Source organism: Massilia sp. PAMC28688 (assembly GCF_019443445.1).
GTDB lineage: Bacteria > Pseudomonadota > Gammaproteobacteria > Burkholderiales > Burkholderiaceae_D > Telluria_A.
The window spans coordinates 2,574,168-3,035,540 of record NZ_CP080378.1; the positions used below are offsets into that span (position 1 = coordinate 2,574,168).

General features: G+C 62.7%; 391 protein-coding genes, 4 tRNA genes and 6 pseudogenes (2 of these 401 running past the window's edge). 209 read left to right on the forward strand and 192 right to left on the reverse strand.

Features of this window, described 5'->3' with window-relative positions; all coding sequences use genetic code 11:
• The 12 genes from tssH to tagF all read left to right on the forward strand — a co-directional run.
• Positions 1–777, forward strand: partial view of a type VI secretion system ATPase TssH gene (tssH, locus tag KY495_RS11575; RefSeq protein WP_219883790.1) — the 3' portion only. The gene continues 1,947 nt to the left of window position 1, outside the view; 777 of the gene's 2,724 nt are visible here — the last part of the coding sequence; its start codon lies off the left edge, out of view; its stop codon occupies positions 775–777.
• 254 nt (positions 778–1,031) lie between these two features.
• On the forward strand, positions 1,032–1,796 hold the full coding sequence (locus tag KY495_RS11580; RefSeq protein WP_219883791.1) for a hypothetical protein: 765 nt from the start codon (positions 1,032–1,034) through the stop codon (positions 1,794–1,796).
• 58 nt (positions 1,797–1,854) lie between these two features.
• Positions 1,855–2,763 (forward strand): hypothetical protein, encoded by a 909-nt coding sequence (locus KY495_RS11585; protein ID WP_219883792.1) that lies wholly within the window; start codon positions 1,855–1,857, stop codon positions 2,761–2,763.
• A 26-nt stretch (positions 2,764–2,789) separates the two neighbouring features.
• The gene (locus KY495_RS11590; RefSeq protein WP_219883793.1) at positions 2,790–3,602 is read left to right on the forward strand and encodes a hypothetical protein; all 813 of its coding nucleotides are present in this window, start codon (positions 2,790–2,792) and stop codon (positions 3,600–3,602) included.
• Positions 3,603–3,727: 125 nt separating this feature from the next.
• Positions 3,728–4,663, forward strand: a complete 936-nt coding sequence (locus KY495_RS11595) for a hypothetical protein (protein ID WP_219883794.1) — start codon at positions 3,728–3,730, stop codon at positions 4,661–4,663.
• 58 nt (positions 4,664–4,721) lie between these two features.
• Positions 4,722–5,111, forward strand: a complete 390-nt coding sequence (locus KY495_RS11600; RefSeq protein ID WP_219883795.1) for a DUF4280 domain-containing protein — start codon at positions 4,722–4,724, stop codon at positions 5,109–5,111.
• Between the two features lie 57 nt (positions 5,112–5,168).
• Entirely contained in the window at positions 5,169–7,142 is a 1,974-nt protein-coding gene (locus KY495_RS11605; protein WP_219883796.1) for a type VI secretion system Vgr family protein, read from the forward strand.
• A gap of 84 nt (positions 7,143–7,226) precedes the next feature.
• Positions 7,227–8,867 (forward strand): type VI secretion system-associated FHA domain protein TagH, encoded by a 1,641-nt coding sequence (gene tagH, locus KY495_RS11610; RefSeq protein WP_229518585.1) that lies wholly within the window; start codon positions 7,227–7,229, stop codon positions 8,865–8,867.
• Between the two features lie 86 nt (positions 8,868–8,953).
• The gene (tssK, locus tag KY495_RS11615) at positions 8,954–10,285 is read left to right on the forward strand and encodes a type VI secretion system baseplate subunit TssK (RefSeq protein ID WP_219883798.1); all 1,332 of its coding nucleotides are present in this window, start codon (positions 8,954–8,956) and stop codon (positions 10,283–10,285) included.
• A 6-nt stretch (positions 10,286–10,291) separates the two neighbouring features.
• Positions 10,292–11,635 (forward strand): type IVB secretion system protein IcmH/DotU, encoded by a 1,344-nt coding sequence (gene icmH, locus KY495_RS11620; protein ID WP_219883800.1) that lies wholly within the window; start codon positions 10,292–10,294, stop codon positions 11,633–11,635.
• Between the two features lie 64 nt (positions 11,636–11,699).
• Positions 11,700–15,245 carry a type VI secretion system membrane subunit TssM gene (tssM, locus tag KY495_RS11625; RefSeq protein WP_219883801.1) on the forward strand — a complete coding sequence of 1,182 codons (3,546 nt, stop codon included), beginning with the start codon at positions 11,700–11,702 and terminating at the stop codon, positions 15,243–15,245.
• Between the two features lie 10 nt (positions 15,246–15,255).
• Positions 15,256–15,921, forward strand: a complete 666-nt coding sequence (tagF, locus tag KY495_RS11630) for a type VI secretion system-associated protein TagF (protein ID WP_219883803.1) — start codon at positions 15,256–15,258, stop codon at positions 15,919–15,921.
• On the opposite strand, the gene KY495_RS11635 is transcribed toward tagF, so the two are convergent.
• The 10 genes from KY495_RS11635 to KY495_RS11680 all read right to left on the reverse strand — a co-directional run bounded on the left by KY495_RS11635 (position 15,918) and on the right by KY495_RS11680 (position 29,016).
• Positions 15,918–16,760 (reverse strand): PP2C family serine/threonine-protein phosphatase, encoded by an 843-nt coding sequence (locus tag KY495_RS11635; RefSeq protein ID WP_219883805.1) that lies wholly within the window; start codon positions 16,758–16,760, stop codon positions 15,918–15,920. The two genes, tagF and KY495_RS11635, sit on opposite strands and share 4 nt — an antisense overlap.
• Positions 16,761–16,778: 18 nt before the next feature.
• Positions 16,779–18,269 (reverse strand): serine/threonine-protein kinase, encoded by a 1,491-nt coding sequence (locus KY495_RS11640; RefSeq protein WP_219883807.1) that lies wholly within the window; start codon positions 18,267–18,269, stop codon positions 16,779–16,781.
• 15 nt (positions 18,270–18,284) lie between these two features.
• Positions 18,285–19,163, reverse strand: a complete 879-nt coding sequence (locus KY495_RS11645; protein WP_219883809.1) for a DUF3365 domain-containing protein — start codon at positions 19,161–19,163, stop codon at positions 18,285–18,287.
• Between the two features lie 9 nt (positions 19,164–19,172).
• Positions 19,173–19,946, reverse strand: coding sequence for a hypothetical protein (locus KY495_RS11650; RefSeq protein ID WP_219883811.1), 774 nt, complete (start codon positions 19,944–19,946; stop codon positions 19,173–19,175).
• Between the two features lie 162 nt (positions 19,947–20,108).
• Positions 20,109–21,626, reverse strand: coding sequence for a serine hydrolase (locus KY495_RS11655; RefSeq protein WP_219883812.1), 1,518 nt, complete (start codon positions 21,624–21,626; stop codon positions 20,109–20,111).
• Between the two features lie 153 nt (positions 21,627–21,779).
• Positions 21,780–22,475: a hypothetical protein gene (locus KY495_RS11660; RefSeq protein WP_219883813.1), complete on the reverse strand. Its 696-nt coding sequence runs from the start codon at positions 22,473–22,475 to the stop codon at positions 21,780–21,782.
• Between the two features lie 297 nt (positions 22,476–22,772).
• A complete protein-coding gene (locus tag KY495_RS11665) occupies positions 22,773–23,018 on the reverse strand; it encodes a hypothetical protein (protein ID WP_219883815.1) in 246 nt (81 codons plus the stop codon).
• 210 nt (positions 23,019–23,228) lie between these two features.
• Complete coding sequence (locus KY495_RS11670) at positions 23,229–24,083, reverse strand: hypothetical protein (protein WP_219883817.1); 855 nt, start codon at positions 24,081–24,083, stop codon at positions 23,229–23,231.
• A 20-nt stretch (positions 24,084–24,103) separates the two neighbouring features.
• The gene (locus KY495_RS11675) at positions 24,104–26,101 is read right to left on the reverse strand and encodes a peptidoglycan DD-metalloendopeptidase family protein (protein ID WP_219883819.1); all 1,998 of its coding nucleotides are present in this window, start codon (positions 26,099–26,101) and stop codon (positions 24,104–24,106) included.
• An 8-nt stretch (positions 26,102–26,109) separates the two neighbouring features.
• On the reverse strand, positions 26,110–29,016 hold the full coding sequence (locus KY495_RS11680; protein WP_219883821.1) for a type VI secretion system Vgr family protein: 2,907 nt from the start codon (positions 29,014–29,016) through the stop codon (positions 26,110–26,112).
• Positions 29,017–29,330: 314 nt separating this feature from the next.
• On the opposite strand from KY495_RS11680, the gene KY495_RS11685 reads away from it, so the two are divergent.
• The 5 genes from KY495_RS11685 to KY495_RS11705 all read left to right on the forward strand — a co-directional run bounded on the left by KY495_RS11685 (position 29,331) and on the right by KY495_RS11705 (position 32,232).
• On the forward strand, positions 29,331–29,666 hold the full coding sequence (locus KY495_RS11685) for a hypothetical protein (protein WP_219883822.1): 336 nt from the start codon (positions 29,331–29,333) through the stop codon (positions 29,664–29,666).
• Positions 29,667–29,986: 320 nt separating this feature from the next.
• Positions 29,987–30,805 carry a hypothetical protein gene (locus tag KY495_RS11690; protein ID WP_219883824.1) on the forward strand — a complete coding sequence of 273 codons (819 nt, stop codon included), beginning with the start codon at positions 29,987–29,989 and terminating at the stop codon, positions 30,803–30,805.
• A 490-nt stretch (positions 30,806–31,295) separates the two neighbouring features.
• On the forward strand, positions 31,296–31,592 hold the full coding sequence (locus tag KY495_RS11695; RefSeq protein WP_219883825.1) for a M15 family metallopeptidase: 297 nt from the start codon (positions 31,296–31,298) through the stop codon (positions 31,590–31,592).
• The gene (locus tag KY495_RS11700; protein WP_219883827.1) at positions 31,580–31,975 is read left to right on the forward strand and encodes a hypothetical protein; all 396 of its coding nucleotides are present in this window, start codon (positions 31,580–31,582) and stop codon (positions 31,973–31,975) included. The genes KY495_RS11695 and KY495_RS11700 overlap by 13 nt, the downstream gene beginning before the upstream one ends.
• Positions 31,972–32,232: a hypothetical protein gene (locus tag KY495_RS11705; RefSeq protein WP_219883828.1), complete on the forward strand. Its 261-nt coding sequence runs from the start codon at positions 31,972–31,974 to the stop codon at positions 32,230–32,232. Before KY495_RS11700 ends, KY495_RS11705 begins: the two co-directional genes overlap by 4 nt.
• A 300-nt stretch (positions 32,233–32,532) precedes the next feature.
• Here KY495_RS11705 and KY495_RS11710 read toward each other — a convergent pair whose 3' ends face one another.
• The 12 genes from KY495_RS11710 to hutC form a co-directional block, all read right to left on the reverse strand.
• A complete protein-coding gene (locus KY495_RS11710) occupies positions 32,533–32,778 on the reverse strand; it encodes a hypothetical protein (protein ID WP_219883830.1) in 246 nt (81 codons plus the stop codon).
• Between the two features lie 430 nt (positions 32,779–33,208).
• Positions 33,209–33,490 (reverse strand): hypothetical protein, encoded by a 282-nt coding sequence (locus tag KY495_RS11715; protein WP_219883832.1) that lies wholly within the window; start codon positions 33,488–33,490, stop codon positions 33,209–33,211.
• 2 nt (positions 33,491–33,492) lie between these two features.
• Positions 33,493–34,701 (reverse strand): integrase arm-type DNA-binding domain-containing protein, encoded by a 1,209-nt coding sequence (locus KY495_RS11720; protein WP_219883834.1) that lies wholly within the window; start codon positions 34,699–34,701, stop codon positions 33,493–33,495.
• Positions 34,702–34,866: 165 nt separating this feature from the next.
• Positions 34,867–34,953 (reverse strand) — tRNA-Leu (locus KY495_RS11725).
• Positions 34,954–35,017: 64 nt separating this feature from the next.
• Positions 35,018–36,739 (reverse strand): glycosyltransferase family 39 protein, encoded by a 1,722-nt coding sequence (locus KY495_RS11730; protein WP_219883835.1) that lies wholly within the window; start codon positions 36,737–36,739, stop codon positions 35,018–35,020.
• 90 nt (positions 36,740–36,829) lie between these two features.
• Entirely contained in the window at positions 36,830–37,099 is a 270-nt protein-coding gene (locus KY495_RS11735) for a type B 50S ribosomal protein L31 (RefSeq protein ID WP_219883836.1), read from the reverse strand.
• Positions 37,100–37,303: 204 nt separating this feature from the next.
• Positions 37,304–38,566, reverse strand: a complete 1,263-nt coding sequence (gene rho / locus KY495_RS11740; protein ID WP_219883837.1) for a transcription termination factor Rho — start codon at positions 38,564–38,566, stop codon at positions 37,304–37,306.
• Between the two features lie 93 nt (positions 38,567–38,659).
• Positions 38,660–38,986 carry a thioredoxin TrxA gene (trxA, locus tag KY495_RS11745; RefSeq protein WP_219883838.1) on the reverse strand — a complete coding sequence of 109 codons (327 nt, stop codon included), beginning with the start codon at positions 38,984–38,986 and terminating at the stop codon, positions 38,660–38,662.
• Positions 38,987–39,175: 189 nt separating this feature from the next.
• Complete coding sequence (locus KY495_RS11750; RefSeq protein WP_219883839.1) at positions 39,176–39,628, reverse strand: response regulator; 453 nt, start codon at positions 39,626–39,628, stop codon at positions 39,176–39,178.
• Positions 39,629–39,723: 95 nt separating this feature from the next.
• A complete protein-coding gene (locus KY495_RS11755; protein ID WP_219883841.1) occupies positions 39,724–42,606 on the reverse strand; it encodes a PAS domain S-box protein in 2,883 nt (960 codons plus the stop codon).
• Positions 42,570–42,902 carry a hypothetical protein gene (locus tag KY495_RS11760; RefSeq protein ID WP_219883843.1) on the reverse strand — a complete coding sequence of 111 codons (333 nt, stop codon included), beginning with the start codon at positions 42,900–42,902 and terminating at the stop codon, positions 42,570–42,572. Before KY495_RS11760 ends, KY495_RS11755 begins: the two co-directional genes overlap by 37 nt.
• A gap of 197 nt (positions 42,903–43,099) precedes the next feature.
• The gene (gene hutC / locus KY495_RS11765; protein ID WP_229518586.1) at positions 43,100–43,819 is read right to left on the reverse strand and encodes a histidine utilization repressor; all 720 of its coding nucleotides are present in this window, start codon (positions 43,817–43,819) and stop codon (positions 43,100–43,102) included.
• 135 nt (positions 43,820–43,954) lie between these two features.
• Between hutC and ada the strand changes: the two genes are divergently transcribed.
• The gene (ada, locus tag KY495_RS11770) at positions 43,955–45,031 is read left to right on the forward strand and encodes a bifunctional DNA-binding transcriptional regulator/O6-methylguanine-DNA methyltransferase Ada (protein WP_219883846.1); all 1,077 of its coding nucleotides are present in this window, start codon (positions 43,955–43,957) and stop codon (positions 45,029–45,031) included.
• Between the two features lie 64 nt (positions 45,032–45,095).
• On the opposite strand, the gene KY495_RS11775 is transcribed toward ada, so the two are convergent.
• The gene (locus KY495_RS11775; RefSeq protein ID WP_219881833.1) at positions 45,096–46,109 is read right to left on the reverse strand and encodes an IS110 family transposase; all 1,014 of its coding nucleotides are present in this window, start codon (positions 46,107–46,109) and stop codon (positions 45,096–45,098) included.
• A gap of 274 nt (positions 46,110–46,383) precedes the next feature.
• Positions 46,384–47,025, reverse strand: coding sequence for a transposase (locus KY495_RS11780; protein ID WP_374041009.1), 642 nt, complete (start codon positions 47,023–47,025; stop codon positions 46,384–46,386).
• Between the two features lie 303 nt (positions 47,026–47,328).
• Here KY495_RS11780 and KY495_RS11785 point away from each other — a divergent pair, with 303 nt between their 5' ends.
• The 7 genes from KY495_RS11785 (at position 47,329) to hutI (ending at position 56,411) form a co-directional block, all read left to right on the forward strand.
• Entirely contained in the window at positions 47,329–48,996 is a 1,668-nt protein-coding gene (locus KY495_RS11785; protein WP_219883850.1) for an amidohydrolase, read from the forward strand.
• A gap of 137 nt (positions 48,997–49,133) precedes the next feature.
• Positions 49,134–50,846, forward strand: coding sequence for a urocanate hydratase (hutU, locus tag KY495_RS11790; protein ID WP_219883851.1), 1,713 nt, complete (start codon positions 49,134–49,136; stop codon positions 50,844–50,846).
• A gap of 10 nt (positions 50,847–50,856) precedes the next feature.
• A complete protein-coding gene (gene hutH, locus KY495_RS11795; RefSeq protein WP_219883852.1) occupies positions 50,857–52,425 on the forward strand; it encodes a histidine ammonia-lyase in 1,569 nt (522 codons plus the stop codon).
• Between the two features lie 15 nt (positions 52,426–52,440).
• On the forward strand, positions 52,441–53,229 hold the full coding sequence (hutG, locus tag KY495_RS11800; protein ID WP_219883853.1) for an N-formylglutamate deformylase: 789 nt from the start codon (positions 52,441–52,443) through the stop codon (positions 53,227–53,229).
• Positions 53,226–54,602 (forward strand): formimidoylglutamate deiminase, encoded by a 1,377-nt coding sequence (locus KY495_RS11805; RefSeq protein WP_219883854.1) that lies wholly within the window; start codon positions 53,226–53,228, stop codon positions 54,600–54,602. Before hutG ends, KY495_RS11805 begins: the two co-directional genes overlap by 4 nt.
• Positions 54,599–55,195 carry a HutD family protein gene (locus KY495_RS11810; RefSeq protein ID WP_219883855.1) on the forward strand — a complete coding sequence of 199 codons (597 nt, stop codon included), beginning with the start codon at positions 54,599–54,601 and terminating at the stop codon, positions 55,193–55,195. The genes KY495_RS11805 and KY495_RS11810 overlap by 4 nt, the downstream gene beginning before the upstream one ends.
• A complete protein-coding gene (hutI, locus tag KY495_RS11815) occupies positions 55,185–56,411 on the forward strand; it encodes an imidazolonepropionase (protein WP_219883857.1) in 1,227 nt (408 codons plus the stop codon). Before KY495_RS11810 ends, hutI begins: the two co-directional genes overlap by 11 nt.
• Before the next feature lie 500 nt (positions 56,412–56,911).
• On the opposite strand, the gene KY495_RS11820 is transcribed toward hutI, so the two are convergent.
• The 3 genes from KY495_RS11820 to KY495_RS11830 all read right to left on the reverse strand — a co-directional run bounded on the left by KY495_RS11820 (position 56,912) and on the right by KY495_RS11830 (position 58,851).
• The gene (locus KY495_RS11820) at positions 56,912–57,400 is read right to left on the reverse strand and encodes a GNAT family N-acetyltransferase (RefSeq protein ID WP_219883858.1); all 489 of its coding nucleotides are present in this window, start codon (positions 57,398–57,400) and stop codon (positions 56,912–56,914) included.
• Positions 57,397–58,335 (reverse strand): DMT family transporter, encoded by a 939-nt coding sequence (locus KY495_RS11825; protein WP_219883859.1) that lies wholly within the window; start codon positions 58,333–58,335, stop codon positions 57,397–57,399. The genes KY495_RS11820 and KY495_RS11825 overlap by 4 nt, the downstream gene beginning before the upstream one ends.
• A 69-nt stretch (positions 58,336–58,404) precedes the next feature.
• Positions 58,405–58,851 (reverse strand): DUF962 domain-containing protein, encoded by a 447-nt coding sequence (locus KY495_RS11830; RefSeq protein WP_219884219.1) that lies wholly within the window; start codon positions 58,849–58,851, stop codon positions 58,405–58,407.
• A 112-nt stretch (positions 58,852–58,963) separates the two neighbouring features.
• On the opposite strand from KY495_RS11830, the gene KY495_RS11835 reads away from it, so the two are divergent.
• Both KY495_RS11835 and KY495_RS11840 read left to right on the forward strand, forming a co-directional pair.
• A complete protein-coding gene (locus KY495_RS11835) occupies positions 58,964–59,533 on the forward strand; it encodes a DNA-deoxyinosine glycosylase (RefSeq protein WP_219883860.1) in 570 nt (189 codons plus the stop codon).
• Between the two features lie 76 nt (positions 59,534–59,609).
• Positions 59,610–60,227 carry a glycine zipper 2TM domain-containing protein gene (locus KY495_RS11840; protein ID WP_219883862.1) on the forward strand — a complete coding sequence of 206 codons (618 nt, stop codon included), beginning with the start codon at positions 59,610–59,612 and terminating at the stop codon, positions 60,225–60,227.
• A 10-nt stretch (positions 60,228–60,237) separates the two neighbouring features.
• On the opposite strand, the gene KY495_RS11845 is transcribed toward KY495_RS11840, so the two are convergent.
• Together KY495_RS11845 and KY495_RS11850 are read right to left on the reverse strand one after the other, a co-directional pair.
• Entirely contained in the window at positions 60,238–61,422 is a 1,185-nt protein-coding gene (locus KY495_RS11845; protein ID WP_219883864.1) for a lipopolysaccharide assembly protein LapB, read from the reverse strand.
• Positions 61,423–61,475: 53 nt separating this feature from the next.
• Positions 61,476–62,339, reverse strand: a complete 864-nt coding sequence (locus KY495_RS11850; protein ID WP_219883865.1) for an HDOD domain-containing protein — start codon at positions 62,337–62,339, stop codon at positions 61,476–61,478.
• Between the two features lie 205 nt (positions 62,340–62,544).
• On the opposite strand from KY495_RS11850, the gene KY495_RS11855 reads away from it, so the two are divergent.
• Positions 62,545–63,117 (forward strand): DNA-3-methyladenine glycosylase, encoded by a 573-nt coding sequence (locus tag KY495_RS11855; RefSeq protein ID WP_219883866.1) that lies wholly within the window; start codon positions 62,545–62,547, stop codon positions 63,115–63,117.
• A 7-nt stretch (positions 63,118–63,124) separates the two neighbouring features.
• Here KY495_RS11855 and KY495_RS11860 read toward each other — a convergent pair whose 3' ends face one another.
• Genes KY495_RS11860 through KY495_RS11870 form a run of 3 tightly spaced genes read right to left on the reverse strand, consistent with a single transcriptional unit; the run spans position 63,125 to position 65,730 of the window.
• Positions 63,125–64,822 carry a methyl-accepting chemotaxis protein gene (locus KY495_RS11860; protein ID WP_219883867.1) on the reverse strand — a complete coding sequence of 566 codons (1,698 nt, stop codon included), beginning with the start codon at positions 64,820–64,822 and terminating at the stop codon, positions 63,125–63,127.
• Between the two features lie 32 nt (positions 64,823–64,854).
• Entirely contained in the window at positions 64,855–65,265 is a 411-nt protein-coding gene (locus tag KY495_RS11865) for a cache type 2 domain-containing protein (RefSeq protein WP_219883869.1), read from the reverse strand.
• Positions 65,266–65,271: 6 nt separating this feature from the next.
• Positions 65,272–65,730 (reverse strand): cache domain-containing protein, encoded by a 459-nt coding sequence (locus KY495_RS11870; RefSeq protein WP_219883871.1) that lies wholly within the window; start codon positions 65,728–65,730, stop codon positions 65,272–65,274.
• A 216-nt stretch (positions 65,731–65,946) separates the two neighbouring features.
• Between KY495_RS11870 and KY495_RS11875 the strand changes: the two genes are divergently transcribed.
• The 3 genes from KY495_RS11875 (at position 65,947) to KY495_RS11885 (ending at position 69,673) form a co-directional block, all read left to right on the forward strand.
• Positions 65,947–67,269: a nitrate/nitrite transporter gene (locus KY495_RS11875; RefSeq protein ID WP_219883873.1), complete on the forward strand. Its 1,323-nt coding sequence runs from the start codon at positions 65,947–65,949 to the stop codon at positions 67,267–67,269.
• Positions 67,270–67,356: 87 nt separating this feature from the next.
• A complete protein-coding gene (locus KY495_RS11880) occupies positions 67,357–68,208 on the forward strand; it encodes a fumarylacetoacetate hydrolase family protein (RefSeq protein ID WP_219883875.1) in 852 nt (283 codons plus the stop codon).
• An 85-nt stretch (positions 68,209–68,293) separates the two neighbouring features.
• Positions 68,294–69,673, forward strand: coding sequence for a sorbosone dehydrogenase family protein (locus tag KY495_RS11885; RefSeq protein ID WP_219883877.1), 1,380 nt, complete (start codon positions 68,294–68,296; stop codon positions 69,671–69,673).
• Here the strand turns inward: KY495_RS11885 and KY495_RS11890 are convergent.
• From KY495_RS11890 to KY495_RS11905, 4 genes are read right to left on the reverse strand one after another with little or no spacing between them, the layout of a single operon-like run.
• The gene (locus KY495_RS11890; RefSeq protein WP_219883879.1) at positions 69,647–69,961 is read right to left on the reverse strand and encodes a hypothetical protein; all 315 of its coding nucleotides are present in this window, start codon (positions 69,959–69,961) and stop codon (positions 69,647–69,649) included. The genes KY495_RS11885 and KY495_RS11890 overlap by 27 nt on opposite strands.
• Entirely contained in the window at positions 69,958–72,456 is a 2,499-nt protein-coding gene (gene ctaD / locus KY495_RS11895) for a cytochrome c oxidase subunit I (RefSeq protein WP_219883881.1), read from the reverse strand. Before ctaD ends, KY495_RS11890 begins: the two co-directional genes overlap by 4 nt.
• Positions 72,453–73,382 carry a c-type cytochrome gene (locus KY495_RS11900; protein ID WP_219883883.1) on the reverse strand — a complete coding sequence of 310 codons (930 nt, stop codon included), beginning with the start codon at positions 73,380–73,382 and terminating at the stop codon, positions 72,453–72,455. Before KY495_RS11900 ends, ctaD begins: the two co-directional genes overlap by 4 nt.
• Complete coding sequence (locus KY495_RS11905) at positions 73,379–73,711, reverse strand: cytochrome c family protein (protein WP_229518587.1); 333 nt, start codon at positions 73,709–73,711, stop codon at positions 73,379–73,381. Before KY495_RS11905 ends, KY495_RS11900 begins: the two co-directional genes overlap by 4 nt.
• Positions 73,712–73,899: 188 nt before the next feature.
• On the opposite strand from KY495_RS11905, the gene KY495_RS11910 reads away from it, so the two are divergent.
• Entirely contained in the window at positions 73,900–74,748 is an 849-nt protein-coding gene (locus tag KY495_RS11910) for a c-type cytochrome (RefSeq protein WP_219883887.1), read from the forward strand.
• Positions 74,749–74,757: 9 nt separating this feature from the next.
• Here the strand turns inward: KY495_RS11910 and KY495_RS24285 are convergent, their stop codons facing one another.
• The 8 genes from KY495_RS24285 to yjgA form a co-directional block, all read right to left on the reverse strand.
• Positions 74,758–76,488, reverse strand: coding sequence for a methyl-accepting chemotaxis protein (locus KY495_RS24285; RefSeq protein WP_219883889.1), 1,731 nt, complete (start codon positions 76,486–76,488; stop codon positions 74,758–74,760).
• 67 nt (positions 76,489–76,555) lie between these two features.
• Positions 76,556–77,029 carry a chemotaxis protein CheW gene (locus KY495_RS11920; RefSeq protein ID WP_219883890.1) on the reverse strand — a complete coding sequence of 158 codons (474 nt, stop codon included), beginning with the start codon at positions 77,027–77,029 and terminating at the stop codon, positions 76,556–76,558.
• A gap of 234 nt (positions 77,030–77,263) precedes the next feature.
• Positions 77,264–77,461: a hypothetical protein gene (locus KY495_RS11925; RefSeq protein WP_219883891.1), complete on the reverse strand. Its 198-nt coding sequence runs from the start codon at positions 77,459–77,461 to the stop codon at positions 77,264–77,266.
• A gap of 10 nt (positions 77,462–77,471) precedes the next feature.
• The gene (locus KY495_RS11930) at positions 77,472–78,566 is read right to left on the reverse strand and encodes a saccharopine dehydrogenase family protein (protein WP_219883892.1); all 1,095 of its coding nucleotides are present in this window, start codon (positions 78,564–78,566) and stop codon (positions 77,472–77,474) included.
• 7 nt (positions 78,567–78,573) lie between these two features.
• Positions 78,574–78,837, reverse strand: a complete 264-nt coding sequence (locus tag KY495_RS11935; RefSeq protein WP_219883893.1) for a hypothetical protein — start codon at positions 78,835–78,837, stop codon at positions 78,574–78,576.
• Positions 78,834–79,505, reverse strand: coding sequence for an alpha/beta hydrolase (locus KY495_RS11940; RefSeq protein WP_219883895.1), 672 nt, complete (start codon positions 79,503–79,505; stop codon positions 78,834–78,836). Before KY495_RS11940 ends, KY495_RS11935 begins: the two co-directional genes overlap by 4 nt.
• Positions 79,506–79,524: 19 nt before the next feature.
• A complete protein-coding gene (gene mog / locus KY495_RS11945) occupies positions 79,525–80,163 on the reverse strand; it encodes a molybdopterin adenylyltransferase (RefSeq protein ID WP_374041002.1) in 639 nt (212 codons plus the stop codon).
• Positions 80,123–80,758, reverse strand: a complete 636-nt coding sequence (yjgA, locus tag KY495_RS11950; RefSeq protein ID WP_219883897.1) for a ribosome biogenesis factor YjgA — start codon at positions 80,756–80,758, stop codon at positions 80,123–80,125. Before yjgA ends, mog begins: the two co-directional genes overlap by 41 nt.
• 91 nt (positions 80,759–80,849) lie before the next feature.
• Between yjgA and pmbA the strand changes: the two genes are divergently transcribed.
• Entirely contained in the window at positions 80,850–82,202 is a 1,353-nt protein-coding gene (gene pmbA, locus KY495_RS11955; RefSeq protein WP_219883899.1) for a metalloprotease PmbA, read from the forward strand.
• A 69-nt stretch (positions 82,203–82,271) separates the two neighbouring features.
• Positions 82,272–83,360, forward strand: coding sequence for a TRAP transporter substrate-binding protein (locus KY495_RS11960; protein WP_219883900.1), 1,089 nt, complete (start codon positions 82,272–82,274; stop codon positions 83,358–83,360).
• Positions 83,361–83,390: 30 nt separating this feature from the next.
• Here the strand turns inward: KY495_RS11960 and KY495_RS11965 are convergent, their stop codons facing one another.
• Positions 83,391–85,517, reverse strand: a complete 2,127-nt coding sequence (locus KY495_RS11965) for an ATP-binding protein (RefSeq protein WP_229518588.1) — start codon at positions 85,515–85,517, stop codon at positions 83,391–83,393.
• Positions 85,518–85,692: 175 nt separating this feature from the next.
• The gene (locus KY495_RS11970) at positions 85,693–86,823 is read right to left on the reverse strand and encodes a M14-type cytosolic carboxypeptidase (RefSeq protein ID WP_219883902.1); all 1,131 of its coding nucleotides are present in this window, start codon (positions 86,821–86,823) and stop codon (positions 85,693–85,695) included.
• Positions 86,824–87,080: 257 nt separating this feature from the next.
• On the opposite strand from KY495_RS11970, the gene KY495_RS11975 reads away from it, so the two are divergent.
• Both KY495_RS11975 and KY495_RS11980 read left to right on the forward strand, forming a co-directional pair.
• Positions 87,081–88,166, forward strand: coding sequence for a TRAP transporter substrate-binding protein (locus KY495_RS11975; RefSeq protein ID WP_219883904.1), 1,086 nt, complete (start codon positions 87,081–87,083; stop codon positions 88,164–88,166).
• A 132-nt stretch (positions 88,167–88,298) separates the two neighbouring features.
• Entirely contained in the window at positions 88,299–88,529 is a 231-nt protein-coding gene (locus KY495_RS11980) for a DUF2442 domain-containing protein (protein WP_219883906.1), read from the forward strand.
• Positions 88,530–88,559: 30 nt separating this feature from the next.
• Here the strand turns inward: KY495_RS11980 and paaX are convergent, their stop codons facing one another.
• Entirely contained in the window at positions 88,560–89,486 is a 927-nt protein-coding gene (paaX, locus tag KY495_RS11985) for a phenylacetic acid degradation operon negative regulatory protein PaaX (protein ID WP_219883907.1), read from the reverse strand.
• 117 nt (positions 89,487–89,603) lie between these two features.
• Here paaX and paaA point away from each other — a divergent pair, with 117 nt between their 5' ends.
• The 12 genes from paaA to paaZ are packed head-to-tail and all read left to right on the forward strand — an operon-like array spanning position 89,604 to position 101,386.
• Positions 89,604–90,587 carry a 1,2-phenylacetyl-CoA epoxidase subunit PaaA gene (paaA, locus tag KY495_RS11990; RefSeq protein WP_219883909.1) on the forward strand — a complete coding sequence of 328 codons (984 nt, stop codon included), beginning with the start codon at positions 89,604–89,606 and terminating at the stop codon, positions 90,585–90,587.
• A gap of 27 nt (positions 90,588–90,614) precedes the next feature.
• Positions 90,615–90,899 carry a 1,2-phenylacetyl-CoA epoxidase subunit PaaB gene (gene paaB / locus KY495_RS11995; protein WP_093382317.1) on the forward strand — a complete coding sequence of 95 codons (285 nt, stop codon included), beginning with the start codon at positions 90,615–90,617 and terminating at the stop codon, positions 90,897–90,899.
• Entirely contained in the window at positions 90,896–91,672 is a 777-nt protein-coding gene (paaC, locus tag KY495_RS12000) for a 1,2-phenylacetyl-CoA epoxidase subunit PaaC (protein WP_219883911.1), read from the forward strand. The genes paaB and paaC overlap by 4 nt, the downstream gene beginning before the upstream one ends.
• Before the next feature lie 2 nt (positions 91,673–91,674).
• Positions 91,675–92,190: a 1,2-phenylacetyl-CoA epoxidase subunit PaaD gene (gene paaD / locus KY495_RS12005; RefSeq protein ID WP_219883913.1), complete on the forward strand. Its 516-nt coding sequence runs from the start codon at positions 91,675–91,677 to the stop codon at positions 92,188–92,190.
• A gap of 50 nt (positions 92,191–92,240) precedes the next feature.
• Positions 92,241–93,317, forward strand: a complete 1,077-nt coding sequence (gene paaE / locus KY495_RS12010) for a 1,2-phenylacetyl-CoA epoxidase subunit PaaE (protein WP_219883915.1) — start codon at positions 92,241–92,243, stop codon at positions 93,315–93,317.
• Between the two features lie 19 nt (positions 93,318–93,336).
• A complete protein-coding gene (gene paaG, locus KY495_RS12015; RefSeq protein ID WP_219883917.1) occupies positions 93,337–94,128 on the forward strand; it encodes a 2-(1,2-epoxy-1,2-dihydrophenyl)acetyl-CoA isomerase PaaG in 792 nt (263 codons plus the stop codon).
• Between the two features lie 2 nt (positions 94,129–94,130).
• On the forward strand, positions 94,131–95,687 hold the full coding sequence (gene paaH / locus KY495_RS12020; RefSeq protein ID WP_374041003.1) for a 3-hydroxyacyl-CoA dehydrogenase PaaH: 1,557 nt from the start codon (positions 94,131–94,133) through the stop codon (positions 95,685–95,687).
• Positions 95,680–96,117 carry a hydroxyphenylacetyl-CoA thioesterase PaaI gene (gene paaI, locus KY495_RS12025; protein WP_219883921.1) on the forward strand — a complete coding sequence of 146 codons (438 nt, stop codon included), beginning with the start codon at positions 95,680–95,682 and terminating at the stop codon, positions 96,115–96,117. The genes paaH and paaI overlap by 8 nt, the downstream gene beginning before the upstream one ends.
• A 21-nt stretch (positions 96,118–96,138) precedes the next feature.
• Positions 96,139–97,452, forward strand: coding sequence for a phenylacetate--CoA ligase PaaK (paaK, locus tag KY495_RS12030; protein ID WP_219883923.1), 1,314 nt, complete (start codon positions 96,139–96,141; stop codon positions 97,450–97,452).
• Between the two features lie 27 nt (positions 97,453–97,479).
• Positions 97,480–98,685, forward strand: a complete 1,206-nt coding sequence (pcaF, locus tag KY495_RS12035) for a 3-oxoadipyl-CoA thiolase (RefSeq protein ID WP_219884222.1) — start codon at positions 97,480–97,482, stop codon at positions 98,683–98,685.
• A gap of 10 nt (positions 98,686–98,695) precedes the next feature.
• On the forward strand, positions 98,696–99,292 hold the full coding sequence (paaY, locus tag KY495_RS12040) for a phenylacetic acid degradation protein PaaY (protein WP_219883925.1): 597 nt from the start codon (positions 98,696–98,698) through the stop codon (positions 99,290–99,292).
• A gap of 27 nt (positions 99,293–99,319) precedes the next feature.
• Positions 99,320–101,386 carry a phenylacetic acid degradation bifunctional protein PaaZ gene (paaZ, locus tag KY495_RS12045; protein ID WP_219883927.1) on the forward strand — a complete coding sequence of 689 codons (2,067 nt, stop codon included), beginning with the start codon at positions 99,320–99,322 and terminating at the stop codon, positions 101,384–101,386.
• Positions 101,387–101,396: 10 nt separating this feature from the next.
• On the opposite strand, the gene KY495_RS12050 is transcribed toward paaZ, so the two are convergent.
• The 10 genes from KY495_RS12050 to KY495_RS12095 all read right to left on the reverse strand — a co-directional run bounded on the left by KY495_RS12050 (position 101,397) and on the right by KY495_RS12095 (position 115,643).
• The gene (locus KY495_RS12050; RefSeq protein ID WP_219883929.1) at positions 101,397–103,571 is read right to left on the reverse strand and encodes an EAL domain-containing protein; all 2,175 of its coding nucleotides are present in this window, start codon (positions 103,569–103,571) and stop codon (positions 101,397–101,399) included.
• A 92-nt stretch (positions 103,572–103,663) separates the two neighbouring features.
• The gene (locus KY495_RS12055) at positions 103,664–105,064 is read right to left on the reverse strand and encodes a DUF1501 domain-containing protein (RefSeq protein ID WP_229518589.1); all 1,401 of its coding nucleotides are present in this window, start codon (positions 105,062–105,064) and stop codon (positions 103,664–103,666) included.
• A gap of 8 nt (positions 105,065–105,072) precedes the next feature.
• Complete coding sequence (locus KY495_RS12060) at positions 105,073–106,806, reverse strand: DUF1800 family protein (RefSeq protein WP_219883931.1); 1,734 nt, start codon at positions 106,804–106,806, stop codon at positions 105,073–105,075.
• A gap of 163 nt (positions 106,807–106,969) precedes the next feature.
• Positions 106,970–107,257 (reverse strand): barstar family protein, encoded by a 288-nt coding sequence (locus KY495_RS12065; protein WP_219883933.1) that lies wholly within the window; start codon positions 107,255–107,257, stop codon positions 106,970–106,972.
• 55 nt (positions 107,258–107,312) lie between these two features.
• Entirely contained in the window at positions 107,313–107,750 is a 438-nt protein-coding gene (locus tag KY495_RS12070; protein ID WP_219883934.1) for a hypothetical protein, read from the reverse strand.
• A 168-nt stretch (positions 107,751–107,918) separates the two neighbouring features.
• A complete protein-coding gene (locus KY495_RS12075; RefSeq protein ID WP_219883935.1) occupies positions 107,919–108,155 on the reverse strand; it encodes a hypothetical protein in 237 nt (78 codons plus the stop codon).
• The gene (locus KY495_RS12080; RefSeq protein WP_219883936.1) at positions 108,152–109,396 is read right to left on the reverse strand and encodes a PAAR domain-containing protein; all 1,245 of its coding nucleotides are present in this window, start codon (positions 109,394–109,396) and stop codon (positions 108,152–108,154) included. Before KY495_RS12080 ends, KY495_RS12075 begins: the two co-directional genes overlap by 4 nt.
• Before the next feature lie 3 nt (positions 109,397–109,399).
• Positions 109,400–110,272 carry a DcrB-related protein gene (locus KY495_RS12085; RefSeq protein ID WP_219883937.1) on the reverse strand — a complete coding sequence of 291 codons (873 nt, stop codon included), beginning with the start codon at positions 110,270–110,272 and terminating at the stop codon, positions 109,400–109,402.
• Between the two features lie 11 nt (positions 110,273–110,283).
• Positions 110,284–112,950 carry a type VI secretion system Vgr family protein gene (locus KY495_RS12090; RefSeq protein ID WP_219883938.1) on the reverse strand — a complete coding sequence of 889 codons (2,667 nt, stop codon included), beginning with the start codon at positions 112,948–112,950 and terminating at the stop codon, positions 110,284–110,286.
• 272 nt (positions 112,951–113,222) lie between these two features.
• On the reverse strand, positions 113,223–115,643 hold the full coding sequence (locus KY495_RS12095) for a bifunctional diguanylate cyclase/phosphodiesterase (protein ID WP_219883940.1): 2,421 nt from the start codon (positions 115,641–115,643) through the stop codon (positions 113,223–113,225).
• Positions 115,644–115,863: 220 nt separating this feature from the next.
• Between KY495_RS12095 and KY495_RS12100 the strand changes: the two genes are divergently transcribed.
• Positions 115,864–116,613, forward strand: coding sequence for a TenA family transcriptional regulator (locus KY495_RS12100; protein ID WP_219883942.1), 750 nt, complete (start codon positions 115,864–115,866; stop codon positions 116,611–116,613).
• A 27-nt stretch (positions 116,614–116,640) separates the two neighbouring features.
• Here the strand turns inward: KY495_RS12100 and KY495_RS12105 are convergent, their stop codons facing one another.
• The 4 genes from KY495_RS12105 to argH all read right to left on the reverse strand — a co-directional run bounded on the left by KY495_RS12105 (position 116,641) and on the right by argH (position 121,631).
• Positions 116,641–117,879, reverse strand: a complete 1,239-nt coding sequence (locus tag KY495_RS12105; protein ID WP_219883943.1) for a Xaa-Pro peptidase family protein — start codon at positions 117,877–117,879, stop codon at positions 116,641–116,643.
• A 14-nt stretch (positions 117,880–117,893) separates the two neighbouring features.
• Positions 117,894–119,582 carry a TRAP transporter large permease subunit gene (locus KY495_RS12110; RefSeq protein ID WP_219883944.1) on the reverse strand — a complete coding sequence of 563 codons (1,689 nt, stop codon included), beginning with the start codon at positions 119,580–119,582 and terminating at the stop codon, positions 117,894–117,896.
• A gap of 9 nt (positions 119,583–119,591) precedes the next feature.
• Positions 119,592–120,164, reverse strand: a complete 573-nt coding sequence (locus tag KY495_RS12115) for a TRAP transporter small permease subunit (RefSeq protein WP_219884224.1) — start codon at positions 120,162–120,164, stop codon at positions 119,592–119,594.
• Between the two features lie 69 nt (positions 120,165–120,233).
• On the reverse strand, positions 120,234–121,631 hold the full coding sequence (argH, locus tag KY495_RS12120) for an argininosuccinate lyase (RefSeq protein WP_219883946.1): 1,398 nt from the start codon (positions 121,629–121,631) through the stop codon (positions 120,234–120,236).
• Between the two features lie 95 nt (positions 121,632–121,726).
• Between argH and KY495_RS12125 the strand changes: the two genes are divergently transcribed.
• Positions 121,727–122,335, forward strand: coding sequence for a hypothetical protein (locus tag KY495_RS12125; RefSeq protein ID WP_229518590.1), 609 nt, complete (start codon positions 121,727–121,729; stop codon positions 122,333–122,335).
• 81 nt (positions 122,336–122,416) lie between these two features.
• A complete protein-coding gene (locus KY495_RS12130) occupies positions 122,417–122,851 on the forward strand; it encodes a GNAT family N-acetyltransferase (RefSeq protein ID WP_219883947.1) in 435 nt (144 codons plus the stop codon).
• Positions 122,852–122,903: 52 nt separating this feature from the next.
• Here KY495_RS12130 and KY495_RS12135 read toward each other — a convergent pair whose 3' ends face one another.
• Positions 122,904–124,289, reverse strand: a complete 1,386-nt coding sequence (locus tag KY495_RS12135; protein WP_219883949.1) for a YfcC family protein — start codon at positions 124,287–124,289, stop codon at positions 122,904–122,906.
• Positions 124,290–125,408: a succinylglutamate desuccinylase/aspartoacylase family protein gene (locus tag KY495_RS12140; RefSeq protein WP_219883951.1), complete on the reverse strand. Its 1,119-nt coding sequence runs from the start codon at positions 125,406–125,408 to the stop codon at positions 124,290–124,292.
• Positions 125,409–125,593: 185 nt separating this feature from the next.
• On the opposite strand from KY495_RS12140, the gene KY495_RS12145 reads away from it, so the two are divergent.
• The 5 genes from KY495_RS12145 to KY495_RS12165 all read left to right on the forward strand — a co-directional run bounded on the left by KY495_RS12145 (position 125,594) and on the right by KY495_RS12165 (position 132,868).
• Complete coding sequence (locus tag KY495_RS12145; RefSeq protein ID WP_219883953.1) at positions 125,594–126,589, forward strand: MurR/RpiR family transcriptional regulator; 996 nt, start codon at positions 125,594–125,596, stop codon at positions 126,587–126,589.
• 4 nt (positions 126,590–126,593) lie between these two features.
• Complete coding sequence (locus KY495_RS12150) at positions 126,594–129,335, forward strand: TonB-dependent receptor (protein ID WP_219883955.1); 2,742 nt, start codon at positions 126,594–126,596, stop codon at positions 129,333–129,335.
• Between the two features lie 12 nt (positions 129,336–129,347).
• Positions 129,348–130,673 (forward strand): cyanophycinase, encoded by a 1,326-nt coding sequence (locus KY495_RS12155; RefSeq protein ID WP_219883957.1) that lies wholly within the window; start codon positions 129,348–129,350, stop codon positions 130,671–130,673.
• A 65-nt stretch (positions 130,674–130,738) separates the two neighbouring features.
• A complete protein-coding gene (locus tag KY495_RS12160; RefSeq protein WP_219883959.1) occupies positions 130,739–132,154 on the forward strand; it encodes an IgA Peptidase M64 in 1,416 nt (471 codons plus the stop codon).
• A gap of 213 nt (positions 132,155–132,367) precedes the next feature.
• Entirely contained in the window at positions 132,368–132,868 is a 501-nt protein-coding gene (locus KY495_RS12165) for a hypothetical protein (protein WP_219883961.1), read from the forward strand.
• 45 nt (positions 132,869–132,913) lie between these two features.
• Here KY495_RS12165 and parC read toward each other — a convergent pair whose 3' ends face one another.
• Genes parC through KY495_RS12185 form a run of 4 tightly spaced genes read right to left on the reverse strand, consistent with a single transcriptional unit; the run spans position 132,914 to position 140,628 of the window.
• Positions 132,914–135,229, reverse strand: a complete 2,316-nt coding sequence (parC, locus tag KY495_RS12170) for a DNA topoisomerase IV subunit A (protein ID WP_219883962.1) — start codon at positions 135,227–135,229, stop codon at positions 132,914–132,916.
• A gap of 5 nt (positions 135,230–135,234) precedes the next feature.
• Entirely contained in the window at positions 135,235–136,920 is a 1,686-nt protein-coding gene (locus KY495_RS12175; RefSeq protein ID WP_219883963.1) for a J domain-containing protein, read from the reverse strand.
• Positions 136,917–138,626: a molecular chaperone HscC gene (locus KY495_RS12180; protein WP_219883965.1), complete on the reverse strand. Its 1,710-nt coding sequence runs from the start codon at positions 138,624–138,626 to the stop codon at positions 136,917–136,919. The genes KY495_RS12175 and KY495_RS12180 overlap by 4 nt, the downstream gene beginning before the upstream one ends.
• 1 nt (position 138,627) lies before the next feature.
• Entirely contained in the window at positions 138,628–140,628 is a 2,001-nt protein-coding gene (locus KY495_RS12185) for a DNA topoisomerase IV subunit B (RefSeq protein ID WP_219883966.1), read from the reverse strand.
• Positions 140,629–140,787: 159 nt separating this feature from the next.
• Here KY495_RS12185 and KY495_RS12190 point away from each other — a divergent pair, with 159 nt between their 5' ends.
• On the forward strand, positions 140,788–141,606 hold the full coding sequence (locus KY495_RS12190) for a response regulator (RefSeq protein WP_219883967.1): 819 nt from the start codon (positions 140,788–140,790) through the stop codon (positions 141,604–141,606).
• Between the two features lie 512 nt (positions 141,607–142,118).
• A complete protein-coding gene (locus KY495_RS12195) occupies positions 142,119–143,099 on the forward strand; it encodes a gamma-glutamyl-gamma-aminobutyrate hydrolase family protein (RefSeq protein ID WP_219883969.1) in 981 nt (326 codons plus the stop codon).
• A 32-nt stretch (positions 143,100–143,131) separates the two neighbouring features.
• On the opposite strand, the gene KY495_RS12200 is transcribed toward KY495_RS12195, so the two are convergent.
• Positions 143,132–144,025, reverse strand: coding sequence for a LysR family transcriptional regulator (locus KY495_RS12200; protein ID WP_219883971.1), 894 nt, complete (start codon positions 144,023–144,025; stop codon positions 143,132–143,134).
• A gap of 110 nt (positions 144,026–144,135) precedes the next feature.
• Here KY495_RS12200 and KY495_RS12205 point away from each other — a divergent pair, with 110 nt between their 5' ends.
• Positions 144,136–145,395, forward strand: coding sequence for an MFS transporter (locus KY495_RS12205; protein WP_219883973.1), 1,260 nt, complete (start codon positions 144,136–144,138; stop codon positions 145,393–145,395).
• Here KY495_RS12205 and KY495_RS12210 read toward each other — a convergent pair.
• The 5 genes from KY495_RS12210 to KY495_RS12230 all read right to left on the reverse strand — a co-directional run bounded on the left by KY495_RS12210 (position 145,369) and on the right by KY495_RS12230 (position 150,392).
• On the reverse strand, positions 145,369–146,493 hold the full coding sequence (locus KY495_RS12210) for a YbdK family carboxylate-amine ligase (protein ID WP_219883974.1): 1,125 nt from the start codon (positions 146,491–146,493) through the stop codon (positions 145,369–145,371). The two genes, KY495_RS12205 and KY495_RS12210, sit on opposite strands and share 27 nt — an antisense overlap.
• A gap of 1 nt (position 146,494) precedes the next feature.
• Positions 146,495–147,673: a cation:proton antiporter gene (locus KY495_RS12215; RefSeq protein ID WP_219883976.1), complete on the reverse strand. Its 1,179-nt coding sequence runs from the start codon at positions 147,671–147,673 to the stop codon at positions 146,495–146,497.
• Between the two features lie 87 nt (positions 147,674–147,760).
• Complete coding sequence (locus KY495_RS12220) at positions 147,761–148,930, reverse strand: VWA domain-containing protein (protein ID WP_219883977.1); 1,170 nt, start codon at positions 148,928–148,930, stop codon at positions 147,761–147,763.
• Complete coding sequence (locus tag KY495_RS12225) at positions 148,924–149,526, reverse strand: GNAT family N-acetyltransferase (RefSeq protein ID WP_219883979.1); 603 nt, start codon at positions 149,524–149,526, stop codon at positions 148,924–148,926. Before KY495_RS12225 ends, KY495_RS12220 begins: the two co-directional genes overlap by 7 nt.
• Positions 149,526–150,392 carry a MoxR family ATPase gene (locus KY495_RS12230; protein ID WP_219883981.1) on the reverse strand — a complete coding sequence of 289 codons (867 nt, stop codon included), beginning with the start codon at positions 150,390–150,392 and terminating at the stop codon, positions 149,526–149,528. The genes KY495_RS12225 and KY495_RS12230 overlap by 1 nt, the downstream gene beginning before the upstream one ends.
• Positions 150,393–150,676: 284 nt before the next feature.
• On the opposite strand from KY495_RS12230, the gene KY495_RS12235 reads away from it, so the two are divergent.
• Together KY495_RS12235 and KY495_RS12240 are read left to right on the forward strand one after the other, a co-directional pair.
• On the forward strand, positions 150,677–150,994 hold the full coding sequence (locus KY495_RS12235) for a c-type cytochrome (RefSeq protein WP_219883983.1): 318 nt from the start codon (positions 150,677–150,679) through the stop codon (positions 150,992–150,994).
• Between the two features lie 10 nt (positions 150,995–151,004).
• On the forward strand, positions 151,005–151,346 hold the full coding sequence (locus tag KY495_RS12240) for a cytochrome c (protein WP_219883984.1): 342 nt from the start codon (positions 151,005–151,007) through the stop codon (positions 151,344–151,346).
• A gap of 76 nt (positions 151,347–151,422) precedes the next feature.
• Here the strand turns inward: KY495_RS12240 and KY495_RS12245 are convergent, their stop codons facing one another.
• Both KY495_RS12245 and KY495_RS12250 read right to left on the reverse strand, forming a co-directional pair.
• Positions 151,423–151,848 (reverse strand): DUF1841 family protein, encoded by a 426-nt coding sequence (locus KY495_RS12245; RefSeq protein ID WP_219883985.1) that lies wholly within the window; start codon positions 151,846–151,848, stop codon positions 151,423–151,425.
• Positions 151,849–152,412: 564 nt separating this feature from the next.
• On the reverse strand, positions 152,413–153,054 hold the full coding sequence (locus KY495_RS12250) for an RNA pyrophosphohydrolase (RefSeq protein WP_229518591.1): 642 nt from the start codon (positions 153,052–153,054) through the stop codon (positions 152,413–152,415).
• A gap of 214 nt (positions 153,055–153,268) precedes the next feature.
• On the opposite strand from KY495_RS12250, the gene KY495_RS12255 reads away from it, so the two are divergent.
• The 4 genes from KY495_RS12255 (at position 153,269) to KY495_RS12270 (ending at position 158,547) form a co-directional block, all read left to right on the forward strand.
• On the forward strand, positions 153,269–155,002 hold the full coding sequence (locus tag KY495_RS12255) for a proline--tRNA ligase (RefSeq protein WP_219883986.1): 1,734 nt from the start codon (positions 153,269–153,271) through the stop codon (positions 155,000–155,002).
• Positions 155,003–155,010: 8 nt separating this feature from the next.
• Positions 155,011–155,628: a lytic transglycosylase domain-containing protein gene (locus KY495_RS12260; protein WP_229518622.1), complete on the forward strand. Its 618-nt coding sequence runs from the start codon at positions 155,011–155,013 to the stop codon at positions 155,626–155,628.
• Positions 155,629–155,728: 100 nt separating this feature from the next.
• Positions 155,729–157,150 (forward strand): alkaline phosphatase, encoded by a 1,422-nt coding sequence (locus KY495_RS12265; protein ID WP_219879719.1) that lies wholly within the window; start codon positions 155,729–155,731, stop codon positions 157,148–157,150.
• A 26-nt stretch (positions 157,151–157,176) separates the two neighbouring features.
• Positions 157,177–158,547, forward strand: a complete 1,371-nt coding sequence (locus KY495_RS12270) for an alkaline phosphatase (RefSeq protein WP_219879720.1) — start codon at positions 157,177–157,179, stop codon at positions 158,545–158,547.
• A gap of 82 nt (positions 158,548–158,629) precedes the next feature.
• On the opposite strand, the gene KY495_RS12275 is transcribed toward KY495_RS12270, so the two are convergent.
• Both KY495_RS12275 and ffh read right to left on the reverse strand, forming a co-directional pair.
• Entirely contained in the window at positions 158,630–159,022 is a 393-nt protein-coding gene (locus KY495_RS12275; protein WP_219879721.1) for an SWIB/MDM2 domain-containing protein, read from the reverse strand.
• Between the two features lie 176 nt (positions 159,023–159,198).
• Complete coding sequence (gene ffh / locus KY495_RS12280; protein WP_219879722.1) at positions 159,199–160,569, reverse strand: signal recognition particle protein; 1,371 nt, start codon at positions 160,567–160,569, stop codon at positions 159,199–159,201.
• A 165-nt stretch (positions 160,570–160,734) separates the two neighbouring features.
• Between ffh and KY495_RS12285 the strand changes: the two genes are divergently transcribed.
• The 4 genes from KY495_RS12285 to KY495_RS12300 are packed head-to-tail and all read left to right on the forward strand — an operon-like array spanning position 160,735 to position 164,993.
• Positions 160,735–161,541, forward strand: a complete 807-nt coding sequence (locus KY495_RS12285; protein ID WP_219879723.1) for an inner membrane protein YpjD — start codon at positions 160,735–160,737, stop codon at positions 161,539–161,541.
• The gene (locus tag KY495_RS12290; RefSeq protein WP_219879724.1) at positions 161,538–161,792 is read left to right on the forward strand and encodes a PP0621 family protein; all 255 of its coding nucleotides are present in this window, start codon (positions 161,538–161,540) and stop codon (positions 161,790–161,792) included. Before KY495_RS12285 ends, KY495_RS12290 begins: the two co-directional genes overlap by 4 nt.
• Before the next feature lie 11 nt (positions 161,793–161,803).
• Positions 161,804–163,495, forward strand: a complete 1,692-nt coding sequence (locus tag KY495_RS12295) for an ATP-binding protein (protein ID WP_219879725.1) — start codon at positions 161,804–161,806, stop codon at positions 163,493–163,495.
• Between the two features lie 34 nt (positions 163,496–163,529).
• Positions 163,530–164,993 carry a sigma-54 dependent transcriptional regulator gene (locus KY495_RS12300; RefSeq protein ID WP_219879726.1) on the forward strand — a complete coding sequence of 488 codons (1,464 nt, stop codon included), beginning with the start codon at positions 163,530–163,532 and terminating at the stop codon, positions 164,991–164,993.
• Between the two features lie 201 nt (positions 164,994–165,194).
• On the opposite strand, the gene KY495_RS12305 is transcribed toward KY495_RS12300, so the two are convergent.
• The 3 genes from KY495_RS12305 to KY495_RS12315 form a co-directional block, all read right to left on the reverse strand.
• Positions 165,195–167,207: a DUF2235 domain-containing protein gene (locus KY495_RS12305; protein ID WP_219879727.1), complete on the reverse strand. Its 2,013-nt coding sequence runs from the start codon at positions 167,205–167,207 to the stop codon at positions 165,195–165,197.
• The gene (locus KY495_RS12310; RefSeq protein WP_219879728.1) at positions 167,185–167,781 is read right to left on the reverse strand and encodes a DUF3304 domain-containing protein; all 597 of its coding nucleotides are present in this window, start codon (positions 167,779–167,781) and stop codon (positions 167,185–167,187) included. The genes KY495_RS12305 and KY495_RS12310 overlap by 23 nt, the downstream gene beginning before the upstream one ends.
• A 63-nt stretch (positions 167,782–167,844) precedes the next feature.
• Positions 167,845–168,708 (reverse strand): DUF4123 domain-containing protein, encoded by an 864-nt coding sequence (locus KY495_RS12315; RefSeq protein ID WP_219879729.1) that lies wholly within the window; start codon positions 168,706–168,708, stop codon positions 167,845–167,847.
• A 733-nt stretch (positions 168,709–169,441) separates the two neighbouring features.
• Between KY495_RS12315 and KY495_RS12320 the strand changes: the two genes are divergently transcribed.
• The 3 genes from KY495_RS12320 to KY495_RS24075 all read left to right on the forward strand — a co-directional run bounded on the left by KY495_RS12320 (position 169,442) and on the right by KY495_RS24075 (position 174,110).
• A complete protein-coding gene (locus KY495_RS12320; RefSeq protein ID WP_219879730.1) occupies positions 169,442–172,381 on the forward strand; it encodes a ribonucleoside-diphosphate reductase subunit alpha in 2,940 nt (979 codons plus the stop codon).
• Between the two features lie 78 nt (positions 172,382–172,459).
• Positions 172,460–173,569, forward strand: a complete 1,110-nt coding sequence (locus tag KY495_RS12325) for a ribonucleotide-diphosphate reductase subunit beta (protein ID WP_219879731.1) — start codon at positions 172,460–172,462, stop codon at positions 173,567–173,569.
• Positions 173,570–173,717: 148 nt separating this feature from the next.
• Positions 173,718–174,110: a hypothetical protein gene (locus KY495_RS24075; protein ID WP_229518667.1), complete on the forward strand. Its 393-nt coding sequence runs from the start codon at positions 173,718–173,720 to the stop codon at positions 174,108–174,110.
• On the opposite strand, the pseudogene KY495_RS12330 reads toward KY495_RS24075, so the two are convergent.
• The 3 genes and pseudogenes from KY495_RS12330 to KY495_RS12340 all read right to left on the reverse strand — a co-directional run.
• Positions 174,101–174,862: pseudogene (locus KY495_RS12330) on the reverse strand (RNA ligase family protein); the annotation flags it as partial. The gene KY495_RS24075 and the pseudogene KY495_RS12330 sit on opposite strands and share 10 nt — an antisense overlap.
• Before the next feature lie 669 nt (positions 174,863–175,531).
• On the reverse strand, positions 175,532–176,029 hold the full coding sequence (locus KY495_RS12335) for a hypothetical protein (RefSeq protein ID WP_219879732.1): 498 nt from the start codon (positions 176,027–176,029) through the stop codon (positions 175,532–175,534).
• Between the two features lie 205 nt (positions 176,030–176,234).
• Complete coding sequence (locus KY495_RS12340) at positions 176,235–177,254, reverse strand: hypothetical protein (protein ID WP_219879733.1); 1,020 nt, start codon at positions 177,252–177,254, stop codon at positions 176,235–176,237.
• Positions 177,255–177,495: 241 nt separating this feature from the next.
• Here KY495_RS12340 and KY495_RS12345 point away from each other — a divergent pair, with 241 nt between their 5' ends.
• Genes KY495_RS12345 through KY495_RS12355 form a run of 3 tightly spaced genes read left to right on the forward strand, consistent with a single transcriptional unit; the run spans position 177,496 to position 179,737 of the window.
• Positions 177,496–178,008 (forward strand): YggT family protein, encoded by a 513-nt coding sequence (locus KY495_RS12345; protein WP_219884227.1) that lies wholly within the window; start codon positions 177,496–177,498, stop codon positions 178,006–178,008.
• A complete protein-coding gene (locus tag KY495_RS12350; protein ID WP_219879734.1) occupies positions 178,005–178,304 on the forward strand; it encodes a DUF167 domain-containing protein in 300 nt (99 codons plus the stop codon). Before KY495_RS12345 ends, KY495_RS12350 begins: the two co-directional genes overlap by 4 nt.
• A 26-nt stretch (positions 178,305–178,330) precedes the next feature.
• On the forward strand, positions 178,331–179,737 hold the full coding sequence (locus KY495_RS12355) for a tetratricopeptide repeat protein (RefSeq protein WP_219879735.1): 1,407 nt from the start codon (positions 178,331–178,333) through the stop codon (positions 179,735–179,737).
• Positions 179,738–179,815: 78 nt separating this feature from the next.
• On the opposite strand, the gene KY495_RS12360 is transcribed toward KY495_RS12355, so the two are convergent.
• The 8 genes from KY495_RS12360 to KY495_RS12395 form a co-directional block, all read right to left on the reverse strand.
• Positions 179,816–180,760 (reverse strand): carbohydrate kinase family protein, encoded by a 945-nt coding sequence (locus tag KY495_RS12360; protein ID WP_219879736.1) that lies wholly within the window; start codon positions 180,758–180,760, stop codon positions 179,816–179,818.
• A 9-nt stretch (positions 180,761–180,769) separates the two neighbouring features.
• Positions 180,770–182,164, reverse strand: coding sequence for a DUF3426 domain-containing protein (locus KY495_RS12365; RefSeq protein ID WP_219879737.1), 1,395 nt, complete (start codon positions 182,162–182,164; stop codon positions 180,770–180,772).
• 4 nt (positions 182,165–182,168) lie between these two features.
• Positions 182,169–183,116, reverse strand: coding sequence for a 50S ribosomal protein L11 methyltransferase (gene prmA, locus KY495_RS12370; RefSeq protein WP_219879738.1), 948 nt, complete (start codon positions 183,114–183,116; stop codon positions 182,169–182,171).
• Between the two features lie 15 nt (positions 183,117–183,131).
• Complete coding sequence (accC, locus tag KY495_RS12375) at positions 183,132–184,514, reverse strand: acetyl-CoA carboxylase biotin carboxylase subunit (RefSeq protein ID WP_219879739.1); 1,383 nt, start codon at positions 184,512–184,514, stop codon at positions 183,132–183,134.
• 9 nt (positions 184,515–184,523) lie between these two features.
• The gene (accB, locus tag KY495_RS12380) at positions 184,524–184,997 is read right to left on the reverse strand and encodes an acetyl-CoA carboxylase biotin carboxyl carrier protein (protein WP_219879740.1); all 474 of its coding nucleotides are present in this window, start codon (positions 184,995–184,997) and stop codon (positions 184,524–184,526) included.
• A gap of 89 nt (positions 184,998–185,086) precedes the next feature.
• A complete protein-coding gene (aroQ, locus tag KY495_RS12385) occupies positions 185,087–185,524 on the reverse strand; it encodes a type II 3-dehydroquinate dehydratase (RefSeq protein ID WP_219879741.1) in 438 nt (145 codons plus the stop codon).
• 128 nt (positions 185,525–185,652) lie between these two features.
• Positions 185,653–186,204 carry a TlpA family protein disulfide reductase gene (locus KY495_RS12390; protein ID WP_219879742.1) on the reverse strand — a complete coding sequence of 184 codons (552 nt, stop codon included), beginning with the start codon at positions 186,202–186,204 and terminating at the stop codon, positions 185,653–185,655.
• Entirely contained in the window at positions 186,201–186,839 is a 639-nt protein-coding gene (locus KY495_RS12395) for a hypothetical protein (RefSeq protein ID WP_219879743.1), read from the reverse strand. Before KY495_RS12395 ends, KY495_RS12390 begins: the two co-directional genes overlap by 4 nt.
• A gap of 115 nt (positions 186,840–186,954) precedes the next feature.
• Here KY495_RS12395 and mpl point away from each other — a divergent pair, with 115 nt between their 5' ends.
• The 9 genes from mpl (at position 186,955) to corA (ending at position 195,500) form a co-directional block, all read left to right on the forward strand.
• Complete coding sequence (gene mpl, locus KY495_RS12400) at positions 186,955–188,301, forward strand: UDP-N-acetylmuramate:L-alanyl-gamma-D-glutamyl-meso-diaminopimelate ligase (RefSeq protein WP_229518624.1); 1,347 nt, start codon at positions 186,955–186,957, stop codon at positions 188,299–188,301.
• A complete protein-coding gene (locus tag KY495_RS12405; RefSeq protein WP_219879745.1) occupies positions 188,298–188,939 on the forward strand; it encodes a YqiA/YcfP family alpha/beta fold hydrolase in 642 nt (213 codons plus the stop codon). The genes mpl and KY495_RS12405 overlap by 4 nt, the downstream gene beginning before the upstream one ends.
• The gene (locus KY495_RS12410) at positions 188,936–189,520 is read left to right on the forward strand and encodes a chorismate lyase (protein ID WP_219879746.1); all 585 of its coding nucleotides are present in this window, start codon (positions 188,936–188,938) and stop codon (positions 189,518–189,520) included. The genes KY495_RS12405 and KY495_RS12410 overlap by 4 nt, the downstream gene beginning before the upstream one ends.
• Before the next feature lie 10 nt (positions 189,521–189,530).
• On the forward strand, positions 189,531–191,612 hold the full coding sequence (locus KY495_RS12415) for an RNB domain-containing ribonuclease (protein WP_219879747.1): 2,082 nt from the start codon (positions 189,531–189,533) through the stop codon (positions 191,610–191,612).
• 19 nt (positions 191,613–191,631) lie between these two features.
• Positions 191,632–192,525 carry an energy transducer TonB gene (locus KY495_RS12420; protein WP_374040950.1) on the forward strand — a complete coding sequence of 298 codons (894 nt, stop codon included), beginning with the start codon at positions 191,632–191,634 and terminating at the stop codon, positions 192,523–192,525.
• Entirely contained in the window at positions 192,522–193,334 is an 813-nt protein-coding gene (aroE, locus tag KY495_RS12425) for a shikimate dehydrogenase (RefSeq protein ID WP_219879748.1), read from the forward strand. The genes KY495_RS12420 and aroE overlap by 4 nt, the downstream gene beginning before the upstream one ends.
• On the forward strand, positions 193,331–194,050 hold the full coding sequence (gene mtgA, locus KY495_RS12430; protein WP_219879749.1) for a monofunctional biosynthetic peptidoglycan transglycosylase: 720 nt from the start codon (positions 193,331–193,333) through the stop codon (positions 194,048–194,050). The genes aroE and mtgA overlap by 4 nt, the downstream gene beginning before the upstream one ends.
• Positions 194,040–194,450, forward strand: coding sequence for a hypothetical protein (locus KY495_RS12435; RefSeq protein ID WP_219879750.1), 411 nt, complete (start codon positions 194,040–194,042; stop codon positions 194,448–194,450). Before mtgA ends, KY495_RS12435 begins: the two co-directional genes overlap by 11 nt.
• An 84-nt stretch (positions 194,451–194,534) precedes the next feature.
• Complete coding sequence (gene corA / locus KY495_RS12440) at positions 194,535–195,500, forward strand: magnesium/cobalt transporter CorA (protein ID WP_219879751.1); 966 nt, start codon at positions 194,535–194,537, stop codon at positions 195,498–195,500.
• A 542-nt stretch (positions 195,501–196,042) separates the two neighbouring features.
• Here corA and hemL read toward each other — a convergent pair.
• Positions 196,043–197,338, reverse strand: a complete 1,296-nt coding sequence (gene hemL, locus KY495_RS12445) for a glutamate-1-semialdehyde 2,1-aminomutase (RefSeq protein ID WP_219879752.1) — start codon at positions 197,336–197,338, stop codon at positions 196,043–196,045.
• A complete protein-coding gene (locus KY495_RS12450; RefSeq protein ID WP_219879753.1) occupies positions 197,335–198,168 on the reverse strand; it encodes a bifunctional hydroxymethylpyrimidine kinase/phosphomethylpyrimidine kinase in 834 nt (277 codons plus the stop codon). The genes hemL and KY495_RS12450 overlap by 4 nt, the downstream gene beginning before the upstream one ends.
• Positions 198,169–198,275: 107 nt before the next feature.
• Between KY495_RS12450 and KY495_RS12455 the strand changes: the two genes are divergently transcribed.
• The 6 genes from KY495_RS12455 to KY495_RS12480 all read left to right on the forward strand — a co-directional run bounded on the left by KY495_RS12455 (position 198,276) and on the right by KY495_RS12480 (position 208,633).
• A complete protein-coding gene (locus tag KY495_RS12455) occupies positions 198,276–198,428 on the forward strand; it encodes a rubredoxin (protein WP_219884229.1) in 153 nt (50 codons plus the stop codon).
• A 108-nt stretch (positions 198,429–198,536) separates the two neighbouring features.
• Positions 198,537–198,938 (forward strand): response regulator, encoded by a 402-nt coding sequence (locus KY495_RS12460; RefSeq protein ID WP_307728283.1) that lies wholly within the window; start codon positions 198,537–198,539, stop codon positions 198,936–198,938.
• 17 nt (positions 198,939–198,955) lie between these two features.
• Entirely contained in the window at positions 198,956–199,324 is a 369-nt protein-coding gene (locus tag KY495_RS12465; RefSeq protein WP_307728184.1) for a response regulator, read from the forward strand.
• A gap of 19 nt (positions 199,325–199,343) precedes the next feature.
• Complete coding sequence (locus KY495_RS12470) at positions 199,344–199,865, forward strand: chemotaxis protein CheW (RefSeq protein ID WP_229518285.1); 522 nt, start codon at positions 199,344–199,346, stop codon at positions 199,863–199,865.
• Positions 199,866–199,930: 65 nt separating this feature from the next.
• Positions 199,931–202,282 carry a methyl-accepting chemotaxis protein gene (locus KY495_RS12475; RefSeq protein WP_219879756.1) on the forward strand — a complete coding sequence of 784 codons (2,352 nt, stop codon included), beginning with the start codon at positions 199,931–199,933 and terminating at the stop codon, positions 202,280–202,282.
• Positions 202,283–202,312: 30 nt separating this feature from the next.
• Positions 202,313–208,633 (forward strand): Hpt domain-containing protein, encoded by a 6,321-nt coding sequence (locus KY495_RS12480; protein ID WP_219879757.1) that lies wholly within the window; start codon positions 202,313–202,315, stop codon positions 208,631–208,633.
• A 72-nt stretch (positions 208,634–208,705) separates the two neighbouring features.
• Here the strand turns inward: KY495_RS12480 and KY495_RS12485 are convergent, their stop codons facing one another.
• Positions 208,706–210,121, reverse strand: a complete 1,416-nt coding sequence (locus tag KY495_RS12485; protein ID WP_219879758.1) for a deoxyribodipyrimidine photo-lyase — start codon at positions 210,119–210,121, stop codon at positions 208,706–208,708.
• A gap of 179 nt (positions 210,122–210,300) precedes the next feature.
• On the opposite strand from KY495_RS12485, the gene KY495_RS12490 reads away from it, so the two are divergent.
• The 6 genes from KY495_RS12490 to KY495_RS12515 are packed head-to-tail and all read left to right on the forward strand — an operon-like array spanning position 210,301 to position 214,890.
• Positions 210,301–210,963 carry a YqgE/AlgH family protein gene (locus KY495_RS12490; RefSeq protein ID WP_219879759.1) on the forward strand — a complete coding sequence of 221 codons (663 nt, stop codon included), beginning with the start codon at positions 210,301–210,303 and terminating at the stop codon, positions 210,961–210,963.
• Positions 210,963–211,382, forward strand: coding sequence for a Holliday junction resolvase RuvX (gene ruvX, locus KY495_RS12495; protein ID WP_219879760.1), 420 nt, complete (start codon positions 210,963–210,965; stop codon positions 211,380–211,382). The genes KY495_RS12490 and ruvX overlap by 1 nt, the downstream gene beginning before the upstream one ends.
• Positions 211,366–211,884 carry a bifunctional pyr operon transcriptional regulator/uracil phosphoribosyltransferase PyrR gene (gene pyrR / locus KY495_RS12500; RefSeq protein ID WP_219879761.1) on the forward strand — a complete coding sequence of 173 codons (519 nt, stop codon included), beginning with the start codon at positions 211,366–211,368 and terminating at the stop codon, positions 211,882–211,884. The genes ruvX and pyrR overlap by 17 nt, the downstream gene beginning before the upstream one ends.
• On the forward strand, positions 211,877–212,842 hold the full coding sequence (locus tag KY495_RS12505) for an aspartate carbamoyltransferase catalytic subunit (RefSeq protein ID WP_219879762.1): 966 nt from the start codon (positions 211,877–211,879) through the stop codon (positions 212,840–212,842). The genes pyrR and KY495_RS12505 overlap by 8 nt, the downstream gene beginning before the upstream one ends.
• Positions 212,839–214,122 (forward strand): dihydroorotase, encoded by a 1,284-nt coding sequence (locus tag KY495_RS12510; protein ID WP_219879763.1) that lies wholly within the window; start codon positions 212,839–212,841, stop codon positions 214,120–214,122. The genes KY495_RS12505 and KY495_RS12510 overlap by 4 nt, the downstream gene beginning before the upstream one ends.
• A 39-nt stretch (positions 214,123–214,161) precedes the next feature.
• The gene (locus KY495_RS12515; protein ID WP_219879764.1) at positions 214,162–214,890 is read left to right on the forward strand and encodes a 1-acyl-sn-glycerol-3-phosphate acyltransferase; all 729 of its coding nucleotides are present in this window, start codon (positions 214,162–214,164) and stop codon (positions 214,888–214,890) included.
• 56 nt (positions 214,891–214,946) lie between these two features.
• Here KY495_RS12515 and KY495_RS12520 read toward each other — a convergent pair whose 3' ends face one another.
• Positions 214,947–215,795: a symmetrical bis(5'-nucleosyl)-tetraphosphatase gene (locus KY495_RS12520; RefSeq protein WP_219879765.1), complete on the reverse strand. Its 849-nt coding sequence runs from the start codon at positions 215,793–215,795 to the stop codon at positions 214,947–214,949.
• 78 nt (positions 215,796–215,873) lie between these two features.
• Here KY495_RS12520 and rfbB point away from each other — a divergent pair, with 78 nt between their 5' ends.
• From rfbB to KY495_RS12565, 9 genes are all read left to right on the forward strand, one after another.
• On the forward strand, positions 215,874–216,908 hold the full coding sequence (rfbB, locus tag KY495_RS12525; RefSeq protein WP_219879766.1) for a dTDP-glucose 4,6-dehydratase: 1,035 nt from the start codon (positions 215,874–215,876) through the stop codon (positions 216,906–216,908).
• Positions 216,901–217,794, forward strand: a complete 894-nt coding sequence (gene rfbA / locus KY495_RS12530; protein ID WP_219879767.1) for a glucose-1-phosphate thymidylyltransferase RfbA — start codon at positions 216,901–216,903, stop codon at positions 217,792–217,794. Before rfbB ends, rfbA begins: the two co-directional genes overlap by 8 nt.
• Positions 217,788–218,339, forward strand: coding sequence for a dTDP-4-dehydrorhamnose 3,5-epimerase (gene rfbC, locus KY495_RS12535; protein ID WP_219884231.1), 552 nt, complete (start codon positions 217,788–217,790; stop codon positions 218,337–218,339). Before rfbA ends, rfbC begins: the two co-directional genes overlap by 7 nt.
• Positions 218,336–219,211, forward strand: a complete 876-nt coding sequence (gene rfbD / locus KY495_RS12540; RefSeq protein WP_219879768.1) for a dTDP-4-dehydrorhamnose reductase — start codon at positions 218,336–218,338, stop codon at positions 219,209–219,211. Before rfbC ends, rfbD begins: the two co-directional genes overlap by 4 nt.
• A 254-nt stretch (positions 219,212–219,465) precedes the next feature.
• Positions 219,466–219,777 (forward strand): H-NS family nucleoid-associated regulatory protein, encoded by a 312-nt coding sequence (locus KY495_RS12545; protein ID WP_219879769.1) that lies wholly within the window; start codon positions 219,466–219,468, stop codon positions 219,775–219,777.
• Between the two features lie 182 nt (positions 219,778–219,959).
• Entirely contained in the window at positions 219,960–221,342 is a 1,383-nt protein-coding gene (locus KY495_RS12550; RefSeq protein ID WP_219879770.1) for a phosphomannomutase/phosphoglucomutase, read from the forward strand.
• A gap of 3 nt (positions 221,343–221,345) precedes the next feature.
• Entirely contained in the window at positions 221,346–222,326 is a 981-nt protein-coding gene (gene waaC, locus KY495_RS12555) for a lipopolysaccharide heptosyltransferase I (protein ID WP_219879771.1), read from the forward strand.
• Positions 222,326–223,588 (forward strand): lipid IV(A) 3-deoxy-D-manno-octulosonic acid transferase, encoded by a 1,263-nt coding sequence (waaA, locus tag KY495_RS12560; RefSeq protein ID WP_219879772.1) that lies wholly within the window; start codon positions 222,326–222,328, stop codon positions 223,586–223,588. Before waaC ends, waaA begins: the two co-directional genes overlap by 1 nt.
• 128 nt (positions 223,589–223,716) lie before the next feature.
• Entirely contained in the window at positions 223,717–224,175 is a 459-nt protein-coding gene (locus KY495_RS12565) for a YcxB family protein (RefSeq protein WP_219879773.1), read from the forward strand.
• Positions 224,176–224,211: 36 nt separating this feature from the next.
• Here the strand turns inward: KY495_RS12565 and KY495_RS12570 are convergent, their stop codons facing one another.
• From KY495_RS12570 to glyQ, 5 genes are all read right to left on the reverse strand, one after another.
• Positions 224,212–225,147: a M48 family metallopeptidase gene (locus KY495_RS12570; protein ID WP_219884232.1), complete on the reverse strand. Its 936-nt coding sequence runs from the start codon at positions 225,145–225,147 to the stop codon at positions 224,212–224,214.
• Complete coding sequence (locus tag KY495_RS12575; protein WP_374041010.1) at positions 225,144–225,863, reverse strand: lysophospholipid acyltransferase family protein; 720 nt, start codon at positions 225,861–225,863, stop codon at positions 225,144–225,146. Before KY495_RS12575 ends, KY495_RS12570 begins: the two co-directional genes overlap by 4 nt.
• Positions 225,864–225,936: 73 nt before the next feature.
• Positions 225,937–226,497, reverse strand: a complete 561-nt coding sequence (gmhB, locus tag KY495_RS12580; RefSeq protein WP_219879775.1) for a D-glycero-beta-D-manno-heptose 1,7-bisphosphate 7-phosphatase — start codon at positions 226,495–226,497, stop codon at positions 225,937–225,939.
• 12 nt (positions 226,498–226,509) lie between these two features.
• On the reverse strand, positions 226,510–228,597 hold the full coding sequence (gene glyS / locus KY495_RS12585; protein WP_219879776.1) for a glycine--tRNA ligase subunit beta: 2,088 nt from the start codon (positions 228,595–228,597) through the stop codon (positions 226,510–226,512).
• Between the two features lie 13 nt (positions 228,598–228,610).
• Complete coding sequence (glyQ, locus tag KY495_RS12590) at positions 228,611–229,522, reverse strand: glycine--tRNA ligase subunit alpha (RefSeq protein WP_219879777.1); 912 nt, start codon at positions 229,520–229,522, stop codon at positions 228,611–228,613.
• Positions 229,523–229,960: 438 nt separating this feature from the next.
• Here glyQ and KY495_RS12595 point away from each other — a divergent pair, with 438 nt between their 5' ends.
• Positions 229,961–230,542: a hypothetical protein gene (locus KY495_RS12595; RefSeq protein ID WP_219879778.1), complete on the forward strand. Its 582-nt coding sequence runs from the start codon at positions 229,961–229,963 to the stop codon at positions 230,540–230,542.
• A gap of 4 nt (positions 230,543–230,546) precedes the next feature.
• Here the strand turns inward: KY495_RS12595 and lnt are convergent, their stop codons facing one another.
• From lnt to miaB, 5 genes are all read right to left on the reverse strand, one after another.
• A complete protein-coding gene (lnt, locus tag KY495_RS12600) occupies positions 230,547–232,067 on the reverse strand; it encodes an apolipoprotein N-acyltransferase (protein ID WP_307728185.1) in 1,521 nt (506 codons plus the stop codon).
• A gap of 44 nt (positions 232,068–232,111) precedes the next feature.
• A complete protein-coding gene (locus KY495_RS12605; RefSeq protein WP_219879780.1) occupies positions 232,112–232,990 on the reverse strand; it encodes an HlyC/CorC family transporter in 879 nt (292 codons plus the stop codon).
• 106 nt (positions 232,991–233,096) lie between these two features.
• On the reverse strand, positions 233,097–233,567 hold the full coding sequence (gene ybeY, locus KY495_RS12610) for an rRNA maturation RNase YbeY (RefSeq protein WP_219879781.1): 471 nt from the start codon (positions 233,565–233,567) through the stop codon (positions 233,097–233,099).
• A complete protein-coding gene (locus KY495_RS12615) occupies positions 233,551–234,597 on the reverse strand; it encodes a PhoH family protein (RefSeq protein WP_219879782.1) in 1,047 nt (348 codons plus the stop codon). The genes ybeY and KY495_RS12615 overlap by 17 nt, the downstream gene beginning before the upstream one ends.
• A complete protein-coding gene (miaB, locus tag KY495_RS12620; protein WP_219879783.1) occupies positions 234,594–235,955 on the reverse strand; it encodes a tRNA (N6-isopentenyl adenosine(37)-C2)-methylthiotransferase MiaB in 1,362 nt (453 codons plus the stop codon). The genes KY495_RS12615 and miaB overlap by 4 nt, the downstream gene beginning before the upstream one ends.
• Positions 235,956–236,485: 530 nt before the next feature.
• Here miaB and KY495_RS12625 point away from each other — a divergent pair.
• A complete protein-coding gene (locus tag KY495_RS12625) occupies positions 236,486–236,833 on the forward strand; it encodes a hypothetical protein (protein WP_219879784.1) in 348 nt (115 codons plus the stop codon).
• Positions 236,834–236,911: 78 nt separating this feature from the next.
• Here the strand turns inward: KY495_RS12625 and KY495_RS12630 are convergent, their stop codons facing one another.
• Together KY495_RS12630 and KY495_RS12635 are read right to left on the reverse strand one after the other, a co-directional pair.
• A complete protein-coding gene (locus KY495_RS12630; protein WP_219879785.1) occupies positions 236,912–237,751 on the reverse strand; it encodes an HDOD domain-containing protein in 840 nt (279 codons plus the stop codon).
• Positions 237,748–238,077 carry a hypothetical protein gene (locus tag KY495_RS12635; protein WP_219879786.1) on the reverse strand — a complete coding sequence of 110 codons (330 nt, stop codon included), beginning with the start codon at positions 238,075–238,077 and terminating at the stop codon, positions 237,748–237,750. Before KY495_RS12635 ends, KY495_RS12630 begins: the two co-directional genes overlap by 4 nt.
• 117 nt (positions 238,078–238,194) lie before the next feature.
• Between KY495_RS12635 and KY495_RS12640 the strand changes: the two genes are divergently transcribed.
• From KY495_RS12640 to KY495_RS12655, 4 genes are all read left to right on the forward strand, one after another.
• Positions 238,195–239,793, forward strand: coding sequence for a sensor histidine kinase (locus tag KY495_RS12640; RefSeq protein ID WP_219879787.1), 1,599 nt, complete (start codon positions 238,195–238,197; stop codon positions 239,791–239,793).
• A gap of 103 nt (positions 239,794–239,896) precedes the next feature.
• Positions 239,897–240,505, forward strand: coding sequence for a glutathione transferase GstA (gene gstA / locus KY495_RS12645; RefSeq protein WP_219879788.1), 609 nt, complete (start codon positions 239,897–239,899; stop codon positions 240,503–240,505).
• Between the two features lie 505 nt (positions 240,506–241,010).
• Entirely contained in the window at positions 241,011–242,972 is a 1,962-nt protein-coding gene (locus KY495_RS12650; protein WP_219879789.1) for an AAA family ATPase, read from the forward strand.
• A 106-nt stretch (positions 242,973–243,078) separates the two neighbouring features.
• A complete protein-coding gene (locus KY495_RS12655; RefSeq protein WP_219879790.1) occupies positions 243,079–243,720 on the forward strand; it encodes a hypothetical protein in 642 nt (213 codons plus the stop codon).
• Positions 243,721–243,736: 16 nt separating this feature from the next.
• Here the strand turns inward: KY495_RS12655 and KY495_RS12660 are convergent, their stop codons facing one another.
• From KY495_RS12660 to KY495_RS12670, 3 genes are all read right to left on the reverse strand, one after another.
• Complete coding sequence (locus KY495_RS12660) at positions 243,737–244,705, reverse strand: PA2778 family cysteine peptidase (RefSeq protein WP_219879791.1); 969 nt, start codon at positions 244,703–244,705, stop codon at positions 243,737–243,739.
• A 10-nt stretch (positions 244,706–244,715) separates the two neighbouring features.
• Positions 244,716–245,114 (reverse strand): PA2779 family protein, encoded by a 399-nt coding sequence (locus tag KY495_RS12665; protein ID WP_219879792.1) that lies wholly within the window; start codon positions 245,112–245,114, stop codon positions 244,716–244,718.
• Positions 245,115–245,257: 143 nt separating this feature from the next.
• Complete coding sequence (locus tag KY495_RS12670; protein ID WP_219879793.1) at positions 245,258–245,893, reverse strand: TetR/AcrR family transcriptional regulator; 636 nt, start codon at positions 245,891–245,893, stop codon at positions 245,258–245,260.
• A 96-nt stretch (positions 245,894–245,989) separates the two neighbouring features.
• Here KY495_RS12670 and KY495_RS12675 point away from each other — a divergent pair, with 96 nt between their 5' ends.
• Genes KY495_RS12675 through KY495_RS12690 form a run of 4 tightly spaced genes read left to right on the forward strand, consistent with a single transcriptional unit; the run spans position 245,990 to position 249,870 of the window.
• Entirely contained in the window at positions 245,990–247,174 is a 1,185-nt protein-coding gene (locus tag KY495_RS12675) for a lipid-transfer protein (protein ID WP_219879794.1), read from the forward strand.
• Entirely contained in the window at positions 247,171–248,322 is a 1,152-nt protein-coding gene (locus KY495_RS12680; RefSeq protein ID WP_374040951.1) for an acyl-CoA dehydrogenase family protein, read from the forward strand. The genes KY495_RS12675 and KY495_RS12680 overlap by 4 nt, the downstream gene beginning before the upstream one ends.
• Positions 248,323–248,332: 10 nt before the next feature.
• Positions 248,333–249,484 carry a CaiB/BaiF CoA-transferase family protein gene (locus KY495_RS12685; RefSeq protein WP_219879795.1) on the forward strand — a complete coding sequence of 384 codons (1,152 nt, stop codon included), beginning with the start codon at positions 248,333–248,335 and terminating at the stop codon, positions 249,482–249,484.
• Between the two features lie 50 nt (positions 249,485–249,534).
• A complete protein-coding gene (locus KY495_RS12690; RefSeq protein WP_219879796.1) occupies positions 249,535–249,870 on the forward strand; it encodes a putative signal transducing protein in 336 nt (111 codons plus the stop codon).
• A 39-nt stretch (positions 249,871–249,909) separates the two neighbouring features.
• On the opposite strand, the gene KY495_RS12695 is transcribed toward KY495_RS12690, so the two are convergent.
• Both KY495_RS12695 and fabR read right to left on the reverse strand, forming a co-directional pair.
• A complete protein-coding gene (locus tag KY495_RS12695; protein WP_229518286.1) occupies positions 249,910–250,263 on the reverse strand; it encodes a hypothetical protein in 354 nt (117 codons plus the stop codon).
• 195 nt (positions 250,264–250,458) lie between these two features.
• Complete coding sequence (fabR, locus tag KY495_RS12700; RefSeq protein ID WP_219879798.1) at positions 250,459–251,136, reverse strand: HTH-type transcriptional repressor FabR; 678 nt, start codon at positions 251,134–251,136, stop codon at positions 250,459–250,461.
• A 137-nt stretch (positions 251,137–251,273) separates the two neighbouring features.
• On the opposite strand from fabR, the gene KY495_RS12705 reads away from it, so the two are divergent.
• Together KY495_RS12705 and KY495_RS12710 are read left to right on the forward strand one after the other, a co-directional pair.
• A complete protein-coding gene (locus KY495_RS12705) occupies positions 251,274–252,365 on the forward strand; it encodes a ferredoxin reductase (RefSeq protein WP_219879799.1) in 1,092 nt (363 codons plus the stop codon).
• 17 nt (positions 252,366–252,382) lie between these two features.
• On the forward strand, positions 252,383–253,540 hold the full coding sequence (locus KY495_RS12710; protein ID WP_219879800.1) for an acyl-CoA desaturase: 1,158 nt from the start codon (positions 252,383–252,385) through the stop codon (positions 253,538–253,540).
• A gap of 19 nt (positions 253,541–253,559) precedes the next feature.
• On the opposite strand, the gene KY495_RS12715 is transcribed toward KY495_RS12710, so the two are convergent.
• The 6 genes from KY495_RS12715 to KY495_RS12740 all read right to left on the reverse strand — a co-directional run bounded on the left by KY495_RS12715 (position 253,560) and on the right by KY495_RS12740 (position 259,469).
• A complete protein-coding gene (locus tag KY495_RS12715; RefSeq protein ID WP_219879801.1) occupies positions 253,560–254,144 on the reverse strand; it encodes a hypothetical protein in 585 nt (194 codons plus the stop codon).
• 159 nt (positions 254,145–254,303) lie between these two features.
• Positions 254,304–254,380, reverse strand: a tRNA-Met gene (locus tag KY495_RS12720).
• A gap of 37 nt (positions 254,381–254,417) precedes the next feature.
• On the reverse strand, positions 254,418–255,377 hold the full coding sequence (gene miaA / locus KY495_RS12725; protein WP_229518287.1) for a tRNA (adenosine(37)-N6)-dimethylallyltransferase MiaA: 960 nt from the start codon (positions 255,375–255,377) through the stop codon (positions 254,418–254,420).
• Positions 255,374–256,600, reverse strand: a complete 1,227-nt coding sequence (locus tag KY495_RS12730) for a multidrug effflux MFS transporter (protein ID WP_219879802.1) — start codon at positions 256,598–256,600, stop codon at positions 255,374–255,376. Before KY495_RS12730 ends, miaA begins: the two co-directional genes overlap by 4 nt.
• Entirely contained in the window at positions 256,600–258,471 is a 1,872-nt protein-coding gene (gene mutL, locus KY495_RS12735; protein ID WP_219879803.1) for a DNA mismatch repair endonuclease MutL, read from the reverse strand. The genes KY495_RS12730 and mutL overlap by 1 nt, the downstream gene beginning before the upstream one ends.
• Positions 258,472–258,530: 59 nt before the next feature.
• The gene (locus KY495_RS12740; protein WP_219879804.1) at positions 258,531–259,469 is read right to left on the reverse strand and encodes a peptidylprolyl isomerase; all 939 of its coding nucleotides are present in this window, start codon (positions 259,467–259,469) and stop codon (positions 258,531–258,533) included.
• A 136-nt stretch (positions 259,470–259,605) separates the two neighbouring features.
• Between KY495_RS12740 and KY495_RS12745 the strand changes: the two genes are divergently transcribed.
• Both KY495_RS12745 and KY495_RS12750 read left to right on the forward strand, forming a co-directional pair.
• The gene (locus KY495_RS12745) at positions 259,606–260,244 is read left to right on the forward strand and encodes a VTT domain-containing protein (RefSeq protein ID WP_219879805.1); all 639 of its coding nucleotides are present in this window, start codon (positions 259,606–259,608) and stop codon (positions 260,242–260,244) included.
• A 116-nt stretch (positions 260,245–260,360) separates the two neighbouring features.
• Positions 260,361–261,398, forward strand: a complete 1,038-nt coding sequence (locus KY495_RS12750; protein WP_219879806.1) for a carbonic anhydrase — start codon at positions 260,361–260,363, stop codon at positions 261,396–261,398.
• A 4-nt stretch (positions 261,399–261,402) separates the two neighbouring features.
• Here the strand turns inward: KY495_RS12750 and KY495_RS12755 are convergent, their stop codons facing one another.
• Genes KY495_RS12755 through tsaE form a run of 3 tightly spaced genes read right to left on the reverse strand, consistent with a single transcriptional unit; the run spans position 261,403 to position 264,135 of the window.
• The gene (locus KY495_RS12755) at positions 261,403–262,203 is read right to left on the reverse strand and encodes a D-hexose-6-phosphate mutarotase (RefSeq protein ID WP_219879807.1); all 801 of its coding nucleotides are present in this window, start codon (positions 262,201–262,203) and stop codon (positions 261,403–261,405) included.
• A 10-nt stretch (positions 262,204–262,213) separates the two neighbouring features.
• On the reverse strand, positions 262,214–263,686 hold the full coding sequence (locus KY495_RS12760) for an N-acetylmuramoyl-L-alanine amidase (protein WP_219879808.1): 1,473 nt from the start codon (positions 263,684–263,686) through the stop codon (positions 262,214–262,216).
• Positions 263,650–264,135: a tRNA (adenosine(37)-N6)-threonylcarbamoyltransferase complex ATPase subunit type 1 TsaE gene (gene tsaE / locus KY495_RS12765; protein WP_219879809.1), complete on the reverse strand. Its 486-nt coding sequence runs from the start codon at positions 264,133–264,135 to the stop codon at positions 263,650–263,652. Before tsaE ends, KY495_RS12760 begins: the two co-directional genes overlap by 37 nt.
• 81 nt (positions 264,136–264,216) lie before the next feature.
• On the opposite strand from tsaE, the gene queG reads away from it, so the two are divergent.
• On the forward strand, positions 264,217–265,389 hold the full coding sequence (queG, locus tag KY495_RS12770) for a tRNA epoxyqueuosine(34) reductase QueG (protein WP_219879810.1): 1,173 nt from the start codon (positions 264,217–264,219) through the stop codon (positions 265,387–265,389).
• Here queG and KY495_RS12775 read toward each other — a convergent pair.
• Complete coding sequence (locus KY495_RS12775; protein WP_219879811.1) at positions 265,302–265,688, reverse strand: DUF3052 family protein; 387 nt, start codon at positions 265,686–265,688, stop codon at positions 265,302–265,304. The genes queG and KY495_RS12775 overlap by 88 nt on opposite strands.
• 247 nt (positions 265,689–265,935) lie before the next feature.
• Entirely contained in the window at positions 265,936–266,919 is a 984-nt protein-coding gene (locus KY495_RS12780) for an IS5 family transposase (protein WP_219879812.1), read from the reverse strand.
• Between the two features lie 446 nt (positions 266,920–267,365).
• On the opposite strand from KY495_RS12780, the gene KY495_RS12785 reads away from it, so the two are divergent.
• The 3 genes from KY495_RS12785 to KY495_RS12795 all read left to right on the forward strand — a co-directional run bounded on the left by KY495_RS12785 (position 267,366) and on the right by KY495_RS12795 (position 269,023).
• Positions 267,366–267,890 carry a methylated-DNA--[protein]-cysteine S-methyltransferase gene (locus KY495_RS12785; protein WP_219879813.1) on the forward strand — a complete coding sequence of 175 codons (525 nt, stop codon included), beginning with the start codon at positions 267,366–267,368 and terminating at the stop codon, positions 267,888–267,890.
• Positions 267,863–268,768, forward strand: coding sequence for a site-specific tyrosine recombinase XerD (gene xerD / locus KY495_RS12790; RefSeq protein WP_219879814.1), 906 nt, complete (start codon positions 267,863–267,865; stop codon positions 268,766–268,768). The genes KY495_RS12785 and xerD overlap by 28 nt, the downstream gene beginning before the upstream one ends.
• A 78-nt stretch (positions 268,769–268,846) precedes the next feature.
• Entirely contained in the window at positions 268,847–269,023 is a 177-nt protein-coding gene (locus KY495_RS12795) for a hypothetical protein (RefSeq protein ID WP_219879815.1), read from the forward strand.
• 105 nt (positions 269,024–269,128) lie between these two features.
• Here the strand turns inward: KY495_RS12795 and KY495_RS12800 are convergent, their stop codons facing one another.
• On the reverse strand, positions 269,129–272,245 hold the full coding sequence (locus KY495_RS12800) for an efflux RND transporter permease subunit (RefSeq protein ID WP_219879816.1): 3,117 nt from the start codon (positions 272,243–272,245) through the stop codon (positions 269,129–269,131).
• 3 nt (positions 272,246–272,248) lie between these two features.
• Positions 272,249–273,451: an efflux RND transporter periplasmic adaptor subunit gene (locus KY495_RS12805; RefSeq protein ID WP_219879817.1), complete on the reverse strand. Its 1,203-nt coding sequence runs from the start codon at positions 273,449–273,451 to the stop codon at positions 272,249–272,251.
• Between the two features lie 325 nt (positions 273,452–273,776).
• On the opposite strand from KY495_RS12805, the gene KY495_RS12810 reads away from it, so the two are divergent.
• Positions 273,777–276,254, forward strand: coding sequence for a bifunctional diguanylate cyclase/phosphodiesterase (locus tag KY495_RS12810; protein ID WP_219879818.1), 2,478 nt, complete (start codon positions 273,777–273,779; stop codon positions 276,252–276,254).
• A gap of 20 nt (positions 276,255–276,274) precedes the next feature.
• Here KY495_RS12810 and KY495_RS12815 read toward each other — a convergent pair whose 3' ends face one another.
• Positions 276,275–277,228: an endonuclease/exonuclease/phosphatase family protein gene (locus tag KY495_RS12815; RefSeq protein WP_219879819.1), complete on the reverse strand. Its 954-nt coding sequence runs from the start codon at positions 277,226–277,228 to the stop codon at positions 276,275–276,277.
• A gap of 38 nt (positions 277,229–277,266) precedes the next feature.
• Here KY495_RS12815 and ybaK point away from each other — a divergent pair, with 38 nt between their 5' ends.
• From ybaK to KY495_RS12830, 3 genes are all read left to right on the forward strand, one after another.
• On the forward strand, positions 277,267–277,758 hold the full coding sequence (gene ybaK / locus KY495_RS12820) for a Cys-tRNA(Pro) deacylase (RefSeq protein ID WP_219884235.1): 492 nt from the start codon (positions 277,267–277,269) through the stop codon (positions 277,756–277,758).
• A gap of 55 nt (positions 277,759–277,813) precedes the next feature.
• Positions 277,814–278,458, forward strand: a complete 645-nt coding sequence (plsY, locus tag KY495_RS12825) for a glycerol-3-phosphate 1-O-acyltransferase PlsY (RefSeq protein ID WP_219879820.1) — start codon at positions 277,814–277,816, stop codon at positions 278,456–278,458.
• Between the two features lie 109 nt (positions 278,459–278,567).
• Positions 278,568–279,212, forward strand: coding sequence for a DsbA family oxidoreductase (locus KY495_RS12830; protein WP_219879821.1), 645 nt, complete (start codon positions 278,568–278,570; stop codon positions 279,210–279,212).
• Between the two features lie 7 nt (positions 279,213–279,219).
• Here the strand turns inward: KY495_RS12830 and KY495_RS12835 are convergent, their stop codons facing one another.
• On the reverse strand, positions 279,220–280,017 hold the full coding sequence (locus KY495_RS12835) for an SMI1/KNR4 family protein (RefSeq protein ID WP_219879822.1): 798 nt from the start codon (positions 280,015–280,017) through the stop codon (positions 279,220–279,222).
• A 235-nt stretch (positions 280,018–280,252) separates the two neighbouring features.
• Here KY495_RS12835 and KY495_RS12840 point away from each other — a divergent pair, with 235 nt between their 5' ends.
• The 3 genes from KY495_RS12840 to KY495_RS12850 are packed head-to-tail and all read left to right on the forward strand — an operon-like array spanning position 280,253 to position 283,240.
• Positions 280,253–281,491, forward strand: coding sequence for a CmpA/NrtA family ABC transporter substrate-binding protein (locus tag KY495_RS12840; protein WP_219879823.1), 1,239 nt, complete (start codon positions 280,253–280,255; stop codon positions 281,489–281,491).
• A gap of 29 nt (positions 281,492–281,520) precedes the next feature.
• Positions 281,521–282,420, forward strand: a complete 900-nt coding sequence (ntrB, locus tag KY495_RS12845; protein WP_219879824.1) for a nitrate ABC transporter permease — start codon at positions 281,521–281,523, stop codon at positions 282,418–282,420.
• A 1-nt stretch (position 282,421) separates the two neighbouring features.
• Positions 282,422–283,240: an ABC transporter ATP-binding protein gene (locus KY495_RS12850; RefSeq protein ID WP_219879825.1), complete on the forward strand. Its 819-nt coding sequence runs from the start codon at positions 282,422–282,424 to the stop codon at positions 283,238–283,240.
• On the opposite strand, the gene KY495_RS12855 is transcribed toward KY495_RS12850, so the two are convergent.
• From KY495_RS12855 to KY495_RS12890, 8 genes are all read right to left on the reverse strand, one after another.
• Entirely contained in the window at positions 283,237–284,082 is an 846-nt protein-coding gene (locus tag KY495_RS12855; RefSeq protein ID WP_219879826.1) for an endonuclease/exonuclease/phosphatase family protein, read from the reverse strand. The genes KY495_RS12850 and KY495_RS12855 overlap by 4 nt on opposite strands.
• 301 nt (positions 284,083–284,383) lie before the next feature.
• On the reverse strand, positions 284,384–284,914 hold the full coding sequence (locus KY495_RS12860; protein WP_219879827.1) for a hypothetical protein: 531 nt from the start codon (positions 284,912–284,914) through the stop codon (positions 284,384–284,386).
• Between the two features lie 221 nt (positions 284,915–285,135).
• Positions 285,136–286,176: a tRNA (adenosine(37)-N6)-threonylcarbamoyltransferase complex transferase subunit TsaD gene (gene tsaD / locus KY495_RS12865; protein ID WP_219879828.1), complete on the reverse strand. Its 1,041-nt coding sequence runs from the start codon at positions 286,174–286,176 to the stop codon at positions 285,136–285,138.
• A gap of 78 nt (positions 286,177–286,254) precedes the next feature.
• Positions 286,255–287,313: a 3-deoxy-7-phosphoheptulonate synthase gene (locus KY495_RS12870; protein ID WP_219879829.1), complete on the reverse strand. Its 1,059-nt coding sequence runs from the start codon at positions 287,311–287,313 to the stop codon at positions 286,255–286,257.
• A gap of 174 nt (positions 287,314–287,487) precedes the next feature.
• Complete coding sequence (locus KY495_RS12875) at positions 287,488–288,615, reverse strand: HupE/UreJ family protein (RefSeq protein ID WP_219879830.1); 1,128 nt, start codon at positions 288,613–288,615, stop codon at positions 287,488–287,490.
• A complete protein-coding gene (locus tag KY495_RS12880; protein ID WP_219879831.1) occupies positions 288,612–289,796 on the reverse strand; it encodes a tetratricopeptide repeat protein in 1,185 nt (394 codons plus the stop codon). The genes KY495_RS12875 and KY495_RS12880 overlap by 4 nt, the downstream gene beginning before the upstream one ends.
• A gap of 102 nt (positions 289,797–289,898) precedes the next feature.
• Complete coding sequence (locus KY495_RS12885; RefSeq protein WP_219879832.1) at positions 289,899–290,156, reverse strand: hypothetical protein; 258 nt, start codon at positions 290,154–290,156, stop codon at positions 289,899–289,901.
• Positions 290,157–290,186: 30 nt separating this feature from the next.
• Entirely contained in the window at positions 290,187–291,695 is a 1,509-nt protein-coding gene (locus tag KY495_RS12890; protein ID WP_219879833.1) for a DUF4331 domain-containing protein, read from the reverse strand.
• Between the two features lie 198 nt (positions 291,696–291,893).
• On the opposite strand from KY495_RS12890, the gene ybiB reads away from it, so the two are divergent.
• From ybiB to KY495_RS12940, 10 genes are all read left to right on the forward strand, one after another.
• Complete coding sequence (ybiB, locus tag KY495_RS12895; protein ID WP_219879834.1) at positions 291,894–292,886, forward strand: DNA-binding protein YbiB; 993 nt, start codon at positions 291,894–291,896, stop codon at positions 292,884–292,886.
• Positions 292,867–293,646: a uroporphyrinogen-III C-methyltransferase gene (gene cobA / locus KY495_RS12900; protein ID WP_219879835.1), complete on the forward strand. Its 780-nt coding sequence runs from the start codon at positions 292,867–292,869 to the stop codon at positions 293,644–293,646. Before ybiB ends, cobA begins: the two co-directional genes overlap by 20 nt.
• Positions 293,647–293,705: 59 nt before the next feature.
• A complete protein-coding gene (locus tag KY495_RS12905) occupies positions 293,706–294,914 on the forward strand; it encodes an NAD(P)/FAD-dependent oxidoreductase (protein ID WP_219879836.1) in 1,209 nt (402 codons plus the stop codon).
• 97 nt (positions 294,915–295,011) lie between these two features.
• Positions 295,012–295,224 (forward strand): 30S ribosomal protein S21, encoded by a 213-nt coding sequence (rpsU, locus tag KY495_RS12910; RefSeq protein WP_008451879.1) that lies wholly within the window; start codon positions 295,012–295,014, stop codon positions 295,222–295,224.
• A 125-nt stretch (positions 295,225–295,349) separates the two neighbouring features.
• Complete coding sequence (locus tag KY495_RS12915) at positions 295,350–295,799, forward strand: GatB/YqeY domain-containing protein (protein ID WP_219879837.1); 450 nt, start codon at positions 295,350–295,352, stop codon at positions 295,797–295,799.
• A gap of 115 nt (positions 295,800–295,914) precedes the next feature.
• Positions 295,915–297,711 (forward strand): DNA primase, encoded by a 1,797-nt coding sequence (gene dnaG / locus KY495_RS12920; protein ID WP_219879838.1) that lies wholly within the window; start codon positions 295,915–295,917, stop codon positions 297,709–297,711.
• Positions 297,712–298,237: 526 nt separating this feature from the next.
• Entirely contained in the window at positions 298,238–300,436 is a 2,199-nt protein-coding gene (gene rpoD, locus KY495_RS12925) for an RNA polymerase sigma factor RpoD (RefSeq protein WP_374040952.1), read from the forward strand.
• 86 nt (positions 300,437–300,522) lie between these two features.
• Positions 300,523–300,601: transfer RNA gene (locus tag KY495_RS12930), tRNA-Ile, on the forward strand.
• A gap of 1,049 nt (positions 300,602–301,650) precedes the next feature.
• Positions 301,651–303,191 (forward strand): IS3 family transposase gene (locus tag KY495_RS12935; RefSeq protein ID WP_374040953.1). Its coding sequence is split into 2 segments (ribosomal slippage): positions 301,651–302,107 and positions 302,107–303,191, totalling 1,542 coding nucleotides; the frame shifts between segments, so codons are not numbered across the junction.
• A gap of 995 nt (positions 303,192–304,186) precedes the next feature.
• Positions 304,187–305,137 carry a hypothetical protein gene (locus KY495_RS12940; protein WP_219879840.1) on the forward strand — a complete coding sequence of 317 codons (951 nt, stop codon included), beginning with the start codon at positions 304,187–304,189 and terminating at the stop codon, positions 305,135–305,137.
• Between the two features lie 277 nt (positions 305,138–305,414).
• Here KY495_RS12940 and KY495_RS12945 read toward each other — a convergent pair whose 3' ends face one another.
• Both KY495_RS12945 and KY495_RS12950 read right to left on the reverse strand, forming a co-directional pair.
• The gene (locus tag KY495_RS12945; protein ID WP_219879841.1) at positions 305,415–305,708 is read right to left on the reverse strand and encodes a hypothetical protein; all 294 of its coding nucleotides are present in this window, start codon (positions 305,706–305,708) and stop codon (positions 305,415–305,417) included.
• A gap of 74 nt (positions 305,709–305,782) precedes the next feature.
• On the reverse strand, positions 305,783–306,154 hold the full coding sequence (locus KY495_RS12950) for a hypothetical protein (protein WP_219879842.1): 372 nt from the start codon (positions 306,152–306,154) through the stop codon (positions 305,783–305,785).
• 77 nt (positions 306,155–306,231) lie between these two features.
• Between KY495_RS12950 and KY495_RS12955 the strand changes: the two genes are divergently transcribed.
• Complete coding sequence (locus KY495_RS12955; protein ID WP_219879843.1) at positions 306,232–306,753, forward strand: HAD family hydrolase; 522 nt, start codon at positions 306,232–306,234, stop codon at positions 306,751–306,753.
• 516 nt (positions 306,754–307,269) lie between these two features.
• Complete coding sequence (locus tag KY495_RS12960) at positions 307,270–307,932, forward strand: OmpW family outer membrane protein (RefSeq protein WP_219879844.1); 663 nt, start codon at positions 307,270–307,272, stop codon at positions 307,930–307,932.
• A gap of 463 nt (positions 307,933–308,395) precedes the next feature.
• Here KY495_RS12960 and KY495_RS12965 read toward each other — a convergent pair whose 3' ends face one another.
• The 4 genes from KY495_RS12965 to KY495_RS12980 are packed head-to-tail and all read right to left on the reverse strand — an operon-like array spanning position 308,396 to position 311,372.
• Entirely contained in the window at positions 308,396–308,995 is a 600-nt protein-coding gene (locus tag KY495_RS12965) for a plasmid pRiA4b ORF-3 family protein (RefSeq protein WP_219879845.1), read from the reverse strand.
• Between the two features lie 51 nt (positions 308,996–309,046).
• Complete coding sequence (locus KY495_RS12970) at positions 309,047–310,618, reverse strand: IS66 family transposase (protein ID WP_219879846.1); 1,572 nt, start codon at positions 310,616–310,618, stop codon at positions 309,047–309,049.
• A gap of 29 nt (positions 310,619–310,647) precedes the next feature.
• Positions 310,648–310,995: an IS66 family insertion sequence element accessory protein TnpB gene (gene tnpB / locus KY495_RS12975; protein WP_119784802.1), complete on the reverse strand. Its 348-nt coding sequence runs from the start codon at positions 310,993–310,995 to the stop codon at positions 310,648–310,650.
• A complete protein-coding gene (locus tag KY495_RS12980) occupies positions 310,992–311,372 on the reverse strand; it encodes a transposase (RefSeq protein WP_229518289.1) in 381 nt (126 codons plus the stop codon). Before KY495_RS12980 ends, tnpB (KY495_RS12975) begins: the two co-directional genes overlap by 4 nt.
• A gap of 63 nt (positions 311,373–311,435) precedes the next feature.
• Here KY495_RS12980 and hmpA point away from each other — a divergent pair, with 63 nt between their 5' ends.
• From hmpA to KY495_RS12995, 3 genes are all read left to right on the forward strand, one after another.
• Positions 311,436–312,647: an NO-inducible flavohemoprotein gene (gene hmpA, locus KY495_RS12985; RefSeq protein ID WP_219879848.1), complete on the forward strand. Its 1,212-nt coding sequence runs from the start codon at positions 311,436–311,438 to the stop codon at positions 312,645–312,647.
• A gap of 139 nt (positions 312,648–312,786) precedes the next feature.
• Entirely contained in the window at positions 312,787–314,472 is a 1,686-nt protein-coding gene (locus tag KY495_RS12990; RefSeq protein WP_219879849.1) for a hypothetical protein, read from the forward strand.
• 25 nt (positions 314,473–314,497) lie between these two features.
• Positions 314,498–315,868 carry a c-type cytochrome gene (locus KY495_RS12995; RefSeq protein WP_229518290.1) on the forward strand — a complete coding sequence of 457 codons (1,371 nt, stop codon included), beginning with the start codon at positions 314,498–314,500 and terminating at the stop codon, positions 315,866–315,868.
• A gap of 95 nt (positions 315,869–315,963) precedes the next feature.
• Here the strand turns inward: KY495_RS12995 and KY495_RS13000 are convergent, their stop codons facing one another.
• Both KY495_RS13000 and KY495_RS13005 read right to left on the reverse strand, forming a co-directional pair.
• Entirely contained in the window at positions 315,964–317,550 is a 1,587-nt protein-coding gene (locus KY495_RS13000) for an alpha-amylase (protein WP_219879851.1), read from the reverse strand.
• 358 nt (positions 317,551–317,908) lie between these two features.
• Positions 317,909–320,350 carry a 3'-5' exonuclease gene (locus KY495_RS13005; RefSeq protein WP_219879852.1) on the reverse strand — a complete coding sequence of 814 codons (2,442 nt, stop codon included), beginning with the start codon at positions 320,348–320,350 and terminating at the stop codon, positions 317,909–317,911.
• 243 nt (positions 320,351–320,593) lie between these two features.
• On the opposite strand from KY495_RS13005, the gene KY495_RS13010 reads away from it, so the two are divergent.
• Positions 320,594–321,736 carry an HAF repeat-containing protein gene (locus tag KY495_RS13010; protein WP_219879853.1) on the forward strand — a complete coding sequence of 381 codons (1,143 nt, stop codon included), beginning with the start codon at positions 320,594–320,596 and terminating at the stop codon, positions 321,734–321,736.
• A gap of 28 nt (positions 321,737–321,764) precedes the next feature.
• A pseudogene (locus tag KY495_RS13015) lies at positions 321,765–322,171 on the forward strand (transposase); the annotation flags it as partial.
• A gap of 630 nt (positions 322,172–322,801) precedes the next feature.
• Here KY495_RS13015 and KY495_RS13020 read toward each other — a convergent pair.
• From KY495_RS13020 to KY495_RS13030, 3 genes and pseudogenes are all read right to left on the reverse strand, one after another.
• Positions 322,802–323,158 carry a hypothetical protein gene (locus KY495_RS13020; protein ID WP_219879854.1) on the reverse strand — a complete coding sequence of 119 codons (357 nt, stop codon included), beginning with the start codon at positions 323,156–323,158 and terminating at the stop codon, positions 322,802–322,804.
• A gap of 192 nt (positions 323,159–323,350) precedes the next feature.
• Positions 323,351–323,758 (reverse strand): annotated as a pseudogene (locus KY495_RS24290) (RHS repeat-associated core domain-containing protein); the annotation flags it as partial.
• 21 nt (positions 323,759–323,779) lie between these two features.
• Complete coding sequence (locus tag KY495_RS13030; RefSeq protein WP_219879856.1) at positions 323,780–324,190, reverse strand: hypothetical protein; 411 nt, start codon at positions 324,188–324,190, stop codon at positions 323,780–323,782.
• Positions 324,191–324,483: 293 nt separating this feature from the next.
• Between KY495_RS13030 and KY495_RS13040 the strand changes: the two genes are divergently transcribed.
• Positions 324,484–325,961, forward strand: a protein-coding gene (locus tag KY495_RS13040) for an IS3 family transposase (protein WP_374040954.1) whose coding sequence is annotated in 2 segments (ribosomal slippage) — positions 324,484–324,909 and positions 324,912–325,961 — 1,476 coding nt in all. Because the reading frame shifts where the segments join, the coding sequence is not laid out codon by codon here.
• A 45-nt stretch (positions 325,962–326,006) separates the two neighbouring features.
• On the opposite strand, the gene KY495_RS24295 is transcribed toward KY495_RS13040, so the two are convergent.
• Entirely contained in the window at positions 326,007–327,362 is a 1,356-nt protein-coding gene (locus tag KY495_RS24295) for an RHS repeat-associated core domain-containing protein (RefSeq protein ID WP_307728186.1), read from the reverse strand.
• Here KY495_RS24295 and KY495_RS13050 point away from each other — a divergent pair.
• Positions 327,334–327,606, forward strand: a pseudogene (locus tag KY495_RS13050) (transposase DNA-binding-containing protein); the annotation flags it as partial. The gene KY495_RS24295 and the pseudogene KY495_RS13050 overlap by 29 nt on opposite strands.
• Here KY495_RS13050 and KY495_RS13055 read toward each other — a convergent pair.
• Positions 327,604–328,524 (reverse strand): AraC family transcriptional regulator, encoded by a 921-nt coding sequence (locus KY495_RS13055; protein WP_219884237.1) that lies wholly within the window; start codon positions 328,522–328,524, stop codon positions 327,604–327,606. The pseudogene KY495_RS13050 and the gene KY495_RS13055 overlap by 3 nt on opposite strands.
• 86 nt (positions 328,525–328,610) lie before the next feature.
• Between KY495_RS13055 and KY495_RS13060 the strand changes: the two genes are divergently transcribed.
• The 3 genes from KY495_RS13060 (at position 328,611) to KY495_RS13070 (ending at position 332,063) form a co-directional block, all read left to right on the forward strand.
• Complete coding sequence (locus KY495_RS13060; protein ID WP_219879859.1) at positions 328,611–330,029, forward strand: cytochrome P450; 1,419 nt, start codon at positions 328,611–328,613, stop codon at positions 330,027–330,029.
• A 178-nt stretch (positions 330,030–330,207) separates the two neighbouring features.
• Positions 330,208–331,299 (forward strand): HAF repeat-containing protein, encoded by a 1,092-nt coding sequence (locus tag KY495_RS13065; protein WP_219879860.1) that lies wholly within the window; start codon positions 330,208–330,210, stop codon positions 331,297–331,299.
• 173 nt (positions 331,300–331,472) lie between these two features.
• Positions 331,473–332,063: a hypothetical protein gene (locus tag KY495_RS13070; protein WP_219879861.1), complete on the forward strand. Its 591-nt coding sequence runs from the start codon at positions 331,473–331,475 to the stop codon at positions 332,061–332,063.
• Positions 332,064–332,068: 5 nt separating this feature from the next.
• On the opposite strand, the gene KY495_RS13075 is transcribed toward KY495_RS13070, so the two are convergent.
• Positions 332,069–333,337, reverse strand: a complete 1,269-nt coding sequence (locus tag KY495_RS13075; RefSeq protein WP_219879862.1) for a ferritin-like protein — start codon at positions 333,335–333,337, stop codon at positions 332,069–332,071.
• A 158-nt stretch (positions 333,338–333,495) separates the two neighbouring features.
• Here KY495_RS13075 and KY495_RS13080 point away from each other — a divergent pair, with 158 nt between their 5' ends.
• The 6 genes from KY495_RS13080 (at position 333,496) to KY495_RS13105 (ending at position 347,427) form a co-directional block, all read left to right on the forward strand.
• Positions 333,496–334,452 carry a PHB depolymerase family esterase gene (locus KY495_RS13080; RefSeq protein WP_219879863.1) on the forward strand — a complete coding sequence of 319 codons (957 nt, stop codon included), beginning with the start codon at positions 333,496–333,498 and terminating at the stop codon, positions 334,450–334,452.
• A gap of 179 nt (positions 334,453–334,631) precedes the next feature.
• Complete coding sequence (locus KY495_RS13085) at positions 334,632–341,462, forward strand: HAMP domain-containing protein (protein WP_219879864.1); 6,831 nt, start codon at positions 334,632–334,634, stop codon at positions 341,460–341,462.
• A 2-nt stretch (positions 341,463–341,464) separates the two neighbouring features.
• Positions 341,465–342,307, forward strand: a complete 843-nt coding sequence (locus KY495_RS13090; protein ID WP_219879865.1) for a CheR family methyltransferase — start codon at positions 341,465–341,467, stop codon at positions 342,305–342,307.
• A 363-nt stretch (positions 342,308–342,670) separates the two neighbouring features.
• Positions 342,671–345,151 (forward strand): T6SS effector BTH_I2691 family protein, encoded by a 2,481-nt coding sequence (locus KY495_RS13095; RefSeq protein WP_219879866.1) that lies wholly within the window; start codon positions 342,671–342,673, stop codon positions 345,149–345,151.
• A 4-nt stretch (positions 345,152–345,155) separates the two neighbouring features.
• Positions 345,156–346,199, forward strand: coding sequence for a DUF6708 domain-containing protein (locus KY495_RS13100; RefSeq protein ID WP_219879867.1), 1,044 nt, complete (start codon positions 345,156–345,158; stop codon positions 346,197–346,199).
• Positions 346,200–346,389: 190 nt separating this feature from the next.
• Positions 346,390–347,427: a DUF6708 domain-containing protein gene (locus tag KY495_RS13105; protein WP_219879868.1), complete on the forward strand. Its 1,038-nt coding sequence runs from the start codon at positions 346,390–346,392 to the stop codon at positions 347,425–347,427.
• Between the two features lie 296 nt (positions 347,428–347,723).
• Here KY495_RS13105 and KY495_RS13110 read toward each other — a convergent pair whose 3' ends face one another.
• The 4 genes from KY495_RS13110 to KY495_RS13125 are packed head-to-tail and all read right to left on the reverse strand — an operon-like array spanning position 347,724 to position 350,700.
• Positions 347,724–348,323 (reverse strand): plasmid pRiA4b ORF-3 family protein, encoded by a 600-nt coding sequence (locus tag KY495_RS13110; RefSeq protein WP_219879845.1) that lies wholly within the window; start codon positions 348,321–348,323, stop codon positions 347,724–347,726.
• 51 nt (positions 348,324–348,374) lie between these two features.
• Positions 348,375–349,946: an IS66 family transposase gene (locus KY495_RS13115; protein WP_219879846.1), complete on the reverse strand. Its 1,572-nt coding sequence runs from the start codon at positions 349,944–349,946 to the stop codon at positions 348,375–348,377.
• A gap of 29 nt (positions 349,947–349,975) precedes the next feature.
• Complete coding sequence (gene tnpB, locus KY495_RS13120; protein ID WP_119784802.1) at positions 349,976–350,323, reverse strand: IS66 family insertion sequence element accessory protein TnpB; 348 nt, start codon at positions 350,321–350,323, stop codon at positions 349,976–349,978.
• Positions 350,320–350,700: a transposase gene (locus KY495_RS13125; protein ID WP_229518289.1), complete on the reverse strand. Its 381-nt coding sequence runs from the start codon at positions 350,698–350,700 to the stop codon at positions 350,320–350,322. The genes tnpB (KY495_RS13120) and KY495_RS13125 overlap by 4 nt, the downstream gene beginning before the upstream one ends.
• Before the next feature lie 140 nt (positions 350,701–350,840).
• Here KY495_RS13125 and KY495_RS13130 point away from each other — a divergent pair.
• Both KY495_RS13130 and KY495_RS13135 read left to right on the forward strand, forming a co-directional pair.
• Positions 350,841–351,092 (forward strand): annotated as a pseudogene (locus KY495_RS13130) (hypothetical protein); the annotation flags it as partial.
• Positions 351,089–351,340, forward strand: a complete 252-nt coding sequence (locus KY495_RS13135) for a hypothetical protein (RefSeq protein ID WP_219879869.1) — start codon at positions 351,089–351,091, stop codon at positions 351,338–351,340. The pseudogene KY495_RS13130 and the gene KY495_RS13135, both read left to right, overlap by 4 nt.
• A gap of 31 nt (positions 351,341–351,371) precedes the next feature.
• Here the strand turns inward: KY495_RS13135 and KY495_RS13140 are convergent, their stop codons facing one another.
• Positions 351,372–352,916: an FAD-dependent oxidoreductase gene (locus tag KY495_RS13140; RefSeq protein WP_219879870.1), complete on the reverse strand. Its 1,545-nt coding sequence runs from the start codon at positions 352,914–352,916 to the stop codon at positions 351,372–351,374.
• A gap of 118 nt (positions 352,917–353,034) precedes the next feature.
• Positions 353,035–353,799, reverse strand: coding sequence for a hypothetical protein (locus KY495_RS13145; protein WP_219879871.1), 765 nt, complete (start codon positions 353,797–353,799; stop codon positions 353,035–353,037).
• 133 nt (positions 353,800–353,932) lie between these two features.
• Between KY495_RS13145 and KY495_RS13150 the strand changes: the two genes are divergently transcribed.
• From KY495_RS13150 to KY495_RS13160, 3 genes are read left to right on the forward strand one after another with little or no spacing between them, the layout of a single operon-like run.
• Positions 353,933–354,649, forward strand: a complete 717-nt coding sequence (locus KY495_RS13150) for an ABC transporter substrate-binding protein (RefSeq protein ID WP_219879872.1) — start codon at positions 353,933–353,935, stop codon at positions 354,647–354,649.
• Positions 354,649–355,101, forward strand: coding sequence for a hypothetical protein (locus KY495_RS13155; protein WP_219879873.1), 453 nt, complete (start codon positions 354,649–354,651; stop codon positions 355,099–355,101). Before KY495_RS13150 ends, KY495_RS13155 begins: the two co-directional genes overlap by 1 nt.
• A gap of 54 nt (positions 355,102–355,155) precedes the next feature.
• Positions 355,156–355,773 (forward strand): LON peptidase substrate-binding domain-containing protein, encoded by a 618-nt coding sequence (locus KY495_RS13160; protein WP_219879874.1) that lies wholly within the window; start codon positions 355,156–355,158, stop codon positions 355,771–355,773.
• A 49-nt stretch (positions 355,774–355,822) separates the two neighbouring features.
• On the opposite strand, the gene KY495_RS13165 is transcribed toward KY495_RS13160, so the two are convergent.
• Both KY495_RS13165 and KY495_RS13170 read right to left on the reverse strand, forming a co-directional pair.
• A complete protein-coding gene (locus tag KY495_RS13165; RefSeq protein ID WP_219879875.1) occupies positions 355,823–356,875 on the reverse strand; it encodes a hypothetical protein in 1,053 nt (350 codons plus the stop codon).
• 103 nt (positions 356,876–356,978) lie between these two features.
• Positions 356,979–358,310, reverse strand: coding sequence for a S8 family serine peptidase (locus KY495_RS13170; RefSeq protein WP_229518291.1), 1,332 nt, complete (start codon positions 358,308–358,310; stop codon positions 356,979–356,981).
• 93 nt (positions 358,311–358,403) lie between these two features.
• Here KY495_RS13170 and KY495_RS13175 point away from each other — a divergent pair, with 93 nt between their 5' ends.
• Both KY495_RS13175 and KY495_RS13180 read left to right on the forward strand, forming a co-directional pair.
• Complete coding sequence (locus tag KY495_RS13175; RefSeq protein WP_219879876.1) at positions 358,404–358,907, forward strand: RNA polymerase sigma factor; 504 nt, start codon at positions 358,404–358,406, stop codon at positions 358,905–358,907.
• Positions 358,904–359,659, forward strand: coding sequence for a hypothetical protein (locus KY495_RS13180; protein WP_219879877.1), 756 nt, complete (start codon positions 358,904–358,906; stop codon positions 359,657–359,659). The genes KY495_RS13175 and KY495_RS13180 overlap by 4 nt, the downstream gene beginning before the upstream one ends.
• 35 nt (positions 359,660–359,694) lie before the next feature.
• Here the strand turns inward: KY495_RS13180 and KY495_RS13185 are convergent, their stop codons facing one another.
• A complete protein-coding gene (locus tag KY495_RS13185) occupies positions 359,695–362,793 on the reverse strand; it encodes a diguanylate cyclase (protein WP_229518292.1) in 3,099 nt (1,032 codons plus the stop codon).
• A gap of 302 nt (positions 362,794–363,095) precedes the next feature.
• Between KY495_RS13185 and KY495_RS13190 the strand changes: the two genes are divergently transcribed.
• The 4 genes from KY495_RS13190 (at position 363,096) to KY495_RS13205 (ending at position 366,190) form a co-directional block, all read left to right on the forward strand.
• Entirely contained in the window at positions 363,096–363,368 is a 273-nt protein-coding gene (locus tag KY495_RS13190) for a hypothetical protein (protein ID WP_219879879.1), read from the forward strand.
• A 103-nt stretch (positions 363,369–363,471) separates the two neighbouring features.
• Complete coding sequence (locus KY495_RS13195) at positions 363,472–363,639, forward strand: hypothetical protein (RefSeq protein ID WP_219879880.1); 168 nt, start codon at positions 363,472–363,474, stop codon at positions 363,637–363,639.
• Between the two features lie 250 nt (positions 363,640–363,889).
• On the forward strand, positions 363,890–364,369 hold the full coding sequence (locus KY495_RS13200) for a hypothetical protein (protein WP_219879881.1): 480 nt from the start codon (positions 363,890–363,892) through the stop codon (positions 364,367–364,369).
• A 354-nt stretch (positions 364,370–364,723) separates the two neighbouring features.
• Entirely contained in the window at positions 364,724–366,190 is a 1,467-nt protein-coding gene (locus KY495_RS13205; protein ID WP_219879882.1) for a DEAD/DEAH box helicase, read from the forward strand.
• Positions 366,191–366,287: 97 nt separating this feature from the next.
• On the opposite strand, the gene KY495_RS13210 is transcribed toward KY495_RS13205, so the two are convergent.
• The gene (locus KY495_RS13210; RefSeq protein WP_219879883.1) at positions 366,288–367,163 is read right to left on the reverse strand and encodes a sulfurtransferase; all 876 of its coding nucleotides are present in this window, start codon (positions 367,161–367,163) and stop codon (positions 366,288–366,290) included.
• 249 nt (positions 367,164–367,412) lie between these two features.
• Here KY495_RS13210 and KY495_RS13215 point away from each other — a divergent pair, with 249 nt between their 5' ends.
• From KY495_RS13215 to KY495_RS13230, 4 genes are all read left to right on the forward strand, one after another.
• Positions 367,413–369,647, forward strand: a complete 2,235-nt coding sequence (locus KY495_RS13215; protein ID WP_219879884.1) for a DUF1631 family protein — start codon at positions 367,413–367,415, stop codon at positions 369,645–369,647.
• A 90-nt stretch (positions 369,648–369,737) separates the two neighbouring features.
• Complete coding sequence (dnaE, locus tag KY495_RS13220) at positions 369,738–373,286, forward strand: DNA polymerase III subunit alpha (RefSeq protein ID WP_219879885.1); 3,549 nt, start codon at positions 369,738–369,740, stop codon at positions 373,284–373,286.
• Positions 373,287–373,398: 112 nt separating this feature from the next.
• A complete protein-coding gene (locus KY495_RS13225; RefSeq protein ID WP_219879886.1) occupies positions 373,399–374,211 on the forward strand; it encodes a glycosyltransferase family 2 protein in 813 nt (270 codons plus the stop codon).
• Positions 374,208–375,284, forward strand: coding sequence for a glycosyltransferase family 2 protein (locus KY495_RS13230; RefSeq protein ID WP_219879887.1), 1,077 nt, complete (start codon positions 374,208–374,210; stop codon positions 375,282–375,284). Before KY495_RS13225 ends, KY495_RS13230 begins: the two co-directional genes overlap by 4 nt.
• A gap of 14 nt (positions 375,285–375,298) precedes the next feature.
• On the opposite strand, the gene KY495_RS13235 is transcribed toward KY495_RS13230, so the two are convergent.
• Positions 375,299–376,462 (reverse strand): glycosyltransferase family A protein, encoded by a 1,164-nt coding sequence (locus KY495_RS13235; protein WP_219879888.1) that lies wholly within the window; start codon positions 376,460–376,462, stop codon positions 375,299–375,301.
• A gap of 166 nt (positions 376,463–376,628) precedes the next feature.
• Here KY495_RS13235 and KY495_RS13240 point away from each other — a divergent pair, with 166 nt between their 5' ends.
• The 6 genes from KY495_RS13240 to KY495_RS13265 all read left to right on the forward strand — a co-directional run bounded on the left by KY495_RS13240 (position 376,629) and on the right by KY495_RS13265 (position 380,925).
• Complete coding sequence (locus KY495_RS13240) at positions 376,629–376,970, forward strand: hypothetical protein (protein ID WP_219879889.1); 342 nt, start codon at positions 376,629–376,631, stop codon at positions 376,968–376,970.
• Positions 376,960–378,708, forward strand: a complete 1,749-nt coding sequence (msbA, locus tag KY495_RS13245) for a lipid A export permease/ATP-binding protein MsbA (protein WP_219879890.1) — start codon at positions 376,960–376,962, stop codon at positions 378,706–378,708. Before KY495_RS13240 ends, msbA begins: the two co-directional genes overlap by 11 nt.
• Positions 378,705–379,724 (forward strand): lipopolysaccharide heptosyltransferase II, encoded by a 1,020-nt coding sequence (gene waaF / locus KY495_RS13250; RefSeq protein ID WP_219879891.1) that lies wholly within the window; start codon positions 378,705–378,707, stop codon positions 379,722–379,724. The genes msbA and waaF overlap by 4 nt, the downstream gene beginning before the upstream one ends.
• Before the next feature lie 72 nt (positions 379,725–379,796).
• A complete protein-coding gene (locus tag KY495_RS13255; RefSeq protein ID WP_219879892.1) occupies positions 379,797–380,036 on the forward strand; it encodes a hypothetical protein in 240 nt (79 codons plus the stop codon).
• A 62-nt stretch (positions 380,037–380,098) separates the two neighbouring features.
• Positions 380,099–380,422 (forward strand): hypothetical protein, encoded by a 324-nt coding sequence (locus tag KY495_RS13260; protein WP_219879893.1) that lies wholly within the window; start codon positions 380,099–380,101, stop codon positions 380,420–380,422.
• A gap of 56 nt (positions 380,423–380,478) precedes the next feature.
• Positions 380,479–380,925, forward strand: a complete 447-nt coding sequence (locus tag KY495_RS13265; protein ID WP_219879894.1) for a hypothetical protein — start codon at positions 380,479–380,481, stop codon at positions 380,923–380,925.
• A gap of 66 nt (positions 380,926–380,991) precedes the next feature.
• On the opposite strand, the gene KY495_RS13270 is transcribed toward KY495_RS13265, so the two are convergent.
• Together KY495_RS13270 and KY495_RS13275 are read right to left on the reverse strand one after the other, a co-directional pair.
• A complete protein-coding gene (locus tag KY495_RS13270) occupies positions 380,992–382,647 on the reverse strand; it encodes a cation acetate symporter (protein ID WP_219879895.1) in 1,656 nt (551 codons plus the stop codon).
• The gene (locus KY495_RS13275) at positions 382,647–382,952 is read right to left on the reverse strand and encodes a DUF485 domain-containing protein (RefSeq protein ID WP_219879896.1); all 306 of its coding nucleotides are present in this window, start codon (positions 382,950–382,952) and stop codon (positions 382,647–382,649) included. Before KY495_RS13275 ends, KY495_RS13270 begins: the two co-directional genes overlap by 1 nt.
• Before the next feature lie 134 nt (positions 382,953–383,086).
• Between KY495_RS13275 and KY495_RS13280 the strand changes: the two genes are divergently transcribed.
• From KY495_RS13280 to KY495_RS13310, 7 genes and pseudogenes are all read left to right on the forward strand, one after another.
• Positions 383,087–383,758, forward strand: coding sequence for an NAD-dependent epimerase/dehydratase family protein (locus KY495_RS13280; protein WP_219879897.1), 672 nt, complete (start codon positions 383,087–383,089; stop codon positions 383,756–383,758).
• A 188-nt stretch (positions 383,759–383,946) separates the two neighbouring features.
• Positions 383,947–385,647 carry an NADH-ubiquinone oxidoreductase-F iron-sulfur binding region domain-containing protein gene (locus KY495_RS13285; RefSeq protein WP_219879898.1) on the forward strand — a complete coding sequence of 567 codons (1,701 nt, stop codon included), beginning with the start codon at positions 383,947–383,949 and terminating at the stop codon, positions 385,645–385,647.
• Positions 385,648–385,666: 19 nt separating this feature from the next.
• Entirely contained in the window at positions 385,667–388,486 is a 2,820-nt protein-coding gene (gene fdhF / locus KY495_RS13290) for a formate dehydrogenase subunit alpha (RefSeq protein ID WP_219879899.1), read from the forward strand.
• Positions 388,487–388,488: 2 nt separating this feature from the next.
• Positions 388,489–389,349 (forward strand): formate dehydrogenase accessory sulfurtransferase FdhD, encoded by an 861-nt coding sequence (locus tag KY495_RS13295; protein WP_219879900.1) that lies wholly within the window; start codon positions 388,489–388,491, stop codon positions 389,347–389,349.
• The gene (locus KY495_RS13300; protein WP_219879901.1) at positions 389,349–390,050 is read left to right on the forward strand and encodes an ABC transporter permease; all 702 of its coding nucleotides are present in this window, start codon (positions 389,349–389,351) and stop codon (positions 390,048–390,050) included. The genes KY495_RS13295 and KY495_RS13300 overlap by 1 nt, the downstream gene beginning before the upstream one ends.
• Positions 390,047–390,698 (forward strand): annotated as a pseudogene (locus tag KY495_RS13305) (energy-coupling factor ABC transporter ATP-binding protein). Before KY495_RS13300 ends, KY495_RS13305 begins: the two are co-directional and overlap by 4 nt.
• The gene (locus KY495_RS13310; RefSeq protein WP_219879902.1) at positions 390,695–391,528 is read left to right on the forward strand and encodes a substrate-binding domain-containing protein; all 834 of its coding nucleotides are present in this window, start codon (positions 390,695–390,697) and stop codon (positions 391,526–391,528) included. Before KY495_RS13305 ends, KY495_RS13310 begins: the two are co-directional and overlap by 4 nt.
• Before the next feature lie 16 nt (positions 391,529–391,544).
• On the opposite strand, the gene KY495_RS13315 is transcribed toward KY495_RS13310, so the two are convergent.
• Positions 391,545–392,183 carry a ribonuclease T2 gene (locus KY495_RS13315; protein ID WP_219879903.1) on the reverse strand — a complete coding sequence of 213 codons (639 nt, stop codon included), beginning with the start codon at positions 392,181–392,183 and terminating at the stop codon, positions 391,545–391,547.
• Between the two features lie 182 nt (positions 392,184–392,365).
• Between KY495_RS13315 and KY495_RS13320 the strand changes: the two genes are divergently transcribed.
• Positions 392,366–393,004: a DUF1851 domain-containing protein gene (locus tag KY495_RS13320; RefSeq protein WP_219879904.1), complete on the forward strand. Its 639-nt coding sequence runs from the start codon at positions 392,366–392,368 to the stop codon at positions 393,002–393,004.
• Positions 393,005–393,098: 94 nt separating this feature from the next.
• The gene (locus KY495_RS13325) at positions 393,099–394,088 is read left to right on the forward strand and encodes a DUF6708 domain-containing protein (RefSeq protein ID WP_219879905.1); all 990 of its coding nucleotides are present in this window, start codon (positions 393,099–393,101) and stop codon (positions 394,086–394,088) included.
• Between the two features lie 18 nt (positions 394,089–394,106).
• Here KY495_RS13325 and rng read toward each other — a convergent pair whose 3' ends face one another.
• The 9 genes from rng to KY495_RS13370 all read right to left on the reverse strand — a co-directional run bounded on the left by rng (position 394,107) and on the right by KY495_RS13370 (position 403,483).
• The gene (gene rng / locus KY495_RS13330) at positions 394,107–395,570 is read right to left on the reverse strand and encodes a ribonuclease G (RefSeq protein ID WP_219879906.1); all 1,464 of its coding nucleotides are present in this window, start codon (positions 395,568–395,570) and stop codon (positions 394,107–394,109) included.
• Positions 395,571–395,651: 81 nt separating this feature from the next.
• Positions 395,652–396,272 carry a nucleoside triphosphate pyrophosphatase gene (locus KY495_RS13335; RefSeq protein ID WP_219879907.1) on the reverse strand — a complete coding sequence of 207 codons (621 nt, stop codon included), beginning with the start codon at positions 396,270–396,272 and terminating at the stop codon, positions 395,652–395,654.
• Between the two features lie 14 nt (positions 396,273–396,286).
• Entirely contained in the window at positions 396,287–396,757 is a 471-nt protein-coding gene (rlmH, locus tag KY495_RS13340) for a 23S rRNA (pseudouridine(1915)-N(3))-methyltransferase RlmH (RefSeq protein ID WP_219879908.1), read from the reverse strand.
• 6 nt (positions 396,758–396,763) lie between these two features.
• Entirely contained in the window at positions 396,764–397,453 is a 690-nt protein-coding gene (gene rsfS, locus KY495_RS13345) for a ribosome silencing factor (RefSeq protein WP_219879909.1), read from the reverse strand.
• Positions 397,453–398,106: a nicotinate-nucleotide adenylyltransferase gene (locus KY495_RS13350; protein ID WP_219879910.1), complete on the reverse strand. Its 654-nt coding sequence runs from the start codon at positions 398,104–398,106 to the stop codon at positions 397,453–397,455. The genes rsfS and KY495_RS13350 overlap by 1 nt, the downstream gene beginning before the upstream one ends.
• Positions 398,103–399,014: an oxygen-dependent coproporphyrinogen oxidase gene (gene hemF, locus KY495_RS13355; RefSeq protein WP_219879911.1), complete on the reverse strand. Its 912-nt coding sequence runs from the start codon at positions 399,012–399,014 to the stop codon at positions 398,103–398,105. Before hemF ends, KY495_RS13350 begins: the two co-directional genes overlap by 4 nt.
• 150 nt (positions 399,015–399,164) lie before the next feature.
• Positions 399,165–401,165 carry a S9 family peptidase gene (locus KY495_RS13360; protein ID WP_219879912.1) on the reverse strand — a complete coding sequence of 667 codons (2,001 nt, stop codon included), beginning with the start codon at positions 401,163–401,165 and terminating at the stop codon, positions 399,165–399,167.
• A gap of 316 nt (positions 401,166–401,481) precedes the next feature.
• Positions 401,482–402,750, reverse strand: coding sequence for a phosphoribosylamine--glycine ligase (purD, locus tag KY495_RS13365; RefSeq protein WP_219879913.1), 1,269 nt, complete (start codon positions 402,748–402,750; stop codon positions 401,482–401,484).
• Positions 402,751–402,757: 7 nt separating this feature from the next.
• Positions 402,758–403,483 carry a YebC/PmpR family DNA-binding transcriptional regulator gene (locus tag KY495_RS13370; RefSeq protein WP_219879914.1) on the reverse strand — a complete coding sequence of 242 codons (726 nt, stop codon included), beginning with the start codon at positions 403,481–403,483 and terminating at the stop codon, positions 402,758–402,760.
• A 109-nt stretch (positions 403,484–403,592) separates the two neighbouring features.
• Between KY495_RS13370 and KY495_RS13375 the strand changes: the two genes are divergently transcribed.
• Genes KY495_RS13375 through KY495_RS24230 form a run of 4 tightly spaced genes read left to right on the forward strand, consistent with a single transcriptional unit; the run spans position 403,593 to position 406,012 of the window.
• On the forward strand, positions 403,593–404,513 hold the full coding sequence (locus KY495_RS13375) for a DMT family transporter (protein WP_219879915.1): 921 nt from the start codon (positions 403,593–403,595) through the stop codon (positions 404,511–404,513).
• A 1-nt stretch (position 404,514) separates the two neighbouring features.
• Positions 404,515–404,910: a methylglyoxal synthase gene (locus tag KY495_RS13380; RefSeq protein ID WP_219879916.1), complete on the forward strand. Its 396-nt coding sequence runs from the start codon at positions 404,515–404,517 to the stop codon at positions 404,908–404,910.
• On the forward strand, positions 404,910–405,884 hold the full coding sequence (locus KY495_RS13385; RefSeq protein WP_219884239.1) for a quinone oxidoreductase: 975 nt from the start codon (positions 404,910–404,912) through the stop codon (positions 405,882–405,884). The genes KY495_RS13380 and KY495_RS13385 overlap by 1 nt, the downstream gene beginning before the upstream one ends.
• Entirely contained in the window at positions 405,881–406,012 is a 132-nt protein-coding gene (locus tag KY495_RS24230) for a hypothetical protein (protein WP_267876156.1), read from the forward strand. Before KY495_RS13385 ends, KY495_RS24230 begins: the two co-directional genes overlap by 4 nt.
• 8 nt (positions 406,013–406,020) lie before the next feature.
• Here KY495_RS24230 and KY495_RS13390 read toward each other — a convergent pair whose 3' ends face one another.
• The gene (locus KY495_RS13390; protein ID WP_219879917.1) at positions 406,021–406,671 is read right to left on the reverse strand and encodes a DUF4136 domain-containing protein; all 651 of its coding nucleotides are present in this window, start codon (positions 406,669–406,671) and stop codon (positions 406,021–406,023) included.
• Positions 406,672–406,851: 180 nt separating this feature from the next.
• On the opposite strand from KY495_RS13390, the gene pepN reads away from it, so the two are divergent.
• The 6 genes from pepN to KY495_RS13420 all read left to right on the forward strand — a co-directional run bounded on the left by pepN (position 406,852) and on the right by KY495_RS13420 (position 416,132).
• On the forward strand, positions 406,852–409,497 hold the full coding sequence (gene pepN, locus KY495_RS13395) for an aminopeptidase N (RefSeq protein WP_219879918.1): 2,646 nt from the start codon (positions 406,852–406,854) through the stop codon (positions 409,495–409,497).
• Positions 409,498–409,540: 43 nt separating this feature from the next.
• The gene (locus KY495_RS13400; protein ID WP_219879919.1) at positions 409,541–410,542 is read left to right on the forward strand and encodes a class 1 fructose-bisphosphatase; all 1,002 of its coding nucleotides are present in this window, start codon (positions 409,541–409,543) and stop codon (positions 410,540–410,542) included.
• 95 nt (positions 410,543–410,637) lie between these two features.
• Positions 410,638–410,713, forward strand: a tRNA-Thr gene (locus KY495_RS13405).
• Between the two features lie 472 nt (positions 410,714–411,185).
• Positions 411,186–412,553 carry a group II intron reverse transcriptase/maturase gene (ltrA, locus tag KY495_RS13410; RefSeq protein WP_219879920.1) on the forward strand — a complete coding sequence of 456 codons (1,368 nt, stop codon included), beginning with the start codon at positions 411,186–411,188 and terminating at the stop codon, positions 412,551–412,553.
• A gap of 363 nt (positions 412,554–412,916) precedes the next feature.
• Positions 412,917–413,576, forward strand: a complete 660-nt coding sequence (locus KY495_RS13415; protein WP_219879921.1) for a YqjD family protein — start codon at positions 412,917–412,919, stop codon at positions 413,574–413,576.
• 141 nt (positions 413,577–413,717) lie between these two features.
• On the forward strand, positions 413,718–416,132 hold the full coding sequence (locus tag KY495_RS13420) for a catalase (RefSeq protein WP_219879922.1): 2,415 nt from the start codon (positions 413,718–413,720) through the stop codon (positions 416,130–416,132).
• 84 nt (positions 416,133–416,216) lie between these two features.
• Here the strand turns inward: KY495_RS13420 and KY495_RS13425 are convergent, their stop codons facing one another.
• The 7 genes from KY495_RS13425 to KY495_RS13455 all read right to left on the reverse strand — a co-directional run bounded on the left by KY495_RS13425 (position 416,217) and on the right by KY495_RS13455 (position 425,978).
• Positions 416,217–416,864: a PEP-CTERM sorting domain-containing protein gene (locus tag KY495_RS13425; protein ID WP_219879923.1), complete on the reverse strand. Its 648-nt coding sequence runs from the start codon at positions 416,862–416,864 to the stop codon at positions 416,217–416,219.
• A 201-nt stretch (positions 416,865–417,065) separates the two neighbouring features.
• The gene (locus tag KY495_RS13430) at positions 417,066–420,188 is read right to left on the reverse strand and encodes an efflux RND transporter permease subunit (RefSeq protein WP_219879924.1); all 3,123 of its coding nucleotides are present in this window, start codon (positions 420,186–420,188) and stop codon (positions 417,066–417,068) included.
• A 5-nt stretch (positions 420,189–420,193) separates the two neighbouring features.
• Positions 420,194–421,354: an efflux RND transporter periplasmic adaptor subunit gene (locus tag KY495_RS13435; RefSeq protein ID WP_219879925.1), complete on the reverse strand. Its 1,161-nt coding sequence runs from the start codon at positions 421,352–421,354 to the stop codon at positions 420,194–420,196.
• Between the two features lie 41 nt (positions 421,355–421,395).
• The gene (locus KY495_RS13440; RefSeq protein ID WP_219879926.1) at positions 421,396–422,778 is read right to left on the reverse strand and encodes an efflux transporter outer membrane subunit; all 1,383 of its coding nucleotides are present in this window, start codon (positions 422,776–422,778) and stop codon (positions 421,396–421,398) included.
• Entirely contained in the window at positions 422,775–423,473 is a 699-nt protein-coding gene (locus KY495_RS13445) for a CerR family C-terminal domain-containing protein (RefSeq protein WP_219879927.1), read from the reverse strand. The genes KY495_RS13440 and KY495_RS13445 overlap by 4 nt, the downstream gene beginning before the upstream one ends.
• A gap of 375 nt (positions 423,474–423,848) precedes the next feature.
• Positions 423,849–425,201 carry a hybrid sensor histidine kinase/response regulator gene (locus KY495_RS13450; RefSeq protein ID WP_219879928.1) on the reverse strand — a complete coding sequence of 451 codons (1,353 nt, stop codon included), beginning with the start codon at positions 425,199–425,201 and terminating at the stop codon, positions 423,849–423,851.
• Between the two features lie 39 nt (positions 425,202–425,240).
• Positions 425,241–425,978 carry a 2OG-Fe dioxygenase family protein gene (locus KY495_RS13455; RefSeq protein WP_219879929.1) on the reverse strand — a complete coding sequence of 246 codons (738 nt, stop codon included), beginning with the start codon at positions 425,976–425,978 and terminating at the stop codon, positions 425,241–425,243.
• A 391-nt stretch (positions 425,979–426,369) separates the two neighbouring features.
• Between KY495_RS13455 and KY495_RS13460 the strand changes: the two genes are divergently transcribed.
• Positions 426,370–427,614, forward strand: a complete 1,245-nt coding sequence (locus KY495_RS13460) for an adenylate/guanylate cyclase domain-containing protein (protein WP_219879930.1) — start codon at positions 426,370–426,372, stop codon at positions 427,612–427,614.
• A gap of 514 nt (positions 427,615–428,128) precedes the next feature.
• Here the strand turns inward: KY495_RS13460 and KY495_RS13465 are convergent.
• Positions 428,129–428,596 (reverse strand): hypothetical protein, encoded by a 468-nt coding sequence (locus tag KY495_RS13465; protein WP_219879931.1) that lies wholly within the window; start codon positions 428,594–428,596, stop codon positions 428,129–428,131.
• Between the two features lie 209 nt (positions 428,597–428,805).
• Entirely contained in the window at positions 428,806–430,518 is a 1,713-nt protein-coding gene (locus KY495_RS13470; protein ID WP_374040955.1) for a putative bifunctional diguanylate cyclase/phosphodiesterase, read from the reverse strand.
• Positions 430,519–430,909: 391 nt separating this feature from the next.
• Between KY495_RS13470 and KY495_RS13475 the strand changes: the two genes are divergently transcribed.
• On the forward strand, positions 430,910–433,462 hold the full coding sequence (locus tag KY495_RS13475; protein ID WP_219879933.1) for a DUF1631 family protein: 2,553 nt from the start codon (positions 430,910–430,912) through the stop codon (positions 433,460–433,462).
• Between the two features lie 265 nt (positions 433,463–433,727).
• Here the strand turns inward: KY495_RS13475 and KY495_RS13480 are convergent, their stop codons facing one another.
• The 4 genes from KY495_RS13480 to KY495_RS13495 form a co-directional block, all read right to left on the reverse strand.
• Complete coding sequence (locus tag KY495_RS13480; RefSeq protein WP_219879934.1) at positions 433,728–434,081, reverse strand: DUF5071 domain-containing protein; 354 nt, start codon at positions 434,079–434,081, stop codon at positions 433,728–433,730.
• 312 nt (positions 434,082–434,393) lie between these two features.
• Entirely contained in the window at positions 434,394–434,888 is a 495-nt protein-coding gene (locus KY495_RS13485) for a DUF6702 family protein (RefSeq protein WP_229518293.1), read from the reverse strand.
• Positions 434,885–437,245 carry a M1 family metallopeptidase gene (locus KY495_RS13490; protein WP_219879935.1) on the reverse strand — a complete coding sequence of 787 codons (2,361 nt, stop codon included), beginning with the start codon at positions 437,243–437,245 and terminating at the stop codon, positions 434,885–434,887. Before KY495_RS13490 ends, KY495_RS13485 begins: the two co-directional genes overlap by 4 nt.
• Before the next feature lie 45 nt (positions 437,246–437,290).
• Positions 437,291–439,633: a M1 family aminopeptidase gene (locus tag KY495_RS13495; protein WP_219884241.1), complete on the reverse strand. Its 2,343-nt coding sequence runs from the start codon at positions 439,631–439,633 to the stop codon at positions 437,291–437,293.
• A gap of 238 nt (positions 439,634–439,871) precedes the next feature.
• Between KY495_RS13495 and KY495_RS13500 the strand changes: the two genes are divergently transcribed.
• The 3 genes from KY495_RS13500 to KY495_RS13510 all read left to right on the forward strand — a co-directional run bounded on the left by KY495_RS13500 (position 439,872) and on the right by KY495_RS13510 (position 443,550).
• On the forward strand, positions 439,872–442,169 hold the full coding sequence (locus KY495_RS13500; protein ID WP_219879936.1) for a CHASE domain-containing protein: 2,298 nt from the start codon (positions 439,872–439,874) through the stop codon (positions 442,167–442,169).
• 66 nt (positions 442,170–442,235) lie between these two features.
• Positions 442,236–443,066 (forward strand): ion transporter, encoded by an 831-nt coding sequence (locus tag KY495_RS13505; RefSeq protein ID WP_219879937.1) that lies wholly within the window; start codon positions 442,236–442,238, stop codon positions 443,064–443,066.
• A 109-nt stretch (positions 443,067–443,175) separates the two neighbouring features.
• Positions 443,176–443,550 carry a four-helix bundle copper-binding protein gene (locus KY495_RS13510; RefSeq protein ID WP_219879938.1) on the forward strand — a complete coding sequence of 125 codons (375 nt, stop codon included), beginning with the start codon at positions 443,176–443,178 and terminating at the stop codon, positions 443,548–443,550.
• Between the two features lie 231 nt (positions 443,551–443,781).
• Here KY495_RS13510 and KY495_RS13515 read toward each other — a convergent pair whose 3' ends face one another.
• From KY495_RS13515 to KY495_RS13525, 3 genes are all read right to left on the reverse strand, one after another.
• Positions 443,782–445,290, reverse strand: coding sequence for a tryptophan halogenase family protein (locus tag KY495_RS13515; protein WP_219879939.1), 1,509 nt, complete (start codon positions 445,288–445,290; stop codon positions 443,782–443,784).
• Positions 445,287–446,783, reverse strand: coding sequence for a tryptophan halogenase family protein (locus tag KY495_RS13520; RefSeq protein ID WP_219879940.1), 1,497 nt, complete (start codon positions 446,781–446,783; stop codon positions 445,287–445,289). The genes KY495_RS13515 and KY495_RS13520 overlap by 4 nt, the downstream gene beginning before the upstream one ends.
• A gap of 113 nt (positions 446,784–446,896) precedes the next feature.
• Positions 446,897–449,566, reverse strand: coding sequence for a TonB-dependent receptor (locus KY495_RS13525; protein ID WP_219879941.1), 2,670 nt, complete (start codon positions 449,564–449,566; stop codon positions 446,897–446,899).
• A 628-nt stretch (positions 449,567–450,194) separates the two neighbouring features.
• Here KY495_RS13525 and KY495_RS13530 point away from each other — a divergent pair.
• On the forward strand, positions 450,195–452,003 hold the full coding sequence (locus tag KY495_RS13530) for a bifunctional diguanylate cyclase/phosphodiesterase (RefSeq protein WP_219879942.1): 1,809 nt from the start codon (positions 450,195–450,197) through the stop codon (positions 452,001–452,003).
• 19 nt (positions 452,004–452,022) lie between these two features.
• On the opposite strand, the gene KY495_RS13535 is transcribed toward KY495_RS13530, so the two are convergent.
• Both KY495_RS13535 and KY495_RS13540 read right to left on the reverse strand, forming a co-directional pair.
• On the reverse strand, positions 452,023–452,847 hold the full coding sequence (locus tag KY495_RS13535; protein WP_219879943.1) for a sugar phosphate isomerase/epimerase: 825 nt from the start codon (positions 452,845–452,847) through the stop codon (positions 452,023–452,025).
• Between the two features lie 9 nt (positions 452,848–452,856).
• Positions 452,857–453,696, reverse strand: coding sequence for a phytanoyl-CoA dioxygenase family protein (locus tag KY495_RS13540; RefSeq protein ID WP_219879944.1), 840 nt, complete (start codon positions 453,694–453,696; stop codon positions 452,857–452,859).
• A 108-nt stretch (positions 453,697–453,804) separates the two neighbouring features.
• Here KY495_RS13540 and KY495_RS13545 point away from each other — a divergent pair, with 108 nt between their 5' ends.
• Positions 453,805–454,722: a LysR family transcriptional regulator gene (locus tag KY495_RS13545; RefSeq protein WP_229518294.1), complete on the forward strand. Its 918-nt coding sequence runs from the start codon at positions 453,805–453,807 to the stop codon at positions 454,720–454,722.
• A 3-nt stretch (positions 454,723–454,725) separates the two neighbouring features.
• Here KY495_RS13545 and KY495_RS13550 read toward each other — a convergent pair whose 3' ends face one another.
• Positions 454,726–455,787: a hypothetical protein gene (locus KY495_RS13550; RefSeq protein WP_219879945.1), complete on the reverse strand. Its 1,062-nt coding sequence runs from the start codon at positions 455,785–455,787 to the stop codon at positions 454,726–454,728.
• Between the two features lie 200 nt (positions 455,788–455,987).
• Here KY495_RS13550 and KY495_RS13555 point away from each other — a divergent pair, with 200 nt between their 5' ends.
• The 4 genes in view from KY495_RS13555 to KY495_RS13570 are tightly spaced (at most 43 nt apart) and all read left to right on the forward strand, a layout consistent with a single transcriptional unit that may run on beyond the window.
• On the forward strand, positions 455,988–457,469 hold the full coding sequence (locus tag KY495_RS13555) for a hypothetical protein (RefSeq protein ID WP_219879946.1): 1,482 nt from the start codon (positions 455,988–455,990) through the stop codon (positions 457,467–457,469).
• Positions 457,469–458,953 (forward strand): hypothetical protein, encoded by a 1,485-nt coding sequence (locus tag KY495_RS13560; RefSeq protein WP_219884243.1) that lies wholly within the window; start codon positions 457,469–457,471, stop codon positions 458,951–458,953. The genes KY495_RS13555 and KY495_RS13560 overlap by 1 nt, the downstream gene beginning before the upstream one ends.
• Positions 458,954–458,996: 43 nt before the next feature.
• The gene (locus tag KY495_RS13565; RefSeq protein WP_219879947.1) at positions 458,997–459,431 is read left to right on the forward strand and encodes a hypothetical protein; all 435 of its coding nucleotides are present in this window, start codon (positions 458,997–458,999) and stop codon (positions 459,429–459,431) included.
• 30 nt (positions 459,432–459,461) lie between these two features.
• Positions 459,462–461,373: the 5' portion of a tubulin-like doman-containing protein gene (locus tag KY495_RS13570; RefSeq protein WP_219879948.1), read on the forward strand. The gene runs 1,736 nt beyond the window's last position; the window shows 1,912 of its 3,648 coding nt (coding positions 1–1,912); the start codon lies at positions 459,462–459,464; the stop codon falls past the right edge of the window.

Sequence of the window (461,373 nt, forward strand, 5' to 3'; positions counted from 1 at the left end):
GTGGGCAAGACCGAGACTGCGCTGGCCCTGGCCGAGGCGCTGTACGGTGGCGAGCAGAATCTGATCACCATCAACATGAGCGAATACCAGGAAGCGCATACGGTATCGACCCTCAAGGGCGCGCCACCGGGCTACGTGGGCTACGGCGAAGGCGGCGTGCTGACCGAAGCGGTGCGCCGCAAGCCGTATTCGGTGGTGCTGCTCGACGAAGTGGAAAAGGCGCACCCGGACGTGCACGAGATGTTCTTCCAGGTATTCGACAAGGGCTTCATGGAAGATGGGGAAGGGCGCTTCATCGACTTCAAGAACACGCTCATCATCCTCACCACCAATGCCGGTACCGACCTGATTGCAGGCCTGTGCAAAGACCCGGACCTGATGCCCGAGCCTGACGACATGGCCAAGGCCCTGCGCGCGCCCCTGCTCAAGGTGTTCCCGCCGGCCCTGCTGGGGCGGCTGGTGACGATTCCCTACTACCCCCTGTCGGACGAGATGCTGGGCCAGATCGTCAAGCTGCAGCTCAACCGCATCAAGAAGCGGGTCGAGGCACGCTACAAGATTCCGTTCACCTACAGCGAGGACGTGGTCAAGCTGGTGGTGTCGCGCTGCACTGAAAGTGAATCGGGCGGACGGATGATTGACGCCATCCTGACCAATACGATGCTGCCGGATATTTCCAAAGAGTTCTTGACGCGCATGATGCGCGGAGAGTCGGTCGAGCAAGTGAACGTGGGCGTGGCCGGTTCGGCGTTTGATTACGGGTTCGGCGCGAATTGATCCCGACACCCATGCCAGCGGCGGGCTGGTTCAGGAGCCGCTGATCGCCGTGGCGAGTGCGAACTGGCCAAGGAGATCATCCATGTGAGCTAGCCAAGGCGCAGGTGCGTGCCCTGGCCGCCATCGCCCTTGCCTGCCGGGCGCGGCTGGCATGCAGCGGCAGCCAGGGCCTGGTGGAACCCGGATACGTGAAAATTTGTACGCTAGCGCTGCCAACGAGGCGCTAGCGTGGGAAATATGCAAAAGGATCAGCTATGACATGCACGCTCGTGCTCACAGAATCGCAACAAAAATGGTTTGCCAGCCATAAGATTGCCTGGACCATCGTCGACGGGGGAAAGGATGACATCGTCCCCGAGAATTCTGCTCATCAAAACCTGGTCGCCCTGCTGGCGAACATGGCCGACTACGGCAAACGGACCTGGCAGTACGAGCCAGGGAACACGACTCACGCCACCAATACGTTGAAGGGCCTGCACAAGGTCACCGACTGCGGCTCACTGGCCGACATGTTCCAGCAGATGGCGATCAACCTGGGGTACACGAACGCCAAGACCTGGCATATCAAGCCCGACAATGAAAAGGACCGGATCGTCACTGAGCCCGGCCTGGTGTGCTTTACCGGCCAGGTTGGCGATCCCGGTATTGAAGGGCGCTGGTGCTTTGGCGACCACTGGGTGGTCCAGTGCGATGCCAAATGCTACGACCCCACCTTCAACGAGACCTTCAGTGCCGCGCCGCTGCCGCCGTACTTCGGTTATTGGGCCAAATATGTCTGGGATCAAAGCGTGTTCGGCACCCACTACTTCGACTGTGATGGCGGTCCCAAGATTTACACCGCCTTCATCCCCGGCACGCCCAGTCGCGCCGCCCGGCCCGCCATCAAGGGACGTGCCGGCTTTTGCGGGATCGGCCGCCGCGCCGCGCAGCCGGCCCAGGCTGCTGTTCAGGCAACTGCGGGCAAGTTCTACTACACGTTCAACAAGACTGACAAGAACGGCAAGGAATTGCTCTCCTGACGGGCAGTCCGGTAACAAGCAAGCATACATGCCCCGCTGCGCGGGTTAGGAGAATGGAATGGAAGTAAAAACCGCCGCCGGGTCACCGATTGCCCTGATGACCCTTGACCGCACCATGGGCGGTGGCAAGCAGCAGCATAAGATTCGGTGGGTGGCGCTGCCGAACTGCCCGGACGGCTACATCATCCAGCGCATCACGCGCGACACCAAGATCACGCGCGGCAAGGTGCTGAGGGACAACCATGGCAATCCCAACGGGAAGTTTTCCTGGGAAAGAACGGAAGTCGTGCGCGCTGATTATTACGAACTGTGGGAAATTTGGAAGGGCAATGTATTTCCGGCCAAGTCGTCCGCCACCGGCGGCGGCATGTATCACTCGCATGATGGTCTCCAGTCGCGGGCCTGGTTTGGCGATCGCTATATCGACCCGGACAGGGCGGCCACGCGCGCCCGCAGCAGTGCCGTTCTGGCAGCGCCGGCATCGCGCGCGGTCGGCGTGGCGCCGGCAGCGCTGGTGCCGGCTGCAGCGGCGCTGCCGGCCGATGTGTACCACGATATCTTTTCCGACTCCGTGCCTGCCTGCACGCAGGGCAGCGTTGTCAAGGGCAGCAACAAGATCCTTGGCAAGGTCTACTTCATCCCGCGCGATTCGGCGCTGGCCGCCGGCTTCCTGTCCAAGTACCTGTCCGAAGGACGCCGCAATCTGACCTGGTCCAATACCTTTACCGGCGGCATCCTGCTGCAGTTCGACGCGAGCGCGATTGCCGAGCCGGATGCGCGCTTCCTGCAAATTACCCGGTATGAAGCAATTGCATTCAATGGCTCGTACAGCAAGAAGAGTATTGCCGACCGTGGCTATCCGGGCATCATGCGCAAGAAAGGTCAGGGCGTCGTCAACGCCCACAATGCCAATGTGATCTACGGACCGGGGACGGCAGTCGGCCCTGCGGGCCAGGCCGAGGTTTAAAGGTTTTTATCCGAGAAGGAATTACTATGATCACTTTGCCTGAACATGTTCTCGAAAGCACCGTGGAGCCCGAAGGACAGACCTGGGACGGACACGACAGCGTAACCGGTCACCCCAACAAGGAAACGGCGATGCCCTGGTCCGAGCACCAGCGGATCGTGTGCGCTGCCGTGCATTTGCTGCAGGGTGAACCGCCTGGCAACGCAGACGTGAAGAAAATATTCAGGGAATTGAAAAGCGCCTACGTCGATCCGGTAGGCCGCTCGGTGGTCCGGGTCTCGAAAGGTATTCACCAGCCGACCGTGGACCCGCATTTGCAGCTGCGCACGATCACGGATTGGGGTGGCGGGAACATCAGTTATCACAAATTCCATCTCAACGTGAGTGCGGTGGCAGTGCCGGCAACGGACAATCTGGACGATGACCGGTTCCAATGGACGCCGGTCCAGTTCACCTTCCTGCATACGAATAACCAGACCTATGCGTGGCCGGCCCTGGCGGTACCTGTCGAGAAAAAGGGCGACCTGAAGCGCCGCTTGAGCATCAGCGATGCTGACCTGAAAAAGCATGTTGCTCTTCAACTTGCCTTGCAAAGAGCCGCAGAGAAGGCAAAGCTCGACAAGGAGTTCAATGAGGCGGTGGACGTTTTCCACAAGGCCCATGGTGGGAAAAAAGGCCGTGTCGCCCATGCCAACCCCGACAAGGATGGCGTTTTCCCCAAGGCTAACTTCCAGGGCGGGACCAATGCCCGCGTCATCATTGACAACAGGCCCCAGTACGTCCATTACGACCCGGTCAAAAAGGCGGTGCTCATTGGCATGAAGCCGAAAAACCTGTGACGGCTGACTCCCGCTCATCCGGAAGCAGCAGGGAGCCGGGATGCCATTTGGCAGGCAATCGGCCATGGGCAGGCGGCTGCAGAATGTGACCCCGGCCATTTTCGACACTTTGGAGCATTGTCTTCATGCAGAATCTTCAGCCTTGCCTCACGCGGGCCGGTCACCGGCAAGAGCGCTGCTGCGCCGTGTGCGAGGCACCCCTGCCTGCGCGGCCTGATAGCGTAGCCCGCCCCGACCCCTATCCGACCTGCCACGCCGTGGCGTGCCGCATGGTGGTGAGCCGCCGCGCAGAAATGGGTGAACACGGCTTTCGGCACTACCTGCAGTACCAGGTGCAGGAAAAGCGGCGCCAAGCTCGGCGCGCGCTGGCGGATCGGACAATGCTGGAGGCGGAAGCGGCAGAAAATGCCGTGGCGTGGCGCGCCTTGCACAGGTATGCGCAGCTGCCGGCCACGGCAGGCCAGGACCCCTTGCGCCTGCTGCTGCCGTCCGGCCCGCGCCGGTCCAGCACCTTGTCGGCGCGGCGCCGTGAGCGTTACCGGGCACACCTGGCAGCTGCAGCACTGGCGGCGCTAGCGATGGCAAGCGCCGCGGCGGCGCCAGACCCGGCGCCGGCCTCCCCGCTGCCAGGACGGCTGTGCGCCCTATGCGGCGGAGGCTGCTGCACCCGGGGTGCCGACCATGCCTACCTGGGCCCGGCCACCTTGCGCCGCTTCATGGATACCGCGCCCCAGCTCTCTCCCGCGCAAGTGGTGGAGGCCTACCTTGACCGCCTCTCCGGGACGACCCGGGCCGGTTCCTGCATCAACCACACCAGCGCGGGCTGCAGCTTGCCGCGCGCGATGCGCAGCGATACCTGCAACCGCTACCAGTGCGCATCGCTGGAAAAGCTGGCGGCGCAGGACGAGGCGGAGGCGGTTTTTCCGGTACTGGTGATACGGCGCCAGCGCGACCAGTGGCATCGCGGGGAAGCGGGGCCGGGCAACGCCCTCATCGGCGCGGCACTGTTGCGCGAGACTGGCGTCAGGCACATGCCGATCCGCGCAAAAGATTGCATCTGACAATGCCATCCATCATACTTATTGAACAGCAGAGTTGGTCTGCGCACGGGAGCTAGAAATGCCAAACCAGGTGTCGATGGGCGCGCTGATGACCTGCACCTTTGGTGCGGCGCCTTCCTCGCTGGTGGTCCTGCCAGCGAACCAGGTGCTGTGCGAAGGGCCGCCCGCCGCCAACATCATGGACCACAAGCCCTTGGTCAACATCATGCCGTTCGGGGTATGCAGCTCGCCCGCCAACCCCACGGTGGCCGCTGCCACCGCCGCCGCGATGGGGGTGCTGACGCCCATGCCGTGCCTCCCGGTCACGCCGGCGCCGTGGGTGCCGGGCGCGCCGACCGTCATGATCGGCAAAATGCCGGCGCTCGACAATGTCTCCAAGTGCATGTGCAACTGGGGCGGCGTGATCGCCTTCAGCATGGCCGGCACCACCAAGACCATGATTCCCTGACGCCGCCTGCCAACCGCCCGGCGCCAGCGCCCGCATCATCATTACGAAAGAAATTCTATGCCCGTCACCCAAGCAAACCGCGACGTTGTCATCAAGAGCGCATTGGCCGATGACAAGCTGCTTTTTGCCAGCATGAGCGGGTCGGAGCAGCTCGGCCGCCTGTCGGAGTTCACCGTGTGCATGCTGTCGCTGGACGCCGACATCATGATTGCCGACGTGCTGGGCAAGCCACTGGACGTTGCCCTGGCCGTGAATGCCGATGGCGACATGCGCCATTTCAATGGCATCGTCACCCGTTTTCGCAGCACCGGCTGGTACGGCGACTTCACCTGCTACGAGGCGACCGTCCATCCCTGGCTGTGGCTGCTGACGCGCTCGTCGAACTGCCGCATCTTCCAGGACCAGACGGTGCCCGATATCGTCAAGGAAGTGTGCGAGGCGTATGGCGGCGTGGTGGCGCTGACGGCCTCGCTCAGCGGCGAGTACCCGGCACTGCCGTACTGCGTGCAGTACCGTGAAACGGATTTTAATTTTGTGTGCCGCCTGCTCGAAGGCGCCGGCATCTACTTCTATTTCACGCACACGGCAGACAAGCACACCATGGTGCTGGCCGATTCGTACAGCGCGCACCAGCCCATTGACGGTTACGACAGCCTCAAGTTCGGTCTGTCGTCACGCAAGGGCAGCTGGAACGAAGAGACTGTTTCCGCCTTCTCGGCGGGCGGCGAAATCGCATCAAGCAAGTTTGTCCTCAATGACTTCAATTTTGAAAAGCCGGCAGCGAGCCTGCTGACCAATAACAGTATCGAGGCCGGCTTCAACCAGGGCGCCTTCGAGATGTTCGATTATCCGGGCAACTACAGCGTGGCAGCCGATGGCGGCGCCCTGGCGCGCGCGCGCATGGAAAGCCTGCACGGGCAGTGCGAGCAGATTACGGCAACCACGGACGCGCGCGGCCTGCATCCGGGCGGTCTGTTCACCCTGGCCCTGCACCCGCGCGCCGCCTACAACCGCGGCTATCTGGTGACGGGAGCCAGCTACGCATTCAGTAATACGGATTACGCCAGCGGGGGCGGGGAATTTACCTTCGAGTGCCGCATCACGGCCGTGGGCAAGGAACACGCCTATCGTCCGCTGCCCGTGGTGCCCAAACCCGTCGTGCATGGTCCGCAGACGGCATTTGTGGTCGGCAAGGCTGGCGAAGAAATCTGGACCGACAAGTATGGCCGCGTCAAGGTGCAGTTCCACTGGGACCGCGTGGGCAAGCACGACGAAAAAAGTTCGTGCTGGGTGCGCGTGGCGCAGGGCTGGGCCGGCAAGGGCTGGGGCGCATTTACCTTGCCGCGCATCGGCATGGAAGTGGTGGTCAGTTTCCTGGAAGGCGATCCGGACCGCCCGCTGGTGACCGGCTGCGTCTACAACGCCAGCGCCATGCCGCCCTACGCCCTGCCGGCCGAGCAGACCATTTCGACCGTCAAGTCGCAGTCCTCCAAGGGCGGCGAGGGTTTCAATGAGCTGCGTTTCGAGGACAAGAAGGGCGAGGAGGAAGTCTACATCCATGCCGAGCGTGACTTCCTGCGGGTGGTGAAGAACAACGATGCCCTCAAGGTGGGTTTCGAGACGGCCGAGAAGGGCGACCAGACCATCGACATCAAGAACGACCAGGTGGTCAAGATCGGCAATGACCAGACCCTGACCGTCACCAATGACCAGCTTGAGACGATCGACAACAACCAGACCGTCACGATCAAGGCCGACCAGAAGCTCGACGTTGGCGGCGACCAGACGGTGGGCGTCGACGGGGCCCAGAAAATCAAGGTGGGCAGCACCATTTCGATTGAAGCGGGCACCTCGATCGAACTGAAGGTGGGCGGCAGCAGCATCAAGATCGAAGGCGCCAAGATCACCATCAAGTCGCCGGAAATCGAGATTGCGGCCGATGCCAGCGCCAAGGTCAAGTCCGGCGCGATGATGGAGATTAAGTCCGGCGCCATGATGACCATTGCCGGTGCGCTGGTGCAGATTAATTGATGCGGTGCGCGAAAATGACTGTCGCGGCCGCCGCCAGTTTTAGGGCTTGGTTGTTGAACATAACCCTGTGGCAACGTATAATCATTGCACTATTTCAGTCCGATTCCGCCATCCAACGCCACCCCAGCGCAGCATGACATCCACTTCCCTGATCCGATGCTGCTGACCCTGCGCATTCTCAGCTACCGCAACCAGCCGGTGCCGGCCGCGCCGGCCGTGCGCTTTGGTCCCGCGGGCGGCAACATCGGCCGCTCGCCCGACAATGCGCTGGTGCTGGACGACCCGAGCAAGTATATCTCGCGGGTGCATGCCTGCGTGCTGGCCCAGGGCGACGGCTTCGTGCTGGAAGACCTGGGCAGCAATGCCAGCGTGGTCAACGACCGGCCGCTGGGCAAGGGCAATCAAGCCATGCTGAACCATGGCGACCGGATCGTGATTGGCGACTACCTGCTGCAGGCGCAGCTCGACGTGTTGCCGGCCGCGCCGCCGCTGGCGCCGGCCGCGGCCAACAATGCCGCCTTGCCCCTGTTTGAGCCGCCACCGCCGCCGCCCCCCGTGCAGCTGCCACCGCTGGAACTGGCGCCTGCGCCGCCGCCGGCCGCAGCACCGCCTGCCACAGGCTATGGCATCGCCGACGGCCTGCTGGCCGGGCCGAGCCTGCTTGACGTGGGGCCGGGGCAGGGCAGCTTTGGCGGCGACGATCCGCTGGGCCTGAACATGTTTGCCGCGCCTCCTGTGGCGCCTGCCCGCGCTGCCGAGAACGACCACGTCTCACCGGAGCTGGCGGCCTTTTCGCTGGGCGTGGCGGCACCTTTCGCCGGCGCCGCTCCCGCGCCCGCCCCTTCGTTCCAGCCTGCCCAGGGAGGCTTTGCCATCCCGGCCGATTACGATCCGCTGGCCGACCTGTTCGCGCCCGGCGCCGCACCGGCGCCGGCGCCTGCGCCTGCGCCACCACCTGCGCCCCCGCCGCCATTGGCAACTGCGCCCGTGGCCGTGCCGGAGCCGTCGCTGTTGTCCGACGACTTCCTGTCCGCCGACGCGGGCGAGGCAACTGCATTCGTGGCCCCGCCCGTGCCCGAACGCGTCGTTCCCGCGGCTCCCGCGGTTCAGCCAGCGGCGCCTGCGGGCACCGATGACGCCGTCCTCCAGGCCCTGCTGCGCGGCCTTGGCCTGCCCGATCTGAAGCTGCAGCGTCCCGCCACCGAAGTGGCAGAGCTGGTCGGGGCCATGCTGCGTGAGTGCACCGCAGGGACCATGGACGTACTGATGGCGCGTGCCATGACCAAGAAGGAAAGCCGGATCGACATGACGATGCTGTCGGTGCGCGCCAACAATCCCCTGAAGTTTTTCCCGAATGCCGATGGCGCACTGACCCAGATGCTCACCGGGGCCATGGCTGGCTACATGGCCCCGGTGGACGCCATGGCCGGCGCGTTTGACGACCTGCGCGCCCACGAACTGGCCGTCATTGCCGGCATGCGCGCGGCCCTGGCGGCGGTGCTGCACCGCTTTGACCCGGCCCGGATCGAAGCGCGCCTGGCACTGCCAACGGTGATGGACAAGATGATGTCGTCCAACCGCAAGGCCAAGATGTGGGACCGGCTGGTGGAGCTGTATGGCGAAATTGCGCGCGAGGCCGACGACGACCTGCAGCGCCTGTTCGGCGAAAAATTCTCCGAAGCGTATGAAGAGCAGGTAGAACGCCTGCGCCGGGCAAAACAGTAAGGTGCCGCACGCATGGCGCCGGCGCAGGGCGATTCCTGGCCGGGCACGCCCGCGCCGCACGAGGACATCACACAAACGAGGCAGCAATGGCGTGGAAAAACAAGGTAGTCTGGTCCGAGGGCATGCTGCTCCAGCCGCAGCATTTGCAACAGCACGACCGCTATTGGCAAAGCCAGCTTGAAAACCGCGTCGCCGCGCTGCGCCCGTACAGCTGGGGCTTTGCGGACCTGAAGATCGACGAGCATCAGCTGGCCCTGGGCAAGCTGGCGCTGCAGTCGTGCACGGCGGTGCTGCCCGACGGCACCCCGTTCACGCTGCCGGCCGACGACGAACTGCCGCTGCCGCTCGATATCCCGGCCGACGCCCGCAACGTGCTGGTGGTGCTGGCGCTGCCCCTGCGCCGCCACGGCGTGGCCGAGGTGGACAATGGCATCGGGCCCGATAACTTCGCGCGCCATCGCGCCGACGATTACGAAGCCTGGGACAGCAATGGTCTCGACAACAGCGCCCTGATGCAGGTTGGCAAATTGCGCCTGCGCCTGGCGCTGGCGTCCGAGGTCGCCAATGCCTATGCCACCATCGGCGTGGCCCGCATCATTGAGCGGCGCGCCGACAACCGCGTAGTGATTGACCCGGACTACAGCGCGCCGTGCCTGGATTTTCGCGCCGCCCCGCGCCTGTCGGCCTTTGCCGACGAACTGGCGGGCCTCTTGCACCAGCGCGGCGACCTGCTGGCCGCGCGCCTGTCGCAGCCCGGCGCCGCCGGCGCTGCCGAAATTGCGGACTTCCTCCTGCTGCAGCTGATCAACCGGGTCGAGCCGCTGGTGCAGCACCTGGCCGGTGCCACCGGGGTGCATCCGGAAACGCTGTACCAGGCGCTGGTCTCGCTGGCCGGCGAACTGGCCACCTTTACCGATGCCGGCAAGCGCAGCGCCACCTATCCGGTGTACCGCCACGAGCAGCTGGCCGAAACGTTCGCGCCCGTGATCGCGGACCTGCGGCGCGCCCTGTCCACCGTGATGGATAGCCAGGCCGTGCCGATTCCGCTCGACGAGCGCCAGTTCGGCATCCGCGTGGCCGTGGTGCCGGACCGCGAGCTGCTGCGCTCGGCCACCTTTGTGCTGGCGGTCAATGCCCACCTGCCGCCGGAGCAGCTGCGCGGCGCCTTTCCGGCCCAGGTCAAGATTGGCTCGGTGGAAAAGATCCGCGACCTGGTCAATCTGCAGCTGCCCGGCATTGGCCTGCGCCCCCTGCCGGTGGCGCCACGCCAGCTGCCGTTCTATGCCGGCTACACGTATTTTGAACTCGACAGCGGCAGCGAATACTTTCAGCAACTGCAGCAGTCGGCCGGCTTCGCCATGCACGTGGCCGGCGATTTTCCGGGACTGCAAATGCAGTTCTGGGCCATCAGGAGATAACGCGCCATGAGCACACAGGAGCCGGGCAAGCCGGAACAGGACCCGGCCAGGCCGCAGCCGGATCCGGACGCCACCATGCTGATCCTGAACCCGGGCGGACGGCGCCCGGCGCCAGCGCCGGCAGGGGGCGCTGGCCCCGCCGCCCCCGCCGCCAGCGCCCACGCCGCGACGCCGCACACCGTGCTGGCAGGCAGTGGCCTGAACCGGCTGGTGCGGGCGGCCGATCCGCTGCTCGACCTGGTGGTGCCGCTGCGCCACACCATGCAGCCGCCAGACCTCGGCCAGCTGCGCGAACGCCTGGCGCTGGCGATTCGCACCTTTGAAGCCGATGCCGCGGCGGCGGGTGTGCCGGCCGAATCCATCGCCGCCGCCCGCTACGCCCTGTGCACCCTGCTGGACGAAACGATTGCCGGCACTGCCTGGGGCAGCGGGGTGTGGGGCACGCGCAGCCTGCTGGTGGCCTTTCACAATGAAGCATCCGGCGGCGAAAAATTCTTCCTGGTGCTGCAGCGCCTGAGCCAGGACCCGGCCAGGCACCTGGACTTGCTGGAACTGATGTACCTGTGCCTGGCGCTGGGGCTGGAGGGACGCTTTCGCATGGCCGACCAGGGCCAGGCCCAGCTGACCCAGTTGCGTGAGCGCCTGCTGCAGCTGATCCGCCAGCACCGGGGCGCGGTGGACAGCGGCCTGTCGCCGCACTGGCGCGGCGCCGCGGCACCGGTCGCCGCCCCCCTGCGCAGCACCCCCGTGTGGGTGGCGGCGGCGGCAGTCTGCGTGCTGCTGCTGGGCGCGCAGCTGGCCGCCTCGGTGGCGCTCAACCGCAGTTCCGACCCGGTCTTTGCCAGGTTGTCGGCCCTGCGCCAGGCCGCACCGTCGGCTCCGGCGCCGGTGCAGGCCGCCGCGGGACCATCGCGCCTGTCCACCTTCCTGGCGCCCGAAGTGGCGGCCGGCCGCGTGAGCGTGAACGAAACGCCGGGCCGCACCACCATCACCCTGCACGGCGAAGGCATGTTCGGCTCCGGCAGCGCGGCCGTGGACCCGGCCATGACGCCCCTGCTGAACCGCATTGGCGAGGCCCTCAAGACCTTGCCCGGCAAGGTGCAGGTGATCGGCCACACCGACAACACCCGGCCCGGCCTGTCGGCGCGCTATCCATCCAATTACGACCTGTCCAAGGCACGGGCGGCCAGCGTCATGGCCATGCTGGCCGCGCAGGCCGGCCCGCCGGAGCGCTATAGCGCCGAGGGCCGGGGCGATGCCGCGCCCCTGACTTCCAATGACAGCCCGGCCGGACGCGCGCGCAACCGCCGCGTGGACCTGGTGGTGCTGGCGCCCGCCAGCGCGCCTTGACCGCACGCTGCGCCATGCTGTTCCTGGCTGTTCCACCCATTTTTTACCGTTTCGGCGGCCCAATATGAAACGTCTGTTCTCCTGGCTGTTCAAGCGCGCGGTACTGGCATTTATCGGTGTGCTGCTGCTGTCGCTGGTGTTCTGGTTCGAATCGCCCCTCTTGGCCTTTGACGGCAAGGAGCCGTTTGCCGGCACCGGGGTGCGCTGGTTCTTCATCGCCCTCATGTTCGCCGCCTGGGCCGGCTGGTATGGCTGGAAGATGCTCTCGGCCCACCTGGCCAACCGGCGCCTGATGGCCAGCCTGGCGGCGGCCGATGCGCCGCCGGCCGCGCCAGGGGCGGGCACCCTGTCGGCGGCAACCGTGCAGGAACAGGCCGCGCTCAAGGAACGTATGGAGCAGGCCCTGGCCGTGCTGCGCAAGTCGTCGGGCAAGCAGCGCTGGGGCAGCGCCTACCTGTACCAGCTGCCGTGGTACCTGTTCGTGGGCGCTCCCGGCAGCGGCAAGACCACCACGCTCCTCAATTCCGGCCTGCGCTTTCCGCTGGCCGACACCATTGGCCCGGGCGCCGTGGGCGGCGTGGGCGGCACCCGCCTGTGCGACTGGTGGTTCACCGATGAAGCCGTGCTGCTCGATACGGCCGGACGCTACACCACCCAGGACAGCGATGCCGCGGTCGACCAGGCCGGCTGGCATGGCTTTCTGGACCTGCTCAAGAAGCATCGCCCGCGCCGCCCCATCAATGGCGTGATCGTGGCCTTGAGCGTGGCCGACCTGCTGCAGCAGGGGCCGGCGGCGCGCCAGGCCCAGGCCGCGGCCATCCGGGCCCGCATCCGCGAGCTGCACGAAAAGCTCGGCAGCACCTTCCCCGTGTATGTCACCGTCACCAAGTGCGACCTGCTGGCCGGCTTCATGGAGTTTTTCGATACGCTCGGCCGCGACGAGCGGGCCAAGGTGTGGGGCATGACCTTCCCGGTCGAAGGCGGCGGCGCCGCCGCGCTGGCGGCCTTTCCGGCCCGCTTCCTGGAGCTGGAGCAGCAGCTGCAGGCGCGGGTGCTCTCGCGCATGCAGGAAGAGCGCGACCTGCAGCGGCGCGCCTTGCTGTACCGCTTTCCGCAGCAGTTCGGCGGCCTGGGGGAGGTGCTTGACGGCTTCCTGAAGGCCGTGTTCGAGCCCACCCGTTATGAAGCGAGCGCCCAGCTGCGTGGCGTCTACTTCACCAGCGGCACCCAGGAAGGCAGTCCGATCGACCGCGTCATGGGCGCGCTGGCTGCCACCTTTGGCCTGGACCGCAAGGTGCTGCCGCCCAATGCCACCAGTGGCCGCAGCTACTTCATCACCGACCTGCTGCGCGAAGTGATGTTCAAGGAAGCCGGGCTGGCCGGCACCGATGCCGGTTTCGAGCAGCGCCAGCGGCGCCTGCGCTGGGCTGGCGCGGGCGCTGCCGCCCTGCTGCTGGTGCTGCTTGCCGCGGGCCTGGCCAGCAGTTATGTCCGTAACGGGCGCACCGTGGACGAGGTGGCGCAGCGCACTGGCGCGCTCGAAAAGGTGGTGCAGGCGGTGCCGCCCGGCGCCGCCCCGGCCGAGCTGCTGCCGATGCTCGACGCCGCCCGCGCGCTGCCCGGGGGCTACGACGAGCGCGAGGCCGGCGTGCCGCTGCTCGATCGCTTCGGCCTGAACCAGCGCGACAAGCTCGGTGCCGGCGCCCAGCTGGCCTACCAGCGCCTGCTCCATTCGGCCCTGCTGCCACGCCTCACGGAGCGCCTCGAACAGGTGCTGCGCCGGGGCGACGCCAACAACCAGGAGCAGCTCTACGAAGCGTTGCGCGTGTACCTGATGCTGGGCCAGCCCAATCATCTCGATGCCGATTCCGTGCTTGCCTGGTTTGACGTGGACTGGCGCCGCAGCCTGTCCGGCGCCAGCGTGGAGCAGCGCGACCAGCTGCTGGCCCATGTGGCCGCGCTGCTTGACGGCGGCGCCGAACCGCCGCCGCTCGACCCGGCCCTGGTGGCCACCGTGCGCGGCACCCTGGCCATGATGCCGCTGCCAGAGCGCGTCTACAACCGCGTCAAGCGCCAGGTGGGGCAGGCGCGCCTGCCCGAGTTTTCCGTCAATGGCGCCGTCGGGCGCGACGTGTCGGCAGTCCTGGCACGCAAGAGCGGCGAGCCGCTCACCCGCGGCGTGCCAGGGCTGTACAGCGTGGCCGGCTACCGCGAAGTGCTCAAGCAAACGCCGCTGGCGCTGGTTGATATTGCCAAGGACAGCTGGGTGCTCGACCGCCGCGAAAGCGAAGGTGGCGCCGGTGCCGCCGCCGCCCTCACCGGCGACCAGATGACGGCGGCCGTGCTGCAGCTGTATTACGCCGACTATATCCGTCTGTGGGACCAGCTGCTGGCCGACGTGCGCATCGCACCGTTTTCCAGCCTGGACCAGGGCGCGCGCATCACCAATGCGCTGGCCGGGGCCGATTCCCCGCTCAAGACCTTCCTGGCCGCGGCGGCGCGCGAAACCAGCCTGGGCGGCGCCGCCAGGACGGCTGCCCCGATGGAGGCGGTGGTGCGCAGCAAAATGTCGGAAGCGCGCAAGAAGCTCGAAGCGGCGCTCAGCGGCGAGGAAGGCGCCGTGCCGGAAGCGCCGTCCGCGAATCCGGTGGACCAGCATTTTGCGCCTCTGCACAAGCTGGTTGGCACGGCGGCCGCGCCCGGCCCGCTCGACGCTCAGCTGGCGCTGCTCAAGGATGCCTCGCAATACTTCGATGCGGCCGACCAGGCGCGCAAGGCCGGCACGCCCGCTCCCGCCGGCGACGCGCTGCAAAAGATCAAGCGCGCCGCCGAAGGCACGCCGGCGCCGTTGGGCGAAATCCTGCAAAACGTCGACAGTGCCGGTGCCGGCCTGACCCTGGGCAGCGAGCGGGCCCGCATCCAGGCCCTGTGGGCGGCCGAGGCCGCGCCCTTCTGCCGCGACGCCATTGCCGGGCGCTACCCGCTGGTGCGCAACGCCAGCCGTGACGCCACGCCCGATGACTTTGGCAAGTTCTTCGGACCGGGCGGCCTCATGGACGACTTTTTCACCAAGAACCTGGCCGCGCAAGTGGACATGGCGGGCGGCCAATGGAAGTGGCGCAACACCGGCAACGCCCCGATCGGCATAGGCCAGGATGTGCTCAACCAGTTCCAGCGCGCCGCGCGCCTGCGCCAGATGTTCTTCGCCAGCGGCGGACGCCAGCCTTCGCTGCGCTTTGACCTGATGCCCCAAGGGGGGGACCCGGCCCTGGCCAAGGTCATCCTCGACATTGACGGCCAGCCGGTGCTTTACACCAGCGGCGCGCCGGCGCGAGCCACCGCCATCACCCTGCCGTCGGGCAAAGGCGGGGGGCAGGTGATGTTCGAGGTGACGCCGGCCCTGCGGGCGGAAATGCGCACCGACGGCCCATGGGCCTGGTTCCGCATGCTCGACAAGGGCGTGCTGCAGCCGGGCGCGCAGGGAGAGCGCTACACGCTCACGTTTGATCTGGACGGCCACAAGATGGCTTACCAGCTCACCGCCAGCAGCGTGATCAATCCGTTCCGGCGCGATGCGCTGGAACAGTTCCGCTGTCCCAGCAGCTGGTGACGGCGGCCCGGTGAGCGTCGGCTTTTTCGGCAAGCTGCCCAGCCACGGCGACTTTGTCGCGCGCCGCCTGCCGGCCCCGATGCAGCAGCGCTTCGACGCCTGGCTGCAGGGCGCGCTGCTTCGCAGCCGCGAGCAGCTGGGACCGGCCTGGCCAGGGATGTGGGGCGCCAGCCCGATCTGGCGCTTTGCGCTGGGACCGGCGGTGTGCGGCGACCAGGCCTGGCTGGGGGTGATGATGCCAAGCGCCGACCGCGTGGGGCGCTGCTTTCCCCTGGTGCTGGCCAGCGCGCTGCCGGCGCTGCCGGTGCTGGCCGATTGCCTGGGGCCGCGCGACGCCTGGTTTGGCCGCCTGGAAGCGCTGGCCCTGTCGGCCCTGGAACCGGACTTTTCCCTCGATACCTTTGATGCCGCCTTGCTGGCTACGGCAGGCGTGCCCGTGCCAGGTCACGCCGGACCGGGGGCGGCGTTGCCGTTTTCGCCGGCGGTGTCACCGATCGAGGCCGGCCGCCTGCCGCCGCTGGCCGGCATCGCCATGGCCGGCATCAGCGCCTGGTGGACCGATGGTTCGGCCCACGTGGGGCCCAGCCTGGCGTGCTGCCATGGCTTACCGGCGCCTGCCGCATTCACTGCCATGCTGGACGGCCAGTGGTCGGCGCGGGGCTGGCGCCAGGTTTAAGCAGCGTCGCTGGCGCACAGGGCCAGCAGCACGGTGATGTTGTCGCGCGCCCCATACAGCTTGGCCATGTCGATCAGCTGGGCGCACAATTGGTCAAGGTTGCCCGGCGTGGCCCTGGCCAGCATGCTTTCCATTTCCGCGTGCGGCACGCTGCCGTGCAGGCCATCGCTGCACAGCATCAGCACGTCGCCGTCAAGCGCCAGGTGCGAGCGCACTTCCGGCATGACGGAAGCAGACGGCCCTACCGCCTGCAGCAGCAGGTTGCGCGCCGGCAGATTGTCGAACATGCCCGCTTCCAGCGCCTGCTGATACATGGTCTGGTCGCGCGTGAGCTGTTCCAGCACGCCGCCGCGCAGGCGATACAGGCGGCTGTCGCCCACGTGGAAAAACACCAGGGGCCAGGCCGAATACGGGCGCCAGAAGCCGGTCAGGGTGGTGCCCATGCCGCCCTCGCTGCGATTGCGGCTGCAGTTTTGCGCGTACAGGCTGGCATTGGCATGCGCAATCCCCGCGTGCAGCAGGCGTACCGCGCCGGCGGCCGGGTCGGACCAGGTGGCGTCCGGGTCGGCCGCCATGCCCGCCACCGCGGACGGCGCGGGCAAGTCGGCGGCGCGCTGGTGCAGGTAGTCGCGCAAGGTGGTGAGGGCGCCGGCGCTGGCCACCTCGCCGGCGGCGTGGCCGCCCATGCCATCGGCCACCATGGCCAGTCCCAGCGCTTCATCGACCAGAAAGTTGTCTTCGTTCCCCGCCCGCACCGGGCCAATGTCGGTGGCGCCAAAGGCCAGCGTGGCCGGCAGGCGGTGGACGCGTACGGCTGACAGGGGGATGGGCATGGTCATTGGGGGACGTGATCGGGATCAGGCGGCGCCGGCATCGGCAATGAAACGGGCGCGCTCCGCGGGGTTGTCGATATGGCCGGCAAGCAGCTGCACAAAGGCCAGCCTGTCATTGGTCTGCTTCATGGCGCGCTTGGCGACCACGCGCGCGATGGGACCGATCACCAGTGTCAGCCGGGTGGCCAGGGCGTCGGCATAGGCCTGGTCGAAGCCGACCGGCACGCTGATGGCAGAGCGCCCTGCGGCGTGCGTGCCCGTGGCGCTGGTAGTGCCAAGGGCGCCGCTGCTGCGCGAACCGGACAGCGTGGCATTGGTGCGCAGCCCGGTGCCGGTACCGGTGGCGTCGAGCTTCTTGCCCACCACGGCCACCGCCTGCTGGAACTGCACCCGCCCGAGGTCCGAGGGGATGTGCGGCAGCAGCAGGTCGGCCAGCTGGTCCAGGCCCTCGGCCTTGTCGGCCACTTTCTTGAGCAGGAATCTGGCCATCGGCCCGATCTGGCGGGCCAGGAGGAGCTCGACCTCGGGCAGCGCTTCACGCTTCCAGGCCGTCATGTTGGCAAAACCGCTGCCGGTCGCTTCCGCGCCGCCCTGGGCCGGTGCCGCGCGCTCGAGCGCCGGCAGGCCGGCGGCAAGGATGGTGCGGTCGCTGTCGGCCAGCGTGGTGGCGTCGGGATCGTCCGCACCGTGCTGGCCGGCCGCTGCGCGTGCCGCCGCCATCAGCGCCTCGTGGAACTCGCCCGCCGAAGCAAAACGGGCCGCGGGCGACTTGGCAATGGCGCGCGCCACCACCGGATCGAAATGGCGGCCCAGCGCCGCCAGCACCTGCGAGGGCGGGGGCGGCTGGTCGTTGAGGATCTGGTGCATGACGGCCGAGGCCGAGCCGGTGAAGGGCCGCACGCCCGTCAAGAGCTGGTACAGCACGATACCGGCCGAGAATACGTCCGAGCGGCCATCCACCGGGTCGCCCCGGAACTGCTCGGGCGACATGTAGCTGGGCGTGCCGATCATGGAGCCGGCCTGGGTCAGGGTGGATGACTCCATGCGGGCGATGCCGAAGTCGCTGATCTTGACCTGGGCCGCCGCCGTGATCAGGAGGTTGGCCGGCTTCACATCGCGATGCACCACGCCGCGCGAGTGGGCATACTGCAGGCCCTGCAGCAGGTCGCCCATCCAGGCCAGCACGCGCGGCAGGGCCGTGGGGCGTTCGGGCACCATCAGCTTGTCGAGCGCGGCACCTTCGACAAACTCCATGGCGATATAGGCCGATTCACTGGTTTCGCCATAATCGTAGACCATGACGATGTTGGGATGATTCAGGCGCCCGGCCGCCTGCGCCTCGTTCTTGAAGCGCCCGATCAGGTCGTGCTGTTCGCTTTCGCTGAACATCTCCTTGCGGATGGTCTTGAGCGCCACCACCCGTTCAATCCCCGGGTCGAAGGCCTTGTAGACGACCCCCATGGCGCCCTTGCCCAGGATGCTGTCGACCCGGTATTTGCCCAGTTGCTCGATCATGCCGCAGCGCTCCGCTTACTCGTCCAGCATCTTCATGGCGCTGGCCAGGCTGGAGCGCATGCGGGCAAACGAGCGCGCCAGGGCCGACAGTTCATCGCTGCCCTTGACCTCGAATTCCTCGGCATTGAATTCGCCCAGGCTGACCTGGTCGGCCAGGCGCGACATGCGCGTGATGCGGCGCGTGACGAAGTAGTGCACCATGATGTTCAGGGCAATGAAGAGGAAGGCGAAGATGCCGAGCATCGAGAGCATGTAGGTGTTGAGCATGGCGCGGGCGCGCTGGAGGGGCACGTCCATCGGCACCGACACCACCTGGGCGCCCACGATTTCCATGTGCTTCCAGCCGAAGCCATTATTGCGCCCGTAGATGTCGGTCATGGTCTTGGGCGCGGCGTCCGGCACGCTGTGGCAGCGCAGGCAGGCCTGGCTCTTGATTTGCAGGGGGCGCGCCACATACAGCGCCGGGCCGGTGGCCGTGTTGCGCTGGCCGACCAGTTCAGTCAGGGCCGGCTTGGCGCGCAGGGTGTTGACCAGGTCCGCTTCCCAGTCGGCCGCGCGGTCGCGCAGGTTGGTGGGGTTGAGTGTCGCTTCCTTGTAGCTGAAATCCGGGTACTGCTTTAGTAGCTGGCCCAGATGCTCGGTGGCGGCAAAGGAGGGGATCGACTGCGGCAGAAATTCATACTTCAGGCGCGTTTCAAGCAGGGGCACGATCTGCGCCGCCGTGTAGCTGCGCGCCGCCAGGGCCGACTGCATCAGCACCCGTGCGCTCTGCAGGGTTTCCTCGCGGGCGTTTTCCTGCAGCAGATGATTGGTGACCAGGCTGGTGGCGCCAAATCCCACTGCAAAGATGGTGAGGAAGACGATATTGAACTTCGCCGCGATTGAAAATGTCATGGTCAAGCCTTAGAACTGATCGGTGAGGATGGAGGGCGACGCGGGGCGCGCCTGCCGGGGTGGGGCAAAGCGCCGCTGGAATTGCTGGCGCAAGACGGGATGGGCGGCCAGCCAGGGCGCCAGGTCAGCATACGCGGCCGCACCCTGGCGTGCCGGCGGCACTGGTGCGCCCTTGAGGCTAAGCGGCACCAGCGTTTCCTTGAACACGGGCGGCATGGCAGACAGGAAAGCGGCCGGCGGGCGCGGCACGATCTGCAGGGGCTTGGCGCCGCTGCGAGACGCAAAGTGCTCGCGCGGCAGTCTGGTGCGGCGCTGGAGCTTGCCTGCCTGGGTTTCGTTGACCATCACGTCGGCCGATTCGGCAAACAGCTCGCTGCTGCCGGCCGCCACGCGCAGGGTGACGGTGGCTGCCAGGCCGGCCAGCTCGACATTGGCGCTGCTGACGGTAAGCGGCTGCTTGCCGCCGTCGGCCACCTTCATCCAGCCTTCCAGCAAAATCAGTTCGGCGCCATGCTTGACGAAAAAGCGCGAGCCGGGTCCCACCGCCACCGGGCGGCCGGCCACATCGAGCTGCATGCTGCCGCTGCCGGTTGCCACCATGTCGCTCGCGTGCAGCGCCACGCCGCGCCCGGCGCCGTACACGCTGGTGCCGCGCACCAGGCGCCCGCCCGGTTCCGCAAACGTGATGGTCAGGGCGGCAGCGGCCGGGCCGGCGGGCGCCGAGGCTGCGCCGCCCAGGGCGCACATCAGCCACAGTGACAGCCCAGCGAAAATTCTTAACACGGATGCTCCCGAAAGCCCGGGCAAGGTGGAATATCCGCGCACGCCGGGTGATGCAATTGTTCAATTATTTTACATTAAGGTTGAATACCTGAGAAAAGTGATTGTGGCAATTTCCCCGGCGCGTTTCCCTGTGCGGCGCTGCCGTTGCAGGCCCGGTGGTGGCTACGGGGACGGGGCCGTGAGGCGCAATTCCTGCAGCTTCGGTTCGCGTTCCGGGGTGAGGGTAAAGGCGACGTCCACCGTCCCTTGCTCGCCCACCACGGAGAATGCGCCGCGCAGGCGGTTCTCGGCCCGGATGGGGCCAAGCGAGACCACCTTGCCGATCCTGGCCAGATGGGTGGCCGTTTCCTCCATCCAGTCTTCACGCGAGCGGTCGAGGAAAAAATTGTCGGCGGCGATTTCCTGGCCCAGGGCGACATCCCAGCCCTGGATCAGGCGCGCCACCTGGGCCTGGCGCGTGAGCAGGATGGGGGCGGGAACGGGTGAGCGGGGCGGCAGCTTTGCCTGTTCGATCAGGGTGCCCAGCATCTTGGCGGTGGGGCCGTAGACATTACCGTAGCGCAGGTTGGTGAAGGCGAAGATACCCACGCCGTGGTCGGGGGCAAAGCGGAACTGGCTGCCAAATCCTGGCAAGCCGCCCGAATGCCCGACGACGGTCACGCCGCGAGCGTCGCGCGTCCAGCTCAGGCCGTAACCGTAGAAACTCACCTTCGGATTGGCGGTCTGGCCGTCGGTCAGGGTGGTCTGGGCGTGGAAATCGGAAAACGCCTTGGGCAACTGCATGTCGCGTACCGAGGCGCGTTTGAGCGGGCCATTGTCGGCGCCGGCGCGGGCGGGCCAGGCGTCGAGGTGGAAGGCGAGGTAGCGGGCGAAATCGTCGGCGGTGGTGATCAGGCCGCCCATGGCCGCGCCGTCGCCGTCGCGCAGCATCGGCTCGCGCAGCCAGCTGTCATGGAGCCACTGGTAGCCCAGGGCCAGCCGGGCGGCGGGCGCCTTGCGGTATTCCCAGAGCGTGTCGTTCATGCCCAGCGGCAGCAGGATGTTGCGGGTGATGTAATCCTGGAAGCGCATGCCGGCCACCCTGGTGACCACTTTGCCCAGCATGATGTATCCGAGATTGCTGTATTCAAAAGCCTGGCCCGGCGCGCTGGAAAAGGACAGCCCGCCGCCGACCAGGTCTGCCAGTTCCTTGTTGCTCAGTGCCATCTGGCGGTCGCCCCACGGATTGTCCTCGGGCAGGCCGCTGGTCATGGTCATCAGCATGCGTACCGTCAGCGGGGGAGCATCCGCAGTGGGCAGCGTGACCTTGCGCAATTCGGGCAAGTACCTGGTGACAGGATCGTCCAGCTGCAACTTGCCTTCGTCGCGCAGCCTGAGCACCGCCATGGTCACGAAGCTCTTGGTCATCGATGCAATGCGGAACTGGGTCGATGTGGTGACGGGAGACTTGCTTTCCACGTTGGCAAGGCCGATGGCGCGCGAATGCACCAGCTTGCCATCGACGACGATGCCGTAGACCAAGCCGGGAAATTTTTCCTTCGCGGCCAGTTCGGCATACATCTTGTCGACTTCAGGGAGCAGTGCCTGCACGCGCGCCAGCCTGTTCGGGTCGGCAAAAGAGGCATCGGCCGCGTGGGCGGCACCGGCAAACACGCACAAGATGAGCAGGGCAAGGCGCATGGGGCAGGCTTTCGGCAAGTGGAAAGTTATCCATCATGCCATACAAGGCCTGGCAGCCAACAACAAAATCTGCTCGGGGGATGGACCGGCAAGAAGCTGCGCGGGATTGCGCTTCTCGCATCATGATCGTTGTATTGCGTCGTCATGTCAAAGTCAATTCGGATAAGGATCTGTCAATTTCGTTGAGTGAACCCAAGCCCGCACTTTTCGGTTTGTCTTGAGGTCAACATGCTGCACCTCCGTGTACGGTCCCGACTTCCTGAGTGCCACAACCAATGTTCCGGTCGGGATTTTCTCGATGGTTGACATGAACTTGCCGCCAGTGTTGCGCTGTATAAACGTGTCCAACCCTACCCACCGAATGCCGATGACACTGGAATGAGCAATAGCGGCGAAACGTGCGCCACGGGCAGCGTGATGCGTCAGGTTTGCCCCGGGATCTGCCGGCGGCACAACAATCTCATCTTTATCATACTGGCGAGCGCATCCACGCGGCCGGTCAAGGAATTGAAGCTGCCAAACAGGTCCTTGGACCATAATGGCGCCTTCTGCGTAGGGTGCCGCGTTCCAGTTCGTGGCCGGACGATCCAGTGACCGCACGTTAAGCGCATTCTGCCCTTTCACTTTCATAAACATGAAAGTGCATTCGATATTATCCGAGCCGGAAGCGGCGGACGGCTTGGTTGTGTTGCCGGTATAGAATCCTCGCATCTCGCCTTGATCGAGAACGACGACGAGGTTGGGACGATCAAAAGTGATTAGCGTCGCTGCCGTACTGTCCCTGACGCACATCATCAGCAGCGCAAATGCCAGTGCATTCCAAGGGTGACTAAGTTGAAGTGTTTGCATGACAAACCTTTTCACGAGGTGGGGTACTGTGAGGCCGAAAATCAACGCAGCGGGCTGTGACGCTTGCGCACGCAGCGCCGCCCAAGATCAATCCAAAGGTTCGGGATATAGGTCGCTGTAGCGGAAATTGAGAGCCACAGCGGACCGCGGGTTGTTGATGAACTCAGCTAACGCTGCTGAACGTTTCTCAGTAATTTCTAGGATACACTTGTCCTGCTCGATTCGGACGCAATGCGCGTTGTTACAGTTTACTGCCGCTTGCATCTCTTCGCATCTGCGCGCCCGAAAAGCAATCCGTCACCGTTGCGTTTTGCGCAGTGACTCTACCGGCGTTAGCTCTGTGATCAAAGACTTGTAGCGCTTGTTGAGCGTGGCATCGGCGCGCTTGTAATCGGCATGCAGCGGGCACCGCATCAGAGGCGTCGTTTGCAGCTTGCAGTCTGTGTTCACGGATACCAAGGCTCCCGACTGATGCTCGTGTGCGCCGCCCGCAGCAAGCGCCTCGGAAGCAAGGGCGAGGGCAATGCCGTGCAGTGGCGTCACGGTAGTGTCGCATCCTATTAGTCGGTAAGTAAGTCGTAGAGGGCCCCAGGGAAGAAGCCAAGTTGATCAGCGTGAAGAGGCCTGGCGCGACGAATTTTATGCTGACCTACCTTCACTGCATGAGTGAATGTGGGGTGCACGTGGGGGCCGGTAAAGGAGTGTCCGCGACGGAGGTATCGTTGCTGTCAGGCTGGCCAAGCGACAACGCGGCTATTTCCGCACAGACGACACCAGCGGCAAGATGCCGCCTTCGCACATCTCGTTTTCCAGCGCCTCGTCCTTTGGCGCGGTCAGGTCGGTGCACAGCAGTTCGGTCTTGCCGGCCTTGTTGGCCTTCCAGGAGTACTTGTTGCGGATTTCCACCTTCTTCTGCGCGGGATCGTTGGGCCAGATGCCGGCCCAGCTGAACTGGTAACCATCGGCGACCTTCTTGATCGTGGGCGCCGGTTTGGCTGCCGGGAATTTCTCGTCCTTCGAGCCAGAATGGGCCGCCCACACGCTGCGCATCACCGCACTGTTGGCATCATATAAGTAATACTCGGACGTCATGGCGTAGCGGTTCGGCTTGTATTCCGTCAGCGGACAGTTTTTCTTGATCAGGGCGTACGAGGCGCCGGCCGCAATGACGCTCACGCCATACTGCGGGCAGGTCGACTCCTTCAACTCTTTCGGCGCGATCTCGAACGTATCGACTGCGCCGGGACGCTCGAACACCAGGTGGCCTTTTTGCGGCAACAGGCGCATCTTGAAGCCGGCAGCCTTGACCACATCCATCTGCAGGCGTGCCGGGTCGGTGGTGTCCGAAAACAGGGGGAACACCCAGCGCTGCTGATCGGTGCCGCTTGCCGCCAGCGCATCACGGGCCTGATTGGCCTTGCGCAGGGCGACCTCCTGCGGGTCTTCTCCGCTTGCCGTGTTGCCGCATGGTTCGCTCGTGCATTTGGTGGGCGCGGCAGCCGTGGCAGGCGCAGCGCCCGGTTTTGCTTGCCCGGCGCTGGTCTGGTCTGCTGCATTGCAGCCGCTGGCCAGGAGGAGGATCGAAAGGAGTGCGGCGTAGTTGGTCATCAGATAAACGAGCAGGTAGATTAACGGTTAGTACAATTGACGATAAATGGCAGCGGGTCAACGCGATTTTCAAGGCCCTTGCATTTGAGCAGTGCCTTCTTGCGTACTTCAAAGTGCAAGTGCGCACCGCTGGCCACGGTTGTCATGCCGGCGGCATTGCCACTGTCGCCTGTCTTGGCAATGGGCGTGCCCGCTTCCACGGGCTTCTTGTTCGGCACCAGGAACTCGCTGAGGTGAGCATAATAGAAGCCGATGGTTTGCTGGCCCGGATTTACTTTTTTAAACACTTGCGCCTGCGCGGGCGGCAGATCATCGATGTTCACCACCAGCACCAGGCTGTGCCCATAAGGGTAGCTCTCGTTCGGTGATTTGGCCAGGTACACCTCACCATCGGCGACTGCGTAGACGGTGGTTCCCGGCACGGCAATGAGGTCGATGCCCTGGTGCGGTTTTTTGCCGCCTGCCCGGACCATGCCGAAGGTGGCCGATTTTTTGCCCGCGAGCTTTGCCGTGCGCAGCGTGCAGGTATCGAGCGGATCGAACCATTTGCTGTGCGGGTCGCCCACTGGCCCCGTTGCCGCAGCTGCAGGCGTTGTGGCAGGTGACGCAGGCTTGGGCGCGGCCGGCGCTGCCGGCTTTGCTGCCGGCGCCGACGCCGGCTTGGCTGTTGCCGGGGGCGGGGCGGCGGCCGCCTTCTTGGCAGGCTTGGGCGCAGCGGCAATCTTGTCCAGCGAGCCCATGATGTCGGACGTGGAGCGGGGGGCGGTCGCGAACTTTTGCTGGTCCTGGACCAGGAAATGGTTCACATTGATCTTGCTGTCGGTGTAGGTGTACAGCCAGCCCTTGTAGGCGGAGATGGCATTGCCATCGTACTGTTCAATCAGTTCCGTCAGCTTGGCCAGATTCTTCTTGCCCAGCTGCTGGGCCAACAGCGAGGTGGCGCTGTCCTGGGTGAAGGGCTTGCCCTTCCCGATCAGGCGCAGGGCGCCGCCCAGGCCTTCATGGTGCAGGATGTAGGCGAGCTTGGCCTTGTCTTCCGGCGGCAGGCCGTCGACTTCGTACTTGGTCATGCGCGCAAAGCTCTTCAGGTTCAGGCTGGCGTAGGTGGCGGCGCCGTCAATGGCGTACTTCGCTTCCAGGCGCTTCTTGTAGCGTTCGGCCGCGCTCATTTTCTGGCAGTCTGCATGCAGCAGCGACTTGGGGCTGTTGAATACATCGTCCCAGGCCGGCTTGAAGAACTGGGCCAGGCCCTGTGCCAGCTTGGGGTTCGATTCGTTCGACTTTTCCTGCCACACGCCTTTTTTCTTGGCCGCCTCCGCGTCCAGCAGCGCTGCCAGCGATTGTGGCGTCAGCCCGAACTTCTTTGCTGCCGCGATGATGTATTTGCGGTACTGCTCGTTGCCAGGCACCAGGCGCAGGTTTTCTTCGGTGTAGATGGTGGCCAGGGCGTGGATCGGTTTGCCCGCTTCGGCCCGGGTCTGGGTGGCTGCCGTGGTGCCATTGGTCTGCCTGGCGTTGTGGGTCGTCGCCGCCTTGGCCTGGCTTGTGGTGGTGGCCGGCGTGCCCGTCTTTTGCTGGAGGTTGCCTTCGATTTTGACGGCGCGCGAATCGATGGCGACATTCCAGGTGCCGATCGGCAGGATGGGGCGGTCGAGCACGCTCACCATTTCCTTGTTCATGTCCTCGACCCACACCTTCAGTCCCTGGGCATGGTCGCGAATGGTCAGCGCCAGCGAGCCCGATGCATCGAGCAGGTATTCGAGCACGCCGCCATCGTGTTCGACTTTCACCTTGGCTGGCTTGATGGGCTTGTGATCAAGGCCGCGGAAGGCAAGTGCCAGGGACGTGTCCGGCGTGCCCGTGGTCTTGCCCGGGATGACCACGCGCTGGCCAATGCTGAGCTGATGGATCTTGCGGCCCTTGAGGTTGTTGGCAATGGCCAGCTGTTCCACCGTGACCTTGTGCTGGCGCCCGATCTTCCACAGGGTCTCGCCTTTTTTGACTTCATGAATGTGCATGCTCGTTCTCACAGGTGTTCGATGTCGCGGTCTTCGTCCAGCTCGCCAGGGTCGAAATCCGGTTCGTCGTCGTCCTCGTCATCGCCGACTTCCTCGAATTGGGCAGTCCATCCTTCGTAACCGACCAGCGCCTTGTACGGCTGGTTGTGATCGGCCAGCACCTCGCTCGACGTGCCCGCACCGCCAATGGTCCGTTCCGCGAACTTGGCACCGGCGACCGGGTCAAAGTACTGCACCACGGCGTCCTTGAGGGCCTCGCCTTCCGCACTGAACGCGAGCACCTCGACCGCGTGCGGCCCCGGCTTGACCACCTCGGTGATCGGTTTGCTGATCAGGCTTGTGGCCAGCCCCGGCAGCAGCGCGGCGTTGGACGCGCCGCCTTCAAACGGATGCTGGCTGCCCTTGACGGTGAAGTTGCCGGGACAGGCAAAGGTGATGTCGCCGCCATCGAGCGTGATCGACGACTGGCCCGCCTGCAGCACGATCTTTTCCTTGGCCTTGATCTCGATGGTGTCGTTCACCGAGATCACCGTGATGGACTGGTCAGCCAGGATCTCGAGCAGATCGGTGTGGGCTTCAAGTGACACCGGGCCGTTGGCGGCGATGGCCTGAATGCCGCCGGCATGCGTGAACAGGCTGGCCGCGTTGGCCGATGCAGCCGACAGGGTATGGGCCGCCGTCATGTGCAGGTCCGACTGCGTGGTCCACTGCAGGTGCTCGCCGGCGAAGAGCGCGGTGGAGGCGGGGGTTGCCCAGTTGATGCCGGCGGCCGAATCCAGCATGACCACCGGGGAAGCGAATTTTTCCACCGGCGCGTCCGGGTCGGTTTCGCGCGCTCCGGCTTTGGCCTTGACCGCTTCCTGCCCGTTGACGGCGCCACTGAACTTGCCCTTGGCCTCGGCATCGATCTGTTCGACGAAGGCGTTGTGCGCGGCCGCGGCGTCGGCGCTGGCCAGGGCCTGCTGTTCCCTGGCCGCGTCGCCCAGGCGGGTGGCCAGGTCTTGTGCGCCCTTGAGCAGATCCACGGCTTCGGTCACGTCCATCTGGGTCGATGTGACGCCGCTGCCTTGCTGGGCGCGCGCGGTGGTGGACAGCAGGACGCCTTCGCCGCCGCGCACCACACCCCAGGCGTCGGTGCGCAGCTCGAAGCCGCTGCCCCGATAGCTGCCGCGCTGGGCCGACGATGGCTGCTGCGCGATCAGGTAGCCGAGATTGAGCTGGGTGGCCGCCGTGCTGGTGGCAAGACGCGTGCGTACCTGGCCGCTGGTATCGTCAAGCTGCCACTGATTGAATCCCCCGCCGTCGAAATTGTGGCTGTGGATGCCCGACAGGCTGCCTGCATGATTGGCTGCCGAATCCACGCCGGCCGAAAACGGCGGCAGGTCCGATCCCGTGTACAGCTGGGCGACGACCACCGGACGGTCCATGTCGCCTTCGATGAAGTCGACCAGCACCTCGGTGCCGATGCGCGGCGTGAAGTGCGAACCCCAGTTGGGTCCTGCCAGTGCTTCGGCCACCCGCACCCAGGTCCCTGCGGTTTCGTCGCCCGGCGCGCTGCCTTTCTCATCGAGATTGTGGTTCATGCCGCCGGCATTCGGGTTCTGACCCCGCTGCCACGCGAACTGCACCTTCACGCGGTGATCACGCTCGGTAGTGGCCACTGCGTCGGCCAGGCCCACAATCAGCGCGGTCTGAGGGCCGAGCGCGGTGCTGGCGTGTGGGGCGGCGGTAGCGGCAGGAACGATCGGCACGCTGTCGCGCACACAGGCAAACTGGTTGCGGTAGGTGCCAGCTTGCACGCCGCTGCGCTCGGCCGCCTTGATCTGGGAGCCGAAATTATTGCGGGCCTGGTGGCGTACCCACAGCACCTTGAAGCTGGCGTCGTCGCCTTCGCGCTCGTGCTGCGTGAGCGTAAAGGCATGGCCGGCGGCGAGGCGCCGTACCGCGCCTGCACCTTCAAAGGTCTTGTTTTCCAGCTCCAGCGCCTGCAGCATCAAGGCGCTGTGCGGGTCCGCCACCTCGCTGTCGCTGGCGATCCGCTCGCCGCTGCCGTCGTACACGGCCAGGGTGGGGAGTTCGCCTGCATCCAGACTCGATTGCTGTTCGGCCGACGGGGCGAGCAGCTGCTCCGGGTCCCAGCTGCTGATGCTCACTGCATTGGCCTGCACCTGCCGGCGCGCCCGGAATTGGTCGATCGCGTCGTCGGTGTCGGTAGCGCGCACGCCGTGGAAGCGGAGGATGTCGCCGTTGGGCGTGGCCGGCGCGCTGGCCTGGCTGTCGAAAATGACGAGGCGGTGCCGCGAGTGGCCGTCGCCCTGGGTATCGTCTTCCTCGCCGGCCTGGTCGTGTTCAAAGCGCCAGTTCAGGCCCTCGGATGCGAGGATGCGCTGGAAGAATTCGAGGTCGCTCTCGCGGTACTGGGTCGTGATCGGGCGCTGCGCCAGCTGCTGGGTAATATCGAAGTCAAAGCGAATGCCGGGATAGTCCGACAGCAGTTCCGTGATGATCTCCTGGGCGTTCTTGTCCTGAAAAATGTAGCTGTCACGGCGTAGCGCCAGCATGGACAGGGCCGGTTCCAGGCGCAGGCGGTAGCGGGCCACGCCGCCGTCGGCGCCTTGCCAGTCGATGCGGGTGCACATGCCGTGCCATGCGCGGCGGCTGCCATCGGGCTGCAGCAGGGCGATGGTCAGTTCTTCGCCGATGAATTCCGCCAGGTCCAGGTCGGCGGACGTGCTGAGGGCATCAATGTCAAAGGCGAACAGTTCGTTGACTGCCTCGCGCCCGGTGAATTGCTCGGCCAGCAGTGATTCCGGCAAACCGCGTTGCTGGGCACTGGTCAGCGTGAACAGGCGCGCATGTTGGCTCAGCCCGGTACCGAGCAGGCCCAGGGAAGACATTTCGGCGAGGATATCCATTGGCACGTTTGTATGGGAGTAAATGCTGGGCTACGAGAGGTGATCTGGGTGCGGCAACAACGTCACCGCTGCAAAAACATTGCTTTAGTTGCCATTGTATATCTTTTCTCATATTGTTCGTAAAATATGGAACGCGATGTCGACGTTCTGGAAGGAGATGTCGCGTCGGGGCGACGGCAGGAATGCACGGGATGCAATGCGGCGGGCCGCCGCGTAGACTGGCCCTGTGCATCTTGGGCCCGCTGTTCTGACAATCCACGGTGCCAATGGAGGCGGAACAGCAGCGCTTAAACAGCGTTTAGAAAAGTGAGCATATGACAAGCGATCCTGATTCTTTCCGACCCGACCGGACCGTGTGGCACGCCGCCATGACCGGTGGCACGATAGCCCTGGTCTTGACCGTGCTGGGGATCGTGGCATTTTTCACCGTTGACTCTTCGCCGGCCCCCTCTGGCTATGCGGGCGCCGCCTATGGCCGGTTTCTTGCGTATGTAATAGGCGCGGCGCTGGTCGCCGCCCTGCTTATCGGCCTGCTGGTGGGTGGCATCCTGTACCGTCGCCGCCGCTCCTGGATCTTCATGTGGGGTGTGATGCTGGTGCTGCTGGGCGGGTTCTTCACATGGATATGGTGGTTGTTCTCGACTGGATGACGGCAGAGCTCATCGCGGTGGATGCCTGCATCTGCATTAACAACGGGAGGTGCGCGCAAGGACGCGAAGCGCAATGGACCAGGAAAGCAAGAGGCGCGTTTTCCAGAAGGGAAAACAAAGTGTCGAGGGGAGTGGGTGATCTGAGCAATGCGAGTGGTGCCGGGAGCCGGAATCACATTTCATAGTGGTTGAAGTCGAAATTGCGGGCTTTTTGTATGGCGCCGAGGCTGCGTATGCCATACAAGCTCTGAAAAGAATGGTCGAAGTAGCGGATGTGTCAAGTGCTATGATTGCGGCCTCCTGTTATTCGAAGCTGTCTCATGCTTGACTTAGTCCAAATACCTACACTTCTTGCTGGCGCGATCGTTGCTGCTGTCACTTCCGCTTTGATTGCTCTGTTCAATGACTTCCGGGCGACCAAGAAACTTCATTCTGAGCAGGGGTTCGCGGCCGGCGCTAGCAAGGTTGCTCGTGAGTACGCCTTGCGTAGCGAGATCTACCTGCCGTTAGCGGTCGCTTGCGATAAGATTATGTCAAGTCTCCCATTTCTGCCCGACGATCGAGAGCAGGATAGGAAAAGTATGACTGAGTACTCTGAGTGCTCAAGCAAGCTTTTGGTAGTAGCGGAAAGCCCCACAGCTCTCCGTCTCCTCGATCTGAACGAGAAGCTCTCGGAGGAACTTGCGACACTTTCAATCCTTGCGCGTGACGTCCGCGAAAAAGCGGCCGGTCTTATCTCCGCAACTGAAGGGATTGCAAGCGCACGTGCCGAGGTGCATTCGGTTGCACTGGAGGTCACCAGCGAAAAGGATAGCCCTTCTAGTGAGGCTTTGGCTGAGCGTATTCATAAGGCAACAGAGCGCGCGTTCGACAATCTGCAGCATCAACACACGCTAAAAACCTTCTTTACGAAGGCTCGTGCTAAGGCGAAGCGAGCATACTTTAGTCACTTGCGTCAGATCCTTCCCGAATTAACTGATAACAGCGCGCGGCTGGTAATTGCGCTACGAGGAGAAATGGCTTTGAAAACCGATGAAGCTGCTTTCTTGGAGCGCCATCGTAGTTCTTGTCGAAAGCTATGCGTCATGATTGACGACATCGTCGCCCGCGCAACCGAGGCTGAGCAACAAGGTCACTAACATTCAGCACTCGGTTGCGCTGGAGCACAAATGTATATATCAATCTCTATTGACAATCGGTCCGCCCCTACGTAATGCGCGCTTCGGCGCCACCGCTCGGAGGAACCAGGCGAACACCCTTACCGTTGCGTAAGCCTCGTTCGCCCCGGAATTCCACTTCAAGCCACCCATTGCGGTGGCTTTTGCATTTGTAGCGCCCACTTCGTGAGGCTATATGCCGCTGCCCGTATCCAGGCCGACCCCTCAGCAGGTGCGAGATTGGATGCGCGCGCCGGCACGCCAGGACAGCCCACCGCCATCGCCTGAGCAGATCAGGCGCGAGCTGGGCTGGAACCTTGTCCACACTACCGGACGGGTTCGGGAGGGCAGATAACGCTGCCAAATCAGCCCGGCCGTTCGAACTATCAGATGTCCTCGATAGCTTTTGCGAAGTTGAGCATCAGCTTCGAATAGTAGGGATTTTTCTCACTCTCAGCGCGGCTGCGCAATATTGCAGGACGCGATCTACGCCCAGGGCCGCACCAAGCCCGGGCCCAAGGTGACCAATGCCAAGGGCGGGCAGAGCGCGCACCAGTTCCGCTGCGCCTTCGACTTCGTGCCGACCGTCAACGGCAAGGCCATGTGGAACGATGCGAAGGCGTATGACACCTGCGGCAAGATCGCCGAGGCCCTGGGCTTCGAGTGGGGCGGCCGCTACACCAATGTTGACAAACCTCACTGCCAATTCACCGGCGGCCTCACCATGGCCGACCTGCGCGCCGGAAAGGAAATCCCATGCAAGCCTTGAGCACTCTCACGCGCGCCGCGGTCAGCGGTGTCTGGAAGCTGGCGGCCGTCGTGCTGCTGATCGTCCTGGTGCTCACGGCGGCTGGCATGGGCTACCACTGGCACTTGGCGGCGCGGGACCGGGATGCGGCACGGGTGGAGCTGGTGGCCGAGCGCGCCAAGAGCGCATCCCTCGCGGCGGCCATCACCCGGCAGAACGAAGCCATCGACGCGCTGGCCAGCGAGAAGGCTCAGGCAGACGCCCGGGGCCAGGCGGCGCTGCAGCTGGCCGCAGCCAATGGGAAGCGATTCGACCAGGCATTGGCCCGCACCCGCGCTGCGAAGGCGACAACCTGCACCGAAGCCATGCCGGCCGTCAATGATGTCTTGGAGTCGATCCGATGAGAAACGTTATCCTGATTCTGCTGGCCGGTTGCATCGCCACGAACCTTGGCTGCGCGACGAAGCCAGAAACCATCGAAGTCAAGGTGCCGGTGATGGTCAAGTGCGTCAAAGCGGTACCCGCGCGCCCGGCGTTCGCAGCCCTGGCGCTGCCTGGCGACGCCAGCGAGGGCGAGAAGGTGCTGGCCCTGGCGCGCGACACGCTGCTGCACTTCAAGTACGAGAGCCAGCTGGAGGCGGTGATTGCCGGGTGCGTTTAAATGTGCCTAGGTTCGATCTTCTAGGATCGCTAGAAGAGCAAAAAAACCAGCGACAGATAGGCTTATCTTGCTCGCCTCGACAAGACTTTGCATCAATTGCGATGATACTGAGGAAAACGTAAGTATCAACAGCGGAAAGAGCGCAGCACCATTTGCAAAAATCGAGCCCGTCTCCCTAGAAATTAGCTTAGCCTTTTCATCGCATAGCCAGTGTCGGTATGCAATGTATATGAACCCGGTTGCGATGGACCCGACATCGACCCAATTTCCATCAATGGTGATGCTAGGAATCGCCACCGCTTATGCAAAGAGATGATTGCTGATCAACCCAGCTGTTGTGCCAATGGCTACGCCAACTGCACGCATATCAATCGGTGCCTCAACCCATCCGAAAAACGCGCCGGCAACGACGGAGCCAATCAATGCGCACCCAGCAATGAAGCGCAATTTATGCACAGTACTATTAAGTTTTTTTGGGTTCGCGAAGCGTCTGTTTTTCATATTATCCCCTTGGATATTGACAATGCCGCTTAGGTTCAGCGGCATGACATGCGGTCAGTGTACCTCAAATTCGGTATGTTTTGTTCCCTTTAGTGAATATGCTACGGTAGCGTACCGAACGATAATATGACCTATATCATAGGCGAACGTTCACAATAAGTAGTTGCTATTTCGTAACAAAGTCGCTAAGAACTGTATGCATGCACAGTGAGGTTAAAGGCTCACCCCGCTCCGTTCCTGGCGCAAGAATGGTCCGTTCAGGTAATGGCCGACCAGCCCGCCGAGCTCGCCCGCACATCACATCGACCGCCTAGCTGACGTCCGGCGCGAGCTTTACTCCGGCACACTTCAGTCGCTGCACGGGTTAGCAAGTCCGCTGTGCAGAGGCCTCCGGAGAGGACTTAAGCCCGATGCCTGAGCAGAGCGGGGAGTAGTGCCAATTCCAAACGAGAGCCATCTGAGCACTCGACCCAGGCTAATGACGATCCCTGAATTGGTTCGCCCATTCTACAACTTCCCCAGCGCGGTATAAAGGCTGCGCACATCGGTCTTTCGACGGCAGGCGGATCGCCTTAGGAAACGAAGGCAGGCACGTGATCTGCTCCCGGACGGTGCGCGGATGGCGCTTGAAGTAGGCCGACACGTCACCATGATCCCAAAGTTGAAATTCAAGGGATATCGCAGGCTGATCCAGTTTTACCAACAAGGCCTCGCAGCGCTTGACCAGGTCCTCCAGCCGCACATTAACGTCGTCCATGACTAAGTCCCCAAACGCAAGCTGTCCAGATAATCGGCCCAGCGCTGCATCATCTTGTGGCGCGCGGGCAAGTGCTTCGTGCGATTGTAGGCCCGGCCGTTCGGATCCTTCACCGCATGGGCAAGCTGGTGCTCAATGAGATCGACGCGCTCGTTCAGGACTTCGTCCATTATCGTACGCGCCATTGCCCGAAACCCGTGCCCCGTCATCATCTCCTTGGTATAGCCCAAGTTCCGCAGCGCTGCATTAATCGTGTTCTCGCTCATGCATCTGTCGTCTGAACGAATGCTCGGGAACACGTACTTTCCATGTGAGGTCATCGGTTCGACGGTCCGGAGAATTGCGACCGCTTGGGTCGCGAGCGGCACCACATGATCTTGCCGCATTTTCATCTTCGTGCCTGGTATCCGCCACTCCGCATTCTCTAGGTCCACTTCCGCCCACTCCATGGAGCGAAGTTCCCCAGGCCGCTGGAACACGAGTGGTGCTAGTCGCAGCGCTGCGACGCAATAGGGGTGCCCGTCATACGTATAGATGGCCTTAAGCAGCCGGGATGCATCTTTTGGTTCGGTGATCGCAGCGTAATGTCGCTGCGGGATCGCTGACAGGGCATCTCCCAGGTCGGCCGTCACATCGCGCTGCGTCAGACCATTGGCTACGCCGAACCGCAGCACCTGGCCGCAGAGCTGCTTTATTTTGTGCGCCGATTCAATCGCGCCGCGAGCCTCGACGACATGCAATGCCCGCAGGACGTCACGCGGGGATATATCCGCAATAGGCATACCGCCGATGACGGGGAATACATTTTTCTCAAGCCAAGCCGTGTTCTTGTCCTGGGTAGTCTGCGCACGGTCGGCTGCCGTTTTACGAAGCCAGTCCCGGGCCACCGATTCGAACGAGTGGAACTCGGCCGCGACGGCGGCCTGCTTAAGCTGGCGCTTCGCGGCAGCCGGGTCAATGCCCTCGGCCCGCTGCTTACGGGCCAAGGCGCGGCGCTCGCGAGCGTCCGACAGGGAGACTGCGGGGTAAGACCCGAAAGTAACACGGTTGGACTTTCCATCGGCCTGCCGATACGCCATCCGCCATACCTTCAGGCCCGTAGGAGCCACTTCCAAGTACATGCCACCGCCGTCCGCCAGGGTGTAAGTCTTCTCTCGCGGTTTCGCCGCTTTAACTTGGGTATCTGTGAGCGGCGTCGCTAACCTTGGCATTTTGCGTCCATAAATGGGTCACCTTCTGACTGATGGACGCAAGTATGGATGCAAAAACTATAGATGGCAATGGAGATTGATGGTGGACGCTGGAGGATAAATCGTCGCATCACCTATGAGCAGAGCTCAAAATTAGATGATATTGGACCTTAATGCATGTGTGCTTGGTGCCGGGAGCCGGAATCGAACCGGCACGCTGTCTCCAGCGCGGGATTTTGAGTCCCGTGCGTCTACCTATTCCGCCATCCCGGCAACGCGAGCCGCATTATGGCCGATTTGCCCCGATACGGCAACTCTTTCAGTCAGCCGCGCTTCATCAATGGCGCTGATACAGGCGGAAGCGTTCGTCGCGGTCTGACGAGCGCCGTCCCTCCCACAGCATTTGCCATTCCGGTCCCATCTGCAGCTGCATTGGTTCCCGATCGTCGCGAATCTTCACGCTGTCCTGCACCAGCAGCAGCGGGCAGGTCTGCGGGGCGCCGGGCGGGGTAAAGTTCAGCCCGCCATAATAGGCGAACGAGGCGCGCTGCGGCTCGCCCACATTGGTGTCAATGCAGTTGATGCCAGCCGGCACATGCTGGGCAATCTGGCGTGCCACCGCGCGGTAGCTCTTGCTGTAATTGAGGCCCGGCAGGAACAAGGTCATCATCAAAATCCACAACAGGATCAGGCCGCCGGACGAGAGCACCACGGCGCGCCACAGCACGGCGGGCTGGCGCGTGATGCGCCACTGCACCAGGAAAATCCAGCCGACGGTGGCCAGCGCAGCTACAGCAAACGGGAAAATCACGAATTCCGGTTTAAAGCCTGGCAAGAGCTTGAGGGCATTCTTGGCAAACTGGGGTGGCCAGCCGGTCAGCTTGGCGATCCAGAACAGCCACAGCACGGCGGCCGCCATGGTCAGCACCATGACCGAGAACCAGTCAATGGCGTTGATGGTGCCGCGCTTGGTGGTGGGCAGGCCGAAAGCGGCCATGATGGCCAGCGGCGGCAGCAGCTTGAGCAGGTCGCCGTTTTCGGGCATGGGGTTGCAGATGATCAGCAGCACCAGCGCGGCCACGAAGGTGACCGGCAGCACGATGTGCAGCAGATGATCCTGGCGCCGCCAGGCATAAATGGCCCAGCCGGCAAACGGCCAGGCAGGCCAGAAAAACCAGATGCCCACGCGCAGGAAAGTCTTGATCGAGGTCCAGTTCGGCAAGCCCAGCTGGCTGGCATTCCACGCCACCCAGGCTGGAATCTGGGCAGCGCTGCGCGCGGACGCCAGCATGGCGGGCACGATCCACACGTGGGTGATCAGTACGCCAATGCCCAATGCCATTGCCAGGTGGCGCAAGGTGCGCGACAGTGGAAACGCCAGCAGGCGGGTGCACAGCAGCAGGGCCAGCACCAGGGTGACGGGCGTCAACCAGCCGCGCGAGAGCGTGAGCGCACCCAGCGACAGGCCGATCAGGGCGGCATTGCGCACCGAGGGCGACTCCACATAGCGCACCGCGCGGTACAGGAAATATGCCACCAGCGAACCCTGCAGCGTGACGGCCAGGGTTTCATGGCTGAACAGGAGCAGGCCCAGGCAGCCCAGATAGATCAGGGCGGCGGTGTCGGCCAGGGTGCGGCCATAGTCGTCCGGTTCCGGCTGGCCGCCAAAGGCCAGGCGCAGGGGTTGCGCTTCGGGCCGGCGGCCCAGGTGGAAGGCGGTATACCAGACCGACATGGCGCCCAGCACGAAAATGCCCATGGTTGACACGCGCGCGGCAATCACGTCGCCCAGCAGGGGGCCAAACAGCTTGATGCACAGCGCGCCCAGCCAGAATGCGAGCGGGCCTTCATCGGCAAACGGGCGGCCGGCAATATTGGGCGCCAGCCAGTCGTGCAGGCTGCCCTGGGCCATGGTCCACATCACGCCAAAGCTGGCGGCGTCTTCTTTCCACAGATCACGGCCGATCAGGCCCGGCAGGATGTACAGCAGGCCCAGCCCGAACAGGGCCCAGCGGGGCAGGGCAAGGGTCGCGGCGGCGGCGAGACGGACTGGCTTCATCAATGATTGGCTGGGGTGAAAGACGACAGGTCGTAGTATCAACGAAAAAAAAGCAGCCGGGGGCTGCTTTTTTGTGTGCGCGGCAAAAACTTAGCCGTTTGCCACCGCGGTCTTGGAACCCACGGCGCCGAACTTCTGGCGGAATTTCTCGACGCGGCCGGCGGTGTCGACAATCTTGTGCTTGCCGGTGTAGAACGGGTGCGATTCAGCCGACACCTCGATCTTGACGAGCGGGTATTCTTTACCTTCGTGCTCAATCTTTTCGCGGGTCTGGATGGTCGAACGGGTGACGAATTTGAAGTCGCACGACAGGTCGTGGAACACAACGTCGCGGTAATCTGGATGGATATCTTTACGCATGGTCTTGCCTCGGTTGGTTAGGTAGCCAAACAGCACTTCGTCGGTCAATCTTGCTTCGTGACCCGGTTGCCGCTCACTTGCCAGGGTTAAATACTGCAACCGGCGATTATACACGGCTTGTTCCAGCACTGGCAAGACCGGGGCCCGGATGCAACAATGGACGGCAAGCCGTCCATTGTGATGATTCAACAGGTCAGGCTACGCTTAGCCGCCGCGCCGCATCATGTCGAAGAACTCATTATTGTTCTTCGTGGCCTTCATCTTGTCGAGGATGAACTCCATCGCCTCGATCTCGTCCATCGAGTACAGCAGCTTGCGCAGGATCCAGATCTTTTGCAGCTGGTCAGCCTTGATCAAGAGTTCTTCGCGGCGGGTGCCGGACTTGTTCAGGTTAATGGCTGGATAGACACGCTTCTCGGCCAGGCGGCGCTCGAGGTGGACTTCCATATTGCCGGTGCCCTTGAATTCCTCGTAAATCACGTCATCCATGCGCGAACCGGTCTCGATCAGCGCGGTGGCGATGATGGTGAGCGAACCGCCTTCTTCGATGTTGCGGGCTGCGCCAAAGAAACGCTTGGGGCGCTGCAGCGCGTTGGCATCCACACCACCGGTCAATACCTTGCCTGACGCAGGGATCACGGTATTGTAGGCGCGGGCCAGGCGGGTGATCGAGTCGAGCAGGATGATGACGTCTTTCTTCATCTCCACCAGGCGCTTGGCTTTTTCCAGCACCATTTCGGCGACCTGGACGTGGCGCGTGGCCGGCTCATCGAAGGTGGAGGCCACCACTTCGCCGCGCACCGAACGCTGCATCTCCGTCACTTCTTCGGGGCGCTCGTCGATGAGCAGCACGATCAGGGTGCAATCAGGATGGTTGGCAGTAATGGCGTGGGCAATGTGCTGCAGGATGACCGATTTGCCGGACTTGGGCGAGGCCACCAGCAGGCCGCGCTGGCCCTTGCCGATCGGGGCGATCAAGTCGATGATGCGGCCGGTAATGTTTTCCTGGCCCATCATTTCGCGCTCAAGGCGCAGGGGCTCGTTCGGGTGCAGCGGGGTCAGGTTCTCGAACAGAATGCGGTGCTTGCTCGCTTCCGGAGATTCGCCATTGACCTTGTCGACCTTGACCAGCGCGAAATAGCGCTCGCCGTCCTTGGGCGTACGGACTTCGCCTTCGATCGAATCGCCCGTGTGCAGGTTGAAACGGCGAATTTGCGAAGGGGAAATGTAAATATCGTCGGTGGACGCCATGTAGCTGGCGTCCGGCGAGCGCAGGAAGCCGAAGCCGTCAGGCAACACTTCGAGGGCGCCATCGCCAAAAATCTGTTCACCTGATTTTGCGCGCTTCTTGAGAATGGCGAACATCAGTTCTTGCTTGCGCAGGCGGGCTGCGTTGTCGATATCGAGGCCGATTGCCATCTCTAATAGAGCAGAGACGTGCATCGCCTTCAGTTCAGATAAATGCATGTTTGAGTCCCGTGACGGGAAGTAAAGGTAGGGGAGGGAACTGCGTGGGTTAGTCAAGGACGGCAGGGCGGGCGCGCTGCCGTCACCGTTTCTTTAGATGTTGCTGTCGATGAAGGCGGTCAGCTGGCCCTTGGCCACGGCGCCAACTTTCTGGGCGGCGACCACGCCATTCTTGAACAGGATCAGGGTCGGGATGCCGCGGATGCCGAACTTGGCCGGAATGGCCTGGTTGGCGTCAACGTCCATCTTTGCCACGATCAGCTTGCCTTCGTAATCCTTGGCCACTTCTTCGAGGATGGGCGCGATGGCCTTGCACGGACCGCACCACTCGGCCCAGAAGTCGACCAGGACCGGACGCTCGGACTTGAGCACGTCGGTTTCAAAGGATGCATCGCTGATGTGTTTAATATTTTCGCTCATGTATTCCTCAATCGAGGTAGGGGGTCAATAACGCCTGGAAGTTCCGGCTTGCGCTTGTTGCCACATATGCTGCAACACTGAAGTGGTGACGCCGTGTGCAATTTTCAATCTGTGGGAGCGGCTTCCGCGCTTGGAGCGCCCGGCCACGGGCAAGAGGGTATCAGGCGGGGATTTAGTTGAAATAATAACCTATTTTCCAGAATGTGTCGTCAGATTGTACAAATTGCCGGACGCGCCACCAAGGCCCTTGAGCGCCGCCTGCAAATCGGCCCGCGCCAGCGGCTTTTCAAACGAGCCGATCACGTTCAGACCGTGGGCCCGGGCCAGCCGTTCGGCCGAGCGGCGCACCCCTGCATCCATGCCCGAGAGCAGCAGGATGCGGCCCGAAAAGCGGGCATTGGCCGCCGCCGTCATGAATTCGATGCCATCCATGTCCGGCATCGACAGGTCGCAGATCAAGAGCTCGGGTGCATTGGCGCCCAGCGCCGCCAGGGCGCCGTGGGCGTGCGACTCGCGCCGCACCTCGAACTGGCCAAGCTCGTCGAGCATGTCGGCCAGCAGTTCGAGCATGAAAGGATCGTCGTCCAGCAGCAGCACGCGGGCCAGGGGAGCGCGCGGGGACGCGGTGTCAAGGTTGCTCATGTCAACAATGTGTGGATGTAAGTGGGCATTATGGTGGAACTTCGGTCTTGGCAGCACACTGCTTGCCTGAAAAAGCGGCGCCCGTTGCGCGGCGATCACGTATCGCTGGCAAAGGTGGTGTTCTGCATGATGTGCTCGGTTATCTGCTCAAGCAGCAGCCACATCTGCGCAATATGGTCGTGCGCCTCATGCAGCGCGGCCGGGACGTCCGCCGGCAAGTCTTCCAGCTGCTGGCACAGCGCGGCCATGCCGAGGGCGCCCACGGCGCGCGCCGAGGACTTGGTACGATGGCCCAGTTCATGCAGACGGGCGAGTTTGCCTGCGGCCAGGGCCTGGTCCATCTCTGCCAGGCCGTCCTGGGTCGTTTGCAGGAATTTAAAGGCGAACTTGCGCACCTTGGTCGGGTCATAGCTTAACAGCCTGGCCAGGATGGTCAGGTCAATGATGGCCGGGTCGCCCGCCAGCATGGTGCGGTAGCTGGCGCTCGCTCTCGTTTTTGGCGCGCTGGCTTCCGCCGCCTGCGCATGCGGCGGAAGCCAGCGCGCCACTGTCTGGTAGAGCAGGGCAGGCTGGATGGGCTTGCTGATAAAGTCATCCATGCCTGCGGCCATGCAGCGCTGGCGGTCTTCGCTGGTGGCCGTGGCCGTCATGGCCAGCACGCGCAAGCCCTGCAGGGCCGGGTCCAGGCGGATCAGGCGCGTCGCTTGCAAGCCGTCCATGACGGGCATCTGCACGTCCATCAGCACGCAGTCAAACGGCGCTGTGGCCAGCAGGTCCAGTGCTTCCAGGCCATTTTGGGCCAGGCGCACGTCGCAGAGCGCTTCTTCCAGCAACTCCAGCGCGATCTGCTGGTTGAAGGTATTGTCTTCCACCAGCAAGATGCGGGCACCGCGCAGGGCCGGCGGCAGGGTACCGGCCGTCGCCGCTGGTGGGGGCGCCTCGGCGGGCGCGGCAAGCTTGCCCACGCGCGCCGTGAACCAGAAGGTGCTGCCCCTGCCCGGTGCGCTTTCCACCCCCACCGTCCCGCCCATCAGCTGGGCCAGCTGGCGGCAGATGGCCAGGCCCAGCCCGGTGCCGCCGTATTCGCGGGTGGTCGAGGTATCGGCCTGCTGGAATGACTGGAACAGCTTGCCCGCTTCCTGCGCGCTCAGGCCGATGCCGGTATCGGCCACCTCGAAGCGCAGCAGGCAATCCTCGGGCCCGTCGTCGGCCAGGCGCACGCGCACCGTCACGCTGCCGCTGTCGCTGAACTTGACGGCGTTGCTGGTGTAATTGATCAAGACCTGGCCCAGGCGCAGCGGGTCGCCGCGAAGGAACGCGGGCAGGGCTGGGTCGCATGCGAATTCCAGCGCCAGGTGCTTGCTGGCGGCCCTGGGCGCCATGACCGTGGTCACCGTTTCGATGACCTGGCCCAGCGTGAACGGCACCTGCGCGATGTCGAGCATGCCCGCTTCGATCTTGGAAAAGTCGAGGATGTCATCAATGATTCCCAGCAGGTGCTCGCCGGCGAAATGGATCTTTTCAATGTAGTCGCGCTGGCGCGGATTGAGGCCCGTCTTGAGCGCCAGGTAAGCCATGCCGATCACCCCGTTCATGGGCGTGCGGATTTCATGGCTCATGTTGGCCAGGAAGCGGCCCTTGGCCTGGCTGGCTTCCTCGGCCACCTGCTTGGCCAGGTCAAGCTGCTCGGTGCGCTGCTGGACGCGCTCTTCCAGGTGTTCGTTCAATTCGCGCAGCTCGCGTTCGGCCTCGATGCTGTCGGTGATATCGACCAGCATGCAGATCAGGTACTCGGGCTGGCGCTGGTCGTTGAACACCGGCTTTTTGATGGTGCGGATGAACTGCTTGCGGCCGGTGCTGCCATTGGTGGCCGGAGCCACGTAGTCGATCATGGCGCCGCTCTCGAAGGCATCGCGTTCGCGCGCACTGTTGGCGGCCAGCTGGGCGGTCGTCAGGCCAAACTGGGTGGCACAGGCATTGTTGACCAGGGTGATGCGGCCGGCCGGATCCTTGATGTACAGGCCAATTGGCAGCATCTGGATGATCTCCTGCAGGCTGGCAGCGAGCGCCTTCAGGGCCTGCTCCGCGCGCAGTCGCTCGCTGATGTCGCGCAGCGATACAATCATGACCGGCTGGCCCTGCAGCTGCATGGGCGTGGCATTGACCTCGGCCGAAAAGCTGCTGACATCACGGCGCCAGGCTGTCAGCACCCGGTTCGGGATGCCGGCCGCGGGCGTGCTTTGACCCGGCATGTCCGGCGCCAGGCGCGTGGCCGGCATGCCGACCAGTTCCTCGCGCGTGTAGCCAAAGCTGGTGGCGCACAGCTGGTTGGCATAGCGGATGCGGCCATCGCGGTTCAATACCAACATCGCCTCGGGCGAGGCCTCGAGCACGGCGCGCACGCGCGCTTCGTCGGCTTCCTTGCGTTCGCCGATATCGGCCATGGTGCCGGTCATGCGGGTGGGCTGGCCGTGTGCGTCGCGCGCGATGACGATGCCGCGCCCCAGCATCCACTTCCAGCTGCCATCCTTGCAGCGCATGCGAAATTCGCACGACAGACGCGCGCGGTCCTGGGTGCCTGCTTCCGTAAACAGCTTGAGCTCGTGGCGAAAGCGCGGACTGTCGTCCGGATGCATGTGCATCAGCCACTGGCTGAAACTGATCTCGAATTCATCCGGCCCGTAGCCAAGCAGTTCCTTGTAGCGCGGCGACAGGGTGATCTCCCCTTTTGGCCCGGTCCATTCCCACATTCCCTCGCCCGAGCCTTCCAGCGCAAAGCCCCACAGGTCTTCGGCGCTGGTGAGCTGTTCGCGCGTCGTACGCAGGGCGCGCCGTTCGGCCCGCAGCGTTGCGGCCAGCGCCGCGAAGCGCCATGCCACGAACCCTGCCGCCACCAGCAGCAGCATCGAGGCGGTCAGGGTGACGTCGAGCATGCGCAGGCTCACGCGCGGGACCAGTGCGGCGAAGCTGCGCACCATAAAACGGGCGCAGGCGGCGGTGAGAGCGCGGCCAGGTCGGCGCCTTGTTCTGGCAGCGGTGTGGCCGGGCCAGCGCCTTGCTCTGGTAATTTCGCGGCCAGTGCATCGTCCTGCTCCGGCCTCTGCGCGCCGCCGGAGCGCAGCGCCAGTGGCAGCACGAACGTGCCCACTTTGCCCTGGCGGGCCACATGCGGGATGCGCGGCTGCGGCGGCACCGGGTGCGGCGCCGCTGATGTAGCCGGTACATGCTTGGGGATGGGAAGGTCGGTGGGTGTCGGCGTGCGGAGCGTACGCACCCGGACCCGCCAGCGGACCAGGCACGTTGGGGCAGGCGCAGGGCGACACAGAGGGGCGTTCATCCCGTCGATGCCTGTTAGTTATTGAACAAATAAGCGCATGCGTCATTCTAAATGATGCATGAAAATTGTTTCAAATAATCTTCAGTGGCTGGTGATAGAAAATTTCAAAAAGCCTAGATAAATGAAATAATCGCTCATCCGACGCTGCCGGCGAACTGGTACAGCTGGCCCGGGTGCCACATCGTGACCACCGACGCCACCTTGCCGAGGGCGCGGGTGCGGCGTTTAAGGACCAGGCAGCACTGGCCCGGCTCGATCGTGAGCATGGCCGCGATATCGCGCGGGGCGTGCAGGGCTTCGATGCTGTAGGTGGCGTCCTGCAGGGGGGCCGCCTGCATCAGGTGTTCATTGGGCGTGGTGGTGCTGAAGTCCACGTTCATGTAATCGGGGGCGCAGGCGGGATTGACCCAGCGGTCCTCGACCTGGATCGGCACCTCGTTCTCGCAGTGGACAATCACCGAATGGAACAGCATGTCCCCGGCCTGCAGGTCGAACTGGAGCGCGAGCACATCGGGCGCGCGAACCTTTTCGAGTACATGCAGGCTACTGCGATGGCGATGGCCGCGGGCGCGGATCTCGTCGGCGATGCTGCGGATCTCGACCAGCGTGGCCTGGTATTTTTGCGGCGCCACGAAGGTGCCGGAGCCCTGGCGGCGGGTGAGGACCTGTTCCGCCGTCAGTTCGCGCACGGCGCGGTTCACCGTCATGCGCGAGACCCCGAACTGGCGCACCAAGGCCTGTTCGGACGGGACCACATCGCCTTCCTTCCAGCGTCCGGCGGCAATCTCGCCGAGCAGGTAGTCTTTGATGCGCTGGAAAATGGGCGTGCTGTCTTGCGCGATCGGATCTTCCAAACTACTCTCCTGGGAACAGGGCAAAAAGCCGATTCTAGCATCGCCGGGCCAGTTCGATTCAAAAGCAAGGTGCGGGAAGCGGGCGGCCGGACGGCGCGCTACCATGGCCTCTTACCACACATCGCAGGAACCGCCATGCAGGCAGCACAGACAACCCGGGACCACTACGCCAGTGACAGCGCGCGCTGGGACGCGGTGCAGGCACGCGACAGCGGGGCCGACGGCATCTTCTATTACAGCGTGCGCAGCACCGGCGTGTACTGTCGGCCTTCGTGTGGGGCGCGTCCGGCGCTGCGCAAGAATGTCGCCTTCCATGCCAGCGTCAGCGAGGCCGAGGCGGCGGGATTTCGGCCCTGCCAGCGTTGCAAGCCGGACCAGCCGCCGCTGGCCGAGCGGCATGCCCTGATCGTGGCCGAGGCTTGCCGCCTGCTCGATACGCAAGAGCAGATGCCGGACCTGGACAGCCTGGCCGCATCGAGCGGGATGAGCCGCTTTCACTTCCACCGTGTTTTCAAGGCCCATACCGGGGTCACGCCGCTCGCGTATGGCGCCGCGTGCCGCGCTCGGCGCCTGGCGCGGGAACTGGCGCAGGCGCCAAGCGTGACCGAGGCCCTGTATGCGGCCGGCTTCAATTCGAGTGGGCGTTTTTACGCGCAGGCGGGGGCGCGGCTGGGCATGACGCCGGTGCGCTACCGTGCCGGCGGGAGCGGCATGGCAATCCGCTTTGCGGTGGGCCAGTGTTCGCTCGGTGCCATCCTGGTGGCGGCAACAGACAAGGGCATCTGCGCCATTTTGCTGGGGGACGATGCCGGGCAGCTGGTGCGCGATCTGCAGGACCGGTTTCCGGCCGCGCAGCTTGACGGTGCCGATGCCGGGTTCGCGGCGACGGTGGCGCAGGTCGTGGGCTTTGTCGAAGCGCCGGCGCTGGGATTGTCGCTGCCGCTGGATGTGCGCGGGACCGCGTTCCAGCAGCGCGTGTGGGAAGCGCTGCGCCAGGTTCCGAGTGGCAGCACGGTGAGCTACGCGGCGCTGGCTTCTGCCATCGGGCTGCCGGCGGGCGCGCGGGCCGTGGCCGGCGCCTGCGCCGCCAACCCGGCGGCGGTGGCCATCCCCTGTCATCGCGTGGTGCGGCACGACGGCGGCCTGTCCGGCTACCGCTGGGGCGTCGAACGCAAGCAGGCGCTGCTGGACCGCGAGCGCGGCCCCACCTAAACAATTTCCTCCCACCAGGGTCAGACCACTTAAACGCACCAAAATCAATTTCCTACCGCCAGGGTCAGATACCGTCTTGAATTGCAAGCCCGGATTGCAAGTAATTTGCATCGAAGGGCTTGTTTGACCGCAGGACCCCGTAGATCAGATGTGCCAGCTTACGCATGACAGCGCTGACCACGGCCATCTTGGCCAGGCCGTTGTCCGATAAGCGGGCCGCAAAGGCCCTGAGTATCGGGTTGTGCGTCTTGGCCACCACGCCCGGCATGTACAGCGCTGCTCGCAGTTGACCACTGCCGATTCGGCTGATCATGGTCCGGCCTCTTACCGAACTGCCCGATTGCCGTTGCTTGGGAGTGACGCCGATGTAAGCGGCGAAGGCCTTGGCGCTGCTGAACTTTCGCACATCGCCCGCATAGCTGATGACTTTGGCTGCCGTGGCGCGTCCCACGCCCGGAATCGTCGTCATTAGCTCAACGTCAGCCCGCATCCCAGGATCGCTATCGATATGGGTGTCGATATCGTTCTTGAGCTGCGCGATCTGGGCATCCAGCCAGTCCACGTGCTCTTTGGTGTGCTTGGCCAAGTCAGTTTGCCCGGCGAACTCATGCGCTTCAATCCGGTTTGCTTCCTGCTGGCGGATATCCTGAAGTGCACTGAGGCGCTCCACCCATCCACGCAACAAGCGCTCAGCTGGCGGCGGTGCCACCCAAGGTTCCGGCGTCATTGCTCGGCAATACCGAGCAATAACGCCGGCATCGACCTTGTCGTTCTTGTTTCGAATGTTTTCGCTCTGAGCGAAGCCTTTGATGCAGCCTGGATTGACGATGCTGACCTTCATGCCAACTGCCTGCAGATTGAGCGCTACGGGCTCGCTGTAGATGCCGGTTGACTCCATGCAGGCGTGGACTGTCGTCACATCGACTTTTTGCTTGGTCACCCAGTTCGCCAGCTCGGCGTACCCGGCCTTGCTGTTTTCAACGACCTTGTTCTTCAGTTTGCCGCCTTCCAACAGCGCGGCGTCCAACTTCTTCTTGCTGACATCAATTCCCAGAATGGGAGCGTGCGTAGTTTCCATTTGTTGACCTGTCTCGTATGCAGGCTCTAAGGCCTAAGATACCGTCCGGACTTGCAAGGAAAAACGGGCAAAGGCACCTATCTGACCCACAGACTACTCGTCTCCGACCACGCCGATGTCACTCTGCCCGACCAATAAATCTGGCCCACATTCTGCCAAATTTTCGGTAACTCCAATATACGAGACCACTTTAACGGGCAAAAAGAAATTGTTTTCCTTCCCACAGGTAGTTGATCCACTGTGAATATGTGTGTGCTTTGCCGGCGCGCACAGTTTACTGCTGCAGCTTGACGCGCTCAGCGGCATGTCCGGTGGCTTGTGCAATCGCACGCCGGAATTTGAAGTTGCCGCAAGCATAGTTGTGATTAGTTGCATCGCGCAGATTGTCGACTTCATCACCCGCGATGCCTGCCAGCACAAGTTCGCGATAAGCCGTTTCCCGTTCAAAATGATTATTGCCGAGCGCTTGGTACAGCGCATGCGCTACGACGAGATCGTCTCGGGCGCCAAAGGCGTTGGCGTGGTAGCTGGACCATCGATAGTGCAACGGATCTGCGACAATGCCCGCGCGTACCGGGTTCAGTTCCACATAGCGGTAGCACACCATCAAATATGTCTCGTCATGGACCGGGCATGATTTATACCGCCCGTCCCACAGGGTTCCCGTTCTTTCATGGCGCTTGTTGAAATAACGCACGTAGCGCTCCCCAACGGACTTCATCATCCGCGCCGCGCTTTCCTCCTTATCTGGCGTAGCGAGTACGTGCACGTGATTTGACATCAGGACATAAGCGTGGACCGAACAGGAGGCGAGCTGTGCAGCCTTGTGAAGCATGCCCAGATAGACCAGATAATCAGCTTCGGCCAAGAAACATCGTTGTCTGTTATTGCCGCGCTGGATGATGTGCAAGGGCACGCCACTGCTTACAAGTCTCGGACGGCGGGGCATAGGCTCTCCTGAACAGGGAAAAGTGAAAACTGTACGGAGCAAGATCGTCGGCCATGCCGACAAAAAGCAAGCGAACCGCATTTATCAAGCGCCGCAGAGACATGCCGCCAGGAAGATAGTTGCTTTTGCCGCGTTTAAGTGGTCTGACCCTGGCAGGAGGAAAATGATTTTGGCGCGTTTAAGTGGTCTGACCCTGGTTGAAGGAAAGTGTGGCCGGGGAAGTTTGGGCGCGCTACACTTGGCCTTTGCTTACTTTCCCTGGAGTGTTTGATGCGCCTGATTCATGCTTCCCTGTTTGTATTGACCGCCACCGGCATCATCGGCGCGGCCAGCGCCGATACCGTCATCGAGAACGCCAACGGCTATACGCTCAACGCGAACAATGAGCTGGTACGCTTCTCCACCATGGCTTTTGATGACAAGGGTAGGATCGTGGCCGTGGGTGATGCTGCCAGGGCGCGCGCCAAGTCGGCCACCACGCGCCGCATCGACATGCAGGGCAAGACCGTCATCCCGGGCCTGATCGACGCCCACGGCCATGTGTTCGGCCTTGGCGAACAGCTCACCCAGATCGACCTGGCCGGCACCGCTTCGCTGGCCGATGCACTCGCCGCCGCCAGCACTTACGCCAAGGCCAATCCGTCCCTCGCCTGGCTGCGCGGGCGCGGCTGGAACCAGGAGATCTGGAAGCTGGGTCGCTTCCCGACCGCCAGCGAACTCGATGGCGCCGTGGCCGACCGCCCGATGTGGCTCGAACGCGTCGATGGCCACGCCGGCTGGGCCAATTCGCGCGCCCTGCAGCTGGCCGGGATCACCAACAGCACGCCCGATCCGGTCGGCGGCAAGATCATGCGCGACGCAAACGGCGCCGCCACCGGCGTGCTGGTGGACGCGGCGATGGAACTGGTCACCAGGGCCATGCCGCCGTTGACCGATGCCCAGTCGCGCAGCATGCTCGATCGCTCGCTGCACACCATCGCCGCCATGGGCCTGACCAGCGTCCATGACGCGGGTGTGAACGTGGCCCAGGATGCGATCTATCGCCAGTACGCCGACAGCGGCAAGCTCACCACGCGCGTGTACGGCATGATCGGCGCCGTCGGCGCAGACTTTGACCGCCTGGCCAGGTCCGGCCCCCTCAAGTCGTATGCCAGCGACATGTACGCGCTGCGCTCGGTGAAGCTGTACTCGGACGGCGCCCTGGGCAGCCGCGGCGCGGCGCTGCTGGCCCCCTACAGCGATGAGCCGAAGTCGCATGGCTTGCTGTTCGCGCAAAGCGCGGACATGGTCGGGCAGATGGAAAAGGCGATGAAGCGCGGCTACCAGGTCAATGTGCACGCCATCGGCGACGCCGGCAACCGCCAGATCCTCGACGGCTACCAGCAGCTGCTGCGCAAGCACCCCGGCGCCAAAGACCAGCGCCATCGCATGGAGCACGCGCAGGTGGTAGCGCTGAGCGACATTGCGCGCTTCAAGACGCTCGGCATCGTGCCGTCGATGCAGCCAACCCACGCCACGTCCGACATGAACATGGCCGAGCAGCGCGTGGGCGCGGACCGCATCAAGGGCGCCTACGCCTGGCGCACCTTCCTCAAGCAGGGTTCGCGCATTGCCTGCGGCTCGGACTTCCCGGTCGAGTCGTCCAACCCGTTCTTCGGCATCCACGCAGCAGTCACGCGCCAGGATGCGGCGGGCAAGCCGGCCGGCGGCTGGTATGCCAATGAGGCGATGACACTCAAGGAAGCCTTCCGCTGCTTCACGCTCGACGCGGCGTATGCCGGGCACCAGGAAAAAGTATTAGGCTCCCTGGAAAAGGGCAAATGGGCCGACTTTGTCGTCATCGATCAGGATCTGTTCACCATGCCGGCCAAGGATATCCACAAGGTGGGCGTGCTGCAGACCTGGGTCGCGGGACGGCAGGTGTTCGAGAAAAAATAGGCGCATGCCCGACCGGGAGGACGGTAAAAAGATTTGACTTAGTTGTATATACAACTTAGACTTTGAGCATGTCCGGCGGCGCGTGCGGCTATCATTCATGGCGACGCGCGCTGTCTCTCACCTCTCAAGGAGCTGTCATGACCACCGATTCCACCCTCATGGGCGACGATCCCCGCTTCGACGCCACACGCGTCATCAAGGCCCCGCGCGGCACTGAGCTGGCCTGCAAAAGCTGGCTCACCGAGGCTGCCTACCGCATGATCCAGAATAACCTGGACGCGGAAGTGGCGGAAAATCCCCAGCACCTGGTGGTCTACGGCGGCATCGGCCGCGCGGCCCGCAACTGGGCCTGCTATGACCAGATCCTCGCCTCACTGCGCGAGCTGGAAGACGATCAGACGCTCCTGATCCAGTCCGGCAAACCGGTCGGCGTATTCCAGACCCACCCAGACGCGCCGCGCGTGCTGATCGCCAATTCCAACCTGGTGCCCAAGTGGGCCAACTGGGAACACTTCAACGAACTCGATCGCAAGGGCCTGTTCATGTATGGCCAGATGACGGCCGGCAGCTGGATCTACATCGGCACCCAGGGCATCGTGCAGGGCACCTACGAGACATTCGCGGAAGCGGGCCGCCAGCACTTTGGCGGCGACTGGGGCGGACGCTGGATTCTCACCGCGGGCCTGGGCGGGATGGGCGGCGCGCAGCCCCTGGCCGCCACCTTCGCCGGCGCCGTGTCGCTCAATATCGAGTGCCAGCAGTCGAGCATTGACTTCCGCCTGCGCACCCGCTACCTGGACAAGCAGGCCAGGGATATCGATGACGCGCTTTGCCTGATCAAGGAGCACACGGCACGGCGCGAAGCGGTCTCCATTGGCCTGCTCGGCAACGCGGCCGACGTGCTGCCCGAACTGGTGCGCCGCGCCAGGGCCGGCGGCATCGTGCCCGACCTGGTCACCGACCAGACTTCCGCCCATGACCTGATCAATGGCTACCTGCCCAGCGGCTGGACGGTGGAGCAGTGGAAGGCGGCGCAGAAGGATCCGGCGCAGCACGCGGCATTGCAGCAGGCCGCCGCCGCGTCGTGCGCGGTCCATGTGCAGGCCATCCTCGACTTCCATGCGATGGGTGTCAAGGCGGTCGATTACGGCAACAACATCCGCCAGGTAGCGCTCGATCATGGCGTGGCCAATGCCTTTGACTTCCCAGGTTTTGTGCCGGCCTACATCCGGCCCCAGTTCTGCGAAGGCCGCGGCCCGTTCCGCTGGGTGGCGCTGTCGGGCGACCCGGAAGACATCTACAAGACCGATGCCAAGATCAAGGAGCTGTTCCCGGAGCACCAGCAGGTGCACCGCTGGCTCGACATGGCGCGCGAACGGATCGCCTTCCAGGGCCTGCCGGCCCGCATTTGCTGGCTGGGGCTGGGCGAACGCCACATCGCGGGCCTGGCCTTTAACGAGATGGTGCGCAGCGGCGAACTCAAAGCACCGGTTGTCATCGGGCGCGATCACCTCGATACCGGTTCTGTGGCCAGCCCCAATCGCGAAACCGAGAGCATGCGAGACGGTACCGATGCGGTGTCCGACTGGCCGCTGCTCAACGCCATGCTCAATACGGCCGGCGGCGCCACCTGGGTATCGCTCCATCATGGCGGCGGCGTGGGCATGGGTTACTCGCAGCATTCGGGCGTGGTCATCGTGGCCGATGGCACCGATGCCGCCGCCAGGCGCCTGGCTCGCGTGCTGGTCAACGACAGCGGCTCGGGCGTGATGCGCCACGCCGATGCGGGCTACGACACCGCAATCGCCTGCGCCAAGCGCAACAACCTCAATCTCCCGATGGTCAAATAATATGAGCACTATGAGTACGCACAACAGCAGCACCGGCTGGACCCTGACACCGGGCAAGATGACCATGGCCGATCTGCGCGCCGTGTGGGCCGCCCCCGCGCACCTGACGCTTTCGCCCGATGCCTACCCCGTCATCGCAGCTTCCGCCGCGGCGGTGCAGGCCATCGTGGCCAGGGGCGACGCGGCCTATGGCATCAATACCGGCTTCGGTATCCTGGCCAAGACCCGCATCCCGGACGAAAAGCTGGAGGAACTGCAGCGCAACCTGATCCTGTCGCATTCGGTCGGCACCGGCGAACTGCTGTCGGACGCGGTGGTGCGCCTGATCATGCTGATGAAAATCGGCAGCCTGGCGCGCGGCTTTTCCGGCGTGCGTCCCCTGATCGTCGATACCCTGATCGCGCTGTACAACGCAGGCATCATGCCGGCCATCCCGGCCAAGGGCTCGGTGGGCGCGTCGGGCGACCTGGCGCCGCTGGCGCACATGACGCTGGCGATGCTGGGCGTGGGGCCGGTGCGCGTCAACGGCCTGCTGATGGAGGCGGTCGACGCGCTCAAGCAGGCCGGCATCGAGCCGGTGGTGCTGGCGGCGAAAGAGGGCCTGGCCCTGATCAACGGGACCCAGGTGTCGGCGGCGCTGGCCCTGCATGGCCTGTTCATGGCCGAGCGCCTGCTGGAAGCGGCCATGGTGGCCGGCGCCCTGTCGCTGGACGCGGCCAAGGGTAGCGATGCGCCGTTCGACGCGCGCGTGCACGAGGTGCGCGGCCAGCCGGGCCAGATCGCTGCAGCGTCCATCTATCGCCAGCTGGTCGCTTCGAGCGCGATCCGCGCCTCGCACCTGGAAGGCGACGAGCGCGTGCAGGATCCGTACAGCCTGCGCTGCCAGCCCCAGGTCATGGGCGCCATCATGGACCTGATCGGCAACGTGAGCCGCACCCTGCTGATTGAAGCGAACGCCGTCACCGACAATCCGCTGATCTTCCCGGACGCCGGGGCGCCGGACCGCGGCCAGATCATCTCGGGCGGTAACTTCCACGCCGAGCCGGTGGCCTTTGCGGCCGACACGCTGGCGCTGGCCATCGCCGAAATCGGCGGCCTGGCCGAACGCCGCATCGCGCTCCTGATCGATGCCACGCTGTCCGGCCTGCCGCCATTCCTGGTGCGTGAGCCGGGCGTCAATTCCGGTTTCATGATCGCGCACGTCACGGCGGCGGCGCTGGCGTCAGAAAACAAGTCGCTGGCCCATCCGGCCAGCGTGGACAGCCTGCCAACCTCCGCCAATCAGGAAGACCATGTGAGCATGGCCACCTTCGCGGCGCGCCGCCTTGACGATATGGCGCAAAATACGGCAGTCATCGTCGGCATCGAACTGCTGGCCGCTGCCCAGGGCATCGATTTCCATCGTCCGCTCAAGTCGTCGCCGCACCTGGAGCATGTGCATTCGCAGCTGCGCCAGAAGGTGCCGTTCTTCGATGCCGACCGCTTCTTCGCGCCCGATATCGAGGCGGCCAGGCAGATGGTGGTCAATGGAGAACTGAGCGCGTCGTGCAAGGCGCTGTTCGCGTCGCTGTACGCATAAAGCCGGAGGTTGAGCATGGATTTCGCATTCAAGGAAGGCACGATCCCCCTGCTGGTGTCGATGCCGCACGTGGGCACCGATATCCCGGACGATATCGCCGCCCGCCTGGCGCCCTGCGCGCTGGAGCGCGCCGACACCGACTGGCACCTCAGGGAGCTGTACGGTTTCCTCGACGAGATGGGGGCCTCCACCATCTCGGCGCGCTGGTCGCGCTATGTGATTGACCTGAACCGCCCGCCGGAAGACACCAACCTGTATCCGGGCCTGTCCACCACCGGCCTGTGCCCGGTCGACACCTTTGGCAGCGAGGCGCTGTACCGCGAGGGCGACAATCCGGACCAGCAGGAAGTGCAGCAGCGACTGGTGCGCTACTGGCAGCCGTATCATGACCAGCTGCGCGCCGAACTTGAGCGCATGCTGGCCATTCACGGGCGCGTGGTGCTGTGGGATGCGCATTCCATCGCCTCGGTGGTGCCGCGCTTTTTCGAGGGTCGCCTGCCGGACCTCAATTTCGGCACGGCCCAGGGCACGACGTGCGACGCGCAGCTGGAAGCTGCGGTGGTCGCCGTGGCCCGCGCCCAGGGCGAATTTACGGTCGCCGTCAACGGCCGCTTCAAGGGCGGACATATCACCCGCCACTATGGCCAGCCGCAGGCCAATGTGCACGCGATCCAGCTTGAAATGTGCCAGTGCCTGTACATGGATGAAGCGGCGCCGTTTGCCTACCGGCCGGAACACGCGGCCAAGGTGCAGCCGCTGCTGCGCAAACTGCTCGAATCGGCCGTGGACTGGGTGCGCGCATGACGATTGCCACGTCCCTGTTCGCGCGCCACGCCCTGCTGCCGGACGGCTGGCAGGACGATGTGCGCATTCAATGGGACGGCGCCGGCGCCATCACGGCCGTCAAGGCCGGCGTGCAGCAGCAGGCCGGCGAGGCAGCTGCGGGCCTGGTGCTGCCGGGGATGGTCAACCTGCATTCGCATGCATTCCAGCGCGCGCTCGGCGGCCTGACCGAAACGGCCGGCGCAGGCCCGGACAGCTTCTGGACCTGGCGCGACCTGATGTACCGCTTCGCGCGCCACATCACGCCCGAGCATATCGAGGCCATCGCTGCCCAGCTGTTTTCGGAGTGCCTGCGCCACGGCTACACCTCGGTGTGCGAATTTCATTACGTGCAGCGCGACCCGCAAGGGCAGATGTACGCCCGGCCTGCGGAAACGGCCGAGCGGGTGGTGGCGGCAGCTGCCGCCACCGGCATGGGACTGACCATGCTGCCGGTCCTGTACAGCTTTTCCGGGTTTGGCGAGCAGCCCCTCAAGCCTGAGCAAAAGCGCTTTCGCACGGGGCCGGCGGAAGTGATGCAGGTGATTGAAGCGCTGGAGGGCCTGCGCGGCCCGCAGCTCGAAGTGGGCGTGGCCCCGCACTCGCTGCGCGCGGCGTCGGCGGCCATGATTGGCGAGGTGCTGGGCAGCCTGCCACAGGCGCGACCGGTGCACATCCATATCGCCGAGCAGCAGGGCGAAGTCGAGCAATCGCTCGCGGCCACAGGCCAGCGGCCGGTGCGCCACCTGATGGAGCAGTTCGAGATCGGCCCGCGCTGGTGCCTGGTCCACGCCACCCATCTGGACGAGGGCGAAACGCGGGCGCTGGCCGCCAGCGGCGCGGTGGCCGGCCTGTGCCCGACCACCGAGGCCAACCTGGGCGACGGGCTGTTTCCGCTGTCGCCCTACCTGGCAGCGGGCGGGCGCTTTGGCATTGGCAGCGACAGCCATATTTCGCAGTCGGCCGTGGAGGAACTGCGCTGGCTCGAATACGGCCAGCGCCTGCTGCACCAGAGGCGCAACGTGGCCGCCTCGCCTGCGCAGCGCCGCGTGGGCGACTTCCTGTGGCAAAGTGCACTGCAAGGCGGCGCGCTGGCCGCGGGGCGTCCGGTGGGCGCCCTGGCAGTTGGCAAGCGCGCAGACCTGGTGGTGCTCGACAGCGAGCATCCCAATCTGGCCGCCATCTCCCCCGAGGACGTGCTCGGGACTTTTGTTTTCTGTGGCAATGACAACCTGGTGAGCGATGTCATGGTTGGTGGTCGCTGGATGGTGCGCGGTGGGCGCCATGTGGCGCAGGATGCCATCGCCCAGCGTTACCGGGACGCCATTGCGCAACTGCGGACACTGCGATCATGACACTCCTGATTCCCTTTGCCGGACTTGAACCCTCGCCCTGGAAAAATGGCGGGGGCAGCACCACCGAAGTGGCCATTTCGCCGCCCGGCGCCGGTCTTGATAGCTTTGACTGGCGCATCAGCCTGGCCACCATCGCAGCCGATGGTCCATTTTCCAGCTTTCCCGGGGTGGACCGCACGCTGGCGCTGGTCGATGGCCCGGGCGTGATGCTGGACCTCGGCGATGGCCGCAAGTACGCCCTCAACGAGGATGAACCCATCATCGAATTCCCCGGCGAAGCGCCGGTGTCAGCCACCCTCTCGGGCGGGGCCACCACTGACTTCAACGTCATGACCCGGCGTGCACGCTGCCATCACCGCCTCGGGCGGCGCGTACTGGACGCTCTGTCGGATTTTGCGCCGCGCGGCGACGTGACGGTCCTGTTCCTGGCCGAAGGCGAGAGCCTGTCGGTGTCGAGCGACGTGGAGCGCATCGGCATGGTGCGCTACGATGCGGTGATCTTTGAAAAAGGCTCCGTGTGGACGCTGGAGTCGCCCATGGCGACCGTGTTCGTGGTCGATATCTTCCTCACCCAGGACGCGCATGGCAGCTGATTGCGACATCGTCTTCACCAACGTCAACCTGGCCACCATGGTGGAGGGGTATGGCGAATTGCGCGATGGGGCCATCGGCGTTGCAGCAGGCCGCATCAGCTGGATCGGACCGCGCGCCGATGCGCCGCCGGCCGCCGCGGTGTACGACGGGGGCGGGGCCTGGCTGACGCCGGGCCTGATCGACTGCCATACCCACATCGTCCACGCCGGCAACCGCAGTGATGAATTCGAAGCACGCCTGAACGGCGCCACCTATGAAGATATCGCGCGCGCCGGCGGCGGCATCATGTCCACGGTGCGCGCCACCCGCGAGGCCAGCGACGCGTCGCTGCTGGCCCAGTCGCTGCCGCGCGTGGCCAGCCTGCTGGCCGAAGGCGTGACCACGCTGGAGATCAAGTCCGGCTACGGCCTGACGCTGGACACCGAACGCAAGATGCTGCGCACGGCGCGCCGTGTCGACAGCGAACTGCCGGTGCGGGTGGCCACCACCTTCCTCGGTGCCCACGCCTTGCCGCCGGAATTCGCGGGCCGCGCCGACGAGTATGTCGATCATGTGTGCACGCACATGCTGCCGGCACTGGCCAGCGAAGGCCTGGTCGATGCCGTGGACGCGTTTTGCGAACGCATCGGATTTAGCAACGCCCAGACCGCAAAGGTCTTTGCCGCTGCACGCGCGCATGGCCTGCCGGTCAAGCTGCACGCCGAGCAGCTGTCCAACCAGCAGGGCGCCGAACTGGTGGCGCGCTTTGGCGGCCTGTCGGCAGACCACCTGGAGCACCTGACGGAGCAGGGCATAGCCGCCATGGCGGCCGCCGGTACCGTGGCCGTGCTGCTGCCCGGCGCATATTATTTTTTGCGCGACACCACGCCCCCGCCCGTGGCGGCGCTGCGCGCGGCGGGCGTGCCGATGGCCGTGGCCACCGACTGCAATCCCGGTACTTCTCCCATGACCTCGCTGTTGCTGGCGCTGAACATGGCCTGTACCCTGTGGCGCCTGACGCCGCAGGAAGCCCTGGCCGGCGCCACTATCCACGCGGCGCGCGCGCTCGGCCTGCAGCAGGACATCGGGACCCTGGAAGTGGGCAAGTGCGCCGATTTCGCCTTGTGGGACATCGCGCGGCCGGCTGACCTGTCGTACGCCATTGGCTTCAATCCTTGCCGCGCCGTGGTCAACGCCGGCCTGCCGCGCACCCCGCTGGTAAGCTTGGCCGCTTGATCACTGCGGCAGAGGGGGCATGCGCACCTCGGTCCATGTCGTCATCATGCTGTTATTGGCCATGCAGCTTGCGCTGGCCCAGGGTCTTGACAGGCTGCGCGTCGGCTCCAAGCGGTTTACCGAGTCCTTCATCCTGGGCGAGATGCTGACCCGCACAGGCGGCGCCGCACGCCCGGGTCGAACATCGCCAAGGACTTCGCAACACGGCCGTCGTGCTGGCCGCGCTCAAGCCCCTTGGCCTGGGCTTGGGAGTGCGAACGGCGGGTCGCACGCCGCGCCTGACGCTTAAGTTTGCGCGGGGACAAATCGAAATTTTGCGGATCGGTAATTATTACTACATGGCCTTACCGAACGTTTCTGGCGGTAAGCAAATGTAAAGAATCCATGGTTTACGACGGGTCCGACCTATAGTGAAGTCGTAGATTAGTTCCTATCTCCCCTCCCCATAGCAAGACATGGGTTTACCCACGGCGCACTTCATGCCCGTGGGTTTTTTCTTTCTAGGCTTTGGCAAGGCTGTCGAGTGATGCGCCCGCCACCCGGCAGATGCGCCAGTCCGGCAGCAGCTCGGCACCCATGCTCTTGTAAAAATTGATGGCTGGCTCATTCCAGTCCAGCACCGACCATTCAAAGCGCCCGCACTGGCGTTCGAGGGCGATGTTGGCCAGCGCCACCAGCATCTGGCGGCCATAGCCCTTGCCGCGGTAGGCTTGCTTGACGTACAGGTCTTCCAGATACAAGCCCTTGCGGGTGAGGAAAGTGGAAAAATTGTGGAAGAACAGGGCAAAGGTGACCACTTCGCCATTTTCTTCGCCAATGATGGCTTCGCAGGCCGGGCGCTGACCGAACAGTCCATCATGGAGCAGCGCTTCGGTCGCAATGACAAGGTGTTCGAGTTTTTCAAAGACCGCCAGTTCCACGATCATGGCGTGGATGTGGGCAACGTCGTCAGGCCGGGCTGGACGGATGGAAAAGTGTGCTGCAGTCATGGGACCTCGGGAACGGTGGATAGGTTGATGGCTGCCTTGCGCACCGGCGCGGGCGTGCGCACGGCCCAGGCAACGCTGGCAAGGCACAGGAACATGCCGAAAAATTCGAGCGGGCCGGGCCGGTAGCTTTCAAGCTGGATCGACAGCAGCAGCGAGATGACGGGCGTGATCACGCCCACGTACACCGCCTTTTGCGAGCCAATCCGGTTGATCAGGGTGAAGTAGGCGCTAAAGGCAATCACGGAGCCGAACAGCGACAGGTAGAGCAGGCCCATCCAGTAGCGCGGGGCCGCCGGCAAGGTAAATGCCTGTCCCGTCAGCAAGGCCCAGGCGGTCACGATCAGCGTTCCCCACAACATGGACCAGGCCATGGTGAGGAACAGGTTGGACGACTTTTCGCGGATTTTGGTCACCACCACGTTGCCGGCCGAACTGGCGATCGTGGCCGTGACCGCCAGCACCAGGCCAAACAGGAAGGTGCCGGCGCCGCCGCCGATGATGTCCTTCCATGCTGCCGCAATCGAGTGAAAAAACAGCATGCTCACGCCGACAATGGCCACCATGCCCGCCGCCCAGGTGCGCCAGGTGATGGGCGTGCCGTACACGATGCGCAGGCAGATCGGGTTCCAGAACACCATCAGGGCAAACAGGACGGCCACCAGCGCCGACACCAGGTATTGCTCGGAGGTGTAAGTGCACACATAGGAGAGGGCAAACGAGAAGAAGCCTTGCAGCATGACCCAGCGCTGGGCGCCGGGCGGCAAGCCCAGGCGCTGGCCACGCGCCAGGCACCAGGCAAACAGCACGGCCGAGGCCAGGCCGAAGCGGTACACCACGGACACGGCCGGGGCGACATCGCCCAGCTGCAGCGTGATGGCCCAGAAGGTCGATCCCCAGATCAGGGAAGCAATGGCAAACAGGAGTGGGGAAGACATCCAGCAAGTATACGGGGGTTTGCTGTTTCCTGCTGGCCACAAACGCTGCCGCCGTGGCGGATTTGCCGACTACCAGGCCAGTTTCAGGCGGCGGTACAGAAAGCTCAGCACGAACAGGGGGCCGATCAGGAGAAAGCGCAGGTCGTCGAGGAACGAGGGCTTCTTGCCTTCAATCTTGTGGCCGATGAATTGCCCAATCCATGCCAGTACGAAAATGGCAATCGACAGGGGCAGGATGCTCATGGGGGGCAGCAAGGCCAGGATGCCCAGCATGAACAGGGCCATGACGCCCATGCCGATCGCGAAGTTCCTGGACAATTTGATGTAGTAGGCCATGGACGCCGCCGCGGCAGCGACCGCGACCAGGGGATGGAAGGCCCACAGGATGCCCAGCAGGGAAAACACAATCACGGGCACGCAGATGAAATGAATGATTTCATTGGTGTGGTTGAGATGGCTTTCACTGTACTTGCCGAGCAAGGTGTCGATATCGCGCGGCTCGCTGCCGGTATTCATGTTCATGCTGGTCTCCTGCGGCCCGGGGCCGCTTGTTATCGATGCCCGCGCGTGGGCGAGCGTGTGCGGAAGATTTTACACTGGGCGTTTGGCGGCGCGCTAAAATCGCGCCATGCCGCCTTTGCCCCGCCCGCCCTCGCCAACGGCCGTGCCCGCCACGCCTGACACTGCCGTGCGCAAGACCAGCTTTGCGCCCGTGGCCAACGCCCACACCCGCCTGCTGATCCTGGGCAGCCTGCCGGGCGACCAGTCGCTGGCGCGCCAGCAATATTATGGCAACAAGCAAAATCGCTTCTGGATGCTGATGTCTGCGGTCACCGGGCTCGACCTTGTGGCACTGCCTTATGAAGAACGGCTGCATGCCCTGCTCGGCTGCGGCGTCGGCTTGTGGGATGTGGTGGCCGCCGCCCACCGTCCGGGCAGCCTGGACAGCGCCATCCGCGAGCGCGCCGACAACGACCTGCCGGGCTTGCTGGCCCGCCTGCCGCAAGTCCAAACAATCGCCTTCAACGGTGGCACGGCCGCCAGGCTGGGCCTGAAGGTGCTGGGACCGCGGGCGGCCGGATACCGGATTGTTGCCCTGCCATCGAGCAGTCCGGCCTACACCCTGGCCTACGAGGAAAAGCTGCGCGCCTGGCTGGGCCTGTCGGCGGCGTTGCAGCTTACACATCCTTACGATTGATACAGCTATCGCCTAGCCTGGGCTGATCGATCCCGTTAATCTGATCCTGAGTTCAACACCACCAGGAGCACAGACCATGGAAAAGATCAGCACAGCCACCCGCATCCACCCCTTGATGGCCGCCGCAGCACTGTCGGTCATTACCGTGAGCATTGCCGGTACGGCCGCGATCACGGGACTGCTGCCAAGTTCGCAAGCCCGCGTTGCCACCCAGGCCGCAGCCGTGCTCACGCCCGAGCAGCAATTGCTGCAGGCGCAGCAGCTGTTGGCGGCCCAACAACTGGCCGCCCAGCCACAGCCATTGATGGCGCAGCCGCAGCCGCTGGTGCTCCAGCCGGCCGCGCTGGCGCCGGCTGCGGCGGCGCCGGTGGCGCAGCTTGCCGCTCATACCCACGAAGTGGAGCGTCCCGTGGTCAAGCGCAAGGTGCAGGCCGCCCGCAAGCCGGTCAAGGCTGAACGCGTGGTCTACCGCGAGCCGGTGCGCCGTGCCCCGGCCTACGAAGCGCCCGATTATCAGGCACCGGCACCGGCACCGCGCCAGCCCAGCTATGTGGGCATCGGCACCGGCGCCGTCATTGGCGGGCTGATCGGTAACCAGATCGGTGGCGGCAATGGCAAGAAGCTGGCCACCCTGGCCGGGGTGATTGGCGGCGGCTACCTCGGCAACGAGATTGCCAAGCGCAACCAGCGTTAAGCCACCCTGGTCAGCGCAAAGGCAGCGGGCTGGCGCTCGCTGCCAGCGACTTCAGGTAGTCGAGCTTGGCGCTGTAACGGCGTGAATCGTCCGGCGTCGGGCTGTGGGTGATGGCCGCCGTCAGGCCGTTGCGGGCCGCCCGTGCATCGCCCAGTTTCAGGTGTGTGAGCGCCAGCCAGTAATGAAATTCATGGTTGTAGGGCGCGCGCCTGAGTTCCCGTGCGAACATGGCTTTGGCAACGTTAGTCTGGCCTGCCGTCAGGGCATTGATGCCCTGTTCAAAGAAATGGTAAGGCGGGAAGGGTTCAATGCTCGCCAGCCGCGCTGCCAGCGCGCCTGACTCTTCCAGCTTGTTATTGACCTTGAGCACCTGCACCAGGTTGTGCATGACGATCGTGTCTTCCGGGGTGCGGGTCAGGGCCCGCTTGTAGACCCGTTCCGCCATCAGGTAATTGCCCCGTTTCTGGTAAGCCACGCCGAGGGTGTTGTACGCTGTCATGAACCCAGGGTCGGCCTGCACGGCCGCCCGTGCCCACCAATAGGCATCATCGAAGCGTTGCTGCGCCAGCGCTTCGCCGGCCCGGTTGTTGAGGTACATGGCCACGATCGTTGCGCGCCTGATGGGATAGGCCCGCTGGCGCTCGGCGTCGGCCGGCGGGATGAAATCAATGACGGTACGGGTGGGGTTGACGTCGTAGGCGGCGTTCGTGCCGGTGTTCGACAGGCTCAGGTTGACATGGGTATTGGACACATACAGGCCTGCGCTGCGGCTCCACTGCTGGTCCACCACCACGTCCTGGAAGATCACGTCCAGATTGAGCGCCTGGGCAAAGGCTGCCGTCATGATCACCAGCGACAGGCAGTTGCCCTTGCGGGCGGCAAAGGTTTCGGCAGCCGGACGGGTGGTATCGGCGGCGTAGTCAAGTTTGAGTTCGCCCTTGGTATACAGGGCATCCATCATGCCCATGATGACACCATTGTTGCGCAGCTGGCGCTTGAAGGCGGGATTGTCGAGGTAGGCCTGCATGGCAGGCGAGACGACAAACAGGTCCCTGGCGGTCACCGGCTCGGTTGCCGGGCGCACGTTGGCATCATCGAACAGGTCGGCCGTGGCGAGTGGTGGCGGGGCGGTGGCGCAGCCGGTCGCCAGGATGCACAGGCAGATTGCCAGGATTGCACGTAAGCCCTGTTTCATGGCACACCTCCTCACGTTCTTGCTATCAGTATCGTCCTGCAGGCGGGCAAAGTCTAGTCCAGCGCATGAAAGCACTCCTGCAATGCATCGAGCAATTCATCAATCTCATCGGTATCGAGGCCCAGGTAGGCGCAGGCGCGCGCGCCGCCCTTGTCCCATTCCAGCGAGCTGGCCATCCCATGGTACTGGGCAATGGCACTCTCGGCCAGCACCGACAGCGCCACCAGCGCCCGCACCGCGTCAGCGGTGGCCGTGTCGTCGAGCACGCTGTAATCCTGGTGGTGCAGGATGGCCCAGGACACGTCGGTCGACAGGCCCCAGTTGCGCGCCAGCAGGCAGCCAATGGCGGCATGGTTGGTGCTGTGGCGCTCATCCTCCAGTGCGGTGAGCGGGCGCAGCGGGTCTTGCGCCGCCTCGGCCAGGGTGGCGGCGTAGCCGGGAAAGCGGTCGAGCAGCAAGGGCACGCCCGTGTCGCAGAACAGGCCGAAGGTGTGCGCCACGTCCGGTTCGCCAATATGCAGGCGCCGCGCCAGGAACAGCATGGCCTGGGCGCGGCGCGACGATACATCCCAAAAATGCGCCAGCGCCTGGTTGTCGGCACCGATGGCCTGGCGCGCGAGCAAGCCCGTCATGAGCGCTGCCACCTGGTTGATGCCCAGGAAAATGATGGCCTGGTCGATCGACTTGGCCTTGCGCTTGCCGCCGTAAAACGATGAGTTGGCCAGTTTGAGCAGGGCGCCGGACATGCCGACATCGCGCCCGATGATCTGGCCGATGGCAGCCGGCGACGGGTCGTCACGCGCCAGTTCGCACTGCAGGTCGACAAGCAGGCTGGGGCGCGGCGGAATCCGGATCGACTTGATCAGGGCGTCGACAGGATCGGCGGCCGCGTTTGCCGAAACAGCTAGGTTGCTCATGATGTCAGCGGGCGGAGGCGGGAACAGGGTCAGCCTTGACTATAAACCAGCGCGCGTGAAGTTTCCAGTTGGCAATTGCTGGACTGTGGTGTAAATGTGTCGGGCGCCGCCGCGTCGGGCGCCGCCGCGTCGGGCGCCGCCGCGTCGGACCCGGCCATTGTGCGGCACGCCATCATGCTTGTTCGCTAGAATTGCAAGAATGAACATGATTGCAGGAATAGACTTTGATGCACCCTCGCACGAGGTGGCGCAGCGCCTGATCGGCGTGGCGGTGCTGGTGGACGGCGTGGGCGGACGCATCGTGGAGACCGAGGCCTACGACCAGGCCGATCCGGCGTCCCACACCTATGGCGGGCGCACCGAGCGCAATGCGGCCATGTTCGGCCCCTCCGCTCACGCCTATGTCTACCGCTCCTACGGCATCCACTGGTGCCTGAACTTCGTGTGCGGTCCGGAAGGGCACGGTGCCGGGGTCCTGATCCGCGCCATCGAACCCCTGGCGGGACTGGCGCACATGCGCGCGCGGCGCGGTGTGGAAGAAGACCGGCTGCTGTGCTCCGGTCCCGGCAAACTGTGCCAGGCCATGGCCGTGACGCGGCTGCATGACGGCCTGCCGCTGGACGCGGCCCCCTTTGAACTGCTGCCGTACGAGCAAGCGGGCACTCTGGCGCGGCCCGCCCTGGCCGTGGGCGGGCGGATCGGCATCTCCAAAGCGATGGCCGTGCCGTGGCGCTTTGGCCTGGCCGGCTCGCGCTTCCTGAGCCGGCCCTTCCGCTGACGTCGACTCAGGCCGGGGTCCCGCTGCGGGCCTTCGCGCGTGCCAGGGCAGCTTCGCGCGCCACGCTGCGCGCCGGCTTGCCGCGCATGGGACTGTAGCTGCTGCGCCGCTCGGGCGTGCTCTCGCGCGGCGCCGGCGGGGCCGGGTCGGCCTGCCAGTTGCCTTCGATCTGGAATACCGACACCGCCTTTGACAGGTTGACGGTCTGCTCATGCAGGCTGCCGGCGGCGGCCGCCGCTTCTTCCACCAGGGCCGCGTTCTGCTGGGTCATCGCATCCATCTGGCCCACGGCCAGGTTAACCTCGGCAATGCCTTCGGCCTGCTCCGAGCTGGCGGCGCTGATGCGTTCAATGATTTCGTTGACCTGCTGGACCGAGGCCACGATCGTGCCCATGCTGCTGCCGGCCTCGTTCACCGAGGCGCTGCCGACATCGATGATGGCCACCGAATTGGCGATCAGGCCCTTGATTTCGCGGGCCGCCGCCGCCGAGCGCTGCGCCAGGGTGCGCACCTCCGCCGCCACGACCGCAAAGCCGCGGCCCTGTTCACCGGCACGCGCCGCCTCCACTGCCGCGTTCAGCGCCAGGATATTGGTCTGGAACGAGATCCCGTCAATCACGCCGATGATTTCGACGATCTTGCGCGAGCTCGATTTGATCTGGTCCATTGTCACCACGGCCCGTTCCACGGCCTTGCCGCCGGCCGTGGCCAGGACCGCCGCGCTGGCTGCCAGGTCGTTGGCGCGGCGCGCATTGGCCGCGTTCTCGCGCACCGCTTCAGTCAGCGTTTCCATGGCACTGGCGGTCTCCTCCAGCGAGCTGGCCTGCATCTCGGTGCGGGCCGACAGGTCCAGGTTGCCGCTGGCGATTTCCTGCGAGGCCGTGTCGATCGAATGCACCGACGTGAGCACCGTGCGCAGCGTGCCGGTGAGGTTGACGATGGTCTGGTCCAGGGCGCGTGAGGTATCGGCGATTTCATCGCGGCCCCGGGTTCCGGCGCTGCGCCTCAGGTGGCCGTGGGCCAGCGCTTCCACCACCCCGGCAATGGCCTGGATGTCGCGCAGCATGGCGCGCCGCACCAGCATGGTCACCAGCAGCGACAGCGCAATGGACAGCAGCACCAGGGCTGCCATGGTGGCCACCAGGGTGCGGAATTCGTCGCGCGCCGCTTCATAGGCCGCCACGCTCAGGCTTTTTTCCAGCGCCGACAGGCGGGCCAGGTGGCCGGTCAGGGCGCCGAAATGCTGTTCCGCCTTATTCATGGCGTTGGTGGCAATCGACTGGTCCAGGCGGGCCATGTCGATGGTGTCAGATACGCTCTTGCGGTAAGTGGCCAGGGCGGCGGCAGTGTGCTTGACGATCTCGCCCTCCTGCGCATCCGACACTGCCTGCAGTTGGGCGAGCTGGCTGGCGACGGCCGCGTGGCGGCGGTCGATCTCCCCGATCAGCGTATCGAGCCTGGCCTTGGCGATGCTCGCATTCATCCACGCCAGCAGCTGGTAGATATTGGCATGTGCATGCTTGACGTCGCCGGAGACATCGGCCGTCGCCTTGAGCCGCTCGGCCCGCACCTGCACCATGTTCTCCAGCAGCGCATTCTGGCGCACCATGCCGTAGGTAGCTCCCCCCGACAGCAACAGCAGCAGGGCCAGGACAAGTCCCGGCGCCAGCAGGAGCTTCGGTCCGATTCGTAAGGTATTCAGCATGCCAGCTCCACTGTCTATGTTGATAAGTACTGCTAGCGCAGCACCAGTCCCGCTTCCAGCACCACGTCGCCCACGCGCACAATCCAGGCCTGGTCCAGCCGCCCCTGGCCGCTGCGCTGCGCCAGTTCGATCACCTGGCGCGGATACAGGCGGGTGGCGGGATCGGTGCCGGCGTTGTCGGTGCCGGTGCGCCGCGCGTCCACCGGGTGGGCCAGCACCACGCCGGTGTAGAGGTCGCGCATGGTCAGCGCCAGCGCTTCCTGCACAAACTCCGGATCGTGCGCGTGGATGCGCTTGACCATCTCTTCGCGCCCCTTGGCCTTGATCAGCGCCGCGCCGCGCGCGGCCATGGCGCGCGCTTCCTGCTCGGTGGGGGCGGGGGCCGCAGCCTGGCTGGCGGCGGCTGACACCAGTAGTGCTGCAGATAACAGGATCGTTTTCATGGCCGCTTACTTCTTGTAGATGCCGGCTTCAAGCACGATGTCGTTCACCCGCAGCACATACGTGGTCTTCGGCTCGATCTTGCCGGTGGCCGGATTCTTGTAGGTGTAATCGACCCAGCCCTTGCCCGTTTTGGCGGCCAGCTCGATGATCTCGCGACGGTAGGTTTTGCCGTTCGTGTCCGGCACGTCGATCAAGTCCTTGCCGACGATGGCAGGATTGATCGGGTGTGCCAGCACCACGCCGCTTTTCAGATCGCGCGCATACAGGTAGAGCGAGCCGACGACAAACTCCGGATCCCTGGCGGCGATCCGCTTCATGACTTCATCCTTGCCCTGGCTCTTGACCATGGCCGCGCCCTTTTCCACCATGGCGATGGCATCTTTCTGGGTCGGCTCGACATCGGCCTGGGCCATCCCGGTTTGCATGGCCAGGCAAAGGGCGCTTGCGCGCAGCAGTGTTTTCATGAATCTATCCTTCCAGTTGGGTGGGGTAATGTTGCTCTTGTGCATGGCCAATGTACGCTCCCCCTCTTGCCGCCCCTTGCGTTCGCGCAAGCCTGAAGACAGTGTTGCGCGCAGGCCGCGTTCTTGATGAGCAGCAATTTGCCTTCTTGGAAAAGGCGATAACGTTCCACCGGACAACATTAGTTTCCCCATGTTTCTGTTCCGGAGCGATGACCCATGAATTGCACACGCATCCCGGGCGGCCCGACAGGGCTGGCCCTGTTCTTTACTGTTTTCGTCCCGTTTGCGCTGGCACACTTCCTGTCGCTCCTGCTGCGCAATGCCAATGCCGTGCTTGCTCCCTTTCTGGTCGGTTCGCTCGCGCTCGATGCCGGCCAGCTCGGCATGCTGACCAGCGCCTTTTTCCTGGCCGTGGTGCTGGCCCAGCTGCCGGTGGGAGCGGCTATCGACCGCCATGGTTCGCGCAAGGCGCTGCTGGTTCTGCTGCTCATCGCGGCCGGTGGCACGCTGCTGTTCGCACGTGGCGAGAGCTTTTTTGAACTCATGCTCGCGCGCTCGCTGATGGGTTTTGGCGTGGGCGGCACCCTGCTGGCCGGCGTCAAGGGCATCGCGCCATGGATGCCGCCGGCCAAGCTGCCATCGCTGCATGGCTACCTGATTGCCGCCGGCGGCCTTGGCGCGGCCACGGCCACGCTGCCGGTGCGGCTGGTGCTCGATTACACCGACTGGCGCGGCCTGTTCGTGCTGCTTGCCGCGCTGACCGCCCTTGCCGCCATGCTGATATGGTTCGGCACCCCGCGCCACCAGCACCGGCGTCCGGCCCCCGCCCAGCCGCTGCTGCCATCGCTGCTCGCCGTGCTGCGGCATCCGAAGTTTCGCGGCGTGACGGCGCTGGTGCTGGTGTCGCATACCATCTTCCTGGGCCTGCAGGGCCTGTGGGTGGGGCGCTGGCTCACCGACATCGGGCAGCTCTCCGAGTCGGCAGTGGCCTACCTGCTGTATCTCACCATGGCCGCCGTGATCTTTGGCGCCATTGGCGTGGGCTTCGTCACGGAATGGGCCGGCAGGCGCGGCGTCACGCCGCTGGACGTGGGCGCGTGCGGGGTGGGACTGTTCGTCCTGATCCAGGTCGCCATGGCCGTTGGCTACGTCCCCAGCTTTCCCCTGCTGGCGGTGCTGTTCGCGCTGGTGGGTACCATTACCGGCATTGAATACACGATCGTTGCGCAAAGCATGCCGCCGGAACTGGGCAGCCGCGCGTCGGCCTGTCTGAACATGCTCATTTTTCTCGGCGCCTGCCTGGTGCAGGGTGGCTTTGGCCAGGTCATCGCCTTGTGGCCGCCCGATGCGGCCGGCCATTACCCGGCGCCTGCCTACAGCACCGGGTTCGCCATCCTGGTGGTGCTGCAGCTTCCCTGCCTGGCCTGGTATGCGTGGCAGGCCTGGGCCCGGACCCGTCCCCGCGTGGCACAGGAAACACTGGCCGAAGCGGTCCTGCCGCTGGACGTGCACCCTGTCCGGGTGGCGGCGCGCGGCTAGCAGCCGGGCGGGCCGGGGCGCCTGCGGGCGGCTTTCGCAGGGCCGCGCTACAATGCGCCCCGACCGCCACTCTACGAAAGCAAAAGCATGAAACTGGTTCGCTACGGCCGCCCGGGCAAGGAAAAGCCTGGCCTGTTCGATGAAGAAGGCCGCCTGCGCGACCTCTCGGCCATCATCCCCGACATCGATCCTGCGCAGCTGTCGGACAAGGCCCTGCGCAAGCTCGCCCGCATCGATTACAAGACGCTGCCGCTGGTGCGCGGCAATCCGCGCCTTGGCGTGCCGCTGACCGGTATCCGCAAATTCATCGGCATTGGCCTCAATTACGCCGACCATGCCGCCGAAACCGGCGCCCCGATTCCGAAGGAGCCCATCATCTTCATGAAGGCCATCACCTGCCTCAATGGCCCGGATGACGCCATCATGCTGCCGCAGGGCTCCAGGAAGACGGACTGGGAAGTGGAGCTCGGCGTCGTGATCGGCACCCGCGCCAGCTACGTGAGCGAGGACGACGCGCTCAAGTACGTGGCCGGCTACTGCGTGGTCAACGATGTGTCGGAGCGTGAATTCCAGAAGGAGCGCGGTCCGCAGTGGGACAAGGGCAAGGGCTGCGACACCTTTGGCCCGGTTGGCCCGTGGCTGGTGACGCGCGACGAGGTGATCGACGTGCAGGACCTGGACCTGTACCTCGAACTCAATGGCAAGCGCATGCAGACCGGCTCCACGTCGACCATGATCTTTCCGGTCGCCGCCATCGTCAGCTACGTCTCGCGCTTCATGACGCTCGAGCCGGGCGACATCATCGCCACCGGCACCCCGCCCGGCGTGGGCGACGCCCGTACCCCCAAGCGCTTCCTGAAAAAAGGTGACCAGCTGCGCCTCGGGATTGCCGGTCTGGGCGAGCAGCAGCAGGATGTGGTGGCGTACAAAAAAGGCTGATCTTTCCTCACCGTAAAGAACAAGAGTGTTGGCACGATTGCACTAAAATCCTTGTGGGTTCTGGTCCACATCAAGAGGAGTGCAAATGCGCCATCAAGGTCTTGTTCATATCGGTTGGGCAGGCATGCTGCTTGCGCTCGCGGGGTGTGCTGACAAGGCGGCCCTGCCGCCCGAGGCGAGCGTGGGGCCGGTGCCCACGCTGCCGCCGCCTGACAAGGCCCTGATTCCCATCGTCGACATCGCCCCGGCCAAACAATGGCCGGCCGGCGTCACCCCGCGCCCCGCCGCGGGGCTGGAAGTCAAGGCCATGGCCACGGGACTGGACCATCCGCGCTGGCTGTACGTGCTGCCCAATGGCGACGTGCTGGTGGCCGAGAGCAATGCCCCGCCACGGCCGGAAGATGGCAAGGGCATCAAGGGCTTCATCATGAAAAAAGTGATGAAAAAAGCAGGCGCCGCGGTTCCGAGCGCCAACCGCATTTCACTGCTGCGCGACGCTGATGGCGACGGTGTGGCCGAGATGAAGACCGCTTTCATGACCGGGCTCAATTCCCCATTCGGCATGGCCCTGATCGGCCAGACCCTGTATGTCGCCAATACCGACGGCATCGTTTCCGTTCCCTACCAGAGCGGCGCCACCACCATCACCACGGCGCCGCAGGCCGTGGTCCCGCTGCCGGGCGGGCCGCTGAACCACCACTGGACCAAGAACATCATCGCCAGCAAGGATGGCAGCAAGCTGTATGCGACCGTGGGCTCGAACAGCAACGTGGCCGAAAACGGCATGGACAAGGAAGTCAACCGCGCTGCAATCCTGGAAGTGGACCTGGCCACCAAAAAAACGCGCCTGTTCGCTTCGGGACTGCGCAATCCCAACGGCATGGGCTGGGAGCCGACCAGTGGCGCCCTGTGGACGGTCGTAAACGAGCGCGATGAACTGGGCAGTGACCTGGTGCCGGACTACCTCACCTCGGTCAAGGATGGCGCCTTCTATGGCTGGCCTTACTCCTACTACGGCAAGCACGTGGACCAGCGCGTCAAGCCGCCGCGCCCGGACCTGGTGGCCACGGCCCTGTCCCCGGACTACGCCCTGGGCAACCACGTCGCACCCCTTGGCATGGTGTTCTATGAAGGCGCCATGCTGCCCGCCACCTACAGGGGCGGCGCGTTCATCGGCCAGCACGGCTCCTGGAACCGGACCCCGCTCAGCGGCTACAACGTGGTCTTTGTCCCGTTTGCCAACGGTATGCCGCGCGGGAAGCCAATCGAAGTACTGGGTGGCTTTGTGAACGAGGAGGGCGACGCCTACGGCCGCCCGGTCGGGGTGGCGGTCGACAAGGCCGGCGCACTGCTGGTGGCCGACGACGTGGGCAATGTGGTGTGGCGCGTGACGCCGGCCGGAGGGGCTGTGCCGGCGGCCGCCGCCCCGGCTACGGCATCACCCGCACCCGTCCAGCAGCAGTAAGGGAAACGCACTCCAGGTAATGGCAATGGCGGCCAGCAAGGCTGCCACTGCCCGCACCTGGGATGCAAGATCCGCATCTCCCCGCAGCGCCGAACGCGCCTGCCACAGCATCGACCCGCATATGCCGGCGCCAAGCGCCGTTGCCAGCCACAGTGGCAGCGTGGACTGGGTGCGCGTGACCGTGCACTGCACCGCCACCAGTACATAGCAAAACAGGAAGTGCGCGCCCCACACCGCCAGCGGCGCCGTGGCAAACCATATGCGCTTGAAGAAGCGCCAGCTGTTCATTCCATCCACCATGGCACCAGATGAATGGCCAGCGCTGCCGCGATGCCCTGCAAGGTGGTGTAGTGCCACATCAGGGCCACGTTGTCGACGGTGGCGCGGCTGCGCGCCGTGACGTGGCCGCACCAGGCGCGCGCGCACAGGTAGATGGCCGCGATGACCAGCACCAGTATATGCAGCCCCTGGTAGGCAATCAAGGTGGCCACCGACGCGCCCCAGGCCTGGGCCGTGGGATCAAAGCCGGCCAGCCACTGGCCGCCGAACTGGCTGGCATAGCCGGCCACCACGCAGGCCAGGGCGGCCAGGACCAGCCAGGGCAGGGATGCCTTGCCCACCCGGCGGCTGGCCAGCATCATGGTCAGGGAACCGGCCACAAACAGCACGCCGGCTGCCGTTGGCCACATCGGTGCGGCCAGGCTGGCTCCCGGGGGTGGACAAACGGTGAGCCGCATCGAGATATGGATATAGGCGAACACAAACGACGCGAAGATGGTGGCATCGACCACCAGCATGATGATGGTGGCCCACCATGAATGCGAGGCCGCGCCGGTGGCGCCCACCGGCAGCACCAGATCGTCCGACACGCGCGCCGTCGCCACCGGCGGCGCGCGGTCCGACTCCCATAACCAGACGATGATGCCTGCAATGGCCGCCAGGCCGCAGATCCAGGCGACCAGGGTCATTTTCACGGTCAGCAGCAGGAAGAATCCCGCCGTGCCGGCAGCGGCAATGAGCGGCCACCAGCTGTCGCCGGGCAGCACCAGCAGGTAGCGCGGGGTGGCGTTCATGAGCGAAGTGACCAGCGTTTCGCGCAGGCCTGTCACCGTGTTGGGTAGATAGTGCTGGCCGGCGGCTACCTCGCGCGCGAGGTTGGGCTGGTCCCACAGCGGGTCGGACGAATCGATGCGCGGGATGCTGCGGTTGCCATAATCTTCCGATGGCAGCCACTCGAGCGTGGCCGCGTGCCAGGGATTGTCCACTTCCTTTTTGGGACGGCGCAGGGCGCGCACCGCATCGATGATAAACAGCAGCACGCCGGCGGCAAACACAAAGGCGCCGATGGTCGACACCATGTTCAGCAGCGCCCATCCCATGTCGGCCCCATAGGTGTACACGCGGCGCGGCATGCCCAGCAGGCCGGTAATGTGCATCGGGAAGAATGCCAGGTTGAAGCCGCCGAACATGAGGCCAAATACCCAGCGCGCCACGCGGTCGGACATGGCGTTGCCGTTAATGAGCGGCAGCCAGTAATACAGGCCGGCCGCCACCGGGAACAGCATGCCGCCGATAAGCACGTAATGCAGGTGGGCGACGATGAAGTAGGTGTCGTGGACCTGCCAGTCAAATGGCAGCAGGGCCACCATCACGCCGGTCAGGCCGCCCAGCACGAAGATGAACAGAAAACCCAGCAGGAACAGGGTCGGCGCGTTGAAGTTCACTTTGCCGCGCCACATGGTGGCGATCCAGCCGAACACCTGGATGGCGGTGGGCACGGCCACCGCCATGCTGGCCGCCGACACAAAGCTCATCTTCATCACACCCAGGCCGGCCGTAAACATGTGGTGCGCCCACAGCGCAAAGCTGAATATGCCCACCGCCACCAGCGCCACCACAATGGCGCGCCGGCCGACAAGCGGCTTGCCGGCCAGCGCGGGGATCATGAGCGAGACCATGCCGGCGGCAGGCAGGAAGATGATGTAGACCTCGGGATGGCCGAAAAACCAGAACAGGTGCTGCCACAGCACCGGGTCGCCGCCGCGCTCGGCGATGAAGAAGGGCCAGTCGTAGGCACGCTCCAGTTCCAGCAGGGCGGTGCCGGCGATAATGGCCGGGAAGGCAAACACGATCATGACGCCCACCACCAGCATGGCCCAGGCATACACCGGCATTTTGGCCAGCGACATGCCGGGTGCGCGGGTAAACAGGATGCCGACAATGAGCTCGATGGCGCCGGCAATGGCGGAGATTTCGATAAAGCCGATCCCCAGCAGCCAGAAGTCGGCATTGAGGCCCGGCGAATAGGCCTTGCCGGTCAGGGGCGGATACATGAACCAGCCGCCGTCCGGCGCCAGGCCCGCGAACAGGGTGCAGAAAAACGCCAGGCCGCCGATGGCGTAGGCCCAGTAGGCGTACGATGACAGGCGCGGAAACGGCAGGTCGCGCGCGCCCAGCATGTTGGGCAGCAGGTAGACCGCGATGGCCTCGACCACGGGAATGGCAAACAGGAACATCATCACCGTGCCATGCATGGTGAAGACCTGGTTGTAGGTGGACGCCGTCAGGAAGGTATTGTCGGGCACGGCCAGCTGGGTGCGCATCATCAGGCCCAGGATGCCGGCCAGGACAAAGAACAGCAGGGCGGTGCCGATATACAGCAGGCCGATGTTGGTATTGTTGACGGTGGCAAAAAAGCGCCATCCGGCGGGCGTCTTCCAGGCCGCTTCCAGCGCGGCGAGTTCGCCGGGCGGGCGCGGGAGGGAGCTTGGCAGCGGCGTCATTTCAGGCTCTCGAGATAGGTGGCAAGTGCCAGCAGGGTGTCGCCATCGAGACCGGCGGCGGCCGGCATGCGCACGCCGGGCTTGATCGACTGCGGGTCTGCAATCCAGCCGGCCAGGGTGCCGCGATGGGTGCGCAACGTGCCGGCGGCGATGTGCATGCGGCTGCCCACGTGGGTCAGGTCCGGCCCGAGCGTGGCGCCTTCGGCCACCCCGCGGATGGTGTGGCAGGCGCCGCAGCGCTGGGCGGTAAATGCGTCGCGCCCGCGCTGCAGCAGCGCGCTGGCCGGTGCGGCCGCAGGCGCGGCCTGCTGCGCCAGCCACCTGGCATAGTCGGCCGGCGCGTGGGCCACTACGTGCAGCGCCATGCGCGCGTGCTGTTCGCCGCAAAACTCTGCGCACTGGCCGCGGTAGACGCCGGGACGCGCCGCGTGCAGGGTCAGCCCGGTCATGCGGCCGGGGATGGCATCGATCTTGCCGTTCAGGGCCGGGACCCACAGGCTGTGAATCACATCGCTGCTGGAAATGCCCACGTAGGCCGTCTGCCCGGCCGGGATATGGATTTCATTGGCGCTGACGATCTCGCGCCCGGTGGCCGCGTCGCGGTAGCGCACCTCCCACCACCACATTTTGGCGGTCACCGAAATCTGCAGCGGCTGCAGCGAGGTCTGGGGCGACAGCGCGGCGGCGCGCCAGGTGCTCCATCCGAGCAGTACCGTCAGCACCGTGGCGGGAAACGCGATGCCGGCGCCGGCGATCCACCATGTGGTGCTGACCGGGCGCGTACTGCGGCGCAGTGCCAGCACGGCCAGCGCCATGACGGCGGCGAAAATGACGGCGCCACCGGCAAACAGCACCCACGCGAATTCGGTGATGATGGCCGCGTCGGGGCCGGCCGGGTGCAGTACCGATTGCAGCGGCGCCGTCATTCTGCGCTATACAGGTAAGCGGCCATGTGGCGCGCTTCGGCTTCGGACACGCCCAGGTTGGGCATCATGGTGCCCGGTTTCATGGCGGGCGGATTGACCAGCCATTGCACCAGGTTGGGTGCCAGATTGGGGATGCGGCCGGCGATGTAACTGCGTTTGCCAAACCCCTCGAGCGGTGGCCCGACGTTGGACGATGCGCCGGCAGCGCCGGGAATGGCGTGGCACGACGTGCATTGATATTGCTCGACCAGGCGCTTGCCCAGCGTGGCGTTGCCGCCTTCGACCGGGCGCACGGTTTCCTCGCCGCAGCCGGCGAGGGCACACAACATAAGGGTGGCAGGGAGTGTCGTTACGCGCACCAGCAGATCCTGAAAGTGGATGAACCCAAGTTTAGGAAGCATGATACAGAAGACATCAAAACAGCGCCGTTCGGGTCGAAGCGTGCCTGCTCTGCCGTGCGGCGGTGCCCGCCGTGCGATGGCTATAATGGCCCGACACGCACATTCGGGAATGCTTCATGGCCTCCAACCGCAACCGGCTTATCGTCAAGACCGCAGCCGCGACACTGGGCAGCGCGGCCGTCGCGGCAGCGGCGGGCGGCTGGCTGTTCCTGGAGAGTGGCCTGTTTCACGTGGGCGCCACCAACCAGCACTGGCAGTGGGCGCACACCGTGCTGGAACGCGGCATGAGGAAGTCGGTGCAATACCATGCGCGCGACGTCGTCACGCCCGCGCTGGCCGGCGAGCAGCGGCTGCTGCGCGGCGCTGCCATCTATCGCGACAACTGCGTGCAGTGCCATGGCGGCCCCGGGGTCGCGCAGGCCGACATCGCCAAGGCCATGCAGCCGGTGCCCGGTCCGCTGGTGGACGCGGCCAGACACTGGAAAGCGCGCGAACTGTACTGGATCACGCGCCACGGCATCAAGACGAGCGGCATGCCGGCGTGGCAGTTCCACCTGGCCGACGACGATATCTGGTCGGTGGTGGCCTTCATGCAAACGCTGCCTGCGCTGTCAGCGCCCCGGTTCAAGGCGGCGCTGGCGCCACTGCCGCCGGCGCCCAAACGGGTGGCCCCCATCATGGGGCCGGCCAACGCTGATCGCGGCAGGGTGGCCCTGACCCAGTACGCCTGCAATGCCTGTCACATCATTCCAGGTGTCACCGGGTCCAGGGTGTACGTGGGGCGGCCGCTGACGGACCTGGGCAAGCGCAAATTCATTGCCGGCCATGTCCCCAACACCCAGGAAAATCTGATGCGCTGGATCATGGACCCGCAATCCATCGATCCCCACACCGCCATGCCGAAGCAGGGAGTCACTGCCCAGGATGCGCTCGACATCAGCGCCTACCTGCTCACCAAGACCTGACTGCGGCGCTTAGAACTCTTCCCAGTCCTTGTCGGCGCCGGCGGTGGCAGGCTCTCGGCGTGGCGCGAGGCGGATCGGCGCTGCCGCCTTGTGCCGGACGGCTGGCGCTGCGGGCTTGGCAGCCGGGGCAGGCGAGATGGCCCTGGCAGCCGGGGCGGGCGTGGCCGTCACCTGGGCCTGGCGTGACGCCAGCTTGAACACGCTGACGGTTTGGGCCAGCGTGGCCGACTGTTCCTGCATCGATTGCGAAGCGGCGGCAGCTTCTTCCACCAGCGCTGCATTTTGCTGCGTCACCTGGTCCATCTGGCTGATCGCTTCGTTGATCTGTTCGATGCCCATGGTCTGCTCCTGCGCCGCCGACAGGATTTCACCCATGATGTCGGTGACGCGGCGCACGCTGTCGACGATCTCGTTCATGGTCTCGCCGGCCTGGCTTACCAGTTTGCTGCCGGTGTCAACTTTCTCCACCGAGTCGCCAATCAAGATCTTGATTTCCTTGGCCGCTGCCGCCGAGCGCTGTGCCAGGTTGCGCACTTCCGTAGCGACGACCGCGAAGCCGCGTCCCTGTTCCCCCGCCCGTGCCGCTTCCACCGCCGCATTCAGGGCCAGGATATTGGTCTGGAAAGCGATGCCGTCAATGACGCTGATGATGTCCGAAATCTTGCGGGACGAAGCGTTGATCTCGCCCATGGTATCGACCACCTGCGCCACCACCGCGCCACCCTTGCTGGCCACTTCCGAGGCGGTCGTGGCCAGCGAATTTGCCTGGCGCGCATTGTCCGCACTTTGCTTGACGGTCGAGGTCAGTTCTTCCATCGAGGACGCCGTCTCTTCCAGCGAGCTGGCCTGCTCTTCGGTACGGGCCGACAGGTCCAGATTGCCGCAGGCAATCTGGCTGGACGCCGTGGCGATGGTGTCGGTGCCGGAGCGCACGTCGCCCACGATGCGGGACAGGCTGTCGCGCATCTGCTTCATGGCCAACATCATGCTGCTGTTGTCGCTGGCGGCAACCAGCACTTCCGCGCTGAGGTCGCCGGCGGCAATCTTCCCGGCCACCGCCGCTGCGTAGCCCGGCTCGCCGCCCAGCTGCCTGACGAGGGCGCGCGAAATGAACAGCGCCAGCATCACGCCCAGCGCTACTGCTGCGGCCAGCAGCACCATGACGGCGGTGCGGGCACCGGCATACAGTTCATCGCCCTGGTGGCTGGCGGCAGAACCACCGGCCTGGTTGAGGTCGCTCAGCTTGGTGAGGATCGCGTTGGCATCATTGAATTTCTGCTGGGCGGCGCCCTGCACCAATGCCTTGGCTTCCTCGTGCTTGCCTTCGCGCGACAGCGCCAGCACCGCCTTGTGCTGCTCCAGGTACTGGGCCCAGCTTGACTTGAAACCGTCGAACAGCGCCTGGTCCTGGGGCGAGGAAATCAGCTTGGCATAGATTGCCGCATGCCGATCGAGGCTGGCCTGGACCGTCACCAGTTCCTTCTCATAGCTTGCCATTTTTCCTTCCGTGAGCGACAGCACATGCTGCAGTTCGGCCGCGCGAAAATCGGAGGTGGCGGTATTCATGTCGCCGGCGGCGCGGGTGCTGGGTAGCCAGTTCACGTCCATGTCGGTGGAAGTCTGGTTGACCCGTTCGAGCTGGACGATCGAAAACACGCCCAGCGCGGCCGTCAGGGCCAGGACGATGCCGAATGCGGCAAGCAGTTTCGTCGCCACTTTAAGATTGTTAAACCATTGCATGCTGTACTCCTGTGGTGCGCAAGGGCGCACTCGATATGGTGCGCCGGAAAGAAAACGGCCGGGTCGCTCAGGCGGCCAGTTTGTGAACCAGGCCAATGTCGTCACTCGACATCAGCCGTTCGATGTCGACCAGGATCAGCATGCGCTGGTCGAGCGTGCCCAGGCCGATCAGGTAACCGGCATCGACCGCGCTGCCCATCTCGGGCGCGGGCCGTATCTGCTCCGGCGACAGGGTCGTGACATCGGACACGCTGTCCACCACCATGCCGATGGTATTGCCGCGAATGCTGAGCACAATGACGATCGTGAACTGGTCATAGGTGGGCGTGCCCAGGCCAAGCTTGATGCGCATGTCGATCACCGGCACGATCACGCCGCGCAGGTTGATCACGCCCTTGAAGTAGTCCGGCGTGTTGGCCAGGCGGGTAACGGCTTCGTAGCCGCGGATTTCCTGGACCTTGATGATGTCCAGGCCATACTCTTCCTGCCCCATGGTGAAGGCCAGAAATTCGGACACGCCGGTCGATGATTGTGCAGACATGCTGGGATACCTCGTCAATAAAAAGTTTTTCTGGCTTCTATTGCGGGGATCGGGCGATAGCGTGTGCTTGGGGGAGCCGTGCCTTCGGGGGTAGGGAAGGCGGAAAGGTGTTCTTGAGTAGGGACTATAAAGGCCTTTGGCATGCTGAATCCGCCGCATGCCAAAATTTAGTGCTGTATGTTGCTTCGGCGCATCACCTGGGGGAGTTGTAGAGGCTCCCCCACAGGCATGCCGTCAGGCCAGTGCTTCCTTGGCACACTCTTCGGGCGTAAGACCGTCATAGAACTTGTCGGTAAACCACTCGACTTCTTCCTCGATGTGATCCTGGGCCTGGCGCACGGTGGCCCCGCCGGCCACCAGCAGCTTTTCCACTTCAATGCACCAGTTGATCAGCGCCATTGTTTCTTCGTCCAGCTCTTCCTTCTTCGCCATCGCTATCTCGCTATCTCTGTATGTCGGTTTGCATGTCCCACTTGCGAAATTCGGGTTCGAATTCGGCCAGTGCCAGTTGTCCTGCCGTGGTAAAGGCGCCCGCCTGCCGGATCTCCCCGGCGGCCAGCCGCCGTGCCAGCACGATGGCGGCCATGCACGGTATTTCCGGGCCGTGATCGTCGTCGGCTGCAATGTGCCAGGCGGCGCTGGCCGGCGCGCCGCCGCCGTCAGTGCCGCGCACCCGTACCACCATCGCGCCCAGCGCGCTGCCAAACATGTCCAGGCCATCGGCGGCGCGGTTAAGAAAGCCCGCGATTCGCTCGGGCTTGCTGAGCAGTCCCCGGCGCCGCAGGCTGGCCAGAACGGCCATGCCGCGCTGGCTCACGCCCAGTTCCAGCGCCGCGCGGAACATCACGTTCTGTACGCCCGGATAACGCGCCGGGAACAGCTCGAGGTCGGGAATGTCGCACAGTGACCCCAGGCGCGGGCGCAGGCGCGCAAATTCCACCTTCGCTGGTGCCGACCAGCCGTACTGGGTTTCCCAGCGCCCGTCCTGCCACACCTGGACCGGCGCCCCACAGTAGCCCAGCACCGCCGCCATGGTGGCCACGCCGCGCGGCGCGGTCTGCGCCGGGGCGATGCAGCAGTCAATGTCGGTGATGCTGCGCCAGCCTTGCGCCAGGTGGTCCACCACGGCCGACGACAGGGCCGGGACGGTGCTGGCGCCGGTAAATGCGGTACAGCCCTGGCACCGGAACAGCTCGTCCAGTGCAGCGGGAAAATCGCACACGAAGCGCCGGCCGTCCGCCAGGTCGATATAGTGCGCCTGCGCCGCAGCCGCCGCCTGCGCCACGCTGTAGCTTTGGGACTGGAACGGGCCGGCCGTGTGGATGACCATGCCCGCGCCCAGCTTGAGCAGCTGCTGTGCCAGGGCCGGGTCGTCCACGTCCAGCACCGCCGCGGCGGCGCCGCACTGCTGCGCCATGTCCCGGCTGCGCTCGGCACTGCGCCCGGCGATGATGAGGTCCATCCCCGGCGTATGGGCCAGCGCGCGGCTGATGCGCGCGCCAAAGTTGCCGTAGCCGCCGAGGATGACGATCTTCACGGCAGGATCAGTCCTGCATGCCCTTGGCCAGCAATTCCGCCACCAGGGCGTTCATGTCGCCGCCGCGCTCCTGCGCCAGCGATTGCAGCTGCCTGACCAGGTCACCATTGAGCTTGACGGCAAACGGCACCAGGCCCAGGGCACGCTCCTTGTCGCGCTGTTCGCGGCGGTCGGGGGCTGCAGCATCGGCTGCGCCGAAGCTGGCGCCACCCGTGGCCATCTTGCCCATCAATTTTTTGGCGTCGCTCTTTGCCAGGCCGGTTTTTTTCATGAGACGAGTACTTTCTTTAACCAGACGCTGATATCGTCCACTTCTTCCTGGCACAGCGAATGCTGCATCGGGTATTCATGCCACTCGACCTGGTAGCCGAGCGACTTCAGGATGTCGCGCGACTGTTCGGCGCGCGCAATCGGGATCACGCCGTCGCCCCGGCCATGCACCAGGAAGATGGGCGTGGACAGGCTGGCGTCGCTGCGTTCGGCGGCGACCTTGTCGTGCAGCGGCAGGTAGCCGGACAGGCACAACAGGCCGGCCAGCGTTTCCGGATGGCGCAAGCCGGCCTGCAAGGTCATGGCGCAGCCTTGCGAAAAACCTGCCAGGATGATGCGCGAGGCGCGGATGCCGCGCTCCTTTTCGCGCGCGATCAGCGCTTCCACGTCGAGCTGCGAGGCGCGCAGGCCTTTTTCATCTTCGCGCCGGGCGATGTCGGTGCCCATGATGTCGTACCAGGCGCGCATGACGTAGCCGCCGTTGACGGTCACCGGGATGGCGTTCGCATGCGGGAAGATGAAGCGGATGGCGGGCAGGCCGGACAAGTCCAGTTCGCGCACCAGCGGCACAAAGTCGTTGCCGTCCGCGCCCAGGCCATGCATCCAGATGATGGCTACTTCAGGATTGGGCTTGCTTTCAATGTCAATCGTCTCGAGCAGTTTGGTCATGTGGTCGGGTAGTTCACTGTCAGGTGGTTGGCTGTGGCTTCAGGGCCGACTTGGGCCGGAACGCCTTGCACACAGCGGGATTGGTCTCGATGTACGGTCCGCCGATCAGGTCCACACAGTAAGGCACGGCGGCAAAGATGCCACCCACCTGCTGCTGGCCATCGGCGTCTTTCAGGCCTTCGAGCGTTTCGCGGATGGCCTTGGGCTGCCCCGGCAGGTTCATGATCAGCGCGGCGTGACCGTCGATCTCGCGCAGCACGGCCACCTGGCGCGACAGGATCGCGGTAGGCACAAACTGCAGGCTGATTTGCCGCATCTGTTCGCCAAAGCCAGGCATTTCCCTGGTGCCGACGGCGCGCGTGGCTTCCGGCGTCAGGTCGCGCCGCGCCGGGCCCGTGCCGCCAGTGGTCAGCACCAGGTGGCAGCGCGCGACGTCCACCAGTTCGATGAGGGTCTGTTCGATCAGGGCCTGCTCGTCGGGAATGAGGCGCTGCTCGATGCGGTAGGGCGTGGTGATGGCCGAGGCCAGCCAGTCGGCCAGCGCGGGCAGGCCCAGGTCCTGGTACTGGCCGGCACTGGCGCGGTCCGAGACCGATACCAGCCCGACCACCAGTTCGTCAGGCGTCATCGCGCTCGTCATGGCGCTGTTCGTCGTCATGCTGATCGTCGTCCTCGTCAAGCTCCGGGTCATCGCCGCCATCGGCAGCCTGGCCTTTTTTCGACAGGTCCTTGAGGATCTGGAAGATCTCGCGGTACGCCTTGGGCGGCTTGTTCTCGGCCTGCTCCTTGCGCGCATTGCGGATCAGGGTGCGCAGGTGCTGGCCATCGAGTTCGCTGTGCTCGGCCAGCAGCACCGTCAGGGCCTTGTCGTCGGCCAGCAGTTTTTCGCGGCGGCGTTCGAGCGCGTGCAGGGCGGCGGTATCGGCCTTGGACATGCCTTTCCAGCTGTCGATGGTGCGCTGGATGACGGCCACTTCCTCTTCGTCGAGCGTGCGCATCATCTTGCCCACGTACTGGGTCTGGCGGCGCCGCCCTTCGTGGTTGGTGATGGTCTGGCACATAAGGATGGCGTCACGCACGTCTTCCGGCATCGGCACCCGCTTGACGCGGTCGCGCGGCGCTGCCACCAGCTCTTCACCAAGCTTTTGCAGCTCGTTCATCTGGCGCTTGAGCTCAGACTTGGAGGGGCGTTCGTACTCTTGTTCGAACTCGGAGGATTGGAACCCGCAGGCACCGCGGTTTGGATTTGGCATGATATGAATCCGGTAGCCGCAAGAGCGACCGGTAAAAACTGTAAACGACTGCTATCATACCCTTTTAACCGGATAGCCGAAGAAAACACCCATGACCGAATCTGTCTTCATCCATACCCAGGATCAGTTGAAACAGCTTGCGCGGGACGTTCTGGCCTTCGCCAAAGAGATGGGCGGCACCGATGCCGCGGTCGAAATCAGCGAGGGCAGCGGCCTGTCGGTCTCGGTGCGCCTGGGCGAGATCGAGACCATCGAGCAAAACAAGGACAAGGGCATGGGCGTGACGGTCTATATCGGCCAGAAGCGCGGCAATGCGAGCACCTCCGACTTTTCCCCGGCGGCTCTGCGCGCCACGGTGGACGCGGCCTACAATATCGCGCGCTTCACGGCCGAAGACGATTGCGCCGGCCTGGCCGACGCCGACATGCTGGAAATGAACCCGCGCGACCTGCGCCTGTTCTACCCATGGGGCATCAGCACCGAGGACGCGGTGGCCCTGGCCCAGCGCGCCGAAGCTGCCGCCTTTGATGTCGATCCGCGCGTGACCAACAGCGAAGGGGCCAGCGTCCACGCGCAGCAGTCGCATTTCGTCTCGGCCAATTCGCGCGGCTTCATTGGCGGCTATCCGTTTTCGCGCCACACCCTGTCGGTGGCTCCCATCGCCGGCGAAGGGGCCATGATGCAGCGCGACGACTGGTACACCTCGGTGCGCAATCCCAAGAACATGGCCGACCCGGAAAAAGTGGGGCGCTACGCCGCCGAGCGCGCCCTGGCGCGCTTACATGCCTGCAAGCTCGATACCCGCACCTGTCCGGTATTGTTCGAGGCGCCGCTGGCGGCCGGCCTGCTCGGCTCCTTTGTCCAGGCCACCTCGGGCGGAGCCCTGTACCGCAAGTCGACCTTCCTGCTCGATTCGCTCGGCAAGTCCATCTTCCCGTCCCATATCCAGGTGCTGGAAGACCCCCACGTGCCCGGCGCCGTCGGTTCGGCCCCGTTTGACGAGGAAGGCGTGCGCACGGTGCGCCGCGATGTGGTCAAGGATGGCGTGCTGCAGGGCTACTTCCTGTCCTCGTATGCGGCGCGCAAGCTGGGCATGAAGACCACCGGCAATGCCGGCGGCTCGCACAACCTGTCCATGACGTCCCGGCTGACCAAACGGGGCGACGATTTCGCCGGCATGCTGCGCAAGATGGACCGCGGCCTGCTGGTGACCGAGCTGATGGGGCAGGGCACCAATTATGTGACGGGCGACTATTCACGCGGGGCATCGGGCTTCTGGGTCGAAAACGGCGTCATCCAGTATCCGGTCGAGGAAATCACGATTGCGGGCAACATGAAAGACATGTTCCAGCAGATCGTGGCCATTGGTAACGACGTCCTCACGCGCGGTAACAAGCAGACCGGCTCCATCCTGATCGAGAAAATGGTCGTCGCCGGCAGTTGATTTTCGTTGCGTGCTTGCCCGGTCACAAATACACTGGCCGGGCAACTACAACAACACGGAGACTTCCACATGCAACGCCGTTCCTTTATCACCAAAGCGGCCGTCGGCGCTTCGGCCGGTGTCATCGCTGCCCCCAGCATTGCCCAGGCTAATCCCACCATCAACTGGCGCCTTGCCAGCAGTTTTCCCAAGACCCTCGATACCATTTTCGGCGCGTCCGACACGCTCACCCGCCGCGTGTCGCAGCTGACCGGCGGCAAGTTCAACATCCGTACCTTTGCCGCCGGCGAAATCGTCCCCGGCCTGCAGGTCATGGATGCGGTCCAGGCCGGCACCGTGGAAATGGGTCACAGCGCTTCCTACTATTACTTCGGCAAGGACGCCACCTTCGCCTTCGACTGCGCCGTGCCCTTTGGCCTGACTTCGCGCCAGCACACGGCGTGGTACGAGCAGGGTGGTGGACGCGAGCTGATGCGCGACTTTTTCCGCGGCTACGGCATCGTCAATTTCCTGGGCGGTAACTCGGGGACGCAGATGGGGGGCTGGTTCCGTAAGGAAATCAAATCCGTGGCCGACCTCAAGGGCACCAAGATGCGGGTGGGCGGCTTTGCCGGCAAGGTGCTCGAACGCCTGGGCCTGGTGCCGCAGCAGCTGGCCGGCGGCGACATTTATCCGGCGCTGGAAAAAGGCACCATCGACGCGGCCGAATGGGTGGGTCCCTACGACGATGAAAAGCTGGGCTTGTACAAGGTGGCGCCGTTCTACTATGCGCCGGGCTGGTGGGAAGCCGGCGCCAGCTTTTCCTTTTACGTCGGCATCAAGGAGTGGGAAAAGCTGCCCAAGGCTTACCAGGCGGCGCTGGAAGTGGCCACCTACGAGGCGCACGTGGTCATGCAGGCTGAATACGACGCCAAGAATCCTGCTGCCCTGGCACGCCTGCTCAAAAATGGCGTCAAGCTGCGCACCTTCTCCCGGGATATCCTGAATGGCTGCCACAAGGCGGCCATGGAGGTGATGAAGGAAGAAGCGGCCAAGAACGCCAAGTTCGCCAAGGTGTACGGGCCGTGGCAGCGCTTCCGCCAGGATCAGAACATGTGGGCATCGGTATCGGAAGCGACCATGCAGCAGTACCTGATCAGCGCCGGGCGGGCCAAGTAAGGCCCGCATGGCACCGGCCCGGCAGTGTACCTAGGCCGGTGCCTGGCTGCGCTCGGCGACGATGCGCAGCAGCCGCGGCGCGTCGACCGGCTTGACCATGTGGTGGTCAAAGCCGGCATCGAGCGCCTTGCGGCGGTCGCTTTCCTGGCCATAGCCGGTCACGGCGATCAGCAGCGCGCCCGCCATCCCCGGCTGGCGGCGCAGCTGGCGCGCCAGCTCATAGCCATCCATGTCGGGCAGGCCGATATCGAGAATGCACACGCCGGGCTGCATTTCCGCCGCCAGCGCCAGCGCTTCCGGCGAGCGGTGCTCGACCTGCACTTCATGGCCCGACGCTTCCAGCAGCATGCCCAGCATGGTGGCCGCATCCTCATTGTCATCGACCACCATGATACGGTGATTGCTGCCGCCAACTTCTCCGCGCGGATGGCGGCGCCGCTCGCGCACCTGCGGCAGCGGTTCAAAGCGCGGCAGGCGTACCGTGAAGCAGCTGCCCTTGCCGGTGCCTTCGCTGGCGCACGTCACGCTGCCGCCATGCAGCCCAACCAGGCTTTTGACCAGCGCCAGTCCCAGTCCCAGCCCGCCCTGCGAGCGGTCGGAGGTGCGCTCGGCCTGGGCAAACAGGTCGAACACGCGCGGCTGCAGTTCGGCCGGTATGCCGATACCGTTGTCCGAGACCGTGATCACCACATCGCTGGCATCGGTGTGCATGTGCAGCTTGATATGGCCGCCCTCGGGCGTGTACTTGGCCGCGTTGTTGAGCAGGTTGGTGAGCACCTGCACCAGCCGGTTCTCGTCGCCCAGCACCTGGGCCGCCTGCGGCGGCAGTTCCAGCGTCAGGTGGTGGCTGCGCGCCTGGATCATGGGCCGCACCTGCTCCACCGCGTTGGTCACCACGTTTTTCAGGTCCTGCGGCAGCTTGTTGATGGTGACCTGGCCCCGTGTGACGCGCGAGACGTCCAGCAGGTCGTCCACCAGTCCCGTCATGTGGCGCACCTGGCGCCCGATCACCTGGCTGGTCTGGCGCACCCGCTCGGCGTTCATGGGCGCCAGTTCCATCAGTTCGGCCGCCGCGCTGATGGGCGCGAGCGGGTTGCGCAATTCGTGCGCCAGCATGGCCAGGAATTCATCCTTGCGCCGGTTCGCTTCGCGCAGTTCGTCCTGCGCGTGCGCGCTCTCCACGGCCGACCAGGTGCGTTCGGCCGTTTCGCGCGCCATCTGGATTTCCGTCACCGTCCATTTGCGCGGAATGGCGCTGTGCATGGCCAGCACGGCCAGCAGGTGATTTGACTTGACCAGCGGGATGACGACGATGGCCTGCACTTCCACGTCCAGGTAGCCGGCCGCCGCCCCCTCGGTGAGCGGATCGCTGCCGACATCATTGACGATCACGGTGCGCCCGGCGCGCAGCGCCTCGACCACGCCTTGCCCCAGGCTCGCCAGGGGGCCGGTGTCGCCGGCCAGACTGGGCGCTTCGTCGGCCATCCAGTCGCGCCGCACCGAGAAGCTGCCGCGTTCATCGTCCACTTCTGCATACAGCACCCGCTCCACGCCGGTCATGCGGCCCAGGGCTTCGCTGGCGACCTGGATGATGTCGTCGGGCGAGGTGATGGGCCGCAGGCGGTCGGACAGGTGCAGCTGGAAGGCTTGCACATGGCGCGTCTCAACGTGGGCCGTGGTCTCCACCACGGCGCAGTACATGCCGCCGATGCTGCCGTCATGGCTCGCGATGGGCGAGTAGGAAAAGGTGAACGAGGCGCGTTCCGGTTCGCCATGGCGCAGGACCGTCAGCGGCAGGTCCTCGTAATAGCTGGAGCGCCCGGCCATGGCGTCGATGGCGATCGGGGCCACGATATGCCAGATTTCAGCCCACACCACGTCAAAGCGCTGGCCCAGTGCAGCCGGGTGTTTGTTGCCCAGTATGCCGGCGTAGCCGTCGTTGTACAGCAGCGCCAGTTCCGGCCCCCACGCCAGGAACATCGGAAAGCGCGAATTGAGCATGAGGTTGACGACGGTGACCAGTTCGGCCGGCCATCGCGCCGGCGGGCCCAGTGGCGAGTCGCTCCAGTCGCGTGTGGCCAGGGCGGCGCGCACGGGTCCCTCGCCCGCGAATTGCGCAGTTTCCTCCCCGCTCGGTTTGTGCGAAAAAATAGTCATGAAATATTGTGACATGAACAAACGTTATGCCAAGCACTGTAGACGTGCAGAATTAAATCGCTGTGGCGGGAATAGCTGGCAGGAATACAGGGGCGAACCCGCAGGATGCGGGTTCTTGATGACGATGCGGAGAGCACTGCCCCCCGCCGGGACATAGAACGTTAAAGCAACATTGTTACTTCAGGTCGCGCAGAGACTGCCAAACGGCCTGCAGGACGGCACCGCCAAGGCGAGCGCTGCGGGCACCATCCCAGCCGCTTTGCGGGTCGGGATCGTTGGCGTTGTCCTTGAACGGCAGCTCCAGCGTCAGCGACAGGCAGCCGAAGGCGTGGGTGATGTGCGGCGAACCCATGGTGAGCGTCTCGTCGGTGTAGGGGGCGTCGCCATAGCCGTGCACATCCTGGAAGTCCGGGCTGGCAATCTTGAAGTAGTCGGCAAACTGCTTTTCCTGGGCTGCCTGCGCGGGCGTGAAGCCGGGCAGGGCGCCGCTGCCGGCCGTGAAGACGTATGGCAAGCCTTCATCGCCGTGCACGTCCAGGAACAGGTCGCAGCCGGTTTCCTTCATCTTGTTCTTGACCAGGAACACCTCCGGGCTGCGTTCCATGCTCGGCGTATTCCACTCGCGGTTGAGGTTGGCGCCGGCCGCGTTGGTGCGCAGGTTGCCGCGCACCGAGCCGTCCGGATTCATGTTCGGCACCACGTAGAACACCGCTTCCTTGAGGCACTGGCGGCCATACGGGTCGGCCGGGTCGAGCAGGGCGTCGAGCATGCCTTCCACGAACCACTCGGCCATGGTCTCGCCCGGGTGCTGGCGCGCGATGACCCACACCTTGCGCGCCGCTTGCGGATCGCCGATGACCAGCAAGTTCATGTCGCGCCCGTCGACGGTGCTGCCCAGGTCGAGCATGCGCACGTGTTCCGACATCTGGGCGCGGTCCAGCAGTTCCAGGTGGCGCTCCCACGAATACGGCTCGAAGTAGGCGTAGTACACGCTGTCCATGCCGGGCGTGTGGGAAATGGTCATGACCTCGCCATCGAACGTGGTGGGAACCCGGAACCAGTTGATGCGGTCATAGCTGGCCATGGCCTGGTAGTCTTCCCAGCCGGCCGGGTAAGCGGCCTTGCCGGCATTGAGGAAGCGGATGGTGCACGCTTGTCCCTGCGCGCCCTGCAGGCGGAAGTAAAACCACTGGCGGATGTCGGCGTGGGAATCCTTGCGGATGTTCAGGTCGATGGCGCCGGCGCTGGTGGCGCTGACGATCTCGATGGCGCCGGCGTCGAACTGGCTGCTGATTTTGATAGACATTGTGTGTCCTTGACGGGTGAATGGAGGGCCTGTGGCCGAGGCAACATCATACCGTTTGCGGGCGCGATGTGCGCATGAAAACAACGGAATTGCCGCCCGGCATTTCATGCATTTTCGCCATTCATAGGGGAGCGGGGGCAATTGCTTTTCTCCAAGAAATATTGCATCGACAAGTAGCTCCACTTCATGAACACAACCAGATACAATTGTCACCTTTGGTAAACACGCCGGTCTAACAGCCGTGTAGGAGAGTGTGCATGCAGCGTCGTTCCTTCCTTGCCAGTACCACCGTTGGTGCTGGCGCGGGCCTGGTAGCCGCACCGGCGCTGGCACAAGCCTCTCCCGTCATCAACTGGCGTCTGGCTTCAAGTTTTCCCAAGACACTAGACACGATCTTTGGCGCGTCCGATACCTTCACGCGGCGCGTGTCGCAGCTCACGGGCGGGCGCTTCACCATCCGCGCGTTCGCCGGTGGCGAGATCGTCCCGGGGCTGCAGGTACTCGATGCCGTGCAGGCCGGCACGGTGGAGATGGGGCACACGGCGTCGTACTATTACTTCGGCAAGGATCCCACCTTTTCCTTCGACACTGCCATGCCTTTTGGCCTGACTTCGCGCCAGCAGACGGCGTGGTTCGTGCAGGGCGGTGGACGCGAGCTGATGCGCGATTTTTTCCGCGGCTATGGCGTGGTTAACTTCCTCGGTGGCAACACGGGCGTGCAGATGGGCGGCTGGTACCGCAAGCAGATCAAGACCTTGGCCGACGTCAAGGGCCTCAAGATCCGCATTGCCGGCCTGGCCGGCCGCGTGATGGAGCGCATGGGGGCGGTGCCGCAGCAAATTGCGGGGGCCGATGTCTATCCGGCGCTGGAAAAGGGCACCATCGATGCTGCCGAGTGGGTCGGTCCCTATGACGATGAAAAACTGGGCCTGGCCAGGGTGGCGCCGTATTACTACACCCCGGGCTGGTGGGAAGCGGGACCGCAGCTGTCGTTCTACATCAATATCAAGCAGTGGGAAAAGCTGCCCAGGGAGTACCAGGCCGCGATCGAGGCGGCCAGCTATGAGGCCCATGTGGTCATGCAGGCCGAGTACGACGCCAGGAATCCCGCGGCGCTGGCCCGCCTGCTCAAGAGCGGTGCCAAGCTCAATTATTTTTCCAAGCCCATCATGCAGGCCGCTTACAGGTTCTCGACCGAAGTGATGGAAGAGGAGGCGTCGAAGAACGCCAGGTTTGCCAGGATTTACGGACCGTGGAAGCGGTTTCGCCAGGATCAGAATATGTGGGCATCGGTGGCCGAAGCACAGATGCAAAACTTCTTGATTGCGAGCGGACGGAAGTAACTTCGATTTTGTTGTGCAATATCAAACCACACGCAGATGTGGCTGGTAATTTTTGTGACTGGCCGTGTGGCGAGGTTCGCCAGGTGCGTTTAGGGGGTGTCTATGGTTGGTATTTTTTTAAAGTCAGCAAAAGTGACGAGCATTAACAGTCACGGGTTCTGGATCAAATGCAACGATGAAGAGTTGTATCTGCCGTTTGTCGAATTTCCGTGGTTCGAGCACGCCACCGTTCCCCAGATCTGCAAGGTGCGCTACGTGAGCTCCACGCGCCTGTACTGGCCCGAGCTCGATCTCGATTTCACCATCGAATCGCTGCGCAATCCCCTGTCTTCGCCCAACAGCACCTTTCACTACGATTGCTGATGCGGCGCCGGCCTGGCGCGTCGTGCGCGCTCAGGCCAGCCCGCCAAAGCGCTGGTAAAAGGCGGCATCGGCGCGTGGCGCGTTGGCGTCCTCGCGCGTGAGCGCAGCCATGATGTGCTGCTCCGCCGCTGCCTGCGTGCGGCGGTAGATCGCGCGCGCCAGCGCGTAGGCGTCCACGCCCGGCCACGGATCGGGCAGCAGTTCGACCGGCAGCATCGGGTCGTGCAGCTGCACGCGCCGGTACGCATGAATCAGCAGGCTGCGGATGACGAACGCTTCCTCCGCGGTCAACTGCGCCTCTTGCTCCAGCAATGCAAGCAGGGGGCGGAACTGCGCCATGAAACCATGGTAGCCATCGACCACCACCGATAGATCCCACCCTTCTGCCGCCAGTTCGCGCAGCGGCCGCGTCGACACGCCGGCCAGTTCTGCAGCCCTGCATACCAGCAGCTTGCCGCGCGCGTTGTGGCGCACCAGCAATTCCTCGATCACGTCGGCGCCGGCCGCAGGATGGCCGAATATGCCGGGCGCAATCTGCGCATAGCCTTCCCACGCCAGCTCCTTGCGCAGCGTGGCGCGGGTAGGCGCATCCAGCGTGCCCGATGCCGCCAGCACCATGGTCCAGCTGCCATCCCAGTGCGCCGTCAGCGGCGCATAGATGCGGCGGTTGGCGCGTTCAAAGCGGGGCAGGGCTTGCGGCAGCAGGGAGTAGGAGCTGCGCCGGCCATCGCGGTTGGCCACCAGCCAGCCTTCCTGCGCCAGCCGGAACACGCTGGTGCGCAGCAGCCGGTCATTGACGCCAAAGGGCGCCATCAGTTCGATCAGGCTGCCCAGCCAGACGGTGCCGCCGTGCGGGGCGATGGCATCGCCAAAGATCGTCATCACCAGCGACTTCGAGCGCGGCGGGTCGGTGGCCAGGAAGCGGGCAATCCATTCGGTGCTCGTCATAAGTTTCATGGGTGAATTCATACACGAATCTTAAACCGGATTCGGACATGATTCACAAAAATAGGTGTACATCTCAAAATATGTATCGTATTATCGACATTCAGACTTGGCAAGGGGAGCATCACCATGTACGCACAACTGGTAGAAACGGGACTGAGCAAGGTCCAGGGCGCTGACGACATGAGCGCCGACGAGCTGGCCTTCCAGGCCCGCATCGATGCCGGCATCAAGATCGAAGCGAAGGACTGGATGCCCGACGCCTACCGCAAGACCTTGATCCGCCAGATTTCGCAGCACGCGCACTCGGAAATCGTCGGCCAGCTGCCGGAAGGCAACTGGGTGACGCGCGCCCCTACGCTCAAGCGCAAGTCGATCCTGCTGGCCAAGATCCAGGATGAAGCGGGTCATGGCCTGTACCTGTACAGCGCCGCCGAAACGCTGGGCGTGTCGCGCGACGAGCTGCTGGCGGCCCTGCATTCGGGCAAGGCCAAGTATTCGAGCATCTTCAATTACCCCACCCTGTCGTGGGCCGACATGGGCGCGGTAGGCTGGCTGGTGGATGGCTCGGCCATCATCAACCAGATTCCCCTGTGCCGCTGCTCGTACGGCCCGTATGCACGCGCCATGATCCGCGTGTGCAAGGAAGAGTCCTTCCACGCGCGCCAGGGCTACGACATCATGATGAGCCTGGCCAGGGGCACGCCCGAGCAAAAGGCCATGGCGCAGGATGCGCTCAACCGCTGGTGGTGGCCGTCGCTGATGATGTTCGGCCCGTCGGACGCCGAGTCGGTCAACAGCGCGCAGTCGGCCAAATGGCGCATCAAGCTGTTCTCCAACGACGAACTGCGCCAGCGCATGGTGGACCAGACCGTGCCCCAGGCCGAATACCTGGGCCTGACCATTCCCGATCCCGACCTGAAGTTCAACGCCGAAACGGGCCACTACGAGTTCGGCAAGATCGACTGGAGCGAATTTAATAACGTCCTGAAGGGCAATGGCCCGTGCAACCGCGAACGCCTGGCCACGCGCGTCAAGGCCTGGGACGACGGCGAATGGTTCCGCGATGCGATGGTGGCCTACGCCGACAAGAAGCAGGCGCGCGCCGCCTGACGCAATGCTGCAAACATGGAGAAAGCAATGAGCAAAGAATGGCCCCTGTGGGAAGTCTTCATCCGTAGCCAGCACGGCCTGGCCCACAAGCACGTGGGCAGCCTGCACGCGAGCGACGCCGAGATGGCGGTCAACAATGCGCGCGACGTCTACACCCGCCGCAATGAAGGCGTCTCGATCTGGGTGGTTCGCGCGGCCGACATTGTCGCCAGCAGCCCGGCCGACAAGGGCGCCCTGTTCGAGCCGTCGAACAGCAAGGTATATCGTCACCCGACCTTCTTCCCGATGCCGGAAGAAGTCAAGAACCTGTGAGCGTGTCCGTGAACCAGGATGTGAACAATCGATTCGATTACCTGCTGCGCCAGGGCGACAACGCCCTGATCCTGTCGCAGCAGCTGTCCAAACTGTGCGGCAAAGGGCCGGCGCTGGAAGAAGACATGGCGCTGACCAACGTGGCGCTCGACCTGCTGGGCCAGACCCGCATGTGGCTGACCTACGCCGGTGAACTGGAAGGACGCGGCCGCGACGAAGACAAGCTGGCCTACCTGCGCGACGCCCACGACATGCGCAACTGCCTGCTGGTGGAGCAGCCCAACGGTAACTACGCCGACACCATGGTGCGCCAGTTCTACTTCGACACCTGGCACTACTTTTTGATGCAGGGGCTGAGCTCATCGAGCGATACGCGCATCGCCGAGATCGCGGAAAAGTCGATCAAGGAAGTGACCTACCACCTGCGCCGCAGCGGCGACCTGATCGTGCGCATGGGCGACGGTACCGAGGAAAGCCATCGCCGCACCCAGACCGCGGTCAACGCGCTGTGGATGTACAGCGGCGAAGCGTTCATGTACGACGCGGTTGACGAGGCCATGGTGGCGCAGGGTGTGGCGCCGGCGGCAGAGGGCCTGCGCGCCTCCTTCCTGGAGCATGTGTCCGAGATCCTGGCAGAAGCCACGCTCACCATGCCCGATCCGGGAGCATGGATGCAGCAGGGCGGCAAAAAGGGCCGCCACAGCGAGCACCTTGGCTACATCCTGGCCGAAATGCAGTTCCTGCAGCGCGCCTATCCCGGCGCCGAGTGGTAAGCATGCCTCCCGCAGCCAGTGCCGATCAGGTATGGACCTGGCTGGGGGAGGTCGCCGATCCGGAAATCCCGGTCATCTCTATCGTGGACCTGGGCATCGTGCGTGATGTCGCCTTTGAGGATGACACCTGCGTGGTGACCATCACGCCCACCTATTCGGGCTGCCCGGCCATGCAGGTGATTGCCGACTCGGTGCAGGAAGCGCTGCGCGGGCGCGGCATGGACAAGGTCAGGCTGGTGAACCAGCTCTCGCCCGCCTGGACCACGGACTGGATGAGTGACGCCGGCAAGGCCGCGCTGAAGGGCTATGGCATAGCGCCGCCGGCGCAGCAGGTGATCGATATCAGTGGCCTGCACGCGGGCGTCAAGCGCCGGCCTGCGCCGCCGCTGGTGATCACCTGCCCCAATTGCGGATCGACCCACACTGAGCTGACCAGCCAGTTTGGTTCCACGCCGTGCAAGGCGCTCTACAAATGCCTGGACTGCCGGGAACCGTTTGATTATTTTAAGTGCCACTAGGGCCACAACACGCTACAACACGCGACAACACGTATAACACTGGGTCCATCATGAGCAAATTTTATCCATTGGCCGTTGCCAAGGTAAAGCACGAGACGCGCGACACCATTGCCGTCACCTTTGACGTGCCGGCGGAACTTGCCGCCAGCTTCGCCTACCAGCAGGGCCAGCACCTGACCCTGCGCGCCATGATCGGCGACGAGGATGTGCGCCGCTCGTACTCGATCTGCTCGGCAGTGCAGGATGGCGCGCTGCGCGTGGCCATCAAACGCACGCCGGGCGGCCTGTTTTCGTGCTGGGCCAACGATTCGCTCAAGCCCGGCATGACGCTCGAAGTCATGCCGCCCATGGGCCACTTCAACGTGCCACTGTCTGGCGAACATGCGCGCCACTACGTCGCCTTTGCGGCCGGCAGCGGCATTACGCCGATCCTGTCGATCATCAAGACCACGCTGTTGACGGAGCCGAACAGCCGCTTTACGCTGTTTTACGGTAACCGCGCGTCGTCCTCCGTCATCTTCAAGGAAGAACTGACGGACCTGAAAGACATGTACATGGATCGCCTCAACCTGGCCTATGTCATGAGCCGCGAGCAGCAGGATGTGGAACTGTTCAACGGCCGCATCACCAAGGAAAAGGTGGAGCAGTTCATCAAGTACTGGATCAATATCGACGACATCGATATCGCCTTCATCTGCGGCCCCGAGGACATGATGCATGGCGTCTCGGCCGCGCTGCAGGAAGCGGGCATGCCCAAGGAGCACATCAAGGTGGAGCTGTTCGCCGCCAGCATCCCCAAGCACCAGCACAAGCCACGCCAGTTCGACGCCGGGGTGCGGCACGAGACCGAGGTCACCGTCATCATGGACGGCAACCATGCCAGCTTCAGCATGGACAAGGACAAGGAATCGATCCTGGACGCCGGCCTGCGCGCCGGCATCGACATGCGTTACTCCTGCAAGGGCGGCGTGTGCTCCACCTGCCGCTGCAAGCTGCTCGAAGGCCAGGTCGACATGGACGCCAACTTCGCGCTCGAAGACTACGAAGTGGCGCGCGGCTTCGTGCTGTCGTGCCAGGCCTTTCCGGTCACCGACAAGGTGGTCATCGATTTTGATCAAGCCGAATAAAAACCACGGGGACACTAGCATGAACTATGAGAACATCCAATTTCAGATCGCCGACGGCATCGCGACACTGACGCTGAACCGTCCGGACAAGCTCAATAGCTTCACCCAGGCCATGCACCTTGAGGTGCGCGCTGCGCTGGATGAACTCAAGGCCGACAATACCGTGCGCGTCCTGCTGCTCACCGGTGCAGGGCGTGGCTTTTGCGCCGGCCAGGACCTGTCGGACCGCGCGGTGGAGCCGGGCGCCCAGGGCGTGGACCTGGGCCACTCGGTGGAGACCTATTACGCGCCGCTGGTGCTGGCCCTGAAAGCCCTGCCGATCCCGGTCATCTGCGCCGTCAACGGCGTGGCCGCCGGCGCCGGTGCCAACCTGGCACTGGCCTGCGACATCGTGCTGGCCGCCAAATCGGCCAGCTTCGTGGAAGTGTTCTGCAAGCTGGGACTCATTCCCGACACCGGCGGCACCTGGCACCTGCCGCGCCTCGTGGGTCACGCGCGCGCCATGGGCATGGCCCTGCTGGGCGAGAAAATCACTGCCGAAGTGGCCGAGCAGTGGGGCCTGATCTGGAAATGCGTGCCCGACGAAGCGCTGATGGAGCAGGCCATGACCATGGCCAGGCACTTTTCCACCGCGCCGACCAGGGGCCTGGCCTTTACCAAGCAGGCGCTCCAGGTCAGCCACGCCCATACGCTGCCCGAGCAGCTCAAGCTTGAAGGCGAGATGATGCGCGAACTTGGCTACAGCCGTGACTACCGGGAAGGCGTGGCTGCCTTCATGGCCAAGCGTACGCCTAACTTTACGGGAGAATGAACATGGCCCAGGCACTGGAAAAAGGCAGCGTGGTAGCCGTGATCGGCAGTGGCGCCATGGGTTCCGGCATTGCGCAGGTGGCCGCTGCCGCAGGCTACCAGGTCAAGCTGTTCGATACGCGCACCGATGCGGTGGCCAAGGCCATCGCAGACATTAACAAGGTGTACGGCAAACTGGTGGAAAAGGGCCGCATGAGCGTGGACGATGCCGCCGCTGCCGGCGCGCGCCTGCACAAGGTAAGCGACATCCACGAAGTGGGCGACGCCGCGCTGGTGGTCGAAGCCATTGTCGAGAACCTGGATGTCAAGCGCATGCTGTTTGCCGACCTGGAACGCGCCGTGGGCGACGAATGCATCCTGGCCACCAATACGTCCTCCATCTCCGTGACCGCGATTGCCGCCAAACTGCGCCGGCCGGAGCGGCTGGTGGGCATGCACTTCTTTAATCCCGTGCCCTTGATGGCGCTGGTGGAAGTGATCAGCGGCCTGGCGACGTCGCAGGAAGTGGCCGACACCGTGTTTGCCACGGCTGCCGCATGGGGCAAGAATCCGGTGCACGCAAAGTCCACGCCCGGCTTCATCGTCAACCGTGTTGCGCGGCCATTCTATGCCGAAGGCTTGCGCCTGCTGTCCGAGCAGGCGGCCGATCCTGCCACGCTCGATGCGGTCATGCGCGAAGCAGGGGGTTTTCGCATGGGCCCCTTTGAACTGATGGACCTGATCGGCCACGACGTCAATTTCTCGGTCACGCAATCCGTGTTCAATGCCTACTTCGGCGATCCGCGCTTCATGCCGTCGGTGCTGCAGCAGGAGATGGTCAACGCCGGTTTCCTGGGCCGCAAATCGGGACGCGGCTTCTACCAGTACGGCGACGATGCGGCAAAGGCGCTCCCGCGTACCGAGGCCGAGCAGCCGCGGCCCGCTGCCGTGGGCATCAGCATTTCGCTCGACATGAGTAATCCCGTGACAGCGCCCATGGAGCAGCGCTTCACTGCTGCCGGCTACACCGTCACGCACCGCGAGCCGCAGCCGGGCGTGGCCCACAGCGAGGCGCCGGGCTTTCACTGCAACGGCGCGGCCATCTTCCTGACCGATGGCCGCACTGCAACCGAACGTGCAGCAGCGGACATGCACCCCAACACGGTGCTGTACGACCTGGTGCTCGACCCTGCAAATGCCACGCGCATTGCGCTGGCCTGTGCCGACCAGTGCAGTGATGCGGCCTATGAATCGGCGGTGGGCCTGTTCCAGGCTGCGGGCTTCGCCGTGACCCGGCTGAACGACGTGCCCGGCATGGCCGTCATGCGCACCGTGGCCATGCTGGCCAACGAGGCTGCCGAAGCGGTGAACCAGGGCGTGTGCTCGGCCGAAGCGGTGGACATCGCCATGCAGAAGGGCGTGAATTATCCGCGCGGGCCGCTCGCGTGGGCCGACAGCGTGGGCATTACCCACATTGTCACGGTGCTGGGCAATCTGGCCGCAAGTTACGGCGAAGACCGGTATCGCGTCTCGCCGCTGCTGCGCCGCAAGCTGGCAAGCGGAGCGAACTTTTATGGATGACATGCTGGCGCTGGCCCGACTGGCCGGCAAGACCATGTATGAGCGCGACCCGGCCAGCCAGGCGCTGGGCATGCGGCTCGACGATATCCGTCCCGGCTACGCGCGCATGACCATGCCGGTGCGGCAGGACATGCTCAATGGCCACCAGACCTGCCACGGCGGTTATATCTTCATGCTGGCCGACAGCGCATTTGCCTTTGCCTGCAATTCGCACAACTTCAACACTGTCGGTGCCGGCTGCACCATCGAGTATCTGGCACCAGGCAAGCTGGGTGACTGCCTTAGCGCGGAGGCGGTGGAACAGGCATTGTCCGGCAAGACTGGTGTGTACGACGTCAAGGTCACCAACCAGGAGGGGCGCACCGTCGCGCTCCTGCGCGGCAAATCGCATCGCGTGGCCGGCCTGGTGGCCGACAGCGTGGGCGGATAGTCCACGACCAAGGAGGGCAACATGGTGCAACGCATTCCCGCTCCGGGGGACCTGGAGCCGATTGAAACGGCGAGCCGCGACGAACTGCAGGCGCTGCAGCTTGAACGCATGCGGTGGTCGCTGCGGCATGCGTATGACAATGTGGCGCACTACAAGGCGGCTTTCGATGCCGCCGGCGTGCATCCGGACGATCTCAAGTCGCTGGCCGACCTGGCCAGGTTTCCGTTCACCGACAAGAAGACGCTGCGCGACAATTATCCCTTTGGCCTGTTCGCGGTACCGCGCCAACAGGTGGTGCGGATCCACGCATCGTCCGGCACCACCGGCAAGGCCACGGTGGTGGGCTACACCCAGAACGACATCGATACCTGGGCCAGCGTGGTGGCTCGCTCCATCCGCGCCGCCGGCGGCAGGGCGGGCGACATGGTGCACGTCTCTTATGGCTACGGTCTGTTCACGGGCGGCCTTGGTGCCCACTATGGCGCCGAACGCCTTGGCTGCACCGTCATTCCCATGTCCGGCGGGCAGACCGAAAAGCAGGTGCAGCTGATCTGCGACTTCGAACCGTCGATCATCATGGTCACGCCCTCGTACATGCTTAACATCATCGAAGAATTCAGGCGCCAGGGGCTTGACCCGGCAGCATCCTCGCTCAAGGTAGGCATCTTTGGCGCGGAGCCCTGGACCAACGCCATGCGCAGCGAGATTGAACAGGGCGCGGGTATCGATGCCGTCGATATTTATGGCCTGTCCGAAGTGATGGGCCCCGGCGTGGCCAGTGAATGCATCGAGAGCAAGGACGGTCCCGTGATCTGGGAAGACCACTTTTATCCCGAGATCATCGATCCTGTCACCGGCGAAGTGCTGCCTGACGGTGAAGAAGGCGAACTGGTATTCACCTCGCTCACCAAGGAAGCGCTGCCCATCATCCGCTACCGCACGCGCGACCTGACGCGCTTGCTGCCGGCGACCTCGCGCTCCATGCGCCGCATTGACAAGATCACCGGCCGCTCCGACGACATGCTCATCATCCGCGGCGTGAATGTCTTTCCCACGCAGATCGAGGAGCTGATCCTCAAGATGCCGCAGCTCGCGCCTCACTACCAGCTGACGGTATCGCGCGACGGCCACCTCGACTCGATGGCCGTAACCGCCGAACTGCGCGATGACGGCCAGGCGCCGGCAGCCGCGCAAGCACTGGCCCGTGAACTCGAACACCATATCAAGACCTTTGTCGGCATCACGACCAGGGTCACCCTGGTGCCGCCCGGCGGCATCGATCGCACACTGACGGGCAAGGCCAAACGTGTGTTCGACCAGCGCCCCAAATCCTGAAGAAGAACCGGAGCAGACATGAATCAAATTACAGACGCCTTTATTTGCGACGCCATTCGTACCCCTTTTGGCCGCTACGGCGGCTCGCTGGCCGGTATCCGCGCCGATGACCTGGCCGCGCTTCCCATTGCCGCGCTGATGGCACGTAATCCTGGCGTGGACTGGAGCCGCGTGGACGACCTGTACTACGGCTGCGCCAATCAGGCCGGTGAAGACAATCGCAACGTGGGCCGCATGGCCGCGCTGCTGGCCGGGCTGCCGCCGGAAGTGCCGGCCAATACCATCAACCGCCTGTGCGGCTCCAGCCTGGATGCTGTGGGCCTGGGTGCGCGCGCCATCAAGTCGGGCGAGGCTCAGCTGATCATTGCCGGCGGTGTGGAAAGCATGACGCGCGCGCCGTTCGTGATGGGCAAGGCCGACAGCGCATTTTCACGCGCCGCCAGGATCGAGGACACCACCCTCGGCTGGCGCTTTGTCAATCCGCTCATGAAGGCGAAGTACGGCATCGACAGCATGCCGGAGACGGCCGAGAATGTCGCGCGAGAATTCAACATCAGCCGCGCCGACCAGGATGCATTCGCGCTGCGCAGCCAGCAGCGCTGGGCCAGGGCCAACGCTGCCGGCGTGTTCAGGGACGACATCATCGGCGTTACCATCCCCATGAAAAAGGGCGAGTCGCGCATGTTTGACACCGACGAGCAGCCGCGCGCCGACACCAACATCGAGTCGCTGGCAAAACTCAAGGGCGTCGTCACGCCCGATGGCAGCGTCAGCGCGGGCAATGCATCGAGCTTGAACGACGGCGCCTGCGCCATCCTGATCGCTTCTGCGGCCGCTGCGGGCCAGTATGGCCTCACGCCGCGCGCCCGCATCGTTGGCATGGCAACCGCCGGCCTGGCGCCGCGCATCATGGGCTTTGGCCCGTCGCCGGCCACCAAAAAGGTGCTGGCCATGACCGGCCTGTCGATTGGCCAGATGGACGTGATTGAATTGAACGAAGCATTTGCCGCCCAGGGTCTGGCCGTGACGCGCGACCTGGGTCTGGCTGACGACGCCGAACATGTGAACCCGAATGGCGGCGCGATCGCGATTGGCCATCCGCTGGGCGCATCCGGCGCGCGCCTGGTGCTGGCAGCGGTCAACCAGTTGCACCGCACGGGCGGGCGCTATGCGCTGTGCACCATGTGCATTGGTGTTGGCCAGGGTATCGCACTGGTCGTGGAACGGGTATAAGCTGGGCGCCATGGTAAAAGTCTATGAAATCGATGGCGTACGGCCGGTGGTGCATCCCAGCGCCTACGTGCACCCGACTGCAGTGCTGATCGGCGACGTGATCGTCGGCCCGCGCTGCTATGTGGGGCCGCTGGCGTCCCTGCGCGGCGATTTTGGCCGCCTGATCATGGAAGAAGGTTCCAACCTGCAGGACACCTGCGTCATGCATGGCTTTCCCGGCGAGGACACGGTCGTGGGCGTGGATGGCCACATCGGCCACGGCGCCGTGCTGCACGGCTGCCGCATCCTGCGCAACGCCATGGTGGGCATGAATGCGGTCGTCATGGACAAGGCGGTAGTGGGCGAGGAATCGATTGTGGCCGCGATGAGCTTTGTCAAAGCCGGCATGATCATCCCGCCGCGCAGCATGGTGATGGGCGCCCCGGCGCGCGTGGTGCGCGAGGTGACCGACAAGGATATCGCCTGGAAGAGCTTTGGCACGAAGCAGTATCACGACCTGGCCGTCCGCTCGCTCAGCACCATGCGCGAAGTGGAAGCCTTTACCGAGATTGAAGCTGACCGTCCGCGCATCGACTTCGGTCCCGACATGCACCGCCCCAAAGAGTAGCCACAAGATTAAACACGGAGAACACATATGCAAAACGTAGCAACCCTGCAAAGCTGGATTGGCGGCCGCTGGCTTGGATCAGAAGCGTCGGTGCCCCTGCACAGCGCCATCAACAGCGCGCTCATCTACCACACCCACGCCGAGAAGATCGACTTTGACGAAGCCGTGACCTACGCCCGCAAGACCGGCGTGCCGTCCCTGATGGCGCTCGACTTCCAGAAGCGTGGCCAGGTACTCAAGGCGCTGGCGCTGTACCTGATGGAGCGCAAGGAAGAGCTCTACAAGATTTCGCACCTGACCGGCGCCACGCGCGCGGACAGCTGGGTCGACATCGAGGGCGGCATCGGCACCCTGTTTGCCTATGCCAGCATGGGCAGCCGGGAGCTGCCGTCGTCGAACGTGCTGCATGAGGGGCCGGCCCTGGCACTGGGCAAGAATGGCGGTTTTGCCGGTACCCACATCCTGGTGCCGCGTGGCGGCCTGGCAGTGCACATCAATGCCTTCAATTTCCCCATCTGGGGCTTGCTTGAAAAGTTTGCGCCGAGCTTTTTGGCGGCCATGCCGTGCATCGGCAAGCCGGCGACGGCAACGAGCTACCTGACGGAAGCGGTGGTGCGCATGATGCACGATTCCGGCCTGCTGCCGGAAGGCGCGCTGCAACTGGTCATTGGCAGCACCGGCGACCTGCTGGACCGGCTGACCGGCTTTGACGCCGTCACGTTCACCGGGTCCGCAGATACTGCCGCCAAGCTGCGCGTCAACAAGAACCTGATCGCCAATTCGGTGCCCTTTACGGCCGAAGCGGACTCGCTCAATTGCGCCATCCTGGGGCCGGACGTAACGCCGGACGACGAGGAGTTCGACCTGTTCGTCAAGGAAGTGGCACGCGAGATGACCGGCAAGGCTGGCCAGAAGTGTACGGCGATCCGCCGCATCATCGTGCCGCAGCAGCATGTGGAAGCGGTGGGCGAGCGCCTGCGCGCCCGCCTGGCGAAGGTGGTGGTGGGCGACCCGTCCATGGAAGGCGTGCGCATGGGCGCGCTGGCATCGATGGACCAGCACCGCGATGTGCATGGCCGCGTGGAGATGCTCTCACAAGGGAACGAAGTGCTGTTTGGCGCCAGGGATGGTTTCTCGCCAGTGGGCGAAGGGGCGGCCAACGGTGCCTTCTTCTCGCCCACGCTGCTCCTGTGCCGCAACGGCATGACCAACGATGCCGTGCACGACGTGGAAGCTTTCGGTCCGGTCAGCACATTGATGACGTATTCGGACATTGACGAAGCGCTGGCCCTGGCAGCACGCGGCAAGGGTAGCCTGGTCAGCACGCTCGTCACGCGCGACCCGATGATTGCGGCGCGCGCGGTGCCGGCCATGGCCGCCTCGCATGGCCGCGTGCTGGTGCTGGACCGCGAGGCGGCGGTCGATTCGACCGGCCACGGTTCGCCGCTGCCGCAGCTCAAGCACGGTGGTCCCGGCCGCGCCGGTGGTGGCGAAGAGCTGGGCGGCATTCGCGCCGTACGCCACTTCCTGCAGCGCGCCGCGCTCCAGGGCTCGCCCACCATGCTGGCCGCGGTCACCGGCGAATACGTGCGCGGCGCCAAGGTCAACGAGAGCGAGGTGCACCCGTTCCGCAAATACTTTGAAGACCTGAACATGGGCGACTCGCTCCTGACCCACCGCCGCACGGTGAGCGAGGCCGACATCGTCGCCTTTGGCGGTATTTCGGGCGACTTCTTCTACATGCACTTTGATGAAATCGCGGCCCGGGATTCGCAGTTCGGCAAGCGCATCGCGCACGGCTACTTTGTCCTGTCGGCGGCGGCGGGCCTGTTTGTTTCGCCGGCCCCGGGTCCGGTACTGGCCAACTATGGTCTCGACAACCTGCGCTTCATCACGCCGGTTGCCATTGGCGACACCATCCGCGCACGCCTGACCTGCAAGCGCAAAGTGGACCGCAACCGTACCGACGAGCGTGGCGTGGGGCAGGGCGTGGTGGCGTGGGATGTGCAGGTAACGAACCAGAACGATGAACTGGTGGCCAGCTACGACATCCTGACCCTGGTGATGAAGCGCGCGCTGCACGCCGTGCAGTAAGCGGGTGGTTTCAGAGGCGCTTGTTCGACCGGACCAGCGCCTCGAAGTCAGCTGCCGGCACCGGTTTGCTGAAGAAGTAGCCCTGCATTTCGTCGCAGCGCAGTGTGCGCAGCATCGATAGCTGCGCCTGCGTTTCCACACCCTCTGCCACCACTTTCAGGCCCAGGCTGTGCGCCATGGCGATGATGGCCGCTGCAATGGCCTGGTCTTCCGGGTTGGCGTCCACCCCGGCGATGAATGAGCGATCGATCTTGACGAAGTCAAACGGGAAGCGCTTGAGCTGGGCCAGCGACGAGTAGCCCGTGCCAAAATCATCGAGCGACAGCTGCACGCCCATCGCTTTCAGTGCGATGAGGTTGCGCGCCGCGTCATCGGGATTCATCATCACGGCCGTTTCGGTCAGCTCGAATTCGATATATTTCTGGTCCAGCCGGAAGCGTTCGGTGGCGGCCGCAATGATCGCCAGCAGCTCCACCTGCATGCATTGCACGGCCGAGAGGTTGATCGCCACCGGCACCAGCGGCAGGCCGCCGTCCATCCACGCTTTTTGCTGCCTGCACACCGCCTCGATGACCCAGGTGCCGATGGGGCGGATCAGGCCTGTCTCTTCGGCCAGCGGGATGAAGTCGACCGGCCCCACCAGGCCGCGCAGGGGATGGTTCCAGCGGATCAGGGCTTCGGCGCTGACGATGCGGCCGGTGAACAGATCGACCCGCGGCTGGTAGAACATGACGAACTGGTCTTCTTCCAGCGCCGTCTGCAATTCGTTTTCCAGCGCCAGGCGGGCGGCCAGCGCGGCATTCATACGCGGCGCGTAGTACAGATAGCGCTCGCCGCTGGCCTTGGCGTTCTTGAGCGCGGCCTCGGCATGCTTGAACAGCGTTTCGGCATCGGTGCCGTCGGCAGGCGACAGCGCCAGGCCGGCGCGGGTCGATACCCGCACTTCCTGCTCGTCGATGGAAAATGGCTGGTCCAGCGCCGTGAAAATGGACTGCTGGAGGATGTCGCCCGCATCCTCGCCCCGCGTCAGGTCGCACAGTGTCAGGGCAAAGGTATCGCCGCCAATGCGCGCCAGGTTGAAGGTGTCAGGCAGGCGCTGGCCCAGACGGCGCGCAATGTGCACCAGCAGCGCATCGCCCGCGTGCCGTCCCATGGCGTCGTTGAGCTGGGCGAAGCGGTCCAGATTGATCAGCACCACACCAATGATCGTGTCGCTGCCAGGCTGCAGCAGCTGCGCCAGCCGGTCCAGGAACAGGCGGCGGTTGGGCAGCGCGGTCATCAGGTCGTAATAGGCCATGTAACTGAGCTGCTCTTCGCGGTCGAGGAACAGGAGCGCAAACGAGAGGTCGCCCGCCATTTCGGTGAGCACCTTCAGTTCGTCGGGATCGAACACGTCAGCCACATCAGACATGAGCGTGAATACCGATGCCACGCGCTCGCCTACCAGGATGGGAAAGCTGGCCACGGCCCGCACGCCCCGAGGCACAAGCACGGGCAGATACGCCTGCATGGCGGGGTCGGCCGCGATATCGTTGCAGATGACCGCCTGGCTGGACATGGCCGCACGCGCGGCGATCCAGGGCCCTTCGGGTGCGGACGCGAAGGTCTGGAGCACGCGGCCCGCGCCTGCCTCATTGGTCATGGGCCCGTCATGCGACCCGGCCGTGTCGATGCTGGCGCTGACGAAGCCGCCTTCCATGGTGGCCAGGCGGCAGGCTTCCTTGAACAGCGCGTCGCGGTCACGAATGCGCACGATGGCAGAATTGATGCCCGACAAGAGCGCGTAGACCCGGTTCAGGCGGGCGATCTTGCGTTCTGCCTGGACACGGTCGGTGACGTCGTGGGCGAGCACGAATTTGCAGGCGCGGCCGTGGAAGTTCAGGGGATGGGAGCTGATTTCCACATCGATCAGGGTCCCGTCCTTCTTACGATGCCGCCAGGTGCCGGAGCGCTCCAGGGTCTCGTTGGTGGCGTTGCGCAGGTTGGCGTACAGCTTGGGCAGTTCCGTGGGCGGGCGCAGGTCGACCAGGGTCAGGGTCAAAAATTCCTGCTCGGAATAACCGTAATGCATGATGGCGGCCGTATTGACAGCCTTGAACGCGAGCGTTTCCAGGTCGTACACCCACATGGGGATGGGGTGCGCCCTGAAAAGCTCGTTAAACGACGTGTCGTTCGGTTCTGCCATGAAAAAGGATCCGCACGGGTTAACTGACGCTGCGCGTCATCAAAAACATGGTTCTTCAAGAAATGCGGATACATACTGCGGTTACTGCAAGTTTAAACGAACCCAAGGTTGCGCACGGTTGAATTGTAATTGGACAAGTTCGGCAACAGGGATAATAGCTCACTGTCGGTGACGCCCAGCCATTTACCGAGGGTGGCCGCGACCTGCTCCACCGACGTGGTCGGCAGCAGCCGGCCCTGGCCGACATCGTCCGGGCCGTTGTGGGCCACCACCGGCGCAGTGCCATAGAAGCGCTGGCCCTGGACCGCGCCGCCCATGACAAAGTGCATGCTGCCCCAGCCATGGTCCGAGCCATTGGCATTGCCGGTCAGGGTGCGGCCAAAGTCGGAGGCCGTAAATGCCGTGACCTGCTCTGCCACGTTCAGTTCCACCGTGGCGGCATAAAACGCCGACAGGGCGTCGCCCAGGCGCGTCATCAGCGCCGGGTGATCGGTCAGCATGCCGTCGTGATTGTCGAATCCGCCCATGGACACAAAAAAGACCTGGCGCTTTGTGCCCAGGGCAGGGGCGGCCGCGATCATCCGTGCCACCAGGCGGAGCTGGTCGCCGAGGTTGTTCGAGGCGGGGAAAGCGGTCGCCAGTGCCGGAGTCGAGGCCAGGGCGGCCGACAACACTTCATTTGCTTCGATCGAGCGCTTGCTGACGATGTTGTATTCATTTTCCAGCATGTGCGTGCGCGGCTGCGTGATGAGCGTGCGAAGCGCATTCGACGCCGCGCTGGAGCCGAACAGCGGATTTTTCAGGCCCGACAGTGGCACTGAGCCGTTGGCCGATACCTGGTACTGCACGGCGGAATTGCCGGACAGGTAGACGGCATTGCCCGACACGTTGACGCAGGTAAAAGTGGCGTTGGCATTCGCTGCCTGGAACAGGTCGCCCATGCGTCCACCCCAGCCAGATGTGGCGCCTTCCGGTGAAGACGACTGCCAGACGGATTGTTGATCGTTGTGCGAAAACAACTTGGGCGGCACACGCACCGACTTGTTGGTGTACTGCAATTTGCTGGTGGGCTGGATCAGCGTGCCGGCGTTGAGGATCACACCAAGCTTGCCGGCGTCAAACAGCGGCATCAGTCTGGCCAGGTTGGGCGCCAGGGCGTACTGATGTGCAAAGCCAGCCGAGTCGAGCGGTGCTGCCACCGGGTTCAGGGCTGTCGCCTGCAGGCTTTCGCGGCTGTGCGCGAAGGAAGGGCGCAGCGACTGGTAGGCCGCGTGGCTGGTGAGGTCATAGGGAACCACGGTATTGGCGTAATCGTTACCGCCGTACAGGAACACGCAGACCAGTGCCTTGTAGTCGCTCGCCCCGGCCGCGCTTGCCTCGGCCAGCGCGGCCAGGTTCAGCGCCCATGGCGCGGCCACACCGGCCAGGGACAGGGAGGAAGCCTTCTTGAGAAACGCGCGCCGCGATGCGGTCATGCCATCCTTATTGATCATGGCGGCTCCTATTTCTGCACAATGAATTCGGGCGCGGCCATGACCATGACCAGTGCCGCGTAGATGCGGTTGAGGCGGGCAGCGTCTGTGCCAACGGGCATGCTGTCGATGCCACCCTTGATCAGGGCCAGCGTTGCCGTCGACAACTGGCCTGCCGCCATGACCAGGTTGATCTGGTCGAGCAGTGCCTGCGATGTTTCGGCCAGCGGCATCAAGGCGCTGTAATCGCCCTTGACGTCGCCCACGCCGCGGCTGATCACCGTTTGCATGTAGTTGACATAGCCAACCACCGTGGACTCGTTGGTGATCTGGAATTCGGGCGCCACCATGCCGGCGGCACCAATGGCGCTGTTGGGCGGAACGTAGCCCGGGCGGAAGAAGTTAAACACGCTGCCCGAGCGCAGGGGGCTCTGGCCGAGGCGCGTGCCCGGCTCGGACGTGTTGCCGATGGCCCAGGCGCCACTCGGTGACGTGGCCTTGAAGGCGCGCGCCCAGGCAGCGAAGCGCAGAATGGGCTCGCGCAGCTTGCCGAAGCTGGCATCGGACAATTTGCTGTCGCTACGCGCCTCGGTATCGAGCAGGATGGCCTTGATCACGGCTTTCAGGTTGCCCTTCACCCCGCTGCCATCGTTGTTAAAGACTGCCGCCACCCGGGCAATGTAGGCGCCGCTCGGGTTGCTGCACACCAGGCGCTGGATCAGCTGGCGGCTGATGAACGGCGCCACGTTGGCATGCGCGAAGATCGCGTCAAGCGCCAGCGTCAGGCTGTTGATGCCGTCGGTGGCGGCCGCAATGGTGGTCCCGATAAAGGTCTTGGCGCCGCTTTCATGGCGCGCGGCGTTCTGGATCATGGGCCGCTTCTTGAAATCCGGTGTTTCGGTGTTGCCGCCGGCCAGGTCGTAGTTCCAGCCAGTGAACACGCGCGCCAGGCCAGTGATGTCTTCCAGCGTGTAGGTTTCCGTGGGCAAGCCGGTGGTCAGTTTGGCGGACCCATCAATGTTGAGCTGGGTGAGGCCGATGGTGAACAGCTGCATGATTTCACGCGCGTAATTCTCATCCGGCATGGCGCCCGTGTTGGCATTGAACTTGACGTTGTTGCGATAGGTGAGGAATTCCCCCATCGGTGCGCTGAGCGACACCTGTTGCAACAGCGTGCGGTAATTGCCGAAGGCGTGGGCTTCCAGCAAGTCCAGGTAAGCCGCTGCCGAAAATGATTTCCAGCCGCTACCGGTCAGGCCGGCGATGGCGACCACCAGGATTTCCGACAGGGCCAGGGTGACACGCTGACGCAGGGTGTCGGGTGCGGACAACAGCTTGACCCACTGGCAAGCATCGGCACCGGCTTCGCCGTTCTTGAATTCAATGGCCCCGAAGCCGTTGGCGATCAGCCATTCCCAGCGCGTGCCACTGGCCGGCATGGCGAATTGTTCATCCAGCCAGCCGGCATAACCCACGGACTGCACGCGGGCGATCTGTTCGGTCGTGGCGCCCATGGAAGCCTGCGACAAAAAGCGCGACGCCTGGATTGCGGAAGGCGGAGCAGGTGCTGGCGGCGGTGGCGGGGTGCCGGGGCCTGTGCCTGCACCGGCGCCGCCACCGCCACCGCCACAGGCGCTCAGCAGGGCGCCGGAAAGCAGCACTGTCGTGGGAACGGCGCGGTGTGGCCAGTCGCGCTCCAGGGTGTAGCCGGCGTCTGCGTCGAGGTCCTTATCGACGAGACAATCTTCATGTGAATCTGGCATGCATTCATCCCGAGGCTGTCAATATATCAGGTCGAGTTTAGATGAATTTGGGAAACACGCCTACTTTCTAATTGTAAATATTTGTGATGGCACAAGCGCGACCTGAGCGATGACAGCCTGCGAGATGAGTTGTGTACCGGAGCTGCCAAGCTGCGCGAGTGTGTCAGTCAAGATGGAGGTGGAATCGTTCAGAGAGTCCCCACTCGGCATCCTGTGCCTCGATTCGCCGCAGAACGCCGACAATACGGTCGAAGCTCGGTCCCATGGCAAGCTGCGAGGCAGCGGCATTTTTCCAATGAAGCGTCAGCGGCCGCTCAACATCAGTTCCTAAAACGTCACTGAGGGCGTCAAGATTATTTCCGTAGTGGGCTGAGAAAGCCAGGGCTCCTGCAATGGCCTGGTGGAAGTCTGCTTCCGTCGCCATGTTCTCGCCATCAATGTTAATGATCATTTCCTGCCCTGTCGAATTGAAGGGGCATGCGGTCTGCACCGCGCCCTGGAAACGATTACCCGATGGCGCCCGACGTGCCTTTTTCTTGCGCCGACAAAGTTGCCGATACCTGGTCTGTCTTGCTGGCGCTCGACGGATTCTTGGTGACCATCGCACTCACAGCCTTGCGTACCAATCGATGAAAATTCTGACGCTCTAAATAAACCTCGGGCTGACCAAGTTCGAAGGAATCCGGATCAACGAAGACGCGAAACACCGCGCCCTCAGGCCATTGTTGATAGTACGGTTCATCAGCGGGCATGGCCGTGTCGCGGCGTTCGATGGTCCAGCCTGGTTCGCCCTCAATGCCGCCGATGTCATGGCCGTCGGTCAGCAAGGATGCCAGTTCATCGAAGCGTTCATCCATGAAAACCGCGTTGATCACGAATTTCGCTGCGACCACCGGGTCCGCGTGCGGGGAAAAGTCGCCGAAGGCTCCTTTGAAATAGTCCAAACGAATTGCTCCTCCTATCGATCCCCGCGTAGTGGCCACGTGAAAGGGACCACTACTCACCACAGGTCGATTCGCGCGCATTCAAACTCGACCATGTCACCTTGCTGCAAAGCGCCGGGAAGTGCCTCATCAACAACAAGCATGAGGTCGTCGACTGCGATAGCCCTTTCAGTAGCCTATGCGTGTAATTTCTACGCCGAGTTCTTTTAGCCTGATTAATACGGCTTTCGCCAGCGCCTCATCATTGATGGGCAAATCGAACAGGCGGCCTTCGGCGTTTCGATAGCACAGCATTTCGGATACCGGCGTCTGCTCGACAAAATAGTCGCTGAGCTGCTGTCCATTCCCGAACAGAAAGCGCTCGACCAGCGCAGATAGTTTTGCGTCCACGTTCATTTCTTTCACGGCAGGGGGTCTTTCAGGAAACCGGGGTAAAAAATCGTATTATCATTGTCGCCCGGGCCCCAGAAAATCCTGGTAGGCGCTGGCTGTACGTTTGGATTCTGCGCATATTGTCTGAAAAAACGAGCGTTAATCATGTTCATATCTTGCCTTGAAGGCCACATCTGATGAATATTGTCGTTCGGATGCACGTGACCGATCAAACGTGCGTCGCGCGGTACTGGGCTGGTCCAGGCATCGCCACTATAGAGCTTTTTAACCGGCACGCCGTTGACGCGTTCACTGACCAGCGCAAACTCAATCTTGCGCCCTCCCAGAACCCCGAGCTCGTAGACGTCGCCGAATCTGACGCTTCGATCAGTAATAATGACACCCTCTTCGCCTGGTAAAGCTCCGGACGCCCTTAATTCCGCCATCGAAGCACGTGGCCCCAATCCTTCGGTCCTTGGGAAGCGAGTACCACCCGCCCCGCCGGTCTGTGCGACAAAGTCTCCAGATCCCGGCCGGCTGCTATTAAAGCGACCAGTAAGCCCCATCGCTCCTCTTGCGCCGAACATGCCCCCGAGAATTGAGCCGCCAAACCCCATCAACTTCTGGCCATCCGAGCCCTCACCGAACAGTTGACCACCGGCCCAGTTTCCACCCAAACCGCCAGCCAGCCCCAGCACCAAGCCGCCAGCAACGACTGCAACCGGGGCGAGCACAAGCGCGGCACCAATCCCAACGACAAACAGGGATGCGTGAACCCATCCAGGGACCAGATTTTCAGGATGAATTTCATTAGTCTGATAGCTTGGACCGCCCACGTAGACGTTTGACGATCCCTTGGTAATGACAGCGCTGCAAATGGTCTTGTCATCGACCCGTGCGGCATGCAGGCCGTTGATCAACACGGTTTCGCTACCTTGGGCGATGGTGGCGGGTGCTGGATGCTTGTCACAGGTCGCGAAATCCGCATGCGCACGTGCCGCGGCGATACCGTTGATAAACACATTCGTTGATCCGGCCGCTGTGATGGCCCCCACCACCTCTTTGCCGACTCCACTGAAAGTGCTGGCAAACTCCATGATCCCAGCGCCCCCTGCCGCCCCTGCGCCCACCATGGCCACTGCCGCCAGTCCGCCGGTACCCACGATCAGTGCCGCACCGAGTCCGATGGCGGCGCCCGCCAGCAAACCGCCGAGCAGCCAATTCATCGTCGGGCTGTGCCCGATTGGGTCGTTTATTCGTGCTGCCGCTGCCATTGACTATCCGGTTTGGGAAATGATGGCGCGCGCGAGGTGCTGCCGGATGTCCGCCACTGTGGCAAGCTTCGGTGCCGCGTCGGTGGTGTGCAGTACCGCGACATGATCGAGACGATCGCGCAGCCGCGGTGCATGGGGCTGCCCCGACGGCGCCAGCTGGTATTCGCTCGGCTTGCCCCACAGTGTGCTGGCGTTCGAGATCGCGAAGCTCGCTGTCAGTGGCTCGCCATCGGCGTCGTAAAACTCCCACGCGTCCTGCTCGACTTCACGCGCATCGGTTTTGCGGCAGGCGTGCTCCTGGTCTGGATGCACCACCAGCATGCGGCGCCGTTCGGAATACGTGAACACCAGTGGCAGGCCGCTGGGGTTGGTGATTGGCGGATGCTCCACCGGCGCCGGCGCTGCGATCGGCATTGGCACCGCGCCGGCCAGGGGGCGGCGCAGCGTGAAGCTGGCCAGCATCTGGTCGAACATGCAGTTCCATTCGTCGGTAAACGGCTTGAGGCAAGTGGCGGCGATCAGGATTGCCTGCACGCTGTCTTCGCCGGCGCCATGGGTCAGCGTGATCACCTGGCGCTGGTGCATGAAGTTGCCATCCTTGCGCCAGCTATACACCAGTTCCACGGCCGGGCTGCCACCTAGCAGGCGATTGGTCATCGAGCGCAGCTCGAAGCGTGGCAGGGAGCGGCCCAGTTCCGCCACCAGGCGGCTGCCGAATTCCTCCAGTTGTTCACCGGCCTGCGTCTCGGCCTGTGAGATCACGATATTGAAGTCGCTCGGGCCGTGGTCGTTGAGCGTGAACATGTGAACCGACTTGTCCAGCAGCCGTTCGGGCAGTTCGAAAGTGGCGTAGTTGGCGTGATAGAGCTGTGGCATGGTGGTGTGCTTTATTTATTCAGGTCGATGCGGCCGGTGCCGATAATGTCAATATGGATACCCTGGATGGTGATGGTGCCGTCCTGCTTCATCACGATCTTGCTGGAGCCCACTTCGAGCGTGATATCAGTGCTGGCCTTCAGGTGGATATGCTCGGTGGCCGATGTGAGCTCGATGTTGGCCTTGGCCGTCTGGTGGATGTGGGCGTCTGTTGATTCGAGCGCAATGTGGGCCTTGGCCTTCTGTTCGATGTGCGCCGTCTTCGCCTCGATGGCCACGTGTGTCTCGGCCGTCTGCTTGATGTGCGCCGTCTCGGACTTGAGCGCGATATGCGTCTTGGCCGTCTGCTTGATGTGTTCCGTCTCGGCCGTCAGGTCAATGTAAGTCTTGGCCGTCTGCTCGATGTGCGCGGTCTCGGCCTTGAGCGCAATGTGGGTCTTGGCCGTTTGCGTCATGTAGTCAGTGACGGCAGACAGCGCCATGTGCGTGTGCGCAGTAGCGGCGATATGCGCGGTCTGCGACGTCATCTCGATCTGCTGGTTCACCGTATTGGTGTGATAGCCCGCCGTCACGGTATTGGTCTGGTGCGGACCATTGACCACCGTGGCCTGCGTATTCTGCACGGTGGTGACCATGTCTTTTTGCGAATGGATGTTGATCAGCTCCGCGCCCTTGCTGTCGTGGATGACCATTTCGCTGAAGCCCCCGCCGCCGGGCGTGGAGCGGCTCTTGAAGCCCATCATGTGGGCGCCCCCCGGCAGCGGGTACGGGGCCGGCTGTTCTGCATTGAACAGGCGCCCGGTGCACAGGGGCCGGTTGGGATCGCCTTCCAGGTAGTCGATGATCACTTCCTGGCCCACGCGCGGAATCGACACCGTGCCCCAGCCCTTGCCGGCCCACGGCTGCGACACGCGCAGCCAGCACGAACTGCTCTGGTCGTGGCGGCCATAGCGGTCCCAGTGGAAATGCACCTTGATGCGGCCGAATTTGTCGGTGTGGATCTCGCTGCCCTTGGGCCCGACCACGGTCGCAGTCTGGGGGCCGGGCATGCGGGGAGCCGGGTGTACACGGCGTGGACGATAGGGGATCTTGCGGCGAATGGCGGTAAAGCTGTTGCGGTACACGTCCTTGGCGTCGCGGTCAAAATAGTTGTTGCGTGCGTCGTACTGGACAGAGACGATCAGGAAGTCGTTATCCTTGTTGTCGCTAGGGTCGAACCAGTGGTGCTCCAGCAGCTTCATGCTGCGGCCAGCGGTCAGGCCGCGGCAGTCGGAGGTGCCGGTAAACAGCTTGGCCTGCCACTCCAGCACTTCCATGCGCAGGCGTGCTTCCTCCTTGCCTGCCTCGCGGTTCTTGAAGGCGAAGGCGGTGTTCCCGTCAAATACTTCCATCGTCGGGATCTCGCCCTGGTTGGCGGTGGTGGGCATTTCCACATATTGCACGCTGCTTGGCGCCTTGAAGTCGAAGGTGTGCATGGCCAGCTTGTTGGGCTGCAGGTGGCGTTCCGCTGCCAGCGATGTCACGCCATCCTGGTCCTGCCAGCGGTTGCCGGCATTGAACAGGACCTCGGCATGCAGTGCCTGCGGCGGGCAGAAAGTCTCGTCGCAGGAGTTGTCGCTGATGATCATGGTGTGGCCGGATGCCGTATGCTCAAAATAGTAGAACAGGCCATATTTTTCCATCAGCCGGCTGGTGAAATTCTCGTCCGATTCGTCGTACTGGACGATGTAGTTCTCGGGCTTGTACTTGCGGCTGGTGCGGTATTCGTAGCGCGCCAGGCCGCCATAGTCGCCGGCATAAATCGTGTCGAGCACGTCGAACACCGTCATGTCCTGGAAAATGCGCGAGTTCACGCGGCGTTTGAGGTAGGTGGTCCAGGGCACCACTTCGGCATGGTAGAAGGCGAAGCCGCCGTCCGAGCGGGTGGCGGCAAACGAATTCACGTAGCCGTTGATGAAGTGCTCGCTGCCATCGGCCTGCTGCACGCTGACCGCGACGTTCTTGCCCATCATGTCCTTCAGGTCGATGGACGCGTTTTGGGACATGAGCGAAAGCTGGAACGAAAACGGCTCGGACATGGCAGCGTGGCCAGTCAGCGATTCGATCAGCAGGCTTTTGCCCTGCGGCAGGGGAGAATAAAACCGTAGCAGGCGGCTGCCTTCCGTGAATTCGGCCAGTAGCATGTCTGGCAGGGGGGTATTGGCGGGATCGATCGGCGCGGGCACGAAAGGCGCGTCGGCCGTGGCGAAATCCTTCACGGCCTGGCCGGCCAGCGGGTGCTCTTCGAGAATCAGTTTCTGCGCGATTGCCGGCGCTTGTGCCGCCACCGCTGCCAGCGCAGGCTTCTTTTCCGCCGCGGCCGCGCTGGCGCGGGGGGCTTCGGCCCGCTGCGTCTTGCTCTCCGTGGCCAGCGTCGGCGCCTGTCCGGCAAGCTGCATGCCCTGGCCCGTGCCGGGACCGGCCAGGCCGCCCAGTGAGCCCAGGGTGCCCAGGCCAGCCGCAGGCGCGCGGCCCAGGCCTGCGTTGGCAGCAAGCGATCCCGCCTGAACCAGTGCGGGATCGGCGCCCGCCAGGGTGGCGGCGGTGCCGGCAAGTGCCACCGCCTGCTGTACATCAGGCGCGGGTGCGCCGTTCTCGGCTGGCAAGCCGGTCTTGTTTTCTGGAGTTTCAAGCGACATACGGTGGCTCCTGCAGGTGAAAATCACGCTCGCTGCCGGGCGTGCGCCGGCGGCATTTAATGCCTGTTGAGTCGTTTTGACAACATTAGGCATTTACAAAATTTGCGCATATTATCACGGGATAATGAACACGCCCGATTCCATCGCTGGCAGGTGGCAAGGGAGTGCGCTCGGCTGTGAGCGCGGCCAAACAGCCGAGCGCTGCCCCGGGTCAGCGCTCGCGCGCCCGGCCGTTTGCCATGTCGCGCTCGGGCAGGCCTGCCCCGGGGCCGTCAGACCGGCCAGGCATTCGCCGTGCTGTCGGCCAGGAGCTGTTCGAACACCGGCAGGGTTACCGGGTGGCTGAAGAAATTGCCCTGGGCCTGGTCGCAGCCATGCTGTATGAGAAAGTCGCGCTGCTCGAGCGTCTCCACCCCTTCGCCGATGACCCCCATGTTCATCAGGTGCCCGATGCCGATGATCGTCTTGGCCATCATATCGCTCACATTGTCGCTGTTGATGCGGCCGACGTACGACTTGAAGATCTTGAGGTTCGTCACCGGCAGCATGTGCAGGTTCTTGAGGCTGGACACGCCGGCACCGAATTCATCAATCGTGAGCTTGATGCCCAGCCTGGCGATATCGTCGAAGATGGCCTGGGTCAGTTCGGCATTGCGCAGCAGGCTCGCCTCGGTAATCTCCAGCTCGAAACTGGCGGGGGAAAGATCGGAACTGCCCAGGCGCTCGGCCAGCAGCGAGAGGTAGCCGCGCTGGCTCAGTTCGCGAAACGACACGTTCATTGACAGGACCAGGTCGGCAAAGCCCAGCTGCTTCATGCGCTGCAGGGTGTCGCAGACCTGGCCGAAGACCCATTCGCCGAAATGGACAATCTGACCGCTTTCCTCCGCTTCCAGCAGAAAGGCCGACGGCAGCAGGACGCCCTGCTCGGGGTGGCGCCAGCGCAGCAGCACCTCGGCCCCGACAATGCGTCCGGTCGCCAGCGACAGCTTGGGCTGGAACAGCAGGAACATTTCATCCCTTTCCACGGCATGCCGCATCATGTTTTCCAGCTTGAGCTTGGCATCCGTCGCCGCCTTCATGTCGGCAGAAAAGAACTGCACATCATTGCGCCCGCCAAGCTTGGCGTGGTACATGGCGGTATCGGCCGCGCGCATGAGTTCGGCAACATTCTGCCCGTCGTGGGGAAACACGCTCACGCCCATGCTTGACTGGACGGGAATATCCTTGCCGTCGACACTGACGGCCGTGTCCATGTTGTGCCGCAGCCGCGAAATCATGCGCAGGGTATAGCGCAGGGAAGGCTGGTTGACCAGCACGAGGACGAATTCGTCGCCGCCAAGGCGGGCCACGGTATCGCTGTCGCGCACGGAGCCGAGCATCTTGCGCGCGAGCACCTTGAGCACCTGGTCGCCGGCATCATGGCCCCAGGTATCGTTGATGATCTTGAAGTTGTCGAGGTCGACAAGGATCACTGCCACCAGGCTCTTGTTGCGCTGCGCCATGAACAGGGCTTGCTCGAGCCGGTCCCACAGCAGGTTGCGGTTGGCCAGGCCGGTCAGCACGTCATGATTGATTTCATGCTCAAGCCGGGTGGTGCGCTGCTTGGACTCCGTCACGTCATTGATGACCCCGATGAAATGCGTGGCCTCACCCTTTTCGTTGCGCACCGGTGCCACGGTGAGCTCGTTCCAGAAGATGCCGCCGTCCTTGCGCTGGTTGCGAAAAGTGACCCGCGTTTCGCGCCGCTCGTGCAGGCCGACGCGCACCAGCCCGTGGGCCTCGTCATCGACGCCGGGGATGCCGAGGAAATCGCACATGTGTTCGGAGTCGCGGCTGATGACCTCGTCGGAGCGGTAACCGGTGATGCGTTCGAACGCCGGGTTGACATACACGATGGTGTTGGACAGCTCATTGATGCGCACGATGAAAATGCCATTGCTGCTGGCATGAAGCGCCCGTTCGCGCAGGCGCAGCTGCTCTTCCTGCTCGCGCCGCGCTGAAATATCCAGGCCCATGCCGCACAGGTAGGGTTTGCCTTGTACCGTAAAGCGCGAGCCGGTAAACAGAAACGGCGTGGCGCTGCCGTCGCGGGCCAGCAGGTCAGCTTCCACCACCACCAGGCCATCGCGTTCGAATACCTGGCCGATGGCGGCGGCGACCTTGTCGCGCTCGCCCGGCTTGAACATGTCGGTGGCGTACATGGCCGCGATTTCCTCGTACGGATGCTGGGTGACCTTTTCCACCCACTGGTTCCACAGCACCAGGCGGCCTTCCGTATTCAGAACGTAGAAGGTCCCGGGCAGCATATTGACCACGTCAATCAGGTGGGTGCAGGCCAGCAGCTCGTGTTCGTTGTGGGTGTGCACCGGCGCGCAGGCGGGACGGGCAATGGCGTTAATACTCGACAGCCTTCCTCCGGCCTTCCATTGGGGGATCAGGTCCAGGTACACCAGGACCCGGGTGCCGTCTGCGCGCACCAGCTCGCCCTGGACGCGCTGTGGCGCCAGACGGGCGGCGGCAAGCAGGTCCGGCTGGCGCTGCTGCAATGCCGGCGCCAGCAGCGCACTGAAGGCCTTGCCGACGACTGCATCTGCGGTATGGCCGAGGATTGTCTGGCAGGCTGCATTCCAGGTGACGATTCTGCCACCCGGGGCAATGCAGAAACTGGCCGGGTAATCCTGCTTGTCGGACATGCGGGCCCCAGTGTCCGCGGATCGCGAACGCAGTAGTAAGGATTAGGTAGACATGCCTGGACCACGGATGTTCCGCAAATTGCGCCTGCGCAGATGCCTGCTGCGGCCAGTCAGCGCATGAATAAAAAAAGCCAGGCGCAACCGGGCTGGGCACGGAACTGCACGAATGGATGGCAGTCTAATCCGGTCCAACAGAACGTGAGCACAGGATAAAACCACCATGAAAGCCGAGAATGACTTTACGCGCACAGGGCCGCTGATGCAGCTGGACAGCTATCCGGATTGGGCGCAGGACATGATGTTGGCGGCCCAGCGGCCAAAAGATAAAGTTGTCTCGCACGAATTGTTCGCCATGATGCGCGAAGGCGAGCTACCGAGCCAGGCAGCGTACCGCTTCTTCGTGGGCGGTTGGCCCGTCATTGAACAATTTCCGCAATACATGGCCGTCAACCTGTGCAAGATCAAGTACGGCCGCTCGGCGGCGGAAAACATGGCCCGCCGCTACCTGATGAAAAATATCCGGGTCGAACAAAACCATGCCGACCACTGGGTCGGTTGGGCCGAAGCAAGCGGCGTGAGCCAGCACGACCTGTTCCATGGGGAAGTGCCGGTCGAAAGCCAGGCGCTCAATTACTGGTGCTGGCACAGTTGCGAGCGCGATTCGCTGGCCACCAGCATGGCGGCGACCAATCTGGCCATCGAGGGCGCGACCGGCGAATGGTCGAACGTGGTATGCGCCTCGGACATCTATGAAAACTCGCTGCCGGCCGCCTCGCGCGCGAAGGGCATGCGCTGGCTCCGGATGCATGCCCACTATGACGACACCCATCCGTGGGAAGCGCTCGAGATTGTCTGTTCCCTCATCGGCAGGCGGGCCGAACCTACCTACGTGGAGATGCTGGGCCGGTGCATCTCGAATAGTTACCGCTACATGGCCTTGTCACTAGACCATTGCCTGGCCACCACATGATCCGGCGCTGGCGGGGCCAATACCCGATCAGGCAAGGTTCGCCCCGCCACGCTGGCCAAACGGATCATCGATGCTGTGGGCCGGCTCGGTGAACCATCTGGGCCCGTCCTCGGTCATATAGAAGTGGTCTTCGTGGCGCATGCCGAATTCGCCCGGGATGCAGATCATCGGTTCATTGGAAAAGCACATGCCCACGTCCAGCGGCGTACTGTCACTGCCCACCAGGTAGGGCCACTCGTGGATATCCATGCCAATGCCGTGGCCCGTGCGGTGCGGCAGGCCAGGCAGCTTGTAGCCGGGTCCAAAGCCTTGTGCTTGCAGCGATGCGCGCGCTGCGGCGTCAACGTCCCGGCACGGCACGCCCAGCCGGGCCGCCTCGAATGCCGCCAGCTGCGCCTGCTTCTCGGCGTTCCACACAAAGCGCTGGCGCTCGGTGATGTCGCCAAACACATAGGTGCGGGTAATGTCCGAAATGTAGCCCTTGACCTGGCAACCGGTATCGATCAGCACAACGTCGCCTTGCCTGAGCGTCTGCACATAGCTGACCCCGTGCGGATACGCGGTCGCCTCGCCAAACAGCACGATGCAAAAGTAGGAGCCGGGCGCCCCCACCTTGCGGTGCGCCCGTGCAATGAAGTCCGCCACCTCCACCGTGGTGATGCCTTCGTACAGGATGCTGGCTGTGGCCTTGTGCACTTCCAGCGTCATGTCCTTCACGCGCTGCATCAGCGCGATCTCGGCGCCTGACTTGCGCGAGCGGCAGTGGGCGGTGACGCTCTTTGCGTTTTCCAGCGCATAGCCGGCGGCAAGCGCGCCGATGCCGTCGGCGATGAAAAAGGCGGCGCTCTCGCAAATGCCGATGCGCGGCGGCGCGCCGGCATCGGGCGCAATGCCCATCTTGCCCAGTATATCCACGAACAGCTGGTAGGGGCTTTCATGCTCTTCCCAGCAGTTGACGGGGCCCTGCACCAGCATAAAGTCGAGAATGGTCGCTTCCTCAAAAGCGGGCGCGATGTATTCCAGTGCCCCCGTGGCAGGCAGAATGGCCCCGACCATGCGCTCGCTGGCATACCATTTGGTGCCCGTGAAATAGGTCATGTTGGTGCCGGCATTGAGGTAAATGGCGGCGATGCCGTGTTCGCGCATGAAGCCCTGGGCGCGCGCAATGCGCTGCAGGTGTTCATCCTTGCCGATGGCGTTCATGCCTGCCGTCATGTCGGACAGGCCGGCCAGCGCCTCGTCCATCGTCTTGCCGCCAATGCTCATGCTGTACTTTCCTGTCAATGCTTGTCGGGTGGGGTCTCGCCATCGCTGTCGGTGGAAAACTGCAGCTCCGGCGTGGCATCGGACTGGCTGCCGTCGTCCTGCGGCAGCTGCAGTGGCTCTTCTTCCATGGCCGGTACATCGATCTTGAGCTCGAGCTTTTCGTTCATGTCGGTCTTGACCGGCACGGGCACGATTTGCGGGAACTTGATGATCAGGGCAACCATGATGAGCTGGATGACCACAAACGGTATTGCACCCCAATAGATATCGGAGGTCTTGACCTCTTTCGGCGCCACCGAGCGCAAATAAAACAAAGCAAAGCCGAACGGCGGATGCATGAATGAAGTCTGCATGTTCACGCCCAGCAGGATGCCGAACCAGATCAGGTCAATGCCCAGCTTTTCCGCCACCGGGCCGACCAGCGGCACCAGGATAAAGGCCAGCTCGAAGAAGTCGAGGAAGAAGGCCAGCAGGAAGAACATGATGTTGACCACGATTAGAAAGCCGATCACGCCGCCCGGCAGTCCCGTGAGCAGGTGCTCGACCCACAGGTCGCCGTTCACGGCGCGAAACACCAGCGCGAACACGGTGGAGCCGACCAGGATGAACATCACAAAGGCCGACAGGCGCGTGGTGGAATTCATGGCCTGCTTGAGCAGGTCCCACGACAGGCGCCGGTTCAGCATGGCCACCAGTACCGCGCCCACGGCGCCCATGCCACCGCCTTCGGTCGGCGTGGCCATGCCGACAAAAATGGTGCCGAGCACGAGGAAGATCAGGGCCAGCGGCGGCGCCAGCACGAAAATCACGCGTTCGGCCATGATCGAGAGCAGCTTGAGCTTGAGGTGGCGGTTGGCCAGCGCGATCAGGAAGGCGGCCGCCACGCCGAAGGTGGCGCTGTAGACGAACAGCTGGTCCGGGCCCAGGTCCGGCCGGTAGGCGTGCCACGCCTGGCCCAGCACGTAGCCAATGACGCCGGCACCAGCCACCAGGGCCAGCAGCGACAGGACGCCGCTGTCGCCATTGGGCTGGCGCAGGTTGCGCGCCTCCATCGGCAGGGCCGGCATGGACCTGGGTTTGAACAGTGACAGCGCCATCACGTAGCCGGCATACATGGCCGTGAGCAGCAGGCCCGGCACAAAGGCGGCGCGGTACATATCGCCTACCGAGCGGCCCAGCTGTTCGGCCATGATGATCAGCACCAGCGACGGCGGAATGATCTGCGCCAGGGTGCCGGAAGCGGCAATCACCCCGGATGATATGCGCTTGTCGTAGCCGTAGCGCAGCATCACCGGCAGGGAAATGAGACCCATCGAGATCACCGATGCCGCCACCACGCCGGTGGTCGCGGCCAGCAGGGCGCCGACGAAGATCACCGCGTAGGCCAGGCCGCCGCGAATGGGGCCGAACAGCTGGCCAATGGTGTCGAGCAGGTCCTCCGCCATCCCCGACCTTTCCAGGATCAGCCCCATGAAGGTAAAGAAGGGGATGGCCAGCAGCGTTTCGGTGGCCATGATGCCGTAGATCCGGTTCGGCAGCGCCTGCAGCAGTTCGGGCTTGAGCAGGCCCAGTTCGATGCCCACCAGCCCGAAGAACAAGCCGTTGGCAGCCAGCGAAAACGCTACCGGAAAGCCCGACAGCAAAAATACAACAAGGGCGCCGAACATGATCGGCGCCATGTTCGCAATGAGGAATTCTTCCATGAGCTGTACTCAGTCGAGGTGGTTGGCAGACTTGATGGCGGCAATGTCATCCTGGGGCGTGGCGACCTGCTTCGCAAACTCGCGCCCGTCGCTGCGGCCCGTGAGATAGGCCACGCGCTTGATGATCTCGGAAATGCCCTGCAGGATCAGTAGGGCAAAGCCGATTGGCACCAGCAGCTTGGCCGGCCACACGATCAGGCCCCCGGCGTTGCTCGACATTTCGGCACTGGTGATGGACAGCTGCGCGAACGGGATGGCGTACCAGAGAATGAGGCCGCAGACCGGAAGCAGGAAAAGCAGAAAGCCAAACAGGTCGATCCAGACCTGGGTGCGTTTTGAAAAGCGGCCCACGATCACATCGACCCGCACATGTTCATCGCGCCGCAGAGTGTGGGCGGCAGCGAGCAGGAATACGGCGCCGAACAGATACCACTGGATTTCAAGCCAGGCGTTCGAGCTGTAGTTCAATAGGTAGCGGACAATGGCATTGCCGGCGCAGATGATGACGGCAGCCAGCAGCGCCCAACTGACCAGGCCCGCGATTTTCTCGTTGACGCTGTCAATCAGGCGTGAAAGTGACATGAACATGATGCAGGAGTCTCCATTATTATTGTGGCCTTCACGCCTGCCGGCGTCTGTCGCTACACGGATCTATTCTGCCAGCTGCCCCCGCACGCGGGCAATGGCGGCGCGCACCTGCCTGGGCGCGGTGCCGCCGACATGGTCGCGCGCGGCCACCGAGCCTTCGAGCGTCAGGACGGCAAACACATCGTCGTCAATGAGCGGCGAAAACTCGCGCAGGCGTTCCAGCGACATTTCCGACAGGTCGCAGCGGGCGTCATCGCAGGCGCGCACTGCGTGGGCCACCGCTTCGTGGGCGTCGCGGAAGGGCAGGCCCTTCTTGACCAGGTAATCGGCCAGGTCGGTCGCGGTGGCATAGCCCTGCAGGGCGGCGGCGCGCATGGCCTCGGGCTTGACCGTGATGCCGGTAGCCATGTCGGCAAAGATGCGCAGGGTGTCGACCACGGTGTCGACAGTATCGAACAGCGGCTCCTTGTCTTCCTGGTTGTCCTTGTTGTAGGCCAGCGGCTGGCCCTTCATGAGTGTGAGCAGCCCGTTCAGGTGGCCGAACACGCGGCCGGTCTTGCCGCGCGCCAGTTCCGGTACGTCCGGGTTTTTCTTTTGCGGCATGATCGACGAGCCGGTGCAGAATCGGTCGGCAATATCGATAAAGCCGACGCGCGGGCTCATCCAGATGATCAGTTCTTCCGACATGCGCGAAATGTGCATCATGATCAATGCGCTCGCGGCGCAGAACTCAATGGCGAAATCGCGGTCTGACACTGCATCGAGCGAGTTGTGGCAAACATCGTCAAAGCCGAGGGTGCGGGCCACGCGCAGGCGGTCGATGGGGAATGTGGTGCCGGCCAGGGCGGCGGCGCCCAGGGGCAGGCGGTTCACGCGCTTGCGGGCGTCGGCCATGCGTTCCACGTCGCGGCCAAACATTTCCACGTAGGCCAGCATGTGATGGCCAAAGGTAATGGGCTGGGCAACTTGCATGTGGGTAAAGCCCGGCAGGATGGTGTCGGCGTGCTTGTCTGCAAGGTCGGTCAGGGCGCTGCGCAGGGCATTGAGCAAGCCCGTAATGTCGTCAATGGCGGCGCGCACGTACAGGCGGATGTCGGTGGCCACCTGGTCGTTGCGCGAGCGGCCCGTGTGCAGGCGCTTGCCGGCGTCGCCCACCAGTTCGGTCAGGCGTTTTTCAATGTTCAGGTGCACGTCTTCCAGGTCGAGCAGCCATTCAAAGCTGCCGGCTTCGATTTCGCCCCTGATCTGGGTCATGCCGCGCTCAATCTCGGCGTGGTCGGCCGCGCTGATGATCCCTTGCGCCTGCAGCATCTCGGCATGGGCTAGCGAACCCTGGATATCAAACAGGGCCAGGCGTTTATCGAAAAAGACGGAGGCGGTGTAGCGTTTGACGAGGTCGGAAACAGGTTCGGAAAAGCGCGCCGACCAGGCTTCGGCCTTCTTGGAAAATTGTGAGGTCATGGGAGGGTCCTTTTATTTACCTGATTATAAACAAGGACGAAGAGAGGCGTACAATTGCCTCAGGCGCAATGTCGACCTCTTTTCAGGAGCAATGGATGAAGCGGACAGCAAAGCTGGCACTGGCAACGGTTTTCCTGGCAACTGGCGTGCAGGGCGCGGCGCTGGCCCAGGAACAGGGGATGTCTGGGGCAAGGCCAGCAGTTCAGCCGGCGGGCGCTGCCTTGGCACCTCCCCCGGCGGCGCGCCCCGCTGCCCGTGCGGTCGATGTCGCCTCGGTCGATGCCATCGTCAAGGCCCTGTACGACGTCGTATCCGGCCCAGCCGGCGGGCGCGACTGGGATCGCTTGCGCTCCCTGTTTGCCGCGGACGGCAGGATGGGGGCCATCGGTGCCCGCGCCGCAGGCGGCTTTGGCCTGCGCGCCATGACGGTGGAAGACTATATTGTCATGGCCGGCAAGAACTTCAGCCAGAGCGGCTTCTTTGAATCGGAAGTAGCGCGCAGCACGGATACCTTCGGTCAGCTGGTCCACGTATTCAGTACCTACGAGGCCAGGCGGTCACCGGCCGATGCCACGCCCTTCATGCGCGGCATCAACAGTATCCAGCTGTATCACGACGGCCAGCGCTGGTACGTTGTGAGCCTGCTGTGGCGGGCCGAAGACGATAAGCTGAGCCTGCCTGAGCGCTACCGCAAGAACCGCTAGGCACGATTGCGCAAGGGAACGCGGATTTTTCCCCGTTCGACGGTAAAATTGTTTTTTATTCGTGGGATTTGAAAAAACGCCATGGCCAACCCGTCCAACCTCCAGATCAGTACCGACCGGACCGAGCTCGACGTTCCGCTCATCTACCGATTCCTCAGCGAGCAATCGACCTGGGCGGTAGGCATTTCACGCGCGGTAGTGGACCGGGCGATTGAAAATTCCCTGTGTTTCGGTGGCTATGTCGACGGGCGTCAGGTCGCTTTCGCGCGCGTGATCACCGACTACGCCACCTTCGGCAACCTGGTCGACATGTTCGTCATTCCCGAATACCGTGGCCGCGGCTACAGCCTGGAGATAATGAAAGCCGTGATGGCCCATCCCAGCCTCAAGACCTTGCGCCGCTTCATGCTGGCCACCGGCGACGCCCACGGCCTGTATGAAAAATTCGGCTTCACCGCGCCCCAGCGCCCGGAAACGCTGATGGAGCGCTTCTTCCCCAATATGTACGTCAGCTAGTTCTTCCGGCCCTCTGCAGCAAGGCTGGCCAGCCGGCCAGCCCCCGCCTTCCTTACTGCCAGCCTGTCAGGCTCGGCGGCACCAGCAGCACCATTGCCATCACCAGGTACATGAGCTGCAGCGGAATCATCCACTTGGCCCAGGTAATCCATGGAATGCGCGCCAGCGCCAGCACGCCGACCGTGATGCCGGACGTGGGAATCATGGGCGTGGTCAGCTCCCCGAACTGAAATGCCAGGATGGCGGTCTGGCGTGTCACGCCCACCAGGTCCGCCAGTGGCGCCATGATGGGCATGGTCAGCGCTGCCTGGCCGGTACCGGAATGGATGAAGAAGTTAATCACCGACTGGATCGCAAACATTTTCTGCGCCGCGAACACGGGGCTCGATGACTGCACCAGCGGCATCAGCGAATGCAGCATGGTGTCGATGATGTGGGCGTCGCGCGCCAGGATCATGGTGCCGCGTGCCAGCGCGATGACCAGCGCCGTGGTCACCAGGTCGCGCGCGCCCTGGATAAAGGCGGCCACGAATTCGTCGGTGTTGAGGCGCCCGACCACGCCGACGGCAATGGCCATGACCAGGAACAGCGCTGCGATTTCGTTGATGTACCACTCGTACTTGACCACGCCCACCACCATCGCCAGCATGAAGCCCAAAAAGATCATCAGCACCGCGCCGTGGGTGCGGGTCATGCCGGTAAAGCCGTCAAAACCGACCACGTTCTCCTTGCGCTTTTCCTGGTCCAGCGCATAGGTGGGACTGAGCGTGGGATTGGCCTTCACGCGCGCCGCATACCACATCAAAAATCCCACCGTGATGGCCGTGGCCACCGCCCAGCACACGATGCGGTAGCCCATCCCGGAAAACACTTCCACCCCGGCGATGCCTTGCGCCACGCCGACATTGAAGGGGTTGAGAAAGGCGGCGGCAAAGCCCACCTGCGAGCCGACGAAGGGAATCGACACGCCCACAATCGAGTCGTACCCCAGCGCCAGGGCGAGCGGCACGAAGATGAGGATGAAGGGAATGGCTTCCTCGCTCATGCCGAATGTGGCCCCGCCAAGCGAGAACATGGTCACGAACACAGGGATGATCGCCGCGCGCACAAAGGCCGAATGGGTGTGCGCCCGTGCCACGCTCTTGATCATGGAGTCGATCGCCTCGGTGCGCTGCAAGACCGCAAAGGCGCCGCCGACAATGAGCACGAAGCCGATGATCTGGGCCGCCTCCACAAAGCCCTTGATAGGCGCCATCATCAGCGCCACGAAGCCTTGCGGGTTGCTCGCCACGTAATGGAAGGAATTGGGATCGATGCGCGCCTTGCCATCGATGGTGACCATGTTGTACTGCCCGCCCGGCACCACCCAGGTGGCGGCCGCGATCATGGCCAGGATCAGGAACAGCAGGACGAAGGTGTTGGGGAGTCGTAGTTTCATTTAGTCGCTCAGGAGGTTTCCGGCGCGGTAGGCCACAGGCCCCGCGATTTTGCAAACGGCCATCCCGCGCAGCAGGTGGCGATGCGCGGTGCGGGCGAAGAACACGCCATCGACCTGGGCGCGCAGGGTGGTGGTCTTGCCGTTGACAGGTTCGATCAGGTCGGCAATGGCGTCGCCCGCCTTCACTTCGTCGCCCAGCTCGCGCAAAAATACGAGCACGCCGCTGTGCGGGGCCGAGATCGGCTCCACGCCTTCGAGGGGCGTGGGCTGGCACAGGGGCGCGGGCATTGGATCGGGCGTGATATCGAGCACGCCTTCGTGCGCCAGGTAGTTGAGCAGGGCGCGCGCGTCGCGCTTTGCGAAATCGTAATTGACATCCATCTCGCCGCGCAGCTCCACCGTCACCGCCATGCAGGCAGGCGGAATCGGATAGTGCGGCCCGAAGTGGGCCGGCAGGTCCCACCACAAGCGGCTGCAGGCTTCGTCAAACGGCTCTTCGCCCGCCTCCAGCGCCAGCAGCAGCGCGCGCGACCCCAGGTAGGACGACAGTGGCATGGCCGCCTGCGCCAGCGGCGTGCCGGCGTAGATGTGAATGGCCGCCTCGTTATCGCAATGCAGGTCGAGCACGATGTCGGCGTCAATGGCCAGGCCGAGCAGGGTTTTCTTGAGTGCTTCGGTGTCGTTGCGCGGATGCCAGTTAGCCACCGAGGCGCGCGCGTGTTCGCGGATCAGCGCCACGTTGTGCGCCGCATCGCCAGTGAGCTTGCCTTCGAGCGAAACGATCAGGTCTGCCGCCACATGCTTGTAGGCGCGGTTGAAATTGGTGCCAGAGGCGAGGTCAAAGCGCCCGAACGGTGCGCCATGGATGGCTTGCGCCAGCCCGATCGGATTGGCCGCCGGGACCAGCACCACCTCGCCGCGGATCTTGCCCGCGTCTTCCAGCGCCGCCAGCTCGCTGCGCAGGAACTGCGCCACCAGCATGCCCGGCACTTCGTCGGCGTGCAGCGCGGCCTGGATATACACCTTCTTGCCAGTGCCGGGCGCGCCGTAATGAAAGCTGGTGAGCACGCTGGTGATGCTCTGCTCAGGTATCGAGATGGGATGGTTGTGTGATTGCATGGGCTATTGAAGTAAGAATAATGGACTGATTGTGGATCATTTTTTTCACAAAGTAAATCAATGAAAAAAAACTTTCAGAAAATTGTTGAGTTTTGTTTTTGTTGCGGGTAGAGTCGATATCAAGTTGAAAATTTTCATGAAAAATTTATTGAACGATTTTTTTCATGAGCGTACCCGGGATATCCATGAAGCCAAACGCCTCTTCCGCCAGCCAACGCGATTATGCCTCGCCGGAGATCGCGTTTGCAGAGTCAGCGCTGGGACGCGCGCTGCTCATGGTGCTGTCGGACGGTTCCGCTTCCCATCGCGCCATCGCCGATTACCTGCTGCGCAACCATGTGCGCGTGACGGCGCTCGGCATCGGCGAGCTGGCAGAGAGCTGCGGCGTGTCGGCCGCCACCATCAGCCGCTTTGCCCGCGACATCGGCTTCAAGAACTATTCGGCCATGCGCAATGAAGTGGCCACCACGCTGCAGTCGGTCCTGCAGCCGGTGGACAAGCTGCGCAACAACATCGGGCGCAAGGCCGGTCCCATGGCGCCGGCACTGGAAAGCCTGGATTACGCGGCCGCCAACGTCAAGTCCTGCAGCCAGGCGCTCGACATGCGCGACCTGGAGCATATCGTGACTGCGCTGACGAGGGCGCGCGCCGTGTATGTGCTGGGCTTTGGACTGTCCTCGCAGCTGGCCGGCATGCTGGCGCTGCACCTGCAGCCATTTTGCCAGCAGGTGATTGAGGTGGCCGGGCAGGGCGGCACCGAGATCGCTGCCGGCCATTTGGCCAACATCACCTCGCGCGACGTGCTGGTCGTGATCTCCTTTCCGCGCTATTCGGCCGACGTGATCCGGCTGGCGCAGTTCGCGCGCGAACGTGAAGCGTGCGTGGTGTCGATGACCGATTCGCCCGCCTCGGCCCTGGCCAAGATCGCCACCTATGTCCTTTATGCGCACAGCAGCCACCCCGTGCTTCCCAGCAGCGCCAGCGCCGCCATTGCCCTGATCGAGGCGCTGGTGGTCACGCTCATGGTGTCAAACCGCGACAACGTGGCCAAGGCGGCGCGCCTGACCGACGCCATCTCGGCCTGGCTGGCCGGCACCGATACAGATTTCAGCAGCACCCACGACGGCAAGCGCCGCCTGCCAGTTCGATCCAAAAAGCAGTTAAGAAAACCACAGGAGTAAGGACATGAAACAGCACTACACCCAGCAGCCAGCGCGGTCTGCTCTGGCCGCCGCATTGGCTGCCGCTTTTGGCATGGCTTCCCAGGCAGCAGTGGCGCAGGAGACAGCGCCGCAGCCACCGGCCAAGATCCAGCGCGTGGAGATCACCGGCTCGTCCATCAAGCGCCTTGATAACGAGACGGCGCTGCCGGTGCAGGTAGTGCGGCGCGAAGACATTGAAAAGAGCGGTGTTACCACGGCTGCCGAGCTGTTGAAGAACATCAGCGCCAACACGGCGCCCCTGTCCGATGGCGCCAGCATTACAGACGGTACCTCTGGCCAGCGCGGCTTCAACGGCGCCAACCTGCGCGGCCTTGGCGTGTCGTCCACCCTGGTGCTGCTCAATGGCCGGCGCCTGGCCAATTTCGCCTCCCCTGGCGACAATGCCGGCGTGGACCTGAACAACATCCCGGCCGGCGCCATCCAGCGCGTGGAAATCCTCAAGGACGGCGCTTCGGCCATTTATGGTACCGATGCCATCGGCGGTGTCATCAACTTCATCACCCGCAAGGATTACCGCGGCGCCGACCTCAATCTGTCGGTGGCCGGCACCCAGGATGGCGGCGCCGGCAAGCGCACCGCCAGCATCAGCGGCGGCGTGGGCAGCCTCACCACCGACCGCTTCAACGTGTTTGGCGTGCTTGATGTGCAGCAGCTCGACGCGCTGCGCTCGTCGCAGCGCAGCTTCATCGCCGAGCGCCCGCTGGCCACCACCCTGCCGGCCCTCATGTCGAGCAATACCTACCCGGCCAATATCGATATCTCCAGCAGCCAGCGCAATGCCCTCATTGCCGCCGGCGCCCTGCCGGCCGGCAGCACGCGCAACCGCATCAACCCGAGCGCGCCGGACTGCAATCCCCCGGCCACCGTCTATGCACCCCAGGGTCCCGGCGGCCCGCTGGGCTGCAGCTACGACTACATGCAAGATACCGAGCTCTATCCGGAGTCGCGCAAGATCGGCTTCATTGGCCGCGCCACGTTCCAGGTCAATCCGGATCACCAGCTGTTTGCTGAACTGGTGCAGTCGCAGGCTGACAGCCGCTATGTCCTCAGCCCCAATCCCATCCGTATCCGCAACCTGGCCGTCGAGCGCCTGCCTGCCGCATACGCAGGACCACTGGCCGCGGCCGGTCACACCTCGGTCAGTGGTATCCGCTACCGCATGACGGAGGCCGGCAACCGCACCAACGAAGTAGAAAGCCGCGCCCAGCGCCTGGTGCTCGGAGCCAGCGGCATGGTCAACGGCTGGGACTACGACGCCGGCATCAGCCGCGCCGAGAACCGGGCGGTGGACAAATATGTCGATGGCTACGTGCTGTTCGACCGCTTCGATGCCGCGGTGCGAGACGGCACCATCAACCCCTTCGGCCCGTCGGGCCAGGCGGGCAGGGACCTGATCAACAATATCAGGGTCAACGATGCGGCGCGCAGTTCCAGGGGCGTCTCGACGGCAATCGATGGCAAGGTATCGAAGTCGCTCATGACCCTGGCCGGTGGCGACCTGGCGCTGGCCGTGGGCGCCGAGGCGCGCCGCGAGACCACCAGCTTCACCCCGTCGGCGCTGCTGCTGTCCAATAATATCGCCGGTGACCGCGCCAGCGGTGCGGCCGACCTGGTGGCCACGCGCGACCAGCGCAAGGTGTATTCGGTGTTCACCGAACTCAATGCCCCACTGAGCAAGACACTGGAAGTGCAGCTGGCGCTGCGCCACGACGACTACAGCGAGGTCGGGTCCACCACCAATCCAAAGATTGGCGTGCGCTGGCAGCCAATGCCCACGCTGCTGCTGCGCGGCTCGGCCAACACGGGCTTTCGCGCGCCTTCGCTGGCAGACCTGAACCGTCCGGCCACCTTTGGCAGCGCCGCCAGCTTCCTGACCGATCCCGAATGCGTGAGCACGGGCCTGGACACGATCGACGGCTGCACCGACCAGTACCCGGTGGAGCGCCGCTCCAACCCCAATCTGAAACCGGAAACCTCGCGCCAGTTCGCGCTCGGCGCGGTGTGGGATGTCAGCAAGCAGCTCAACCTGGCGCTCGACTACTGGAACATCGAAAAGAAGGACGTCATCAGCACCCTGGGCGAGCAGATCATCGTCGACAGCCCGCAAAAGTACAACGGCACCTATATCCAGCGCGATCAGGATGGCTACATCAGCAACATCCTGCTGCAAAAGGAAAACCAGGGACGGCTCAAGACATCCGGCATCGATGTCGGCTTCGACTACCGCACGCCTGCCGCGCCGGCGGGCCGCTTCAGCATCAACATGAGTGGCACCCTGGTGCTAAAATATGACCGCCAGTTTGGCCCCCTGGAGCCGGACCGCAGCAATCTTGGCCTGTTCCTCAACGACCAGGTGATCCAGAAATGGCGCCACCGTATCAGCTTTGGCTACGACCGGCAGGGCATCAACGTCACCCTGGCCAATCAATATTCGTCATCGTATGTGGACCAGAACACGACGTACGACCCGGCCAGCAATACGCTGCTGCCATCGCGCCGGGTGGCTGCCTATTCGCTGTGGGACCTGACGGGAAGCTATGAACTGAGCAAGAGCCTGAAGCTGCGGGCGGGTGTGCTCAACGTCCTTGACAAGGCGCCCCCGTTCTCGAATCAGGCGTATTATTTTTTGGCCGGTTATGATCCCACGTACACCGACCCTCGCGGACGCAGTGCGTTTGCGAGCTTGAACTACTCATTCAGATAGAAAGAACCACGCATGTTCACTTTGGCCCGCCGTTGTGCATTTGTTTTACTGGCGCTCGCCACGGCGGGGCAGGGCGTGGCCCAGGTCGCGCAGCCCGCCGCAGTACCGGCTGAGGCCAAGGTGCAGCCGGAAATCAAGGCCCAGGAAGCGCCCAAGCCGCCCGCGCCGGCCGAAGTCAAGGACAGCCGCGCAGCGGCCAGCGCGCCCAAGGGCACGCTGGTGATCATCGGGGGTGGCCTGCGGGGCGAGAATGAACCCGTGTGGGAACGCATCGTGGAGCTGGCGGGGGGCAGGGGCGCCCGCATCGCGGTATTCGGCTCGGCCTCGGCCAATCCGGAGCGGGCGGCCCGGCTGGATGCCCAGCGCCTCAACTTTTATGGCGCCGATGCGTTCGTGGTGCCGGTCGCGGTGCGCCTGAAGGGTACCGACTACCGGGCTGCCGCCGAAGACAAGGAGCTGGCCGCCAAGGTGGCCTCGGCAGCTGGAGCCTATTTTGTCGGCGGCGACCAGGCCCGCATCACCCAGGCCCTGCGCAGGCCTGACGGCAGCAGTACCCTCATGCTGGACTCGCTGTGGCATATGTACCGGCGCGGCGGCGTCATCGCCGGCACCAGTGCCGGTGCCGCCATCATGAGTTCGACCATGTTCTACAACGTGCGGTCGGTGCTGAGTACCCTCAAACGGGGCGTGGCCGACGGCATGGAGATGGCGCCGGGCCTGGGCTTCATTGGCGATGATGTTTTTGTCGACCAGCACCTGCTGGTGCGCGGCCGATTTGCGCGCATGCTGCCGGTAATGCTGGCCAAGGGTTACAAGCTTGGTCTCGGTATCGATGAAAACACGGCCATGATCGTGTATCCCAATCGGGAAGTGGAAGTCATTGGCTACAAGGGTGCGCTGCTGATCGACCTGCGGAACGCCTCCAGCGTGCCGGGCACCTTCAATGTCAGCAACGCCAGGCTCAGTTATATCGACAATGGCGACCGCTTCAACATCGGCACCCACACGTTCACGCCGTCCCCCGACAAGGCGGGCGGCAAGTTCGATCCGTCCAACCCTTATTACATCGGGCCGCTGTTTACGGCCGATGTGCTGGGACACACCACCATTGTCGACCTGATGACAAAACTGATCGACAGCGACCAGCCGGACGCCATTGGCATCGCCTTTGGCAGCCCGCGCGACCTGCAGGCCGATCTGGGATTCGAGTTCCGCCTGTCGCGCGTGAATGACAGCGTGGGTTACGCTTCCGCGATTGCTGACGCCTACTCCGTCTACAACATCCGGCTCGACGTCAAGCCCATCAAGATCCAGCAGCCGTTCTACCAATACCGGTAAAGCTTGCGCCTCCGGCGGAGCCTATTAGAATGGCAGGCATTTCCACGTCTGCAAGGATACCTGCCATGTCATTACTGCCGTTCCGATTGCTGGCCGCCGCGCTGGCGCTCCTGTTGTCAGCTGCCGCCGGCGCCCAGCCGCCGGCCACCGTGCGCGTGGACTACCATCACAGCGGTAATGCGCTGTCGGATCACTACGCGCTGGAACGGGTGGTCATCGAACCGCTGCCTTGGCCGGGCAACCTGGCCAGGAATATCGATACCACCGGCCGCGGGCAAAACATGGTGGAGGTGGTGGACGCCAAAACGGGCGACGTAATCTATTCGCGCGGCTTTTCCACGATCTTTGGCGAATGGCGCACCACTGAGGAAGCGGGCAAGATGAACCGGGGCTTCCAGGAGTCGGTGCGCTTTCCCAAGCCTGCCGCGCCGGTCAAGGTGCGCATCCTCAAGCGCGACGAGCGCAATCAGTTTTCAGTGGCCTGGAGCGTCAACATCGACACCGACGCGCCCGAGGTGGTGCGCAAGCAGGAGCCGGCACCGGCCCGTCCCATTCCCATCCGTGTCAGCGGACCCTCGCCGGGCAAGGTGGACCTGCTGGTGATGGGGGACGGCTACACCGCCGCTGACATGAAAAAATTCGAGGCCGACGCCACCCGCCTGGCCAATTATCTGTTCACCGTCTCGCCTTTCAAGGAGCGGGCAGGCGACTTCAATGTGTGGGGCATCGCCGTGCCGACCCAGGAGTCTGGCGTGTCGCGTCCTTCCACCGGTGTGCACCGGGCGTCGGCACTGGGCACGCGCTACGACATTTTTGGCAGTGAGCGCTATGTGCTCACGCTCGACAACCGCGCCCTGCGCGAGATTGCCCAGCATGCGCCCTATGAATTCATCGAAATCCTCGTCAATAACGAGACCTACGGCGGCGGAGGCATCTTTGGCCAGTTCAGCACCGCCGCTGCCGGCAATGACTGGGCCAACTACCTGTTTGTCCATGAATTCGGCCACCATTTCGCCGGCCTGGCCGACGAGTACTACACTTCGCCGGTGGCATACGCGCCGGCCAGCGGGCGCATGGAGCCGTGGGAGCCGAACGTGACGGCCTTGCGCGATCCGGCCAATCTCAAATGGCGACACCTGGTCAAGGCTGGCACTGCCCTGCCCACGCCCTGGCCAAAGGCGCCTTACGAAGAAGCGTCGCGCGCCGATCAGAAGCGCCGCGCTCAACTGCGCGCGGACAAGCGCCCAGAAGCTGAAATGAGTGCGCTGTTCCGGCAGGAGCTCGATCGTACCAACCAGCTGTTTTCGAGCGCGCCGCACCGGCATGAGGTGGGGGCATTTGAAGGCGCCAATTATGAGGCCAAGGGTTTTTACCGGCCGCAGATGCAGTGCCTGATGTTTGACCGGAGTGAAAGATTCTGTAAAGTATGTAACGCCGGGGTGGCTGAAATCATCGATCTCTACAGTACAGGCGCTCGTTAACGCCCGTGGTTGAGGGCGGTCTGGCGCGCAGGCCGCCCTGTTACACATTATTTTATCGCCTGTCATTACGTGCGCTGACGTACAGACCATGTTGTCCTTAAACCATATTCTGGGTTCATGCCTCAGCGAAACAAGCGCCGGGGCAAGTAAATGGACGGTACAAACGTCCACAACTATAAAAAAACCCGCCATATACATTTTAAGGAAATCACCATGAACAAACTGCTCGCCACCCTGATCTCAGGCCTGATTGCCACCTCCGCTTACGCCCAGACCACGGCGACGACCACCACCGTCAACGCGCCTGCCACATCGGCCGTCATCAAGGCAACCGCTGAAGCGCGCGAAGACATCGTGAAAGCTGAAGGCAAGGAAGCGAAGAAGGTCGTCAAGGCCGACGAAAAGGCCACCAAGGCAGTCATGAAGGCTGACGAAAAGAAGACCAAGGCAGTGGCCGAAGCGCACGAAGAACACGCTGAAGCCATGACCAAGGTTGCCAAGGCCGACCCGGAAGACAAGATGAAAGTTGAAGCCAAGGCCGAGAAAAAAGTCGCCAAGGCCAACCTGACGGCCGAGAAAAAAATGATCAACGCCGACGAAAAAGCAGCCAAGGCAGTGATCGATGCCAGCGCAGAGAAGGCCCGTGCTGCCGCCAAGACCGCGGAAGTGAAGGCCGAAGCGAGCGCCGACATCAAGAAAGCGGCAGCCAAGTAACTGGCGTGCACTAAAAAAAACGGAGCCGCGGCTCCGTTTTTTTCTTTACAGCGGCTTGAGCGTGATCGCCTTGACCTTGGCGGCCAGCGCCTTGCCTTTGCGCGCCCGTTTGCCGAAATGGACCGCCAGACCAGACGCAGACAGGTCGACTTCGCGCGGCTTGTTGCCGGCCCAGGTGCCGTGCACGCTCACGCCTTTCTGGCTGATTGGCTGCACTGCCAGCAGCTTTTCCTTGTCTTCCAGTTCCATCAGCGTCACGCCGCGCCCACCGTTGGACAGGGTTTTCAGTTCGTCCATGCCGAACACCAGCAGGCGGCCCTTCTCCGACAGGCAGGCCACGGCGCTGGCCGTTGCGGGTATGACGCGCGGCGGCAGCGGAACGGCGCCATCGTCAAGCGTCATGAACGACTTGCCGCCTTTGAGGCGGCTGACCATGTCGCCTGCCTTGGCCGCAAAGCCGTAGCCGGCGGTCGAGGCCATAAGCAGGGTAGTGGCCGCGCTGCCGGCAAAATAGTGCAGGATGCGGGCGCCGCCTGACAGATCGACCAGCGTGGTCACCGGCACGCCATCGCCACGGGCACCGGGCAGCGCCGCCACCGGCACCGAGTACACCTTGCCGTTGTCGCCGAAACCGAGCAGGGTATCGACCGTGCGGCATTCAAAGGCGCCATACAGCGCGTCGCCCGCCTTGAAGGTGAACTGTGTCACATCGTGGCCGATGCCAGTGCGTGCACGTACCCAGCCTTTTTCCGAAATGATGACCGTCACCGGCTCATCGATCACCTTCTGCTCGGCCGAAGCGCGCTGCGCTTCTTCGATCAGGGTACGGCGGCCATCGCCAAACTGCTTGGCGTCGGCCTCGATTTCCTTGATGATCACGCGCTTCATGGTCGACGGATTGTCGAGGATGTCCTGCAGCGTGCCCTTTTCCTTGCGCAGCTCGGCCAGCTCCTGCTGGATCTTGATGGTCTCCAGGCGCGCCAGCTGGCGCAGGCGGATTTCCAGGATATCTTCGGCCTGGCGGTCCGACAGGCGAAATTCCGCGATCAGTGCCGCCTTCGGTTCGTCCGAATTGCGGATGATGTGGATCACCTTGTCGATATTGAGCAGGACCGCCTCGCGGCCTTCCAGGATATGGATGCGGTCATCGACCTTGCCCATCCTGAACTCGGTCCGGCGGCGTACCGTCACGAAACGGAACTCGATCCATTCCTGCAGGATTTCGCTCAAGCCTTTCTGGCGCGGGCGGCCATCGCCGCCAATCATCACCAGGTTGATCGAGTTGGACGACTCCAGCGACGTATGCGCCAGCAGCATGAGCATGAACTCGTTCTGGTCCTGGTTCTTGGACTTGGGCTCGAACACCAGGCGCACCGGCGCGGCGCGGCCCGATTCATCGCGGATCGAATCGAGGGAGCCGAGGATGAGCTGCTTCTGGGTGAGCTGTTCGGGCGAAAGCGCTTTCTTGCCCATCTTGATCTTGGGGTTGGTGAGTTCCTCGATCTCTTCCAGCACCTTCTGGGCCGAGGTCCCGGGCGGCAGTTCGTGGACCACTGCCTGCCACTGGCCGCGCGCCAGTTCTTCGATCTTCCAGCGCGCGCGCACTTTCATCGAACCGCGGCCGGTGGCGTACATTTCCGTGATCTGCGACGGCGGCGTGATGATCTGGCCGCCGCCCGGGAAGTCCGGCCCCGGCATGATGGCCATCAGTTCCGCGTGGGTGATCTTGGGGTTGCGGATCATCGCCACCGTGGCCTGGGCCACTTCCGTGAGGTTGTGCGACGGGATTTCTGTGGCCAGGCCCACGGCAATGCCGGAGGCGCCGTTGAGCAGCATCATGGGCAGGCGCGCAGGCAGCAGGCGCGGCTCCTTCCATTCACCGTCGTAGTTGGACTGGAAGTCCACCGTGCCCTGATCGATTTCATCGAGCAGCAGGCGCGCCACAGGCGTCAGGCGCGCTTCCGTGTAGCGCATGGCCGCAGCGCCGTCGCCATCACGCGAGCCGAAGTTGCCCTGGCCATCGATAAGCGGGTAGCGCAGCGAGAAGTCCTGCGCCATGCGCACCAGCGCATCGTAAATCGACTGGTCGCCGTGCGGGTGCAGCTTACCCATCACTTCACCGACCACGGCAGCCGACTTGCGCGGCTTGGTGGTGGAACCCAGGCCCAGTTCATTCATCGTGTACAGGATGCGGCGCTGGACCGGCTTCTGGCCGTCACACACGTCCGGCAGCGCGCGGCCCTTGACCACCGATACGGCGTAGTCAAGGTAGGCGCGTTCGGCAAAGGTGGACAGCGTCAGCGTTTCGCCGTCATCCGGCGGCGGTGGCGGTGGTTGTTCAAAAAGATTTGCTTGGTCCATGGTGCTTATGAAAATTGATGTTGATTGGTCTCGGCTCGCGCCATGTTAACGACCATAAAAAAGGCGATGGCCACCAGGGCTACCGTGAGCCCGTGCATGGTGCCGATGCTCGCATTCGAACCTTCGAACGCAGCGAACACGAACTTCATCGCATAGTTTGCGATGATGAGGGCAAAGAACGGGTGAAAGCTGGGGCGCGAGAGCAGCATGCCGGCTACCGTCCAGGCCCAGGCAAGCGGTGGCAGGATGGCAGGAATATCGTCCAGCGCAAAGGTCCCCAGCAGCGCAATGGCGGCGCCCGCGATCCAGATCGCGCGCACCGGGGCAAACCATTCGTCCGGCAGGCGCAGGTAGGACATGAAGTCGGCCCCGCCACGGTTAAAAATGAGCTGCAGTCCGAGCGCGGCAGCGATACAGGCCGTATAGCCGAATGCCCCGAACTGGGTCTGCGCCAGCAGGTAGCCAAGGCCCGCCGCCAGCGCCCCAAACAAGGCCAGCGTGGGCCAGTTGTAGACGGCGGAATTGGCGAACAGGCCAACCAGTACGCTGCCGACCATCATGATGGATACTGCATACACCGATCCCTGCGATGGGTCCCGGATGAACATGCACAGTGTCGCAAACAAATACACCCCGAGCCAGCCGAATTGCCAGGCCGGCTGGTAGCGATGGTGAGCAAGGACTTGTAAGGCCTGTTCGTGGAAGCCGGCAAGTACCTTTGGCCGGCGGAATGCAACCCATGCTATCGTCCCGAAGCACAAGGCCTGTGCGATGAACAGTGCTGAAAACGCGTGTTCCATTTGCCCGCTTTGCCAAAGTCCCCCTAGAGCGAGAGCCCATAGGAATACGCCCAGGATGCCGGAGACAACGGCGGTATCGACAAAATAGCGCTTGCCTTCGACGCGCGTCTCCCATGCTTCGACCACATCGGCATTGAGCTTGAGGTCCAGCATTTCAGGATGCTGCCAGCGCACGTGGGCCAGCAACTGGCGCATGCGCCGTGTGAAGCTGGCGCTGACTGTCCACTCGAACGTCTTGACCGGGGCTTGCGACAACAGCAGGCGCACCACGTCGTCATTGGGCGCGAGCGCGCGAAAGCTTTCATAAGAACGATATGCGCGCAGGCGACCGAGCGTGGCCGCGGTTTCGTCGGGCATCTGGCGGGCGACGAAGCTGGCGTCCTCCTCCCACCGAAAATAATCCGCCACTTCCGCGCGGAATTCGTCGTCGCACCCTTCTGCGGCGCAGTACTGCAGCGCGCACAGCTCGAAGCAGTCGCGCACCTGCAGGTCCACCAGGGCGTCGCTGGCGGCAAGCGTCTGTAAATGCGCGCCCGCGTGGCGGGTGGCGCCGGGAAGGAATTCGGCCCACACGCCGCGCGCCCGGGACATTGGCGCCTCGGCTTGCGGCACGCTGGCCGGGTCGAACTCGTACACCGCCTGGTAGACCGGCCCTTCATCCGCAGCAGGCAGGGGCTGGGGCGATACGCTGGCGCTGCCGTCTGCCTCGATATCATCCTGCGCACTTGCCTGCTGCGCCATGCGCAGCACCGTTTCGTAGGCATCGCGCAGTTCCTGGAACGCCGCGGCGTTGTCTTCCGGGCGGGTGACCTTCAGCCGCTTCGCATAGGCGCGCTTGATTTCGCGCTCGTCGGTCGTGGCGCGGATACCGAGGACGGTCCAGGGATTCACAGGAACAGGCCTCCTTCGAGCTGGCGCATCATCTGTACCAGCGACTCGCGGGCCCGGCGCTCGGCGACCGGCTCCTGCTTGTCCAGGGTTGACTGGAACGCGGCCACATACTGCGCCAGCACTTCGCGCTCGTGGCCCAGCAACTGTTCGTACAGGCGGTCGGCCTGCGCCACCAGGGTGCGGTTTTCCATGCGGTCGCGCGGATGGATCTTGAGCGCCGCCAGTTCTGTCAGGCGTTTTTCCACTTCCTGGGGTGTCATGACGCCGGCGTTTTCGGTGATGACCAGCTTGTGCTTTTCCTGCGTTGGCAGCACCGTGACCTCGGCCTCCAGAACCCCGCTCACGTCATAGGTAAAGCGCACGTCTGCCGTCACCTCGCCAGCCTTTTTGGACTGGATGGGGAAGGTCAGCGTGCCAAGGTAGATATTGTCCGAGATCAGGCGCGATTCGCCCTGGTACACCTTGACCGACAGTTCGCGCTGGAAGTCGGCGATGGTCGCCACGTTTTCGACCCGCGACACCGGCACCGTGGAATTGCGCTCGATGATGGGCAGGAAATGGCCGCCCTCGAACTGATTCGGCCCCACCTGGCGCGCGATGCCGATACCGAGCGAATAGGGGGCGACGTCCGTCATCACCACTTCGTCCAGCGCAGCGTCGCGCATCTTGAGGCCGGCCTGTACCGCGGCGCCCAGTGCAATGGCCTCGTCGGGATCGAGATGGATCATCGGGAAGCGGCCAAACATGCGCGAGGCGAGCTTGCGCACCAGGGGCATGCGCGTGGCGCCGCCGGCCAGTACCACGGAATCGAGTTCGGACGCCTTGATGGTGGCATCGCGCAGGGCGCGTTCCACTGGTGTGCGCAGACGCTGCATGAGCGGCTCGCACAGGCGCGCCAGCGCGTCCTCGCTGCATTCCCAGCTATATTCAGCGCCCTCCCAGGCAAACGCCATGGTCGCTGCAGGGGACTCGGACAGGGCGCGCTTGACGCGCTCGGCCTCGTCGCGCAGGCGCTGTTTGCCGCTGCCGGAGAGCTCCTTGCCGCCCAGCGCCTTGGCCAACCCGCTATGCGTCATGAAGGCGTCTACCATCGCCGTGACGAAGTCTTCGCCGCCCAAGAAGTTATCACCGGCTGATGCGCGCACTTCCATGACGCCCTCGAACAACTCGAGGATCGAAACGTCAAACGTGCCCCCGCCAAGGTCGAACACCAGGAACTTGGTTTCGCGCTGGGTGTCCTGGATGCCGTAGGCCAGGGCGGCGGCGGTCGGCTCATTGAGTAGCCGCTCTACCTTCAGACCTGCCAGCTGGCCGGCCACGCGGGTCGCCTTGCGCTGCGCATCGCTGAAATAAGCCGGCACCGTGATGATCGCTTCCTCGACCTTGTGGCCCAAAAAAGCCTCGGCATCTTCCTTGAGCGAGCGCAGGACCATGGACGACAGCTCTTCCGGGCGGAAGGTCTGCTTGCCCAGCTGCGTCTTGCGCTCGCTGCCCATGTAGCGCTTGAACAGGGCAGTGGTCAGGTGCGGGTGGGTCTGCAGGCGCGCGCGCGCGGCCTCGCCCACCAGCACGGTGCCGTCGTCGTCCATGCCCACGCACGATGGGGTCAGGTGCTGGCCGAGCGCGTTGGGAATGATGCTTGCCTTCCCATCGCGCCAGACCGCCACCAGGCTGTTGGTGGTGCCAAGGTCAATCCCGATGATCATGTCAGATATCCGCTTCCGTTTCGTTTCCGTGTTCTTCGATCCAGGCGCGGCGCGCCGCCGCCTCGCCTTTACCCATCAGCATATTGAAGCGTGCCGACGAATCGACGTGGCTGAAGTCGCCGAGCGTGACAGGCAGGAGGCGCCGGGTGTCCGGGTTCATTGTTGTCTCCCAAAGCTGCTCCGCATTCATCTCGCCCAGGCCCTTGAAGCGCGAGATGCTCCACGCGCCTTCCTTGAGGCCTTCCTTGGACAGCTTGTCCTCGATGGCCAGCAGCTCGCCATCGTCGAGCGCATACAGTTTCTGGATCGGCTTCTTGCCGCGCGCCGGCGCATCGACCCGGTACAGGGGAGGGCGGGCGATGCAGATGTGGCCATGGTTGAACAAGGCCGGGAAGTGCTTGAAAAAGAGCGTGAGCAGCAACACCTGGATGTGCGAGCCGTCGACGTCAGCATCGGAGAGGATGCAGATCTTCCCGTAGCGAAGGCCGGACAGGTCGGGCGTGTCGCCATGGCTGTGCGGATCGACGCCGATGGCCACGGCGATATCGTGGATCTCGTTATTGGCAAACAGGCGGTCGCGGTCCGTCTCCCAGGAATTGAGCACCTTGCCGCGCAGGGGCAGGATCGCCTGGAACTCCTTGTCGCGGCCCATTTTGGCCGAGCCGCCGGCGGAGTCGCCCTCCACCAGGAAGATTTCGTTGCGGGTGATATCGGTGGACTCGCAATCAGTCAGCTTGCCCGGCAGGACAGCCACGCCCGAGGACTTCTTCTTCTCCACCTTTTGCAGGGAGCGCAGGCGTGACTGCGCCTGCTTGATCACCAGGTCGGCCAGCTTCTTGCCATATTCGACGTGCTGATTGAGCCACAGTTCGAGCGGCGGCTTGGTGAACGAGGACACCAGGCGCACTGCATCGCGCGAATTCAAGCGCTCCTTGATCTGGCCCTGGAACTGAGGGTCGAGCACCTTGGCCGACAACACGAACGACACGCGCGCGAACACGTCTTCCGGCAGCAGCTTGACGCCCTTGGGCAGCAGCGAATGCATCTCGGCGAACGACTTAACGGCGCCGTACAAGCCATCGCGCAGGCCCGATTCATGGGTGCCGCCGTTGGAAGTGGGGATCAGGTTCACATACGACTCGCGCACCACGGCGCCTTCCTCGGTCCAGGCTACCACCCATGCGGCGCCTTCGCCTTCGGCAAAGCCGTCCGTCTCGCCGTTGGAATACTGCGCCCCTTCGAACAAGGGGATCACGGTTTCGCCCCCGCTGCTGCTTTGCGCCAGCATCTCATTGAGGTAGCCGCGCAGACCTTCGTCGTACTTCCAGGTGGTGACGTCACCGGTCTTGGCATTGGTGAGGGTGACGGTCACGCCGGGCAGCAGGACAGCCTTGGAGCGCAGCAGGCGCTGGAGTTCGACCTGCGAGATGGCCGGTGAATCGAAGTACTTGGGATCGGGCCAGGCAGTGACCCGGGTGCCGCTCTTCTTGCCGTCGCGCGGGGCCGGGACCGACACCAGCGGCTCGACGACATCGCCGTGGGCGAACGCCATCTTGTGCAGGCCGTTGCCGTCCGGTTCCTTGCGCCACACCGTAATTGCGAGGCGGGTTGAGAGCGCGTTGGTGACCGACACGCCCACGCCGTGCAGGCCGCCGGAGAATGCATAGGCGCCGCCCGAGCCCTTGTCGAACTTGCCGCCGGCGTGCAGGCGCGTGAAGACGATTTCCACCGTCGGCACCTGCTCTTCTGGATGCAGGCCTACCGGGATCCCGCGGCCATCGTCTTCCACCGTAATCGAACCGTCGGCATTAAGGGTAACGGCGATATTTTTGCAGTGGCCGCCCAGCGCCTCGTCGGAAGCGTTGTCGATCACCTCCTGGATGATATGGAGGGGATTTTCGGTCCGGGTGTACATACCCGGTCGCTGTTTGACGGGTTCAAGCCCCTTGAGGACGCGGATGGATGATTCGCTGTAGTCGGATGCGGGTTTTTTGGTGGCCATGTCTGAATTCTTTATGCAAATGCCCGAGCATTCTATCTTGTCAGGCGGCAAAGTAAGGAAATTTGGCGCGAATCACTACTTGCCAGCCCGCTGGTTTGTGGTTAGATTCGTCAAAAGGTGTCGCAGAAGTATCAAATTGTCGAGGAATGCAAAAACTGCATGCACAAATATCCATTTGCCATACGCCTGACCGGATTTGGGCCTGAAGAAAGGCCGCGCATTGCCAATGCGCTGGCCAAGGCGCCTGTGGACGGGCCGGGGTATTTTTGCCTGCTCGAAGACAGTTTGCAAGACCCCGACCTCACGCTGACCAATGGGGACGACCTCAAGGCGCTGGCGCGGCTGATGGCGGTGGCCCCAACGGCGCTCGAGCCTGCCATTGTTGTAGGCAATGCCGTGCTGGACTTTCCCTACCCGCGCCTGGAGCGGCCGCTGGACTGGCCGCGCATGTTCGGCATGATGGACGAATTGTTGCAACGCCGTGCCGACGCCATGGCCCAGCTGACCGCGCGCGGGCTGCCTTTCCTGACCGAGCGGCGGCGCCGTCCGCGTCTGGACCTGGACGTGACCGACCCGGCCGAGTACGTCAAGCGTCGCAAGGCCGCGCCCAAGGGAGCGGTACTGATCGTGGATAAGAGTAACGCCTTGCGCGACCATCTGGCTGGGCTGATGGCGGGACGCGTGGTCGTGGAATGGACTGACACCGCAGCGGTAGCCGTGGAACAATGCGCGAAGGGCGAAGTATCGCTGGTGATGATCAACACCTCGACGCCGGCGATCGATCCGTATGGGCTTACGGCCGCGGTCAAGGCGCAGAAGGGGGGCGAGCGGATTGCCGTGGTACTGCTGGTGGGCAGCTCCTTCCATTATCACAGCGTGCGGGCCAAGGGCGTCGGCGTGCGCGGCATCCTCGACAAACCAGTTGCCGACCGCCATCTGGTCGCGACGCTCAAAAAGCTGCTGTCCTTGCCACTGTAGATACGGGTCCGCGCCACCCAATGTTTCCTACCCCCAGGGTCAGACCACTTAAACACAGCAAAATCAATTTCCTACCGCCAGGGTCAGACCACCGCACAAGGGGGACCACGGATTGCCGAACTTAAGTCAGCGATGTTTGAATCCTACGCCCATAAATTCGGAAAAAAAGAACTGGACAATATATTTGTGGGCGTCGATTTCCCGCCAATTGTTTCCCAACTGCGTGGTAGCTAAGCGGAAAACATTTTCTGAGATTTTTTTGTCTCATCATCGCTCACAATCAAGAAAAAATCTCGGGACTGTCCCATTTCCCTTCCTAATAACATTGCTTTAAGCGCGTTTAAGTGGTCTGACCCTGGTTTAAGGAAATTGATTTTAGCGTCTTTAAGTGGTCTGACCCCGATGGGGGTTGGCGGCGGGAATGTCGGTGTTGTGTTAGGTAGGGAACTTTCAATGTGCGTTTTGTTACATCTTTATATCGTGCGGCCGCTCAGGCGCGATATATTTATGGCATGCCAGAAAACGACAAGCCCGATCGGCGGGGGCCGCCCACCGAAAAGGATGGCGTCCCACACGTCACCCGCATCCCCGACAGACGCGCGCCCGAAGCCACGCCGCGCTATCTGAAGGAAAACGATACCCCGCTTTCGCTCGCCAAGAGAGTGATCAGCTCCCGCGTACGCGCCGTGCGCGACAAGATCGGCCGCGACTTCATGCGCCGGACCTTGCGCATCGGGGTCTCGGCACGCATCTTCCACCCCGAGCCAGGTTCCACTGGGCTGCGCAGCAAGAATCTGCAGTACCTCGAGGAATCCATCGCGCAGTGGGTCATGTCGCGCGATGTCCTGGTATTCATGGTCCCGACCGTCAATACCAATGGCCTGCTGCACCCGAGTAACATCACGATGCGTCATTACGCCAAGCATCTCGACGGCCTGGTGCTGCAGGGCGGTGCCGACGTCTCGCCGCAAACCTATTCCGAAACCGCCACCCGCCCCGAGTGGAGCGGCGACCGCGCCCGCGACTTGTACGAACTCGAACTGCTGCACGAATTCGTCGACGCCGGCAAGCCGGTGCTGGGCATTTGCCGCGGCTGCCAGCTCATCAATGTCGCCTTTGGCGGCACCCTGTATCAGGATGTGGCCACCAATCTGCCCGCCGCCCAGGCGCACGTGCATACCGATTATGACGCCCACCGCCATGCCATCACATTCCCGCCCGGCTCTTCGCTGGCGCGCATGTTCCCCAACGCGGACCGGCCCATCGTCAATTCGATCCATCACCAGGCCGTCAAGGACCTGGGCCGCGACATCATGATCGAGGCGATGTCCGACCCCGATGGCATCATCGAGGCGATCCGCTACCAGCGCGCCAGCTTTGTCATGGGCTTGCAGTGGCACCCCGAGTTCCACCGCGCCGGCGGCGTCGATCTGCTCGATTGCACGCCGATCCTGGACGAGTTCCTGCGCGCTGCGCGCGAAACACGCCTCTAGCCCCTAGCCCCTAGCCCCTAGCCTCTAGCCAGTCAGCTGGCGCCGCACACTTCGCGCACACAGTCGCGCAGCCAGCGGTGCCCCTGGTCGGCCTGCTGGCGCGGATGCCACATCATCGATACCGTCATGCCGGGCACGTCCAGTGGCAGTGTGAAGCTGGCCATTTCCCCGCGCAGATTGCCGGTATGCCGCTCAGGCACGGTCGCGATCATGTCCGAGCCGCGCGCCAGCGCCAGTGCTGCCGAAAAGCCGCCCACGGTGGCGGCCACGTTCCTGCGCAGGCCCTGCGCCTGCAAGGCTTCATCTACCGGCCCAAAGCTGCTGCCGCGCCGCGCCAGTGCAATGTGATCCATCCTGGCGTAACGCCGAACGGTCATTCTTGTCGCCGCCATCGGGTGGCCGGCACGCATCACGCCAATGAAACGGTCGCGAAACAGCGCCTGCACGCGCAGCTCTGGCGCCGCACTTGCCGTCACGATGCCCGTTTCAAGATCAATCCGCCCCTCGCGCAGTGCGTCGCGGTCCTGGTCCGCCTTCGGTAAAAAGCACAGCATCACGCCCGGAGCGGCGCCGCGCACCCGCGCCACGAGCGCAGCCCCGAAATTGTCGACGAAGCCGTCGCCCGCACGCACGGTGAAGGTCCGTTCCAGCGTCCCCAGGTCGATGGGCGCCACCGGCTTGAGCAGTGCTTCAGCCTGTTCGACAAGAGGGCCGGCAAGTTCTCGCAGCTCCAGCGCACGTGGCGTGGGGACCATGGCGCGCCCCGCCCTCACCAGCAGCGGGTCGCCGGTGCTCTCGCGCAGGCGCGCCAGGGTGCGGCTCATGGCTGATGCGCTCAGGTGCAGGCGGCGCGCCGCACGCGCCACATTGCCCTCGGCGAGCAGCACGTCCAGTGCAATAAGGAGGTTAAGGTCAGCGCGGCGCATCGGGCTCCCAAATGTGGAATGGCGTTTGATGCAGGTATCAAGTGCATATGCTGCGTCTTCCGCTATAGATGACGCGATCGTACCATGGGATAAACAACCTGAGGACTGCCATGAAGACCCTACCCGCCACCCCTGTTGTGATCCGCCCGCGCGCCCCTGCTCAAAAGCTGGCGCTGGCCGGCATCTGCCTGGCGATGCTCACTGCGTCGCTCGATACCAGCATCACGCACACGGCCTTGCCTGCGATCGCCGAGGCATTCTCGGCATCCTTCAGGCAGGCGCAGGCGATTGTGATCGTGTATCTGGTAACGCTGACGGCACTGGCGCCGATGGCCGGGCGCGTCGGTGACGCCGCCGGACGCCGCCGTACACTGCTGGCAGGGCTGTCGGTGTTTATCCTGGCCTCGGCACTGTGCGCGGCGGCGCCCACGCTTGCCATGCTGCTCGCCGCCCGCGCGCTGCAGGGCGCCGGCGCGGCAGTGATGACGGCATTGGCCGTCGCTTTGGTTGGCGATGTGGCCGCAGCGGCGGCGCGCGGGCGTGCAATGGGCCTGGTCGGCACCATGTCGGCCGTGGGCACCACGCTTGGTCCGGCGCTGGGCGGCCTGCTGCTCGCCACCTTTGGCTGGCAGTGCGTTTTCGTGGTGAATATTCCGCTTGGCCTGGCCGCGCTGATGCTGGTCTGGCGCTCGCTGCCATCCGATGCGGTGCGACTGCCCGCGCCCGGCGCGGCAGTCGCTTCGCCAGCTCTATGGCGTGAACGCGCCATCGCGGGTAGTCTGGCAATGACGGCGCTGGTGGCGATGGTAATGATGACCACGCTGGTCGTGGGGCCGTTCTACCTGGCGCGCACGCTGGGGCTGGGCGTCGGCCCGGTGGGACTGGCATTGTCGGCCGGCCCCCTGGTAGCCGCGCTCGGTGGCATCCCCGCAGGCGTGCTGGTGGACCGCTTCGGCACCCGGCGTGCCACCATGGCGGGGCTGGCCGGGATGGCATCGGCCTGCGTGCTGCTCGCGGTGCTGCCTGCGGGCCTGGCCACCTATCTCGCTCCGGTGTGCATCCTCACTGCCAGCTACGCGCTGTTTCAGGCTTCCAACGGGAGCGCACTGATCGGCGCTGCGGGTACCGCCCGCCGAGGCGCCGCTGCGGGACTACTCGGCATGGCGAGAAATCTTGGACTGATCGGCGGCGCTTCCTTGATGGGTGCAGTGTTTGCAGCCGGATGGGCGCACGCCGGCGTGGCCGCTGCCGGCGCGGACATGGTGGCCAGCGGCATGCGCACCACCTTCGCGCTCGGCGCCGCGCTGATGGCCGCCGCGCTCGCGCTGTCACGCATGGTGCCGTCAGGGCCGCACGCCGCGAAAGCGTGAGATGGCAGCATGCACCATGCCTTCTGCGCTGCCCTGTTCGTCGAACTGGCGGCGCAGATACGATGCATCGCTGATGTCCTGGGCTACCGCCGACAGGTGCCGCAAGGCCCCCATGCTGCCCAGCGCCTCGCCATGCCGTTCCATCTTGTGCAAGGTGGCCAGGATGTCGTCCCGCAGTGACGTGGTCGCATACGTCTTTGGGTGCGTGATCTGGCCGTCGAGACCGAAGCGGCAGGCCTGGAAGCGGTTGAAGTTGTACACCAGGTAGTCGTCTTCGACGGGCGGCTCTTCGCTGCGCTCGAGCAGATGACGGCACAGGGCCTGTAGATACCCGGCCAGTGCCGCTGCCCGTTCCACCGTGAGCGGGGTGTCGCATACGCGCAGCTCGATCGTGCCGTATTCCGGCTTGGGCCGGATATCCCAGTAAAAATCCTTCATGCTCTTGATGATGCCGGTCGCCTCCATTTTGGCGAAGTATACATTGGCCAGGTGGTCCCAGCTCAAGGTGAAGGGCGCGCGGCCACTCATGGGAAAGGCAAAGACGGAGTTCAGGCGCGCCGAGTCAAACCCGCTGTCGTGACCCTGCACGTAAGGCGAGGAGGCCGAGAGGGCGATAAAGTGCGGTACGTAGCGCGAGAGCGCGTGCAGCAGGTACATGGCGTCGTCGCCCGAGGCGCAGCCAATATGGACGTGCTGTCCAAACACCGTGAACTGCTTGGCCAGGTAGCCGTACAGTGATGACAGCTCGCGAAAGCGCGGCTTTTCAAATATCTTTTGCTCGGACCAGTGCTGGAACGGGTGGGTGCCGCCCCCGGCCAGGCCGATGTTGAGCTGGTCCCCGGCAGCGACCAGGGTGTCGCGGATTTCCACCAGTTCGGCCAGCAGCGGCAAGTGCTGTGAATGCACGCTCGAGTTAATCTCGATCATGCTCTCGGTCATTTCGGGCGTGACGTTGCCGGGAAAGGGCTTGCGTGCCAACAGGTGCAACAGGTCTGGACTTGCCGCGGTCAGGTCAAAGTCCGACAGGCTGACCAGCTGCAGTTCGAGTTCCACGCCAAAGGTCAGCGGCTGCGAATTGTTGAACGATTCCAGTGGCATGTCAGTCCTTGTTGGTTTCGCGCGCCAGCATCAGCGCGCGCTGGATCAGGATGGGTCCGAAGATTTCCAGCAGCAGCGTCACGCCTGCCATGGCGCGCAGTTCGTCGCCAAAGATGACACCGCGCAGGCGCGTGTGCTCCAGCAGGAGGATGACAAACACCGACACGGGCGCCAGGCCAAGACCGGTGAGCGCCCCCTTGCGCCACGAGATGCCTGACAGATGGGCGAACGCGGTAACGCTGGCCGTCTTGGTGAGCAGGCGCACCAGCAGCACCGCCAGAGCGAGCAGGGTGCCGTCGGTGATGGTGCGCCAGTCGAGGGTGGAGGCGGCGAACACGAACAGCAGCACCGTCAGCACTTCGCCCAGCGGGCCGAAATTGCGCTGCGCCTGGCTGAAAGCCACGCGCCGGTGGCGCGCTGTGAGGCCGAACACCAGGGCCGCCACCACGGGCGAGAGCTGGGTGGTGTGGGTGAACCACACCAGCAAAATGACCGCCAGCGCAAAGCCGGTGGTGGCATCCTTGGACAGGTTGCCCATCTGGCGCAGCACGGCCGGCACCGCGACCCCGAACACGGCGCCGGCAAGGGCGGAGAGCAGCGTCACCACCACGCTGTTGAGCGCAGCATGGCCTACGTCTTCGGAACTCTTGAAAATCCAGAAACCCACGATGACGTTGAAGACGAACACCGCCATCACGCAGTTGAGGGCGGTCAGGTGCAGGATCCGTTCCGTCACCTGGCCCGAGCTGCGCGTTTCATTGATGACCCGCACCACGGTGGCGGGGGAAGTGGACATGCCGAGCGCGGCCAGCAGCATGGCCGTCAGGTTCGACGTGCCGAAGGCGAGTGCCACCATATAGATGGCAACAAAGGTGGTCCCCGCTTCGAGCAGCGAGGCGGCGCCCAGCCAGGGATTGGTGCGCAGCCAGCGCAGGTTGATGCGGTAGCCGAGCTCGAACAGGATCAGGCCGAAGCCGACATCGGCCAGCTGGAGAATGGCGCCGGCGCCCGACACGGGCAGCACGCCGATCTGGGGCGCGGCCAGCGCGAAGCCGACAATGCCGTAAAAACTGATCTTGGGCAGGCCGGTCAGGCGCTGGCCAAATTCGCCGGCCACCCAGGCGATGCAGATGGCAATGGGCCACGATAGTTCGGTCAGGATCGTCATCAAATCAGGCATGCAATCCTTTCGGGATGAAGGTGACCAATTTTACAAGACGCCCTGTGGCGCACGATTCCTTATTCCGGGATTCCGTGCGAAATTTTGTTATTTGCTTAACAGACGCATGGCGCGCTCCAGTCCTTCGATGGTCAGGGGGAACATGCGGTGATTCATGATCTGCTTGATGACGGAAATGGACTGCCGATATTGCCACACCCCTTCCGGTTCGGGGTTGAGCCACAGGAATTTCGGGAAAGCATGACAAAAGCGGGCCAGCCATTCGGCGCCGGCTTCTTCATTGTTGTATTCCACCGAGCCGCCCGGTGCCAGCACCTCGTAGGGACTCATGGTGGCGTCGCCCACGAAAATCAGCTTGGTGTCGGGCGGATACTTGCGCAACACGTCCCAGGTGGGAAACCGTTCTGCATTGCGGCGCCGATTGTTCTTCCACAAATAGTCGTACACGCAGTTGTGGAAGTAAAAGAATTCCATGTTCTTGAATTCGGTCTTGGCGGCCGAGAACAGCTCTTCGGTGCGCTCGATATGGTCGTCCATCGACCCGCCGACGTCGAGCAGCATCAGCACCTTGACCTTGTTCTTGCGCTCGGGCTGCATCTTGATGTCGAGGTAGCCCGCATTGCTGGCCGTGGCGCGGATGGTGGCGTCGAGCGCCAGTTCTTCCTCGGCCCCTTCGCGCGCGAACTTGCGCAGGCGGCGCAGTGCGACCTTGATATTGCGCGTGCCCAGTTCGCGGTCGGCATCGTAGTCCTTGTAGGCGCGCTGCTCCCACACCTTGACCGCGGTGCGATTGCGCCCGGCGCCGCCAATGCGGATGCCTTCCGGGTTGGTGCCGCCGTGGCCGAAGGGCGAGGTGCCGCCGGTACCGATCCACTTGCTGCCACCCTCGTGGCGCTCCTTCTGCTCCTTGAGCAGTTCGTTGAGGCGGTCCATCAGCTTGTCGTAGCCGAACTTCTCGAGCTGCGCCTTCTGCTCGTCCGACAATTCGCGCTCCATGCGCTTGACCAGCCAGTCCAGCGGAATGGCCGCGCCACTCTCGAAGGCGGCGTTGATCCCCTTGAAGTACTGGGCAAAGGCGCGGTCGAACTTGTCGAAATGGGCTTCGTCCTTGACCAGCGTGAGGCGCGACAGGTAATAGAAGTCGTCCATTGACGGGGCGATGACGTTGCGGTTCATCGCCTCGAGCAGGGTCAGGAATTCCTTGATCGTGACCGGAATTCTGGCGTCCTTGAGCGTGTAGAAGAAGTCGATCAGCATGCGCTGCTCCTCGATGCATGGCGCTGCAGCCTGTATTCCAGCTGCGCTTTGATTTCGGGCCATTCGCCGCGCGTGATGCTGTACATGACCGTGTCGCGCACGGTGCCGTCGCGGCGCTGCTGGTGGTGGCGCAGCACGCCATCCTTTTTGGCGCCCAGGCGCTCGATGGCGGCCTGCGAGGCATGGTTGAAGTTATCGGTGCGCAGGCCCACCAGCGCGCACGACAGTGTCTCGAACGCGTGCGTCATCAGCATCAGCTTGCAGCTGGTGTTGACGTGGCTGCGCTGGCGGCTCTTGGCATACCAGGTCCAGCCGATTTCCAGGCGCCCGATGTCGGGCACGATGTCATGGTAGCTGGTGGTGCCCATCACGCTGCCGGTGGCGCTGTCGATGACGGCAAACGCCAGGCGGTTGGGCGTGGACAGCGCGCCGGCGATGTACTGCTCCACCTGTTCAGGCTCGGGCACGGAGGTGATCCGCAGCTGCCACAGCTGGCCATCTTCGGCGGCCGCGCGCAAGCCGCCTGCGTGCGCCTGCGCCAGCGGCTCCAGCCGCACCCCGTTGAAGTCGAGCGTGATCGGGGCGGCGTGGATCATCAGCGGTTCATCCGCGACATGGCGATCAGGCGCTCGAACAGGTGCACGTCCTGCTCGTTCTTGAGTAGCGCGCCGTGCAGCGGCGGCACCACGGCCTTGGCATCCTTGCTGCGCAGCGCTTCCGGCGGGATGTCTTCGGCCAGCAGCAGTTTGAGCCAGTCCAGGAATTCGGATGTCGACGGCTTTTTCTTCAGGCCCGGCACGTCGCGCACTTCGTAAAAGCTTTGCAGTGCCTGGGCCAGCAAATCCTGCTTGAGGGTCGGGTAGTGGACCTTGACGATCTGCTCCATCGTGTCCTTGTCCGGGAATTTGATGTAGTGGAAAAAGCAGCGGCGCAAAAAGGCGTCGGGCAGTTCCTTTTCATTGTTGGAGGTGATGATCACGAGCGGGCGGTGTTTGGCCACCACCATTTCGCGCGTTTCGTAGACATAGAACTCCATGCGATCGAGTTCACGCAGCAAATCGTTGGGGAACTCGATGTCGGCCTTGTCGATTTCGTCGATCAGCAGTACCACGGGCTCGGGCGCGGTAAACGCTTGCCACAGCACGCCCTTGACAATGTAGTTGTGGATGTCGCGTACGCGCTCGTCGCCCAGCTGCGAGTCGCGCAGGCGCGACACGGCATCGTATTCATACAGGCCTTGCTGGGCCTTGGTGGTGGACTTGATGTGCCACTGCATGAGCGGCATGTCGAGCGCCTGCGCCACTTCTTCGGCCAGCATGGTCTTGCCGGTGCCCGGCTCGCCCTTGATCAGGAGGGGACGCTGCAGGGTGAGGGCGGCATTGACGGCCAGTTTGAGGTCGGCGGTGGCGACATAGGCGTCGGATCCTTCGAAACGCGGGGCCACCTGGTGAGCTGAAGTCATAGTGTCGGCAGTGAGAAAGTGAACGGTCGTTCGAGTATAAAGCATGTGCGGCGCGGCGGCTGGCAGGCGCTCGCCGGCCCCCGCCGTCCCGTTGCTGGTGTGCGCCGTGTCCCGCGTGGCGCCGGAAGCTGGTGTCCGGGCCGGGCGCCGGGCACCCTGGACGAGGCAAGGTTGACACAGTGAATGTGGACGAGGTTCCGGCAATGGGTTAAAATCGCAGGTTGATAGTGCAAGAAGTAGCATTTTTGCACGTAAGGCACCGACTAATACTGACCATCGCCACCATGAAAAAATTCTTCGCACTTCTCGTGCTTGCCGGCGTCGCCAACCTGTCTGCCGCGGCGGACATCGTTGCCAATGCCAAGGCCGCCAAAGTTGAACAATGCATCGGCTGCCACGGCATTCCCGGCTACAAGGCCACTTTCCCGGAAGTCTACCCAGTGCCAATGCTGGGCGGACAGTCGGCCAAGTACCTGGAAAATGCGCTGAATGCGTACAAGAAGGGTGAGCGCAAGCATCCGTCGATGCGCGGTATTGCCGCCTCGATGACCGACCAGGATATCGCCAACGCTGCCGCGTACTACGCCGCGCAGAAGAAATAAGGACAGAGCCATGAAAAAATTCGTAATCGCCCTGTTCTGCGGCGCCGTTTCCCTGTCCGCTGCGGCCGGCGGCAACGTTGCTATCGGCAAGGAAAAGGCAGCCAAGTTCAACTGCGCCTCGTGCCATGGCGCCGACTACAAGAGCCCGATCGACCCGAGCTACCCGAAACTGGCTGGCCAGCACGCCGGCTACCTGGAAAACGCGCTGCGTGCGTACAAGCGTACGGACGGCATGAATACGCGCCAGAACGCCATCATGGGGCCGCTGGCCAAGCAATTGTCGAACGAAGACATGGCTAACATCGCCGCCTACCTGAGCTCGCTGCCGTCGGACCTGGTCCTCAAGCGCTGAGTTTCTCACCTGCCGGTGGCAGAAAAATCCTTCCCGGTCGGCTTGCGCTGACCCGGAAGGATTTTTTTCGTCCGGGTCAGCCGGCGCGGCGGCGCACGCAGTCGACATAGGCCGCGCCGTCGGGCTGCGTCCCTTCGCGCTGCGACTTCCAGATCATCTCGCCGAGGCACTCCATGATTTCATGATGGGCATCGTGCGGACCGAGGCGCGCGGTGAGGGCGGCGCAGGCGGCGCGGATGCCGGGCGGCTGGTCGATCGAGACCTGCTCGGCGATGGACAGGTGCATGGACAAGTGGAGGAAGGGATTGGCCTGGCCGCCCTCGACCGAATAATCGCGGGCCACGGCGGCATCGGCGTCGGCCAGGACGTCGGCATATTCCGGGTGCTGGCTGATCCAGTCAACCGCGATTGCATCCATGGGCGAGAGGATCTCGCCCGCGCGCTGCTTGCGGAAAGCCTCGCAAAAAAAGCGGCGGACATCGTGAGAAGAAGGCGTAAACATTCGGTAATAACTTTCCTAAAACCAGGGTCAGACCACTTAAACGGGCTAAGAGCAACTTCCGTGGAGCAGAATCCCTGTGGGCTAAAGGTCTGGGGTCAGACCACTTAATCGCGTCTAGAGAAATTTTCGCGAGGCACGGTTATCGACTGGGAGGCGGCGCCCCGGGCAGGTCGTGCCCCACATCGCGGCCCGGCTTGGCCCGGATCACTATCTGATCAGCATCATCGCCGTCCGATTTTGCGCCGCGATGTTCCGTGCTCTGACCACTTAAACGATGCTAAAGAAATGTTCTGTTGGCATCCATTGCGCTCCCACAGCCACCAAACTCCCACGTGGTCTGACCACTTCACGAGAGTGCCGGAAATTGTTTGATGGAGGCATCAAAACGCTTGCAAAAGCACTGTGCCAAGGCATTGGCACGTGATGCGTGTCAGCTTCCCACGGTTTAGTCACGGAACTTTACAGTGAGGACATTTCTTTTTGCGCGTTTAAGTGGTCTGACCCCGGGGGAGAAGTGGCAAAACGCCAACCGTCGCCGCCGCCGGCGGGCGGGACGGTGGCAATCTATTCCTTGGTGGGGGAGAGGATGAGCTCCGGTGGCGCGGGCGTGATCACGACCGGCGCCGCCGCGGGCGCCGCTGCCGCCGCGCTGGCCGCCTGGTGCCGCGGCGCATGCGGCTGGCGCAGGTAGCGCGCCGTATGGCGCCGCTCGTGCGTATGCCCGCCACCGGCCGGCCAGGTCAGGAATCGCGACAATTCCTGCAGGGCGCGCTGATACACATCCCGCTTGAATTCAATCACCACGTCCAGCGGCACCCAGTAATCATGCCAGCGCCAGGCGTCAAACTCGGGGTGGTCGGTCAGGCGCAGATTGACATCGTTATCACGCGCCACCATGCGCAGCAGGAACCAGATCTGCTTCTGGCCCCGGTAATGCCCGCGAATCTCACGCTTGATGAAATGATCCGGCACCTCATAGCGCAGCCAGTCGCGCGTGCGACCCACAATCTTGACGTGCTCCTGCCGTAAGCCGATTTCCTCCTCAAGTTCGCGATACATCGCCTGTTCCGGTGTCTCGCCGTATTTAATGCCCCCTTGCGGGAATTGCCAGGAGTGCTCGCGCACCCGCTTGCCCCACCACACCTCGTTATTGGCGTTAAGCAGGATGATGCCGACGTTGGGCCGAAACCCTTCACGATCGAGCATGATGCACCTCGAAACTTTCTGCCGGTGTGCGCCTTCTTACATATTTACCCACAAAACCACAGCGCATGCGCCGCCCCGCCAGGTTTTCGGGGTACGAAAACGGCGGGAATTGCGTCGAACGGGCCCATTTGTATAAAGATTGGACGCATCAGCCAGCTAATCCTTTAAAATTAGGTTGATTATAACCCTCTCTTTTTAAAAAGAATTCATCGATATGCGCGCCTCACGTTTTTTTATTTCAACTTTAAAAGAAGCGCCTTCCGACGCCGAAATCGTCAGCCATCAGTTGATGATGCGCGCCGGCATGATCAAGCGCCTGGGTTCGGGTATTTACACGTATATGCCAACCGGCCTGCGCATCATCCGCAAGGTCGAAGCCATCATCCGCGATGAGATGAACAAGGCCGGCGGCATCGAGCTGCTCATGCCCCTGGTGCAGCCGGCCGAACTGTGGCAGGAGACGGGCCGCTGGGAGAAAATGGGCCCTGAATTGATGCGCGTGAAGGACCGCCACGGCCGCGAATATGCCATCCAGCCAACTTCCGAGGAAGTCATCACCGACGTGGTGCGCTCCGAGATCAAGTCCTATCGCCAGCTGCCGCTGAACTTCTATCACATCCAGACCAAGTTCCGCGACGAGCGCCGCCCGCGCTTTGGCCTGATGCGCGGGCGCGAATTCACCATGAAGGACGCCTACTCCTTTGACCGCGACGAGGCGGGCCTGAAGGCATCCTACAAGATCATGTTCGATGCCTACACGGCCATCTTCAACCGCTTTGGTCTCAAGTTCCGCGCCGTCGCGGCGGACAATGGCGCCATCGGCGGCTCCGGCTCGCACGAATTTCACGTCATTGCCAGCACCGGTGAAGACGCCATCGTCTACTGCCCCACCTCCGATTACGCAGCCAACATGGAAGCTGCCGAAGCACTGCCCCTCGCACCTGCCCGCGCGCCGGCCACTGCAACCCTGACCAGGACGGCTACCCCCGGCGCCACCAAGTGCGAAACCGTGGCCGGGTTCCTCAAGCTGCCGCTGGCGCACACCGTCAAGACCATTGCTCTGACGGTGGAAAAGGAAGAGGGCGGCAAGCAGGTCAAGGAAAACTGGATGCTGCTCATTCGCGGCGACCATGAGCTCAACGAAGTCAAGGTCGGCAAGGTGCCGGGCCTGGCCCAGCACCGCTTCGCGACCGAGGCGGAAATCCTCGAATGCTATGGCTCCGTACCCGGCTACCTGGGCCCGATCGGCACCAGGCAGCCGGTCACCGTGGTGGCCGACCGCACCGTGGCCAATATGGCCGATTTCGTGTGCGGCGCCAACGAAGAAGGCTTTCACTACACGGGCGCCAACTGGGGCCGCGACATGCCCGAGCCGCTCGTGGCAGACCTGCGCAACGTGATCGAAGGCGATGCTTCGCCCGACGGCAAGGGTGTGCTGGCCATCGAGCGCGGCATCGAGGTGGGCCATGTGTTCCAGCTCGGTACCTCCTACTCCGAAAGCATGAAGGCGACCTTCCTGGACGAAAACGGCAAGCCTGCGCCACTGCAGATGGGCTGCTACGGCATTGGCGTGACGCGCATCCTGGGCGCGGCCATCGAGCAGAATTTCGACGACAAGGGCATCATCTGGCCAGCCGCGATCGCGCCGTTTGAAGTGGTGCTGTGCCCCATGGGCATGGACCGCAGCGAGATGGTCAAGGCCGAAGTCGAAAGCCTGTACACGGCCTTGAAGGATGCGGGCGTGGACGTCATCGTCGACGACCGTGGCCTGCGTCCGGGCGCCATGTTCGCCGACTGGGAACTGATCGGCGTGCCGCACCGTGTGGTGATCGGCGAGCGTGGCCTCAAGGAAGGCAACCTGGAATACCAGGGCCGGCGCGACACCGAAGCGACCGCAGTACCGGTAGCCGGCATGGTCGAATTCCTGAAAGCCAAACTGGCAGCGTGAGGGTGAATCTGTACCTGGGCCGCTCTGTGGTGCCGGCGCTGCTGGTTGCGGCGGCGCTCGCGCTGGCCGGCCCGGCCTGGGCCGGCAACCAGAAAGAGGAAGCGATTGCGGACGCCATGCGCGTGGCGCTGTCCAATGCCATCAAGGACACGCGCCCGCCCAAGCCGGTGTTTCGCGACGAGGCGGCGCGCCAGCGCTACCAGCGCTGGCTGGCGGCCATGTCCGAACGGCTCAAGCGCAAAATGCCCGACGACCAGTCGCGCCTCGAATTCCTTGAAACCACCTGGTACGAATCGAGCCGCGCCGGCCTTGATCCGGGGCTGGTGCTTGGCCTTATCCAGGTCGAATCGGCTTACCGCAAATACGCGGTGTCGATGGTGGGCGCACGCGGCTACATGCAGGTGATGCCTTTCTGGTCGAAGGTGGTAGGCGACAATGACCGCAGCAAGCTGTTTCACATGCAGAGCAACCTGCGCTACGGCTGTTCGATCCTGCGCATGTATATCGATATGGAAGGCGGCAACCTGTATCTGGCGCTGGGCCGGTACAACGGCAGCCGCGGCCGGGCCAAGTACCCCAATGCCGTACTGGCGGCGTGGAAGAAGTGGGAATTCCCGCTGTCGTAAATATCTGGCTGCGCGTATAGCCGCCATGTGGCTACGTGCTCTCGCGCGCAAGCTGCGCGCGGTGTAGACTGCAGGCTTTCTTCCGCACGAAAGCCTGTCCATGCGTTCGATCCTGCCTGCCGCCGCGCTGCTGGCCGCCTTGTGCGGCTGCGCCAGCGTGGCGCCCGATTCTTCCGTCACTCAGTCCGCCCGCCCCAAGAATGTGATCTTCTTCCTGGGCGACGGCATGGGCATGAACACGCTCACCGCCGCGCGTATTTTCGCCGTTGGCGAAGAGGGCCAGCTCACGCTCGACACCCTGCCCGAATCGGCGTTCGTCAAGACTTTCGCGCGCGACGCCCAGGTCACCGACAGTGCCGCCTCGATGTCGGCCTACATGACCGGTGTCAAGGTCAATAACGGGGTGATTGCGATGAGTGCCGATACCATGGCGCTGGCGCCGGGCAAGGATAAGAGCGGCAATGCCACCATCGCGCGCTGCATCAACGGCGCGCCGGTGCCGACGCTGGGCGAGCTGGCACGCCGGCGCGGCCTGGCCGTGGGCGTGGTCACCACCACCCGCGTGACTGACGCGACGCCGGCAGCTGTCTATGCGCATGCCTGCGATCGCGGAATGGAGACCGATATCGCAGCTGCCCTGGTGCCCGGCGGCGCCGGCTACAACAGTGCGCTTGGCGCCGGCGGCATCGATGTGCTCTTTGGCGGCGGCACCAGTGCCTTTCAGAGCGTGGCCAATGGTGGCAAACGCGCCGACGGCCGCGACCTGCTGGCAGAGATGCAGGCGCGCGGCATCAGCACCGCGCTCAATGCAGCGCAGTTTCGCGCCATCGACCGCATGCCGGCCGCGGGCCTGTTTGCCGCGACCGACATGTCGTACGATGCCGTGCGCGACCCTGCCCGAGAACCCAGCCTGGCGGACATGGCTGGCAAGGCGGTCAAGCTGCTGTCGACAAACCCGAATGGGTTTTTCCTGGTGGTGGAGGGCGGCCTGATTGACCACGCGCTGCACGACACCCAGGCCAAGCGCGCCTTGCAGGAGGTGGTCGCCTTTGACAACGCGCTCAAGGCGGTGATAAGCCAGATGCAGGGCATTGACCCGGGCTTGAGGAATACGCTTATCGTGGTCACGGCCGACCATGACCACACCCTGCACCTGAATGGCTATGCGCGCCGCACCGGCAAGACCACCGACACCGAACCGGGCGTGCTGGGACTGGTGCGCCGGGTGTCCGACGGCAAGCCCCAGCTTGATCTCGACGGCAGGCCGTACACGATCATTGGCTTTGGCACTGGCGAACACCGGGTGCAGGGGGCGCGCTCCAGCGTCGCGCCGCTGACCGACGCGCTGGTTGCGGCCGACGGCTACCATCAGGAAGCCGTGGTGCGCACCGCCCCCGGCAGCGAAACCCATGGCGGTACCGATGTGTACCTGGGCGCCATCGGCGCCGGGGCCCACACCTTCCACGGCACCATCGACAACACGCGCGTCTTTGAATTGATCAAGGCGGCCGCCGGCTGGTAAGGCGGCAGACGACAAGGGAAACGACCATGAAACTCACTCCACTCTGCGCGCTCCTGATGGCCGCCCTGTGCAACGCGGCCGCTGCCGCGCCGGCGGCAAAGAACGTCATCTTCTTCCTCGGCGACGGCATGGGCGCGACCACCCTGACCGCCGCCCGCATCTTCAAGTACAAGGAGGAGGGCTTGCTGCACATGGAGTCGCTCGAACGCAGCGCGCGCGTCAAGACCTATTCCAACAATGCCCAGACCACGGACAGCGCGCCGTCCATGGGCGCTTACATGACGGGCATCAAGATCAATAATGATGTCATTTCGATGGCCGACGCCAGGCCCGTGGCGCCGGCCAGGGACGCCAACGGCAATCCATCGATTGACCAGTGCGGGGCAGGCAATGGCCGCGCCGCGCCCACCCTGCTGGAACTGGCCAAGGCGCGCGGCAAGGCCGTGGGCGCGGTGACCACCACCGAGATGACGCATGCCACGCCGGCATCGACCTTCGCCCACAGCTGCGATCGCGATGCCGGGTACAGCATCGCGGCCCAGATCGTGCCGGGCGGCGCCGGCTACAATCCGGCCCTGCGCGACGGGGTGGACGTGCTGATGGGCGGCGGGCGCCATCACTTCACCCCGTTCGACCGGGTGCGTAACCCCACGGGCCGTGGCGACGGACGTGACCTGCTCGGTGAATTGGCCGCCCAAGGCTACGCGGTTGCCCATACCCGCAGCCAGATGCTGGCGGCGCAGCCGGGCCGCAAGTTCGTGGGCATCTACAGCGACAGCAGCCACCTGGATTACGACATCGAGCGCCGCGCGGAGCAACCCTCGCTGTCGGAAATGGCGCTAAAAGCGGTGGACCTGCTGGCGCCGGACCCGGATGGCTTTTTCCTGATGGTTGAAGGCGGCAAGATCGACCACGCCCTGCACGACTCCAACGCCAGCCGTGCCTTGTCCGAAACCATCGCCTTTGATGATGCGATCAAGGCCGTCATCGAGCGCATGAAGGTGCTTGATCCGGGCCTGCGCAATACGCTCATTGTGATCACGGCGGACCACGACCACGCCATCAGCATGAATGGCTACGGCAAACGCGGCAACCCGATTCTCGACATCGTGCGCAACTACACCGACGGCCAGCCAGCCCGCGACGCCGACGGCAAGACCTTCACCACCCTCGTTTTTGGCAATGGCCCCAACCGCCTGGCGCAGCGCGTGGACGTGGACAGCAAGGCCGCCCTGCAGCGCGATTATCACCAGGAGAGCGGCGTCCGCCTCAAAGGGGAAACCCATGGCGGCGGCGACGTGAAGCTGTTTGCCACCGGCGCCGGCTCCCAGGTATTCAAGGGCACCATGGAAAACACGAAGGTCTTTCACCTGATGAAGCAGGCATTCGGTTTCTAACCCCTGAATGCACGAAGGCCCCGTTTTCACAAGCGGGGCCTTCTGAATCCGGTGGGCCCTTCTGGCCCGGCGACAGCGTGGATTACTTCAGGTGATCCGAAATGAGCTTGGTCATTTCGAACATCGAGACCTGGGCTTTGCCGCCGAAGACAGCCTTGAGCTTGTCGTCTGCATTGATCATGCGGCGGTTCGCTGCGTCCTGCAGGTCGTGCTTCTTGATGTAATCCCAGACTTTCTTGGTCACTTCGGTGCGTGGCAGCGGCGTTGCGCCAACCACTTCAGCCAGCGTTGCGGATGGCGTCATCGCTTTCATGAAAGCGGCATTTGGCTTGCGAGCTGCTGCTGGTTTCTTGGCTGCTGCTTTTGGTGCTGCATCTTTAGGAGCTGCTGCTTTTTTTGCTGCAGGCTTTGCTGCTGGCTTCGCCGCTGCTTTTTTTGCTGGCGCTGCTGCTGGGGTTTTTTTGGCTGTTGCCATCTTCGAGCCTCCTTAACAAACACGTGGGAAATTGCGCAATTGATCGCACGGCTTATATTGGTTGGGTTTCTGCGATGACGCAAGTGTTTTTCGAGAATTTCCCCCCTTTTTCAGAGGGAAAAGCCCGTTCTAGGCCCTTGGGCGGGCCGCCATCGCAGTTTTAAGCGCCAATCGCCTCAGCGCATGCCGCCCGGGAGCATGCCCTTCATCCCGCGCATCATCTTCATCATGCCGCCGCCCTTGAGCTTTTTCATCATGGCCTGCATCTGGTCGTACTGCGCCAGCATGCGGTTCACTTCCTGCACCTGGACCCCGGCGCCGGCGGCGATGCGGCGCTTGCGGGTGGCCTTGATCAGCTCCGGCTTGGCCCGCTCCTGCGGCGTCATGGAGTCGATGATGCCCACCATGCGGCGCACCTGCTTGTCCGCCTGGTCCATGTTGGCACCGCCGGCAGCCTGCTGGAACTGGGCCGGCAGCTTGTCGATGAGGCTTGCCATGCCCCCCATTTTCTTCATCTGGCCCAGCTGCGACTTGAAGTCGTTCATGTCGAATTTGCCGCCCACCTTGATCTTGTTGGCCAGGTCGGTCGCGGCCTTGCTGTCGACACCCTTGCGCGCTTCTTCGACCAGCGCCAGGATGTCGCCCATGCCCAGGATGCGGTTGGCCATGCGCTGGGCGTCGAACGCTTCCAGGCCGTCCAGCTTTTCCGACACGCCGGCAAACTTGATCGGCTTGCCCGTGATGTGGCGCACCGACAGGGCCGCGCCGCCGCGCGAGTCGCCATCGAGCTTGGTGAGCACAATGCCGGTCAGCGGCAGGGCATCATTGAAGGCCTTGGCCGTGTTGATCGCGTCCTGGCCCAGCATGGCGTCGACCACGAACAGCGTTTCGATCGGCTTGACCGCCTTGTGGACGGCGGTAATCTCCTGCATCATCGCTTCGTCAATACCGAGCCGGCCGGCGGTGTCGATGATGAGAACATCGTGGTAGTGCTTCCTGGCCCAGTCCAGCGCGGCCAGCGCGATGTCGACCGGCTTGTCGCTGGAGGTGGAGGGGAAAAAATCGGCGCCGACCTGTTTGGTCACCGATTCGAGCTGGGCGATCGCAGCCGGACGGTACACGTCGGCCGACACGGTCAGTACCTTTTTCTTTTTCTCTTCCTTGAGGTACTTGGCCAGTTTGCCGGTGGTGGTGGTCTTACCCACACCCTGCAGGCCGGCCATGAGGATGATGGCGGGCGGCTGCTGGGCAAAACTGAGCTGCGATGCTTCCGGACCCAGGTCGGCGCCGATCAGGATGGCCAGCTCGCGCTGGACCACGCCCACCAGGGCCTGGCCGGGACTGAGCGAGCCAATGACTTCTTCGCCCAGGGCTTTTTCCTTGACCCGGCTGATGAATTCGCGCACGGCCGGCAGGGCAACGTCGGCCTCGAGCAGCGCCAGGCGCACTTCGCGCAGCATCTCGGCGGTATTGGTTTCGGTCAGACGCGCCTCACCGCGCATGGTCTTGACGACCTTGGCAAGGCGTTGGGTTAGATTATCGAGCATGGCAGACCTGACTAATATATATAGGCGATGCGGCGAGGGTGCCGCGCTGGCGCCATTTTACCCTATGTGCCAGGGCGATAAGCCCGCTAAAGCGGGCCGTGGGACGGGGCGAACCCAGGCACGATGATCTCCCGCCGAGCCGCTCCGATGGTGTAAACTTAAGCGATGCTCATTTCCCTCTACCTGGCCGCCGCGCTCCTGTACGCCGTCTGCGCCATCATTCCCGCCCGCCAGGGTGGCCTCATTTCCGGCATGACGGCCGGGGCCTGGCTGCTGCACGCCGCTGCCCTGTGGTTCGACATGTTCGCGCCCGGCACGGTGCGCATCGGGTTTGCCCAGATGCTGTCGGCGGCGCTGTGGCTGTCGGTGGCAGCCTACTGGCTGGAAAACCGCAATTTCGCGCTCGACGGCCTGCGCCGCCTGGTCATGCCCAGCGCCGCCATGGTGGCCATCCTGCCGGCCCTGTTTCCGGGCAGCGTGCTGCAGCTGCAGGACAACGCGCCGGCCCTGGGCTGGCACATCACCATCGCCATCCTCGCCTACAGCACGCTCACCATCGCCGCCTTTCACGCCGTGCTCATGGCGCTGCAGGAGTCGCGCCTGCACACGCGGCGCGCCCATTCCGGCTGGCTGGCCGGCGCCATCGACCAGCTGCCGGCCCTGCTGACCATGGAAAAACTGCTGTTCCGCCTGATCTGGATCGGCTTCATCCTGCTCACCCTCACGGTGCTGTCGGGCGTGGTGTTCAGCGAACAGCTCTTTGGCCGCGTCATGACCTGGGATCACAAGAGCATTTTCACGCTGCTGTCGTGGGTGCTGTTCGCGGCCCTGCTGACGGGACGGCGCTGGCGCGGCTGGCGCGGCAAGACGGCGCTGCGATTTACGCTGGCCGGTTTTGCCACGCTGGCGCTGGCCTATGTGGGCAGCCGCTTCGTGCTGGAAGTGGTGCTGCACCGCGGGGTGGTGGCATGAGGATACTGTTCTGGATTGCGCTGGCCCTGCTGATCTATTTTGCCGTGCGCAGCAAGCTGCGCGCGCTGGCACACAGGCAGAAGGCGGCGCAGGAGCGGGCCGAAGCTGAACAGCGCAGTCAGGCCCTGGGCGAAGGCGAGCAGATGACCAGCTGCGCCCATTGCCACGTCTACTTCCCGGCCTCCGAGGCGGTGCGCGCCGACGGCCAGGATTTCTGCAGCCCGGCCCACGTGCGCCTGCCGCCCCAGTAAGCGCAATGTCCATGAGACGCTGGAGCGAACTGTCGCCCGATTCGCGCGAGACTTTCTGGCGTTCGCTGCATGCCATGAATGGCACCCGGATCGTCATTGCGGTGGTGCTGCTGCTGTACCTGGTGTTCGACCGCCAGGATTACACCACCGGCTACTTCCTGTACGCCGAAACGTGCGTGTTCTACCTTGCCATGTCCTGCGTGTTTGCCGTGCTGGCGGTGTATGTGCGCAAGCGCTTCCTGGTCCATGTGGTGGTGCAGATCGCGGTCGACATTGCCGTTATTTCCACCCTTTACCTGACTGCCGGCGGCGCCCGCAGCGGTCTGGTGATCCTTTATCTGTTCCCGCTGGGCGGGGCGGCCATCCTGGCGCCCCTGATCCTGTCGCTGTTTTCGGCCTCGCTGGTGGCGCTGTTCCTGCTGGCCGAGACCATCTACCAGGTCTTCATGGGCGACCGCAGCACGCCGCTCACCCAGGCCGGCCTGTATGGCGCGGTGTTCTTTGCGCTGGTGCTGGTGGTCAGTCGCCTGGCCGCCAAACTGATCGGCCAGGAAGAACTGGCCGCGCGGCGCGGCCTGGATTTGTCGGTGCAGCAGGCCATCAACCAGCTCATTATTGCCGACGTCGAGGACGGCATCCTGGTGGTGGGGGGCGCGGGCGAGGTGTTTACCTGCAACCCGGCGGCCCTGTTCATGCTGGGCCTGTCCGGCGGCACCAGTCAGTTCAAGCTCACCGACATCGGCGCGCTGGAACCGGTGGCGCACGCCTTTTCCTCGTGGCTGGCGCAGCCCCTGGGCGACGATGGCAAGCTGCCGCAGCGCGCCGCCTTTGTCACCGTCAAGCCGCACCATCCGACGCCGGGCAAGTATCAGCACAGTGCCTGGACCGGCCGGCGCGACCTCTCGGCCCACCTCAAGCTGCGCTTTACCAGGGTGGACACGGCCGACACGGGCGCCATGCGCTTTGTGATCTTCATGCAGGACGTGACGGCCATCGAAAACCAGGCGCAGGAACTCAAGCTTGCGTCCATGGGCCGGCTTACCGCCAGCATTGCCCACGAAGTGCGCAATCCGCTGTCGGCCATCGGCCACGCCACGGCCTTGCTGGCGGAAGACCTGTCCGACAAGGCCCATGTGCGGCTGCTGAAAATCGTGGGCGACAATGTGGCGCGGGTGAACCGGATGGTGGAAGACATCCTGCAATTGTCGCGCAAGGTGCAGCCCAATGGCGAGCCGCTGTATCTGGGCAGCTTTCTCGAGGAGCTGACCACGGAATTCCAGGAAACGCATGGCATGCGCGATGATATAGTGTTGGTTGGCAATACCGGGACGGCGCCGGTGCGCTTTGACCAGCTGCACCTGCGCGAAGTGCTGGTCAATCTGCTGACCAATGCCATCCGCTACGCAAGCGGGGCGCCGGCCAGCATCCGCATTTATGCGCTCACCGGCGTGGCGGGGCGCATGGAACTTCACGTGCAGGACGACGGACCGGGCATCACGCCCGATGTGCGCGCCCACCTGTTCGAGCCCTTTTACACCACTTCCAACAAGGGCACGGGACTGGGCCTGTACCTGGCGCGCGAGCTGTGTCTCAATAATGACGCCACGCTCGATTATGAATACCGGTTTGATGCGGTCGATGGCGGCGCCCACAAGGCCAGCGGCCGCTTTGTGATCACCTTTGCCCAGCCGGTGGCGCTGTGAGCGCCCGGCCCCACAGTCAGCGAAAGGCAGTTTTATGACATCACCCCGAATCCTGATCGTCGACGACGAAGCGGACCTGCGCGAGCTGCTGGAGATCACCCTGGTGCGCATGGGACTTGATGTCGACAGCGCCGCCACGCTGGGCGAGGCGCGCGCCCTGTTCGCGCAGGGCGACTACGCGCTGGTGCTGACCGACATGCGCCTGCCCGATGGACTGGGCCTGGAGCTGGTGCGCGAGGTGAGCGCTTCCAACAAGAGCACGCCGATCGCCGTGATCACTGCCTACGGCAGCGCCGACAATGCGGTGGTGGCCCTCAAGGCCGGCGCCTTTGACTACGTCTCCAAGCCTGTGGTGCTGGATGAACTGCGGGTGATGGTGCAATCGGCCCTGCGCCTGCCGTCCGAGGGCGGGCGCAAGGCGGGCGGCGGCGAGCGGCGCCTGCTGGGGGATTCGGCGGTGGTGCAGGCGCTGCGTGCACAGATCGCGCGCCTGGCCCGCTCGATGGCGCCGATTGCCATCACGGGCGAATCGGGCAGCGGCAAGGAGCTGGCCGCGCGCGAAATCCACGCTCAGAGCGCGCGCGCCGCCAAGCCTTTCATTGCAGTGAACTGCGGCGCCATCCCGGAAGCGCTGATGGAAGCGGAATTCTTCGGCTATCGCAAGGGGGCATTTACCGGCGCGGTCGACGAGCGCGATGGCTTTTTCCAGGCGGCCAACGGTGGCACCCTGATGCTCGACGAAGTGGCCGACCTGCCGCTGGCCATGCAGGTCAAGCTGCTGCGCGCCATCCAGGAGCGGCGCGTACGCAAGATTGGCGCCACCGCCGAGGAACCGGTGGACGTGCGCATCATCAGCGCCACCCACCAGAACCTGGCCCAGTGCGTGGAAACCGGCAAATTCAGGCAGGACCTCTTTTATAGGCTGAACGTGATCGAGCTGTCGGTGCCGCCCCTGCGCGAGCGCACCGACGACCTGGGCGTGCTGTCAGATGCCATCCTGGCCCGCCTTGCCGCGCCGGGCCAGACGGCGGTGCTCGGGCCGGGCGTGCTGGACGCCTTGCGTGCGTATTCCTTCCCGGGCAATGTGCGCGAGCTGGAAAACGTCATTGAACGGGCACTGGCCTTTGCCAACGATGGCGTGATCGAAGTGCAGGACCTGTCGCTCAAGGGGGCCCGGCTGGCAGCCGTTGCGGAGCCGCCCGCCGTGATGACGGCCAGCGCGCCGGCCGCGGCGGAGGATTTTTCGGCTGCCGCAGTATTGACGCCGCCAGCGTCTGTGATGCCGGCTGCGGCACCCCGTCCACACTTGCCGGGCGCGGACCAGCCGCTGCCGAGCAGCCTGCCGGACTATCTTCACCAGGTCGAACGCGACATCATCATCCGCGCACTGACCCAGACGCAGTACAACCGCACCCAGGCGGCACAGCTCCTGGGCATCAGCTTTCGGCAGCTGCGCTACCAGATGCAAAAGCTCGATATCCAGGAGCCGGATACTTAAAATGCCTTGCGCATCGGGCAGTTCCGAGATTAAACGGGTGAACTAATACCTCGCGCACTCGGCGGCGGCGGTGCCCAGCACTGATTCACGAATGTCGCAGCCTTCAAATTCACGTTAAGCCGCTCGAATTCGGAGAATTGGACAAGGCATGCGCAACTTGTATCTCCGTCATTTGATCGGTGTGTCCTTTCAGGCGCGATATCAAGCCATGCTCTCTGTTTCGCGCTTGCCCATCAGCGTCGCATACTTGGCCTTGAAGTCGTCGCCCACATACATTACCCGTGGATCGGATGGCATGGTGGCGTCCGCGCCGAAACCGGCAATAGAATTGTGGACATAGCGGTCGAAGAAGCCGATGATCCGTTCATCTTTCAAGCCTGCATTATCGATAAATTCTGCTTTGTATGCGTCCACCATCGCCTTATAGAAAGGGCGCAGCTTGGTGTAACCAACCGCGCGCCTGCCCGCGCTTTTAGGATCCATTACATCGTCGTAGATTTCCTGCACATCAGTGAGTAATTGCGCGTCAAAAAAAGAAATGTGCGCAAAGAGGTCGCCAGTCTTCGGCACCGAGTGAATCTTTGCCACCGTCTCGCGCCACGCCTTATATGACTTAACAATTTCGCCATTCAGTCGAATCACTTCCTTTTCGGCGTGGACCCGGTCCTCGCCCATCAGTTCGCCGATCTTGTTCAAATCGTTCTGATACATATTCCGCATTAAAACGTTTCTGTCATAAGACGCTTTCAAAGGCCTTTCTTCAGCGTGAAGCTGCTTAAGCACGCCTTTAAACTTAGTCTCAGTTGCTTGGATGGGAGCAGACTCTTCCTTGTTTTTCTTGGTGCGAATTTTATGGAAGCGCCACTTGAAGTATAGTCGCATGTGTTCGATTACCAGCTCGCCCAGATTTTTCGACTTGCCAAGCTGGCTGCAATAGTAGTCATAGTCTTTGGCTACTACACTATTCATTCGGAAATCGAATCTTTGAAACTGGTTCCATGCGGACTGTGGCTTCAAGGGAACGCCGGCTTGGATCGCAAGGTCGTACATATGCACTAACGGGAGCAACCCGAACCTTGTTTCCCCTTCAACGTTTTTACCTCCCTCTCCTGGTGCATAGCTGCCACCAATATCGGAATGCACGCCTGCATAGACAAATTCATTCCAATGGGCTGGTCGGTGCCATTTGCCGTGTTCGTCTGCGACGGAGATCGTGTCGACAGGGAACGAATTTCGCTGTTCATGCCCTGCAATAAAATGGGTCACGTTCTCAACATATGAAGGTATGACTAAACGGCCACCCCATTCCATGTGGCCATCGTGAATGCCCGGGGCAGGGTCCGCGCCGGGTGCGGCATTCGGCGAGAATGCCAACATGCGCGGCGCGGTCATCCAGAATTTCTTCAGCCGCATGTTGATGTGAGACTTGGCATTGCCGGTAATCGCATCGACGGTCTCGAGATTATTTGAGGACATGGGAATGCCGACGGATGCTACGGTGTCAAATAATCCGAGAAAACGAATTCTGACCACGTAGCCTCCGCTACGCGTGACAAGTTTGCCACCCTTCATTACACAATAGCGTTTGATGAAATCGTTCGTAAAAGCTCGGGCTGCCGCCGCGCCACGGCTGAATCCAAACACTGCGATATTAATCTCTTCAATTGCATTGACAGGGTTGTTTGCCAATTGTACGTGCTTCATCATGAACTTGCCATACTCATCAAGTGCCCATGTGATGCGTGTTTCGCCGCGGGCACCTGTGCCAAGCCCCATCTTGGTTCCACCTTCATCTTTGGCAGGGAAGAAATAGGTGCCCACTCCGGGTACATAAATTCTATGAATATTCGGGTACGGCTTTCCGTCCGACTGCAGGACCCCACCAATATTTTCGTCGCCGTAATGAGTCCGGAATAGTTTCGCTACATTGCTGTGCTTTCCATTGCCAAAATCCGCGTTCAGGTTATTGCCGGTGCCATCAAAGAAAAAGGAAAACCAAATCCTCTGAATACAGGAGCCAAAAGGAACTAGATTGCTCAAGTTGCGTAGACACTGCGCCGTGTTCGCTTCAGGAGATTGTCGTGGCAATTCTGATTTTGGTTTAGCCAAACCCGGCGCTCGCGCATCCCCGGCTGCTTCGAGATTCGCCGCCGATGGTGAAATCTTGCCCTGGATTCGCTCCCCGCTGGGACTATTCGGTCGGCTTTGCGTCATTGGGACATTTCCTGAATGGTGTATTGACTCTGCGGTTTTGATCGAGCGACAATCTAGGAGGGGAGATTTCGTCTGTAACGTAAGCTTGGGCTGGGCGGTCAGGGAAAATATGAATTTCAAGATACCGAGGCATCGTAGAAGAAGCGCTAGCATTCACCTTTACAGCCTCTGTGGTGTAGAAGCTGTGTATATCGTAAAAGACCTCCCCGTCCTCCGCTACTCTAGTTCCGTAAGTGCAGGCATCAGACTGCCAGCGAAGACTAATCTCGTGGGGCGCAGAGCCTATTGTGTAGGTCGAGCAACAAACACTACCGCCTCCGCCGCCGCTGGCGCTGCTAACGTATAGGTTTCCACCTCCAGTGCCATCGACGTAAAAATCATTGATGTCCTTGTCGGTATAGTTGTAGCCAACAATGGTAAGCGGCACGGTTTCACCGGTTGACAATGCGGGATTGGCAAGCTGTTCTCTTGTTGTTGCCGAGATCGGAATTTTGCTACCTTTGGGTTCGCACGCGGTCACAAACAGGAGGCAAAGAATCAAGACTATGGCACTCAGGGTGAGATCGATTTTCATATATTGCTTTACCAGCCTGATTGCAACAATTGGAGAGTGAGGACGTTTGTGTGCATTCCGGTACTACTCAACTGCTATGGATTGCAAGACATCATAAAAACTTGTTTGACCTGAGTTGACTTTTTCAAAATGCTGAACCCAGGGCGTTCTGTGTTCAAAGCCGTCTCCGTGGGTTAACGCCAACGTACAAAACAAGGTGACATCATTCGGCGAGACGATTCGATAGCTGTGCGCTGCAGCAATGTTCTTGCGCAAGAAGGACACGCGGTCGGAGCCAACCAGCGCCTCAAAATTTGCGGGCATGACTGCCTCAAGTAACATGGCCACCTGATCGATCTCACTGGCGTCGATCAGCGCGGCCTCCTGTGTGCTCGTCAAGCCGAGCGGAATCTCCGGCGAATCGGTTTCGAGAAATTCGCTCGTTTGAAGCTGGACTTGCCCCGCCCTGTCCACCCACCACCAAGCGCGGGCCGGGCTGAGGAACGCCACCTTCTGGGACGGGCTCAGAGTGTTCATTAATGATTCGAATACGCGCCCGTCAAAGAACCGCAGCAGCATTTCTACGCCATCTGGAAGCGATACGTCCAAGCGCACAGCCAATCTCCGATTCAATGCCTGAAGATCAAGTGGAGAGTGCAAGAACGTCATCGACGAGCTATAGCGAGCCCGTTCAAAAATAGGCGTCATGCACGACCTGGAGACTGCGAGACTGTGCGCCGTTCGTATTGGCACGAGGATTGGTGCGACTTCGAGCGCGCCCTCGTCGCGGGAACCTTGGAAAAGGCTCGACCACGCGACCTTAAATTTGTTCAGGTGACCCGTGAGACCCGGATGGCCGCCGTGGTCGATCAATGCGTACAAGTGATGAGGTGCCGCGTTGCCGAACTCTGCCGAGAGCGCAATTACGTTGTTGTAGCTAACGTCCATCTACCTATCCCTGAAAAACGTTAAACGGCTGCCCTTGGAATGTAAAGCTCGCCACACTCGCCACACCCTTTCGCGCGCGTATTCTTTTTTACAGACAACTCGCCATGGCCGGATTGAAATTGGTCAGCTCTTATATGCATAACTTTTGTCTGCGAGCAAGAAAAATAAGACGCAGCTGAAAACATTTACTATTATACAAGAGGCGGGCTTAAATGTTTAAGATGCTGCTACCGATTGCGTCACCTTCGTGGTGCGAGCGGCTCTCTACGTACTTGGTACTAAAGAGGAGGAAGCGACCGTGAAAATGAACGGGCGGGACACCTCACTACCTGGGACGGTGGGAGCGCAGCGATGGGATTAATCACAGTAGTTAGTACTCGCTAACCGCACACTCGTTCATTTTCCGGGCTTGCGAAAAGTCAAGGCTGTGCACGCTAAAAAATGTCAAAAAAATTAGGGTGAAGATTCCGCATTGCTATTGCGTGTGCCGGGTCGAGCCACTACAATTAGTTCTAACTTTTCATCGATGTACTACATCTAGTGGTCTCAAGAGAACTTCACCCAATATGCATGATGTCGCTGCCTTTGAAGTTCTAGTTCCAGGGATCACGCCATATTACCCAATGTAAATAGATTTTCCCGCCGCTAGCCGGGCAGGAATGGTCTATTTTTGTTTGATTAACTTGTTATAACAATCGGCGCAGCACAACTGCCCGCCGTTCCAGGAGGTCCCATGCAGACAACCCAAGATACTTCGCCGGCATCCGCCCATACGCCGGCAGCAAACAAGGCCGTCGAGAATTCTCCGGCCGCCATTGCCGCCAGCGGTGACTACCGCATCATCCGCCGCAACGGCGCCGTAGTCGCGTTTGAACCGTCGAAGATCTCGGTAGCCATGACCAAGGCATTCCTCGCCGTGACCGGCGGCCAGGGCGCCGTGTCGGCCCGCGTGCGCGAACTGGTCGAACAGCTGACCAACAATGTGGTGGCCGCGCTGGTACGGCGCCAGCCATCGGGCGGCACCTTCCATATCGAAGACGTGCAAGACCAGGTGGAGCTGTCGCTGATGCGCTCGGGCGAGCATGACGTGGCCCGTGCCTACGTGCTGTATCGCGCCAAGCACATGGAAGAGCGCCGTCTGCAAAAGGCGGCCCAGGGCGCCACTGCCCAGGCCGACGAGCCGCGCATCCATGTGACGGAAAACGGCGAGCGCCGCATGCTCGACATGAACCAGGTGCGTGACCTGATCAACGCCGCCTGCGTGGGCCTGGAAAAGCACGTCGACGCCGACGCCATCCTGGCCGAAACGGTCAAGAACCTGTACGACGGCGTGCCGGTCGAAGAGCTGCACAAGTCCGCCATCCTGGCGGCGCGCGCGCTGATGGAAAAGGACCCGGCCTACTCGCAGGTCACGGCCCGCATCCTGCTGCACACCATCCGCAAGGAAGTGTTCGGCCAGGAAGTGCCACAGGCGAAAGCGGCTGCACACTATATAGAGTACTTCCCGCAGTACATCGCCAAGGGCATCGAGAATGAACTGCTCGACCCGGCCCTGGCCACCTTCGACCTGGCCAAGCTGGCCCGCGCGCTGGTGGCCGACCGCGATCTGCAGTTCGGCTACATCGGCCTGCAGACCCTGTACGACCGCTACTTCCTGCACGTACGCGACGTGCGCATCGAAATGCCGCAGGCTTTTTACATGCGCGTGGCCATGGGCCTGTCGCTGCGCGAAGCGAACCGCGAAGCGCGTGCCATCGAGTTCTACAACCTGCTGTCGTCGTTCGACTTCATGAGCTCCACGCCGACCCTGTTCAATTCGGGCACGCTGCGCTCGCAGCTGTCCTCGTGCTACCTGACCACCGTGTCGGACGACCTGGAAGGCATCTACGACGCCATCAAGGAAAACGCCCTGCTGGCCAAGTTTGCCGGCGGCCTGGGTAACGACTGGACCCCGGTGCGCGCCCTGGGCGCCCACATCAAGGGCACCAACGGCAAGTCGCAAGGCGTGGTGCCGTTTCTGAAAGTGGTCAACGACACGGCCGTGGCGGTCAACCAGGGCGGCAAGCGCAAGGGCGCGGTATGCGCCTACCTGGAAACCTGGCACATGGACATCGAGGAATTCCTCGACCTGCGCAAGAACACGGGCGACGATCGCCGCCGCACCCACGACATGAACACGGCCAACTGGATTCCCGACCTGTTCATGAAGCGCGTGATGGAAAAGGGCGACTGGACCCTGTTCTCGCCATCGGACTGCCCGGACCTGCACGACAAGGTCGGCCGCGCCTTTGAGCAGGCTTACCTCGGCTACGAAGCGAAAGCTGCCGCCGGCGAGATCCGCGTATTCAAGAAGGTAGCCGCCCTCGACCTGTGGCGCAAGATGCTGTCGATGCTGTTTGAAACGGGCCACCCATGGATCACCTTTAAAGATCCATGCAACATCCGTTCGCCGCAGCAGCACGTGGGCGTGGTCCACAGCTCGAACCTGTGCACGGAAATCACCCTCAACACCAACGAGAGCGAGATTGCCGTGTGCAATCTGGGTTCGGTCAACCTGCCGGCCCACATGAAAGAAGGCAAGCTCGACGCCGTCAAGCTGCAAAAGACGGTGCGTACCGCCATGCGCATGCTCGACAACGTGATCGACATCAATTACTACGCCGTCGACAAGGCACGCAATTCAAACATGCGCCATCGTCCGGTGGGCCTCGGTATCATGGGTTTCCAGGACTGCCTGCACATGATGCGCGTTCCGTACTCCTCGCACCAGGCTGTCGAGTTCGCTGACCGTTCGATGGAAGCTGTCTGCTACTACGCCTACCTGGCGTCGACCGAGCTGGCCGAAGAGCGCGGCCGCTATGAGTCCTACACCGGCTCCCTGTGGGACCGTGGCATCCTGCCGCAAGACTCGGTGGCCCTGCTGGCCGAAGAGCGCGGTGGCTACCTGGAAGTGGACAATTCCTCGGCCATGGACTGGACCGTGGTGCGCGAGCGCATCAAGCAGTTTGGCATGCGCAATTCCAATTGCGTGGCCATCGCCCCGACCGCCACCATCTCGAACATCATTGGCGTGTCGGCCTGTATCGAACCGACCTTCCAGAACCTGTACGTGAAGTCGAACCTGTCGGGTGAATTTACTGAGATCAACTCCTATCTGGTGCGTGACCTGAAGGCGCGTGACCTGTGGGATGAAGTGATGATTGCCGACCTGAAGTATTTCGATGGCTCGCTGGCCAAGATCGACCGCATTCCGCAAGACTTGCGCGACATCTATGCCACCGCCTTTGAAGTGTCGCCAAGCTGGTTGGTGGAAGCGGCGTCGCGCCGCCAGAAGTGGATCGACCAGGCCCAGTCGCTGAACATCTACATGGCGGGCGCCTCGGGCAAGAAGCTGGACGAGACCTACAAGCTGGCATGGCAGCGTGGCCTGAAGACCACCTACTACCTGCGTACCATTGCTGCGACGCACATGGAGAAGTCAACCTCCAAGACCGGCGCATTGAATGCGGTGGCAGTGGACGGCGGCATGTCGGCCAGCGCCATGGCAGCCGCCGGCGGCGCGCCGGCACCAGCGGCTTCGGCAGCGTCGGCCACGGCCGAGGTGGAAGAGGGCGCGGCATGCTACCTGCGTCCGGGCGATGATGGCTTCGAGGAATGCGAAGCTTGCCAGTAATCACAGCGGGCGCGGGATTGAAAAGTTCCGCGCCGCGCACACATACAGTTTGAACTGCACTATATAAGAGGAATAATTATGTTGTCATGGGACGATGAAACCGCCAGCGCGCCAGCCGCGCGCCCAGCGCCGCTTGCCGCCAGCGAAGCCGCACCGGCCGAGGCCGTAGCCAAGCGTGTACACGCCGACGACAAGCGCATCATCAACGGCAAGACCGACGTCAACCAGCTGGTACCGTTCAAGTATAAATGGGCCTGGGACAAGTACCTGGCCGGCTGTGCCAACCACTGGATGCCGCAGGAAGTAAACATGCAGCGCGACATCGAGCTGTGGAAGAACCCCAACGGCCTGACCGATGACGAGCGCCGCCTCGTCAAGCGCAACCTGGGCTTTTTCGTCACTGCCGATTCGCTCGCCGCCAACAACATCGTGCTGGGCACCTATCGCCATATCACGGCGCCGGAATGCCGCCAGTACCTGCTGCGCCAGGCGTTTGAGGAAGCCATCCACACCCACGCCTACCAGTACATCGTGGAGTCCCTGGGCCTGGACGAGGCCGAGATTTTCAATGCCTACAACGAAGTGAAATCGATCCGCGACAAGGACGAGTTCCTGATTCCGTTCATCAACACCCTGACCGATCCGGCATTTACCACCGGCACCGTGGAAAACGACCAGAAGCTGCTCAAGTCCCTGATCGTGTTTGCCTGCCTGATGGAAGGCCTGTTCTTCTACGTGGGCTTCACCCAGATCCTGGCGCTGGGCCGCCAGAACAAGATGATGGGCGCAGCCGAGCAGTACCAGTACATCCTGCGTGATGAATCGATGCATTGCAACTTTGGTATCGACCTGATCAACACGATCAAGATGGAAAATCCGATGCTGTGGACGCCTGCCTTCAAGGAAGAGATCAAGCAACTGTTCCTCAAAGCCGTGGACCTGGAGTATGCCTACGCCGAAGACACCATGCCGCGTGGCGTGCTGGGCCTGAACGCGACCATGTTCAAGGGCTACCTGCGCTTCATCGCCAACCGCCGGGCCCAGCAGATCGGCATCGACGCGCTGTTCGCCCAGGAAGAAAATCCCTTCCCGTGGATGAGCGAGATGATCGACCTGAAGAAGGAGCGTAACTTCTTCGAGACACGCGTGACCGAGTACCAGACGGGTGGCGCGCTGAACTGGGAGTAATCCTCAGCAAAAAAACCGGCAATGCCGGTTTTTTTTCGCCCTTGGCGGGCCACCCCGTCCGTCGCAGCCAGTGCAGCGGGCCAGGCCCATGGCGCAGCCCCAGCGCGGTGCGCGCGTCATCGATTGACACGGCCGGCGGGCCACGCCGATGCGTGCTGACCCAGTGATTCTTGCCGGACGCCGGCAGCCCCGCCATCATGGTCACCTGCGAACCGGCGTTCTGGTGGTGGACGAAGTCCGGCCCGATGCCGGCGCCGCGGAAATAAGCGAGCCGGTATGGCAGTTGACAGCAGTCGGCAAATGCCTTGGGCGTGCCGTAACAGCCCTCTTCACGCGCCAGTACGCGAAACAGTTCAATGTCGACCAGACAGTCCTGCTGCTTGGCGTAACGCCGGCCTTCCATGTCGGCCTGGGCCACAGCCGCCAGCAGCCGCAGGTCCAGTGCATGCGACAGTTTGCGGGCCAGAAACTCTGCACCTTGGCCGGCTTTGCCGCCCGCCAGAACAAAATACGCACATCAATGGCGAGCGCCGGCGCGTAAATGTCCACGCCGTGGGTCAGCTGATTGGGAATGAACGGTTGCCGGGCGTGGTGCATGTTCGCGTCCAGGATCGCCTGCACGAAATCGCTGCGTACCCATTCGGTGGCGGCCGGTCACCATGCCATTGTCTTCAATCTTGATGTACAAGCCTTTGGCCAGGTCCGATTTGTGGGCCTGGGACCAGCTTTGCGCCGTGTCCAGTCCCTGGCGCCGCACCACTTGCTCGGCCGCGGCCCGCCAGGGCGCTGTCTTAGCCAGGGAGGGCTGCAGCAACTGCAGCAGATCGGCCCGGCGTACAGCACGGCACGGACAGCACCGGCGCTGCTTCCACCAGCATCGCACGGGCCGCGGTCGACAGGAAAACCTGGCGTGCGCGGTCGTACATATCAAGCTCGCAGAACAGATGCGGCAAGTTGTCATAGAAAATGCTGTGCCTCTTGGCCATCCATTCGCCATACATGATGTAGCTGTCGCCGAGGGCGTCAGCAGCGCGTTCTCTTGCGCCGCGGCCCAGCGTTTGAGGATCTCGAACTGGCGCTCGCGCCTACCGCCCCAAGATAGTGGCCACGGCGTTTCAGCAGCAGCTCAGCAGCACTGCTGAAACCGACACCGGCATTGGCGCCGTCGAGCTTTTCCTCGACCACGATAAAGCGGCCCGCCAGGCTGCCGTCGCCAGCCTGAAGTTGTGAACCCTGCAGATGCCGGGTGGAAGGGTATTGGTGTACTGCCAGATTTTGTATGAAGTTCGTCATGAGATGCGCCGCGACAGTGAAGGGAACTGACGAACAGGAAGGAACTACACCGGTCCCACGGTGGAGATCTGGTTGTTGACCAGGCGGGCAGCACGGATTGACGAGCGATCCTGTGCCGGCATCGCTGCTCCCTGCATTTTGAGGCCACGGTGTCGTGCGCTCATGGTCCTCGATGAGGCCTTCGCCGACACTTACTGGTCAGCGGCAAATGCGCGTACCGGCACGCGCCCGTGCACGATTGATTTCGCATGCGTGCGAATGTGGAAAAATCCCAACGCTTCTCACCGCGATTGTCGTCGTCACACGACAAAGAGCCGCAGCACCCGTTGCCGGTCTCGGACATTTTTCAGCGTGTGATGTCGCGTGCAGCGCAGGCAAATTTTTGGACGGTAAAAGGTGCCGCGCGGCGCCTTCGATCAAGCGTTTTCGGTGGCTCAAACATGGCTGCATCGGGCGTGTCGCGACCGCTGATTTGGCGCGACGCAGGTGCCGTGCAAATACAGATGCGGACGATGATCGAGGGTCGGTTGAGCGCCACCGCATCCGCTTGCGTGACATCTCATCGCTTGGCCTTGGCGCGGCCGATTGCGCGCCTGCGACCTTGCCGGAGCGGGTCCTGATGCGGCGTGAAAAACTCCCCGCGCCTCGCGTCAGAAAAAATTTGCGTGACTAATCAATGCATTGCGATTTTTGCGCCAGCGTCGCGGCGCGCGCCGGCGTCGCGCTTGCGCTGCTATCCCCACTTCGCCGGCACTGCGCGCGCGCGCCGCACAAGCCGCGCGCCTGGCCGATACGCGGTCCCCGATCAAGGCCGCAAGATGCCAGTTCATGCGCGGCCATGGCCCATGCCAGGGCCGCACATTCGCCACCGCGGCGGCCTCGCAAGCACTGCCGTTTGATGCGTGGTGCGCGTGCGTTGGACGCGCTGACAATGAGCGCGCGATGTGCAGCGCGCGCGCCGCAACTGAGGCGCGCATGCGCGCGAAAAAATGGCGCGTTGAAGGAAGCCTTATGTGCGTTGGGCGCGTTCGGCGCAAAAAAAAGTAAACGAATGCGCGCGCGCCAGTTGCGCACTGACAAGGTTTTCGTGTACTTTACGTGATTGAATTTGTCGAAACGTGAACGCAGTTTTTTTATCGCGCGCGCAGACAAAAACCGATCGAACATGGGACGCTGATTCAACCAGATATGCACGTGACCTCTACGAAAAAAAATAGCCGCACTGCCTGATCCTGTTCAGGCATGGCGGCTTTTTCTTTTCGGGTTATGGCTTGTCGCGATGGTAGTCAGCGCACTGGAAGTCCAGATTTGTCGTTCCCGGTTGAGGAATGACTGAAGCTGAAGTGCTGCAAAAGTGAGGAGTTGCAGCAGTTCAGCTGGTGCCGAATTCATTAGCATAAACAGGGAACACGTTTGTGCCGATGAATAATTCGCCTGACCTAGTTACGGGTCGGACGGGTTTTAAATCTTGTAGCGTGATTTTTTCCCATCGCAGATGAAGGAGAACCCAAATGGCAACAGCCGCTAAGAAACCAGCAGCAAAGAAGACAGCCGCGAAAGCCGCTGCCGAGAAACCAGCGAAGAAAACTGCAGCCGCCAAGCCAGCAGCAAAGGCAGCAGCCAAGCCGGCCGCCAAGCCAGCAGCGAAGAAGGCGACAGCGACCAAATCGGCCGCCAAGCCAGCAGCGAAGAAGGCGACTGCCACCAAGTCGGCCGCCAAGCCAGCAGCAAAGAAGGCCACGGCAACCAAGTCGGCCGCCAAGCCAGCAGCAAAGAAAGCTACGGCGACCAAATCGGCCGCCAAGCCGGCAGCAAAGAAGGCCACGGCAACCAAGTCGGCAGCCAAGCCAGCAGCAAAGAAGGCTACGGCAACCAAGTCGGCAGCCAAGCCAGCAGCAAAGAAAGCTACGGCGACCAAGTCGGCCGCCAAGCCGGCAGCAAAGAAGGCCAGCGCGTCCAAGTCGGCCGCCAAGCCAGCGGCTAAGAAGGCTAGCGCGTCCAAGTCGGCCGCCAAGCCGGCAGCAAAGAAGGCCAGCGCGACCAAGTCGGCCGCCAAGCCGGCAGCCAAGAAGGGCACTTCGGCAACGAAGTCCGCCAGCAAGTCGTCCACCAAGTCGGCAGCTGGCAAGTCAACTGCATCGAAGTCGGCTGCCAAATCGGCTGCGTCGAAGTCAACCGCGTCCAAGTCCACCAAAACTGCAGGCAGCAAGGCAGTTACTAAAGCAGCAGCAAAGCCAGCAGCGAAATCTGCCGCCAAGCCAGCCGCAAAAAAGGTGGCGGCTAAGCCAGCAGCAAAAAAGCCTGAAGCCGCTGCGGCCAAGCCAGCAGCGGACAAGCCAGCGGTAAAAGCGGCGGCCCCCAAGAAGGCAGCCGCGCCGAAGGCAGCTGACACGGCCAAACCAGCTGAGGCATCAAAGCCAGAGGCAGCCAAGCCAGCGGCAGCACCAGCGGCCCCGGCACCAGCCGCTAAAACTGTTGTCGCTCCTGCAGCAGCATGGCCTTTCCCGACCAGCAGCCGTCCGTAATTGGCAGGCTGTGCCTCGATAGGGCAAAATACCGCTGTGTGATACTTGTCACACAGCGGTTTTTTTTAAGGAATCCCCGTGCATCCTGATCTGTTCCGTATTCTCCAGTTGATTGTCAACGCTGCCGCCGTGATCCTCGGCGGTGTCTTGCTGCTGCGCTTCTGGATGCAGGCCGTGCGCGTCCGTCCGCCCGCCTCGATTTCCCAATTTACCTTCACCCTCTCGGACTGGCTCGTGCGCCCCTTGCGCCGCATTGTTCCCGGCGTGGGTGGTTATGACTGGGCCAGCTTGCTGGGTGCCTTCCTGGTGGTGGCGCTGGCAACCTCGCTGGTATTCCTGGTCGGCGCCAGCTTTGGCGAGTTCGTGCGCATGGCACTGCACCGGTTTATCACCTGGATGGTCTACGGCCTGATTGCACTGATGATCATCGAAGCGGTGTTCAGCTGGATCAATCCGCATGCGCCGCTGGCGCCCTTCGTGCGCGCGCTCAACGAGCCGGTGCTGCGACCGGTGCGCAAGGTCGTGCCGCCTCTGGGCGGGATCGACTTTTCCATGCTGGTGGCCATTATCCTGCTGCAGATTTTCCTGATCCTGCTCGACATGGTATTTGGCTTGCGGTGAAAGCGGCCTGGTGTTCGACGATCCCGGGCGGGGTGCGCCTGGTGGTGCAGCTCACGCCAGGCGCCAAAAAACAGGAAGTCGTCGGCGTGGTGGACGGCTCGCTCAAGCTCAAGCTGCAAGCGCGGCCCATCGAGGGCAAGGCAAACGAAGCGCTCATCAAATTCCTCGCCACCGCCCTGTCCGTGCCGCGCGCTTGCATCACCATCACCAGCGGCCTGACCAATCGACGAAAACTGATCGACATCCAGTCGGGGGAATTGACGCAGGCCAATATTGAAAAGACCCTGCTAGGCTAGGCTGGGCTTTTTTCTCAAGGCTTGCCATGTCCCGAATCTCTTTGGTCCGTCAGCTCTCGCGGGCTGCGCTGTTTGCTCTCTCCATTCACGCGGCTGCGCTCGCTCAGCCGGTCTCCAGCCTTGAGCAACTGCTCAACGACAAGCAATACGCGGCCTTCCATCTGCGCGCCGACCGGGAAGCGCCTGGCAATGCGGAAGCGTCATTCTTGAAGGGCAAGTCTTTCCATCTGGGACTCGGCGTCGAGCAGGACCTGGCCGCGGCCCGCTTGTGGTACGGCGAAGCGTTCGACCTTGGCTCGGCCCGGGCCGCTCACAACATCGGCCGCATACTGCTGGATGAGAAAGCGCCAGATGAGGCGATTGCGTGGTTCGAGAAAGCGCTGGCCATGGGACTGAAGAAGCCGACGCTGTTTAACTTGGGCAAAGCCTACACGCCCACGCCGCCGCGCTTTCCGCAAGATATCGAACATGCCATTGTGCTCGCAGAGAAGGCTGCCCACTACTACGAGCAAGCCTACCTGATCGACCCGCAGGTGGACACAGCGGCGCTGGTGGGGCGCTCCCTGGTGCAGGTGGTCGACTATTCGCGGGTGCAGAAGGAGCAGGACATGCCCGCCGGCAGGCGCGATGTGGCCGCCAGCAGGGCCGGTGCGATCAAGTGGCTGACATTGGCGATGAATCAGGGATCGGCCGCCGCTGCCACCAACTTTGGCACCATGCTGTTAATGGAAAAGAATGAGGCCGACGCGCGTCCCTTGTTCGAGCGGGGGGCAGCGGGCGGCAATGCCATGGCCCATTACCAGCTCGGCCGCATGGAGAAACAGGAAGACGAGGCATCCAGGGCGCGTGCCCTTGCCGCCTTTGAAGAGGCGGCCCGGCTTGGGTCAAAAGAGGCGGGCTATTACCTGCTGCCCATCTATCAGGAGATGTTCGAGGCCGCCCAGTACAGTTCGGCAAAGCTCGAGGTGCTCGCCAACAAGCTCGCCAGGCTGGATCAGGAAGAGTGGGGCAGGGAGCTGCAGTCGGTGCGCAAGCTGCAAACCTGGCGGAAATTTCTGAGCGTGGAACAGGCAAAGGCCGCGTCCCTGCCTGCGCTGCCGGTGCGGCTCAAGGCGTGTGGCTTGCTCAACGGCCAGGAATTTGAACGCCCCTATCACATGGTGGAGGGCGACTGGAACCTGGTGGCTTACCACGTGGGCGACGTGGAGCCGACCCCGACAGGCATCATTGGCACTACCAGGCAGGGCTGTGCGGTCCTGCCTGGGCCATTTCCGGACCGGCTGCGACAGCAGATGAAAAAGGGGTCAATCTTCGCACTGCAATTTATCGGGATCGCCTTGCCGTTGAAAATGACGGTGAACAAGCAGCACATCGCACTGGGCCTGCATCCACGCGAGGTTGCGCTACCAGTCGATCCTTCATTTGGATTCTAGGCAACGCATCGCTTAGCCGCTGCCCGCACAGCATGCGACGGCGGCGGCGCTTCCGCTCAGGCTTTGCCGCCTGCGTTCTCAGGCGCTGTAGCGGTAGCCGAACTCGGTTTCAAAACGGTCGGCAATCTCGCTGGCCGTTGCCACATGATTCTGTCCACCCTGGTGGGCAATCTTGATCGCGCCCATCAGGCTGGCCAGGCGGCCAGCGGTCGGCCAATCGTGACCGTTGACGATGGAAAACAGCAAGCCGGCGCGGTAGGCATCGCCGCAGCCGGTCGGGTCCACCACGGCATCGGCCTGTACGCACGGGATTTCGTGGCGCTCGCCCTTGGCGTAGATTTCCGACCCCTTTTCGCCGCGGGTGACGATCAGGGCATCGAGGCGACCGGCGATGTCGGGCAGAGACAATCCGGTGCGGTCCATCAGCATCTCGAATTCGTAGTCATTGGCCGTCAAATAGCTCGCTTCGTTGATGAACTCTATCAGTTCAGCACCGCTGAACATGGGCAATTGCTGGCCCGGATCGAACATGAACGGGACCTTGGCAGCGGCGCAGTCACGCGCGTGCTTGAGCATGCCTTCACGGCCGTCCGGGGCAATGATGGCAACCCGCAGCGGTCCAACATCGGCCACATTGTTCTCATGCGAGAACTGCATCGCGCCCGGATGGAAGGCATTGATCTGATTGTTGTCGAGGTCGGCCGTGACGAAGCACTGCGCCGTGTACGTATGCTCAATCTTGCGGATGGCCCGGGTGGAGATGCCGAGCTTGTCGAAGCGCTCCAGGTATTCGCCACCGTCCTGGCCAATGGTGGCCATGATCAGGGGATCGCCGCCCAGCATGTTGAGGTTGTACGCAATATTGGCCGAGCAGCCGCCAAACTCCGTGCGCAGGGTCGGCACCAGGAAGGAAACGTTGACCTTGTGCAGCTGATCTGCGAGCAGGGTTTCGCCGAAACGTCCGTTGTACTGCATGATTTTGTCGAACGCGAGCGAGCCGCAGATCAGGGTGGTCTTGGTCATAAGAGAGCCTTAAGGGTAAAAGACGGCGATGTGAAAGCCCGACGCCTTCACTTGTTTGAGTTCGAACTGGATCTTGACGGGTTGCTCCGAACGGCCGGCAAAGCCTTTGGACGCGGCCACCGTGGCCGGCAGGTATTGTGCCGGCGTGAATACGCGGCGTACCACCGGTTTGTCATTGGTGTCGGTCAGCTCCAGCTCGATATGGGGCCACGCCTGGACCAGGCTGCCTTCGTTGCGCAACAGGGTGGTCAGCTGGAAGCTGGTGGGCGACAGGGATTGCAGCTCGCCAGTTTCCATGGCGAGGTTTTCAATCTGGGCAGGTAGTTCCACCTTGCAGCCAAGTACCTTGCAGCTGGCGCCCATGGCAGGGGCGAGCGCGGGGTACTGTGCGGCCAGCGTATTGCGGAAATTCGTCACGACCTGGGCCAGCAGGATCACGGTCAGGACGGCGGAACCGGCGCCGAGGGTGAGCCTGCGGCGGCGCGCGTTTTCTTCCTTCTCCCGGTGCAGGCGGACAAATTCCGGCTCGTCCGGTTCCGCCGGCGGTTCATGGCGCACGACAGGCACCACCAACGGCGCAACCGGTTCCGGCTCCGGATCGGGCGAGGGCGCCGACTCGCGCACCAGCGGCAAAGGACCGAATTCAAGGTCGTGATGGTGCGGGTGATCCAGTTCGTGCGGCGAAGGCCAGTCTTCCGGCTCGTCCACGGGTGGTGCAGGCTCGTGTTCCGCAAGCACGGCGGGATCGAGTTCCAGTTCCAGCGAAGGCTCGGGGTCGTACTCCGGTTCCGGGGCCAAAGCAGGTGCGGCCGGCGGCTCCGGCTCAAGCTTACGCTCAGGCTCGGGCTCGGGCTCAGGCTCAGGCTCAGGCTCAGGCTCGGGTTCGGGCTCAGGCTCACGCTCGGGTTCAGACTCCGGCTCCGCCTGCAAGGCTTGCTCCGGTTCGGCCCACGGTTCCTGAACCGCTTGGGGTGCAGGCTCCGGTGCCGGCGGCACCAGCTCGGGCAGCGACTCGGCCTTGACGGCGCCGTCTGCAGGCTCATCGAGGCTGGCCTCGGCCCAGCCTTCCGGCTCCGACAGGTCATAGTCGACCGGGTCCGGCTCGCTCAAATCGTAATCGAGGACGTAGGCAGGTTTAGGTGGCGGGGGAGGGGCGGCAGTCTCAACTTCGGTCAGCTCTTCGGCCATGATGGTGTGGCCGGCAATGTCGCCCTGTTCTTCGACCGGGACCACGGGTTCATGGCGCCGCTGTTTGACGACGGTATCGAGTTCGACCAGCGAAGCATTGCCATCGAAAACCTGGCTGCACGTGCCACAGCGCACAATACCCCCGCGTAACTTCAACTGGTCGGCGGCGACCCGGAAAGTCGTCTTGCAGTGGGGGCAGCGGGTGGCGAGGGCCATGCCTTTACTGACCGCGGGCGGGGAGGGCGGCCTGGGCGCCGAGCTGTCCTTGCAGCGCCACCCAGCCATCCTGTTCGGCCCAGACGCTCAGCTTGATGAACGGGGCATAGGCTTCGGCCACTTCTTCAGCCTGGCGCGCCAGCACGCCGGACAGGATCAGGAAGCCGCCCGGGGCCACGCGGCCGGCCAGCATGGGCGCCATCACCTTGAGCGGGCTGGACAGAATGTTGGCAACCACGGTATCGAACTTGCCCCTGGCATGTTGCTCCTTGGCCGACACGGCGAAGTCATCCGGCAGGTAATAGTCGATCTCGCAGTCGTTGCGGGCCGCGTTCTCGCGCGCCGATTCAATGGCTTGCGGGTCGATGTCGACCCCGGCCACGTCGCCGGCGCCCAGCTTCTTGGCCACCATGGCCAGGATGCCGGAACCGCAGCCGTAGTCGAGCACGGTCTTGCCGGGCGCGGGATGCGCTTCCAGCCATTCCATGCACAGGCGGGTGGTGGGATGGCTGCCGGTGCCGAAGGCCAGGCCCGGATCAAGTTCCAGGATCAGCGCGTCAGGGTCCGGTGCCTCGTGCCAGCTGGGCACGACCCAGATGTTCTTGCCGATGTGGATGGGCGCAAACTGGGATTGCGTGAGGCGCACCCAGTCTTCGTCCGCCACCTCGCGCGTGGTAAAGGCAGGCGTGGCCGCCAGGCCGATGGCAGCAGCTGCCTCGGCCACAATGGCGGCCTGGTCGGCATCGACATCGGTCAGTGCCACCACGCGGCTGTGGTCCCACGCCGCTTCGGACGGCACCATGCCAGGTTCGCCAAACAGCGGGCGTTCCTGGTCGGTCCCTTCGTCTGCATCCTCGACGGACACGGACAGGGCGCCCGCTTCCATCAAGGCGTCGGACAGGCTTTCCGCGTGATCACGGGCGATTTCGATGACAACTTCAGTCCAGCTCATGTGTTCCTTAAATCCTTAACCTTTGTCGGCCAGCGCATTCACCTTGGGCAGGTCCGGCTTGTCGGCCAGCTTCTGTTCCAGGTAGTGAATGTTGGTGCCGCCTTCAATGAAGCGTGCATCGATCATCAGTTCGCGGTGCAGGGGAATATTGGTGAGGATACCCTCAACCACCATTTCCGACAGCGCGATTTGCATGCGGCGGATGGCCTGCTCGCGCGTGGCACCGTAAGCGATGACCTTGCCGATCATGGAATCGTAATGCGGCGGCACATAATAGCCGGCATACGCATGCGAATCGACGCGGATGCCGGGACCACCAGGTGCATGCCAGGACACGATGCGGCCTGGCGAAGGCGTGAACTTGAAAGGATCTTCAGCATTGATGCGGCACTCGACGGCGTGACCGGAGAGCATGATGTCGCGCTGGCGGAAACGCAGCTTTTCGCCGCTGGCGATGCGGATCTGTTCCTGCACGATGTCGATACCGGTGATCATTTCCGTCACCGGATGTTCCACCTGCACGCGGGTGTTCATTTCAATGAAGTAGAACTCGCCGTTTTCGTACAAGAATTCAAAGGTGCCGGCGCCGCGGTAGCCAATCTTGCGGCACGCCTCGGCGCAGCGGTCGCCGATCTTTTCAATCAGCTTGCGCGGAATGCCCGGTGCCGGTGCTTCCTCGATGACCTTCTGGTGACGGCGCTGCATGGAGCAGTCGCGCTCGCCCAGCCAGACGGCGTTCTTGTGTTCGTCGGCAAGGATCTGGATTTCCACGTGGCGCGGATTTTCCAGGTACTTCTCCATATACACTTCCGGATTGCCAAAGGCGGTACCGGCTTCGGTCTTGGTCATGGCCACGGCGTTGAGCAGGGCCGCTTCCGTATGGACCACGCGCATGCCGCGCCCGCCGCCGCCGCCGGCAGCCTTGATGATGACCGGGTAACCCACGCGGCGCGCGGTCTGGATGATTTCCTTCGGTTCGTCGGGCAGTGCGCCTTCGGACCCCGGCACGCATGGCACGCCGGCGCGGATCATCGCCTGCTTCGCCGACACCTTGTCGCCCATCAGGCGGATCGACTCGGAACGGGGGCCGATGAAGACAAATCCCGACTTTTCCACGCGCTCGGCGAAGTCGGCATTTTCCGACAGGAAGCCATAGCCGGGGTGAATGGCTTCGGCATCGGTCACTTCGGCGGCGCTGATGATGGCCGGCATGCTGAGGTAGCTCAGGGACGACGGCGCCGGGCCGATACAGACCGACTCGTCGGCCAGCTTGACGTACTTGGCATCCTTGTCGGCTTCGGAGTGCACGACAACAGTCTTGATACCCATTTCGCGGCAGGCGCGCTGGATGCGTAGCGCGATCTCGCCGCGGTTGGCAATGAGGATTTTTTCAAACATGGTCGTCGATCAGCCAATCACAAACAGAGGCTGGCCGAATTCGACCGGCTGGCCGTTTTCAACCAGGATCTTGGTGACCACGCCCGCGACGTCGGCATCGATTTCGTTGAGCAGCTTCATCGCTTCAATGATGCACAGCGTGTCGCCTTCCTTGATATTGGCGCCAACTTCCACGAACGCCGGCGAACCTGGCGAAGACGAACGGTAGAATGTACCAACCATGGGCGACTTGATCACGTGGCCGGTCTGTTCGGGGGCGGCCACGGCAACCGGTGCTGCGGCAGGGGCGGCCGGGGCCGGGGCGCCTTGCGCCGGTGCGTAATGCTGCTGCATGTTTTGCGGCTGCATCATGACCATCTGGTTCTGGCCCATCGCGCCCGACTTGACGATGCGTACCTTGCTCTCGCCTTCGGTCACTTCAAGTTCTGCGATGTCCGACTCTGCGACCAGGTCGATCAGCGTCTTGAGTTTTCGTAAATCCATTAGAACCCCTTGGAATTATTTTGATTGTAGTTGTGTGCGGCCTGACCGTTGTAAGCGTAACCGCGCAATTGCTTGAAGATGCCAGGAGATTAACGCTTTTTCATCGCGAAGTCGATGGCAAATCGATATCCTTCCGTGCCGAGTCCGCAGATGACGCCCAGCGCGATGGAGGACAGGTAAGAATGGTGGCGGAATGACTCCCGTTGATGCACATTCGAAATATGCACTTCGATGAAGGGGATCGCCACCGCCGCCAGGGCATCGCGCAGCGCCACGCTGGTATGGGTGAGCCCGCCCGGATTGATGATGATCGCGTCCACCCCTTCGCGGCGGGCCGCATGGATGCGGTCAATCAGGAAGCCTTCGTGATTGCTCTGAAAGCACATCAGGGTCGCCCCCGCCGCGCTGGCCTGGGCCACCGCCGCCTGCTCGATATCGGCCAGTGTTTCCTTGCCATAAATCTCCGGCTCGCGCGTACCCAGCAAATTCAGGTTGGGACCGTTCAGGAGCAGAAGTTGATTGGCCATAATTTAGTGGTTTGTTCCTGGCGGACGCGCGAAAGTCCCGCATTTTGCCGACAACTGTTCCCATTGGCAAGCGAAAAAAAGCGAGCGATTGATCGGTAAAAGGCGGGGTGGAAAGGTCCTCGCGGCCGTCAGAGTTTGGCCAGGTCGGCTTTCAGTTCGTCGAACTTGAGCTTGCCCAGATATGTCTTGCGGACCTGGCCATCGGCGCCAATGAGGACAGTATAAGGCAGGCCGCCCTGCTTGTTGCCAAAATCGCGCGCCAGTTCCGTGCCGGACAGACCGGCCACATATAAGGGGTAGGAGATCTTGTGCTTCGCGGCGAATTCGGCGATGTTGGCTGGCGAATCAATGCCGATGCCTATGATGTTGATGTTTTTTGCTGTGCTCTCGGCGGCCAGCTGGTCCAGTTCAGGCATCTCTTGCACGCAGGGTGCGCACCAGGGGGCCCAGAAATTGACCACAAGCGCCTTGCCTTTCCAGCGCGACAGGGAATGATTGGCCCCGGTCGCGTCATTCATGGACTGGGCAAACATGGCTTGCACCGGCGTTTGCGGCCCGGCCGTCGGGGCCACGGTCGTGGTCACGGGATCGGCCTGTTTGGTGCGTACGCCCATATACAGGCCCAGGCCCAGGAACAGCAGGGCGATCGCGCCATAGGCGAGAGCATTCTTCTTGGTCATTCATTGTCCTCGGTTGATTCGGTAACAGGTGATGCCGCCATCAGTTCGCGCAAGGTGGCGGCGTCGGCACGCACCATGCGGCCTTCGCGCGGCTTGAGCGCGCCGCGCAAATCATTGAGTTCATACAGTTCCGCATGCACGCCCTCCTTGTGCCACATGAAGCTGACCGTTTCCACCGGGTCGTAGCGGGCACCCTTGAAGTGGGGTGTCTCGGAAATCTCGATCTCGACATTTTTATCAAGCAGGAAGATCTGGACTTCCTTGGCGCTTTCGGCAAACAGCTGCAAATGGATATCGTCGTGTTCACCGGCCGTGCCATTGAGCACCGGGCCAGTCAGATAAGGCTTGAATTCGGCCAGCGCGTCCATGACCTGCAAGGCGATGGTGCGCAGACGCAGCAGGCGAGCCGGCTGGGTGTCACCCTGGAACAGGGCCTGGTAGCGCCGCACTTCGTCTTCTATTTCAGTATCGTCGGGCAGCACATTGGCCAGCGCCGCGCCGTCACCGACCAGCTGGCTGGCCGCCTTGCGCTTGGCCACGGCATAGTCGGCGCCATCTTGCGCCACCATGCGCGCGGCAAGCGCTGCAATCTGGGCGCGCAGTTGCTGAAGGTCGTCTATGGATTTGGGAATCATGATTGAGATATTACCTTGGAATCGAAAAAAGCATGGCGTCGGGTAAAATCCCGTATTCATCCATTGGTCCTTCACTATCATGCATATTCATATCCTCGGCATTTGCGGCACCTTCATGGGCGGGCTGGCAGTTCTCGCCAAGGAAGCCGGCCACAAGGTCACCGGCTGCGACGCCAATGTCTACCCGCCCATGAGCACCCAGCTCGAAGCGCAGGGGATTGAACTGATCCAGGGTTTTGGCGCCGACCAGGTGCAGCTCAATCCGGATTTATACGTGATCGGCAATGTGGTCTCGCGCGGCAATCCCCTGATTGAAGAAATCCTCAATCGCGGCCTGCCGTACATGTCCGGCCCGCAGTGGATTGGCGAGCATATCTTGCGCGACAAATGGGTGCTGGCCGTCGCCGGCACGCACGGCAAGACCACCACCTCTGCCATGCTGGCCTGGATTCTCGAAGACGCAGGGTATGCGCCGGGCTTTCTGATCGGTGGCGTGCCGCTCAATTTCGGCATTTCGGCCCGCCTGGGGGGCAGCGGCGCCGACGGTTCGGCATTTTTCGTGATTGAAGCGGACGAATATGACACCGCCTTCTTCGACAAGCGCAGCAAGTTCGTGCATTACCACGCCAGGACGGCCGTGATGAACAATCTCGAATACGACCATGCCGATATTTTCCCCGACATCGGCGCCATCGAGACCCAGTTCCATCATTTGGTGCGTACCGTGCCGGCCATTGGCCGCCTGGTCGTCAACGGCGACGAAGCCTCGCTCGCGCGCGTGATCAAGCGTGGCTGCTGGAGCGAGCTGGAACGCTTTGGCACCAGCGAAGGCGTCAACTGGACCATGCTGGAGCAGCCGGGCGGGAACTTCGATGTCGTCTTCAATGGCGACACCGTCGCTACCGTCAACTGGGGCCTGACCGGCAAGCACAATCGCACCAACGCGCTGGCCGCGATTGCCGCTGCGCGCCACGTGGGCGTGCCGGTGCAGCAGGCGGCCGAGTCGCTGGCGCGCTTTGAAAACGTCAAGCGCCGCATGGAAGTGCGCGGCGTGGTCAAGGGCGTGACGGTGTACGACGACTTTGCCCACCATCCCACGGCCATTGCCACCACGGTGGGCGGCCTGCGCCAGAAGCTGGGTAGCGGCGAGGGCGCGGGACGCATCCTGGCGGTACTGGAGCCGCGCTCGAACACCATGAAGCTGGGCGCGATGAAGGATGCGCTGCCGGGCAGCCTGCGCGACGCCGACCTGGTATTTGGCTTTGGCAGCCAGCAGGCACTCGGCTGGAGCATTGCCGACGCCCTGAAGCCATTGGGCGAGATCGCCCACAGTTTTGACCAGCTCGACTTCCTGATCCAGGCCATTCTCGATGCGGCCCGTCCGGGCGACCATATCCTCGTCATGAGTAATGGCGGCTTTGGCGGCATCCACCAGAAACTGCTTGAGGCGCTGGCCAAATGATCCTGTATTTGCACGGCTTTCGCTCCTCGCCCAAATCATTCAAGGCGCGCGTGGTGGGCAAGCGCATGGCAGAACTGGGGCGCGCGGCAGAGCTGATCTGCCCGCAGCTGCCGGCTTCGCCCCAGGCGGCCATGGCACTGATCCATACGCTGATCGACCGCTATCCGGCGCATGAACTGTCGATCATCGGTTCCTCGCTCGGCGGCTATTATGCAACCTGGCTGGCCGAAAAGATCGGCTGCCGCGCAGTGCTGCTCAATCCCGCCATCGTGCCGCTTCAGGACCTGGACGCCCACGTGGGCGTGACCACCGCTTACCATTCAGACGAGCCGTTTGAGTTCAAGCGCGAATACATCGATGAACTGCGGGCCCTGGCCGTACCGCGCATCACCCAGCCCGAGCGCTACTTCCTGATTGCCGCCACCGGCGACGAAGTGCTCGACTACCGCGACATGGTGCGCCACTATGCCGGCGCGCGCCAGCATGTGATTGAGGGCAGCGACCATGCCATTTCCGAGTTCCCCGACTACGTCGACCAGGTGCTGGAGTTTTGCGTGCAGACCGACCCGGCCAGGTGGCACGCACCACTACGCAGCGTGGAAAGTGACGATGCCGTCCGGCGGGGCGCCGCCTCTTGAGGGCCGGCACGCTGCGCCAGGCGCGCTGGCATCGCCACGCGCTGGCCATTGGTGCGCCGCCCGCGCTGCGCTCCTGGCTGCGCGAGTCCGGTTCGCTGACGGCGCGCCTGACCGCTGCCAGCACCGTCTTTCGGGTGCAGCGCCTGCACCAGCACACCGCCCTGTGCCTGCGCGACGAGGCCGCGGCAATCGGCATGCGCCGGCCCGGCCGGGTGTGGGAGCGCGAAGTGCTGCTGCGCTGCGATGGCGAAGCGGTGGTGTTTGCGCACACGGTCGTGCCGATGTCGGCCACTGCCGCCGACTGGCCGCTGTTCAATGCCCTGGGCGAGCGCTCGCTGGGCAGCACCCTGTTTTACGACCCGCGCGTGGTGCGCGGCGAACTCGAATTTGCGCGCCTGCGCGCCGGCCACCCCCTGATGCAGCGTGCCCGCGCCGCCCTCGGGCTGGACGAGAACACGGTCTTATTCGCGCGGCGCTGCCTGTACCGGCGCCGCCGCGGCACGCTGCTGGTAACCGAGGTGTTTTTGCCGTCGGTACTGGCACTGGCCGCACCCCGGCATAACACTACAAATATAAAGTAAGCGTCCAAACATGAATCTATTTTTTGAAGAGTCCGGCGATTTCAAGGTCGGCAGTGTCCTGTCCCAGGCCGGCGAGGCTTACCAGGTCGAGATGCCAAGCGGCAAACGCACCAAGGTCAAGGTCAAGGACGTGCTGGTGCAGTACGACAAGCCAGCCCCCCAGGAATTGCTGGACGCGGCTAAGGCGATCGCCGCCGATGTCGACTTTGAATTCCTGTGGGAAGTGGCGGGCCAGGAAGAATTCGGCTTTGCCGAGCTGGGGGCCGAGTATTTCGGCCACCCGCCGCAGCCGGCGGAAGCGGCCGGGCTGATCCTGGCGCTGCATGGCGCGCCGATCTATTTCTACAAGAAAGGCCGGGGGCGCTACAAGGCCGCGCCGGAAGCGTCGCTGCGCGCCGCCCAGGCCGGCATTGAAAAGAAGAAGCAGCAAGCCCTGATCCAGGATGCGTATGTGGAAGAGCTCAAGGCCAATACCTTGCCCGCCGCCATGCGTCCCATGGTCCAGCAGCTGCTGTTCAAGCCGGACAAGAATACCATCGAGTACAAGGCACTCGATGCTGCCTGCAATGAATTGCACACCACGCCCCAGCGCCTGATGCTGGCCGCCGGCGGCATGGCGTCGCCGCGCGAACTGCACATGGCACGCTTCCTGTTTGAACACTTTCCCCGCGGCGCAGGTTTCGGCGCCATGCCGGTGCCGCCCACGCCGTCGGGCCTGCCGCTGGCCGACGTGGCCGCGTTCTCGATTGACGACGTGACCACCACCGAGATCGACGACGCGTTTTCCGTCGTCCATCTGGCAGATGGCAGCGTGCGCGTGGGCATCCACATTGCCGCGCCGGCCCTGGGCATCAGGCCGGACGACGCCATCGACAAGATCGCGCGCAGCCGCATGTCCACTGTCTATATGCCGGGCGACAAGATCACCATGCTGCCGGACGAAGTGGTCAATGCCTTTACCCTGGCCGAAGGCAAGACCTGCCCGGCGGTGAGCCTGTATGCCACGCTCGACCCGGCCGACTGGCGTGTGAAGTCGACCGTCACGCGCGCCGAGATGGTGCCCATCAAGACCAACCTGCGCCACAACGACCTGGACGACCTGGTCAATGAAGAAACGCTGGCCAGCGGCGCCGGCGACTATGCCCACAAGGACGAGATGGGCTTGCTGTGGCGCTGGGCCCTGCACCTGGAAGCGGGGCGCATGCAAAAGCGCGAAGCCTTCGGCTTGAAACCGGAACAGAATAACCGCGTCGACTTCAACTTTTATGTGGAAGACGACGTGGTGTCGGTGGTGCGGCGCAAGCGCGGCGCCCCGCTGGACAAGATCGTGGCCGAGCTCATGATCTTCGCCAACAGCACTTGGGGCAAGCTCATGCATGATTCGGGCGTGCCGGGCATTTATCGCTCGCAAGGGGCGGGCAGCGGTGCCGGCTGGGCTGCCAAGATGCAGGTGCGCATGGTCACCCATGCCGCGCCACACCAGGGTCTGGGCGTGGATCAGTATGCGTGGAGCACCTCGCCCCTGCGCCGGTATACCGACCTGGTCAACCAGTGGCAGATCCTGGCCTGCGCCGAGCACGGGGTGACGGCGCCCCTGGTGGCGCCTTTCAAACCGCGCGACGCCACCTTGTTTTCGATCGTGTCGGCGTTCGATGCGGCCTACGCCGCCTACAACGACCACCAGCAAAACATGGAGCGCTACTGGTGCCTGCGCTGGCTGGGCCAGGAAAACAAGGGCCAGGTCGACGCCGTCGTGCTCAAGGAAGAAGTGCTGCGCCTGGTGGACATTCCGCTCATCATCCGCCTGCCCGGCATGGCGCCGGTGGCGCGCGGGGCCCAGGTCAAGCTCGACATTCTGCGCTGGGATGAAGTGGAACTGACGGTCGAGGCGCGCCTGCTGGAAGTCATTGCCGAGCAGCCGGCCCAGGCCGATGCCGAACTGGACTTTGAAGAAGAGGAAGGCGCGCAAGCCGACAGCGGCGAAGCTGCAGCCCAGGAGGCGGTGGAGGCGGAAGGCAGTGTCACCATTCTTGACGGCGTGCCAACAGAAGCGGAGGCGGCCGCGCCCGAGGCCCCCCGCGCACCGGATTAGACTGTAGAATGACCATTCTTTGGTTCAACACATTCGTCCGGTGAAGTATTTCAGCCAATTCAGTCCGCTCACGATTGCCGTCACCGTTTCCGTGCTGGTGCACGCCGCGCTGCTGGCGGTGCGCTTTGCCGCACCGGAAATGTTTGTGCTCAAGCCCTCCGACCCCGGACTGGAAGTGATTCTGGTCAATGCCAAGCATGCCAAGGCGCCGATCAAGGCTGACGCCCTGGCCCAGGCCAATCTGGACGGTGGCGGCCAGGCCGATGCCGGCCGCTCGCGCTCGCCCCTGCCTGACATGAAGCGCATGGAGATGGGCGAGAGCGTCAAGGCTACCCAGCGCCGCATTGCCGAGCTTGAAGAGCAGCAGCAAAACCTGCTCACGCGCAGCCGCAATTCCGCCTTTTACGCCGCCCCGGTCACGGAAAAGGACAAGCCCGATCCCACCCGCACGGGCGACGACATGATTGAGAGCAGCAAGGCCATCGCCCGCACTGCCGCCGAGATCCACCAGCGCATCGAAGATGAAAACAAGCGCCCGCGCAAGACCTTCATCACGCCCAGCACGCGCGAGGTGGGCTACGCCCGCTATTACAAGGATATGCAGCGCAAGGTGGAAGAAGTGGGCACCCTGAACTTCCCGCAGAAAAACGGCAAGAAGATGTACGGCGAGCTGGTGGTCTACATCCCGATTTTCCAGGATGGCAGCATTTACACAAAGGAAGGCGGGGCGCGCGTGGAAAAGAGTTCCGGCAACCCGGACCTGGACAAGGCAGCGCTGGCCATCGTGCGCCGCGCCGCGCCGTTCGGGCGCTTTCCGCCCAAGATGCTCTCGTCCGACAAGGACGACCTGTGGGTCATCATCACGCGCTTTAACTTCACGCGCGAAGAAAAGCTCGAGGCGGAATTGCGGTGAGCGATCGCTATTGCGTCATCGGCCATCCCGTTGCCCACAGCAAGTCGCCCGCCATCCACGCCGACTTCGCACGGGCGACCGGGCAGGACGTGGTCTATGAGCGCTGCCTGGCGCCGCTCGATGGTTTTTCTGACACCGTGGCCGGGCTGGTGGCTGCCGGCTACAAGGGCGCCAACGTCACCGTCCCCTTCAAGCTCGAAGCCGAACAGCTGGCAGACGAGCTGAGCCCGCGCGCGCGCGCCGCCGGAGCCGTCAATACCCTGAGCTTTGTGAATGGGCGCATCGTGGGCGAGAACACCGACGGCGCCGGCCTGGTGGGCGACATCGTGCGCAACGCCGGCTTTGCCATTGCCGGCAAGCGCGTGCTGCTGCTGGGCGCGGGCGGCGCAGCGCGCGGCGCCATCCTGCCGCTGCTGGCCGAGCAGCCCGCTTCGCTCACCATTGCCAACCGCACCCTGGCCACGGCCGAGGCGCTGGCCGCCCGTTTTGCCGGCCCGGCCGCCGTGTCGGCGTGCCGCTTTGACCAGCTCGATGGCCGGTTCGACCTGGTTGTCAATGCCACCTCGGCCAGCCTGTCGGCCGACATGCCGCCCATTCCCGCCCATATTTTCGCTGATGGGACCCTGGCACTGGATATGATGTACGGAAGCCAACCCTCCCCATTCATGGCTTTTGCCCAGGGCTGCGGCGCGGCCACCCGCGACGGCCTCGGCATGCTGGTGGAGCAGGCGGCCGAAGCCTTTGCCATCTGGCGCGGGGTGCGCCCCGCCACCACCGCCTTGCTTGCGCGGCTGCGGTCGTCTTTATGAGCAAGGCCGGCAAGGGCAGCAAGTCCAGCCGCGGGCGCATCCTCACCCTGCTGGTGGTGGTGCCAACCTTGATATTCTTGCTGGTGCAGATTTATTTTCTGCTCATGGTGTGCTGGTACGCCCAGTTCAACCCGCGCCAGACCAACATGATGCGCGAGCAGCTCGCGGTGCTGCAGGCGAACAATCCGCGCGCCACCCTCAAGTACACATGGGTGCCGTACGAGCGCATCTCGATCCACCTCAAGCGCGCCGTGATCGCCTCCGAAGATGCCAATTTTGCCGAGCACGACGGGGTGGACTGGGAAGCGCTGCAAAAAGCGTATGAGAAGAACAACCGGCGCCACAAGGTGGTGGGCGGCGGCTCCACCATTACCCAGCAGCTGGCCAAGAACCTGTTCCTGTCCGGCTCGCGCAGCTACCTGCGCAAGGGGCAGGAGCTGATCATCGCGTTCATGCTTGAAACGGTGCTGACCAAGGGGCGCATCCTGGAATTGTATTTGAACGTGGTCGAGTACGGGCGGGGCGTGTTCGGCGCGGAAGCGGCCGCCAGGCACTACTTCCGCATCAGTGCCGCGCAGCTGGGTGCTGCCCAGTCGGCGCGCCTGGCCGTGATGCTGCCCAATCCGCGCTATTACGACAAGCACCGCGATACCCGCTACCTGAACCGTCGCACCAATCTGATTCTCAGCCGCATGGGAGCGTCCGATGTGCCCTGAGCCGCATCTGCTGCAGCGCCAGCGTGGCGCACTGAGTCTGTTCTGGGTGGTGGTCGGATCGGTCCTGCTGGCGGCGGGCGGCATGCTGGCCTTGATGTCCATGCGCAGCGAGCGCAACCTGTTCGCAGAAGCGGTGGCAAGCGTGCGTTCGGCCGTCGGCGGCCACGCGGTGGTGGAAGCGGCCCGGCAAAACCTGCCCGGATCGCAGCTGCGCAAGTGCATCATCAATGGCAAGACCGTCGTCTCCAACCAGGATTGTAAGGATGAAAACCCGACCAGCGAGGTCATCAGGATTCAGACCACGCGCGGGGTCGTGGCGCCCAAAGTGCCGGTGGTGGTGGAGGCGCCGCGCGGGTCCGATCCCGCGCTCGATAAATTGATCGAAAAACAGACCCAGTGATGTGAAAATGCCGATTCGGGGTGGTGGCTCCAGGGGCTAACGGGTACACTTGCGCTAGTTTCGAATCCCGGCCGAGAAAAGCGCATGATCAACGTATTCGTCTTACAAAATGGCCGTCTCAACCAGGTTCCCATCGACAGCCGGGCGGACCTGGAAAATATCGCCCCGGTCTGGGTGGACCTGACCGACCCGACGGATGACGAGCGGGCGTGGGTCAAGACCATCTACGGCGTGATCTTGCCTGGCGAAGACGAAGTCAAGGATATCGAAGCGTCGGCCCGCTACTACGAAGCGGAAAACGGCGACCTGCATTTGCGCACCGACTTTTTGCTGGAAGAAGATGACGGGCCATCGCGGGTGGTGACGGTGGCGTTCATCCTGGCGCGCAAGATGCTGTTCTCGGTGCACACCGACGACCTGCCCGTGTTCCGGCTGGTGCGCATGCGCGCGCGCTCGCGGCCGGGCTCAATTGCCGACTACATGGACGTGCTGCTTGATTTGTACGCCACGGACGCCGAGTATTCGGCCGACGCCCTGGAAGGCATCTACCAGCACCTGGAAGACGTCAGCCGCAGCGTGCTGCAGAAAGAATTTACTGACCAGGACGCGGCCGAGGCGCTCAATGCGATCGCGCGCGAGGAAGACTTGAACGGGCGGATCCGGCGCAACATGATGGATACGCGGCGCGCGGTGAGTTTTTTGATGCGCGGGCGGCTGCTCAATGCCGAACAGTTTGAAGAAGCGCGCCAGATCCTGCGCGACATCGAATCGCTGGATGGCCACACCTCTTTCCTGTTCGACAAGATCAACTTCCTGATGGATGCCACGGTCGGCTTCATCAACATTAACCAGAACAAGATCATCAAGATGTTCTCGGTGGCCTCGGTCGCCTTCCTGCCGCCGACCCTGATTGCAAGCTGGTACGGCATGAACTTCAAGCTCATGCCCGAGCTGGACTGGAGCTTCGGCTACCCGTTCGCCCTGCTGCTGATGGTCACCTCTGCCATCGCCCCGTTCTGGTACTTCCGCCGCCGCGGCTGGCTGCGATAACCCTGGCGTATCCTCAATCAATTTCCTCCCACCAGGGTCAGACCACTTAAACCCGCCTTTTGCAACATTGCCCGCTCGCCAAGGCTTTATTTCCTAAATTCAGGGTCAGACCACTTAAAAGCGGTTTTTGCAACTTTTCTTTGGCGCTACGCGATTGTTGCGGGTTTCAGAGGGCGTCTTTCTCCGAGGCGATCGCTTGCGTTGTCGCCCGCAATAATCCCGCGCTCATTGATGCGGAATCGGAAAGTTGAAGACACGCAGAAAAACAAAAATCGTATGGTGTTCTCTTGAACAATTGATTTTGACCCGTTTAAGTGGTCTGACCCCGAAGTGGGTATGGCGAAGGGAAACTGCTGGGATTGGTTACCAGCATATTCTTGGGGCCCCGGTGGGGGGAAATTGCGGCGGATTTTGACGGGGCAAATGATTTTGCCGCGTTTAAGTGGTCTGACCCCGGGGCTGGGTGGGCAGCGCCGGGGCAGGGGAGGGCAATAATAATGGCTGTTCGTTATGACGCGCGGGGCGCTTGCGTTGAACTTTCGTTAAGCGAGGCGGGCAAACACGCGGCGCGCCGCCGCCACCGTTTCGTTGATGACGTCGTCATCGTGCTGGGCCGAGACGAAGCCCGCTTCAAAGGCGGCCGGCGCAAAATACACGCCTTCCTCGAGCATGCCGTGGAAGAAGGCGTTGAAGCGGACCTTGTCGCCCGCCATCATGTCGGCATAGCTGGTCGGCACGTCCTCGCTGAAGTAGATGCCGAACATGCCGCCCACCGCATCGGCGCAGAAGGTGATCCCTGCCTCCTTGGCCGCGGCACTCAGGCCCTTGGCCAGTTTGGCAGCCTGGGCCGACAGCCGCGTGTAAAAGCCCGGCTCCTGGATCAGGCGCAGCGTCGTCATGCCCGCCGCCACCGCCACCGGATTGCCCGACAGCGTGCCAGCCTGGTACACGGCGCCGATCGGTGCCATGTTCTGCATCAGCTCGGCCCGGCCGCCAAACGCGGCCACCGGCATGCCCCCGCCGATGACTTTGCCCAGCGCCGTCAGGTCCGGCACGATGTCGTACAGTTCCTGTGCCCCGCCCAGACCCACCCGGAAGCCGCACATGACTTCGTCGAAAATGAGCACGGCGCCGTGGCGCGTGCACAGTTCGCGCATGGCGCGCAAAAATTCCGGCGTGGCCTTGATCAGGTTCATATTGCCGGCAACCGGCTCGACAATGACGCAGGCAATGGTGTCGCCCATCGATGCAAACGCGTCCTCCAGCTGGGCGACATTGTTGTAGTCCAGTACCAGGGTGTGCTTCACGAAGTCTTCCGGCACGCCGGCCGAGGTCGGGTTGCCGAAGGTGAGCAGGCCGCTGCCGGCCTTGACCAGCAGTGAATCGGCATGCCCGTGGTAGCACCCTTCAAACTTGATGATCTTGTCGCGCCCGGTGGCGCCGCGCGCCAGGCGCAGGGCGCTCATGGTCGCCTCGGTGCCGGACGACACCAGCCGCACCTGTTCGATGGAGGGCATCAGGCGGCAGATTTCTTCGGCCATCAGGATTTCGCCTTCAGTCGGCGCGCCGAACGAGAGCCCCCGGGCCGCTGCTTCCTGCACCGCCTTGACCACTTCCGGATGGGCGTGGCCGACAATGGCCGGGCCCCACGAGCCGATGTAGTCAATATAGCGCTTGCCGTCGGCATCCCAGAAGTACGGCCCTTCGGCGCGCGTGATGAAGCGCGGCGTGCCGCCCACCGATTTGAAGGCGCGCACCGGCGAATTGACGCCGCCCGGGGTGGTTTTCTGGGCGCGCGCGAACAGCGTGTCGTTGTGCGAAGTATCTGGGATGGTCATGGCGTGGTTCCGTGAAAAGTGGATGCAAATAATTTGTTGGGGATCAGCTTGCCCATGCCGAAGCGCTGGGCGTGCAGCAGCGCCGAGGCCACGTACTCCTGGGCCCGCTCGGCCGCGTCGCGCGCCTCCAGTCCGTGCGCCATGAGCGCGGCCAGCGCCGCCGACATGGTGCTGCCGGCCCCCACAAACGGGCCAGGCAGGTGGCGCCAGTGGAACCTGGCCAGCTCGCCTTCCTCGCCGTACAGTGTATTGGAGCGTACCGCATCGGGGCCGCTGCCGCTTGAGCCGGTGCAGGTGACCAGCACCTGGGCACAGCCCGAGCCGGTCAGTTCGGCCACGTCCTCGAGCAGCTGCTCGCCCCCGCCCTCGCGCCAGGTTTCGGCCATGCGCGCCAGTTCCACTTGCGAGAGCAGAAAGATGGTTGCCTGCGGCACCAGGATTTGGCGAATCGCCCCCAGCATGTCGTCATCCATGAGCCCCGAGTCCGGCAAGCTGGACAGGAATGGATCGAGGATCAGGGGCACCTCGGGATAGTCGGAAATGATCTCGGCAATGGCGGAGGCTTGCTCGATGCTGGTTAAAGCGCCGACCTTGAATGCCGATACCGCCATATCTTCCAGCAACAGGCGGGCCTGGTCGACCATCCAGTCGGCATCGATCTCGTAGCTGTCTTCCACGCGCGCGCTGTCGGCAATGAGCAGGCCGGTGGTGACCGACAGGCCATGGCAGCCGAGCGCGCCAAAGGCGGCAAGGTCGGCCTGAATGCCGGTCGCGCCGACCGGATCAGACACGCCGAAGGTCAGGACGAGGGGAGAGGTTTGGTTTTGCACGGTGGGTAGATTAAGATACCTGATTCCCCATTTTACTAGATAGAAGGAACGACAACGTGAGTAGTACTGAAACCGGCGCCGCAGCAGCGGTACCTTTCCAGACCTGGATGTGCCTGATCTGCGGCTGGGTGTATGAAGAAGCGGCCGGCTTGCCCGAGGAAGGCATCGCCCCGGGCACGCGCTGGGCCGATGTGCCCATGAACTGGACCTGCCCGGAATGCGGGGCGCGCAAGGAAGACTTTGAGATGACAGTTATCTAATTGGAACGCGGCAAAATCACCACACAGGAAAGTTGAACTAATGCAACGATTATGGCACAAGAGGCTTGCCCTATGGTATCGTTCACTTTCCCGCCGAGTAAACAGAATATGACAATGACGCCGCAACCGACAGTCTTGAAAATTATGGTGATCGACGATAGCAGCACCATCCGCCGCTCCGCTGAGATTTTTCTCACGCAGGCAGGCTACCAGGTGGTCCTGGCCGATGACGGCTTCGACGCACTGGCCAAGATCAACGACCACCATCCGGCCCTGGTGTTTTGCGACATCCTGATGCCGCGCCTGGATGGCTATCAGACCTGCGCCCTGATCAAGAAGAGTGCGAAGTTCCACGCCACCCCGGTGGTGATGCTCTCTTCCAAGGACGGTTTGTTTGACCGCGCGCGCGGCGCCATGGTCGGTTCCTCGGCCTATCTGACCAAGCCTTTTAGTAAAGACAGCCTGCTCGCTGCCGTGCGCGAGCACACAGCTGAAGCAGCACCCAAATAATTACACTGGAGAGCCACGTGGCCATTACCAAAATCCTGATCGTCGACGACTCCCCTACCGAGCGTTACTACCTGACCGACATCCTGGTCAAGAACGGCTTTACCGTCACCACCGCCGAAAATGGCGAAGAAGCGTTTACGAAAATCAAGGCTGAAAAGCCGCACCTGATCCTGATGGATGTGGTCATGCCGGGCGCCAATGGCTTCCAGGTGACGCGCGCCATTGCCAAGGATCCGGAACTGGCGGACGTGCCCATCATCATTTGCAGCAGCAAGAACCAGGAAACGGACCGCGTCTGGGGCCTGCGCCAGGGCGCGCGCGACTACCTGGTCAAGCCGGTCGATCCTGAACTGCTGCTGGCGAAAATCGCCGCCCTGAACGTCTGACGCCATGAGTGCCGCCGTCATGACTGCGCCAGAGACGCCCGTTCAGTCCGAAGGGGCTAACCGTCGGACCCGTTTGCGCCAGTACCAGGTGCAGCTGCTCGAACGCATGCAGGCGGCGCGCAACAACGCCGGCGCCCGCGTCAACCAGCTTGGCGTGATGATCGGCCAGGAGCGCTTCCTGCTCGACCTGACCCAGGTCGGCGAGATCGTGCCGGTGCCTGCCATGACGGAGGTGCCCCTGACCCAGCCCTGGTATCTCGGGCTGGCCAATGTGCGCGGCAACTTGATCAGTGTCATCGATCTGGCGCGCTATTACCAGCAGTCCGATACCGCCATCGGTTCGGACAGCCGGATCATTACGTTTGCCTCGGGCCTCGGTTTCAACTGCGGCCTGGTGGTAGCGCGCGTGTATGGCCTGCGTCACGCAGGCAGCATGGAAACTTCAGGCGACCGGCTGCGCGATGCCGACGCCAACGAATGGACGCCGCTCGACCTGGCTGCGCTCGTTAGCGACACAAGGTTTTTGCACATCGGATTTTAAGCCACGCTGAAGTGGCCGTATCTACACCTACGGGATTGGGAGCTGTAATGGGATTTGCTTGGAAAATGGGGACGACCCCTAAGGGCGGTGACGACAACGTGGGCGTGCTGGCTGCCCCGGACACCGAATTTGGACCGGAACTGAGCGGCGAGCAGCCCTCGCCCGTCATGGAAGAGGCAGCCGCCTCGCACGCCGAGGCCGACCCGGTCGCCGCCGGCGGCGATGCGGCGCCGGCGAGCGGCACCAGCCGCTTTGGCTTTGGCCGCGCCGCCCCGCAGGACAGCCCGGCGGCCGACGCCCCGGTCGTCGCTGACGACAGCAACGATCTGGTGCTGCCGTTCATCGGCCACCTGTCGCTGCCGCGCCAGCTGCGCATCCTGTTCTACACCTTCGGCGCCAGCGTCGTGGTGACGGTGGCCGCCCTGTGGGCCAACGCCGCCGACAGCGCCACCTCGTCCGACCAGACCCAGATTGCATCGGACGCGCTGATGCACTCGCAGCGTATCGGTAAGGCGGCGCCGAATGCGATTCAGGGTAACGCCGAAGCGTTTGCCCAGCTCGAAGAGTCGCGCAAGATGCTCAACGCCGACCTGGCCCTGTTGACCAAGGGCGGCGTGTTTGCCGGCGCCACCATTCCAAGCGCGCCGTCGAGCATGAAGAAGATGCTGGCCGAGGCGAGCACCAAGTGGAAGAGCTCGGACAATGCCGCCAACACCATTATCAGCACCAAGGCTGAACTGATCGGCTTTGAAAAGACCCTGCGCCAGCTCGATACGCTGTCGCCGGAACTGCTGGCCATGACGGAAGAATTCCTCAACCAGAAAGTGCAAAAGGGCGCCACGCCGCGCGAGCTGGCCGCCATCGGCCGCCTGACCATGCTGACCCAGCGCCTGTCGCGCAGCGCCAGTGAATTTCTGACCTCCGGTGGTATCCGCGCCGAGACCGCATTCCAGCTGGGCCTGGACACCACCACCTTCCGTACCACCATCCAGGGCTTCCTGAACGGTAACGAGACGATGCAGCTCAGCGCCGTGCGCGACGCCGAGCAGCGCGCCTTGCTGGTTGAAATTAACAACCGCTTCGACACTTACCACAAGCTGGTATCGGGCGTGCTGGCCAACCTGCCGAAATTTACGGCGGCAAAGGGCGCTGAACTGTCGATCTTTTACGAGAACGAGGAAGTCAAGAAGCTGCTCACCAAGGTTCAGTCGACGTTCCGCGAACAGCAGGACTCGGCCAGTATCTGGTTCTACCTGATGGTTGCCGCCGCTGCCTTTACCGCGCTGATCGCCTTCTTCATCGGTAAGATCATGCTGCAAGACTCCCGTACCCGTGCCCGCGCTGCTGAAGTTCGCCGCCAGGAAGCAGATGCGATGCGCCAGCTGGCGCAGGCCAAGGAAGAGGAAGCGAAAGCCACCAACGACCAGAACCAGGCCGCTATTTTGCGCCTGATGAACGAACTGCAGGAAGTGGCGGACGGTGACTTGACGGTGCACGCAACGGTGTCCGAAGACATCACCGGCGCGATCGCCGACTCGGTGAACTACACGGTGGAAGAGCTGCGCGGCCTGGTGGAGCGCGTGACCAACACGGCCGAGCAGGTGACGTCGGCATCGTCCAACGCACAGGCCATTTCCAGCGACCTGCTGGTGGCAACCGAACAGCAGTCGCGTGAAATCCAGGATGCGTCTGAGACGGTTCTGAAGATGGCCAGCGAAATTACCGATGTATCGAAGTCGGCCAACGAATCAGCAGACGTGGCACGCCAGTCGGTGGCGGCGGCGCACCAGGGTTCGACCGCGGTGGAAAACGCGATCAAGGGCATGCACGAAATTCGTGAGCAGATTCAGGAAACGTCCAAGCGCATCAAGCGCCTGGGTGAATCGTCCCAGGAGATTGGCGAGATCACCGAGCTGATTTCGGACATTACCGAGCAGACCAACGTACTGGCACTGAACGCTGCTATTCAGGCAGCATCGGCCGGTGAAGCAGGCCGCGGCTTCTCCGTGGTTGCGGAAGAGGTGCAGCGCCTGGCGGAACGTTCAGCCGGCGCGGCAAAGCAGATCGGTGCACTGGTGCGTACCATTCAGACCGACACCCACGACGCGGTGGCCGCTATGGAAAAGTCCACGCAGGGTGTGGTTGAGGGTGCAAAACTGTCTGACGCGGCAGGTGCCGCACTGTCCGACATTTCGCGCGTATCGAACCGCCTGGCGGAACTGATTCAGGGCATTTCGTTTGCAACGGAGCTGCAGGCAACGTCGGCTAACGGCGTGGCCCACAACATTCAGCACATTCTGTCGGTTACCGAAAGCACCCAGGACGGCACGCAGCAAACCGCGAATTCGATTCGCCAGCTGTCGGTCCTGGCCCAGGAACTGAAGAACTCCGTGTCGCGATTCCGCGTAGTGGCATAAGGCCAGGCCGATCATTAGCAAGGTACTTTCATGACAGACTTTTCGCAAGCGCCCCAATTTGACACTGGGCCGCTCGGCTGGGTCATGGGCGAAATCCGCGAGGCGTTCGGCAAGTCCGGCGCCGCGCTGAATGATGCAACGGCCCTGACCGACGATGCCCAGGCAGATTCACTCAAGCATGCGAAGGCATATCTGCACCAGGCCCACGGGGCCCTGCAGATGGTTGACGTCGACGGTGTCGGCGTCATGACCGAGGTGGCCGAGCAGGCGCTGGACCGCTTCCGCGACCAGCAGCTGCCGTGCACGCGTGAGCATGCCCAGGCGGTGACGGCGCTGTACCAGGCCGTGATCGAATACCTGGAAGAGCTGCTCTCGGGCGCGCCGCAGCAGCCGGCCCGTCTGTTCCCGTATTACCGCGATGTGCAGGAAAAGCTGGCGGCCGCCCGGATTCATCCGGCCGACCTGTTTTTTCCTGACCTGTCGCTGGTCGCCGTGCTGCCCCAGCACGCTGCGGCTGCCACCGTTCCCGACTATGCGGGCTGCCGCGCGCGCTTTGAAAAGGCGCTGCTGCCCTATCTGAAGAGTACTGATGCCGCCTCCCAGCAGGCCGCCGCCGGTGCCATGCAGGAAGCCATTGCCAGCATCGCCGCCGCGCAGAAGGAGCCTGCGGGCCGCACCTTCTGGGTTGCCATGCAGAGTTTTGCTGAACTGGTCGCGCGCGGCCAGCTGGACAGCACCCTGTACGCCAAGCAGCTTTTCGGCCAGGTCAACCTGCAGATCCGCCGCCTGTCGCAAGGCGAAGGCAGCCTGCCGGAAGCGATGATGCGCGACGCGCTGTTTTTCATCGCCGCCGCCAAGGACCCGTCGCCAACGGCCAAGGCACTGCGCCATGCCTATCGCCTGGAAGGCGTGATCCCGGCCGACTATGAAGCCAAGCGCTACGGCCGCATCGATCCGGAAGCGCTCAAGGACGCCAAGGAAGCGCTGGCCCGTGCCACCGTCACCTGGGACAAGCTTTCGGCCGAAGCCGATCCGGCCCTGGAAGCGGAATTTGAAGAAGCGCTGGCAGTCATTTCCGCCGCCAGCCAAAAGCTGGGCGCACCGGCCCTGATCCGCCTGGCCGGTGAACTGGTCAGCGCCACCACCGGTTCGCTGGCCGTTGGCCGCACCCACCAGTTCACGCTGGAGATGGCCACCGCCATGCTGTTTGTCGAGCATGGCCTGGACCAGATCCGCCAGCTGCCCGAAGACTTTGACGCGCACGCCGAAGTGGTGGGCCAGCGTCTGCTGGCGCTGGCCGCCGGCGACATGCCGCCGGACGCGCCGCAGTGGCAGGGCGACCTGTCGCGCCAGATCCAGCAGGAGCAGACTGTCTCGGTGCTGGCCGCGGAAATGAAAAACGGCCTGCGCCAGGTTGAAAAGGTGCTGGACGACTATTACGCCGACAGCGGCAAGCGCACCACGCTGGCCCAGATCGACCCGGTGCTGCACCAGCTGCATGGCGCCGTGGCCATCCTGGACCAGGAAGACGCCATGCGCGCCGCCCAGCACGTGCGCGAAGCCGTACGCGCGCTGGCCGGCACCGAGGGCAACCCGGAGCAGGAAAAAGCATCGCTGCAGAACATCGCCCAGAACATTGGCGCGCTGGGCTTTTTCGTTGACATGCTGGCCAAGAATTTCGAGGCCGCCAAGGACCGCTTCACGTTCGACCGTGAAGAAGGCATGCTGCGCGAAGTCCCATTTGAAAAGCCTTCGGGCGAAACCCAGTTCGAAGCCGAACCGGTCATCCTGGAGATTGCCGAACCTGCCGTCCCGGCGCCTGCCGTGCCAGTGCCGGCAACCGAGCCGGCCGCGCCAGTGAGCGAAGCGGCAGCACCGGTGGAGGCTGCGCCTGCTGCACCGGCGCCAGCGCTGACGTCAGCACCTGCGCCGGCACCGGCCATGACTGCTCCGCCGATGCCGGTGGAAGGCGAAGTCGAAGCCGAACTGCTCGAAATCTTCATCATGGAAGCGCAGGAAGTGCTGGAGCTGGTCACCGCCACGCTGCCAAAACTCAAGGCGCAGCCGGCAAACCAGGAAACCATCACGGTGGTGCGCCGTGCTTTCCACACCCTCAAGGGCAGTGGACGCATGGTGGGCCTGAATAACTTCGGCGAAGGCGCAGCCCTGGTCGAAAAAGTCATGAACCTGTGGCTGTCGGAAGGGCGCGAAGCCAACGCCGACCTGCTGTCCATGCTGGACTGGGCCGCGGTCGACATGACTGCATGGGTTGACGAACTGGCCGGCACCGGCAGTTCCGCCCGCAGCAGCGAAGCTCTGGTTGCGGCATGCACCCGCATGCTCGAAGGCAGCACGTTCACCATGGAAGCGGTGGCAACGCCTGCTCCCGCGGCCGAAGCGCCTGCTGCCCATGCGCCGGTCGTGGAAGCGCCGGTTGCCGAAGCAGCTGCGCCGGAATTGGCCGTGGTGGATGCCCCGGTATTCGACATTCCTGCCATCGACATGCTGCAGGCCGATGCCGATGCCGACTTCATGGTCGACGCCGCGCAGCTGCCGGTGCTGGAAGAGTCGTTCGACGCACTGCCGGTACTGGACGATCCGGCTACCGAAATCATGATGCCGGAAGACGAGGAAGAAATCGTCGCGCTGATGCCGGCCGAAGAAGACGCAGCTGCACTGCCGGAGATGATCGATGCGATTGATCTGCCGCAGTTCGCGCCCCCCGACAGCGTGGCCGAAGTAGCTGACCCGGCGCCACAGTACGAGGCAGGCGAGGCAGCCAACGACGTGGTTGAGGCGACCTTCGACGAACCTGCCGAAGAAGTCGTGGCCCAGGACGTGGCAGGGGAAGACCTGCCGGCCGGCCTTGAGCCGGAAGCGCCGGTGCCAGCTGATGAGCAGACGGAAAAGCCGGCCGAGGAAGCCATTTCTTCCGCGCCCGACAACGTCATCGAATTCCCGGGCAGCGTGCGCGCACAGCCGCCTGTGGACGACAACATCAAGCGTATCGGTTCGCTGGAAATCCCGCTGCCGCTGTATAACATCTACCTGGCCGAGACGGACGACATCGTTCGCCTGCTGACCCAGGACTTCAGCCAGTGGCGTCACGAACCCCAGCGCCTGGTCACGGCGCGCGCCCTGAAGGCTGCCCACACCCTGGGCGGCACCTCGGCAACGGTTGGCTTTACCGCCCTGTGTGAAATCGCCCACGCGCTGGAGATGGCGCTCGACACCCCGGCCCCGGTGCTGGAACCTGCGGAACGCGACCTGCTGGACGAAACCGTCGAGTGCTCGCGCCAGATGCTGCAAGGTTTTGCAGCAGGCGAAATCGCCGCGCCCAATCCCGATCTGGTGGCGCGCCTGAACGCACTGCGCGACCGCCTGGTGGAGCGCGAGTCGGCTGTCTACGTGGGCGCCGAAAGCTCGGAAATTGGCGGTGGCGATGTGCCGGAAGCGCTCGATACCCTGTTTGCGGAAACGCTCGACAGCATCAGCGCCGAAGCCCAGGCCGCCGCATCGGCAGCGGAAGCATCTTTCGATCCGGCGCCGGCAGCAGAAGAATCGTTCGCTGCAGCGCCGGAGCTGGAACAGTCTCCTGTGCTGGAGCCGGTGGCAGAACAATCTGCCTTCGACACGGCGTTCGATGAGGAGCTCGACGCGCCGCTGGCGCAGGTGGCCGAAGACACCGTGCCGGACGAGTCGGATGCCGAAGCACCGCTTGTAGAAGCAGCGGAAGCACCGGCCGACGAGCTGGTGTTTGACGAGCCGGCGAACGAAGAAATCCTGCACGCAGCACCGGTGGCCGAAGACAGCGAGATCTCGATTGAAGCGGCCGATCCGGAGCTGGACGACGGCTTTGACGATTCCCTCGACCTGGCAGCTCCGGTGGCAGAGACCATTGCGGCGCCATCGGTATTCGATTACAACGCCATCCCGACGCCGGTGGAAAGCCTGGCCGACGAAGACGACCAGCCGGAACTCGAGCCTGAACTGATTTCCGAGTCGGACGCGATGGCGGCCGAAATTGCGGCCACCAACGCCGCCGTGGCCAGCACCACCAGCGCCATTTCCGACGCCGCGGTGCAGGCAGCGGTGGCAGAAAACTTTGGCGACGACCTCGACGAAGACTTGCTGCCGGTGTTCCTGGAAGAAGCGACCGACCTGCTGCCGGAGCTGGGCGAAGGCCTGCGCAAGTGGCAGCAGAACCCGGCCGACACTCCAGTGGCCAAAGGCTTGCTGCGCATCCTGCATACCGTCAAGGGCAGTGCGCGGATGGCAGGCGCCATGCGCCTGGGCCAGCACACGCACGAGATCGAAACGCAGATCGAGAACATGGTCCACGCGGGTACGACGACGCCGGCGGCGTTCGACGAACTGATGGCTAACTATGATCATGCGATCCTGCTGTTTGAACAGCTCCAGAACCCGGTCGACGTGCCAGCCCAGGCAGCGGCCGCCGCCGGCGCAGCACCTGGCGCGGCGCCGCTCAACGTGGCAGCCGACGATGCCGGCGCATCGCAGGCGCGCACCCCGCTGGTGCGGGTCCGTGCCGACATCCTGGACCGCCTGGTGAACCAGGCAGGTGAAGTCTCGATCACCCGCTCCAAGCTGGAAAACCAGGTATCGACCCTGAAGCAGTCGCTGGGCGACTTCTCGGAAAACCTGGCCCGCCTGCGGCGCCAGCTGCGCGAAGTGGAAATGCAGGCGGAATCGCAAATCTCGTCGCGCATGTCGATTTCCAGCGAACGCGAATTCGACCCGCTCGAATTCGACCGCTTTACCCGCTTGCAGGAACTGACCCGCATGATGGCCGAAAGTGTGAACGACGTTGCGTCCTTCCACGAAAGCCTGACCCGCACGGTCGATACCGCGACCGACGACCTGACCACCCAGTCGCGCCTGACGCGTGACCTGCAGCGCGACCTGATGCGGGTGCGGATGGTGCCGTTCTCAAGCCTGTCGGAGCGTCTGTTCAAGACCGCGCGCCAGACCGCGAAAGAACTCGACAAGCGCGTCAACCTCGACATCCGCGGTGGCGGCGTCGAGATCGACCGCAGCGTTCTGGAGCAGATGGCGGGTCCCTTCGAGCACCTGCTGCGTAACTCCATCGTGCACGGCATCGAGTCGCGTGCCAAGCGTACCGCCAACGGCAAGGCCGATATCGGTGAACTGCTGGTGCAGGTCAGCCAGCAGGGTAACGAAGTGGTCATCCAGTTCAACGATGACGGCGCCGGTCTTGACCTCGACCGCATCCGTGCCAAGGCCCGTGACAATGGCTTGATCAGCGCTGATGCAGTGGTCAGCGACGCCGAAGCTGCCGACCTGATTTTCGAACCAGGCTTCTCGACGGCCGATGCGCTGACCGAACTGGCCGGCCGCGGCGTGGGCATGGACATTGTCCGCTCCGAGGCTGCCGCCCTGGGTGGACGGGTCTCGATCGTGACCGAAGCAGGCAAGGGCGCGCGCTTTACCATTCACCTGCCATTGACGCTGTCGGTCACGCAGGTGGTGCTCACCACCAGCGGCACCAAGACCTACGCCGTGCCGTCGATCCTGGTGGAGCAGGTATTGCAGGTCAAGGAGCAGCAGTTGAATGCTGCGCGCGATGCCGGCTTTATCGAGTTCCAGGGCCAGAAGGTGGCGTTGCACTTCCTGCCCAACCTGCTCGGTGATAACGATGCGCACCCGATGGTGCAGCGTTCCGGTCCGGTGCTGGTGCTCAAGCATGGCAATGATCGCCTGGCGGTGCAGGTCGATAACGTGGAAGGCAACCGCGAGGTCGTCATCAAGAACATCGGCCCGCAGCTGTCGCGCATGATCGGCATTGCCGGCGCCACGGTGCTCGGTTCGGGCGAGATCGTGCTGATCCTGAACCCGGTCGCGCTGTCGCATCATATTGACCTGCATCCGCAGCTCAAGCCTGCCGCAGCGATTGCCCATGCCGCCACCCCGGAACTGCGGGCACGCGACTTCGTGGTGATGGTGGTGGACGATTCGCTCACCGTGCGCAAGGTCACCCAGCGCCTGCTCGAGCGTGAAGGCTACCAGGTCATGCTGGCCAAGGACGGTGTGGATGCCCTTGAAAAGCTGCAGGAGACGGTGCCTGACCTGATGCTGGTCGATATCGAGATGCCGCGCATGGATGGTTTCGACTTGACGCGTAACATCCGCGGCAACGACAGCACCGCCGCGGTACCGATCATCATGATCACCTCGCGCACGGCCGACAAGCACCGCAACTATGCGCTGGACCTGGGCGTGAATGCCTACTTCGGCAAGCCGTTCCAGGAAGACATGCTGCTGGCAGCCATCAACGGCCTGCTCAACCGCGAAATGCCGGTCACGATGTAAATCGTTGAGACGCGCAAGCAAGAACGCCCCGGTGACACGGGGCGTTTTTTTTGCTGGTGCCGGCTTGCGCGGCTAGGCGGACTTGACCACTTCGTAGCGCGCCAGCGTCTTTTTGCGCGCTTCATCGTGGGCCACGATCGGTGCCGGATAATTTGCCGCGCCGCCATGCAGCCACGGCGCGTGGATCTGCTTGTCGCTCAGTTTTGCCAGCTGCGGCAGGTAGCGCCTGATGAATTTACCCTGGGCATCAAATTTCTCCGACTGGGTGATGGGATTGAATATGCGGAAAAACGGCTGGGCGTCGCAGCCCGACGAGGCTGCCCATTGCCAGCCGCCGTTGTTGGCGGCAAGATCGTAGTCATTCAGCTGCAGCGCGAAATAACGCTCGCCCCAGCGCCAGTCGATGCCCAGGTCCTTGACCAGGAAGCTGGCGGTGACCATGCGCAGGCGGTTGTGCATGTAGCCGGTGGAATTTAACTGGAGCATGGCCGCGTCCACCAGCGGGTAGCCGGTGCGTCCTTCACACCAGGCTATGAACAGTTCTTCGGCCGCCGGGCCGCTTTCAAATTCGATCGCATCGTAAGCCGGCTTGAACGAGCGCGCCACCACGTGCGGATAGTTAAACAGGATCTGGGCATAGAACTCGCGCCAGATCAGTTCCGAGCGCCACACCTGTGCGCCCTCGCCGCCGGCCCCGTTGGCTATCAGGGTATTGACCGTGCGCACCAGGTGCCGGATCGACAGCGTGCCGAAGCGCAGGTGCACGGACAGGTAGGAGGTGCCCTTGACTGCAGGATAGTTGCGGGCATCGCCATACGGCATGATGCGCGTGATGAAGTCCTCGAACAGCTGGGCGGCGCCGGACATTCCTGCCGGAATGGGCATGCTGGCTTCTTCAAAGCCGATGTCGCCCAGCGCCAGCAATGCCGATGGACCGGTGGGAGGGGCCAGGGCGGCGGCGTGGCGCTCCACGGGCCAGGAATCGAGGCACTCGGGTTCGGCCAGCATGCGCTTGATCCAGGCATTCTTGTACGGCGTAAAGATGGTGAACGTCTTTTCCGCGAGGGTCAGCACTTCATTCTTTTCAAAAATCACGTGGTCCTTGGACAGCAGCAACTGCCGTCCGTCGGCCTGCAAATGGCCGGCCACGGCTTGGTCGCGGGCAATGGCCTGGGGCTCGTAGTCATCATTGGCGAACACGGCGTCCACGTCCAGTTCCCGGGCCAGGGCCGGGATTGTGTCCTGCGCCACCCCGTGGCGGGTGATCAGGTAGCCACCGAGCTGGCGCAGCTGGGCATCGAGTTCAGCCAGGCTGGCGTGGATGAAGCTGACCCGGCGGTCGGCACGGGGCAGCGGCGCGAGAATGTCGCTATCGTAAATAAAGACACAATAGACGTGTCGGGATGAGCTGAGCGCCAGATGCAGTGCGGCATGGTCGAAAGAACGTAGATCCCGGCGGAACCAGACGAGCGATTTGTTGAATGTCATTATCGTGTTAGGGGTCAAGAACAGAACGTGTTTTACTGCGTACCATGACTTTTAGCCATGCCTGGACGGCCCTGGCGCTGGTGATGGGGCCAAATCAGTGTAAACTATCGAAAAGCCCGATGTTTTAGCCGGGATACTAGCAGCAAACCTCACGAGTCGAGGAAGAGAGAGTGATGCGTATGAAGAAAAGCAAAATTGGTAGGACGTCGCCCGTGCCCGGCATGTCGCATGATGATTCGGGCCGGTTCGAGGAAGGCTTCGCTTCTTCTTCCGCCACCTCGCTCAATCTTGCCAACCATTTCCTCATCGCCATGCCATCGATGGATGATCCCGTCTTCGGCGGCGCCGTCGTGTATATCTGCGAGCACAACGACAAGGGCGTGCTGGGCGTGATCATCAACAAGCCCACCGACATGACGATGGAAATCTTGTTCGAGCGCATAGACCTGACCATCACGGACGGCCTGCACAACGATGTCGTCAACGAGCCAATCATGTTCGGCGGCCCGGTCCAGGACGACCGCGGCTTTGTGCTGCACACGCCAGGCGCCCATTATTCTTCCTCGCTTACCGTCACCAGCGAAGTGGCGTTCACCACTTCCATCGACGTGCTGGAAGCGGTCGCCAACGGTTCTGGTCCACAGCGCCTGCTGGTATCGATCGGTTACGCGGGCTGGAGTCCCGGCCAGCTGGAAGAGGAAATCGGCCGCAATGGCTGGCTCACCGTGGGCGCCGACGCCCATGTCCTGTTCGACCTGCCTGCCGAGGAACGCTACACCGCCGCCATCAAGCTGCTGGGCATCGATCCCCTGATGCTTGCCTCCGAGGCCGGTCATGCATAATGGTTGAGCAGGCCGGCACGGGCGCGGTGGAGATCATCCTGGGATTCGACTTCGGCATCAAGCGTATCGGTATTGCCATGGGGAACACGCTGACCGGGCTGGCGCAGCCGCTGGCCGTGGTCAAGGCCATCGACAATGCTGCGCGCTTCCAGCAGATCGGCCAGCTCATCAGCGAATGGCGTCCGGCCCGCCTGGTGGTGGGCGAGCCGCGCCACCCGGACGGGGCCGAGCACGAGATGACCTTGCGCTGCCGCCGGTTTGCCAATCAACTGCACGGCCGTTTCAGCCTGCCGGTGGAACTGGTGGACGAGCGCTATTCCTCGTCCGTCATCCCGTCCCGGCGCGGCGAAGTCATCGACGACAAGGCCGCTGCCATCATTTTGCAACAATACTTTGACGATCATGCCAACCACAACTAGTCACTTCGACGCCGAGGCGCTGTACCGCGAGCTGCTCGAACAGGTCAGGGCCGGCCTGACCCAGGTCCCCAATGCCGCCATTGTCGGCATCCACTCGGGCGGCGCCTGGCTGGCACAGCGCCTGGCCGCGGACCTGGGCCTGGAGCAGCGCAGCGGCTCGATCGACGTGTCGTTCTATCGTGACGACTACGCCAGGAAGGGCCTGCACCCTGACGTCAAGCCGACCCACATTCCATTTAACGTCGATGGCGCTACCATCGTGCTGGTGGACGACGTGCTGTACACGGGCCGTACCACGCGCGCGGCCATCAACGTGCTGTTCGACTATGGCCGCCCGCAGCGCATCATGCTCGCCGCCCTGGCCGACCGCGGCGGGCGCGAACTGCCGGTGGCTGCGGAATTCGTGGGGACCACGGTGGCGTTGGCGCCCCGGCAGTCGCTCTCGCTGGCGCGCTCGCAGGAGGGACAATTTACGCTAACGATAGAAAACGACCATGCTTAATCCGCAACTGAACAAACATGGGGAGCTGCAGCACCTGCTCTCCATCGAAGGCCTGCCCAAGTCCATTGTCAACCACATCCTCGATACCGCGTCGAGCTTTGTCGGCATCTCGGACCGGGAAGTCAAGAAAGTACCGCTCATGCGCGGCAAGAGCGTGTTCAACCTGTTCTTCGAGAATTCCACCCGCACCCGCACCACCTTCGAGATCGCGTCCAAGCGCCTTTCGGCCGACGTCATCAACCTGAATATCCAGGCTTCGTCGGCCAGCAAGGGCGAGTCCCTGCTCGACACCATCGACAACCTGTCGGCCATGCACGCCGACATGTTCGTGGTGCGCCACGCGCAGTCGGGCGCGCCCTACCTGATCGCCAAGCACCTGATCGATACCAGGCAGTCCCATGTCCACGTGGTCAATGCCGGCGACGGCCGCCACGCTCACCCTACCCAGGGCTTGCTGGACATGTACACCATCCGCCACTACAAGAAGGACTTTACCAACCTGACCGTGGCCATCGTGGGCGATATCCTGCACAGCCGTGTGGCGCGTTCGGACATCCATGCCCTGACCACGCTGGGCGTGCCGGAAGTGCGCGCCATTGGCCCGCGCACCCTGCTGCCGGGAGGTCTGGAGCAAATGGGCGTGCGCGTGTTTAACAATATGGACGAAGGCTTGAAGGGCGTGGACGTGATCATCATGCTGCGCCTGCAGAACGAGCGCATGAGCGGCGCGCTGCTGCCGTCGGCCCAGGAATACTTCAAGAGCTATGGACTCACGCCCGAGCGCCTGGCGCTGGCCAGGCCGGACGCCATCGTGATGCATCCGGGCCCCATGAACCGGGGCGTGGAGATTGATTCGGCAGTTGCTGACGGGCCGCAGGCAGTGATCCTGCCGCAGGTAACCTTCGGCATTGCGGTACGCATGGCGGTAATGAGCATCGTGGCAGGGACGCAAGGATGAAACTACATATCAAGAACGGGCGCGTGATCGACCCGGCCAATGGCATCGACAAGGTGCAGGACCTGTTTATCGCCGATGGCAAGATCGCTTCCACCGGCACCGCGCCGGCAGGCTTTGCCGCCGACCAGACCCTCGACGCCGGCGGCCTGGTGGTGGCCCCCGGCCTGGTGGACCTGTCGGCCCGCCTGCGCGAGCCGGGCTACGAATACAAGGCCACGCTCAAGTCGGAACTGCAGGCGGCCATGCAGGGCGGCGTCACCTCGCTGGTATGCCAGCCCGACACCGACCCGGTGCTCGATGAGCCGGGCCTGGTCGAAATGCTCAAGCACCGCGCCAACAAGCTCAATCAGGCGCGCGTGTATCCGCTCGGCGCGCTCACCACGGGGCTCAAGGGCGCGGCGCTGACGGAAATGGCGGAGCTGACGGAAGCGGGCTGCATCGGCTTTTCGCAGGCGGAAGTACCGGTGCTCGACACCTCGGTGCTGCTGCGCGCCCTGCAGTATGCCAAGACCTTTGACTACACGGTCTGGATTCGCCCGCAGGACCCGCATATCGGCAAGGGCGGCATCGCGCACTCGGGACCCCTGGCCTCGCGCCTGGGATTGTCGGGCGTGCCGGTGATGTCCGAGACCATCGCCCTGCACACGCTGTTTGAGCTGGTGCGCGCCACCGGCGCCCGGGTCCACCTGTGCCGCATGTCGTCGGCGGCCGGGCTGGAGCTGGTGCGGGCGGCCAAGAAGGAGGGTCTGCCGGTCAGCTGCGACGTCGGCGCCCACCACGTTCACATGACCGATGCCGACATCGGCTTCTTCGATTCCAACGCGCGCGTCACGCCGCCGTTTCGCAGCCAGCGCGACCGCGATGCGATCCGCGCCGGCCTGCTGGACGGGACCGTGGACGCGATCTGCTCGGACCACACGCCGGTGGACGACGATGAAAAGCTGCTGCCATTCGGGGAAGCGTCGCCCGGCGCCACTGGCCTGGAACTGCTGCTGTCGCTGGCCCTCAAGTGGAGCGACGATTACGCCGGTGCCGACCTGCCACGGGCCCTGGCCAAGGTCACGGTGGATGCCGCGCGCGTGGCTGGCCTGCCGGGCGGCACGCTGTCCATCGGCGCGGCCGCCGACGTGATCGTATTTGATCCGCAGGCGCGCTGGAAGGTCGAGGCAGCGGCACTGGCCAGCCAGGGCAAGCACACCCCGTTTCTCGGCTACGAACTGGCCGGCCAGGTCAGGACAACCATCGTCGGAGGACGGGTGGCCTTTTCGCGCCAGTCATGAGGTCCGGTCGGCAGACACCGCGGTCCGGGTGCTGACCCGGTGATCAGGTACTACTATCGCCTGGCGCGCGTCATCCTGCATCTTGTGGCCGGCCTGGCGGCGTGCGCGCTGTTCTTCCCGTGGGCAGGCGCCGCGTGGCGCGACCGCACGGTGCAGCGCTGGTCACGCCGGCTGCTGGCCATTGCCGGGGTGCGTGTGCGCCAGGAAGGCGGCGTGCCCGCGCTGGAGCACGCGATGATCGTTGCCAACCACGTATCCTGGCTCGACATCTTTGTCATCAATTCGCTGCATCCCTGCCACTTCGTGGCCAAGAGCGAAATCCGCGAGTGGCCGGTACTGGGATGGCTGGCGGAGAAGGGCGGAACCGTGTTCCTTGCGCGCGGCAACCGGCGCGAATTGCGCCACATCTTCAAGGGCATGGTCGCCGCTTTGCAGGCCGGCGAGCGGGTCGCATTTTTCCCGGAGGGGACCACGGCAGCGCAGGGCACGGTGCTGCCGTTCCACGCCAACCTGTTCGAGGCGGCGGTGGACGCCGGCGTGCTGGTGCAGCCTTATGCCGTGCGCTACCTGGATCAGGACGGCGGCCTGCACGCGGCGGTGGACTTCACCGGCGACACCACGTTTGCACAAAGCATGAAGGCAGTGCTGTCCGGGCCACCCATCGAAGCGCGCCTGACCTGCCTGGCGCCGCTGCAAGGCGCAGGCGCTCACCGGCGCGAGCTGGCGCAGGCCGCGCACAACGCGGTGGCGGCGGTGCTGGAGCGCTAGTGTCCCGAGTTGGCGATTCTCGCCGCTTCAAATCAACGACCTTGCAAGCCAAAACACTAGGCCCGGGGGCCACCGTGGCGTTTGTATTGCGGGCAGTCGACGTCGATCAGGACGCGGGTATCGAGGCATACTGCGGTCAGCCGGCCGCCCCATACGCAGCCGCTGTCCAGTCCCACCACATCACTGCGGTGCAGCACGCCCAGCGCAGACCAGTGACCGAACACGATGGGGGTGCCTGCGCTTTGACGGTTGGGCAGGTCGAACCAGGGCAGCAGCCCGGAGCCAGGTGGCGCACCGGCGCTTTCCTTCTGCTTGAAATCCATGACGCCGTCCGGGGTGCACAGGCGCATGCGGGTGAGCGCATTGACGATGCAGCGCAGGCGCGCGATGCCGGTCAGGCTGTCGTCCCAGCGGTCCGGCTCATTGCCATACATCTGGCCGAGGAAGTCCATCCATCCGGGGCCGCGCAGTACGGCTTCGACTTCGCCGGCCAATTCCAGGGTGCGCTCGGCACTCCACTGCGGCAGCACGCCGGCATGGACCAGCAGGTGGCCCTTGGCCATCAGTGCCAGCGGGCGGTGGCGCAGCCAGTCCAGCAGTTCGGCGCGGTCGGGCGCGGCCAGGATATCGTTTAGCGTGTCGGACGGCGAGACCGACTGGGCGCCGCATGCCACCGCCAGCAGGTGCAGGTCATGGTTGCCCAGCACTGCGTCCACCTGCCCGCCGGGGGCGCGCGACATGGCCGCCACCTGGCGCAGGGCAGTGAGCGACTCCGGGCCGCGATTGATCAGGTCACCGACATAGATAATGCGCGCGCCGCCGGGCGCGTCGTCGGCGATTCGCTTGAGCAGAACGGCCGCTTCGTGGGCGCATCCCTGCAGATCGCCGATGGCGTACGTTTTCATGGTAGGGTTAAAAATGGTCAGGGTTTGCCAGTTTCACATAGAATTGCGGTTTAACTCTACAACATAGCAGGCCCAGTCATGATTTTAGTAACGGGCGGCGCCGGCTTTATCGGCGCCAATTTTGTCCTTGACTGGTTTGCCGGCTGCAATGAGCCGGTGGTCAATCTCGACAAGCTGACCTATGCAGGCAATCTGAGCAATCTCGCTTCATTGGAAGGCGACGAACGCCACGTCTTTGTGCACGGCGATATCTGCGACAGCCGGCTGGTTCTGGACTTGCTGAATAAATTCCGGCCACGCGCCATTGTGCATCTGGCCGCGGAAAGCCATGTCGACCGCTCAATCCGCGACCCCGCCATATTTATTGAAACGAATATCAACGGCACTTTCACGTTGCTGGAAGCGGCTAGAAGCTACTGTTCCACGCTCGCTCCGGGCGAACGGTCGGGGTTTCGCTTTCTGCATGTCTCAACCGACGAGGTGTACGGGTCGCTGGGCGCGAGCGACCCCGCTTTCACGGAAAGAACGGCCTTTGCACCCAACAGCCCCTATTCGGCGTCCAAGGCGGCGGCAGACCATCTGGTGCGCGCTTATCATCGCATGTACGGCCTGCCGACTCTGACAACCCATTGCTCCAACAATTACGGTCCGTTCCAGTATCCGGAAAAACTCATTCCGCTCATGATTGCCAATGCGGTAAGTGGCAAACCCTTACCGGTGTACGGAGACGGCAACCAGGTGCGCGACTGGCTGTATGTCAGTGACCATTGCGCAGCCATACGGTGCGTGCTCGATGGCGGAACACCCGGCGAAGTGTATAACGTGGGAGGGGGCTGCGAAAAAACCAATATCGAGATTGTCCATATCTTGTGCGATATACTGGACAGGCTCATTCCCAGGCAGACCAGCTATCGCGCCCAGATTCGTCACGTACAGGATCGCCCTGGTCATGACCGGCGCTATGCTATTGATTCCTCAAAACTTGAGCGCGAGCTGGGCTGGACGCCGATTGAATCGTTCGAAACCGGCATGGTCAAAACTGTGGCATGGAACCTGAATCATCGGGACTGGGTTGCGGCGATGGCTGGGAAGGAAGTTGCCGACCATGCATAATCCTGTCAAGCGCAAGGGCATCATCCTGGCAGGTGGCTCAGGAACACGGCTCTATCCGGTAACCGTCAGCGTCTCCAAGCAGTTGCTCCCGGTGTACGACAAGCCCATGATCTATTACCCGCTCACCACCTTGATGCTGGCAGGAATCCGGGAGATTCTCGTCATTTCCACACCGGCCGACACGCCGCGTTTCCAGGAACTGCTCGGCGATGGCGCCCAGTGGGGCATCAGCCTGCGCTATGCAGTCCAGCCTTCTCCTGACGGGCTGGCCCAGGCATTCATTATCGGCCGGTCTTTTGTGGACGGGCAGCCTTCGGCGCTTATCCTTGGCGACAACATCTACTATGGGCATGGCCTTGATCAAAGGCTCAATATGGCCAGCGCGCAGCAGGACGGGGCCACCGTTTTCGCGTATCACGTGCAAGACCCGGAGCGTTATGGCGTGGTGGAATTTGACGCCGGCCGGCGCGCGATCAGTATTGAAGAAAAGCCGCAGCAGCCAAAATCCCCTTACGCAGTGACGGGCCTGTATTTTTATGACCAGCAGGTGTGCGACATCGCCGCGCAGATCACACCATCGGCGCGTGGCGAACTGGAAATTACAGATATTAATCGGGCTTATTTAGAGGCTGGCAAGCTGGCCGTGGAAGTCATGGGACGCGGTATGGCCTGGCTTGACACCGGCACCCATGAATCCTTGCTTGATGCGTCACATTTCATCGCCACTATCGAAAAGCGGCAGGGTTTGAAAGTTGCCGTACCTGAAGAAATTGCTTATCGTAAGGGTTATATTTCAGCCAGTGACTTGGAGCAACTGGCAGCGCCGCTGAAACAGAATGGTTATGGGCGATATCTCCTTCAAGTTCTCCAAGATAAAATATTCTAATGAAAATTACCCCTACCGCCATCCCGGAAGTGCTGATTCTGGAACCCCAGGTGTTTGGCGATGACCGTGGCTTTTCGTTTGAGAGCTTTAATGCGCGCCGGTTTGAACAACTCACTGGCGTGCCAGCCAATTTCGTGCAGGACAATCACTCGCGATCAGCCAAGGGAGTCTTGCGGGGATTGCATTACCAGATCCGCCAACCCCAAGGAAAACTGGTGCGCGTGCTGTCCGGGGCCATTTTCGATGTGGTTGTGGACATGCGGCGCTCCTCGCCATTCTTTGGCCGATGGGTCGGTGCTGAACTGTCGGCCGAGAATCGGCATCAAATCTGGGTCCCGCCCGGTTTCGCCCACGGCTTTGTCGTCACCAGCGAAACTGCAGAGTGCGCATACAAGACCACGGATTACTGGGCCCCGGAATTCGAGCGCGCGGTAATCTGGAACGATCCGGCCCTGGCTATCGACTGGCCATTGGAGGGTGCTCCCATGTTATCCGGAAAGGACAGTCAGGGGACGCTGTTTGCCGATGCCGAGTACTTCGAATGAAAATCCTGCTCACCGGTGCGACCGGGCAGGTGGGCCATGAGCTCGAACGGTCGCTGCAGGTGCTGGGCGAGGTGGTGGCCCCCGGGCGCGCCCTCCTGGATCTGGGAGATCTTGACCAGTTGCGTACCGTTATCAGGGCGATGCGCCCCCAGCTGATTGTCAACGCCGCAGCCTATACCAATGTCACCCTGGCGGAAACCCAGGGGGCGCTGGCGCACCGCATCAATGCGTTGGCGCCAGGCCTGATGGCAGCAGAAGGGCGCCGGCTCGGTGCGCCACTCGTGCATTTTTCCACCGATTATGTTTTTGATGGTGGCAAAGCGGGGCCTTACCTGGAAACCGATCAGACCAATCCGCTCAATAGCTACGGCGCCAGCAAGCTGGCCGGGGAGCGCGCTATTGCCGAGTCGGGCGCTGCGCACCTCATCTTGCGCGCCAGTTGGGTGTATGGCTTGCGCGGCAATAATTTTCTTACCACCATGCTGCAATTGGCGCGCGAGCGCCACGAACTGCGTGTGGTTTCTGATCAGCATGGCGCCCCCACCTGGAGCCGGACCATTGCAGACTGCACAGCTGCGGTATTGCTGCAGGCGCGCACTGGTGGCCAGGCATGGTGGGAGCGTCATGGCGGCATTTACCACATGAGTGCGGGCGGGCAGACCAGTTGGTATGGATTTACCAAAGCAATCCTTGCCCGATCCGGTTTGGCGTGTCAGGTGATACCGATATCCACTGCCGAGTATGGCGGCGCGGCGCGGCGCCCGGCCAATTCAATGCTGAATACGGATAAACTCACGTCCCGGTTTTGCGCAATCCCGGCGTGGGACACGGCATTACAATTGTGCCTCAACGGGTACGCTCAAAAAAGGTGATCTGGATACCAGCCAATGGCGGATTGCTGGACTACGGGTGCCGGCGCGGCTCACCCCATTTGCTTAATCCCTGAAAGTTTATGTTTATTGTTCTTTGTCATTCGGGATAGGTGGCGGCGAGGTAAGGTGCATTTTCAGGATTCCAGATGTCTTATTTTGCGCAATAAGACTGGCAATAAGATGCGAATGTAGTATATTGCGACAATTGGTGAGTTTTCACCTAATCTGATTCAACTCTCATTCAAGGAACGATGATGGATCTGTCTAATATGTCCGTTGGCGACTTACGCAACCTGCAGGACCAAATCAAACAGGAAATGAAAAAGCGCGAGCACCAGGAAGTCGCAAAAGCGCGCGAACAGATCCTGGCAATCGCCCAAAGTGTCGGCGTACCCTTGAAAGACCTGATCGCATCGGCCCCCCGCGCCAAGAGCGGCACCGTGGCCGTGCGCTTCCGCCACCCGGATAATGCGTCCCAGCAATGGACCGGGCGCGGACGCCAGCCAAAATGGGTCAAGGAATGGGTCGATGGCGGCAAATCCATCGACAAGCTGCGCGTAGGCTGAATGTCCGGGCAAGATTCATGTAATTGACACTGCCCCGGTAGCGGCAGGATTCGCGGGCCATTTTCCAAACGGCCCCGCTTGCCGCTACAATACGCTTCAATAGTTTTCAATCTGATATTTCCCCACATTTCATGCCTGCCTGTCATCGCCCCGTGCGATGCGGCCCATTTCCAGGGTTCCTGATGCTTCCAATTTCCAAGACCATTTTCAAAGCCTATGACATCCGCGGCGTGATCGGCTCCACGCTCGACGCTGGCGTGGCCGGCAAGATCGGCCAGGCTTTCGGCCGCGCCGCCCTGGCCAAAGGCGAACGCACGGTCGTCATCGGCCGCGACGGGCGTCTGTCCGGGCCGGAACTGTCTGCCGCGCTGGCCGCCGGCTTGCAGGCGGCAGGCGTGGACGTCATCGACCTGGGCGTGGTTGCCACTCCCATGGTGTATTTCGGCACCAATGTGCTGGGCGCTGCCTCGGGCATCATGGTCACCGGCAGCCATAATCCACCTGACTACAATGGTTTCAAGATGGTACTGGCCGGCGAAGCCATTCACGGCGCCACCATCACGGCCCTGTACGAGAGCATTCAAGCCCATGACGGCAGCGTTGCCGCCACCCCGGGCAGCTACAGCACATACGACATCAAGGAACAGTACCTGCAGCGCGTCATTGGCGACGTCAAGATCAGCCGTCCCATGAAAATTGCCGTTGACTGCGGCAATGGTGTGGCCGGCGCATTTGCCGGCGACCTGTATCGCGGCATGGGCTGCGAAGTCATCGAGCTGTTCTGCGAAGTCGACGGCAACTTCCCGAATCACCACCCGGACCCCGCGCATCCGGAAAACCTGCAAGACCTGATTCGCTGCCTGCAGGAGACCGACGCCGAAATCGGCATTGCCTTTGACGGTGACGGCGACCGCCTCGGCGTGGTGACCAAGGATGGCCAGATCATTTATCCTGACCGCCAGATGATGCTGTTTGCCGCAGATGTCCTGGTCCGTAATCCGGGTGCCCAGATCCTGTATGACGTCAAATGCACGCGCCACCTGGCGCCGTGGATCGCCAAACATGGCGGCGAGCCGCTGATGTGGAAGACTGGCCACTCGCTGGTCAAGGCCAAGCTGCGCGAAACCGGCGCGCCGCTGGGCGGTGAAATGAGCGGCCACATTTTCTTCAAGGAGCGCTGGTACGGCTTTGACGACGGCCTGTATTCAGGCGCCCGCCTGCTGGAGCTGCTCACCCGTGTGGAAGACCCGTCGGCGCTCATGAACGCGCTGCCGCAGTCCGACAGCACGCCGGAACTGCACCTGCACCTGAAGGAAGGCGAGAATGTCACCCTGATGGATCACTTGCGCGCCAACGCCACTTTCCCCGGTTCCGAGCGCATCATCGATATCGATGGCCTGCGCGTGGAGTACCCGGATGGATTCGGGCTGGCCCGCTCGTCCAACACCACGCCGGTGATCGTGATGCGCTTTGAAGCGGAAACGCCGGTGGCGCTGGCCCGCATCCAGGCTGAGTTCAAGCGTGTCATCCTGGCCGCCAGGCCAGACGCGCAGCTGCCGTTTTAAGCCGTGAAGATCCTGCTGGTGCGCGTCTCCTCGCTGGGGGACGTGCTGCACAATCTGCCGATGGTGGCCGACATCTTGCGCAACCATCCCGGCGCCACCATCGACTGGGTGGTGGAGGAAGGCTATGTCAGCCTGGTGCGGCTGAACCCGGGTGTGCGCAGGATTATTCCGTTTGCCCTGCGGCGCTGGCGCAAGAGCCTTGGCAATCCTGCCACCCGGGCCGAGATCAAGGCCTTCTATCGCACCCTGCGTGAAGAAGCGTACGACTACGTGTTCGACACCCAGGGCTTGCTCAAGACGGGCCTGATCATGGGCGCGGCGCGCGTGGTCAAGGGCGGCGCCAAGGTGGGCCTGGCCAACGGCAGCGAAGGCTCCGGCTATGAAGGCATTTCGCGCCTGTTCCATACCAGGAGCATCCGGCTCGACCCACGCACCCATGCAGTGGCGCGCGGCCGGCTGGTCGCGGCCGCCGCGCTCGGCTACCAGGCCGACAGCGCGCCCGACTTTGGCCTGCCGTCGCCGGACGCGGCCAGCAGGTGCGACTGGATGCCGGCTGCGCCCTATGCCGTGTTTTTCCATGGGACCGCAGGCGCGTCCAAGAAGTGGGCCACCGAGAACTGGGTCGCGACCGGCAAGGCGCTCGCGCCAATGCCGGTGCTGCTGCCATGGGGCTCGCCGGGCGAGAAATACGAGGCCGAGATGTTGGCCGCCAACCTGCCGCACGCGCAGTTGCTGCCCCAACTGTCGATGATGGACGCGGTAGCGCTGGCCCGCAATGCGGCGCTGGCCATCGGCGTCGATACCGGCCTGACCCACATCGCGGCGGCCTTCGGGCGCCCCACGGTGGAAATCTACTGCGACTCGCCCAAGTGGAAGACCGAGGGCAACTGGTCGCCCGTCATCGTCAACCTGGGCGACAAGGGCGCGCCGCCCTCGGCCCAGGCCGTGATCGAGGCCGCGCGCGGCCTGCTGGACCGGTCCTGATGCGGCATCTGTACACGCTGCTGTGGTGCCTGGCGCTGCCGCTGGTCCTGGCGCGGCTGTGGTGGCGTGGGCGCAAGGAGCCCGGCTACCGCCAGCATTGGCGCGAACGCCTGGGCTTTTACGGCAAAGCGATCGCGCCGCGCCACACCCTGTGGGTGCACGCGGTGTCGGTCGGTGAAACGCGCGCCAGCGAGCCGCTGGTGGATGCACTGCTGGCACAGTGGCCCGAAAGCCGCATCATCCTGACCCACATGACCCCTACCGGGCGCGCCACCGGCAAGGCCCTGTTTGCGCGCCATGGCGAGCGTGTGCTGCAGGCCTATCTGCCCTACGACATTCCGTTCATGGTGCGCCGCTTCATCGGCCACTTCGCGCCGCGCGTGTGCATCCTGATGGAGACTGAAGTGTGGCCCAACCTGGTCGCCGCCTGCCATCCGGCGGTGCCGGTGGCGCTGGTCAATGCCCGCCTGTCGGCGCGCTCGCTGCGGCGCGGCCGCAAGTTTGGCGTTCTCATGACCGACGCGGCCGAAGCGCTGGCGCTGGTGGCTGCCCAGACCGAGGCCGACGCTGCGCGCGTGCGCGCGCTCGGCGCGCGCCAGGTGGCCGTCACCGGCAGCATCAAGTTTGATGTGGTGGTGCCGCAAGCGGCGCTGGAGCTGGGCGCAGCGTGGCGCCGCAGCATGGGAGAGCGCAAGGTGATGCTGTGCGCCAGCACGCGTGAAGGCGAGGAGGCGCTGATCCTGGACGCGTTCGCGCCCTGGCTGGCGCAGCTTGACGCCCCCCTGCTGGTGATCGTGCCGCGCCATCCGCAGCGCTTTGACGATGTCGCGGCGCTGGTCGCCGCGCGCGGGCTGACGCTTGCGCGCCGCTCGCTGCTGGGCGAATCAGCAGTCAGCGAGCAGGTGCTGCTGGGCGACTCGATGGGCGAAATGTTCGCCTACTACGCCGCCTGCGAGCTGGCCTTTATCGGCGGCAGCCTGCTGCCCCTGGGTGGCCAGAACCTGATCGAAGCATGCGCGCTTGGCAAGCCGGTCCTGACCGGTCCCCATACCTTCAATTTCGAGCTTGTCACGCAGGAGGCGATTGCCGCCGGCGGCGCCCTATGCGTGGCGGATGCCAAAGAGTTAGTTAAACAAGCGCGCAGATTATTGGTGGATGAAACGGCAAGGACGGCCATGGGAGAAGCCGGCGCCGCCTTTGCAGGCCAGCACCGGGGCGCGACAGCGCGCACAGTTGGTTTGCTGCGACACATAATTGCCTGACCACTGGTACCATGTCCTCACAATAAAAAGAGGGGATTGTCATGTCGCGGTTGAATCAAGCTTCACAAGCCGGCAGTAACGCTGCCGGGGCGCCGTTATGGCGCGAAGGCTCGCCCGGTGGACGTCGCATGGACGCTGCCTATCCGGATGCGGGCGAGGTCGGCGAGACCTTGCCGGCCGCTGCCGAAGAACTGCATTTCAAGGTGCGCTATGCGCTGCCTGAATACGTGAGCTTCATGTGGCAGCACGCGGGTTACCTGATCCGCCGCCGCCGCATCGGCAAATTCGCCACCTGGTGGATGCTCACCAAGAGCACCTCGGCCGCGGCCATGCATTTTGTGGCGCAGGGCCGCTCGCGCCACCTGTACGACTTCCTGGTCGATGTCCACGGCATCGTGCGTACCAGCGGCACCGGCGTCACCCTGGTGCCGTGGGGCGACGTCATCGCCATCCGGCGCTATACCAATGGCTACATGATGGTGCTCAAGCGCGGCACCCTGCCGGTGCCGTTTCGCTGCCTCGATACGGCCCAGACCCGTCTCATGGAGGTGTTCGCGGCCACCGTCAAGGCTTCGCGCCACGCGTGAGCGCCACGGCTGCGCCGCCAGGCGCAGCGGGCCGCATCAGGTAAATAGCACGGGCAATTCCTGCGAGCGCTGGCGCAGCGCCGTCTTGGCCCCGTCGTAGTCCGGATAAACCGATGCCACCGTGGCCCAGAACCTCGGGCTGTGGTTCATTTCCTTCAGGTGTGCCAGTTCATGTGCCACCACATAATCAATCAGCGGCAGCGAAAAATGCACCAGGCGCCAGTTCAGGCGAATGTTGCCACCCACAGTGCATGAGCCCCAGCGGGTCCCGGCCGACGACAGCGTCAGCGAGGCGTACGACACGCCCAGGCGCTGCGCATACGCGTCCATGCGTTCTGCAAAGATGCGCCTGGCCTGGTCGCGATACCAGATCTTGACGCGTTCCTTGAGCTGCCATTCGGCCAGCCCGGGCACCACGCCAATGGTCAGCACCTGCGCCTGGCCGTCAAACACGCAGCTGCTGCGGGTGGCCTCCACCAGGCGCAGTGTGATCTCGCCGCCCAGGTAGGGCAGCCGGGCGCCATCGATCCACTGCACCGGGGGCGTCTGCTGGCGCGCCGCGCGCCGCTCGCCCCGTTCCTGCAGCTTGGTCAGGATCCAGCGCTGCTTGGCGCGGATCGCATTGTCGATTTCGGCCAGCGTGATGCGGCGCGGCGCCGTGACGCGCAAGCCGTTATCGTCAATCATGAAGCCGATCGAGCGCCGGCTGGAGCGGCGCAATTCAAATTCGAGGCTATGAGGGCCAAGCTGGATGCGGCGCAGTGGCGGCGCGTCCGGGGCAGGGGTGGGGACCGGCAGTACCACCCTGGGTGGCGCCGGCGGCGCCTTGAACAGGGGCTGGGGCGGCGCGGGCCGGGGCGCAGGCGCCGCCGGTTCGAGCGCCGCGTAGAAGTCCTGCGCGAACAGCTCGAGCTGCGCCGGATTGATCCTGGCCTGACGGGTGTCAGGCTCGTTAGACGACGCCCGTATCAGGGCGCCGACTTCGCTGAGCCAGCGCTGTAGACGTGGGGCGAAATGACGCGCATTTCTGATTCTATCCAATTTTCTACCTCTTGCATCATGCTCTCGGCCGTGTGGCCGGCGGGCGAAATCGGCTTGCCGATAGAGACCGTAATTACGCCGGGGCGCTTCAGGAACGACTTCTTGGGCCAGCACTCGCCTGAATTATGCGCGATCGGTATGACAACCGTGTTGGTTTCGACAGCCAGGCGCGTGCCGCCGCTTTTGTATTTGCCCTTTTCGCCAACCGGGATCCGGGTCCCTTCCGGGAACATGATAATCCATTGTCCGTCAGCGAGCCGGCGTTTGCCATGTTCCACCACATGCTTGAACGCGTTCTTGCCCTGGCTGCGGTCAATCGGGATCATGCGCAGCAGGTACATGGCCCAGCCAAAGAAGGGAATGTAGAGGATCTCGCGCTTGAACACATACACCAGCGGGCGGGTGAGGTTGGGCAGCAGGAAAATGGTCTCGAACGCCGACTGGTGCTTCGACAGCACGATGGCCGGGGCGTCGGGCAGGTTTTCGCGGCCCTTGAACTGGTAGTGGATGCCGCAAATGACCTTGGCGCACCAGATGATGAAAACGTTCCAGCGCGAGGTGACCCAGAAGCGCTTGTTGTAGGGCAGGGGCGCGGCCAGAAAGCACACGCAGGCCCACACGATTGTGGCGACAACCATCACCACCATGAACAGCAGGGAACGCAGGAACAGGGTCACTTTAAGCAAAACAGTCTCCGGATGCAGCCATAAAAAAAAGCGGTCAGATATTGAAGGACAGGGGCGCTGGCGCCTTGAGCAGCTCGCCCACCATGGCGGCCAGGTCGGGATAGACGCGGGTGCCGGGCGGCAGGCCGCCCGTTTCCGACGTCTTTTGCCCCTTGCCGGTCAGGACCAGGTGCGGCGCGCAGCCACTGATGAAACCTGCCTGCAGGTCGCGCAGGGAGTCGCCCACCGTGGGTACGCCCTTGAGGCTGATCTTGAAGCGCTTCGAGATTTCGTCGAACATCCCGGGCTTGGGCTTGCGGCAGTCGCAGTTGTCAATCGCCGCATGCGGGCAAAAGAAGATGGCATCGATATCGGCGCCCACCTGCTGCGCCATCATGTGCATCTTCTGGTGGATGGCGTTCAGGGTGCGCATGTCGAACAGCTCGCGCGCGATGCCCGACTGGTTGGACGCCACCACCACCCGGTAGCCGGCCTGGTTCAGCTGGGCGATTGCCTCCAGCGAGCCGGGAATGGGTATCCATTCGGCCGGCGACTTGATAAAGGCGGGCGAGTCGTGGTTGATGACGCCGTCGCGGTCGAGGATGATCATCTTCATGCGCGGCGGTCCTCAGGTGGCCAGCTTGGAAATGTCGGCCACCCGGTTCATCATCGCGTGCAGCGACGACAGCAGTGCCAGACGGTTGTTGCGCAGGGCCGGGTCGTCGGCCATGACCATCACGCCATTGAAAAAGGCGTCGACATCATCGCGCAGCTGGGCCAGCGTCTTGAGCGTGCCGGTGAAGTCGCGCGTGGCAAAGGCGCCGTCCACCTGCGGGCGCACGCGGGCAATGGCGGCAAACAGCGCCTTTTCCGCGTCTTCCTGCAGCAGGCTTTCCGATACTTCGCCAATGGCGACATCGGTTTTCTTGAGGATGTTGGTGATGCGCTTGTTGGCAGCTGCCAGCGAGGCCGATTCCGGCAGCGCGGCAAAGGCCTGCACCGCCTCCAGGCGCTCGACGATGTCGTGCAGGCGATCGAGGTCGTCCACCAGCACCGCTTCCACTTCGCTCGGCGTAAAGCCGCGCTCGCGCAGGATGCCGCGCATGCGGTCGATCATGAAGGCGCGCACTTCCTTGACCGGGTCGACATAGCCGGCAATGCCGGTAAAGCGCGCGTTGGCCAGTTCCAGCAAATGCGAGATGGAGATGTCCATGCGCTTTTCAATCAGCATGCGCAGCACGCCCAGGGCATGGCGGCGCAGTGCGAACGGGTCTTTTTCGCCCGTTGGCTGCAGGCCGATGCCCCAGATGCCCACCAGCGTTTCGAGCTTGTCTGCCAGGGCCACCACGGTCCCGGTATTGGTCGATGGCAGGCTGTCGCCGGCAAAGCGCGGCTGGTAGTGTTCGGTCGCGGTCAGGGCCACTTCGTCGGCTTCGCCGTCATGGCGCGCGTAGTAGGTGCCCATGATGCCTTGCAGCTCGGGGAATTCGCCCACCATGTCGGTCAGAAGGTCGGCCTTGGACAGCAGGGCGCCCCGCTCAGCCAGCGCGGCGTCGTAGTTGAGCGCCAGGGCGATGTCGATCGCCAGGGCCACCACGCGCTTCGAGCGTGCCGCCTGGGTGCCCAGCTTGTTGTGGTAGACGACGTTTTCCAGCAGTGGCAGGCGCTCGGCCAGCGACTTCTTTTTGTCCTGCTCAAAGAAGAACTTGGCGTCCGACAGGCGCGGACGCACCACGCGTTCATTGCCGCCAATGATGTGCTGCGGGTCGCCGGTGGCGATGTTGGACACGATCAGAAAGCGCGAACGCAGCTTGCCGGCGGCGTCGGTCAGCGCAAAATACTTTTGATTGGTCTGCATGGTGAGGATCAGGCATTCCTGCGGCACGGCCAGGAATTCTTCCTCGAAGTGGCACTCGTACACCACCGGCCACTCGACCAGGGCGCTGACTTCTTCGAGCAGCGATTCGGGCATGAGCACCTTGTCGTCACCGGCGGCAGAGAGCAGGGCAGCGCGGATCTTTTCCTTGCGCCCTTCGATGTTGGCAATGACCTTGCCTTCGGTTTCCAGCGTGGCGGCGTACTGCTCCGCGTGCGCGATGGGCAGCGCCGCGCCATCGGTCAGGAAGCGGTGGCCCAGCGTTTCGCGCCCGGCCGTCAGGCCAAGCAGCGTGACCGGCACCACCTGCTCGCCGTGCAGGGCGATCAAGCTGTGCGCGGGGCGCACGAACTGCACGGTGCTGCCGTCCGGACGCTGGTAGCTCATGAGCTTTGGAATGGGCAGCTTGGCACTCGACTCTTCGAGCGCCGCCTGCAGGCCCGTATGCAGGGCGCTGCCGGCCACGCTGCGCGTGTAGAACAGGCTCTCGGCCTTGCCGTCGGCGGCGCGCTCCAGCGCGCTGATGTCCAGGTCCGCCAGGCCCATGGCTGCCAGCTTCTTGGCCAGCGGCGCAGTGCCCTTGCCGTCGGCGTCCAGGGCCACCGACACCGGCAGCACCTTTTCGCGCACCGACTTGTCGGGCGAGGTGGCGCGGACATTGGTGATGGACACGGCCAGGCGGCGTGGCGAGGCGTAGGCCGTGGCCACGCTGGCTTCATCGAGGAAGTCGCGTGTTTTCAGGCCGTTGACGATACCGGCGGCAAAGGCCGCGCCCAGTTTGACCAGTGCCTTTGGCGGCAGTTCTTCGGTCAGCAGTTCGACGAGTAGTGTGTGGTTCATGGTTGTTCTTCTTTTAGACGGCGGCAGCGCTCTTGGGAGCCATCGGGAATCCCAGCTTTTCGCGGGAGTCGTAGTAGGCCTGGGCGACCAGGCGCGACAGGGTGCGCACACGCCCGATATAGGCGGCGCGCTCGGTCACCGAAATGGCGCCGCGCGCGTCGAGCATGTTGAAGCTGTGCGAGGCGCGCATGATCTGCTCGTAGGCCGGCAGCGTCAGCTGCAGTTCGATCAGGCGCTTGGCTTCCGACTCGTGGTTGGCAAACTGCGCGAACAGCAGTTCGGTGTTCGCATGCTCGAAATTGTAGGTCGACTGCTCCACCTCGTTCTGATGGTAGACGTCGCCGTACGACAGGCGTTTCACCTCGCCGTTTTCTTCCCACTCGGTCCATACCAGGTCGTACACGTTCTCCACGCCCTGCAGGTACATGGCCAGGCGCTCGATGCCGTAGGTGATTTCGCCCAGCACCGGTTTGCAGTCAAGGCCGCCCACTTGCTGGAAGTAGGTGAACTGGGTCACCTCCATGCCATTGAGCCAGACTTCCCAGCCCAGGCCCCAGGCGCCCAGGGTCGGGCTTTCCCAGTCGTCTTCCACGAAGCGCACGTCATTTTTTTTCAGGTCCAGACCGAGCGCTTCAAGCGAACCGAGGTACAGGTCCAGGATGTTTTCCGGCGCCGGCTTGAGCACTACCTGGTACTGGTAGTAGTGCTGGAGGCGGTTGGGGTTCTCGCCGTAGCGGCCATCCTTGGGGCGGCGCGATGGCTGCACATACGCGGCGCGCCAGGGTTCCGGACCAATCGCGCGCAGGAAGGTGCCGGTGTGAAAAGTACCGGCCCCGACTTCCATGTCGTAGGGCTGGAGCAGGGCGCAACCCTGCTTGTCCCAGTAGGATTGCAAGGTCAGGATGATTTGTTGGAATGTGAGCATCTTGGTGGCTGCCGCGCGCAAAACGCACGATGTAGGTTTGCTAAAACGACCAATTTTAGCGGGTTTGGCGCGTTTTCGGGGCTGCGCGCCGGAACTATGTGATCTTTTATGGCATTTTCCCGTGTCTGCGATCGCTGCGGCACTTTCTCAGGCGAAAATTAAACTCGCGGGAACTTGCCAATTGAGTATCATGTCCGTGGCGTCCTTGCCAAACCACTTTTTTGCACCCACCACATGAACACTCCCCTTGTGCGCGCACCGCTGTTGTTGCTGGCTGTTGCCGCTTGCAGTTATGCCGTTCACCTGTCCGCGCAGGCGCAACGATCCCCGGGGTCCGGGCGTATCACGACGCAGCTGGGCGGCGCACAGCCGCCGCGCGACGAGTCTTTTTTACCGTATCGGCCTTTGCTGGAGGTGCAACACCATTTGCGCAAATCCATGCCGGCCGAATCGCCACGGGTGGATGCCTGGTACCGCGCCAGTTTCCCGGGAATGTCGGAAGCCGAGCGTGACGCCTATGTGCCGGCCGACAATGCCCTGACCCTGGTAAGCCGCTCGACAACAGTCAACATCCCCATTCGCCGGGGTGCCTATTTTGCGCTTCCCGAGTTACAGGACGCCTACGACGAGAAGGCCAAGCTGCTGATCGGCGGCGAGCGCACGGTCTGGGTTGGCGTGTGGTGGACGCTGCGCGTGCCGGACAGCCGGCAAGTGTCGTATGGCGATATCGTCAGCGCCAGGGCGCAGATCGCCGCCGTGCAAAACCGGATCTCCAACTATTCGCCACCCATGCTCAAGGCAGTCAAACGCAATCCCTACGATGGCATCAAGGCGTGCTTTCACGGAGACGACGGCGGCGCCATCCTGGTCAATGGCGAGGCGCGTGCCGATGCAGTGGACGGGTCGTGCAAGGTGTTGTTCAGCGACAGCCGCATCGCCAATGACGCCACCATCGCCTTTGCCGGCCCGGTGACCGCGGTCAGTTTCATCGACCGCCGCTTTTACACTCGCAGCAAGTAGTTCGCTATGCTGGTGGCGCCGCCCGCCGGCGCCATGACAACAGTCCGGCAGCGGCGAGCGCGAGCGCGCCCAGGAGCAGAAAAGTGTAATTGCCAAAGCGGATGAAGGGCGTCATGCCGCCCATGCCCTGCACTGTCGTCCTGAGTGCGCCGTACTCGTAATTGGGCACTGACGCCACCACATTGCCGCGCCCGTCGATCACGGCCGTGGCACCGGTGTTGGTGGCGCGCAGCATGGGGCGCCCCGTTTCGATGGAGCGCATCTGTGAAATCTGCAGGTGCTGCGGAATGGCCACCGACTCTCCGAACCAGGCCAGGTTCGAGACGTTGAGCAGCATGGTGGCGGGACGCGCACTGCTGCGCAGCTGCAGGGCGATTTCTTCGCCAAACACGTCTTCGTAGCAGACATTGGGCAGCACCAGCTGGTCCTTGACCGGGAATGGCGCCTGGACCTCGGCCCCGCGCGTCATGTCGGCCAGCGGCATGCGCATCATGTCGACAAACCAGCGAAAGCCGGCGGGGACGAATTCGCCAAACGGCACCAGGTGCTGCTTGTCGAAGCGGTAGGCCCGCCCGCCGGGCGACATGCCAACCACGCTGTTGGCCACCATGCCGGGACCGTCGGCGATGGGAATGCCGAACATCAGGTGGCTGCCGCTGGAGGCGGCGTACTGCTGGAGCGACGGCAGATAATCAGGCGGCAGGTTTTGCGGGATGCGTGCCACGGCGGTTTCGGGCAGGGCGATCAGGTCGGCCGGTTCGGCCATCACCATGGTCCGGTACTGCTCCAGGGCGCGGGCAATGTGCTCGGGGTCGAACTTGCTGGTCTGGGCGATATTACCCTGCAGAAGACGCACCGTGATGGGCTGCCCCACGGGCTCGGTCCACTGGATGAAAGTCAGGCCAAAGCCTGCCGCCAGCACCGATGCCAGCACGCCCATGCCCAGCATGCGGGCGCGCTGGGTCAGCATGACAATGCAGCCTGCGCACAGGGCCGCGATCACGCCCACGCCGTACACGCCAATCAGGGGCGCATAGCCGGCCAGCGGGCTGATATTGTGCGCGTAGCCGGATGCGGCCCAGGGGAAGCCGGTCATGACCCAGCCACGCATCCATTCCGACACGCCCCAGGCAAAAGGCAGCACCACCAGCAGGAAGCTCGTCACCGGCAGCGCCAGGCGGCGCCGCAGCCAGGTGGAGACACCGGCGGCAAAGGCGCCGAACAGTCCCATGTACACGCCCAGCAGGCACACGAAGAACACGGCAAGCGGCCCCGGGATGTGCCCGAAACGGTTCATGGTGATGTACAGCCAGTGCATGCCGGCCACCGACCAGCCAAAGCCGAAGGCCCAGCCAATCAGGGTGCTGCGCTTGATGCGGGTATCCATGCCGACCTGGTAGAACAGGAAGGCCAGCGACAGGAACTGGATCGGCCACCAGCCGAAGGGCGCAAACGAAAACACGCTGGCGGCGCCGGCAAGTGCCGCGAACAGCATGGGCAGGGCGGTGCCGCGCGGGGCACGCACGGCACCCTCCGCGCCAGTGGTGGGAGCAGGGCGGCGCCGCAGCATTAATCGCGTTCGTCTTCGGGAAGGGGGAGTTTTTCCACCAGCAGCACGTGGACCTGGCGCGCATCGGCGCGCAGCACTTCGAAGCGCAGGTTGTCCATGTCGAACACGTCGCCCTTGTGCGGCATGCGTCCAAGGTGATTGGCAACCAGGCCGCCGATGGTGTCGACGTCGTCTTCGGGCAGGCTGGTGCCCAGTTCTTCGTTGAACTGTTCGATCTCGGTGAGGGCCTTGATGCGCCAGCGCGGGCCGAGCTGGCCTTCCTTGATGGAGAGGATGTTGTCTTCCTCTTCGTCGAAGTCGTATTCGTCTTCGATGTCGCCCACGATCTGTTCGAGCACGTCTTCAATCGTGATGAGACCTGCCACGCCGCTGTATTCATCGACCACGATGGCCATGTGGTTGTGATTGGCGCGGAAGTCGCGCAGCAGCACATTGAGGCGCTTGGACTCGGGAATGAAGATGGCCGGGCGCAGCATGTCGCGCACGTCGAAAGCTTCTTCGGCGTAGTAGCGCAGCAAGTCCTTGGCCAGCAGGATACCGACCACGCGGTCACGTTCCCCTTCGATGGCCGGGAAGCGCGAGTGCTGGGTTTCCAGCACGTGCGGCAGCCAGTCTTCGATGGGACGGGAAATGTCGATCACGTCCATCTGCGAGCGCGGCACCATGATGTCGCGGGCCGAGAGGTCGGACACCTGGAACACGCCTTCAATCATGGACAGCGCATCGGCGTCAATGAGATTGCGTTCGTGGGCGTCGTGCAGGACCTCGAGCAGCTCGGCGCGGTTTTCGGGCTCGGGGGAGATGAGTGCGGTCAGGCGTTCAAACAGCGACCGATGGGGTTTGGCGTCCGTGCGGACGTCATAAGAGTGCTCTGGCATAGTTGGCGTGAGCCGTTGTTGCAATAGGGGGTAGCATACACCAAAAGGCCGGATGCCCGTTTTTTAAGCGGACTTGCATCCCGTTGGGCAACTTTTTGGCAGGGGGTCAAGTCTCGGCGGCGTAGGGATCCGGATAGCCCATGGCGGCCAGAATATCGCGTTCGAGCTGTTCCATCTCGTGCGCGTCGTCGTCGTCCTCATGGTCATAGCCTTGCGCGTGCAATACGCCGTGCACGATCAGGTGCGCCGCGTGTTCTTCCAGCGTCTTGCCCTGCTCCTGCGCCTCGCGTTCGAGCACCTCGGTGCACAGGATGATGTCGGCCTGCACCGGCTCGTCGTCGGCCAGCGTGTCGCCCTCGTTGTAGGCAAAGGTGAGCACGTTGGTGGCGTAATCCTTGCCCCGGTATTCGCGGTTGAGTACCTGGCCTTCGGCGGCGTCGACAAAACGGATGGTCAGCTCGGCCGGACCGAGCAGGGCCGCCTGCACCCAGCGCCGCACTTTCTGGCGCGTGATGCTGTCCTGCAGGCGCGCATCGGGATACTGGACGGACAGGGACAGCTTATTTTTTGCGGGCATTTTTGACAGCAGGCTTGGGTAGCAGGGCAATATCTTCGACGGCGGCAGCGTTTTCGTAAGCGTCGACAATGCGCGCCACCAGCGGGTGGCGCACCACGTCCACGCTCGTGAAGTGGGTAAAGGCAATCCCGCGCACATCCTTGAGCACGCCCACGGCGTCCACCAGGCCGCTCTTTTGCGTCTTGTGCAGGTCGACCTGGGTGGTGTCGCCCGTGACCACGGCCTTGCTGCCAAAGCCGATGCGGGTCAGGAACATCTTCATCTGTTCCACCGTCGTGTTCTGGGCTTCGTCCAGGATCACGAAGGCGTGGTTGAGGGTGCGCCCGCGCATATAGGCCAGGGGCGCAATCTCGATCACCTGTTTCTCGAACAGTTTCTGGGTGCGGTCAAAGCCCAGCAGGTCGTACAGGGCGTCATACAGGGGGCGCAGGTAAGGGTCCACCTTCTGCGCCAGGTCCCCGGGCAAAAAGCCCAGGCGCTCGCCCGCTTCCACGGCCGGGCGGGTCAGGATGATGCGCTTGACGGCGTCGCGTTCCAGCGCATCGACCGCGCAGGCTACGGCCAGGTAGGTCTTGCCGGTACCGGCCGGGCCCACGCCAAAGGCAATGTCGTGTTCGAGAATGGCGCGCAGATACTGGATCTGGTGCGGCGTGCGCCCGCGCAGGTCGCTGCGCCGGGTCTTCAGGGTCGGACTGTTGATTTCAATGTCGGGCAGCACCTGCTCGGGCTCGTTTTCCTGCTGGGCATGGCTGTGCAGGCCGGTGCGCTGCTCCACCAGGGCCAGCTGCACTTCCTCGATCGGCACCACCTTGTTGGCCACGGCGTAAAACCGTTCCAGAATTTCGACGGCGCGGGCGGCATTGGTGCCGCTGACGATGAATTTTTCGCCGCGCCGGAAAATGGTGACGTCGAGGGCGGCCGAAATCTGGCGCAGGTTTTCGTCAAGCGGGCCGCACAGGTGTGCCAGGCGCGTGTTGTCGAGGGGCTCGGGAATGAAATATTCTGGCTGGGTAGGGATTTTTGTTTTCAACTGGCTCTGGCAATCGTGTCTAGGCTGGGGACAAGTTCGCCGCGCAGCGTGTAATTAAAACTCTCGGTAATGCGCACGTCGGCCATCTGGCCCACCAGCGCGGCGGCATTGCTGCCCGCATCAAAGTTGACGACGCGGTTGTTTTCGGTGCGGCCCTGCAACTCGGCCGCGTTCTTCACGGACGGGCCTTCCACCAGGATGCGCTGCACGGTGCCGACCATGGCCGCACTGTACTTGCGCGTGTTGGCGTCGATGGCTGCCTGCAGGCGCTGCAGACGGGCCAGCTTGACCTCGTGCGGCGTAGCGTCCTCCAGGCTGGCCGCCGGGGTGCCGGGGCGCTTGCTGAAGATAAAACTGTAACTGGTGTCGAATCCCACATCTTCAATGAGTTTCATCATCGCTTCGAAGTCGGCCTCGGTTTCTCCGGGAAAACCGACAATGAAGTCCGACGAGATCGACATCTGCGGGCGCACCGCGCGGATGCGGCGGATGATGGACTTGTATTCCAGGCCCGTGTAGCCGCGCTTCATGGCACCCAGTACCTTGTCGGCGCCGTGCTGGGCCGGCAGGTACAGGTGATTGACCAGCTGTGGAATCTTTGCGTAGGCATCAATCAGGCGCTGGGTAAATTCTTTCGGGTGGCTGGTGACAAAGCGGATGCGTTCCACGCCCGGGATATCGGCCACGTATTCCAGCAGCAAGGCAAAGTCGGCAATCTCGCCGCCTTCCATCTGGCCGCGGAAGGCATTGACGTTTTGCCCCAGCAAGGTAATTTCCTTGACGCCCTGGGCCGCCAGGCCGGCCACTTCGGCCAGCACGTCCTCCAAGCGGCGCGACACTTCCTCGCCGCGCGTATACGGCACCACGCAGTAGCTGCAATACTTGCTGCAGCCTTCCATGATGGAGACAAAGGCCGAGGCGCCCTCGACCCTGGCCGGCGGCAAATGATCGAATTTTTCAATCTCGGGGAAACTGATGTCCACTTGCGCGTCGCCACTGGCGCGGCGCTGGGCAATCAGGTGCGGCAGCCGGTGCAGCGTTTGCGGGCCAAATACCATGTCCACATAGGGCGCACGCTTGACGATGGCTTCGCCTTCTTGCGAAGCGACGCAGCCGCCAACGCCGATCAACAGGTCCGGGCGCTTGAGCTTGAGTTCGCGCAGCCGGCCCAGGTCGGAAAACACTTTTTCCTGCGCCTTTTCCCTCACCGAACATGTGTTGAGCAGGATCACGTCCGCATCGTCGGCCGTATCCGTGCGGACCAGGCCATCGGAAGCCCCCAGTACGTCGGCCATCTTGTCCGAGTCGTACTCGTTCATTTGGCACCCGAAGGTCTTGATGAAAACTTTCTTTTGCATGAGGCGGGTTCTTTTGATGAAGCGTGAGGGCGGGACGCCAGTTTACCGTAAATTCATGTGGCGGACGAAAAACCACGTCCCGGGGGCGCGCACGATTGAGTGGCTTTATGACAATAATTTTCGTGTAGAATCGTTAGCGGCATTTCAATGCTTTCCTGAATCCAAAAAGCGGCTATTGCCGTATACGATTACGCGAGATTTATTAAAGAAAACTCTTGCGTGCGCCACAATTCGGCACCATGTGTTGAAATGACTATGTGACAAGCTTTCCGGCAGATAGCTTGATTTCAAACAATGAGACGTATGTGCGCGTAAGTTGTACTGGAAGCATATGAGTTTAATATCGTTTGAAACCGAGTGCGTGGGAAGCGAGTGGCGCGACAGCGCAATACGATCCGGCAGCGTTTCCCGGCAATAGGCAAGTTTGCTTGCCACAGGAGCGCGGTTCCGGGAACTTCTTTAGACGCAACATGGTCTTTTACAAAGTTCGTAGACGGCATTATTTCAACCAACACACACGAGGTACTATCATGGCACACCATGCTTTGGCATCGCAGGAAAGCTACAACCCCAACCACTTGCTCGACATTTTGCTGGGTAAGATGCAATTGAAGAACGACGCGGCGCTGTCGCGCATGCTCGAAGTGGCACCACCGGTGATCAGCAAGATTCGTCACCACCGTCTGCCAGTGGGCGCTTCGCTGCTGATCCGCATGCACGAAGTGACCGGCATGAGCATTCGCGACTTGCGCGACCTGATGGGCGACCGCCGCACCAAGTATCGCCTGTCCGACGCCCAGGGCCGCCCAAAGCCAACGGAAGAGAAGGCAGCAGCGCCTGCCGATCCATCGGCCACGCCCGGCAACTATGCCCATTAAGACCGACGGCATGACAGCACTGCTGTTCATGCCGCGGGGCGACTGAGTCCGCCTGGTAAGTGTGGTGCAGGCGGGCTGTCAGCCCATGAGTATCAGCGTGATCTCCTCGAACTGCAGTTCGGTTTCGCGGAACACGTGCAGGCAGGCTTCTTCATTCAGTCCCAGTGCGGTCCACGCGGCCGACGACACTGCGGGCACCAGCTCGTCCTCTTCGCGCGCCACATCGAGCGCGTGAACGATGGCATTTGCCACATGGACAATCGTGGCAAGCATCCCCGCACCCGGCGCGTCCGGGTCGTGGTGGTACGCGATCGCCGTCGTCATCGTGTCCGAGAAATGCCAGCGTTGCCCCAGGGCCACGCCCGCATCCACATGGTCCACCCCCATCACCGCCCGCTCCGCTTCCAGCACAGCGCTATCATGGCTGCGCTTGTACGCCATCACGGCGGCGTAAGTGTCCGGATCGGCGGTGACCAGCACCAGGCGCCCGATATCGTGCAGCAGGCCGGCTGTGAAGGCAATGTCCTGGCTGTAGCGCACGCGGCGCGCAATCACCTGACAGCACACGGCAGTGGCAATGGAATGGCGCCAGAACGCCTTGTCATCAAAGCCCGGGCAGCGTCCCTGGGGGAAGCAGCCGGTGACGGCGGCGGCCGTGATCAAATTGCGCGTGGTCTGAAACCCCAGGAAGGTCAGGGCTTGCTGGACCGTCGTCACCTTGACCTGCAAGCCGTTGAGAGTGGCATTGGCCAGGCGCAGGGTCTTGGCCGTCAGGGCCTGGTCGTGCGACAGTTTTTTGGCCAGCACGGCAATGTCGGCATCTTCCTGATCAATGCTCGACAGCAGTTCCATGACCACGGCCGGCAGGGAAGGCAAGTCGTTGAGGTGGCGGACCAGGTCTGCGAGCGCCATCGTCATGGCGCGATCTCCCGTTCCAGGCGATAGTCGGTGATATAGCGGCGCAGGATGCAGCTTGCCCAGTCGTCGTTGTTATCGGGATCGTTCTTGCGAAACAGGACGGCCAGCCGGCGTTCCACACTGGCCGGATCGGGCGCCGCGCTTGCCTGTTCGCAGACGATGGGCAGCATGCCGATGCCGTGTCCCGGAAGCAGGCCGATGATTTGCTCGGTGAGCACCGCGCCCTTGGGCAGCAAGACATTGCCTTGCCGGTCAAGCAATTCGTCCGACAGCACCATGCCGGCACGGATATCGGTCAGCGGCAAGTGCTGGTGAGCTGCATTCATGGCGGCCTCCTGTGTGTCAGGCAATATTACCACCGGCCCGCAGCGGCGTCAGTGCAGATTTCTTGCCATTCACAAGTGCTTCGGCGTACATTGGCACTTACCAAGATGGGAGGATCGATGTTCAGTATTCAGAGCAGGCTCAAGCTGCTGTTCGTCGTGATTGTCACGCTGGTCCTCGCCATTTCCGGAACATATACCCAGTATTCGCTGGGCAAGGAGCTCGAGGCCAGCAACCAGCGCCTGCGCCAGGGCGTGCTGACTCGCCTCCAGATCAGCTTGCCTTCGGCCCTGTGGGACCTGGACAAATCCAAGGTCGACAGCATTGTCGAAGCAGAAATGCTGCCGCCCGAAGTGGTCGCCATCCGCGTCTACGACACCTCGGTCGGCCTGTTTTCGGGCAAGCTGCGTACCGCCAATGGCAACCTTACCGACATCACCGCCGACATGGCCACGCCGCCCGGCACCGCGGTCGAAGCCTTGCTTGTGTTCCAGGACGGTGGCTCGGCCAGCGCCTCGATCAAGCCGGTTTCCGTGGGCCGGGTGGTGATCAATTTCAGCCGCGAGCAGATCGACGCGGCGCTGGCCTCCGAGCTCACGCGCAAGGTGGTTGAAGTCTTGCTGCTGGACGCGATCCTGGTGCTGGCGCTGTCGCTGTCGCTGCGGGTGGTGTTCGAGCCCCTGCGGCGCCTGCGCGACGGCCTGTTCGACCTGGCCACGCGTGGCACCGACGAAGTGGAAGAGTTGCCCGAAGACCGGCGCGACGAGCTGGGCGATGTGATCCGGGGCTTCAACCAGATCCAGCGCCGCCTGAAATCGACCATTGGCCGCATCCGCGAGGCCGAAGACGCGTCGCGCCGCTCGGCCCAGCAAACGGCGCAGGCGCTGACGGACCTGCGCCAGACCCAGGAATCACTGGTGCAGGCTGAAAGGCTGGCCTCGCTCGGAAGCCTGGTGGCGGGGGTGGCGCATGAAATCAACACCCCGGTCGGCATTGCCCTGACCAGCGCCTCGGTGCTCAAGAGCGCTACCGATGAAATCCAGCAGGCGGTGGCCAGCAGCGGCGTGAAGAAATCCGACATCCTGCGCTACCTTGACACGGCCAATGAAAGCGCGCGCTTGATCATGAACAATGCCTATAGGGCCGCGCACCTGATCCACAGCTTCAAGCAGATTGCCGTCGACCAGACCAGCGAGGCGCGGCGCCCCTTTGGCCTGAAAGAATATATTGAAGAAATCGTGTCCAGCTTGCAGCCCAAGCTCAAGAAGATGCCGATCACCCTCAAGCTCGATTGCCCGCCCGATATCGTGCTCGACAGCTATCCGGGCGCGTTTGCGCAGGTGATCACCAACCTCACGCTCAACTGCGTGGAACATGCCTTTGCCCCCGATATGCCGGGCGTAATCGACATCAGCGCGCGCCTGGACGGCGATCTCGTGGAATTGAACGTCAAGGATGACGGCAAGGGCATTGCGCCGGACGTGCTGGACCGCATCTTTGACCCCTTCTTCACCACGCGCCGCGGCCAGGGCGGCACCGGCCTGGGCCTCAATATCGTCTACAACCTCATCGCCAAGCAGTTTGCCGGGACCATCACGGTACACAGTACCCTGGGCGCGGGGACCCACTTCACACTGCGCTTCCCGCGCGTGACGGCGCAGTACGATGAGGGCGAGACCGTGCCGGCGCCCCCGGAAAAGGTGACGCCGGCGGCCTGAGCACGTTCGACGGGTCCGCTTGAGGCCTGCCAAGCAAGAAGGCGTGAACTGTTGTATTCTCGGCATGCCTCAAGACCCCTGGACTCACACGTAAAGGATCAACATGAAACTGTACTTCAGCCCTGGCGCCTGCTCCCTGTCCCCCCACATCATCCTGCACGAAGCAGGCCTTGCCCACGAGACCGAGAAGGTCGATCTGCGGGCCAAGACCACGGCCAGCGGCAAGGATTTTCGCACCATCAATCCCAAAGGCTATGTGCCGGCGCTGGAAACGGAGGGCGGCGTGGTCCTGACCGAAGGCCCTGCCATCGTGCAATACCTGGCCGACCAGGCGCCGGAAAAAGACCTGGTGCCGCCGGCCGGCAGCATCGAGCGCTACCAGGTCATTTCCTGGCTCAATTTCATTTCTACGGAAATTCACAAGAATTACAGCCCCCTGTTCAATCCCGCTGCGACCGATGACGTCAAGCACATGGCCAAGGGCAACCTGGCCAAGCGCTATGAGTACCTGGACCAGGAACTGGGGCAGCGCGACTATGTGTTCGGTTCTGCATTCTCGGTGGCCGATGCCTACCTGTTCGTGGTCACCAACTGGGCCGGCATGGTCAAGGTCGACCTGTCGGCGTATCCCAATGTGCAGGCATTCCAGGAGCGCGTCGGCGCCCGTCCTGCCGTGCAAAAAGCGCTCAGGCACGAGGGCTTGTTGACTTGAGCTGAAGCTGCGATTTCCGCGACAAGACATCCCGCCCTGTGCGGGATTTTTTTGCCCGTCGCCAGTTGCGCACTGTTATCACCTTGCTTACTTTAAGGATCGTCTAACGAAGGCCACGTACCATCGAGCGTGCCTGAGGCAAGGTGCAATGCAGCAATTGTCATGTTGCTCAGGCCTTTTTTGGCACCTTGATAACGATGGGATTGTCGCCTTGTCCAGAGCTGTTGCGCCGCAAAATTTTTTCACCATTCCTTGCTGTACCTCGCTTTTCTTTGGCGGTATAGTTCCCATGTAGCTGTTGCTTCGTAGCATTAGTTTGATGGTAAAAGATCCACACTGGCGCCCTGTGCTGCGCCCGTGAGCAACACCGTAGAGCTGCATCGATTGACATGGTTTGCGGAAACATCATGTTCACGATTGCCGCTTGCACTGACGGGCCCTGCATCCGCCCGCCAGCCATACGCAGTCTGACATTCGCCCGCAACCTTTTTTGTAAAGTACCGACATGCCGAACCTTGCCGAACTCCAGATAGCCTTCAAGAATGTGTACGTGCGTATTGCCGCCGGACTGTTGGTGGCAACGGTCGTTGGCCTGGCAATCTACAAGTCCGATGTGCCGCAAGATCCCGCGCCCATCGTCCACTCCCAGGATATTTCGCGCATTACCGCGCTGGCGGCCGACAAGGCGCGCCTGGAATACCTGCTGGTGGCCAAGCCGCTGTCGGAGTCGCCCCGCTACGTCTTCAAATTCAAGAACGCGCCCCAGCTGCACGTGGTGAAGGTGCCAAGCACCTCCCACCTGTCGCTGGAGCGCGAAGTGCTGCTCAAGAATGCCATTCCTTACTCGATTGCCAAGGAAGACTACCTGGCCTCGCACAAGGCAGTGCTGCTCGACGAAGGGCAGAATGCCACCGCCGTGGCGCTGACGACCTTTTTCAAGCGCTATGCATTTGAAATCTTCCTGGTCTGCCTGATCATCTACGCTCTCAAGTACGGTATTCCCGGCACGGGCATGAGCTCGGCAATCATCATGCCGGACAAGCTCAAGGGCAGCATGGATGACCTGATCGGCATGGACGATATCAAGCAGGAAGTGCTGCACCTGGAAGACATGATCCGCAACCGCAACGAGTACAAGTCGCACAATATCGACAAGCCGTTCAATGTCATGCTGACCGGCCCCGCCGGCACCGGCAAGACCAAGCTGGTCGGTTATCTGGCGAAAAAACTCAATGTGCCGCTCATCCAGGCTTCCGGTTCGGCCCTGGAGTCGGGTTATGTGGGCGGCGGTTCCAAGGCCTTGAACGCCCTGTACCGCAAGGCGTGCGCGCGCGGCAGCTGCATCATTTTTCTGGACGAGGCGCAGACCCTGTTCATGCCGCGTGGCCGTGGCGAAAAGAAATGGGAAGACGACACTGCCAACACGCTGCTGGGGCTGCTGGACGGCGTCAAGAGCGACAAGGGCGCCAATGTGATCTGGGTGGTGGCATCGAACTTTGACGATGCCTCGAGCGAAATGGATGAGGCCATGCTGCGCCGCTTTTCCGTCAAGATCAATTTCCGTCTGCCCAACAAGGGCGAACGCGGCGCGCTGCTCAAGAACTTCCTGGGCCGCAAGAAGGAAGGCCTGGTCGACTGGAATGATCTGGACCTGGGCCAGGTGGCGGAAATGACTGCCAACCTGAGCCCTGCGCTGCTGGAAAACGTTGTCGAGCGCGCCAGCATGATCTCGATCCAGGAAAAAGCCATCATCAACACTGACCTGATGTTCCGCGCCTTCGAGCGCGCCACGCTGGGCCTGACCGACCGCGCCACCACGGCTGAAAAGCACAAGCAGCGCGAGCGCGTGGCACTGCACGAACTGGGCCACTTCTTCATGCAGATCGATCCCTACCTGCGCCAGGGCCTGACGCTGGAAGAAGTGAAGGAAAAGTCGCACCTGCTCAAGATCAGCACGGAGTCGGTATCGAAGCTGGGCGCGCTGGGCTACGTGCTGCAGTCGGGCGACGATGTGTCGCTGCGCACGCTGGAAGAACTGGAGCAGGATGTGATTCAGCTCTACGGCGGTGTCGCGGCCGAGGAACTGTTTTACGGCGCGCGCGGGATTTCCGTCGGCAGCCAGAACGACATTGAAAAGGCGACCAAGATGCTCAACCTCATGGTCAACCGCCTGTCGATGTACTCGCGCGCCAAGATCGATTACTCGCAGCTCAAGAACGAAGGCAGCGGCGACCATACGATCCGCCAGGTGGAAGAAAAATCCGACGAACTGTACAGCTACACGCTGGGCGCGATTCGCGACTACAAGGCCGTGATCGAATCGCTCAAGGATACGCTGCTGGACCAGTACGTGCTGTCCAAGGATGCCGTGTTCGAGCTGCTGGAAGAGCGTTACGAATTGCTCATGGCGCACATTGCCGTGCCGCGCCACGCCAACCTCAAGCTGTGCGGCGACCAGGTCGCTTAAGCGTCTGCGGCTGACAAGAAAGGGACCTGCGGGTCCCTTTCTTCTTGCCTGCCCGGTTTTTCCCTGCCATGCTGTGGCTCCCCACAGTCTTTGTCCCAACGATGCCATGCTCAAGATTCGTCCCGCTTACACCTCGGCCGTGATGCTGCTGGCCGCCCTGCCTGCGCTCCCCGCCGCGCAGGCGCAAGCAAGTTCGGCCCCGGTGCGTGCACTCGAGATCAACAATACAGCCGCGCTCAAGCTGGCCGACATCGAGCGCCAGATCCAGCAATTGCAACTGGCCCCGGCCTTTACCGCAGCGGCGCTCAGTTCGCCTGCGCGGATCAAGGAGGGACAGGCGCTGGTGGCGCGCCTGCGCGACCTGAGCGCGCGCCGCAGTGCCATTGCCGGCAGCCAGGCGAGCGCCATCAGCGCGCTCAGACAGTCCGCCCCCGGCGCCTGGCAGGGCATCGACAGCTACCTGGCGCAGGGCGCGCAGGTGCACCAGCAATTGCACACTGCCCGCGCCGAGGTGGCGGATGCGGCCGACGCGGTGCTGGCCTGGGCCGGCGAGCAGGGCGCCGCCTTGCGCGCGGAAAACGGGCGCCTGCGGATGGACTCGCCCGCGCAGCAGCAGCGCTTTGATCAGTTGTTCGCGCGCCTGGAAGCGGCCATGGCGCAGCACGAACGCGCGGTCGACGCCAGCGAACGCTATCGCAAGGCCAATCAGGGCCGGCTGCAGCGCCAGCCGATCCCGTCACAGTATTGATGTCAAGGAGGGCGCGCTAGCGCTGGCCGGCCTGTTCAGCCCGGGCAATCGTCTGCAGGGTATCTTGCGCCGCTGCGCGCCACTGGCCGCCGAGAGCCACGGCTTTTTCCGCCGCTGCGCGCGCCTCGGGCAGGCGCTGTAATTCCATGAGCACATAGGCGAGGTTGTTGAAGGCGGCGCCACTGTCCGGATGGGCAATGGTGGCGCGCTCGAGCGCGATAGCAGCTGCCGCCCGGTCGCCGGCCGCGTAGGCGGTATTGCCCAGCCCCAGGTGGAAGGCCAGGTTGCGTGGCCAGCGCTGGACTGCAGCAGCATAGGTCTGGCGGGCCGCACCGGGGTGGCTGCTTTTCTCAAATGCCAGCAGGGCCTCGAGCACGTCGGCTTCGCTGGCGGAAACCGGCAAGCTGCCCGGCGGCAGCGTCTGCATGCCCCAGTACGCACTGCGCTTCCAGGTATGTTCAAAAGTCGACAGCGGCATGGCCAGCCGTTCGGTGGTGCCTGAATGCAGGAGGATTTCGTTGCGGTCGAGGTCATACCCGATGGCCACCGCGTAGTGCCACCTGGGGGCGATGGGCAGGCTCAGGTTTTGCAGGACCAGCACCGGCCTGCCTGCTGCCAGTTCGGCCAGCAGGGCATCCATGCGCGGCGCAATGGTGATGCTGAAGGCGCCGTTGCGCCGGCCGGCGGCCAGCATTTCCACCTGCAGGCTGCCTTGACGCGCGGGAATATAGACTTGCGCAACCAGGGCGTCGGCATCGGCGGCAAAGCCTGCCGCGCGCAGCGCCATGGCCAGCGCTGCCGGCCCGCATTGATAGCGTTCCTGGGCAATGAATGGCGTTCCCGTTAAGGCGACCCGGCGCGGCATGTCCGCCGGGACGGCAGCCATGAGCGCCCGGGTCTGCGTGGCGCATCCGGTGAGCAGCATCAGGAGCAGGCTCAGGATGACAAGCCGTCCCTGCAGCAGGGAAAAACGGATGCGCAACATGCAGCGCTGTTTAACGGCGCATCGAGCGCGTGAACGGGAATACCTTGGTCAGGCCCAGGATGTCTGTGATCAGCAGCAATACAAAGATGAACACCAGGGTGCCCAGTACGCCATCGCCGCCGGCTGGCAGACTGTCGAGCTGGTTGGCCACCGAGGCGGCTTCGGCATCGGTCATGGCGGCTACGCGGGCGCTGGCGTCGCCCACGTCAATGCCCAGCTTTTGCAGCTCGGCCTGCACGTCGGCACGGGCAAAGGCCAGCTGGACCTTGGCGCGGTTTTGCTGGGCAAGGGCGGCATTGGCGACCTGTTCGGTGCCGATCATCGATGCCTGGACCGATTGCGTAAAGCCGAGGAAAACGATCGAGGTGATCAGGGTGTGGGCGAGAATTTTTTTCATTGTGGCGAACATGTCGTGCTCCTTGGGCAATTGGTGATTTTTCCATCTTAACCGGAGAATAATTTGGCGCGCAAGCGAGGCAGCAGTGCGCGCCCATTCCGGCGCAAAAAAGGGCCGGAGTGTCTGAAATCGGCGAATAAACGGGGTAAATCCGCTTACGGCTGGGTTGCCAGCGTCACCAGCACCTTGCGCAGCGACGCCTGCACCGCCAAAAATTCCGCGCGCCGCTTTGACTTGCTCAACCGGAACAGCATCAAGCCTTCCACCTGCGCCACCATCAGGATGGCGCGCTGCTGGTACTCGGCGTCGCTGATGGCGGGATTGAGGCCGCGGATCAGCTTGTAGATGGCCTTGTGTTCGCGCGCCAGCATCTTGTCCATGAGGCGCGAGGCAAAGGCGTTGCGCGAGGCGAGCGACCACAGTTCGAAGAAGATGGCATGCGTGACCGGGTCGGTAATCTCTTCCAGGAACATGTCGCAGGTCGACAGGAAGCGCTCCAGCGGCGAGGCGCTGGTCATGGCGGCCGAAATGCTGTCCATCTTTTTCTGAAACAGTTCCATCGTATACAGCAGCAGCGCCTCGAGCAGGGCATCCTTGCTCTGGTAATAGTGCTGCACATTCGACAGGCTCATGCCCACCTCGGCGGCCACGCGCCGCATCGACAGCCCGGCGTAGCCGTCGGCAGCGAGCAGGGTGCGGCCGGCATGCAGGATGTCGAGCGCGCGCCCCAGTCCCTTTTCCGTGGTATTCGATGGCTTGTGCTTGAGCGAGCTGGCAAGTGTATCTGGCATGGGCCGAATTATCGCACGGGGCTTTAAAAAATAGTACGGCTGACCTATAATTGGCTGCATTAGGTCGAGCGACCTACTTAATTCAGGAGTCGATGAATGAGCCGCAAAGTGTTTGTATCGGGCGTGGGCATGATCCCTTTCGCCAAGCCGGGCGCCAGCGCGCCGTATGACCAGATGGGCGCGCAGGCCGCGCGCCAGGCGCTGGCGGACGCGGGCGTTCCCTACGACCAGGTCGAGCAGGCCTATGCCGGCTATGTGTATGGCGACTCCACCAGCGGCCAGAAGGCGCTGTACCAGGTCGGCATGACGGGTATCCCCATCGTCAACGTCAACAACAACTGCTCGACCGGCTCGACCGCGCTGTTCCTGGCGCGCCAGGCCGTCGAAAGCGGCGCCGCCGAGTGCGTGCTGGTGCTTGGATTCGAGCAGATGAGTCCTGGCGCACTGGGCTCGGTGTTCAGCGACCGGCCCAGCCCCTTCGATCCCTTCGACGCCGTGACCGACCGCCTGGTCGGCATGCCCGAGATTCCGCTGGCGCTGCGCTACTTTGGCGGCGCCGGCCTGGCGCACATGGAAAAATACGGCACCCCGTTCGAGGCGTTTGCGAAGATCCGCGCCAAGGCCAGTCGCCACGCCGTGAACAACCCGCTGGCGCTGTTTCGCAAGGAAGTCACGACCCAGGACGTGCTGGACGCGCCCATGATCTGGCCCGGCGTGATGACGCGCCTCATGGCCTGCCCGCCCACCTGCGGCGCGGCCGCCGCGGTGCTGGTATCGGAAGACTTCGCAAAAAAGCACCAGCTGCGCACCGACGTCTACATCGCCGCGCAAGCCATGACGACCGACAGCCCGGCCACCTTCGACTCGGGCGACATGATGCGCCTGGTCGGCTACGACATGAGCCGGGCGGCCGCGCACAAGGTGTACGCGCAGTCCGGGATCGGCCCGGAAGAGCTGGACGTGGTGGAGCTGCACGACTGCTTCGCCCACAATGAGCTGATCACCTATGAAGCGCTGGGCCTGTGCCCGGAAGGCGGCGCCGACAAATTCATCAGCGAAGGCGGCAACACCTACGGCGGCGCGGTGGTGACCAATCCATCGGGCGGCCTGCTGTCCAAGGGCCACCCGCTGGGCGCCACCGGCCTGGCCCAATGCTACGAACTGACCCACCAGCTGCGTGGCAGCGCCGACGCGCGCCAGGTGGCCGGTGCCCGCGTGGCGCTGCAGCACAACCTTGGCCTGGGCGGCGCCTGCGTGGTGACCATGTACCGGAGGGCATGATGAACGTGATCGGCAAATCGGCGTGGATGACGCCGGAACTGGACGGCTTTCGCGATGCCGTGCGCCGTTTTGTGGCGAGCGAAGTCGCGCCGCACCAGGAGCGCTGGCGCCAGCAGCAGCACGTTGACCGCGAGCTGTGGCACAAGGGCGGCGAGATGGGGATCCTGTGCGCGGACATCCCCGACCAATACGGTGGCTCGGGCGGCACCTTTGCCCACCAGGCGATCGTGTTCGAGGAGCTTGGCTATGTGGGCGACATGGCCTTCGGCATCCACGTGCATGCCATCGTGGCGCACTACATCCTCAACCAGGGCACGGAGGCGCAAAAGCAGAAGTACCTGCCGCGGCTCTCCAGCGGCGAGATGATTGCAGCCATTGCCATGTCCGAGCCCGGTGCCGGGTCGGACCTCAAGGGCATTCGCACCACGGCGGTGGCAGGGCCTGAAGGCTACCGTGTGAATGGTTCCAAGACCTTTATCTCGAACGGCTACATGGCCGACCTGATCGCGGTGGTGGTCAAGACCGATCCGGACGCGGGCGCCAAGGGCGTGTCCATCCTGCTGCTTGAAACGAAGGAGAACCCGGGTTTTCGCGTCGGCCGCATTTTGGAGAAAGTGGGGCAGAAGGGGCAGGACACGTGCGAACTGTTTTTCGATGACGCCCACGTCCCGCTGGAGAATGTGCTGGGCGGCATCGAGGGCAAGGGCTTTGCCCAGCTCATGACCGAGCTGCCCTACGAGCGCACCATCCTGGGTGTGGCAGGCGTGGCCGCCATTGAACGCGCGCTGGCGCTGACGGTGGAATACACGCGCGAACGCAAGGCGTTCGGCCAGGCGCTGATCGACATGCAAAATACCCGCTTTGTGCTGGCCGAGGTCAAGACCGAAGCCACGGTGGCGCGCATTTTCATCGACCGCTGCGTCGAAGACACCATCGCCGGCACCATGGACACCGTGCGTGCCTCGATGGCCAAGTACTGGATCTCGGACCTGCAGTGCAAGACCATTGACCAGTGCGTGCAGCTGTTCGGCGGCTATGGCTACATGCTCGAGTATCCGATAGCCCAGATGTACGTGGACGCCCGGGTGCAGCGCATTTACGGCGGCGCCAATGAAATCATGAAAGAAATCGTCGCCCGCTCACTATAAAGGAAGCGCCGTGCCTGGACCGCTTGCAGGAATTCGCGTGATTGAAATGGTCGGGCTGGGACCATGCCCGTTCGCGGCCATGATGCTTGCCGACATGGGCGCCGAGGTCATTCGGGTCGACCGCAAGACGGCGCCCGGCGCCGCCACGCCGTTTCCCATCCTGGGCACGCGCTGTGACGTCATGGCGCGCGGGCGACGCTCGCTGGCGCTGGACCTGAAGCACCCGGACGCGCGCGACGTGGTGCTGCGCATGGTGGAACAGGCCGACATCATCATCGAAGGCTTTCGCCCCGGCGTAATGGAGCGCCTGGGACTGGGGCCGGACGCCTGCCGGGCGCGCAACGCGGCCCTGGTCTACGGCCGCATCACGGGCTGGGGCCAGGAAGGGCCGCTGGCCCAGGCGGCAGGCCATGACATCAACTACATTGCCCTCACCGGCATGCTGCACGCGATGGGCCGCGCCGGCCAGCCGCCCGCGCCGCCGCTCAATCTCGTGGGCGACTTCGGCGGCGGCGCCATGATGCTGGCCTTTGGCGTCGTGTGCGCCGTGCTGGAGGCGCGCAAGTCCGGCCATGGCCAGGTGGTCGATGCGGCCATGACCGACGGCGCGGCGCTGCTGGGCGCCATGATGTATGGCTTTCGCGCCCACGGCAGCTGGAACGAGGCGCGCGGCGCCAACCTGCTCGATGGCGGCGCCCATTTTTACGACACCTATGCCTGCGCCGATGGCAGGTTCATCTCCATTGGCGCCATTGAACCCCAGTTCTACGCGCTCCTGCTCCAGCTTGCCGGCATTGACGACCCTGCATTCCAGGCCCAGATGGATCCGGCCAGCTGGCCGGCTCTGACGGAAAAGCTGGCGGCCATATTCGCGCGCCGCTCGCGCGACCAATGGTGCGACCTGCTGGAAGGGACCGATGTCTGTTTCGCGCCCGTGCTGGACATGGCCGAAGCGCCGCAGCACCCGCACAACCGGGCGCGCAGCACCTTTGTGGACGTGGACGGCGTGCTGCAGCCGGCCCCCGCGCCGCGCTTTAGCCGCACGGCGCCGGAACTGGGTACGCCCCCTCGCGTGCCGGGGCAGGACAGCGCTGCCGTGCTGGCCGCCTGGGGATGGAGCGCCGCCGAGATCGACAGCCTTGCAGCCAAACGCGTCATCTAGCGCCAGGTGGAGTAGTATGCCAATCATGCACATACATGGCTGGAGGGCACATGATCAACCCGTTCATCAATACCGATGCGGCGCCGGATGAACTGCCGGCCGAAGACTTTTCCATCCCGGGTCGCGACCTGCTGATCGTGGCCCAGTTTCTGGCGCCCACCGATGCCCATCTGGCGCGCGGCTTCCTGGTCGCTTCCGGCATTCCGGCGGTCGTGGCAGACGCCAATCACGCTCAGGCTTACGAATTGATTGCGCCGGCCATGGGCGGCGTGCGGGTTCTGGCACCGGAAGAATACATCGAGGAAGCCAGGCGCTTGCTCGCCTCGCGCGAGCAGGGCGACTTCGCGCTCGACGACGACCAGGACGTGGGTCCCTCGCAGGAATGAAAAAAGGCCCGCGAGGGCCTTTCGTCTGTTTGGCCAGCCTTACCTGGTCACGGCCGGGGCAGGGGCGTCCGGCGCCGGTGCCGCAGGCGCCGCCATGCTCATCTCTTTTTGCACCAGCTGCTCAAGGGCGGTGTCGGAATTTTTGGCCTGGCAGCTTGCGGTGGCGCCGGTGCCGCCTTGCTGCGTCAGGACATTGGCAGCCACGCCGCAGGCCTTGGCTGCAATGCCAACGGGCACCTGGATCGCTGCCGGCACTTTTGCCGCATCGACGCTGAGGTTTTTGGCGACGCTGGCGGACACGCCGCTCAGGTCCACGGTGATCATGCCGGACTGCTGCTGCGCTGAAGCGAATGGGGCAGCGCAGAAGGCAACAGCCGTTGCTACGGAAGCCATTACGAATTTTGCTTGAGTCATGTAGATCCCTTCTTTCAAGTTGACAGAATCATTGGCCGTGCAGAGTTTGGGCGCGGCGCAATGAAGCGAGGTCGCAGTATCTGCCAACTTTTGCGGCGTCAATACACAATGTTACATTGGCTTACAAGCTTCCAGCGGGAACTTTTTCCCTTATTAAACAAGGATTTGCACTGATTAACGCTCTGTATAGTCCCGCTCGCGTCGCTCTTTCCACTGGCCGGCGCCAAGTAGAATGATCTGCAGCTGGCGCACGAAGTTTTGCGTCATTTCCCGCTCCAGCACGGGCTGGTCGGGCGGCAGGTCCAGGATATCGGTGGCTGCGGCCAGCATGGTCATCACGATCAGGCCGCACACCATTTGCAGGCGCGGCGTGGGCAATTCCTGATACAGACCCAGTGCCCGGAAATCCTGCGCCATCTCATTGGTAAAGTGCGTGACATCGTTGCGAATGGCCAGGCGCAGCACCCGGCTGCCGCCAGAGCGTTCGCTGGCCACGAACAGAAACAGCAGCCGATTGGCCTTGACGTAATTCTGGTAGACCTGTACCGAGCGGCGCAGGATGTCGCCCCGTGCCAGCTCCACCTGGCGCGCTTCGCGCAGCAGCCGCCGCAGCGTCACGCCCATTTCTTCCACCAGTTCCAGCCCCAGCTGATCGGCATTGTCGAAGTGCCGATAAAAGGCATTGGGCACCATGCCGGCTTCGCGCGCGATCTCGCGCAGCGAAATGCTGGTGAAACTGCGCCCTTCGCCCACCAGCTTGAGAGCCGCCTGCAGCAGTGCCCGATGGGTCACGGCCTTGCGCTCGCTGCGGCTGGGAAGATCGGTGCGATGGGTCAGGTCCGGGTCGGGCATGGTGGGATCAGTGTACGAGTGTTACCGCATTTTACATGGGGCGAGGCGGAGGGAAGCTTCTAATATCGGGGGCGGTCATTGACTTTGAGTGTACACGTGTACACAATAACGGCTGTTGAAACTAAGCAAGGCCCCGCATGTCCACGATTCGCACTGCCATCACCGGCCTGGCCGACATGTTCGCCTATCCGCTGCGTCATTCGCACTACCTGGAGCTGGTCAACCCGCTGTGGACGCGCCACGTCCTGATGGCGCGCGTGGTCAATCTGTGGGACGAGACGTCCGATACCCGCACGCTGATGCTGCGTCCCGGGCGCGGGTGGCGCAATCACCGCGCCGGGCAATTCGTGCGCATCGGCGTGCCGATCGACGGCAAGCGCCACACGCGCACCTATTCCATTTCGTCGGTCCCGGCAAGCGAGGATGGCTGCATCTGCATCACCGTGAAAACCGTGGAAGGCGGCCGCGTATCGGGCCACCTCGCGCGCCACGTCAAGGTGGGCGACTACCTGCCGCTGGGCGAGCCCCAGGGCGAATTCGTGATCCCGGAGGCCGTGCCCGTGCACCCCCTGTTCATCACCGGTGGCAGCGGCATTACCCCCGTCATGAGCATGCTGCGCAGTTACGTGGCGGAATACGAAGTGATACCGGACCTGGTGCACATGCATTACGCGCCACACGCGCTGGATGTCATCTTTGGCGCCGAACTGGCGCAGCTGCAGGCGTCGCAGCGCCACTACCAGCTGCACAAGTACTATACGCGCGCCAATCCGGATGCGGCCAGCGTCCATTTCAGCGCCGCCCAGCTCGAAGCGGCATGTCCGGACTGGCGCGAGCGCGAAGTGTGGGCCTGCGGCCCGGCCGCGCTGCTCGACGCCGTGGAGCAGCACTGGGAGCAAGCGGGCCTGGCGCGCCAGCTGCATACGGAGCGCTTCCACGCGCGCGAAGTGGCGCTGCCGGCCGAAGGCATCAAGGAAGGCAAGGTGTTCTTCGCCGTCAGCGACGTGCAGGCCGCATCCGACGGCTGCACCAACCTGCTGCGCGTGGCCGAGGACGCGGGCCTGAATCCCGCGCACGGCTGCCGCATGGGCATCTGCCACGGCTGCAATACCAAACTTGTCAGCGGCTGCGTGCGCGATTCGCGCACCGGCCGTCTTATCAGCGAGGCAGGGGAGACGGTGCAGGTCTGCGTCTGCACCGCCGTGGGCGACGCCGCCCTTGCGCTCTAACGATTTCAGGAAACGATATGCCGATACCCGCTCATATGACGCTCGACGACATCAACGCCTTTGGCCGCGATGTGGAAGCGATCCGCAACGAAGTGATGGACTCGCGCGGCGAGCGCGATGCCCGCTACATCTACCGCCTGATCAAGGTTCAGCGCAGCATGTCGCTGGCCTCGCGCCTCATCATCTACGCCAGCCTGGCCTTTCTGCCACAGTGGGGGCACGCCTTGGCCGGCTGGGCGTTCTTCTGGCCCGTCATTGCGCTTGGCACGCTCATGCTCGGCATCGCCAAGATCCTGGAAAACATGGAAATTGGCCACAACATCTCGCACGCGCAGTGGGACTGGCTGCACGACCCGGCGGTGCAGTCGGGAAGCTGGGAGTGGGACCACGTATGCCCCTCGGACCAGTGGAAGCACTCGCACAACGTCAAGCACCACACCTGGACCAACGTGTTTGGCAAGGATGCGGACGTTGCCGGCTATGGCTTGCTGCGGCTGTTTTCCAACCAGCGCTGGAAGCCGTTCAATCTCGGCAATCCGTTGTGGGCGCTGCTGCTGGCGATCTTCTTCGAGTGGGGTATTGCCATCCAGGAGCTGGAGCTGGGACGCATTGCCTCGGGCCGCGCGACCTGGAAAAGCATCCGGCCGATGTGGCTGAAAACGCGCGAAAAGATCCTGCGCCAGGTGCTGAAAGATTACATCCTGTTCCCGCTGCTGGCAGGTCCCTTCTTCCTGATCGTGCTGGGCGCGAACGTGGTGGCCAACATCATCCGCAACCTGTGGACCTACCTGATCATCTTCTGCGGCCACTTCCCGATGGATGTTCACGTGTTCACGCGCGATGAAGTGGAAAATGAAACGCGTGCGCACTGGTATGTGCGCCAGCTGCTCGGCTCCTGCAATATCAATGGCGGCAAGCTGTTTCACATCATGAGCGGCAACCTGTCGCACCAGATCGAGCACCACCTGTTTCCGGATATGCCGAGCAACCGCTATCCGGAAGTGGCGCCGCGGATTCGCGCCCTGTGCGCCAGGTACAGGCTGCCGTACAACACCGGCTCGCTCACGCGCCAGTTCGGCACGACGGTGCTGCGCATATTGCGCATGAGCTTTCCCGGCTACAGCCCGATGCTGGATGGACCGCCACCGCCACGGCGGGCGCGGGCAGCGGCATAGCGACGCCAAGGCGAACGGTTCAAGGCCGCTGTTTGCGCGTGAGGATCTGGCTGATGGTTTCCTGCTCCACCGGGAAGCGCCTGCTAAATTGCGCCGCGTCGCCAGAGGTCCACTCGCACACTTCCCCGGCTTCCTGGGTCCCCGGCGAATAGCAGGCCCTGGTCTCACGCCCGCGCCATGAATGGGGGCCATCGCCAACCGTGAAGCGCGTGAGCGAAGGCAGTTCCTGGCAGCTGCTTCCGAAAATCACATCAGAAAACAGCTTTTCGCCATTGCGCGTGACGGTGAGGTAGACATGCGGGGATGCCCCGCATATCGCATTGGACTGCGCTCCCCGTTCGGTCGTGACCAGGTAGGTGACGTTTCCCAGGACGCAGGACGACTTCAGGCCACGCGGATCGTGAAAGCCCGCCTTGGCGAGGATTGCCTCGCGCCGGACCCGATGCTTCGGATCAGTGGCGACGCTATCGTGCAGGCCGCGAATTTCCACGTCAAGCAGTCCGGCTTCAGGCACGCAGGCTATCCTGACCAGCTCCTTGGTTGTGTCAGCGTGTGCTGCGGGGGACATGCCAATGACGATGGCGAATGCAAACAAGGCCTTCACGCTTTCTCCGGAAAATGAATGGTGGAAGGAGCATAGCAGGCAATCTCGCCCCGGAATATCTCGCATTATCACAGTGGCATCGCCACGAGCACGCACAGTCGCCGCGAAAGTACAAAGCAAAAAGCCGCTGACTCTTGCGAATCAGCGGCTTTGCATTCTTGGTGGTGATAGGTGGACTTGAACCACCGACCCCAGCATTATGAATGCTGTGCTCTAACCAACTGAGCTATATCACCGAACAGACCAAGATTATAGGCACTTCAAAAACACGTGTCAAGCGCCCGAACCCAAGGTTTTTCGCGTTGTCGCGATTTTTTCAAGCATGACCGCGGCCGGGTTGTCGGCCAGGCAATCAATCACCACGCGATCCGGCATGGCGCGCAGCCAGGTGAGCTGGCGCTTGGCCAGCTGGCGCGTGGCGATGATGCCCGTTTCGCGCAGGGCCGGGCGGTCAATCACGCCATCGAGGTAATCCCAGGCCTGGCGATAACCCACGCAGCGCATCGATGGCAGGGTGGGATGCAGGTCGCCGCGCGCGCGCAGGCGCTTGACTTCCGCCACCAGGCCAGCGTCGTCGCTGGTGCCGAGCATCTGGTCAAAGCGGGTGGCGATGCGCCCGTGCAGCACGCTGCGGTCCGATGGCTCCAGCGCGAACGACAGCAGCGCGAACGGCAGCTCCAGGCGCGGGCGTCCCAGCAGCAGCTGCGACATCGGCTTGCCGGACAATTCGTAGATTTCCAGCGCGCGGTTGATGCGCTGCGCATCGTTCGGTGCCAGCCGCGCGGCAGTGTCGGGGTCGACCTGGCGCAGCTTGTCGTGCATGCCGGGCCAGCCGATGCGCGCCGCTTCTTCCTCGATGCGCACGCGCAGGGCCGCGTCGGCCGTGGGCAGGTCGTCCAGGCCTTCGGTCATGCCCTTGAAGTACATCATGGTCCCGCCCACCAGCAGCGCGAGCTTGCCGCGCGCGCTGATCTCGGCCACCAGGCGCAGCGTATCGGCGCGGAACTGGGCGACCGAGTACGATTCTGTCGGGTCGATGATGTCGATCAGGTGGTGCGGCACGCTGGCCAGTTCTTCGGCTGATGGTTTGGCGGTGCCGATATCCATGTCGCGGTACACCAGCGCGGAGTCAACGGAAATGATTTCGGCCGGGATGGCCCGGGCGATGGCCAGGGCGGCGGCGGTTTTGCCCGACGCGGTCGGGCCCATGATGGCAACAGCCAATGGCTTCATGAGGTGGCCTCCATAACGCGCAACGCCAGTAGCCGCGCGGACAGAAAAATGGCCGCGCCCAGCGTGCAGGCTATGACGGCCAGCGGCATCAGGGTGCCGTTGTAGCTGGCCCCAACGGCGGTCCCCACCGCAAACGCAATGCTCATGTACAGTGCGCCCATGAGTCCCGCCGCGGTGCCGGCCTGGCGCGGAAATGGCGACACGGAGCCGGACTGCGAAATGGGGAAGTTGATGCCATGCGCGCCCATGGTCAGGAACATGGCACCCACCACCAGCGCCCAGTGCGACAGCCCGAACCCGGCTGCCATCAGGAACAGGGCGCCGGCCATCAATGACATGGTGGTGCCAATGCGCAGGGTGACGGCGGGGCCGAACATGGCCAGCAGCCGGCGGCACGCGATGGTGCCGCCCATGTAGCCCGACACGCCGATGGCGAAGCAGTAGCCGAACCATTCGGTGGGCACATCGAGGATACGAATCAGGACTGGCGAGGAACCGGAAATGAACGCGAAAATCGACCCGTACGACAGTGCGCCGGGCAGGGCATTGGCCCAGAATTCGCGCGTGCCAAGCACGAGTTTGTAGTTTTCCAGCAGCCCGGCCCATTCGGTGGCACGCGGATTCTTGTGTTCATTGGTCTCCGGCAGGCGCAGGATTACCGCTACCGTAATGGCGGCCGACAGCAGCGACAGCGCCACAAAGGCGGCGCGCCAGCCGAACGTCACCTGCAGGTAGGACCCCAGGATGGGGCCGAGCAAGGGCGCCAGCGAGAGCCAGGTGCTGGCACGGGCGATCACGCGCGAACTGTCCTCGGTTGAATAGGCGTCGCGCACGATGGCACGCGCGATCACGATGGCGGCGCAGCAGCCCAGCGCCTGCAGGAAGCGCGCGGCAATGAGCAGGTCGATGGTGGGCGAGATGGCGCACAGCAGGCTGGCCAGCACGTACAGCAGCAGGCCGCCGAGGACCACGGGCCGGCGGCCAAAGCGGTCCGACAGCGGGCCCACGGCCAGCTGCGCGGCGCCAAAGGCGATCACGAACATCGACAGCGTCAGCTGCACGGTCGCTTGCGGCGCGCCGAAGTAGGTGGCCAGGCCCGGCAGGGAGGCCAGATACAGGTCGGTCGACAGCGGCTGCAGCATGAGAAAGGCCGCCACCAGCAGCAGGATGGGTGCATGCGCAAAGCGCGCGAGAGGGCGTATGGCGCCCGGGTCCTTGCTCATTATTGGCCGCGCAAAAAAAGCTTGTCGAGGGCGGAGATCTCCAGTTGCACCCAGGTGGGACGGCCGTGATTGCACTGGTCAGCGCGTTCGGTGCTTTCCATCTGGCGCAGCAGGGCGTTCATTTCCGGCACGCTCAGGATGCGGTTGGCCCGCACGGCCGTGTGGCAGGCCAGGGTGCCAAGCAGCTCGTTGCGCCGTTCAACCAGCACGCGCGAGCCACCGTATTCGCGTACATCGCGCAGCACGTCGCGTGCCAGCGTCTGGGCATCGGCATTCTTGAGCAGCGTGGGCACCGAGCGCACGGCCAGCGTGGTGGGCGAGAGCGCGGCAATGTCGAAGCCGAGCGCCTTGAGCGTCTCCTGGTTTTCCTGGGCGGTGCCGACTTCAATGGCGTCGGCAAAGAATGTCACGGGAATCAGCAGCGACTGCACCTGCATGTCGTGACCGTCGATGCGCGCGTCCAGCGCATTCTTGATCTGTTCGTACAGGATGCGCTCGTGCGCGGCGTGCATGTCGACCAGCACCAGGCCCTTGGTGTTCTGGGCCAGGATGTAGATGCCGTGCAGCTGGGCCAGCGCGAAGCCAAGCGGATATTCGTCGCTGGACATGGTGTGCGTGGGCGCGGTGTAGGGGGCCATGGGCTGCTGCGCGGCCGGCGCGCTGTCGGGCGCAAACAGGGCGCCGTAGCTGTCCGTGCGCTGCGCCACGCCGCCTTCCTGGCGTCCCGGCAGCGGATACGGCGAGGGCGAAAAGGTGGCCGAGAGCTGCGAGCCAAAGCTGGTCTGCTCGTGTTCGCGGCGCCAGCTGGGCATCCCGCTTGCCACCTCGGCCGCCGGCAGCGGGGCGGGCGCGCTGCCGAAATTGGTGGCAGAAGTGAGGGCCAGCGCCCGCTGCACCGCATGGAACACGAACTGGTGGACCGCGCGGCTGTCGCGAAAGCGCACCTCGATCTTGGACGGGTGAACGTTGACGTCGACCAGCGCGGGATCGAGGTCCAGCGCCAGCACATACGATGGGAAGCGGTCGCCGTGCAGCACATCCTGATAGGCCGCGCGCACCGCGTGCACCAGCAGCTTGTCGCGCACAAAGCGCCCGTTCACATAAAAGAACTGGCCGTCGGCCCGCGCCTTGGAGGCGGTGGGCAGGCCGGTGTAGCCGTGCAGGCGCAAGGGGCCTGCCGATTCGTCAATCGGCAGGCGCGCTTCGGCAAAGTCGCTGCCCAAGATATGGGCGCTGCGCCTGGCCAGTTCGCTCACATTCCAGTGGTCGATGGTGCGCCCGTTGTGCGTAAGCGAAAACGAGACGTCCGGACGGGCCAGGGCGATGCGGCGCACCACTTCCGCGCAGTGGCCATATTCGGTCTGCTCGGACTTGAGGAACTTGCGCCGCGCCGGGGTATTGAAATACAGGTCTTGCACGTCGATGGTGGTGCCGCAGGCGCCGGATGATGGCGCCACCGTGCCCTGGTGCGAGCCGACGATTTCCCACGCGTGCGGCGCGTCTGCCGTGCGCGAGGTCACCGACACGGCAGCCACCGCGGCAATCGAGGCCAGTGCCTCGCCCCGAAAGCCGAGCGTGGACACGTTTTCCAGGTCGGTGAGGGAAGCGATCTTGGAAGTGGCATGCCGGGCCAGTGCCAGCGGCAGCTGCTCGGGCGCGATGCCGCGCCCGTTGTCGGTGATGGCAATGCGTTTGACGCCGCCTTCTTCGAGCCGCACGGTGATCTGGGTGGCACCGGCGTCCAGCGCATTTTCCAGCAATTCCTTGACCACGGCGGAGGGCCGCTCGACCACCTCGCCGGCGGCAATCTGGGAAATCAGCTGGTCGGGAAGTGCCTGGATGGGGCGGTGGGCGGGGACGGGAGCATTCATCTGCGAATTATAAACCTGCGCCACCCCCGGTCGTGAAACCGGGAGCGCGTCACTGCCGCCTATTTTTGCTCGCGCACGGGGATGGGCGCATTACACAGGTCGATGTGCCCGGCCGGGACCACGGTCCACGGGCCGCCGCGGTTGCGCTGCGCTTCGACCGCCGCCTTGAACGAGGCACTGTCGGTGCGCATGACTTCAAACCGGCTGCGCTCTGCCGGCGGCACGTCGGCCGCCACTTTGACCGACGTGATGGGCACGTTCTGTTCCGGCTTGTCATAAAAGCCCATTGCCCCGGCCCCGCGCGGCAGGGTCGAGAGCATGGGCATGCCGGAGATGACGCGGCCCACCACGGTGATATTGCGGTCCAGGTGGCGCGGGGCATGGCCGATGACGGCGTACAGGGCCGAGCCGCCGCCGCTGTCAGCGTCGTTGTCGCGGCCCACGCCCACCATGCCGTAGCAGTGGGCCAGCCATGCGCGGCCTGTTTTGGGATCGCGCGCCGACGGGAAGCCGTTGGAGTGGCCCACCTGCGGTGCATAGCCGTCCGGGTCCGGCAGGCGGGTAAAGGCACTGTCGTTCTTCATGGGGATGGTGAACTCGCCCTTGAGCGTGGCCTTGGCCGTCTTCATGGGCCTGGGGTTCTTTTCATCCGGGTCGCCCCACTGCACCACCCAGTTGTCCTGCGAGCGGATGATGGCCAGGCCGTCAAAATACCCTTCGCGCACCATGGTCTTGATGTTGGCCACATGGTTGGGGGCAAAGGTGGGCGCCAGTTCAATGATCACGCGGCCGGCCGCTGTGTGCATGTACAGCGTGTTTTCCGGGTCCAGCGCGCGCCATTCGCTGGCCTTGGAGGCCTTGATGACATCGGCCACGGTCGGCTTTGGCGGCGGCGGCCTGACGCTGGGCGGCTTTTCGGTGGCGCACGCGGCCGGGGCGTAGGCTGTCATGGCCAGGGTGGCGGTGAGGGCTGCGATGGTGCGGGTGGCTAGGTACATCGTCTTGTCTCCAGAGGCGCGCCCGGCTTGGCGCCCGGGAATTGTAATCCCCTTTGTGTGCACGATGAAAACTTGTGTGCGCATCATTTCAACATGCCAAAAATGGTATGATGGTGGGCTACCTTTTAGGATAAATATGGATCTGATGCAAATCTTCGACTTGATCATGAAAGTCGAGCTGTCTACCCTGCTGAGCCAATACGGTGTGTACGTGTATGCAGTGCTGTTCCTCATTATTTTCAGCGAGACCGGCCTGGTCGTGCTGTTCTTCTTTCCTGGCGACACGCTGCTGTTCATTGCCGGCGCTGCCTGCGCCACGGGCGAAATGAATTACTTCTTTCTGATGGCGCTGCTGATCGCCGCTGCAGTGCTGGGCAATACGCTCAACTACCACATCGGCAAACGGATCGGCCAGCGCGCATACACGCACAACTACCGCTGGGTCAACAAGGATGCCCTGCAAAAGACCCATAACTTTTTTGAAAAGCACGGCGGCAAGACCATCATCCTGGCCCGCTTCGTGCCCGTGGTGCGGACCTTTGCCCCCTTCGTGGCCGGCGTGTCCGAAATGACCCAGTCGCGGTTTCAGTTCTATAACATCACGGGCGCAGCCCTGTGGGTTGTCAGCCTCGTCAGCGCCGGCTACCTGTTCGGCAATACGCCGATCGTGCGTGACAACCTGACCACCATCGTCATGATCGGCGTGGCGGCGGCCGTGGTACCGGTGGCATTGGGCGGCCTGTACAAGTTCGGCCGCAAGATGCTTTCCCGCTAAGTCGCTTGCCACCTTGCCATGCGCGCGCGGCAAGGTGCGCGCATTTGCGCTGCAATACTCAAGTTTTCCTCCCCACGGGCCGATATCCAGACAGTACGCTTACTTTCTGGATTCCCATGCGCCACATATTTGCCCTGATTGCCTGCAGCCTCGCCGTCACGACGGCGGCCGCGGCCGACCCTGCGCCCGCGCTCGGCCCCGCCGCCCCGGCCACCGCGTCCAAGGCGGGCGAGCCGTCCATCAAGCCCGCCCTGCCATCGATCCGGCCGGGCAAGCCATCCAGGGCCACCGCCGCCGCCCTCGCTGCCGAGGAGGCCGAAGCCGAAGCCGAACTGTCGGCCAAGATTGCCGCCCGCCTGGCCGCCATGCGCGCCAACCAGAAGGCCCGGGCCGCGGCCGCCGCCAAGGCGCGCAAGGCAGCCGAGGCGCGCAAGGCCGCGGCGCTTGTCGCGGCCGCGGAACCGGCAGTCAAGCCCTATCACGGCAACCACTGGTCCTACGAAGGCGAGACCGGTCCCGCCAACTGGGGGCGCAACCCGGCCTGGAGCAAGTGCGGCACCGGCAACCGCCAGTCGCCGATCGACCTGCGCGACGGCATGAAGGTGGACCTGGAGCAGATTTCGTTTGATTACAGGCCATCGTCGTTCAACGTGGTCGACAACGGCCATACCATCCAGGTCAATGTCGGCCACGGCAATTCGATCTCGCTGCAGGGACGCAGCTACGAGCTGCAGCAGTTCCACTTTCACCGGCCCTCGGAAGAGCGCATCAACGGCAAGGGGTTCGAGATGGTGGTCCACCTGGAACACAAGGATGTGGAAGGCAGGCTGGCGGTGGTCTCGGTCATGCTCGAACGCGGCCGTGCCCAGGACATGATCCAGACCGTGTGGAACAACCTGCCGCTGGAAAAGCATGACATCGTCACGCCCGCCATTGTCCTCAATCCGGCCGACGTGCTGCCGCTGCGCCGCGAGTACTTCACTTATATGGGTTCGCTCACCAAGCCGCCCTGCAGCGAGGGCGTTCTGTGGCTGGTGATGAAGGAGCCGGTGCAGGCCTCGCCGGCCCAGATGGCGCTGTTTGCGCGCCTCTATCCGCTCAATGCACGGCCCATCCAGGCCCACTCGGGCCGCGTGGTCAAGGAATCAAACTAGGGCGTCACACGGCATCGATGCTGTGGTCGCCGCGCCAGGCGCCACCCGGCTTGAGAGTGAGCGGCGCGATGACGGCCGGTTCGATGCACACGAAGCGCCGGTATTCATCGTCTTCCAGGTCGGACAAGCTGGCCGCGTCGGCCGCGCCGGGATTCCATACGACGGCATCGGTGAAGCTGCTCTGGTTGAGCAGCAGCTTGCCGCCGGCGTGGGACAGGGCGATGGCACCTGCCACATCGCGGTAAATCTCATCGTGCTTGTCGCTGATGGCCAGCGCATCGTCGCCCACACCGTGGATGGCTGCGCCGTCCTGCGCATCGACTGCAAAGTAGGTATGCAGGGCTGCTGAAAACGCGAATTCATCGTCGCCCGTGTTGCGCACGTCCAGGCCCAGCGAGAGCCGCTGCTGTTCCAGCGTCACCTTCAGGCGCAGCTCAAAGCCGTGCGGGAAGCCGGCCGCGATATCGGGCGCCAGGTCGGTGCGGGTCAGTGCGAACACGGCGAACACGCCTTCTTCGTCCACGCCGCTGTCGGCCAGGCGCCAGGTGGACACGCGGGCAAAGCCATGCCGCATGCCGCTGCCGCGTTCAGCGAACTGGGGAAAGATGACCGGCACGCCGCCGCGAATGGCGCGGCTGCCGTCAAGGGCCGAGCGGGTGCTGCAAAACAGGCGCTCCTTGCCGTCGGCGCTGATCCAGGAGACCAGATGGGCGCCGTACAGGGTCACGGTGGCCTGTGCGCCATCCGGTGCGGTGATGCGGACCGCGGGCAGGGTGCCCACGGTCGTCGTGGCGATGGTTGTCATGGTCGTTCCTTCAGCTGATGCGGCCCTTGGCCAGCGGAGGATTGCGCGAGAAGTAGGTCTTGATGCCCTTGGTGATCGCGTTGGCGATTTCATCCTGGTAGCCATTGTCGCGCAGCTTGGCTTCCTCCTGCGGGTTCGAAATGAACGCCGTCTCAATCAGGATCGAAGGGATGTCCGGGGCCTTGAGGACGGCAAATCCGGCCTGCTCGACGGCGGCCTTGTGCAGATGGGCGATGCCGCCAATTTCGCTCAGCACCGCGCGCCCGAGCTTGAGGCTGTCGTTGATCTGGGCCGTGGTGGACAGGTCGAGCAGCACGCTGGCCAGCTGGCGGTCATGGGTGGCCATGCTGACCCCGCCGATGGCGTCGGCCTGGTTTTCCTTGTTGGCCAGCCAGCGCGCGGCCGAGGACGACGCGCCTTTTTCAGACAGCACGAAGACCGATGAACCGCGCGCGCTGGGACGGATAAAGGCGTCGGCATGAATGGATACGAACAGGTCGGCCTGGACGCTGCGCGCCTTGTCCACGCGCTTGCCGAGCGGGACGAAGTAATCGCCGTCGCGGGTGAGCATGACGCGCATATTGGGCTGCTCTTCGAGCTTGAACTTGAGGCGCTTGGCAATGGCCAGCACGATATCCTTTTCACGCGTGCCGGCGCGGCCGATGGCGCCCGGGTCTTCGCCGCCATGGCCGGGATCGATGGCCACCGTAATCATGCGCATGACCTTGTCCGGCTGGGCGCTGTCGGGCCGCGCGGAACTGGCCGGCGGCGGGACGGGCTCGGGCCGGGCCTGGGCCAGCGGCGGCACGGGCGCGCGCGCAGTGGGCACCGGGGGCGCCACCACGGACGGTGCCGGGCCGGGCGGGGCCACGGCCACGGCAGTGCCTGGCGCCGGGGCTGGCGGCTGCGGGCTGGCCGGGGTCGCAGAATTGGCAGGGGCGGGCGGCTGCGCCACGCCGGCCGGCGCGCCCGATGGCGACCAGTCGCCCTTTTCAATCATGGCGGCGATCGGATCGACCACCTTGACCGGATACAGGTCGAAAATGAGGCGGTGGTTGTAGGGCGACACGGGCGCCAGCTGGAATACCTGGGGCGTGATCTCTTCCTTCAGGTCAAACACCAGGCGCACGATGTTGGGCTGGTACTGGCCCACCCGTACCTGTTTGATGTACGGGTCTTCAGACTGGATCTTGGCCACCAGGGACTTGAGCGTGGCGTTGAGCGCCAGACCTTCAATGTCCACCACCAGCCGGTGCGGGTCGGGCACGGTGAAATGGGTGGCCTTGAGGATGGAGTCGTTTTCCAGCGTGACACGGGTGTAGTCGGGCGCGGGCCAGACGCGCACGGCCAGGATCTGGGCTGCCATCGCGGGCAGCAGCGGGGTGACGGACAGGAGCAGCGTGCCGCCGGCCTTGAGCACGGTGCGGCGGGTCACGGGGCTGGACGTCAGCGGTGTGGTGCGAAGGTGAGACGGTCGAGACATAGCAAACCCAGGTCGGACAACGCTTGCAATTCTACATCACGACCCGCGCCGGCGACGTTCAAACGGACCAGCACATCGGGCGGGGGCAATACCGGGGCGCCTTTCTCGGGCCATTCGACGATGCAGATGTTGCGGCCATTGAAGTCTTCGCGAAAGCCGGCGTCGAGAAATTCCTCCGGGCTGGCCATGCGGTACAGGTCAAAGTGGATCAGCTGCACGGCCTGCCCGCCGAGCACGATGCTGTACGGTTCGGCCAGGGTATAGGTGGGACTTTTCACCTTGCCCACGTGGCCGGCCGCGTGCAGCAGGGCGCGGGTGAGGGCGGTCTTGCCGGCGCCCAGGTCGCCATCGAGATGGATGACCAGGCCCGGCACCAGCACCCGCGCCAGGGCCGCGCCGAGGGCGGCGGTGTGGCTGTCATCGTCAAGATGGGCTGTAAAATGCGGCATCGAATAGAATGTCTTGTGTCGAAGTGAAGCGCGGTGTGACTGCGCCGGCGCGCACGCCATTGTAAAGCCGAAAACATCTCCATGCAGCCTACCCCTCCCGACCTGTCCGCACTGGCGCTGGCCATCAAGCGCTGGGGTGCCGAACTTGGCTTTGCCGAGGTGCGCATTGCCGACGTCGACCTGACGCACGCGGAAGCGGGCCTGCAGGCGTGGCTGGACGCGGGCCGCCATGGCGAGATGGATTATATGGCAAGCCACGGCATGAAGCGCGCCCGTCCGGCTGAACTGGTGCCGGGCACGGTGCGCGTGATCACGGCGCGCATGGATTACCTGCCGGCCGCGACACCGCACGACTGGCGCGAACGGGAACGGGCCCGCCTGGCCGACCCCCGGGCGGCCGTCATTTCCATTTACGCGCGCGGACGCGATTATCACAAGGTCTTGCGCAGCCGCCTGCAGCAGCTGGCCGAGCGCATCCGGACGGTGACGGGTGAGTATGGATTTCGGGTATTTACCGATTCCGCCCCCGTCATGGAATTGCCGCTGGCCGAAAAGGCGGGGCTGGGCTGGCGCGGCAAGCACACCCTCATGCTTAACCGCGAGGCAGGTTCCATGTTTTTTCTGGGCGAAATCCTGGTCGATATTGCCTTGCCGGTGGACGGGCCCGTGGACGCCCACTGCGGCCAGTGCCAGGCATGCATCGATGTCTGTCCCACCCAGGCCATCGTGGGCCCGGGCCGGCTCGATGCACGGCGCTGCATTTCCTACCTGACCATCGAACTCAAAAGCAGCATTCCGGAAGCGCTGCGCCCCTTGATCGGCAACCGCGTGTACGGCTGCGACGATTGCCAGACGGTCTGTCCCTGGAACAAGTTTGCCCAGCGCGCCGTGGTGCCGGACTTTGAAGAGCGCAACAGCCTGGGCAGCGAGAGCATGGCCGCGCTGTTTGCCTGGGACGATGGTGAATTCAACCGCCGCCTGGAAGGCAGTCCCATACGCCGCATTGGCCACGAGCGCTGGCTGCGCAACCTGGCGGTGGGCCTGGGCAATGCGGCCGATGCCATGCCGGGCGATGCGGCCGTGGTGGCGGCCCTGCAGGCGCGTAGCGCGCACCCCTCGGCCATGGTGCGCGAGCATGTGGCCTGGGCGCTGGCCCGGCACGGTATTTATCCGGACGGTGCCATGCGCTTGAGCCGGACGGCCGACCAGTCGCCATCGAGCGAAATCATGGCCACACCCGTCACGCCGCGCTGAGCGGCAAAGGCAAAGATCTTGTCGCGGTCAATATCGGTTGCCTTGGGCGCGGTGGGCTTGAGGTAGGCAATCCACAGCGAGCCCTTGTCACCGAGCCGGGCCATGGCCTGGTCCCACCATTTTTCCAGCTCGGCCTGGTTGAGGGCGAACAGGAGCACGATGTCGGCCACCTCCTCGCCTTCGCGCAGCATGTCGTCGGGCAGCTCCCCCACCACGGATGGATTGACGCCCCCATTGAACACCGCCAGCGACTTGACGGTCTTGAGGTAGAGCTTGTCGGCAATGGTCTTATCAGTCACAGTTGTCCTCCGAAAAAAACGGGCTGAAACCGCTGTCTGGAAAGAGTGAGATCGTTGACGCGGACGAAGGTTCGCCCGGCGCGCCGCCTTTTTTTCGGCCCTAGGGAGGCGCTGATCAATTGACGATTTCAGCGGGTTCCCGAAATTTGGAGGAATCGACCTCGCCGAAGAATCGCGACGCGCTTTTTCGGTGCCGTTTCTGCCGGGTTTTCAACGAAATTGCAGTATTCCTTGCGCCTTTCGGCGCTCAGGACGCTCTTCGGGTTTCAGTGATCGTAAATCGCCTGCCGGCCAGTACCAGATTGGCGAAGCCGAACAGCGTGAACAACTGGGCGGTGTTCTTCGCCAAACCACGGTAACGCGTCTTCCGATGACGGAACAGGTTCTTGATGACATGAAATGGATGCTCGACTTTCGCGCGCACGCTCGCCTTGAGATGCTCAAGCTTCTCGGTCATGCGGCCAAGCTTGTTCTTCGGCAGCGCCTTGCGTTTAGCGCGCTTCATCGCCACGTGCCAAGTCACCGGTTTGCCGATGTTCTCGGCCCGCTTTTCAACACCCTGATAACCGGCGTCGCCAAAGGCCGCCACTTCATCGCCGTGCAGCAGAGCGTGTGCTTGCGTCACATCGGAGACATTGCCAGCGGTGCCCACGACGGTATGCACAAGGCCCGATGCAGCGTCAACGCCGATGTGCGCTTTCATCCCGAAATGCCAGTCATTGCCCTTCTTCGATTGGTGCATTTCCGGGTCGCGCTCGCCGTCTTTGTTTTTGGTCGACGGTGGCGCGGCAATCAAGGTGGCATCCACAATGGTCCCTTCGCGCATCATCAATCCTTTGGCCGCCAGGTGCGCGTTGATCGCTTCGAAGATCTTCTGCGTCAGCCCCTTTGCTTCGAGCAAGTGGCGAAACTTGAGCAGCGTCGTCGCGTCCGGTGCGCTCTCGCGATTGAGGTCTATACCAACAAAAGCGCGGATCGCCTGGCTGTCGTAAATGGCGTCCTCAATACCCTCATCGGACAGACCAAAACACTGCTGGGCCACATACATGCGCAGCATGCGCGCCAAGCCGATCGGCGGACGGCCTGCACCAGTCACCTTCGGATAGTGCGGCTCGATCAGCTTATGCAGCTTGCCCCACGGCGTCGCCACGTCGATCTCAGCGAGGAAGCGGTCGCGGCGCGTCAGCTTCTTCTTAGCGGCGTACTCAAGGTCGGAAAAGCTCTTTTGCATGATCGATGGCGGCGCGGTGAAAGTACCGGTATTGTCTCAGGTCTGGCTGACGATGGAAACAGGCGCGCTCGAATTAATCAGTGCTTCCCTAGCACAAATCGCCCCGAGATCAAAGAATTTGATTTAAACCTGAATTAATTTCAACTCGCGTGCCATAAAAGCCACAATTTCCAAATTTAAATAAGTTATGATTAGCACCGCTTCGGCACCAACATGGTGCACCGGGGGCACAGAATGTGGGTAGGTTTGGGGAGTAGGTAGATAAAATAACGGTAATTCATGCCGGAGAAATATCGAGGAGACGCGCGTTTTACAGAATGCTGTTGGTCCAACCAAACGGCCGGGAACGTGAACAAAATTTGGAACGCACCGCAAGGTGCGTTTTTTTTCGGCCGTCCGAATGGCCGCCGCTTCCTGCAGGCGCTGCCGGCGTTATACTGTGCCCCATGACACTTGACCCCAGCAGCGCGCTGTTTTCCGCCATCGTGCCGGCCCCGTTCGGGGCCATCGGCATTCGCACCGCAACGGGGAGCCTGCGCGAGCTGGTCTACCTGCCGCCCCATTTTAGTGAACAGGCTGCCCTTGACGCCCAGGCCGAACAGGCGGCGCTGCAGGTGGCGCGCTACCTGGCCGATCCCGATTTTGTCTTCACCCTGGCCGTGCCGGAAGTGGGCAGCGCCTTCCAGCGCACCGTGTGGCGCGCCATTGCCGCCATCCCGCGCGGCACCGTGCGGACCTACGGGCAGGTGGCCAGCGCCATCGGTTCGGCCCCGCGCGCGGTCGGTCAGGCCTGCGGCGCCAACTGGTTTCCCCTGCTCGTGCCCTGCCACCGCGTGACGGCAGCCGGCGGGCTGGGCGGCTTTGCCAGCCATGACGACGAGCATGGCTTCCACCTGAGCGTCAAGCGCTGGCTGCTCAAGCATGAGGGCGTGAGCAATACTCCATGGCAGCAGCAATCAATCTTCGCCTGATCGACGCCTTTTGCGACAGCCTGTGGCTCGAGCATGGACTGGCAAAAAACTCGCTGGACGCCTACCGGCGCGACATGACACTATTTGCGCGCTGGCTGGAAGTGACCCGTCCCCAGCGCGCCAGCCTGCACGCGGTCGAGGCGCACGACCTCGATGCCTATTTTGCCGAGCGCCACGCCGACACCAAGCCCAGTTCGGCCAACCGGCGCCTGTCCGTCTTGAAACGCTTCTACCAGCTGGCCCTGCGCCAGCACCAGATCAGCGCCGACCCGTGCCTGAAGCTGGCCTCGGCGCGCCAGCCGCAGCGCTTTGTCCATACCCTGAGCGAAGCGCAGGTCGAAGCGCTGCTGCAGGCGCCGGACGTGGCCACGCCGCTCGGCCTGCGTGAACGCACCATGCTCGAACTGATGTATGCGAGCGGGCTGCGGGTGTCGGAACTGGTCACGCTCAAGATGACTGAACTGAGCCTGAACGATGGCGTGCTGCGCATCACGGGCAAGGGCAGCAAGACGCGCCTGGTGCCGTTCGGGCAGGAAGCGCGCGCCTGGATCGAGCGCTACGTGCGCGAGGCGCGCGGGGTGATTCTGAACGGGCAGGTGGACGATGCCCTGTTCGTGACGGGACGGGGCGGCCCCATGACGCGCCAGATGTTTTGGATCCTGATCAAGAAACACGCGGCCCGGGCCGGCATCACGGCGCCCCTGTCGCCGCACACCCTGCGCCACGCCTTTGCCACCCATTTGCTCAATCACGGTGCCGACTTGCGCGTGGTGCAACTGCTGCTGGGACACTCCGATATCTCCACCACACAAATTTACACCCATGTTGCGCGGGAGCGCATGAAACAGCTGCACGCCCAGCACCATCCACGTGGTTAAATTAAATGCAGAGTGGCTAACTGCGTCATAATGGACCCCACACGACAATTTTCCCGCAGACAACATAAGAGGTGATTCATGGCTAAAACCAATTTTTCGTACGAAAAGCGGCAACGGGAGTTAGAGAAGAAGAAAAAGGCCGAGGAAAAAGCCAGGAAGAAAGCAGAAGCGAAGAATGCGCCGGCCTCGCCCGATGGCGGCGCCGAAGAAGCCAATGAAGAGAGCGCCGAGAGCACGACCGATACCCAAGAATAAAGCAGTTCCCCGCACTTGCCACCAGCCCCCGCTTCCCGTCAATGGCTGACGGAAAGCGGGGGCTTGTTCTTGGGCGAACCGCCGGTGCCGGCTTCAGGCCACGGTTCAGGCAACCAGCTTCGGTTCCGGCGCCGGCTCGGCATGCGCATCGTGGTCGCCCTTGAAGTAGCGTACCGCCCGCTTGCCCAGGTTATCCAGGTAGGTGTAGGCCACCGGCACCACCACCAGGGTGAGCAGGGTGGACGTGATGACCCCGCCGATCACGGCGCGGCCCATCGGCGCCTGCATTTCCGAGCCTTCGCCCATGCCGATGGCCATCGGCAGCATGCCGAAGATCATGGCCAGGGTGGTCATGAGGATGGGGCGCAGGCGCACCTGGCCGGCATCCATGATGGCTTCGTACTGGCCCTTGCCTTCGCGCTGGCCCTGGTTGGTGAAGTCCACCAGCAAGATGGCATTCTTGGTCACCAGGCCCATCAGCATGATCACGCCGATGACCGAAAAGATATTGAGCGTGCTGCCCGTGACCAGGAGGGCCAGCAAGACCCCGATGAGCGAGAGCGGCAGCGACACCATGATGGCCACCGGCTGCAGGAAGCTGCCAAACTGCGAAGCGAGCACCAGGTAGATGAATACCACCGCGATGCCGAGCGCGGCCCCGGCCGAACCCATGGTTTCCGCCATTTCCTCGGCGTCGCCGCCCACTTCAAAGCGGATACCGGCAGGTAAATCAAACTCGGCCATGATCTTTTGCACATCCTTGTGGACGTCGCCATTCGGGCGGCCCTGCACGCCGGCATAGATGGCGACCCGGCGTTCCAGCGCCAGGCGCTTGAGCACCTGCGGGCTGGTGGCCGGCACGAATTGCACAAACTGGCGCAGCGGGACCATGATCGGGTTGCCGGCCGCATCGCGCCGGGTGGACGCCACCGACAGGTCGGCCAGGTCGGCCACTTTCTGGCGGCCCGACTTGGGCAGCTGCACATTGATGTCGTAGTTCTGGCCGTCCGGCGCCAGCCAGCGGCTGACCTGGTCGCCCGCAACAAAGGGACGCAGGGCCGCGCCCACCTGCTGGATCGACACGCCCAGATCGCTGGCCAGTTCATTGTTGATCTTGACGACGGTGGCGGGATTGGCGCCTTCCTGGCTGTATTCCATGTCGGTGATGCCCTTGACCGCGCTCACCTTTTCCATCAGGCGTCGCGCCACCGCGTCGAGCTTGGCTTCGTCGGCCCCGAGAATGTTGATGAAGACCGGCTTCCAGCCCACCGACATGCTGACACCGGCAATCGGTTCGAGCCGGGACCGGATCACCCCTTCCATCTCCTTCTGGGAGCGGCGCTTGACCTTGTTCTTGTCGACCAGCTTGACATTGACATGGGCCGTGTTGCGCCCGTCCCAGGTGCCCACGTTGGCCATCACGGTCTCGATTTCCTTGAATTCCTTGAGCGCCGCCTCGATCTGGCGCACCTTGCTGTCCGTGTATTCCAGGCTCGAGCCGATCGGCGCCTTGAAGCGCAGGTGGATGAAGCCGTTGTCCACCTGGGGCACCATTTCGCTGCCAATCTTCGGCACCAGGGCCAGGCTGGCGATGAACAGCACCAGTGCCAGCGTCAGGGTGGCCTTGCGCCAGCGCAGCGCCACGGCCAGCGTCTTGCCGTACCACAGGTGCAGCCGGTCGATGCCCAGCTCCACCTTGTCCATGGCGCGGCCCAGCCACGGCAGGTACTTGAAGCGGTCCTGGACGGGGTCGGGCCAGACCGACGACAGCATGGGGTCAAGCGTGAAGCTGACAAACAGCGACACCAGCACCGCCACGGCCACGGTAATGCCGAACTGGAGGAAGAACTTGCCGATGATGCCATCCATGAACGCGACCGGGATGAACACGGCCACGATGGCAAAGGTGGTGGCCATCACGGCCAGGCCGATTTCATTGGTGCCATCGTTGGCCGCCTTGACGTGGCTCTTGCCCATGCCCAGGTGGCGCACGATGTTTTCGCGCACCACGATGGCGTCGTCAATGAGCAGGCCAATACACAGCGACAGCGCCATCAGGGTCAGGAAGTTGAGCGTGAAGCCGAAAAACTTCATGGCGATGAAGCTGGCCATGACCGAGATCGGCAGCGTCAAGCCGGTAATGATGGTGCTGCGCCACGAATGCAGGAAGAAAAACACGATCACCATGGTCAGCAGCGCGCCTTCCATGATGGTGCGCTTGACGTTGGCCAGCTGCGCTTCGGTAAACAAGGACTGGTCTTCGATGATCTCGATCTTGACGTCGTCCGGCACCGCGCCCTTGAGCTTGGCGATGGCCGCCTTGACGCCCTGGCCCACTTCCACCACGTTGGCGTCCTGCACCTTGATCACTTCAATGGAAATGGCGCGCCGGCCATTGATGCGCGACAGCGACTGCTCTTCCTGCTCGCCATCGACCACCTCGGCCACCTGTTCCAGGTAGACGGGGCCATTGGCGTGGCGCGCCACGATGATCTTGTTAAAGCCGCGCACGTCGCGGATCTTGCCCTCGATGCGCACCAGGCGCTCGCTGGCACCATAGCTGATATTGCCGGCCGGCAGATTGGCATTGGTATTCTGGATGGCGCGCAAGACTTCATCGACGCCCACGTTCTGGCTGGTGAGCGCATCCGGGCGCAGGTTGATCAGCACCTGGCGGTTGGTCTTGCCGTTGACGCGCACCTGGCCCACCCCGGCCACGCCCTGCAGTCGCTTGCTGATGATCTGCTCGGTCATGACGGAGAGCTCGCGGATGGAGCGCTGCTCGGACATGAGCGACATGCGGATCACGGGCTGGGCATTGTCACCTTCCCAGCGCTGGATGTAGGGTTCGCGCGCCTCCTTGGGAAAGCCCGGCCGTACCTGGCCCACCTTGGCCCGGATGTCGGTGACGGCCCGTTCCACGTCCACCGACAGGGCCAGCTGCACCGACACCCCGCCGCGCCCTTCCCATGAATTCGATTCGAGCTTCTTGACGCCGCTGACCGAGTTGAGCGCTTCTTCGAGCGGGCGCACGATATCGTTTTCCACCTGTTCGGGCGAGGCGCCCGGGTAAGCGACCTCGATCCACACGCCCGGCATGGCCACATTGGGCATCGATTCCACGCCCAGGCCGCGGTAGGAAAACAGGCCCAGCACCATCAGGGCCACCATGACCATGGTGGCAAAGACGGGATTGTTGATACTGATTCGTGTCATCCACATGGCTTACCCCTTCGCGGCCACAACGACAGGGGCGGCCGGCAGCTTGACCTTGCTGCCGGGCTTGACGCCATCGAGCTTGCCGAGCAGGACGGTGGCGCCATCCTGCAGGCCCGCCTTGACGGCCACCATGCCATCGTCTTCGTTGCGCAGGCCCAGCGTGACCGGGCGCGCCACCACCTTGTTCGCTTCGATGGTATAGACCACGTCACTGTTGTTTTCCTGGCGCACGGCCGCCAGCGGCACCAGCGGCAGGGGGGCCGACTGGTCGGTGGTAATGAAACCCTTGGCAAACATGCCGCCCGACAGGGCAGTATCGGCATTGTCCACGCTGATATACACCAGCATGGCGCGCGAGCCGACCTCCGTCGTGGGATTGATGCGGGCAACCTTGCCGCCGAATTCGCGGCCCGGGTAGCCATCGACCCGGAACTGCACTGCCTGGCCCGTTTTGATGCGCGGAATCTCCGATGCCGGCACCTGGGCTTCCAGGGTCAACTGCTTGAGGTTGACGATGGTAAAGACCGGCATGTCGGGCGCCAGCTTTTCGCCGGCCTGGACATGGCGCTTGCTGATGATGCCGGCAAACGGCGCGCGGATGGCGGTGTCGTTCAGGGCATTCCTGGCCAGCTGCAGCTGGGCCTGGGCCGCCTTGACATTGGCCTGGGCCAGCTCCACCGAGTTCTGGGTGGTGTCGTAGGCCTGCTGGGAAATGTAGTTCTGCTTGAGCAGCGCCTGGCTGTTCTGATTGTTCTTGCGCGCCAGCGACAGGCGGGCGCTGGCTTCATCGAGCATGGCTTGCTGCTGGGCCACGCGCGCGCCCAGGTCGGCCTGTTCGATGCGTGCGATGACCTGGCCGGCCGCCACCTGCATCCCTTCGCGCACATCGGCATCCATCACCACGCCTGGCACCTTGGCGCGCACCGTGGCCTGGGTCAGGGGCGTGAGCGAACCGGACAGCGGCAGCCTGACACGCAGGGTGCCGGCCGAGACGGCGGCGATGTCGCCCCGTCCCAGTTCGTAGGTATCGATGACGGGCTTGCCATCGGCCATGGCCGGCGCTGGCGCGGCGGGCTTGGCGGGCGCCTGCATGGCATACCAGCCACCGCCTGCCAGCACCGCGACCAGCAAGGCGGCCAGCGGCGCCTTCCAGCGCCTGGGCGAAACGGTGGGCTGGACGGCGGCGCGGGGCAGGGTTTCTAGTTTCATGGTCATTGATCTTGTTGTTGAGATAGCGTTGGAGGCGCTTGTGCTCCGCCTTGTTCAAAGGTGGAGCGTACGGCGCATGGTGACACTATAAAAAAGAGCAAGGAAAGCAGGGGACGGATTGCGACAGGTGGCCGTTTCAGCACGACGAACTGCAGAAAAGGGCGATGAAGCGCAAAGCCGCAGCGCCGAAATCCCGGCTGTGTTCGCTTTGGTCAGAATCCCGTTTGCGCGTTCGCAAAGGGCGTGCGATGGCGATGGAGAAGAATTGGCATGGGATGGCTTGTCATTCGCGAGCCCCCTTATTTTCACAAGGATGTCTGTGGGTATGGATACTGCTGAAGCACGACGTTATGAACCTGACGGGCCGGGCCGCGAAGCGCTCGACACCTTGTACCGCTTTGTGGCGGCGCTGGAACTGGCGCCCACGGTGGCGGTCCACAGCATTGACCGGGACGGCCTGGTCCGTTTCTGGAACCATACCTGCGAGCAGCTGTATGGGATACCGGCGCGCGAGGCCGTGGGCCAGCCACTGGGCGCCCTCGTGACGCACCTTGACGACCAGCAAGAGTTCGACGCCACCCTCGCTGCCATCTGGCACACCCGCCAGGCGCCCCAGCCGCGCGACTGGCATGTGCGGCGCCGCGACGGAGGGCATGTGTGGATGTATTCCACCCACTTTCCCGTCATGCGCAACAATGAACCCCAGCAGATCTTTTGCATGGAAGTGGACATCAGCCAGCGCAAGGTGGAGGAACGGGCCTTGCTGGAAGCGGGCGTCAATTTCCGCCAGCTGTTCGAGCGCTCCAACGATGCCATCTTGCTGATCGAAGGCAATCGCATCATTGACGCCAATCCGGCCGCCCTGGCCATGTTCCACTGCCAGCGGCTGGACGACATTGCCGGCCGCACCCTGGTCGATTTTTCCCCGCCCGTGCAGCCCTCGGGCGAGTCTTCCCTCATGGCCGATGCGACCCAGTCCTCGCAGAACTTCCTCGAAGGCAACCGGCGCTATGAATGGCAATTTCGCCTGCCTGACGGGGCCGCCTTCTGGGCGGAAGTGCTGCTCACTTCCGTCACGCTCGACCACCAGTTCCTGTCATACGCGGTCCTGCACGACATCTCCGTGCGCAAGGCATCGGAAAGCACCTTGCTCAGGGCCGCGCAAGTGTTTGAAAACAGCCGCGACGCCATCGCCATTACCGACCCCGAGCGGCGCGTGCTGGCCATTAACCAGGCGTTTACCGACATCACCGGCTACGCCATGAGCGAGGTGGCCGGGGCCGAATTGCCGCAGCTGCGCGCAGGCGGGCATGAGCCGGCGTTTTTCGATCAGATCTGGCGTTTCGTTGCCGCCAATGGCTATTGGGAAGGCGAGCTCTGGAGCGCGCGCAAGCAGGGCGAGGAGCATCCCCTGTGGGTGGCCTTGACCGCTATTCGCAACAGTGCCGACCAGGTCATCAACTACATTGCCATCCTGTCCGACATCACCGACCGCAAGCGGCTCGAAGAACATCAGCGCCACCTGGCCGAGCACGACTTTCTCACCGACCTGCCCAACCGGGTGCTGTTCCTGGACCGGCTGCAGCAGGCACTGGGGGTGGCGCGCCGCAAGAAGACCCAGGTGGCCGTCATGTTCATCGACCTCGACCGCTTCAAGGGCATCAATGACAGCTTCGGCCACCATGTGGGCGACGCCGTGCTGCGGGAAGTGTCGGGCCGGCTCACGCGCTGCGTGCGCGGGGTCGATACCGTGAGCCGCCAGGGCGGCGATGAATTCGTCGTCATCCTGGCCGATGTCGGCGGGGCCGACCAGGCCGGGCATGTCGCTGCCACCGTGATGCAGGCAGTGGCCCAGCCGGTCCACACGGATGGTCACAGCGTGAGCCTGTCGGTCTCGATCGGCATTGCCATGTATCCCACCGACGGCCAGGATATTGATACACTTTTACGGCATGCCGATGTCGCGATGTATCACGCCAAGCAAGGCGGGCGCAATGCCTTCAGTTTTTTCAATCCCGACATGAACGCGCGCGTCGTGGAACGGGTCCAGCTTGAAAACAGCCTGCGCCACGCCCTGGCCAACCATGAATTCGAACTGGCTTACCAGCCCGAGGTGGACATTGCCAGCGGCCAGACGGTGGGCGTGGAAGCGCTGCTGCGCTGGCGCCATCCGCAGCGCGGCTTGCTCATGCCGCAGCACTTTCTGGGCGTGGCCGAGGAATGCGGCCTGATGGTCCCCATCGGGCGCTGGGTGCTGCAGGAAGCGTGCCGCCAGGCGCGCGGCTGGCGCGACGCCGGCTTTCCCGTCACGGTGGCGGTCAACCTGTCGGCGGCGCAGTTCAACAGCCCCGACTTGCTGGCCAGCGTGGACACTGCCCTGGCCGAGTCCGGCCTGACGCCCGCGCTGCTGGAGCTGGAAGTGACGGAAGCGACCATCATGGGCCGCGACGGCCAGACCGCGGCCCTGGTCAGCGCGCTGCGCGCGCGCGGCATTGGCGTGACCATTGACGACTTCGGTACGGGCTACTCCAAGCTGAGCGCCCTGCGCCATGTCGCCCTGTCCCGGCTCAAGATCGACCGCACCTTCATCCAAGACATTTCCGGCAAGCCCGATGACGCCGCCGTCATTACCGCCATCATTGCCGTGGCGCGCAGCCTCAAGCTGCGGGTGGTGGCCGAGGGCGTGGAAACGCAGGCCCAGCTGGAATTCCTGCAGCAGCTGGGCTGCGACATTTACCAGGGACATTACGCGGGCGAACCGCAGAGCGCGCCCGACCCTGCGCGCTGGCGCCGCCAGGAGTAGCCGGCTAACCGGCTATCGGGCTATGCGGCGCCGTCGTACAGGCGCAGCCGGGCCACCACCTGCCCGTGGTCGGACGCCTGCGGCAGACCCAGCACCAGGTGATCGTTCAGGTACACCACATCGGCCACTTCGCCGATGGCACCGGGCAGCAGGGGGTTGAACTGGGCCGACACGAGGATATGGTCAATGGTGGAATAGTTGCCGTCATTGAGCATGGAAAAGCCCACGTGGCGCATGCAATCCTGGCGCTTTTGCAGCTGGAAGGCATCGAACAGGCGGGTCTGGACAGGCGATCCCTCGCCCATGACAATGGTGGTGGTCACGGCGTCGGCCACATCATTGAAGTCGCCCATGACCACTTGCGCCCGCCCATAGCGCTGCGCCATACCGGTCAGCATGACGCGCAGGGCCACCGCCTCGGTGCCGCGCCGCACGAGCGAACGCAGGCAGGCCTGGCCAAACAGGAGCGGGTCTTCGGCACTGTCACCGGCGCGGTAATCGGGGCGCTTCGATTTCAGGTGCACCACCACCACATCGACAATGCAGTCCTGTCCAAGGCGCACGGGAGCATGGACCACGGCGCGCGAAAAGGCTTCGGCATCGCGGGTGCCGGCGGGCAGGGCCACGCCGGACGGGAAGTCCGCCAGCGACACGCCGCTGCCGGCCAGCGGCAGGCGCGACACCAGCGCCACCGAGGGCGTCAGGCGGTCGGCGCCGGGATCGGGGTCAAAGCCCACGTGCACGGCGTCTCGATAGCGCGTGGTACGTGCCAGCACCTCGCGCAGGCAAGCCTGGGAAAAAATTTCCTGAAATCCGATCACGTCCGCATCGATCAGGTCGATCTGGCGTGCCGTCCAGTCCAGCTTGGCTTCGTATTGCGCGGCGCTGGTCGGTGCCAGGTTTTCATACAGCTGCTGGCCTGCAGGCGCCAGGTTGAAGACATTGAAGGTGGCAAAGCGGATTTCTTGCTGCATAATAAGAAACTCCTCATCGAATCTTGAGCGTATCACGCATGGCCAGGAAAGAGCATATCTCCGAGACACCCGCGACGCAGTTCCTGCGCAAGCATCGTGTCGATTTCAGCGAACACCCGTATCCGTATGAAGAACATGGCGGCACCCGCGTGTCGGCGCGCGAGCTGGGCGTGCCCGAACACGCCGTGGTCAAGACGCTGGTGATGCAGGATGAGGCGGCGCGCCCCCTGATCGTGCTGATGCATGGCGACTGCAAGGTCTCGACCAAGAACCTGGCGCGCGCCATCGGCTGCAAGTCGGTGGAGCCCTGCAAGCCCGACGTGGCCCAGCGCCATTCCGGCTACCTGGTGGGCGGCACCTCGCCATTTGGCACGCGCAAGCCACTGCCCGTGTATGTGGAAGAAAGCATCCTGGCGCTGGAAAAGATGTATATCAATGGCGGGCGCCGCGGTTACCTCGTGGGCCTGGCGCCGCAGGCGTTGGTTGATTGCCTCACTGCAAGGCCGGTACAGTGCGCACTGGCCGAATGATGGTGTATATTCACGGCCCGGCACCCGCTATCCGGGTGTAATCGAGAGAGACAGCATGTACACCATTATTTTCACCATCGTCGCCTATCTGATCGGGTCGATTTCCTTTGCCGTGGTCACGAGCCGCGTCTTCGGCCTGTCCGATCCGCGTACCTATGGCTCGAAAAATCCCGGCGCCACCAACGTGCTGCGCAGCGGGAACAAGAAGGCGGCCATTGCGACCCTGATCGGGGACGCCGCCAAGGGCTGGTTCGCGGTGTGGCTGGCCGACCTGCTGGCCGAGCGTTTTGGCGTGGGCAATCTGGGCATTGCGCTGGTGGCGCTGGCCGTGTTCCTGGGCCACCTGTATCCGATTTTCTTTCGCTTTGTCGGCGGCAAGGGTGTGGCAACGGCGCTGGGCGTACTCATTGGCCTGAACGTCTGGCTTGGCCTGGCCACGCTGGTCACCTGGCTGGTGATTGCGTATGCCTTCCGTTACTCTTCGCTGGCGGCGCTGGTGGCATCGATTTTCGCGCCTTTCTATTTTGGCCTGCTGTTTGGCACCGACCAGATTGAAATATTGCTGGCGGTCCTTGCCATGAGTGCGCTGCTGGTGTTCCGTCACCGCGACAACATCAGCAACCTGATCGCCGGCAAGGAAAGCCGGATCGGCAGCAAGTCGGCGCCTGCCGGAAACAAGACGGGCGGCAAGAAACAGTAGCGGCACGACCGCTGGTGGGGTGTCCCGGCCATGCAGCGCCGTGCACCTTGCGACGGCATTTCTGGCCAGGCTTTAAAATAGCTGCTCCATCGCTAACAAGGGCCTTGCCATGAAACAGCTCCGCATCGATTTCGTTTCCGATATTTCCTGCCCCTGGTGCGTGATCGGCCTCAAGTCGCTGGAACAAGCCCTGGACAAGGTGGGCGACGTGGCCAGCGCCGACCTGCACTTTCACCCGTTCGAACTCAATCCCCAGATGGCGCCGGAAGGCGAAGATATTGGCGAACATCTGCAGCGCAAGTATGGCGCGTCGGAGGAACAGGGCGCCAAAACGCGCGCCATGATCCGCGAGCGCGGCGCCGAACTGGGCTTTACCTTCGACATGGACAAGCGCGGCCGCATCTACAACACCTTTGACGCTCACCGCCTGCTGCACTGGGCCGACATGCAGGGCCGTCAGCGCGAACTGAAGATGGCCCTGTTTGAAGCCTATTTCACGCGCGGCGAAAACCCCGGCTCGCACGACGTGCTGACCCGGGTGGCCGGCGAGATCGGACTCGATTCGGCCGAGGCAGCCGAAGTGCTGGCCAGCGGCGCCTACGCCAACGAGGTGCGCGAACAGGAAGAGTTTTTCCAGCGCCAGGGCATCACGGCCGTGCCTGCCATCATCATTAACCAGCGCCACCTCATTTCCGGCGGGCAGCCACCGGACATCTTCGAGCAGGCGCTGCGCCAGATCGCTGCCGCCAGCTAGGCAAGACTCAGCTGCGCGCTTCGTCGTGCAGGGGCAGGGACAGCGTGCGATCGACGTACTCGAAGAACGAGGCTTCCCGCGACAACTCGTTGCTTTCGTGGTCCCAGAACACGGTGGACGGATCCGTATCGCGACTGCTGCGGCGGAAAAACGCCTGGCAGTTGCCCACCCCATCCGGATGAAACTCGAGCAAGTCCTTGCAGGCATGGCTGGGGCGCGGCGCTTCCTCTTCAATCCCCGCCATGATCTCGCCCAGGTCGGCCATGCGGCGGGCCGACAGGATGCTCTCGGCCCCGCTGCAGATGCCATCGTGGACCAGGCACAGCCTGCGCAGGGAGTCAGGCACGCTCCAGCCCATGTATTGGGCACGCGGCGACAGGGAGGGACTGGCGTTGGGGGCGCCCCCGAGTACCAGCTGGAAGTGGGGGCGCCCGTCGTGCAGTACCCGGTCGGTCAGGTAAGCGAGCATCCACGCGTCGTCCCGGCGCGCCGGAATCACCCAGCGCACCCGTTCCTGGAGCACGGCGACGAAACGCGGCAAGACGGCCGCCAGTTCGCCAAACACCAGCTCCACCGCGTCGGCCGGTGCCATGCCGGCCACCGGCCATGGGCAGCCGGCATCGGTCCGCGCCCGCAGCCCCTGCTGCTCGAGGATGAATTCCGCCCCGCGCCGCCCGTACTGGTCCAGGATGGCACGCTGCAGGTCGGTGGTGCGCTGATAGCGGTCGGCCGTGGGCTTGGATGCGCCCCAGCTCAGCTCCCGCTTCAGCCGCGCACGTGTCAGTTCGTCTAGTTCTTTAGTCAATATTGTATTGTTATTCATTTATGCGGGAGGGGTGGATTATAGTCATCCCAACCGTCGCGGCATAGCGATAGTTGCCCTGTTTTCTCACATGCTTTGACGCAGCGCACAATAGCAGTGCTTTTTCCTCCCGATTAGGCGCATTTTCGCCACGGACAGCGGGCCTGCGGCTGGCACGCCAATTGCTGAGTCTCCGGTAGGCGCAGGCAGCAGCCTGGGCGAACCTGACGAGGACAGCATGCACACCGACGACACCACCAGCATCACCCGCCGCCATCTGATCAAGACCGGCGCCGCGCTATCGCTCACCGGCCTGGCCAGCGGCGGCGCATTTGCCGCCGGCTCGGACAAGCCGGAAAAACAGGAAGTGAAAATCGGCTTCATTCCGCTGACCGACTGTGCCTCCGTCGTCATGGCTTCGGTTCTTGGCTTTGACAAGAAATATGGCATAAAGATCGTGCTGTCGAAAGAATCTTCCTGGGCCAGCGTGCGCGACAAGCTGGTCAATGGTGAACTCGACGCCGCACACGTGCTCTACGGCCTGCTGTATGGGGTCCAAATGGGCGTCGGCGGCGCGCGGCGCGACATGGCGGTGCTGATGAACCTGAACCACAACGGGCAGGCCATCACCCTGTCGAAAAAGATTGCGGACAAGGGCGCGGTCGATGGCGCCTCGCTGGCAAAGCTGATGCAGCAGGACAAGCGCGACTACGCGTTTGCCCAGACCTTCCCCACGGGCACCCACGCCATGTGGCTCTACTACTGGCTGGCCAGCCATGGCATCAATCCCATGCGAGAGGCCAAGGTCATCACGGTGCCGCCGCCCCAGATGGTGGCCAATATGCGGGTCGGGAACATGGATGGCTTTTGCGTGGGCGAGCCATGGAACCACCGCGCCATTGTCGACGGCATCGGCATCACGGCCGCCACCACCCAGGACATCTGGCGCGACCACCCGGAAAAAACGCTCGGCACCACGCTCGACTGGGCGCGGCAGCACCCCAACACCGCGCGCGCACTGATCGCAGCGGTGCTCGAAGCTGGCAAGTGGATCGACGCCAGCCTGTCGAACAAGAACAAGATGGCCGAAACCATCGCCGCCAAGTCGTACGTCAATACCTCGGTCGACGTCATCAACCAGCGCATCCTGGGCCGCTACCAGAATGGCCTGGGCCGCACCTGGGATGATCCGCACTGCATGAAGTTCTACAACGATGGCATGGTCAATTACCCCTACCTGTCCGACGGCATGTGGTTCATGACCCAGCACAAGCGCTGGGGTCTGCTCAAGGGCGAGCCGGATTACCTGGCCACGGCAACGAGCGTCAACCAGCTCAAGCTCTATGCCGAGGCGGCTGCCATGGCGAAAGTGGCGCTGCCCAAGTCGCCCCTGCGCAGCGTGAAGATGATCGACGGGACGGTCTGGGATGGCAAAAATCCCAAGGCCTACGCCGACGCCTTCCGCATCAAGGCTTGATACCTGTCCCCACCACCACGGAGAACGCCATGAACGCAGTGTTGAAATCAGCATCGTCTTCCATTCCGCTTGCGCCGGCGGCGCCGGAAAAGCCGGCGCGCAGCCGCCGCCTGGCGCGGCGCGGCGTACGCCTGGCCGGCGGCCCGTCGCGCTCGCGCGCGGTGGCGCTGGCAGTGGTGCCGCCCGCCCTCGGTATTGTCCTGCTGCTGCTCGCGTGGCAGATCCTGGCCACCGGGAACAGCAGCTTTCCATCGCCAGCGGTCACCTTTGCCGAAGCGGCGCGCATGTTTGCCGATCCGTTCTACAGCAATGGCCCCAATGACCAGGGCATCGGCTGGAATATCCTGGCCTCGCTTCAGCGCGTGGCGATCGGCTTTGGCCTGGCAGCCATGGTGGGCATTCCACTGGGCTTTGCGATTGGCCGCTTCCGCTTCCTGGCCGGGATGTTCAATCCCATCATCAGCCTGCTCAAGCCGGTGTCGCCCCTGGCCTGGCTGCCCATTGGCCTGCTGGTGTTCAAGGCTGCCGACCCGGCGGCGATCTGGTCCATCTTCATCTGCTCCATCTGGCCCATGATCATCAATACCGCCGCCGGTGTGCAGCGGGTGCCGCAGGATTACCTGAACGTGGCGCGCGTGCTCAAGCTGTCGGAGTGGAAGGTTTTCACCCGCATCCTGCTGCCATCGGCGCTGCCGCACATGCTGACCGGCGTGCGCCTGGCCATTGGCACCGCCTGGCTGGTGATCGTGGCCGCCGAGATGCTGACCGGCGGCGCCGGCATCGGCTTTTGGGTGTGGGACGAGTGGAATAACCTCAATGTGGCGCATATCCTGATCGCCATCCTGGTCATCGGCGTGGTGGGACTGATCCTGGAACAGGCGCTGGTCGCCATTGCGCGTTCATTCACGTACGAAGAAACAGGGAACTGACATGGACAAGAAATTCATCAACGTGCAGGGCGTGGGGAAGGTGTTCGACACGCGCAAGGGCAGCTTCAACGCGCTGGAGCAGGTCAGCCTGACGGTGGCGCAGGGCGAATTCATCACCCTCATCGGGCACTCGGGATGCGGCAAATCGACCCTGCTCAACCTGCTGGCAGGCCTGACCCAGGCCACCAGCGGCACCCTGATTTGCGCCGGGCGCGAGATCGCCGGGCCGTCGCCGGAGCGCGCGGTGGTCTTCCAGAATCACTCGCTGCTGCCATGGCTGACCTGTTTCGACAACGTCTATCTGGCCGTGGAACGGGTGTTCGGCGCGCGTGAAAACAAGGCGCAGCTGCGCGAACGCACCACCAGCGCGCTGGCGCTGGTGGGCCTGTTGGGCGCCGGCAGCAAGCGGCCACATGAAATTTCCGGCGGCATGAAGCAGCGCGTGGGCATTGCCCGGGCGCTGTCGACCGAACCGAAGGTGCTGCTGATGGATGAACCGTTCGGCGCCCTGGACGCGCTCACGCGCGCCCACCTGCAGGACGAGCTGCTGGCCATCGTCGAGCGCACCGGTTCCACCGTGGTGATGGTCACCCATGATGTAGATGAAGCGGTGCTGCTGTCGGACCGCATCGTCATGATGACCAACGGCCCGGCCGCCACCATTGGCGACATCGTGCAGGTGCGCCTGTCAAGGCCGCGGGAACGGGTGGCACTGGCGCACGACATTCTCTACAACGAATACCGCACGCGGGTGCTGGAGTTCCTGTACCAGCGCCAGTCGCGCCCGCGTCAGACTGCGACGGCAGACCAGATGGCTTAGTGCAGGTCGAGCACGATGGGCTGGTGGTCGGACGCAGCCGTTTCCGACTGCACTTCGCAGTCGGTGACGCGCGCAGCCAGGTCGTCGCTGACGAAAAAATAATCGAAGCAGTCGGCCCGCTCCGGCCAGCGAAAGCCATGCAGCCCGGCGGTGGGCGCGCGCGCAATGTCGGGATGCTTCAGGCGCCAGGCATCCACCAGCGGCAGGGCGATGCTGTCGTCGGGCGCCAGCAGTTCCTGATAGTCGGGCGCCCCTTCGACAAAGTTGAAGTCGCCGCAGTAAATGGCGGACCCGGGTCGAAAGCCCAGCTGGTAGGGCGGGTCGAGCGAAGGATCGGGCTGATAAATGCGCGCGCGCTCGCATGCTTCCCAGTGCAGGTACTTGATGTGCTTGACCTGGGCCATGCGCTGCAGCGGCGAATAGTATTCCAGGTGCGTGGTCAGCACCCGCACCCGCCCGCCCGGGGCGTCGACCACGGCCTCGATCAGCCCGCGCGGCATGCCGGCCGGGTGCTCGGGGTCAGGTGGCCATGGCAAGCGATAGCGGTGCACCTGGTTGATGCGGTACTTCGACAGCAGCATGTTGCCGAACTGGCGCGGCATATTGTTCTGGTAGATTTCGCTGGTCGGTTCAATGACCGGCTGGTAGCCGCCAAAGGCGCCGGCAAGCTGGCGGAACTGATTCGAGCTGGCGTTGCCTTCCAGCTCAGCGTGGTTGGAGGCAACTTCCTGAAGGCAGATAATGTCGGGATTAAGCTTTCGCAGGACATCTATGATGGCATGGATACGAATGCGGCTATCCTTGCCACAGCCCCAATGAATATTCCAACTGACAACACGCATAAAGGATACCTCCGGAAATACAAAACCGGGCGAGTTTGCCATTATTTGTAAAATCACGGTACACGGTAGGATCGGCATTCGCTGATGGAGTTCCCACCGACCTGTGTGGGCTCGTGCGAGCTGTTGAACGGATGGCCGCCATATGAGCGAGCAGGCGAGCGCAGCATGGGGCTGGCTGGTCCTTGCGATTCTCAAGCGCGGTTGCCGACACCGCTGATGCCGCGTTTCAACCGGAGCATGTACTGATGAGATACAGATTCAACGTTTACCAAACGGCATTCGTTTACAGGACAATATCCCTTTACACGGCCTGGGCCGAAGGATGACGCAATGGGTAACCCAAACATTGCATAATATCGATAATCTTCACTTCACAGCCCACGTCTCCACGTGGTACCAGTCGAAGCCAAAGTGAGCTGCCATCCACGTGATAGCGCACTTCGGGAATATCAAATACGTTCTCGAGGGCGCATCGACCGGTGCGAACATCTTTCAGCACGCCGAGCATCGGGATCGCTTCTTTAACAGCAAGCTCAACTCCATTCCAATGAGCGACATGCGTTTTGCGAGCATCTAAATTTGGTTTGGGAACTTGAGACCAAAAGCTCCCGTCTCTCTCATCACGGCAAATCGCCAATTCCGTCGGAACGCGTCTACCGCGCGCATCATTTTTGCTGTGAAAATTCCAGAGTGTGGTAACAAATAGATTTGCTTTTCCCTTACGAGCCTCGGGGCGTAACACGTCAAAAGACGACCATTGCTGACTAGGGGCACGTGCTCCTAAAGCTTCAAATGCTGCGTCATGAGGAGTGTGAAACTTTGTGTCAGTCATTTTCGTAAGAACTCTATGTAGTGAAACAGTATGCCGACGACGCGCTTGGAATGACCGAGCAGACCGAAGTTTAATATCATGATTTCGTTTAAACTGACGTCCAACTATCGCAAATTTTGGACGTCCAACGCGATGCTTTTACGCAGCCTTGGCCGATAGCGGCCTGTCCCAATCGCATCGCGCGTTTCGCTGTCGCTCCTGGCGCAATAATGCTGAGCGCCTCAAATCGTGCGAATCTCATCCAGCGGCCAGCGCGGGCGCACGTTGAAGCTGTAGTCGCGCTTTGCGGCCTGCGGGTTGATTTGCAGACGCATGGCGCCGGCAAAAGCAATCATGGCGCCATTGTCGGTGCAAAACTCCAGCTCCGGATAGAACACCCTGAACTTCTTGGCAGCTGCGGCCTGGTTGAGCGAGGCCCGCAGCTGCGCATTGGCGCCCACGCCACCGGCGATGACCAGCCGCTTCAAGCCGCTGTGGCGCAGGGCGCTCACACACTTGGCGGTCAGCACGTCCACGATCGCGTCCACGAAACCGCGCGCGATGTTGGCCTTGTCCTGCTCGCAGATGTTGGCAATGATCTTTTCTTCGTGGTTCTTCACCACCGTCAGCACCGCCGTCTTGAGGCCGGAAAAGCTGAAGTTGAAGTCCTTGGAGTGCATCATGGGGCGCGGCAGCTTGTACGCTTCCGGGTCGCCAAATTCCGCCAGACGCGAGATGGCCGGGCCGCCCGGGTAACCAAGTCCCAGCAGCTTGGCCGACTTGTCAAAGGCCTCGCCGGCTGCGTCATCGAGCGTTTCGCCCAGCAGCGTGTACTGGCCCACGCCGTCCACGCGCATGAGCTGCGTGTGACCGCCCGATACCAGCAGGGCGATGAATGGGAACTGCGGTGGATCGCTCGCCAGCAGTGGCGAGAGCAGGTGGCCTTCCAGGTGGTGCACGCCCAGCACCGGCTTGTCCAGCGCCAGTCCCAGGCTGCAGGCAATGGAAGAACCTACCAGCAGCGCGCCGGCCAGGCCGGGACCCTGGGTGTAGGCAATGGCGTCGATGTCGTGGCGCCCGATGCCCGCATCGGCCAGGGTCTGCTCGAGCAGGGGAATGGCGCGCCGGATATGGTCGCGCGACGCCAGTTCCGGCACCACGCCGCCATACTCCTCGTGCATGGCAACCTGCGAATGCAGAGCATGGGAGAGCAGGCCGCGCTGCGTGTCGTACAACGCAAGGCCGGTTTCATCGCAGGAGGATTCGACGCCGAGGACAATCATGAGAGGGTACAGGTTAAGTCAATCCGCCATTGTAAGCCACGGCGGACACCCCGGCCTGCAAGGCCGGGGCGGGGCGCGTCAGGGCCGCTGCAGTAGTTCCTGGTGCGCGCTCTTGAGCATGGCCGCAGTGGCGTCCCAGTCGATGCAGCCATCGGTGACCGAGCAGCCGTACTTGAGCTGAGCCAGGTCTGCCGGGATCTTCTGGTTGCCGCCCACCAGGTTCGATTCGATCATCACGCCCACCAGCGAGCGGTTGCCATGGCGGATCTGCTGGACCACGTCCGACATGACCAGCGGCTGCAGCTCCGGCTTTTTGTAGCTGTTGGCATGCGAGCAGTCCACCACCAGGTTGGCCGGAAGGCCCGCCTTGGCCAGGGCCTGCTCGGCGATGGCGATCGAGACCGAATCGTAATTGGGACGGCCATCGCCACCGCGCAGCACCACGTGGCCATATGGGTTGCCGCTGGTGCGCACGATCGACACCTTGCCCTGGCCGTTGATGCCCAGGAAGGAGTGCGGGTGCGCCGACGACAGGATGGCGTTGATGGCAATGCTGATGTCGCCGTCGGTGCCGTTCTTGAAGCCCACTGGCGTGGACAGGCCGGACGACATTTCGCGGTGGGTCTGCGATTCTGTGGTGCGCGCGCCGATGGCGGTCCAGGCAATCAGGTCGCCAAGGTACTGCGGCGAAATGGGGTCGAGCGCTTCGGTGGCGGTGGGCAGGCCCAGTTCGCACACGTCCAGCAGGAACTGGCGCGCCTTTTCCATGCCCACGTTGACGCGGAACGAGTCGTCCATGTCCGGGTCGTTGATGTAGCCCTTCCAGCCGGTGGTGGTGCGCGGCTTTTCAAAGTACACGCGCATCACCAGCAGCATGGTGTCGGCCACTTCGGCCTGCAGCGCCTTGAGGCGGCGCGCGTAATCAAGGCCGGCGACTGGGTCGTGAATGGAGCATGGCCCCACGACCACGAACAGGCGCTTGTCCTTGCGGTCGATGATGTTGCGCAGTGCTTCGCGGCCCTGCATGACGGTGCCGAAGGCGGCGTCGGTCAGCGGCAGGCGGGCGTGCAGCTCTTCGGGCGTGGGCATCGTGGCAAACGATGTGACGTTACTGTTTTCGATATCTTGCGTGATCATTTTCAGGGCGCTTTACGTGGTTTTTCCTCGGGCTTTCTTGATTTTAGACCGGATCGCGATCTGCTGCACTGCATCAGCTCAATATTAGAAGGGACGCTCGCCCACAAAAAAAGGCGGCCCACGTATCGCTACGCCGGGCCGCCAAAGACCACGCACTTACTCGGTATAACCTGTCTAGACAGGCATCAGTTGCAAATCGAATGCGCGCTCGACCAGCCACACGGTGGCGATCAGCGCAATGGCGGCCGACCCGGTGGTCATGAGCTGGCCGTAGAACCAGGTCTTGCGCGACAGGTAGGCCAGCGGCAGGAAAGCGGCCACGATGGCCAGCTGGCCCAGCTCCACGCCCACGTTAAAGCCAAACAGTGACAGCGCCAGCGCCCCCTGCGGCAGGCCCAGGTCGGCCAGCACGCTGGCAAAGCCAAAACCGTGGATCAGGCCAAAGATAAAGGCGGCCAGGGGCCGACGTCCGCGGAACACGGGGAAGATGTTATTGAGCGCGGCCACCACCACCGAGGCGGCGATGGCGCTTTCCACCCAGCGCGAAGGCAGCGACACCATCTGCAGGCTGGCCAGGGTGAGCGTGATCGAGTGGGCAATGGTGAAGGCGGTGACCACCTTGAGCACGTCCATGAAGGCATCACGGAAGGTCTGGGCGTGGGGCGAACCTCTGGTCAGCAGCACCGCCGGCAGCAGCAGCGAGAGCAGGAACAGGATGTGGTCAAAGCCGATCCAGATGTGCCACACGCCTTCTTTCACGTAGTCCGCGAACTGACCCCATTTGCTGGCGCTCTTGAGCGAGAGCGTTTGCAGCGCATTGTCGGGACCAAAAATGGCGGTGGAGGTGACGCCTTCGCTGGTGAGCTTGACCAGTCCCTTGTGCTGGGGATCGAGGTCGGCAAACAGGCGGTACGACACGCCCAGCGCCGCCACCGGCGCCGGACAGGCAGCGCTAAAGCGCAGTACCGTATAGGCGCCGTCGGTGTGGTGGTCGATCAGTTGTTCGCCAGGCGTAATGGCGCAGGCAGCATCGCCGCCCGAGAGCTGCAGACGCGCCAGCGCGTACGCCGCCATGGCGCCGTGCTGGCGGCGGATTTCGTCCCAGGTCAGCTCACCATTGCCATCCTGGTCCAGGTTGAGGGCAAAATCGAGATCGCGCAGGGCGATGTCCCACTGCCCAGTGACCTGAGCGCCCTTGACGTCCAGTGCCAGGTAGCTGTCACTTGGCTTGTGGGCCTGGGCGGCGCTGCACACAAACAGCAGCAGCGACAGCAGCCAGGGGTAGAAGGTGCGCGCCATCATGCATCTCCCTTGATCTGCCGCGCCAGGCGCTGCACAGCAACGTCTTCGACCTTGTGCGTGGCCACCCACTTCAGTACCGGCTCGGCGGCGGCCGGATCATTAGCCTTGAGTGCCGCTTCCAGCAGCACGCGCATGTCGGCCGACTCCTTCTGCACCGCCCAATTCTTCTGCGCCAGTGCCAGCGCGGCGCGCGTGTTGCCGCGCACGTGGAGCTCATACCTTGCCTGCTCGCGCTGGTGAACAGTGTCGCCACGCTGCATGGCCGCGTTGAAGCGGGCATTGAGTTCTGCATCGGCGTTGCGCAAGTCGGCGGCCCGGGACGGCAATTGCGTCAGCGCCAGCGCCCGGCGCAGCAGCAGGCCATCGATGCGGCCCTGGTCCTTTACCAGTTTGAGCACGTCGTCAGGGCGCTTCCGGTCGAGCAGAAAGTCGGCATACGCGCCGATCAGGTAGCTGTCTTTGGGGTCGAGGGCCAGCGCGCGTTGGTAGCGCTGTTCCGCGGCCCGATAGTCGCCGCGGCGTTCAGCGATTTCGGCCATCAAGGTCAGCACCCACACCTGCATGCCCGCGTCTTCCTGGGGATTGCGTTCCAGCGTGGTCTGCAGCAGCCGTTCGCTGGGCAGGGCGCGCCCGGTCATGGCGCCCACGCTGCTGATGCAGGTCACGCTCACTAGGTCGGAACTGAGGTTCGACAGCCGCGCGCAGCTGGTGGTAGCGCCTTCATAGTCGCCGCGCACGGTTTGCACCGTGGCGCGCGTGAGCCAGGCTTGAGGATTCTGCGGCTCGGCCTCCACGATGGCGTCCAGGTCGCGCATCGCTTCCGGGAAGCGGTGGGTGCTTTGCAGGAGCGTCGCGCGCAGCAGGCGTACTTGCGGTGGCGGCGCCGCCATGCCCCACCACGGGGCCAATGCCGCCTGGGCATAGCCGAAGTAGCGCGGGTCGGTCTCGCGCCGGGCGATGGCGATGTACTGGCGCGCGGCCGTGGTGGCGAGGGTGATGTCCCGCGGATTGGTGGCCAGCTGGGCGCGCAGGCGCTGCAATTCCTGTTGGGCGGGGTCGTTACGGCGTGGCAGGCGTTCAATGACGTCACTGCCTTGCTTGGGGATATATGGCGTGGCCTGGGCCAGCTGTGCGACAAGCGCACATGCGCAGACGGCGCCGAATACGAGTCGTTTCGACATGATGTGTTTTCTCAGTGCGCGAGATGGTCTGTTTTTATGGACTGCTTTTTATGTGAAACACCAGCCAGGAGTGGTCTCCTGGCTGGCTTGCTGCTGGTGCTGTTACGTGACTGGCTCCGGTTCCGTATCTTCCGGTGTTGTCAGCACAATGTCTTCCACGGCGATTGGCTCGGCATCGTCTGTGGCGACACCGATGATGGCCAGCACGCGGGTGAAGAACGCATCCATCACGCTAGGTGGCGGGGTTGGCGTCGTCGGCGGCGGGGTGGGGCCAGGGACGAAGGGGGCTTCGCCTCCGGTGCCACCGCCGCCACAGGCGGTCAGCAGCAGGGCGAGGCATAGTGCGCTCAGTTTTTTCATGATGCTCTCCTGTTTATTTGACGGCATCGATTACTGCTGTGGCGAACCAGGCAGCGGCGACTTCAGGTACGGGAAGCTGGCGTTGACGAAGGTCTCGTCAAGGTAGGCGCCGTCCGTGAAGCGAAGGGTGCCGGCTGGTGCGTCTGCCGGTGCGCAGCCAATGTTCAGGGTGCACAGCTTGCCCATCACAACGCGCAGTGAAATGTCGACCACATCGTCGCCAGGGCGGCGGCCGTTCGGGTAGCCGGCATTGTCGCCACCAATCACGCCAAGGCGGTTCTGGGCGCCGGCAGCAGTCACTGGCTTGCTGGTGTCAAGACGCAGCATTTCCGATGGCACGGCATTGGCAACCTTGGGCTTGTTGACAGTATCGATACCGGTCAGGAAGGTCGCTACCAGGTCGGCACGGGGGAACTTGGTCGGCGCCTTGGCACCGGCCGAGCCGTACAGGATTTCAATCAGCGCCGGCAGGGTCGGGTTGGTGACGTAGTCGATGAACTGGGTGTCGCCGGTAGGCTTGCTGTGATTGAACTTGTCCTTGTCTTTCAGGCCGATCACGACTTCATTGACCAGTGGCATCGACAGACGCGATACCTGGGTCCATGCGCCGCCTTCGCGCGAAGCATCGTTTTCTTTCTTCGGGCTAGGATTGATCAGGCGGCCCTGGCGCACACTGGCCGTGGTCCAGCCGGCAATCACAGGCTCGCTCACGGTCTTGCTCAGCAGGCAGGAAGTCGGCACTTCCATGCTCAGCGTGGTCACGTTCTTCTTGGCCAGGTCGTCCTTGGCATCGCGTTCGGCGGTGGCGCTAAACTCGACGGCCGGGGCCTTGATGTTGATGAGGTCAAATGTTTCGCCCAGGTTCACAACGAACGGGTCCTTGCGCTGGCCCACGAACAGGCGTGCCGGCGTGGCGCAGTCCGGCAGCGTGACGTTGTAGATGTGCTTGGCAGCGTAAGCTTCGTAGTTGGGGATCGACTTATTGCCGATGTTGTCCAGTGGCTTGTCAAAGACGTTGCCGCCGGCCGGGTTGGCGATCGGCGTACGGGTGCCCTTGCGGCGGTCGCCGCGCACCATGGTCAGGGTGAAGGTTTCGCGCACATCGGCGCCGGCGGCGTTAATGTCGGCAATCGGGCCGCCATTGATAATGAGGGGAATGGCGACCTGCTTGCCGCCCACGGTCAGTGCCGTATTCTTGTAGATGTTATTGAAGCGGAACTGGAAGGTGATATCTTCAATACCGTTGTGGTCATTGTCGATATGGATTTCATACAGCGCGTCCGGGTCCATCATGAAATAATTGGGGCCGCCGTAGGCATCTTGCAGGGGCACGTAATTGGCGATAATGGTCGTGAAATCGCTGCGGTTGGCCTGGTAACTCTTGAACATGTAGAAGTCGGTGGCATCGACTTTCGGCATTTCAGTAATGAATGGCGCTTCACGGTGGCTAGACGCGAATGCGGCAGGCGCAAACATGCATGCAAGCGCGTTGCTTACCAATACGGCTCCAAGCGTTGCACGCAGTCTTAGTTGTTTCATTTTCTTCTCCTCAATTGGGTTTCACACCGTTGTGTGATTTTTTATACGTGGCTGTTCTGCTATTGGATTCACTTTCATACATATTTTTCGAAAAATTAACGATATGGGTGGTCTGATGCCTGGACAAATCGCACGCGCCATTCACGGCTGTAATCATTCGACTACTATTAGGGTATTCACCGCACGTTTTTGGATCTCATGAACAATTCACACGCAGTTTTCCAGGCCGCACACATCATCAAAAATATCGGCCGCGGCAAGAAGGGTGCGCGCGACATGGAGCGCGAGGAGGCACGCGCCGTGTATTCGGCGATGTTGAACAAGGAAGTGTCTGACCTGGAACTGGGGGCGATACTGCTTGCCATGCGCATCAAGGGTGAGTCGGTCCAGGAAATCGGCGGCTTCATGGATGCGGCCGAGGCCTCGCTGACCCTGGTACCGCCGGTGGCAGGCGAGTTCGCTCCCATCAGCATTCCCAGCTACAACGGCGCGCGCAAGCTTGCCAACCTCACGCCCTTGCTGGCCATGCTGCTGGCCCGCGCCGGTGCGCCGGTGTTGGTGCACGGCGTCGCGCACGATCCGGGGCGCGTGACCACGGCTGAAATCTTCGCCGCCATGGGGGTGCAGCCGGCGCAGTCGCTGGCCGACGTGCAGTCGGGTTTTGCGCAGCAACTGCCAAGCTTCATGCCAATTGAACTGCTGGCGCCCAAGATGGCATGGCTGCTGTCGCTGCGCCGCATCCTGGGCGTGCGCAGTTCCACCCATACCCTGGTCAAGATTCTCCAGCCCTTCGCCGATCCCGCCTTGCGGCTGGTGTCGTACACCCATCCGGAATACCTGGACATGCTGGGCGAGTATTTCCGCACGGCCGCGCCGGTTGCGCGGGGTGACGCCTTCCTGATGCGTGGCACCGAGGGCGAAACGGTCGCCAACGCCAACCGCGGCCAGCAAATCGATTGGTTCCACCAGGGCCAGCGCACCGTACTGGTGCAGCGCGATGCACCAGGCGATGAGCGCGCCATCATGCCCGACGCTGCCGACGCGGCCACCACCGCCGCCTGGATCGGCCGCGCCTTGAGAGGAGAAGTGCCGGTTCCTGCGCCCATCGAACAGCAAGTGGCACAGTGTTTGCTAGTTTCAAAGCAATTACGCGCAAACACGGGTGGCAACGATGGAGCACAGCAAGGGTAGGGTAGTACTGGTGGGCGCAGGGCCGGGCGATCCGGAACTGCTGACGCTCAAGGCGGTCAAAGCGATTGCAGCGGCCGATGTGCTGCTGGTGGACGACCTGGTCAATCCCGAGGTGCTGGCGCATGCGTCGCCGCACGCCCGCATTGTCAACGTTGGCAAGCGCGGTGGCTGCCATTCCACGCCGCAGCAATTCATCGAGCGGCTCATGGTGGCCGAAGCGCGCGCCGGCCACTGCGTGGTCCGGCTCAAGGGCGGCGACCCGTTTGTGTTTGGCCGGGGCGGTGAAGAGCGGGCCCATCTCATGGCGCAGGGCATCACGGTCGACGTCATCAACGGCATCAGCAGTGGCCTTGCCGCCCCGGCCGCCATTGGTGTGCCGCTGACCCACCGCGACTGGAGTTCGGGCGCCATTTTCATCACGGGGCACGAGCGCGGCGACGATGCCGGCCAGGCCCGCACGCCGGACTGGGCCCTGCTGGCAGCCACCGGCCTGACGCTGGTCATTTATATGGGCGTGGCACGCTGCCGCCAGATCCAGGCGGCGCTCCTGGCGGGTGGCAAGCCGGGCAGCACACCGGTGGCTGTGATCCAGTCCGCCACCGGGCCCGGGCAGACTCACCTGATCACGACACTGGCAGCGTTGCCGGCCGATCTGGCAGCATCGGGCCTTGGCAGTCCCAGCATCATTGTGGTGGGCGAGGTGGTGCGCTGCGCCACCGCGCACCAGCAATTGACGGCCCTGGCCAGCCGCGCAATCTGACTGCCGGACCCGGCAAGCGTTTACAATCACGGTTTAGTGACGATGAATGCGGCAGGGGCATGGCAAAACAATATGATGTAGCGGTGATCGGCGCAGGCGCGGCCGGCATGATGTGCGCGGCGGTGGCCGCCCAGCGTGGCAAGCGGGTGGTGCTGATTGACCATGCCGAGAAGCTGGCCGAGAAAATCCGCATTTCGGGCGGAGGCCGCTGCAATTTCACCAATGTGAATACGGCGCCGGCCAATTTCCTGTCCGAGAACCCGCACTTTTGCAAAAGCGCGCTGTCGCGCTACACGGCCCAGGATTTCGTGGCCCTGGTCAAGAAGCACCGGATCGGCTACCACGAAAAGCATCGTGGCCAGCTGTTTTGCAATGATTCGGCGGAACAGATCATCCAGATGCTCAAGGCCGAGTGTGCCGACGGCGACGTGACCTGGCGCATGCCGACCAAGGTCGTGTCGATCGACAAGACCGATGATGGCTTCATGGTGCTCACCGACACCGGCGACATCGTGGCCGACAGCGTCGTCATCGCTACTGGCGGCTTGTCCATTCCCAAGATTGGCGCCACCGACTTTGGCTACCGCATCGCCGAACAGTTTGGTCTGAAGATGGTGGACCCGCGCCCCGGCCTGGTGCCGCTGACCTTTGACGGTCCGACCTGGGAAGCCTTTGTACCGCTGGCCGGCATCGCGCTGGAAGTGGAAGTGGAAACCGGCAGCAACAAGGGCAAGGGCAACAAGCGCGGCTTCTTCAAGGAAGACTTGCTGTTTACCCACCGCGGCCTGTCCGGCCCCGCCATCCTGCAAATTTCCAGTTACTGGCAGCCCGGCACCCCGATCATCATCAACCTGCTGCCCGAGATGGATGTGGCGGAAGTGTTAATCGAAGGCAAGGGCACGCTCAAGAAGCAGTTGGGCAATGTGCTGTCGCAATGGCTGCCCGCCCGCCTGGCTGAAGGATTGCTCGCCGCCAACGGCCTGGCCCCTGATGCGCGCCTGGCCGACATGCCGGACGCCAAGCTGCGCAAGCTGGGCGACGCCGTCAACCGCTGGGCCATCGTGCCCACCGGTTCGGAAGGCTACCGCAAGGCAGAAGTGACCCTGGGCGGCATCGATACGCGCGAGTTGTCCCAGCAAACCATGATGGCGACCAAGGTGCCCGGGCTGTATTTCATCGGCGAAGCGGTCGATGTCACGGGCTGGCTGGGCGGTTATAATTTCCAGTGGGCATGGTCGTCAGGCTATGTGGCTGGCCAGTCGGTATGATGTCGCAGTTGCGAAACAGGCCAGCGAAAAGCTTCCCTTCGCCATAAAACGATGCTATGATCTCGTTCTTCCCCTAATCTAACGGTTTGATTTTTACATGACCACTATTCGCCTTAAAGAAAACGAGCCGTTCGAAGTCGCTATGCGTCGCTTCAAGCGCACTATCGAAAAAACGGGTCTGCTGACCGAACTGCGCGCACGCGAGTTCTACGAAAAGCCAACGGCTGAGCGCAAGCGCAAGCTGGCCGCTGCAGTCAAGCGCCACTACAAGCGTATCCGCAGCCAGCAGCTGCCTAAGAAATTATTCTAAGACTGTTCAGTAGATGCTGATCCGGCGGCCACTGGCAGGCCGGGTGCAGGATGTACGAAAGTCGCAGACCCGCTCCGGTTTACCGCAGCGGGTTTTGCTATTTATACCTATCACGCGAGGATGACATGGGCTTGAAACAACAAATTACCGACGACATGAAAGCAGCGATGCGCGCCAAGGAAGCGGGCAAGCTGAACACGATCCGCCTCATCATTGCCGACATCAAGCGCAAGGAAGTGGACGAGCGCATCGAAGTGACCGACGAGCAAGCCCTGGCCATCGTCGAAAAAATGATCAAGCAGCGCAAGGATTCCATCACCCAATTCGAAGCCGGCGGCCGCCAGGACCTGGCCGACATCGAAAAAGCCGAGCTCGAAGTGCTGACCGGCTACATGCCGGCCGGCCTGTCGGACGAACAGATCGCCGCCGAAGTGGCTGCCGCCGTGGCCGAATCGGGCGCCGCCGGCCCCCAGGACATGGGCAAGGTCATGGCCATCGTCAAGCCAAAAATGCCGAAGGGCACCGACATGGGCGCCGTATCGGCCCTCATCAAGAAGGCCCTGCAGCCGTCCTGATTGACTTGTTGTACCGGCCCGCCGCTGGTGGACGCGGCGGGCCTCATCTTTGCCCAATATCAACGAGACGATGCCGCTGCGGTATAGTCTGATTCAAGCCAAAGACTGCATTCACGTGATTCCACAAACCTTCATTACCGATCTGCTGAACCGCGTCGACATCATCGACGTGGTCGGGCGCTACGTCCAGCTCAAGAAGGGCGGCGCCAACTACATGGGCCTGTGCCCCTTCCACAGCGAAAAATCCCCCAGTTTCACCGTCAGCCCCACCAAGCAGTTCTATCACTGCTTTGGCTGCGGCGCCCATGGCACCTCGATTGGTTTCCTGATCGAATACTCGGGCATGGGCTTCATCGATGCCGTCAAGGATCTGGCCCAGGGCGTGGGCATGGTGGTGCCGGACGAAAACGACAAGATTCCCCCGCTGCAGCGCGCGCAAAACCAGGCCCAGGCCCTGGCCCTGACGGAAGCGATGACCCAGGCCTGCGACTATTACCGCGCCCAGCTGCGCAGTGCGCCGAACGCCATCGCCTATTTAAAGAACCGCGGCCTGACCGGGGAAGTGGCGGCCCGCTTCGGCATGGGCTATGCGCCCTCCGGCTGGGACAACCTGCGCACCGTGTTTCCGGACTACGATGCGCTGGCGCTGGTGGAATCGGGTCTGGTGATCGACAAGGTGGACGAGGATGGCAGCAACAAGAAGCGCTATGACCGTTTCCGCGAACGCATCATGTTCCCAATTCGCAATACCAAAGGCCAGGTCATCGGCTTTGGCGGGCGGGTGCTGGACCAGGGCGAGCCAAAATACCTGAATTCGCCGGAAACGCCGCTGTTTCAGAAGGGCTTCGAACTGTATGGCCTGTTCGAGGCGCGCCAGGCGATTCGCGACGCCGGCTATGTGCTGGTGACGGAAGGCTATATGGACGTGGTCGCGCTGGCCCAGCTTGGTTTCCCGCAAGCGGTAGCCACCCTGGGCACGGCCTGCACCAGCACCCACGTCCAGAAACTGCTGCGCCAGACCGATACCGTCATCTTCAGTTTTGACGGCGACCGCGCGGGGCGCAAGGCGGCGCGCCGGGCCCTGGAAGCATGCCTGCCGCAGGTTACGGACAACAAGACCATCAAATTCCTGTTCTTGCCGCAGGAACATGACCCGGACAGCTTTGTGCGCGAGTTTGGCGCTGAAGCGTTCGAGCAGGAAATCCACGAAGCCATGCCGCTGTCGCAATTTTTACTGCGCGAAGTGTCGGGCGAGCATGATCTATCCTCGCCGGAAGGGCGGGCGCGCGTGCAGTTCGACGCCAAACCCTTGCTCCAAGCCATGACGCCAACCTCGCTGCGCCTGCAGATCGTGCGCGGTCTGGCCAGCATGACCGAGTCCACCCCCGCGGAAATCGAAGGCTTGTTCGAGCTGGCCAAGCCGGTGGCCGTGGCGCGCAAGGCCCCGCCAAGGCAAGGGCGGCCGGAACCTGTGGGCCTGGAATTGCAGATCCTGCGCCATCTGGTGGCCCATCCACCGCTGGCGCTGGAACTGGACGAAGCGGCGCTCAATGCATTCAAGTTCTTTGGCGACGAAGCGGCCGAGCGATTGCTGCAACTGGTAGCCGCCGGCCAGGCACTGGGACCGAACGGGGGCTTCGCCGCCTTGTCTCAGCATCTGAAGGAACTGGGGCCGGAGTACGACGGGCTTATTGCCGAGATCGCTTCCGAGCCGGAATCCGACTTCGACAGCGTCAAATTGTGGCTCTCCGGAGCTGTGAGGCAGATCAAACAAGATGCACTTAAAAAGGAGCTCAGCCAGTTGTTTTCTTCCGGACTGACCTCAGATCAGATGGGAGTGCGGTACCGGGAAATTACAGCGGAACAGGACCGTTTGCTGCGTGAAGAAGAGGCTGAAAAAACCCCGCGCTAAGGATGAAAATGGCCCCTTGCGCACGGGCGTGGCGTGACTGGAAAAGAATTTGGTGCGTGCTATAATAAAACGCTAAGTGTTGTATCTGAAGCATTTTTTTCGTTGTTCGGAAGGATTTTTTCTTCCTGTTAGTTAGGCTCTTGATCGGCGCGGCAACAAGGCGCTGGCGGCCAGGGCCAGCTTTGGTTGGGGTGGTGCAAGGAGCACTGCCGACGCAAGCGTTCGTTTGCAAATCAACCACTTACGGTCTTCGCCTCCATCCGCCGTTGCTATGCAGTAGACTGATGCCGCAAGCAGTCCGGTGGACTGCGGTGCTGGTGCTGTGGCAAGACGCGGATCGTGCCTGAAAAGGTGAAGCAAGGTAATCAGTGCAGCAATGCCAGCTGTGAGCAAGCTGGAGACGGAGGGCCGCAAGGCCGGCAACAAGACTTTAGTTAATCCACCATAAAGCTAGATCGTTGTGACATCGAAAGCGCCTGTGCCAATCAAGAAACCCGAAACCCCAACGGCTGAACAGCCAACCAGAGTGTCCGCCAGGGCTGCCAAGACCCAGGACAAGGCCGAAACGCGCACCCCGGCGGGCAATCCCCCGACGGTGAGTCAGACTACCGACGCCGCCACCCTGGCTGCCATCGACACGTCCGGCTACGTGCTGCCATCAGTCAAGGTCCCGGGGCGGCGCGGGCGCAAGCCAAAGGAATTCCAGCCAGAGAACGACGAAGTGGCCGCGCTCAACGCGGTGGAACGCGCCGAACTCAAGGCGGTCGACAAGGCCAAGGCCAAGGACCGCAAGGCCAAAGAAAAAGCACTGCTGAAAGACGCATTCTCGTCGGATACGGAAGCGAGCGAAGAAGAACTCGAGCGCCGCCGCCAGAAGCTCAAGACCCTGATCAAGTTCGGCAAGGAGCGCGGCTTCCTTACCTACGCCGAGATCAACGACCACCTGCCGGAAAACATTGTCGATCCAGAAGCGATCGAAGGCATCATCGGCACCTTCAACGACATGGGCATTGCCGTGTACGAACACGCGCCCGATGCCGAAACACTGCTGCTGTCCGACAACGTGGCCACCGTCACCAGCGACGATGAAGCAGAAGCGGCCGCTGAAGCAGCGCTGTCCACGGTGGACTCCGACTTTGGCCGCACCACCGACCCGGTGCGCATGTACATGCGCGAGATGGGTTCGGTAGAACTGCTGACCCGGGAAGGCGAAATTGAAATCGCCAAGCGCATCGAAGATGGCCTCAAGGACATGATCCAGGCCATTTCCGCCTGCCCGGTCACGATTGCAGAAATCATTTCCGCTGCCATCCGCATTCAGAATGAGGAAATCAAGATCGACGAAATCGTCGACGGCATGGTTGATCCGGAGGAAGACGAAGCGCCGGCAGTAGCGGCGCCTGCTGCCTCCGATGAAGATGACGAGGAAGAAGAAGCAGAAGAGGGCGAGGAGGAAGAGGAAGAGGAAAATTCCGCTTCCGGCGCCGCTGGTTTCTCTGCCGAGCAGCTCGAAGCGCTCAAGCAGGAAGCGCTGGAAAAGTTTGAAGTCATCTCTGTGCAGTTCGACAAAATGCGCAAGGCCTTCGAGAAGGATGGCTACAACTCCAAGGCCTACGTCAAGGCGCAGGAAGCCATTTCCAACGAACTGCTCGGCATCCGCTTCACAGCCAAGGTCGTGGAAAAGCTGTGCGACACGTTGCGCGGCCAGGTGGACGAAGTGCGCCACATTGAAAAGCAAATCCTGGACGTGGCCGTGAACAAGTGCGGCATGCCGCGCGCCCATTTCATCAAGGTCTTCCCGGGCAATGAAACCAATCTGGACTGGGTTGATGGCGAAGTCAATGCCGGCCACGCTTACTCGGCCATCCTCGGGCGCAACATCCCGACCGTCAAGGAACTGCAGCAGCGCCTGATCGATCTGCAGGCACGCGTGGTGCTGCCGCTGCCGGACCTGCGCAACATCAACCGCCAGATGGCGGCCGGTGAAATGAAGGCGCGCAAGGCCAAGCGCGAAATGACGGAGGCCAACCTGCGACTCGTCATTTCGATTGCCAAGAAGTACACCAACCGCGGCCTGCAATTCCTCGACCTGATCCAGGAAGGCAATATCGGCTTGATGAAGGCCGTGGACAAGTTTGAATACCGCCGCGGCTATAAGTTTTCCACCTACGCCACGTGGTGGATCCGCCAGGCCATTACCCGTTCCATCGCCGACCAGGCGCGCACGATCCGGATTCCCGTGCACATGATCGAAACGATCAACAAGATGAACCGCATCTCGCGCCAGATCCTGCAGGAAACCGGCGCCGAGCCCGATCCCGCAACGCTCGCGATCAAGATGGAAATGCCGGAAGACAAAATCCGGAAGATCATGAAGATCGCGAAAGAGCCGATCTCGATGGAAACGCCAATTGGCGACGATGACGACTCCCACCTGGGCGACTTCATCGAAGACAACAATACGCTGGCTCCGTCGGACGCGGCGCTGCACGCCTCCATGCGTGGCGTGGTCAAGGATGTGCTGGACTCGCTCACGCCGCGCGAAGCGAAAGTACTGCGCATGCGGTTCGGCATCGAGATGTCCACCGACCACACGCTGGAAGAGGTCGGCAAGCAATTTGACGTCACGCGCGAGCGGATTCGCCAGATTGAAGCGAAGGCGCTGCGCAAGCTGCGCCACCCATCACGTTCCGACAAGCTCAAGAGCTTCTTGGAAGGCAATTAAGCCTTGACGGACAGCCGCCAGAAGCCATATGCTTCCGCCACTTCGACGGAAGCAGTCCACTTCAGCGGCTGCTCCAGACCGATTTAGGGCCTCTAGCTCATGCTTGGTTAGAGCAGCGGACTCATAATCCGTTGGTGCCGTGTTCGACTCACGGGAGGCCCACCAATAAAATCAATAACTTACACATCTTTTCGTGACCACTCATCTTCTCGCGAGACGTGGTGTAGGCGCCATGTAGGTTTAATTGCTGTGTGCTTGTACTTACCTGCTCTCGCAAGCACGGCGATCACAACGCCCGAAACGATGCACCTTAGTTCACACGGAATTCTTCACTTGTCGAGCAGAAATATAAGTGAGGTCACCTATGCCTTCCCCAACTTAAGTCCTGAAAAAATTTTCGGCAGCTGTTGCCTATGTAGCTGTGATAAACGAACACGGTGACCATTCTGTCGGTACTGCGTTTCACGTGGGGCAAGGGGTGTTTGTCTCTGCGAGACATGTGCTTGAGGGAAATACGATTGACCGTATCGCGACGGTGCGGAACTACGACGTGCTGGTACACGAGGACCACGCTGAGGGCGCTTTACATTTTCTGATGCAGTCAGATGGTACGTTACAAGCAGTACGCCAAATTACCGCGGGTGAGATAGTCATCGCTGATGGGCCCTTCTATCACGATGACCCTACGGTGGACGTAGCAGTGTTCCGGTGTGACAATATCGACCCCGAGCTGCCATGGATACCACTGGGGGGGGCACTTCGATGATTGGATCGGGGATAACGATTTCGTATTGTGGGAAACAGTTGTCTTGGGCTTTCCACCAATTCCATTGACCAAAGAGCCGTTGCTATTTGCAACTCGCGCCGAAATCAACGCTGTGATTGATCTCAACTCCATACCCCATGTGCATTTCGTACTCTCAGCTATGGCACGAGGAGGCTTCAGCGGCGGTCCTGCATTGATCGACGGCTATTTATTGGGAATCGTTACCAGCAGTTTGCTCAAAAACAGCCATCCCGCTGAGCTTGGTTACTTCACCGTAGTCAGTGTCGAACCAATATACACCTGTTTACACAAGCATAAACTGCTTCCCAGCACTCAGGTCGAAGCCTTTGGGTCATCATTATGGAATGACGGACTCCCCCTCTGTCAAAATAGTTGTCGCCTCCATTGATTTGGAGTTCTAATTCGCCAAGGGGCGACGGAATTGACGATGACACGATATACCCAAGAGAAAAAAGAGCATGCGCTGAGCCTGATGGCGGCGCCGCACAACAAACCTGTAGCAGACGTAGCGCAGCTGACTGGAATACCTGAGGGCACGCTGTATTTGTGGCGAAAACAGGCCCGTGAGCAAGGTCGTGCTGTGCCCGGCGACGGCCAGAATCCGGAACAGTGGAGTGCTGCTGACAAGTTCGCTGTCGTGTTGGAGGCGGCACCACTGAACGAAGCAGAATTAGGCGCGTACTGCCGTCGCAAGGGACTGCTGGTGGAGCAGCTGGAACGCTGGCGTGCCGAGGTGCACGCAGTGCTCGCGGGTGGCCAGGGCGGCGCGGCCACGACCGAGCGCGCTACAGACAAGAAGCGCATTCGCGAGCTGGAGAAGGACTTGCGGCGCAAGGAGAAGGCGTTGGCGGAGACGGCAGCGCTGCTCGTGCTGTCCCGAAAGTACGAAGCGCTGTGGACGGACGGCGAGGACGCATGATTGCGTTGCCACAGCGCGAAGAGATGGTCGCCGATATTGAGCAGGCCCGCCAGGCCGGGGCACGTTTGAAAACCGCCTGCGCCGAGCTTGGGCTGACTGCACGCACCTATGAACGGTGGCAGCGGGACGGTGCGGTACGTGCCGACGGCAGGCCCGGAGCGGTCCGGCCGGAGCCGGCGCACAAGCTGAGCGAGCAGGAACGCGAACAGGTACTGGCCATTTGCCACGAGCCGCGTTTCACAGACCTGCCGCCAGCGCAAATTGTGCCGCGCCTCGCAGACGAGGGCGTATACGTCGCCTCCGAGTCCTCGTTCTACCGGGTGCTGAGGGCGGCGCAAGAGCAGCATCACCGCGGCCGAGCCAAAGCAGCGTCGAAGACTGAACCGCAGCGCCACGTTGCCCATGGTCCCAATGAAGTGTGGAGCTGGGATGTGACGTATCTGCCCAGTCAGGTCCGCGGCATGTTCTTCTATCTGTACGCTGTCATCGACCTGTTTAGCCGAAAGCTGGTGGCCTGGGAGGTGCATGCATGTGAAGGTGGCGACGAGGCCGCTGCGTTGATTGAACGGGCCTGCTGGCGCGAACACCGGCGGGGTGATAAGCCGTTGGTGCTGCATGCCGACAACGGCTCGGCACAAAAGGCGCATACGCTTAAGTCCAAGCTGGAGACGCTGGGCATTACCCCATCGCATAGCCGCCCTGGCGTATCGGACGACAACGCCCATATCGAAGCCTGGTTTCGCACCTGCAAGTACAGCCCTGGCTATCCGCCGCATGGATTTGCTGACATTGAACTGGCGCGCCAGTGGGTGCTCAAATTCGTCACTTGGTACAACGGCGAGCATCTGCATAGCGGGCTGTCCTATGTCACGCCAGAGCAGCGGCACAGCGGTCTTGCGAATGCCATTCTGACGAAGCGGCAAGCTATCTACGCCGAAGCGTGCGCACGCCATCCTTTGCGTTGGAAACGACAGCCGAGGGCTTGGCTGGCGCCTGACAAAGTGTGGCTCAACCCGCCGTCTAAGCTTGACCAGCAGCGTGCTGCATAACCAAAGGAGGCACCAACTTTACGACTGCTTTATGCGACAACTACCTTGACACGCACCGGACTGCTCATCCCATCCGAATAGAGAAGCCGCGCCAACTTCTGAGAACTCTTTCATTTATCGGCCCGCTGGACATTTCAGAGGAATACGGCCAGAAGACCGCCACGCGTCGAATTAAGCGGGCCAGTCCCAATTCTCGTATTCTGCGAAAAGCCTTCTAAGTTCTCCTGGAACTAAATGACCTACAAGATTCGCATGATACCCGATCGATTTCTCAACTGGGACGTTCGTAAAGTACGCCGGAGCGTAGGGATTGAACTGAGGCGGAGAGGCTAGCACGCCAGTGTCGGTATTGATCGTCTTCAGCCATGATGCCGTGACGACTTTAGCCCCTGATTGCTCGATGTACAGTCGCGCAGCTTCTAGAGAGTAGCCTTTTGTGCAAATATCATCGATAACCAATACAGTCTTGCCAGGTCCTAACGGCGATTTTTGTAGCGCGTCGTGGCTGTCCTGAGTGGAAGGGAATTCAGATGGATGGTGTTCAGCTGGTTGTAGTGATCCAATTTCTGGCCGTTATTTCGTGCCGTTTGCGATTTAGCGCCGTAGTATGGCGGATGATAAGATCGGGCAAGAACGTTATCCGAAAGCACTTCCCAAAAATGTCCATCGCTTCGTTTATCACTGCATTTCCCGATCCAGCTTTGTGGCCCGGATAAACGGCGATATAGTCGACCTCTTGGTGCATTCCAGAAAAATAAAGGCTCGAAACGAGGGCACCAACCCAAAAGTCCCGGTGCCCGCGACCGTATTTTGCAGCTGCCCGAGCATCCTCAGAGTACAACGTGTACTCAGGTTTGTTACACGGCAGGACTTAGCCTTGACATTGTTAATCGCCGCATTAGTTACAATGATGATCGTTCTGATAAGCGCGATTGTCGCGTATCGCGTTATAGCGTCAAAAGATCCTCGTATGTTAATGCTGAAATAGCGAAGTTATGATTGGTAAAGTACATATGAACAGAACGTTAGTGGTAATTTCAAGCGTCGTAGCCCTTGCGTTGCTTGGTACGTCAGCTTTTTATAAAAACGACGACGTTTCGCCAGCCGCCATCCAGGAGATCCCATCTCCTCAGATCGCGGCAAGAGCACCCCAAAACCCGGTAACGGTACTGGCTGAGAGGCCAATCGTCGCTGGGCCCGGCGAGCACTATGATCAGTCAAGGCGGCTTCTCACTTCGTTTAATAGAGCTCAAAGCTATCGGGCTTTTCTTTTTGAGGCGATAAAACATCCCGAACAAGGTGGCTATATGTACGCCTATGAAGCGTTCGGAGCCTGCGGAGTAAACTCGAGCCAAGTTGAGCCGGTAAGGCAGCCAGTGGGCATTAATGCGACTGCTAGGCAGCGCGAGGCAGCAGACCTCTACAAAGCAAGGTGCGATATTACAGCAGCGGATCGGGCAGCAGCTACGCTTCAACTTACAGCTGTGCGTGGTCCGGATATGCAATCAGATCCCCTAATGCAGATCTCCTTTGCCTATCTCAAAGCCAAATCGCCAGCGGAGAAAAAAGAGGTAATGGCGGCTGCGCTACGTAGCAACGATCCATTACTGATCCGCACGGTTGTTCCGCAACAAGTATCCGGAGACGGCGTCGAACCGGGATCAGTGCGACTACTTGGGACAGATTACCGCGGCAAGCAGGGCGAGGAGCTGGCTGGTTATGCAATGGATCTAACGGCCTGTCAGCTAGGAATGGACTGTAGCCGTAACTCAATTCGGGCATTGCAACTGTGCGCCGACCGGGGCTGGTGCGGGGACTCGGTCGAGGAGGCGCTGCGCTCGGGCCTCGATAAGCCCGAGGGCGTTAATATGCACGAAGTGGAACAGCTAACGAAAGCAATAGTTGAGGCAATCAAAAAGAAAGATGCTTCGGCGTTAGTAAGGTAAGATGCCTTGTCAACGGCCTGCCAGGTTGCCGCAACTCCAGTCTAAAATTCTGGGGCCATCGCGAGAGCTTGCAGAGCGCGCGTATCCGATTCATATGGGATCATTTGTAGGTCGGCTTGGAACGTCCAATAACTGAATTAGTGCCATTTGTGATGCCGCCCGGTCCAGCCCCTCATAGGTGCGACCATTCCATTCCCATGGAGCGATAGCCCATCGATACCGGTACGCATGTCCACCGCCGCGGTCGCCAGCCAGATCGCGTCGGCCGATAGTTTCATTACAGGCCACGCATCAAGTCGGCCAGACAGCTGGGCTGCACGTCGCCGGGTAGCGAAGGTGTCCAGCCGTGCTCACCGCGCAGGGTAATTGCGCCTGCCACTGACATCGTCGGTGCCACGCGCACCGGCAGCAAGCCAGGGACCTCTTGGGTGCCGGTCAGCCGTCGCACCCAGTAGCTGACCTGGCGCGCAGAGAAGCCATGCTCGACAGCATAGGCGCGCTGCGACAACCCGCTTGCCTGAAACTGCGCAACGCGCTCTTGCCAGAGTTGCTCTCGTTCTGAATTGGCCACTATCACCTCCCGATTTATCGAAAGGATAGTGTGGCCGCATCGATCATAAATTCATAGGTGGGCCGGCTGGCCGCTTACGGCCATTCTTCTTCCAAGTTCAAAGCTCTTCGCAACATCAGTTCTTTTTGAGCCGATGACAAGTCGCGATACGTACGCTGCGCAGCTGCCTCTTGCGCGGCTTCTTGCATTAAGTGGGCCTCGCGAGCGGCAGTACGCCGAATGCGTTCACGCTTTTGTGCGAGCAGTTGCTGTGAGCGTGCTGACGCGAGGCGCTGGGCTTCAGCCTGGGCCGCCGTGACTTGACGATCTAGTTCATCTTCGACTTGAGCCAGGGCGGTTACTTGGCCCGGGAAGACCAGCCAAGTCTTGTGTAAGGTATCGTCGATCGTGCGGCGCCTTACCACGTCTAATCCGAGTTTGAGCCCGAGCGCAGGTAAATCGGGCAACTCTTTTTCCAGTGCGTCGGCAGTTGCCTCAGCACGACCGTACAGTACAATCGGCAGGGACCGGCCACAAGCGGACAATGAAAGGCAGGAATATGGCGCAGGTTCGACTGATAGTCTTTGACTTAGACGAAACCCTGGTACATGCGACCGAGGCTGCCTTGCCTTGTGCCCACACGTTTCAAGTTGGACCGTACTTCGTCTACGTGCGGCCATTCGCATCTGACCTGATCAGGTTTTGTGCGTCGCACTTCAAGATCGCGGTCTGGTCCTCATCAAGCGAACGTTACGTCGAGACGGTCACGGCGGAGCTGTTCGGCACTTCGTTTCCCGTTGCATTTTCATGGGCGGTGTCAAAGTGTGTTCAGAAGGTCGATGCCAAAAGTAACGGTTATGTGTACATCAAAGACCTGCGCAAAGCGTTGAAGTACGGATATGGCGCAGACGAGATAATCATGATTGACGACAGCCCCGAGAAGCTTCAACGGCAGCCCGCGCGGCATCTTTGCCTATCAGCTTTCACAGGCGATCCGCTTGACACGGAACTTCTTGGCGTTATCGAACGCGTCAAGGCAATGGCAGGAATCCGGTCAACGGCTTGACGGAAACGTCTGCAATGGGGTGTGGCAGCTGCCTTTCGTTTTGCGCTGCCCGATCGCTTCGAGTCAATAACAATATAAACCATTTGCATCTTTAAATCAAAACGCAAAATTATCGGTGGCTGCGGTTCGGAATCCGACTTCTTCAAAGACTTTGTCTCTATTCGGTACACTTTTTCACAGATGCTAATCAAAGCGCAGCGCCCCTCCCTGGCTCCAATTGGGTCGGCGCAGTGGGTCAATATTCGATCGGCGCTAATAAGCACAGATTTAAAGCGCCGGCTAAGAAAGCATGTTTGCTTCGTTTCTTCCTCGTTATTTACTAGCACTCAAAAGTTGTAGGCACAAATCAGTTTGAACCCACTTCATTTAAGCAGCTGAAAGCTCAGATCGTACAGCCGTTGCTGGGAAGGCACTTACTGAAGAGTCCTGCCGCCTTCCCGGTGGTATTTGCGGCCCACAAAAAAACGGTACAGTGATATGCTGTTTTGATCTGTTCTTCATCGCTCAAGGACTGCCATGAACCAGCATTTCAATAATCGCTACATCACTTGTATTGCAGCCGCCGCCGTGTTGCTGGCCCCGTTATCTGTTACTGCCCAGGATGAGCCAGGCTACTACGCCAGCGCCTACGGGGGCACCACTGCCGCACGTTCCACCAGTTTTTTGGAGTCCCGGGCCACCGGTCCCGCTGCTGGGGGCAAGGTGGACTTTGGTGGGGGTATCGGCTTTGGTGCTGCCGTGGGCCGACGCTTCGGCAACGGGTGGGCCGCCGAGTTGGCTTTGGACGAGCGTGGAAACTATCTCAAGCGCGTGGGTGGCGTCGAAGTGGATGGTAACGTCTTTTCGGAAGTGGTTTTCTTGAACGGATACTACCGATTCCCGGCTCGCGGCGCGGTGCGTCCGTTCATCGGCGCGGGTCTGGGCTACGTTGTCGCGCTGGATATCGACGTCGATCGAAACGGGGCGGAGCAGGAGTATTCACGCAAAGGCGGCGCGGCTGTACAAGCGATCGCGGGAGTCGAGTACAGCCTGGCACCTCGCTGGATTCTGAGCGGCGATGTGCGCTGGAGCCGCATTGGCAGTGGCAATTTCAAGGCCACTAGCGCCGGCAATACACTAAGCGGCGAGCCCAGGTACCAACCTGCATCGCTCAACCTTGGCGTCAGCTTTCTGTTTTGAGCAGACCAGCGCGCAACTATTCTCTGATCGCCCCTGGCGTTGCTTTCTAAGGGCTCAGCATTCGTTGGTGCCGTGTTCGACTCACGGGAAGCCCCAGAATTGCCCACGGTGTTCCCATCATGAGCGCACTGCCTGGCGGTCTCGACTATCCTACTGTTCTGGTGCCGCGAGGCTTTCAAATCCCCCAGCTCTGGGGCCAACTCATCCCCGCTCTAATGTAGCCTACGCCGTCGTGTTGGTGTAGCTGGCCGATCATTGGATCAGGCCTGTTCTTAACATGCAAATAAAATGCATCTATAGTACAATTTCGGCATCAAGTGCTCGCGTATCCAGCATTGGGGCGTGCCACCTCGCTACCCGCGCATCCATCCCCCATTCCCTCGAGGAGAAAATAATTGGTTTCCGCAGTCGCCCGTCCCTACATTGATGGTAAGCGTGGCATCAGTACCGTCTTGACGCCCGCTTACTTCCGGCCCCAGCCATTCCAAGCCATGCGCAGCAGCGTCGCGTTCGCCATTCGCTGATCGAAGGCCTCTGCGTCGAAGCTGCCGCCCACCCATCTCAAATAGTCCTTTGCTTCCTGGCTCTTCGGTTCGTCCCGCAGTGTCGTGAGGAAGTCGTCGTAGCCGCCGATGCCGCCGACGTCTTCAGGCGGGCATGCGCGCTTGCCATCGATGATATAGGCACTGCCCATTGGCTCTGGACGTTGCTCAATTTTTTCGACGTGAATTTCATGCTGCCAGCTGTCCCCGAAATCGTATTGGTAGGTGAAGCGCTGGCCGGTGTACAGCAATCGATTCAGCTTTCCTTTTCGGTCATCGAACATTTCCTCGTCGCTGTCGTAGCTGCCCTCAAGAACATGCTCGTTGTCAAGCATGCTGTAGGTGCGGCCCTCAACACGAAACTCATGAAGATGGGCGTCGGTCCAGCCAAACGCGGCCTGGATGATGTGATGAAGCGCACGCAAGCTGAGGTCGCCGTCGACGACGATACGGCGCCAGATTGGCGGCGTGATGTCTGCGATGCTGATGCGCAAAGTGATGACGATATTTTTCTTGGCCATGAGAGTTTCGTTCAATGCGCGCAATTACCATCACCGGATGTGACGTTACAACTACGCGCTGACAGTGCTCAGTTTATCAGCCAGATTCCACGGCAACAAATCTTCAACCCGATTGACCGGATAGTCGGCGATGTGGGCCAGCACATGGCGTAGATAAGCCTGCGGATCGATGCCGTTGAGCTTGGCGCTGACGATCAGCGAGTACATCGTTGCAGCGCGCTCGCCGCCGCTGTCTGCGCCCATGAACAAGAAGTTCTTGCGGCCAAGGCAGCAGGTTCTCAACGCGTTCTCGGCGATGTTGTTGTCGATCTCGGCCAAGCCATCTTCGCAGTAGTACACCAGCGCCTGCCACTGATTGAGCAAGTAGTTTATGGCTTTCGTAGTGTCGGACTGGGTCGATAGTGTGAGCAGCCGTGCCCGCAACCATACTTCAAAGTCGTCGAGCAAAGGCCGCGCTTGTGCTTGCCGTATTCGCTGTCGATGATCAGGCAGCTGGCCGCGGATCTGTTCTTCGATTGCGTACAGTTCGCCGATCCGCCGCAACGCTTCTGTCGTTGTCACGGTCGCCTTGCGCGCATGCAGATCATGGATCTTGCGTCGCGCATGCGCCATGCACGCTGCTTCGCGCACGCGGCCATCGGCGAAGATTTTATCGTAGCCTGGAAACGCGTCGGCCTGTAGAACCCCAGTGAAGTTGGCCAGGTGCGACTGTGGATGCTGGCCTTGGCGATTCGGCGTATAGGCGAACCATGCGGCCGGCGCCGCAGTCGAGCCGGAGCGCCTGTCGTCGCGCACGTAGACCCACAGGCGTGCTGTCTTGGTTTGGCCGTTCCCCGGCGCAAGCACAGGCATCGGCGTGTCATCCGAATGGATCTTGCCGGGCTGGAGCACGTAGCGCTGCAGTGCGTCGACCAGGGGGCGCATCAGGGCCCCGCACGCACCTACCCAGCGCGCCATCGTGGAACGATCAAGCTCGACGCCGTCACGTGCGTAGATGGCGGACTGGCGGTACAGTGGCAGATGGTCGGCGAACTTGGCGACGAGTATGTGCGCCAGCAAGCCTGGTCCTGCGATGCCGCGTTCGATGGGGCGGCTAGGCGCTGGCGCCTGCACGATGTGATCGCAGCAGGCGCATGCCTTCTTGCGGCGTATATGCCGAATTACCTTGAAGGCCGAATTGATGAGCTCAAGCTGCTCGGATACATCCTCGCCCAAGGGCTTGAGTTTGCCACCGCATTCGGAGCAGGCCTGGTCCGGCGGCTCAATGATATTGTCTTCGCGCGGTAGATGCACCGGCAGCGGCTGGCGCGCAACCTTGCGCGCGTGCGCAGCGGGCAATGTCGCTTTCTGCTCGCCGGCGCCATCCTCGGCAATGAGATCCTCCAGCCGCGTTTCCAGCAGTTCGATCTTGCGGTCGAGCTTCTCGGACTTGCGGCCAAACTGCATTCGCTTGAGCTTTGCCAACTGGAGTTTGAGCTGCTCGATTTCGAGAGAGCGGACATTGAGGGCCTGCTCCAGCGTCGTGACGGTATCGCGCAGTTGTTGCACTTCGCCGTCGCGCTGCAGCAGCAGCGCTTTTAAGGCTTCGATATCGTCGGGAAGTGAGGTAGGGCTGGAAGGCATGCGCGCAGTTTACGCGCATGTTTAAACGTTTACAACACCGACATGAGGGGCGCGGTGCGTTCGGGCTGTTTCCAGTTGATGCCTTCGAGGAGCATCGACAGTTGGGCCGGCGTCAGATGGACCTTGCCGTCGGTTGCTTGCGGCCAGACGAAGCGGCCATGCTCGAGGCGCTTGGCGAACATGCACAGGCCATCGCCACTGGACCACAGCAACTTGATGACGTTGCCGCGCCGACCACGGAACGCGAACACGTGGCCGCTGAATGGGTCGTCCAGCAACGCACTCTCCACCTTGGCCGCCAGGCCGTTAAAGCCGCAGCGCATATCCGTGAAGCCTGCAGCGATCCAGATACGTGTGCCCGCCGGCAGCCCGATCATGGTCGCAGACTCTGGAAGATCGTTCTGAGCAGCGCAGCGTCGACGCCCTCGTGAACACGCACGACCGCGTCGGCGAAGATGATCTCGACCGTGCTCAGGTTGGCGGCAGGCGACGCCGCTTGGGCGATCACCGCCGGCGCCACCATCAACGGAGTATCCGCAATAACGACCGGCAGCAACGTTGTGCTTGCGTCCGGTATATTGTCAAAGAGACCTGCGCGATACTCGCGGCGCCACTTGAACACCATGTTGGCGTTGACGCCGTTGGCCATCGAAAGCTTCGAAACCGACACCCCGGCTTCGCACGCCGCAGCGGCAAGGCGCCGCTTGAACTCGACCGGATAGTTCGGCCGCCCTTTCCGGTTTCCCGGCTTCATTTCAGTATCCAAAGTAGTTCCCATCATAAAAGTAGTGGGAACTACTTTGGCGGGCATGCCTACTTGCGTCCAGACGGTGCTGGCGTCACGCTTACCATTGATGCCAGTGTTCCTGTTCTGCGCGAGCATGGCTTGGCCATCACCCAGACTTTCTATCGCAATATGTTTGCGGCCCACCCGGAGCTGACCAATCTGTTCAATATGGGCAATCAGGCCAGCGGCGTGCAGCAGCAGTCGCTTGCAACTGCGGTGTTTGCTTACGCCGCCAATATCGACAATGCCGCCGCACTGGCGCCTGTGGTCAGCCGCATCGTGCACAAACACGCGTCGGTCGGCATCACGGCGGAGCACTATCCGATTGTGGGACGATATCTGCTGGGCGCGATTCAGGAAGTGTTGGGCGAGGCCGCCACACCGGCCCTGATTGCCGCCTGGGATGAGGCTTACAATGAACTGGCCACCGCCCTCATCAATGCAGAAAGTGCGCTGTACGCCAAGGCGGGCACGACGCCCGGCCAGCTCAGCGATATGCGCGTCCTCCATGCGCGTCACGAAAGCGAAGACGTCAAATCGTTCGTGCTTGCCATGGCCGATGGCAGTGCCGTGCATACATTCACGCCGGGCCAGTATGTCAGTGTGTCCGTGACGTTCGATAACGGCGCGACCCAGCTGCGCCAGTACAGCTTGTCTGACGCGCCGAACGGCAAGACGCTGCGCATCTCCGTCAAGCGCGAAAGCGACAGCGGCGCCCAGCCGGCCGGTCAGGTGTCCAACTGGCTGCATAATAATGTGTCGGAAGGCAGTGTTCTCAAAGTCACTCACCCTTTTGGCGACTTTACCTGTGATACGGCGTCCGACGCGCCGATCGTGCTGCTGTCGGCAGGGGTCGGCATCACGCCCATGATCGCCGCGCTTAATCATATTGCGCGCATCAATCCACAGCGCCACGTGGTGTTCGCACACGCCGCACGCGCGGCTGTCTACCATCCGCATCGCGCCGATGTGGCAGCAGCAAAAGCAGTGATGCCGCATCTGGTGATCGCGTCGTTTCACGAAAATCTGTCGGCCGATAACGCACGCGATGGCGCCCTGTTCCAGGGACGCATGGAGATCAGCAAGATCCCCGCATGGCCCTACGACCAGGCCAATGTCTATATGTGCGGCCCCGTGCCCTTCATGCAGGACCAGTGGCGCGCACTGATTGATGCGGGGGTGCCCGCACATCGCTTGCATCGCGAAGTGTTCGGTCCGGAGCTGCTCAACTACGTACAGTAGTTGCCCGGCGCGCGGCCGCGCAGTGTACCGGCCTGCCATATCAATTCCGGTATCGTGGCAGGCAAATTAGTGATTGGGAAATTGTTAACGCCTTCAGTAGCATCGCTGGACCACGTTCCGAATTCGAGGGAATCCAGCCATGAAAAAACTATTGAGCACGCTGTGCATTGCCGCCGTTACCCAGGCCACGCTGGCAGCACCCGCCGCCGCACCGCCTGCACCAGTGAAACTGACCGTCGACCTCAGCGAGGTCAAAGGGCCGATGACCCCCATCTGGGCCTGGTTTGGATATGACGAACCCAACTACACCACAACCCCCAATGGCAAGAAGCTGCTCAGCGATATCGCAGAACTGAGCCCGGTCCCTGTCTACGTGCGCGCCCATAACCTGATGACATCGGGCGACGGCAGCCACGCGCTCAAGTGGGGCTCGACCGGCATGTACAGCGAAGATGCAAACGGCAAGCCTGTCTACAACTGGACCATCGTGGACCAGATTTTCGATACCTACGTTCAGCGCGGCATGAAGCCGCTGGCGCAAATCGGCTTCATGCCGGAAGCGCTGTCACAGCGGCCCCAGCCTTATCAGCACAAGTGGAAGCCGGGCGTGCGCTACGAAGAAATCATGACGGGCTGGGCCACGCCACCCAAGGATTACGACAAGTGGGCCGAGCTGATCTATCAATGGGTCAGGCACTGCGTGGAACGCTATGGCCAGAAGGAAGTGGAAAGCTGGTACTGGGAAGTGTGGAACGAGCCGGACGGTTTTTATCTGATCGCGCCGGACGTCAAGCGTGAATATTTCAAGATGTACGATTACGCCGCCGATGCCGTCAAGCGGGCCCTTCCCACTGCGCGCATGGGCGGACCACATACGGCAGGCGCCGGCCCGTTCATGGATGACTTCCTCAAGCACGTGCTGACGGAAAAGAATTACGCCACCGGCAAAGTTGGCGCGCCGCTGGATTTTGTCGCCTTCCATGCCAAGGGCGCACCGAAGGTGGTCAATGGTGTGGTCCGCATGGACATGGGCATCCATTTCAGGCGCCTCGATGACGGTTTTGCCATTGTCCAGAAGTACCCGCAGCTCAAGGGCATGCCGGTCATTATCGGCGAGTCCGATCCCGAGGGGTGTGCGGCCTGCGGCATGGCAACCAACCCGGAAAATGCCTACCGTAACGGCACTCTCTATGCAAGCTATACGGCCGCTTCCATTGCCCGCAAGTTCGACCTGGCAGATAGGCGCGGGGTCAATCTCATTGGCGCGGTCAACTGGTCATTCCTGTTTGAAGACCAGCCCTGGTTTGCCGGCTTTCGCGACCTGGCCACCAATGGCGTCAACAAGCCTGTTCTGAACGTGTTCCGCATGTTCGGCATGATGCGCGGTGAGCGCGTGGCCGTCAGCGGTGATCAGGCCCATGACGCCTTCAGCATCAGGGCTGGTGGCGTGCGCGGTGCGCGCACCGACATCAATGCCCTGGCCGCGCGCGACCAGCGCAGCGTGGCCGTCATGCTGTGGAATTACCACGATGACGACATCATCGATGCCGGTTCCGAGGTAGCCCTGGAAATTGGCGCCATTCCAGCCGGCCAGGTGAAAATGCGCCATTACCGGATCGACCAGGAGACCAGCAATTCCTACACCGCGTGGAAGCGCATGGGGTCGCCAGCCAATCCTACCCCGGACCAGATACGCGCTTTGCAGCAAGCAAGCGAACTGGCCCAGCTGGGCGGCCAGGAAACCATCAAGGTGCAAAATGGAAAGGCGTTGATCAAGATGCGCTTGCCGCGCCAGGCCGTATCCCTGCTGACCATCACGTACTGATATGCGACCATTATCTCGTTTAACCTTGATCATTGCGGCCCTGGCCGCGCTGCTGGCGCCTGCCGTCCAGGCGGCAGACGGCGCTGCCCTGTACCAGCAAAACTGCGCGGCATGCCACGGCGCCAGTCGCGAAGGTGCGCTCGGGCCAAGCCTGGCTGACGCAAGCTGGGTGAAGGTCAGGCCGGAGCAGGGGGCACTGGCCAAGTTCATCGAAACCGGGTCGCCCACCGCGGGCATGCCGGCTTTCAAGAGCGCGCTGGCACCGGATGCCATCCGGTCCATTGCCCAGTTCTTGCTCAAGCCAGCCAAAGGCGCAGGTGCTGCGGCTGCTGCGCCGACCAACTATCCGGAACTGGCCAATTTCAAGCTGCCGCCGGGCTTCAGCATGGCGGTGTATTCCGACAAGGTGCCTGCCGCGCGCGGCATGGTGGTGTCGCCCGCCGGCATTGTGTACGTGGGTTCGGGCGCAGCCGGCAAGGTCTATGCGCTGGTCAGCAGCAAGGGCGATCACGTGGTTGACAAGGTGGTCACAGTGGCGGAAGGCCTGGATGCACCGATCGGTGTCACGCTCATGAACGGCGCACTCTACGTTGCCGAAATCAGCCGCCTGATCCGCTTTGACCAGATCGACCGCACCTATGACAAGTGGCCGGCGTACGAGGTCGTCAAAGTGTCGCTGCCCAAGGACAAGTGGCACGGCGGCAAGGTGGTGGCGGCCGGGCCCGACGGGAAGCTGTACATCCCGGTGGGGGCGCCCTGCAATGTATGCAACAAGGAAAACGAGCCCTACGCCAAAATCTTCCGCATGAATCCGGACGGCTCCGGCCTGGAAGAATATGCGCGTGGCATCCGCAATTCGGTGGGGCTGGCTTTTCACCCCGTCACCAGGCAGTTGTGGTTTACCGACAATGGCCGCGACATGCTGGGTGATAACGTTCCATCCGACAAACTGGATGTGGCGCCCAGGGCCGGCATGCACTTTGGTTTCCCGTTTTGCGCCGGGGGCGTGCTGCCAGACCCGGAGTTTGGCGCCGGCCGCAGCTGTGCCGAATTTACCGAGCCAGTGGCCAAACTGGGGCCCCACGTTGCCGCGCTGGGGCTGGCGTTCAATACGGGCGAGCAGTTCCCGAGTCAGTACAAGCACCAGTTGTTTATTGCCCAGCACGGCTCGTGGAACCGCGCGCAAAAGAGCGGCTACCGGGTCGGCCTGGTCACTTTGCACGACAACAAGCTGGTCAGCGATACCGTCTTTATTGATGGCTTCATACAAAACGATGTGGTCATCGGACGCCCGGTCGCCATTGCTTTCCTGGCTGATGGTTCGATGCTGGTGTCGGATGACTTTGGCGGCCGCATTTACCGGGTGAGCTACCAGGCACCGCCGAAAAAGGAGTGATGTTGGCGGCCTGGCAGGCTGCGCCCGCCCGGATGAATCTCCACATCAGGAAATGCACCGCCCTCGCGCGAGGACGGTGCTGCGGTGCTGCAGTATCAGCCTGTATGGCGGCCGAACTTTCCGCTACGTACCCAGACGGTGACCTTGCCGGCCGGCGCGCTGAAGTTGGCCCAGCCACTGGCATTGGCGCACACTGCCGTGGTGACCGCGTTGGTCACGTCATTGAAGCACTGATTGGCGTGCGCTGAACCGACAAACATCCACTTGGAACCGGCAACCGAGCGGTTGTCGTTCATCAGCACGGCCAGGCCGTACCAGTGCTGGGCGTTGCCTTCGCGCGTCCAGCCCACCACGTCGCTGTGGTCGAAGTAGTTGTTCTGCTTGCCGTATGCGTGGAATTTGCGTCCGGTGAGCATTCTGTCGATGATCCAGCTGTGGTTGGCAACCTTGTTGGGCACGCCTTCGTAGTCACCCAGGAACACCGTTGGATAGCCGCTCTCGCGCAACAAGATGGCAGCATAGGCCATTGGCTTGAACCAGTCCTGCACCTTGGACGCCAGGCCGCGCCCGTCGAGCGTGTCGTGGTTGTCCACGAAGGTTGCCGCGCGCAGTGGATTGACGGCCACCAGCGAGCCATTGAACAAGGAACCCATGTCAAAGCTGCCATTGGCATTCGATGCGCGCTGGAACGTGGCGTGCAGCGGCACGTCGAATACGCTCATGTTGTTGCCGCTGCTGTTGACGGTGTTGACGTAGTTATTGAGCGCGTTGATGTCGGCTTCCCAGTACTCGCTCACCGCAAATGCGTTTGGCTTGCCGGTGGCGTTGCGCACGTGGCTGAGCCACTCATTGAAGTAGGTCGAGGTAATGTGCTTGGTTGCATCGATGCGGAAGCCGTCGAGCTTGGCTGTGTTGGTGTACCACACGCCCCAGTCTTTCAGATGTGCCCGCACGTCCGGATGCTGGAAGTCGATGTCCGCGCCCATCAGGTAATCGTAGTTGCCCTTTTCCAGGCTCACGCCGGAGTCCCAGCTCTTGCCCGAGCCGCGGAACTTGTAGATGCGGCAGTTGGTGCAGCCGTCGGCGCCCAGGTTTTGCGCGTAGTCGGTGCCGTCGAAATGGTACCAATTCCAACGGAAGTTGTTGTACTTGAGCGTACCCGTGCTCTGCATGCGGCCGGGGAAGTTGAAGTTGGTGTAGACCTGTACGCTGACGTCGCCGCCGTATTCGATGTTGCGGTTATTCTGGTCCACCCGCACTGCAGTGGTCCACTCGGTCGCGTCCGCGCCGATTTTATGGTTCAGGACAATGTCGGCATAGACCTGGATGCCCGCGGCGTGGGCCGCATTAATGGCGGCAAGGTACTCGGCACGGGTTCCCCAGCGCGTGCGCACCGCGCCTTTTTGATTGAATTCGCCGAGGTCGTACAGATCGTACACGGCGTAGCCAACGTCATTGGTGCCGGACGCGCCCTTGTAGGCCGGTGGCAGCCAGTAAGCGGTGATGCCCTTGGCAGCCCAGGTGGGGGAGGCGTTCTTGACCCGATTCCAGTGCTGGCCATCGCCGTTGGATTCCCAGTCAAAATATTGCAGCATGGTGCCGTTGGTCTGGGCCATGGCGGTGGAAGCGCCGGCCGCCAGCAGGCCCGCCGTCATCAGTTGAAGCAGTTTCTTTACTTGCATGTTGTTGTCTCCGATTTGAGTTCTTTTGTTTTTTTGACTCACTGGTACGACTGCAGTTTCAGGGAATGTAGGCGCCTCCTTGTCTATACATAATCTGTAGTTTTACGACCAAATGTGCAATTTGGTGAGTCAGATAGTCCCGCTATTTGTGGTCGATGTCAATAATCACACAATCTATCTGTAGTTTTACTTCCAAGTCGCTCTGTGGTGCATTGCGGTGGGCGCAAAGGAAGAAGGGCTGTCTTGCTGACTGCCGTGGACGTGGAAGCAGGCATCTGCGAGCAGGGGCGGGGGAGGAGTTGATGCCGGACTGTTTGAGGAGGGGAGGGCACGCGCCCCTTGTAGAAGCGCGTGTTGCCTAATTACCCAGCCACTCGGCGAATGGCTCGGCTGACTGTCCCGGCACCAGGTAGAACACCTTGCGCGTGCCGTCCCAATGGGCGCCCAGCTCCCTGGCCCGTGCCCAATCAGCCGGGCTTGTCTTGAACTCAATGCGCCCGGGTGCGCTGGTGCGCGCCTCGTTGCGACTGACCGCCGCTTGCGCGCGCGGCTTATCCGCCTCAATCTGCATGCGCGCGATGAATGGACTGCGGCGGGCCGCATCGCTGGGGCTGATCAGCGTCAGGCCGGCAATGGCGCGCGTGATGGCGACATAAAACAGGTTGTCTTCCTCGCTGCGATCGGCCCGTGCGAACGGAAACTCGTCCACCTCCAGAAACGGCAGGATGACGTGCTGGAATTCCTTGCCTTTGACATTGCGCACGCAGTCAAGCTGCACGCAACCCTTGACGCGCTTGCCCGATCCGTACTGGTCCGCAGCAGCGATCCATTCGGAAAACTGCCGCAGGTTCATTTGCATCGCTTCCGCCGCCTTGATGAAACCGGCAATCGACCGGCTGACCACGCGTGCCTCGTGCGGGTGGACGAAAAGACGCCTGGCAAGTGCTTCCACGTCCATCCGGGCGCAGATATGGCGCAGGGCCACATCTGCCGCCGTGTCCGGCGCCAGTGCAGTCATGTACGCAATGACCCCTGCCATACGCTCTTTGACGTCGCCGGCCACCAGCTGGTCCAGTTTTGACACCAGCGTCAGGAGAAGGTTGCGCAACATGTCGAGCAAAGTTTGCGGGTCCATGCTGGCCGCACCTTGTTCCAGATACGCAATCATGGCCGCTGTATCCTGGTCCACCTCCGACAGGGCGCGCTGGAGGGTGCTGTCCGCGCCGCTGCCCGTATCACCCTGGACATAGCTCTGCAAGCTTGCCAATTGCTGGCGCAGTGCGCCGAGCACCAGGTCCGGCTCCTGGCTGCGCTGAGTGCGGATAAGTTCGTCGGCCGCGGCGGCCACACGGTCGCGTACATCCTTCGATTTGCGCTGGTCTACCCGCCCCGAAAACAGCCAGTTGAGCGCCACCGGTTCGTCAATTACTGCCTGCCGCAATTGCGCTACATTGTCGTCGCGCGAAAAGCTTACTTCAGCGAACGTTGCCACGGCATCGAAAATGGCGCCCCGTTTCGACTTGTCCGTATCGGAGAAATTATTCAGGGCGATAGCGATCATCCCGCGCAGGAACAGGATTTCTTCGCGATCCAGATAGCGCGGCATTTCCAGTGTCCGGTATGGCACTCGCGCGCGCATCAGGGCGTTTTCGATGGCGATTGCCTGGTGTGGTTCACGAACCAGGACGGCGCAGTCTTCGATGGGATGTCCTGTTGCGGTCCAGCGTTTCACACTGGCGACCACCTGGTCTGCGCAGCTGGTGGCGTCGCCGTCGTAATGGCGCTGGAATATCCCGGTGTGCAAAGGCAGCAGGGAATCGGAGGGCTTTTGTTTGAAGGCGCCCGCGGCAAACGCCAGGTGTGGTCCGTGCCGGAAGCTGAAGGTCAGCGGATAGGACGCCGTACCCGGAAATGCGGCCGTGAAGCGGCTGCGCATGAATGTGTCGCTGGCGCCGAGCCGGGAATGGATCACCTGGTCGATATCGCCGGCACCGATAAAGTAGGTGTAATCGGCTTCGATCAAGTGCTGCAACAGATGAAACGAGGCTTCGTTCAAATCATGCAGTTCATCGCACAGGATAATGCGCGAGCGCGGCAATTGCGATCGGGTGATGATCCCGCCGTCGAGCATCACGGCCAGGTCGTAGGTGGCGTCGAAAGGTCCGCGAAACAGCACGTCGCCGCTGCTCTTGACCCGGTGTCGCTCGTATTCCTGGATCGTCAGGACCGTGGCGTAGCTCACGCCCAGCACATCGGCAACCTCGTCTTGCGTCAGGTCGGTGAGATCGGCCTGCAGGCGCAGCGTCGCCTTTAATTCAAGCTGCGCGTGAAAGAACTGGCTGAGCGCCGCCGTCGACGTATCTGAGACAAAGTAGTCAATTTTGCCGCCGTAATTGTCGCTGACCTGTTGCAGCGCTTCATCGACATAGGGCTTCAAATCCTTGATGCTGCTGATTTGCGGGACCTTGCGCTGTTCAATCTGTTCAAGCGTTTGTAGCGCGAACTCGTTGAAGGTCGCCACGCGCAGCCGCGCCGCAGTGGCGGCCGGGATGCCAACATCGAGCAGCCGCCGTTTGAGCACGTCGCGTGCTTCCACCGTAAAGGTCAGCGTCAGGATATGTTCCGGTCCCAGGCCCCGCGCCAGCGCCTCCCCAATGCGCAGTGCCAGCGTCGTGGTCTTCGCGGCGCCCGCGTTGGCCTTGATCACGACCACCTTGTCGCGAGAAAGCTGAATTGCTGACTGCTCGGCCGTAGGCGCGAGGTTCCTGGGGACGAAGCGGGGTGCGTCTGGTTGTGTCATTGCATTCTGGATGGGGAAGCGGGTAGCGCCAGCGTCAACGCCGCAGTAGCGGTGACAGGAAACGATCATTGTCTCATGCCCTGTTTCTTACCAAGGTGAATCCTTGTCACTGCCCATGCCAGGGCGGGTGCCCGGTTATTGTGCCGCCCCAAGCAGCAATTCTCAATGGCGCCTTAAGTTAGGCAGGGGCAGGCAGCCGCCGTGCCCGGTGGCCTGAGCCGCCCAGATTTTTTGGAGAGCATCATGAATGCGCGTCGTGTTTTATCCCCCTCCCTGCTGGCCTTGTCGCTGTGCGCGGCAAGTCTGGCAACCGCCCATCCCGAGTATCGCGTGACCATCGTGGCGCCGGCTGGCAGTTACGCCACTGACATTAACAGCAAGGGCGTGGTGGTTGGTTATTATCCCCATAGTGCGACCAGTGTCCATGCCTTCCTCAACCGCGGCAAGGGGTTGGTGGACCTGGGCACCTTACGCGGCACCAACAGTGCCGCCATTGCCATCAATAACAAGGGCCAGGTGCTGGGAGACTGGATCAGCGCCGGAGGCCAGCGCCGTGGCTTCATCTACCACCACGGATCGGTGCGCGACATCGGCGTTCAGCCCGGTCGCAGGACGTTTTACACCGATATCAACGACCAGGGTTTCATCACAGCATATGGCTCCCGGACCGACTCGACCGGCGGGCAGGACGGATTCCTGCGCGCGCCCGACGGCCGCTTCACGAACATTGGCGCGGTGCCAAATACCGAGTCGGAATTTTCCATGACCCATGCGTACGCTCTCAATAATAGCAACCGCATCGCCGGCTCATCCGGGCCGCTGACTTTTCCTGACCAGCCCTTGCGCGCCATCGTGTGGTCGGCAGGTGTCATGCGCGATCTTGGCGATTTCGGATGGGCACCCAACGCTGCAACCGCCATCAACGATTGCGGCCAGTTGACGGGCTATGCCTCGGTGCCGTCCGCATTTTTTCGCGACCGGGTCGCCTTCGTCTACGCCAACGGGCGCATGATCGATATTGATCAGCGTCCCGCCAGCGTCGAGCGCAACAGTTCAGGGACCGGGATCAATAACCACGGTCACGTGGTCGGCTCCAGCGACCACTTGTCCGGATTCATATACCGGGGTAAACGTATGCAGAGTCTGAATGCCCTCATCGACCCCAGGCTGCGCTGGAATATTGCTTCGCCCCAGGCCATCAACGATAGCGGCCAGATCGCCGCCACCGCTTACCGCAACGGCGTCCAGTACGCTGTGCGCCTGGACCTGATCCGGCCCCACCTGGCGCGCCTGCCTGATGGGGTTGACACGACCTCGCAAGCCATCCCGGACGCGGCCGACACCAATGCCGTGGCGCGCGAGCTGGCCAGACCTGTACAGCAATAAGCTGGGACATCCACCGGTGCGGGCAGCGGCGGCACTCACCATCGACTTCCTGCTGACAGCCAAGCGCGACATGGCTGCGGCGAAGCGCTTCTTCGACAAGGCCATGGGAGCGAACGGCGATCCGGCAAGGTCGCGATGGACAAGAGCGGCGCCAACAAGGCGGCGATCGAAGCGGTCAACGTCGGCCGCGACGTGCCGATCCTGGTGCGCCAAGTCAAATACCTCAACAACATCATCGAGCAGGACCATCGTGCCATCAAGCGAGCGACCAGGCCGATGCTCAACTTCAAATCGTTTCGGTCTGCCGGCTCCGTGCTCGCCGGCATCGAGCTGATGCACATGATCCGGAAGGGGCAGTTCGCCGTCGATGACGATGCGCCCATGTCGTTCGCTGACCAGGTCTATGCGTTAGCAGGACAAGTCCGTCCAATGTAAGTCGGGATCATGCTCAACATGAAAAACCACGCTGGGTTCAACAACGCGACAGAACCCACTTTTACAGGCGATGCAAAGTGAAGGTTCAGGAAACGCTGAGCGTATTTCAAAGACAGCCCGCAACGACGGGCGCTATGGCTCATCTCGATGGTTAGCGTCATACCGGCAACTCGACCCCGTCATAGGCGGGCAGCCTGCAACGGCGGGCTGTATGGCAAACCGGTGGGTTGCGTGATGTGTGAGAGATCGGCAGGGGCTGCGGGGCTCCCCGCGCACCACGCCGCCATAGTGTTTTGCGGGAGTCTTCGTACCAGGGCGGGTTTTCCGTAGTCCGGATGGGATACGGCTAGGATACATAGCCCTCCGACAGGATATGTCTCACATACAAATGAGATACGAACAGCATACAGTGGGCATTTCAAGCCCACACCGTCCCCTCAACCACCGAATGTTTAGTCCGTGTCGGCTTAATGGCACTGCCCCTGGCCCACCTCCAGCGCAAACTTTTGCCGCTAAAAATGAGGCCGGCCTGGACACCGCGCCAGAAGTAGCGGGCTGAGGGCGGCTTTTTCTTGAGGTAGATACATGGGCATCCATACATCCCAAATTGCACGTCACCGCAAGAAGTCTTCAGGCAACTGTCAGCGTACAAAGCCGCCCATCGTTTGAGAAGCCAAACCCCAAATTCCCCGGTCGCTGAGCTACGGAATCTTCGTCTATGGCGTTAATATTTATAGTTAATATATCAATATCTGGATCATAGGCGAAATTCAATTTACCAGCGGTCAAAGCACAAATAATTGCTTGAAGCCTCTCCGAACCCAGCTCGCTAGCGTCAAATAATTCGACCCCCAAGGGAACGTCATCTCGGCTCACCTCAATCACCGCATTTATCCTGACCATTGTCAATGCCTCCTCTATCGCAGCAAACTTTAGATATATAGTTTTCTCGCCTGCTAAGAAGAGAATATTTTCAAAACTTTTCATTTGGGGGCCCGACGTGTCCACTCATTACATTGCCTCCACGGCCAGTAACGACTGTGACGTTATTTGCAGAATCATAATACACAGACCCGCCATTACTGGGGGATACCTGCGGCTGTTGAGTATTGATAACATGATCAATTACGCTACCGGGAAGGTTTCTCGTCGGCCCAGTTTCAGCGGAGTAGTGCCGTGTCAGCTCTCTCCCGCCGGCGTACTGCCGTATGTAGGTCGTGATGGCGAATTCATTGGTTGACACGACCAGTACGACTCGGACCGACTCAGGAGATCCCGCAAAAACTGAACATCCTGCTGTGAGTATCGATAGCCAGGGCGCGCAAGCGTTGCGTAGTTGAAATTCGCATCATAAATGCGAATCTTACTTACCAATGACTTAACATTGGACTGAGCAATTATTTCTTGAACCGACGGTGTGCTACTCGGACCGGAGGAACCTCTGGGAAGTCGATAGCGGTGCAGACCATCTGGATCAGCGTATTCAACAGGATTGCCCCCGACATACCCGTAGGTATTTATCCCGCCTGCCAAGCCGATCGGATCAGATTGCATATACCGCCCGGTCTGCGGATCATAATCCCTGAAGTAGTTGTATAACTACTCTTCTCAGACGCCCGTTGTGCGCCCTGTTCGCCAGATGATCCAGAATATCAACCCGGAAGCCCCGCCAAGCATTGCAAATCTCAACAAACTTGCATAATCCATACTTCCGCCAGACGTCAATCCCACGAGACCAATACCCCCTATAAGCGCGCCGGATCCAATAGCAGACCACCAGGTAACTAACCTCAGCTTATTCAGCAGTAGAAATGCTGGAATCCCAAGAATGGCTGTAATGGCGGCTGCAAAGTAATAGAAGACAAAGAAGGATCCCGCAACCGAATGTAGATCGCGCTCTCCAGAGAGCGGATATACCACTGCCATGTAAGCAGCAGGGAGTATTGACGCCGCGAGAAATCCGAATACGTTTGCATATACACGCGTCATTTCCGCCTCATTTCTTGCAAGTACACTCATCGACAAACTTTTTCATCTGTTTACCCCACACAAGCTCATTGGCCATTGTCCTAACCATTGAAGGCACAAACATGGACTGAATCGGGTGCGTCCCCTCGCCCCAAGTGTGCATTGTGCCGTCTCTTACGCCTCGCGCAACATAGCCTGGCCCAAACGCGCTTTTCGGTCCAGTAACATTAACCACAAGCGGCCCGCCTGTCGTAAGGTCAGTAGTCGTGTAAGACGTGCCCCCTGTGCCAATATAACTTGAGACACCTACCCGATTAATTTAGAGTACAGCAGTAGGTCCCCAAATGCACAACCGAAAGCATCAAATTAGCACTCCAGTAGCTCCCCCGGACACCACCGACGTGTCGCCTTCCGAAGCGCAACGGCCAGACCCCGAGGTCGTCCCCACTGCCAAGCGGCGCGCTTTTTCCAAGGCCGAGAAACTGCGCATTCTGGCCGCCGCTGACGCCTGCGTGGCGCCCGGCGACATCGGCGCGTTGCTGCGTCGGGAAGGCATCTACTCGTCCCACCTGGCGACGTGGCGCAAGCAGCGTCAAGCTGCAGGCGAGGTCGCCGCTCTGGAGCGCAAGCGCGGCCCGAAAGCTGATCCCGCTGCCGCCCAGACGCGGCGCGTGCTGGAGCTGGAAAAAGAAGTAGAACGCCTGCGCGCGAAGCTGGTCAAGGCCGACTTGATTATCGACGTCCAAAAAAAACTTTCCACTCTGCTGGGTCTGAGCACCAGCGACACACCGAGCGAGCCGAAGTGATTAATGCCGCCAACAGCCTGGGTGAGCAGGTCGGCCTGGCCGCTGCGTGTCGCGCCTTGCGTCTGCCACGCAGCGCCCTGTATCGCGACCGCGCCGCGCGCCACATCTGCCTGTTGCCGCCCCCTGTCGCGACAGCACCAGCGAGGCGGCCTCCGCTGGCGCTGTCGGAACTGGAGCGCCGCGTCGTACTTGACGTGCTCAACAGCCCGCGCTTCGCCAATTGCGCGCCTGCAGCCATCCACGCCCAGTTGCTCGACGAAGGGCGCTATGTGGCCTCGGTACGCACCATGTATCGCTTGCTGCAGGGCTGCGCCGCCGTGCGCGAGCGGCGCAACCAACTACGCCATCCAGAGTACGCCAAGCCCGAGCTGCTGGCCGTGGTGCCCAATCAAGTCTGGAGCTGGGACATCACGAAACTGAAGGGGCCGGTCAGAGGAACCTGTTTCCATCTGTACGTCATACTCGACATCTTCAGCCGCTACGTCGTCGGCTGGATGGTGGCCGAGCAGGAAACCGCCGAATTGGCCGAGCAACTCATCGCCGACACCGCCGCTAAGGAATGCATCTCGCCGGGCGCGCTGACGTTGCATGCCGACCGAGGCAGCAGCATGCGCTCTAAGCCAGTGGCCACGCTGCTGTCCGATCTGGGCATCGCCAAGTCGCACAGCAGGCCCTACGTCTCCGACGACAACCCGTACTCGGAGGCGCAGTTCAAGACCATGAAGTACCAGCCCGGATTCCCAGCACGTTTTGGCTCGCTGGCTGACGCGCGCGCTCACTGCGCCACGTTCTTCACTTGGTACAACCAGCAGCATCGCCATTCCGGCATCGGAATGATGACGCCCGAGAGCGTCCACACCGGTCGCGCGATCGAAGTACGCAAGCAACGACAAGCCACTCTGGCAGATGCATTCCAGCGCACGCCGAACCGTTTCAAACACCGCATGCCGCAGCCGCAGAAGCTACCAACGGCAGCATGGATTAACCCACCGGCGATGGAGACGAAAGCTGCCTGAGATCCGAGATTTAGACTCTCACCAATTCAACCAGGTGTTTCAAAATCATTGACACGCTCCGGTGACCCAATTTGGTTGGCCACCCACCACTGCATTATTCGCTGTTCCGCCAGTTGTCGCAGGACTTGGATTCCCGGGTGTCGGATTATTCCTTATCTTGTCCAGCACGCACTGCAAATCAGCCTGTCCAAGTGGCTGAATTACATCGTACATGTGATAAAGCGGATTCCAACCACTTATCTGCTGAGGGGAACCGGGGCCAGCTGGGATCTTGAACGATGGCCCTCCGGGATAATTACAAGTCGTAATGCCATTTGCGGTAGTGCAAACAAGTCCCAAAGGATCTATCTGGCTGACCGGATTTCCGCCGACATAGCCATACGTGTTCATTCCACCTTCGAGCCCGATCGGGTCAGACTGCACATACCGCCCGGTCTGCGGATCATAATCCCTGAAGTAGTTGTAATGGAGACCCGACTCTTTATCATACAACTGCCCAGGAAATCTCGGGTTATATACAAATGCGCCTAGACTCGACGGATTCTCGAGCGGCTGAGCCATGCCAAAAGGATCAGTCTGATCCCAACGCCACACGATCTTGCTATCGCTTGCACGCGCAATCACGCGTGGGGTATCGATGTGGTCCGCGTAAACATAGTTCACGACGATCTGGGTGGCGGTGTTCCGCTGTAAGACAGCCACGGACATGGTTCCGAGATAGACCGTCTCCTGAATCAGCGCGCGGTTATTGTCGTACTCGCCTAGCAGCTGCCCGCTCTCGTCGTACACGTAGTTGTGGACACCTGTCGGAATCACTGTGGTGGGCCCGCTCTTCCGAACACGTTGATCCAGTCCGTTGTACAGGTAGGAGTAGGTAGCGCCGCCAGCCGTGGTCGTTCGCCTGCGGCCGCGATCGGAATAGGTGTGGGTGACCACGCCGTTGCCCCACATGTTGCCTGCAGCGTCGTAGGTATAGGTCTTCGCTGGCAAAGGTCCACCAGCTGCACTCAAGCGATTGCTGGTCGGTTCGACCGTGTTGGTGTAACTGCCTGTACCGAACGATGCCTGGGTCCGGTTGCCAGTCGCGTCGTACTTATAAACCTGCGTCGTTGTGCCCTTGGTGAACTTAACGAGCCGGTCGATGCCGTCGTACTCGAACGTTTGATTCAGGGCGGTCGCTGCCGCTTCGCCACCAGCCGCACCTTGATGGGTGAAGCCCTTGATGCGGCTAGCCTCATCGTAAATGACTGTACGGCGTACACCACCTGTGCCAATTTTCCCCAGATCGTATGCGCTGACCCGACCGTCCAGATCTAATGAACGCGTGGTGCGATTCGGAGCGATAGCTGGATAGCAGAAGAATTTGCTCGAAATTGACCTCGGGGATGTGCGCTTGAACAAGCAAGCGCGAGTGATGGTGGAGGCGTTTGCAGCAAAGCCGACGGCCAATATTCCCTTGGCCCGCGATGGCTCGACGGACATGGCAGCGGCGTACCGCTTCCTCGATAACGACGGGGTCACTTGGGAAGGCATCATGGCGCCGCATTGGGCGCGCACGGAACGGCGCATGGCTGCCCGCCCTGTTGTGCTGTGCCTGCAGGACAGCACAGAGCTTGATTTCAACGGGCAGAAAGTGCGCGGGTTACATCCACAGCCTGTAGATCCAGAATGATTCGTCGTCCATGAAGCGCTGACTGAAGTCGCTGGGCGAAAAGCCGGTGATGCGCTTGGCCACGCGGCTCATGTGCGCCTGGTCGGCAAAGCCTTCATCCTGGGCCAGGGTGGCCCAGTCCAGCGGCTGCCCGGCTTCAAGGCGGTCGCGCGCGGCAAAAAACAGTCCTTCCGTGCGCACCAGCGACTGCCACTCGCGCAAAGAGCGGCCGCTGAACGACTTGATGCGCCGCTCGACATGGCGCGCGCTGTGCACGCGCCCCCAGGTCTGCGCCTGCCAGGCGAGCCTTTCCACCCAGTTCCGGCCCAGCTGGCGCAGCGAGGGCTTGCCCGCAGGACGTGCGTTCAGGGCTTGCCAGCGCGGCGCCAGATGGGATTCGAGCACCGACAACATGTGCGAATCGGGACTGGCCAGCAGTTCTTGCCACAGGGCGGCAAAGCGCGCACCCAGCACCTCCTGCACGGGCAGGAAACGATCCTGGATCGCGCCCAGATCGATGTCGAACAGCGCCTGCGCCGCATCGGCATTGAAGCAGGCCATGTAGCCGGCCCCCGTGGTCGGCGCCCAGGTGACACGCGGATGCGACTGGCTCCCGGCCACCAGTACGCGCGCCCCGAACGGCGCCCACGCCGGTGCGCCCGCGTCCTGCGTGACAAGGCCGGCGTCAATGTCGTGGTACCACGAGATCGACACCATGGGCGAAGCAGGAAAATGCGACAGCCGCTGCACGGCATCGAGCGGCAGGCCGCGCGTATCGCGGCCTATGAGGGCAACCAGTGCGCCCTGCAAGGACGCCGGCGGCAGGCGCAGCCAGTCGCAGGCGGCGGCCAGGCGCGGCCCGCGTTCTCGCGGGTCGGGGCACGCCATGGCGCTGTGGGGTTCGGCAAACATAGCTGCCAAGTATAGCCTGCGGCGCGTGCGCCGGGGATGTCGTTTCCGTTCAAGACGCCCGCACGGCGCTGACGCACAATCGCTTCATGAAAACCACTCCCGACCAGTGTCCTTTCCATGCCCGCGTCAGCGGCCAGCCCCCCGCCCAGGCGCAGCATGCGCCCGGCGCATGGCCTGCGGGTCCGCCATCGGGCTTTACCGGCTGGGGCCTGCTGCGCCGCATGTCGGCAGACCTGATGGGCAGCCTGGACGAATGGCGCAGGCAGTACGGCGACATCGTGCACCTGCGTATCTGGCCAGAACACCAGGTGGTGGTGGCCGATCCAGCCATGGCGCGCGAATTGCTGGTCACTCATCACGCCGCGCTGATCCGCTGGGAACGGGGCATTGACGTCTTTTCGCAAGTGCACGGCCACAGTGTGCTCACCGCTGAGGGAACCGCCTGGGATACCAAGCGCAAGGCTTTGCAGCCGGGCTTCTACCCCAAGCCCGTGCAGAAGCTGCTGCCTGCCATTGCCGCTGCCGGCGCCCTGGCGTTTGCCCGCTGGCAGACGACCGAGGAAAGCTGGCCGATTGAAAGCGCGCTCACCTCGCTGGGCATGGATGTCATTTTGCAGACCATGTTTTCGTCCACCATCGATGCCGATGCGCGCCAGGCGGAACACGCCGTGCGCGTGGTCTCGGCGGCCGGCAATGCAGAAATGTACTGGCCCGTCAGTCTGCCGGACTGGCTACCCTGGAAGCGCGACAAGCGCCGCGCCATCGCCTGGCTCAAGAATCTGATCGAGCGTCATGTGGCGCAGCGAATGGCAACCGCGCGCGCCGCGTGGCCCGACGACCTGCTGGCCAGGCTGCTGGCGCTGCACCTGGATGACCCGGCCACCTGGCCACTGCAGGCGGTGCGCGACGAATGCATGACCACCTTCCTGGCCGGCCACGAGACGGCGGCGGCCACCCTGACCTGGTGGGCCTGGTGCATGGCCGCCAATCCCCTGGCGCAGGCCGCCGCCCGGGATGAAGTCGACACTGTCCTGCAAGGTGACGCGCCCGATGCGCAGCGCATGCCCTCGCTGCGCTATCTGACCCAGACCGTGCAGGAAACACTGCGCCTGTACCCGGCCGCGCCAGTGCTGATGACCCGCCGCAGCCGGGCGCCCATTGCCCTCGGCGCCTGGCAATTTCCGGCCCGTACGATCTTTACGATACCGATCTATCTGCTCCATCACGATGCGCGTGCTTTCCATGAACCACATCAATTCTTGCCCGAGCGCTTTGGAGAAGGGGCGCCTGCCATTGTGCGTGGTGCGCTCATGCCTTTTGGGGCGGGGCCGCGCGTGTGCCTGGGCCAGCACCTGGCCATGACGGAAATTTGTGCCACCGCGGCCATGCTGCTGCAGCGCTTTTCGCTGGCGATTCCTAAAGGCATGGCGCCACCCGAGCAGCAATTCAACATCACCCTGCGCCCTGCCAAGCCGTTGCATTTACGCCTGATTGGGCGCGGCTGATGGGCCGTTATTGCCGCGCCGCCAAGTGGTGCGGCAAGCGAAGCGGCAATGCCACCGCCTGACGACAGGCGGTTTGTGCAGTCCCAAGGAGTCATTGACGAGACCGGCTTACGGTGCCGGGAAGGGCAGCCGCCGCGGCCCGGCGGTGCCATCCGTCATCGACTTCCTGGAGATTGTCATGCGTATACTTTTTCAAGTTCCACTGTGTCTGCTGGGTGCGCTTTGCCTGGCCGCGCCTGCTGCCCGGGCCCATCCGGAATACCGGGTCACGATCGTGGCTGGCGCCAACAGTTATGCGTACGACATCAATAACGCGGGAGTGGTCGTCGGCAGCATCGAGTACAAGGATGGCGTGCGCGGTTTCGTCAATCGCGGCAAGGGCATGCTGCTGCTGGGCGCGCTGGGCGGCGTCCACAGCCGTGCCGTGGCCATCAACAACCAGGGCGAGGTGCTTGGGCAATGGACTACGGCCACGGGCTTGACGCGCGGCTTTGTGTATTGCGCCGGCGTCCAGCGCGACATCGGCGTGCGTCCCGGATATGACACGTTTTTTACCGACATAAATGATCGCGGCTACATGACGGCCATCGGCCGCAAGTACGATTCCTTTGAAGGATCGCGCAGCTTCCTGCGCGCGCCCGATGGCCGCTACCGCGACATCGGATCGCTGCCGTTCGATGATCCGCTCACCGATGCCTATGCGCTCAACAACAGCAATACCATTACCGGCATTTCCGGTCCGCTGATCTTTCCAGGCTTGCCCGTGCGCGCCATGATGTGGTCAAAAGGCATCATGCGCGATCTCGGCGATGTTGGTTCCGAGCCCAATGCCGGGTACGCCATCAACAATGCAGGGCAGATTACGGGATACGCCAGCGTGCCCGATACGCTGCACGACCGCGTGGCCACGCTGTACAGCAAGGGGCGCCTGATCGATATTGACCGCCGCCCTGCCACGGTGTCGCGTTTTAGCGAAGGCGCGGGCATCAATAACCACGGGCACATTGTTGGCTATTCCGATCACCTGGCCGGCTTCGTTTATCGCGGCCGGAAAATGCAGTCACTCAATGCCATGATCGATCCCCGGTCTGGCTGGAATATCCAGTTCCCGCGCGCGATCAACGACAGCGGCCAGATTGCGGCCACGGCGTACAGGAACGGCCAGCAATACGCCGTGCGCCTGGATTTGATCCGGCCCCATTTGCTGCAGCTGCCGATGCCGGATGATGGCGAGCAGGGGCCTGACGCGGGGCCGCAGCGCCAGCAGTAAAGGCGTATGTACGCGCGTGGGCATGACCGCACCTGGTCTTTGCGGCTGGGCCCGGCTGGGTGTGCTACCGCGCGCATCGTGACAGTCCTTGTCTGCCGCACGCCATATTCATGCGTTAAGGATAATGATAGGCTGTTCCCATCCAAAAACATTTTTCGGCTACATCTTCTGCCATGCAACATCCAAGTGAACTCAAGGTCTTCGACATTGCCAGGCGCTACATGCTGCTGGGCCTGCAGTCCCAGCAGGCGTACCAAACCCAGCAACATGCCCTGGAACTCGATTGCGTGCTCAGCCAGGAGCGGCTGCAAACCAGGGAAGGCACCGCCTTGTCACTGGACATACTTGGGCGCCTGTTTGCTTTGACACAGGCAAGCAAGAAATCGTTCACCGCCGTGATGCTGGCCTCGTCCAGCGAGCTGTCAGCAGCCACCGCGGAATTGCCGCGCGAACTGCGGGACCAGTACAACGCCAAGTTCCTGGAGTCGACCCAGTGGCAGCTCGATGCGCAAAGCCGGTTCTACGCCAATCGGGAACACTGGATCACGGCAGCGATCGATGTCTGCACCCTGATCGAGTCGCGCCGCGCCACCTGTACCTTCAGCACCGAGGGCGTCCATTTTCAGGACGATCAAGATTTCGATCTGTTCGACATCCTCATGGGGCGGCTCAACGATGCCCACGCGGCCGAGACGGAAGCGTATGCGGTGCGGATGGCGCGCATGCGCAATTCCCTGGCAGTGCTGGGCATTACCACCGGCTGAACCGGTCAGTGCGGGCGCGCTTCCAAAAGGCGCGCACCAATGCCGCGCAGCGTCTGGGCCAGTGCTCCGTCCACGGCAGGCACTTCGCCGGCGAGCAGTTCCAGCGCCATGGCCAGCTCGTGCGCGCGCTCGGCCATGAGGGCAGTGCCGGCATGGCGCTGGGGCAAAGCCAGCGCGCTGCGCGGGAGATGGAAATTCATGCCGCCCCGGGTGGCACCGGCAGCATCGGCCGGCATGCCGGTCAGGGTCACCGCGAGCGAATTGATCACGTGCATCAGCTCGACAGCACCATCGATTTCCACGCGGCGCAAGGCGGCCACGCCGCTGGCCATGCCGGTCCCGCTGGCAAGCAGCCTGAGCATGAGCCCGTAGACAGCGTTGGCCAGGTCCAGCACCCGCGACGCATCGCGCGCCGCCACGTGCACCGTGCCGCATTCATCGATGGGCGCGAGCATCACGGGATCGCTCACCACGGGGCGATAAGGAATGAAGCCGGAGTCGGCCGCCAGAAAGGCATCATATTCCTCGGCCATTTTCTGGAAGCGTTCGAAGTGCGATTCGCTGGCACAGCCGCGCCCGCCTTCGCCCTGTTCCACGATCACTTGCACGGCTTGTTGCGCGCTGGCCAGATCTGTGACCGGGAACAAGCCTGGCAGGTTCATCAGTTCTGGCCCGATCTGTGCTTCCGGATCCCCTGCAAACAAGGCCGATTCTCCCAGCCGGTCGGCAAGCGCGGCAAAGCCGCTCTCGATGCCGCGGTAGAGATGGCTGACGGTGTCGAAGTCTTCCGCGGTCGGCGTCAGGGTGGCACGGGGACTGCGCCGCTGATAGTCGAGCTCGGATTCGAAGCCCGGTGCCTGTGCCATTTCCGTGCCTTCCGGCCGTTCAAGATAGACGAAGTGCGCCAGCGTATCGCGCGAGAGCGGTGCCAGCCGCACGACCAGCGACGATGGATGGTAGCCGGGCGGTACCGGGAAATTCTGGCGGCGGAAGTGGGGCGGCGAGCCAATACTCATCAACATGTTGTTGACCATCGCTAAATGCACCATTTCCTCCATCGCGACCTTGCGTATTTCCTTGCGCCAGCGTTCAATGGTCGATAACTGTTCTTCGGAAATATTTTCGCTCGTAGAACGCTTGAGCGACCATCCCGCATACAGGTAGGTGCACATGAGGCCGTGCTCGATTTCTGCCGCTTCTGTCAGCAGATAGATGAGCTGCTCGCGGTCATTCACGCGCACTTCATGCTGATCGGTTTGGTTGATTTCATCCATATTTTTACTATAACTGAAGAGTGAGCGTTGGTAGTAGGCTTGCAAAGCTATTGGGTTAACTCCTACACGTGTTAGGGACTCGCGCCGACCTATTGTGACACTGTCACAGCGCATACTCATCCACATTACACGCTGTTGAAACAATTTTGGAGGCGGATATGTTAATCCCGATGATCGATGCCTGGACGACCTTGTGTGGTGGAACGAGTTTCAGTGTCAACAAGCCACTGCGCACGCCCCGCGATGCCCACCTCAAATCCAGGGAGCCGAAATCCGCCTTTGTCAGCGCCCGCTTTGTATCGCCAACCGGCAAGCTCGACTACAAGCTCTTCATTCCTGCCAGCAGCGCCGGCCGCCCGGCCGCGCTGCTCGTGATGCTGCATGGCTGCAACCAGAACGCGACGGAGTTCGCTGCCAGCACGGGCATGAATGAGATTGCCGAGCGCTACCAGTGCATGGTCGCGTATCCGGAACAATCGTTGTCGGCCAACAGCGGCAAGTGCTGGAATTGGTTCCAGGATGCCCATCATCATCGCGGCGCTGGCGAGCCCGCGCTCATTGCCGGCGTGGTCGAGCAAATCATGGACCAGTACCTGGTCGATCCGGCCAAGGTGTTTGTGGCCGGCCATTCCGCCGGTGGCGCCATGGCGGTGGTCATGGCCCGCACCTATCCAGAATTGTTTGCCGCGATCGGCTGCCATTCGGGCCTGGCCTACCGCTGCGCCGCCGACAGTGCAGAAGCGCTGTACGCCATGCGCCACGGCGAGTCCACAGGCGCTGTCAACCAGGGCCCGCGCGTGCCCATGATCGTCTTCCACGGCGATCAGGACAGCACCGTCCATCCGCGTAACAGCGATGGACTGATCGACCAGTCGGTGCAGGATGATGCCGTTACCCGCCTGCAGGAAGTTGGCAGGGTCAACAACCGCGAATTCACGCGCGAGATTCACCGCTGCGAAGATGACCGGGTGCTGGCCGAGCGCTGGACCGTGCACGGGGCCGGCCACGCCTGGTCCGGCGGGCAGGAGCATTTCGACTGCGCCGACGTCAGCGGCCCCGATGCCAGCGATGAGATGATGCGCTTCTTCATGGAAACGGTCAGTCCGCCCTTGTAGGCAAAACCAGGGAAAAAACGGCTTTGTAGGCCGTTTCCTACAGGAAAAGTCGCCAATCCCGGTCTTCCGGCTTGGCGATGTGTTGTTTCCGCCTCTGTACAAGCAATTTCCTATAGTACACACCTTGCCCGGCGATGGATTGACATTAAAATGTTCGATCACCATCAAGGAGCAGGCACGTGGATATTATTGAAGAGTCGAACGAAGTACTGGATTCGAAGTTGCTGCTGACCGCGCTGGTCGCGTTGCGCAAGGGCGATTTTTCAGTGCGACTGCCGTCCGACCTGACCGGCATGAACGGCAAGATTGCCGATACGCTCAACGATATCATTGAAAACAGCGACAAGATCGCCCAGGAGATCGTGAGCGTGAGCCGCGTGGTCGGCCACGACGGCCGCCTGCTCCAGCGCGCGGCGCCCCCGTCGGTGGGCGGCGGCTGGGCCACCATCATCAATTCCGTCAACGCCCTGATTGACGACCTGGTCCGCCCGACTACGGAAATGGCGCGCGTCATTGGCGCCGTGGCCAAAGGCGACCTGTCCCAGAACATGGCACTGGAAGTCGATGGCCGCCCTCTGCGCGGCCAGTTCCTGCGCGCGGCATCGACTGCCAACACCATGGTGGACCAGCTTTCTTCCTTCGCCTCCGAGGTAACGCGCGTGGCGCGTGAGGTGGGTACCGAAGGTAAGCTGGGCGGCCAGGCAAACGTGCCGGGCGTGGCAGGTACCTGGAAAGACTTGACCGACTCGGTGAACTCGATGGCGGGTAACCTCACCTCGCAGGTGCGTAACATTGCAGAAGTAACGACCGCAGTGGCGAACGGCGACTTGTCCAAGAAAATTACGGTGGACGTGCGCGGCGAGATTCTTCAACTGAAAGACACCATCAACACCATGGTGGACCAGCTGCGCTCGTTTGCGTCGGAGGTGACGCGCGTGGCGCGCGAGGTGGGTACGGAGGGCAAGCTCGGCGGCCAGGCCTACGTGCCGGGCGTGGGCGGCACCTGGAAAGACTTGACCGATAACGTGAACTTCATGGCATCGAACCTGACGGGTCAGGTGCGAAACATTGCTGAAGTGACGACAGCGGTGGCCAACGGCGACTTGTCCAAGAAAATCGCGGCCGACGCGAAGGGCGAGATTCTCCAGCTCAAGGACACCATCAACGTGATGGTGGACCAGCTGTCTTCGTTCGCATCGGAAGTGACGCGCGTGGCGCGCGAGGTAGGTACCGAAGGCAAACTGGGCGGCCAGGCGCAGGTAAAGGGCGTGGGCGGCACCTGGAAAGACTTGACCGATTCCGTGAACTCGATGGCAGGTAACCTGACCGGCCAGGTGCGAAACATCGCGGAAGTGACGACCGCGGTGGCAAACGGCGACCTCGGTAAAAAGATTACCGCTGACGCCAAGGGCGAGATTCTCGAACTGAAGAACACGATTAACGTGATGGTGGACCAGCTGTCCTCGTTTGCATCGGAAGTCACGCGCGTGGCCCGTGAGGTAGGTACCGAAGGCAAGCTGGGCGGCCAGGCGCAGGTGAAGGGCGTGGGCGGTACCTGGAAAGACTTGACCGAAAACGTGAACTCGATGGCGGGTAATTTGACGCGCCAGGTGCGAAACATTGCGGAGGTGACGACCGCGGTGGCGAACGGTAACCTGTCCAAGAAGATTACCGCTGACGCCAAGGGCGAGATCCTGGAGCTGAAGGACACAATTAACGTGATGGTGGACCAGCTGTCCTCCTTTGCGTCGGAAGTGACGCGCGTGGCGCGCGAAGTCGGTACCGAAGGAAAACTGGGCGGCCAGGCACACGTGCCGGGCGTTGCAGGTACCTGGAAAGACTTGACCGACTCCGTGAACTCCATGGCAGGTAACTTGACGGGGCAGGTGCGAAACATCGCGGAAGTAACGACCGCGGTGGCGAACGGCGACTTGTCCAAGAAAATTGCGGCAGACGCCCAGGGCGAGATTCTGCAGCTGAAGGACACGATTAACGTGATGGTGGACCAGTTGTCCTCCTTCGCATCCGAGGTAACGCGGGTGGCTCGCGAGGTGGGTACCGAAGGAAAACTGGGCGGCCAGGCAAACGTGCCGGGCGTCGCGGGCACGTGGAAAGACTTGACCGACAACGTGAACTCCATGGCGGGTAACTTGACGGGGCAGGTACGAAACATTGCGGAAGTAACGACCGCGGTGGCAAACGGCGACTTGTCCAAGAAGATTGCAGCAGACGCCCAGGGCGAGATTTTGCAGCTGAAGGACACGATTAACGTGATGGTGGACCAGCTCTCTTCCTTCGCATCCGAAGTAACGCGCGTGGCGCGTGAAGTGGGTACCGAAGGCAAGCTTGGCGGCCAGGCGCAGGTGAAGGGCGTAGCGGGTACGTGGAAAGACTTGACCGACAACGTGAACTTCATGGCATCGAACTTGACGGGCCAGGTGCGAAACATTGCGGAGGTGACGACCGCGGTGGCAAACGGCGAGCTGTCCAAGACCATTACCGCGGACGCCAAGGGCGAAATTCTGGAGCTTAAGAACACGATTAACGTGATGGTGGACCAGCTCAACTCCTTTGCGTCCGAAGTGACGCGCGTGGCGCGCGAAGTCGGTACCGAAGGAAAACTGGGCGGCCAGGCAAACGTGCCCGGTGTCGCCGGCACGTGGAAAGACTTGACCGACTCCGTGAACTCCATGGCAGGTAACCTGACGGGCCAGGTACGTAACATTGCGGACGTGACGACCGCGGTGGCAACGGGCGACCTGTCCAAGAAGATTACCGCTGACGCCAAGGGCGAGATCCTGGAGCTGAAAGACACGATTAACGTGATGGTGGACCAGCTGTCTTCCTTCGCATCGGAAGTCACGCGCGTGGCGCGTGAAGTGGGTACGGAAGGAAAACTGGGTGGCCAGGCGCAGGTGAAGGGCGTGGCAGGTACGTGGAAAGACTTGACCGACAACGTGAACTTCATGGCCTCGAACCTGACGGGTCAGGTGCGTAACATTGCGGAAGTGACGACCGCGGTGGCAAACGGTGACCTCTCCAAGAAGATTACCGCCGACGTCAAAGGCGAGATTCTGGAAATGAAGGACACCATTAACGTCATGGTGGACCAGCTGTCCTCCTTCGCATCCGAGGTAACGCGGGTGGCGCGCGAGGTGGGTACCGAAGGTAAGCTGGGCGGCCAGGCGAACGTGCCGGGGGTTGCAGGTACCTGGAAAGACTTGACCGACTCCGTGAACTCGATGGCAGGTAACCTGACCTCGCAGGTGCGTAACATTGCGGACGTGACGACGGCGGTGGCAAACGGTGACTTGTCCAAGAAAATTACGGTGGACGTGCGCGGCGAGATCCTGCAGCTCAAAGACACCATCAACACCATGGTGGACCAGCTGCGTTCCTTCGCATCCGAGGTAACGCGCGTGGCGCGCGAGGTGGGTACCGAGGGCCGCCTGGGCGGCCAGGCGAACGTGCCGGGTGCATCGGGTACGTGGAAAGACTTGACCGACAACGTGAACTTCATGGCGTCGAACCTCACGGGCCAGGTGCGAAACATCGCGGAAGTGACTACCGCCGTGGCAAACGGCGACCTGTCCAAGAAGATTACGGTGGACGTGAAGGGCGAGATTCTCGAACTCAAGGACACCATCAACGTGATGGTGGACCAGCTGTCCTCCTTTGCATCGGAGGTAACGCGCGTGGCGCGTGAGGTGGGCACGGAGGGCAAGCTCGGTGGCCAGGCGCAGGTGAAGGGCGTGGGCGGTACCTGGAAGGACCTGACCGAAAACGTGAACTTCATGGCAGCCAACCTGACCGCGCAGGTGCGCGGTATCGCAGGCGTGGTAACCGCCGTGGCAAAAGGCGACATGAAGAAAAAGCTGACGGTGGCGGCGCAGGGCGAGATCGCATCGCTGGCCAACACCATCAACGAGATGACCGATACCCTGGCCGTGTTTGCGGACCAGGTAACGGGCGTGGCGCGCGACGTGGGTGTGGAAGGAAAGCTGGGTGGCCAGGCAAGTGTGCCGGGCGCCTCGGGTACCTGGAAAGACTTGACGGAAAACGTGAACCAGCTCGCTGCTAACCTGACCACCCAGGTGCGCGCGATTGCAGAGGTGGCAACGGCGGTGACGCGTGGTGACTTGTCGCGATCCATTCAGGTGGAAGCGCGCGGCGAGGTGTCCGACCTCAAGGACAACATCAACGAAATGATCCGCAACCTCAAGGAGACCACGCAGAAGAACGCGGAGCAGGACTGGCTCAAGACCAACCTGGCGCGCTTTACGCGCCTGCTGCAGGGCCAGCGCGACATTGAAGAAGTGACCAAGCTGATTCTGTCGGAGCTCGCGCCGCTGGTATCGGCCCACCACGGCGTGTTCTTCATGATGGACGCGCACGCCGTCAAGCCGCGCCTGAAAATGATCGCTTCCTACGGCTACCGCTCGGACCGCGAGCTGCCAACCTCCTTTGCCCCGGGCGAAGGCCTGGTGGGCCAGTGTGCCATCGAGAAGCAGCGCATGTGGCTCACCAACGTCCCGCGCGACTACATCGTGGTCTCGTCGGGCCTTGGCTCGGCGCCGCCGACCAACATCGTCGTGCTGCCAATCCTGTTCGAGCAGGAAGTCAAGGCCGTCATCGAGATTGCCTCGCTCGACCGCTTCACCCAGACCCACATGGGCTTCCTCGACCAGCTGATGGGTTCCATTGGCGCGGTGTTGAATACCATTGAAGCGAACAGCCGTACCGAGTCGCTGCTGACCCAGTCGCAGTCGCTGGCGCAGGAACTGCAGCAGACCAACCAGGAGCTGGCGGAGAAAGCGCGCCTGCTGTCAGACCAGAACAGTGAGGTGGAACGCAAGAACCGCGAGGTGGAGCAGGCCAAGCTGGCGCTGGAAGACAAGGCAACCCAGCTGGCCCTGTCGTCCAAGTACAAGTCCGAATTTTTGGCCAATATGTCGCACGAACTGCGTACGCCATTGAATTCGCTCCTAATCCTGGCGCAGCAGCTGGGCGACAACCCGCACGGCAACCTGTCGCAGAACCAGGTGGAATACGCCAAGACCATTCACGGTTCCGGCTCCGACCTGCTTACGCTCATTAACGACATCCTCGACCTGTCCAAGATCGAATCCGGTACCGTGACGCTGGAAGTATCCGAGTCGCGCTTCCCGGTCCTGGCTACCTATGTGGAGCGTACCTTCCGCCACATGGCAGAAGCGAAGCTCGTCAAGTTCTTCATCGAGATGGACCCAAGCCTGCCGGTGTCGATGATGACCGACACCACGCGCCTGCAGCAGATCCTGAAAAACCTGCTGTCGAATGCGTTCAAGTTCACCGCCAATGGCCAGGTCACGCTCAAGATCGGCATGGTTTCCGGCGGCTGGACCCCGGACCATCCGGTGCTGTCCAATTCGGACGCTGTGGTCTCGTTCTCCGTGACCGATACCGGTGTCGGTATCTCTGCCGACAAGCTGCAGCTGATTTTCGAAGCGTTCCAGCAGGCCGACGGTTCCACCGCGCGCCGCTACGGCGGAACGGGCCTGGGCCTGTCGATTTCGCGCGAACTGGCGCGCCTGTTGGGCGGCGAAATCCGCGTGACCAGCGTGGTGGGCAGCGGTTCGACCTTCACCCTGTTCCTGCCATATAACAATGCCAGCTTCGGTGCCTACCAGCTGGGCATGGAGCCGGCGCCGCTGCGCCAGATCGCGCACGACCTGGCCACCTCGTCGCCCGCGTCGCTGCCAATTCCGGGCGTCGTTACGCTGCCGTTCAATGGCAGCGCCCCGCGCGTGAACCTGCACGATCCGGACTTCGACGACCGCAACCTGATTTCTGCCGGCGACCAGTCGGTGATGATCGTGGAGGATGACACCGCGTTTGCCAATATCCTGCTGTCGCAGGCACGGGCGCGCGGCCTGAAAGGCATCGTCACCTTCAGCGGCGAATCGGTGCTGACGCTGGCGCGTGACTACCTGCCGATCGCGATCCTGCTCGATATCGATCTGCCGGATACCGATGGCTTCACCGTGCTCGATCGCCTGAAGCGTGATCCGGCCACGCGCCATATTCCGGTGCACGTCATCTCCAGCATGCGCGAGCGCGAAAAGGCGCTGCGTTCGGGCGCGATTTCGTACCTGAACAAGCCGGTCAAGCTCGAACGCATCGAAGAGGAATTCAACCAGATCCTGCGCTTCATGAGCCAGACCCGCCGCAGCCTCTTGATCGTGGAAGACGACGAAGTCCAGCGCCTCGACATTACCCAGCTGATCGGCGACTCCGACCTGGAACTGGTGTCAGTCGACACCGGTGCCAAGGCGCTGGAGATCTTGGCCGAACGCCGCTTCGACTGCGTGGTGCTCGACCTGTCGCTGCCGGACATGGACGGCTTCACGCTGCTCGACACCATCAGCAAGGACCCCAATCTGCGTGACCTGCCGGTGGTGGTGTACACGGCCGCCGAGCTGTCGCGCAAGGAAGTGACCAAGCTCAAACGCTTCGCCAAGACTATTGTGGTCAAGGATGCCCGTTCGCGCGAGCGCCTGCTGGACGAAACGGCGCTGTTCCTGCACCGTTCGCCGGCGCGTCTGCCGGACGAACAGCGCCGCATGCTCGAGCAGGTCCAGGTGTCGGAAGGCGATCTGGCCGGCCGCAGCGTACTGGTGGTGGACGACGACCTGCGCAACATCTTTGCCCTGACCACGGTGCTCGAGCGCTACCAGATGAAGGTGCACTTTGCCGAAAACGGCAAGGACGGCATCAAGATGCTGGAAGAGACGGAGGGCATCGAGATCGTCCTGATGGACATCATGATGCCGGAGATGGATGGCTACGACACCATGCGTGCGATCCGCAAGATCGCCCGCTTCAAGTCGCTGCCCATCATCACCCTGACCGCCAAGGCGATGAAGGGTGACCGCGACAAGTGTATTGCCGCCGGTGCTTCCGACTACATCACCAAGCCGGTGGATGTGGCGCAGCTGCTCTCGCTCATGCGTGTCTGGCTGGGGCATTGATAGTGCCGGACGATAGCATCGACAGCGCCGGTGACGTGACGCAGCTTGAAACGAAGCTGCTGATCGAAGCCGTGTACCGGCGCTACGGGCTGGACTTCCGCGGCTTCGAGCGCGCGGGGCTGGAGCACAAGCTCGCGGCCTTGCAGCAGGACGCGCAGCTGGAGAACATCTCGGCGCTGCAGGGCAAGGTCCTGCACGACGCGGCGTTTGCCCGCAGCGCCATGCGCACGCTCTCTGCCAGCGCCAGCGCTTTTTTCACCAGTCCCCAGTGCTTCATGGCGATGCGCTGTGCGGCGCTGCCGCTATTGCGTTCCGCCTCGTGGCCGGTGATCTGGGTGGCCGAATGCGGCGACCCGGCGTTGGTCATTTCGCTGGCCGTCATGCTGCAGGAGGAGGGCTTGCTGGGCAAAACGCAGCTGTTCGTCACCAGTGCCAATGATGACCTGCTGGCGCAAGTGTCGGCATTGAGCTTTGACGCCGCCACGCTGGCCGCGCGCGACGAGGACCACTACAGGAGTGGCGGGACCGGGTCCCTGGCGGCCTACTGCGAGCTGGAAGATGGCGTGTATCGCCTGCGCGAGGACATGCGGCACAACATCGTGTGGGGACAGTACGATCTTGCCAGTGATGCCTCATTCAACGAGTTTCACCTGGTGGTTTGCCAGCGCCCGCTGCGCGAGTTCGATCACGTGCTGCAGCGGCGCGCGCTGGGGCTGTTCAGCGAAAGCCTGTGCAATTTCGGCATCCTGCAGGTGGAGCCGCCGAGCGATATCCTCAGTTCGGAGTTCTCCAAGTCGTTCACCAGTGTGCTGAGCGAGCAGGGCGTCTACCGGCGCCTGCCCTGACCCGTGAGAAGGCGGTCGCCGTCGCGCATCCGCCTGTCGCTTTATCTCTGACCTTTGTTGCGGCCCCAAGCTCGTCTGCGGCGCGAACCTGTCAGTTCCATGCAATGCCGACGCAAAAGATGGATTAGGTTCAGCAATGTTTGCTAAAATTAAACATTCACGCCTGGTTTGCTAAACGCTTATTGCAGGTAGGACCCCATGCTAACCCTGCTATGCGGCGGTTGCTGGAGGAGCGCCCACCATTTTCCACTATTTCAGCACCGCCAGTCCACCAATGAGGAAGTGTAACGTGCGGATCACTATGCACTGCTGGAAAAACACACGTGGAACGAAGCCCAGCTCAAACGGAACTCTCGCAACACCATGACCCAAACTCCTGCCGGACCGGCCAAAAAATGCGAATTTTGCGACAAGCGCGGTTTGCCCCTGCTGTTGGTGCGCGACGCTGTCGCCCCTGCGGCGGGCGGTGCACCTTTGTCCAATGATCCTGCCATCGACCTCAATACGAGCGCGGCTCACTACACAAAACGGATATTGCGTGCAGGTTACTTGAATCTGTACGACGAAGCGCGCAAGCGTTGGGAGACATACTTCGTTACCTCAGATGGCTACCTGTTCAAGTTGGCACAGACCGCTGGCGTATTGCAGGTAGTACCGACCAGGCCTTTCAATTGCCCGGATGAAGGACACCGTGCGGTTGCCAGCTGCATTACCATTCCTGACCCGAAGAATGCGACGAAAGTGTGGATAGGATTTAGCGACGTTGTGTGGACAGACGCGGTTCGCAAGCGCCACAGCGACTCGGCCTACCGCAAGCGGCACATGGTAGCGATTGACGTCAAGGCTGCGCTTGCCGGCGGCAAGGTGGCGGGCGCCCGTCCGATTGCCCAGGTCGATGCAGTGGTGGCCGAGTACGCGATGGACGCCAGGAAGGGCGCAACGCTCTTTGCATGGTCCGCCGCACCGTACGCCGCGCGTCACGGACGCGGAGCGCGCCTGCGGGCCGAATGCGATGCCCTGCGACTGGACAAAGGCCTGATTGTTACGCTGCCCGACCCGGCTGGGATTGCTCAAGACCTGGCACTTCTCATGCATCGCAACGCCGAGCTGTTTACCAACAGTCCAGACAACAAACGCAAGCTTGCAGCGAACGGCGCGATCGCCCAGATTGAAATGGGCATTCGGGTAGCTGCGGAGAAGCAGTATATGCGGGATGCGCAAGGTGCCGCTAACCGCGCCATCAGCGACGCGGGCGTCGCATATGCCCTTTCTCAAAAGCTGCGCGATAGCATCGAGCGCATGCGCAACGTGACAAAAGAAGAATTGCAGCGCGCAGGTGATGAAAGATGGACGCGCTATTTGAAAAAATTCGACGACAAGGCTCGGGTCGCCTGGGAACAGGATTTCAACAAGCGTCTGCACGCTTTTAATGACAATCACATAGCACCACTGGCAACTTGCCATGTCGCGTGGATGCGCAGTACGGCCATGGTCGCTTATTTTGAGTGCAACTACGATACCGAGCACCCTGAAAGTGGCGGGGTCTATACCGAGATGGTCACGCGCTGCATCGCTAAAACGCAGGACAAGCTGGCCTGCGCGCGCCTTTATGATGAGTGGCTCGACGGGACGGCCGACGATCCAAAGAATTTTTTGCTGCGCGCGATGATGTTCAATCAAAAGACGATTATCCAGGCGGTTACTATGGCGGCGGATGTGACGCTTAGTCTGCGCCAGATACCCTGGGACAATCTGTTCTCTACCTACACTGTTTCGGTCGAGCGGATGGGCAGAGGGGCGCAAGATGGTGCTGCCCGCTTGATGGTCGAGTCTGCTGGATCGGTAGCAAAAGCGCTGGGCAAAGTGATGGACGGGAGCTCAAGGTTCCGTGCTCTATTCATGACGACCGGACTTATTTCCGGTCACCCGATTGTTTTGGTTGAGGTGACGGGCAGCAAAAAAGCGTTCCGGGCGCAGATTATCAAGGAGCTGTTGAAGGCGAGCGGGCAGTCAATCAGCAAAAGCAAGATGAACTTTGCCGTTGCGGAAGAATTGCGGCGCCTCCAGGTCCAGGGTGTCCCGCTGGATGGCACGACCAAGAAGGCGTGGATGCTCCCTGCAGACTCTGAGTATCTCAGGAACGTGCCTGCTGGTTTGAATGAAGGACAACGTGCGGAATACCTGGCGAAAAGTCTGCGAAAGATCGAACAGATTGAAGCCATGAATCTGGACCGTTGGCGAAAGGTGATCAACACCGACGTGAGGTTTGGCATCGTTACAGGCATTCTTCAGGCGCTTTGCCTCACCAAGTCCGTCGAGGACCAGGAAAAGGCAATGGACAACGAGAAGTTTGATGCTACAACGCGCATGTATCTCGGCGTGACGGCACTCGTAGGCACCACGGCAGAAGTGTTAGGCAGTGCATTAGCTGGTCGCGCTGCGCTCGGTATGCCTTTTGGCCAAGGCCTTGCCGCAGGAGCAGGGGCATTCCTTAAAGTGGCTGGCAAGGGAGCTGGTGTCGCCGCTGGATTGATCATGGCAGTTATGGACTTTCGCAAAGCGGCGGAAAGTTTTAAGGAAGAACAAACCGGTCTGGCCTGGGCGTACGTGGGGTCGGGTGCAGTAGGCATCTTGCTGACTGGCGCCATTTTATGGGCGGTCGCACTTCCAATAATCGGCTTGCTCATTGCAATATTGATTGGAATTGCGATCTTGATTGAATATGTTAAGGACAACGCGCTGCAAGATTGGTTAGAACGAACGCCCTGGGGCAGGCTGGTAGACCAGCGTTATTCCAGTTTCGAAACTGAGCAGGCCCAATTACAACACGCGATTCGAGAATAGAAGCATGAATATGGAATTTACCGGCCTGGTGGCTAAGTACCCCGTCAATCGTCCCTTGACTGAGCAGGAACGCGCGCTGCAGCTGCACCAGAAACAAGCTTTGCATGTCGATCCTCACTATCAACTAAGTGTCATCCAGATGAATTCCACGTTTCTCGAATCCGTGGACAAATGGTTTGCGTGGAAAGGCGCGGGTACAATTTTCTCATTGATTGCAATGGCGATGAGCGTTGGAACCTGTGGCTGGATGGCGGCAATGTGGCTACTCCAAGGGTTTGGTTATTTCCCCTCGAGCCTGGAAACTGGTACGCTGATAGCCAACGGCGCTGGCATGGCCGTGTTCACGGTGCTGTGTGCCCTCGCTGTCGGCTGGATGCTTTGCCGTGAGTCATTCGCTTACACGCACTATCCCATCCGATTCAACCGCAAAGCCCGTCTCGTGCACGTGTTCCGGCTCAATGGAACCGTCCTCACGGCGGGCTGGGACCAGATCTTTTTCACGATGGGCCATCTCCCGCAATGGAACGAATGGGAGGTGCGCGGCCATATTCTGGCGGCGGACAAAGTCACGGTGCTGGAGACTTTCCCGCTCAGCTATGTCGGGGAGTTCGATCTGCAAGGCGTGAAGGCTGGCCGGCGCTTGCAGCAAGACTTCGTGCGGGGCCACTGGGAATTTATCCGGCGGTACATGGAAGACGGGCCACAGGCCGTGAGCGCGCAAGTTCAATTCTGCATGCCCATAGACCGGGAGAAGGAATCGCTGGCCAACAGTGTTGAGCGTGTGTTTGCAAACATTGCGGGAGCACCCGCCGCACTACGCTGGATTCTGTGGCCGTGGTGCTTGATGGTCGCGATTGGGCGCGTCTTCGCCATGCGCACATGCAAAATCCCGCACTTTCCTGCAGATGTGGAGGCGGTTTCCCGCATCGAGGTGGATGATCCTTATGCCATCCGTGGCGACGCTGCTGGGAATCGTGTTCCGGTCTTTCCGATTGCCGCAGCTTCTGCAGGCGTTGAGTTCGCGCAGGCTCCAGGTAAGGTATTGTAGTGATCGATATGAGAATACGAGCTTGGACTTTGCACTGCTCGTGCAATTTCTAATGTTTGCCACCGCCACTTGACGAGTCATGTATCCGTTGAAGCAGACTAAACGACTCAAACGCGAACAGCTAGGCATGCTGGCGATGAATACGAACTCGACGTTTGCGGATCGTGTGCCCGACACTCTCTACAAATAAATGGAATTTACCGGCCTGATTGCGAAGTACCCCGTCAATCGTCCCTTGGCTGAGCAGGAACGCGCGCTGCAGCTACACCAGAAACAAGCTTTGCACGTCGAACCGCACTACCAACTAAGTGTGATCCAGATGAATTCCACATTCCTTGAGTCTGTGGACAAATGGTTTGGATGGAAAGGGGCGACTACGATCTTCTCGCTAGTTGCGCTAGCGATGATCATTGGAACTTGCGCTCCGATTGCTGCGATGTGGCTGCTGGAAGGATTGGGCGTTTTGCCTTCGCGGCTGGATACTGCCACTCTGCTGGCGGGCAGCGCCGGCATGGCGGTAATCGCGACGCTGTGCGCACTTATTTTCGGCTGGACGCTGTGCCGTGAGTCATTCGCTTGCACCCACTATCCCATTCGGTTTAATCGAAAAGCCAGACTTGTGCATGTGTTCCGTCTCAATGGAACCGTCCTCACGGCGGGCTGGGACCAGATCTTTTTCACGATGGGCCATCTCCCGCAATGGAACGAATGGGAGGTGCGCGGCCATATTCTGGCGGCGGACAAAGTCACCGTGCTGGAGACTTTCCCGCTCAGCTATGTCGGGGAGTTCGATCTGCAAGGTGTGAAGGCTGGTCGGCGCTTGCAGCAAGACTTCGTGCGGGGCCACTGGGAATTTATCCGGCGCTACATGGAAGACGGGCCACAGGCCGTGAGCGCGCAAGTTCAATTTTGCATGCCCATAGACCGGGAGAAGGAATCGCTGGCCAACAGTGTTGAGCGTGTGTTTGCAAACATTGCGGGAGCACCCGCCGCACTACGCTGGATTCTGTGGCCGTGGTGCTTGATGGTCGCGATTGGGCGCGTGTTCGCCATGCGCACATGCAAAATCCCGCACTTTCCTGCAGATGTGGAGGCAGTATGCCGCGTTGACATCGATGATCCCTATGCCATTCGTGGAGACGCCACCGGTAATCGCATTCCTGTCTTTCCGGCGGCGGCAGCTTCCGCAGGCGTCCGGTTCGTCCAGACGCAGGGCCGGCCTCGGTAGGAATACAAGTATGAGCTCTGGAGAGGACGTCCGCCTGGTGAGCCCTATGGCATTAAGGCCGATAGTAAAGGCCAGCCGAGTCCGATAGGCCTAAACCGTGAGTTATTTGCACCGTGGCACTCCAGTGCAAATATTATTTGCACGCCTTCCCGTGTCGCTCACTTCCCCGAATCTATCCGTATCGGCTAAGCTGTTGGCTTCCGCACTGAAAACCGATCACAATGAAAATGCTGAAAGTACCGTACGCGGAGAAGGATGAAGCGTAAGCGTGGCATCAGTACCGTCTTGACGCCCGCTTACTTCCGGCCCCAGCCATTCCAAGCCATGCGCAGCAGCGTCGCGTTCGCCATTCGCTGATCGAAGGCCTCTGCGTCGAAGCTGCCGCCCACCCATCTCAAATAGTCCTTTGCTTCCTGGCTCTTCGGTTCGTCCCGCAGTGTCGTGAGGAAGTCGTCGTAGCCGCCGATGCCGCCGACGTCTTCAGGCGGGCATGCGCGCTTGCCATCGATGATATAGGCACTGCCCATTGGCTCTGGACGTTGCTCAATTTTTTCGACGTGAATTTCATGCTGCCAGCTGTCCCCGAAATCGTATTGGTAGGTGAAGCGCTGGCCGGTGTACAGCAATCGATTCAGCTTTCCTTTTCGGTCATCGAACATTTCCTCGTCGCTGTCGTAGCTGCCCTCAAGAACATGCTCGTTGTCAAGCATGCTGTAGGTGCGGCCCTCAACACGAAACTCATGAAGATGGGCGTCGGTCCAGCCAAACGCGGCCTGGATGATGTGATGAAGCGCACGCAAGCTGAGGTCGCCGTCGACGACGATACGGCGCCAGATTGGCGGCGTGATGTCTGCGATGCTGATGCGCAAAGTGATGACGATATTTTTCTTGGCCATGAGAGTTTCGTTCAATGCGCGCAATTACCATCACCGGATGTGACGTTACAACTACGCGCTGACAGTGCTCAGTTTATCAGCCAGATTCCACGGCAACAAATCTTCAACCCGATTGACCGGATAGTCGGCGATGTGGGCCAGCACATGGCGTAGATAAGCCTGCGGATCGATGCCGTTGAGCTTGGCGCTGACGATCAGCGAGTACATCGTTGCAGCGCGCTCGCCGCCGCTGTCTGCGCCCATGAACAAGAAGTTCTTGCGGCCAAGGCAGCAGGTTCTCAACGCGTTCTCGGCGATGTTGTTGTCGATCTCGGCCAAGCCATCTTCGCAGTAGTACACCAGCGCCTGCCACTGATTGAGCAAGTAGTTTATGGCTTTCGTAGTGTCGGACTGGGTCGATAGTGTGAGCAGCCGTGCCCGCAACCATACTTCAAAGTCGTCGAGCAAAGGCCGCGCTTGTGCTTGCCGTATTCGCTGTCGATGATCAGGCAGCTGGCCGCGGATCTGTTCTTCGATTGCGTACAGTTCGCCGATCCGCCGCAACGCTTCTGTCGTTGTCACGGTCGCCTTGCGCGCATGCAGATCATGGATCTTGCGTCGCGCATGCGCCATGCACGCTGCTTCGCGCACGCGGCCATCGGCGAAGATTTTATCGTAGCCTGGAAACGCGTCGGCCTGTAGAACCCCAGTGAAGTTGGCCAGGTGCGACTGTGGATGCTGGCCTTGGCGATTCGGCGTATAGGCGAACCATGCGGCCGGCGCCGCAGTCGAGCCGGAGCGCCTGTCGTCGCGCACGTAGACCCACAGGCGTGCTGTCTTGGTTTGGCCGTTCCCCGGCGCAAGCACAGGCATCGGCGTGTCATCCGAATGGATCTTGCCGGGCTGGAGCACGTAGCGCTGCAGTGCGTCGACCAGGGGGCGCATCAGGGCCCCGCACGCACCTACCCAGCGCGCCATCGTGGAACGATCAAGCTCGACGCCGTCACGTGCGTAGATGGCGGACTGGCGGTACAGTGGCAGATGGTCGGCGAACTTGGCGACGAGTATGTGCGCCAGCAAGCCTGGTCCTGCGATGCCGCGTTCGATGGGGCGGCTAGGCGCTGGCGCCTGCACGATGTGATCGCAGCAGGCGCATGCCTTCTTGCGGCGTATATGCCGAATTACCTTGAAGGCCGAATTGATGAGCTCAAGCTGCTCGGATACATCCTCGCCCAAGGGCTTGAGTTTGCCACCGCATTCGGAGCAGGCCTGGTCCGGCGGCTCAATGATATTGTCTTCGCGCGGTAGATGCACCGGCAGCGGCTGGCGCGCAACCTTGCGCGCGTGCGCAGCGGGCAATGTCGCTTTCTGCTCGCCGGCGCCATCCTCGGCAATGAGATCCTCCAGCCGCGTTTCCAGCAGTTCGATCTTGCGGTCGAGCTTCTCGGACTTGCGGCCAAACTGCATTCGCTTGAGCTTTGCCAACTGGAGTTTGAGCTGCTCGATTTCGAGAGAGCGGACATTGAGGGCCTGCTCCAGCGTCGTGACGGTATCGCGCAGTTGTTGCACTTCGCCGTCGCGCTGCAGCAGCAGCGCTTTTAAGGCTTCGATATCGTCGGGAAGTGAGGTAGGGCTGGAAGGCATGCGCGCAGTTTACGCGCATGTTTAAACGTTTACAACACCGACATGAGGGGCGCGGTGCGTTCGGGCTGTTTCCAGTTGATGCCTTCGAGGAGCATCGACAGTTGGGCCGGCGTCAGATGGACCTTGCCGTCGGTTGCTTGCGGCCAGACGAAGCGGCCATGCTCGAGGCGCTTGGCGAACATGCACAGGCCATCGCCACTGGACCACAGCAACTTGATGACGTTGCCGCGCCGACCACGGAACGCGAACACGTGGCCGCTGAATGGGTCGTCCAGCAACGCACTCTCCACCTTGGCCGCCAGGCCGTTAAAGCCGCAGCGCATATCCGTGAAGCCTGCAGCGATCCAGATACGTGTGCCCGCCGGCAGCCCGATCATGGTCGCAGACTCTGGAAGATCGTTCTGAGCAGCGCAGCGTCGACGCCCTCGTGAACACGCACGACCGCGTCGGCGAAGATGATCTCGACCGTGCTCAGGTTGGCGGCAGGCGACGCCGCTTGGGCGATCACCGCCGGCGCCACCATCAACGGAGTATCCGCAATAACGACCGGCAGCAACGTTGTGCTTGCGTCCGGTATATTGTCAAAGAGACCTGCGCGATACTCGCGGCGCCACTTGAACACCATGTTGGCGTTGACGCCGTTGGCCATCGAAAGCTTCGAAACCGACACCCCGGCTTCGCACGCCGCAGCGGCAAGGCGCCGCTTGAACTCGACCGGATAGTTCGGCCGCCCTTTCCGGTTTCCCGGCTTCATTTCAGTATCCAAAGTAGTTCCCATCATAAAAGTAGTGGGAACTACTTTGGCGGGCATGCCTACTTGCGTCCAGACGGTGCTGGCGTCACGCTTACGATGAAGCCAAGGCACTTGGCGCGCGCTGGAACAGCGCCCGCAAATCCTGGTACGTGCCCGATGGCGTAGACGCGGCGCCATTCACCCGCTGGTTTGCCGCAGGCGGCGACGTGCCGGCCGCAGTATCAAAAGATTCTTTCTCTGCCAAGCAGGTGACGGGAAAGCATTACGTTGAGCTTGTTCACGATTGCAATCCTTTCACCACCTGCACGCAATGCGCTGACGCGCTGGCAGCGTCCGGCTGGACAGAGGCTCACAAGGCCGTCAAGCAGATGCTGGGCGCGCTCGGCAAATGATTGAGTGCAACCGCACCATGGAACAGGCGCGCCGCGACTTTGCGGCCGGGCGCCTGCAAGGCGCGGCGCTGCTGCGCGTGCCCATGCGCCAGGGTGAATGGAACGTGCGCCTCGCCGGCAGCAAGGGCGACACCGGCATGCTGCTGGACGTGAAGGATCTGGCGCCGCACGTTTTCCGCAGTCTTGACGAGGCCGTGCACGCGCTGGAACAGATCGGCTTTTCCTTCAGCCAGCTCAAGCTTGCCTGACAGCCCGGCCAAGGGTGGCTGAAGCCCGTTCCTACACCAACGGCTCGACAGCCATGGGCGCGGCAATGGTGTCTAACGCCAGCTCCGAACTGTTCAGCGCACCCTCGACAAAGCCCTGGTAGTCGGAGTACGCCTCGCCCACGATGTGCACATTCTTGGCGCCGCTGCCAAAGTCGAATGCCTTGAACGCATCCATCACCTTCCACGACCGCACGCCCGGCTGCCAGCCATGGTTGGCCGCGCCATACGGGCTGCGCGCCCAGTCACGGATGCCGTAGGTGATGATGGAGTTGCGGATGTAGGCCGTCGCTTCGTCCAGCGTCTGCTCGCTGAACACGCGCTTGGAGTGGGCGTTGAGCTGCAGGTGCGCTTCATTGGATTCGAGCGAGCGTTTCACGTCGCGCGCCACAAACAGGGCAAAGGCGTCGACAATGCGCGCATCCTGGTCCACTTCGGCGCGGTCGTGCTTGTCCGGGTCGCTCAGGTAATGACGCCAGAATTCGGTGGAAGGCCGGTCCATGTACAGCATCATCATGCCGTGGCCGTCATGGTCGCGTTCTTGCGGGCGGCGGAAGTAATGCACTTCGCGCGTGGGCATGCAATTGGCGTACTGCTGGGGCGGCTGGTTGTAATTCCACCAGGGCGCGTTACTGACGAAGAAAATCTTCAGCATGGGAAAGCCATTCACGGCATCGAGGTGGGTCGCGATGTGTTCCGGCAGGTGCGCCCCCAGCCTGACCAGCGGCAGGCGCGGCAATGCCAGAATCAAGCGTTCGGCCTGCAGCTGGATGGGGCCGTTCTTGGTGCGCACGTCCAGTTCCAGCGCCGACTGCCCCAGGCCTGTGGGCCGAAAGCCCAGCAGGGTGTGACCACCGGCCAGCGTCACATTGGGCAGGGCATGGATGCGCGCCATCAAGCCATCGGTCAGCTTGGCCGAGCCGCCCTCGATACTGGCCAGCTTCTGGCCCACTGTCTTGAGCGCGCGCAGCCACCAGATGATCCATTCGATGGCGTTCAGATTTTCCGGAATCATGTGGTAAAAGGTGCCCGTGTCGCGCAGCTTGACCAGCGCCCGGTGGCTGAGGATGCCGCTGGCCGACATGGCATTCCAGAAGCCCGTGGCCCACAGGGGCTGGCCGTGCAGCTGGGCATGCTTGCGCAGGCGCAGGTAATCATGCTCGGTCAGGCTGTCGATCCATGCTTGGTCATTGGGATCGCGCCCCATCACCAGCATGATGCCGCGCTTGAGCAGTTGCAGCGAATTGAGGCCTTGTTCTTCGGGCGGCAGCTCTACATCGGGCGCGCCAACGGTTTCGGCCGATGGGCCGGAAAACTCCACCAGCCCCACGTTCAATTCCGCGCACAGGCGGGCAAAGCGCGGCTGCAGTGTCGGTTCGAAGCGCATGGGGCCGTACTCGGCAATGAAACCATCCATGTCCTCGGTTTCGATGCGGCCGCCCCAGCGGTCCGACGACGCTTCCAGGATCAGGACCTTGTGTCCGGCCTCGGCCAGGCGCACGGCGCAGTACAGGCCCGAGACGCCGCCGCCGGCAATGACGATTTCTTGTTCAAGCATGGAAGTTCACCAGGATGTACGCAAAGGGCAGGATTGTCCCACGCTTGTGCTCGCTTGGGATAGGGATTTCGCGGCGGCGCGCATGCGAAAACGGCCTCTTGCGAGGCCGTTGCGTTCATCAGTAATGCTGGCGTTTGCGCGCCATCTTGTCGAATACGCGCACCACCCAGCAGGGCGACCACGACACGCCTTTTTCACCGGGCAGGCTGGAATCGTAGGAATCGTTCTGCGCCTGCGGCTGTACCGCCGCGCTGGCCACGAAACCGGGTCCGCTGATGGGAATCGTCACGCCCAGTTCCGGCATTTCCTTTTCCACCGTGCAGTTGCAGCCGACCAGGTCGAGCGTCTTGGCCAGGCGCTGCGCCGCCACATGGTCCAGGCGCCGACGCAATACGGCCTTTGGCGTGGCCAGCAGCTGTTCCACTTCTTCCGGCGTACGCTTGAACAGCGGCACCAGCTTGCTGATCATGGCCCGGTGGTCGACATGCTTCTGGATACTGTCCAGCGTCACACAAAACGTGGCCGGACGATGGACCTTGTTGGCCTGTTCGTCAATCACGGTCAGCGCCAGGGCGCCGGCCCGGCGCAGCAGGAAGGGGATCACCTCCACGTTGCGCGCGGTGATGTGAACGATGCCGATGTCGCCCGTAAAGCCTGCCATGAGGGGGCGCTCGCCCCAGGGGCACACGGCGCCCTCAGGAGCACTGGCATAAAAGCCGGACGAGATGCAGGGAAAGCGCGCGACCAGCGCATCATGGAACTGGATCAGGCGTGGCGCGGGCGCGGCGCCGTGCGACTCGCGCAGCAGCGCGTCGGCAAACCCGTACGCATCATGGTTATAGGGCGGCACCGAGGGCACCACCACTTTCAATACATAGTTCATAAGAAACTATTATTTATTCGAAGAAAGTCATATTGTATTGTATTTGGGAATATTGAGACTCGAAATTACCGTCACTGTGGTTTTGATGGTGTTACCATTTTCATTCCAATCATCATTCCGTAGGTAAAGTGACATGTTGAAGGTTCTGGCGTGCTTTTTCGCCATGGTCAGCGGGCTTGCGCATGCCGGCAGCGAGGAACTGCGTATGATCGCGCCGCGCAACCAGTCCATGCCGCTGGCCCAGTTTGAGGGCGGGCACATCAGCGGCGGCATCCTGAAGGACCTGGGCGAAGCGCTGGCCGCGCGCCTGGGCCGGCACGCCGTGTTCACCACTGTCGATGGCATGCGCATTCCTGCTGCCCTCACGGCCGGCGAGGCGGACGGCATTTGCTACGTGCGCCCGATCTGGATCGATGGCGACTATCACTGGAGCCAGCCGCTCATTCCCGATGCCGAACTGGTTGCAGCCCGGCCCGGCGCGCCCGTCCTGCGTTCCCTGCTCGATCTGCGCGACCGCCCGGTGGCCACCGTGGCGGGCTACCGCTATCCGCGCCTGGAGCAGGTGCTGGGACTGCGTTTCCAGCGCCTCGATTCGACCACCATGGAAGAGAACCTCCAGCTGGTCTTGGCGGGCAAGGCGCGCTATACGGTGGTGGGAAAGAGCACACTGGCGTGGCATCAGAAGCGCAATCCCCAGTTGCGTCTGCGCGCCGACCTGGTGTTTGCCTCGTTCTCGGCCCAGTGTGCATTTTCGCGCCGCAGCCGTGTGCCGCCGGCGGAGATTGATCGTGCCATCAGTTCCCTCGTGCAGGACGGCAGCGTGACCAACATCCTGGCGAGGTATCGCTGATGGCTCACCCGGCCGTGGCATACGCACGGCGCCATACGCTGGTGGCCACCATCACCGTGGTTACCGTGGTGGTGATGGTGTATGCCGCCATGGCCCCGATTCCCGCATCCAGCCGCGAGCATGTGCTGGACATCACGCGCGGCGCCATGGCCCGGCGCGCGGCCGGAGACATGACCGGCGCCCTGCCGCAGATGGTGCCCCTGACATTGGGCGTGCGCGACGTTCTGCACATCCGCAACAACGACTTGGTTGCGCATTTCTTTGGCGCGCTGTCGCTGGCTCCCGGCGAAGCCATCAAGGTGCCGTTTGACGAAGCGGGCACGCAGGAATTCGCATCAAGTGCGCATTTCCATGGCAAGGCCACGGTGCAGGTCGACGCCTGGCCCGACCCCGGCATGGCGCGCCTGCGCTGGCGCCTGCGCGAGTGGAACGACGCCATTCGCCGCTATTGAAGAGCGCTTTACAATCGTGCAAAGCGGTTGTGGCGTTTCTGTCATGATGGCGCCATGTCCGCTCTCACCTTTCCCTTGTTCCCGCTCGGCACAGTGCTGTTTCCGGACGGCGTGCTGCCGCTGCAGATTTTCGAGGTCCGCTACCTCGACATGATCAGCCGCTGCATTGCCGACGGCACGCCCTTTGGCGTGGTGCTGCTGACCGAAGGCGGGGAAGTGCGCACGCCGGAAGGGCAGGAGCGCTTTGTCCAGGGTGGCACGCTGGCGGCAGTGCAGGAAACCACTGCCTCGGCGCCCGGTCTGTTGCAGGTGCTGTGCCGCGGCGCATCGCGCTTTCGCATCCTGTCGAGCGAGCGGCGTCCCAATGGCTTGTGGATGGCCACCACCGAGCTGATGGAAGACGACCGCACCATTGCCGTGCCGTCCGAGCTGCAGGGCGCAGCCGATGCGCTCGACCGCGTGCTCGCGCAGCTGCACGATGTACCGCAGGAACGCTGGCCGGTGCTGCCGCCATTCAAGCTCGATGACTGCGGCTGGGTGGCGAATCGCTGGTGCGACCTGCTTCCCTTGCCCAATTCCGAAAAGCAGAGCCTGCTCATGCTCGACAATCCCGTGATCCGGCTCGAACTCATGCACGACCTGCTGGAAGAACACGGCTACATCACGTCATGAAAAACGGCGGAGTGTTGTCTCCGCCGTTCTTTGTCAACTGCCTTGACACTTAATTGGCGTTGCCGGAAGCGCGGCCATTGCCGCTGGCCGAGCCGCTGACGGTGATCGATTTTTCTACCTGTACCGTGCCTGCCGTGTTGCCAGCCTGGCGTGCGCCGCTGACCACGGCGCGCCGCGTGCCCTGCGCCGTGGCACGGGTATTGGCCGCGGTGGCGCGCGCCAAGCGGCGGGTGCTGTCGGCCTGGGCGCGCACCCCGTCGGCCACCGGCTGGCCGGCTTCACGCAGCTGTTGCACGGAGCCGCCAACTGCCTGGCGAGCCTGGGCAGCGCCATTCGTGTCCACGCTGCCTGATGCCGAACCTGACCCTGCGCCGTTCAGTGCCGCGTTGGCGCCGCCCTGCAGGCTGCCGCCGGCGTCGCCGCCGGCAGAACCGGAAGCCGAACCAGATACCGAACCGGCGCCGGAAGCCGCGCCTGCAGCCGACGTGGCGGCCGAACCTGCCGACGCTGCAGCCGATCCCGCGCCGTTGAGTGCACCGTCGAGTGCGCCGTTGAGCGCGCCGGTAATGCGGCCTGCGCCGTCAGCGCCTGCCGACCCGACGCTGCTCAGTGCGCCGGCGAAATTGCCTGACCCGTTGCCTGACCCGTTGCCTGACCCGCTGCCTTCCGCACTGACGGCCCCGGACGCTGCGCCCGGCACGATGTTGACTGCGCGGCCGGCCGCCACGCCACCGAGCAGGCTGCCGCCGGCGCTGCGTTCGGCATTGCCGCCGCGCTGCAGGTCGAGCGATTTATTCACGTTCAGGCTGCCGTTGCCGCTGGCGCTGCCTTCAAGCTGGCGGCGCGCCTGCATAGCCGTGTCGCTGATCCGGCTGCCGCGCAACTCGCCGCCCAGCGCGCCGCGGCCGCTGATCGAACCCATGGCGCCGGCCTGGCCGCCGCCCATTGCACCGCCCATGCTGCCGGCGCCGCCGATGGCGCCGCCCAGCGAGCCGCCAATGGCGCGGCCGACGCCGCCGCCGAGCAGTTGTGCCTGGCTCGTTGCGGCCATGCCGAGAGCGCAGATGAGGGCGATGTGTTTGACGATTGCTTTGGTGTTCATGCTGTTCTCCTGTTTGCTCGTGCAGACAATCTGCATCCGATACAAGGAAAACGCGCGGGCCCGGCTGTTTATTCCCTCACCCCTGAAAAAATTCAGAATTTTTTCAGCGCAGCGTGGCCGGATCGATCCGGAACGCTTGTCCCACCACCCCGAGGCCGCTTTCATTGCTGGCGCTGGTGCCGTCCTCGCGCAGTGCCTGCCTGGCCAGTGCTGCCACGGCGGCGGCTGCCTGCGTGCGGTCCGGCTGGCTCAGGCCATCTGCCAGCAGGCCCGCCACGATCGGCGCGGCAAAGGAGGTGCCGCGCACCTGCCGGTAGGGCGGTGCACCGGGCGCGGCGCTCACCATATGGTTGCCGGGCGCGGCAAACATGACTTGCGGCCCGCGGCCGGCTTCCGGCAGCACGCGGCCACGCTTGTCCACTGCGCTCACGCCCACCACGCCCGGATAGCTGGCCGGATACAGCGGCGGCGCAGCGGGACCATCGTTGCCAACGGCCGCCACGAGCAGGTGGCCACGCCTGACCATCGTCCCCACCACGCGCTCGAGCGTCTGGTTGGACGGACCGACGATGGACAAATTGATGACCGGGACTTTTTCCCTGGCCATCCATGCCAGCGCAGCGGCAATACGGTCGGCCGAGCCGCCGGTGGCGCTGTTGCAGTAAATGTCGGCCGCGTACAGGCGCGCCTGTGGCGCCACCCCGCGAAACTGGCGCGAGCGGCCCACCAGCAGGGCGGCAACGGCCGTGCCGTGGAAGTGGGGATGGTGGACCTCGCCGCAGCCCCAGCGGGTAATGGCTGTCGCACTGAACACGTCGTGACCGGCATCGACCCCGCTGTCGACCAGGCCCACGCGGGCGGCGCCGGCTGTGCCGTCCACCCCCGTGGCGGCTCCGGCGGGCGCCGCAGCGCCCGCAGCACCACTGCCTATATAGACATGATTGAAGTCATAAGTTCCCTCCGGGTCCAGCTTGCGTAATTGATCAAGCAGCAATGCGGTATCGCGCATCTCTGGCACCTTGAGCACCATGACTACCTCGTCCAGACCTTCGAGACGGTTCTCGCGCAGCACCGTCAAGCCCGCCGCAGCGGCCGCGGCCAGGCCGGCCGGGCTCGGTGACCAGGCCAGGATTTCGCGCCGCACCACGGGCTCGCCGCGCGGATCGGCTTCAAGCAGGTCGCGGTGGGTGCGCAGCAATCGCCGGGCCTGCGTCAGGCGCAGCGCGCGGACATCCGGCAGCTCGCGCACCCGGTCCAGGCGCGCTACCGGATCGCGCAGCAGTTCGCCGCCCAGGCGGCCCAGCGGGCTCGGGAAAGGCAGGCTCACCGAGGGCAGTCCCAGCTGCGCGTGCGCAGCCGTGCTGCCGAGGGCGAGAGTGAGCGCTAACACTGCTTGCCGGCGCAGCGCCGCACGGAAGGGGTGGTATGTCTTCATTGGTCGGATGATAGTATAGAGATTGGGATCTTGAATAATTAAACGAGCGGGGGCGGGAATAAAATCCCTCCGTCCAGCGTTTACCTCTTATCCATGACATTGAACGCCGCCATCCATTCTGACATTGCCGCATTGCTGCCCAGATTGCGCCGCTTTGCCCGTTCCATCACCTACAACCGGGAAGATGGGGACGACCTGGTGCAGCTGGCCGTGGAGCGCGCGCTCACCCGCACCGAGCAGTGGCAAGCGGGTACGCGGCTCGACAGCTGGATCTTTCGCATCATGAAAAACGCGTGGATTGATGAAATGCGCAGCCGCACCCGGCGCGACCAGGTGTTTGCTCCGGAAGAGCTGGGGGAACATGTGGGCGACGACGCGGCCGAGGCCCACCAGCAGCGCATGGCGGTGCAAAAAGCCATCAGCATGCTGTCGGAAGACCACCGCATCGTCATCGGCCTGGTGTTGGTGGACGGCATGCCGTACAAAGAGGCGGCCGAGGTGCTGGAAATACCCATGGGGACCCTGACAAGCCGCCTGGCGCGGGCGCGTGAAGCGCTGCAGGGATTGTTGTCTGACCAAGCGAGGACAGTAGCATGAGCTATTCCGATGAAACATTGATGGCCTTTGCCGACGGCGAGCTCGACGAGGCAACGCGGCGCGAGGTGGAGCAGGCCATGCGCCAGGATCCCGCGTTGGCGGCGAAGGTGCGCCAGCACCAGGCCCTGCGCGCCAATGTGTTCGGCGCCTATGCCGGCACGCTGGACGAAGAAGTGCCGCAGCGCCTGCAGGCGGCAGCCCGCAGCAGCAAGGTGGTCCACCTGAACAATGTGCGTCCGCTGCGCAACGCGCCCCCGCCCGCGGCGCCGCCTGCGGACAAGCGCAGCTGGTCGTGGCCGGAATGGGGCGCACTGGCCGCCACCCTCGTCATGGGCGTGATTGCGGGCGGCCTGGGCACGCAGGAACTGGGCGGGGCGCAGCAGTTCGCCAGTTTCGATGCCAAGGCCGGTGCACTCACGGCTGAAGGCCGGCTCGACGAAGCCCTGTCGCAGCAGCTGGCCAGTGCCGGCACCGAGGCCGATTTCGTGCGCCTTGGCGTGAGTTTCGTTTCGAAAGAGGGGAGCTATTGCCGCAGCTTCACACTGCCGCAGACGGCCGGCCTGGCTTGCCGCAGCGGCAACCAGTGGCGCATTCCCGTCATGGCCACCACCGTCGTCGCCGGCGCTGGCGCCTACCGGCAAGCCAGCGCCATGCCCTCGGCCGTGCTGGACGCCATTGACGAACGCATTTCCGGCAAGGCGCTCGACGCCAATGCCGAGAAAGTGGCGCAGATGCAGGGCTGGAAGCGCTAAGGGGTCAGGCCAGCGCCTGGGCGCGGCTCAGGGGTTCAAGCCTGGTGGGCCGCCACGGTCAGGTCGGCCGGGTCGGCCAGCAATGCGCGGTTGCGTCCGCTCTTCTTGGCCTTGTACAGGGCGCGGTCGGCGCGGTCGATCAGCGTGCTTGAACTGGCCGCTTCATCCGGCACCACGGTGGCCACGCCAATGCTGATGGTTACCACGCCATGCGGTGACTTGGCGTGTGGCAAGGCCAGCTTTGCCAGTTCCGCGCAAATCTCACGCGCCGCTTCCATTGCCTCGGTCGCATCGGTGGCAGGCGAGAGCAGGGCAAATTCCTCGCCGCCATAACGCGCCACCACATCGCTGGTGCGGCGCCCGTGGGTGGCGATCAGTTCGGCCACCTGGCGCAGGCAGCGGTCGCCCGCCTGGTGGCCGTAGTGGTCGTTATAGGCCTTGAAGTGATCAACGTCCAGCATCGCCAGCGCCAGCGTGTAGCCATTGCGCGAGCCGCGCCGCCATTCACTGTCGAGCGCGGCATCAAAGCCGCGGCGATTGCTGATGCCGGTCAGGCCATCGGTGCTTGACAGGGCCGCCAGCTGGGCGTTGCTGTCTTCCAGTTCATGGGTGCGGGCGGCAACCATGGCTTCGAGCTGGATCTGGCGCCGCGTCAGATGCTGCACGCGGGCACGGTAGGCGGTGGTGAGCAAGCCAAAGGCGAGCAGGGCCATCAGCGTGCGGAACCACCAGGTGTGGTACCACGGCGGCAGGATCACGATGGACAGGCTGGTGGGCGTGTCGTTCCACACGCCCTGGTGGTTGGCAGCCTTGACGGAAAACACGTATTCACCGGGGTTCAGGTTGGTGTAGGTGGCGCTGCGGCGGGTGGCGTCGGTGTGCACCCAGTCGCGGTCAAAGCCCTGCAGGCGGTAAGCGTAGGAATTGCGGCCCGGATCGCTGTAATGGAGCGCGGCAAATTCGATGGTAAATACGGATTCCTGGACCGACAGCGTGAGGGCCGAAGGCGTGTTGACGCCGCCCTCGAGCTTGATGCCGGGACCATACTTGCCGCTCTTGAGCGACTGATTGAAGACCGCGATGTCCGTGATCGCCACTTCCGGTTTGACCGAAACGCTGCGCACCAGTTCCGGCGATACACCGGTCATGCCCTTGACGCCGCCAAAATACAGTTTGCCATTGTCGGCCGCATACGCCGCCCCCACGGCAAAGCCTTCCGACAGGCCATCGGCCGTGGTGTAGCGGCTGACCTTGCCGCTGGCGGGATCGAGACGCAGCAGGCCGCTGGCCGTGCTCATCCAGATGTGGCCCGCCTGGTCGGCGCCAATGGCCAGAATCTTGACGGCGCCGACGCTATCCTTGCCATCGAAGCTGCGAAAGCTGATGCTGCCGTCCGCGCCCGTGATGACCTGGTTCAAGCCCTTGGCCGTGCCCACCCACAGGCGGCCCTTCGGGTCCTGGTACAGGGCACCCACATTGTCGTCGGCCAGGGAGCCGGCCTTGCCAGCTTCATGGCGCAGGTGGCGGAACTTGCCGGTCTTGGGATCGAGCAGGTCGAGGCCGCCGCCGCTCCATTCCGACCCCATCCACACGCGCCCGCTGCTGTCTTCCAGGATCACCGTGCTGCTGTTGACGCTGCGGCTGTCGGGGTTGTTGGGATCATGCGCGTAGTTGGTCCAGGTGCCGGCAGCGGTGTCGTAGCGGATCACCTGGTTGCCCGTGCCCAGCCACAGGATGCCGCCGGCACCAGGCGCGATGGTATTGATGAAATCGGCCCCGGCGTCGCCGAAGCTGACCGTCTTGAACGGCTGGTCCGGATGGTCAAGCCGGTTCAGGCCCGCCGAGGTGCCGACCCACAGCGGGCCTTGCGGCTGCTGGTACAGGCTGTAGACGATATCGTTGGACAGCACACCGGTTCGCCCGGGCGCGGCGCGATAGCTGCGCAGCACTTCGCCCGTGGCCGGGTCAAACAGTGACAGGCCAGAATTGCCGGACAGCCAAAGGCGGCCGCCCGGTGCCCCTTCAATGGATCGCAGGGAATTATCTGGTCGCAGGTTGTGCGCTTCCACGTCGAAGGGAATATAGCGCTCGAAGCCCTGGCTGTTGAGATTGACGAGGCTGATGCCGTCGGTGAAGGAGCCGATCCACAGCATGCCGCTGCGGTCGTGCATGACGGCGCGGATATAGTCCGACGGCAGGGAATTGGAATCGTTGGCGCGGTGGACATAATGCACGGCCTTGGCGGCGCCCTGGTCCCAGCGCAGCAAGCCCGACGCCAGGGTGGCGGCCCAGACCGTGCCGTTGCGGTCGCCATATAGATAGTTGATGCGGGTGGCGGGCGAGGCAATGCGCTTGCGCGTGCTCCAGTCGGTGCCGGCATTCCACGTGACGACGCCGTTTTCGGTGCCGATCCACAGCGTGCGGTCGCGGCCGTAGTGCAGGGAACGGACGATGTTCAGTTTGGCGTCAGGCGCGGCGTCGCTGTCGACACGGTGATGGACGAAACCCTTGGCGCCGGCCGGCAGGTAGTCCAGGCCGCCGGGCCAGGTGGCGGCGTAGATACCGCCCTTCTCGTCCATGGCAATCGAATTGAGGTCATTGCTGGCCAGGCTGGCCGGATTCTTCGGATCGTGGCGATACAGGGTGAATGCGCCGCTGGCTGGTGAAAAGTGCTGCAGCCCGCCCCAGGTGGCCAGCCACATGCCATCCTTGCCATCGCTGATGATGGCCTTGACGATGCGCTGGGTGGATGGCCCGGGCGGCGGCAGGAAGCGGGTGAAGTCGTTGGTCTGGGGGTTGTAGCGCGCCAGGCCGTTTTGCGTGCCGACCCAGATGGTGCCGGTCTTGTCCTCGAACACGGTGGAGACGCGGTCGTGCGGCAGGCTGTTGGCATCGCGCGTATTGCTGGTGTACTTGACGGCGTGGTAACCGTTGTAGCGGTACAGGCCGCCGCTATGGGTGCCGATCCAGATGAAGCCCCGGCGATCCTGCATCAGCGCCAGGATCGACAGTTCATCCGAATCGATGGCACCGAGCCGCTTGAAGCGCAGGGGCGAAGTCGGGGTTGCCATGGCCGACACCGCAAACACTAGCAGGCAGAGCAGGGCGCACAGGCGGCGCAGGGTGGCGGTCATGGCGGAAGTCATCGGCGGGAGCAGTCGGTAGGCAGATTCGGGCAGGATTGGGGCCGTCGAGCCGGGCTGGCGTGCCGCGGCGATATAAGCAGGCGTGAGCTTAACATTTCCGCATGTAAATTGAACAGTTATAAAGACAGCAGACGTCGCGAAAGCCCGACATTGCCCGGCTTTCGGCAGCAAGAATGTGCATTGATCAACATTTTGCTGGACCTTTTCTGGTGGTATCGATAAAGTTCGGCAACGTCGGTAGCGGGCATCGCTGACGGACATTGCCACCTATATAAGGCCCATGATTCTTGATGCGTATCCGATTGCGTCACCAGCGCAGACACTACTGCGACAGCGTGCTGTTCCAGCTGTCGCTGCACGCCACGACCTTGCTCGCAGGCGCGCTGTCGGTGGCGCTGGCGCTGCTGTGGGGGTCGTGGCTGCCGCTGTTAACCTTTGCGGCGCTGGGTTTGGCAGTGGAAGCCTTTTGCTGGGTGGACCTCATGCATGGTTGGCCCGTGACAAGCGATACCGAGCCTGAGTTTGCGGGTGATAAACCGTCCGCGCCGTCGTCGAACCATTAAACGGGCTTACGCTGTGGACGGCCATCCTGCCGGACGCAGTGATGCTGCACCGTGCGGACGCGCGTGAATGTCGTGGCGCCCGATCCTTCTCTCTGGAAACACCATGAAAAAATATCTCTTCATCTTCATCGTCATCGCGGCCATGAGCGGCGTCACGGCCTACGCCGTGGAGCCAAAAACGGACTTCAAACGATGCTTCAAACTTTGCATGAAAGAACTGGACGACAAGGACAAGTGCCAGTTCATTTGTGACGACAACGTCAAGCCGTGACCGAACCAGGCACGACCGACGTGATTGTGAGAATTCCGTGGAGAGAGAGTTGATGGATTTTTGGCTGGATTGATAGCAAATGTGGGAATAACTGTCCGACATTGGGGGCCTTGCTGTCAGTGTGCGCTGCGCATTGGCAGGAAGGACTGTCACAGATGGTGATGGCCTTTTTGTAGTGATAAAGACGGGCATATGGTGCCTATTCAAAAATTTTCCTTAGCTGGTCATGGACAGCCATAGAGGATGATAAGTGATCGACAAATTAGAAATTGAACGTTGGATCGGCGTGGCGATTTTGATCGGCTGCGTTGCAGGGTTAGTGCTGATGGGGAATAGAGGCGAAGGCGTGCGTACGCCCAGTGCGGCCTTTGGGTTGACGGATGAGGAAGTGCAGAGCGTTACAGCCGCTGCAGAGAAAAATGATTTGCCATCAATTCGCAGATTGATCGACTTTTACGAGCGCTATGATTTCAACCGTACTGAGGCCGCGAGATGGGCGCAGCGGGCTCGTTCACTCGGCGATTCGGGCGAGTTAAGATTGCATGCCGATAAGCTGTTTTCCTTGGCGACACGAACATCAGGCATGCATGAGCGAAAGCGACTGTTGGCGGAGGCGCTGGAACACGTAGAGCGCGCGGCGCGCCAAGGGGAGAATAAGGATCTAAATGATGCGCTTTCAAAAAAAATTAAAGCCGAAATGGAGAGGTCTTTCCTGGCGGAGACCGAATGAGGCGCTGATTTCTTAGCCCGACACCAATTTCGTGGCAACTGCGATCCGCAGGGCGGGGTCAGTGCCGCCAAACCGACACTGGCTGAACATTAGGTAGCCAAAGGCAGTGAGGTCGGCTTAGGAGCGCGCAGAGCCAGGGAGCGTTCAAGACTCAGTCTGCCGGGCGGAACCACCTTTCCATATACAGTTGCCCGCTTTTAGGGTATCGTTTACGGCACTATTACTGCATCTACGTCCCTGCGTCCCTTTTGGTGGCGCTTACGTGACATCTTTTCGAGCTGGCCGCAGGCAGTGTTGCTGTGTCGGCTTTCCATCTTGGGCGTAGATCTTATCGAATAATCGCCCGGAAAACTTATGCAAGAAACACCGATTACCATCGAAGCCGACAGCGCGCCCACCGTGCGCTTTGCCGACTTTGGCCTCGCCGACCCAATCCTGCGCGCGCTGACCGAACAGGGTTACGTACATCCCACCCCCATCCAGGCTGCCGCCATTCCCGTGGTGCTGCAGGGTGGTGACGTCATGGGCGCGGCTCAGACTGGCACGGGCAAAACGGCATCGTTCTCGCTCCCCATTATCCAGCTGCTCATGGCGCACGCCAATCCCAGCATGTCGCCGGCCCGTCACCCGGTACGCGCGCTGGTGCTCACCCCCACGCGCGAGCTGGCGGTGCAGGTAGCAGAAAACGTCAAGGCCTACGCCAAACACACCCCGCTGCGCTCCACCGTCGTGTTCGGCGGCATGGACATGAAGCAGCAGACCGTCATCCTCAAGGGCGGCGTGGAAATCGTGATCGCTACTCCCGGCCGCCTGCTGGATCACGTGGAGCAAAAGAACGTGTCGCTCGGCCAGGTGCAGATGCTGGTCATGGACGAGGCAGACCGCATGCTCGACATGGGCTTCCTGCCGGACTTGCAACGCATCATCAACATGCTGCCCAAACAGCGCCAGAATCTGATGTTCTCGGCCACTTTCTCGCCGGAAATCAAGAAACTGGCCAACAGCTTCCTGAACAATCCTGTCGTGATTGAGGTGGCGCGCAGCAATGCGACCGCCGACAAGGTCACCCAGGTCGTCTACAAGGTCTCCGAAGAAAACAAGCGCGACGTGGTCGAGCATCTGATTCGCGGCCGCGACCTCAAGCAGGTGCTGGTCTTTTCCAATACCAAGATTGGCGCCTCACGCCTGTCGCGCCAGCTGGAGCAGGGCGGCATCAAGGCCACCGCCATTCACGGCGACAAGACGCAACAGGAGCGCATGGCAGCACTCGATGCGTTCAAAAAAGGCGAGACCGATGTGCTGGTCGCAACCGACGTTGCAGCGCGTGGCCTTGATATTTCCGACCTGCCATGCGTGATCAATTTCGACCTGCCGTACAACGCTGAGGATTACGTGCACCGCATTGGCCGTACCGGCCGCGCGGGTGCCTCCGGTGATGCCATCTCGGTCTATTCGGACAAGGACGAACGCCTGCTGGCAGACATTGAAAAGCTGATCAAGCAGACCATCAAGCGTGGCGAACTGGCTGGGTTCGTGCCGCCGGCAGCGTCACGGCCGCCGCGCGACAGCGATCGTCCTGCCATGCGCAGCCGTCGCGATGAAGCGCCGGCGCGTGGCGCCGACCGTGGCGAGCGTGCCGAACGCTCAGCGCGCCCGAGCGGCCCGCCGGTGCGCCGTGAAAAGGTCGATCCATGGTTCCTCAAACCGTACGAGCCAAGCGCCAGCGCCACGCCAGTCGCGGCCGAGCCAAAGGCCAACGCCTCGATCAAGCCGGGCAAGCAAAAGCTCGCTGCCCTGTTGGGCGGTATTCCAAAGCAGTAAAGGCTGCGCACCGCCGGGCGCGGCGTGCAGGCGCCCCGGCCGGCAAATCATCCCATTGAAGAACATGGTGCGCGCCGCGAGAGCGCGCCGTCCGGCGCTAGGCTGATGCCTGGGCTGGCGCTGCTTCCTGCGCCGCCGGGGCGCAATGCGGGCATGATTCCCCGTACACGTACAGTGGCGAAAGCTGCTCGCGTGGCGTGACCACGGCGCGGCAGGCGAAGCACTGGGTGGTGGTCACCGCTTCCAGCTTGGGATTGAGCGCGGTGCGATAGTCGAACACGAAGCAGTCACCCGTGTAATGTTCGCCGCCCACATCCTCAAAGTACTTCAGGATGCCGCCTTCGAGCTGGTACACATTTTCGTAGCCGATGTTCTGCATGTGGATGGCCGCCTTTTCGCAGCGGATGCCACCGGTGCAGAAGGTGACCACGGTCTTGTCGGCCAGTTCATCCTTGTGCGCGGCAATCACTTCCGGAAATTCCGTGAACTTCTCGATGCGGTAATCGATCGTGTTGTTGAAGGTGCCAACGTCCACTTCAAACGCATTGCGCGTGTCCACCATCACCACCGGCTTGCCGTTGTCGTCATGTCCCTGATCCAGCCAGCGCTTGAGCGTCGTTGGTGCCACAGCCGGCGCGCGGCCCAGCTCGGGCTTGATCAGCGGCATGCGCATGGTGATGATTTCTTTTTTCAGCTTCACCAGCATGCGCTTGTGCGACTGCTCTTCCGAATAGCTTTCCTTCACTTCAATGTCGGCAAACCGCGCGTCGCTGCGCAGCCATGCCAGGAACTGGTCGATCTTTTCGCGCGGCCCGGACAGGAACAGGTTGATGCCTTCGGGCGTGAGCAGAATGGTGCCCTTCAGGCCAAGTTCCTTGCACAGTTCCTGGTAAAGCGGGCGCATTTCTTCGGTATTGTCGAAGGTGACAAACTTGTAGGCGGCGATATTGACGTGTTGCGTAGCGGAAGACATGGCGGTTCTGGGCATTCGTAAGCGGATTTAGCAGCCGGTATTATAAAGCAGCGCGCCACCCGAAGCCACCTTCCAGCCCCTTTCTGTGTTTACTCTAAGCACTTGTTTTGATAAGGTTTTTACATTTTTTAAGCGCCGCCACCATCAAATTAGCGTTGCGCACAAAGAACATTATTGGCAAAGCCAATCATTGCGCTATGATGGAAGCGCACAAATACGGATTTGTTGAGTTTTGATTGCAAGGCGCCCATGCATATTCCAAAAGCCATCATCCGGCTTGCCAAAGACCGCGCCCTGACGAGTTTTTCGGCCCTGGCCGAACAGACCGTAGTGGAGGCTGACAATATCGCCACCCGCGCAATGGGCAACGCCATCGGCAGCGAACTGCAGGACATGACGGCAGTGCGCGCCTTTCTGCGCGGCGAAGGCCGTACCCTGCGCACGCGCATGATGCGCCATTTCGCCAGCCTGCTTGACCGTGCCATGATCACCATGCACGCGCACAAACCATCGGCCAACAAGGAAATCGACTACAACAACCTGACCCTGATCGATGATGACGTCGTGGTGCGCCAGATTGAAATCGAGCGCATGGTGGGGCGCCTGCGCGAGGCCGAAATGGTCGCGCTGGGACGCGTGAACCTGACCATCGCCACCCTGCACAACGACCGCGAGGCACGCGAACGGGAGAACCCGTTCCGTCCCTACGTGCTCGCGCGCGCACTGTACGAAGCACTGCGGGAGCTGATGTGGGATGAAGCCCAATCCAAGCATCTGTACGATACGCTGGGCCAGGCCATGGCCATCCGCCTGCCGGGATTTTACGCGAGCATTGTCGAAGAATTTGAATCCGGCGGCGTCACCGCACGCCTGACGGCCCGCCCGTCTGCCATGTCGCGCGCCGAACAAGATCGCCTGGCGTGGCAGCGCGCCGCGCAGCACCTGGCCGGTTCAATCGATCCATCGCGCCTGGCGGGCGGCACGCCCGATCAGGTCCTCGCTGCCCGCATGCTGCCCAAGCTGCAGCGGCTGCAGGAAATGCAGCTTGGCGGCGGTGGCATCGGCACGCGCACGCAGGACCTGCTCGACGTGGTGTGGGAGGTTTTCCATAAGCCGAAAGGTGCGCGCGTACCCAGGCCGCCGCGCACGCCCGGGGTGCGCGATGACCTCGACACCACGCTGTTTGAACTGCAGCAGGAGATCGCCGCCGGCCAGGAGCCACCTGCGCCATTGGCCCTGCGTGACCTGCTGGCAGGCCAGCAGCTGTCCGCCGAGCAGACGCGCGTGCTCGACATCATGGCCCTGCTGTTTGAATCGATTGTCCATGACGAGCAACTGCCAGCGCCGATGCAGGTCCAGTTCCGCCGTCTGTACGTGCCGGTAGTGCGCGCTGCGCTGACGGACCCCGAGCTGTTACACCTGGCCGGCCATCCCGTGCGCCGCCTGATCGACCGCCTGGGATCGGTGGGCGCGGCCATCGGCCCGGCGCACGCGGTCTATGCCACGCTCATGACTGAAGTAGTCTCGATCATCGGCTCCCTGCTCGACCTGTTCGATGACGACATGGGCATTTTCAGCGACACCGAACAGGCGCTTGACAGCCATGTATCGGCACTGCTGGCCGACAGTGATCCCCTGATCGCCACCTGTGTGGCGGCGGTGCGCGAAGCGGAAGCCGACAGCGCGCGCCTGGCCGGCGCCACGGCCTCGCTCAGCGCCGCGCTGCAGCCGCTGCAGATCGATCCGCGCCTGGCGGACTTCATCCTCGGCACCTGGGCGCGCGTGCTCAGTCACCCGGGCCCGGAAGCGCAGCACGCTGTGGAGATGCTGCCCGAGCTGCTGTGGAGCGCCCAGGAAAAGACCACGCCGGAAGACCGCGCAGCCATGATGAAAATGCTGCCGGTATTGGTAAGCAAGGTGCGCCAGGGGATGGCATCCATTGCGCTGCCGGAAAAGCCATCCAAGGCGGCCTTTGACCGTCTGGTGGCGGTGCACATGGACGTATTGGGCAACAAGCAGGAACGGGCGCGCAGGCTCATGTCGCTGGAACGGTTCCGCGAGCACTTTGCCGACTTTTCCATCACCGCCGCCGCCCCCGCGGCCAGCCGTGACAACTGGGTGGGCAAGTTCGAACTCGAGGCGTCGCTGCTGCGGCACAAGGTCACGCCGCTGGTGCACGACCGCGCGGCGAGCCGGCTGCCGATGGCGTCCGACGCCGACTGGCTGTCCTGGGCGCGTCCCGGCAATGGCTTTGAAATGAAGGTGGAAGGGCGCTTCCGCCCCGCGTTGCTATGCGCGGCCGGCGAGCGCGAAGGCGCGTTTGTGTTCAGCGTCGACAAGGAAATCGGCTGTGCCATTTACCTGCGCGAGCCGCTGCTCGAAGCGATGGAGCACGGCAGCCTGCGCCCGCTGGAAGCATTGCCCCTGTTTGACCGCGCGGTGGAGTCGCTGATGGCAGGCGCGGAAAGTCTTTCGGCGTCCTGACGTCCCGCCAATGGCCCGACTTTCGGGCGCGGCGCATGCCCGGCGGGTTAAAATAGCCGTTTGGTACAGCAAGCGAAGCGGGACATGGGCATGGAAGTGATCGAAGCAGGCAGTGAAGCAGCCGTCAATACGCCAGAGAAGGCACCGGCACCTGCCTTTGTGCATCTGCGGGTGCATTCCGAGTACTCGATTGTGGACGGTTTGGTACGCATTGACGATGTCGTTGCCGCCGCCGCCAAGGACAAGCAGCCCGCGCTGGCCGTCACTGACCTGGCCAACCTGTTCGGCATGGTCAAGTTCTACAAAGCTGCGCGTGGCAAGGGCGTCAAGCCGATCATCGGCGTGGATGCCTGGATCTCCAACGACGACAACCGCGACAAGCCCACGCGCCTGCTCCTGCTGGCAAAAAACCACACCGGCTACCTGCAGCTGTGCGACCTGCTGTCGCGCGCCTGGCTCACCAATCAAAACAAGGGACGTGCCGAGATCCGCCCCGAATGGCTCGAAGCGCTGGCCACGAGTGAATCGACCCTGCATCCGGGCACCAGCCAGGCCAATGGCCTGATCGTGCTCTCGGGTGCCCACTGCGGTGACCTAGGCATGGCCATTGAAAACGGCAACCTGGCCTTGGCGGAGCGCTGCGCGCGACGCTGGGCCCAGGTGTTCCCCGGGCACTTTTACATCGAAATCCAGCGTGCCGGCCAGCCCAACCAGGAAGCGCAGGTGCGCCATGCGGTGGCGCTGGCGGCCAGGCTCGGGCTGCCCGTGGTAGCCACGCATCCGATTCAGTTCATCTCGCCCGACGAATTCATCGCCCACGAGGCGCGCACCTGTATCGCCGAAGGCGAAATGCTGGCCAACGCCAAGCGCGTGAAGCGTTTTAACGAAGAGATGCGTTTCAAGTCGCAGGCCGAGATGGCCGAGCTGTTTGCCGACATGCCGGGCGCGCTGCAAAACTCGGTGGAGATCGCGCGCCGCTGCAATGTGGTGCTCACGCTGGGCAAGCCGCAGCTACCGAATTTCCCCACGCCGCCGGGCATGAGCATCGATGAATTCCTGGTCGCGGAATCAAAGGCGGGCCTGGAGCAGCGCCTCATCCACCTGTACCCGGATCCGGTCAAGCGCGAAGCGCAGCGCGAGCGCTACGAGTCGCGCCTCAAGTTCGAGACCGATACCATCTGCAACATGAAGTTCCCCGGCTACTTCCTGATCGTGGCCGAGTTCATCAAGTGGGCCAAGGAAAACGGCGTGCCGGTGGGGCCGGGGCGGGGTTCGGGTGCCGGTTCGCTGGTGGCCTATTCACTGCTCATTACCGACCTCGATCCGCTGCAGTACAACCTGCTGTTCGAGCGCTTCCTGAACCCGGAACGGGTCTCGATGCCCGACTTCGATATCGACTTCTGCCAGGAAGGGCGCGACCGCGTCATCCAGCACGTGAAGGACCTGTACGGCAAGGAGGCGGTGTCGCAGATTGCCACCTTCGGTACCATGGCGGCCAAGGGTGCGATCCGCGACGTGGGCCGCGTACTCGATTTTGGCTACAACTTCTGCGACGGTATCTCCAAGCTGATCCCGTTCAAGCCGGGCAAGCCTGTCACCATTGCCCAGGCGATCGAAGAAGAACCGATGCTCAAGGAGCGGCTGGAAAACGAGGACGAGGTCAGGCAGCTGCTCGACCTTGCCCAGCAGGTTGAGGGCATCGCCCGTAACATCGGCATGCACGCCGGTGGTGTCCTGATCGCCCCCGGCAAGCTGACCGACTTCTGTCCGCTGTACACCCAGGGTGGCGACTCGGGCGTGGTATCGCAGTACGACAAGGATGACGTGGAGGCCGTGGGCCTGGTCAAGTTCGACTTCCTGGGTCTGACCACGCTCACCATCCTGGACCGCGCGGTTCGCTACATCAAGCAGCTCGACCCGGCCAATGCCGACTTTGCGCTGGAGAAGCTGCCGCTCAACGACAAGGCGTCGTACGACCTGCTCACCAAGGCCAAGACGGTCGCGATCTTCCAGCTGGAGTCGCGCGGCATGCAGGGCATGCTCAAGGATGCGCGCCCCGACCGCTTCGAGGACATCATCGCCCTGGTGGCGCTGTACCGTCCGGGCCCGATGGACCTGATCCCGGACTTCTGCAAGCGCAAGCACGGCGAAAAATTCGATTACCCCGATCCGCGCACCGAGTCGATCCTGTCCGAGACCTACGGCATCATGGTCTACCAGGAGCAGGTGATGCAGATGGCGCAAATCGTGGGTGGCTATTCGCTGGGCGGCGCCGACATGCTGCGCCGCGCGATGGGTAAGAAGAAGGCCGAGGAGATGGCCGAGCACCGCGAGATCTTCCGCGCCGGTGCCGCCAAGGATGGCCTGTCGACCGAAAAGGCCGACGAGATCTTCGACTTGATGGAAAAGTTCGCGGGCTACGGCTTTAACAAGTCGCACGCCGCCGCTTACGCGCTGCTGTCGTACCACACGGCTTACCTGAAGGCGCACCATACGGCCGCCTTCATGGCCGCCAACTTGTCGCTGGCGATGGACGACACCGACAAGATCAAGATCCTGGTGGAAGATGCAATCGAGGTGTGCAAGCTCACGCTGCTGCCGCCCGATATCAATCATTCGGACTACCGCTTTGTGCCGGAAGGCCCGGCGCCATCGGTCACGGGCAAGCGTGTGACCAATATCCGCTATGGCCTTGGTGCCGTGAAGGGTTCCGGCCAGTCGGCCATTGAAGCCATTATCGCCGCGCGCGAAAGCGGCGGTCCATTCAAGGACATGTTCGACTTCTGCAAGCGGGTGGACCGCAAGCAGATCAACCGCCGCACCATCGAATCGCTGATCCGTGCCGGGGCCATGGACTGCTTCGGTGTGGACCGCGCCATCCTGCTCGCTTCCGTCGCCTTTGCGGTGGAAGTGGCTGACCAGGCTGCGGCATCGGCCAACCAGGTCAGCCTGTTTGGCGGCGACGACAGCGACCTGGTGGCGCCACCGGAATACGTCAAGGCCACGCCCTTTACCGACCGCCAGAAACTGGCCGAAGAAAAGGTGGCGCTCGGCTTCTACCTGTCGGGCCATATGTTCGACTCCTTTGCTACCGAGGCGCGCCGCTTTGCCCGCACCAAGCTGGCGGACCTGGAACCGTCGCGCGAGGCGCGCATGATGTGCGGCGTGATCACCGGCGTGCGCGCGCAAATGACCCAGCGCGGCAAGATCCTGATCGTGGCGCTCGATGACAAGAGCGGCGTGGTCGAAGTGACGGTCTATCCCGAGGTGTTCGAGGCGAACAAGAACATGTTCAAGGAAGACGAATTCATGGCCTGCGTGGGCAAGGTGTCGGAAGACCGCTTCAACGGCGGCCTGCGCATCACGGCTGAAAAGGTTTACGACATGACGACGGCGCGCGTGCACTACGGACGCCAGCTTGGCTTGGCGCTACCGGACGCGGTGGCGTCGCACCGGGTGGCAGAAATCCTCAAGCCGCACCGCGCGCCGGAAGGTTTGCCGGTGGCGATGCGCATCAAGCCGCAAGGCGTGGAATGTGTGCTGCAGCTGGGCGACGACTGGCGCGTGGCCCCATCGGATGCACTGACCCTGGCGCTGGAACAAGTGCTGGGCGCGCGCGAAGTGGCGGTGGAGTACTAGGACTGCGCTCGGGGCTGGGCATGCCCCGGCGCACCGGTAGCGTAAATTTTGCTATTGGTAAAGATACGAAACCGATTATGATCGTCTTTACTGCCGCAACGATATTTTCATAATGCCAACTTCTTCTTTGATTTCCGTGATTGTGTCGACTTACAACCGGCCTGATGCATTGGCCGCCGTCGTCGAAGGCTTATTCACCCAGACCGACCGCAACTTTGAAATCCTCGTGGTCGATGACGGATCGAAAGACGACACCAAAGCCTGTGTGGCAGCGCTCAAGGCGCGTTCGCCGGTGCCGCTGGAGCACATCTGGCAGCCGGACGACGGCTTTCGCCTGGCAATGGCGCGCAACCAGGGCATCAAGGCCGCGCGCGGCGACTACACGGTGTTCCTCGATGGCGACTGCGTGCCGCAGACGGACTTTGTGGCGCAGCACAGGCGGTTGGCGCAGCCTGGGTCGATGGTGACGGGCAGCCGGATTTTGCTCGGCAAGGAATTTACGCACGCCGTGCTGGCCGAAAAGCGCGACCTGCAGTCGCTTGGCGCGCTGGAAAAAATGAGCCTGCGTCTGAATGGCGGCATCAACAAGTGGCTGCAGCTGATCGTGCGGTTTCCTGACCTGGGGCGGGAACAGAAGAAGTTCAGCTTCCGCCGCATCAAGGGTTGCAACCTGGGGATCTGGCGGCGCGATCTGTTGGCCGTGAACGGGTTTGACGAGAGCTTTACCGGCTGGGGCCATGAAGATGCCGATATCGTGCTGCGCCTGCATAACGCGGGCGTGACACGCAAGGATGGGGCGTTTGCCACCGAGGTATTCCATTTGTGGCATCCGGAAGCGAAGCGCGATGAGGCCAGCAGCAATCTGCGCATCGTCAAGCGCCGCGTGGAAGACAAGACCATCACGGCGGCCAAGGGCGTGGCATGAGCACCAGTGTCAGCATCATCATCCCGGCGTATAACGCGCAGCTGTATATCGGCGAGTGCCTGCAATCGATTCTGGCGCAAATGCGTGCCTCGGACGAGCTCATTGTGGTCAATGACGGCTCCACCGATGCTACCGGCGCGCGCGTGCAGGAAGCGCTGGCAGCATGGCCCGCCCTGAACGCGCGGCTGGTAACGCAGCCCAATCAGGGCGTGTCGGCGGCGCGCAACCATGGACTGGCGCTGGCGCAGGGTGAGTACATCAGCTTTATCGATTGCGACGATATCCTCCTGCCAGGTACGCTGGAGGCACTGGAACAGGCCATCGGGACGCATCAGCCGGACGTGGTGGTATGGGACTTCAACATGTGGCATCCCCACAAGGGGACCAAGGCGCGCATCGCCATGGGTTATCCGCCGGAGCAGGTGATCCGTGATGGCAGCGTCATGCTGCGCACCTTTTTTGCCGACCGCCACATGTACGTGTGGGCGCATGTCTTCCGCCGTGCGATCTACAGCGGCCTGCCGGTGCCGGTGTTCCCGCCGGGTCGCGTATATGAAGACGTGGCCACGCTGCCACGTTTGCTCAAGCTGTGCACCTCGCTGGTCTACCTGCCACGCCCGATCATCGATTATCGCCAGCATCCCACCTCGATCACGCGTGTGATTTCGGAGCGCTGGTGCCTGGACTTCACGTCGGCGCTGGCGCTGGCGCGCGCCAACCTGGACCAGACCGGGATCGACAGCAGCGTCAAGCTGCATTTTGATATTGCGGCGTCCACCTTCTACATCGCCGTGGTGAAAAACTCCTTCCAGCTCAGTCTTGAAGCGGGCCGGCGGGTGCGCGCGCAGGTAAAGGAGATCTTCCAGGCGAGCCTGTACAACAGCTGCGATGACATCCTGGCGGCGATTGAAAGTGGCGCGACCCAGACGCGCGACCGCAAGGGTGACCTCAAGATGATGCGGCAGGTGAAGCAGGCGCTGTCGGGCAATGTGTTTTTCGAGGTGCGCCAGCTGGCCAGCCGGCGCCTCAAGCGCTGGCAGCGCGAACGCAGGGCGGGCGGCGCCGCGGCGTAAGGTCTGGCCGGCGCCTACAGCGCCATGTGGCCTTCGTGCTTGCTGTCGAGATGGCGGCGCGCCTGGCGCAGGCGGCGCCACAATTTGAGCTTGCGGCTGGCGGCGCGCTTGAAGTTGACCACCACCCCGCCGGAAAAGGCGCTTTCCACCTGGCGGATGATGACCGCGTCAAGCGTGCGGTCGTTGGAGGTCATGTCGGCGCGGCTGGCCAGGGTGACAAGGGTGTCACAGTCGCCGAACAGGCCATCGATGAACAGCTGCTTGATCATCATGCGCACCCGGCGTCCGTCGGCGCGCGGCAGGCTGTATGAATTCTTGACCGCGCCCACGAAGAAGTAGGCAGCGGCGATGTCGAAGTGGCGCCGCACCGAGTCATTTACCCCGCGCGACTGCAGGTAGCGCCGTGCCAGCGGCAGGGCGGCGGCAAAGTCCACGCACCAGCGTTCCGACACCACGGCCGGTGCCGGGAGCTGGCGGAAGTCGATGGTGGGATGGGCCAGGTGAACCAGCGTGGCGCAGTGGCCGAGCAGGCGCGGGACCGTGGCCACATCCTCGAACAGGCGCGCGATCGGGAACACGGGGGCAGGCAGCTGGGCGTAGATGTCGCGCCGGAATACCTTGGACCACACGTACATCTGGCGGTCCGCGAAAAAGGTATTGAGGATGGTTTCCTGGTCGCGGATCAGGCGCCCCACGGGATAGCCAAGGCGCACCGCGCGTGTCTTGACCGGCTCCTCCGGGTGCCACATGCGAAAGTCGCAGGCGATGACGTCGGGCCGATGCTCGGCGATGGCATGGTCCATCGCCGCCAGGGCGCCTGGCAGCATGACGTCGTCGCCGTCGAGGAAGGCCACGTAGTCGCCCTGTGCCACGCGCAGGCAGTGGTTGCGGGCGCTGGGGATGCCTTCATTGGGCTGGCTGAAGACATGGAAGTTGTTGCCGGTCCAGGCTTCCTGCGCCTTGAACACGAGAGCCAGGGTATTGTCGCTCGAGCCGTCATCGACCACGATCAGTTCGTGGTGCCTTTCCAGCTGGCCGAGGACAGAGCGCAGGCACTGGTCAATGTAGCGCTGTACATTGTAGGCCGGGATGACGATGCTGATCGATGCCTGCTGGGTCATGACCGGCTCGCCGTGCGCAGGGTGATGGTTGCCGCTGATGGTTCGCGGCGAGGGCACGCCGGGGCCACAGTCCGGGAAAGGCGCAAGCAATGGGGCGCGTGTGCCATGAACATAATCAAGCGATCCCTCGTGTTGGCAGTGGAGCCGTCATCAGCGATAATGATTTCGAAAAATATTGGTCGATCCGGTTTGAAAAGATGTAAGCACCTGGGCACACGACAGGATGCCTGCGCGCGGGGGCCTGCTTCTTTTGAAGGCCGTTGTTGAGTCCGGAATCGTCCTTCACACACATGGTATCAAAAATATTCGTCCCGATGATGAAAGAACGATAAGCGACGAAATCCAGGGACTTGCGGCGCGGGATTGGCAGCGGCACGCGAATGGTGGTGCCGCCCTGCCTCACAGCGATATTTCCGCAATGCATCGATGTGCAGCTTCCTATTTTTCTTGGCAGAACTGCTTGATTTTAGACAATCACGGCCCACCTGCCGGGCTTACCCAGTTTGAATTTGACGTTGCAGCTATGGGCATCCGCCTGAAAGCGAAAGAACCAGATGGAAAATAAAGACATTGTCCGGCGCCTGCTGGCGATCATCAAGCCTTACCGCAACCGGGCGATCCTGTCGTTCTTTGCCATGGCGGGGACGGCGGTGACCGAGCCGGCATTGGGCAAGGCCCTGGAACTATTGATCGACAAGGGTTTTGGGCCGAACAAGGTGGAATTCAACCTGTGGCTGGTGCCGCTGGTGTTGCTGGCGATTTTCGTCGGGCGCGGCATTTTCACGTTTTCCACCGCTTACCTGAATAACTGGATCATGAGCCGCGTACTCAACGACCTGCGCCGCATGGTATTCAATAGTCTGCTGCGCCTGCCTGTTGCGCGTTTTCATGAAGAGTCGACCGGGAAGATCATCAACACGGTCATTGCAGAAGTGCGGCAGGTGGTGGATATGATCAATTCCGTGTTCATTGCCTACGTCAAGGACACGCTGGTTATCATCGGACTGCTGATCGCGCTGATGAACCTGAACTGGCGCCTGACGCTGATTGCGCTGTTCATCATGCCGATGACGGCGCTGATCGTCAGCACCACGGCCAAGCGCCTGCGCCGCCTGTCGCGCGACAACCAGCGCGTGACGGGGGAGATGACGCAGGTGGTGGAAGAAGCGGCGCGCGGGCACCAGGTGATCCGCGTGTTCGCCGGCGAGCGCTATGAAAAGCGGCGCTTCGAGCAGCGCAGCGAAGCCCTGCGCGGTTTTTCGCAGCGCATGACCGTTGCCAGCGCGGCCACCACGCCAATTACCCAGACGGTGGCGGCATTGGCCGTGGCCATCGTGGTGGTCATTGCAATCCAGAGCGGCATGACGCAGGGCGAATTCACCGCCTTCATCATGATGATGCTCATGCTGCTCAATCCACTCAAGGCACTGGTCGGCGTCAACGGCCCGCTGCAGCGGGGCATGGCGTCGGCCGAAGTGGTGTTTGGCATGATCGATTCGCCCGTGGAGCCGGACGGCGGCAAGCATGTCATCGAGAAGGCAGAAGGACACCTCAAGTTCGAGCAGGTGAGTTTTCGGTATTCGGAACACAATCCGCTCGCGCTCAACAATGTCTCGCTGGAGATCAAGCCTGGGGAAACGGTGGCGCTGGTGGGCATGTCCGGCGGCGGCAAGTCGACCTTCGTCAATCTGGTGACGCGCTTTTATGCGCCGGAGAGCGGTCGCATCACGCTCGACGGCGTGGCCTACGAAGACATCACCCTGGCCAGCCTGCGCGCGCAGCTGGCCATGGTGAGCCAGAACGTGGTGCTGTTTGACGACACGCTGGCAGCCAACATCGCCTACGGCGTGGAGCAGATTGACCCCGCGCGCCTGGCTGCGGCGGTACGCGCCGCCCACCTCGATGGCGTGGTGGCCAACCTGCCGCAAGGGCTGGATACTCCGATTGGCGAAAACGGCATGCGCCTGTCGGGCGGACAGCGCCAGCGCGTGGCGATCGCGCGGGCCATCTACAAGGATGCGCCCATCCTGATTCTCGACGAGGCCACGTCGGCCCTTGACAATGAATCCGAACGTGCGGTGCAGTCCGCGCTCGATAGCCTGATGTCCGGGCGCCGCACCACGCTCGTGATCGCGCACCGCCTCTCCACGGTGGAACGGGCCGACCGCATCGTGGTGCTGTCGCAAGGCCGCATTGTCGAATCGGGCCGCCACGAAGAACTGCTGGCCAGGAAGGGCGTGTACGCCAATCTGTACCAGATGGAGTTCACTGAAGCGGCAGAGCAGACCGGGGCGGGTGAATGATGCGGACACTGGTCATTTCGCCCAACTGGATCGGCGACGCGGTGATGGCGCAGCCACTGCTGCAGCTGCTCAAGCGCGCGCATCCTGACCGCGCCATCGACGTACTGGCGCCGCCCTCGGTGGCGCCGGTGTGGCGCGCGATGCGCGAAGTGGACAGCGTGCTGGAAACCCCGTTCCGCCACGGTGCGCTGCAGCTGCGCGAGCGCTGGAAGTATGCGCAGCTCCTGCGCACCAAAGGCTATGCGGACGCCTATGTGCTGCCCAATACGCTCAAGTACGCGCTGATCCCGTGGATGGCGCGCATTCCGGTGCGGGTTGGCTACAAAGGCGAGATGCGGCATGGCCTGATCAACCGCATGCACCATGACGACCAGCCCAAGCGGCCCATGGTGCCGTTCTATGCTGCGCTGGCTGCCGCGCCGGGACCGGCGCCGGTGTCGCCTCCGCGTCCGGCGATGGAAGTCGGCGACAGCCGCAGTGCGGCGGTGTGCGCCGCGCATGGCGTCGACCCGGCGCAGTCCATCGTGGTGTTTGCCCCGGGCGCTGAATTTGGGGCAGCGAAGCGCTGGCCCGCGCGTCACTTTGCGGCGCTGGCGCAGGAAGTGCTGGCCGTGTCGCCCGGGGCGCAGGTTGTGCTGCTGGGCTCACCCAAGGACCGTGAAGCGTGCGAGGAGATCATCGCGCTGACCGGGCCGGCGCACATGTTCAATCTGGCCGGGGCCACAAAGCTGGACGAAGCCATTGCCGTCATTGCGCGCGCGGCAACGGTGGTGGCCAATGATTCGGGCCTCTTGCATATTGCCTCGGCCCTCAACCGGCCAGTCATGGCCTTGTACGGACCGACCGATCCCGATCACGCGCCGCCGTTTTCCGATATTGCCCGTTCGTTTTCGCTGCGGCTGGCATGTTCCCCCTGCCGCCAGCGCGAGTGTCCGCTTGGCCACCATGACTGCATGGAGAAGATGGATGCAGGTGTCGTGTGGCGCGAGCTGCGACCGGTGCTGACGCCGCTATAGGACGAGCGGCGCGCCGGGCCAGCGCGGGATTTGGTAGAATTTTTGTCAAGACTGACACGACAAGGGGTAGCCATGTTCATGGTGTACTGGACCGTCGTCGAGGGCGACGTCGGCACGCCGCATGCAACGCCGTTTGCAGCCACCGACATGCTCGCGGCAATGGCATTGATGGAACAATTGCGAGTGCGCCAGCGCGCGGGCGAGGGCGTGCGTTTTGTGACCATGTCGTCGGAAAATCCCGATTCCGTAGGCCATCCGGGCGTGGAGGCCGCCGGCCCTGGCTACAGCTGGACAAAGCGGCGCAACCGCTGACCTTGAATGCCGCCGCTGTAATGTGCAGCAGCACTCTTACCCCTTAGCTTTGGAGGCTCGCAATGTTTGACGACTTTAGCCTCCATGATGCGGTCCTGATAGCGGTTAATTTTGGCTGGTCAGATGGTAGCTGCACCTTGACGGTAATACACAGCGAATTGTCTGAATGCGCACTTGAATTTACTGATGTGTCGAGCTTGATTGTTCCGCGCACGCTGCCGTGGGGGCCGTCAGCATCCATCAATATGATGACGCAACGGGACGACGGAGAGATTGAGATAGAGATGCAATCTGGCGATCCGATTGTCATTCGCGCCACGGCACTACGATTAACTTCAAACAATAGTGTGCTCAACAGTTCTGAACTAACCCGATATGGTCGATAGCAAGCCTGTCATCCAGACGGGTTAACGCGACTATTCCGCCATTTACTGCCCTTACCTTGAACATCATCATTGAAGAAATTGATCCGCACTCGCTCGAACTGCGCGGATTCACGCCAAGTCCGAGTTATTTAGTGCAATTCACCTCACAGGCTGTGACTGGAAGGGCGCGGCTGGTGCCGGCAAGTGGTTTGCCTGACGCACGTCCTGGCGATCAGTTCTTGGTCGAAGTCGCGCAAGAGTCAATTTCTGGATTTCGGGAATGTGCCAAGCCACGGAGCCAGCGTATGATCCCGCTTGCACACGCCGGGGATTATGAGGTGCAAGGAGTGGTTGAAATCGTATCTCATCCATCGGGCCCGGCTGGGAATCGCGTAACATATGTGGAGGCATGCGGTGTCCTCTTCACACTGGAATTGTCTGACATGGGACTCTTTAGACCTGAAGTCGGCACTTGCGTGGAATTCGTCGTCCACGACATGTCCTTATGGGATGAGGCTTCTTGAGTCTCGGTTTGCGGCATGCCACAAAGCTCTGAGCGATTTCGCCAGGCCCTGGTGCCGCCTTCGTCCTCAATGCCCCGACGCAACCGCCGCGCCAATCCCCGTTTCCGACCGTACTTCCTGCGCCGCGTATCCCGCCCGGTCCAGCCTTGCGCGCTCGCTGCGGTCGGTGATTGAAAACAGCCAGATGCCGGCAAAGCCAGCCGTCATGGAAAACAGTGCCGGCGAGGTATAAGGAAAGACGGCCGCCGGGTATCCGAACACATCCACCCACACCGACTTGGAGAGCACGGTCAGCACCAGCGCGGTGATCAGGCCGAGGAAGCCGCCAATGGTCGCTCCCCGGGTCGTGCAGTTGCGCCACAGTACCGACAGGAACAGTACCGGAAAGTTGGCCGACGCCGCAATGGCAAAGGCCAGCGACACCATGAAGGCAATGTTCTGCTTTTCAAACACGATGCCCAGGACCACCGCCACCACCCCCAGCACAAGCGTGGTGATGCGCGAGACCTTGAGTTCGCTGGCACTACTGGCATTGCCGTGCTTGAACACAGTAGCGTACAGGTCATGTGACACCGCCGAGGCCCCCGACAGTGTGAGGCCGGCCACCACCGCAAGGATGGTGGCAAACGCGACCGCCGACATGAAGCCCAGGAACCAGTTGCCGCCAACGGCATTGGCGAGGTGGATTGCCGCCATGTCGTTGCCGCCCACCATGGCCCCAGTGGCATCCACGAATGCCGGGTTGGTACTGACAAGAACAATGGCGCCAAAGCCGATAATGAAGGTGAGGACGTAGAAGTACGCAATCCACGTGGTGGCCCAGAACACCGACTTGCGCGCCTCCTTGGCGCTTGGCACCGTAAAGAAGCGCATGAGAATGTGCGGCAGGCCGGCAGTGCCGAACATGAGCGCCATGCCGAATGAAATGGCAGAAATCGGATCGGTAATGAATGTGCCGGGGCCCATGATGGCGCTGGCCTTGGGGTGGATGGCCACCGCCTGCGCAAACAGCGCTTCCGGGTTGAAGCCGTAGCGCATCAGCACCACCACCGCCATGAAGGTGGCACCCGACAGCAGCATGACCGCCTTGATGATCTGGACCCAGGTGGTGGCCGTCATGCCGCCAAAGAGCACGTACACCATCATCAGCGAACCGACGATGACCACTGCAATCCAGTATTGCAGGCCGAACAGCAGCTTGATGAGCTGCCCGGCCCCGACCATTTGCGCAATGAGGTAGAACGCCACCACCACCAGTGTGCCGGAGGCGGCAAAGGCGCGCACGGGTGTCTGCGCGAAGCGGTAGGCGGCTACATCGGCAAAGGTGAAGCGGCCCAGGTTGCGCAGGCGCTCTGCCATGAGGAAGGTGATGATGGGCCAGCCTACCAGGAAGCCGATGGAGTAGATGAGGCCGTCGTACCCGTTCAGGTACACGGCGGCTGAAATGCCGAGGAATGATGCCGCAGACATGTAGTCGCCCGCAATGGCCAGGCCATTCTGGAACCCGGTAATGCCGCCCCCGGCGGTGTAGAAGTCCGACACCGAGCGGGTGCGCGTGGCTGCCCACTTGGTAATGAACAGGGTAGCGGCGACAAACACGCCGAACATGCCGATGGCAGTCCAGTTGCGCGGCTGCTGCTCGCTTGGGCCGATGACCTCTGCCGCCATGGCGCCAGAGAAGGCGCAGGCCAGGGCCAACAGCACCACGTAAGGCGGGCGCATTATTGCACCTCACGATGGATGGCGGCGGTAAGCTCGTCGTAGATGCCGTTGGCGTGGCGCACGTAAATGCCCGTGACGACAACAGTAAACACGATCACGAACAGTCCCACAGGAATGCCTGTGGTAGTCACGCCGCTGCCAATGCGAATGCTCAGCAGTTCCTTGTTGAATGCGATTAGCAGGATGAAACCGTAGTACACCAGCAGCATGGAGAGCGTGAGCAGCCAGCCAAAGCGCGTGCGGTCTCGTACCAGTTGGACATAGTGAGGATTGCTTTCGATTCGGTGTACCAGATCGTGATTCATGGCTACTCCCGTGGCGCATCTGCGCTGTTCATGCCATATTGACCGGCGCGAGCGCGCGACAGTTCCGCAACTTCTCATGAAATGCCATACTAAGTGTTCTGCATTCGACCAAACATAGAGAAGAGAGGTGCCTCGTGAAGGTGATTATTTTTGGCGCGACCGGCATGGTGGGTCAGGGCGCCTTGCGCGAATGCCTGGCTGCGCCTGACGTGGAAGCCGTGCTGACCGTTGGCCGTACGCCGACCGGCCAGAAGCATCCCAAGCTGACCGAACTTGTTCACGCAGAAATGTGGCACTACGAAAAAATCGAAGCAGAACTCAGCGACTACGATGCCTGTTTTTATTGCGTGGGTGTCAGTGCCGCCGGCCTGAGCGAAAAGGCGTACACCCACCTGACATATGACATGACACTGGCCGTTGCCGCCACGCTGGCGCGACGCAATCCCGGCATGGTGTTCGTCTACGTGTCGGCGGCTGGCGCCGCCGCCGACGGCAAGCTGATGTGGGAACGGGTGCGTGGCCGCACCGAGAACGCCGTGTTTGCCCTGCCGTTCAGGGCTGCTTATGCATTTCGCCCCGGCATGATCCAGCCGCTGGACGGCATCAAGTCCAAGACCGTGGCCTACCGCGTGTTCTATTCGCTGACCAAGCCGATCCTGCCGCTGCTGCGCTCGGCCATGCCGCGCCAGGTGCTCACCACGCGCATGCTGGGCCAGGCGATGCTGGCCGCAGTGCGCGGCCAGGCCAACAAGCGCATTCTGGAAAGCGCTGACCTGAACGAACTTGGCAGGGCGGGTGCAGCGTAGTGGATCAACTTCCCCTCGCCGTGCCGGGCCGGGTTCACATGTGTGTTCACGCAAGCGTTTGATGTGACGAAGCAGGTATTGACCGGTATGATTGTATTGCCCTGCTGTCCAACCAGATGGTGGGGCCGATGGCGACCGGTACCAAGCCCGGCGCAATTTCGCGATACAGTCATGACCAGGACCAGACGATGAATCACCCAACCATCCCCATCGCCGTGCAAGGCGCCACACGCCAGCGCAAGCGCCAGGCGCCCAAGGGCCGCCGCGTCGATCCGCAGGCACTGGCCGAAGTGCAGGCGCTGCTGGGCACCCAGTCGCGCCAGAGCGACCTGCTGATCGAACACCTGCACAAGATCCAGGACCATTACGGCTGCCTGTCGGCGCCGCACCTGGCTGCCCTGGCGCAGGAAATGCGACTGGCGCAGACCGAGGTCTACGAAGTGGCGACCTTCTACCACCACTTTGACGTGGTCAAGGAAGGCGACGCAGCGCCACCCGCGCTCACCGTGCGCGTATGCGACGGCCTGTCGTGCGAAATGGCGGGCGCGCGCGAGCTGCTGGGCAAGCTGCCGGCCATCCTGGGCAAGGACGTGCGCGTGTTGGGCGCACCGTGCATCGGCCGCTGCGAGCAGGCACCGGCGGTGGCAGTGCACCAGCATCCGCTGGCCCATGCCAGCTGCGAATCAGTCGCAGCGGCCGTCGGCGCGGGCCTCATACGCCACCAGCCGGCGCCCTACACCGATCTTGCCGCCTACCGCGCAGCCGGTGGCTACCAGCTGCTGCAGGAGTGTATTAGCGGCGCGCGCGATACCGAGAGCATCATCGCGATCATGGAAAGCTCTGGCCTGCGGGGTCTTGGCGGTGCCGGCTTTCCGGCCGGGCGAAAATGGCGCATCGTGCGCGCTGAAGCCGGCCCGCGGCTGATGGCCATTAACATCGACGAAGGCGAGCCGGGTACATTCAAGGACCGCACCTACCTGGAGCGCGATCCGCATCGCTTCCTCGAAGGCGCGCTAATTGCTGCCTGGGTGACCGGCATCGAAGCCATCTACATCTATCTGCGCGACGAATATCACGGCTGCCGCGCCTTGCTCGAAACGGAGCTGGACAAGCTGCGCGCCGAACCGCCGGTGCCGAGCATGCCGCGCCTGATTTTGCGGCGCGGTGCCGGCGCCTATATCTGCGGCGAGGAATCGGCCATGATCGAGTCCATCGAAGGCAAGCGTGGCATGCCGCGCTTGCGCCCGCCCTACGTGGCGCAGGTAGGCCTGTTCGGGCGCCCCACGCTGGAACACAATTTTGAGACCCTGCACTGGGTACGCGACATTGTGCAGCATGGGGCAGCCTGGTTTGCAGGACATGGCCGCCATGGCCGCAAGGGCCTGCGCTCGTTTTCGGTATCGGGACGGGTGCGCTCGCCCGGCGTCAAGCTGGCGCCGGCCGGCATCACCATCCAGGAGCTCATTGATGAACACTGCGGCGGCATGCTCGATGGCCACCGCTTCTACGCCTACCTGCCCGGTGGCGCGTCGGGCGGCATCCTGCCGGCCTCGATGAACGACATTCCGCTCGACTTCGACACGCTGCAGCCCTACGGCTGCTTCATCGGTTCGGCCGCAGTGGTGGTGCTGTCGGACCAGGACACGGCCACCAATGCGGCGCGCAATACCATGAAGTTTTTCAAACACGAGTCGTGCGGCCAATGCACGCCATGCCGGGTTGGCACTGCCAAGGCGGTGGCGCTGCTCGAGCAGCCGCGCTGGGATACGCAGCTGCTCGGCGAACTGTCGCAGGTCATGCGCGACGCCTCGATCTGCGGCCTCGGTCAGGCGGCGCCCAATCCGGTCGACTGCGTAATCAAGTACTTCCCGCACGAACTCTCCACCTAACATCCAGACTGGTGACATCATGAACGCGATAAGCAGGTTAAGCCGCCACGCCCTGCAAGGCACGGCCGTCAGTTTCGAGATCAACGGCCGGCCGGTGCATGCGTATTCCAACGAAACGCTGATCGACGTGGCCGAGCGAGAGGGCATCGAGATCCCGCGCCTGTGCTACAAGAAAGGCATGGAAGCGGTCGGCAACTGCCGCTCCTGCATGGTGGAGATCAATGGCGAACGGGTACTGGCGCCGTCGTGCTGCCGCTATCCCACCGAAGGCATGAAGGTCACCACCGACAGCGAACGCGCGGTTGCAGCGCAGAAGATGGTGCTCGAACTGCTGCAATCGGACATGCCGGAAACTGAATATACGCGGCACAACGAGGTGGATATCTGGGCCCGCAAGCTGGGCGTGGGCAAGCCGCGTTTTGCTGCGCGCAGCCAGCCGCCCCGGGACGCATCGCACGCCGCCATCACGGTCAACCTCGACGCCTGCATCCAGTGCACGCGCTGCGTGCGCGCCTGCCGCGACGAACAGGTCAATGACGTCATCGGTCTGGCCTTCCGCGGCGACCACGCAAAGATCGTGTTCGACATGGACGACCCGATGGGCAACTCCACCTGCGTGGCCTGCGGGGAGTGCGTGCAGGCTTGCCCGACGGGCGCCCTGATGCCGGCGCGCGACGTGGCGCTGACGGTGCCCGACAAGAAGGTCGATTCCGTCTGTCCGTACTGCGGCGTAGGCTGCCAACTTACCTACAACATCAAGGACAACAAGATCCTGTTTGTCGAAGGCCGGGATGGCCCAGCGAACCATGAACGCCTGTGCGTCAAGGGCCGCTATGGCTTTGACTATGCCCACCATCCGCACCGCCTGACCGTGCCGCTGATCCGTCGCGCCGGCGCACCCAAGCACGGCGACTTCACCATGGACCCGGACCGGGTGCTGGACGTGTTCCGCGAAGCGACGTGGGAGGAGGCGCTGGCGCTGGCCGGCGGCAAGCTGGCCACCATCCGCGACACCCACGGCAAGCGCTCGCTGGCCGGTTTCGGCTCGGCCAAGGGCAGCAATGAAGAAGCTTACCTGTTCCAGAAACTGGTGCGTACCGGATTTGGCAGCAACAACGTTGACCACTGCACGCGCCTGTGCCACGCCTCATCGGTGGCGGCGCTGCTGGAAGGGATCGGTTCCGGCGCAGTGTCCAACCCCGTGATGGACGTGACCAAAGCCGCTGTCGTCATCGTGATCGGCGCCAATCCGACCGTGAACCATCCGGTGGCCGCCACCTGGATCAAGAACGCGATCAAGAACGGCACCAAGCTGGTGGTGTGCGACCCGCGCCGCTCCGACCTGGCACGCAGCGCGCACCGCTACCTGCAGTTCAAGCCCGACACCGACGTCGCACTGCTCAACGCGATGATGAACGTGATCGTCACTGAAGGCCTGGTGGACAAGGAATTCATCGCCAGCCGCACCATTGGCTACACGGAGCTGGAGCAGAACGTGGCCGGCTACACGCCGGAATTGATGGCGCCCATCTGCGGCATCGACGCCGAGACTATCCGCTACGTGGCGCGCCTGTATGCGACATCGGCAGGCTCCATGATCCTGTGGGGGATGGGCATTTCGCAGCACATCCACGGCACCGACAATGCGCGCTGCCTGATCGCGCTCGCACTCATGACGGGCCAGATCGGTCGCCCCGGCACCGGACTGCACCCGCTGCGCGGCCAGAATAATGTGCAGGGCGCGTCCGATGCAGGATTGATCCCAATGATGTTCCCCGATTACCAGCGGGTGGACAACCCGGCTGCCAATGCCAGGTTTGAAAAGGCCTGGGGTGTCACGCTCGACCAGCAGCCCGGCCTGACCGTGGTCGAGATCATGCACGCGATCAAGCGCAAGGAAATCCGCGGCATGTACATCATGGGCGAAAACCCGGCCATGTCCGACCCGGACGCCAACCATGCGCGCGAGTCGCTGGCCGAACTCGATCACCTGGTTGTGCAGGACATCTTCCTGACCGAGACGGCCTACCTGGCCGACGTGATCTTGCCGGCCAGCGCTTTCCCGGAAAAGACGGGCAGCTTTACCAATACCGACCGCCTGGTGCAGCTGGGACGGCAGGCCATCGATCCGCCGGGCCAGGCGAAGCAGGACCTGTGGATCATCCAGCAGATGGCGCGGCAGCTTGGGCTGGACTGGTCGTACTCGCACGTGTCGGAGGTGTTCGACGAAATGCGCCACACGATGCCGAGCATTGGCGGCATCACGTGGGAGCGGCTGGAACGCGAAAACGCGGTCACCTACCCGTGCACCAACGAAGGCGATCCTGGCCAGCCGGTGGTCTTTACCGACCAGTTCCCGCGCGAAGGTGGGCGGGCGCGCTTCGTCCCGGCCGATATCATTCCCGCGCACGAACGTCCGGACGCAGAATATCCGATGGTTCTGATCACCGGGCGCCAGCTCGAGCACTGGCACACCGGCAGCATGACGCGCCGCACCGCGGTGCTCGACGCGATCGAGCCCGATCCGGTGGCGATGGTCCATCCGCTGGACCTGGCGGCACTGGGCGGCAAGCCGGGTGACGTCATCACCATCACCTCGCGGCGCGGTGAAGTGGCACTGTATGCGCGGGCCGACGACAGCTCGCCGCGCGGAGCGATCTTCGTCCCGTTCTGCTATTACGAAGCTGCCATCAACCGGCTGACCAATGCGGCGCTCGACCCCTTCGGGAAGATCCCCGAATTCAAGTACTGCGCGATCCAGGTGGCACTGGGCGGCCAGGTGGAGGAGCAAGGCAGCTACGGCGGCGGCCAGGTGCTGGCGGGACTGGAAAAGGCGTGAACATGGCCTCGCATCCTGTCAGCTACGTGCCGCAAATGACCAGCGAGCGCGCCGGCCTGACACATGACGTGGAAGTGGTGGACGAGCGCGGGCGCCGTTCCATCATCGCCATTCCTGCCGAACGGCCGCTGACGGTGTACGTGGACAAGCGCGAGCTGGTGACCCTGATGACGCTGGGCGGCGCGCCCGAGGCACTGACCCTGGGGTATCTGCGCAACCAGCGCCTGGTCAAGGCAATCGAAGACGTGGTGTCGGTACAGGTGGACTGGGCGGTGGACGCGGTGGCGGTGGTGACACGCCACGGCATCGCAGACGTGGCCGAACGTACCGCGAGAAAGGTGGTGACCACCGGCTGCGGCCAGGGCTCCGTGTTTGGTGGGCTGATGGACGAAGTGGACAGCATTTCGCTGCCGCCAAACGCGCGCCTGCGTCAGTCGGTTGTGTACCGCATCGTGGAGACCATCCGCACCCAGCAATCCATCTACAAGCAAGCCGGTTCGGTGCATGGGTGCGCGCTGTTCTCGAACGAAGGTGAGCTGCTGTATTTTGTGGAGGACGTTGGGCGCCACAATGCGGTTGACGCCATCGCCGGCATGATGTGGCTGGACGGGATGGGCGGCGCCGACAAGGTGTTCTACACCACCGGGCGCCTCACGTCAGAGATGGTGATCAAGGGCGCGCAGATGGGCATTCCCTTCCTGCTGTCGCGCTCCGGCACCACCCAGATGGGTCATATGGTGGCAGGCAGGGTAGGCATGTCGCTGTTGGCGCGCTGCACCGGCAAGCACTTCCTGCTCCTGCACGGGCATGATCGGCTCGTGTTCGAACCTGGCCTGCCCGACCCCAATCTCAAACCTCTCTGATGCTCGACGCGACACACGCCGCCTTTCTGCTGCTGCTCTCCGGTGACGCCCAGCTGTGGCGCATCATCTGGATATCGCTCACGACCAGCGTTGTGGCTTTGATGATCGCGGCGCCTTTGGCCATCGGCGCCGGCTATGCCGTTGCCAGTTGTCGCTTTCCGGGGCGGCGGGTTGTGATCTGGCTGGTGCAAGCAGCGCTGTCGCTTCCCACTGTGCTGATCGGCCTTTTATTGTATTTGCTGCTGTCGCGCCAGGGACCGCTGGGCGCATGGCAGCTGCTGTTCACGCAGGCAGGGGTGGTACTGGGGCAGGTGGTGATCGCCCTGCCGATACTGATTGCCTTCACGCTGGCGGCGGTGCAGGCGGCCGATCCACGCTACGCCGAAACCGCAGTCGCACTGGGCGCTACGCGCTGGCGTACCATGTGGACCGTGCTGCATGAGGTGCGCTTTGGCGTGGTGGCGGCCATCATCAGCGGCTTTGGCCGGGTGATCTCGGAGGTTGGCTGTGCGTTGATGGTGGGTGGGAATATCGCCGGCGAGACGCGAACGATTACGACTGCCATCGCGCTGGAAACAAGCAAGGGCGAATTCGCCCAGGGCATAGCGCTTGGCATGGTGCTGATTGCACTGGCGCTCCTGATGAACGGTGCACTCATGTTCCTGCAGGGCGATGTCCACGGCACGCGAGGCTTCCGGTGAGCGCACTGCTGACGGCGGAGCGCTTGCGCAAGTGGCACGCTGGGCGGCTCCTGCTCGATATTGATAACTTGTCGATTGATGCCGCAAGCGCTTATGTGCTCACTGGCGTCAACGGTGCGGGCAAGAGCACCTTGCTGCGTGTTCTGGCTGGCCTGGATGTAGCCGACGCCGGCGCTGTGGCGTGGCAGGGAAAGCCAGTGGTGCTGGCACCGTATCCCAGCACGCTGCGCGCGGCCGTCGTGTACGTGCACCAGCATCCGATCATGTTTTCCACCAGCGTCGCGGATAATGTCGGCTACGGTCTCGCCGCGCGCGGCGTGGCAAAGGCGGATATCGCGCGCAAGGTCAAAGAGGCAGTGGCGTGGGCCGGGGTCGCGCACTTGCGCAGCACCCACCCGGCCGCGCTGTCCGGCGGCGAAAAGCAGCGCGTGGCGCTTGCGCGCGCACGCGTGCTGGAACCACAGCTGCTGCTGCTTGACGAGCCGACCGCAAACCTGGACGGTGCGGCGCGAGCAGGTGATTGCCCTGATCCCGGCCTTGATGCATGCAGGGACAACAGTGATCATGGCCTGTCATGACCGAGATCTGATCAACCTGCCCGGCGTGCGGCGGCTGAAACTGCGCGACGGCCGGCTGGAGTACAAATGAACTTACTCGAATCGATTTTCCACCACAGGCGACAGCTCGTGTGCGCGCTGGTTGCCCTCACATGGCCGCTTGGCGCGACGGCGCAGTCCACGATCCGCATGTCTACCACTACCAGCACCGACAATTCCGGCCTGCTTGCCTACCTGCTGCCAGCCTTCCAGGCCAAAAGTGGCATCAAGGTGCACGTCATTGCAGTTGGCAGCGGCAAAGCGCTGGAACTGGCAAAGCGGGGCGATGTGGATGTGACGCTGGTGCATGCGCGCGGCGCCGAAGACGCCTTCGTCGCCTCTGGCCACGGCGTCGACCGGCGCGACGTGATGCATAACGATTTCGTGCTGGCTTGTCCAGCCTCCGATCCAGCCCGCCTGCGTGGCGAAAAGGACGTGATTGCCGCCTTTCGCAAGCTGGCATCGAGCCCCGTCAGGTTCATCTCCCGTGGCGACGACTCGGGCACCGACATCATGGAAAAAAGCTACTGGAAGCTTGCGGGTACCATGCCGCCGGCGGGACGCTACCTGTCATCGGGTCAGGGCATGGGTGAAGTGCTGACCATGGCCGCAGAACTGCAGGCGTGCACCTTGACCGACCGCGCCACATTCGCTACGTTTCAGGCCAAAACCGGGCTGGATGTGATGGTGCAGGGCGACCGCCGCATGCGCAACCCCTACGGCATCATTGCCGTCAATCCCGCGCGCCACGCTGGTGTCAATTACCGTGGCGCGCGCGCGCTAATTGACTGGATCACGTCGCCGGAAGGACAGACAAGGATCGGCACCTTCCGGGTGAAGGGCCAACAGCTGTTCTTCCCGTCAGCGCCTGCGGCGCCCTGACAGGTTAGCGGATGGGTCAGCGCTCGCTCGGCAGCAGGAAGCTCTCCTGCCGGCAGCTGTTATACGAGCGCTTGATCTGGCCCTCGCTGCAGGTGCGTGAGCGGCCAGCCTTGTTGTAGCACACCTGGATTTCTGACAAAAAGCGTCCGCCGTCGCGGCAGAATGGCAGCACTGCATTGACGACCATGCCCGGATTGGCAGCGCGGAATGCCTGCACCAGCTCACCGGGACTGACACGCACAGGGCCGGCGGGGCGCTGGTAGGCCGCAGGAATTCGCAGCGAATCCTTCATCTGGGCCGAGAGCTTGAAATAGGTCACGGGATCGAGGCCGGAGCAGGTGCCGTGGCGACGCCACTCGTGCGCAGCGAGGCGGGGCGATGCGAAGATGGGCGCGTATTCCCGGCGAATTGGCTCGGGCAGGCGCTGCGCTGCGCAATCGGACGGATATCCCTTTTCGTACTGTGGCCACAGCCCGTGCAGCACAAAGCCTAGCCCACGGCCGCACTGATGGGGATCGCGATTGGTCGCGCAAAAGGACGGCGACCAGCTCATGGCCAGCGTGTAGAAATCGAAGTTGCCCGGGATGTCGCGCGGCCCCTTGGCCTGGGCTGCGCTGGCCAGGAAAAGGGAGGCTATGAAAGCAGTTCGAATCAAACGCATCGCGTTCTTTCAGGGGTGAATTGACGGGACCAGATTATAAGTCAAGCGCGCATGGGCCGGATATCGAGGAGTTCTGGCCACCGGCAAGGACTGGAATGATTGACAAGTACCTTATAAATCTGCAGACTGTTTTTCCCTGCGATGGCGCAGCCGGCCCCAACCCACGGCGGATAAGCATGTTCGACAATTTCAACCGCGCCTTCATCCGTGATCAGGTGGGCGCCCAGGGCCAGCCTGTGGCCTCATCGGCGGCCAGCAACCTCCATCGCGGTCACGCTGAGCTCAAGATCTTTCGTGAGCAATTTGGCGGAGCCTCCTTTTGCCGGGGCCTTTACCGGGCCGTGGCCGGCGCGGACCATGCCAATTTTGTCAATCGCATCAGGGATGCGTTTCCTGCTTACGCCGACCGCGTTTATCCACTCGCGTTCGACTGGCTTAACCGCGTTTTTTGCGCAGATTTTGGCCGCATTATCGATTCGCGGCCGCAGGTGACTATTTTCGGACACTTGAATGACGATGTGTGCGAGACACCAGTGGACGTACTTCGCTTTCACAACAACGACCTGATTGTCGAGCGTGACGGCCTGCTGCAAAGTGAACTATTCGAGGTCTGGCGCCGATCCAGAAAACTATCGCAACTGCCGTATGCGCAATGCGCCAGCTTCACTGTCCCTTTGTTCCTGGGTGGGGAATATGATGCTCACAACATGGATATGACCGACGCCGAGATGGATTGGGACATCACCGCCCAGTTACTCACTCAGGTCCGGCAAATGGACGACGGTGACCCGGTGAACGCCATCACGATTAACTAGTCCGGCCACATCAAAGTAATGTCGTACTTCTCTCGGCGATACGCTGATCTACCCGCGGCTAGATGCGCTCGCCGATGAGTTTCCAAGGATTAGCATGGATTTCACGGGCCTGATCGGCAAATTTCCGGTAAATCGTCCGCTCACAGAAATGGATCGCAAATATCAGCTGCGGCAAGACCTTCGGCTCGAGATTGCGCCTTCCGATCAGCTGGCGGTCATTCGCTTGAACTCGACATTTCTCGAGACCGTCGACAAATGGTACGGCTGGAGAGGCTTCACCACAGCGTTCGCGTTAACGGTGCTTTTAATGTTCGTCCCCGGATTTGGCCTTCTCGCTTTCGACTATATTCTCAAGTTGCTGGGCCTGGCGCCAACTAAGCTAAGCACGCAATCGCTGGCGACCTCGCTGCTATTTTTTGGTATTCTTCTGGCCCTGGTAGGCTGGAGCATGCTATCGCTACTGCGGAAGGAGAGTTTCGCCTACACGCATTACCCGGTCCGCTATAACCGGAAAGCAGGCATCGTCCATTACTTTCAGACAGATGGTGAGGTCCGGTCTGTGCCATGGCGCGATGTATTCTTTACAGTGGTCCCGGGCAGTAATTTCTGGGCGATACGTGGGCATGTGCTTGGCATCGACAATAAAACAGTGCTGGATACATTTGCTGTAGGCCCGGCTGGGTCGATAAAAAGTCATCTCGCTGATCCAGCGACCAAACAGTACGAATTTCCAGATGCAGTACGCGCTCATTGGGAGTTCATTCGCCGCTACATGGAAGAAGGTCCCGCCGAACCGAACCGTATTGTTCACTTCTGTGTGCCGGTTAGCGATAGCAAGGAAACACCAGCTGCCGGTTTTCGCCGAGTATTCGCCAATTTTGCCGGCTCTTCACTTCTGTTCCGGATCGTGATTGCCCCATTTTGTTTGTGGGTTATCCTGGGGCGCTTGTTTGCGACGGCGACCAGCAAGCTGCCGCAATGGCCAGCGGAAATTGAAGATGCCTGTGCAATTGAACCACACGACCCCTACGCCATTCGGGGCGATGCAAAGAACGATCGTCGTCCGGACAAAGGCTTCGCCTGAACGTGGGCGCCCTGTCCCTTACATCAAAATAACGTCGTACTGCTCCTGATGATAAGCCGACTCCACCTGCAGGGAGATGCGCTTGCCGATGAAGTCACCGAGCATGGCCAGGTGCTGTGACTCCTCTTCCAGGAACAGGTCCACCACTTCTTGCGAGGCGAGGATGCGGAATTCGCGCGGGTTGAACTGCTTCGCCTCGCGCATGAGTTCGCGCAGGATTTCGTAGCAGATGGTGCGGCTGGTCTTGACCTGGCCCTTGCCGGAGCACGCGGGGCAGGGCTCGCACAGGATGTGGGCCAGCGATTCGCGCGTGCGCTTCCTCGTCATTTCCACCAGTCCCAGCGCCGAAAAGCCGGACACGGATACCTTGGTGCGGTCGCGCGACAGCGTCTTCTTCAGCTCCTGCAGCACCGCGTTGCGATGCTCGTTGTTCTCCATGTCGATGAAGTCCAGGATGATGATCCCGCCCAGGTTACGCAAGCGCAGCTGGCGCGCGATCGCATGCGCCGCTTCCAGGTTGGTCTTGAAAATGGTATCGGCAAAATTGCGTCCGCCGACAAAGCCGCCGGTATTGACGTCGATGGTGGTCATGGCCTCGGTCTGGTCGACGATCAGGTAGCCGCCCGATTTCAGGTCCACGCGCCGGCCCAGCGCGCGCAGGATCTCTTCTTCCACGCCATACAGGTCAAACAGCGGGCGCTCGCCCGTGTAGTGCTGCAGGCGTGTCAGCTCGCTGGGCGTGTAGGCCTGCGCAAACTCCACCAGCTTCACGTAGTTCTCGCGGGAGTCAACCTGAATGGTCGCCGTTTCATCGTGCACGAAGTCTCGCAGCACGCGCTGGGCCAGGCTCAGGTCCTGGTACAGCAGGCTGGTGGCGGGCTTGGTGCGCGCGCCATGGATGATGGCCGCCCACGTCTTGCGCAAATAGTCCACGTCTGCCGCCAGGTCGGTGTCGCTCGCTTCTTCGGCCATGGTACGCACGATGTAGCCGCCTTTTTCTTCCGCCGGCAGCAGGCTTTGAAGGCGATGGCGCAGCAGTTCGCGCTCGGATTCCTTTTCGATCTTTTGCGAGATGCCGATATGGCGGTCCTGTGGCAGGTACACCAGCATGCGCCCGGCAATCGAGATCTGGGTCGACAGGCGCGCGCCCTTGGTGCCGATGGGGTCCTTGATTACCTGGACGGTCAGCACCTGGCCGTCGAACAGCACCTTCTCGATCGGCGTTGGCGCCACGTTGGGGCTGTCGTGATTGCGCGCTTCCCAGATATCGGCCACGTGCAAAAACGCCGCCCGTTCCAGGCCTATATCGATAAAGGCGGACTGCATTCCCGGCAGGACCCGCACCACCTTGCCCGAATAGACGTTGCCCGCCAGGCCGCGCGTAAGCGTGCGCTCGATGTGCAGTTCCTGCACGGCGCCTTGCAGGATGAGCGCCACGCGCGTTTCCTGCGGGGTGATGTTGATCAGGATGTCTTCGTTCATGGGTCGGTGCGGCCGCGTGCCTGGTAAATGCAATAGCCATGATGATACACGGGCGGGCCGCCCCCTGGGGCAGGGGGGCGGTCAGGCCAGGGGGATGCCGGCCTGGCGCAGCAGTTTGGCCGTTTCGTACAGCGGCAAACCCATAATGCCGGAGTGGCTGCCTTCAATATGCTCCACGAACAGGGCGGCCAGGCCCTGGATGCCATAGCCGCCAGCCTTGTCATACGGCTCCTGCGTGGCGCAGTAAGCCTTGATGGAAGCGGCAGAGAGGGTGGCAAAGCGCACCTGCGAGACCTGGGTAAGCTGCTCGGTCATGTTGGTATGCTGGACCGCGATGGAGGTCAGCACTTCGTGCGTGCGGCCGGAGAGGCGCTCGAGCATGGCCACCGCTTCTTCGCGGCTGGCAGGCTTGCCGAGGATTTCGCCATCGATGGTGACGGTGGTGTCGGCCGACAGGACCGGCCGCACCGGCAGGCGGCGATTCTGGACAATGGACCAGGCAAAGGCTGACTTTTCCAGCGCCACGCGGGCCACGTAGTCGATGGCCGATTCACCGGGGAGGATGGTTTCAGTCACATCAGGGCCGCGCGGGGTATCGTTGCGCAGCATGAGCAGTTCAAAGTCCACGCCGATCTGACGCAGCAGTTCGCGCCGCCGTGGGCTCTTGGACGCGAGGTAGATTTTCTTGTCGATCGGTTTCATCGGATGGTGGTCTTTCAGACGCGATGATAAGGGTGATTCTGCGTGATCGACCACGCCCTATACAACTGCTCCGCCAGCATAACACGCACGATGCCATGGGGGAGCGTCATTGAACTAATGCGAATCAGGCCTTCGGCGCGCGCCTTCAGTTCCGGATCAAGCCCGTCCGCGCCACCGATCAGAAAAGCGGTGTCGCGTCCATCCTGCTGCCAGTTCATGAGCTGCTGGGACAGGCCGACACTGGTCAGGTCCTTGCCCCGTTCGTCGAGCGCGATGATGCGCACGTTCTTTGGCAGCGCCGCTTCAATGCGTTCGCGTTCGAGCGCCATGGCGGTGGCCGCCGTCTTGCTGCCCGAACGTTCCACTGGCTTGATTTCCTTGAGCACGATGCGCAGCTCGGGCGGCATGCGCTTCGTGTACTCGGTAAAGCCGGTCTCGATCCAGGCCGGCATCTTGTGGCCCACCGCAGCGATAATAAGCTGCATGGGCGCTTACTCTTCGGTCTTCTTGACGCGCTTGATGACCTTCTTGGCTGGCGCTTCGGTGGCCGGCTTGGCCACTTTCTTGGCCGCTGCCTTCTTGGGCGGCAGTTCCTTGAGGGCCTTGACGGCTGCCGTTTCGGACTTGCTTGGCGCGACCTTGACCACCTTGCCCGCTGGTGCGGCAGCCTTCTTGGCGGCGGCGCGCTTCGGCTTTTCGTCCGTCACATCTGCTTTCTTCACGGCCGTCTTGCGCTCGCGTACGGGCTTGACTTCCGGTGCTTCCTGGGTTGCTGCCAGGTGCTTGGACTTTGGCTTCGCTTCGGCGGCATCAGCCGCTTCCGGCGTCGACTTGCGCTTGGCGGCGCCCAGCTTGACCGGCTTGTCGCCCCAGATTTCCTCGAGGCGGTAGTACTGGCGGATGGCCGGCTGCATGATGTGGACGATCATGTCGCCCAGGTCGACCAGCACCCATTCGCCGGTGTCTTCGCCTTCGATGCCGACCACGTCGCCGCCGGCACCCTTGACCTTGTCACGGACCGAGGCGGCCAGCGCCTTGGTCTGGCGGTTGGATGTGCCCGAGACCACGACGATGCGGTCGAACAGGCTGGTCAGATGCATGGTGTCGAACAGCTGGATGTCCTGGCCTTTGATGTCTTCGAGCGCGTCGACGACGAGGGATTGTAATTTTTTGATATCCATTAGGTTTTGTATAAATTATGTTGTTGAATATAGTCTAGCACTACCGGGGAAACAAGCGAGTTTGCCTGCTCGCCCCGTTGTAACGCTGCACGCACCTGCGTCGATGAGATGTCCACTGCCAGGTGCTCGGCCAGGTACACATGGCCGCTCGGGGTGTTACGCAACTGCGCCAGGTTGGCCTGGCGCTGCTGAAGTTCTTTGGCCACCGGTTTGGGCAGCGACGCCGTTTCCAGTGAATAGCCGGGACGGGCTGCGACCCCAATGTGGGCCAGCGCGAACAGCGCATGCCAGTCGTGCCAGGTGTCGAGATGGCGCAGCTGGTCGGCGCCCATCAGAAACACGATCGAGGCGTCGGCGCCGAGTTCGGCGCGCACATTGCGCAGCGTGTCGATGGTGTAGGTCGCGCGGGTGCGTTCAATCTCCTGGCGGTCCAGCGTGATGGCGAGCCCGGCGTCGGCAAAGGCCAGTTCCAGCATGGCGATGCGCTGTTCGGCGCTGGCGACCAGGCCATTTTTCTTCTGCCATGGGTTACCTGCGGGGATGACGCGCAGCTGGTCGCACTGCAGCAGCCTGGCAAACAGCGCGCCAAGCGCTACATGGCCGTGATGGACCGGGTCGAAACTGCCTCCCAGCAGCGCGACGCAGAACGTCACGTCTGGAGCCAGTCGCGATGCACCAGGAAGTCGGTGTATAGCGCCGCTTCCTTGCTGCCGGGTGCGGGATGCCAGTCGTAGCGCCATTTGACGATCGGTGGCATCGACATCAGGATCGCTTCAGTGCGTCCTCCCGACTGCAGGCCAAACAGGGTGCCGCGGTCAAAGACCAGATTGAATTCGACATAGCGGCCGCGCCGGTAAGCCTGGAAGTCGCGTTCGCGCTCGCCGTAAGGCTGGTCCTTGCGGCGCTCCAGGATCGGCAGGTAGGCGTCCAGGAAGCTGTTGCCGACGCTTTGCATCATGGCGTAGCTGGCCTCGAAACCGGGGGCATTGAAGTCGTCAAAGAAGATGCCGCCCACGCCGCGCGGTTCCTTGCGGTGCTTGAGGTAGAAGTAGTCGTCGCACCACTTCTTGAAGCGTTCGTGCAGGTCTTCTCCAAATGGCGCGAGTGCATCGCGGCAGGTGCGGTGGAAGTGGCGGGTGTCTTCTTCACTGCCGTAGTAGGGTGTCAGGTCCATGCCGCCGCCGAACCACCACACCGGGTCGAGGCCTTCGGCGGTGGTGGTAAAGAAGCGCACGTTCATGTGAACCGTGGGCGCGTAGGGGTTGCGCGGATGGATCACGAGCGAAACGCCCATGGCTTCCCACGAGCGGCCTGCCAGTTCCGGGCGGCCAGCGGCCGCTGATGGCGGCAGGTTCGAGCCCATCACGTGCGAGAAATTGCAGCCGCCTCGTTCGATGACGTTACCTTCCTCGATCAGGCGCGAAATGCCGCCGCCGCCTTCGGGGCGCTCCCATGCGTCGCGCAGGAAGGGCTTGCCATCGACCGCTTCGAGCGCGGCAACTATGCGCGACTGAAGATCGAGGAGCCAGGCCTTGACGAGAGCAGGGGTGGGAGCAGACATGCGGGCGGGAAAAGAAAAAGTGAGGACGAATTGTACACTGCCCGTCACTTTTATGATATGGCGCGGCGCCGGCAGCGAGGTTGCCGGCGCCGCGTGATCGGCGTGCGGCGCTGCCGCTTCGAGCGGGAAGGCCGGGCGCAGTGCAAGAGGTTACGGTGTCTGGCCTATGGTGCGAGTCAAGAATTTCTCCATGCGGGTGAAGAAATCGATGCGGTTTTCCGGCAGTACAAAGCCATGGCCCTCGTTTGGGTAAACCACCCATTCCACATTCGGGTTGGTATGCTTGACGGCTTCATAGAATTTGTTGCCGTGGTACTGAGGCACGCGCCGGTCGGCGCCGCCGTAGGCAAGCAGCAAGGGCTGCTTGATACGCGCGGCGTGCACCAGTGGCGAGGTCGCCTTCAACTGCTCGGCGTCCTTGACCACGTCACCGATCAGGGTGGGCATCCCGTACTTGCGATACTGGTCCGATGTGTCGTTCTCAAAGCTCCAATGGCCATTGTGGATGAGCGAAATGTCGGTCACACCCACCCAGTTGATGCCGCATTTGAACAGGTCCGGATCCTTGATCAGTCCCATCAGGGTGGCATAGCCGCCGTAGCTGGCACCGGCAATGCAGATGCGCTTGCCGTCGGCGATGCCTTGTTCAATGGCCCATTTGGCGCCGTCGGCCAAGTCGTCCTGCATGGCCAGGCCCCATTGGCGCCAGCCGGCGCGGTAGTGTTTGGCGCCAAGACCTGTGGTACCGCGAAACGATGGCTCAAGCACAGCATACCCGCGCGATGCCAGAAATTGCGAGGTCGGGTCCCAGCCCCACACGCTGCCGCGGACATAAGGTCCGCCATGGACCAACACCACCATGGGCAGCTTGCTGCGCTTGCCTGCGGGCAGGGTCAGCAGGGCGGGGATGGTCAGGCCGTCGCGGGCCTTGTAGCTCACGGCGTCCTGGCGGCCCATTTGTTCAGGCACGATTTCCGGATGGCTATTGCCGATCATGCGGAACGCTTTGCTGGCCGTGTTGTACAGCAAGAATGAACGCGGGCGCACGTCCGAAAATGCTTCTACCAGCACCCAGTCGCTTTCCGGGCGCCGTGGCCGCGTAATGGTGTTGATCGTGTCGCCAAGCTTTTGGTCAATTTCTGCCTGCAGCGCTTTCATGCGCGGGTCGATCCAGTGCGTACTGAGCGCGTCGGTGATGAACCGGAAGCCCTGCAAGACGCCTTTGTTCATGATCAGGCCGCCATTGAAATCGTAGCCGGTAGTTTCGATCAATGGTTCATCGCTCAGTTTGCCGGTAGCCGTGTCATAGGCGTGCACCGCGCGCGTATCCCGGTCTTTCCCTGCCAGCACATACAGCGTGCCATCGGCGCCGAATGCCAGGGGATCGATGCTGCCCTGGCCCCCGATAAAGGCGTTGAAGGAGGCAATTTCCTTCCATTCGTCGGTCTCCCGCTGGCGAAGGTAGATCAGCTGGTTTTGTTCCTTGAACGCGATGGCCACGCGCGGCTCGCCTTCATGGTCGAGAAGCCAGCTACGCGCGTGTTCCGGCCCCTTGACCCGGCTCCAGAAACCCGTGACGGTATTGAGCAACAGCAACTGCGTATGCATGCGGTCGCGATTGCCAAATTCGGTCGTCTGAACATAGACCGAGTCGGCGTTCTGCAAGCCAGGCTGGGAGGTCATGAAGGTGTAGGGCGACAGCATCCGCCCGCCGGTTCTGGTGCCCGTGCTGTATTGATGCTGCCGTGCAGCGAGCTGGCGCATGGCCGAGCCATCGATATTGGCGGCATACAGGCCGGGGTTGTGGGTGACCTCGCCTTGCGCCTGCTGGTGGTCGGTCACGTTATATATGAGCCGCTGATCATTGACCCACTGGAAGGCATTGATATCGGCATCGCCAAAACTAGCTGTGGCATGGACCTTGTTGGTGGCAAGATCGATGACGCGCAGGGCATCGCGCTTACCGGGCGTGCCCACCACGATGGCGAGGAATTTGCCATTGGGCGACAAGGCTGGGCGCGAGAAGCGCGCATTGCTAAAGAAGTGCTCAATGGGGGGCGCAGTGGCGGCCTGCACGGGCAGCATCAGGGAGGCAGTTGCCAATAACGCGGCCGTGCAGCGGCACAGCGTCAGGTAGAGAGGCGATGGCATCAAGGCTCCGAGCGTGAAGAAGTTGTAGAGCGGAAAATTATAACTGTGCAGTGACTGGCAAGGCGATCAAATTGTTGCTTTTCGGCTATTGCGTTGGTTTCTGGTCAAGGTGTTTGGCAAAGACTTGGTGCCGGCGCGCAGAGGGCATGACGGTGCTGCGGCGCCTGCCAAATTCTACGTGTCGCAGTACGCACCGTTTGGGTTTGCGCAAATAGTGCGTCATGCGACTTCCATCAACGCCAAACATGTGGGGCGGCCAGGTGCCTGGCAAAAAAAAAGGGGCCGGTGGCCCCTGGATGCTGCCGGTGCGGGGGAATTAGTGCTTGAGCCCGCGCCAGCCGATGTCGCGCCGCAACTGCGCGCCGTTGAAGTGGATCTGGTCGACCGTTTCATAAGCCTGCTTCTGCGCCATCTTGATACTGTCGCCCAGGCCCACCACGCATAGCACGCGGCCACCGCTGGTCTGCAGCTTGCCGTCCACAATCTGGGTGCCGGCGTGGAAGGTGATGCTTTCCGGCGTTTCCGGCGGAATGCCGTCGATGACGTCGCCCTTGCGTGGGCTGTCCGGATAGCCGGCTGCCGCCATGACAACGCCCACGGCGGTCCGGCGGTCCCATTCCAGTTCCACCGCATCGAGCGTGCCGTTGCAGGCGTGTTCCATCACGGTCACCAGATCACTCTTGAGACGCGCCATGATCGGCTGCGTTTCCGGGTCGCCCATGCGGCAGTTGAATTCCAGCGTACGCGGGTTGCCCTTGTCGTCGATCATCAGGCCGGCGTACAAAAAGCCGGTGAACACGATCCCATCCTTGGCCATGCCGTTGACGGTCGGGTTGATGATCTCGCGCATCACGCGCGCATGCATGGCCGGGGTGACGATGGGGGCAGGGGAGTAGGCACCCATGCCGCCCGTGTTGGGGCCTTGGTCCTGGTCGCGCAGGCGCTTGTGATCCTGGCTGGTGGCCAGCGGCAGCACGTTCTTGCCGTCGCACATGACGATGAAGCTGGCTTCTTCGCCGGCCAAAAATTCCTCGATCACAATGCGGGCACCAGCATCGCCATAGCGGTTGTCTGCCAGCATGTGGTCCACCGCGCTGTGCGCCTCGTCCAGCGACATGGCCACCACCACGCCCTTGCCGGCAGCCAGGCCGTCAGCCTTGATGACAATCGGCGCGCCTTCCTGGTCGATGTAGGCATGGGCCAGTTCGGCATCGGTAAAGCTCTGGTACTTTGCCGTCGGAATATTGTGGCGCTGCATGAACGCCTTGGCGAAATCCTTGGAGCTCTCCAGCTGGGCGGCGTCACGCGTCGGGCCAAAGATCTTCAGGTTACGGCTGCGGAAAATATCGACGATGCCGGCTGCCAGCGGCACTTCCGGCCCCACTACCGTCAGACTGATGTTTTCAGCCTGCGCGAAGTCGGCCAGGGCGACCGGGTCGCTCATGTCCACATTGACCAGGCGAATGTCGCGCGCCGTGCCGCCATTGCCGGGGGCAACGTAGACCATTTGAATACGTTCCGATTGGGCCAGTTTCCAGGCCAGGGCATGTTCACGGCCACCAGAGCCGACTACCAGGATTTTCATAAAGTGCTCAGTCTTCGATCAGGGCGTTGGTATAGACTTCCTGTACATCGTCGAGGTTCTCGAGTGCATCGAGAATTTTTTGCATCTTGACGCCATCTTCGCCCGAGAACACAGTCTCGGTGGCCGGCTTCATGATAATTTCGGCCACTTCGGCCTTGAAGCCCGCCTTTTCCAGCGCATCCTTGACGGTGGCAAAGGCAAACGGGTCGCATACCACTTCAAAGCCGCCTTCTTCGTCGGCGATCACGTCGTCGGCGCCTGCTTCCAGCGCGCATTCCATCAGCTTGTCTTCGTCGGTGCCCGGTGCGAACAGGAACTGGCCGCAATGCTGGAACATGAAGGCGACCGAACCTTCGGTACCCATGTTGCCGCCATGCTTGTTGAAAGCGTGACGTACTTCCGCCACCGTGCGCACGCGGTTGTCGGTCATGCAGTCGACGATGATGGCGGCGCCGCCAATGCCGTAGCCTTCGTAACGCACCTCTTCATAGTTCACCCCTTCCAGGCCGCCCGAGCCGCGCTGGATGGCGCGGGTGACATTTTCTTTCGGCATGTTGGCATCGGCAGCCTTGTCTACCGCCAGGCGCAGGCGTGGGTTCGCGGCAATGTCAGCCCCGCCCATGCGCGCCGCGACGGTGATCTCCTTGATCAGGCGGGTCCAGATTTTGCCGCGTTTAGCGTCCGTTGCGGCCTTTTTGTGCTTGATATTGGCCCATTTGCTGTGTCCAGCCATGTCGAAAATTCCTTAGACGGTATGCAAGAGTGGCCGACATTTTACCATGGGGCCGGCCAAAAAATTGCGGCCCCAAGCTCGCCTTGCCGATTCGCTTTACAATCATGGCATGAGCAAAATGATCAGTGCCGGTTCCGTTCCCGCCCTCCCACGCCCGGCATTGATGACTGGCCTGACACTGGCCATCGGCGGCGCGGTGCTGTTTTCCGCCAAGGCCATCGTGGCCAAGCTGCTTTACCGCTACCAGGTCGATGCCGTCACCGTGGTCGCCTTCCGCATGCTGTTTTCGCTGCCCCTGTTTGCGGCCGTGGCCATCTGGAATATGCGCACCAAGGAGCCGCTCTCGACTGGCGACCGGTGGCGCCTGCTGTTTCTTGGACTGGTGGGATATTACCTGTCCAGCACCCTGGACTTCCTGGGCCTGCAATACATCAGCGTGGGACTGGAGCGGCTGCTGCTGTTCCTGACGCCGACCTTTGTCCTGCTGTTCAGCTCCATATTCCTCAAGCAGCGCATCAGTGGCCTGCAGTGGCTTGCGCTTGCCACCTCCTATTGCGGCATCGTGCTGGTGGTGGCGCATGACCTGCACAGCGGCATGCGCAACGTGGCGCTGGGGTCCATGCTGGTACTGGGTTCGGCGCTTGCCTACGCCGTCTATCTGATCCAGTCGGGCGAACTGGTGCGCCGCATCGGCGCAGTACGGCTGGTGTCGTATGCCATGTGCGTGGCCAGCGCGGCCTGCATTGCCCAGTTTCTCGTGCTGCGTCCCGTGTCGCTGCTGGTCCAGCCGGCGCCCGTGTACTGGCTGTCGCTGGCCAATGGGATCTTTTGTACCATTTTCCCGGTCTTTATGACCATGGTGGCCGTGCAGCGCATTGGCGCGGGCACCGCCTCCCAGGCCGGCATGATCGGCCCCGTCTCCACGCTGTTCCTGGGCGCGCTGGTGCTCGGCGAAGCGATTACCGTGATCCAGCTGGCCGGCACCGTGCTGGTCCTGGCTGGCATCTATTTGTTGTCGAGGAAGAAGTGACATGAAACCACGCATTGCCCTGATCGCGCACGACAAGAAAAAGGACGACATGATTACGCTGGCGGCCGAGTACCTGGATTTCCTCCAGGGCTGCACGCTGATTGCCACCGGCACCACGGGCGGGCGCCTGGCCAACGAGCTGGGCCTGACCGTGGACCGCAAGCAGTCCGGTCCCTTTGGCGGCGACCTGCAAATTGGTACCATGCTGGTGGAAGGCCACATCGATGCCGTCATTTTCCTGCGCGACCCCATGACGCCCCAGCCGCACGAGCCGGACATCAATGCACTGGTGCGCGCCTGCGACGTGCACGACGTGGCCTGTGCCACCAATATTTCAACGGCCCACATGCTGCTGTGCCACCTGAAGATGGCAGCGAAGAAAAAGGAACTGACATGATGGCAAAGGCAATACGGGTGCACCGCACCGGCGGCCCGGAAGTAATGGAACTGGTCGATGTCGACGTGGGCGCGCCGGGCCCGGGCGAGGCGCTGGTGCGCCACGCAGCCATCGGCGTGAACTTTATCGACTGCTATTTCCGCTCCGGCCTGTATCCCCAGCCCCTGCCGGGCGCCCTGGGCATGGAAGGCGCCGGTGTGGTGGAAGCGGTGGGCGCGGGCGTGACCCATGTGAAAGCGGGCGACCGCGTGGCCTATGCGGGCCGTCCCAACGGGGCGTATGCGGAGGCCCGCGTGATGCCGGCCGATATCCTGCTCAAGCTGCCGGACAGCATGTCGTTCGAGACGGGCGCGGCCATGATGCTGCAGGGACTGACCGTCCAGTACCTGTTTCGCCGCACTGCCCAGCTCAAGCGGGGCGACACCATCCTGTTTCATGCCGCCGCCGGCGGGGTGGGCCTGATTGCCTGCCAGTGGGCCAAGGCACTGGGCGTCAACATGATTGGCACTGTGGGTTCCGAAGAAAAGGCTGAACTGGCGCGCGCACACGGCTGCACCCATGTAATCAACTACAACACGGACAATTTCGTGGAGCGGGTCAGGGACATCACGGATGGCAAGATGGTCTCCGTCGTGTATGACTCCATTGGCAAGGATACCTTCACCGGTTCGCTCGATTGCCTGCAGCCACTGGGACTGATGGTCAGCTTCGGCAATGCGTCCGGGCCCGTGCCGGATTTTTCACTGGGCGAACTGTCCGCGCGCGGGTCGCTGTTCATTACCCGGCCCACGCTGTTTGCCTACGCCGCCAAACGGGCCGACCTGGAAGCCATGGCGGCCGACCTGTTCGAGGTCGTCTCCAGCGGCGCGGTCAAGATTGAGGTGCACCAGCGTTATCCGCTGGCCGATGTGGCGCGCGCGCATGCCGATCTGGAAGCGCGCCGGACCACCGGTTCGTCGGTGCTGCTGCCATGAGCGCGCCGGAAAAGAAAAACGGCGAACACGATGGTTCGCCGAAATTCGGACGCTTGCTGATCGTCCTGATCCTGTCGGTCCTGCTGGTGGTGGGGATCACCTTTGCCTCGCTGGCAATGGTGACCTGACCGGGTACTCAGTCTTCGCGCTTCAGTTCCACGGTGCGCGCCACCCCGCTCACGCCAGGGAAACCGGTAAAGGCGCTTTGCACCAGGGCCGGCATCACGACCGGCGTGGAGCGCTCGCGGCTGGTGTTATGGACCGTCACGTCAAACAGGCGGCGGCCGTCGTTGGCCGATTTGATGGCAAGCTGCAGCTCGCGCTTGTAATGGTGCTGGACACTGACCGTGTAGGCAGGGATGCCGGTCCAGAACGGATCATAAAACGGGCTGTACCAGCCGCCCCAGTAGCGCCGCCCGCCCCAGTAAGGACGGTAGAAAGGATGGCCGAAGCCAATGCGCGGATGATATTGCATCGGATACATCGGTTCAATCACGCGCACCGGGATATCGGTGGTCATGAAGCGCATGGCCACCTTCAGGTTGGGCGTGCTGCCGGACGCGGCTTCGCGAAAGCCCAGGCGTGCCAGTTCCTTGCGCACCAGCCCCTGATAGCTGCGCAATTCCAGCGTGTCTTCCTGGGCCTGGGGCGCGTCAAAGGCATAACTCTTGTCAGCCATGGCGGCGGGCCACTCGTGAAAGGTCGTGACATCGCTGCGGATGGTGGTGGCACAGCCACCGAGCAGGAGCGACAGCGACGCGGCTGCCGCCATAAACAGGCGTTTCATCATATTCTCCGTCTTCACTTCCACTAACCCAAGAGCCACTGTACGGCTCGTTGCCGCTGGTTCTCGAGCAATTTTACAGACTGTTACCCTCCGCACATGGACGAAACACGCAGAGCGGGCGCTGCACTGTTGCGGTATTGGTAAAATAGACGCCCATCCAACGTCACAGCAGAGTTTCCCATGCGCACAGACATCCCCCAGACCATCTACCGGAAAGATTACACGGCACCGGCCTATTGGGTTGACACTGTCGAGCTTGGTTTTGATCTCGATCCGGAGCGCACCATCGTGGCCAGCCGCCTGGTCATGACGCGCAATGCCGACAGCCCGGCGCGCGACATCGAACTGTACGGCGACAACCTGGAACTGGTGGCCCTGCGCATGAATGGCAAGGCGCTGGGCGAGCGCGACTATCGCATCGAGGCGGGCGTGCTATCCATTGCCAATGCGCCGGACAATGTGACGCTGGAAATTGAAACCATTACCTCGCCTGTCAAGAACACGACGCTCAACGGGCTGTACGTTTCCAACGGCAATTTCTTTACCCAGTGCGAAGCGGAAGGCTTCCGCGCCATCACCTATTTCCCTGACCGCCCCGACATCATGGCCCGCTACACCGTCATGCTGCGCGCCGACAAGGAGAAGTACCCGGTGCTGCTGTCGAACGGCAACCTGATTGAGGAAGGCGACCTGGGCGACGGGCGTCATTACGCCAAGTGGGAAGACCCGTTCAAGAAGCCTTCCTACCTGTTTGCGCTGGTGGCCGCGCGCCTGGTCTGCCAGGAAGAAACCTTCCGCCTGGCCGACGGCCGCGACGCCCTGCTGCAGGTGTGGGTGGAGGAGGGCAACCTCGACAAGACCGATTACGCCATGCAGTCGCTCAAGAACAGTATTCGCTGGGACGAAGAGCGCTTTGGGCTGGAACTGGACCTGGACCGCTTCATGATTGTTGCCGTGAGCGACTTCAACATGGGCGCGATGGAAAACAAGGGCTTGAACATTTTCAACACCAAGTTCGTGCTGGCCAATGCCCGCACGGCAACCGATGTCGACTATGCCGGCATCGAGGCGGTGGTGGGCCATGAATATTTTCACAACTGGACCGGCAACCGCGTCACCTGCCGCGACTGGTTCCAGCTGTCGCTCAAGGAAGGCTTGACCGTCTTTCGCGACCAGGAATTTTCGGCCGACATGATCGGTACCGAGAGCGGGCGCGCCGTGGGCCGCATCGAACAGGTACGCACCCTGCGCCAGGCCCAGTTTCCGGAAGATGCGGGTCCCATGGCCCATCCCGTGCGCCCCGACTCCTTTGTCGAGATCAACAATTTCTACACCGTGACGGTGTATGAAAAGGGCGCGGAAGTGGTGCGGATGTACCAGACCCTGCTGGGGCGCGACGGTTTCCGCAAGGGCATGGACCTGTACTTCGAGCGCCATGACGAGCAGGCCGTGGAGTGCGATGATTTCCGCGCCGCCATGGCCGACGCCAGCGGGCGCGACCTGACCCAGTTCGAGCGCTGGTACAGCCAGGCCGGCACGCCCGTGGTCCGCGCCAGGACGCGCTACGACCAGGATGCGCAGGCGTATGAACTGACCTTGTCGCAATCGTGCCCGCCCACGCCGGGCCAGGACCACAAGCTGCCCTTCCATATCCCGGTTGCCTTCGGCTTGCTGGGCGCGGACGGCCGCGACCTGCCCCTCACCATGGATGGCCAGGCGCTGGGCAAGACCACCGTGCTGGAACTGACCGAGGCGCAGCAGACGTTCCGCTTTACCGGCGTGCAGGACGCGCCCACGCCCTCGATCCTGCGCGATTTTTCCGCGCCCGTGGTGCTGGAATACGACTACAGCGACGAGCAGCTGTTGCACCTGTTTAGCCACGACAGCGATCCCGTCAACCGCTGGGAAGCGGGCCAGCGCCTGGCCATGAGCCGCCTGCTGAACCTGACGGCTGCCGTGGCCGACGGCGGCAAGCTGGCGCTGGACGACACCTTCATCGGCGCCATGCGCACCATTCTGGAAGACCAGTCCCTCGACGCCGGCTTTCGCGAGCAAGCCATCTTGCTGCCGTCGGAGAGCATGGTGGCCGACCAGATGGACATGGTCCATCCGCAGGCGATCCACCTGGCGCGCCAGTACATGCGCCGCACCATTGGCGAAGTGCTGCGCGAAAGCCTGCATGCCCAGTATCAGGCCAACCAGACCCCCGGCCCATACAGTCCGGATGCCATTTCGGCCGGCCGGCGCGGCCTGAAAAACCTGTGCCTGTCCTACCTTGCCACGGTGCAGGACGATGAAAGCCTGGCCCTGGCGCGCTTCCAGTACGATAATGCCGGCAACATGACGGACCGGATTGCGGCGCTGATCGCCCTGATCCACGCGCAAGCGGCAGGTGCCGATGAAGCACTGGAACATTTCTACCGCGAATTCGAGAGCGAAGCGCTGGTGATCGACAAGTGGTTCATGGTGCAGGGTGCGGCGCCCAACAATGGCGTGGAAGAAGTGCGGGCGCTGATGGGCCACAAGGCGTTCAACATGAAGAACCCGAACCGGGCGCGCAGCCTGATTTTTGCCTTCTGTAATAGCAACCCGGCCCGCTTCCATGCACCGGACGGCAGCGGCTACGCCTTCTGGGCCGAGCAAGTGATTGCGCTTGACGCCATCAACCCGCAGGTCGCCAGCCGCCTGGCGCGCTCCATGGACCGCTGGCGCCGCTACGCCCCGGCCTTGCAGGCGCACATGAAGCGTGCCCTGCAGCAGGTTGCCGGCATGAAAAAGCTGTCCAACGACGTGCGCGAAATCGTCACCAAGGCGCTGGCCAACTGAATGGCCGAGCCGGCAAAAGAATTTAAAACCAAGAAGGAAGTCCATGAAACGCGTCAGTCTTACGCAGCACCTGGTTGAAGAGCAACGCAACCACAATTCCATTCCCGCCGAACTGCGCCTGTTGATTGAAGTGGTCGCGCGCGCCTGCAAGACCATCAGCCATTCGGTGGGCAAGGGCGCCCTGGGCGACATTCTCGGCAGCGCCGATACCGAGAATATCCAGGGCGAAGTCCAGAAAAAACTGGACGTGATCTCCAACGAAATCCTGCTCGAAGCCAACGAGTGGGGCGGCCACCTGGCGGCCATGGCGTCGGAAGAAATGGAATCGATCCATCCCATTCCCAACCGCTATCCGATGGGCGAATACATGCTGCTGTTCGACCCGCTCGATGGCTCGTCCAATATTGACGTGAACGTCTCGATTGGCACCATCTTTTCCGTGCTCCGCGCGCCGGAAGGCATGGGCACGCCGACCGAACAGGATTTCATGCAGGCAGGCAGCATGCAGGTGGCGGCAGGTTACGCCGTGTACGGCCCGCAAACCATGCTGGTGCTCACCACCGGCAATGGCGTCAACTGCTTCACGCTGGACCGGGAAATGGGTTCGTGGGTGCTTACCCAGCGCAACATGCGCATTCCGGCCGAGACGCGCGAGTTCGCCATCAACATGTCCAATGCGCGCCACTGGCATGCGCCCGTGACCCGGTATGTCGATGAGATGCTGGCCGGCGACACTGGCCCGCGCGGCAAGAATTTCAATATGCGCTGGGTGGCGTCCATGGTGGCCGACGTGCACCGCATCCTCAACCGGGGCGGTATTTTCATGTATCCGGCCGACACGCGCGACACCTCCATGCCGGGCAAGCTGCGACTGATGTACGAAGCCAATCCCATGGCCATGATCGTCGAGCAGGCGGGCGGCGCCGCAACGGATGGGGTCCAACGCATCATGGATATTCCGCCGCAAAAACTGCATCAGCGTGTTCCCGTTTTCCTCGGCTCCAAGGCGGAAGTGGAGCGCGTGACGAGCTATCACACCGCCTGAAGCGCGCCTGAAGCGCCGTTTTTGGCGGAAAAAGCCAAAGTTTGCAGATTCGGACTAGCAACTGTACGCAATTTTTTGCTAGAATACGCGTCTTCGCCGATTTAGCTCAGTTGGTAGAGCAGTTCATTCGTAATGAAAAGGTCGCCAGTTCGATTCCGGCAATCGGCACCAGTACTTCGCATCAGGCACTTGCCTGATGCCTGGAAAACCCGCACCGCCACCAGCGCTGCGGGTTTTTTTGTGGTGCGCCCAGCATGGGCGCACTCCTGTGGGTGAAAGTCCCGCCGCGAGCTGACCACAGCGAGCGAAGTGAAGCGCAACTGCGGAAGAGTAATCGACCGTGGGGAGGAAGCGTGAATCGTAAATCATGAGCCGATGGACAAGAATCGCATAGAAGGCGCTGCCGAGCAGGGCGAGCGGGCCACAAACCGCGAAGCTCTTGTGGTCAAGGCGAGGCGGCGTAGATGCGGCGGCTGTGTGGTGAAGGAGTGCGGCCCTTACCTGGGGACGCCCTGCCTCACGTCTGAAAGGACGGCGGCATTGCCGTAGCAGGGTCTCAGCAGAGGTCATAGTAGTTGGTGGTAGCGCCGGGAAGGCTCGACCCCGCTAACGAAGGACCGAACGAGTAGGAGTGTTATCCGACATGTCGATGCGACAGGCAATGCGTCAGATGTCCGCGAAGGCGGGGCGGGAGGCCGTACGTCAGGGTGAAGCTCTGGCCGCAACTTCCAGCGACGAAGCTTGTTGCCCGCGACATGTGTCAGGAGACGCAGGATCAATGCTGCTGCGCGCAGCGTTGAGAAGAGAAAACCTGCTGCAGGCGTTCAAACGTGTGCGCGCCAACAAGGGCGCGGCCGGGGTGGATGGTCGGGATATCGACGAAACCTCTCGCTATCTGGCCGTGGCTTGGCCGGAGATACGTGAACAATTGCTGGCAGGGACGTACCGGCCTAGCCCGGTACGCAGGGTGACGATCCCCAAACCCGACGGTGGCGAGCGTGAGCTTGGCATCCCGACGGTGACGGATCGGCTGATCCAGCAGGCACTGCTCCAAGTGCTACAACCGATTCTTGATCCCACATTTAGCGAGCACAGCTACGGCTTCCGTCCGGGCCGGCGTGCGCAGGATGCGGTACTTGCCGCCAAAGCATATGTCCAATCGGGACGCAGGACCGTGGTGGATGTGGACCTGTCGAAGTTCTTTGACCGGGTCAACCATGACATCCTGATCGACCGCCTAAGGAAACGCATCGACGACACCGGAGTGATCCGTCTGGTTCGTGCCTATCTGAACAGCGGCATCATGGACCATGGCGTGGTGCAGGCGCGGCATGAGGGCACGCCACAAGGCGGCCCCCTGTCTCCACTGCTTGCCAACGTTCTGCTCGATGAAGTGGATAAAGAACTGGAACGACGCGGTCACTGCTTCGCACGCTACGCCGATGATGCGAACGTCTATGTTTGCAGTAAACGTGCTGGCGAGCGGGTGATGGCGCTGCTGCGCCGCCTCTATGACAAGTTGCACCTCGTGGTCAACGAAAGCAAGAGCGCGGTCGGCAGTGCTTTCGGTCGCAAGTTCCTCGGTTACAGCCTGTGGGTGGCACGTGGGAAAGTGGTCAAACTGAAGGTCGCTGAAAAGCCGCTGGCAACGTTCAAGCAGCGCATCCGTGAATTGACTGGACGCTCAGCGGGCCGCAGTATGGGCCAGATCGTCGAGAAGCTGCGTACCTACATGCTTGGCTGGAAGGGATACTTCAAGTTGGCGGAGACGCCCAAGATCTGGCGAGAACTCGATGAATGGCTGCGTCACAGGCTGCGAGCGATCCAGCTCAAGCACTGGAAACGCGGCAAGACCATGTATCGGGAGCTGATCCAGCTTGGAGCCGCGTCCCAAGTGGCGCGGACGGTGGCGGCAAATAGCCGTTGCTGGTGGCGCAATGCGGACCGGTTGTTGAAGACGGTCCTTACGATTGCCTACTTCGACCGGCTTGGCGTACCCCGCCTGTCCTGACCTCAACTATTCGAACCGCCCGGTGCGGACCCGCATGCCGGGTGGTGTGGCAGGGGAGCAGCCCTTCAGGGCTGCCCCCTATGCCGATCCCTCCATGACCCCATCGCGCCTCCCTTGGGGCCGCCATCGACTGAGTCGATCGACTTATTTCGCGGCAATTGCGATGCATTTATCGTCCAGCAGCAATCTATTCCCGCCTAAAAATTCGGCCTGGAAATGTTCCAAACGGTTCTCTGTCGAGCCTCCATTGCTCTGTTAGTCAGCGCACAGTGATCACTCTGCAATCGTTATATTTTTTGTATTCGCTGCATCGTTTCAGATGCATCACCCGCGCTGGTATATAAAAACTTTAGAGGATAGATCATGGATAACCAAAAATCGCAAACCGGTAATGGCAGCAACATCAACAAAGACGGCTCGGGCAGCAGCATGGGCAAGGACCTGAACAAGGATTCGGGCAATCACATGGGCGGCACCGGCGGCATGGGCGGCATGGGCGGCAACAAGAACGCCTCCGGTCTGGATTCCTCGAAGCAGTTCGATTCGAGCAAATCATCAGACTTCAACAAGTCCAGCGACCTGAACAAGGGCAACGACCAGCTTGGCGCTGCCAAGACCAATAATGCCTTCGACAGCAAGTCGATGGACTCCAACAAGTCGATGGACACGAACAAGTCGGCCGAGTTCCCGAAGGCTGGCATGCCAACGGCCCCGGCATCGGATTCGACCAAAGGTGCCGGCATGACCGCTGCCGACGCTCACAAATCGATCGACAAGGCCCTGGATGCCGCCCAGCCAATGGCAGACCGCCTGGCGTCGACCGCTCACAGCAGCGTGGACAAGGTATCGAGCGCCCTCACCGACGGCCGTGCCCGCATGGAAGACAAGACCAAGCAGCTGACGGAAGCCTATGAGCACTTCGCCGCTACCGGCCGCGAGTATGTGCGCAGCAGCCCGGCTACCTCGGTCCTGGTGGCCCTGGCCGCCGGCTACACGCTGTCCAAACTGCTCGGCCGCCGTTAATCGCCTGAGCTGCTCCGGCCGGCACCTGTGCCGGCCGGACGTTCCAAGAAATTTGCGTTAATGATCGCCTGCCCCGCTTTAGCGGCGCAGGCGATTGCGTACGCTGCATTCTCCTTTTCCCTACTAAGCTCGAGGTGTTAAATGGTTACACGCAAGAAATCCGGCCCATCCGACGAGGGCGCCGGCTCCATCCTCAGTACGGTGTCCGGTCCTTCCAATGCGCCGCCACCTGGCAAGCTGGGCGACATGAATCCGGTGTCGGAGCGCCTGCTCGAGAAAATGGTCGCCGGCGCCCAACTCGCCGGCGAAATGGAGTACAACGCCAACAAGGCGGCGGAGCATGGTGACGCTTCCCGCACGCCGCCGGTGGGCGATACGCGTGATCCATCCACCCATGCCATTACCGGCAGCACCGCCAGTGAAATCAATACCTCGCCCAAGGTCGGCGCCGGTGCGCCGCCGCCGGGCTTTAACCCCACCGTGGACCCGCTCGACCGCGTGCGCGTGGATGGCGAAGGCCAGCGCCTGACCACCAACCAGGGCGTGCCCGTGGCGGATAACCAGAATTCGCTCAAGGTTGGCCTGCGCGGCCCCACCGCCATGGAAGACTTTATCCTGCGCGAAAAGCTGACCCATTTTGACCACGAGCGCATTCCTGAACGCGTGGTGCACGCGCGCGGGTCTGCCGCCCACGGCTTTTTTGAAAGCTACAAGGATCTGTCTGCCTTGACCCGCGCCAGTATTTTTGCCGAGCCGGGCAAAAAGACACCGGTCTTTGTCAGGTTTTCGACCGTCGCCGGCGAGCGGGGTTCCGCAGATACCGTGCGCGATGTGCGCGGTTTTGCCGTCAAGTTTTATACCGATGAAGGCAACTGGGACCTGGTAGGCAATAACATTCCCGTGTTCTTCATCCAGGACGCCATCAAGTTCCCCGACCTGGTCCATGCCGTTAAGCCCGAGCCGCACCATGCCATGCCCCAGGCATCGAGCGCCCATGACACGTTCTGGGATTTCGTCTCGCTCATGCCGGAATCGACCCACATGCTGATGTGGCAAATGTCTGACCGCGCCATTCCGCGCAGCTACCGCACCATGCAGGGTTTCGGCGTGCATACCTTCCGCCTGGTCAATGCCGCGGGCGAATCGCGCTTTTGCAAATTTCACTGGACCCCGCTGCAGGGTACCCACTCCCTGGTGTGGGATGAAGCCGTCAAGATCATTGGTGCCGATGCCGACTACCACCGGCGCGACCTGTGGGAAGCGATCGAAGCAGGCGCCTTCCCGGAGTGGGAACTGTCAGTGCAGGTGTTTACTGAAGAGCAGGCCGATTCCTTCGAATTCGACGTGCTCGACTCGACCAAGCTGGTGCCGGAAGAGCTGGTGCCGCTCACCCCGATTGGCCGCATGGTCCTGAACCGCAACCCGGACAATTTCTTTGCCGAGACCGAGCAAGTCGCCTTCTGCACGGCCCACATCGTGCCCGGCATCGACTTCACCAACGACCCGCTGCTGCAGGGCCGCATCCACTCCTATCTCGACACCCAGCTGACGCGCCTTGGTGGCCCGAATTTCCACGAAATTCCCATCAACTCGCCCATTGCCCAGGTGCAGAACAATCAGCGCGACGGCTTCCACCGCCAGGCCATTCACCGCGGCCGCGTGAACTACGAGCCCAATTCGCTGGCGGGCGGCTCGCCGTTCCAGGCCGGGGCGGCTGGCTTCACCAGCTTCCCGGAGCGCATTGCCGAAGACAAGGTGCGCGGCAAGCCCGAGCTGTTTGCCGACCATTATTCGCAGGCGCGCCTGTTCTTCAAGAGCCAGACGCCGGTCGAGCAAAAGCACATTGCCAACGCCTTCCGCTTTGAGCTCACGCGCGTGCAGATTTCTGCCATCCGCGAGCGCGTGCTGTCCCTGCTGGTCAACGTTGATCCTGCGCTGGCCGCCGAAGTAGCAGATGGCCTGGGCATGGAAGTGCCGCCGGGCCAGCCCATGGCAACCACCTTGCCGCTGCCGGAGTACGAACCGTCGCCGGCCCTGTCCCTGATGGCCCGCCCTGGCGAAACCGGCATCAAGACGCGCAAGGTGGCGATCATGGTGGCCAATGGCGTGGACGGCGCCATGGTACGCACCATCTACAGCTCGCTGCTGGCCGATGGCGCGGTACCGCGCCTGATCGGCAGCAAGCTGGGCAAGGTTGCCGCCGACGATGGCAGCGTGCTGTTCGTGGAAATCACGCTGGAGGCCGCGCCATCGGCCTTGTGGGATGCGGTGGTGGTGCCGGACGGCGCTGACGCCATCAAGATGCTCGCGCGCGACGCGCATTCGCTTGAGTTCATGCGCGACCAGTATCGCCACTGCAAGCCGATCATGGTGGTGGGCGCAGGCGCGGCCCTGCTCAAGCAGGCCAGCGTGCCGCCAAAGCTGCCGGACGGCTCGGATGACCCGGCCCTGATCGGTACCGAGAAGGATGACCTGGACGCCGCCATCGATGCCTTCAAGACGGCGCTGGCGTCACACCGCAGCTTCGCGCGCGAAACCGATCCACCGATGGTGTAAGCACGTTGGCCAGGCAGTGCCTGGCACAACAAAAAAGGCCGGACCCCTGTGGGGAGTCCGGCCTTTTTTTTATATGGCGAAAGCTTACTTCTGCTTGCGGCGGCGCATCAGGCCCAGCAGGCCAAGACCCAGGCCGAGAGTCGCGATGGACGCCGGCTCAGGCACTTCCTCGATGACATCGGGAACCTTGGGCGTGGACAGCAGATTGCGCGAGAAGAAGGTCAGGTTGGAAAACTGACCCGTTTTGCCGCCATTATTGCGCATGTTCTGTGCCCAGATGCCATTCAAGGTTTGGCCCGCAAGGATGGTCTGGTCGTTGAACAGCCAGGCGCCGCTGCCGCCGCCCGTGTGCATGGCAAACACCAGGTCGAGTTTCAGGTCGTTGGCCGTGTCCTTGTTCGTGACCGTCCAGGTTCCCTTCAATCCCGTCGTATTGGTGAAGGTGAATATCAGATTATTGCTGAAGACTGAGGCGATGTCGGTACCAGTATTGCCGACCCTGGTCTCGAAGTCGGCAATATGGGACCATGCGCCGTCGCCGTATTCCTTGAAGGCGTGGGCGAAACCGGAGGAACCGGCACTGCCATGCGGATTGACGCCCGACGCGTACTTGAAGAAGTCGGCAGCTTCGGTATTGAGCGTGACATCCTTGACCGAGGCAGTGCCGACCGTGCCGGCGATGGCGGGAGCTGCAATCATGGCCGCTGCCACGATGACTGACTGAACAAACATTTTTCTCACAAAAGTTCCATTGTTGGTTTTAGGGGGGTGAGAAAAGATGCAAGGTCGGGGCAGAGCTTTTCGATAACACATTTTATCGAATTTGTCTGTGCGGTACAATTATTACAACGATAAATTTTAAAAATACAACAAAAATAGATCGGAGGCATGCCGTCACGCCAACGGCAGTGCCTCGTGTTTAACCCAGCAGGATTATTTAGTAAGGGATACCGGCGCCTGAGGGTGTGTTGTCTCGTTCCTGCCCCGGCCAAAGCGCGTGCGCAAGCCCTTGATCTTGTGCTCCAGATCATCGATGTAAGTGAAGACCGCCGGGACCACCAGCAGGCTGAGCAAGGTTGAAGTAATCAGACCGCCAATCACGGTGATGGCCATCGGCGAACGGAAACTGGGGTCCGCACCCCAGCCAAGGGCCAGCGGCATCATGCCGGCGCCCATGGCGATGGTGGTCATGACGATCGGGCGGCTGCGCTTATGACAGGCATCGACCAGCGCATCGAAGCGGTTCATGCCGGCGTTGCGAGCCAGGATGGCATAGTCGACCAAGAGAATCGAATTTTTGGTCACGATCCCCATCAGCATGATCAGGCCAATCATGGACGGCATCGACAAGGCCTTGCCGGTCAACAGCAGTGCCACGAAGGCGCCGCCAATGGACAGCGGCAGGGCGGCCAGGATGGTGATCGGCTGCATGAAGTCCTTGAACAGCAGCACCAGCACGCCATAGATGCACAGCACCCCGATCAGCATTGCCACGCCAAAGCTGGCAAACAGGGCCTGCATTTCCTGGGCATCTCCCAGTTCCGCGATCTGGACCGAGGCGGGCAGCGCTTGCATCGAGGGCAGGGCGCGCGCTTCGGCATTGACTTCACCGAGCGAGCGGCCCGACAGTTCCACGTCCAGGTACACATTTCGGCTGCGGTCAAGGCGGTCGATCTGGGCCGGACCGCTTTCCATGGTCACGCTGGCCACGTTGGCCAGCATGACCGGCCCGTTCTTGCCCGGCACCGTCAGGCGCTCGATGGCCGCCAGGTCGGCGCGCACGGCGTCGGGCAGCTTGACCCGGATCGGCACCTGGCGCTCCGACAGATTCAGCTTGGTCAGCGCCACGTCATAGTCGCCCGCCGTGGCCACCCGTACCGTCTCGCCGATCGAGGCAGCCGTCACGCCCAGATCGGCCGCTCTCGCAAAGTCGGGACGCACGATGATTTCAGGGCGCACCAGCGAGGCACTGGAGCTCACCCCGCCCACGCCTTCCAGAGTGCGCAGCTCGCGCTCGACCTTTTGCGCCGTCTGGCTCAGCGCCACCGGGTCTTCGCTGCGCAGCACCAGGCGCATCTTCACGCCGGTGTCCTGCGGACCGACGGCAAAGCGGGCGCCTGGAATTTGCTCAAGACTGGTACGGATGCGGCTTTCCACTTCATTGAGTGCCAGTTCACGGTCATTGCGGTGCTGGGTGGTCAGGGTCAACACGGCCCGCCGCGCCTCGGCTGCCGCGCCGGGCGCAAAGGCGTCGCCACTGGAGCCGCCACCGATCGAACTGAAGATGCTGGTCACGCCCGGGACCTTCATGGCCGCCACGCGCGCCATTTCAGCTGCCGCCCGCGTTTCCGCCAGGGTGGAGCCAGGTGGCAGTTCCAGCGTGATCATGGTCTGGGCCCGGTCGGCCGGCGGCACGAAGCCGGTCGGCAGCAGGCCCACCAGGGCAATGGAGCCGGCAAAGAAAGCTGCCGAGGCGATGGCGGTGATGCCGCGATGGCGCAGGCACCATTTCATGGCCGCGATATAGCGCTGCATGATCCAGCCATCCTTTTCTTCCACATGCGGCAGCGGCTTGAGGATATAGGCTGCCATCATGGGCGTGAGCAGGCGCGCCACCACCAGCGAGGCCAGGATTGCGATTACCGCAGTCCAGCCGAACTGCTTGAAGAACAGGCCCGGAATGCCACCCATGAAGGCGGTCGGCAGGAACACGGCCACCAGCGCAAAGGTAGTGGCAATGACGGCCATGCCGATTTCGTCGGCCGCCTCCATGGCCGCCTGCATCGGGGTTTTCCCCATGCGCAGGTGGCGCGAGATATTTTCGATTTCCACAATGGCGTCGTCCACCAGCACCCCCACCACCAGCGCCAGCGACAAAAGCGTCACGGTATTGAGGGTGTAGCCGAACCAGTACTGGCCCAGGAAGGCGGGAATCACCGACAGCGGCAGGGCGGCCGCGGCCACCAGGGTGGCGCGCCAGTCGCGCAGGAAGAAGAACACCACCAGCACCGCCAGCAGGGCGCCTTCATACAGCAGCTCCATGGAGCCGTTAAAGTTCTCGAGAACCGGCGCGGCATTGTCGATCACCTCCTTGAGCGCCACGTTCGGGTGGGCCGCCTGCAGCTCGGCGACGGCCGCGCGGGCGCCATCGGCCACCGCGATCTCGCTGGCACCCTTGGTGCGAAAGACCTCGAAGCCCACCACGCGCTTGCCATCATGCTCGGCGATCGAGCGCGGCTCGGCCACGGTATCGGTGACCGTGGCAATCTGGTCCAGCCGCACCCGGCGCCCGCCGGGCAGGGGAATGTCGAGCGCGGCCAGTTCGGCGGCCGTCTTGACGGTGGCGATGGTGCGCACCGACTGTTCGGCGCCGCTGATGTCGCCGCGCCCACCGGGCGCTTCGCGCTGGACATTGCGCAGCTGGCGCGACACATCGACTGCGGCCACCTGCAGCGCGGCCATGCGCTCGTCATCGAGTTCCACCCGGATTTCCCGCGTCACCCCGCCCACCCGCTTGACCGCGCCCACGCCCGGTACGCTCAGCAGGCGCTTGGCCACGTCATTGTCGACAAACCAGGACAGCTCCTGGTCGTCCATGGGCCGGCCTTGCGCGCTCGGCGCGGCCGATGCCGTAAACGTCATCACCACGCGCCCGGCGGTGGACGCCTTGGTGACCGTGGGGTCGCGCATTTCCGCCGGCAGGTCGGCCTTGATGCGGGCCACGGCGTCGCGCACATCATTGACCGCATCGGAGATGTTGCGCTCGAGGATAAACTCGACGGTGACGGTCGCCACGCCATCGAGAATCACCGTGTAGATGTGCTTGACGCCCTGGAGCGAGGCAACCGAATCTTCAATCTTGCGTGCCACTTCCGTTTCCAGCTGGGCCGGGGCGGCGCCTTCCAGCGCGGCCGTCACGGTCACGATGGGCAGTTCGATATCGGGAAAATCCTGCACGGCATTGGCGCGGTAGGCCAGCAGGCCTGCCAGCGTCAGCAGCGTAAACAGCATGATCGCCGGGATCGGATTCTTGATGGAGAGGGCGGAAAAATTCATGATGCTTACCTCGGCGCGGCGCCTGCGGGCGCCAGTTTTTCCGACCGTGCGGCGGCGCTGGCCGCCACATTGCGCACCAGGTCGCCCTCGTTGAGAAAGCCGGCCCCGCTCACCACCACCGTGGTGTTGGGCGCCAGGCCAGAGACAATCTCGATGCGCTCGCCCAGGCGGCGCCCGGTCTGCACCTTCAGCTGGCTCACCCGCTGGTCGGGATTGAGGCGGAACACATACGAGAAACCATCGCGCACCACCACCGACTGCTGCGGTACCGTCATGGCGTCGGACGTACCGAGCTCGAACTGGCCGCTGGCGAACATGCCGGCCTTGAACGGCGCATTCGCGCCAGCGCTGGCCGGCAGATCCACGTACACCAGCGCCGACCGGGTCTGGGGATCAATGGTCGGGGCGATCATGCGGACCTTGCCCGTCAGTTCGCTGCCATTGGCAGCCTTGACCACGGCAGTGGTGCCGGTGCGAATGCGCGCCAGTTCGGCCGCCGTGACCTCGGCGCGCCACTCCAGGCGGCCCTGGCGGATCATGCGAAACAGTTCCGTGCCCACGCCCACCACCGAGCCGACCGTGGCCTGGCGCGCAGAGATCACGCCGCTGTCCGGGGCCAGCACGCGCGTGTAAGACAGGCGCAGTTCCTGCGCCGCCAGCGCCGCCTTGGCCGACGCGATGCGTGCCCGCGCCGTCGTTTCGGCCGTCATGAACTGGCTGATCTGCTGGGCCGACAGTGCGCCCGAATTTTGCAGCGTGCGCGCACGCGCCGCATTCGCCGCCGCCTCGCTGGCATTGGCCTGGGCCTCCATCAGGGCTGCCTTGGCCTGAGCCACGTCGGCCTTGACGCTGTCGGACGCAAACACGGCCAGCACCTGGCCTTTGGTGACGGCGTCGCCCACATTCACACGTACCTCGGTCAGGCGCAGGCCGCCCGACTCGCTGCCGATGATGGCCTCCTGCCAGGCCACCACGTTGCCGTTGGCGGCCAGCTTGATGGGCAGCTGGGCCGGCGCGGCGCGGGTGCTGGTGACGGTCAGTGCCGCGCGCGGCGGGGCAGCCTTCTTGTCGTCGTCGGCGCGCGAGTTTGCCACCAGCAGCACGGCCGCGAGGATGGCCAGGGCCAGGGCTGCCAGTACCGCCATTTTGCTGAATCGATTTTTCATGTTGGTTTCCGATGCGGGAGGTTCGATATGGATGGCATGGCTTAGCGGGCAGGGGGCGGCCAGCCGCCGCCGGCGGCGCGGTACAGCGCCACCCAGGCGGCGTTGCGTTCGCGCTCCAGCGTGACGACCGTGTTTTCGGCCAGCAGGCGGGTGCGACGTGCGTCTTCCAGTTCCAGCAGGCTGCCAAGGCCATTCTTGTAGCGGTCTTCGGCGGCCACAAAGGCGGCGCGGTAGCCTTCCAGCGACACCTGGGCATCCTTGCTGCGCGCCGTACTGCTGTTCAGGTTGACGAGGGCGGTTTCGACCTCGGCCACCGCGCGCCGCGCCGTGGCGCGGTAGGCAATCACGGCCGCGTCGTAGCGCGCGCTGGCAGCTTGCGCGTTGGCGCGGCGCACACCGGCGTCAAAGATCGGCACCGACAGCGCCACCGGTCCGATGGTCCAGGTATCGGTCTGGATGTTTTCGCCACCGGTGCGGAAATTCCCCACGCCGATGGCGCCCGCCAGCGACAGGCGAGGATAGCGCTGCGCCAGCGCGCTGCCGACATCGGCGCTGGCGGCGGCCACTTCCTGCTCGGCTGCAAACACGTCCGGGCGCTGCGCCAGCAGTTGTGCCGGCACGGTGGTGATGGCAACCGGGCGCGCCGGCACCACGGCGGTGGCGGCGAGCCGCGTGCGCAGGGCCGGTTCTGCCATGCCGGACAGCGCCACCAGCGACTTGATGTCGATGTCGCACAGGGCGCGCTGCAAGGTGGCGCGGCTGCTGCCTTCAGCGGCACTGGCACGGGCCAGGGCCGCCGTGGCCGGGGCCTGGAAGCCGGCTTCGGCGGTCAGCTGGGTCAGGCGCGCGGTGTCGGCGCGCGAGGCGGCGTCCTGCAGCGCCACCGCCAGCAGCTGTTCGCAGCTGCGCAGGCTGTAGTAGAGTGAGGCCACTTCGGCCGCCACCGCCACCCGTGCTTCATGCCACTGGGCGCCGGCGCCTGCCAGGCGGGCCTGGGCGGCGCTGCGCTGCGCCCGGCGCGCGCCGAACAGGTCGATTTCCCAGCCCGATTGCAGCGCCACCTGGCTGGTGGTGCCGCCCGGGAGCTGGCTTTGCTGGTTGGCGCGGGTTACCCCGAGGCTGGCGTCGAGCGTGGGCAGGAGGGCCGCCGTGGCCGCGGTGCGCTGCGAGCGCGCCTGGGCAATCCGGCCGGCGGCGGCGGCGATGTCGGGGCTGGCTGCCTGGGCCTGGTCGATCAGCTGCACCAGCACCGGGTCGCCCCGTTCCCGCCACCAGCCGGCAAGTGCCGTCAGGCTGCCGCCATGCGGCAATGGGGCGTGCCACTGCTCCGGTGCCGGCAGCGCCACGCGCGCCGGCGGTGCCCCGGCGCAGGCGGCCAGGGTCAGCGCCAGGGCGGCGGCCAGTAAGGTAGACGCTCGCTTCATGCGGTTTTCTTTCGTGATGGGATGGGGCTGGCGGGCGGGCTGCGGCGGCGCTGCTCGGCCGCAACCAGCGCTTCGGCGTCGTCGACCAGGCGTGCCAGCCAGCTGTCAATGGCGGCCTCGCTGCCCAGCAGCTGGGGGCGGATCTGGTCAATGACGTCGCGCGCCACCATCAGATGGGTGGCCATGCCGACGATGGCAAAAGCCAGGCGCGACAGGTCGTCGTCATGCTCGGCCTGCAGGTGGCGTTCCAGCACCTGTACCAGGTCGGCGTAGGCTGGCTTGATGCCATTGTCGATTTCTTCTTCCCACAGGCCGGTCGGCTCGAGCATCTCCCGGTACCACATGCGCATGGCCAGCCGCGCCAGGTCGCCCTGCTTGAGCGGGGCGAGCAACTGCGCGTAGAACGCCGTGAGCGCTTCGCGCAGGGGCAGGGGCGCGGCCGGCGCCGTGTCGCGCCGGGGGCAGGGCGCCGGTTCCGTGAATGCGGCCCGGTACAGGCCGGCCTTGTCGCCAAAGTAGTAGCTGATGGAGGCGACATTGGTGCCGGCTGCCAGCGCGATTTCGCGGGTCGAGGTGCGGGCAAAGCCTTGTTCGGCAAACAGGCGCATGGCAGTCAGCAGCAGGCGTTCGCGTGACTGCACACCATCGGACCGGCTCTTGCGCGCCTCGTCGGCAGGGGAGGGTGGTTTTTCCATCCCGAGATTACAACATAAAAGTCAAACGTTTGATATAACTAAATCGCTTGTTTAGTTTAAATTCCTGAACGCAAGTCTGGTCATTTTTGTCGCGCTACCGCATGGGTGGGCGAAGGGGCATTTATCAATGTGACAAGCTGGAATGGCGCAGTGATCAACGGGGTAGCGGGAAGAGGGCCGAATAAAAGCAGCCGTTTGTTGTCGGCTGGCAACGCTACATTAGTGTAGTAGTTCTACTGTATTGCGGCGCAACATAAAAAGGCCTATATTGGCACTGTCTCCTCCAATACTTCTCTGAAGTTTGGATTACCGCCCGCCACCGCAAGGTTCGCGGGCGTTTTTTTTCGCCCCGGGGGCAGGTCCGACGTGGTCTGATTACTGGCGCGGGCCGCGCAGGGTGAGGGTGAACGTGCTGCCCTGGCCATACGCGCTCTCGAACGACAGCGTACCCCCGAGCAGGTTGGCCAGGTTCTGGCACAGGTACAGGCCCAGGCCCGCCCCTTCGGCATGGCGGGTGGAGGTGGAATCGAGTTGCGAAAAGGCCTGGAACAGCTTGTGCTGGTCTTCCACCTTGATGCCGGCCCCCGTGTCCTGCACGTGGAACTGGGTCAGCACCGACTGGCCTTCCAGCTTTTGTGCCAGCGACACCTTGATGGAACCACTGTCGGTGAACTTGATGGCATTGTTGATCAGGTTGATGATGATCTGGGTCAGCGCCCGCTTGTCAGAATCGACCACGATCGGTTCGGGCGGCATGTCCACCGTCAGCACCAGTGACTTTTGCGCAGCCAGCTGGCGCAGCGTGTCGGCCGTCTGGGCCACCAGGTCCTGGCACAGGATGCGCTCGACCGCCAGCGTTACCTTGCCCGCTTCTATCTTGGCCACATCGAGGATATCGTTGATCAGCGAGAGCAGGTGGCGCGCGCTGGTGCGGATGGTGGTGAGCTGCTTGTCCTGGTCGGGCGTGAGCGGGCCGGGCAGCTTCATGAGCAGCGCGCCGGTAAAGCCGATGATGGCGTTGAGCGGTGTGCGCAGCTCGTGCGACATGTTGGCGATAAAAGCCGACTTCATGCGGCTCGCCTCGGCCAGTTCCAGGTTCTTGTGCGCGATTTCGCGGTTGGTGTTTTCCAGCTCCGCGGCGTGGTGCGCCAGGCGCATGTTCAGTTCAATCACCTGGCGTTCGCGCGCCTGCAGTTCGCCATTGACCTGCACCGCCTGCTCGTAGGTGGAAATGAGCAGGTCCAGGATCTGCTGGCGTCCCGCATTGATGAAATGCTTTTGCTCGCCCAGGTACAGGGCAATGCCTTCGTCGGCCGGCGCTTCGCGCAGCTTGGTGTTGACCAGCATGTGCTGGATGCGGCTGAGCAGATACTCTTCCGAATACGGCTTGCGCACAAAATTGTCGGCCCCGCATTCTATGCCGCGGATGATGTCCTTGGGGTCGTTGAGGGCCGTGACGAGGATCACGGGAATGTCGCGCAGGGCGGGATCGGTCTTGATGGCGCTGCACAGTTCATAGCCATTCATTTCCGGCATGATAATGTCGGACAGGACCAGCTGCGGACGGTGTTCCCTGAGCAGTGCCAGCGCCAGGCGGCCATTGGTGGCCACCCGCACGCGGTAGGATTTCGACTGAATCAGGCGGCGCAGGCGCTCTGCCTGGGTGGGACTGTCTTCGACAATGAGGATTTCAAACTGCTCTGGCTGGAATTCGAAAGACGGATCCACGGCTTCTCCTGACGCCTTCATAGGTTAGATCTGACTATATCACGCATCCTCGCCCTGGAAAGCGTGCGCACGCCACGTGAGCACCAGGGTGTCGCGGTGGCCGTCGGGGCCAATCGGCTGGATCGGCGTGGACTCGTGGATCACGCGCGCATCATCGAGCAGCAGCAAGGTCCACGGTTCGGTCATCGTGAAGCGCTGGCCGCCCGGGCCATCGGCTTCGAACACACGCGTCTCGCCGCCCTTGATGTTGGTGCGGCCGACCAGCAGTACGGCCACGAAATCGACGCCGTCGCGGTGCGCGCCTTCCGGCGTGGGCCGGCCAATGCCTTCCAGGGTATCGATGCGGAACTGGTGCGCCTCCACATACCACGGCTGCGCGGCGCGCACCGAGGAACACACCTGGCCGAGGGCGCGCAGCAGCCTGGCCCACGCAGGATTGGCCACGGTGGCGGGGGCAATCGGCTCGAACAGGCGGTGCATGCCGCCGTGCAGGGCGTTGTACTCGATCGGCTGCCAGTGTGCACGGTGCGCTGTCTGCACCAGCTGCGCGCCATCGTCGATGAAGCACGCGTGGCGCCGGCGCCGGTAATTGCCGCCATCCTTGAGGTAGTTATCCTGGGCCAGCGCATCCCAGCTGGGAATCAGGGTATCGAGCTGGTCCAGGCTGCAGCCGGCCAGCGCCGCCACATCGCGGGCGGCGAGCAGGGCGTAGCCATGGATTTTGAGGGCGGCGGCCAGAGTGGGCAGGGGTGTGAAAGGTGGCGCGTAAGATGTCATTACGCAAGGGTAACATTTTTGCGGCGGTGCCGCGAGGTGGTCCATCGGCGCCCCTTCGGCGCTGCTTTCGGGTCCCCCGAATAACTCAGTCCAAATCGCAATAACCGCTCCCATTGCCATCGTCGAGCTGGGACAACATGCGATAGACCGAACCATCTTCCAGCTGAAGATCAATGCTTATGAGCAGGAAGTAGGGAACACTTCAATGCCCGGGGGCTGTGGCTTGCTCCAGCGGTGCAGCAGGCACCGCAGTGGGAACGGCAGTCCATACGATTTTTCCTGGGTGAACAGGCATTTTAAGCAAAGTGCCGTGTCTACATGCCGTTTTGCAAAACTGGGATAAGATGTTGCTTTTCGCCACGCGCGCCCGTGCCTGCTGGCCCTACAGACGATGTCCAGATTCCCGATTGCCACGCCGCTGCGCCTGCGCTTTACCGACCCGGTGGCCGAACAGGAATTCCTGCTCGACCATCGTCGCGACGCGGCCCGCGAGTTTCGCTGGGGCGTGCTGCTGGCCGCGCTGATGGCGCTGTTGTTCATGTGGCAGGACAACCAGATTTCCGTCTACGGCTACCGCGCCACCAATATCCGCACCTACCTGATCCTGCCCCTGTGTGGGGCGGTGTGGCTCGCGCTTGGCACGGCTGAGGCGTACCGTTTCGTCGAGTCGGTGGCGGGCGCCTTCCTGATCGTCTACAGCGTGCTGGTGGCCGCCATCTTGATAGTGTTCGAGCCGGGTTTTTACGGCTTGTCTGGCGCTGTCGCCGAGGGCAATTTCCTGATCATCTTGCTGGCCACCTTCACCATGGCCCACCTGCGCGTGGCCACGGCCGCCTGGACGGGGGCGGGCGTGCTGGCGGTCTACCTGGGCGCGAACTACTGGTATTCCAAGGCCGATTTCACGCTGTTCTTGTATGGGAATTTCTCGAACCTGGTGATGGCCTACCTGCTCGGCGCCACCGCCTGCACCATGCTCGAGCGCTTGCGCCGGCGCCAGTTCCTCAGCCGGCGCGACCTGGCCAGTGAAAAGGAGCGCTACAAAAATTTGCTGTTTGCCCTGGTGCCATCGCAGATCGCCGAGCGGATCGAACAGGGCGAACTGCCGGTGGCCGACACGCAGGCCGAGACGGCGATCCTGTATTCCAACTTTGCCGGCTTTTCCCAGCTGAGCGGGCTGGCGCCGCGTCCTCACCTGCAGCTGCTCAACGAGCTGTTTCATGAATTCGATGTCGCTGCCGAGCGCTACGGCGTGACCAAGGTCAAGACCATCGGCGACGGTTACCTGGCCGTGTGCGGTGCGCCGGTGCCGGAACTGCGCCGTACTGTGGCCATGGCCCGTTTCGGGCTGGAGATGGTGGCCATCACGCGCCGCACGGCAGCGCGCTTTAATCTGCCGATCAGCATCCGGGTGGGCATTCATACCGGCACCCTGATCGCCGGGGTGATCGGCAAGGACCGCTATAGCTTCGACATGGCGGGCGCGTCGGTCGACATGGCCAGCCGCATGGAAGCGAGCGCACCGGCGGACCGGGTGCAAGTGTCCGCAGCTGCCTGCGAGCGCTTGCAGGGGCAATTTGATGTCGAGCCGTGCGGGTCGGGCGCCTGTTTGCTGCGCGCCCCCCATGCCGGCCCTTAGCCTTTGTCGAGCAGAATGGTGTCACCTCTTGCCACCAGAACCGCGCCCAGAAATTGCTGGTTGCGTAGGTAGGACTGGACAAGCGCATCCATCCGATCAACCTCGACCGCAGCTGAAAACGCGAGCGGACAAAAGCATATCTCATCCTCAAGTAGCTGATTTCTGGATTCACTATGATGACCAGTACGGCCACGATCAGCGGGATCGACAGAAAACTGCCCCGAGGTTATCGCCATACCGAAATGGGGGCTTCTTAATGCAGGACCCTGAAGTACTCGGTAAAGAAGCGGGGGCAACCGTACAACGGAGCATACGGGCCGCCGACAGCAAATCACGGCCGCTCCTTGCGCGTTACAGGGGGAATATGGAAACCGGAAAAACAGCACGCAAGGCGTGGAGGCTACTTCAAAGATCACTTTGATATCAGGCAGCTTCCGCCCCCATAGCGGACTTTGCAACCTAAGTTAGCAGTAGACTTGAATCGTCAAGATTAAGCGCACCATACAGTCATGGTTCAGGTTTTTAGCGCGCATCCGTAGAGCGGTGTATTCCATCCGTACGTCATTCCCATGGCCAGACCCAGCGCGACCCAAACGAAACCGGGCATGCTTATGCGCTTGTTGATTAGTTTGATCACGTTCTGGCGCACGCAAAGCGCCACACAAAGCACAATTGCAGGTACGCCTAGCAGAATTTGAGGAACTGCCGGCATGAACAGGCCGAACAAAAGGATGGTGAAGCCAACGGCGTCGACTACCCCACACTTTGCCAGATACATACCGAAAACGGCGGCGGTTACCGTAAGTGCGCCCGTTACAAATGAATAGGTCCAGCTTGGCCGAATAGACGTGTAGGGATTAGGTTGGTTTAGCATTATCGTGATAGAACTTACACTTCTCCATCTAAAGGGCTGCTGTTGGCTGATCTCGCCATTGGCGAAAGGATAGCAGATTGCCGAAGTGGAAAAATCACGGACTATCACGACAGGCCGCTACCGCCCCAGGCCGTGTAAAAACAGACGCACTAACTCCAGTACCCACATTTTACCTTTAAGGGTTCACCTGGAGGCCGCCGCAGGCCCTTAAGGCCAGCGGAGTTTTTCCCGGACCTAGCGGGATCATCAGCATCGCAAAGGCCCATACGACGCGTAGCGCCAATCACGCTGCGCGGACAGGCTCCCGAACTTTGCGCTTAACCTCGTTCTTCAGATCCATCATATCCATCAAGTGCTTTGCTTCGCTTATCGGGACTGCCCCCCGTCGGTGCGCGCCATGCGGCAATCCAGTCGATCAACTGGTTTCCTGGAATGGGACGACCCATAAAATGTCCTTGGCCCTGGTCGCATCCAAGCGCCGCCAGCAAATGCCAAACCGCAGCGCTTTCGATTCCCTCGGCGACCACGCGCAAGCCGAGGTTGTGACCCAGGTCGATGGTGGAACGGACGATCTTGGTGTCATCGATATCATGCTCCATGTTCAGTACAAACGATTTGTCGATCTTCAGTTCATCCACCGGGAGGCGCTTCAGGTACGCCAGTGAGGAATAGCCCGTGCCGAAGTCATCAATCGACAGGGAAAAACCCATCGCATGCAGGCGTTCCAGGGTTTGCTGGGCGCGGACCGGGTCGTCCATGATGGCGCTTTCGGTGATCTCCAGGCAGAACGAGGACGGCGCGAGCTGGTGGCGCGCCAGAATTTCTCCAAACTTGAGCGGCAAGTCCTGGTCGAGCAAGTCACGCGGGGACAGGTTGACGGACACTTTCAGATCGATACCCACAGCGGCCAGTTGCTGGCACAAGGTAGCCGATTGTTCGAGCACCCAACGTGTCAGGATTCGAATGAAGCCAGTCTGCTCGGCAAAAGCAATGAATTCATCCGGGAACAGGAAGCCCCGTTCCGGGTGCTCCCAACGCACCAGCGACTCGAAACCGACCACCTGACCCGTATTGAGGCTGATCTTTGGCTGCACTCGCAGCCGGAATTCATCACGTTCCATGGCGGCGCGCATTTCGCTCAGCAGTGAAAGGTTTATTTCACTCGAACCATCGATCCTGGCATCGTAGACGACTGCGCCATCCTTGCGCTGTTTGGCGGCATACATGGCCACCTCGGCAACGCTGAGCAAGGTGTGGCTGCCGGCGGCATGCTCCGGATAGCCGGCAATGCCGAGGCTTGCGCCGATGTCGACCGTCTGGTCTTCCAGCGACAGCGGTGTTTCCAGGGATGCCAGAATGCGCGATGCCATGCGTTGCGCCTGCTCGATGCCGGTACCGGGCAGCAGCACGGCAAACTCATCGCCGCCCAGACGGGCGAGTGTGGCCGGCGCATGCGTGCCATCAGCCAATGCCAGCTGCAGGCGTTGTGCAACCACGCGCAGCAACGAATCGCCATAACTGTGGCCCATGACGTCGTTGACGTATTTGAATCGGTCCAGATCCATCATCAGTACAAACACCGAATGCCCGCGCTTTTCTGCGTCCGCAATCGATGCGTCCAACTGCAGGACAAACTGGGCACGGTTAGGTAGCTCGGTCAGCCGGTCCCAATAGGCGAGGCGGTGGATTTCCTGCTCGCGCGCGGCCACTTTGTCGCGTATGTTGGAAAACGCATCGGCCAATTCACTGATCTCATGTTCGTGTATGAACTCTATCTGGCTGTTGCCCGCGCGCCGTCCGGTGCTGGCGGGATACCGGCGCCGACGCGCCATCTGTATGACGGAAACAACGCCGGCGGCGCCCGTGACCATGGTGGCTATGGCCAGGCCGATCAGCAGGCTTGCGGCGTGGCCGTCGTCGGCTTCATTGCGCTGATGGATGACCAGTAAGCCCAGGATTTGCAGGACGATGATCAGCGCCAAGAAGAACACTACAATCACCATGTCCGAATGAGATACACGCGCCTTCATGGGCTCGGATGGCTTGACCACGTGTGAGCGGCAATGCCAGGCAACACAGCGGGGCGCTTGAACAATGTTAGCATTTCGGACATGCTGGTATCCACGATGGTGATTGGCATTTGAGAATTCGGACTGCACAGGTAATTCGTTGCCTATTGTAACTGCCATGAGGACGGACCGGTATCGGCGAGAAAGCTTTCCCGAGTATCAAGGCGCGCCAAAGATATGCGTTCGCCGATTGGCGATTGGAGCGGTTTTCGTTGGCATCACGGAAAAGTACTGCATGAATTAAATCCTGTGTTTTCGGTTTTCTGTCAGACTTGATGTGAGTTATCAATGTAGAATTCGCGGAATTAGCCGACGAAACGGTGCCAGCGAAATCAGGGAACTTAGGAAAAGCATGGATCGCAATGATTTATTGTCTGCAACGCTGGCAGAATATCGGCGCGGTTTTTTGAAATCGGTTGATCGTGCGCTGACGCTCAGCGCCGGCGCATTGTTTGAGAAGACTAACGGCAGCTACAGGTCGGTCGATCAAATGCGTTATCTCGATGCCCGCGGCATCCTGTTGGGGCGCGATGCCGATCTGCGCCTGCAACTGCAACGGAGCATGGACCAACTGCTGAGCCGCAGTATGGAGACCTCCTACAGTACATTTCGGCCTTCATTTTTTTCCAGTCTGCGTGCAGGCAAGCTTACGCTGGTCGATTCGAGTGCGTTTGAAGATGAATTGCGTATCGGTGACATGACCAACCGTTTTCGCAACGCCGCCGAGGAGCCGCTACGCGATTTGAATGTCCGCATCGCACACTTGTTCGAGCAAGACGCGATCAAAGAACGCGAAAACCCATTTCGCCCTTACCTATTGTCACGCAGCATTGCAATGGCTGTCGAAAGCCTGGGTGTTCCGGTCGAGTTAGCCGGCGTCCTGCTTGCTCAGCTGGGCGAGAGCATGGAGCCGCTGGTCGCCGAGATTTACGATGATGTCAATACGCTGCTGGCCCACCATGGAATCGAGGCGCAGGTTCAGATGGCAAGGCGCAGGCCGACAGTCAAACCTGAGCCAGCGCCGCCGGTCGAGGCCGATGTGAAAGCGGCTGCGCCGGCAGCCCCCGGCACGGCGGCAAGATGCCACGATGGCGGGGCCGACAGGACGCCAGCCGCTGCAAGCACGCGCACGGTCGAACAATTGCTCCACATGGTCAGGGAAATGGCTGCGACAACGTCGGCAGACACCATCGCGCCTGTGCAGGCAGACCAGAGATCAGGCCGACATGGTGGTGCACACCAGCCCCCATTCCGGCGTCAGGAACAAGACCAGGACGAGGGATTGGCGCCTAGTTCGGGCTATTCCGGCCGGGGCAGCAACGATGGGGACGGTGCCAGTTCGCGTGAGGCGCGCGATGACGCGCCCTTGGCCGGCACCGGCACCGGCATCGCAACGGGCAGCTGGTTAGGCGGCAGACAGATGGTCGGCGAGGCGTTGCGCAAATTTTTTCGCGGTGACAGTGGCGGGGGCCTGGCTGGCAAGATCCAACGCACTGCGACGATGCGACTGGCCGCCTCGGTCGATCAACTGATACTGGAAGGTGCAGCGGCTGGTCCGCAGATATGCGAGGTGAGAAATCTGCTGCTGGAACAGCGCGTCAGTCTCAACACCATGACCGACGATGTCGCTGAAAAGATGACAATCGATATCGTCGCGATGTTGTTCGAGTTTATTCTGCGCGATCCCCTGGTGCCCGCAGAGGTGCGGGCACAATTAGGTCGACTGCAATTTTTGGTATTGAAGATTGCACTGTTCGACACCAGCTTGCTGACCCAAAAACAGCATCCTGTGCGCTTGTTGCTGAACCGCATAGGCTCGATTTCGCTCGGCGTGATCCAGGTCGAGCCGAGGGGTGAAAAGATCACCGCTGAAGTTTGCCGCATCGTGGAAGTATTGTTGCGTGATGGACGGGGCGGCGTCGATCAGTTTTCCAGCATGCTCGATGAATTCGACGCCTTCATTGAAAATGAGCTGGGCGCCGGTGATGTCAATGTCGAGCGTGCCGTGCACTTGGCAGCGCAAGCCCAAAGCCGTACCTTGCGCTTCATGGATGCCACTGCCAAAATGAATGTCGCTTTGACTGGTCTGTCGGTCGATCCGTTTTTGCATGACTTTTTCGTCAATGATTGGGTGCAGGTGTTAGAGATCAGCGGGCGAAGGGATCCGGGTGCGGCCCATTCTTTCAAGTTGCTTGTGCCCGATCTTCTATGGAGTACTACCCCTAAGGTCAGCAAACAAGACCGTCTTGATTTGTTTGCTTTGCTTCCAGGTATGTTGGACACGCTGCGGGAGGGTTTGGCCATGACGGACCAGGCCGAAGAGCGTCAGCAGCGCCTGTTGAATTGGCTGGTCGACGCCCATACCAAGGCCCTGCGCCCGCGCAAAAAAGATTCGCCTGCTGCGAGTCGGTCATCATTTCACCGGCACTTCGATCAATTTATCAATGCGCAGGCTACTGATCTGGCCGGGGGCGATTGCGCCAACTCGGACAAGTACCGGCAGTTCCTGGATGAATCGATCAAGCAACGCGATTTCCAGATTCAACTTCTCGATAGCGTGTTCGATCATGCCGAAGGCGTGCCGGTTGACGACAACGCGCGCGGTCCGGCGCCAATGCCGGTCTTGCCACTTGAGTCGAGCGCGAGCGTGATGGAGCGCTTACGAAGCGGCATCGCCATCGCCATCACTGTGGGTGAGGAACGCAGTCTGGGCCGACTCAACTGGATCGATGCGAACGCCGCCCATATCGTGCTGACGCTCGACGGACAGGTGACGCCGTCGATGATCAGTGTCCGCTTGTTTCTGCGCCTGTATCAGAGTGGCCGCGTCAGTTTTTTGGAGGCCACGCCGCTGTTCGAACGCGCATTGGCATCCTTGCTGGAGTCAGCGGACAGGATGGACTGAGCAGTCGGCTTGGCGACGCACGAATGCGCTTAAATATCCCGCCGAGTTGAAGTTGACTCCGGCAAGTGCCATGTCGGGATGTAAGCCCTGAAAATATCGGCATCATTCTGATTGGACGCGCAGCTGCTCTGTCACGGCCTAACGTAAAAAAAATTCGCGCCTCCACGCCCGATGCTGCAGCCAGTTCGACCATATGGATACTTAAGTGGCGGCTATCGCCCCCCCATTGCGGACGCCCATGCCGGATCAAGTGAATGCTTCGGCGCTATATTCGGTCCAGCAATTCACTGGCCACCTGGTCAAGGCCCTCATCGCGCTCGCCTTGCGATGGCACCTTCACCATACGTTCCAGTTCTGGCCGAAGTAACATGACTAACTCCGGCGAGCGCGCGATGATCCCAGTAACTACGCTCCATTTCCACGTGTCGTCATCTGACGCAAGAACTTCACGAATGCCCGGCGCTACGATTCGACCTGCACTTGCAAGGAACGGGACCAACGTCTGAGCAACTGGCCAGTTCAGGTCTGCAACCCAATCGAGTAAGCGAGGGTCGCCAGCATCCCCTGCGGTAACGATTGCTTTAGCCGTTCCTACATCATGTTTATCGACAGGTGTCATCCTTAAGCCTTGTAGCGTTCTGGAAGCAACGCGTCGTTGCGAGCTGCTATTGTTGGCTGCAGATTAGGCCGGTCGAGTCGCCAGGGAAGGTAAAAACGCGAAAGCGCCGAGGTACCCGAAGCGCTCGACCCTGCAAAAACGCGCGCCACGGCGTTTTATCGGTGTCGGAAATGGTAAAGAGACCCTGAAGCCCCGCAAATCTCGCGGTTTTACACAGCCTCGTCCCCAGGCAGACCTCATCCCCGCCAATGTACCTGAACAGGAACAGGATTTCTCAGCTGACTCAGTCGCGCTATTCCTTGGCACCGGCATTTACTTCATTTTGCGTTCAGGATTCTTGCGGTCAAAGGCCAGCGACACCACATTGGCCCCGCGCCGCACGTTGACGGTATTCACCTGGCGCGGCAGGAAGTCGACCAGCAGTTCGTCATGCACGCGCGCGATGTCGGTCAGCGTTGCGCCGTCCAGTTCCTGATAGATCACCACGTTCTCCACGCTCGCCGTCATGCCCACCCACTTGAGCGGCAGGCGCTTGCCATCCTTGCCCAGCACGTAGAATTTCTCGTCGGTGTAGGCGCGCAGCAGCGCTTCATCTTCCGGCGTCGACAGGTCGACCTGGCGCTTGTGGCGGCGCGCCAGCAGCGCGTCGACATCATGCGCCATCAGGGTATGGATGATTTCCACGCTGCCGCTGCGCGGGTTCTCGCTCATTTCCGCGATCCCGAAATGGAAGCGGTGCGCCAGCGCGCCGCCGGCCGCGCCAAGCAGCAGGGCGGCCGCCAGCACGCGCATGAATTGGCGCTTCATTTGGCCGCCTTGGGCGCTGCCAGCGGCGTCTTGAAGTCGCGCATCAGGTCATCCTTGCCTTTTTCAGTCTTGAACAGCTCCAGGCGCGACTGCGTCGTCTTGCGCGGCCAGGCATTGTTGGAGGTGTCGATGTCGGCCGTTTCCCAGTAAGGGTCCTGCACCAGGCCCACCATCGGCTCGTCGGTGACGATCAGCTTGGTGATCTTCTTGGGCGAGTAGCGCCACACTTCGGCCGGAATGCGCTCGATGTATTTTTTGCCGGACTTGAGTTCAATCTCCAGTACCAGCGGCGTCACCAAACCGCCGCTATTGGAAAAGTCGACCAGATACAGGTGCTTGCCCTGCTTGAGCAGTGCCTTTTCCCACGGCTCCAGCGTGGCCATGGTCTCGTGGTACTGGTTGCGGTCCTTGTTGGTGACCGTGAATTCATCATGCTCGTTGTAGAAGTCCTTGAGCTGCGGCTGGGCGTCGACGCGGCGCGGCATGGACAGGTCCAGCGTTTCGCCCACGGCGCGCGGCTCGGCACGCTTGCGCGCACGCTGCCAGGCCTTTTCCACTTCCGGGTTCTTGGTGCTGACCGTGTACTCGGTAATGCCGTCCACGCTCACTTCGACCGCATCGTTGGTGTAGAACCAGCCGCGCCAGAACCAGTCAAGGTCGGTGCCCGACGCGTCTTCCATGGTGCGGAAAAAATCGGCCGGTGTGGGGCGCTTGAACTTCCAGCGCTGGGCATACTCGCGAAAGGCAAAGTCGAACAGCTCGCGTCCCAGGACCGTCTCGCGCAAGATGTTGAGTGCCGTTGCCGGCTTGTTGTAGGCGTTATTGCCGCGCTGGAGCACCGAGTCAGAATTGGTCATGATCGGCACCTGGTTCTTGCTGCGCATGTAGGCGGTAATGTCGCGCGGATCGCCCGCCTGGCCGGGGAAGCCCTTTTCCCAGGCGCGCGAGGCAAGCAGTTCGAGGAAGGTGTTGAGGCCTTCGTCCATCCAGGTCCACTGGCGCTCGTCGCTGTTGACGATCATGGGGAAGTAGTTGTGGCCCACTTCGTGGATGATCACGCCGATCAGGCCATACTTGGTGCGGCTCGAATACGTCAGCTCGCCCGTCTTCTTGTCCTTGGTCGGCCGCGGGCCGTTGAAGGAGATCATCGGGTATTCCATGCCGCCCACCGGACCGTTGACCGAGATGGCGATCGGGTACGGGTAGTCGAACGAGTACTTGTTGTACTGCTCAATGGTGTGGATGATGGCGGCCGTGGAGTAGCGCTCCCACAGCGGATTGCCTTCCTTCGGGTAGTAGGACATGGCCATGACGTCGGTGCCATCCTTCTTGAAGCCCTGCGCGTCCCAGATGAACTTGCGGCTCGAGGCAAAGGCAAAATCGCGCACATTGACAGCTTTGAAGTGCCAGGTCTTGGTGGCGCTGACACGCTGCTTTTCGGCCGCTTCGGCTTCCTGCTGGGTGACGATAATGACCGGCTTGGTGGCCGTTTTCGCCCGCTCCAGCCGCTCGCGCTGGGTGGCGGTCAGCACGGCTTGCGGATTTTGCAGCACGCCGGTGCTGGCCACGATATGGTCTGCGGGGACCGTCAGCTGCACGTCGTAGTCGCCAAACTCCAGCGTGAATTCACCGTCGCCGATGTACTGCTTGTTCTGCCAGCCCGTCACGTCATAGTAGGCTGCCATGCGCGGGAACCACTGGCCGATTTCGTAGATGTCGTTCTTGTCTTCGTCAAACTTCTCGTAGCCCGAACGGCGCGCCAGCACCTGCATTTCCGGGATGTTGAAGTTCCACTCCACCTGGAACACGAAGCGCGACTTGGGCGCCATCGGCTGCGGCAGGTCGATCCGCATCATGGTGCCGTTGATGATGTACTTCAGTGGCCGGCCGTCCGCCGTCTTCAGGCCCGTGATATTGAAGCCGCCTTCGAACTGGCGCGCTTCGAGCACGTGGCGCAGACCTTCAAAGCGTAGACCCTCGGTGGCGCCGCCGCGCGCCCACGCATCACGCGAAGGGTAGCTGGCGATCTTGCGGTTGTCCGAATCGGCCCGGAACATGTTCTGGTCCAGCTGTACCCACAGGTAGTTGAGGGTGTCGGGCGAATTGTTATGGTAGGTGACGGTGCCGGCGCCGCTGATGCGGCGCCTGGTTTCGTCGAGCGTGGCGCGCATGACGTAGTCGGCGCGCTGCTGCCAGTAGGCGTGGCCCGGTGCGCCGGAGGCGGTGCGCGTCTCGCCCGGGGTCGGGAGCAGCTCTTCCAGCTGGCGGAACTTGTCGTCGAACGGGTCGGCTGCCTGCACCGGCAGGGCCAGGCAGGCAATGGCGGTAATGAACGCCGCGGCGTGGTACTTGAACATAAAGCCTCTTCTCAATCGTCTGTCTTGCTGCGCGCTGCGCCTGCCTTATTTTTTGCCCTTGAGCGGGGTGCGGTAATCCTTCATCAGGTCATCCTTGCCCTTTTCGGTCTTGAACAGCTCCAGGCGCGATGGCGTGATCTTGCGCGGCCAGGCATTGTTGGAGGTGTCGGTGTCGGCCGTTTCCCAGTATGGGTCCTGGGTCAGGCCGACCATCGGCTCGTCGGTGACGATCAGCTTGGTGATTTTCTTGGCCGAGTAGCGCCATACTTCGGCCGGGATGCGCTCGATGTATTTTTTGCCGGATTTGAGTTCAATCTCCAGCACCAGCGGCGTCACCAGCCCGCCCACATTGGTGAAGTCGACCAGGTACAGGTGCTTGCCCTGCTTGAGCAGTGCCTTTTCCCACTCTTCCAGTTCGGCCACGCTCTCGTTGTACTTGTTGCGGTCCTTGTTGGTGACCGTGAACTCGTCATGCTCGTTGTAGAAGTCCTTCAGCTCCGGCTGGGAATCGACCCGGCGCGGCATGTCGCGGTCGCGCTGGTCCGATACCGACACCGGCTCGGCGGCCTTCTGGGCCCTGCGCCATGCCTTTTCCACATCCGGATTCTTGCTGCTCACGCCATATTCGGTAATGCCGTCCACGCTTACATCCACCGCATCGGTGGTGTAGAACCAGCCGCGCCAGAACCAGTCAAGGTCGGTGCCCGAAGCGTCTTCCATGGTGCGGAAAAAATCGGCCGGCGTCGGGCGCTTGAATTTCCAGCGCTGGGCATACTCGCGGAAGGCAAAGTCGAACAGTTCGCGCCCCAGCACCGTTTCGCGCAGCACGTTGAGGGCGGCGGCCGGCTTGGCGTAGGCGTTGGCGCCGAACTGCACCAGCGATTCCGAGTTGGTCATGATCGGAACCTGGTTACGGCTGCGCATATAGTCGACAATGCCGCGCGGCTCGCCGCGCGAGTTGGGATAATCCTTTTCCCATGCATCCTGCGCCAGGCCCTGCACAAAGGAGTTGATGCCTTCATCCATCCAGGTCCACTGGCGCTCGTCGCTGTTGACGATCATGGGGAAGTAGTTGTGGCCCACTTCATGGATGATGACGCTGATCAGGCCATACTTGGTGCGGCGCGACCAGGTCAGCTCACCAGTCTTCTTGTCCCTGGTCGGACGCGGGCCGTTGAACGAGATCATCGGGTATTCCATGCCGCCGATCGGGCCATTGACCGAGATCGCCACCGGGTACGGGTAGTCGAACGAGTACTTGTTGTACTGCTCCACCGTGTGCACGATGGCCTGGGTCGAGTAGCGCTCCCACAGCGGGTTGCCTTCCTTGGGGTAGTAGGACATGGCCATCATGTCGGTGCCGCCCTTCTTGTAGCCCTGCGCATCCCAGATGAACTTGCGACTTGAGGCAAAGGCGAAGTCGCGCACATTGGCCGCTTTGTAGTGCCAGGTCTTGGTGCCCGGCGCGCGCACCTTTTCGGCGGCCGTCGCTTCGGCCTGGGTCACGATGATGACCGGCTTGGAAGCCGTCCTGGCCGCCTTCAGGCGCTCGCGCTGCACGGCTGTCAGGACCGCTTCCGGGTTTTGCAGTTCGCCCGTGCTGGCCACGATATGGTCGCTTGGTACCGTGATCTGCACGTCATAGTCGCCAAACTCCAGCGTGAATTCGCCGCTGCCCAGGAATTGCTTGTGCTGCCAGCCGTAGACATCGTAGTAGGCTGCCATGCGGGGGAACCAGTGCGAAATTTCAAACAGGTCGTTCTTGTCGTCCTCGAAACTCTCGTAGCCGGTGCGCCCGCCCTGGACCTTGGCGTTGCTGATCTTGTAGTTGAAGTCGATCGAAAAGGCCACGCGCGCGCCAGGCTTAAGCGGCTGCGGCAGATCGATGCGCATCATGGTCTTGTTGATGACGTGCCGCAGCGGCGCGCCATCTGCGCCCTTGACGGCGGTGATGTTGAAGCCGCCGTCGAAATTGCGGTTCTCCAGAATCGAGCGCATGGTCTCGAAGCGCACGCCGTCGTCTGCGCCGCGGGCGCGCGCCCACGCTTCGCGCGAGGCGACGGTGGAGGAGGCCAGGGCGTCGGAATCCTTGCGGAAGATGTTCTGGTCCAGCTGCAGCCACAGGTAGGTCAGCGTGTCGGGCGAATTGTTGTGGTAGGTGATGGTTTCGGTCGCGGTGATGGTGCGCCTGGCTTCATCGAGAGTGGCGCGGATGGTGTAGTCGGCGCGCTGCTGCCAGTAGGCGTGGCCCGGGGCGCCGGCGGCGTTGCGCACTGCGTTACCGGTGGGGAGGACTTCTTCGAGCTGGCGGAACTTGTCGTCGAAGGGTTCGGCAGCCGACACCGAGATCGTGAAGCAGAGGGCCGCAAGGCCGAACGGCAGACGCATCATACGTAACCTGAGGGTAAGGATTGGGATCAGGCATTCTAGCCTTACCGAATAGTCAATTGTCCGCTGGAATTGTAAAAAACCTGAAACATGCCACGCCGGGCCGCGCCGCATGCATATACATATGCCGGGCGCGGAACCGCGTCGCATGCAGATGATCTATTTTCCAAGGGTCAATATGTTATAGTCCCTCGACCTTGCCGGCGATGGCCGGCGGACCAGTTTTGGAGCGCAGCGTATGCGAACCCAAGGGTACCTGGCGTTTGTGATTGGCATGTGCCTGACGGCGTGGACCTGCATGAAGGTCAGCGATGCCCAGCAGGCCCGGATCAGCAATACCTTCCAGCGCGACACCGACAAGATCGCTGCCGATACCAGCACACGCCTGAAGATTTATTTCGACACGCTGCTGTCGATCAAGGGTGCCTTTACTATCAACGACAAGATCAACCGCGCCCAGTTTGTGCGCTATGTGGACGAACTCGACATCCGCAAGCGCTACCCTGGTTTCCAGGCAATCCAGTTCGTGCGCGACGTGCCCGATGGCGATGTGCCGCGCTTCGAGGCCAGCGTGCGCGGCGACACGTCGCTCCTGACGACGGGTTATCCCGACTTTGCGGTCCATCCGGTCGTCAAGAGCGAGCGCCATTACATCATTGAATACAGCGAGCCGCTGGCCGGCAACGAGATCGCCTTCGGGCTGGACCTGGCGGCGCTGCCGCCGCACCGGGCCGCGCTGGAACTGGGCCGCGACAGCGGGCAGCTGGTGGCCACCGAACGCATCACCCTGGTCCAGGACAAAACGGGTGAACCGGGCTTCGTGGCGCGCGCCCCGGTCTACCGCCAGGACCTGCCGGCCACCACGGTGGCGCAGCGGCGCGCGGCCCTGGTGGGCTGGGTGGCGATTGTGTTTCGCGTCAATAACCTGATGCAGGAAGTGCTCGACCCGGTACTGGCGCCGAACCTTGCCATCCGCATCGACGATGCGGGCGACGGCCAGGCCGCGGCGCCACCGGCGCCGGACAAGCTGATGTTTTCCAGCCCGGGCAGCGGTGCCCGTCCGATTCCCGGCATGGTTGTGTACAAGCACCTGGACGTGGCGCAGCGGCGCTGGGTGATGCGCCTGGCGGCACTGGAGGGTCCCCGCTACAGCCAGAACCTGACGCCGGTGGTATTGGTGGCCCTCGGGGGCACCCTGGTGAGCATGCTCATCGCGGCGCTTCTGATCGCGTGGGCCCGCAGCCGCGCGCTGGCGGCGCAGGTGCGCGGCGCGCTGGAAGAGCAGCGCGCCTTCCAGGACAGCGCCAGCGTCGGCATCGCCCTGTTTGCGCACGGCCAGGTGGTGCGCTGCAATCGGGGCATGGAAGACATCATGGGCTATGGGCCGGGCGAACTGGCGGGGCAGCCCAGTGCCATCCTGACCCAGGGCCACGAGCAGGCGTTTCGTATTGATCCGCTCACCCGGCGCGCGCAAAGCGAACTGGAACTGGTGCGCCGGGATGGCAGCGTGATGTGGTGCCTCATCAATGGCAAGGCGGTGGGCGAGTCGCCCCTGGCCGGCGAAGAGGTGTGGGTGATCCAGGATATCAGCGACCGCAAGCATGCCGAGGCGGCCCTGCTCGATGCCCGCGACGGCCTGCAGACCAGCCTGTCGGAACTGGCGCGCCAGAAGGCCTCGGTGGAGGCGGCCCAGCGCGACCTGTCGAACGTGCTGAACACGCTCAACCAGGCCCAGACCAATCTGATCACGTCGGAAAAGATGGCTTCGCTCGGCTCGCTCGTGGCCGGGATTGCCCATGAACTCAATACGCCGATCGGCAACAGCCTGCTCACGGCCACCGCGCTTGACGACATGGTACGCGGCTTTGAAAAGCAGTATGCCGACGGCGGCATCAAGCGCTCGGCGCTCGAGACCATGGTGGCCGACACCAAGACCGCGTGCAGCATCATGACCAGTTCCCTGCACCGCGCGGCCGACCTGATCACTTCGTTCAAGCAGGTGGCCGTGGACCAGACCAGCGACCAGCGGCGCCGGTTCAACCTGAGCGAGGTCATTGGCGACACCTGTGCCACCTTTGCCGCCCAGTTCAAGCGGGCCAATTGCGACACCCGCATCGACTGCCCGCCAGGGCTGGTCATCGACTCCTATCCGGGTGGCGTGGGCCAGGTGCTGTCAAACCTGATCAACAACGCCTTGCTGCATGCCTTTGAGGGCCGCGCGCACGCCAGCATGACCATCTCGGTGCGCGAGACCGGCGACGGCCATCTGATGCTGGTGTTTGCCGACGATGGCGTGGGCATGCCGCCCCGGATCCTGCACCAGGTATTCGATCCCTTTTTCACCACCAAGATGGGGCAGGGCGGCTCCGGGCTGGGCATGAACATTGTCTATAACATCGTCACCGGCATGCTTGGCGGCAGCATCGCAATTGAATCCTCGCCGGGGCAAGGCACGACCGTCACCATCCGCATGCCATGCGTGGCGCCGCGCCGCGACGGGGAGGGCGTGGAATTGAAGCTGCTGTCGATTCCCTGACCCGCGGTGCGCCGTGGACCTGGCAGCGCGCATATACTGCGGGGACATTTACCCGAGGCTCGCACCATGGCACACAAGCCCCCCAGTGATCCGACTGCGTCCGGCGCGACAAGCTTTGCCCTGAACCGCAATCGGCTCCAGCTTTTGCATCGCATTCACAACGCGCTCGAAACCCCCATGGCCCTGCTGGGGCTGGCCTGGTTTTGCCTGATGGTGGTCGATCTTACCCGGGGGCTGGGCGATACCGGCAACACTGCCACCACGGTCATCTGGGTCATCTTCATTGCCGACTTTGCCCTGCGCCTGATCCTGGCGCCGCGCAAGCTGGCCTACATGCGCAAGAACTGGCTGACGGTGATCGCGCTGGTGCTGCCGGCGCTGCGGGTACTGCGCTTCGCCCGCGTGCTGCGCGGCCTGTCGCGCCTGCGCGGCCTGCCGCTGGTGCGCATCCTGGCGTCGATCAACCGCGGCATGCGCGCACTGGGCGAGACCATGCAGCGGCGCGGTTTCGGCTATGTACTGGCGATTACTTTGATCGTCACGCTGGCCGGTGCGGCCGGCATGCTGCATTTTGAAGGCAAGGTCGCCAGTGCCGCGGGTGCGTCAGGGATCGACGACTTCTGGTCGGCCCTGTGGTGGACCGGCATGATGATGACCACCATGGGCAGCGAGTACTGGCCGCGCACGGGGGAGGGCCGGGTGCTGTGCATGTTCCTGGCCATTTATGCGTTTGCGGTGTTTGGCTATTTTACAGGCACCATCGCCACCTACTTCATCGGGCGCGACCATGTCGAAGCTGCCGACGGCGCCACCTTGCAGGCGCTGCGCGAGCTGCAGGAACAGGTGGCGCAGCTGCGCGACGAGCTGGCGCGGGCGCAGGAGGCGCGCGGCCAATAAGCCCATCCTGGTCAGCCCCTGTTTCGTTTACGTTTCCATCAGTCTAGGTTGCGCCGCGAGACGGGCTTTGCTGGGATCATGGACGTCCTCACGAGAAAAGGAGAACATCATGCACCAGTCTCAATTTTCTGCCTGTATCGAAGCCTGCTATGCCTGCGCCCAGGCCTGTGACCACTGCGCCGCGGCCTGCCTGCAGGAGGATGACGTCAAGATGATGGCCGGCTGTATCGCGCTTGATATCGACTGCGCCCAGATGTGCCGCATGGCCGCCGGGGCCATGGCGCGCGGCAGCCAGATGGTCAGCGAACTGTGCCAGGTCTGCGCCACCGTCTGTGACGCTTGTGCCGACGAATGCGGCAAGCACGAGGCAGAGCATTGCCAGGAATGCGCCAGGGCCTGCCGCGCCTGCGCCGATGAATGCAGGCGCATGGTGAGCGGCGCGGCTTCCAAGGCCAGCGTCGGACGCGGGGCTGCCGCCCACTAAGCATGCGCCGCCGTGCCGCGCGTCCGGCCTGACGGTGTGATTCCACCGCTTGCCGGACGCCGGTGTTGGCACGTGCTGCATACTGGATCGTCTTGCCTGGATTGCTCGTATAGACTGGGCCGTTTAGACTGGGCCGTTGCTTCCAGCAACCGGCCCTGTTGCCGCATCTGGCAGGAGATGCTGGTTCAATGCTGCGCGCGGCGTTGAAAGGAAAAACCCTCCCGCCAGCGTTCAGGCGCCCACCAGGCATTCATCATGCCTTCGGAAGTTGAGGGCGCAACCATGCAAGAACCGGTCGATGCCACTTTCCATATGCAGATCACCTGTGCCAGGCTGGGTCGCCGCGATGGGAGGGAAGACCCCATATCCAGCGAACAGGCAATGCCACGAGATCGCGCTGAAGTGCGAGTTCCCTTGTGTGCGGGCGATTTCCTGAACGATGTCGGCCCGATCGAACCAAGCCTGTAACAGCGCGCCCAGCGCATCTGACAGGTGCATATTTTCCTGATTGGCGCGCCAGTAGCCGCTGTCCGGGCGAGTATTGAGCTTGTAGTGGGCGACGATATAGTCACGCGCCCTCTCGAACCGTTCGACAATTTCATTGTTAAAGCGGGACTGGTGCAGCGTCGTAAATTGACCCTCTTCGAAGCATGTCATGAAGGACTGGATCGAAGCCTGTACGAGATGCAGGGCGGTCGCCTCGAGCGGCTCGATGAATCCTTGCGCCAGGCCCAGTGCGAGGCAATTCCGGTTCCAGTGGCGCTCGACCTGACCCACCTTCATGGTCAAGTGCCGAGCCTCGACGTCGGCCGCGGTGGGCCCGAGCGTGCGCCTCAATTCGGCTTCCGCCTTGTCGGCCGAGAGAAATGCAGAGCTGTAGACGTAGCCATTGCCTACCCGATGTGTCAGTGGAATGTGCCAGGACCATCCCGCGGACAAGGCGCGCGAGACGGTCTGGACCGGAATCATGGCGCGCGCCGGGGCCGCCGTCGGGATCACGACGGCCGCATCGTTGAACAGGTTGTTGCGGAAGCTGTTGAAGGGCACACCTTGTGCCTGCTGCAACAGCAGCGACTTGAAGCCGGTGCAGTCGACGAAGAGATCACCGTCGATGCGCAAGCCGTCGGCGCCCAGCACGGCGACGATGTCGCCCTGGTCGTTCAGCTCGGCCTTGCCGATGGTGGCCTCGATTCGCTTCACGCCGCGCGATGCCGCATGGTTGGCCAAAAAGCGGCCGAGAAGCGCCGAATCGAAGTGATAGCCGTACTCGATGTCGAAGGGGAAGTGCGCGGGGGGCAGCGGGCCCTTGCCTTGCGCGGCAAGCACGCCACCGAGCAGGAAGCGCTCAGGCAAGGTGGTCACGTCCAGCCCCAGCCTGCGCGTCATGCAGTTGACGAACAAGGCCTGCTCGTTGAGCGAGTCGATTTTCGAGAAAAACGGATGGCTGTAGGCGGCAATGCCGGATGCCGGGCTCCAGTCCTCGAAGCGGATGCTGAGCTTATAGGTGGCATGGCAGGCCGGCATCCACTCGGCTTCCGCCACACCGATCTGGCGGAAGAAGTGCTTCAAGGAAGGCGTGGAGCCTTCGCCTACCCCGATGATGCCGATCTCGGGCGACTCGATGACCGTGATGCGCGCGCGTCCGTCACCCCAGCGGCTGGCCATGAGGTTGGCGGCCATCCAGCCTGCGGTGCCGCCGCCGACGATGACGATGTCGATCGGTTTCGCGGTGCCCATCATGATCGTGCCCTGACGGCAGCGGCCAGGTAGTCGTCATGGGTCATGAATCCTTCCAGGCCCTGGCGCTTTGCCGCCGCCATGTCCGCCAGCGCTCCGGCCAGCTCGTCGGGCGCAAATCCCGCCGCCACCGGATGGTAGTCCGCGGGCATCACACCCTGTCCGACCAGGACCTGCAGCCAGGAGGCGTCCTTGAAAATATCGTAGGGATCCTGGAACAGCCTGCCCGTGGCGCGGAACAGCGCGATCTTGTCGCGCAGCCGCGGCGGCACGGCCATGTGGCGCACGTCCTGCCAGAAGCCGCTATCTGGCCGTTCGTTCACGTGGTAGTGGAGGATGATGAAGTCGCGGATCGTTTCGTACTCCAGGGCCGACTGGGCGTTGTACTCGTCCACGAGCGCCTGGCTGATGCCTTCATGGGGAAACAGCTTGAGCAAGCGCACGATGGCTGACTGGATCAGGTAGATGCTGGTGGACTCGAGCGGCTCGAGGAAACCACCCGACAGTCCGATGGCACAGACATTCTTGGCCCAGGCGTCGCGCGTGCGCCCGGTGCGAAAGCGGATCAGTCTTGGTTCGGCCAGGGCCGGCGCCGGCAGGTTGGCCATCAGCGTGGCGCTTGCCTCGTCGTCGCTGATATGCCGGCTGCTGTACACCAGGCCATTGCCAATCCGGTGCTGCAGCGGAATCTGCCATTGCCATCCCGCCGCATGTGCTATCGAACGGGTATAGGGCAGGGTACTCGCCAGTCGCTCCGACGGCACGGCCAGAGCGCGGTCGCACGGCAGCCAGTGGGACCAGTCGTCATAGGGAACCTCGAGTGCTTGCTGGATGAGCAGGCCGCGCATGCCGGAGCAGTCCACGAACAGGTCACCATGCACTTCGCGGCCGTCCTGCAGCTTGAGGGTGCGCACATGACCCGATTCGGGCGCAAGCACAACCTGCTCGATCAAGCCTTCGGTGCGCTTCACCCCATTGGCTTCGCAAATTTTCCGCAGATACTGACCGTACAGGCCGGCATCGAAGTGGTAGGCATACGGCACATCCAGGAATGGATCCTGGGTACGGGGGCGCCCGAACCGGCCCGCCTGGCACGCCAGATAATTGAGGTCATACTCCCACAGGCTACGGGTCTGGCCCAGGGCCACGCCCCGAGCCCAGAAGTGCTGGAAATCGCAAAAGGCATGATTGCGCCCGGGCACCCCGAATGTATGAAAATACGATTCGCCAGGAACCCGCCACCCTTCGAAACGAATGGCCAGCTTGATCGATCCATTGGTTTCACGCAGGAAGTCGCTTTCAGAAATGCCCAGTACGGCATTGAGATGATGAATCGGCGGAATCGTCGCTTCGCCAACGCCCACGATGCCGATTGTCTCGGATTCGACCACTTCAACGGCCACCTGGTTGCCCAGGACACGCTTGATCAGTGCCGCCGACATCCAGCCGGCCGTTCCACCGCCGACCACGACAAGCTTTTCGATCCGCTTGTGCATAGACAACCTCCAACAAGATAAATTCAGGGCCGAATGTTCGGCCTCGTGCATGGTTTAACGAAAAAAGCCCAGGCAGCGGCAAGCTGTCCGGGCTTTCAGGGCTTACAGCTCAATCAAAACGAGTACTTCAGCGACAGCTCGTAGCGCGCGCCATAGCGATCATACTGCGTGACTTGACCGGAAGCGGTATCGATGGTGGCATCGTCCTGCTTGGTCAGGTTCTGGGCATTGAACGAGAGTCGCATTCCCTTCAGTTGATTGATGCTCGATCCCGAGAAATCATAGCTCACCTGGGCGTCCACCAGCGTCAGCGCCTTCCGGTTGGCCGGCGTGAGCGAGTTACTTTGACCGCGCGCTTCAGACAGGAAGGACGAACGCTTGGTGGCGGCCACGCGGGCGCTGAACCCGGCTTTTTCATAATACGCCGTCAGCTGGTAGGAATCCCTGGACAGGCCCGGGATGTCAGTGCCGTCGTTGAAGCTTCCCTCGGTCAGCGCAGCATTGGCCACCACGCCAAAGCCATCGAGATAGTTGCTGACCAACCGCAGAGGTAGCGTCGCGGCGAGTTCCACGCCCTTGACGCGGCCTTCGAGGCCGTCTTCGAAGAAGGTCCTGATGCCCTGGAAGGTAGCTGGCGCAAACACCGTGCCGTTGGTGTCCACTCCCTGGTGATAGCCAGGAATGTAGTACTGCGAGAAATCGACGACCTGGCGCCCGGTACGTGACCAGTTGACGATGTCTTTATAGAATCCGCCAACGCTCACATAGCCATCCTTGGCGAAATACCATTCGTAGCTCAAATCGGCCTGGTTGACCTCGTTCGGGCGCAGCTTCGCATTACCCGTGGTGGACGACCATGGGCCGCTGGCAGGATCGGGATTGGTGACGTTGAACAGGTTATTGATAAACCTCACACTTCCGCCCGGCCTCAGCTGGTCAATGCGCGCACGGCTGATTGCCTTGCTGGCCGCGAACCTGACCGTCTGGGTGTTGCTGAGATCAAAATTCACATTCAGGCTCGGCAGTACCTTGGTGTAGTTCGCGCCGTCGTCGACCGGCGTCGCCTTCACGAACAGGTCGGCACCGGTCACGCTCAGGAAGCCTGTGGCCGACTGCCTCGTGTTGATGAACTGCAGACCCATATTGCCGAACGTGTTGAACGAACCCAGCTGGCCTTCGAAATCGGCCTTGGCAAACAAGGTGGTGACCTTTTCCTTGATCGTATAGGTGTCACCCAGACGATCCGTTTCCAGTTGCTGCGCATCCCAGCGGCGGTAGGCGCCGGAGTTGATCAGCCCCTGTGCGTCGTAGGCCACAACCTGCCCCAACCCGGCCCAGGAAAGGTCTGCCACGCCCCTGCGGGCGGACTCGGGAATCGGGCCATCGTTCGGCCAGGTGTTCGCCGTCAGGTAGTAGCCCTGGTTGTCCTTGGACTTCGCGTGATCCGAATACAGCATGCCGACGTTGACCGCGTTGATCCAGCCGAGGTCGAGTTTGCCCACAGCTTCCAGGCGCACCGTGTCGAGCGATTCCTCGAAGACGGCATTGTTCACGAAGCCATCCTGGGCCTGGGCAAAGCCGATCGCCGGGTTGCCGGAGACCGAGGTCTGCAGTTGCGAGATCGGCGCCAGCGAACCGCCCCAGGCTTGGGGACCTGCCAGGCGCACCAGGTTGTAGTCGGCAAAATTGATGCTGTTGTTGCTGAACCTCAAGCCTTTGGACGTGGTTTCCCAGCTGCGGGTGGTACCGGGGCCCTGGGTCGCCAGACCGGCACGACCGTTGCCGGCATAGCTCTCGCCGATTTCATCGTGCTTGCTCGTGTCGCTGTGGGCCATGTCGAACTTGGCCTGCCATTGGTCGTTGACCGCCAGTTTCATGTTGACGCCGTAGGTACGCAAGGTACCCTTCTTGTCGGTCGGGTCGCTACGGAGAACCGCATTGAAAGGACCGCTGGTGCCCGACTGCGCCACGCCGTTGACGACCTGGCCGATCGTTCCATCGGGCAGGGCCTGGATGATGCCACGTCGGATGCCCTCGTCGCGGAAGTTGATCATCAGGGCGTCCAGAGCGACGTTCACCTTGTTGTTTGGCTTAAATTGCAGGACGGCGGAGGCGGTGTCGCGGGTCAGCAACTGCGAACGCGAGTACACCTCGATGCCGTTGGGCGTGTACGCATCGCCGAAATTAGCATTCCGACTCCAGCCCCACATGCCGTTCACTTCCGACTGGGAGGGCGAGTTCGTCTTCGCCAGCGCAATGGCCAGGCCCACGGTGTCGCCGGCAAAGCGGCGCGAATCGGCGAAGGCGAAGCGGTAGCCGGTATTCTTGAAGTCCGGGTTGTTCGACTCCAGGCTGCCTTTTTCGTAGGAAGCGTTCAGCGTCGTGGACGGCTTCGCGTCCAGCGGGCGGGTGGTGCGCAGGTCGACCGTGCCGCCAATGCCCATCGCACTGAGGCTGGCGTCAGGGGCCTTGTACACCACGGCGCCGCTCATGATTTCGGCCGGATACAGGTCGAATTCCACGCCGCGGTTGTTGCCGATGCCCAGCAGCTCGCGGCCGTTGAGGGTGGTACCGACGTAGTCTTCCTTGAAGCCGCGGACCGAGATGCCGCTGGTGCGGCCGGCAACGCGCTCGCCTGCAAGGCCGGGGATGCGTGCGAGCGTCTCGGCAATACTCGTGTCCGGCAACTTGCCGATGTCTTCCGCGCTCACGGCTTCGACGATGCTCGAGCTGTTTTTCTTGATCGATTGGGCTTGCATCAGACTGGCGCGGAATCCCGTCACGACGATCACCTGCGCGTCCGCATTGGTCGCCGCGGTAGTGTCCTGTGCTTGCGTAGCGCCACTTGCCGCAAGCAGAGATACCGCGCACGCGATTGCAGTGGGCCTGAGCATCCGCGGTTTAGTGAATGAACGCGGCGAACGCTTGGTGCCAAGCGACTGCGTCAGGCGCGACATCTTGATTTTCTCTTGATTCAATTTCGTCTCCAAATGAACGGGCCCAGGTACGTGCCTGCCCGTCGGGGCCAAAGGTTTTTCTCACGCACGTAGGAAAAGTACAATACAGTAGAACATTATTGTTGGTGTTGTTTTTTTAAACAATTTGTTGTAACGCAACGACACCTTGGAGCGTGGAGGCCGTATTTGCCCCGGCGGAGCTGACATTCTTGGTATTGGAATGCGCATGTCAGATCAAAAAAGGTCGATTTTCGGCATCGATTCCAGCTGTATAGTCCGTTGATTTTGGCGGATATGTAGTAAAACAACGTATCGGGTGAGTCTCGGTGGCCTTGCTGCGGCCAAGCTGTGCTAACGTCCCGCGGCACCTTAAGCGCTTGCAAACACAGCGTGCGCCTCGTTTGCCAGAGTCTGGATGACTTAGAATGCTGCTATGGGGTAGCGGAAGACAACAATGATGAAACGCAGCAACGGGTCCGACCGGCCACTGGAAAAGCTCGCCCGGCGCCTGCAGCGCGCCGAGGCGGCAAGCGACATTGCTGCGCCCGATCTTGGGCTCAGCACAGCCTTGTCACTGCGCGAGCGGGTGATTGAATCGAGCGCCAATGCCATGGTGATCAGCCGCGCCCAGGGCAGCGGGTTTGTCATTGAGCACGTCAATCCCGCGTTTGAACGGATTACCGGATACAGCGCGGCCGAAATCGTGGGCAAGAATTGCCGCTTCCTGCAGGGCGGCGACCATGACCAGCCGGCACTCGACGAGATCCGGGCGGCGCTGCGCGAGCAGCGACCGGGAAACGCTATTTTGCGTAATTACCGCAAGGATGGCTCGCTGTTCTGGAACCACCTGTTTGTCGCTCCCGTATTCGACCAGGCCGGCACTGCCACGCACTTTGTCGCGTCCCAGTACGACATCACGCATTCCAAGGTGCTTGAATCGCAGCTGCTCTACCAGGCCACCCACGATGAACTGACCGGGCTGCCCAACCGCAGCCTGCTGCAGGACCGGCTCCAGCATGCGCTGGCACAGGCAGCGCGCAGCGGTGAGCGCATCTGGCTGGCCTTTCTCGGCCTGGAAGGCCTCAAGGGTATCAGCGACAACCTGGGCCACGCGGCTGCCGACGAAGTGCTCAAGATCGTTTCGGCCAGGATGGCCGGCGTGCTGCGCGCGTCCGACACCATTGCGCGCTGGTCCGGCGACGAATTCACCATCCTCATGCCCGGCCAGGGTGCCGACACGGGGCCGGTGGCCGCGCTCGAACGCCTGCTGGGGGCCGTCAGCAGTCCGGTAAGCCTTGGCGGGCAGGAGTATGTGGTGCGCTCCAGCATGGGCGTGGCCTCGTATCCCGAAGACGGCGCCGAACCGGCCCTGCTGCTCAAGTGCGCCGATATCGCGGCGCGCCACGCCAAGGCCGACGGGCGCCACCATTTCCGCTTCCATACGCCGGACATGAACGCGCGCGCCCTGGCGCGGCTGCGCACCGAGGCGGACCTGCGCCAGGCGATCAGGCGCGACGAATTCGTGCTGCACTACCAGCCCCAGATCGACCTGTCATCTGGCCAGGTGGTCGGTGCCGAAGCGCTGGTGCGCTGGATGGCGCCCGGCCGCGGCCTGGTGGGACCGGTGGAATTCATCGCCATTGCCGAAGAATGCGGATTGATCGAGGAAATCGGCAACTGGGTACTGCGCACCGCCTGCCGGCAGAGCGTTGCCTGGCGCCGCAGTGGCCTGCCGCCGGTGCGCATGGCGGTCAACCTCTCGGCCAGGCAGTTCGTGCACAAAGACCTGGCCGGCATGATCGGGGCGGTGCTGGCCGATTCCGGGCTGGCGGGGCCCGATCTGGAACTGGAATTGACCGAAGGGGTGGTCATGCGCGACGTGGAGCACGGCATCAGTGTGCTGCGCGAGCTCAAGGCGCTGGGCGTGCAGATCGCCATTGACGATTTTGGCACCGGCTACTCCAGCCTGTCGTACCTCAAGCGTTTTCCCATCGACGTGCTCAAGATCGACCGCAGCTTCGTGATCGACATCGGCCAGGGCAATGGCGATGATGAAGCCATCGTGGCATCCATCATCGCGCTGTCGCACTCGCTCAAGCTGCGCGTGATTGCCGAAGGCGTGGAGACGGCAGCGCAGCTGGCTTACCTGGGCAGCCAGCATTGCGACGAAGTGCAGGGCTACTATTTTTCCAGGCCGCTGCCGGCGCAGGCCTTTGAGGCCTTCCTGCGCGAGCGCACACCCGCGCGGCAAGGCGCTGGCTGATGGCGCGGTACTGGGCACTTCACTGGCTGCGGCCGTAGCGCCCGCGCAGCAGTTCGAGCATGGCCACGTTCAGCTCCCACGGCTGCGATACCAGTTCGCCGCCAAACGGCAGCGCCTGGGTATAGGGCGCCGGCCCGAATTCCGGCGTGAGCGTCATGCGCCTTGCACCCGCCGCCTTGCGCAGCGCCACAATGCGGTCCCACCACGACAGGTGGCGCTGCAATGCCTCTCCCCACTCCGGCGCGCGGAAGTCGTTCACCTGCGGCCCCTGGGGGTGGCCCACGCGGGCGTGGATGTGGCGCGCGTGCGGCAAGACCGCGTCGAGCATCTCCTGCTGGTCTTCCAACAGCGATTCGCAGGCGCAGCACCAGTGCGAAAGGTCAGCCGTGAGCGCCAGCTGGGGCAGTTGGCGCAGGTAGGGCAGGAGCAGCGTAGGGTGGCCGGAAAAGCGGCTGCGGTGAATTTCATGCAGGACCGGCACGCCATGCTGCGCCCCGATCGACTCGGCCAGCGCGAGCAGTTCCATGTTCTGTTCGACGCTGTAGTAATCCTTGCCCGTGTGCGAATTGACGAACAGGGGACGCGCGCGGCAGGCATTGGCCAGGTAGCGCGCGAGCGCGTCGCGGTGTTCGTCAAAGCGGGCATGGAACGCTGTCTCCCACTGCTGCGCCGCCAGCTGCAGGCCGGCCGCGCCAATGCGGCCGGTCCATTCGTCATGGGCGGCGGGATCGAGCGGCAGCGACATTTCGATGCCGTCGAATCCGGCGTCCACCACGCGCGCGATGAACTCCTGCGGCGCCAGTGCATTGCTGCCCCAGTGCGGGGCCAGGATCAGGATCTCCACTGCCGTGCCTCAGTCGAAACCGCGCACAGGAAAGTCTGCGCCGCGCTGGATCCAGTTGTCGGGCGAGTAGCTGCTTGTACCATCGGTCGCGTGCAGGGTGTAGGCGTGGCGCGACACCGGCGAGCGATTGGGCGCGCTGTAGTGCGGCAGCAAACCATGGAAGCACACCAGGCTGCCCGCCGTGGCTTCCAGCGCAATGGCGCTGTCCTGCCCGGGCCAGGGCGTGGGGTCGAGCTTTTGCATGGTGATGTCGTTCCCGTGGCGTACGAAGCGCTCGCGCAGCGGGCCGCGGTGCCCGCCCGGCTGCACCCACAGGCAGCCATTGTCGCGCGTGGCGTCTTCCAGCGCGAACCAGAACGTGGTCACGGTGATGGGCGTGGTGTCGAAGAACGTCGCATCCTGGTGCCAGCCCACTTCGCCCCCGATGCCGGGCTGCTTGAATATGTACATGGACTGCCACACCTGCGGCTGCGACAGCCCCAGGTCGCGCGCCACTTCGGCCAGTTTTGGTTCGCGCGAAAAGCGCTCGAACACGGGGTCCAGGTCATGCAGGGCGTGGCCGATCTTGTTGATGGACAGGGCCTTGTCCTGCTTTAGCTGCCCGTGCTGGTCGAAAGCTTCTTCCTCGAAAAAACAGCGGATCGTATTGTCGGAGCCAAGGAAGTAGTCGTCCGTGGTTTTCACCTGGTCGCGGGTGGTGAAGATCGAGCGGCTGGCGCCCGGATCAAAACCGTTGACAATCTCTGCGGCCCGCTGGCGCAGCTGGGCAATGGCGGCGGCCGGCTTGAAGTCGGGAATGACGATGTAGCCATCGCGCTGGAATGCGTCGCGCTGTTCCTGGCTCAACATGGGTAGACTCCGGTAAGTTTGTGCAAGCAAGCATTGTAGAAGGCGGCTTACCGATCCGCAATCGAACCTTTGTTGACAGATTGTCGCCAGAACGCAGACAATCAGCCCATGGATCAGCTGCGTTCAATGGAAATTTTTGCCGAAGTGGCGCGCCTGCGCAGCTTTTCGGCGGCCGGGCGCGCGCTGGGCCTCACCCGCGCGCTGGTCAGCAAGGCCATTTTGCAGCTGGAAGAAAAGCTGGGCGCGCGCCTGCTGTACCGCTCCACGCGTGAAGTCAGCCTGACCGAAGCCGGCCAGGCCTACCTGCCCGGCTGCGTGGCGACGGTGGAACAGGCTCGCCAGGCAGCACGGGCGATCGCACCGGCGGGCGCCGAGCTGGCAGGCCCCTTGCGCATCCAGGCGCCGTCCAGTTTTGGGAGCCTGTGGCTGGCCGACGCGCTGGCGCGTTTCGCGCTGCGCCATCGGCTGCTGCAGCCATCGCTGTTTGTCGACGATGCGATCCTGGACCCGATCCGCCACGGCTTCGACCTGTCCATCAGGGTGGGCGGGATTCCCGATACTACCGGCCTGGCACTGCGCCGCCTGGCACCGTGCCGCGCCGTGCTGTGTGCCAGTCCCGATTACCTGGCGCGGCGCGGCGTGCCGGCGGCGCCGGACGCGCTGGCCGCGCATCAGTGCCTGCACTTCAGCCATCTGACCGACGGCACCAGCTGGCATTTCACGCGCGGCCACGATCGGCAAACCGTGCGCGTGCAGGCAGGCTTCACGTCCAACAACGGACTGGTGCTGCATCAGGCTGCGCTGCGCGGGCTGGGCATCGTCTACAGCACCACCTTCCTGGCCTGGCAAAGCCTGGCCGACGGGACGCTGGTGCAGGTGCTGCCGGAATGGGAACTGCCGCTCAATGACCTGACGGCGCTGTACCCGGCCGGACACCAGCCCTCGCCCAAGGTCAGGGCACTGATTGATTTCCTGGTCGAGCAATACCAGCCGGTGCCGCCGTGGGATGCAGCGCTGGCCCGCTAGACGTCAGCTGGCAGCCGCCACGCACCACTGGCCATCGCGGTAGACCTGTTCATCGTCCAGGTACACCGCGTCGGTGACGGCAAACACGTCCACGTGGTAGCGCGCATCCTTGCGCTTGAATCCCGGCTTGGGATAGACGCCATGCTTGGCGCCCAGCGACAGGTGGATGCCGCACATGCGTTCGTAGGTGCCGATATCGTTCACCCGGCGCTCGCGGGTAAAAGCGCGGTTCATGCCGAAGCCCAGTTCGCGCAGCCACACTTCGCCTTCGTCGGCGCGGATGATCGCCATCAGCTTGTCGAATTCCGGGGTGGCGCCGATGGCCTCAACCACGCGGCCGCGTTCGATCACGAGGGTGATCGGCTGGGCGGGGCGGTTGACGAGGTAGGAGGTGTCACCGAAGACATGCACCTGCACGCGGCCGCTGACGGCCTCCAGGTCCTGCGCTTCGGTAAAGACTTCGCCGATTGGAAACTGGCCACCGACATTGTTCATGCCGCTGTAGTCGCCCACATTGAGCTTGGCCGGCTCCAGGGGCGAATCGAACACCAGCTGTTCGCCGCCGCCTTGCACCACCGCGCGCGAGGCGGCATCGATGCGCGCCTTGAGGGCCTTGCCCACGCCGCGGTAGTAGGCCGGGTCGTAGGCGAGGGCATCGATGTAGCTCACGCCCTGCAGTCCCGGCATGCGCGACAGGTGCACGTGTTCGATCACTTTCAGCCCCAGCTTGAACAGCTCCACCCGGATGCGGAAAGCTTCGAGCCGGAAGTTGGTGGACTGGACCAGTACCACCAGGTCGGAAGCGGACAGCTGGCGAAAGGCGGCCAGCACGGTGTCCGGCGTCACGCCGTCAAAATCGATGAACTGCGCATGCGGCAGGTTGCGCCGGTAGCCCTCGGCCAGCGCGCGCGCAAGGTCGCAGCGGGTGTCGAACACCACCAGTGCGCGCTGCCGTGCATCATGTTCAACCACCATGGCGAGGACATCGCGCAAGTGGGCGGCGGCGGCATCGACCGCGTGGGCGGGGATCTCACCCCATTGGCTGGCGGAATCAAAGGCATTCATGCCGCCATTATACGTGGCCGCTCTTGCCGTTTCAGGCGTCGAAAATGCTGCTGGGCATCTTCGTCCGGGCCTGAACGTCCCGCCGCGCGGTACCTGGTGTGCCGGCGGCCAATTAAGCTGCCCGTACAGGCCAGTTGCGCTATGATTTGAATGGCAACAGCGCAGCGCGACCAGATGCAATCATACATATGGAAGGTTCAATGGCATACAGATGGGAAACGCCAGCAAGCGTCTGGCTGGAAGACGACAAGACGGGGCAGTTCGAGCTGGTCTCGAGCCAGGGCCTCGGCCGGATCGACTGGCAGGCGCACGCGCGCGGTCGCCTGCCCGACGTCGCCCATCTGCTTGGCGCTTCGCTGCCGGACCAGTGTTCCTGCGCCCCCATCTACCCGGAAGGCTTTGCGTTCTGCCCCACCTGCGGGCGCGCACTCAACAAGCTGGCCGGGAAAATGAAGTACCAGCCCGACTGGTGGGGCGCGTGGAGCGACCAGTTCCTGCCGCGCCATGTCCCGCACGGCTTGCCCGTCACTTCGCTGGCGCTCGGCGACAGCCTGGAGGAGCGGCCGCCGGCGCCGGAAGTGGGTCGCTTCGATGTGAGCATGCCGGTGCCGCCCAACGCCCAGTGCGTGTTTGCCGCGGGTGCCTTTGGCTTTCCCGTGCAGCGCCTGCTGGCGCTGGCGTACACGCGCAACGTGCTTCAGTACTGGGACCCGCTGGCGCAGCTGTGGCACGTGATGGCTGCCGAAGATGCAGCGTCGGACCTGGCCTTTACGCGCGCCGACTACGCCTGGCTGCCGGCCCATAATCCCGCGCGCGGCGAAGTGGCCATTGTGCCGACCGACCGCGGGCTGCGCCGTCTGTGGATCAACCCGGTCAGCGAAACCTATCGCTCCGAAGCGGTGTTCGACTCGCCCCTGGCCAGTGCCCCGGGCGCCATGCGCCGCCACATTGCCTGCCTGTTTGCCGGCGAGGGCGGCGCGCGCCTGTGGACGGCGGCCAGCGACCTGTCCACCGCCACCGAATTCGATTGCGGCGGCGCGCCCGTTCACGGCTGGTCGCGCCCGATTGGCTACGACGGCCGCCTGTTCTGGCTCCACGCCGAGGGTCAGCTGATCTGGCAGCCGGGGACCGAACCGCAATGGCTGCCGTGGCCTGCCGGATGGACCCCGCGGCTGGAGTTTGGCGGCCCCACCCAGAGCCGGGACGGCCGCCTGTGGCTGATCGGTCATGGCGACCAGTCCTATTCATTCCTTGAACTGGGCAAGGCGCGCGGCCAGCAGGAACAGATCAGCGGCGCGCGCCTCGGTTTTGCCAGCCTGCTGTTCCGGCGCGGCCATGCGGTGGTGGCCGAACCGTGGGACATGGAGCATGTGGAAGACCCGCACGATGATGACTCGCTGGTGCTGCCGCTGCTGCGCGGCTTCAATAACAACCGCAGCCAGCCCAGCGGCCTGGTACTGCGCTTTCACAAGTACACGGGGCGGGCCGAAGACGCGCTGGAAAACCGCGTGATCGCGCGCACCACGGTGGAATGGATCGGCAAGCGCAACGTGATCCTGGACGAGATTGCGCGCCTGACGCGGCCGCACGACTGCGTGCCGTTCGTGTATGACCGCTGCCTGTGGCTGCACCATCCGGACTGGAACCAGGTGCGCGGCTGGCATCTGGACGAGCTGCCGTGATGCGGGCCCTCCGCTTCGCCGCCTGCGCCGCGCTGGCTTGCGCCGCGCTGCCGGCGCTGGCCGTGCCGCAGGTGTTTTTGGTCCAGAACTCGGGCTGGATGGAGCCGTTCTACACCGACCCCGGTTCGCGCTACAAGGCGCTGGTGACGGAACTGGTGCTGGCGGTGGCGCAGCCGGGCGACCCCATGGTGCTCGCCGCGTTCAACCAGAGCCGGCCCGGCGCGCCTTCGCCCAGGGCCCTGCTGTCGTTCAAGTTCGATGCAAAGACCGCGCGCCAGAGCGTGAGCGGTGCGCTGGCCGGGCTGGAACTGGCGCGCAAGCCTGGCAGCAGTGCGTATGCCGACACCGACCTCAATGAAGCGGTCAGTTCGGCCGTGGGCAGCGCGCTGGGCGGCAAGCCCGGGCTGGTGTGGCTGATCACGAACAACCGCAACAGCCCCAATAATGACCAGGAAACCGCGCGCCGCAACCGCGAGTTCTACGAGCTGATTCACCGTGGCGGCGCGATCACACGCGCGCTTGCCTTTCCCCTGCAAATGCCGGTGGCCGGTACCCACTACAAGGCCAATGGCCTGATGGTGTACGTGTTTGCCGTGGGCGACGAAGGCGCGCGCGACCTCAAGGCGCTGGTGGCCTCAGGCGCCATCGCCAGGGTAATCACCGAGCCGCCCGCGCGCCTCAAGCCCCTGGACCAGGACACGGTGCGGCTGGTGCCGCGCAAGGTCAGCGACGCGCCCGGCGTGTCGTTTGCGATGGGGCAGGGCGGCATGCTGCTGGCGAATGTGGACGCGGCGGCGAAAACGCCGGCCGCCAAAATCGAATGGCAGCTCGAAAACACCATGTACCCGTACACCATCGCCAGCGCCACCATCAGCGCGCGCTCGAAGCTGGGCGGCGAAGATCGCAAGATTGAACTGGGCGAGCGCACCGTGCGCGCGCTGGCACCGGGCAAGAGCGCGCCGCTGTCGTCGCAGATGACACTACCCGTCAAGCAGCTGCCGGGCGCCTGGTCGATGGCGGCGATTGGCAGTGCCGGTTCGGCCTACGTCATGCCCGGCCAGATCGAGCTGCGGCTGGACGGCCAGCGGCTGGAACTGTCGCAGGCCTTCCGCGCACGCATGGCGGCCCTGTTCCCGGGCGACCCGCTGCCCGACATCTTCACGCCCCCGGCGCAGATCAAGACCTCGGTGGCGCGCTTGCCGCTGCAGGTGCGCGTGCATTACGGCGTGGGCCCGCTGGTGGCGCTGATCGGCGGCGGCCTGCTGCTGCTTGGTGCGCTTGCTGCGGCGGCGCTGGCATTTGGGCGGCCGCGCAAGGTGCAGCTGACGGTCGAGGACGAGTTGCGCACCATGCAGGCCCGCGCCGGTACCACCCAGCCCATCTTCGACAAGGCCGGCAACAAGGTCGCGCAGTTGAAGACGACGATATTCGGAAGCGAGCTGATTGACCTGCGCGAAGGTGCGCAGGTGCGGCTGGGCCGCTGACCACATTAACGCATCAACCTATTTTTATAAACGGGACTTATCAATGCAAATCAATACCCCACCGCCACCCGACCCAGGCTTCAAGCTGCCAGGCGACGAAAAGGCCTCGCCCGATCCGCTGCCAAAGAATCCTGAAACGGCCGGCATGCCGGTGGAAATCGCACCGGTCGAAGGCGCCCCCGTCACCGACACATCGACCCGTGACCTGGCCATTGGCGGGGCGGTTTTCCTGGTGCTGCTGATCGTATTCTTTTTTGTTCGTAACGCCTACGTCCACCACCTCGTGGTCAAGCGGGTGGCGCCGTCGTCGGCCGGCAGCGCCGGCTGGCTGCTGTTTGTGGGCCTGGGCTTCATCAGCGCCGCCGCGGTGCTGGCGATCATCAACGCCAGCAAGTTCCTCACTTTTGCCGTCACCGCTCCCCTGGTGCTGGTGGGGCTGGTAGCGCTGGCCGCCGCGCTGTTTGTCGGCCGCCGCTGAGTCGCCCTTGATATTTACTGAAAGCTGAACATGGCAGAGTTTCCCAATCCAGGCACCGGCAAGAAGGCCGAACTCAAAGTCGACCTGCGTCCCACGCTGTTCATCGGCGCGGGCGGCACCGGCATGGAAGTCATGCTGCGCATCCGCCGCCGCATCTTGTCGGAAGTATGGAACCGGCATAATCCGACGCGGGTCGAGTCCATCGGCCAGTTCCCGGTGGCGCGCTTTTTGCACTTTGACCTCGATAACAATGCCATCATCGACGAAGGCAAGTCGCAGCGCACCGATCCCTGGTATGAGCTGGTCAAGCTGACCGACGACGAGCGCCTCGTCGAGCCGATCGACCTGCCGCAGTATCATGAGTCCGACGACAGCCTGTCGCGCTTTCCCCTGATTGAAAACTGGATGCCGCTGCGGCCAAAAAAACTGCGCTCGCTCGGCATCGACCCATCCAAGGGCGCGGGCCAGATCCGCGCCGTCGCGCGCCTGTACCTGTTCGACAAATACCCCAAGCTGCGCAGCCGGATCAAGGGCGCCCTCAATTTTTTGAGCAGCAACGCCGGCAACGAACGCAAGGAAAACTACCAGCGCCTTGGCTTGCAGGTTGATACCTCCAAGTTCCGCATCGTCGTCATCGCTTCCTGCGCCGGCGGCACCGGCGCCGGCACTGCCATTGACCTGGGCTGGATCTCCAAGGCCATCGCGCGCCAGGAAGTGTCGGACAACCAGGTCGACCTGGTCATGCTGCTGCCGGCCGGTTACGCCAAGGCCAACAAGGAGCGCACCGAAGCGAATGCCTACGCCACGCTCATGGAGCTGGAAACGACCATGCGCGACATGAATGCGCAGGTGCGCTGGGCCGATCCGGACAGCCTGGTCGGCAAGGGCGCGCCGTTCGACGACGTGTATTTTGTCGACACCGCCAACCTGGCCAACAAGGCCACGCAGGACATCAAGGATGTCTACCAGATGGTGGCCGACACGCTGTTCGAAGACTTCGCCTCGGCCGATTTTGCCAACCGCAAGCGCTCGATCGCGGTCAACCAGCAGCAGCACAAGCTGGGACCATTCAATCCGCGCGTCCCGGAGCAGCGCTTCGGCGACATGCGCCTGTCGTACTCCAAGGTGTATTCGGCCTTTGGCCAGGCCATTCTGGATACCCAGCAAAGTCTGCGCGACGATATCCGCGCCTATGAGCTGGCGGCGCTCATGGTCAAGGCTTTCTTTGGCCTGGTGGGCAGCGACGGCACCGCAGCGCGCCGCGCCGGCGATCAGGAACGCGACATCTTCATGCGCGAACAAATGGCCATGAGCGAGCATCCGTTTGACGAATTCCCGGACTTTCGCAAGGGGACGGTGGACGTGACGCCGTTCCAGGAGTACTCGCTGACTGACCAGCTCCTGATGGACAAGGACGGACGCTCTCTGCTGGAACGGGTCGAGAGCAAGGTGCAGCTGGAGATGGACCGCATCATGGGCTCCTACGACATTGGCGTGTGGCGCGAAAAAGTGGCCGAGCTGCTGCCGCACCTGGAGCGCGACGCCATCCGCGAAGCCGGCGCCACGGCGGAAACGAGCGAAGACCGCATCAAGCGTCACACGGCCGAACTGCTGGCCCGCCTGAAGGGCAGGGCGCGCGAGCAGCTGTACGCGCTGCTCGACGACCGCAAGCAGGGCGGCCTCGAGTTCGTGCTGTCGCTGCTGGAACAGATCAAGGCGAGATTGCTGCAGCGCGACCTGGGCAACGCCGAACGCAACGGCAAGCGCTATCGCGATATCCGCGACGCGCTGCGCACGCGCCAGGTGGAAGAGTCGCTCGGCAACCTGTCGCAGGCAGCCGGCCGCCTGTTCGGAAAAGATGCGCAGGCGCGCGAAATCATGACCCACTTGAAGCGCGATATTGCCGACTATCTGCGCTTTCACCTGCTGGCAGTGGCCGCAG

Excerpts from the sequence above, each read along its gene's own strand:
- KY495_RS11580 (WP_219883791.1), top strand. The coding sequence starts at position 1,032 with ATGACATGCACGCTCGTGCTCACAGAATCGCAACAAAAATGGTTTGCC.
- KY495_RS11585 (WP_219883792.1), top strand. The coding sequence starts at position 1,855 with ATGGAAGTAAAAACCGCCGCCGGGTCACCGATTGCCCTGATGACCCTT.
- KY495_RS11590 (WP_219883793.1), top strand. The coding sequence starts at position 2,790 with ATGATCACTTTGCCTGAACATGTTCTCGAAAGCACCGTGGAGCCCGAA.
- KY495_RS11595 (WP_219883794.1), top strand. The coding sequence starts at position 3,728 with ATGCAGAATCTTCAGCCTTGCCTCACGCGGGCCGGTCACCGGCAAGAG.
- KY495_RS11600 (WP_219883795.1), top strand. The coding sequence starts at position 4,722 with ATGCCAAACCAGGTGTCGATGGGCGCGCTGATGACCTGCACCTTTGGT.
- KY495_RS11605 (WP_219883796.1), top strand. The coding sequence starts at position 5,169 with ATGCCCGTCACCCAAGCAAACCGCGACGTTGTCATCAAGAGCGCATTG.
- tssK (WP_219883798.1), top strand. The coding sequence starts at position 8,954 with ATGGCGTGGAAAAACAAGGTAGTCTGGTCCGAGGGCATGCTGCTCCAG.
- icmH (WP_219883800.1), top strand. The coding sequence starts at position 10,292 with ATGAGCACACAGGAGCCGGGCAAGCCGGAACAGGACCCGGCCAGGCCG.
- tssM (WP_219883801.1), top strand. The coding sequence starts at position 11,700 with ATGAAACGTCTGTTCTCCTGGCTGTTCAAGCGCGCGGTACTGGCATTT.
- KY495_RS11635 (WP_219883805.1), bottom strand. The coding sequence starts at position 16,760 with ATGACCATGCCCATCCCCCTGTCAGCCGTACGCGTCCACCGCCTGCCG.
- KY495_RS11640 (WP_219883807.1), bottom strand. The coding sequence starts at position 18,269 with ATGATCGAGCAACTGGGCAAATACCGGGTCGACAGCATCCTGGGCAAG.
- KY495_RS11645 (WP_219883809.1), bottom strand. The coding sequence starts at position 19,163 with ATGACATTTTCAATCGCGGCGAAGTTCAATATCGTCTTCCTCACCATC.
- KY495_RS11655 (WP_219883812.1), bottom strand. The coding sequence starts at position 21,626 with ATGCGCCTTGCCCTGCTCATCTTGTGCGTGTTTGCCGGTGCCGCCCAC.
- KY495_RS11660 (WP_219883813.1), bottom strand. The coding sequence starts at position 22,475 with ATGCAAACACTTCAACTTAGTCACCCTTGGAATGCACTGGCATTTGCG.
- KY495_RS11670 (WP_219883817.1), bottom strand. The coding sequence starts at position 24,083 with ATGACCAACTACGCCGCACTCCTTTCGATCCTCCTCCTGGCCAGCGGC.
- KY495_RS11675 (WP_219883819.1), bottom strand. The coding sequence starts at position 26,101 with ATGCACATTCATGAAGTCAAAAAAGGCGAGACCCTGTGGAAGATCGGG.
- KY495_RS11680 (WP_219883821.1), bottom strand. The coding sequence starts at position 29,016 with ATGGATATCCTCGCCGAAATGTCTTCCCTGGGCCTGCTCGGTACCGGG.
- KY495_RS11685 (WP_219883822.1), top strand. The coding sequence starts at position 29,331 with ATGACAAGCGATCCTGATTCTTTCCGACCCGACCGGACCGTGTGGCAC.
- KY495_RS11690 (WP_219883824.1), top strand. The coding sequence starts at position 29,987 with ATGCTTGACTTAGTCCAAATACCTACACTTCTTGCTGGCGCGATCGTT.
- KY495_RS11700 (WP_219883827.1), top strand. The coding sequence starts at position 31,580 with ATGCAAGCCTTGAGCACTCTCACGCGCGCCGCGGTCAGCGGTGTCTGG.
- KY495_RS11705 (WP_219883828.1), top strand. The coding sequence starts at position 31,972 with ATGAGAAACGTTATCCTGATTCTGCTGGCCGGTTGCATCGCCACGAAC.
- KY495_RS11710 (WP_219883830.1), bottom strand. The coding sequence starts at position 32,778 with ATGCCGCTGAACCTAAGCGGCATTGTCAATATCCAAGGGGATAATATG.
- KY495_RS11715 (WP_219883832.1), bottom strand. The coding sequence starts at position 33,490 with ATGGACGACGTTAATGTGCGGCTGGAGGACCTGGTCAAGCGCTGCGAG.
- KY495_RS11720 (WP_219883834.1), bottom strand. The coding sequence starts at position 34,701 with ATGCCAAGGTTAGCGACGCCGCTCACAGATACCCAAGTTAAAGCGGCG.
- KY495_RS11730 (WP_219883835.1), bottom strand. The coding sequence starts at position 36,739 with ATGAAGCCAGTCCGTCTCGCCGCCGCCGCGACCCTTGCCCTGCCCCGC.
- KY495_RS11735 (WP_219883836.1), bottom strand. The coding sequence starts at position 37,099 with ATGCGTAAAGATATCCATCCAGATTACCGCGACGTTGTGTTCCACGAC.
- rho (WP_219883837.1), bottom strand. The coding sequence starts at position 38,566 with ATGCATTTATCTGAACTGAAGGCGATGCACGTCTCTGCTCTATTAGAG.
- trxA (WP_219883838.1), bottom strand. The coding sequence starts at position 38,986 with ATGAGCGAAAATATTAAACACATCAGCGATGCATCCTTTGAAACCGAC.
- KY495_RS11750 (WP_219883839.1), bottom strand. The coding sequence starts at position 39,628 with ATGAGCAACCTTGACACCGCGTCCCCGCGCGCTCCCCTGGCCCGCGTG.
- KY495_RS11755 (WP_219883841.1), bottom strand. The coding sequence starts at position 42,606 with ATGGTGCGCAGCTTCGCCGCACTGGTCCCGCGCGTGAGCCTGCGCATG.
- ada (WP_219883846.1), top strand. The coding sequence starts at position 43,955 with ATGCAGGCAGCACAGACAACCCGGGACCACTACGCCAGTGACAGCGCG.
- KY495_RS11775 (WP_219881833.1), bottom strand. The coding sequence starts at position 46,109 with ATGGAAACTACGCACGCTCCCATTCTGGGAATTGATGTCAGCAAGAAG.
- KY495_RS11785 (WP_219883850.1), top strand. The coding sequence starts at position 47,329 with ATGCGCCTGATTCATGCTTCCCTGTTTGTATTGACCGCCACCGGCATC.
- hutU (WP_219883851.1), top strand. The coding sequence starts at position 49,134 with ATGACCACCGATTCCACCCTCATGGGCGACGATCCCCGCTTCGACGCC.
- hutH (WP_219883852.1), top strand. The coding sequence starts at position 50,857 with ATGAGTACGCACAACAGCAGCACCGGCTGGACCCTGACACCGGGCAAG.
- hutG (WP_219883853.1), top strand. The coding sequence starts at position 52,441 with ATGGATTTCGCATTCAAGGAAGGCACGATCCCCCTGCTGGTGTCGATG.
- KY495_RS11805 (WP_219883854.1), top strand. The coding sequence starts at position 53,226 with ATGACGATTGCCACGTCCCTGTTCGCGCGCCACGCCCTGCTGCCGGAC.
- KY495_RS11810 (WP_219883855.1), top strand. The coding sequence starts at position 54,599 with ATGACACTCCTGATTCCCTTTGCCGGACTTGAACCCTCGCCCTGGAAA.
- hutI (WP_219883857.1), top strand. The coding sequence starts at position 55,185 with ATGGCAGCTGATTGCGACATCGTCTTCACCAACGTCAACCTGGCCACC.
- KY495_RS11820 (WP_219883858.1), bottom strand. The coding sequence starts at position 57,400 with ATGACTGCAGCACACTTTTCCATCCGTCCAGCCCGGCCTGACGACGTT.
- KY495_RS11825 (WP_219883859.1), bottom strand. The coding sequence starts at position 58,335 with ATGTCTTCCCCACTCCTGTTTGCCATTGCTTCCCTGATCTGGGGATCG.
- KY495_RS11830 (WP_219884219.1), bottom strand. The coding sequence starts at position 58,851 with ATGAATACCGGCAGCGAGCCGCGCGATATCGACACCTTGCTCGGCAAG.
- KY495_RS11835 (WP_219883860.1), top strand. The coding sequence starts at position 58,964 with ATGCCGCCTTTGCCCCGCCCGCCCTCGCCAACGGCCGTGCCCGCCACG.
- KY495_RS11840 (WP_219883862.1), top strand. The coding sequence starts at position 59,610 with ATGGAAAAGATCAGCACAGCCACCCGCATCCACCCCTTGATGGCCGCC.
- KY495_RS11845 (WP_219883864.1), bottom strand. The coding sequence starts at position 61,422 with ATGAAACAGGGCTTACGTGCAATCCTGGCAATCTGCCTGTGCATCCTG.
- KY495_RS11850 (WP_219883865.1), bottom strand. The coding sequence starts at position 62,339 with ATGAGCAACCTAGCTGTTTCGGCAAACGCGGCCGCCGATCCTGTCGAC.
- KY495_RS11855 (WP_219883866.1), top strand. The coding sequence starts at position 62,545 with ATGATTGCAGGAATAGACTTTGATGCACCCTCGCACGAGGTGGCGCAG.
- KY495_RS11860 (WP_219883867.1), bottom strand. The coding sequence starts at position 64,822 with ATGCTGAATACCTTACGAATCGGACCGAAGCTCCTGCTGGCGCCGGGA.
- KY495_RS11865 (WP_219883869.1), bottom strand. The coding sequence starts at position 65,265 with ATGAAAACGATCCTGTTATCTGCAGCACTACTGGTGTCAGCCGCCGCC.
- KY495_RS11870 (WP_219883871.1), bottom strand. The coding sequence starts at position 65,730 with ATGAAAACACTGCTGCGCGCAAGCGCCCTTTGCCTGGCCATGCAAACC.
- KY495_RS11875 (WP_219883873.1), top strand. The coding sequence starts at position 65,947 with ATGAATTGCACACGCATCCCGGGCGGCCCGACAGGGCTGGCCCTGTTC.
- KY495_RS11880 (WP_219883875.1), top strand. The coding sequence starts at position 67,357 with ATGAAACTGGTTCGCTACGGCCGCCCGGGCAAGGAAAAGCCTGGCCTG.
- KY495_RS11885 (WP_219883877.1), top strand. The coding sequence starts at position 68,294 with ATGCGCCATCAAGGTCTTGTTCATATCGGTTGGGCAGGCATGCTGCTT.
- KY495_RS11890 (WP_219883879.1), bottom strand. The coding sequence starts at position 69,961 with ATGAACAGCTGGCGCTTCTTCAAGCGCATATGGTTTGCCACGGCGCCG.
- ctaD (WP_219883881.1), bottom strand. The coding sequence starts at position 72,456 with ATGACGCCGCTGCCAAGCTCCCTCCCGCGCCCGCCCGGCGAACTCGCC.
- KY495_RS11900 (WP_219883883.1), bottom strand. The coding sequence starts at position 73,382 with ATGACGGCGCCGCTGCAATCGGTACTGCACCCGGCCGGCCCCGACGCG.
- KY495_RS11905 (WP_229518587.1), bottom strand. The coding sequence starts at position 73,711 with ATGTTGTGTGCCCTCGCCGGCTGCGGCGAGGAAACCGTGCGCCCGGTC.
- KY495_RS11910 (WP_219883887.1), top strand. The coding sequence starts at position 73,900 with ATGGCCTCCAACCGCAACCGGCTTATCGTCAAGACCGCAGCCGCGACA.
- KY495_RS24285 (WP_219883889.1), bottom strand. The coding sequence starts at position 76,488 with ATGCAATGGTTTAACAATCTTAAAGTGGCGACGAAACTGCTTGCCGCA.
- KY495_RS11920 (WP_219883890.1), bottom strand. The coding sequence starts at position 77,029 with ATGTCTGCACAATCATCGACCGGCGTGTCCGAATTTCTGGCCTTCACC.
- KY495_RS11925 (WP_219883891.1), bottom strand. The coding sequence starts at position 77,461 with ATGGCGAAGAAGGAAGAGCTGGACGAAGAAACAATGGCGCTGATCAAC.
- KY495_RS11935 (WP_219883893.1), bottom strand. The coding sequence starts at position 78,837 with ATGAAAAAAACCGGCCTGGCAAAGAGCGACGCCAAAAAATTGATGGGC.
- KY495_RS11940 (WP_219883895.1), bottom strand. The coding sequence starts at position 79,505 with ATGACCAAACTGCTCGAGACGATTGACATTGAAAGCAAGCCCAATCCT.
- mog (WP_374041002.1), bottom strand. The coding sequence starts at position 80,163 with ATGACGACGAACAGCGCCATGACGAGCGCGATGACGCCTGACGAACTG.
- yjgA (WP_219883897.1), bottom strand. The coding sequence starts at position 80,758 with ATGCCAAATCCAAACCGCGGTGCCTGCGGGTTCCAATCCTCCGAGTTC.
- pmbA (WP_219883899.1), top strand. The coding sequence starts at position 80,850 with ATGACCGAATCTGTCTTCATCCATACCCAGGATCAGTTGAAACAGCTT.
- KY495_RS11960 (WP_219883900.1), top strand. The coding sequence starts at position 82,272 with ATGCAACGCCGTTCCTTTATCACCAAAGCGGCCGTCGGCGCTTCGGCC.
- KY495_RS11965 (WP_229518588.1), bottom strand. The coding sequence starts at position 85,517 with ATGACTATTTTTTCGCACAAACCGAGCGGGGAGGAAACTGCGCAATTC.
- KY495_RS11970 (WP_219883902.1), bottom strand. The coding sequence starts at position 86,823 with ATGTCTATCAAAATCAGCAGCCAGTTCGACGCCGGCGCCATCGAGATC.
- KY495_RS11975 (WP_219883904.1), top strand. The coding sequence starts at position 87,081 with ATGCAGCGTCGTTCCTTCCTTGCCAGTACCACCGTTGGTGCTGGCGCG.
- paaX (WP_219883907.1), bottom strand. The coding sequence starts at position 89,486 with ATGAAACTTATGACGAGCACCGAATGGATTGCCCGCTTCCTGGCCACC.
- paaA (WP_219883909.1), top strand. The coding sequence starts at position 89,604 with ATGTACGCACAACTGGTAGAAACGGGACTGAGCAAGGTCCAGGGCGCT.
- paaB (WP_093382317.1), top strand. The coding sequence starts at position 90,615 with ATGAGCAAAGAATGGCCCCTGTGGGAAGTCTTCATCCGTAGCCAGCAC.
- paaD (WP_219883913.1), top strand. The coding sequence starts at position 91,675 with ATGCCTCCCGCAGCCAGTGCCGATCAGGTATGGACCTGGCTGGGGGAG.
- paaE (WP_219883915.1), top strand. The coding sequence starts at position 92,241 with ATGAGCAAATTTTATCCATTGGCCGTTGCCAAGGTAAAGCACGAGACG.
- paaG (WP_219883917.1), top strand. The coding sequence starts at position 93,337 with ATGAACTATGAGAACATCCAATTTCAGATCGCCGACGGCATCGCGACA.
- paaH (WP_374041003.1), top strand. The coding sequence starts at position 94,131 with ATGGCCCAGGCACTGGAAAAAGGCAGCGTGGTAGCCGTGATCGGCAGT.
- paaI (WP_219883921.1), top strand. The coding sequence starts at position 95,680 with ATGGATGACATGCTGGCGCTGGCCCGACTGGCCGGCAAGACCATGTAT.
- paaK (WP_219883923.1), top strand. The coding sequence starts at position 96,139 with ATGGTGCAACGCATTCCCGCTCCGGGGGACCTGGAGCCGATTGAAACG.
- paaY (WP_219883925.1), top strand. The coding sequence starts at position 98,696 with ATGGTAAAAGTCTATGAAATCGATGGCGTACGGCCGGTGGTGCATCCC.
- paaZ (WP_219883927.1), top strand. The coding sequence starts at position 99,320 with ATGCAAAACGTAGCAACCCTGCAAAGCTGGATTGGCGGCCGCTGGCTT.
- KY495_RS12050 (WP_219883929.1), bottom strand. The coding sequence starts at position 103,571 with ATGGCAGAACCGAACGACACGTCGTTTAACGAGCTTTTCAGGGCGCAC.
- KY495_RS12055 (WP_229518589.1), bottom strand. The coding sequence starts at position 105,064 with ATGATCAATAAGGATGGCATGACCGCATCGCGGCGCGCGTTTCTCAAG.
- KY495_RS12060 (WP_219883931.1), bottom strand. The coding sequence starts at position 106,806 with ATGCCAGATTCACATGAAGATTGTCTCGTCGATAAGGACCTCGACGCA.
- KY495_RS12065 (WP_219883933.1), bottom strand. The coding sequence starts at position 107,257 with ATGATCATTAACATTGATGGCGAGAACATGGCGACGGAAGCAGACTTC.
- KY495_RS12080 (WP_219883936.1), bottom strand. The coding sequence starts at position 109,396 with ATGGCAGCGGCAGCACGAATAAACGACCCAATCGGGCACAGCCCGACG.
- KY495_RS12085 (WP_219883937.1), bottom strand. The coding sequence starts at position 110,272 with ATGCCACAGCTCTATCACGCCAACTACGCCACTTTCGAACTGCCCGAA.
- KY495_RS12090 (WP_219883938.1), bottom strand. The coding sequence starts at position 112,950 with ATGTCGCTTGAAACTCCAGAAAACAAGACCGGCTTGCCAGCCGAGAAC.
- KY495_RS12095 (WP_219883940.1), bottom strand. The coding sequence starts at position 115,643 with ATGTCCGACAAGCAGGATTACCCGGCCAGTTTCTGCATTGCCCCGGGT.
- KY495_RS12100 (WP_219883942.1), top strand. The coding sequence starts at position 115,864 with ATGAAAGCCGAGAATGACTTTACGCGCACAGGGCCGCTGATGCAGCTG.
- KY495_RS12105 (WP_219883943.1), bottom strand. The coding sequence starts at position 117,879 with ATGAGCATTGGCGGCAAGACGATGGACGAGGCGCTGGCCGGCCTGTCC.
- KY495_RS12110 (WP_219883944.1), bottom strand. The coding sequence starts at position 119,582 with ATGGAAGAATTCCTCATTGCGAACATGGCGCCGATCATGTTCGGCGCC.
- KY495_RS12115 (WP_219884224.1), bottom strand. The coding sequence starts at position 120,164 with ATGTCACTTTCACGCCTGATTGACAGCGTCAACGAGAAAATCGCGGGC.
- argH (WP_219883946.1), bottom strand. The coding sequence starts at position 121,631 with ATGACCTCACAATTTTCCAAGAAGGCCGAAGCCTGGTCGGCGCGCTTT.
- KY495_RS12125 (WP_229518590.1), top strand. The coding sequence starts at position 121,727 with ATGAAGCGGACAGCAAAGCTGGCACTGGCAACGGTTTTCCTGGCAACT.
- KY495_RS12130 (WP_219883947.1), top strand. The coding sequence starts at position 122,417 with ATGGCCAACCCGTCCAACCTCCAGATCAGTACCGACCGGACCGAGCTC.
- KY495_RS12135 (WP_219883949.1), bottom strand. The coding sequence starts at position 124,289 with ATGAAACTACGACTCCCCAACACCTTCGTCCTGCTGTTCCTGATCCTG.
- KY495_RS12140 (WP_219883951.1), bottom strand. The coding sequence starts at position 125,408 with ATGCAATCACACAACCATCCCATCTCGATACCTGAGCAGAGCATCACC.
- KY495_RS12145 (WP_219883953.1), top strand. The coding sequence starts at position 125,594 with ATGAAGCCAAACGCCTCTTCCGCCAGCCAACGCGATTATGCCTCGCCG.
- KY495_RS12150 (WP_219883955.1), top strand. The coding sequence starts at position 126,594 with ATGAAACAGCACTACACCCAGCAGCCAGCGCGGTCTGCTCTGGCCGCC.
- KY495_RS12155 (WP_219883957.1), top strand. The coding sequence starts at position 129,348 with ATGTTCACTTTGGCCCGCCGTTGTGCATTTGTTTTACTGGCGCTCGCC.
- KY495_RS12160 (WP_219883959.1), top strand. The coding sequence starts at position 130,739 with ATGTCATTACTGCCGTTCCGATTGCTGGCCGCCGCGCTGGCGCTCCTG.
- KY495_RS12165 (WP_219883961.1), top strand. The coding sequence starts at position 132,368 with ATGAACAAACTGCTCGCCACCCTGATCTCAGGCCTGATTGCCACCTCC.
- parC (WP_219883962.1), bottom strand. The coding sequence starts at position 135,229 with ATGGACCAAGCAAATCTTTTTGAACAACCACCGCCACCGCCGCCGGAT.
- KY495_RS12180 (WP_219883965.1), bottom strand. The coding sequence starts at position 138,626 with ATGATCATCGGGATTGACCTTGGCACCACCAACAGCCTGGTGGCGGTC.
- KY495_RS12185 (WP_219883966.1), bottom strand. The coding sequence starts at position 140,628 with ATGGCCACCAAAAAACCCGCATCCGACTACAGCGAATCATCCATCCGC.
- KY495_RS12190 (WP_219883967.1), top strand. The coding sequence starts at position 140,788 with ATGCACAAATATCCATTTGCCATACGCCTGACCGGATTTGGGCCTGAA.
- KY495_RS12195 (WP_219883969.1), top strand. The coding sequence starts at position 142,119 with ATGCCAGAAAACGACAAGCCCGATCGGCGGGGGCCGCCCACCGAAAAG.
- KY495_RS12200 (WP_219883971.1), bottom strand. The coding sequence starts at position 144,025 with ATGCGCCGCGCTGACCTTAACCTCCTTATTGCACTGGACGTGCTGCTC.
- KY495_RS12205 (WP_219883973.1), top strand. The coding sequence starts at position 144,136 with ATGAAGACCCTACCCGCCACCCCTGTTGTGATCCGCCCGCGCGCCCCT.
- KY495_RS12210 (WP_219883974.1), bottom strand. The coding sequence starts at position 146,493 with ATGCCACTGGAATCGTTCAACAATTCGCAGCCGCTGACCTTTGGCGTG.
- KY495_RS12215 (WP_219883976.1), bottom strand. The coding sequence starts at position 147,673 with ATGCCTGATTTGATGACGATCCTGACCGAACTATCGTGGCCCATTGCC.
- KY495_RS12220 (WP_219883977.1), bottom strand. The coding sequence starts at position 148,930 with ATGCTGATCGACTTCTTCTACACGCTCAAGGACGCCAGAATTCCGGTC.
- KY495_RS12225 (WP_219883979.1), bottom strand. The coding sequence starts at position 149,526 with ATGATCCACGCCGCCCCGATCACGCTCGACTTCAACGGGGTGCGGCTG.
- KY495_RS12230 (WP_219883981.1), bottom strand. The coding sequence starts at position 150,392 with ATGACTTCAGCTCACCAGGTGGCCCCGCGTTTCGAAGGATCCGACGCC.
- KY495_RS12235 (WP_219883983.1), top strand. The coding sequence starts at position 150,677 with ATGAAAAAATTCTTCGCACTTCTCGTGCTTGCCGGCGTCGCCAACCTG.
- KY495_RS12240 (WP_219883984.1), top strand. The coding sequence starts at position 151,005 with ATGAAAAAATTCGTAATCGCCCTGTTCTGCGGCGCCGTTTCCCTGTCC.
- KY495_RS12245 (WP_219883985.1), bottom strand. The coding sequence starts at position 151,848 with ATGTTTACGCCTTCTTCTCACGATGTCCGCCGCTTTTTTTGCGAGGCT.
- KY495_RS12250 (WP_229518591.1), bottom strand. The coding sequence starts at position 153,054 with ATGCTCGATCGTGAAGGGTTTCGGCCCAACGTCGGCATCATCCTGCTT.
- KY495_RS12255 (WP_219883986.1), top strand. The coding sequence starts at position 153,269 with ATGCGCGCCTCACGTTTTTTTATTTCAACTTTAAAAGAAGCGCCTTCC.
- KY495_RS12265 (WP_219879719.1), top strand. The coding sequence starts at position 155,729 with ATGCGTTCGATCCTGCCTGCCGCCGCGCTGCTGGCCGCCTTGTGCGGC.
- KY495_RS12270 (WP_219879720.1), top strand. The coding sequence starts at position 157,177 with ATGAAACTCACTCCACTCTGCGCGCTCCTGATGGCCGCCCTGTGCAAC.
- KY495_RS12275 (WP_219879721.1), bottom strand. The coding sequence starts at position 159,022 with ATGGCAACAGCCAAAAAAACCCCAGCAGCAGCGCCAGCAAAAAAAGCA.
- ffh (WP_219879722.1), bottom strand. The coding sequence starts at position 160,569 with ATGCTCGATAATCTAACCCAACGCCTTGCCAAGGTCGTCAAGACCATG.
- KY495_RS12285 (WP_219879723.1), top strand. The coding sequence starts at position 160,735 with ATGCTCATTTCCCTCTACCTGGCCGCCGCGCTCCTGTACGCCGTCTGC.
- KY495_RS12290 (WP_219879724.1), top strand. The coding sequence starts at position 161,538 with ATGAGGATACTGTTCTGGATTGCGCTGGCCCTGCTGATCTATTTTGCC.
- KY495_RS12295 (WP_219879725.1), top strand. The coding sequence starts at position 161,804 with ATGAGACGCTGGAGCGAACTGTCGCCCGATTCGCGCGAGACTTTCTGG.
- KY495_RS12300 (WP_219879726.1), top strand. The coding sequence starts at position 163,530 with ATGACATCACCCCGAATCCTGATCGTCGACGACGAAGCGGACCTGCGC.
- KY495_RS12305 (WP_219879727.1), bottom strand. The coding sequence starts at position 167,207 with ATGACGCAAAGCCGACCGAATAGTCCCAGCGGGGAGCGAATCCAGGGC.
- KY495_RS12310 (WP_219879728.1), bottom strand. The coding sequence starts at position 167,781 with ATGAAAATCGATCTCACCCTGAGTGCCATAGTCTTGATTCTTTGCCTC.
- KY495_RS12315 (WP_219879729.1), bottom strand. The coding sequence starts at position 168,708 with ATGGACGTTAGCTACAACAACGTAATTGCGCTCTCGGCAGAGTTCGGC.
- KY495_RS12320 (WP_219879730.1), top strand. The coding sequence starts at position 169,442 with ATGCAGACAACCCAAGATACTTCGCCGGCATCCGCCCATACGCCGGCA.
- KY495_RS12325 (WP_219879731.1), top strand. The coding sequence starts at position 172,460 with ATGTTGTCATGGGACGATGAAACCGCCAGCGCGCCAGCCGCGCGCCCA.
- KY495_RS24075 (WP_229518667.1), top strand. The coding sequence starts at position 173,718 with ATGCGTGCTGACCCAGTGATTCTTGCCGGACGCCGGCAGCCCCGCCAT.
- KY495_RS12335 (WP_219879732.1), bottom strand. The coding sequence starts at position 176,029 with ATGTTCGATCGGTTTTTGTCTGCGCGCGCGATAAAAAAACTGCGTTCA.
- KY495_RS12355 (WP_219879735.1), top strand. The coding sequence starts at position 178,331 with ATGTCCCGAATCTCTTTGGTCCGTCAGCTCTCGCGGGCTGCGCTGTTT.
- KY495_RS12360 (WP_219879736.1), bottom strand. The coding sequence starts at position 180,760 with ATGACCAAGACCACCCTGATCTGCGGCTCGCTCGCGTTCGACAAAATC.
- KY495_RS12365 (WP_219879737.1), bottom strand. The coding sequence starts at position 182,164 with ATGGCCCTCGCCACCCGCTGCCCCCACTGCAAGACGACTTTCCGGGTC.
- prmA (WP_219879738.1), bottom strand. The coding sequence starts at position 183,116 with ATGAGCTGGACTGAAGTTGTCATCGAAATCGCCCGTGATCACGCGGAA.
- accC (WP_219879739.1), bottom strand. The coding sequence starts at position 184,514 with ATGTTTGAAAAAATCCTCATTGCCAACCGCGGCGAGATCGCGCTACGC.
- accB (WP_219879740.1), bottom strand. The coding sequence starts at position 184,997 with ATGGATTTACGAAAACTCAAGACGCTGATCGACCTGGTCGCAGAGTCG.
- aroQ (WP_219879741.1), bottom strand. The coding sequence starts at position 185,524 with ATGGCCAATCAACTTCTGCTCCTGAACGGTCCCAACCTGAATTTGCTG.
- KY495_RS12390 (WP_219879742.1), bottom strand. The coding sequence starts at position 186,204 with ATGACCAAGAAGAATGCTCTCGCCTATGGCGCGATCGCCCTGCTGTTC.
- KY495_RS12395 (WP_219879743.1), bottom strand. The coding sequence starts at position 186,839 with ATGATTCCCAAATCCATAGACGACCTTCAGCAACTGCGCGCCCAGATT.
- mpl (WP_229518624.1), top strand. The coding sequence starts at position 186,955 with ATGGGCGGGCTGGCAGTTCTCGCCAAGGAAGCCGGCCACAAGGTCACC.
- KY495_RS12405 (WP_219879745.1), top strand. The coding sequence starts at position 188,298 with ATGATCCTGTATTTGCACGGCTTTCGCTCCTCGCCCAAATCATTCAAG.
- KY495_RS12415 (WP_219879747.1), top strand. The coding sequence starts at position 189,531 with ATGAATCTATTTTTTGAAGAGTCCGGCGATTTCAAGGTCGGCAGTGTC.
- mtgA (WP_219879749.1), top strand. The coding sequence starts at position 193,331 with ATGAGCAAGGCCGGCAAGGGCAGCAAGTCCAGCCGCGGGCGCATCCTC.
- KY495_RS12435 (WP_219879750.1), top strand. The coding sequence starts at position 194,040 with ATGTGCCCTGAGCCGCATCTGCTGCAGCGCCAGCGTGGCGCACTGAGT.
- corA (WP_219879751.1), top strand. The coding sequence starts at position 194,535 with ATGATCAACGTATTCGTCTTACAAAATGGCCGTCTCAACCAGGTTCCC.
- hemL (WP_219879752.1), bottom strand. The coding sequence starts at position 197,338 with ATGACCATCCCAGATACTTCGCACAACGACACGCTGTTCGCGCGCGCC.
- KY495_RS12455 (WP_219884229.1), top strand. The coding sequence starts at position 198,276 with ATGTGCCTGATCTGCGGCTGGGTGTATGAAGAAGCGGCCGGCTTGCCC.
- KY495_RS12460 (WP_307728283.1), top strand. The coding sequence starts at position 198,537 with ATGACAATGACGCCGCAACCGACAGTCTTGAAAATTATGGTGATCGAC.
- KY495_RS12470 (WP_229518285.1), top strand. The coding sequence starts at position 199,344 with ATGACTGCGCCAGAGACGCCCGTTCAGTCCGAAGGGGCTAACCGTCGG.
- KY495_RS12475 (WP_219879756.1), top strand. The coding sequence starts at position 199,931 with ATGGGGACGACCCCTAAGGGCGGTGACGACAACGTGGGCGTGCTGGCT.
- KY495_RS12480 (WP_219879757.1), top strand. The coding sequence starts at position 202,313 with ATGACAGACTTTTCGCAAGCGCCCCAATTTGACACTGGGCCGCTCGGC.
- KY495_RS12485 (WP_219879758.1), bottom strand. The coding sequence starts at position 210,121 with ATGACATTCAACAAATCGCTCGTCTGGTTCCGCCGGGATCTACGTTCT.
- KY495_RS12490 (WP_219879759.1), top strand. The coding sequence starts at position 210,301 with ATGAAGAAAAGCAAAATTGGTAGGACGTCGCCCGTGCCCGGCATGTCG.
- ruvX (WP_219879760.1), top strand. The coding sequence starts at position 210,963 with ATGGTTGAGCAGGCCGGCACGGGCGCGGTGGAGATCATCCTGGGATTC.
- pyrR (WP_219879761.1), top strand. The coding sequence starts at position 211,366 with ATGCCAACCACAACTAGTCACTTCGACGCCGAGGCGCTGTACCGCGAG.
- KY495_RS12505 (WP_219879762.1), top strand. The coding sequence starts at position 211,877 with ATGCTTAATCCGCAACTGAACAAACATGGGGAGCTGCAGCACCTGCTC.
- KY495_RS12510 (WP_219879763.1), top strand. The coding sequence starts at position 212,839 with ATGAAACTACATATCAAGAACGGGCGCGTGATCGACCCGGCCAATGGC.
- KY495_RS12520 (WP_219879765.1), bottom strand. The coding sequence starts at position 215,795 with ATGAAAACGTACGCCATCGGCGATCTGCAGGGATGCGCCCACGAAGCG.
- rfbB (WP_219879766.1), top strand. The coding sequence starts at position 215,874 with ATGATTTTAGTAACGGGCGGCGCCGGCTTTATCGGCGCCAATTTTGTC.
- rfbA (WP_219879767.1), top strand. The coding sequence starts at position 216,901 with ATGCATAATCCTGTCAAGCGCAAGGGCATCATCCTGGCAGGTGGCTCA.
- rfbD (WP_219879768.1), top strand. The coding sequence starts at position 218,336 with ATGAAAATCCTGCTCACCGGTGCGACCGGGCAGGTGGGCCATGAGCTC.
- KY495_RS12545 (WP_219879769.1), top strand. The coding sequence starts at position 219,466 with ATGGATCTGTCTAATATGTCCGTTGGCGACTTACGCAACCTGCAGGAC.
- KY495_RS12550 (WP_219879770.1), top strand. The coding sequence starts at position 219,960 with ATGCTTCCAATTTCCAAGACCATTTTCAAAGCCTATGACATCCGCGGC.
- waaA (WP_219879772.1), top strand. The coding sequence starts at position 222,326 with ATGCGGCATCTGTACACGCTGCTGTGGTGCCTGGCGCTGCCGCTGGTC.
- KY495_RS12565 (WP_219879773.1), top strand. The coding sequence starts at position 223,717 with ATGGACGCTGCCTATCCGGATGCGGGCGAGGTCGGCGAGACCTTGCCG.
- KY495_RS12575 (WP_374041010.1), bottom strand. The coding sequence starts at position 225,863 with ATGGTGGTGATGGTTGTCGCCACAATCGTGTGGGCCTGCGTGTGCTTT.
- gmhB (WP_219879775.1), bottom strand. The coding sequence starts at position 226,497 with ATGAAGATGATCATCCTCGACCGCGACGGCGTCATCAACCACGACTCG.
- glyS (WP_219879776.1), bottom strand. The coding sequence starts at position 228,597 with ATGAACCACACACTACTCGTCGAACTGCTGACCGAAGAACTGCCGCCA.
- glyQ (WP_219879777.1), bottom strand. The coding sequence starts at position 229,522 with ATGCTCACATTCCAACAAATCATCCTGACCTTGCAATCCTACTGGGAC.
- KY495_RS12595 (WP_219879778.1), top strand. The coding sequence starts at position 229,961 with ATGCCGGCCGAATCGCCACGGGTGGATGCCTGGTACCGCGCCAGTTTC.
- KY495_RS12605 (WP_219879780.1), bottom strand. The coding sequence starts at position 232,990 with ATGCCAGAGCACTCTTATGACGTCCGCACGGACGCCAAACCCCATCGG.
- ybeY (WP_219879781.1), bottom strand. The coding sequence starts at position 233,567 with ATGCCCGCAAAAAATAAGCTGTCCCTGTCCGTCCAGTATCCCGATGCG.
- miaB (WP_219879783.1), bottom strand. The coding sequence starts at position 235,955 with ATGCAAAAGAAAGTTTTCATCAAGACCTTCGGGTGCCAAATGAACGAG.
- KY495_RS12625 (WP_219879784.1), top strand. The coding sequence starts at position 236,486 with ATGGCACACCATGCTTTGGCATCGCAGGAAAGCTACAACCCCAACCAC.
- KY495_RS12630 (WP_219879785.1), bottom strand. The coding sequence starts at position 237,751 with ATGACGATGGCGCTCGCAGACCTGGTCCGCCACCTCAACGACTTGCCT.
- KY495_RS12635 (WP_219879786.1), bottom strand. The coding sequence starts at position 238,077 with ATGAATGCAGCTCACCAGCACTTGCCGCTGACCGATATCCGTGCCGGC.
- KY495_RS12640 (WP_219879787.1), top strand. The coding sequence starts at position 238,195 with ATGTTCAGTATTCAGAGCAGGCTCAAGCTGCTGTTCGTCGTGATTGTC.
- gstA (WP_219879788.1), top strand. The coding sequence starts at position 239,897 with ATGAAACTGTACTTCAGCCCTGGCGCCTGCTCCCTGTCCCCCCACATC.
- KY495_RS12650 (WP_219879789.1), top strand. The coding sequence starts at position 241,011 with ATGCCGAACCTTGCCGAACTCCAGATAGCCTTCAAGAATGTGTACGTG.
- KY495_RS12655 (WP_219879790.1), top strand. The coding sequence starts at position 243,079 with ATGCTCAAGATTCGTCCCGCTTACACCTCGGCCGTGATGCTGCTGGCC.
- KY495_RS12660 (WP_219879791.1), bottom strand. The coding sequence starts at position 244,705 with ATGTTGCGCATCCGTTTTTCCCTGCTGCAGGGACGGCTTGTCATCCTG.
- KY495_RS12665 (WP_219879792.1), bottom strand. The coding sequence starts at position 245,114 with ATGTTCGCCACAATGAAAAAAATTCTCGCCCACACCCTGATCACCTCG.
- KY495_RS12670 (WP_219879793.1), bottom strand. The coding sequence starts at position 245,893 with ATGCCAGATACACTTGCCAGCTCGCTCAAGCACAAGCCATCGAATACC.
- KY495_RS12675 (WP_219879794.1), top strand. The coding sequence starts at position 245,990 with ATGAGCCGCAAAGTGTTTGTATCGGGCGTGGGCATGATCCCTTTCGCC.
- KY495_RS12680 (WP_374040951.1), top strand. The coding sequence starts at position 247,171 with ATGATGAACGTGATCGGCAAATCGGCGTGGATGACGCCGGAACTGGAC.
- KY495_RS12690 (WP_219879796.1), top strand. The coding sequence starts at position 249,535 with ATGATCAACCCGTTCATCAATACCGATGCGGCGCCGGATGAACTGCCG.
- KY495_RS12695 (WP_229518286.1), bottom strand. The coding sequence starts at position 250,263 with ATGGCTTCCGTAGCAACGGCTGTTGCCTTCTGCGCTGCCCCATTCGCT.
- fabR (WP_219879798.1), bottom strand. The coding sequence starts at position 251,136 with ATGCCCGACCCGGACCTGACCCATCGCACCGATCTTCCCAGCCGCAGC.
- KY495_RS12705 (WP_219879799.1), top strand. The coding sequence starts at position 251,274 with ATGTCCACGATTCGCACTGCCATCACCGGCCTGGCCGACATGTTCGCC.
- KY495_RS12710 (WP_219879800.1), top strand. The coding sequence starts at position 252,383 with ATGCCGATACCCGCTCATATGACGCTCGACGACATCAACGCCTTTGGC.
- miaA (WP_229518287.1), bottom strand. The coding sequence starts at position 255,377 with ATGAAGCCATTGGCTGTTGCCATCATGGGCCCGACCGCGTCGGGCAAA.
- KY495_RS12730 (WP_219879802.1), bottom strand. The coding sequence starts at position 256,600 with ATGAGCAAGGACCCGGGCGCCATACGCCCTCTCGCGCGCTTTGCGCAT.
- mutL (WP_219879803.1), bottom strand. The coding sequence starts at position 258,471 with ATGAATGCTCCCGTCCCCGCCCACCGCCCCATCCAGGCACTTCCCGAC.
- KY495_RS12740 (WP_219879804.1), bottom strand. The coding sequence starts at position 259,469 with ATGTACCTAGCCACCCGCACCATCGCAGCCCTCACCGCCACCCTGGCC.
- KY495_RS12745 (WP_219879805.1), top strand. The coding sequence starts at position 259,606 with ATGGATCTGATGCAAATCTTCGACTTGATCATGAAAGTCGAGCTGTCT.
- KY495_RS12750 (WP_219879806.1), top strand. The coding sequence starts at position 260,361 with ATGCGCCACATATTTGCCCTGATTGCCTGCAGCCTCGCCGTCACGACG.
- KY495_RS12755 (WP_219879807.1), bottom strand. The coding sequence starts at position 262,203 with ATGACAACCATCGCCACGACGACCGTGGGCACCCTGCCCGCGGTCCGC.
- KY495_RS12760 (WP_219879808.1), bottom strand. The coding sequence starts at position 263,686 with ATGTCTCGACCGTCTCACCTTCGCACCACACCGCTGACGTCCAGCCCC.
- tsaE (WP_219879809.1), bottom strand. The coding sequence starts at position 264,135 with ATGCCGCATTTTACAGCCCATCTTGACGATGACAGCCACACCGCCGCC.
- queG (WP_219879810.1), top strand. The coding sequence starts at position 264,217 with ATGCAGCCTACCCCTCCCGACCTGTCCGCACTGGCGCTGGCCATCAAG.
- KY495_RS12780 (WP_219879812.1), bottom strand. The coding sequence starts at position 266,919 with ATGCAAAAGAGCTTTTCCGACCTTGAGTACGCCGCTAAGAAGAAGCTG.
- KY495_RS12785 (WP_219879813.1), top strand. The coding sequence starts at position 267,366 with ATGACACTTGACCCCAGCAGCGCGCTGTTTTCCGCCATCGTGCCGGCC.
- xerD (WP_219879814.1), top strand. The coding sequence starts at position 267,863 with ATGGCAGCAGCAATCAATCTTCGCCTGATCGACGCCTTTTGCGACAGC.
- KY495_RS12795 (WP_219879815.1), top strand. The coding sequence starts at position 268,847 with ATGGCTAAAACCAATTTTTCGTACGAAAAGCGGCAACGGGAGTTAGAG.
- KY495_RS12800 (WP_219879816.1), bottom strand. The coding sequence starts at position 272,245 with ATGTGGATGACACGAATCAGTATCAACAATCCCGTCTTTGCCACCATG.
- KY495_RS12805 (WP_219879817.1), bottom strand. The coding sequence starts at position 273,451 with ATGAAACTAGAAACCCTGCCCCGCGCCGCCGTCCAGCCCACCGTTTCG.
- KY495_RS12810 (WP_219879818.1), top strand. The coding sequence starts at position 273,777 with ATGGATACTGCTGAAGCACGACGTTATGAACCTGACGGGCCGGGCCGC.
- KY495_RS12815 (WP_219879819.1), bottom strand. The coding sequence starts at position 277,228 with ATGCAGCAAGAAATCCGCTTTGCCACCTTCAATGTCTTCAACCTGGCG.
- ybaK (WP_219884235.1), top strand. The coding sequence starts at position 277,267 with ATGGCCAGGAAAGAGCATATCTCCGAGACACCCGCGACGCAGTTCCTG.
- plsY (WP_219879820.1), top strand. The coding sequence starts at position 277,814 with ATGTACACCATTATTTTCACCATCGTCGCCTATCTGATCGGGTCGATT.
- KY495_RS12830 (WP_219879821.1), top strand. The coding sequence starts at position 278,568 with ATGAAACAGCTCCGCATCGATTTCGTTTCCGATATTTCCTGCCCCTGG.
- KY495_RS12840 (WP_219879823.1), top strand. The coding sequence starts at position 280,253 with ATGCACACCGACGACACCACCAGCATCACCCGCCGCCATCTGATCAAG.
- ntrB (WP_219879824.1), top strand. The coding sequence starts at position 281,521 with ATGAACGCAGTGTTGAAATCAGCATCGTCTTCCATTCCGCTTGCGCCG.
- KY495_RS12850 (WP_219879825.1), top strand. The coding sequence starts at position 282,422 with ATGGACAAGAAATTCATCAACGTGCAGGGCGTGGGGAAGGTGTTCGAC.
- KY495_RS12855 (WP_219879826.1), bottom strand. The coding sequence starts at position 284,082 with ATGCGTGTTGTCAGTTGGAATATTCATTGGGGCTGTGGCAAGGATAGC.
- KY495_RS12860 (WP_219879827.1), bottom strand. The coding sequence starts at position 284,914 with ATGACTGACACAAAGTTTCACACTCCTCATGACGCAGCATTTGAAGCT.
- tsaD (WP_219879828.1), bottom strand. The coding sequence starts at position 286,176 with ATGATTGTCCTCGGCGTCGAATCCTCCTGCGATGAAACCGGCCTTGCG.
- KY495_RS12870 (WP_219879829.1), bottom strand. The coding sequence starts at position 287,313 with ATGATCACGCAAGATATCGAAAACAGTAACGTCACATCGTTTGCCACG.
- KY495_RS12875 (WP_219879830.1), bottom strand. The coding sequence starts at position 288,615 with ATGATGGCGCGCACCTTCTACCCCTGGCTGCTGTCGCTGCTGCTGTTT.
- KY495_RS12880 (WP_219879831.1), bottom strand. The coding sequence starts at position 289,796 with ATGTCGAAACGACTCGTATTCGGCGCCGTCTGCGCATGTGCGCTTGTC.
- KY495_RS12885 (WP_219879832.1), bottom strand. The coding sequence starts at position 290,156 with ATGAAAAAACTGAGCGCACTATGCCTCGCCCTGCTGCTGACCGCCTGT.
- KY495_RS12890 (WP_219879833.1), bottom strand. The coding sequence starts at position 291,695 with ATGAAACAACTAAGACTGCGTGCAACGCTTGGAGCCGTATTGGTAAGC.
- ybiB (WP_219879834.1), top strand. The coding sequence starts at position 291,894 with ATGAACAATTCACACGCAGTTTTCCAGGCCGCACACATCATCAAAAAT.
- cobA (WP_219879835.1), top strand. The coding sequence starts at position 292,867 with ATGGAGCACAGCAAGGGTAGGGTAGTACTGGTGGGCGCAGGGCCGGGC.
- KY495_RS12905 (WP_219879836.1), top strand. The coding sequence starts at position 293,706 with ATGGCAAAACAATATGATGTAGCGGTGATCGGCGCAGGCGCGGCCGGC.
- rpsU (WP_008451879.1), top strand. The coding sequence starts at position 295,012 with ATGACCACTATTCGCCTTAAAGAAAACGAGCCGTTCGAAGTCGCTATG.
- KY495_RS12915 (WP_219879837.1), top strand. The coding sequence starts at position 295,350 with ATGGGCTTGAAACAACAAATTACCGACGACATGAAAGCAGCGATGCGC.
- KY495_RS12940 (WP_219879840.1), top strand. The coding sequence starts at position 304,187 with ATGATTGGTAAAGTACATATGAACAGAACGTTAGTGGTAATTTCAAGC.
- KY495_RS12955 (WP_219879843.1), top strand. The coding sequence starts at position 306,232 with ATGAAAGGCAGGAATATGGCGCAGGTTCGACTGATAGTCTTTGACTTA.
- KY495_RS12960 (WP_219879844.1), top strand. The coding sequence starts at position 307,270 with ATGAACCAGCATTTCAATAATCGCTACATCACTTGTATTGCAGCCGCC.
- KY495_RS12965 (WP_219879845.1), bottom strand. The coding sequence starts at position 308,995 with ATGGCCAAGAAAAATATCGTCATCACTTTGCGCATCAGCATCGCAGAC.
- KY495_RS12970 (WP_219879846.1), bottom strand. The coding sequence starts at position 310,618 with ATGCCTTCCAGCCCTACCTCACTTCCCGACGATATCGAAGCCTTAAAA.
- tnpB (WP_119784802.1), bottom strand. The coding sequence starts at position 310,995 with ATGATCGGGCTGCCGGCGGGCACACGTATCTGGATCGCTGCAGGCTTC.
- KY495_RS12980 (WP_229518289.1), bottom strand. The coding sequence starts at position 311,372 with ATGAAGCCGGGAAACCGGAAAGGGCGGCCGAACTATCCGGTCGAGTTC.
- KY495_RS12990 (WP_219879849.1), top strand. The coding sequence starts at position 312,787 with ATGAAAAAACTATTGAGCACGCTGTGCATTGCCGCCGTTACCCAGGCC.
- KY495_RS13000 (WP_219879851.1), bottom strand. The coding sequence starts at position 317,550 with ATGCAAGTAAAGAAACTGCTTCAACTGATGACGGCGGGCCTGCTGGCG.
- KY495_RS13005 (WP_219879852.1), bottom strand. The coding sequence starts at position 320,350 with ATGACACAACCAGACGCACCCCGCTTCGTCCCCAGGAACCTCGCGCCT.
- KY495_RS13010 (WP_219879853.1), top strand. The coding sequence starts at position 320,594 with ATGAATGCGCGTCGTGTTTTATCCCCCTCCCTGCTGGCCTTGTCGCTG.
- KY495_RS13020 (WP_219879854.1), bottom strand. The coding sequence starts at position 323,158 with ATGAAAAGTTTTGAAAATATTCTCTTCTTAGCAGGCGAGAAAACTATA.
- KY495_RS13030 (WP_219879856.1), bottom strand. The coding sequence starts at position 324,190 with ATGAGTGTACTTGCAAGAAATGAGGCGGAAATGACGCGTGTATATGCA.
- KY495_RS13055 (WP_219884237.1), bottom strand. The coding sequence starts at position 328,524 with ATGTTTGCCGAACCCCACAGCGCCATGGCGTGCCCCGACCCGCGAGAA.
- KY495_RS13060 (WP_219879859.1), top strand. The coding sequence starts at position 328,611 with ATGAAAACCACTCCCGACCAGTGTCCTTTCCATGCCCGCGTCAGCGGC.
- KY495_RS13065 (WP_219879860.1), top strand. The coding sequence starts at position 330,208 with ATGCGTATACTTTTTCAAGTTCCACTGTGTCTGCTGGGTGCGCTTTGC.
- KY495_RS13070 (WP_219879861.1), top strand. The coding sequence starts at position 331,473 with ATGCAACATCCAAGTGAACTCAAGGTCTTCGACATTGCCAGGCGCTAC.
- KY495_RS13075 (WP_219879862.1), bottom strand. The coding sequence starts at position 333,337 with ATGGATGAAATCAACCAAACCGATCAGCATGAAGTGCGCGTGAATGAC.
- KY495_RS13080 (WP_219879863.1), top strand. The coding sequence starts at position 333,496 with ATGTTAATCCCGATGATCGATGCCTGGACGACCTTGTGTGGTGGAACG.
- KY495_RS13095 (WP_219879866.1), top strand. The coding sequence starts at position 342,671 with ATGACCCAAACTCCTGCCGGACCGGCCAAAAAATGCGAATTTTGCGAC.
- KY495_RS13100 (WP_219879867.1), top strand. The coding sequence starts at position 345,156 with ATGAATATGGAATTTACCGGCCTGGTGGCTAAGTACCCCGTCAATCGT.
- KY495_RS13105 (WP_219879868.1), top strand. The coding sequence starts at position 346,390 with ATGGAATTTACCGGCCTGATTGCGAAGTACCCCGTCAATCGTCCCTTG.
- KY495_RS13110 (WP_219879845.1), bottom strand. The coding sequence starts at position 348,323 with ATGGCCAAGAAAAATATCGTCATCACTTTGCGCATCAGCATCGCAGAC.
- KY495_RS13115 (WP_219879846.1), bottom strand. The coding sequence starts at position 349,946 with ATGCCTTCCAGCCCTACCTCACTTCCCGACGATATCGAAGCCTTAAAA.
- tnpB (WP_119784802.1), bottom strand. The coding sequence starts at position 350,323 with ATGATCGGGCTGCCGGCGGGCACACGTATCTGGATCGCTGCAGGCTTC.
- KY495_RS13125 (WP_229518289.1), bottom strand. The coding sequence starts at position 350,700 with ATGAAGCCGGGAAACCGGAAAGGGCGGCCGAACTATCCGGTCGAGTTC.
- KY495_RS13135 (WP_219879869.1), top strand. The coding sequence starts at position 351,089 with ATGATTGAGTGCAACCGCACCATGGAACAGGCGCGCCGCGACTTTGCG.
- KY495_RS13140 (WP_219879870.1), bottom strand. The coding sequence starts at position 352,916 with ATGCTTGAACAAGAAATCGTCATTGCCGGCGGCGGCGTCTCGGGCCTG.
- KY495_RS13145 (WP_219879871.1), bottom strand. The coding sequence starts at position 353,799 with ATGAACTATGTATTGAAAGTGGTGGTGCCCTCGGTGCCGCCCTATAAC.
- KY495_RS13150 (WP_219879872.1), top strand. The coding sequence starts at position 353,933 with ATGTTGAAGGTTCTGGCGTGCTTTTTCGCCATGGTCAGCGGGCTTGCG.
- KY495_RS13155 (WP_219879873.1), top strand. The coding sequence starts at position 354,649 with ATGGCTCACCCGGCCGTGGCATACGCACGGCGCCATACGCTGGTGGCC.
- KY495_RS13160 (WP_219879874.1), top strand. The coding sequence starts at position 355,156 with ATGTCCGCTCTCACCTTTCCCTTGTTCCCGCTCGGCACAGTGCTGTTT.
- KY495_RS13165 (WP_219879875.1), bottom strand. The coding sequence starts at position 356,875 with ATGAACACCAAAGCAATCGTCAAACACATCGCCCTCATCTGCGCTCTC.
- KY495_RS13170 (WP_229518291.1), bottom strand. The coding sequence starts at position 358,310 with ATGAAGACATACCACCCCTTCCGTGCGGCGCTGCGCCGGCAAGCAGTG.
- KY495_RS13175 (WP_219879876.1), top strand. The coding sequence starts at position 358,404 with ATGACATTGAACGCCGCCATCCATTCTGACATTGCCGCATTGCTGCCC.
- KY495_RS13180 (WP_219879877.1), top strand. The coding sequence starts at position 358,904 with ATGAGCTATTCCGATGAAACATTGATGGCCTTTGCCGACGGCGAGCTC.
- KY495_RS13185 (WP_229518292.1), bottom strand. The coding sequence starts at position 362,793 with ATGACCGCCACCCTGCGCCGCCTGTGCGCCCTGCTCTGCCTGCTAGTG.
- KY495_RS13190 (WP_219879879.1), top strand. The coding sequence starts at position 363,096 with ATGCGTATCCGATTGCGTCACCAGCGCAGACACTACTGCGACAGCGTG.
- KY495_RS13195 (WP_219879880.1), top strand. The coding sequence starts at position 363,472 with ATGAAAAAATATCTCTTCATCTTCATCGTCATCGCGGCCATGAGCGGC.
- KY495_RS13205 (WP_219879882.1), top strand. The coding sequence starts at position 364,724 with ATGCAAGAAACACCGATTACCATCGAAGCCGACAGCGCGCCCACCGTG.
- KY495_RS13210 (WP_219879883.1), bottom strand. The coding sequence starts at position 367,163 with ATGTCTTCCGCTACGCAACACGTCAATATCGCCGCCTACAAGTTTGTC.
- KY495_RS13215 (WP_219879884.1), top strand. The coding sequence starts at position 367,413 with ATGCATATTCCAAAAGCCATCATCCGGCTTGCCAAAGACCGCGCCCTG.
- dnaE (WP_219879885.1), top strand. The coding sequence starts at position 369,738 with ATGGAAGTGATCGAAGCAGGCAGTGAAGCAGCCGTCAATACGCCAGAG.
- KY495_RS13225 (WP_219879886.1), top strand. The coding sequence starts at position 373,399 with ATGCCAACTTCTTCTTTGATTTCCGTGATTGTGTCGACTTACAACCGG.
- KY495_RS13230 (WP_219879887.1), top strand. The coding sequence starts at position 374,208 with ATGAGCACCAGTGTCAGCATCATCATCCCGGCGTATAACGCGCAGCTG.
- KY495_RS13240 (WP_219879889.1), top strand. The coding sequence starts at position 376,629 with ATGCCTGCGCGCGGGGGCCTGCTTCTTTTGAAGGCCGTTGTTGAGTCC.
- msbA (WP_219879890.1), top strand. The coding sequence starts at position 376,960 with ATGGAAAATAAAGACATTGTCCGGCGCCTGCTGGCGATCATCAAGCCT.
- waaF (WP_219879891.1), top strand. The coding sequence starts at position 378,705 with ATGATGCGGACACTGGTCATTTCGCCCAACTGGATCGGCGACGCGGTG.
- KY495_RS13255 (WP_219879892.1), top strand. The coding sequence starts at position 379,797 with ATGTTCATGGTGTACTGGACCGTCGTCGAGGGCGACGTCGGCACGCCG.
- KY495_RS13260 (WP_219879893.1), top strand. The coding sequence starts at position 380,099 with ATGTTTGACGACTTTAGCCTCCATGATGCGGTCCTGATAGCGGTTAAT.
- KY495_RS13270 (WP_219879895.1), bottom strand. The coding sequence starts at position 382,647 with ATGCGCCCGCCTTACGTGGTGCTGTTGGCCCTGGCCTGCGCCTTCTCT.
- KY495_RS13275 (WP_219879896.1), bottom strand. The coding sequence starts at position 382,952 with ATGAATCACGATCTGGTACACCGAATCGAAAGCAATCCTCACTATGTC.
- KY495_RS13285 (WP_219879898.1), top strand. The coding sequence starts at position 383,947 with ATGAATCACCCAACCATCCCCATCGCCGTGCAAGGCGCCACACGCCAG.
- fdhF (WP_219879899.1), top strand. The coding sequence starts at position 385,667 with ATGAACGCGATAAGCAGGTTAAGCCGCCACGCCCTGCAAGGCACGGCC.
- KY495_RS13295 (WP_219879900.1), top strand. The coding sequence starts at position 388,489 with ATGGCCTCGCATCCTGTCAGCTACGTGCCGCAAATGACCAGCGAGCGC.
- KY495_RS13300 (WP_219879901.1), top strand. The coding sequence starts at position 389,349 with ATGCTCGACGCGACACACGCCGCCTTTCTGCTGCTGCTCTCCGGTGAC.
- KY495_RS13310 (WP_219879902.1), top strand. The coding sequence starts at position 390,695 with ATGAACTTACTCGAATCGATTTTCCACCACAGGCGACAGCTCGTGTGC.
- KY495_RS13320 (WP_219879904.1), top strand. The coding sequence starts at position 392,366 with ATGTTCGACAATTTCAACCGCGCCTTCATCCGTGATCAGGTGGGCGCC.
- KY495_RS13325 (WP_219879905.1), top strand. The coding sequence starts at position 393,099 with ATGGATTTCACGGGCCTGATCGGCAAATTTCCGGTAAATCGTCCGCTC.
- rng (WP_219879906.1), bottom strand. The coding sequence starts at position 395,570 with ATGAACGAAGACATCCTGATCAACATCACCCCGCAGGAAACGCGCGTG.
- KY495_RS13335 (WP_219879907.1), bottom strand. The coding sequence starts at position 396,272 with ATGAAACCGATCGACAAGAAAATCTACCTCGCGTCCAAGAGCCCACGG.
- rlmH (WP_219879908.1), bottom strand. The coding sequence starts at position 396,757 with ATGCAGCTTATTATCGCTGCGGTGGGCCACAAGATGCCGGCCTGGATC.
- rsfS (WP_219879909.1), bottom strand. The coding sequence starts at position 397,453 with ATGGATATCAAAAAATTACAATCCCTCGTCGTCGACGCGCTCGAAGAC.
- hemF (WP_219879911.1), bottom strand. The coding sequence starts at position 399,014 with ATGTCTGCTCCCACCCCTGCTCTCGTCAAGGCCTGGCTCCTCGATCTT.
- KY495_RS13360 (WP_219879912.1), bottom strand. The coding sequence starts at position 401,165 with ATGCCATCGCCTCTCTACCTGACGCTGTGCCGCTGCACGGCCGCGTTA.
- purD (WP_219879913.1), bottom strand. The coding sequence starts at position 402,750 with ATGAAAATCCTGGTAGTCGGCTCTGGTGGCCGTGAACATGCCCTGGCC.
- KY495_RS13370 (WP_219879914.1), bottom strand. The coding sequence starts at position 403,483 with ATGGCTGGACACAGCAAATGGGCCAATATCAAGCACAAAAAGGCCGCA.
- KY495_RS13375 (WP_219879915.1), top strand. The coding sequence starts at position 403,593 with ATGAGCAAAATGATCAGTGCCGGTTCCGTTCCCGCCCTCCCACGCCCG.
- KY495_RS13380 (WP_219879916.1), top strand. The coding sequence starts at position 404,515 with ATGAAACCACGCATTGCCCTGATCGCGCACGACAAGAAAAAGGACGAC.
- KY495_RS13385 (WP_219884239.1), top strand. The coding sequence starts at position 404,910 with ATGGCAAAGGCAATACGGGTGCACCGCACCGGCGGCCCGGAAGTAATG.
- KY495_RS24230 (WP_267876156.1), top strand. The coding sequence starts at position 405,881 with ATGAGCGCGCCGGAAAAGAAAAACGGCGAACACGATGGTTCGCCGAAA.
- KY495_RS13390 (WP_219879917.1), bottom strand. The coding sequence starts at position 406,671 with ATGAAACGCCTGTTTATGGCGGCAGCCGCGTCGCTGTCGCTCCTGCTC.
- pepN (WP_219879918.1), top strand. The coding sequence starts at position 406,852 with ATGCGCACAGACATCCCCCAGACCATCTACCGGAAAGATTACACGGCA.
- KY495_RS13400 (WP_219879919.1), top strand. The coding sequence starts at position 409,541 with ATGAAACGCGTCAGTCTTACGCAGCACCTGGTTGAAGAGCAACGCAAC.
- ltrA (WP_219879920.1), top strand. The coding sequence starts at position 411,186 with ATGTCGATGCGACAGGCAATGCGTCAGATGTCCGCGAAGGCGGGGCGG.
- KY495_RS13415 (WP_219879921.1), top strand. The coding sequence starts at position 412,917 with ATGGATAACCAAAAATCGCAAACCGGTAATGGCAGCAACATCAACAAA.
- KY495_RS13420 (WP_219879922.1), top strand. The coding sequence starts at position 413,718 with ATGGTTACACGCAAGAAATCCGGCCCATCCGACGAGGGCGCCGGCTCC.
- KY495_RS13425 (WP_219879923.1), bottom strand. The coding sequence starts at position 416,864 with ATGTTTGTTCAGTCAGTCATCGTGGCAGCGGCCATGATTGCAGCTCCC.
- KY495_RS13430 (WP_219879924.1), bottom strand. The coding sequence starts at position 420,188 with ATGAATTTTTCCGCCCTCTCCATCAAGAATCCGATCCCGGCGATCATG.
- KY495_RS13435 (WP_219879925.1), bottom strand. The coding sequence starts at position 421,354 with ATGAAAAATCGATTCAGCAAAATGGCGGTACTGGCAGCCCTGGCCCTG.
- KY495_RS13440 (WP_219879926.1), bottom strand. The coding sequence starts at position 422,778 with ATGAAGCGAGCGTCTACCTTACTGGCCGCCGCCCTGGCGCTGACCCTG.
- KY495_RS13445 (WP_219879927.1), bottom strand. The coding sequence starts at position 423,473 with ATGGAAAAACCACCCTCCCCTGCCGACGAGGCGCGCAAGAGCCGGTCC.
- KY495_RS13455 (WP_219879929.1), bottom strand. The coding sequence starts at position 425,978 with ATGACATCTTACGCGCCACCTTTCACACCCCTGCCCACTCTGGCCGCC.
- KY495_RS13460 (WP_219879930.1), top strand. The coding sequence starts at position 426,370 with ATGTCCAGATTCCCGATTGCCACGCCGCTGCGCCTGCGCTTTACCGAC.
- KY495_RS13470 (WP_374040955.1), bottom strand. The coding sequence starts at position 430,518 with ATGAAGGCGCGTGTATCTCATTCGGACATGGTGATTGTAGTGTTCTTC.
- KY495_RS13475 (WP_219879933.1), top strand. The coding sequence starts at position 430,910 with ATGGATCGCAATGATTTATTGTCTGCAACGCTGGCAGAATATCGGCGC.
- KY495_RS13480 (WP_219879934.1), bottom strand. The coding sequence starts at position 434,081 with ATGACACCTGTCGATAAACATGATGTAGGAACGGCTAAAGCAATCGTT.
- KY495_RS13485 (WP_229518293.1), bottom strand. The coding sequence starts at position 434,888 with ATGAAGCGCCAATTCATGCGCGTGCTGGCGGCCGCCCTGCTGCTTGGC.
- KY495_RS13490 (WP_219879935.1), bottom strand. The coding sequence starts at position 437,245 with ATGTTCAAGTACCACGCCGCGGCGTTCATTACCGCCATTGCCTGCCTG.
- KY495_RS13495 (WP_219884241.1), bottom strand. The coding sequence starts at position 439,633 with ATGCGTCTGCCGTTCGGCCTTGCGGCCCTCTGCTTCACGATCTCGGTG.
- KY495_RS13500 (WP_219879936.1), top strand. The coding sequence starts at position 439,872 with ATGCGAACCCAAGGGTACCTGGCGTTTGTGATTGGCATGTGCCTGACG.
- KY495_RS13505 (WP_219879937.1), top strand. The coding sequence starts at position 442,236 with ATGGCACACAAGCCCCCCAGTGATCCGACTGCGTCCGGCGCGACAAGC.
- KY495_RS13510 (WP_219879938.1), top strand. The coding sequence starts at position 443,176 with ATGCACCAGTCTCAATTTTCTGCCTGTATCGAAGCCTGCTATGCCTGC.
- KY495_RS13515 (WP_219879939.1), bottom strand. The coding sequence starts at position 445,290 with ATGATGGGCACCGCGAAACCGATCGACATCGTCATCGTCGGCGGCGGC.
- KY495_RS13520 (WP_219879940.1), bottom strand. The coding sequence starts at position 446,783 with ATGCACAAGCGGATCGAAAAGCTTGTCGTGGTCGGCGGTGGAACGGCC.
- KY495_RS13530 (WP_219879942.1), top strand. The coding sequence starts at position 450,195 with ATGATGAAACGCAGCAACGGGTCCGACCGGCCACTGGAAAAGCTCGCC.
- KY495_RS13540 (WP_219879944.1), bottom strand. The coding sequence starts at position 453,696 with ATGTTGAGCCAGGAACAGCGCGACGCATTCCAGCGCGATGGCTACATC.
- KY495_RS13545 (WP_229518294.1), top strand. The coding sequence starts at position 453,805 with ATGGATCAGCTGCGTTCAATGGAAATTTTTGCCGAAGTGGCGCGCCTG.
- KY495_RS13550 (WP_219879945.1), bottom strand. The coding sequence starts at position 455,787 with ATGAATGCCTTTGATTCCGCCAGCCAATGGGGTGAGATCCCCGCCCAC.
- KY495_RS13555 (WP_219879946.1), top strand. The coding sequence starts at position 455,988 with ATGGCATACAGATGGGAAACGCCAGCAAGCGTCTGGCTGGAAGACGAC.
- KY495_RS13560 (WP_219884243.1), top strand. The coding sequence starts at position 457,469 with ATGCGGGCCCTCCGCTTCGCCGCCTGCGCCGCGCTGGCTTGCGCCGCG.
- KY495_RS13565 (WP_219879947.1), top strand. The coding sequence starts at position 458,997 with ATGCAAATCAATACCCCACCGCCACCCGACCCAGGCTTCAAGCTGCCA.